Source organism: Actinomadura madurae (assembly GCF_047130825.1).
Classification (GTDB): Bacteria; Actinomycetota; Actinomycetes; order Streptosporangiales; family Streptosporangiaceae; genus Spirillospora; species Spirillospora madurae.
This window is the reverse complement of sequence record NZ_CP083237.1, coordinates 9376158-9824934: the sequence shown is the minus strand read 5'-3', so window position 1 is coordinate 9824934 and position 448777 is coordinate 9376158. Positions and strand designations below refer to the sequence as shown.

At 73.1% G+C, this 448777-nt stretch carries 414 protein-coding genes, 2 tRNA genes, 5 pseudogenes and 4 riboswitches (1 of these 425 running past the window's edge); of the genes and pseudogenes, 165 read left to right on the top strand and 256 right to left on the bottom strand.

The annotated features are described in order from the left end of the window. Positions 1–234, top strand: partial view of a DUF2332 domain-containing protein gene (locus tag K8Z49_RS46055; protein WP_021595594.1) — the 3' end only. The gene continues 774 nt to the left of window position 1, outside the view; 234 of the gene's 1008 nt are visible here — the last part of the coding sequence; the start codon falls outside the window, past its left edge; the stop codon is at positions 232–234. On the opposite strand, the gene K8Z49_RS46050 is transcribed toward K8Z49_RS46055, so the two are convergent. From K8Z49_RS46050 to K8Z49_RS46005, 10 genes are all read right to left on the bottom strand, one after another. After that, positions 231–3203: a glycine--tRNA ligase gene (locus K8Z49_RS46050; protein ID WP_412521294.1), complete on the bottom strand. Its 2973-nt coding sequence runs from the start codon at positions 3201–3203 to the stop codon at positions 231–233. The two genes, K8Z49_RS46055 and K8Z49_RS46050, sit on opposite strands and share 4 nt — an antisense overlap. A gap of 69 nt (positions 3204–3272) precedes the next feature. Next, positions 3273–3968: an SseB family protein gene (locus tag K8Z49_RS46045; RefSeq protein WP_021595596.1), complete on the bottom strand. Its 696-nt coding sequence runs from the start codon at positions 3966–3968 to the stop codon at positions 3273–3275. A gap of 180 nt (positions 3969–4148) precedes the next feature. Then, complete coding sequence (locus tag K8Z49_RS46040; RefSeq protein ID WP_412517057.1) at positions 4149–5255, bottom strand: ring-opening amidohydrolase; 1107 nt, start codon at positions 5253–5255, stop codon at positions 4149–4151. Positions 5256–5289: 34 nt separating this feature from the next. Further along, the gene (locus tag K8Z49_RS46035; protein WP_024935579.1) at positions 5290–6258 is read right to left on the bottom strand and encodes a carbamate kinase; all 969 of its coding nucleotides are present in this window, start codon (positions 6256–6258) and stop codon (positions 5290–5292) included. 84 nt (positions 6259–6342) lie between these two features. After that, positions 6343–7503 (bottom strand): pyridoxal phosphate-dependent aminotransferase, encoded by a 1161-nt coding sequence (locus K8Z49_RS46030; protein WP_075019880.1) that lies wholly within the window; start codon positions 7501–7503, stop codon positions 6343–6345. A gap of 28 nt (positions 7504–7531) precedes the next feature. Next, positions 7532–8137, bottom strand: a complete 606-nt coding sequence (locus K8Z49_RS46025) for a response regulator transcription factor (protein ID WP_021595142.1) — start codon at positions 8135–8137, stop codon at positions 7532–7534. Next, positions 8134–9372, bottom strand: a complete 1239-nt coding sequence (locus tag K8Z49_RS46020; RefSeq protein WP_075019879.1) for a sensor histidine kinase — start codon at positions 9370–9372, stop codon at positions 8134–8136. Before K8Z49_RS46020 ends, K8Z49_RS46025 begins: the two co-directional genes overlap by 4 nt. Before the next feature lie 41 nt (positions 9373–9413). After that, positions 9414–10208, bottom strand: coding sequence for an ABC transporter permease (locus K8Z49_RS46015; RefSeq protein ID WP_021595140.1), 795 nt, complete (start codon positions 10206–10208; stop codon positions 9414–9416). Further along, positions 10205–11134 (bottom strand): ABC transporter ATP-binding protein, encoded by a 930-nt coding sequence (locus K8Z49_RS46010; RefSeq protein WP_021595139.1) that lies wholly within the window; start codon positions 11132–11134, stop codon positions 10205–10207. The genes K8Z49_RS46015 and K8Z49_RS46010 overlap by 4 nt, the downstream gene beginning before the upstream one ends. Positions 11135–11238: 104 nt before the next feature. Beyond that, the gene (locus K8Z49_RS46005; RefSeq protein ID WP_412517056.1) at positions 11239–11883 is read right to left on the bottom strand and encodes an NAD(P)-dependent oxidoreductase; all 645 of its coding nucleotides are present in this window, start codon (positions 11881–11883) and stop codon (positions 11239–11241) included. Between the two features lie 79 nt (positions 11884–11962). Here K8Z49_RS46005 and K8Z49_RS46000 point away from each other — a divergent pair, with 79 nt between their 5' ends. After that, positions 11963–12538: a TetR/AcrR family transcriptional regulator gene (locus tag K8Z49_RS46000; protein WP_021595137.1), complete on the top strand. Its 576-nt coding sequence runs from the start codon at positions 11963–11965 to the stop codon at positions 12536–12538. A 151-nt stretch (positions 12539–12689) separates the two neighbouring features. Here the strand turns inward: K8Z49_RS46000 and K8Z49_RS45995 are convergent, their stop codons facing one another. Further along, on the bottom strand, positions 12690–14090 hold the full coding sequence (locus K8Z49_RS45995) for an acyl-CoA synthetase (protein ID WP_412517055.1): 1401 nt from the start codon (positions 14088–14090) through the stop codon (positions 12690–12692). Between the two features lie 38 nt (positions 14091–14128). On the opposite strand from K8Z49_RS45995, the gene K8Z49_RS45990 reads away from it, so the two are divergent. Beyond that, a complete protein-coding gene (locus K8Z49_RS45990) occupies positions 14129–14764 on the top strand; it encodes a uridine kinase (RefSeq protein WP_412517054.1) in 636 nt (211 codons plus the stop codon). Here K8Z49_RS45990 and K8Z49_RS45985 read toward each other — a convergent pair. Next, positions 14727–15155, bottom strand: a complete 429-nt coding sequence (locus K8Z49_RS45985) for a hypothetical protein (RefSeq protein ID WP_021595134.1) — start codon at positions 15153–15155, stop codon at positions 14727–14729. The two genes, K8Z49_RS45990 and K8Z49_RS45985, sit on opposite strands and share 38 nt — an antisense overlap. 67 nt (positions 15156–15222) lie before the next feature. Then, entirely contained in the window at positions 15223–15693 is a 471-nt protein-coding gene (locus K8Z49_RS45980) for a MarR family winged helix-turn-helix transcriptional regulator (protein WP_021595133.1), read from the bottom strand. Between the two features lie 81 nt (positions 15694–15774). Here K8Z49_RS45980 and wrbA point away from each other — a divergent pair, with 81 nt between their 5' ends. The 6 genes and pseudogenes from wrbA to K8Z49_RS45950 all read left to right on the top strand — a co-directional run bounded on the left by wrbA (position 15775) and on the right by K8Z49_RS45950 (position 21390). Then, complete coding sequence (gene wrbA, locus K8Z49_RS45975; protein WP_412517053.1) at positions 15775–16422, top strand: NAD(P)H:quinone oxidoreductase; 648 nt, start codon at positions 15775–15777, stop codon at positions 16420–16422. A gap of 7 nt (positions 16423–16429) precedes the next feature. Beyond that, entirely contained in the window at positions 16430–17836 is a 1407-nt protein-coding gene (locus tag K8Z49_RS45970) for an MFS transporter (protein WP_412517052.1), read from the top strand. Positions 17837–17918: 82 nt separating this feature from the next. Continuing rightward, entirely contained in the window at positions 17919–18521 is a 603-nt protein-coding gene (locus K8Z49_RS45965; protein WP_412517051.1) for a hypothetical protein, read from the top strand. 211 nt (positions 18522–18732) lie between these two features. After that, complete coding sequence (locus K8Z49_RS45960; RefSeq protein ID WP_412517050.1) at positions 18733–19968, top strand: YcaO-like family protein; 1236 nt, start codon at positions 18733–18735, stop codon at positions 19966–19968. Positions 19969–19976: 8 nt separating this feature from the next. Continuing rightward, a pseudogene (locus K8Z49_RS45955) lies at positions 19977–20414 on the top strand (TfuA-like protein); the annotation flags it as partial. Between the two features lie 64 nt (positions 20415–20478). Further along, positions 20479–21390: a hypothetical protein gene (locus tag K8Z49_RS45950; protein ID WP_412521348.1), complete on the top strand. Its 912-nt coding sequence runs from the start codon at positions 20479–20481 to the stop codon at positions 21388–21390. Here K8Z49_RS45950 and K8Z49_RS45945 read toward each other — a convergent pair. Next, positions 21365–22573 carry a phospholipase D-like domain-containing protein gene (locus K8Z49_RS45945; protein ID WP_412517049.1) on the bottom strand — a complete coding sequence of 403 codons (1209 nt, stop codon included), beginning with the start codon at positions 22571–22573 and terminating at the stop codon, positions 21365–21367. The genes K8Z49_RS45950 and K8Z49_RS45945 overlap by 26 nt on opposite strands. Before the next feature lie 157 nt (positions 22574–22730). On the opposite strand from K8Z49_RS45945, the gene K8Z49_RS45940 reads away from it, so the two are divergent. Both K8Z49_RS45940 and K8Z49_RS45935 read left to right on the top strand, forming a co-directional pair. Next, a complete protein-coding gene (locus tag K8Z49_RS45940; protein WP_412517048.1) occupies positions 22731–23090 on the top strand; it encodes a hypothetical protein in 360 nt (119 codons plus the stop codon). A gap of 103 nt (positions 23091–23193) precedes the next feature. Further along, positions 23194–24261 carry a hypothetical protein gene (locus K8Z49_RS45935; protein ID WP_412517047.1) on the top strand — a complete coding sequence of 356 codons (1068 nt, stop codon included), beginning with the start codon at positions 23194–23196 and terminating at the stop codon, positions 24259–24261. Here K8Z49_RS45935 and K8Z49_RS45930 read toward each other — a convergent pair. Then, on the bottom strand, positions 24258–25124 hold the full coding sequence (locus K8Z49_RS45930; RefSeq protein WP_412517046.1) for a sigma-70 family RNA polymerase sigma factor: 867 nt from the start codon (positions 25122–25124) through the stop codon (positions 24258–24260). The genes K8Z49_RS45935 and K8Z49_RS45930 overlap by 4 nt on opposite strands. A gap of 82 nt (positions 25125–25206) precedes the next feature. On the opposite strand from K8Z49_RS45930, the gene K8Z49_RS45925 reads away from it, so the two are divergent. Next, complete coding sequence (locus K8Z49_RS45925; protein ID WP_412517045.1) at positions 25207–26193, top strand: ATP-binding cassette domain-containing protein; 987 nt, start codon at positions 25207–25209, stop codon at positions 26191–26193. Positions 26194–26218: 25 nt separating this feature from the next. Next, complete coding sequence (locus tag K8Z49_RS45920; protein WP_412517044.1) at positions 26219–27049, top strand: ABC transporter permease; 831 nt, start codon at positions 26219–26221, stop codon at positions 27047–27049. On the opposite strand, the gene K8Z49_RS45915 is transcribed toward K8Z49_RS45920, so the two are convergent. Continuing rightward, positions 27034–28875, bottom strand: coding sequence for a hydantoinase B/oxoprolinase family protein (locus tag K8Z49_RS45915; protein ID WP_412517043.1), 1842 nt, complete (start codon positions 28873–28875; stop codon positions 27034–27036). The two genes, K8Z49_RS45920 and K8Z49_RS45915, sit on opposite strands and share 16 nt — an antisense overlap. Further along, positions 28872–30911, bottom strand: a complete 2040-nt coding sequence (locus K8Z49_RS45910; RefSeq protein WP_024935583.1) for a hydantoinase/oxoprolinase family protein — start codon at positions 30909–30911, stop codon at positions 28872–28874. The genes K8Z49_RS45915 and K8Z49_RS45910 overlap by 4 nt, the downstream gene beginning before the upstream one ends. Before the next feature lie 142 nt (positions 30912–31053). On the opposite strand from K8Z49_RS45910, the gene K8Z49_RS45905 reads away from it, so the two are divergent. Next, a complete protein-coding gene (locus K8Z49_RS45905) occupies positions 31054–31428 on the top strand; it encodes an FKBP-type peptidyl-prolyl cis-trans isomerase (RefSeq protein WP_021600461.1) in 375 nt (124 codons plus the stop codon). Between the two features lie 10 nt (positions 31429–31438). Here K8Z49_RS45905 and K8Z49_RS45900 read toward each other — a convergent pair whose 3' ends face one another. After that, positions 31439–32089 carry an SRPBCC family protein gene (locus K8Z49_RS45900; RefSeq protein ID WP_024935584.1) on the bottom strand — a complete coding sequence of 217 codons (651 nt, stop codon included), beginning with the start codon at positions 32087–32089 and terminating at the stop codon, positions 31439–31441. A gap of 232 nt (positions 32090–32321) precedes the next feature. On the opposite strand from K8Z49_RS45900, the gene K8Z49_RS45895 reads away from it, so the two are divergent. Then, positions 32322–33179 carry a polysaccharide deacetylase family protein gene (locus K8Z49_RS45895; protein WP_412517042.1) on the top strand — a complete coding sequence of 286 codons (858 nt, stop codon included), beginning with the start codon at positions 32322–32324 and terminating at the stop codon, positions 33177–33179. A gap of 216 nt (positions 33180–33395) precedes the next feature. Here the strand turns inward: K8Z49_RS45895 and cutA (K8Z49_RS45890) are convergent, their stop codons facing one another. The 5 genes from cutA (K8Z49_RS45890) to K8Z49_RS45870 form a co-directional block, all read right to left on the bottom strand. Continuing rightward, positions 33396–35810 (bottom strand): aerobic carbon-monoxide dehydrogenase large subunit, encoded by a 2415-nt coding sequence (cutA, locus tag K8Z49_RS45890; protein ID WP_412517041.1) that lies wholly within the window; start codon positions 35808–35810, stop codon positions 33396–33398. Next, positions 35810–36340 carry a (2Fe-2S)-binding protein gene (locus tag K8Z49_RS45885; protein WP_075019864.1) on the bottom strand — a complete coding sequence of 177 codons (531 nt, stop codon included), beginning with the start codon at positions 36338–36340 and terminating at the stop codon, positions 35810–35812. The genes cutA (K8Z49_RS45890) and K8Z49_RS45885 overlap by 1 nt, the downstream gene beginning before the upstream one ends. Further along, complete coding sequence (locus K8Z49_RS45880) at positions 36340–37203, bottom strand: FAD binding domain-containing protein (RefSeq protein ID WP_021598897.1); 864 nt, start codon at positions 37201–37203, stop codon at positions 36340–36342. The genes K8Z49_RS45885 and K8Z49_RS45880 overlap by 1 nt, the downstream gene beginning before the upstream one ends. Next, positions 37200–38627 (bottom strand): uracil-xanthine permease family protein, encoded by a 1428-nt coding sequence (locus K8Z49_RS45875; RefSeq protein WP_412517040.1) that lies wholly within the window; start codon positions 38625–38627, stop codon positions 37200–37202. Before K8Z49_RS45875 ends, K8Z49_RS45880 begins: the two co-directional genes overlap by 4 nt. Positions 38628–38788: 161 nt before the next feature. Then, the gene (locus K8Z49_RS45870; RefSeq protein WP_075019862.1) at positions 38789–40552 is read right to left on the bottom strand and encodes a PucR family transcriptional regulator; all 1764 of its coding nucleotides are present in this window, start codon (positions 40550–40552) and stop codon (positions 38789–38791) included. A 212-nt stretch (positions 40553–40764) separates the two neighbouring features. Here K8Z49_RS45870 and K8Z49_RS45865 point away from each other — a divergent pair, with 212 nt between their 5' ends. Genes K8Z49_RS45865 through K8Z49_RS45850 form a run of 4 tightly spaced genes read left to right on the top strand, consistent with a single transcriptional unit; the run spans position 40765 to position 45569 of the window. Beyond that, positions 40765–41721, top strand: coding sequence for a DUF2877 domain-containing protein (locus tag K8Z49_RS45865; protein ID WP_075019861.1), 957 nt, complete (start codon positions 40765–40767; stop codon positions 41719–41721). A 49-nt stretch (positions 41722–41770) separates the two neighbouring features. Beyond that, the gene (locus K8Z49_RS45860; protein WP_412517039.1) at positions 41771–43228 is read left to right on the top strand and encodes an FdrA family protein; all 1458 of its coding nucleotides are present in this window, start codon (positions 41771–41773) and stop codon (positions 43226–43228) included. Continuing rightward, positions 43225–44634, top strand: a complete 1410-nt coding sequence (locus K8Z49_RS45855; RefSeq protein WP_021599890.1) for a DUF1116 domain-containing protein — start codon at positions 43225–43227, stop codon at positions 44632–44634. The genes K8Z49_RS45860 and K8Z49_RS45855 overlap by 4 nt, the downstream gene beginning before the upstream one ends. A 29-nt stretch (positions 44635–44663) precedes the next feature. Further along, positions 44664–45569: an aldose 1-epimerase family protein gene (locus K8Z49_RS45850; RefSeq protein ID WP_412517038.1), complete on the top strand. Its 906-nt coding sequence runs from the start codon at positions 44664–44666 to the stop codon at positions 45567–45569. On the opposite strand, the gene K8Z49_RS45845 is transcribed toward K8Z49_RS45850, so the two are convergent. From K8Z49_RS45845 to K8Z49_RS45835, 3 genes are all read right to left on the bottom strand, one after another. Further along, a complete protein-coding gene (locus tag K8Z49_RS45845) occupies positions 45557–49504 on the bottom strand; it encodes a CHAT domain-containing protein (RefSeq protein WP_412517037.1) in 3948 nt (1315 codons plus the stop codon). The genes K8Z49_RS45850 and K8Z49_RS45845 overlap by 13 nt on opposite strands. A 73-nt stretch (positions 49505–49577) precedes the next feature. Next, positions 49578–50333, bottom strand: coding sequence for a DUF6338 family protein (locus K8Z49_RS45840; RefSeq protein WP_021596093.1), 756 nt, complete (start codon positions 50331–50333; stop codon positions 49578–49580). Further along, a complete protein-coding gene (locus tag K8Z49_RS45835; RefSeq protein WP_021596094.1) occupies positions 50326–50493 on the bottom strand; it encodes a hypothetical protein in 168 nt (55 codons plus the stop codon). Before K8Z49_RS45835 ends, K8Z49_RS45840 begins: the two co-directional genes overlap by 8 nt. A gap of 236 nt (positions 50494–50729) precedes the next feature. Here K8Z49_RS45835 and K8Z49_RS45830 point away from each other — a divergent pair, with 236 nt between their 5' ends. Then, a complete protein-coding gene (locus K8Z49_RS45830) occupies positions 50730–51950 on the top strand; it encodes a DUF6986 family protein (protein ID WP_021596095.1) in 1221 nt (406 codons plus the stop codon). A 30-nt stretch (positions 51951–51980) separates the two neighbouring features. Here the strand turns inward: K8Z49_RS45830 and K8Z49_RS45825 are convergent, their stop codons facing one another. The 4 genes from K8Z49_RS45825 to K8Z49_RS45810 are packed head-to-tail and all read right to left on the bottom strand — an operon-like array spanning position 51981 to position 55727. Then, positions 51981–52586: a nucleotidyltransferase family protein gene (locus K8Z49_RS45825; protein ID WP_021596096.1), complete on the bottom strand. Its 606-nt coding sequence runs from the start codon at positions 52584–52586 to the stop codon at positions 51981–51983. Between the two features lie 18 nt (positions 52587–52604). Next, positions 52605–53729 (bottom strand): XdhC family protein, encoded by a 1125-nt coding sequence (locus K8Z49_RS45820; RefSeq protein WP_021596097.1) that lies wholly within the window; start codon positions 53727–53729, stop codon positions 52605–52607. Beyond that, positions 53722–54816 carry a vWA domain-containing protein gene (locus K8Z49_RS45815; protein WP_033333585.1) on the bottom strand — a complete coding sequence of 365 codons (1095 nt, stop codon included), beginning with the start codon at positions 54814–54816 and terminating at the stop codon, positions 53722–53724. Before K8Z49_RS45815 ends, K8Z49_RS45820 begins: the two co-directional genes overlap by 8 nt. Positions 54817–54842: 26 nt before the next feature. Further along, positions 54843–55727 carry an AAA family ATPase gene (locus tag K8Z49_RS45810; RefSeq protein WP_412521292.1) on the bottom strand — a complete coding sequence of 295 codons (885 nt, stop codon included), beginning with the start codon at positions 55725–55727 and terminating at the stop codon, positions 54843–54845. A gap of 305 nt (positions 55728–56032) precedes the next feature. On the opposite strand from K8Z49_RS45810, the pseudogene K8Z49_RS45805 reads away from it, so the two are divergent. Continuing rightward, a pseudogene (locus tag K8Z49_RS45805) lies at positions 56033–56436 on the top strand (molybdopterin-dependent oxidoreductase); the annotation flags it as partial. Positions 56437–56535: 99 nt separating this feature from the next. Here K8Z49_RS45805 and K8Z49_RS45800 read toward each other — a convergent pair. Continuing rightward, positions 56536–57759 carry an RNA-guided endonuclease InsQ/TnpB family protein gene (locus K8Z49_RS45800; RefSeq protein WP_412517036.1) on the bottom strand — a complete coding sequence of 408 codons (1224 nt, stop codon included), beginning with the start codon at positions 57757–57759 and terminating at the stop codon, positions 56536–56538. A 102-nt stretch (positions 57760–57861) separates the two neighbouring features. Here K8Z49_RS45800 and K8Z49_RS45795 point away from each other — a divergent pair, with 102 nt between their 5' ends. After that, entirely contained in the window at positions 57862–58500 is a 639-nt protein-coding gene (locus K8Z49_RS45795; RefSeq protein ID WP_412517035.1) for a hypothetical protein, read from the top strand. 28 nt (positions 58501–58528) lie between these two features. Here K8Z49_RS45795 and K8Z49_RS45790 read toward each other — a convergent pair whose 3' ends face one another. Genes K8Z49_RS45790 through K8Z49_RS45760 form a run of 7 tightly spaced genes read right to left on the bottom strand, consistent with a single transcriptional unit; the run spans position 58529 to position 63559 of the window. After that, on the bottom strand, positions 58529–59155 hold the full coding sequence (locus tag K8Z49_RS45790) for a Uma2 family endonuclease (RefSeq protein ID WP_412517034.1): 627 nt from the start codon (positions 59153–59155) through the stop codon (positions 58529–58531). A gap of 60 nt (positions 59156–59215) precedes the next feature. Then, positions 59216–59662, bottom strand: coding sequence for a PH domain-containing protein (locus tag K8Z49_RS45785; protein WP_075019855.1), 447 nt, complete (start codon positions 59660–59662; stop codon positions 59216–59218). After that, a complete protein-coding gene (gene hisG, locus K8Z49_RS45780; protein ID WP_075019854.1) occupies positions 59655–60530 on the bottom strand; it encodes an ATP phosphoribosyltransferase in 876 nt (291 codons plus the stop codon). The genes K8Z49_RS45785 and hisG overlap by 8 nt, the downstream gene beginning before the upstream one ends. Before the next feature lie 47 nt (positions 60531–60577). Continuing rightward, positions 60578–61090, bottom strand: a complete 513-nt coding sequence (gene ribH, locus K8Z49_RS45775; RefSeq protein ID WP_075019853.1) for a 6,7-dimethyl-8-ribityllumazine synthase — start codon at positions 61088–61090, stop codon at positions 60578–60580. Next, positions 61087–62328, bottom strand: coding sequence for a bifunctional 3,4-dihydroxy-2-butanone-4-phosphate synthase/GTP cyclohydrolase II (locus K8Z49_RS45770; RefSeq protein WP_412517033.1), 1242 nt, complete (start codon positions 62326–62328; stop codon positions 61087–61089). The genes ribH and K8Z49_RS45770 overlap by 4 nt, the downstream gene beginning before the upstream one ends. Then, the gene (gene pnuC / locus K8Z49_RS45765; RefSeq protein WP_021596108.1) at positions 62325–62969 is read right to left on the bottom strand and encodes a nicotinamide riboside transporter PnuC; all 645 of its coding nucleotides are present in this window, start codon (positions 62967–62969) and stop codon (positions 62325–62327) included. The genes K8Z49_RS45770 and pnuC overlap by 4 nt, the downstream gene beginning before the upstream one ends. Then, entirely contained in the window at positions 62966–63559 is a 594-nt protein-coding gene (locus tag K8Z49_RS45760) for a riboflavin synthase (protein ID WP_021596109.1), read from the bottom strand. Before K8Z49_RS45760 ends, pnuC begins: the two co-directional genes overlap by 4 nt. 71 nt (positions 63560–63630) lie before the next feature. Further along, positions 63631–63761, bottom strand: a riboswitch (FMN riboswitch). 146 nt (positions 63762–63907) lie between these two features. Here K8Z49_RS45760 and K8Z49_RS45755 point away from each other — a divergent pair. Beyond that, positions 63908–64345 carry a DoxX family protein gene (locus K8Z49_RS45755; RefSeq protein WP_218163553.1) on the top strand — a complete coding sequence of 146 codons (438 nt, stop codon included), beginning with the start codon at positions 63908–63910 and terminating at the stop codon, positions 64343–64345. Between the two features lie 88 nt (positions 64346–64433). Here K8Z49_RS45755 and K8Z49_RS45750 read toward each other — a convergent pair whose 3' ends face one another. The 8 genes from K8Z49_RS45750 to K8Z49_RS45715 form a co-directional block, all read right to left on the bottom strand. Beyond that, complete coding sequence (locus tag K8Z49_RS45750; RefSeq protein WP_412517032.1) at positions 64434–65072, bottom strand: HAD-IA family hydrolase; 639 nt, start codon at positions 65070–65072, stop codon at positions 64434–64436. Between the two features lie 7 nt (positions 65073–65079). After that, on the bottom strand, positions 65080–65757 hold the full coding sequence (gene rpe, locus K8Z49_RS45745) for a ribulose-phosphate 3-epimerase (protein ID WP_021596112.1): 678 nt from the start codon (positions 65755–65757) through the stop codon (positions 65080–65082). Positions 65758–65770: 13 nt separating this feature from the next. Then, positions 65771–66709, bottom strand: coding sequence for a phosphatase PAP2 family protein (locus tag K8Z49_RS45740; RefSeq protein WP_412517031.1), 939 nt, complete (start codon positions 66707–66709; stop codon positions 65771–65773). Between the two features lie 14 nt (positions 66710–66723). Beyond that, positions 66724–68130 (bottom strand): RsmB/NOP family class I SAM-dependent RNA methyltransferase, encoded by a 1407-nt coding sequence (locus K8Z49_RS45735; protein ID WP_024936274.1) that lies wholly within the window; start codon positions 68128–68130, stop codon positions 66724–66726. Then, positions 68130–69056 carry a methionyl-tRNA formyltransferase gene (fmt, locus tag K8Z49_RS45730; RefSeq protein ID WP_021597637.1) on the bottom strand — a complete coding sequence of 309 codons (927 nt, stop codon included), beginning with the start codon at positions 69054–69056 and terminating at the stop codon, positions 68130–68132. Before fmt ends, K8Z49_RS45735 begins: the two co-directional genes overlap by 1 nt. Beyond that, the gene (gene def, locus K8Z49_RS45725; protein ID WP_021597638.1) at positions 69057–69602 is read right to left on the bottom strand and encodes a peptide deformylase; all 546 of its coding nucleotides are present in this window, start codon (positions 69600–69602) and stop codon (positions 69057–69059) included. It abuts the gene before it with no gap. A gap of 95 nt (positions 69603–69697) precedes the next feature. Then, on the bottom strand, positions 69698–71506 hold the full coding sequence (locus K8Z49_RS45720; RefSeq protein WP_021597639.1) for a hypothetical protein: 1809 nt from the start codon (positions 71504–71506) through the stop codon (positions 69698–69700). A 16-nt stretch (positions 71507–71522) separates the two neighbouring features. Then, positions 71523–73592 carry a primosomal protein N' gene (locus K8Z49_RS45715; RefSeq protein ID WP_412517030.1) on the bottom strand — a complete coding sequence of 690 codons (2070 nt, stop codon included), beginning with the start codon at positions 73590–73592 and terminating at the stop codon, positions 71523–71525. A gap of 142 nt (positions 73593–73734) precedes the next feature. Between K8Z49_RS45715 and K8Z49_RS45710 the strand changes: the two genes are divergently transcribed. Together K8Z49_RS45710 and K8Z49_RS45705 are read left to right on the top strand one after the other, a co-directional pair. Beyond that, positions 73735–74241 carry a hypothetical protein gene (locus K8Z49_RS45710; RefSeq protein WP_412517029.1) on the top strand — a complete coding sequence of 169 codons (507 nt, stop codon included), beginning with the start codon at positions 73735–73737 and terminating at the stop codon, positions 74239–74241. 11 nt (positions 74242–74252) lie between these two features. Continuing rightward, the gene (locus K8Z49_RS45705; protein WP_412517028.1) at positions 74253–75425 is read left to right on the top strand and encodes an MFS transporter; all 1173 of its coding nucleotides are present in this window, start codon (positions 74253–74255) and stop codon (positions 75423–75425) included. 58 nt (positions 75426–75483) lie between these two features. On the opposite strand, the gene metK is transcribed toward K8Z49_RS45705, so the two are convergent. The 13 genes from metK to pyrR all read right to left on the bottom strand — a co-directional run bounded on the left by metK (position 75484) and on the right by pyrR (position 90263). Then, positions 75484–76677 carry a methionine adenosyltransferase gene (metK, locus tag K8Z49_RS45700; RefSeq protein WP_021597643.1) on the bottom strand — a complete coding sequence of 398 codons (1194 nt, stop codon included), beginning with the start codon at positions 76675–76677 and terminating at the stop codon, positions 75484–75486. Between the two features lie 140 nt (positions 76678–76817). Continuing rightward, positions 76818–78041 (bottom strand): bifunctional phosphopantothenoylcysteine decarboxylase/phosphopantothenate--cysteine ligase CoaBC, encoded by a 1224-nt coding sequence (coaBC, locus tag K8Z49_RS45695; RefSeq protein WP_111833071.1) that lies wholly within the window; start codon positions 78039–78041, stop codon positions 76818–76820. Between the two features lie 53 nt (positions 78042–78094). Then, a complete protein-coding gene (rpoZ, locus tag K8Z49_RS45690; RefSeq protein ID WP_021597645.1) occupies positions 78095–78349 on the bottom strand; it encodes a DNA-directed RNA polymerase subunit omega in 255 nt (84 codons plus the stop codon). A 27-nt stretch (positions 78350–78376) separates the two neighbouring features. Next, on the bottom strand, positions 78377–78964 hold the full coding sequence (gene gmk, locus K8Z49_RS45685; RefSeq protein WP_052357909.1) for a guanylate kinase: 588 nt from the start codon (positions 78962–78964) through the stop codon (positions 78377–78379). 94 nt (positions 78965–79058) lie between these two features. Continuing rightward, a complete protein-coding gene (mihF, locus tag K8Z49_RS45680; RefSeq protein WP_021597647.1) occupies positions 79059–79385 on the bottom strand; it encodes an integration host factor, actinobacterial type in 327 nt (108 codons plus the stop codon). A 788-nt stretch (positions 79386–80173) separates the two neighbouring features. Beyond that, on the bottom strand, positions 80174–80878 hold the full coding sequence (gene pyrF / locus K8Z49_RS45675; protein WP_024936275.1) for an orotidine-5'-phosphate decarboxylase: 705 nt from the start codon (positions 80876–80878) through the stop codon (positions 80174–80176). Beyond that, a complete protein-coding gene (locus tag K8Z49_RS45670; RefSeq protein WP_021600321.1) occupies positions 80875–81855 on the bottom strand; it encodes a dihydroorotate dehydrogenase in 981 nt (326 codons plus the stop codon). The genes pyrF and K8Z49_RS45670 overlap by 4 nt, the downstream gene beginning before the upstream one ends. Then, positions 81852–82739: a dihydroorotate oxidase gene (locus K8Z49_RS45665; RefSeq protein ID WP_024936276.1), complete on the bottom strand. Its 888-nt coding sequence runs from the start codon at positions 82737–82739 to the stop codon at positions 81852–81854. The genes K8Z49_RS45670 and K8Z49_RS45665 overlap by 4 nt, the downstream gene beginning before the upstream one ends. A gap of 68 nt (positions 82740–82807) precedes the next feature. Beyond that, positions 82808–86176 (bottom strand): carbamoyl-phosphate synthase large subunit, encoded by a 3369-nt coding sequence (gene carB, locus K8Z49_RS45660; protein WP_024936277.1) that lies wholly within the window; start codon positions 86174–86176, stop codon positions 82808–82810. After that, complete coding sequence (gene carA / locus K8Z49_RS45655) at positions 86163–87305, bottom strand: glutamine-hydrolyzing carbamoyl-phosphate synthase small subunit (RefSeq protein WP_083597215.1); 1143 nt, start codon at positions 87303–87305, stop codon at positions 86163–86165. The genes carB and carA overlap by 14 nt, the downstream gene beginning before the upstream one ends. A gap of 176 nt (positions 87306–87481) precedes the next feature. Then, positions 87482–88768 carry a dihydroorotase gene (locus K8Z49_RS45650; RefSeq protein WP_021597995.1) on the bottom strand — a complete coding sequence of 429 codons (1287 nt, stop codon included), beginning with the start codon at positions 88766–88768 and terminating at the stop codon, positions 87482–87484. Further along, the gene (locus K8Z49_RS45645; RefSeq protein WP_021597994.1) at positions 88765–89706 is read right to left on the bottom strand and encodes an aspartate carbamoyltransferase catalytic subunit; all 942 of its coding nucleotides are present in this window, start codon (positions 89704–89706) and stop codon (positions 88765–88767) included. Before K8Z49_RS45645 ends, K8Z49_RS45650 begins: the two co-directional genes overlap by 4 nt. Further along, the gene (gene pyrR, locus K8Z49_RS45640; protein ID WP_021597993.1) at positions 89703–90263 is read right to left on the bottom strand and encodes a bifunctional pyr operon transcriptional regulator/uracil phosphoribosyltransferase PyrR; all 561 of its coding nucleotides are present in this window, start codon (positions 90261–90263) and stop codon (positions 89703–89705) included. The genes K8Z49_RS45645 and pyrR overlap by 4 nt, the downstream gene beginning before the upstream one ends. Positions 90264–90710: 447 nt before the next feature. Here pyrR and K8Z49_RS45635 point away from each other — a divergent pair, with 447 nt between their 5' ends. Next, entirely contained in the window at positions 90711–91205 is a 495-nt protein-coding gene (locus K8Z49_RS45635; protein ID WP_021597992.1) for a transcriptional regulator, read from the top strand. A gap of 109 nt (positions 91206–91314) precedes the next feature. Here the strand turns inward: K8Z49_RS45635 and K8Z49_RS45630 are convergent, their stop codons facing one another. From K8Z49_RS45630 to K8Z49_RS45615, 4 genes are all read right to left on the bottom strand, one after another. Next, complete coding sequence (locus K8Z49_RS45630) at positions 91315–92727, bottom strand: MFS transporter (RefSeq protein WP_412517027.1); 1413 nt, start codon at positions 92725–92727, stop codon at positions 91315–91317. Positions 92728–92814: 87 nt separating this feature from the next. Continuing rightward, positions 92815–93993, bottom strand: coding sequence for a CoA transferase (locus K8Z49_RS45625; RefSeq protein ID WP_033333584.1), 1179 nt, complete (start codon positions 93991–93993; stop codon positions 92815–92817). 232 nt (positions 93994–94225) lie between these two features. After that, positions 94226–94729 carry an SAV_6107 family HEPN domain-containing protein gene (locus tag K8Z49_RS45620; protein ID WP_075019841.1) on the bottom strand — a complete coding sequence of 168 codons (504 nt, stop codon included), beginning with the start codon at positions 94727–94729 and terminating at the stop codon, positions 94226–94228. Positions 94730–94999: 270 nt separating this feature from the next. Continuing rightward, positions 95000–95782, bottom strand: a complete 783-nt coding sequence (locus K8Z49_RS45615; protein ID WP_021600333.1) for a L,D-transpeptidase family protein — start codon at positions 95780–95782, stop codon at positions 95000–95002. Between the two features lie 23 nt (positions 95783–95805). Between K8Z49_RS45615 and K8Z49_RS45610 the strand changes: the two genes are divergently transcribed. The 5 genes from K8Z49_RS45610 to K8Z49_RS45590 are packed head-to-tail and all read left to right on the top strand — an operon-like array spanning position 95806 to position 98495. Beyond that, positions 95806–96270 carry a YbaK/EbsC family protein gene (locus K8Z49_RS45610; RefSeq protein ID WP_021600332.1) on the top strand — a complete coding sequence of 155 codons (465 nt, stop codon included), beginning with the start codon at positions 95806–95808 and terminating at the stop codon, positions 96268–96270. Next, positions 96270–96620 (top strand): arsenate reductase family protein, encoded by a 351-nt coding sequence (locus K8Z49_RS45605; RefSeq protein ID WP_021600331.1) that lies wholly within the window; start codon positions 96270–96272, stop codon positions 96618–96620. The genes K8Z49_RS45610 and K8Z49_RS45605 overlap by 1 nt, the downstream gene beginning before the upstream one ends. A 56-nt stretch (positions 96621–96676) precedes the next feature. Then, entirely contained in the window at positions 96677–97540 is an 864-nt protein-coding gene (locus tag K8Z49_RS45600) for a hypothetical protein (RefSeq protein ID WP_075019840.1), read from the top strand. Positions 97541–97549: 9 nt separating this feature from the next. Further along, entirely contained in the window at positions 97550–97882 is a 333-nt protein-coding gene (locus K8Z49_RS45595; protein ID WP_021599836.1) for a hypothetical protein, read from the top strand. Positions 97883–97892: 10 nt separating this feature from the next. Continuing rightward, positions 97893–98495 carry a GNAT family N-acetyltransferase gene (locus K8Z49_RS45590; RefSeq protein ID WP_021599837.1) on the top strand — a complete coding sequence of 201 codons (603 nt, stop codon included), beginning with the start codon at positions 97893–97895 and terminating at the stop codon, positions 98493–98495. Here K8Z49_RS45590 and metF read toward each other — a convergent pair. Next, positions 98432–99364 (bottom strand): methylenetetrahydrofolate reductase [NAD(P)H], encoded by a 933-nt coding sequence (gene metF / locus K8Z49_RS45585; protein WP_021599838.1) that lies wholly within the window; start codon positions 99362–99364, stop codon positions 98432–98434. The two genes, K8Z49_RS45590 and metF, sit on opposite strands and share 64 nt — an antisense overlap. Positions 99365–99512: 148 nt before the next feature. On the opposite strand from metF, the gene K8Z49_RS45580 reads away from it, so the two are divergent. From K8Z49_RS45580 to K8Z49_RS45565, 4 genes are all read left to right on the top strand, one after another. Further along, positions 99513–100565, top strand: coding sequence for a polyprenyl synthetase family protein (locus K8Z49_RS45580; RefSeq protein ID WP_412517026.1), 1053 nt, complete (start codon positions 99513–99515; stop codon positions 100563–100565). A gap of 76 nt (positions 100566–100641) precedes the next feature. After that, positions 100642–101202 carry a carboxymuconolactone decarboxylase family protein gene (locus K8Z49_RS45575; protein ID WP_021599840.1) on the top strand — a complete coding sequence of 187 codons (561 nt, stop codon included), beginning with the start codon at positions 100642–100644 and terminating at the stop codon, positions 101200–101202. Beyond that, complete coding sequence (locus K8Z49_RS45570; protein WP_412517025.1) at positions 101202–103343, top strand: beta-glucosidase family protein; 2142 nt, start codon at positions 101202–101204, stop codon at positions 103341–103343. Before K8Z49_RS45575 ends, K8Z49_RS45570 begins: the two co-directional genes overlap by 1 nt. 92 nt (positions 103344–103435) lie before the next feature. Further along, positions 103436–104239, top strand: coding sequence for a protein kinase domain-containing protein (locus K8Z49_RS45565; protein WP_024936409.1), 804 nt, complete (start codon positions 103436–103438; stop codon positions 104237–104239). A 7-nt stretch (positions 104240–104246) separates the two neighbouring features. Here the strand turns inward: K8Z49_RS45565 and K8Z49_RS45560 are convergent, their stop codons facing one another. From K8Z49_RS45560 to K8Z49_RS45545, 4 genes are all read right to left on the bottom strand, one after another. Next, a complete protein-coding gene (locus tag K8Z49_RS45560; RefSeq protein ID WP_177287611.1) occupies positions 104247–104405 on the bottom strand; it encodes a hypothetical protein in 159 nt (52 codons plus the stop codon). Between the two features lie 86 nt (positions 104406–104491). Beyond that, positions 104492–105160, bottom strand: coding sequence for a thiamine phosphate synthase (gene thiE / locus K8Z49_RS45555; RefSeq protein WP_412517024.1), 669 nt, complete (start codon positions 105158–105160; stop codon positions 104492–104494). Between the two features lie 120 nt (positions 105161–105280). Next, the gene (locus K8Z49_RS45550; protein ID WP_033333815.1) at positions 105281–105655 is read right to left on the bottom strand and encodes an Rv2175c family DNA-binding protein; all 375 of its coding nucleotides are present in this window, start codon (positions 105653–105655) and stop codon (positions 105281–105283) included. 78 nt (positions 105656–105733) lie between these two features. Beyond that, complete coding sequence (locus tag K8Z49_RS45545; protein ID WP_412517023.1) at positions 105734–106951, bottom strand: NAD(P)/FAD-dependent oxidoreductase; 1218 nt, start codon at positions 106949–106951, stop codon at positions 105734–105736. Between the two features lie 93 nt (positions 106952–107044). Next, a riboswitch (TPP riboswitch) is annotated at positions 107045–107157 on the top strand. On the opposite strand from K8Z49_RS45545, the gene thiO reads away from it, so the two are divergent. The 6 genes from thiO (at position 107147) to K8Z49_RS45515 (ending at position 113183) form a co-directional block, all read left to right on the top strand. Further along, positions 107147–108271, top strand: coding sequence for a glycine oxidase ThiO (thiO, locus tag K8Z49_RS45540; RefSeq protein ID WP_412517022.1), 1125 nt, complete (start codon positions 107147–107149; stop codon positions 108269–108271). Its footprint overlaps the riboswitch before it by 11 nt. Next, the gene (thiS, locus tag K8Z49_RS45535) at positions 108268–108468 is read left to right on the top strand and encodes a sulfur carrier protein ThiS (protein ID WP_021597177.1); all 201 of its coding nucleotides are present in this window, start codon (positions 108268–108270) and stop codon (positions 108466–108468) included. The genes thiO and thiS overlap by 4 nt, the downstream gene beginning before the upstream one ends. Positions 108469–108470: 2 nt before the next feature. Next, a complete protein-coding gene (locus K8Z49_RS45530) occupies positions 108471–109250 on the top strand; it encodes a thiazole synthase (protein WP_021597176.1) in 780 nt (259 codons plus the stop codon). A 145-nt stretch (positions 109251–109395) separates the two neighbouring features. Beyond that, positions 109396–110364, top strand: coding sequence for a DMT family transporter (locus K8Z49_RS45525; protein ID WP_111833067.1), 969 nt, complete (start codon positions 109396–109398; stop codon positions 110362–110364). Positions 110365–110400: 36 nt separating this feature from the next. Next, positions 110401–112314, top strand: coding sequence for a Stk1 family PASTA domain-containing Ser/Thr kinase (gene pknB, locus K8Z49_RS45520; RefSeq protein ID WP_412517021.1), 1914 nt, complete (start codon positions 110401–110403; stop codon positions 112312–112314). 20 nt (positions 112315–112334) lie between these two features. Beyond that, entirely contained in the window at positions 112335–113183 is an 849-nt protein-coding gene (locus K8Z49_RS45515) for a deoxyribonuclease IV (RefSeq protein WP_412517020.1), read from the top strand. 782 nt (positions 113184–113965) lie between these two features. Here the strand turns inward: K8Z49_RS45515 and K8Z49_RS45510 are convergent. From K8Z49_RS45510 to K8Z49_RS45490, 5 genes are all read right to left on the bottom strand, one after another. Further along, positions 113966–115675: a cation acetate symporter gene (locus K8Z49_RS45510; RefSeq protein WP_412517019.1), complete on the bottom strand. Its 1710-nt coding sequence runs from the start codon at positions 115673–115675 to the stop codon at positions 113966–113968. Further along, on the bottom strand, positions 115672–116088 hold the full coding sequence (locus K8Z49_RS45505; RefSeq protein WP_412517018.1) for a hypothetical protein: 417 nt from the start codon (positions 116086–116088) through the stop codon (positions 115672–115674). The genes K8Z49_RS45510 and K8Z49_RS45505 overlap by 4 nt, the downstream gene beginning before the upstream one ends. Then, positions 116078–116875 (bottom strand): LytR/AlgR family response regulator transcription factor, encoded by a 798-nt coding sequence (locus K8Z49_RS45500; protein WP_021597170.1) that lies wholly within the window; start codon positions 116873–116875, stop codon positions 116078–116080. Before K8Z49_RS45500 ends, K8Z49_RS45505 begins: the two co-directional genes overlap by 11 nt. Before the next feature lie 76 nt (positions 116876–116951). Further along, positions 116952–118262, bottom strand: coding sequence for a sensor histidine kinase (locus K8Z49_RS45495; RefSeq protein WP_412517017.1), 1311 nt, complete (start codon positions 118260–118262; stop codon positions 116952–116954). Between the two features lie 98 nt (positions 118263–118360). Beyond that, positions 118361–118984: a sulfite oxidase-like oxidoreductase gene (locus K8Z49_RS45490; protein ID WP_021599989.1), complete on the bottom strand. Its 624-nt coding sequence runs from the start codon at positions 118982–118984 to the stop codon at positions 118361–118363. Between the two features lie 256 nt (positions 118985–119240). On the opposite strand from K8Z49_RS45490, the gene aroF reads away from it, so the two are divergent. The 3 genes from aroF (at position 119241) to K8Z49_RS45475 (ending at position 122384) form a co-directional block, all read left to right on the top strand. Next, positions 119241–120287 (top strand): 3-deoxy-7-phosphoheptulonate synthase, encoded by a 1047-nt coding sequence (gene aroF / locus K8Z49_RS45485; protein ID WP_021599990.1) that lies wholly within the window; start codon positions 119241–119243, stop codon positions 120285–120287. A 194-nt stretch (positions 120288–120481) separates the two neighbouring features. Beyond that, on the top strand, positions 120482–121444 hold the full coding sequence (locus K8Z49_RS45480) for a DMT family transporter (protein ID WP_412517016.1): 963 nt from the start codon (positions 120482–120484) through the stop codon (positions 121442–121444). Positions 121445–121484: 40 nt separating this feature from the next. Continuing rightward, positions 121485–122384 (top strand): DUF5954 family protein, encoded by a 900-nt coding sequence (locus K8Z49_RS45475; protein ID WP_412517015.1) that lies wholly within the window; start codon positions 121485–121487, stop codon positions 122382–122384. A gap of 209 nt (positions 122385–122593) precedes the next feature. On the opposite strand, the gene thiI is transcribed toward K8Z49_RS45475, so the two are convergent. The 8 genes from thiI to K8Z49_RS45435 form a co-directional block, all read right to left on the bottom strand. After that, the gene (gene thiI, locus K8Z49_RS45470) at positions 122594–123826 is read right to left on the bottom strand and encodes a tRNA uracil 4-sulfurtransferase ThiI (protein ID WP_412517014.1); all 1233 of its coding nucleotides are present in this window, start codon (positions 123824–123826) and stop codon (positions 122594–122596) included. Between the two features lie 118 nt (positions 123827–123944). Continuing rightward, on the bottom strand, positions 123945–124970 hold the full coding sequence (locus K8Z49_RS45465) for a 6-phosphofructokinase (protein ID WP_412517013.1): 1026 nt from the start codon (positions 124968–124970) through the stop codon (positions 123945–123947). A 171-nt stretch (positions 124971–125141) separates the two neighbouring features. Further along, positions 125142–125591 (bottom strand): hypothetical protein, encoded by a 450-nt coding sequence (locus K8Z49_RS45460; RefSeq protein WP_412517012.1) that lies wholly within the window; start codon positions 125589–125591, stop codon positions 125142–125144. Next, positions 125588–126415 (bottom strand): DUF692 domain-containing protein, encoded by an 828-nt coding sequence (locus K8Z49_RS45455; RefSeq protein ID WP_412517011.1) that lies wholly within the window; start codon positions 126413–126415, stop codon positions 125588–125590. The genes K8Z49_RS45460 and K8Z49_RS45455 overlap by 4 nt, the downstream gene beginning before the upstream one ends. Next, the gene (locus K8Z49_RS45450; protein WP_024936415.1) at positions 126402–127388 is read right to left on the bottom strand and encodes a TIGR04222 domain-containing membrane protein; all 987 of its coding nucleotides are present in this window, start codon (positions 127386–127388) and stop codon (positions 126402–126404) included. Before K8Z49_RS45450 ends, K8Z49_RS45455 begins: the two co-directional genes overlap by 14 nt. Before the next feature lie 72 nt (positions 127389–127460). Beyond that, positions 127461–128099, bottom strand: coding sequence for a response regulator (locus K8Z49_RS45445; protein WP_081842893.1), 639 nt, complete (start codon positions 128097–128099; stop codon positions 127461–127463). A 33-nt stretch (positions 128100–128132) separates the two neighbouring features. Then, positions 128133–129317 carry a MacS family sensor histidine kinase gene (gene macS, locus K8Z49_RS45440; protein WP_412517010.1) on the bottom strand — a complete coding sequence of 395 codons (1185 nt, stop codon included), beginning with the start codon at positions 129315–129317 and terminating at the stop codon, positions 128133–128135. A gap of 151 nt (positions 129318–129468) precedes the next feature. After that, a complete protein-coding gene (locus tag K8Z49_RS45435; protein ID WP_021600358.1) occupies positions 129469–130203 on the bottom strand; it encodes a lysophospholipid acyltransferase family protein in 735 nt (244 codons plus the stop codon). Positions 130204–130572: 369 nt separating this feature from the next. Between K8Z49_RS45435 and K8Z49_RS45430 the strand changes: the two genes are divergently transcribed. Next, positions 130573–131433 (top strand): hypothetical protein, encoded by an 861-nt coding sequence (locus K8Z49_RS45430; RefSeq protein ID WP_024936418.1) that lies wholly within the window; start codon positions 130573–130575, stop codon positions 131431–131433. Positions 131434–131452: 19 nt separating this feature from the next. Here the strand turns inward: K8Z49_RS45430 and K8Z49_RS45425 are convergent, their stop codons facing one another. The 6 genes from K8Z49_RS45425 to K8Z49_RS45400 all read right to left on the bottom strand — a co-directional run bounded on the left by K8Z49_RS45425 (position 131453) and on the right by K8Z49_RS45400 (position 135834). Continuing rightward, a complete protein-coding gene (locus tag K8Z49_RS45425; RefSeq protein WP_412517009.1) occupies positions 131453–132154 on the bottom strand; it encodes an endonuclease/exonuclease/phosphatase family protein in 702 nt (233 codons plus the stop codon). Between the two features lie 2 nt (positions 132155–132156). After that, on the bottom strand, positions 132157–133125 hold the full coding sequence (locus K8Z49_RS45420; protein WP_024936420.1) for an ROK family glucokinase: 969 nt from the start codon (positions 133123–133125) through the stop codon (positions 132157–132159). Between the two features lie 54 nt (positions 133126–133179). Beyond that, the gene (locus K8Z49_RS45415) at positions 133180–133689 is read right to left on the bottom strand and encodes a hypothetical protein (RefSeq protein ID WP_024936421.1); all 510 of its coding nucleotides are present in this window, start codon (positions 133687–133689) and stop codon (positions 133180–133182) included. Positions 133690–133761: 72 nt separating this feature from the next. Then, a complete protein-coding gene (locus tag K8Z49_RS45410; RefSeq protein ID WP_021600455.1) occupies positions 133762–134196 on the bottom strand; it encodes an SRPBCC family protein in 435 nt (144 codons plus the stop codon). Positions 134197–134257: 61 nt separating this feature from the next. Next, entirely contained in the window at positions 134258–135025 is a 768-nt protein-coding gene (locus K8Z49_RS45405) for a metallophosphoesterase family protein (protein WP_024936422.1), read from the bottom strand. Between the two features lie 113 nt (positions 135026–135138). Further along, a complete protein-coding gene (locus K8Z49_RS45400; RefSeq protein ID WP_075019829.1) occupies positions 135139–135834 on the bottom strand; it encodes a copper homeostasis protein CutC in 696 nt (231 codons plus the stop codon). A gap of 204 nt (positions 135835–136038) precedes the next feature. Here K8Z49_RS45400 and K8Z49_RS45395 point away from each other — a divergent pair, with 204 nt between their 5' ends. After that, positions 136039–137829 carry an AMP-dependent synthetase/ligase gene (locus K8Z49_RS45395; RefSeq protein ID WP_021600213.1) on the top strand — a complete coding sequence of 597 codons (1791 nt, stop codon included), beginning with the start codon at positions 136039–136041 and terminating at the stop codon, positions 137827–137829. Here the strand turns inward: K8Z49_RS45395 and K8Z49_RS45390 are convergent. From K8Z49_RS45390 to K8Z49_RS45335, 12 genes are all read right to left on the bottom strand, one after another. Continuing rightward, a complete protein-coding gene (locus tag K8Z49_RS45390; protein ID WP_075019827.1) occupies positions 137817–138491 on the bottom strand; it encodes an NAD(P)H-binding protein in 675 nt (224 codons plus the stop codon). The genes K8Z49_RS45395 and K8Z49_RS45390 overlap by 13 nt on opposite strands. Before the next feature lie 73 nt (positions 138492–138564). After that, on the bottom strand, positions 138565–139995 hold the full coding sequence (locus tag K8Z49_RS45385; RefSeq protein ID WP_024936789.1) for a DUF1996 domain-containing protein: 1431 nt from the start codon (positions 139993–139995) through the stop codon (positions 138565–138567). A 32-nt stretch (positions 139996–140027) separates the two neighbouring features. Continuing rightward, on the bottom strand, positions 140028–140660 hold the full coding sequence (locus tag K8Z49_RS45380) for a DUF4142 domain-containing protein (protein WP_033334350.1): 633 nt from the start codon (positions 140658–140660) through the stop codon (positions 140028–140030). Between the two features lie 128 nt (positions 140661–140788). After that, on the bottom strand, positions 140789–142300 hold the full coding sequence (locus tag K8Z49_RS45375; RefSeq protein WP_021599973.1) for an NADH-quinone oxidoreductase subunit NuoF family protein: 1512 nt from the start codon (positions 142298–142300) through the stop codon (positions 140789–140791). After that, the gene (locus tag K8Z49_RS45370) at positions 142297–143274 is read right to left on the bottom strand and encodes a hypothetical protein (RefSeq protein ID WP_152564163.1); all 978 of its coding nucleotides are present in this window, start codon (positions 143272–143274) and stop codon (positions 142297–142299) included. Before K8Z49_RS45370 ends, K8Z49_RS45375 begins: the two co-directional genes overlap by 4 nt. Before the next feature lie 16 nt (positions 143275–143290). Further along, positions 143291–145270: a peptidoglycan DD-metalloendopeptidase family protein gene (locus K8Z49_RS45365; protein WP_412517008.1), complete on the bottom strand. Its 1980-nt coding sequence runs from the start codon at positions 145268–145270 to the stop codon at positions 143291–143293. A 460-nt stretch (positions 145271–145730) separates the two neighbouring features. Beyond that, positions 145731–147266: a penicillin-binding transpeptidase domain-containing protein gene (locus K8Z49_RS45360; protein WP_181663408.1), complete on the bottom strand. Its 1536-nt coding sequence runs from the start codon at positions 147264–147266 to the stop codon at positions 145731–145733. An 879-nt stretch (positions 147267–148145) separates the two neighbouring features. Further along, positions 148146–149270, bottom strand: a complete 1125-nt coding sequence (locus K8Z49_RS45355) for a glycosyltransferase family 4 protein (protein WP_412517007.1) — start codon at positions 149268–149270, stop codon at positions 148146–148148. A gap of 82 nt (positions 149271–149352) precedes the next feature. After that, on the bottom strand, positions 149353–150987 hold the full coding sequence (locus tag K8Z49_RS45350; RefSeq protein WP_111832939.1) for a cytochrome b: 1635 nt from the start codon (positions 150985–150987) through the stop codon (positions 149353–149355). Then, complete coding sequence (locus tag K8Z49_RS45345; protein ID WP_021597596.1) at positions 150984–152102, bottom strand: ubiquinol-cytochrome c reductase iron-sulfur subunit; 1119 nt, start codon at positions 152100–152102, stop codon at positions 150984–150986. Before K8Z49_RS45345 ends, K8Z49_RS45350 begins: the two co-directional genes overlap by 4 nt. Beyond that, a complete protein-coding gene (locus K8Z49_RS45340) occupies positions 152099–153010 on the bottom strand; it encodes a c-type cytochrome (RefSeq protein WP_412517006.1) in 912 nt (303 codons plus the stop codon). Before K8Z49_RS45340 ends, K8Z49_RS45345 begins: the two co-directional genes overlap by 4 nt. Positions 153011–153065: 55 nt before the next feature. Then, positions 153066–153722 (bottom strand): cytochrome c oxidase subunit 3, encoded by a 657-nt coding sequence (locus K8Z49_RS45335; protein ID WP_024936751.1) that lies wholly within the window; start codon positions 153720–153722, stop codon positions 153066–153068. Positions 153723–153814: 92 nt separating this feature from the next. Between K8Z49_RS45335 and K8Z49_RS45330 the strand changes: the two genes are divergently transcribed. Both K8Z49_RS45330 and trpD read left to right on the top strand, forming a co-directional pair. Then, positions 153815–154237, top strand: a complete 423-nt coding sequence (locus K8Z49_RS45330) for a response regulator transcription factor (protein WP_024936752.1) — start codon at positions 153815–153817, stop codon at positions 154235–154237. A 53-nt stretch (positions 154238–154290) separates the two neighbouring features. Next, positions 154291–155340: an anthranilate phosphoribosyltransferase gene (trpD, locus tag K8Z49_RS45325; RefSeq protein ID WP_021597600.1), complete on the top strand. Its 1050-nt coding sequence runs from the start codon at positions 154291–154293 to the stop codon at positions 155338–155340. Here the strand turns inward: trpD and K8Z49_RS45320 are convergent, their stop codons facing one another. Genes K8Z49_RS45320 through K8Z49_RS45305 form a run of 4 tightly spaced genes read right to left on the bottom strand, consistent with a single transcriptional unit; the run spans position 155341 to position 159350 of the window. Then, positions 155341–156150, bottom strand: a complete 810-nt coding sequence (locus tag K8Z49_RS45320) for an ABC transporter permease (protein ID WP_021597601.1) — start codon at positions 156148–156150, stop codon at positions 155341–155343. Next, on the bottom strand, positions 156150–157064 hold the full coding sequence (locus K8Z49_RS45315; RefSeq protein ID WP_021597602.1) for an ABC transporter permease: 915 nt from the start codon (positions 157062–157064) through the stop codon (positions 156150–156152). Before K8Z49_RS45315 ends, K8Z49_RS45320 begins: the two co-directional genes overlap by 1 nt. Beyond that, positions 157061–158269, bottom strand: a complete 1209-nt coding sequence (locus tag K8Z49_RS45310) for an ABC transporter substrate-binding protein (protein WP_021597603.1) — start codon at positions 158267–158269, stop codon at positions 157061–157063. The genes K8Z49_RS45315 and K8Z49_RS45310 overlap by 4 nt, the downstream gene beginning before the upstream one ends. A gap of 43 nt (positions 158270–158312) precedes the next feature. Next, the gene (locus K8Z49_RS45305) at positions 158313–159350 is read right to left on the bottom strand and encodes an ABC transporter ATP-binding protein (protein ID WP_111833029.1); all 1038 of its coding nucleotides are present in this window, start codon (positions 159348–159350) and stop codon (positions 158313–158315) included. A gap of 78 nt (positions 159351–159428) precedes the next feature. On the opposite strand from K8Z49_RS45305, the gene K8Z49_RS45300 reads away from it, so the two are divergent. Both K8Z49_RS45300 and K8Z49_RS45295 read left to right on the top strand, forming a co-directional pair. Beyond that, positions 159429–160145, top strand: a complete 717-nt coding sequence (locus K8Z49_RS45300; protein ID WP_412517005.1) for a FadR/GntR family transcriptional regulator — start codon at positions 159429–159431, stop codon at positions 160143–160145. A 16-nt stretch (positions 160146–160161) separates the two neighbouring features. Continuing rightward, complete coding sequence (locus K8Z49_RS45295) at positions 160162–160857, top strand: hypothetical protein (RefSeq protein WP_021597606.1); 696 nt, start codon at positions 160162–160164, stop codon at positions 160855–160857. Between the two features lie 61 nt (positions 160858–160918). Here K8Z49_RS45295 and K8Z49_RS45290 read toward each other — a convergent pair whose 3' ends face one another. The 3 genes from K8Z49_RS45290 to K8Z49_RS45280 are packed head-to-tail and all read right to left on the bottom strand — an operon-like array spanning position 160919 to position 163819. Next, the gene (locus tag K8Z49_RS45290) at positions 160919–161206 is read right to left on the bottom strand and encodes an Lrp/AsnC family transcriptional regulator (protein WP_021597607.1); all 288 of its coding nucleotides are present in this window, start codon (positions 161204–161206) and stop codon (positions 160919–160921) included. Between the two features lie 53 nt (positions 161207–161259). Beyond that, positions 161260–162009, bottom strand: a complete 750-nt coding sequence (locus K8Z49_RS45285) for a rhomboid family intramembrane serine protease (RefSeq protein ID WP_021597608.1) — start codon at positions 162007–162009, stop codon at positions 161260–161262. 4 nt (positions 162010–162013) lie between these two features. Further along, positions 162014–163819 (bottom strand): DEDD exonuclease domain-containing protein, encoded by a 1806-nt coding sequence (locus K8Z49_RS45280; protein WP_412517004.1) that lies wholly within the window; start codon positions 163817–163819, stop codon positions 162014–162016. Between the two features lie 95 nt (positions 163820–163914). Between K8Z49_RS45280 and K8Z49_RS45275 the strand changes: the two genes are divergently transcribed. The 5 genes from K8Z49_RS45275 (at position 163915) to K8Z49_RS45255 (ending at position 171195) form a co-directional block, all read left to right on the top strand. Beyond that, positions 163915–165327: an NYN domain-containing protein gene (locus K8Z49_RS45275; RefSeq protein ID WP_024936556.1), complete on the top strand. Its 1413-nt coding sequence runs from the start codon at positions 163915–163917 to the stop codon at positions 165325–165327. A gap of 276 nt (positions 165328–165603) precedes the next feature. Continuing rightward, positions 165604–166545 (top strand): C40 family peptidase, encoded by a 942-nt coding sequence (locus tag K8Z49_RS45270; protein ID WP_021599987.1) that lies wholly within the window; start codon positions 165604–165606, stop codon positions 166543–166545. Between the two features lie 499 nt (positions 166546–167044). Beyond that, a riboswitch (cyclic di-AMP (ydaO/yuaA leader) is annotated at positions 167045–167241 on the top strand. A gap of 176 nt (positions 167242–167417) precedes the next feature. Next, positions 167418–167552, top strand: a riboswitch (cyclic di-AMP (ydaO/yuaA leader). A 10-nt stretch (positions 167553–167562) separates the two neighbouring features. Continuing rightward, positions 167563–168390 (top strand): CHAP domain-containing protein, encoded by an 828-nt coding sequence (locus K8Z49_RS45265; RefSeq protein ID WP_412517003.1) that lies wholly within the window; start codon positions 167563–167565, stop codon positions 168388–168390. A 64-nt stretch (positions 168391–168454) separates the two neighbouring features. After that, entirely contained in the window at positions 168455–169777 is a 1323-nt protein-coding gene (locus tag K8Z49_RS45260) for a hypothetical protein (protein WP_412517002.1), read from the top strand. Then, positions 169774–171195, top strand: a complete 1422-nt coding sequence (locus K8Z49_RS45255) for a M48 family metallopeptidase (RefSeq protein WP_021599304.1) — start codon at positions 169774–169776, stop codon at positions 171193–171195. Before K8Z49_RS45260 ends, K8Z49_RS45255 begins: the two co-directional genes overlap by 4 nt. 28 nt (positions 171196–171223) lie before the next feature. On the opposite strand, the gene K8Z49_RS45250 is transcribed toward K8Z49_RS45255, so the two are convergent. The 4 genes from K8Z49_RS45250 to coxB form a co-directional block, all read right to left on the bottom strand. Next, on the bottom strand, positions 171224–172510 hold the full coding sequence (locus K8Z49_RS45250; protein WP_021599303.1) for a L,D-transpeptidase: 1287 nt from the start codon (positions 172508–172510) through the stop codon (positions 171224–171226). Between the two features lie 133 nt (positions 172511–172643). Continuing rightward, positions 172644–173054, bottom strand: a complete 411-nt coding sequence (locus K8Z49_RS45245; RefSeq protein ID WP_021599302.1) for a cytochrome c oxidase subunit 4 — start codon at positions 173052–173054, stop codon at positions 172644–172646. Between the two features lie 3 nt (positions 173055–173057). Beyond that, positions 173058–174647 carry a cytochrome c oxidase subunit I gene (ctaD, locus tag K8Z49_RS45240; protein ID WP_235206579.1) on the bottom strand — a complete coding sequence of 530 codons (1590 nt, stop codon included), beginning with the start codon at positions 174645–174647 and terminating at the stop codon, positions 173058–173060. Positions 174648–174721: 74 nt separating this feature from the next. After that, positions 174722–175513 (bottom strand): cytochrome c oxidase subunit II, encoded by a 792-nt coding sequence (gene coxB / locus K8Z49_RS45235; RefSeq protein WP_052357951.1) that lies wholly within the window; start codon positions 175511–175513, stop codon positions 174722–174724. A gap of 163 nt (positions 175514–175676) precedes the next feature. Here coxB and K8Z49_RS45230 point away from each other — a divergent pair, with 163 nt between their 5' ends. Both K8Z49_RS45230 and K8Z49_RS45225 read left to right on the top strand, forming a co-directional pair. After that, positions 175677–176855 carry a cysteine desulfurase family protein gene (locus tag K8Z49_RS45230; protein ID WP_075019815.1) on the top strand — a complete coding sequence of 393 codons (1179 nt, stop codon included), beginning with the start codon at positions 175677–175679 and terminating at the stop codon, positions 176853–176855. Beyond that, positions 176852–177160 carry a sulfurtransferase TusA family protein gene (locus tag K8Z49_RS45225; protein ID WP_021599831.1) on the top strand — a complete coding sequence of 103 codons (309 nt, stop codon included), beginning with the start codon at positions 176852–176854 and terminating at the stop codon, positions 177158–177160. The genes K8Z49_RS45230 and K8Z49_RS45225 overlap by 4 nt, the downstream gene beginning before the upstream one ends. 59 nt (positions 177161–177219) lie before the next feature. On the opposite strand, the gene K8Z49_RS45220 is transcribed toward K8Z49_RS45225, so the two are convergent. Then, positions 177220–178206 carry a carbohydrate kinase family protein gene (locus K8Z49_RS45220; protein WP_021599832.1) on the bottom strand — a complete coding sequence of 329 codons (987 nt, stop codon included), beginning with the start codon at positions 178204–178206 and terminating at the stop codon, positions 177220–177222. A 193-nt stretch (positions 178207–178399) separates the two neighbouring features. After that, positions 178400–178762, bottom strand: a complete 363-nt coding sequence (locus tag K8Z49_RS45215) for a HesB/IscA family protein (protein WP_412517001.1) — start codon at positions 178760–178762, stop codon at positions 178400–178402. A gap of 236 nt (positions 178763–178998) precedes the next feature. Here K8Z49_RS45215 and nadA point away from each other — a divergent pair, with 236 nt between their 5' ends. Further along, positions 178999–180153 carry a quinolinate synthase NadA gene (gene nadA / locus K8Z49_RS45210; protein WP_412517000.1) on the top strand — a complete coding sequence of 385 codons (1155 nt, stop codon included), beginning with the start codon at positions 178999–179001 and terminating at the stop codon, positions 180151–180153. A gap of 10 nt (positions 180154–180163) precedes the next feature. On the opposite strand, the gene pspAB (K8Z49_RS45205) is transcribed toward nadA, so the two are convergent. The 6 genes from pspAB (K8Z49_RS45205) to K8Z49_RS45180 form a co-directional block, all read right to left on the bottom strand. After that, complete coding sequence (gene pspAB, locus K8Z49_RS45205; RefSeq protein ID WP_250369823.1) at positions 180164–180760, bottom strand: PspA-associated protein PspAB; 597 nt, start codon at positions 180758–180760, stop codon at positions 180164–180166. A 1-nt stretch (position 180761) separates the two neighbouring features. After that, entirely contained in the window at positions 180762–181691 is a 930-nt protein-coding gene (locus tag K8Z49_RS45200; protein ID WP_412516999.1) for a M48 family metalloprotease, read from the bottom strand. 77 nt (positions 181692–181768) lie between these two features. Beyond that, positions 181769–182338: a PspA-associated protein PspAB gene (gene pspAB / locus K8Z49_RS45195; protein WP_111832944.1), complete on the bottom strand. Its 570-nt coding sequence runs from the start codon at positions 182336–182338 to the stop codon at positions 181769–181771. 3 nt (positions 182339–182341) lie between these two features. Beyond that, positions 182342–183259 (bottom strand): zinc metalloprotease HtpX, encoded by a 918-nt coding sequence (gene htpX, locus K8Z49_RS45190; protein WP_021599182.1) that lies wholly within the window; start codon positions 183257–183259, stop codon positions 182342–182344. Positions 183260–183358: 99 nt separating this feature from the next. Next, the gene (gene pspAA / locus K8Z49_RS45185) at positions 183359–183637 is read right to left on the bottom strand and encodes a PspA-associated protein PspAA (protein ID WP_021599183.1); all 279 of its coding nucleotides are present in this window, start codon (positions 183635–183637) and stop codon (positions 183359–183361) included. Then, positions 183634–184446, bottom strand: coding sequence for a PspA/IM30 family protein (locus tag K8Z49_RS45180; protein WP_024936548.1), 813 nt, complete (start codon positions 184444–184446; stop codon positions 183634–183636). The genes pspAA and K8Z49_RS45180 overlap by 4 nt, the downstream gene beginning before the upstream one ends. A gap of 133 nt (positions 184447–184579) precedes the next feature. On the opposite strand from K8Z49_RS45180, the gene K8Z49_RS45175 reads away from it, so the two are divergent. Together K8Z49_RS45175 and K8Z49_RS45170 are read left to right on the top strand one after the other, a co-directional pair. Beyond that, positions 184580–185155, top strand: a complete 576-nt coding sequence (locus tag K8Z49_RS45175) for a DUF3043 domain-containing protein (protein WP_412516998.1) — start codon at positions 184580–184582, stop codon at positions 185153–185155. A gap of 55 nt (positions 185156–185210) precedes the next feature. After that, positions 185211–186212 carry an aldo/keto reductase family protein gene (locus tag K8Z49_RS45170; RefSeq protein ID WP_021599186.1) on the top strand — a complete coding sequence of 334 codons (1002 nt, stop codon included), beginning with the start codon at positions 185211–185213 and terminating at the stop codon, positions 186210–186212. Positions 186213–186269: 57 nt separating this feature from the next. Here the strand turns inward: K8Z49_RS45170 and K8Z49_RS45165 are convergent, their stop codons facing one another. The 3 genes and pseudogenes from K8Z49_RS45165 to K8Z49_RS45155 form a co-directional block, all read right to left on the bottom strand. After that, positions 186270–186467, bottom strand: a complete 198-nt coding sequence (locus tag K8Z49_RS45165) for a hypothetical protein (protein ID WP_021599187.1) — start codon at positions 186465–186467, stop codon at positions 186270–186272. A 54-nt stretch (positions 186468–186521) separates the two neighbouring features. Then, on the bottom strand, positions 186522–187400 hold the full coding sequence (locus tag K8Z49_RS45160) for a DsbA family protein (protein WP_412516997.1): 879 nt from the start codon (positions 187398–187400) through the stop codon (positions 186522–186524). A gap of 86 nt (positions 187401–187486) precedes the next feature. Then, positions 187487–188494, bottom strand: a pseudogene (locus K8Z49_RS45155) (RNA-guided endonuclease InsQ/TnpB family protein); the annotation flags it as partial. Positions 188495–188574: 80 nt separating this feature from the next. Here K8Z49_RS45155 and K8Z49_RS45150 point away from each other — a divergent pair. The 8 genes from K8Z49_RS45150 to lipB all read left to right on the top strand — a co-directional run bounded on the left by K8Z49_RS45150 (position 188575) and on the right by lipB (position 197904). Further along, entirely contained in the window at positions 188575–189519 is a 945-nt protein-coding gene (locus tag K8Z49_RS45150) for a bifunctional adenosylcobinamide kinase/adenosylcobinamide-phosphate guanylyltransferase (protein ID WP_412516996.1), read from the top strand. Beyond that, positions 189516–190274: an adenosylcobinamide-GDP ribazoletransferase gene (locus K8Z49_RS45145; RefSeq protein WP_075019809.1), complete on the top strand. Its 759-nt coding sequence runs from the start codon at positions 189516–189518 to the stop codon at positions 190272–190274. Before K8Z49_RS45150 ends, K8Z49_RS45145 begins: the two co-directional genes overlap by 4 nt. 405 nt (positions 190275–190679) lie before the next feature. Continuing rightward, positions 190680–192212 (top strand): leucyl aminopeptidase, encoded by a 1533-nt coding sequence (locus K8Z49_RS45140; RefSeq protein ID WP_412516995.1) that lies wholly within the window; start codon positions 190680–190682, stop codon positions 192210–192212. Positions 192213–192369: 157 nt separating this feature from the next. After that, the gene (lpdA, locus tag K8Z49_RS45135) at positions 192370–193761 is read left to right on the top strand and encodes a dihydrolipoyl dehydrogenase (RefSeq protein ID WP_075019807.1); all 1392 of its coding nucleotides are present in this window, start codon (positions 192370–192372) and stop codon (positions 193759–193761) included. A gap of 35 nt (positions 193762–193796) precedes the next feature. Beyond that, the gene (gene sucB / locus K8Z49_RS45130) at positions 193797–195314 is read left to right on the top strand and encodes a 2-oxoglutarate dehydrogenase, E2 component, dihydrolipoamide succinyltransferase (protein ID WP_412516994.1); all 1518 of its coding nucleotides are present in this window, start codon (positions 193797–193799) and stop codon (positions 195312–195314) included. Positions 195315–195442: 128 nt separating this feature from the next. Next, a complete protein-coding gene (locus K8Z49_RS45125) occupies positions 195443–196330 on the top strand; it encodes a TIGR01777 family oxidoreductase (RefSeq protein ID WP_021596561.1) in 888 nt (295 codons plus the stop codon). Positions 196331–196435: 105 nt separating this feature from the next. Continuing rightward, on the top strand, positions 196436–197173 hold the full coding sequence (locus tag K8Z49_RS45120; protein WP_021596562.1) for a peptidase E: 738 nt from the start codon (positions 196436–196438) through the stop codon (positions 197171–197173). A gap of 68 nt (positions 197174–197241) precedes the next feature. After that, the gene (lipB, locus tag K8Z49_RS45115) at positions 197242–197904 is read left to right on the top strand and encodes a lipoyl(octanoyl) transferase LipB (RefSeq protein WP_033333236.1); all 663 of its coding nucleotides are present in this window, start codon (positions 197242–197244) and stop codon (positions 197902–197904) included. Positions 197905–197946: 42 nt separating this feature from the next. Here lipB and K8Z49_RS45110 read toward each other — a convergent pair whose 3' ends face one another. Continuing rightward, positions 197947–198447 (bottom strand): YfbM family protein, encoded by a 501-nt coding sequence (locus tag K8Z49_RS45110; RefSeq protein ID WP_024936111.1) that lies wholly within the window; start codon positions 198445–198447, stop codon positions 197947–197949. Positions 198448–198663: 216 nt separating this feature from the next. Between K8Z49_RS45110 and lipA the strand changes: the two genes are divergently transcribed. Together lipA and K8Z49_RS45100 are read left to right on the top strand one after the other, a co-directional pair. Beyond that, a complete protein-coding gene (lipA, locus tag K8Z49_RS45105; protein WP_021596565.1) occupies positions 198664–199593 on the top strand; it encodes a lipoyl synthase in 930 nt (309 codons plus the stop codon). A gap of 36 nt (positions 199594–199629) precedes the next feature. Further along, positions 199630–200325: a DUF4191 domain-containing protein gene (locus K8Z49_RS45100; protein WP_024936110.1), complete on the top strand. Its 696-nt coding sequence runs from the start codon at positions 199630–199632 to the stop codon at positions 200323–200325. Positions 200326–200387: 62 nt separating this feature from the next. Here K8Z49_RS45100 and K8Z49_RS45095 read toward each other — a convergent pair whose 3' ends face one another. After that, positions 200388–200876 carry an RDD family protein gene (locus tag K8Z49_RS45095; protein WP_075019804.1) on the bottom strand — a complete coding sequence of 163 codons (489 nt, stop codon included), beginning with the start codon at positions 200874–200876 and terminating at the stop codon, positions 200388–200390. A 153-nt stretch (positions 200877–201029) separates the two neighbouring features. On the opposite strand from K8Z49_RS45095, the gene glnA reads away from it, so the two are divergent. The 4 genes from glnA to K8Z49_RS45075 all read left to right on the top strand — a co-directional run bounded on the left by glnA (position 201030) and on the right by K8Z49_RS45075 (position 207118). Further along, positions 201030–202454 carry a type I glutamate--ammonia ligase gene (gene glnA / locus K8Z49_RS45090; RefSeq protein ID WP_021596568.1) on the top strand — a complete coding sequence of 475 codons (1425 nt, stop codon included), beginning with the start codon at positions 201030–201032 and terminating at the stop codon, positions 202452–202454. Between the two features lie 224 nt (positions 202455–202678). Beyond that, positions 202679–204532: an SNF2-related protein gene (locus tag K8Z49_RS45085; protein ID WP_412516993.1), complete on the top strand. Its 1854-nt coding sequence runs from the start codon at positions 202679–202681 to the stop codon at positions 204530–204532. Then, a complete protein-coding gene (locus K8Z49_RS45080) occupies positions 204529–206664 on the top strand; it encodes a DEAD/DEAH box helicase (protein WP_021596570.1) in 2136 nt (711 codons plus the stop codon). Before K8Z49_RS45085 ends, K8Z49_RS45080 begins: the two co-directional genes overlap by 4 nt. 61 nt (positions 206665–206725) lie before the next feature. Beyond that, positions 206726–207118, top strand: a complete 393-nt coding sequence (locus tag K8Z49_RS45075) for an OsmC family protein (protein ID WP_021596571.1) — start codon at positions 206726–206728, stop codon at positions 207116–207118. On the opposite strand, the gene K8Z49_RS45070 is transcribed toward K8Z49_RS45075, so the two are convergent. Next, complete coding sequence (locus K8Z49_RS45070) at positions 207115–208653, bottom strand: alpha/beta hydrolase (RefSeq protein ID WP_412516992.1); 1539 nt, start codon at positions 208651–208653, stop codon at positions 207115–207117. The genes K8Z49_RS45075 and K8Z49_RS45070 overlap by 4 nt on opposite strands. Before the next feature lie 279 nt (positions 208654–208932). Between K8Z49_RS45070 and K8Z49_RS45065 the strand changes: the two genes are divergently transcribed. After that, positions 208933–209814 (top strand): phosphatase PAP2 family protein, encoded by an 882-nt coding sequence (locus K8Z49_RS45065; protein ID WP_083597201.1) that lies wholly within the window; start codon positions 208933–208935, stop codon positions 209812–209814. A gap of 41 nt (positions 209815–209855) precedes the next feature. Here the strand turns inward: K8Z49_RS45065 and K8Z49_RS45060 are convergent, their stop codons facing one another. The 5 genes from K8Z49_RS45060 to K8Z49_RS45040 form a co-directional block, all read right to left on the bottom strand. Beyond that, entirely contained in the window at positions 209856–212909 is a 3054-nt protein-coding gene (locus K8Z49_RS45060; protein ID WP_412516991.1) for a bifunctional [glutamine synthetase] adenylyltransferase/[glutamine synthetase]-adenylyl-L-tyrosine phosphorylase, read from the bottom strand. A gap of 28 nt (positions 212910–212937) precedes the next feature. Then, positions 212938–214299 (bottom strand): glutamine synthetase family protein, encoded by a 1362-nt coding sequence (locus K8Z49_RS45055; protein ID WP_021599040.1) that lies wholly within the window; start codon positions 214297–214299, stop codon positions 212938–212940. Between the two features lie 144 nt (positions 214300–214443). Then, positions 214444–215253 (bottom strand): amino acid ABC transporter ATP-binding protein, encoded by an 810-nt coding sequence (locus K8Z49_RS45050; protein WP_021599041.1) that lies wholly within the window; start codon positions 215251–215253, stop codon positions 214444–214446. Next, positions 215250–216134 carry an amino acid ABC transporter permease gene (locus tag K8Z49_RS45045; RefSeq protein WP_244938839.1) on the bottom strand — a complete coding sequence of 295 codons (885 nt, stop codon included), beginning with the start codon at positions 216132–216134 and terminating at the stop codon, positions 215250–215252. Before K8Z49_RS45045 ends, K8Z49_RS45050 begins: the two co-directional genes overlap by 4 nt. Then, a complete protein-coding gene (locus K8Z49_RS45040; protein WP_412516990.1) occupies positions 216092–216919 on the bottom strand; it encodes a transporter substrate-binding domain-containing protein in 828 nt (275 codons plus the stop codon). The genes K8Z49_RS45045 and K8Z49_RS45040 overlap by 43 nt, the downstream gene beginning before the upstream one ends. A gap of 160 nt (positions 216920–217079) precedes the next feature. On the opposite strand from K8Z49_RS45040, the gene K8Z49_RS45035 reads away from it, so the two are divergent. Continuing rightward, positions 217080–218111 (top strand): terpene synthase family protein, encoded by a 1032-nt coding sequence (locus tag K8Z49_RS45035; RefSeq protein WP_161791048.1) that lies wholly within the window; start codon positions 217080–217082, stop codon positions 218109–218111. Here the strand turns inward: K8Z49_RS45035 and K8Z49_RS45030 are convergent. Continuing rightward, positions 218051–219076, bottom strand: a complete 1026-nt coding sequence (locus tag K8Z49_RS45030; protein ID WP_075019798.1) for an ArsR/SmtB family transcription factor — start codon at positions 219074–219076, stop codon at positions 218051–218053. The two genes, K8Z49_RS45035 and K8Z49_RS45030, sit on opposite strands and share 61 nt — an antisense overlap. A 55-nt stretch (positions 219077–219131) precedes the next feature. On the opposite strand from K8Z49_RS45030, the gene K8Z49_RS45025 reads away from it, so the two are divergent. Both K8Z49_RS45025 and K8Z49_RS45020 read left to right on the top strand, forming a co-directional pair. Next, positions 219132–220391, top strand: a complete 1260-nt coding sequence (locus K8Z49_RS45025) for an MFS transporter (protein WP_021600402.1) — start codon at positions 219132–219134, stop codon at positions 220389–220391. Positions 220392–220423: 32 nt separating this feature from the next. Next, entirely contained in the window at positions 220424–222220 is a 1797-nt protein-coding gene (locus K8Z49_RS45020) for an NAD+ synthase (protein ID WP_024936105.1), read from the top strand. Positions 222221–222264: 44 nt separating this feature from the next. Here the strand turns inward: K8Z49_RS45020 and K8Z49_RS45015 are convergent, their stop codons facing one another. From K8Z49_RS45015 to K8Z49_RS45005, 3 genes are all read right to left on the bottom strand, one after another. Next, positions 222265–224397: a SpoIIE family protein phosphatase gene (locus K8Z49_RS45015; RefSeq protein ID WP_235206519.1), complete on the bottom strand. Its 2133-nt coding sequence runs from the start codon at positions 224395–224397 to the stop codon at positions 222265–222267. Positions 224398–224521: 124 nt separating this feature from the next. Further along, positions 224522–225151: a TetR/AcrR family transcriptional regulator gene (locus K8Z49_RS45010; RefSeq protein ID WP_075019796.1), complete on the bottom strand. Its 630-nt coding sequence runs from the start codon at positions 225149–225151 to the stop codon at positions 224522–224524. 14 nt (positions 225152–225165) lie between these two features. After that, entirely contained in the window at positions 225166–226743 is a 1578-nt protein-coding gene (locus tag K8Z49_RS45005) for an MFS transporter (protein ID WP_021598171.1), read from the bottom strand. A gap of 143 nt (positions 226744–226886) precedes the next feature. Between K8Z49_RS45005 and panB the strand changes: the two genes are divergently transcribed. Continuing rightward, entirely contained in the window at positions 226887–227738 is an 852-nt protein-coding gene (gene panB / locus K8Z49_RS45000) for a 3-methyl-2-oxobutanoate hydroxymethyltransferase (protein ID WP_412516989.1), read from the top strand. A 92-nt stretch (positions 227739–227830) separates the two neighbouring features. Here panB and K8Z49_RS44995 read toward each other — a convergent pair whose 3' ends face one another. From K8Z49_RS44995 to npdG, 4 genes are all read right to left on the bottom strand, one after another. Beyond that, on the bottom strand, positions 227831–228583 hold the full coding sequence (locus K8Z49_RS44995; protein WP_021598169.1) for a hypothetical protein: 753 nt from the start codon (positions 228581–228583) through the stop codon (positions 227831–227833). 10 nt (positions 228584–228593) lie between these two features. Continuing rightward, on the bottom strand, positions 228594–228917 hold the full coding sequence (locus K8Z49_RS44990; protein ID WP_021598168.1) for a hypothetical protein: 324 nt from the start codon (positions 228915–228917) through the stop codon (positions 228594–228596). 69 nt (positions 228918–228986) lie between these two features. Continuing rightward, positions 228987–230018, bottom strand: a complete 1032-nt coding sequence (locus K8Z49_RS44985; protein ID WP_021598167.1) for a potassium channel family protein — start codon at positions 230016–230018, stop codon at positions 228987–228989. Positions 230019–230035: 17 nt separating this feature from the next. Continuing rightward, a complete protein-coding gene (gene npdG, locus K8Z49_RS44980; RefSeq protein WP_075019794.1) occupies positions 230036–230743 on the bottom strand; it encodes an NADPH-dependent F420 reductase in 708 nt (235 codons plus the stop codon). A gap of 91 nt (positions 230744–230834) precedes the next feature. On the opposite strand from npdG, the gene K8Z49_RS44975 reads away from it, so the two are divergent. Further along, positions 230835–231431 (top strand): hypothetical protein, encoded by a 597-nt coding sequence (locus tag K8Z49_RS44975; protein ID WP_075019793.1) that lies wholly within the window; start codon positions 230835–230837, stop codon positions 231429–231431. Between the two features lie 68 nt (positions 231432–231499). On the opposite strand, the gene K8Z49_RS44970 is transcribed toward K8Z49_RS44975, so the two are convergent. Next, positions 231500–231679, bottom strand: coding sequence for a hypothetical protein (locus tag K8Z49_RS44970; protein WP_075019792.1), 180 nt, complete (start codon positions 231677–231679; stop codon positions 231500–231502). A gap of 69 nt (positions 231680–231748) precedes the next feature. Here K8Z49_RS44970 and map point away from each other — a divergent pair, with 69 nt between their 5' ends. Genes map through K8Z49_RS44955 form a run of 3 tightly spaced genes read left to right on the top strand, consistent with a single transcriptional unit; the run spans position 231749 to position 234403 of the window. Next, positions 231749–232600, top strand: a complete 852-nt coding sequence (gene map / locus K8Z49_RS44965; RefSeq protein WP_024936102.1) for a type I methionyl aminopeptidase — start codon at positions 231749–231751, stop codon at positions 232598–232600. Positions 232601–232659: 59 nt separating this feature from the next. Next, entirely contained in the window at positions 232660–233349 is a 690-nt protein-coding gene (locus K8Z49_RS44960; RefSeq protein ID WP_412516988.1) for a ComEA family DNA-binding protein, read from the top strand. A gap of 19 nt (positions 233350–233368) precedes the next feature. Continuing rightward, positions 233369–234403, top strand: coding sequence for a DNA polymerase ligase N-terminal domain-containing protein (locus K8Z49_RS44955; protein WP_021598236.1), 1035 nt, complete (start codon positions 233369–233371; stop codon positions 234401–234403). On the opposite strand, the gene K8Z49_RS44950 is transcribed toward K8Z49_RS44955, so the two are convergent. Further along, positions 234404–235027 carry an NAD(P)-dependent oxidoreductase gene (locus K8Z49_RS44950; protein WP_075019791.1) on the bottom strand — a complete coding sequence of 208 codons (624 nt, stop codon included), beginning with the start codon at positions 235025–235027 and terminating at the stop codon, positions 234404–234406. Between the two features lie 85 nt (positions 235028–235112). Between K8Z49_RS44950 and K8Z49_RS44945 the strand changes: the two genes are divergently transcribed. Further along, positions 235113–235463 (top strand): winged helix-turn-helix transcriptional regulator, encoded by a 351-nt coding sequence (locus K8Z49_RS44945; RefSeq protein ID WP_021598234.1) that lies wholly within the window; start codon positions 235113–235115, stop codon positions 235461–235463. A gap of 141 nt (positions 235464–235604) precedes the next feature. Beyond that, positions 235605–236321 carry a metal-dependent hydrolase gene (locus K8Z49_RS44940; RefSeq protein WP_024936100.1) on the top strand — a complete coding sequence of 239 codons (717 nt, stop codon included), beginning with the start codon at positions 235605–235607 and terminating at the stop codon, positions 236319–236321. On the opposite strand, the gene K8Z49_RS44935 is transcribed toward K8Z49_RS44940, so the two are convergent. Genes K8Z49_RS44935 through K8Z49_RS44925 form a run of 3 tightly spaced genes read right to left on the bottom strand, consistent with a single transcriptional unit; the run spans position 236322 to position 238977 of the window. Beyond that, positions 236322–236843, bottom strand: coding sequence for a hypothetical protein (locus tag K8Z49_RS44935; protein WP_143118264.1), 522 nt, complete (start codon positions 236841–236843; stop codon positions 236322–236324). Then, positions 236840–238303, bottom strand: coding sequence for a sensor histidine kinase (locus K8Z49_RS44930; protein ID WP_024936099.1), 1464 nt, complete (start codon positions 238301–238303; stop codon positions 236840–236842). The genes K8Z49_RS44935 and K8Z49_RS44930 overlap by 4 nt, the downstream gene beginning before the upstream one ends. After that, a complete protein-coding gene (locus K8Z49_RS44925) occupies positions 238303–238977 on the bottom strand; it encodes a response regulator (protein ID WP_021598230.1) in 675 nt (224 codons plus the stop codon). The genes K8Z49_RS44930 and K8Z49_RS44925 overlap by 1 nt, the downstream gene beginning before the upstream one ends. A 101-nt stretch (positions 238978–239078) precedes the next feature. Here K8Z49_RS44925 and K8Z49_RS44920 point away from each other — a divergent pair, with 101 nt between their 5' ends. Then, positions 239079–240815, top strand: a complete 1737-nt coding sequence (locus K8Z49_RS44920) for a hypothetical protein (protein ID WP_075019789.1) — start codon at positions 239079–239081, stop codon at positions 240813–240815. Here K8Z49_RS44920 and K8Z49_RS44915 read toward each other — a convergent pair. The 9 genes and pseudogenes from K8Z49_RS44915 to K8Z49_RS44875 all read right to left on the bottom strand — a co-directional run. Then, positions 240809–241906, bottom strand: a complete 1098-nt coding sequence (locus tag K8Z49_RS44915; RefSeq protein WP_412516987.1) for a hypothetical protein — start codon at positions 241904–241906, stop codon at positions 240809–240811. The two genes, K8Z49_RS44920 and K8Z49_RS44915, sit on opposite strands and share 7 nt — an antisense overlap. A 72-nt stretch (positions 241907–241978) precedes the next feature. Further along, entirely contained in the window at positions 241979–242920 is a 942-nt protein-coding gene (locus tag K8Z49_RS44910) for a TIGR03621 family F420-dependent LLM class oxidoreductase (RefSeq protein ID WP_021599123.1), read from the bottom strand. Between the two features lie 17 nt (positions 242921–242937). Further along, entirely contained in the window at positions 242938–243594 is a 657-nt protein-coding gene (locus tag K8Z49_RS44905) for a response regulator (protein ID WP_021599124.1), read from the bottom strand. Beyond that, entirely contained in the window at positions 243591–244823 is a 1233-nt protein-coding gene (locus K8Z49_RS44900) for a sensor histidine kinase (RefSeq protein ID WP_412516986.1), read from the bottom strand. The genes K8Z49_RS44905 and K8Z49_RS44900 overlap by 4 nt, the downstream gene beginning before the upstream one ends. Before the next feature lie 56 nt (positions 244824–244879). Continuing rightward, on the bottom strand, positions 244880–246934 hold the full coding sequence (locus K8Z49_RS44895) for a cytochrome c oxidase assembly protein (RefSeq protein WP_412516985.1): 2055 nt from the start codon (positions 246932–246934) through the stop codon (positions 244880–244882). Further along, a complete protein-coding gene (locus K8Z49_RS44890) occupies positions 246927–247592 on the bottom strand; it encodes a copper resistance CopC family protein (RefSeq protein ID WP_021599127.1) in 666 nt (221 codons plus the stop codon). Before K8Z49_RS44890 ends, K8Z49_RS44895 begins: the two co-directional genes overlap by 8 nt. A 106-nt stretch (positions 247593–247698) precedes the next feature. After that, positions 247699–248790 (bottom strand): DUF5685 family protein, encoded by a 1092-nt coding sequence (locus K8Z49_RS44885; RefSeq protein ID WP_412516984.1) that lies wholly within the window; start codon positions 248788–248790, stop codon positions 247699–247701. 66 nt (positions 248791–248856) lie between these two features. Continuing rightward, entirely contained in the window at positions 248857–250155 is a 1299-nt protein-coding gene (locus K8Z49_RS44880) for a helix-turn-helix domain-containing protein (protein ID WP_024936096.1), read from the bottom strand. 14 nt (positions 250156–250169) lie between these two features. Continuing rightward, positions 250170–250481, bottom strand: a pseudogene (locus tag K8Z49_RS44875) (PucR family transcriptional regulator); the annotation flags it as partial. A gap of 192 nt (positions 250482–250673) precedes the next feature. On the opposite strand from K8Z49_RS44875, the gene K8Z49_RS44870 reads away from it, so the two are divergent. From K8Z49_RS44870 to K8Z49_RS44845, 6 genes are all read left to right on the top strand, one after another. Continuing rightward, on the top strand, positions 250674–252119 hold the full coding sequence (locus K8Z49_RS44870) for an NCS2 family permease (protein ID WP_021599999.1): 1446 nt from the start codon (positions 250674–250676) through the stop codon (positions 252117–252119). Between the two features lie 126 nt (positions 252120–252245). Further along, positions 252246–253409, top strand: a complete 1164-nt coding sequence (locus K8Z49_RS44865; protein ID WP_052357832.1) for a glycerate kinase — start codon at positions 252246–252248, stop codon at positions 253407–253409. A gap of 117 nt (positions 253410–253526) precedes the next feature. Continuing rightward, positions 253527–254336, top strand: a complete 810-nt coding sequence (locus tag K8Z49_RS44860) for an SAM-dependent methyltransferase (protein WP_021598694.1) — start codon at positions 253527–253529, stop codon at positions 254334–254336. Between the two features lie 143 nt (positions 254337–254479). Beyond that, positions 254480–255595 (top strand): alanine dehydrogenase, encoded by a 1116-nt coding sequence (gene ald, locus K8Z49_RS44855; RefSeq protein WP_021598693.1) that lies wholly within the window; start codon positions 254480–254482, stop codon positions 255593–255595. A gap of 22 nt (positions 255596–255617) precedes the next feature. After that, positions 255618–256208: a histidine phosphatase family protein gene (locus K8Z49_RS44850; protein ID WP_021598692.1), complete on the top strand. Its 591-nt coding sequence runs from the start codon at positions 255618–255620 to the stop codon at positions 256206–256208. An 84-nt stretch (positions 256209–256292) separates the two neighbouring features. Further along, on the top strand, positions 256293–256592 hold the full coding sequence (locus K8Z49_RS44845) for a metal-sensitive transcriptional regulator (protein WP_024936094.1): 300 nt from the start codon (positions 256293–256295) through the stop codon (positions 256590–256592). Between the two features lies 1 nt (position 256593). Here the strand turns inward: K8Z49_RS44845 and K8Z49_RS44840 are convergent, their stop codons facing one another. Continuing rightward, the gene (locus K8Z49_RS44840) at positions 256594–257112 is read right to left on the bottom strand and encodes a MarR family winged helix-turn-helix transcriptional regulator (protein WP_412516983.1); all 519 of its coding nucleotides are present in this window, start codon (positions 257110–257112) and stop codon (positions 256594–256596) included. A gap of 110 nt (positions 257113–257222) precedes the next feature. Between K8Z49_RS44840 and K8Z49_RS44835 the strand changes: the two genes are divergently transcribed. Then, positions 257223–258779: a DHA2 family efflux MFS transporter permease subunit gene (locus K8Z49_RS44835; protein ID WP_412516982.1), complete on the top strand. Its 1557-nt coding sequence runs from the start codon at positions 257223–257225 to the stop codon at positions 258777–258779. A gap of 6 nt (positions 258780–258785) precedes the next feature. Here K8Z49_RS44835 and K8Z49_RS44830 read toward each other — a convergent pair whose 3' ends face one another. From K8Z49_RS44830 to ggt, 3 genes are all read right to left on the bottom strand, one after another. Continuing rightward, entirely contained in the window at positions 258786–259652 is an 867-nt protein-coding gene (locus K8Z49_RS44830; protein WP_250361453.1) for an oxygenase MpaB family protein, read from the bottom strand. 86 nt (positions 259653–259738) lie between these two features. After that, entirely contained in the window at positions 259739–260101 is a 363-nt protein-coding gene (cutA, locus tag K8Z49_RS44825; RefSeq protein WP_021598687.1) for a divalent-cation tolerance protein CutA, read from the bottom strand. Positions 260102–260151: 50 nt separating this feature from the next. Next, entirely contained in the window at positions 260152–261909 is a 1758-nt protein-coding gene (ggt, locus tag K8Z49_RS44820; RefSeq protein ID WP_412521289.1) for a gamma-glutamyltransferase, read from the bottom strand. Positions 261910–262429: 520 nt separating this feature from the next. Between ggt and K8Z49_RS44815 the strand changes: the two genes are divergently transcribed. The 7 genes from K8Z49_RS44815 to K8Z49_RS44785 all read left to right on the top strand — a co-directional run bounded on the left by K8Z49_RS44815 (position 262430) and on the right by K8Z49_RS44785 (position 271618). Further along, positions 262430–264541 carry an amino acid permease gene (locus tag K8Z49_RS44815; RefSeq protein ID WP_412516981.1) on the top strand — a complete coding sequence of 704 codons (2112 nt, stop codon included), beginning with the start codon at positions 262430–262432 and terminating at the stop codon, positions 264539–264541. Positions 264542–264730: 189 nt separating this feature from the next. Further along, positions 264731–265564, top strand: coding sequence for an NUDIX hydrolase (locus tag K8Z49_RS44810; protein ID WP_111832959.1), 834 nt, complete (start codon positions 264731–264733; stop codon positions 265562–265564). Further along, positions 265561–266589 (top strand): molecular chaperone DnaJ, encoded by a 1029-nt coding sequence (locus K8Z49_RS44805; protein WP_412516980.1) that lies wholly within the window; start codon positions 265561–265563, stop codon positions 266587–266589. The genes K8Z49_RS44810 and K8Z49_RS44805 overlap by 4 nt, the downstream gene beginning before the upstream one ends. Positions 266590–266601: 12 nt before the next feature. After that, complete coding sequence (locus K8Z49_RS44800; RefSeq protein WP_021600392.1) at positions 266602–267573, top strand: hypothetical protein; 972 nt, start codon at positions 266602–266604, stop codon at positions 267571–267573. A 2-nt stretch (positions 267574–267575) separates the two neighbouring features. Beyond that, positions 267576–268856 (top strand): adenylosuccinate synthetase, encoded by a 1281-nt coding sequence (locus tag K8Z49_RS44795; RefSeq protein WP_111832960.1) that lies wholly within the window; start codon positions 267576–267578, stop codon positions 268854–268856. A gap of 65 nt (positions 268857–268921) precedes the next feature. After that, entirely contained in the window at positions 268922–270886 is a 1965-nt protein-coding gene (locus K8Z49_RS44790) for a hypothetical protein (RefSeq protein ID WP_412516979.1), read from the top strand. A 24-nt stretch (positions 270887–270910) separates the two neighbouring features. After that, positions 270911–271618, top strand: a complete 708-nt coding sequence (locus tag K8Z49_RS44785; RefSeq protein WP_250361447.1) for a 3-keto-5-aminohexanoate cleavage protein — start codon at positions 270911–270913, stop codon at positions 271616–271618. Positions 271619–271654: 36 nt separating this feature from the next. On the opposite strand, the gene K8Z49_RS44780 is transcribed toward K8Z49_RS44785, so the two are convergent. Genes K8Z49_RS44780 through K8Z49_RS44770 form a run of 3 tightly spaced genes read right to left on the bottom strand, consistent with a single transcriptional unit; the run spans position 271655 to position 274593 of the window. Beyond that, the gene (locus K8Z49_RS44780) at positions 271655–272266 is read right to left on the bottom strand and encodes a hypothetical protein (protein WP_021598613.1); all 612 of its coding nucleotides are present in this window, start codon (positions 272264–272266) and stop codon (positions 271655–271657) included. Positions 272267–272308: 42 nt separating this feature from the next. Beyond that, positions 272309–273910, bottom strand: a complete 1602-nt coding sequence (locus K8Z49_RS44775; RefSeq protein ID WP_412516978.1) for an MFS transporter — start codon at positions 273908–273910, stop codon at positions 272309–272311. Continuing rightward, complete coding sequence (locus tag K8Z49_RS44770; RefSeq protein WP_021598615.1) at positions 273907–274593, bottom strand: LppX_LprAFG lipoprotein; 687 nt, start codon at positions 274591–274593, stop codon at positions 273907–273909. The genes K8Z49_RS44775 and K8Z49_RS44770 overlap by 4 nt, the downstream gene beginning before the upstream one ends. A 157-nt stretch (positions 274594–274750) precedes the next feature. Between K8Z49_RS44770 and K8Z49_RS44765 the strand changes: the two genes are divergently transcribed. After that, a tRNA-Ile gene (locus tag K8Z49_RS44765) sits at positions 274751–274824 on the top strand. 169 nt (positions 274825–274993) lie between these two features. On the opposite strand, the gene K8Z49_RS44760 is transcribed toward K8Z49_RS44765, so the two are convergent. Beyond that, a complete protein-coding gene (locus tag K8Z49_RS44760) occupies positions 274994–275767 on the bottom strand; it encodes an enoyl-CoA hydratase-related protein (protein ID WP_412516977.1) in 774 nt (257 codons plus the stop codon). Between the two features lie 67 nt (positions 275768–275834). On the opposite strand from K8Z49_RS44760, the gene K8Z49_RS44755 reads away from it, so the two are divergent. The 7 genes from K8Z49_RS44755 (at position 275835) to K8Z49_RS44725 (ending at position 281505) form a co-directional block, all read left to right on the top strand. Beyond that, positions 275835–276221 (top strand): DUF7715 family protein, encoded by a 387-nt coding sequence (locus tag K8Z49_RS44755; protein ID WP_024935993.1) that lies wholly within the window; start codon positions 275835–275837, stop codon positions 276219–276221. A gap of 10 nt (positions 276222–276231) precedes the next feature. Then, positions 276232–276522, top strand: coding sequence for an MTH1187 family thiamine-binding protein (locus tag K8Z49_RS44750; protein WP_021598617.1), 291 nt, complete (start codon positions 276232–276234; stop codon positions 276520–276522). A 137-nt stretch (positions 276523–276659) separates the two neighbouring features. Further along, positions 276660–277457, top strand: a complete 798-nt coding sequence (locus tag K8Z49_RS44745) for an ABC transporter ATP-binding protein (RefSeq protein ID WP_412516976.1) — start codon at positions 276660–276662, stop codon at positions 277455–277457. Beyond that, positions 277454–278245 carry an ABC transporter ATP-binding protein gene (locus K8Z49_RS44740; RefSeq protein ID WP_255275405.1) on the top strand — a complete coding sequence of 264 codons (792 nt, stop codon included), beginning with the start codon at positions 277454–277456 and terminating at the stop codon, positions 278243–278245. Before K8Z49_RS44745 ends, K8Z49_RS44740 begins: the two co-directional genes overlap by 4 nt. After that, a complete protein-coding gene (locus K8Z49_RS44735) occupies positions 278242–279132 on the top strand; it encodes a branched-chain amino acid ABC transporter permease (protein ID WP_021599876.1) in 891 nt (296 codons plus the stop codon). Before K8Z49_RS44740 ends, K8Z49_RS44735 begins: the two co-directional genes overlap by 4 nt. Next, on the top strand, positions 279125–280225 hold the full coding sequence (locus K8Z49_RS44730) for a branched-chain amino acid ABC transporter permease (RefSeq protein WP_412516975.1): 1101 nt from the start codon (positions 279125–279127) through the stop codon (positions 280223–280225). The genes K8Z49_RS44735 and K8Z49_RS44730 overlap by 8 nt, the downstream gene beginning before the upstream one ends. After that, positions 280222–281505: an ABC transporter substrate-binding protein gene (locus tag K8Z49_RS44725; RefSeq protein ID WP_244938845.1), complete on the top strand. Its 1284-nt coding sequence runs from the start codon at positions 280222–280224 to the stop codon at positions 281503–281505. The genes K8Z49_RS44730 and K8Z49_RS44725 overlap by 4 nt, the downstream gene beginning before the upstream one ends. Here the strand turns inward: K8Z49_RS44725 and K8Z49_RS44720 are convergent. The 5 genes from K8Z49_RS44720 to K8Z49_RS44700 all read right to left on the bottom strand — a co-directional run bounded on the left by K8Z49_RS44720 (position 281502) and on the right by K8Z49_RS44700 (position 286417). After that, positions 281502–281966 carry a MarR family winged helix-turn-helix transcriptional regulator gene (locus K8Z49_RS44720; RefSeq protein ID WP_021599879.1) on the bottom strand — a complete coding sequence of 155 codons (465 nt, stop codon included), beginning with the start codon at positions 281964–281966 and terminating at the stop codon, positions 281502–281504. The two genes, K8Z49_RS44725 and K8Z49_RS44720, sit on opposite strands and share 4 nt — an antisense overlap. Then, positions 281963–283429 carry an MFS transporter gene (locus K8Z49_RS44715; RefSeq protein ID WP_111832964.1) on the bottom strand — a complete coding sequence of 489 codons (1467 nt, stop codon included), beginning with the start codon at positions 283427–283429 and terminating at the stop codon, positions 281963–281965. Before K8Z49_RS44715 ends, K8Z49_RS44720 begins: the two co-directional genes overlap by 4 nt. A gap of 75 nt (positions 283430–283504) precedes the next feature. After that, on the bottom strand, positions 283505–284314 hold the full coding sequence (locus tag K8Z49_RS44710; protein ID WP_075019773.1) for an ABC transporter ATP-binding protein: 810 nt from the start codon (positions 284312–284314) through the stop codon (positions 283505–283507). Position 284315: 1 nt separating this feature from the next. Then, the gene (locus tag K8Z49_RS44705) at positions 284316–285365 is read right to left on the bottom strand and encodes a FecCD family ABC transporter permease (RefSeq protein WP_021599228.1); all 1050 of its coding nucleotides are present in this window, start codon (positions 285363–285365) and stop codon (positions 284316–284318) included. Next, complete coding sequence (locus K8Z49_RS44700; RefSeq protein ID WP_021599227.1) at positions 285362–286417, bottom strand: FecCD family ABC transporter permease; 1056 nt, start codon at positions 286415–286417, stop codon at positions 285362–285364. The genes K8Z49_RS44705 and K8Z49_RS44700 overlap by 4 nt, the downstream gene beginning before the upstream one ends. A 133-nt stretch (positions 286418–286550) precedes the next feature. On the opposite strand from K8Z49_RS44700, the gene K8Z49_RS44695 reads away from it, so the two are divergent. Together K8Z49_RS44695 and K8Z49_RS44690 are read left to right on the top strand one after the other, a co-directional pair. Then, a complete protein-coding gene (locus tag K8Z49_RS44695; RefSeq protein ID WP_021599226.1) occupies positions 286551–287573 on the top strand; it encodes an ABC transporter substrate-binding protein in 1023 nt (340 codons plus the stop codon). Positions 287574–287584: 11 nt separating this feature from the next. Then, positions 287585–288409 (top strand): siderophore-interacting protein, encoded by an 825-nt coding sequence (locus K8Z49_RS44690; RefSeq protein ID WP_412516974.1) that lies wholly within the window; start codon positions 287585–287587, stop codon positions 288407–288409. Position 288410: 1 nt separating this feature from the next. On the opposite strand, the gene K8Z49_RS44685 is transcribed toward K8Z49_RS44690, so the two are convergent. Together K8Z49_RS44685 and K8Z49_RS44680 are read right to left on the bottom strand one after the other, a co-directional pair. Beyond that, positions 288411–289025, bottom strand: coding sequence for a response regulator (locus K8Z49_RS44685; RefSeq protein WP_412516973.1), 615 nt, complete (start codon positions 289023–289025; stop codon positions 288411–288413). After that, the gene (locus tag K8Z49_RS44680) at positions 289010–290164 is read right to left on the bottom strand and encodes a sensor histidine kinase (protein WP_052357773.1); all 1155 of its coding nucleotides are present in this window, start codon (positions 290162–290164) and stop codon (positions 289010–289012) included. Before K8Z49_RS44680 ends, K8Z49_RS44685 begins: the two co-directional genes overlap by 16 nt. A 70-nt stretch (positions 290165–290234) precedes the next feature. Between K8Z49_RS44680 and K8Z49_RS44675 the strand changes: the two genes are divergently transcribed. Continuing rightward, the gene (locus tag K8Z49_RS44675) at positions 290235–290417 is read left to right on the top strand and encodes a hypothetical protein (protein ID WP_024935998.1); all 183 of its coding nucleotides are present in this window, start codon (positions 290235–290237) and stop codon (positions 290415–290417) included. Between the two features lie 5 nt (positions 290418–290422). On the opposite strand, the gene mnhG is transcribed toward K8Z49_RS44675, so the two are convergent. The 6 genes from mnhG to mbhE are packed head-to-tail and all read right to left on the bottom strand — an operon-like array spanning position 290423 to position 296312. Continuing rightward, positions 290423–290755 (bottom strand): monovalent cation/H(+) antiporter subunit G, encoded by a 333-nt coding sequence (gene mnhG, locus K8Z49_RS44670; RefSeq protein ID WP_021599033.1) that lies wholly within the window; start codon positions 290753–290755, stop codon positions 290423–290425. Continuing rightward, on the bottom strand, positions 290752–291018 hold the full coding sequence (locus K8Z49_RS44665; protein ID WP_021599034.1) for a monovalent cation/H+ antiporter complex subunit F: 267 nt from the start codon (positions 291016–291018) through the stop codon (positions 290752–290754). The genes mnhG and K8Z49_RS44665 overlap by 4 nt, the downstream gene beginning before the upstream one ends. Continuing rightward, the gene (locus K8Z49_RS44660) at positions 291015–291542 is read right to left on the bottom strand and encodes a Na+/H+ antiporter subunit E (protein ID WP_075019768.1); all 528 of its coding nucleotides are present in this window, start codon (positions 291540–291542) and stop codon (positions 291015–291017) included. The genes K8Z49_RS44665 and K8Z49_RS44660 overlap by 4 nt, the downstream gene beginning before the upstream one ends. Next, positions 291539–293062 carry a Na+/H+ antiporter subunit D gene (locus K8Z49_RS44655; RefSeq protein WP_021599036.1) on the bottom strand — a complete coding sequence of 508 codons (1524 nt, stop codon included), beginning with the start codon at positions 293060–293062 and terminating at the stop codon, positions 291539–291541. Before K8Z49_RS44655 ends, K8Z49_RS44660 begins: the two co-directional genes overlap by 4 nt. Further along, positions 293059–293505: a Na(+)/H(+) antiporter subunit C gene (locus tag K8Z49_RS44650; RefSeq protein WP_021599037.1), complete on the bottom strand. Its 447-nt coding sequence runs from the start codon at positions 293503–293505 to the stop codon at positions 293059–293061. The genes K8Z49_RS44655 and K8Z49_RS44650 overlap by 4 nt, the downstream gene beginning before the upstream one ends. Continuing rightward, positions 293502–296312: a hydrogen gas-evolving membrane-bound hydrogenase subunit E gene (gene mbhE, locus K8Z49_RS44645; protein WP_412516972.1), complete on the bottom strand. Its 2811-nt coding sequence runs from the start codon at positions 296310–296312 to the stop codon at positions 293502–293504. Before mbhE ends, K8Z49_RS44650 begins: the two co-directional genes overlap by 4 nt. Positions 296313–296450: 138 nt before the next feature. Between mbhE and K8Z49_RS44640 the strand changes: the two genes are divergently transcribed. From K8Z49_RS44640 to K8Z49_RS44630, 3 genes are read left to right on the top strand one after another with little or no spacing between them, the layout of a single operon-like run. Next, positions 296451–296879 (top strand): hypothetical protein, encoded by a 429-nt coding sequence (locus K8Z49_RS44640; RefSeq protein ID WP_075019765.1) that lies wholly within the window; start codon positions 296451–296453, stop codon positions 296877–296879. A gap of 19 nt (positions 296880–296898) precedes the next feature. Next, on the top strand, positions 296899–297291 hold the full coding sequence (locus K8Z49_RS44635; protein ID WP_021596604.1) for a peptidase inhibitor family I36 protein: 393 nt from the start codon (positions 296899–296901) through the stop codon (positions 297289–297291). Continuing rightward, the gene (locus K8Z49_RS44630) at positions 297292–297666 is read left to right on the top strand and encodes a peptidase inhibitor family I36 protein (RefSeq protein ID WP_075019764.1); all 375 of its coding nucleotides are present in this window, start codon (positions 297292–297294) and stop codon (positions 297664–297666) included. It abuts the gene before it with no gap. A gap of 45 nt (positions 297667–297711) precedes the next feature. Here the strand turns inward: K8Z49_RS44630 and K8Z49_RS44625 are convergent, their stop codons facing one another. Continuing rightward, the gene (locus tag K8Z49_RS44625) at positions 297712–298557 is read right to left on the bottom strand and encodes an AfsR/SARP family transcriptional regulator (protein WP_412516971.1); all 846 of its coding nucleotides are present in this window, start codon (positions 298555–298557) and stop codon (positions 297712–297714) included. Between the two features lie 149 nt (positions 298558–298706). After that, positions 298707–299462 (bottom strand): hypothetical protein, encoded by a 756-nt coding sequence (locus tag K8Z49_RS44620; protein WP_075019762.1) that lies wholly within the window; start codon positions 299460–299462, stop codon positions 298707–298709. 665 nt (positions 299463–300127) lie between these two features. Between K8Z49_RS44620 and K8Z49_RS44615 the strand changes: the two genes are divergently transcribed. Further along, positions 300128–302227 carry a restriction endonuclease gene (locus K8Z49_RS44615; protein ID WP_412516970.1) on the top strand — a complete coding sequence of 700 codons (2100 nt, stop codon included), beginning with the start codon at positions 300128–300130 and terminating at the stop codon, positions 302225–302227. Between the two features lie 186 nt (positions 302228–302413). Here K8Z49_RS44615 and K8Z49_RS44610 read toward each other — a convergent pair whose 3' ends face one another. Beyond that, complete coding sequence (locus K8Z49_RS44610) at positions 302414–303391, bottom strand: restriction endonuclease (RefSeq protein ID WP_412516969.1); 978 nt, start codon at positions 303389–303391, stop codon at positions 302414–302416. Positions 303392–303682: 291 nt separating this feature from the next. Between K8Z49_RS44610 and K8Z49_RS44605 the strand changes: the two genes are divergently transcribed. Beyond that, the gene (locus tag K8Z49_RS44605; RefSeq protein WP_412516968.1) at positions 303683–303886 is read left to right on the top strand and encodes a hypothetical protein; all 204 of its coding nucleotides are present in this window, start codon (positions 303683–303685) and stop codon (positions 303884–303886) included. Between the two features lie 577 nt (positions 303887–304463). Here K8Z49_RS44605 and K8Z49_RS44600 read toward each other — a convergent pair. Beyond that, complete coding sequence (locus K8Z49_RS44600; RefSeq protein WP_412516967.1) at positions 304464–304625, bottom strand: hypothetical protein; 162 nt, start codon at positions 304623–304625, stop codon at positions 304464–304466. 58 nt (positions 304626–304683) lie between these two features. On the opposite strand from K8Z49_RS44600, the gene K8Z49_RS44595 reads away from it, so the two are divergent. Next, positions 304684–304980, top strand: coding sequence for a tyrosine-type recombinase/integrase (locus K8Z49_RS44595; RefSeq protein ID WP_412516966.1), 297 nt, complete (start codon positions 304684–304686; stop codon positions 304978–304980). An 88-nt stretch (positions 304981–305068) separates the two neighbouring features. Here K8Z49_RS44595 and K8Z49_RS44590 read toward each other — a convergent pair. Then, a tRNA-Asn gene (locus K8Z49_RS44590) sits at positions 305069–305141 on the bottom strand. Positions 305142–305280: 139 nt separating this feature from the next. Between K8Z49_RS44590 and K8Z49_RS44585 the strand changes: the two genes are divergently transcribed. Beyond that, positions 305281–305559 (top strand): YtxH domain-containing protein, encoded by a 279-nt coding sequence (locus K8Z49_RS44585; protein WP_024936001.1) that lies wholly within the window; start codon positions 305281–305283, stop codon positions 305557–305559. Here the strand turns inward: K8Z49_RS44585 and K8Z49_RS44580 are convergent. The 10 genes from K8Z49_RS44580 to K8Z49_RS44535 all read right to left on the bottom strand — a co-directional run bounded on the left by K8Z49_RS44580 (position 305556) and on the right by K8Z49_RS44535 (position 314953). After that, the gene (locus K8Z49_RS44580; RefSeq protein WP_021596599.1) at positions 305556–306050 is read right to left on the bottom strand and encodes a hypothetical protein; all 495 of its coding nucleotides are present in this window, start codon (positions 306048–306050) and stop codon (positions 305556–305558) included. The two genes, K8Z49_RS44585 and K8Z49_RS44580, sit on opposite strands and share 4 nt — an antisense overlap. A gap of 17 nt (positions 306051–306067) precedes the next feature. Further along, positions 306068–307387, bottom strand: a complete 1320-nt coding sequence (locus K8Z49_RS44575; protein ID WP_021596598.1) for an MGH1-like glycoside hydrolase domain-containing protein — start codon at positions 307385–307387, stop codon at positions 306068–306070. A gap of 125 nt (positions 307388–307512) precedes the next feature. Next, on the bottom strand, positions 307513–308319 hold the full coding sequence (locus K8Z49_RS44570; protein ID WP_083597195.1) for an HAD family hydrolase: 807 nt from the start codon (positions 308317–308319) through the stop codon (positions 307513–307515). Continuing rightward, positions 308316–309428, bottom strand: a complete 1113-nt coding sequence (locus tag K8Z49_RS44565) for a cysteine protease StiP family protein (RefSeq protein ID WP_412516965.1) — start codon at positions 309426–309428, stop codon at positions 308316–308318. Before K8Z49_RS44565 ends, K8Z49_RS44570 begins: the two co-directional genes overlap by 4 nt. Then, positions 309425–310780, bottom strand: a complete 1356-nt coding sequence (locus K8Z49_RS44560; RefSeq protein ID WP_412516964.1) for a phosphoribosyltransferase family protein — start codon at positions 310778–310780, stop codon at positions 309425–309427. The genes K8Z49_RS44565 and K8Z49_RS44560 overlap by 4 nt, the downstream gene beginning before the upstream one ends. Continuing rightward, entirely contained in the window at positions 310777–311934 is a 1158-nt protein-coding gene (locus K8Z49_RS44555) for an HpcH/HpaI aldolase/citrate lyase family protein (RefSeq protein WP_021596594.1), read from the bottom strand. The genes K8Z49_RS44560 and K8Z49_RS44555 overlap by 4 nt, the downstream gene beginning before the upstream one ends. 22 nt (positions 311935–311956) lie before the next feature. Beyond that, entirely contained in the window at positions 311957–312535 is a 579-nt protein-coding gene (locus K8Z49_RS44550) for a TerD family protein (protein ID WP_021596593.1), read from the bottom strand. Between the two features lie 52 nt (positions 312536–312587). Beyond that, positions 312588–313706, bottom strand: a complete 1119-nt coding sequence (locus K8Z49_RS44545) for a DUF475 domain-containing protein (protein WP_412516963.1) — start codon at positions 313704–313706, stop codon at positions 312588–312590. A gap of 61 nt (positions 313707–313767) precedes the next feature. Continuing rightward, positions 313768–314346 carry a TerD family protein gene (locus tag K8Z49_RS44540; protein WP_021596591.1) on the bottom strand — a complete coding sequence of 193 codons (579 nt, stop codon included), beginning with the start codon at positions 314344–314346 and terminating at the stop codon, positions 313768–313770. A gap of 31 nt (positions 314347–314377) precedes the next feature. Then, positions 314378–314953, bottom strand: a complete 576-nt coding sequence (locus K8Z49_RS44535; RefSeq protein ID WP_021596590.1) for a TerD family protein — start codon at positions 314951–314953, stop codon at positions 314378–314380. Between the two features lie 223 nt (positions 314954–315176). Between K8Z49_RS44535 and K8Z49_RS44530 the strand changes: the two genes are divergently transcribed. Next, complete coding sequence (locus K8Z49_RS44530) at positions 315177–316427, top strand: molecular chaperone DnaJ (protein WP_412516962.1); 1251 nt, start codon at positions 315177–315179, stop codon at positions 316425–316427. Between the two features lie 20 nt (positions 316428–316447). On the opposite strand, the gene efeB is transcribed toward K8Z49_RS44530, so the two are convergent. The 8 genes from efeB to K8Z49_RS44490 all read right to left on the bottom strand — a co-directional run bounded on the left by efeB (position 316448) and on the right by K8Z49_RS44490 (position 326732). Continuing rightward, a complete protein-coding gene (efeB, locus tag K8Z49_RS44525) occupies positions 316448–317692 on the bottom strand; it encodes an iron uptake transporter deferrochelatase/peroxidase subunit (protein WP_024936002.1) in 1245 nt (414 codons plus the stop codon). A 23-nt stretch (positions 317693–317715) separates the two neighbouring features. Beyond that, on the bottom strand, positions 317716–318849 hold the full coding sequence (gene efeO / locus K8Z49_RS44520) for an iron uptake system protein EfeO (protein WP_111832974.1): 1134 nt from the start codon (positions 318847–318849) through the stop codon (positions 317716–317718). 121 nt (positions 318850–318970) lie between these two features. Beyond that, entirely contained in the window at positions 318971–319435 is a 465-nt protein-coding gene (locus K8Z49_RS44515) for a YbjQ family protein (protein WP_412516961.1), read from the bottom strand. Positions 319436–319542: 107 nt separating this feature from the next. Further along, a complete protein-coding gene (rpoD, locus tag K8Z49_RS44510; RefSeq protein ID WP_033333009.1) occupies positions 319543–320688 on the bottom strand; it encodes an RNA polymerase sigma factor RpoD in 1146 nt (381 codons plus the stop codon). A gap of 71 nt (positions 320689–320759) precedes the next feature. Continuing rightward, on the bottom strand, positions 320760–322745 hold the full coding sequence (gene dnaG, locus K8Z49_RS44505; protein WP_412516960.1) for a DNA primase: 1986 nt from the start codon (positions 322743–322745) through the stop codon (positions 320760–320762). Positions 322746–322862: 117 nt separating this feature from the next. Beyond that, positions 322863–324389, bottom strand: a complete 1527-nt coding sequence (locus K8Z49_RS44500; RefSeq protein WP_412516959.1) for a M20/M25/M40 family metallo-hydrolase — start codon at positions 324387–324389, stop codon at positions 322863–322865. A 79-nt stretch (positions 324390–324468) separates the two neighbouring features. Beyond that, positions 324469–325110, bottom strand: coding sequence for a Rid family hydrolase (locus K8Z49_RS44495; protein ID WP_412516958.1), 642 nt, complete (start codon positions 325108–325110; stop codon positions 324469–324471). 14 nt (positions 325111–325124) lie between these two features. After that, a complete protein-coding gene (locus tag K8Z49_RS44490) occupies positions 325125–326732 on the bottom strand; it encodes an FAD-dependent oxidoreductase (protein ID WP_412516957.1) in 1608 nt (535 codons plus the stop codon). 269 nt (positions 326733–327001) lie between these two features. Here K8Z49_RS44490 and K8Z49_RS44485 point away from each other — a divergent pair, with 269 nt between their 5' ends. Continuing rightward, the gene (locus K8Z49_RS44485) at positions 327002–328276 is read left to right on the top strand and encodes an ABC transporter ATP-binding protein (protein ID WP_024936006.1); all 1275 of its coding nucleotides are present in this window, start codon (positions 327002–327004) and stop codon (positions 328274–328276) included. On the opposite strand, the gene K8Z49_RS44480 is transcribed toward K8Z49_RS44485, so the two are convergent. After that, positions 328277–329686, bottom strand: a complete 1410-nt coding sequence (locus K8Z49_RS44480; RefSeq protein WP_412516956.1) for a PLP-dependent aminotransferase family protein — start codon at positions 329684–329686, stop codon at positions 328277–328279. 83 nt (positions 329687–329769) lie between these two features. On the opposite strand from K8Z49_RS44480, the gene K8Z49_RS44475 reads away from it, so the two are divergent. Continuing rightward, positions 329770–330375, top strand: coding sequence for a TIGR03086 family metal-binding protein (locus K8Z49_RS44475; protein WP_021596626.1), 606 nt, complete (start codon positions 329770–329772; stop codon positions 330373–330375). A 4-nt stretch (positions 330376–330379) separates the two neighbouring features. Here K8Z49_RS44475 and K8Z49_RS44470 read toward each other — a convergent pair whose 3' ends face one another. Then, positions 330380–330769, bottom strand: coding sequence for a MerR family transcriptional regulator (locus tag K8Z49_RS44470; protein WP_021596625.1), 390 nt, complete (start codon positions 330767–330769; stop codon positions 330380–330382). 134 nt (positions 330770–330903) lie between these two features. Here K8Z49_RS44470 and K8Z49_RS44465 point away from each other — a divergent pair, with 134 nt between their 5' ends. Continuing rightward, entirely contained in the window at positions 330904–331773 is an 870-nt protein-coding gene (locus K8Z49_RS44465; protein ID WP_075019751.1) for an LLM class F420-dependent oxidoreductase, read from the top strand. An 18-nt stretch (positions 331774–331791) separates the two neighbouring features. On the opposite strand, the gene K8Z49_RS44460 is transcribed toward K8Z49_RS44465, so the two are convergent. The 6 genes from K8Z49_RS44460 to ppdK all read right to left on the bottom strand — a co-directional run bounded on the left by K8Z49_RS44460 (position 331792) and on the right by ppdK (position 339821). Then, positions 331792–332160 carry a GtrA family protein gene (locus K8Z49_RS44460; protein WP_021596623.1) on the bottom strand — a complete coding sequence of 123 codons (369 nt, stop codon included), beginning with the start codon at positions 332158–332160 and terminating at the stop codon, positions 331792–331794. Between the two features lie 141 nt (positions 332161–332301). Next, positions 332302–333495, bottom strand: a complete 1194-nt coding sequence (locus K8Z49_RS44455; protein WP_024936009.1) for an MFS transporter — start codon at positions 333493–333495, stop codon at positions 332302–332304. Between the two features lie 32 nt (positions 333496–333527). Then, positions 333528–334754: an NAD(P)/FAD-dependent oxidoreductase gene (locus K8Z49_RS44450; protein ID WP_075019749.1), complete on the bottom strand. Its 1227-nt coding sequence runs from the start codon at positions 334752–334754 to the stop codon at positions 333528–333530. A 116-nt stretch (positions 334755–334870) separates the two neighbouring features. After that, a complete protein-coding gene (locus K8Z49_RS44445; RefSeq protein ID WP_021597810.1) occupies positions 334871–336145 on the bottom strand; it encodes a deoxyguanosinetriphosphate triphosphohydrolase in 1275 nt (424 codons plus the stop codon). 33 nt (positions 336146–336178) lie between these two features. Continuing rightward, complete coding sequence (locus K8Z49_RS44440) at positions 336179–336973, bottom strand: YdcF family protein (protein WP_412516955.1); 795 nt, start codon at positions 336971–336973, stop codon at positions 336179–336181. Positions 336974–337121: 148 nt separating this feature from the next. Next, the gene (gene ppdK / locus K8Z49_RS44435) at positions 337122–339821 is read right to left on the bottom strand and encodes a pyruvate, phosphate dikinase (RefSeq protein WP_412516954.1); all 2700 of its coding nucleotides are present in this window, start codon (positions 339819–339821) and stop codon (positions 337122–337124) included. A 327-nt stretch (positions 339822–340148) separates the two neighbouring features. Between ppdK and K8Z49_RS44430 the strand changes: the two genes are divergently transcribed. Then, entirely contained in the window at positions 340149–342035 is a 1887-nt protein-coding gene (locus tag K8Z49_RS44430) for a glycoside hydrolase family 15 protein (protein WP_021597807.1), read from the top strand. Positions 342036–342144: 109 nt separating this feature from the next. Beyond that, positions 342145–343269 (top strand): septum formation family protein, encoded by a 1125-nt coding sequence (locus tag K8Z49_RS44425; protein ID WP_412516953.1) that lies wholly within the window; start codon positions 342145–342147, stop codon positions 343267–343269. A 46-nt stretch (positions 343270–343315) separates the two neighbouring features. Here the strand turns inward: K8Z49_RS44425 and secD are convergent, their stop codons facing one another. Together secD and K8Z49_RS44415 are read right to left on the bottom strand one after the other, a co-directional pair. Continuing rightward, positions 343316–345586: a protein translocase subunit SecD gene (gene secD / locus K8Z49_RS44420; RefSeq protein ID WP_412516952.1), complete on the bottom strand. Its 2271-nt coding sequence runs from the start codon at positions 345584–345586 to the stop codon at positions 343316–343318. A 64-nt stretch (positions 345587–345650) separates the two neighbouring features. Beyond that, the gene (locus K8Z49_RS44415) at positions 345651–346085 is read right to left on the bottom strand and encodes a hypothetical protein (RefSeq protein WP_075019745.1); all 435 of its coding nucleotides are present in this window, start codon (positions 346083–346085) and stop codon (positions 345651–345653) included. Between the two features lie 303 nt (positions 346086–346388). Between K8Z49_RS44415 and K8Z49_RS44410 the strand changes: the two genes are divergently transcribed. Continuing rightward, a complete protein-coding gene (locus K8Z49_RS44410) occupies positions 346389–347063 on the top strand; it encodes a hypothetical protein (protein WP_143118262.1) in 675 nt (224 codons plus the stop codon). 128 nt (positions 347064–347191) lie between these two features. On the opposite strand, the gene K8Z49_RS44405 is transcribed toward K8Z49_RS44410, so the two are convergent. The 3 genes from K8Z49_RS44405 to K8Z49_RS44395 all read right to left on the bottom strand — a co-directional run bounded on the left by K8Z49_RS44405 (position 347192) and on the right by K8Z49_RS44395 (position 350522). Then, the gene (locus K8Z49_RS44405; protein ID WP_024934593.1) at positions 347192–348580 is read right to left on the bottom strand and encodes a glycine--tRNA ligase; all 1389 of its coding nucleotides are present in this window, start codon (positions 348578–348580) and stop codon (positions 347192–347194) included. A gap of 167 nt (positions 348581–348747) precedes the next feature. Then, a complete protein-coding gene (locus K8Z49_RS44400) occupies positions 348748–350082 on the bottom strand; it encodes a DUF1906 domain-containing protein (RefSeq protein WP_412516951.1) in 1335 nt (444 codons plus the stop codon). A gap of 155 nt (positions 350083–350237) precedes the next feature. Continuing rightward, positions 350238–350522 carry an antibiotic biosynthesis monooxygenase family protein gene (locus K8Z49_RS44395; RefSeq protein WP_075019743.1) on the bottom strand — a complete coding sequence of 95 codons (285 nt, stop codon included), beginning with the start codon at positions 350520–350522 and terminating at the stop codon, positions 350238–350240. A 28-nt stretch (positions 350523–350550) separates the two neighbouring features. Here K8Z49_RS44395 and K8Z49_RS44390 point away from each other — a divergent pair, with 28 nt between their 5' ends. From K8Z49_RS44390 to K8Z49_RS44360, 7 genes are all read left to right on the top strand, one after another. Beyond that, complete coding sequence (locus K8Z49_RS44390) at positions 350551–350859, top strand: DUF6703 family protein (RefSeq protein ID WP_021599306.1); 309 nt, start codon at positions 350551–350553, stop codon at positions 350857–350859. Between the two features lie 32 nt (positions 350860–350891). Continuing rightward, positions 350892–351842 carry a metal ABC transporter substrate-binding protein gene (locus K8Z49_RS44385; protein ID WP_412516950.1) on the top strand — a complete coding sequence of 317 codons (951 nt, stop codon included), beginning with the start codon at positions 350892–350894 and terminating at the stop codon, positions 351840–351842. Next, positions 351839–352591, top strand: coding sequence for a metal ABC transporter ATP-binding protein (locus K8Z49_RS44380; protein WP_412516949.1), 753 nt, complete (start codon positions 351839–351841; stop codon positions 352589–352591). The genes K8Z49_RS44385 and K8Z49_RS44380 overlap by 4 nt, the downstream gene beginning before the upstream one ends. Next, entirely contained in the window at positions 352588–353487 is a 900-nt protein-coding gene (locus K8Z49_RS44375; RefSeq protein WP_021599610.1) for a metal ABC transporter permease, read from the top strand. Before K8Z49_RS44380 ends, K8Z49_RS44375 begins: the two co-directional genes overlap by 4 nt. After that, positions 353484–353870 carry a Fur family transcriptional regulator gene (locus tag K8Z49_RS44370; RefSeq protein ID WP_021599609.1) on the top strand — a complete coding sequence of 129 codons (387 nt, stop codon included), beginning with the start codon at positions 353484–353486 and terminating at the stop codon, positions 353868–353870. Before K8Z49_RS44375 ends, K8Z49_RS44370 begins: the two co-directional genes overlap by 4 nt. Positions 353871–354054: 184 nt before the next feature. Continuing rightward, positions 354055–355668, top strand: coding sequence for a M4 family metallopeptidase (locus tag K8Z49_RS44365; protein ID WP_412516948.1), 1614 nt, complete (start codon positions 354055–354057; stop codon positions 355666–355668). A 158-nt stretch (positions 355669–355826) separates the two neighbouring features. After that, positions 355827–356252: an OsmC family protein gene (locus K8Z49_RS44360; protein ID WP_021599607.1), complete on the top strand. Its 426-nt coding sequence runs from the start codon at positions 355827–355829 to the stop codon at positions 356250–356252. Between the two features lie 401 nt (positions 356253–356653). On the opposite strand, the gene K8Z49_RS44355 is transcribed toward K8Z49_RS44360, so the two are convergent. Both K8Z49_RS44355 and recO read right to left on the bottom strand, forming a co-directional pair. Further along, complete coding sequence (locus tag K8Z49_RS44355; RefSeq protein ID WP_024934597.1) at positions 356654–357460, bottom strand: isoprenyl transferase; 807 nt, start codon at positions 357458–357460, stop codon at positions 356654–356656. Then, the gene (gene recO, locus K8Z49_RS44350; RefSeq protein WP_024934598.1) at positions 357457–358245 is read right to left on the bottom strand and encodes a DNA repair protein RecO; all 789 of its coding nucleotides are present in this window, start codon (positions 358243–358245) and stop codon (positions 357457–357459) included. Before recO ends, K8Z49_RS44355 begins: the two co-directional genes overlap by 4 nt. Before the next feature lie 182 nt (positions 358246–358427). Between recO and K8Z49_RS44345 the strand changes: the two genes are divergently transcribed. Further along, positions 358428–359468, top strand: a complete 1041-nt coding sequence (locus K8Z49_RS44345) for a M4 family metallopeptidase (RefSeq protein ID WP_024934599.1) — start codon at positions 358428–358430, stop codon at positions 359466–359468. A gap of 2 nt (positions 359469–359470) precedes the next feature. Beyond that, positions 359471–359725, top strand: coding sequence for a protealysin inhibitor emfourin (locus K8Z49_RS44340; protein WP_024934600.1), 255 nt, complete (start codon positions 359471–359473; stop codon positions 359723–359725). Between the two features lie 41 nt (positions 359726–359766). Here the strand turns inward: K8Z49_RS44340 and K8Z49_RS44335 are convergent, their stop codons facing one another. Further along, positions 359767–360963: an erythromycin esterase family protein gene (locus tag K8Z49_RS44335; protein WP_412516947.1), complete on the bottom strand. Its 1197-nt coding sequence runs from the start codon at positions 360961–360963 to the stop codon at positions 359767–359769. Positions 360964–361021: 58 nt separating this feature from the next. On the opposite strand from K8Z49_RS44335, the pseudogene K8Z49_RS44330 reads away from it, so the two are divergent. Both K8Z49_RS44330 and K8Z49_RS44325 read left to right on the top strand, forming a co-directional pair. Beyond that, positions 361022–361777, top strand: a pseudogene (locus tag K8Z49_RS44330) (MerR family transcriptional regulator); the annotation flags it as partial. Positions 361778–361798: 21 nt separating this feature from the next. Continuing rightward, positions 361799–362128 carry a TioE family transcriptional regulator gene (locus tag K8Z49_RS44325; RefSeq protein WP_412521287.1) on the top strand — a complete coding sequence of 110 codons (330 nt, stop codon included), beginning with the start codon at positions 361799–361801 and terminating at the stop codon, positions 362126–362128. Between the two features lie 59 nt (positions 362129–362187). Here K8Z49_RS44325 and K8Z49_RS44320 read toward each other — a convergent pair whose 3' ends face one another. The 9 genes from K8Z49_RS44320 to K8Z49_RS44280 form a co-directional block, all read right to left on the bottom strand. Further along, positions 362188–365052 carry a CARDB domain-containing protein gene (locus tag K8Z49_RS44320; protein WP_412516946.1) on the bottom strand — a complete coding sequence of 955 codons (2865 nt, stop codon included), beginning with the start codon at positions 365050–365052 and terminating at the stop codon, positions 362188–362190. A gap of 79 nt (positions 365053–365131) precedes the next feature. Further along, on the bottom strand, positions 365132–366688 hold the full coding sequence (locus K8Z49_RS44315; protein ID WP_021599047.1) for a glycoside hydrolase family 13 protein: 1557 nt from the start codon (positions 366686–366688) through the stop codon (positions 365132–365134). 45 nt (positions 366689–366733) lie between these two features. Beyond that, the gene (locus K8Z49_RS44310; RefSeq protein ID WP_021599046.1) at positions 366734–367612 is read right to left on the bottom strand and encodes a carbohydrate ABC transporter permease; all 879 of its coding nucleotides are present in this window, start codon (positions 367610–367612) and stop codon (positions 366734–366736) included. A gap of 2 nt (positions 367613–367614) precedes the next feature. Next, positions 367615–368556, bottom strand: coding sequence for a carbohydrate ABC transporter permease (locus tag K8Z49_RS44305; RefSeq protein WP_075019735.1), 942 nt, complete (start codon positions 368554–368556; stop codon positions 367615–367617). A gap of 66 nt (positions 368557–368622) precedes the next feature. Continuing rightward, the gene (locus tag K8Z49_RS44300; RefSeq protein WP_021599477.1) at positions 368623–369993 is read right to left on the bottom strand and encodes an ABC transporter substrate-binding protein; all 1371 of its coding nucleotides are present in this window, start codon (positions 369991–369993) and stop codon (positions 368623–368625) included. 192 nt (positions 369994–370185) lie between these two features. Continuing rightward, entirely contained in the window at positions 370186–371196 is a 1011-nt protein-coding gene (locus tag K8Z49_RS44295; RefSeq protein ID WP_021599476.1) for a LacI family DNA-binding transcriptional regulator, read from the bottom strand. Between the two features lie 53 nt (positions 371197–371249). Next, a complete protein-coding gene (gene leuA / locus K8Z49_RS44290; protein ID WP_021599475.1) occupies positions 371250–372977 on the bottom strand; it encodes a 2-isopropylmalate synthase in 1728 nt (575 codons plus the stop codon). Between the two features lie 183 nt (positions 372978–373160). Continuing rightward, positions 373161–373973, bottom strand: a complete 813-nt coding sequence (gene ddaH, locus K8Z49_RS44285; RefSeq protein WP_412516945.1) for a dimethylargininase — start codon at positions 373971–373973, stop codon at positions 373161–373163. Between the two features lies 1 nt (position 373974). Further along, on the bottom strand, positions 373975–374586 hold the full coding sequence (locus K8Z49_RS44280; protein WP_024934604.1) for a hypothetical protein: 612 nt from the start codon (positions 374584–374586) through the stop codon (positions 373975–373977). 101 nt (positions 374587–374687) lie between these two features. On the opposite strand from K8Z49_RS44280, the gene K8Z49_RS44275 reads away from it, so the two are divergent. Continuing rightward, positions 374688–375527, top strand: a complete 840-nt coding sequence (locus tag K8Z49_RS44275; protein WP_021600054.1) for a hypothetical protein — start codon at positions 374688–374690, stop codon at positions 375525–375527. Here the strand turns inward: K8Z49_RS44275 and era are convergent. The 3 genes from era to K8Z49_RS44260 are packed head-to-tail and all read right to left on the bottom strand — an operon-like array spanning position 375518 to position 381978. Continuing rightward, positions 375518–376414: a GTPase Era gene (gene era, locus K8Z49_RS44270; protein ID WP_412516944.1), complete on the bottom strand. Its 897-nt coding sequence runs from the start codon at positions 376412–376414 to the stop codon at positions 375518–375520. The two genes, K8Z49_RS44275 and era, sit on opposite strands and share 10 nt — an antisense overlap. A 46-nt stretch (positions 376415–376460) precedes the next feature. Then, complete coding sequence (locus tag K8Z49_RS44265) at positions 376461–379793, bottom strand: BTAD domain-containing putative transcriptional regulator (RefSeq protein WP_412516943.1); 3333 nt, start codon at positions 379791–379793, stop codon at positions 376461–376463. A gap of 52 nt (positions 379794–379845) precedes the next feature. Then, positions 379846–381978, bottom strand: a complete 2133-nt coding sequence (locus K8Z49_RS44260; protein ID WP_412516942.1) for an MMPL family transporter — start codon at positions 381976–381978, stop codon at positions 379846–379848. A gap of 133 nt (positions 381979–382111) precedes the next feature. Here K8Z49_RS44260 and K8Z49_RS44255 point away from each other — a divergent pair, with 133 nt between their 5' ends. Further along, a complete protein-coding gene (locus K8Z49_RS44255) occupies positions 382112–382447 on the top strand; it encodes a cytidine deaminase (RefSeq protein ID WP_111832996.1) in 336 nt (111 codons plus the stop codon). 234 nt (positions 382448–382681) lie between these two features. Here K8Z49_RS44255 and K8Z49_RS44250 read toward each other — a convergent pair whose 3' ends face one another. From K8Z49_RS44250 to K8Z49_RS44235, 4 genes are all read right to left on the bottom strand, one after another. Further along, positions 382682–384025: a hemolysin family protein gene (locus tag K8Z49_RS44250; RefSeq protein ID WP_021597203.1), complete on the bottom strand. Its 1344-nt coding sequence runs from the start codon at positions 384023–384025 to the stop codon at positions 382682–382684. Continuing rightward, entirely contained in the window at positions 384025–384501 is a 477-nt protein-coding gene (gene ybeY, locus K8Z49_RS44245) for an rRNA maturation RNase YbeY (protein WP_412516941.1), read from the bottom strand. Before ybeY ends, K8Z49_RS44250 begins: the two co-directional genes overlap by 1 nt. Beyond that, on the bottom strand, positions 384498–385577 hold the full coding sequence (locus tag K8Z49_RS44240) for a PhoH family protein (protein ID WP_024934607.1): 1080 nt from the start codon (positions 385575–385577) through the stop codon (positions 384498–384500). Before K8Z49_RS44240 ends, ybeY begins: the two co-directional genes overlap by 4 nt. Before the next feature lie 122 nt (positions 385578–385699). Beyond that, the gene (locus K8Z49_RS44235) at positions 385700–386044 is read right to left on the bottom strand and encodes a histidine triad nucleotide-binding protein (RefSeq protein ID WP_021597206.1); all 345 of its coding nucleotides are present in this window, start codon (positions 386042–386044) and stop codon (positions 385700–385702) included. A gap of 299 nt (positions 386045–386343) precedes the next feature. Between K8Z49_RS44235 and K8Z49_RS44230 the strand changes: the two genes are divergently transcribed. Next, positions 386344–386931: a SigE family RNA polymerase sigma factor gene (locus tag K8Z49_RS44230; RefSeq protein WP_052357332.1), complete on the top strand. Its 588-nt coding sequence runs from the start codon at positions 386344–386346 to the stop codon at positions 386929–386931. Further along, a complete protein-coding gene (locus tag K8Z49_RS44225; protein ID WP_412516940.1) occupies positions 386928–387623 on the top strand; it encodes a hypothetical protein in 696 nt (231 codons plus the stop codon). The genes K8Z49_RS44230 and K8Z49_RS44225 overlap by 4 nt, the downstream gene beginning before the upstream one ends. Positions 387624–387629: 6 nt before the next feature. On the opposite strand, the gene K8Z49_RS44220 is transcribed toward K8Z49_RS44225, so the two are convergent. The 3 genes from K8Z49_RS44220 to hrcA form a co-directional block, all read right to left on the bottom strand. Then, complete coding sequence (locus K8Z49_RS44220; RefSeq protein ID WP_412516939.1) at positions 387630–388361, bottom strand: 16S rRNA (uracil(1498)-N(3))-methyltransferase; 732 nt, start codon at positions 388359–388361, stop codon at positions 387630–387632. Positions 388362–388451: 90 nt separating this feature from the next. After that, positions 388452–389588, bottom strand: coding sequence for a molecular chaperone DnaJ (gene dnaJ, locus K8Z49_RS44215; RefSeq protein WP_021597210.1), 1137 nt, complete (start codon positions 389586–389588; stop codon positions 388452–388454). Beyond that, the gene (gene hrcA, locus K8Z49_RS44210) at positions 389589–390599 is read right to left on the bottom strand and encodes a heat-inducible transcriptional repressor HrcA (protein ID WP_024934608.1); all 1011 of its coding nucleotides are present in this window, start codon (positions 390597–390599) and stop codon (positions 389589–389591) included. Between the two features lie 203 nt (positions 390600–390802). On the opposite strand from hrcA, the gene K8Z49_RS44205 reads away from it, so the two are divergent. Continuing rightward, a complete protein-coding gene (locus K8Z49_RS44205) occupies positions 390803–391618 on the top strand; it encodes a DUF3097 domain-containing protein (RefSeq protein ID WP_412516938.1) in 816 nt (271 codons plus the stop codon). Here K8Z49_RS44205 and hemW read toward each other — a convergent pair. Together hemW and K8Z49_RS44195 are read right to left on the bottom strand one after the other, a co-directional pair. Beyond that, positions 391615–392823: a radical SAM family heme chaperone HemW gene (gene hemW / locus K8Z49_RS44200; protein ID WP_024934610.1), complete on the bottom strand. Its 1209-nt coding sequence runs from the start codon at positions 392821–392823 to the stop codon at positions 391615–391617. The two genes, K8Z49_RS44205 and hemW, sit on opposite strands and share 4 nt — an antisense overlap. Positions 392824–392862: 39 nt before the next feature. Continuing rightward, positions 392863–393303 carry a hypothetical protein gene (locus K8Z49_RS44195; protein WP_075019723.1) on the bottom strand — a complete coding sequence of 147 codons (441 nt, stop codon included), beginning with the start codon at positions 393301–393303 and terminating at the stop codon, positions 392863–392865. A gap of 171 nt (positions 393304–393474) precedes the next feature. Here K8Z49_RS44195 and K8Z49_RS44190 point away from each other — a divergent pair, with 171 nt between their 5' ends. The 3 genes from K8Z49_RS44190 to K8Z49_RS44180 all read left to right on the top strand — a co-directional run bounded on the left by K8Z49_RS44190 (position 393475) and on the right by K8Z49_RS44180 (position 396534). Continuing rightward, positions 393475–394359, top strand: a complete 885-nt coding sequence (locus K8Z49_RS44190) for a hypothetical protein (protein ID WP_024934611.1) — start codon at positions 393475–393477, stop codon at positions 394357–394359. A gap of 103 nt (positions 394360–394462) precedes the next feature. Further along, on the top strand, positions 394463–395881 hold the full coding sequence (locus K8Z49_RS44185) for a hypothetical protein (protein WP_412516937.1): 1419 nt from the start codon (positions 394463–394465) through the stop codon (positions 395879–395881). A gap of 140 nt (positions 395882–396021) precedes the next feature. After that, positions 396022–396534, top strand: a complete 513-nt coding sequence (locus K8Z49_RS44180) for a DUF4870 domain-containing protein (protein WP_083597187.1) — start codon at positions 396022–396024, stop codon at positions 396532–396534. 39 nt (positions 396535–396573) lie between these two features. On the opposite strand, the gene lepA is transcribed toward K8Z49_RS44180, so the two are convergent. Beyond that, a complete protein-coding gene (gene lepA, locus K8Z49_RS44175) occupies positions 396574–398418 on the bottom strand; it encodes a translation elongation factor 4 (protein ID WP_075019720.1) in 1845 nt (614 codons plus the stop codon). 239 nt (positions 398419–398657) lie between these two features. Here lepA and rpsT point away from each other — a divergent pair, with 239 nt between their 5' ends. Together rpsT and K8Z49_RS44165 are read left to right on the top strand one after the other, a co-directional pair. After that, positions 398658–398930 (top strand): 30S ribosomal protein S20, encoded by a 273-nt coding sequence (rpsT, locus tag K8Z49_RS44170; RefSeq protein WP_021597832.1) that lies wholly within the window; start codon positions 398658–398660, stop codon positions 398928–398930. Positions 398931–398979: 49 nt separating this feature from the next. After that, positions 398980–399516, top strand: coding sequence for an RNA 2'-phosphotransferase (locus K8Z49_RS44165; RefSeq protein ID WP_021597831.1), 537 nt, complete (start codon positions 398980–398982; stop codon positions 399514–399516). Here K8Z49_RS44165 and K8Z49_RS44160 read toward each other — a convergent pair. Next, complete coding sequence (locus K8Z49_RS44160; RefSeq protein WP_021597830.1) at positions 399458–399985, bottom strand: hypothetical protein; 528 nt, start codon at positions 399983–399985, stop codon at positions 399458–399460. The genes K8Z49_RS44165 and K8Z49_RS44160 overlap by 59 nt on opposite strands. Positions 399986–400055: 70 nt before the next feature. On the opposite strand from K8Z49_RS44160, the gene K8Z49_RS44155 reads away from it, so the two are divergent. Both K8Z49_RS44155 and K8Z49_RS44150 read left to right on the top strand, forming a co-directional pair. Beyond that, a complete protein-coding gene (locus K8Z49_RS44155; protein WP_412516936.1) occupies positions 400056–400976 on the top strand; it encodes a LysR family transcriptional regulator in 921 nt (306 codons plus the stop codon). After that, complete coding sequence (locus K8Z49_RS44150; RefSeq protein WP_111833002.1) at positions 400916–401341, top strand: SRPBCC family protein; 426 nt, start codon at positions 400916–400918, stop codon at positions 401339–401341. Before K8Z49_RS44155 ends, K8Z49_RS44150 begins: the two co-directional genes overlap by 61 nt. Before the next feature lie 195 nt (positions 401342–401536). Here K8Z49_RS44150 and holA read toward each other — a convergent pair whose 3' ends face one another. The 4 genes from holA to K8Z49_RS44130 all read right to left on the bottom strand — a co-directional run bounded on the left by holA (position 401537) and on the right by K8Z49_RS44130 (position 407517). Further along, positions 401537–402490 carry a DNA polymerase III subunit delta gene (gene holA / locus K8Z49_RS44145; RefSeq protein WP_412516935.1) on the bottom strand — a complete coding sequence of 318 codons (954 nt, stop codon included), beginning with the start codon at positions 402488–402490 and terminating at the stop codon, positions 401537–401539. Between the two features lie 494 nt (positions 402491–402984). After that, positions 402985–405075: a ComEC/Rec2 family competence protein gene (locus tag K8Z49_RS44140; protein WP_412516934.1), complete on the bottom strand. Its 2091-nt coding sequence runs from the start codon at positions 405073–405075 to the stop codon at positions 402985–402987. A gap of 362 nt (positions 405076–405437) precedes the next feature. Then, complete coding sequence (locus K8Z49_RS44135; RefSeq protein WP_083597181.1) at positions 405438–406139, bottom strand: ComEA family DNA-binding protein; 702 nt, start codon at positions 406137–406139, stop codon at positions 405438–405440. A gap of 67 nt (positions 406140–406206) precedes the next feature. Further along, positions 406207–407517: an MFS transporter gene (locus tag K8Z49_RS44130; protein WP_412516933.1), complete on the bottom strand. Its 1311-nt coding sequence runs from the start codon at positions 407515–407517 to the stop codon at positions 406207–406209. Between the two features lie 68 nt (positions 407518–407585). Between K8Z49_RS44130 and K8Z49_RS44125 the strand changes: the two genes are divergently transcribed. Then, a complete protein-coding gene (locus K8Z49_RS44125) occupies positions 407586–408335 on the top strand; it encodes a helix-turn-helix domain-containing protein (protein WP_075020119.1) in 750 nt (249 codons plus the stop codon). A gap of 1 nt (position 408336) precedes the next feature. Here K8Z49_RS44125 and K8Z49_RS44120 read toward each other — a convergent pair whose 3' ends face one another. From K8Z49_RS44120 to hflX, 3 genes are all read right to left on the bottom strand, one after another. Continuing rightward, positions 408337–409182, bottom strand: coding sequence for a DegV family protein (locus K8Z49_RS44120; protein ID WP_412516932.1), 846 nt, complete (start codon positions 409180–409182; stop codon positions 408337–408339). A 67-nt stretch (positions 409183–409249) separates the two neighbouring features. Further along, entirely contained in the window at positions 409250–410464 is a 1215-nt protein-coding gene (gene hutI, locus K8Z49_RS44115) for an imidazolonepropionase (RefSeq protein ID WP_021592993.1), read from the bottom strand. Between the two features lie 456 nt (positions 410465–410920). Then, positions 410921–412363 carry a GTPase HflX gene (gene hflX, locus K8Z49_RS44110; RefSeq protein WP_412516931.1) on the bottom strand — a complete coding sequence of 481 codons (1443 nt, stop codon included), beginning with the start codon at positions 412361–412363 and terminating at the stop codon, positions 410921–410923. A gap of 221 nt (positions 412364–412584) precedes the next feature. On the opposite strand from hflX, the gene aceB reads away from it, so the two are divergent. From aceB to K8Z49_RS44085, 5 genes are all read left to right on the top strand, one after another. Continuing rightward, positions 412585–414192, top strand: a complete 1608-nt coding sequence (gene aceB, locus K8Z49_RS44105; protein WP_111833007.1) for a malate synthase A — start codon at positions 412585–412587, stop codon at positions 414190–414192. A 77-nt stretch (positions 414193–414269) separates the two neighbouring features. Then, positions 414270–415715, top strand: coding sequence for an FAD-linked oxidase C-terminal domain-containing protein (locus tag K8Z49_RS44100; protein ID WP_024934616.1), 1446 nt, complete (start codon positions 414270–414272; stop codon positions 415713–415715). After that, positions 415715–416911, top strand: coding sequence for an FAD-binding oxidoreductase (locus K8Z49_RS44095; protein ID WP_021592989.1), 1197 nt, complete (start codon positions 415715–415717; stop codon positions 416909–416911). Before K8Z49_RS44100 ends, K8Z49_RS44095 begins: the two co-directional genes overlap by 1 nt. After that, the gene (locus K8Z49_RS44090; RefSeq protein ID WP_412516930.1) at positions 416911–418197 is read left to right on the top strand and encodes a (Fe-S)-binding protein; all 1287 of its coding nucleotides are present in this window, start codon (positions 416911–416913) and stop codon (positions 418195–418197) included. The genes K8Z49_RS44095 and K8Z49_RS44090 overlap by 1 nt, the downstream gene beginning before the upstream one ends. A gap of 108 nt (positions 418198–418305) precedes the next feature. Next, a complete protein-coding gene (locus tag K8Z49_RS44085; RefSeq protein WP_021592987.1) occupies positions 418306–419022 on the top strand; it encodes a hypothetical protein in 717 nt (238 codons plus the stop codon). Between the two features lie 3 nt (positions 419023–419025). Here the strand turns inward: K8Z49_RS44085 and K8Z49_RS44080 are convergent, their stop codons facing one another. From K8Z49_RS44080 to K8Z49_RS44060, 5 genes are all read right to left on the bottom strand, one after another. After that, on the bottom strand, positions 419026–420600 hold the full coding sequence (locus K8Z49_RS44080) for an ABC transporter family substrate-binding protein (RefSeq protein WP_412516929.1): 1575 nt from the start codon (positions 420598–420600) through the stop codon (positions 419026–419028). Between the two features lie 95 nt (positions 420601–420695). Next, positions 420696–422453, bottom strand: a complete 1758-nt coding sequence (locus tag K8Z49_RS44075) for a dipeptide ABC transporter ATP-binding protein (protein ID WP_412516928.1) — start codon at positions 422451–422453, stop codon at positions 420696–420698. Continuing rightward, the gene (locus K8Z49_RS44070; RefSeq protein ID WP_412516927.1) at positions 422450–423283 is read right to left on the bottom strand and encodes an ABC transporter permease; all 834 of its coding nucleotides are present in this window, start codon (positions 423281–423283) and stop codon (positions 422450–422452) included. The genes K8Z49_RS44075 and K8Z49_RS44070 overlap by 4 nt, the downstream gene beginning before the upstream one ends. Then, positions 423280–424266, bottom strand: a complete 987-nt coding sequence (locus tag K8Z49_RS44065) for an ABC transporter permease (protein WP_412516926.1) — start codon at positions 424264–424266, stop codon at positions 423280–423282. Before K8Z49_RS44065 ends, K8Z49_RS44070 begins: the two co-directional genes overlap by 4 nt. Positions 424267–424356: 90 nt before the next feature. Beyond that, positions 424357–425334 (bottom strand): hypothetical protein, encoded by a 978-nt coding sequence (locus tag K8Z49_RS44060; RefSeq protein WP_412516925.1) that lies wholly within the window; start codon positions 425332–425334, stop codon positions 424357–424359. A gap of 102 nt (positions 425335–425436) precedes the next feature. On the opposite strand from K8Z49_RS44060, the gene K8Z49_RS44055 reads away from it, so the two are divergent. Together K8Z49_RS44055 and K8Z49_RS44050 are read left to right on the top strand one after the other, a co-directional pair. Beyond that, on the top strand, positions 425437–426048 hold the full coding sequence (locus tag K8Z49_RS44055) for a TetR/AcrR family transcriptional regulator (RefSeq protein WP_024934619.1): 612 nt from the start codon (positions 425437–425439) through the stop codon (positions 426046–426048). 335 nt (positions 426049–426383) lie between these two features. After that, positions 426384–428345, top strand: a complete 1962-nt coding sequence (locus K8Z49_RS44050) for a histidine kinase (RefSeq protein ID WP_412516924.1) — start codon at positions 426384–426386, stop codon at positions 428343–428345. 236 nt (positions 428346–428581) lie between these two features. On the opposite strand, the gene dapF is transcribed toward K8Z49_RS44050, so the two are convergent. After that, positions 428582–429400 (bottom strand): diaminopimelate epimerase, encoded by an 819-nt coding sequence (dapF, locus tag K8Z49_RS44045; protein WP_412516923.1) that lies wholly within the window; start codon positions 429398–429400, stop codon positions 428582–428584. A 30-nt stretch (positions 429401–429430) separates the two neighbouring features. Continuing rightward, positions 429431–430321 (bottom strand): tRNA (adenosine(37)-N6)-dimethylallyltransferase MiaA, encoded by an 891-nt coding sequence (gene miaA / locus K8Z49_RS44040; RefSeq protein ID WP_021592977.1) that lies wholly within the window; start codon positions 430319–430321, stop codon positions 429431–429433. Positions 430322–430493: 172 nt separating this feature from the next. On the opposite strand from miaA, the gene K8Z49_RS44035 reads away from it, so the two are divergent. After that, the gene (locus K8Z49_RS44035) at positions 430494–430733 is read left to right on the top strand and encodes an antitoxin (RefSeq protein ID WP_075019711.1); all 240 of its coding nucleotides are present in this window, start codon (positions 430494–430496) and stop codon (positions 430731–430733) included. Here K8Z49_RS44035 and K8Z49_RS44030 read toward each other — a convergent pair. Beyond that, positions 430730–431440: a hypothetical protein gene (locus K8Z49_RS44030; RefSeq protein ID WP_412516922.1), complete on the bottom strand. Its 711-nt coding sequence runs from the start codon at positions 431438–431440 to the stop codon at positions 430730–430732. The genes K8Z49_RS44035 and K8Z49_RS44030 overlap by 4 nt on opposite strands. Positions 431441–431493: 53 nt before the next feature. Continuing rightward, positions 431494–433032 carry a tRNA (N6-isopentenyl adenosine(37)-C2)-methylthiotransferase MiaB gene (miaB, locus tag K8Z49_RS44025; protein WP_412516921.1) on the bottom strand — a complete coding sequence of 513 codons (1539 nt, stop codon included), beginning with the start codon at positions 433030–433032 and terminating at the stop codon, positions 431494–431496. Between the two features lie 271 nt (positions 433033–433303). Here miaB and K8Z49_RS44020 point away from each other — a divergent pair, with 271 nt between their 5' ends. The 5 genes from K8Z49_RS44020 to K8Z49_RS44000 all read left to right on the top strand — a co-directional run bounded on the left by K8Z49_RS44020 (position 433304) and on the right by K8Z49_RS44000 (position 438912). After that, positions 433304–434026 carry an amino acid ABC transporter ATP-binding protein gene (locus K8Z49_RS44020; RefSeq protein WP_033330668.1) on the top strand — a complete coding sequence of 241 codons (723 nt, stop codon included), beginning with the start codon at positions 433304–433306 and terminating at the stop codon, positions 434024–434026. Positions 434027–434065: 39 nt separating this feature from the next. Continuing rightward, complete coding sequence (locus K8Z49_RS44015; RefSeq protein WP_024934622.1) at positions 434066–434935, top strand: glutamate ABC transporter substrate-binding protein; 870 nt, start codon at positions 434066–434068, stop codon at positions 434933–434935. A gap of 107 nt (positions 434936–435042) precedes the next feature. Then, positions 435043–435726 carry an amino acid ABC transporter permease gene (locus K8Z49_RS44010; protein ID WP_021592971.1) on the top strand — a complete coding sequence of 228 codons (684 nt, stop codon included), beginning with the start codon at positions 435043–435045 and terminating at the stop codon, positions 435724–435726. After that, the gene (locus K8Z49_RS44005) at positions 435723–436715 is read left to right on the top strand and encodes an amino acid ABC transporter permease (RefSeq protein ID WP_021592970.1); all 993 of its coding nucleotides are present in this window, start codon (positions 435723–435725) and stop codon (positions 436713–436715) included. The genes K8Z49_RS44010 and K8Z49_RS44005 overlap by 4 nt, the downstream gene beginning before the upstream one ends. A gap of 193 nt (positions 436716–436908) precedes the next feature. Next, entirely contained in the window at positions 436909–438912 is a 2004-nt protein-coding gene (locus K8Z49_RS44000) for a prolyl oligopeptidase family serine peptidase (RefSeq protein ID WP_024934623.1), read from the top strand. A gap of 4 nt (positions 438913–438916) precedes the next feature. Here the strand turns inward: K8Z49_RS44000 and K8Z49_RS43995 are convergent, their stop codons facing one another. The 4 genes from K8Z49_RS43995 to recA form a co-directional block, all read right to left on the bottom strand. Continuing rightward, positions 438917–440152, bottom strand: a complete 1236-nt coding sequence (locus K8Z49_RS43995; protein ID WP_412516920.1) for a glycerophosphodiester phosphodiesterase family protein — start codon at positions 440150–440152, stop codon at positions 438917–438919. A 77-nt stretch (positions 440153–440229) separates the two neighbouring features. Then, positions 440230–441801: a ribonuclease Y gene (gene rny / locus K8Z49_RS43990; RefSeq protein WP_412516919.1), complete on the bottom strand. Its 1572-nt coding sequence runs from the start codon at positions 441799–441801 to the stop codon at positions 440230–440232. A 423-nt stretch (positions 441802–442224) separates the two neighbouring features. Next, the gene (gene recX / locus K8Z49_RS43985) at positions 442225–442803 is read right to left on the bottom strand and encodes a recombination regulator RecX (protein WP_021592966.1); all 579 of its coding nucleotides are present in this window, start codon (positions 442801–442803) and stop codon (positions 442225–442227) included. A 544-nt stretch (positions 442804–443347) separates the two neighbouring features. Then, on the bottom strand, positions 443348–444466 hold the full coding sequence (recA, locus tag K8Z49_RS43980) for a recombinase RecA (protein WP_075019707.1): 1119 nt from the start codon (positions 444464–444466) through the stop codon (positions 443348–443350). Between the two features lie 242 nt (positions 444467–444708). Between recA and K8Z49_RS43975 the strand changes: the two genes are divergently transcribed. The 3 genes from K8Z49_RS43975 to K8Z49_RS43965 all read left to right on the top strand — a co-directional run bounded on the left by K8Z49_RS43975 (position 444709) and on the right by K8Z49_RS43965 (position 447229). Beyond that, the gene (locus K8Z49_RS43975; RefSeq protein ID WP_021592963.1) at positions 444709–445575 is read left to right on the top strand and encodes an ATP-grasp domain-containing protein; all 867 of its coding nucleotides are present in this window, start codon (positions 444709–444711) and stop codon (positions 445573–445575) included. A gap of 175 nt (positions 445576–445750) precedes the next feature. Then, on the top strand, positions 445751–446068 hold the full coding sequence (locus K8Z49_RS43970) for a hypothetical protein (protein ID WP_021592962.1): 318 nt from the start codon (positions 445751–445753) through the stop codon (positions 446066–446068). A 3-nt stretch (positions 446069–446071) separates the two neighbouring features. Further along, a complete protein-coding gene (locus K8Z49_RS43965) occupies positions 446072–447229 on the top strand; it encodes a glutathionylspermidine synthase family protein (protein ID WP_021592961.1) in 1158 nt (385 codons plus the stop codon). 9 nt (positions 447230–447238) lie between these two features. Here K8Z49_RS43965 and K8Z49_RS43960 read toward each other — a convergent pair whose 3' ends face one another. Together K8Z49_RS43960 and K8Z49_RS43955 are read right to left on the bottom strand one after the other, a co-directional pair. Further along, positions 447239–447433, bottom strand: a complete 195-nt coding sequence (locus K8Z49_RS43960) for a DUF3046 domain-containing protein (RefSeq protein WP_024934625.1) — start codon at positions 447431–447433, stop codon at positions 447239–447241. 9 nt (positions 447434–447442) lie between these two features. Beyond that, positions 447443–448720: an alpha/beta hydrolase gene (locus K8Z49_RS43955; RefSeq protein WP_111833017.1), complete on the bottom strand. Its 1278-nt coding sequence runs from the start codon at positions 448718–448720 to the stop codon at positions 447443–447445. Positions 448721–448777: the final 57 nt, after the last annotated feature.

The following is a 448777-nucleotide window of genomic DNA, read 5'->3' as shown; positions in this document are numbered from 1 at the left end:
TCGACGATGCGCGCGTACCTGTCGGGCGAGGAGGGCGCCCGCGTCGACCGGCACATCGAGGACGCCGGGGCGGCGGCCACCGCGGCCGCGCCTCTGGCGCACCTGTCGTTCGAGGGGCGCGACAGCTCGCGGCTCGACGCCGTCCAGGTCGTGGCGCTGCGGCTCTGGCCCGGCGGGGAGCGGCGGATCCTCGGCGAGGGGCCGTCGCACGGGCTGCCGATCACCTGGTTCTAGGCGATCTCCCGCCAGTCGAGGACGGGCGCGACGAGGTCGCGGACGGCGGCGAGGAACCCGAGGCGGTTGGCGCGCCGGGCCGGGTCCTCGTCCATGACCATGACGTCGTCGAAGTAGGTGTCGATGGGCGCGATGAGGGCGGTGGCGGCCGCGTAGAACTCCGGCAGTGCGGGGCGGCTGGGCAGTTCGTCGCGGACGCGGGTGAACGCCTCGTCGAGGGCCCGTTCCGCGGGTTCGGCGAACAGGGCCGGGTCGTAGCCGGCGCGCGTCCCGTCCGGGACGATCCGCAGCACGCGCTGCAGCGCCGTCACCAGCTCCTCGAACCGGGACGACCGCCGGAGCCTCGCCAGATCGGCCGCGGCCTGAGCGGCGTGGGCGGGCGCGCCCGCGTGCGGGAGGACGGCCCGGACGACGCTCACCGGGTGCCCCTCGTCCAGAAGGTTCTGCTCCAGGCGGCGCGCGACGAACCGCTCGGCCTCCGCCAGGGCGGCGGGCGGGACCTCGACCGGCTGGTGCCGGGCGGCGAGGGCGAGGCCGTCCCCGACCGCGACGGGCGCCAGGCGCGGGACGTCCCGCAGGATCGCGGTCAGCGCGAGCGCGGCCCGCCGCAGGCCGAACGGGTCGGAGCTGCCGGTCGGGGCGGAGCCGGTCGCGAACAGGCCGGCCAGCAGGTCGAGGCGGTCGGCGACCGCGAGGACGGCCCCGGGCAGGCCGCCGGGCAGGGCGTCCCCGGCCGAGCGGGGAAGCTCCATCTCGTAGAGGGCCCGCGCGACGGCCTCGTCCTCGCCGGCGCGGCGGGCGTACTCGCGGGCCATCGTCCCGGCGAGGCCCGGCAGCTCGATGACCATGGACGAGGCCAGGTCGAACTTCGCCAGCCCGGCGGCCCGGCGCAGCGCGGCCCGCTCGCCGCCGGCGAGGCCGAGGCGGTCGGCGAGCTCGGCGGCGATCGCGGCGATGCGGGACGACCGGTCGGCCATCGAGCCGAGGCGCTCGGTGAAGGTGAGCCTGCCGAGGCCCTCCTTGATCTGCTCGGGCGTGCTCTGGAGGTCCTGCCGGTAGAAGAACGAGGCGTCCTCGTAGCGGGCGCGGAGGACCGCTTCGTTCCCGGCCCGGACGGCGTCGTGGTCGCATTCGCCGTTGGCCGCGGTCACGAAGTACGGAAGGAGACGGTTCGTGGCGCCGCGCACCGGCAGGTACCGCTGGTGCTTGCGCATGACCGTGGTGAGGATCTCCTCGGGCAGCTCCAGGTACGCCTCGTCGAACGAGCCGAGGATCGCGACGGGCTCCTCGACGAGGTTCACGATCTCCTCGACGAGGTCCTGCTCGGACTCGAAGGCGATCGTGCCCCCGTGCCGCCGCGCGAGCGCCCCCGCGTCCTCGATGACCTGGGACCTCCGCCGGGACGCGGCGGGCTCGATCCCATGCTCGCGCAGGACGCTCAGCAGGGACGCGGCGTCCGGCACCTCGACGAGCGGCGCGGCGGCCGTGCGGTGGACGCGGGTGACCCGGCCCGCCCTCAGGTCCGCGACCGTGAACGGGACCTCCTGATCGTCGAGCAGGGCCAGCAGCCAGCGGATCGGACGGGCGAACGACAGGCCGGGCGCGCTCCACCGCATGTTCTTCCCGGCGCGCAGCCCCGTGACGATCTCCGCCAGCAGGGCGGCGAGGACCTCCGCGGCCGAACGTCCCACGACCTTCCGGACGAAGCCGGCGTACTCCCCGTCCCCGACGGTCACCCGCCCGACGTCCGCGGCCTCGACGCCCTGGCCCCGCGCGAACCCCAGCAGGGCCCGGGTCGGCGCGCCGGACGCGTCGTAGGCGGCGGCGAGGCGCGGCCCCTTCACGACCTGCTCGGTGTCGGGCTCGCGCGGCTCCAGGTCGCGGACGACCACGATGATCCGGCGGGGCGTCGCGAACGTGTCGAGCGAGGTCGCGTCCGTGGACAGCCCGGCCTCCTCCAGCCCGGCCTCCAGCCGTTCGGCCACGTGCGCGGCGGTCCGTCCGACCTCGTGCGGCGGGAGTTCCTCGACACCGATCTCCAGCGCGAACGTCCCGGCCTGCGTGAGGTCCGGCAGCGGGCCCGGGTCCAGGGCGGCGGGCCGCGTGGAGGCGTCCCCGAGCGGATGCCCCAGCTCGGCGCGGCGCTCCACCCACAACCCGGCGACCTCGTGGGCCAGGCCGCGCATGCGCGCGAACGCGCGGGCCCGCTCGGTCGTGCCGATCGCTCCGCGCGCGTCCAGGACGTTGAACGCGTGCGAGCACTTCAGCACGTAGGAGTGGGCCGGGACGGGGAGCCGGGCGTCGAGCATGCGCCGCGCCTCGGCCGCGTACGCCTCGAACAGCTCCCGATTCGCCGCGATGTCGGCATCGTCCAGGTAGTACCGGCTCATCTCGTACTCGACCTGGCCGAAAGCCTCTCCGTAGGTGATGCCGGGGGCGTACACGATGTCCTTGAAGTGGGAGACGCCCTGGAGCGCCATCAGGATGCGCTCCATCCCGTAGGTGATCTCGACCGACACCGGGTCGAGGGTCAGCCCGCCGGACTGCTGGAAGTAGGTGAACTGGGTGATCTCCAGGCCGTCCAGCCAGACCTCCCAGCCGAGCCCCCAGGCGCCGAGCGCGGGCGACGCCCAGTCGTCCTCGACGAACCGGACGTCATGGGCGCGCAGGTCGATGCCGAGCGCGGCGAGGCTGCCGAGGTACAGCTCCTGCGCGTCGCCGGGCTCCGGCTTGAGGATCACCTGGAACTGGGTGTGGGTCTGCAGCCGGTTCGGGTTGTCGCCGTACCGGGAGTCGTCCGGGCGGGCGCTCGGCTCGGTGTAGGCGACCCGCCACGGCTCCGGTCCGAGGACGCGCAGCGCGGTGGCCGGGTTGAGCGTCCCCGCCCCGACCTCGGTGTTCATCGGCTGCGCGACGAGGCAGCCGCGCTCGGCCCAGTGGCCGGTGAGCCTGATCAGCGCGTCCTGCATGGTGAGCACGGCGTTCTCCAAACGAGGTAGGGCCTCAAGGGTAGGAGGGGGCCGCCTGCCCGGGAGGTGTCACCTGCGCATGACGTTCAGTTCGACGCCGCCGACGATGCGGCCGCGCAGCAGCTCGGCGAGCCGGTCGGACACCCGCTGGACGGTGACCCGCTCGTCGTGGCCGGGGACGACCGCGAACCGCACCGCCACCTCGGCGGACGTCCCCTCGGTGACGCGGACGCCGCTGACGGACCCGTCGGAGCCGAACGCGGCCTCGACGGCGGCGAGGACGTCGGGGTCCTCGTGCGGGGGCGGGACGGGGCGGCCCTCGGCCAGCATGTGCAGGTGCAGCCCCTCCACGGCGAACGGGACGGGGCCCGCCACGTCCACGACCAGGGCGTCGGCGCCCTCGTCCAGGGTGGCGCGGCACGCGTCGCCGCCGCGGACCGTGACGGGGCGGGCGTCGGCGCGCCACGCCTTCATCGTCTCGGTGCAGGTGAAGCCGAGGACGCCGCGCCGCCCGTCGTCGCCGATGAGGGTCGGCAGCGCCATCTCGCTGGCCTTCTCCCGGCGCGGCTCGCCGGGCGCCGCCTGTTCCTCCTCGGTGAGGACGGCGACGATCGGCACCAGGAGCCGCGCCGCCTGGAGGCGGCGCAGCACGGTGTGGGCGCCGGCGCGCCCGGCCGCGTACCCGGCGAGCGCCTCGCACAGGCGGGGGTCGGCGCTCCCGTCGTCCCCCGGGAACTGTGGTTCGGGAATCGTCAGTCCGGACACGGCAGGAAGGCTATAGCCTCCGGCGACCGCGGTGGGCGACTATCCGGATACTCTCCGTTTCTCCGGCGCTCGACGGCTCAGCCCAGATCGGCCCCATCCCTGTGGGGGACGCCCTCCACACCCCCCGCACTGGCCTGACCGCCGCCCTCCACTCCGCTGGCGCTCCGTTCCAGGCGTCGGTCAGCCCAGATCGGCGATGGCGGCGACGGTGCCGCCGCCGGACGGGCCCTGGTGGACGGCCGCGACCGACACGAACACCGCCGGGTCGCCGGTGACGGACGCGGCGACGCCGCCGACGCACGCCTTGATCTGCCGGTGCCAGTGCACGTCGGAGTCGTCCAGCATGATGTTGCGGCGCCCCCGGACCGAGCCGCCCGGGTCGGCCTCGCACTTGATGAACACGTTGACGAGCCGGTCGCCGAGGTCGGACGTGCGGGGCCGGTCGGGCAGGCCGAGGCCCGTCGAGGCGATCGCGTCCCAGATGCCGTCGGCGTCGAGGGCGTCCTTCATCACACCGTGCCCGGCCCGGTACCGGCCGCCGATGCCGCGCACGTTCCCGACGACGACGATCTGCGCCCGGTCCAGCTCCACCCCGGAGGAGCAGGACGCCACCGACGAGTACAGCGACAGGTCCTTGTGGATCTGCTCCGCGGACGGCGTCTCGATCTCGCCGAGCGCGACGGCGATGCCGAGCGCGGTCGTGGAGTTGGAGATGTCCATCGACTTCAGCGTGTCCTCGGTGACGACTCCGCGGCCGCGCGCCTTGGCGTCGTTGATCGTGTCGAGGGTGAGCAGCGGCGTCTTGGTCTGGACGTAGTGGACATCGGCCGGGTCGTCGATCCCCGCGATCTTCATGGCCTCGCGGACGCCGGCCGCGACCGTCTCGACCATCGCGGGGCGCCCGATGTCCTCGGGCAGGATGACCTCGCTCATCGCGACGCCGACCGACAGCCGGGGCTCGTCGGTGCGCGGCGCGGCCGCGGGGTCGGTGGTCGCGAAGACGGTGGCGTGCGGGCTAAGCACCCCGTCGGTCCCGCCGGACCACACGAGCGGGACGCGGGCCACCTCGTCCGCGGTGCGGGTGCCCCTGGCGAGAAGCACCTCGCGGAACGCCCGGTCGGCCAGCAGCCGCGTGTAGTCGTTCACGCCGCCGTTGCCCTCGGTCTTGCCGACGACGGCGAGGACGCGGTCGGCCTCCAGCACGCCGTCGTCGATCAGCCGGGCCAGCCCGGACGCGTCGGTCACGCTCTCGATGGGGATCTTGCGGACTTCGATCGGATCGGGCACGTCATCGCTCCTCAGCTGCTCTGCTCATCGGTCTCTACCCGGGGCGGGCCTCGATGATCGTCCCGGCCTTGCCGTGCGCGGCGTCGCCGAGCCGCGGCAGCGAGGCGATCGCCGCGCGCCGCCCGCCCGCCGCGACGAACCGCCGCACCGCCTCGACCTTCGGGCCCATGCTGCCGCCGGCGAAGTGCCCGGCGGCGGCGAGCTCCGCCAGCTCCGCGGCGGTCGTGCGGTGCAGCGGGCGGGCGTCCGGCGTCCCGAAGCCGGCCATCGCGTTCTCCACGTCGGTGGCGATCACCAGCGTGGTGGCGCCGAGGCGGCGCGCCAGCAGCTGCGCCGCCAGGTCCTTGTCGACGACGGCCTCGACGCCGCGCAGCGTCCCGTCCGCCCGGACCACCGGCGCTCCCCCGCCGCCCGCGGCGACGACGACGTGCCCGGCGTCGAGCAGGACCGCCGCGGCGGACGCGTCCAGGATCTCCAGCGGCTCGGGCGAGGCGACGACGCGCCGCCAGCCCCGGTCCCCGAACCGTTTCCACGCCTCGCCGCGCGCCATGGCACGGCGCGCCTCCTCCTCGGGGAAGTACCGCCCGATCGGCTTGGCGGGGGCGGTGAACCCGGGGTCGGAGGCGTCCACGAGCGTCCGCGTGACGACCGTGGACACCGGGCGGGCGGCGCCGCGCGCGGCGAGGGCCCGCTCCAGCGCGTTCATGATCATCACACCGACGGTGGCCTGGGTCTGCGCGCCGCACCAGTCCAGCGGGACGGGCGGCACCACGCCCGCCGCCAGCTGGTTCTTGATCAGCAGGTTGCCGACCTGCGGCCCGTTCCCGTGCGTGAGCGCGACCCGCGCGCCCGCCGCCACCAGGTCGGCCACCGGGTCCATCGCGGCCTCGATCGCCGCCGCCTGCGCGTCCGGCGCGGCGCTGCCGTCCGGCGCGGTCATCGCGTTGCCGCCGAGCGCGATCAGGATCCGCTCGCCGTTGAGCGTCCCGCCGTTCCACGTCACGGACGGACGCTAACCCGCCTGGAGTGCGGCGCTCACGGGCGAAATCCGCCCAGCGGGCGCCGGTTCTTCGGCAGATTCCGACAGTCAGCGCAGCCGGGCGAGGCGCTCGACCGCCTCGTCGATGACCTCGTCCTTCTTGCAGAACGCGAAGCGGACGAAGTGGGCGCCCGCGTCGGCGTGGTCGTAGAACACCTGCGTCGGGATGGCGACGACGCCGGCCTTCTCCGGCAGGGCGCGGGCCAGTTCCATGCCGTCGGTGAAGCCGAGCGGGCGGATGTCGGCCTGGACGAAGTACGTGCCCTGCGGGCGGTAGGCGGTGAACCCGGCCGTCTCGAGTCCGGCGATGAGGCGGTCCCGCTTGGCCTGGAGCGACTTGCGCAGCTCCTCCGCCCACGGGATCTCGTTGCGCAGCGCGTACGCGGCGGCCCGCTGGTAGGGGGCGCTGACCGCGTAGGTGAGGAACTGCTTCACCGTCTGGACGGCCCGGATGTACGGCGCGGGCGCCGTCACCCAGCCGGTCTTCCATCCGGTGACGGAGAACGACTTGCCCGCGGACGACACCGACACCGTCCGCTCGCGCATGCCGTCGAGCGTCGCCAGGGGGATGTGCTCGGTCTCGTCGAACGTCAGGTACTCGTACACCTCGTCGGTGATCGCGACGAGGTCGTGCTCGCGGCAGACGTCCGCGATGGCCTCCAGCTCGGCGCGCGTGAACACGGTCCCGGCGGGGTTGTGCGGCGAGTTCACCAGGATCGCCCGGGTGCGGGGGCCGACGGCGGCGCGCAGCTCGTCGGGGTCGAAGGTGAAGCGGCCCTCGACCGGGCGCAGCATGACGGGCCGGCGCGCGGCCCCGGCGAGCGCGATCACGGCCGCGTACGAGTCGTAGTACGGCTCGAACACGATGACCTCACCGGAGCCCACCAGGGAGAGCACCGAGGCCGCGATGCCCTCGGTCGCCCCCACGGTCACGAACACCTCGGTCGCCGGGTCGTACTCCAGCCCGTACCGCTCCAGCCGCTGCGCCGCCACCGCCTCCCGCAGCTCCGGCAGTCCCGGCCCGGGCGGGTACTGGTTGCCCCCCGACCGGATCGCCTCCACCGCCGCGTCCAGCATCGCCGCCGGGCCCGAGGTGTCGGGGAACCCCTGGCCCAGATTGATGGACCCCGTCCGGACGGCGAGCGCCGACATCTCAGCGAAGATCGTCTCACCGAAACCCTGCATGCGCTCGACCAGTGGCTCACTCACGCCACAAGGTTAAGGCCCGGCGGGGCGGTCAGATCCAGCCCATCTCCTTCGCGGCGCGGGCGGCGGCGGCGCGGGTGGGCTCGCCGAGCTTGGCCATGGCGGAGGAGAGGTAGTTGCGGACGGTGCCCTCGGACAGGTGCAGCCGGGCGGCGATGCGGGCGGTCTCGGCGCCGGTGCCGGTGAGGCGGAGGATCTCGCGCTCGCGCTCGGTGAGCGGGTTGTCGCCGGCGGCCATGGCGCCCGCGGCGAGCTCGGCGTCCAGGTAGCGCCCGCCCGCGTGGATCTTGCGGATGGCGGTGGCGAGCTCCTGCGTGGGGGCGTCCTTGGCGACGAAGCCGCGGACCCCGGCGGCCATGGCGCGGCGCAGGTAGCCGGGGCGGCCGAAGCTCGTGAGGATGCAGACCGCGCAGCGGGCGCCGGACGCGTGCAGCTCCTCGGCGACGGTGAGCCCGTCCGCGCCGGGCATCTCGATGTCGAGGACGGCCACGTCGGGGTCGTGCGCGCCGACGGCGGCGGCGACCTCGTCGCCGCGGCCGGCCTCCGCGACGACCTCCAGGTCGGGTTCGAGGCCGAGCAGGGCGGCGACGGCGCCGCGGATGAGGTGCTCGTCGTCGGCGAGCAGGATCCGGATCACGCGGGCCTCCCCGCCGGGACGTCCGCGCCGCCGGCTCCGGCGTCCTCCCGCGGGAGCGGGACGGCGGCGCGCAGCAGGAACCCGTCGCGGCCGTGCCGGCCGGCCGTGATCTCGCCGCCGAGCACGGCGACGCGCTCGGTGAGCCCGGTCAGCCCGGAGCCCGCCTCGGCCCCGGCGCCGCGGACGCCGTCGTTGCGCACCTCCATCACCACGGAGCCACCGTAGAGGGTGAGCGTGATCGCGCAGTTCCGGGCCTCGCTGTGCTTGATCACGTTGGTGGCGCCCTCGCGGATGACCCAGGCGAGCACCGAGCGGACCTCGGGCGGCAGCCCGCCCGGCAGGTCGCCGATGTCGCAGCGGACCCCGGCGGCCTCCAGGACGGCCCGCACGCCGGCGATCTCGGCGTCCAGCTCGACGGCCCGGTAGCCGCGGACGGCGGCGCGGACCTCGCGGAGCGCCTCCCGGGCCGCGCGCTGGACGTCGGCCATCTCGGCGCCGGCGCGGTCGGGGTCGGTGCGCGCCGTCCGGATCGCGAGCTCGCTCTTCACCGCGATGAGGGACAGGCTGTGGCCGAGCAGGTCGTGCAGGTCGCGGGAGAAGCGGAGCCGCTCTTCGGTCACCGCGAGCCGGGCGAGGGCGTCGCGGGCGGCGTGGGCCTCCTGGTGCAGGTCCCACATGCGCCGCTGGTACCGGTTGACGAACACGACGGCCCCGCAGGTCGCGGTGTAGATGGCGAACAGGGCCGGGAAGAGCGCGTACCAGGGGGCGTCATCGTCGGGAAAGAGGTGGCCCGCCGCGGCCGTGGCCACCGCGGCGACGTACGCCCCGGTGCCCGCGCACAGCGCGCCGAGGCGCCGGCGGTTGATCGGGGACAGCGCCACGGCGGAGAGCCAGAAGGCGGGGATGGCGCTGAACAGCGGGCTGGTGTACAGCATCAGGCTCAGCGCGCCGGCGACGGCGCCGCTCGCCACGATGTCCCGCGCCGGCGCGGTGCCCTCCAGCCCCGCCCGGACGAGCCGCGCGTAGTACCAGGTGAGCAGGGCCAGTCCCGCGACCGCCGCGGCGATGACGGGCACGCCCGCCTTACCGTCGGTGTAGGCGTCCTCGAGCCCGATCAGGCCGGGCAGGACGAAGCCGGCCGCGGCGAGCATGAACGAGCGGTACGTCACCCGCCGGTACCGTTCCAGCCTGCGGGCGGCCTGCTCCTCGATGTCCGCGGTGGTCGCGACCGTCATGTCCTTGTTCCTCCCGGCATCGCACTGTATTCGGTGGCGGCTCAGGCGTGCCGCGGCTCCCAGCGGAACCAGCGGGTGGCCAGGACACGGCCCAGGGCGGCCCAGAAGAGCAGGACGAGGAAGGGCCGCACGCAGGTGAGCCAGCCCTCGCCGAGGCCGACGGACGGGTGGTCGGCCCGGTGCACGAAGTCCTGGCCGAAGTAGCCGGTCCGGACGATCTCCACCACCGGGCTGAGCGGGACGAGCCGGCAGATCTGCTGCCCCCACTCGGGCAGGCTCCCCAGCGGGAACATGACCCCGCCGCCGAGCATGCAGCCGAACATGATCGGCAGGACGGTCAGCTGCGCCAGCTCGGCGTTCGGGGTGATCCCGGACACCGCGAACGCCAGCGTCGCGAACACCGCGACGCCGCCCGCGAGCCCGGCCAGCACCAGGACGGGGTCGGCGGGCATCCGGCCGCCCATCCCGGCCGCCAGCACGGCCACCAGCGCCACGGCCTGGACGGCGTACATCGCGGTCGCGGTGAGGACGCTGCCGCCGGTGATCTCCGCGTCCGAGAGCGCGGTGCCGCGCAGCCGCTTGAGGGTGCGGTCCTCGCGGCGGGCGGTGAACACGGTGACCAGGTTCATGAAGACGGCGAAGACGAGGAAGAACCCGAGGTGGCCGGTGCCCTGCAGCAGGGCCCCGTCCACTCCGTCGATCTCCTCGCCCTTCGCGGGGACGAGCAGGGCGGCGAACAGGATCGGCAGGCCGAACACGGTGAACAGGCCGGTCCGGTTGCGCCAGAGCAGGGTCAGGTCGAGGCGGGCGACGCTGAGCACGGCGGAGGGCTTCATCGGGCGGCTCCTTCGGCGGTGCGGAGGAAGACGTCTTCGAGGGAGGCGCTGCGGGCCGTCAGGCCGTCCAGCGGGACGTCCCGCTCGTCGGCCCAGCGCAGCAGCGCGTAGAGGCCGGCCTGGAGCCCGGCCGCGTCGACGGTGTAGGACGCGACGGCGCGGCCCCGGTCGACGGAGATGTCGGCGCGGACGCCGTGCAGGGCGGGCAGCTCGGCGACCTGGAGCCGCTCGGGCATCTGGAAGGCGATGCGGTCGCCGTGCCCGGCGACGACGCCGGCGACGGTTCCGGACGCCTCGATCCGGCCGCGGTGCAGGATCGCGAGCCGGTCGGCGAGGTGCTCGGCCTCCTCCAGGTAGTGCGTGGTGAGCAGGACGGCCGTCCCGCCGGCCACCACGTCCCGGACGATGCGCCAGGTCTCCTGCCGGGCCTCGGGGTCCATGCCGCTCGTCGGCTCGTCCAGGAAGAGGACGGCGGGGCGGCCGAGCAGGGCCAGCGCGAGGTCGAGGCGGCGCTTCTGCCCGCCGGACAGCTGCCGGACCCGCACGGCGGCCTTCTCGGCGAGCCCGGCCATGGCGACGGCCTCGTCGCGGTCCCGCGGGGCGGGGGTGAAGGCGCGCCAGTGCTCGACGGTCTCGGCGACGGTGAGGTCGGCGAAGAAGCCGCCGTCCTGCAGCATGATGCCGATGCGGGGGCGGACCCTGCGGCGTTCCCGGTGCGGGTCGTGGCCGAGGACCCGGACCGTGCCCTCGTGGGCGGCCCGGTGCCCCTCCAGTGTTTCGAGGGTGGTGGTCTTACCGGCGCCGTTCGTGCCGAGCAGCGCGAACAGCTCGCCGGCGGCGACGTCGAAGGAGATCCCGGCGACGGCCTCGAAGTCCCCGTACCGCTGCCGGAGCCCGTCGACGCGGATGGCTGGGTGCGTTTCCATGCCGACAGCGTCGCGGCCGTGCCGGGGGCGCCGGTAGGAGCGCGTGTCACCGGTTCCGGCGGCGCCTGTCAGCCGTTCGGCATGACGGATGTCATGCGCGAAGGTCAGCCGCCCGCGACACTGACCACGTGCCCGATGGCGGCCCGGTCGCCCGCCACGTCGAGCAGGGCGGCGGCGAGGTCCCGGCGGGCGATGGAGAGGCCGCCCAGGACGTTGCGGTCGGTGGCCCGGCGGTAGCGGCCGGCGCCGGGGCCGTCGGTGAGCCGCGGCGGCCGGACGATCGTCCAGTCGAGGCCGGAGGCGCGGGTGAGGTCCTCGGCGGCGCGCATGTCGGCGAAGGCGTGCTCGAGGAGCCGCCCCAGGACGAGCGGTTTCACCACGAACCGGGTGAGCGGGTCGTCGCCGGGCCCGGCGTGCAGCCCGGACGCGCTGACGAGCAGGAACCGCTCCGTCCCGGCGGCCCGCATGGCCGCGATGATGGCGCGGGCGCTGTCCGCGCAGACGCTCGTCGGCCGCCGGCCGTCGCGGGTGCCGATGGCGGTGACGACGGCGTCGCGCCCCTTGACCGCCTCCTCGATCGCGGCGGCGTCCATGACGTCGGCCTGGACGACCTCGGCGCAGGCGCGCACCTCGGAGGGCAGCCCGGCCGGGTCGCGGACGACGGCGGTCACCTCGTGCCCGGCGACCAGCGCCCGCCGGGCGAGCTGGACGCCGGTACCGCCGGTCGCCCCGAAGACCGTGAGCCTCATCGCGTCGCCCCCTAGGGTGAGTGAGTATTTACTAACCTATACTCTGGTAAGCGTTCACTCACCTGTCAAGGGGGCCTCATTGAGCGCGCGGGAGCGGATCCTGGACGCCGCGGCGGACATCATGCGGCGGCACGGGGTCGCGCGCGCCACCACCAAGGAGATCGCGAAGGCCGCCGGCTACTCCGAGGCGCTGCTGTACAAGCACTTCCGCGACAAGGAGGAGCTGATACTGCACGTCCTGAAGGACCGCATGCCGGCGTTCACCTCGATGGGCGTCCCCGGCGAGGGCACGGTGGAGTCGAACCTGGTCGCGGTCGTCCACGGCGGGCTGCGCTTCTACCGGCGGGCGTTCCCGATGATGGCGTCGATGGTGGCGCAGCGCCGCCTGATGGAGGCGACGCGGGACTCCCTGCGCAAGTACGGCGCGGGCCCGCAGGAGCCGGTGCACGCTCTCACCCGGTACCTGGACGCCGAGCGCGACCTCGGCCGGGTCGCGGCCGGCGCCGACACGCGGGCCGTGGCGGCGCTGGTGATGGGCGCCTGCTTCCAGCAGGGGTTCCTGCACTACTTCACGGAAGGCGAGACCGGCCCGGACCTGCCGGAGTCGTTCGCCCGCGCCCTGGTCCGCCCCGTCCTCCCGGTCCTGCTGCCCTAGGGGGCGATCGTCGCCAGGCCCTGCGAGGGCCGGTGGCGCGTGTCACAGCACCGAACGGTCACAAGGGCCCGGCCGGCCGTTTCACCCTTGAGCCCTTCACCGGCTGACCGTGCGGGCCGCCCGCGGCCGGTCGGGCGAGCCCGTCGACGATCTAGGGGGTGATCTCGGGGAGGCGGGACTTGACGACCTTGCCCATGGCGTTGCGGGGCAGGGTGCCGACCAGGTGGACGACGCGTGGCCGCTTGTGCACCGACAGGCGCTCGGCGACGAAGTCGATGAGCTGCCTCTCGCCGAGCCCGTCGGCGACGACGTAGGCGGTGACCTGCTCGCCGAGGTCGTCGTGCGGGGTGCCGACGACGGCCGCCTCCCGGACGGCGGGATGCGCGAGCAGCGCGTTCTCGATCTCGCCCGCGCCGATCCGGTAGCCGCCGCTCTTGATGAGGTCGGTGGAGGCGCGGCCTACGATCCGGTGCCAGCCGTCCGGGCCGATCGTGGCGATGTCGCCGGTGCGGAACCAGCCGTCCGGCGCGAACGACTCCGCGGTGGCCTCGGGCCGGTTGAGGTAGCCCTTGAACAGCAGCGGCGCGCGGACGTGCAGCTCGCCGGGCGTCTCCCCGTCCGGCGGGACGGGCGAGCCGTCCTCGGCGGCCAGGCGGGTCTCGACGCCGGGCAGTGGGGTGCCGACGTAACCGGGGCGCCGGTCGCCGCCGGCGCGCGCGCTGATCGTGATGAGGGTCTCCGTCATGCCGTAGCGCTCGACCGGACGGTGCCCGGTGAGTTCGGACAGCCGCTCGAAGACGGGCACCGGAAGGGGGGCGCTGCCGGAGACGAGCAGCCGGGCTCCGCGGAGGGCCTCGGCGGTGGACGGGTCGGCCACCGTCCGCGACCAGACGGTGGGGACGCCGAAGAACAGGCTGCCGCCGTCGTCCTTCGCCGCCGCCGCGTACAGCTCGGGCTTGGGGCGTCCGGTGTGGACGAGCGGCGACCCGACCCGCAGGGCACCGAGGACGCCGAGGACGAGGCCGTGCACGTGGAACAGGGGCAGCCCGTGGACGAGCACGTCATCGGGCGTCCAGTCCCAGGCCTCGGCGAGGGCGTCCAGCCCGGCGGCGATCGCGCTCCGCGAGATCAGCACGCCCTTCGGCGCGCCCGTCGTCCCGCTCGTGTACAGGATCAGCGCGGTGGCGTCGGCGGGCACCTCGCCCTGGACGCTCCCGCGGTGCGGCAGCGCGTCGACCGGGACGAGGGGCGGCTCCCCGTCGGCGCGTTCCGCACCCCCGGCGGCCAGGAGCAGGCTCGCGCCGGAGTCGCCCAGGATGTGGGCGCGCTCGGCGGGCCCGGAGTCGGGCGGCAGCGGCACCACCGGCACGCCCGCGAGGATGCCACCGGCGACCGCGGCGACGGTCTCCAGGGACGCCGTGGCGTGCACGGCCACCGCGTCCGCGCCCCGGATCTCCCCGGCGACGGCGGACGCCCGGCCGAGCAGCTCGTCCCGTGGCAGTTCCCGTCCGGCGACCCGGACCGGGCCGCCCGTCCCGCCGAGCAGGTCCATGTACTCGCCCTCTCCTTCTCGTCCGGCCACCTGGAAGTATGCCGTCCGTGCCGGAATCCGCCATGACCTACCCCGCGCTGGCCGCGCGGCTGCGCGCGCTGCCGCCGTCGTGCGGGCCGGTGCGGATCGTCGCGGTGGACGGCCCGAGCGGCGCGGGGAAGTCGACGTTCACCGATCATCTCGCTCAAGTCCTCCCCGGTGCGCCGCTCGTGCGGTCGGACGACTTCCGGGTGCCGTGGGACGCCGACCCGCTCACCTGGTGGCGTCCGCTGCGAGACAGGGTGCTCGGCCCGCTGCGGGAGGGCCGCCCCGCGCTCCTGCGCCGCTACGACTGGCACCGCGACCGCTACGGCCCCGAGGAGGAGATCCCGGTCGCACCCGTCCTGGTCGTCGAGGGCGTCGGCGCGGCCTGGGCCGAGTCACCCGCCGCCTACCGCATCTGGATCGACGCCCCGCACGACCTGCGCCGCGCCCGCGCCATCGACCGCGACGGCCCCGAGTACGCCGATGACTGGGACGCGTGGGCCGTCCGCGAGCGATCCCACTTCACCGCCGACGGCACCCGCGCCCGCTGCGACCTCCTCGTGAACGGCACCACCTTCACCCGGCACCGCTTCGAAGCCGATGCCGGCGGGCCTAGAACGCCCCCGGCGGGTAGCCGCAGGCGGCCTTGAGCGTCTCGTTGTTGATGTAAATGCCCCCGCCCGTGACGGCCTCGCTGTACTTGGCCGACTTGGCGCCCGCGGGAAGGGCGCTCAGAGAATCGGCGATCTTGTCGATCTCGGCGGCGACCTTCCTGGACTCGGCCGGTCCGTCCTTGTCGAGCCGCCGCCCCACCCTGCGGATCTTGGACGCGGCGTCGCGGAAGAACGCGGCGTCGGCGGCGGAGAGGGCCTTGTAGCCGCCATTGATGGTGTCCTGGGGCGCGGCCATCTTCGCGTGCACCGCGTCCAGCTCGTCGAAGAGGACGCCGCACGGGTCGATCCTCTCGTTCAGACCGCACCCGGCGGTGGTCAGCAAGGCGCCTAAGAGGACGGCGGCACCGGCGATCCTGGTCGCGGACATCGGCGAGGTACATCCCTTCGGTGGCTTTCGGTCGCCACTTCGATGCGGCGGTCCCGGAGCCGGTTCCTCAACGCCGGCCGTCCCGGCGGGCGTCCGGGTGGCGGGGGTGCCGGGGGTCGACGTTGGCGGTCAGGGTGCCGAGGAGGCCGGGCAGCTCCGCGACGGTCTCGGCGGGCAGGCCGGCCACGGTCTCCTCCGCCAGCGCGCACCACAGCTCCTTGACGCGGCCGGCCAGCGCCGTGCCGCTGCCGGTGAGCTCGACGACGCTCGCGCGCCTGTCGGACGGGGCGGGGGTGCGGCGGATGTGGCCGGAGGCCTCGAGCTTGCGGGTCATGAGCGTGACGCTCGGCGGCTCGATGCCGAGCGCCTCGCTGAGCTTGGCCTGGATCATCGGGCCCGTCCGGGCCAGTTCGAGCAGCAGCGCCTCCTGGCCGGGATGCAGGCCGAGCGGGGCCAGCAGCGCCGCCGCCCTGGCCCGGTGGCGCAGGCTGAGGAGGCGGATGGCCTGGTTGACGGCGTCGGCGTGCGCGAAGTCCACGGCTCTCTCCTTGACGGAATTTAGTTAGGCGCATAATAGTTATGTACATAACCAAGTCTACCGGACAGCGAGGAGGCCGGCATGCCGGTGAAGGTCGCGATCATCTACTACAGCGCGACGGGCAACGTGCACGCGCTCGCGGAGGCCGTCGCCGAGGGCGCCGCCATGGGGGGCGCCGACGTGCGGCTGCGGCGGGTCGCCGAACTGGCGCCCGACCGCGCGATCGACGAGAACCCGCGGTGGCGGCGGCACGCCGACGCCACCGCCTCGGTCCCCTTGGCCGCGGTCGAGGACCTGGCGTGGGCCGACGCGTTCGCCTTCGGGACGCCCACGCGGTTCGGCACCCCGGCCGCGCAGCTCAAGCAGTTCATCGACCAGGCCGTGGAACTGTGGCGGGACGGCGCGCTGGCCGACAAGCCGGTGACGGCATTCACCTCGGCCTTCAACCGGCACGGCGGCAGCGAGGCCACGATCCTGTCGCTGGCCAACGTCTTCTACCACTGGGGCGCGCTGATCGTCCCGCCCGGGTTCACCGACCCGACCGTCTACGCCGCCGGCGGCAACCCCTACGGCACGTCGGCCACCGGACCGCAGGACGGGGACGGCATGGATCCCGCGCCCCTGGAGGCGGCGCGGTACCAGGGACGGCGGCTGGTCCAGGTCACGGCCCGCCTGCTGGCGGGCGACGGCGCCCCGGCCTTGGCCGGGGCCACCTCCCGGACCGTGTGAGGCCGTCATGGACAAGGTCATGACGAGCGCCGCGCCCCGGCGGACCGGGCAGCGGACCGGCCGCGCCCGGATGGTCCTGACGCTGGTGTGCGCCGCCCAGTTCATGGTGATCCTGGACGCGTCCATCGTGAACGTCGCCCTGCCGTCGGTCCAGCGGGACCTCGGCTTCTCGTCCACCGGCCTGGCCTGGGTGGTGAACGGCTACCTGCTCACCTTCGCCGGCTTCATGCTGCCGGGAGGCCGCGCGGCCGACCTGTTCGGCCATCGCCGGACGCTGGTCGCCGGGCTGCTCCTGTTCTCCGCCGCGAGCCTGGCCGGCGGCCTGGCGACCGCGCCGGAGGTCCTGGTGGCGGCCCGCGTCGCCCAGGGCGCGGGAGCCGCGCTGCTCGCCCCGGCGACGCTGGCCGTCATCAACACCGCCTTCACCGACCCGCGCGGGCGAGCACGGGCGTTCGGCGCGTGGTCCGCCGCGGGCGGGGTCGGCGGGATGGCCGGCGCGGTCGCGGGCGGCGCCCTCACCACCGGCCTGTCGTGGCGGTGGGTCTTCCTGATCAACGTGCCGATCGGCGCGGCGCTGATCACGGTCGCGGCGATGTCCCTGGCGGGCGTGCCGGCCGTCCGGCGGGCGGCCCTCGACCTCACCGGCGCCGTCACCGCGACGGCCGGGCTGGCCGCGCTGATCTACGGGGTCATGCAGAGCGCCGGCCACGGCTGGGCGTCCGCGCCCGTCGCCGGACCGGCCGCGGCGGGCCTGGTCCTGCTCGCCGCCTTCCTGCTGGTGGAGGCGCGTTTCGCCGTCCAGCCGATGATGCCCCTGCGGCTGTTCGGGATCCGGAGGGTGGCCGTCGGCAGCGTCATGCTGCTGCTGTTCGGCGGCATCGCCATCGCGATGTGGTACTTCACGTCGCTGTTCCTGCAGAACGTCCTCGGCTACGGCGCGCTCCGGGCCGGCCTCGGCCAGACACCCGCGGCCGTGACGTTCATGGTGGTCGCGCGCTTCGCCGCCGCCCTCCTGCCCCGCACGGGCGTGCGCACCCTGGTGCTGGCGGGCTGCGGCGCCTTCCTGGCCGGCTTCGGCTGGCTCGCCCAGGCCGGCGCCGGGACCGAATACGTGACCGGCGTCCTCGGCCCCACCCTGCTCGTCGCGGTCGGGATCGGGCTGACCTTCCCCACCCTGATGGCCGCGGCGACCGCCGACGCCCCCGAAGGCGACGCGGGCGTCGTCGGCGGCCTGGCCAACACCGCGAGCCAGGCGGGAGGCTCCGCCGGCCTGGCGGTCCTCGCGACGATCGCCGCCACGGAGACCGGCCCCTCCCCCGCCGCGGGCTACGACCTGGTCTTCCTCACCGCGGCCGCCCTGGCCCTCGCCATCGCCCTGACCAGCACCCTGCTACCCCGTCACCACCCCACCTGACCGCGGCGCGGTCGGCGCGCCACTCGGCCCTCGGCGCGCCGGCCGCCACCGCCTCGGATGTGAGATCGTCTAGTTCTGGACGATGTGGCGTGCCGAGGTGGTCGCGATGCAGGACTCCTCCGATGCTCCTCCGGCCGATGCCGCCTACCTCCTGCGACTGGAGGGGGCACGGCCCTTGACACTGGCTCTTGTTCTGGCCTGTGGCCCCTTCGCCGCCTTCGGCGGGGTCCAGCTGGTGCGCGCCCTCCTCGGCTCGGGTTCGGGCGTCTACGGATGGCTCGCGCTGACGCTCTTCCCGCTGCTCTGCATCGCGCCGGGGGTGGCGATCGTCCGGCGCTCGGACCGCGAGCAACGCCGCGCCGTACCCGGCGGGGTCATCCTGGCCGTCGAAGAGACCGGCCTCTACCTGGGCGAAGCGCCCGCCCGCCGCATCCCCTGGACGGCGATCGCCGAACTGGTCGTGTTCCGCCAAGCGATATCCGACGCCGCCAACGCCCCCACACTGGTCGTCGTACCGCGAAAGTCCGGCCTGGCATCCGTCCCCGTCAAACGCCGCCCGCACGACCCGCACGAGTGGGGCATCGCCGTGGACCTGCACCTGCGGGAACCCAAGCTCCGAAAACTCACCACCGCAGTGCACCAGTACGCCCCGGAAATAAACATCTGGGACGCCGGCCTTATCTAGCACTTCTCCGGACGCCGCGGCAATGAAGTCGGATTGAAACAGGTCGATGCTACGTTCCGGGCTACTCGGACTCCTACGGAGGTGACTCCCAATGTTCACTCTGAACATCCCCGAAGGTGCGGAGCTGCTCGACGAGCTCGGTGAGGTCGACGACAACAGGCCCGTGTGCTTGATGACCTTCAACTACTGCCCTGTCACTGACTGACGGGACATGGCCGCCGCGCACGGCATGGCACCGCCGCCGCGCGGCGGCCATGGCGTCGATTCCAGTGAGGCTTCCATGGCCGGTCCGGCCGAAATCGACGAATACAAGGTCTGCTTCGACGGAACACACCGCGCACAGCTCCCCCAGGACACCCTGCGAGCGCTGGAGCCGATCCTCGACCAAGTCGGCATCACTCGGATCGCCGACGTCACCTGGTTGGACGAGATCGGGATTCCCGTCTACCAGGCGATCAGGCCGGACTCGTGGTCCCTGTGCGTGTCACAGGGCAAAGGGCTGACCGGCGACCTGGCGAAAGTGTCGGCCGTGATGGAGTCGATCGAGCTGTGGCATGCGGAGCGGATGCCGGCCGGCAAGGTCCTCGCATCCCCGCGCGAACTCGCGTCCGAACTCGGATATCCGGTCGAGGAGCTTCCGCTCGCCCGCCGAAGCGCACTCTGCCCGGACATGCGGATCGAATGGTCGCAGGCGACGGAGATCGGCACCGGTGAGCGGACGTGGCTGCCCAGCGACCTGCTGAACATGGACGGCCGGACCGGGTCCCGGTGGTGCATGCCGCTGTTCGAGAAATCCACGAACGGTCTGGCGAGCGGCAACACCCTGACCGAGGCCTTGCTCCATGGCCTCTACGAGGTCGTTGAGCGTGATGCGCTGGCCGGTTCAGGCGCCGGGACCGGTGCCTCTGTGCTCGTGCTGGACAGTGTGGCCGGTCCGGCCGAGGAACTGATCGACCAGCTGCGGCGGGCCGGCGTCGACGTACGGGTCGCGCTCCTCCCGTCGCCCGCCGGGCTTCCGTGCTTCCAGGCCAAGATCTGGAGCGACGGCCTTCCGATCGTCTTCAGCGGTGCGGGGTGCCATCTCGATCGCGACGTCGCCCTGTGCCGCGCTCTCACCGAGGCGGCCCAGTCGCGCCTGACCATGATCTCTGGGACGCGGGACGACATGACCGAGTCGGAGTACCACCGGGCGGAGGGCGTGGTGTCCGGACGCCTCAGACCGCCTGACTTCGCGGCTCTGGCCGACGGCACGCGGAAGGTCGCCTACGCGGACGTCCCCACCGTGCAGCAGCCCGACCTGGTCGAAGATCTGCGCATGACCGCCGACCGTGTGAAGGCCGTGACCGGCCGGGAGCCGCTCTACGTCGACCACACGCGCCCAGAGCCGGGTGTGCCGGTGGTGCATGTGGTCTGCCCGGGGATGCGGTTCGACCCTCGGCACAGCTGAGAGGACATATGCGGTACCTGTTCGCCGGGCCGACTCTGCCGGACGTCCGTGATCTCGTCGATGGGAACGCCGTCCGGCTCCTGCCTCCGGTCGCCGCCGGCGATCTGCTCGGCCTGCCACTGGCGGAGGGAGATGTCGTCGGCGTCATCGACGGATACTTCCATCAGCGAATGGCGGTGCGGCACAAGGAGATCTTCGCGGCCCTGGCCGGCGGGGTGCGCGTGCTGGGCGCGAGCAGCATCGGCGCGTTGCGCGCCGCCGAAATGGATCGCTATGGAATGGAGGGTGTCGGCCAGATCTATGCCGACTATCGAGCCGGGCTCGTTGTCGGTGACGACGAGGTGGCGCTGCTTCATGGGCCCGCCGAGGCCGGCTACCCCGCTTTCTCCCAGCCTCTGGTCAACATCCGCGCCACGCTGGCGGCAGCGGTGTGTGAGGCCGTGATCGAAGAAGATGAAGGTGGCAGGCTGATCGGCGTCCTGGCCGCCATGCCCTACCAACGGCGCGATTATGAAGTCCTCGGGAACCTGGCCGGAGAACTCGGCATCGAGCGGAAAAAAGGGCGCTGCGCTCGTCGCCTTCTGCCGGGAACACGCCGTCGACCTCAAACGCCGCGACGCCCTGCTCCTGCTGGACAGGCTGAACGAGCCGCCCGAACAGGTCACCCCCAGGCCCCGGCTCAGCCGGACGCAAATGCTGGCCAACTGGGAACTCGCCGCCGGCAGGACATCGCCTCACGATGGCGGCACCCGGACGGGCCATGCGTCCTCGCTCCGTGTGTGCCAGTTGTTCGCCCAGGACTACCCGGAGTTCCATCGACGGCTCGTCTTCACCATGATCACAGACGAATGTGCCCGAGAATGCCCGGAATATCGCGAGGGCAGCCCAGAGCCGCGGGCAGTGGTGGCCCATGGGCGGCATCGCCGCTTCTACACGGAGAGCCCGCACCGGCGGGACCTCGGCTTCCTGGCGCGGTGGACGACCGAGAACGAGCGGTCGACACGGACGCAGGAGGAACTCCTTGCCACCTTCATCGTCCGCAGCTTCCGCGTGGGGGCGGTGGCGACGCCCCGGGCGGCGGCTCTGCGGGCACTGGAGACGTCGCCGGCCCTCGACCGGGCCGGCACGATCATCGAGGCCGCCGCCCAGATGGAAGCCACGCTCCAAGGGAAGAACTCCGGCTACGACAGGTCCAAACTGATGGACGAGCGGATACTTCACTGGTTTTCGGAGCGCTGGCAGGTCGAGCCTGACGATGCCGAGTTCGCTGCCATGGACCGTGGCTTCGCGTCCCTTGAGGCGTTCTTGGAAGCCGCCAAGCCTTTCTACCTTCTGGCCAAGTACAACGAGGACCTCGTGGACTTCACCGTCTCGCCGTACGAGCACGATCGGCGGGTCACAGGAAGCGGCGGATGGGGGTGATGGACAGTTCCTTCGCCCGTTGCGTCAGGGGGCGCCGCGCCCAGCGCGCGTGCTCGACCCGTTCGCTGCGGGCCAGGTCCGCGTCGAAGTGCTCGTCGAGGGTCGCGGTCAGGGTCCGGTCGACCACGGCGAGCATGACCTCCTCGTCGTGGTCGAGGGACCGCCGGTTGAAGTTCGTCGACCCGATGAGGGAGACCAGCCCGTCCATGGTGATGATCTTGGTGTGCAGCATCGAGGGCTGGAACCGGTGGATGCGCGCGCCGCAGTCCAGGAGGTCCTCGTAATGCCGCTGGCTCGCCAGGCGGCTCACGCGCTTGTCGGCGTGCGGGCCCGGCAGGAGCAGCTCCACCTCGACGCCCCGCCGGATGGTCTCGCGAAGAAGGCCGATGAAGTAGGCGTCAGGGGCGAAATAGGCGGAGGCCAGCCTCAGCCGCCGCTCGGCCAGCTGGAGCACGATCCGGAAGAGGGTCTGCATGTCCTGCCATCCGAAGCTCGCCGATCCGCGGACGACCTGCACCACGGCATCGCCGGCCGGCTCGTGGCGGGTGAAGCGGTCGCGGTCGTCGAACAGCACGTCGTGGCACTCGGCCCAGTTCTGGGCGAACGCCGCCGCGATGCCGTCCACCGCGGGTCCCTGGACCCGGAAGTGGCTGTCGCGCCACTCGTACTCGTCGCGGGCGTCGCCGCACCACTCCTCGGCGATGCCGACTCCGCCCGTGAAGGCCATCTGCTCGTCCACGACGAGCACTTTGCGGTGACAGCGGTGGTTCTGCTTGAACGGCGAGAGGTAGGCCGGTTTGCGGAACCAGCCGACCGTGACACCCGCGCGGTCCATCTGGTCCAGCAGGTCCTTCTCGATCTGCCAGCTGCCGATGCCGTCCAGGAGCAACCGGACGCGGACCCCGGCGCTGGCGCGGTCCGACAGCGCGTCGGCGAACCGGCGGGCGATGTCCCCGCGCCAGTACACGTAGGTCATCATGTCGACCGTGTGCCGCGCTCCGGCGATGGCGCCCAGCATCTCCGGGAAGATCTCGTCCCCGTTGCGCAGGGGCGTGACGGCGTTCCCCTCTGTGGCCGCGACGCCGATGAGCCGCTCCATGGACCGGCGGATCCGGTGGGCCCGATGAGCGGACGAGTCGACGGCGTCCTCGATGGAACCCGTCTGTTCCTGCGGCACGGTCATCTGCTGTCTGCTCCTCACGACCGGACACACGCGAGCGCTCGTCGCTTCGGCGCAGGTTCGTCCCCCGTTTTGCGAACTTCATGCCGTTCCACAAGACCGGCTTTGCCCTCCCGGGCGTCGTGACGGTGGTCCCGCGTGCCGGTAGCGTGGCCGAGCGATGATGATCGACGTCGACCGCACCAGTGTCGCCATGGGCGACGACGCCCTCCCCCACGCGGGCACGATCGACCTCCCCGGGGAGACGCCCCTGGCCGAGGTCGTCGCCTACCTCCTCGAACGGAACTTCCTCGCCACGATCGCGAGTGGGAAGGCCACGTGGATCCTCATGGCCGGCCGTCCCCTGGCGGTCGTGGCGCAGCAGTGGGACGAACCCCGCTTCCTGGTCGACGCGTCGCGCCCGATCAGCTCGTTCGCGGCAGAGGGGCGCGGTGTCTCGCTGTGGTTCCGCTACTGGAAGCAGCACGACCCCGACCACGTCTACGAGGAACTCGCCGCCGGGCGCCTGCCCGAGCGCTGACCTCCAGGCGGCGCACGCTCCGTGAGGTGGCGATTGCGGTCCGGGCGCGCTCCTGATAGCAAGATCGCGTCCTATCTCCGGTGGCGCGGGCAGGGAGAGGCGCATGCGGGCACGGCGATCGATGCGGAGACGGGCCGCGGAGGCGGGGATCGGGGCCGTCCGGCGGGTGCACCGGCAGCGGCGGGACTGGCCGGACGTGGTCCAGATCGCGCCCGGAGCGCCGCTTCTCGCCGTGGCGGTGGGCCTGGTCTTCGTCTTCGACTGGCGGGCGGCCTTCCTGGTGCCCGTCCTGGCGTGGGCGGGCATCGCCTGCTGGGTGCTTCTGGGTCCCCTGCCGGAGCCGGGCGGGCTGCGGCGGAGCTTCGCGGTGTGCGACGGCGGGATCCTCGTCGTGTCGCAGGCGACGGCCGTCGCCATCCCATGGGACGCGTTGGCCCGGCCGGTCCTGGACACGAAGGGGGCGGTGCTCCGGCTCGTGTGGACCAAGAACGACGAGGAACGCCACATTCGCGTCGGACCGGTGAGCGCACCCCGGGACCTCGGGCGCGCGGTCAGGAAGCAAGGCCCGGTGCGCCCACGCGCGGCGCCGCGGTTGGCGGCCGCCGCGACCGGAGCGGCCGTCCTCGCCCTGGTGGGATGGATCGCGCAGCCCTGGCTCGTCCGGACCGTCCTCGGTGAGCGCCCCGAGAACCTCGAGGATCTCGCCCGCCTGTGCTCCCGCCAGGACCGTCCCTACGAGCGGGCGGCCGCCTACGGCGGCTCGGGCCCGCACCCGCTGGTGTTCTTCCGTGAGGACCCGACCCGCCCCGCGCTCGTCACCGCGGGCGACGGCAGGGCACGGCCGACGCCGGACGAGGTGCAGCTGGTGGCGTGCGGCAGCCCGGCGGGACGGGTGTCGAGCACGCCGCTCCAGGTCTGCCGCTACGAGGGCGGGTTTCGCCTGGAGACCTACCAGGGACGCTACAGTCTCGACGTCTTCGAGGCGCGCACCGGCCGGAGGGTCGGCCGGCAGATACTGACCGGTACGGACAGTGTGACCGAATGCCCCGACTTCCAGCTCGTCTGGGGCAGCCGCGAGAAGTACCCCCTGAGCGAAGTCGACACCTCCCCCAGCCAGGCCGAGTACGACGCGGCGCTGCGCGCGTACGCGACCGGCCCGCGGCGTTCCTAACCGCGGAGGAACTCCACATCGAGCCGCCCGAGGCGCTCGGGGTCTGCGATGACGTCGATCGCGGTGATCCGGCCGTCCGCGACGGTGAAGGAGAAGACCGTCCGGAGCCGTCCGCCGGGGGCCCAGGCTGCATCCGCGACCCCGTCGACCAGGGCCGGACGGGCGGCCTGGGCATGCCCGGAGAGCCGCCGGGCGATGTCGGCCGCGCCGCTGATCCCGGCAGCGCCCAGCCGCGCGGCCGTCCGGTCGGGCCGCAGGACGGCGTCGGGGTGCAGGAGGGCGAGCAGCGCGGCGAAGTCGCCGTCGCGGGACGCGGCCAGGAACGCCTCGACGACGTGCCGCTTGCGGCCCGGGTCGGCGGCCGGGGCGGCGCCGGCGCCCTGGACCCGGCGGCGGGCGCGGCTCGCGAGCATCTTCGTCGCGGCTGGCGTCCGGTCGAGGAGGGGGGCGATCTCGCGGTACGGCACGGCGAACATGTCGTGCAGGACGAGCGCCAGCCGCTCGGCGGGAGCCAGCGTGTCGAGCACGACCAGCAGCGCGGCGCCGAGCGAGTCGGCGAGCAGCGCCTCGTGCTCGGGTCCGGCCGCCGGAGCCTCGGCCGCCTCCGCGGGACGCGCGTCCAGCGGCTCCTCCCGCCGCGCGGTCCGCGAGCGCAGCATGTCGAGGCAGATCCGGCCGACGACCGTCGTCAGCCACCCGCCGAGGTTCGCCACACCGGCGGCCTCCGACCGGTGGAGCCGCAGCCACGCCTCCTGGACGGCGTCGTCGGCCTCCCCGGCCGAGCCCAGCATCCGGTAGGCCACCGCCCGCAGGTGGGGGCGGTGCTCCTCGAAACGCTCGGCCAGCCACTCGTGCTCGCTCATCGTTACCTTCCCCGGCGGCCCTCCGTCATCAGGGTGACGGACCGGAACCCGCCGGCGTAACACCGGCAGCGAGGAGACGCAGATGGCGGAACCGATCATCCAGGCCGAGGGCCTGGTCAAGCGTTTCGGCGAGGTCGAGGCACTGGCGGGGCTCGACCTCGTGGCGCGCGGCGGGCAGGTCACCGCCGTCCTCGGCCCCAACGGGGCCGGGAAGACCACCTTCGTCCGCTCGGTCGCCACGCTCGTCCGGCCGGAGGCGGGACGGCTGCGGGTGGCCGGGATCGACGTCGCCCGTCACCCCGAGCGGGTGCGGCGGATCATCGGCCTGGCGGGGCAGTACGCCGCGGTCGAGCCGACGATGACCGGCAGCGAGAACCTGCGCATGGTGGCGCGCCTCTACGGCGGGTCGCGGCGGCAGGCGGCGGCGAGCGCGCGGGAGGTGCTGGCACGGCTCGGTCTGGAGGACGTGGCCGACCGCCAGGTCAAGACGTACTCCGGCGGCCTGCGGCGGCGGCTCGACCTCGGGGCGACCCTGGTCGGCGCGCCCCGGCTGCTGCTGCTCGACGAGCCGACGACCGGCCTCGACCCGCGCGGCCGCGGCCGGCTGTGGGACGCCATCCGCGACCTGGTGGCCGGGGGCACCGGCGTGCTCCTCACCACGCAGTACCTCGACGAGGCCGACCAGCTCGCCCACCAGGTCGCGATCATCGACCACGGGACGGTCATCGCGCACGGCCGGCCGGCCGAGCTCAAGGCCCGCGCCGGGCGGGACGTGATCGAGGTCCGCGCGCATCGCGCCGCGGACCTGACGGAGCTGGCGCGGGCGCTGGCGCCGGTCGGCGCCGGGGAGCCGCGCGTCGACGCCGGCACGGACCGGGTGAGCGTGCCGGTGACGGGTGGTGCGCGGGCGCTGACGGCCGCCGTCCGGGCCCTCGGCGACCTCGGCCTGGAGGTCGACGACATCGGCCTGCGCCGGCCGACGCTCGACGAGGTGTTCCTCACCCTGACCGGATCGCCGCCGCGTCCCGGCGGCGGCCGGACCGACCGCGCGCATGCCGGCCGGGCCTGACCGGACGAGCCGAAGGAGGCAGAACATGACCGTCGACAGTGCCGTCACCGCTAAGGCCGGGACACGGCCCTCCGCACCGGGCGCGGGCGCGGCCGTCACCACGGGGCAGGTCGCCGCGCGGACGATCCGCAAGTACATGCGCTCGCCCCAGTTGCTGATGGCCACCATGGTGGGAAGCGCCGTCTTCCTCCTGCTCTTCCGCTACATCTTCGGCGGGGCGATCCGGCTCGGGACGGTCCCGTACGTCGACTTCCTCATCCCCGGCATGGTCGCGACCAGCATGCTCATCACGGGTACGGGCGCCGCGGTCGGCGTCGCCGAGGACGCCGACCAGGGCCTGGTCGACCGGTTGCGGTCCCTGCCCGTCCCCCGGATCGCGCTGCTCACCGGCCGGGTTCTCGGCGACCTCGCGATCGTGGCGTGGGCGACCGCCGTCACCGTGGCCCTGGGGTTCGCGGTCGGGTTCCGGCTGCACGGCGGCGCCGGGGAGGCGCTGCTCGCGTTCGCTCTGTGCGTGGTGTGCGGCTTCGCCTTCCTCTGGATGTACATGTGCCTGGGACTGGTCTCCCCGAACGCCCAGGCCGCCCAGAGCACGTCGATGTTCGTCTATCCGGTGATCTTCGTGTCGAGCGCCTACGTGCCGGTCGGCACGCTGCCGGGCTGGATGCGGCCGGTGGCCGAGCACCAGCCCGTCACCGCGATCGCGAACGCGGTGCGCTCGCTCGCCCTGGGCGACCCGGCCATGGCGGGCCTCGACCACACCGCGGGCTACTGGGTCCTGGTGTCGCTCGCCTGGTCGGCCGGGATCGCGGCCGTGTTCGCACCGCTGGCGGTGGCCCTCTACCGGCGCTCGTGACGGCCGCCGGCCTCCCCGAGGGTGTCGACGTCGGCTGCGGTGAGACCGCCGGACAGCTCGGGGTAGCCGGGGCCCCGGTCGAAGAACGGGACGGCGCCGCGCTCGGCGCGCAGGCGTGCGCGCAGGGTCGCGGTCGCCTCGCCGTCCACCGCCCCGCCGGCCAGGACGACGCCGTAGTCGTCGCGGGCGCCGTCCGGGGACACCTTGCCGTCGCGGACGTCGGCGGCGACGCGGGACGGGTCGCGGTTCAGCGGGTCGCCCCATCCGCCGCCCCCGGTCGTGCGGATGCGGATGGTCTGCCCGGCCTTGACCGGGTGGTCGTCCACGAGGCCGTCCATCTCCTCGCCGTCGATCTCCACCCGGAAGGGACGTCCCGCGCGCCCCCCGTTGACGCCCCAGCACGAGAGGATCGAGCGGTCGGCGATCGACATGTAGCGGGCGTCGCGGAGCATCCGGATGTGCTTGTCGTAGCCGAGGCCGCCGCGGTGCTCCCCCGGCCCGCCGGAGTCGGCGGCCAGGCCGAGGCGCTCGACGACGAACGGCCAGCGGGCCTCGGCGAACTCGGCCGGGATGTTGCGGGAGTCGGGCACGACGTGGATGGTGTCCTCGCCGTCGGCGTAGTAGCGGCCGCCGGAGCCGCCGCCGAGGACCTCGCGCATCAGGTACGGGCCGCGGTCGTCCTCGCCGTAGACGCCGGTGTAGCGGATCGTCTCCTGGTCGGCGGGCATCCGGCCGTTCGTGGCCTTGGCCAGGACGCCCGCGAGGACGCCGAGCAGGCGCAGGATGACGAACGTGCGGGCGTTGGTCGGGGCGGGGAAGACGGGGGTGAGCAGCGTGCCCTTCCCCGGGAAGCGCATCTCGATGAGCGGCACCACGCCCTCGTTGACGTCGAGCTCGGCGGCCCGCTCGGGGGTGTCGGCCAGGTTCCGCAGGACGGGCGCCAGCCACTTCTTCAGGAACACCCCGCCGGCGTAGTCGCCCGCGTGGTTGATGGGCCCCTTGGCCTGCGGGGACGTCCCGGTGAAGTCGATGACCAGGGGGACGGCCGCCGCCTTGTCGACGGTCAGCGTGATCCGCTGGGCGTGCAGGCGGGGCGGGTCCACGCCGTCGTGCTCGGCGTAGTCCTCCCACACGAACGTCCCGTCCGGGATCTTGGCGAGCAGCTCGCGGCGGAACGTCTCGGTGGTCCGGTCGATGATCGCGTCGAAGCACGCCTCGACGTCCGCGCGGCCGTAGCGGGCGAACAGGTCGCCGAGGCGGCGGGCGCCCATCAGGCAGGCCGAGCACTCGGCGTCGAGGTCGCCGGCGAGCGAGTCGGGCATCCGCGAGTTGCGGGTCATGATGGTCAGCGCCGCCTCGTTCGGGACGCCCCGGTCCCACAGCCTGATCGGCGGGACCATCAGCCCCTCCTCGAACGCGCTGCGGGCGTGGCTCGGCATCGACCCGGGCACGGCGCCGCCGATGTCGTCGTGGTGGCCGAACGCCTGGACGAACGCGACCACCTCGCCGTCGTGGAACACCGGCACCGTCACGCACAGGTCCGGCAGGTGCCCGATGCCGCCCTCCGACAGGTACACGTCGTTGTGGAAGAACACGTCGCCGGGACGCATCTCCTCCAGCGGGAAGTCGCGGGCGACCGGCTGGACGAGCGCCGAGTACGAGCGCCCGGTCAGCTTGCGGAGCCGCCGGTCGTGGATGCCGGCGCGGAAGTCGTGCGCGTCCCGGATCATCGGGGACCGGGCGGTGCGCGCGATGGCCGTCTCGACCTCGCGCTCCACCGACGCGAGCGTCCCCTCCACGATCTCCAGCAGGATCGGGTCGATCATCGCGTCACCACCAGGTTTCCGTAGCCGTCGAGGACGGCGGTGAAGCCGGGATGCAGGGGGAGGGTGGAGCCGAACTCCTCGACGACGGCCGGTCCCTCGATCGTGTCGCCGGGGGCGAGCTTCTCGCGCCGGTAGACCGCCGTCTCCTCCCAGGCGTCGAAGAAGACGTCCCGCGTGCCGGTGCGGGCCCGCGACGGATCGCCGTCCCCGGGCGGACGCTCCGCGAGGCGGGGCCGGTCGATCGGGCCGATGCCCGAGACGCGCAGGTTGACCCATTCGACCGGATGGCGCGGGTCGTCCCGGTAGCAGTAGCCGTAGAGGGCCTCGTGGGCGTCGTGGAACCGGCGGACCACCTCGGCGCGGAACGCCTCGTCCGGCGCTCCGGCCGGGGCGGCGACCCGCACCTCGAACGCCTGCCCGTAGTACCGCAGGTCGGCCGAGCGGGCGAAGCGGCGCCGGTCCGCGGGGAACCCCTCTCGGGCGAGGGCTTCCGCGGCCTCGTTCTCAAGGTCGGCGTAGACCTCGGCGAGAAGCGCTGGGGCCAGTTCGGCGTCGCGGACGACCCGCGTGCGCACGTAGTCGTTCTTCACGTCCACCGTGAGCAGCCCGTACGCCGACAGGTTGCCGGGGTTCTCCGGGACGACGGCGGCGGGCAGCCCGAGGACGTCGAGCAGCCGGCACGCCAGCAGCGGCCCCGAGCCGCCGAACGCGACGAGCGGGTAGTCGCGGACGTCCAGGCCCCGCTTGACCGTGATCTGCCGGATGGCGTTGGCCTGGTTCCACGCCGAGATCTCCAGAATCCCCGCGGCGGCCCGCTCCACCGGCAGGCCGAGGTCCCCGGCGAGGGCGCCGAGCCCCGCGCGGGCGGCGTCCACGTCCAGCGGCACCTCGCCGCCGAGCAGGTGCGGCGGGATGCGGCCGAGGACGGCGTGCGCGTCGGTCACCGTGGCCTCGGTGCCGCCGCGCCCGTAGCAGAGCGGCCCCGGGTCGGCGCCCGCGCTGCGCGGCCCGACCTTCAGCGCGCCCTCCGGCGACCGCCACGCGACCGACCCGCCGCCCGCCCCGACCGTCACGATGTCGATCATCGGGATCTTGACGGGGTGCCGGCCGATCGAGCCCTCGGTGGTGAGCGTCGGCTCCCCGTCCAGGACGACGGCGACGTCGGTGGACGTCCCGCCGCCGTCCAGCGTCACGACGGAGCCGTGGCCGGTGTGCGAGACGACGAACGCCGCGCCGAGCGCCCCGGCGGCCGGGCCGGACAGCACGGTCGTGATCGGCTGCCGGGCGACCTCCTCCGCCGACAGCACGCCGCCGTTGCTCTTCATCACCAGCGGCCGGGACGCGACGCGCTCGGCGATCCGCGCGAGGTAGCCGTTCATGGCGGGCTTCACGGCGGCGTCCACGAGCGTCGTCACCGACCGCTCGTACTCGCGGTACTCGCGCAGCACCTCGCACGACAGCGACACCACCGCGTCCGGGTGCTCGCGGGCCAGCACGTCCCGCATGGCCAGCTCGTGGGACGGGTCGGCGTAGGAGTGCAGGAAGCACACCCCGATCGCGAGGATCCCCGCGTCGCGGAACCAGCGGGCCGCCGCGACCGCCGACGCCTCGTCGAACGGGCGGATCTCGGCGCCGGTGTGGTCCAGACGCCCGCCGACCCCCCGGACCCGGTGCACCGGGACGATCCGCGGCGGCTTCACCCAGAAGTAGCTGTTGCCGTAGCCGTCCGGGACGCTCTGCCGCGCGATCTCCAGCACGGACTCGAAGCCCTCGGTGGTGACGAACCCGAGGTCGTCGATCCGGTCCTCCAGGAGCCGGTTCGTCGCGACCGTCGTGCCGTGGGACAGCGCGGCGACGTCCCCGGGGGCCGCGCCGAGCAGCCCGAGGACCTTCGCGACCCCGTCCGCGAACCCCTCCGCGGGGTCGGCGGGCGTCGAGGGGGTCTTGGTGGTGGTCAGGCCCCCGCCCTCGTCCAGGGCGACGACGTCGGTGAACGTCCCGCCCGTGTCGATCCCGATCCGCAGCCGCCTCGCCATGATGAAGGGTCTACCGGACGCCGCCCACCTGCGAAACCGTCGCAATCTGCCAACGGACGCGGTGTTCTTTCGTGAGGCCGCGTTGGGGCTAGGCTGAGCACCTTCCTTTCCATGCATCCGATCAGACCGCTGGAGCCTCTTCATGGCGCTTGAACGCCCCGAGATCGACTTCCCCGAGGGTCAGCCGCCCACGTACCTCGACATCACCGACATCGCGGTGGGCGACGGCCCGGAGGCCGCCAAGGGCTCGAACGTGTCGATGCACTACGTCGGCGTTTCGTGGTCCACCGGTGAGGAGTTCGACGCGTCCTGGAACCGCGGCTCCACCCTGGACTTCGAGCTCGGCGCCGGCCGCGTCATCAAGGGCTGGGACATGGGCATCGCCGGCATGAAGGTCGGCGGGCGCCGCAAGCTCGTCATCCCGCCGCACCTGGCCTACGGCGACCGCAGCCCGAGTCCGGCGATCAAGCCCGGCGAGACGCTGATCTTCGTCGTCGACCTGGTGGGGGTGAGCTGACCCGCGGGGCTCATCTCCCCCGGCGGCCCAGCAGGTAGCCGACGGCGACGCCGGCGAGGGCGACGGCCCCGCCGGAGACGAACGCGGCGGCCATCGGCCAGGCCGCGCCGGCCGTCCGGTCCGGGACGGCCGGGGCGCGTCCCGGGTACACCGGGCCGGCCTGCGCCGGCTCCGGCGGCGCAGCCGGCGGGGCGTCCGGCGGGGCGGGCGACACGACCGGCGCCGGAGCGGTGAGGTCGCGTTCGACGGCGGCGAAGAACTCGCCCGCGGTGCGCCTGGCGACGCTGCCGAGCATCCGCTGCCCGACGCCGCCGACCATCCCGCCGACGACCGCGTCCGCGTCGTAGTCGATGCGCGTCCCGCCGTCGCCGTTGGAGAGCCGGACGCGGACGGTGGCGTCCACCGTGCCCGGCGCCCCCTGGCCGCGGGCGCGCAGCACGAACGAGCGCGGCGGGTCGGGCTCGGCGAGCTCGACCCGCCCCACGTACGTGCCCTTGATCGAGGCGACGCCCGCGGTGACCGTCATACGGTAGGTGTCGGGCGCCGTCTCCTCCAGGGAGCTGCATCCGGGGATCGTCCTCGCCAGGACGGCCGGATCCTGGAGCGCGTCCCAGACGCGGTCGAGCGGAGCGGCGACGCTGGCACTGCCGGTGAGCTGCATGAATCGACTGTAGAGAACGCCGCCGCGGCACCGAACGGCAACATCTGCCGAGTACACGCCGAGGATTGGGCAGATGCGCCCCGGAGCGGCCTGGAAATGGTCAGATATGTCCGGCAGGTTCCGGCGGGGCGCGAACCCGGGAGGCGGCGCGCGCGTCAACCGTTGCAGCGCCCGGAACGACCGCTCAGGGCAAGACGAGCAGCTTAGCCGAGAGAAGAGGAGCACGCGGCAGATGCGAGGGAAGACGCCCGTGATCGCCATGGTCGCCGCCGGAGTGTTCGGCGTGGCCGCGGGCGGCTGGCCCGTCGTGACCGCCCCGTTCGGCGGCGACTCCGGGCCGTCCATGCGCACGCAGCTCGCCGCCGTGCTCGGCGACCAGCGGTGGCAGACGCCGAAACCCGGTTCCTGGACGATGCCGGCGCCCGCCGCGAACGGCCTGCCCCCGGTCATCAACCACATCGAGACGCAGGACCGCGTCGTCTTCCTGACGATCGACGACGGCTACACCTACGACTCGGAGTTCGTGAACCTCGTCCGCAAGGAGAAGGTGCCCATCCTGACGTTCCTGACCTCCACCTACGTCAAGGGGCAGGGGCAGTATTTCTGGGCCATGCGCAACGCCGGCTCGCAGATGGAGAACCACACCGTCAGCCACCCGAACATGGCGACGCTCAGCGCCGAGGCGCAGAAGAAGCAGATCTGCGACTCCTCCGACGAGATCCAGAAGCAGTACGGGCGGCGTCCGCAGATCTTCCGCCCGCCGTTCGGCAGCTTCAACCAGACCACGCTCCAGGTCGCCAAGGAATGCGGCATCAAGTCGGTGCTGCTGTGGTCGGCGGAGTTCTACAACGGCACCATCGGCCCCGGCGTCGGCCGCGACGGCTTCGCCCGCGGCGACGGCGGCAAGGGGTTCAGGCCCGGCGACATCATCCTGATGCACTACCGCAAGGGCCTCGCCCACCAGTTCCAGATGATCCTCGGCTGGATCAGGCAGGCCGGGTTCCGGCCCGCGGCGGTCGAGAACTACCTGCCGAAGTCGCTCGGCGGCAACGTGCCCGACAAGCCCGCGTCGGACAAGCCCGGCCCCTGAGAGCCACCCGTGAGCGCCACGCGCGAACCCCGCCCGATAAGCGACCTTCCCGGACGAATCGCGGTTAGGCCGAGGGCCCGCGGCGGCCTTCACTAGGGTCAACACGCTGGCGGGGCCGAGGTCCCCCGCTACCCGAGCCGGCCCCGCCAGCACCGGCTCTCCCGGCATCGGCTCCGTCGGCATCGGCTCCGTCGGCATCCGTCCGGGCCGCCGCGGTCAGCCGGCCCGCACGCCCTCCCGGACGCGCAGGGACGGGTCGCTCGCGGCCCGTTCCCTGAGCGTGTAGAGGGCGTCCGGGGAGAGCGGCATCGCGTCCACGCGGACGCCCTCCGCGTCCTCGACCGCCGACGCGATCACGGCCGACACCGGGATGACCCCCGCCTCCCCCGCGCCCTTGATGCCGAGCGGGTTCAGCGGCGACGGCGTCTCCAGATGGTCGGTCTCGATGCGCGGGATCTCCGTCGCGTACGGCATCAGGAAGTCCATGAAGGACGCGTTCAGGAGCTGCCCCGACTCGTCGTAGGCCATCCGCTCGTACAGCGCGCCGCCGATGCCCTGCGCCACGCCGCCGTGGATCTGCCCCTCCACCACCATCGGGTTGATGAGCCGCCCGCAGTCGTGCACGACCGCGTACCGCAGGACCGCGATCTCCGCGGTGTCCGGGTCGACCTCCACGATCGCGGCGTGCGCGCCGGCCGCGAAGGTCGACCGCACCGGCGAGTAGTAGTCGCGTCCCTCCAGGCCGGGCTCGTCCCCCTCCGCGACCGGCGGCTCGGTGACCGGGCGGCCCACCGCGAACTGCGTCGCCGCCGCGGCCTCCTCGTCGAACGCGTACCGCAGCGGGTTCGACAGCACCGCGACCGTCCGCAGCGGGACGGCCGCCGACGGGTCGCCGCGGACGTGCACGACACCGTCGGTGATGTCCAGGTCGTCCGGGTCGGCCTCCAGGGCCTCGCCCGCGATGCGCAGCGCCTTGGCGCGCACCTTCCGGGCGGCCAGCGCGATCGCGTTGCCGCTCATCACGGCGGCGCGGGACGCGAACGTCCCGACCGCGTACCCGAACCGGCGCGTGTCGCCCGTCGTCACCCGCACGTCCTCGATCGGGACGCCGAGCTCCGCCGCGGCGATCTGCGCGAACACCGTCTCGTGCCCCTGGCCCTGCGAGGTCAGCCCGGTCGACACGTGCACCCGCCCGGCGGTGTCGACCTCGACGTGGCCGCCCTCGTACGGCCCGACGCCCGTCCCCTCCACGTAGACGCCGAGGCCGATGCCGAGCCGGCGGCCCCGGGCCGCGGCGGCGGCGCGCTCGGCCGCGAAGCCGTCCCAGCCGATCAGGTCGCGCGCCTTGCGGAGCAGCTCGGGGTAGTCGCCCGAGTCGTAGATCAGCGGGCGGCCGTCCTGGAACGTCAGGCCCTGGTCGTAGGGGAACTCCTCGGGCCGGATGAAGTTCGCCGCGCGCACGTCCGCGCGGTCGAGGCCGAGGTGGCGGGCGATGCGGTCCATCGTCCGCTCCATGCAGAACACGCCCTGCGGGCGGCCCGCGCCCCGGTACGGGGTGACGATCAGGGTGTTGGTGTAGAGGCTGACGACCTCCGCCCGGTACGCGCCGATCTTGTACGGGCCGAGGAGCTGGGTGGACGTGACGATCGGGATGATGATCCCGTACGGGGTGTAGGCGCCGTGGTCGTGCAGGATCCGCACGTCCAGGCCGAGGACGCGGCCGTCGTCGTCGAACCCGACCCGCACCCGCTGCAGCTGGCCGCGCTCGTGCGCGGCCGACACGAAGTGCTCGCGGCGGTCCTCGGTCCACTTCAGCTCGCGGTCCAGCAGCCGCGCCGCCCAGGGGACGAGCACCTCCTCCGGCCACGGGTGCACGATCTTCACGCCGAACCCGCCGCCGACGTCCGGCGCGATCACCTCGACCTTGCCGTTCGGCAGCCCGAGCCGCGCGGCGATCGCCGCCCGCACGCTCGTGGACGCCTGCGTGGAGGAGTACACGCGCAGCGACCCGTCGTCGGCGTCCCACCGGGCGTAGACGCCGCGCCCCTCCAGCGGCATGGACGCGCTGCGCTCGATCGCCAGGCCGAACTCCAGCACGTGCGGCGCGGCATCGATCGCGGCGCTGGCGTCGCCGGTCTCCTGGACGAGGACGGCCCCCACATTGCCGGGCACGTCGCCGTGGACGAGATGCTCCGCCCGCTCGGCCGCCTCGATGCCGACGACGGCGGGCAGCGGCTCGTACTCCACGCGGACGCGCTCGGCGGCGTCCTCGGCCAGGTACCGGTCGCGGGCGACGACCATCGCGACGGGCTCGCCGACGTGCCGGACGACGTCGCGGGCCAGCGGATACCCGGTGCGGCCGTGGGTCAGCGACGGATGCGGGATGAGCAGCGGCAGCGGCTCCCCGACCCGCCCGGGCAGGTCCTCCCAGGTGTAGATGGCGACGAGTCCGTCGACGTCCAGCGCCTCCGACACGTCGATGTCGGCGATCCGGGCGTGCGCGTGCGGCGACCGCACGAAGGCCGCGGCCAGGGCGTCCTGCCCGAGGTCGTCCAGGTACCGGCCGCGGCCGGTGAGGAGCCTGCCGTCCTCGCGGCGCCTGACCGGTTCGCCGAACACGCGGGTGCCCATCACGACTCCTCAGCAGTCTCCCGGCGAGGGGGCGCCCCCTCGCCTCCCCCGGACTCGTCGAGCAGGTCGGCGGCGCGGTGCACCGACTTGACGATGTTCTGGTAGCCGGTGCAGCGGCACAGGTTCCCCGAGATCCCCTCAAGGACCTGGTCGTCGGTCGGACGCGGGGTCTCCCGCAGCAGCGCCGTGACCGTGCAGAGGAACCCGGGCGTGCAGAAGCCGCACTGCAGGCCGTGGCATTCGCGGAAGGCCCGCTGCACCGGCGACGGCGTCCCGTCCGGGGCCGCGAGCCCCTCCACGGTGGTGACCTCGTGGCCGGACGCGGTGACGGCGAACATCAGGCACGACCGCACCGGCTCCCCGTCGAGCAGGACGGTGCAGCAGCCGCAGACTCCGTGCTCGCAGCCGACGTGCGTGCCGGTGAGCCCGAGGTCGTGCCGGAGCAGGTCCGACAGCAGCCGCCGCGCCGGGACCCGTGCGGCGCGGTGCGTCCCGTTGACGGTCAGCGCGACCTCGAAGCCCTCCTCCATCAGTCCCCCGCCTTCCGCAGCGCCTCGGCGGCCGCCGCGCTCAGGGCGCGCTCGGTGAGCACGCCGGTCAGGTGCCGCCGGTACGCGGCGCCCGCGTGGATGTCGGGCTCCGGGTCGATCCGCTCCCGGACGTGGGCGGCGGCGGCCGCCCAGTCGCCGCCCGGCCCCGCGGCGCCGGCCAGGTCGAGCACGAGCGGCGTCGCGGCGATGCCGAGGTAGCCGGCGCGGGCCTCGCGGACCCGCAGGTCCTCGTCCAGGCCGACGACGGCGGCGACGCCGGACAGCGCGTAGTCGCCGTGCCGCCGGGCCGTCTCGGCGAACGCGGTGCCGGTGCGGGGCGGCGCGGCCGGGAAGAACGCGGCCACGGCCAGCTCGCCCGGTTCGAGCGCCGACTCCAGCGGGCCGCGGAAGAACGCGGCGGCCGGGATCGTGCGGCGCCCCCGCGCCGACACGGCCTCGACCGTCCCGCCGAGGACGGCGAGCACGGCGGGCAGCTCGGCGGCCGGGTCGGCGTGCGCGAGGCTGCCGACGACCGTCCCCCGGTTCCGGATCACCGGGTGCGCGACGTGCCGGAGCGCCTGCCCGAGGAGCGGCTGGACGGCGGCGGCCTCCGCGGAGCGCTCCACCCGGGCGTGCCGGGCGAGCGCGCCGACCCGCACGCCGCCGTCCCCGACGTGGACGGTGTCGAGGTCGGCGACGCGGTTGATGTCGACCAGGTCGGACGGCGCCGCGAGCCGCATGTTGAGCAGCGGGATGAGGCTCTGGCCGCCCGCGAGGACCTTGCCGCCCGGCGCGGCGGCCAGCGCGTCCAGCGCCTCGGCGAGGGTGGCGGGCGCGTGGTAGCCGAACGGGGGCGGCTTCACCGGGTCGGGCCGCCGATCTCCGTCTCCGACGGCGCGATGATGCCGCCGCCCGAGTCGTCCGGTCCGCGCAGCGCGTTCAGGACGTGGTAGCCGAGCAGGACGGCGATGGTGCCGAGCGCGATGCCCTGCAGCGGGAAGTCGTCGGTGATCTGCAGTGTCACGTTCCCGATCGCCAGGATGACCGCCGCCGCCACCGGGACGAGGTTGACCGGGTCGCCGAAGTCGACGCGGTTCTCGACCCAGATCTTCGCGCCGAGCAGGCCGATCATGCCGTAGAGGACGACGGTGATGCCGCCGAGCACGCCGCCCGGGGTCGCGGCGACGAGCGCGCCGAACTTCGGGCACAGCCCGAACAGGACCGCCACGAGCGCGGCGAAGTAGTAGGCGGCCGTCGAGTAGATCCGGGTCGCGGCCATGACGCCGATGTTCTCGGCGTAGGTGGTGGTGGGCGAGCCGCCGACGGAGGTGGCGAGGGCGGTGCCGACGCCGTCCGCGGCGATGGCCCGGCCGAGGACGGGGTCCAGGTCGTCGCGCGTCATCGCCGCGACGGCCTTGACGTGCCCGGTGTTCTCGGCGATCAGCGCGATGACGGCGGGCAGCGCCAGCAGGACCGCCGAGGTCTTGAAGTCGGGCGAGTGCAGGCTCGGGAAGCCGAACCAGTCGGCGGCCTTCACGCTGGTGAAGTCGACCCGGTCGTGCGGGAACGCGGTGGCGACGCAGTACGGGCCCTCGGCGGTGCACGCCCTGCCCGTCCCGTCCAGCAGGTTCTGCCCCGGCAGCGCCGAGGTGATCTTGCCGGCGGTCTGGTCGAGGACCCAGGAGAGCGCGAAGCCGAACACCAGCGCCAGCAGGATCGTGATGCGCGCCCAGAAGCCGCGCAGCAGCACCGCGCACAGCACCGCGAAGCCCAGCGTCGCCAGCGCGACCCACTGGTCCTGCGGCCAGTAGACCGTGGCGACCACCGGGGCCAGGTTGAATCCGATCAGCATCACCACGGCGCCGGTCACGACCGGCGGGAACACCCGGTGGATGAGGTCCCCGCCCACGAAGTGGATCAGGACGCCGACCGCGGCGAGGACCAGGCCGGAGACGAGGATCGCCCCGGTCACGGTCGCGCTGTCGCCGCCCGCCGCGCGGATCGCCGCGACCGCGCCGACGAACGAGGCGCTCGTGCCGAGGTAGCTCGGCACCCGGCCGCCCACGATCAGCAGGAACAGGATCGTCGCGACCCCGGACATCATGATCGCGAGGTTCGGGTCCAGGCCCATCACGACGGGGAACACGAACGTCGCCCCGAACATCGCCACCACGTGCTGGGCGCCGATGCCCGCGGTGCGCGGCCACGACAGCCGCTCGTCCGGCCTCACGACCTCCCCGGGCGGCGGCGTGCGTCCGTCGCCGTGCAGCTTCCAGCCGGTCACCATCGGGGTCCTCCTGCTCGGCCGACCGCGTTCATGCGGGCAAGGTAGATCTACCCCGATGGGCGGGCATCGGCGACATCTGCCAAAGCCCGGGCCCAGGATTGGGAGGACGGGCCGGTGCGCCGGCGCGTCATCCGGATATCACCCCGGTGATGAGACTACTCTCAGATACCGCGCATGCGCAGCACGTGCAGGGCGAGGGTGAGGTTGAGCCGGAGATGCGCGTCCTCGGTGAACGCCCCGAGCATCCGCTCCAGCTTCCCGATGCGGTACCGCAGCGTGTTGTAGTGGAAGTGGAGCCGGCGTGCGGTCTCGGCGACGTTGAGGTTGGTCTCCAGCAGCACCTGCAGCGTGCGGCGCAGGTCGACCAGCTCGGGCTCGTCGTCGGTGGCCAGGTCGCCGAGCGTCTCCCGGACGAACGCGTGCAGCTCGTCCGGGTCGGAGACGAGGCTCAGCAGCCGGTACACGCCGAGCTGGTCGAAGTGCGCCCGCGCGCCCGCGCCGTTCAGCTGGCGCCCGACCCGGACGGCCTTCACCGCCTGCTCGTACGCCTCCGGCAGGTCGGCCGGGGACGTCACCGTCCGGCTGATGCCGGTGGAGAACGTCCGGCGCACCGGCAGGTGCTCGGCGAAGATCGACGACGCCTCCTTGACCATCGCCTGGACCGGTCCCGTGGTCAGCTCGGCGGGGTCGTCCCCGTCTGCGCCGACGACCGCGACGACCTCGTGCGCAAAGCTCGCGACGGCCGCGCCGCGGTCGTGCCGGCGGACGGCCGTCGTCCACGCGGCGGCGAGCCGCTCCTGCGCGGTCCGCTCCTCGACGCCGCGGACGCCGCGCGCGCCGCCGTCCGGCTCGGCCGCCTTGCCGCGCGCCTTCCCGTCGGGCTCGGGGGCGGCGGCGCCGCGCGGCCGGCCGTCGAGCTCGGCGACGACGACCATCACCGGGCGGTCCAGGTCCCAGCCGAACCCGCCGCAGTGCGCGATGACCCGGTCGTCCTCGCCGGCGCGGCCCGCGAGGACGTCGCGCAGGAAGTCGGCGCGGTACTTGCTCTCCACCGCGGCGACGGCCTGCTGCTTGGTCACCACGAGCGCCGCGACGGTCGCGGCGCGCTCCAGGATGCCGAGGTCGGTGCCGCGCAGCGTGCCGCCGGGGCTGAACGCGACGATGCGGCCGTGGTCGAATCCGCCGGCCATCACGGGCACGACGAGATGGTCGCCGGTGCCGTGCGCGCCGATGATGCCGCAGCCGCCGCGCCCGCACGCCGCGTGCCGGCCGGCGTCGAACGCGCGCATCGCCTGGACGTGCTCCTCCGGCCCGGCGCCGGCGAGCACCCGCTGCTCGCCGTCCAGCACCACGACCGCCACGTCCAGCAGGGACGCGACCTCGTCCACGACCTCCTGGAGGCCGCCGCCGCACAGCACGATCTGCACGAGCGCCCGGTGCACCTCCTCGGTGCGGGCGAGGACGGCCGCCTGCCGGTTCAGGATGTCGGTGAGGACCTGGTTCAGGATGTCGTCGAAGCCGACGTCGTTGGGGAGCAGGATCAGCGGGAAGCCGCGGCGGTCGGCCTGCGCGATCATCTCGGCGGGGAGCGAGTCCAGGTAGCGGCCCAGTTTGATGGCCAGGGCCGCGAGGCCGCGCTCGTCCAGGTCGGCGACCAGGTTGTCGAGCGACTGGGGGGTGTTGCGGAGGGGGTAGCCGGTGGTGAGGAGCAGCTCGTTCGGTTTGACCCACGACAGGATGTCGGGGACCTCCATCACGTTGAGCCGCTGGACGACGCGTTCGAGGCCGGACCGTCCGGCGATGAGGCGGGCGCCGTTCAGGGTGCTGACGCCGAGGACCTCGCCGACCGACAGGCCATAGGTCAGGGTTCCGGTACTCGCGAGCCGGAGGGCCGGTGGGCCCGGGTCCGCGCTGGTGTAACTCATGCCAGGGGTCACCTCGCCTTTTGGAGCGTACATCGCCCGTTACGGCGAGATCGCTACCTGTTCCTGATCAACACTGACAACAAAGACGAACGATGACAACCATCCTTGGCAGCTTTATCCATACGTCCCATGCGAGGGCCGTTCTACCGTCGTCGCGGAGGCCGGGCCGCCCGCGCGCCGGGCGGCCGCCGACACCGGCCTCGGGAGGATCAGTGACCGCACTCGTCCGCGACCCGGTCCGGCTCGCGGCCCGGCCGGGCCGGCGCCCGCCCACCGCGGGCGCCGCGAGCCTCGCGCTGCGGCCGCTGCTGGACCCGCCGCGCCGCGCGGCCCGCGTCATCGCCGTCTTCCCGGCGGCGCTGTACCTGGAGATGCGGGGCGGGCCCGAGCCGCGCGTGCTCGCCGTCGTCACCTCCGACGCCGGCCGGCTGCCGAACGCGGTGGTGATCGTCGCCACCCGCCGCGACCATCCGTTCCGGTCCGTCCGCGAGGGCGGGGACGCGTTCGTCGGGGACGGCCGGGTGGAGGCGGACGGCCTGAACGTGCGGATCCGCCGCTGGTGGGACCCGTCGCCGGCGCTCGGCGCCATGCAGCCGGCGGCGCTGGCGCGCGGGGTGCGGGCGCTGGAGGGGGAGCTGGCCGCCGCGGGGGCGCTCACCGCCGCGGGGACGGCGGGCGGTGGGCTCGCGGGGCATCCCGATCCGGCGGCGCTGGCCGAGGCCTGCGCGGCGGGCGACCTGGCGGGCGCGGTCGAGGCGGCGGAGCGGATCGTGGGGCTCGGCCCCGGGCTGACGCCGAGCGGCGACGACATCCTGTGCGGGCTGCTGGTCGCGCTGCGGCTGGTCGGCGACGCGGTCCGGCACGGCGGGACGGCGGTGCGGCTCGCCGACTGGCTCGGCGCCGCCGTCACCGCGGACGCGGGCACCCGCACGACGGCGCTGGCGGCGACGCTGCTGCACTGCGCGGCGGGGGGCGACGCGGGCGCGGAGGTGACGGCGGTCCTGCGCTGCGTCGCGGGCCACGAGCCGGCGTCCGCGGCCGTCCGCCGCCTGCTCGCGGTGGGGCACACGTCGGGCGCCGACCTGGCGCACGGCGTCCTCACGGGTTGCCGCGCCGTCCTCGCGCTCACGGCCCCGGCTGCCCGTCGTGGTTCAAGGGTCACAGCATGAGCGCAGCGAACCGGGGGGTGTGGGGGGTCGTCCCCCACAGGAGGTGCGTGTGAACGAATCGGTCGAGGTGCGGCGGGGGCGCTACCACGATTCGGTCACGCTCATGCGGGTGAGCCGGCTGCTGTCGGAGCGGCCGGGGGTCGCGGCGGCGATGGTGGCGATGGGCACCGGGCTGAACCGCGAGATGTTCGGCCGGATGGGGTTCGAGGTGCCGGGCGAGGCCGGGCCGGACGACCTGGTGGTGGCGATCCGGGTCGAGGACGGCGGTCTGGACGAGGCGCGGGAGGCGCTGGACGGGCTGCTGCGGGAGGCGGCGCGCCCGCCGTCCGGGGGCGGGGTGCTCGGGGCGCCGGAGCCGGCCCGGACGACGGGGTCGGCGGCGGCCCGGACGGAGGCGACGGTGGCGCTGCTGTCGGTGCCGGGGCCGCAGGTGTTCCCGGAGGCGATGGACGCGCTGGACGCCGGTCTCAACGTGATGATCTTCAGTGACAACGTGCCGCTCGCCCAGGAGATCACGCTGAAGGAGGCGGCGGCGCGGCGCGGGCTGATCGTGATGGGCCCGGACTGCGGGACGGCGGTGATCGGCGGCGCGGGCCTGGGGTTCGCGAACGCGGTGCGGCCGGGGCCGGTGGGCGTGGTCGCGGCGTCCGGGACGGGCGCGCAGCAGCTGATGTGCCTGCTGGACGCGGCGGGAGCCGGCGTGAGCCACGTACTGGGCGTCGGCGGGCGGGACCTGTCGCCGGAGGTGAGCGGCCGGTCGGCGCTGTCCGCGCTGGCGGCGCTGGACGCCGACCCGGGCACCGAGCTGATCGTGCTGGTGTCCAAGCCGCCGGCGCCGCAGGTGCTGGACCTGATCCGGGAGGCGGCGCGGCGGCTGGACACGCCGGTGCTGTTCGCGCTGCCGGTGCCCGGCGAGAACGACCTGACGCGGGCGGCCGAGGAGGTCCTCGCGGCGCTCGGCCGGGCCGTGCCGGAGTGGCCGCGCTGGACGTCGTCGCGGCGCCCGGCGCGGGCGCGCGGGCGGGCGCTGCGCGGGCTGTTCGCGGGCGGGACGCTGCGCGACGAGGCGGAGATGATCGCGCGGGACCTGCTGGGGTGGGAGCAGCTGGAGGCGCGCGGCCACCGGTTCACCGACTTCGGCGACGACGCCTACACGCGGGGCCGCGCGCACCCGATGATCGACCCGACGCTGCGGCTGGAGGCGCTGCGGGGCGAGGCCGCCGACCCGGCGTGCGGCGTGCTGCTCCTGGACGTGGTGCTCGGGCACGGCGCCGAGCCCGACCCGGCCGCGCTGCTCGCCCCGGCGGTCGCCGAGGCGGTGAAGGAGCGTCCGGACCTCGCGGTCGTGGTGTCGCTGTGCGGGACGCCGGCGGACCCGCAGGGCCGCGACGGGCAGGCCGCCGCCCTGCGCGACGCGGGCGCCGACGTGTTCGCGTCGAACGCCCAGGCGACCCGGCACGCCTTGGCGAAGGTGGACGGGCAGGCGGCGGAAGGGGCGTCCGGATGAACGAGCGGCACCGGCTGGGCGGGCTGCTGACCCGCGATCCGCGGGTGGTGACGGCGGGGGTGGAGATCCTCGCGGACGCGCTCGCGGAGCAGGCCGTGCCGGTGGAGGCGGTCGACTGGCGGCCGCCGCCGGCCGGGACGGAGGCCGCGCTCGCCGCGGTCCTCGGGGCGCCCGGGCACGCCGAGGCCAACGCGCGCGCCGTCGGGCGGATGGTGACGGCGCGCCCGCACCTGGTGGACGTCCGCCCGGCGAGCGAGGTGCTCGGCCTGGAGAAGGGGACGTTCCTGCACGCGGGCCCGCCGCTGGACTGGGACCGGGCGTCCGGGCCGATGCGCGGCGCGCTCGTCGGCGCGATGCTCCTCGAAGGGCTCGCCGAGACGCCGCTCGGCGCGCGGCGGGAGCTGGAGCGCGGCGCGGCCGCGTTCGAGCCGTGCCACCACCACGCCGCGGTGGGGCCGATGGCGGGGGTCGTCAGCCCGTCCATGTGGATGTTCGTGGTCGAGGACGCCGAGCACGGCGGGACGGCGTACTGCTCGCTCAACGAGGGGCTCGGGAAGGTCCTGCGGTACGGGGCGTACGGCCCGGAGGTGATCGAGCGGCTGACGTGGATGGGCGAGGTGCTCGGCCCGGCGCTGCGGTCGGCCGTCCGGCGGCACGGGCCGCTGGACCTGATCTCCCTCATCGCGCAGGCCCTGCAGATGGGCGACGAGCTGCACAACCGGAACCGGGCGGCGACGTCGCTGCTGCTGCGCGCGCTGGCGCCCGCGCTCGCGGCGGCCGAGGACGTGCCCCGCGACCGGGCCGCCGAGGTGCTGCGGTTCGCGGCGGGCAACGACCACTTCTTCCTGAACGCGGGGATGGCGGCGGCGAAGGCGTGCGCGGACGCGGCCCGCGACGTCCCCGGGTCCAGCCTGGTCGTGGCGATGGCCCGCAACGGCACCGACTTCGGCGTCCAGGTGTCGGGGACGGGCGACCGCTGGTTCACCGGACCGGCCGGCGTGCCGGACGGCCTGTACCTCGGCGGCTACGGCCCGGACGACGCCAACCCCGACATCGGCGACTCGGCGATCACCGAGACGGCCGGGATGGGCGGCTTCGCGCTCGCCGCGGCGCCGGCGATCGTCCGGTTCGTCGGCGGCGAGGTGCCGGACGCGGTCGCCGCCACCCAGCGGATGTACGAGATCACCCTCGCCGAGCATCCGGCGCTGCAGATCCCGCTGCTGTCGTTCCGCGGCACTCCCGCCGGGGTGGACGTCACCCGCGTCGTGCGCACCGGGATCCTGCCCGTCATCGACACCGGCATCGCGGGGAGGGAGGCCGGGACGGGCCAGGTCGGCGCGGGCCTCGTCGAGCCGCCGGCGGGCGTGTTCACCGACGCCCTGCACGCCCTCGCGGAGATCGCGTAGCCGCCCCGGCACGGGGTAGCGTCCGGGGCATGAGCGAGTCGATCACCGGGGAGCAGTACGCCCTCAGCGCCGGGCCCTACCAGGCCGTCATCACCGAGTCGGGCGCGAGCCTGCGCGAGCTGACGCACGAGGGGCGCCCGCTGGTGCTGTCGCACGGCGCCGACGAGCCGGCGCCGGCCGCGTTCGGGCACCTGCTGGTCCCCTGGCCGAACCGGATCGACCGCGGCCGCTACACCTACGGCGGGACCGAGCACCAGCTGGACCTGTCCGAACCGGCCCGCGACAACGCGATCCACGGCCTCGCCCGCTGGGCGCCCTGGACGGCCGCCGAGCACGCGCCGGACCGGGTGCGGCTCACCCACCGCCTCCTCGGCACGGCCGGCTACCCGTTCCGCCTCGATCTGGAGGCCGAGTACGCCCTGGACGCCGCCGAGGGCCTCCGCGTCCGGATGACCGCCCGCAACACCGGGACGCGGACCGCCCCCTACGGCCACGGCGCCCACCCCTACCTCACGGTCGGCGAGCCGATCGACGCCTGCGCGGTCACGCTCGGCGCCGACCGGTACCAGCCGGTGGACGAGCGGATGATCCCGTCCGGGCCGTCCCTCGACGTCACCGGCACCCGGTACGACCTGCGCAAGGGGCCGGTGCTCAGCGACCGGCGGATCGACTCGGCGTTCACCGGGCTGAACCGGGACGGCGCCGGCCGCGTCTGGGTCACCCTGGCCGGAGCCGAACGGACTGTACGGCTGTGGGCGGACGAGGCGCACCCGTGGATGATGATCTTCACCGCCGACACCACCCCCGATCCCCGCCGGGGCCTCGGCGTCGAGCCGATGACGTGCCCGCCCAACGCCTTCGCCTCCGGCGAGGGCGTCGTGGACCTCGAACCCGGCGCCCGGTTCGACGGCACCTGGGGCATTCAAGCGTCCTGACGCTCCGGCTCGGGTTCGCGGACGCCGAGCGCCCCGTAGACGCGCGTCACCGCGGCCGGCGACAGCGCGGAGGTCTCCGGCCTGCCGGTGCGGAGGTAGGGGCTCTGGCTCTCGTCGATCAGTTCCCTGACGACCTCGGGCTGCCGGCCGTCCCACCCGGTGACGGCGCGGGCGACGGCCGCCGCGGCGCCGCGCGACGCCAGCGCGGCGACGAGCAGATGCTCGATGCAGATGACGCGGTGGCGCGCGTCCGCGGCCGTCCCGGCGGCCGCGGACAGCAGGTCGAGAACGTCCGAGCCGACGTCGACCGTCCCGCCGGGGGCCGCCCGCCGCCACGGCCGCCGCGGCACCCGGCGCAGGAGGCGGGCGAGGAAGCAGAGGACCGTGAGCGTCCGGACGACCAGCCTCCGCACCAGCGGCAGGGCGTCCTCGAAACCGTAGGCGGCGAGTTCCAGGAGAACGTCCCACGCCGTGACCGACGGACGCCCCGCCGCTGCGGCCCCGGTGGCCGCTTCGTCCAGATCCCGGACGAGGTCGCGGTCGACTTCCGCGCGGCCGGCGGGCCGGGCCACGAGCCGCCCGGTGTCGCCGAACGCGCCCATCGCCATGTGGCCGGCCCAGTGGAGCGGCAGGCCGGACTCACCGCCGCTCTCCCGCCACCGGCCGAGCCGTCCGGTCTGGACCGTGCGCAGCGCGTCCACCAGGTCGTGGCCGGCGAGCAGATGCCTGGTGAGCACCCTGTCGATACCGCCTTCGTCCGGTGTCGGGTAGCCGGTCACGATCAGCCGGTCGGCGCCGGCCCACAGCATCGCGGGTCCGAGGACGAGCCACTCCCCCTCCGCGGCCTGGCGCAGGTCGGCGCTCTCGCACGCCAGGAGCAGCACCTGGCGGGGGATGCGCACGGCGGGGCCGTCGATGAGCCGGCCCGCGGTGAGGATCTCCGGCGTTCCCCGCCCCTCGATGGGCGGGCAGAGCAGGAGCCCTCCGCTGAGCGGCGTCCCGTTCCCCGGATGCGTGTGGCAGGCGAAGACCGCGCTCGACTCGGCCGGGACCTCCTCCAGCAGGCGCGCGAAACCGTCCACGTCGACGGCGCTCTTCTGCGACACCACCGTCGCGCCGGACGGCATCAGCCCGGCCAGGCTCGCCGCCTGGTCGAGCCTGGCGTCCGGGGCGGCGAACGCGCCGCCGGGGTCGAGCACGGCCAGCGCGACCGGCGCGGTGTCCGTACGCCGCTCCCGCCGGGCGATCGCGGCCAGCAGCGCGGCCGGCGGCGCGATCGCGAGCCGGCACCGCTCGACCAGCCGGAGGTCCCGGTCGTCGTCGGGAAGGGCGACGAGCGGCCACGGCACGCCGGCCAGCGCCTGCGCGGGCGCGATCGCCAGCCGGAGGTCGTCCGGCCCGGCCAGCTCCTCCCGCAGCCGGGGCGGCAGCAGCCGGCCGAGGCTGCGCGCCAGGTCCAGTTCGGCGTGCGGCGGGCCGCACAGCGGGCCGTCGAGCACCCGTGCCGCGCGCTGGGCGCCGGTCTCGCCGGAATGGGGCAGCGGCAGCGCGTCGTGGAGCCGGGCGAGCGCGCCGCCGAGGCCGGTGCCGGGCCCGCGGTCGAGGACGCCGCCGGTCACCGGGCCGTCGGGCGGGACCAGGGCCCAGAAGACGCGGTCGGCGGTCGACCAGGTGCTCCACCACCACGTCCCCGCGCCGAGCGCGGCCGCCGCGAGGTCCTCCAGGTCGTGGACGGGCGGCCGCTCGCCGGGCCGGTACCAGGACGCCGCCTCCAGCCGCGAGACACCGCGCATCCTGATGAACGGTGCCGGCGTGTCCGCGGCGCCCGCCGCGTCCTCGTGCTCCCCGGGACCGAGTTGCAGCCGCGCCGACTCGATCAGCTCGGCCAGCGTGTCCCAGTCCTGCCCGGCGGCGGCCTGGACCATGGCCCGGTCCATGGTGTCGCTGACGGCACGCCACCACAGCCGCCGCTCCTCCAGGTCGCGGACCCGGTGCCGGTTCCAGTGCAGCACGGCGAGCGCCTCGATCCTGTGGTCCAGGGCGCTCAACCGCTCTCCGGTCGCCTCATGGTGATCCGCCAGCTCGTTGAGGAAGGCCGCGGCCTCCATCGGCCGGTTGGCCCGGAGCAGCAGCCGGGAGGTGTCCAGTTCGGAGTGCGGGACGATGTCGCCGAAGGACGGGGCCCGCGTGTCCATCTCGACGACCTGGATCAGGGCGATCGCGCGGAGCGACTCGAGGTTGAGGTCCCGCACCGGGTCGATGAGGCTGAACTCGCGGATCCGCCCGTCCTCCGCCTTCTCGATGAGGACGTACGCCGCCGCCGCGAGGTACCAGGCCAGCTTGGGGTCGGACGGCCGCTGCGCCTCGGCGACCAGCCGGAGCATGGTCGCGACGCCCGGCACGTCCGGACCGCGCACGGTCGCGGGCATCCGGCGCGCGATGGCCGCCGCCAGCTTGAGGGCCGGGGCCTCGCGGCAGAGCAGCCGCCCGTGCGCCAGGACCTGCTGGTCGTGCAGGACGCGCCAGGCCCCCGACCGCCCGCGTGGCGCCGGAGCCGCCTCCAGGGCGGACCGGGCCGCGGCGAGGTTCTCGAGCTCCAGCTCGGCGAGCCCGGTGACGAGGGCCTTGACGGGCGCCAGCTCCCCGCGGAGGCCGCGCACGGCCGCCTTGGCGTCGCCCGGCTGCGCGGCACCGAGCAGCGCCCAGCCGTGCAGTCCCGCGAGGACGGGGGGAAGCGGGGCGGGCGCCTCCGCCAGCAGCCGCACCGCGGTCACCGGCCGCCCGGCGCGCAGCGTCCGGCGGACGCGCCGCTCCAGCGCCCGCAGGCCGCCCGCTCCGCCGGGGATCCGCGGCACCGGGACGGGGCTCGCCGGGGGCCGCTCCGTCATGATGATCAGGACGCGGGCGAGCGTCCCCGCCGCCGCGGCCGCCGGGACCGGCCACAGCGGGCCGCCGAGGAGCGCCGCCACCGCCAAGGGCACGACCGCGAACCCGGACGACCGGCCCGCGATCAGCAGGACGGGCAGCGCGTACAGCGGCCAGAGGTCCGTCACCTGCGCCGCGAGCACGGCCACCGGTACCGCCGCGACGACCGCCACGACCAGCCGGCGCCACGCGCGCCGCGTGGAGAACGTCTCCGGCACCGAGGCCAGGCAGGCGATCTCCAGCGGGATGGAGTCCGGTCTCTCGCCGAAGAAGCGGTGGCGGCGGGCCACCAGCGCCTCGGTGCCCGCGCCGACCGCCTGGAGCGCCACGAGCAGCACGAGGAACGTCGCCGCGGCCGCCGGCTCGCCCAGCAGGCATGCCAGCACGAGCCAGCAGCCCGGCAGAGGCCAGCGGGTGCGCAGCTGCCACGGGCCCACCGGGTCGACGAGATACGGACGCGGTTCGCGGGAGTCCCTGGACGACAGCAGCGCCAGCGGAGCCAGGAGCCAGGCCGGTCCGCCGGTCGTCGCGAGCAGCACCCCCGCGGCACCGAAACGGAGCAGGAGGTGGACGCGCGTGCCGATCCGGAAGATCCGCTTCCCCCGCGAGATGCGGTAGATCCCCGGCAGCTCGTCCCCGTCCTCCTCGTCCTGGATCTCCCCTTCGAGGCGGAGCAGGTGCTGGTTCAGGATCTCCCCGGGATCCTCCAGTGTCCCCAGCCCGAACGCCGCCGCGATCTCCTGTACCGCGGCGCCGCCCAGGCCGGACGTCAGGGCCAGGGCGACCGCGAGATGGGAGATGCCCGTGTGCTCGTGGCCGTAGACGCGGGCGGCCTCTCTCGCGACGGCGGTCACATGGGTGAGCTCGTACGGCGTGTAGGACGGTCCTGCCCGGCGCAGCGAGTCGACCTGCTCCGGCGGCAGCCGCGTCAGGACCCGCGTCCACTCGGTGGTGGCGATGACGTCGAGCGCCCGGATGATGCGGTCGCGCTCCCCCATCCGGATCGGCATGGAGTTCACGGCCGTGAGCAGCCGCAGCGCGGCCTCGTCCAGGGGCGGCAGCGAAGTGGGAACGGTTCCTCCTTTAGGAGCCCGTGGGAGCGGCCTGGGAGGCGGACCGGGCCCCGTCCTCGGCGGTCTGGGTCTCGTCCCCGTCGGTCCGGGACCCGTCCCCGGCGGGCCGGTCCGGCGGTGCGACGCGGCGCGGTTCGGGGAAGCTGACATGGATGGCGCCGATCATGGACCCGCGCAGCAGGACCCGCGCGGCGCGCGAGAGCGTGCGCTCGGCGTAGCCGGTGCCGCTCCAGGCGATCGGGCGCTGCAGGACCAGGTCCCGGCGGGCCGGGTCCTCGTCGATGGCGGCGTACCGCAGGTAGCCCTCGACCAGCCGCCCGTCGACCAGCTCGACGGCGAGGTAGGGGCGGCGGCCGGTGCGTGAGCGCGCGGTCACGGTGCGGGCGAACAGCGTCCCGGGCCTGATCTGGCCGACCCCGCTCCGGCTGAGCCGGCCCATGGCCACGCCGGCGGCGGCACAGGACAGCGCGCTCAGCGCCAGGGCCAGCGCGCCGGAGAGGACGGCGGCCCAGGCATGGGCGCGCAGTTCCCTTCCGCCGCCGAGCAGCATGTCGAGGGTCACCAGGCCCGGAACCGCCTGCGCCAGGCCAAGCACCACCAGGGACGCCGCGAACGACCCCAGCGCACCGGCGCAGAACAGCTCGACGATCTCCTCCGTCGCGGTGCGCTTCTCGGCGGGGACGCGGCGCCGGTACACCCGGTGGTAGGCGAATCCCGGGGCCAGGGCGACGATCAGGACGGCGAGGGCGATGGCGTTGCTAGGCATTTCCGGGCCTGTCCTGCGGAGGGGGCGCCTGCGTCACGGCCGGCGGGAGGAGCAGCTCGCCCGAGCCGTCCTCGTCGTCGAGCAGGGGCTCCTCCGCGTATGAGCGGAACCTCAGCTTCCGCTCGTTCTCGGGCTCGTCGTCGGGGATCTCGGGGACCAACGCGCGGCTCCTTCGCGTCGGCGGGGGGCGGGACGTTCCGTCCGAAGGGGCAGGCGCGCCGCCTTCAGGGGGAGCCGCGGCTTTAAGAAGCATCCCCGCTGGGCGACCGCCGTAGCGATCACGGACCGGATGTGGTCAGACCGGTTCCGCCCGCCGGGTCCGCGGGATGCGGCCGGGAGGGCGCAGTTTCGCCGAGCCGGTTCCCTCCCCCGCCGCACGTGAGGGATCATGTTCAGGTGAACCTCAGCGTCTCCTCGTACGACGATCTGTCCGCGCGCATCGCCGCCGTCCGCGACGCCCACGGCGAGCGCTTCCCCGGGGGCGCGGAAGGCCGCCAGCCGGTGCACACGGTGTACGTGCCGGCCGACCGGTTCTCCCGCTCGACGCCCGCCGACTTCGGCGCCGAGGCGCTGCGGCTGCTGAACACCCACACGCCGGGCGCCGGGTCGTTCGGCGCCGCGTTCGGGCTCGACCCCGAGCTCGCCGGGCCGGTCCGCGAGCGGGTCGCGGCGAAGCTCACCGCCGAGCCGGTCGAGGACGTGCGGATCGACTTCGAGGACGGCTACGGCGTGCGCGACGACACCGAGGAGGACGCGCACGTCGACCAGGTCGTCGAGGCCGTCGCCGCCGCGTACCAGGTGAAGGGCCTGCCGCACTACTGGGGGTTGCGGGTCAAGTCGTTCGCCGACGGCGGCCACGAGCGGGCGATGCGGACGCTGGACGGGTTCCTGACCGCGCTGCGCGACCGGCTCGGCCGGCTGCCGGGCGGGTTCACCATCACCTTCCCCAAGGTGATGTCGGTCGATCACGTCCGGCTGTTCGTGGAGTTCCTGGACCGGCTGGAGACCTCGCTCGGGCTCCCGCAGGGCATCCTGCGGTTCGAGATCCAGATCGAGACGCCGCAGGTGCTGCTCGACGACGAGGAGAACCGGGCCGGGCTCCAGTCGTTCGTCTCCGAGGCGAAGGGCCGGATCACCGCCGCCCACTTCGGCGTGTTCGACTACACCGCCGCGCTCGGGCTGCCGCCGCACGAGCAGCGGCTCGACCACCCGGCCTGCGACTTCGCCCGGCACATCATGCAGGTGTCGCTCGCGGGCACCGGCGTCCGGCTGTCGGACGGCTCGACGAACGTGATCCCCCGCAACGACGGACCGGACGAGGTCAACGCGACCTGGGCGGTGCACGCCGCGCACGTCCGGCACTCGCTCCGGCACGGCTTCTACCAGGGCTGGGACCTGCACCCCGCGCACCTGCCGAGCCGGTACGCGGCCGTGTACGCGTTCCACCTCGGCGGCGTCGACGACGTCATCGGGCGGGTCCGGGCCTGGCACGAGCAGGCGGCGGGGAACGCGAGCGGCGTCATGGACGAGCCCGCCACCATCAGGGCGCTCACCGCCCGCCTCCGCCGGGCGGTCGACTGCGGCGCGCTGGACGAGAGCGTCCTGCCCGCGTCCTGACCCGGTCCGCGCCCGCCCGCGGGCGGGCCGTCACCGGGGTTCGCGGCGGTCGAGGGCGGCGTCCATGGCGGCGAGGTCGCCGGGGGTGTCGATGTCGTCGGGTGCGGCGACGTCGTCGCACGCGACCGGCGTGACCAGCTCGGGATGGGCGCGCAGGTACCCGCGCGCCCCCTGGTCGCCGACCGCGGCCTCCGCGACGCCGGCGAAGTGCCCGGCGCCCAGCAGGACGGGGTTGCGCGGCGCGCCCCCGTAGGTGGCGACGGCGATCTCGGCGCCCTCCTCGTGCGCGGCGATCAGGCGCCGGACGGCGGCCGGGGTGACGAGCGGCTGGTCGACGAGCGCGACCACCACGGCGGGGCAGCCCGGCGGCAGCGCGGCGAGCCCGGCGCGCAGGGACGACCCCATGCCGTCCCGCCAGCCCGCGTTGGGGACGACCACGGCGCCGATGACCTCGATCTGCGCGGCCCCGGCGACCACCACGACCGGCGAGCAGCCGGCGTCCCGCAGCATCCGCACGCCCCGGTCGACCAGGCGCTCGCCGTGCAGCTCCAGCGTCGCCTTCGGACGCCCGAGGCGGCTGCCCTCCCCCGCCGCGAGCAGCAGACCGGCCGGGTTCCCCTCACCGCGCAACGTCATCCGGCGAGGGTAGTGCGCTCAGGTCGCGTCGGCATGGATCCGGCCGCTGGTGTCGGTCAGCGGGCGGCCGGAACCGCCCCAGCGGAGCTGGACGAGCTCCGCCGCGATCGACACGGCCGTCTCCTCCGGCGTCCGGGCGCCGAGGTCGAGCCCGATCGGCGAGCGCAGCCGCCCGAGCTCGGCCTCGGACAGGCCCGCCTCGCGGAGCCGGGCCAGGCGGTCGTCATGGGTGCGGCGGGAGCCCATCGCGCCGACGTAGCCCGCGTCGGTGCGCAGGGCCACCTCCAGCAGCGGCACGTCGAACTTGGGGTCGTGGGTGAGGACGCAGATCGCCGTCCGCTCGTCGATGGCGGCGCGGGTCTCCTCCAGGAACTTGTGCGGCCACTTCACCACGACCTCGTCCGCCTCGGGGAACCGCTTCGGCGTCGCGAACACGGGCCGCGCGTCGCAGACCGTCACGTGGTACCCGAGGAACTTGCCGACCCGCGCGACCGCCGCCGCGAAGTCGATCGCGCCGAAGACCAGGAGGCGGGGCGGCGGGGCGAAGGAGTGCACGAACACGGTCAGGTCGTCCAGCCGGCGCTCGCCCTCGCGGCCGTAGTGGCGCTGCCCGGTGAGCCCCTGGGCTAGCATGCCGCGCGCGTCGTCGTCGACCGCGGCGTCCAGGCGGGCGGCGTACGGCTCGCCGGGCGCGAGCGACCCCGACGCCCGGTCGGTCCAGATGACGCGGCGGGCGCCGATCCGGCCCGGACCGGCGACGACGGTCGCGACCGCGACGGGCTCGTGCGCCTCGATCGCCGCGGCGACCTCCGCGAACTCGGGGAAGGTGGCGGGCCCGACCGGCTCCACCAGGACGTCCAGGATCCCGCCGCAGGTCAGGCCGACGGCGAAGGCGTCGTCGTCGCTGACCCCGTACCGCTGGACGACGGGCTCGCCGGTCTCCAGCACCGACTGCGCCAGGTCGTAGACGGCGCCCTCGACGCAGCCGCCGGACACGCTGCCCGCGACCTCCCCGCCCGGCGAGACGGCCATGGCGGCGCCCGGCGGGCGCGGCGCGCTGCGGAAGGTGTTCACGACGGTCGCGAGACCGAACGTCTCCCCGGACGCGTACCAGCCGGCGATGTCGTCTAGGACGTCACGCATGAAGCCTCCCCTTTCCGGAGCCCGCCACGAGGCGGGCCAGCTCCTCCAGCGCCGCGAGGCTGTGCCCGGACGTGAAGTCGTCGACGTGCGGGAGCGCCGCCGCCATGCCCGCCGTCAGCGGCTCGTACCCGGGGCGCGCCTTGTGCGGGTTCGCCCACACGACCCGGTGCGCGAGCCGGTGCAGCCGCGCCATCTGCGCGCCGAGCAGCCCGGCGTCGCCGCGCTCCCAGCCGTCCGAGGCGATCACCACGATCGCGCCGCGGGCCAGGCCGCGCTGCCCGAACCGGTCGAGGAACTCCTTCAGCTCCTCGCCGAGGCGGGTGCCGCCGCTCCAGTCCGGGATGCTCGCGGACGCCGCCGCCATCGCCGCGTCCGGGTCGCGGTGCCGCAGCTCGCGGGTGAGGCGGGTCAGCCGCGTCCCGGCGCTGAAGACCTCCACGTCCCGCCCGCCGGAGCGGGCCGCGGCGTGCGCGAACCGCAGCAGCGCGTCCGCGTACGGGCTCATCGACCCGCTGACGTCGACGATCAGGACGACGCGCCGCGGGCGGGTGCGGTGGGCGCGGTGCCGCAGCAGGGACGTCTCGCCACCGCGCCGCAGCGTCTCCCGGACGGTCCGGGCCGGGTCGAGGCGGCCGGTGGAGGCGGGCGCGAACCGCCGCGACCGGCGCCGCTCGGCGCCCGCGTCCAGCAGCGCGATGAGCCGCGCGACCTCGGCGCGCTCGGCGGCGCTCAGCCGCCCCACGTCCCGGTCGCGGAGCACCTCGACCTCGCTGGCCGTCGCCGCCTTCAGCTCCCCGGCCTCGTCCTCGCCGCCCTGCGCGCCGGGGTCTGGCATCGTCATCCGGCGGACCACCACGGGGGGCGGCCTGCGCCCCGGCCGGACGGTCGCGCCGGAGAAGTACGCGGCGAAGCACCGGTCGTAGCGGGCGAGGTCGTCGGGGTCGGCGCACAGCGTCAGCCGCCCGGCCCAGTACACGTCGCGCGGGTCGAGGACGTCGAGGTGGTCGAGCGCCGCCAGCATCGCCTGGACGCGCTCGGGATCGGCGGTCCCGCCCGCCGCGCGCACCGTCCGGGCGAAGCCGACCATCGTCTCGGTGACGTCCCGCTCCACGGCTAACCCCCGTTGAGCAGGGCCTCGAGCCCGGCGCCGAGCACGCGCTGCTGGTCCTCGCGGTACTTCAGGACGGCGCCGAGCGTCACCGCCGCCATGCCCGGGTCCAGCTCGCGGACGCCGAGGGCGACGAGGGCCTCGGTCCAGTCCAGGGTCTCGGCGACGCCGGGCGGCTTCAGCAGGTCGGTGCCGCGCATCCGCTGCGCGACGCGGGCGACCTGCGCGGCGAGCCGCTCCGCCGCGTCCGGCAGCCGCCGCCTGATGATCGCGACCTCGCGGTCGAACGACGGGTGCTCCAGCCAGTGGTAGAGGCAGCGGCGCTTCAGCGCGTCGTGCACCTCGCGGGTGCGGTTGGAGGTGACCACGACGACGGGCGGCTTCTCGGCCCGGATCGTGCCGAGCTCCGGGACGGTGATCGTGAAGTCGCTGAGCACTTCGAGGAGGAACGCCTCGAACTCGTCGTCGGCGCGGTCCAGCTCGTCCACCAGCAGCACGCTCGGGGACGTCTCCAGCGCCTGGAGGAGCGGGCGGGCCAGCAGGAACCGGCGGTCGTAGAGCTCCCCCTCCAGCCGCGCCACGTCGCTGACGCCCGCGGCCTCGGCGGCCCGCAGGTGCAGGAGCTGGCGCGGGAAGTCCCAGTCGTACAGCGCCTGGGAGGCGTCCAGCCCCTCGTAGCACTGCAACCGGATCAGCGGCGCGCCGAGGCCCCGCGCGAGGGTCTTGGCCAGCTCGGTCTTCCCGACGCCGGCCTCGCCCTCCAGGAACAGCGGCCGCCCCATCCGCAGCGCGAGGTAGCACGCCGTCGCGAGCCCCTCGTCGCACAGGTAGGCATGCCGGTCGAGCAGGCCCGCGAGCTCCGCGGGCGATCCGACCTGGTCCACGGTCATCGGCGCCGCCTCCCCCACGGATCACAGGCTACTCAGCCCGAGACGGAACTCACACGTCCCCGCCGCTCCGGATTTTTCCTGGTAAATGAGTAGGGAAAGGTGACTTTCGGGTGGGCGCTGAGCAGCATCGGGTGCATGCGATCCGGTGACAAGGACGACTGTGACCTGACCGACGAGGCGACCTACGAGAGCGTGCGCGCGCCCTCCCGCCGCGGGCTGCTGCGCATGTCCGCTGGAGCGGGGCTGACCGCGGGGCTGGCGGCGGGCCGTCCGCCTTCGGGTCCCAGCAGGGGCAGGCCGCGTCCGGCACGCCGTGGCGGCTCGGCGCCGTCGGCGTGGCCCGGTGGCGCGGGGTCCGCCTGTCGGCCGTCCTGCGGCGCGCAGGAATCACCCGCGAGGCCGTGGACATCCTGCCGCGCGGGTTGGACGCTGAGTACGTGGACAAGGGCGAGAACCTCGGCCGCGTGCGACGTCCCCTTCCGGTGGCGAAAGCCATGAAGGACGTCCTCCTCGCCTACGAGATGAACGGTGCCCCCCTGCCCCCGACCACGGCCACCCCGTCCGCCTCGTCGTGCCGTCGTGGCCGGGCATCGCGAGCGTCAAGTGGCTCGGCGACGTCCAGGTCGCCGGCGAGCCGCTGTTCTCACCGTGGAACACCCGCTACCACCAGCGAGTCTGCCTCACCGGGCAACCCGCTACGACCGATTAGGACCCCCATGGCACTCTGGAAGCCGGACCCGACCTTCTACGCCTCCCCGCGCGACGCCGCCTCCGCCCCGCCGGAGAGGCTCGCGCGTGGACTCTACTGCTACCCTTGGCCTGCGCCAGCGCCCTGACGGGCGCGGCTTCCTTCCCTCGCGGGTCGGATTTCCTGCTTCGATGCGGGCTGCCCCGGGGTCTCCCCCGGTGGTCTTCCGCTCGCTCCACAGGCTGTCACCGCCAGCCCGGCGGCCAGAATGTTCTTGGCGGCGTTGATGTCCCGGTCATGCCGAGCGCCGCAGTCCGGGCACGTCCACTGACGTGTACCCAAATCCAACGTCGCAAGCAGATGTCCGCATGCGCCGCATTTCTTGGAAGATGGGTGCCACCGATCGATCACTACCACTCGACGCCCGAGTCGAGCGGCCTTGTACTCCAGCATCGACCGGAACTCACCCCAGCCACTGCACGAAATTGCGCGGGCCAAGCGAGAATTGCGGACCATGCCGACCACGTTCAGGTCCTCGATGACGATCACGTCGTATCGGCGAACGAGGTCCGTGGTCATCTTGTGCAAGAAGTCCTGCCGGGCGTCGCGCACCCGGGAGTGCGACCGCGCGAGCTTCCGCCTGGTCTTCTTGCGGTTCTGGGAACCTTTGATCTTGCGGGCCATCCTCCGCTGGTACCGTCTGAGCCGCTCCTCGTGGCGCTGCATGTGTTTCGGGTGAGCAACGCGACCACCGTCGCTGGTGACCGCGAAGTCCGTCAACCCCAGATCAACACCTACCGTCTTTTCGGTAGGTAGCGCGGGAGCAGGGTCGTCCTCGTCGACTACGAGTGTGACGAACCAGCGGCCGTCAGCCTCCCGAGACACGATCACCATTGTCGGACTCAGAACCGCCAGGTCCACTTTCGGCCACGACCACACCACATCCAGAGGCCTGACGGTCTTGGCTAGCCACAATCGGCCCTCGCGCATCCGAAACGCCGAGCGGGTGTAGTGCGCGGACTGACGTCCAGTACGAGCCTTGTAACGCGGATAGCGTGCCCGCCCAGCGAAGAAGTTGGTGAACGCGGCGTGCTGATGCCGCAGCGTTTGCTGCAGCGGAACTGACGACACCTCATTCAGAAACAGCAACTCGGGGTTCTTTTTCCAAACTGTCAGAGCCGCACTCGTCTGCTTATACGAAGTCTGCTCGCCTTCAGTCTGATACCGGGCGCGACGCTCGGCGAGGGTCTTGTTCCAGACGAGCCGCACACACCCAAATGTACGGTTCAGCATCATCGCCTGCTCTGCATCCGGATACGCCCGGCACTTGAACGCCGTCCTCACGACAATAAAATTACAGTGATCTAGGTGCCGCATGGGGAGAACTCGCGAAAATGGAGCGTGTTCCTACTGCAAATTTCGGGTCCTTCAGGTTATAAGTGTCGAATGTCCGACGGATCGCTCGCCGCGCTGGTGGCGCTCGGCGCGTTCCACGGCCTCAACCCCGCCATGGGCTGGCTGTTCGCCGTGGCCCGGGGCCTCCAGGAGCGCAGCCGGTCCCTCGTGCTGCAGTCGCTCCCGGCGATCGCCGCGGGCCACGCCGCCTCCGTGGGCGCCGTCGCGGTCCTCGTCGCGCTCACCCGCTCCGTCGTCGCGACCCGGGCGGTCGCGATCGGCGGCGGCGCGCTCCTCGTCGGCTTCGGGCTGTGGCGGCTGCTGTCCCAGCGGCACTTCCGCTGGGTCGGCATGCGGATCTCGCTGTGGCAGCTCGCCGGCTGGTCGTTCCTGATGTCCTCGGCGCACGGCGCGGGCCTCATGCTGCTGCCCGTCCTGACCTCGTCCGGGACGGCCCCGGCGGGCCACGACCACGGCCTGGCGTCGACCTCGGGCGGCGCCCTGTCCACCGGCGTCTTCGTCACCGCCGTCCACACCCTCGCGATGTTCGCCGTCGCCGGCGTCATCGCCGTCCTCGTCTACGAGATCGTCGGCCTGGCCATCCTCCGCCGCGCCTGGTTCAACCTGGACCGCCTCTGGGCCGCCGCCCTCATCACCGCCGGCACGATAACCGTCCTCACCGCCCTCTAGGCATGGCGCCACACCTTGGCCGGTGTTCCTACCGCCGCTTGGTGACCGCTGTGAGGTCGATCTCGATGGGGAACGGCCCTGTCACTTTGAGCTGGTCATGGTGGATGCCGGTCATGACATAAGCCGCACAGGCGGGGTCGAACTCGTAGACATAGACGATGGTGCTCCCCTCGTCCTCCTCAACGCGCCAGTAGTGCCGGATACCGGCCTCCCGGTACCTGCGCGGCTTGATCTCCCTGTCACGGATCTCTGAATCGGGGGAGACCGCCTCGACCACGAGCACGACGTCTTCCGGGAGATAGTAGGTCGACGGCTCGTCCCGTTCGTAGGCCTCGGTCGAGACGATCAGAACGTCCGGCTCGGGAGCGTGGCGATCGGAGAGTCTGACGGTCATTTCGCGGTCGGCGCACAGATACTCCGGCGCCTGACGGTTCAGTTCGGTCCGCAGCAGGTCGATCACGCGGACGTGCCACTTGCGCTGCGGACTCACGAAGACCAGGCTCCCGTCGATCAGCTCCGTGTGCCGGGGCAGACCGCGCATGCGCAGGAAGTCGTCGGCCGTGTAGCCGCCCGGCGGGGGGAACACCCAGTCTGGCAGCGGCTCAAGCTCCATGTGGCCACTTTCCGCGATCGCCTCGATACTCTGAGCGCTCATGAGCCCACTGTCGCACACGAACGCGTTCCTGGTCCGGGCAACAGCCTAAGCCAGAGGTTCTCAGGCGGGGTCGGGGGCTTCGCCTCGGGTGTGGAGGAGGGACTGGAGTTCGGCGAGTTGGCGGGCGGCGAGGGTTTTTTCGGCGCCGTTGATGCCCATCGCGCCGATGGAGGTGCCGTCGGCGAGGTCGAGGGTGGGCCAGGGCTCGCCGGGGCTCATGGTGACGTCCACGACCTCGGGCCATTCGAGGCGGCGGGTGCGGAAGGCGTTGACGACCGTGAGGCCGGAGTCGTCGGCGGTGACGCGGCAGCGCGCCAGCATGTGCAGGATCCACGCGATCAGCGCGCCGAACGCGACCATCAGGATCCGGTCGAACAGCTTGAACTGCGGCGCCACCACCACGGCGAGCACGATCAGGCCGAGCATGATCACGCCCGCCGTGAGGTAGGCGACGAGCCGGGTGGTGCGGGGACGCCACACGGTCGGCAGCGCCGGAGCGTCAGTCAACGATCTTCGCGATGGGGATCTCGAGGATGTCGTGCGCGCCCGCGGCCTTGAGCGCCGGGATCAGCGTGTTGACGCCGCGCTTGGCGACCACGGACTCCACGGCGTTGGACTCGCCGCCGGCGAGCGAGGTGACCGTCGGCGACGCCATGGCGGGCATGATGTCGAGGACCTTCCGCAGGTCGGCCTGCGCGACGTTCAGCTTCAGCAGCACCTTGCCGCGGGCGCGGATGACGCCCTGCAGGAGGAGGGCGATGTCCTCCATCGCGGCGCGCTTCTCCGCGTCCTCGTAGGCGTCGCGGTTCGCGACCAGCTCGGTGTAGCTGGTCAGGAGCGTGTCGAGGATGCGCAGGCCGTTCTTGCGGAGCGACGAGCCGGTCTCGGTGAGGTCGACGATCGCGTCCACGATGTCGGGCACCTTCGCCTCGGTCGCGCCGTAGGACGGGACGACGGTGGCCTTGACGCCGTGCTGTTCCAGGAACCGCCGGGTCATCGCCGGGAACTCGGTGGAGATCCGGACGCCCTCGGGGAGGTCGGACACCGACCGCCAGGGCGCGCCGTCCGGCACCGCCATGATCACGCGGACCGGGTTGGCGGTCGCCTTGGAGTACTTCAGCTCGCCGAGGCTGACCACGTCGGCGTCGGTCTCGGTGATCCAGTCGCGGCCGGTGATGCCGAGGTCGAAGAGCCCCTGTTCGAGGTAGGTCGGGATCTCCTGCGGGCGCAGGACGCGGACCCGGTCGATGCGGGGGTCGTCGATGGAGGCGCGGTAGTCGCGGTCCGACGTCCGCTGGACGGTGAGGTCGGCGGCGTCGAACAGCTGCATGGTCGCCTTCTCCAGCGACCCCTTGGGCAGGACTAGTGACAGCACGGAGTTGCCTTTCGGATGAGATGAGATGCGTACGGGACCGGGGACGTTCAGGAGCCCAGATGCTCCGCGCCGTGCCCCGCGTGACCGTGATGCCGCAGACCTCGCAGGGTCAGTGCCGTGTCGAGTGCGGCCACAGTCGCCTCCCATCCCTTGTCCTCGGAGCTGCCCGGCAGCCCGCTGCGTTCCAGTGCCTGCTCAATGGTGTCACACGTGAGGACCCCGTTGCCCACCGGAGTCGACTCGTCGAGCGCGACGCGGGTCACACCGGCGGTCACCGAGTCGCAGACGTAGTCGAAATGGGCGGTCGCGCCCCGGATGACCGCGCCCAGGCAGACGACGGCGTCGAGGTCGCGGGCGAGCTGCTGGGCGATCACCGGCAGTTCGAGCGCGCCGGCGACGCGGGCGACGACCGGCTCGTCGACGCCGCACGCCTTGGCGGCGGCGAGCGCGCGGTCCAGCAGCTGGTCGGTGATCCTGCCGTGCCAGCGGGTGCAGACGATGCCGAGCGTCAGCCCGGCCGCGTCGACGGTGAAGTCCTCGGGGCGTCCCGCGCCGCTCATGAGAGTCCCTCGATCTGGTGTCCGAGACGGTCGCGCTTGACCGTCAGGTAGCGCCGGTTGTGCTCGGTGACGATGACGGGCATGGACTCGCGTCCCCGCACCTCCACGCCGAAACCGTCGAGGCCCTTCAGCTTCTCCGGGTTGTTGGTGAGCACCCGCACCGAGCGTACGCCCAGCTCACGGAGCATGTGCGCGGCGTTGGAGTACTCGCGCGCGTCGGCGGGGAGGCCGAGTTCCAGGTTGGCGTCCACGGTGTCGGAGCCGTTGTCCTGGAGCGCGTAGGCCTGCAGCTTGGCGAGCAGGCCGATGCCGCGTCCCTCGTGGCCGCGCAGGTACAGGACGATGCCGCGCCCCTCTTCGGCGATGCGTTCCATGGCGGCGTCCAGCTGGGTTCCGCAGTCGCAGCGCTCGGAGTGCAGGACGTCGCCGGTGAGGCACTCGGAGTGGGCCCGGATCAGGACGTCCTCGCCGTCGCCGACGTGGCCGAGGACGAGGGCGATGTGCTCGCCGCCGTCGATGGCGCTGGAGAAGCCGACGGCCTTCCACGCGCCGTACCGGTTGGGCAGGCGGGTCTCGACGACGCGGGTGACCATCGCCTCGGTCCGCCGGCGGTACTCGGCGAGTTGTTCGATGGAGATGAGCTTGAGCCCGTGCTCCTTGGCGAAGATCTGGAGTTCGGGCAGGCGCGCCATGGTGCCGTCCTCGTTCACCACCTCGGCGAGGACGCCGGCGGGGGCGAGCCCGGCGAGCCGGGCGAGGTCGACGGCGGCCTCGGTGTGCCCGCGCCGCCGCAGGACGCCGCCCTCCCGGTAGCGGAGCGGGAAGATGTGGCCGGGGCGGACCAGGTCGCGCGGCTCGGACGCCGAGTCGCACAGGGTGCGGATCGTCCGGGCCCGGTCGGCCGCGGAGATGCCGGTGGTGACGCCGAGGCGGGCGTCCACGCTGATCGTGTACGCGGTGCGCATGCGCTCGGTGTTCTGCGCCGTCATCAGCGGGATCTGCAGCCGGTCGAGGTCTGCGCCCTCCATCGGGACGCAGATGACGCCGCTGGTGTAGCGGATCGTGAACGCGAGCAACTCGGGCGTCGCCTTCGCCGCGGCGAAGATGATGTCGCCCTCGTTCTCGCGGTCCTCGTCGTCGACGACCACGACGGGGCGACCCGCCGCGACGTCCGCGACCGCCGCCTCGATCGGGTCGAAGATGCCCGTGTCGCCGATCCCTGTGTCGTTGCCGCTCATGCGGTCACCGCCTTCTGCCCGAGGGCCTGCCCGCCCCGGGACTCCCGGAGCCAGTTCCTGAACCCGACCATCACCATCACGAAGAAGATCCCGTAGACCGCGCCGGACACGTACAGCCCGGACCTGAGCGCCAGCGGCACCCCGACCAGGTCCACGAGCACCCAGACGATCCAGAAGTCGACCAGCGCGCGGCTCTGCGCGAACGTCGCGACCGCGCTGCCGACGAAGATGTAGGCGTTCGCCCACGGCGACCAGGCGATCCTCAGCCAGTCGAGGTGGACGAACAGTTCGGCGACGACCGCCGTGCCGATGACGAGCGCGCCGATCAGCACGGCGCGTTCCTTGGGCGTCGCCTGCCGGACGACGAGGCCGCCCGTGGTGTCGCGCCGCCCCCGTGTCCACATGGCCCATCCGCTGAGGGCGAGCCCGATGAACAGCACCTGTTTGAGGGCGTTGCCGGGGACGTGCGCGTGCGTCGACGCGGCGAGCAGCAGGAGCGCGCCGGCCAGCTGCACGGGCCACGTCCAGAGGGTCTTGCGCATGGCGAGCCAGACGACGGCGAGCGAGAGCACGTTGCCGACCAGGTCGGTCCACAGGATGTGCTCGCCGAACACCTCGAAGCCCGCGCCGAGCCAGTTCACGACCGGTCGCCCATCATGCGCTCGACGTATTTGGCGACGACGTCCACTTCGAGGTTCACGGGCTCGCCCGGCTGCTTGTGGCCGAGCGTGGTGAGCGCGAGCGTCGTCGGGATGAGGGCCACGCTGAACCGGTCGGCGGCGGCCTCGACGACGGTGAGGCTGATGCCGTCGACGGTGATGGAGCCCTTGTCGACCAGGTAGCGGCTCAGGCTCGGGGGGAGGGACACCGTGACCACGTCCCACCGCTCCCCCGGCTCGCGGGAGAGGATCTCGCCCACGCCGTCGACGTGGCCCTGGACGAGATGGCCGCCGAGCCGGTCGGAGAGCCGGACGGGGCGTTCCAGGTTGACCTTGGAGCCCGGTTCCAGCGCGCCGAGGCCGGACTTGTCGAGGGTCTCCTTGATGACGTCGGCGGTGAACGCCCCGTCCTTGACGTCCACCACGGTGAGACAGACGCCGTTGACGGCGATCGACGCGCCGTGGACGGCGTCCTCGGTGACGAGCGGTCCGCGGACCGTGAGCGTGACCGAGCCCCCCAAGGGGTCGACCGCCACGATCTCGCCGAGCTCCTCGACGATGCCGGTGAACATCTCCCGGGCCTCCCTGTTCAAGGCTCCGGGGGACGTACGGCCGTCAGCGCACGCCCCTGGCCAGGGGCGTACCGCGCGCTGCCTCCCATCCGGACTTTCACCGTCGGTCCCGGAGTTCCACCGGGTCAACCGGCCGATGGCTTCGGCCGGGTCGCGGACTGTCACCGCCGGTTCGGAATTTCACCGACCCCGGAGCACGCGTTCATGCTTTGCCAACCAGTGTGCCACGCATTCTCTTCCCCGCCCCTGTGACCATCGCCACGGTCACCGGGACGGCCCGCCGAAAGGTAGATACTTAAACGTTCAACGATCTTCGACTCGGGGTAGGTGACGGGACACACGTGACGCATGACGACATTCCCCCTGGAGGCAGTCATGGACGTCGTCGCCCTCATCGCCCGCGTCGCCTTCGCGGCGCTCTTCGCCGGCGCCGCCGTCGGCCACCTCACCGCCACCGAGGCGATGGCCGGCTACGCGGCGGCCAAGAAGCTCCCGATGCCCAGGCTCGCCGTCCAGGTGTCGGGCGTCTACATCCTGGTGGCGGCGGTCCTGCTCGTCCTCGGCGTCTGGCCCGACCTCGCCGCGATCGCCTTCGTCCCCTTCCTGCTCATCACGGCCTTCGTCTTCCACGACTTCTGGAGGCAGGAGTCGCCGGAGACGCGCCAGCAGGAGCAGATCCAGTTCAACAAGGAGATCGCCCTCGTGGGCGGCGCCCTGGCCCTGTTCGTCCTCTACGCGTCGGACGAGCACCCCGGCCTCAACCTGGTGGGCCCGCTCTTCGGCTGACGGCCCGCGCCGCCCGACCCCGTGCCGCCGGGCCCGTGGTGACCGCCATCCCGCCCGGCCCGGCGGCGCGGCCTTTCCCTCCCAGGGGTCAGCCGGTGGTGACGTGGAGACCGTCCGTTGAGGCCGCCACGCGGGTCAGGTCCTGGACGATGTGGTGGGCCGCCGTCAGGAAGTCCTGCGCGTGGCTCGTGAGCACCGCGAGGACGGTGGCACCCGCGGACCGGCCTGCCGCAATGCCGGCGGGGGCGTCCTCGATGACGACGCAGTCGGACGGAGGCACGCCCAGACGCCCGGCCGCCTGGAGGTAGCCGGACGGGTCTGGTTTGCCGGACGTAACGTCGTCGGCGGTCACCACTACGGGTGGGAGCGGCACACCCGCCGCCTCTGTGCGGGCCTTGAGCTGGGCCCGGTCCATCGAGGTGACGAAGGCGTGAGGCAGGCCGTTCATGGACGTCAGCAGCTCCATGGCGCCGGGGAGGGCGGTGATGCCGTCGGTGCGGGACGCTTCCAGGGCGTCCAGGCGGGCGGTGGCTTCGCGCACCTCGTCCGGTGGGAGGAAGTCGGCCACACGGTCGCTCGTCCGGCGGCCGTGGGCGTCCGACAGGAACTCGTCCAGGTCGATGCCGTACTCGGCGGCCCACTCGCGCGCGGCGCGCTCGACGAGCGGTGTGGAGTCGACGAGGGTGCCGTCCACGTCGAACAGGACGGCGTTGCAGGTGAGGATCACCAGGAGATCACCAATCGGCTTTGGCGGTCGCCTCTTCGGCCTGGGCGCGGAGCTTGCGCACGGCCTCGGCGGGGTCGTCGGCGCCGTAGACCGCGCTGCCTGCGACGAAGACGTCGGCTCCCGCGTCGGCGCAGCGTTCGATGGTCTCGGCGCTGACACCGCCGTCGACCTGGAGCCAGACGGGAAGGTCGCGGCCCTTGATGAGCTCCCGGGCGCGGCGGACCTTCGGCAGGACGACGTCCAGGAACTTCTGGCCGCCGAAGCCCGGCTCGACGGTCATGAGCAGCAGCATGTCGACCTCGCCGAGGAGGTCCTCGAAGCCGTCGACCGGGGTCGCCGGGTTGACGCCGAGGCCCGCCCGCGCGCCCGCGGAGCGGATGGCGCGCAGGGTGCGGACGGGGGCCTTCGCCGCCTCGGCGTGGATGGTGACGCTCTTCGCCCCCGCCTCGGCGTACTCCGGCGCCCAGCGGTCGGGATCCTCGATCATCAGGTGGCAGTCGAGCGGCAGCGCGCTGTGCCTGAGCAGGGCCTGCACGACGGGCAGCCCGAGGGTGAGGTTCGGGACGAAGTGGTTGTCCATGACATCGACGTGCACCCAGTCCGCGGTGCCGGCGACGCGCGCGACGTCCTCGGCCAGGCGGGCGAAGTCGGCGGACAGGATGCTGGGCGCGATCTGAGGAGCCATGATGGCCCCGAGTCTATTGGCGTAGTTCGGCCCGTTCGTCACCCGGGCGGGTGAGACCGGGGGTGGAACGGGCGGCCAGCCCGGTCCGGACGAAGACCTCCGGCGCGCCGGCCGTGACCCAGAGGACCAGCAGGGCCTGGACGACGAAGGCCTGGACCAGGTGGGTCCCCTCGAAGAAGGCGATGACCGCCGCGCCGGCAAGCCCCACCGGGAGGCGCGCGAGGCGCTGCCAGGCCTTCCCGCCCGGCTCGAACCAGCCGCGGGCCGCGAGAACGGACAGGCCCATGAGGGCGCCGCAGAAGGCGCCGGAAGCCTGGGCCGCGTCGGTCGCGGTCACCGGCTCGGTGGCTCCGCCGGCCGCTCTGACGGCCTCCGCCCAGGCCTGCGGCCACTGCCAGTCACCGAGGCGTTCCGCCGCACCCCAGCCCGCCGCCAGGAGCAGCAGGGAGGCCGCCAGGGAGAGCGCCATCTGCATCGCCAGATGCTGCCGCCTCCACCACGGGACGACGATGGGTTCCAGCCCCAGGACGGCCACGAGAAGGACCAGGCCGATCCCCCATCCCGCCGCGACCTGGCCGACCGAGTGGACGCCGAGGTACACGCGGGAATAGCCGATCAGCAGGATCATGGCGGCGGCGCCCGCCCACAGCGTCCACCGCCTGGTCTGGGCGGCGAAGAAGCCGTAGCCCACGATGCCGTTCTGGGCGTGCCCCGAGGGCATCCCGAATGACGTCAGCGATTGCTCGCCCTTGATGTCGGGATCCGTCCAGTAGGGGCGGGGGTCGTGGAAGACGAGCTTGAGCAGCGAGTTGACGACCGCGCCGAGCAGCAGGACGACCGACGCCCGCGCGGCGAGGCGCGGTGCCACGCACCAGAAGAGCGCCAGCAGCAGTGGGACGTGGAAGGCCGCGCTGCCCAGGTACGACACGAACTCCATGAAGCCGGTCAGCACGGATCCCCCAAGGGCTAGGTGCGGCGTAGAAGGGCCAGGAACATCGCGTCGGTGCCGTGCCGGTGCGGCCAGAACTGCGCGTACGGGCCGTCCCCCACGTCGGTGAGCCGCGGCGCGATCGCCGTCAGGGCCGCCGGGGCGTCGAGCCGTTCGACGTCGCCGCGCCCGCGCAGGACGTCGTCCACCACCACCCGGGTCTCGGCCAGGTGGGGCGAGCAGGTGACGTAGGCGACCACGCCGCCGGGCCGCACGGACTCCAGCGCCGTCGCGAGCAGTTCCCTCTGCAACGGGCCCAGTTCGGCGACCGACTCGGGCCCGCGGCGCCAGCGCGCTTCGGGACGCCGGCGCAGCGCGCCGAGACCGGTGCAGGGGGCGTCCACCATGACCCGGTCGAACGCGCCCGGACGCCAGGCCGGGGCGGTGCCGTCGGCGGCGACCACGGCCGCGCGGTCGTCGACCGCCCGCCGGACGAGGCCGGCGCGATGCGGCTGGAGGTCGGCCGCGAGGAGCCGGGCGTCCCGCTGCGTCGCCAGGGCCGAGAGGAGCCCGGCCTTGCCGCCGGGGCCCGCGCAGAGGTCGGCCCAGCGCGCGTCCGGGCCGTCCAGGGAGACCTCGGCCAGGGCGAGGGTGACCATCTGGCTCGCCTCGTCCTGGACGGCGGCGCGCCCATCGCGGACCGCCTCGATGCCCGCGGGATCGCCCTCGGCCAGAACCGCGGCGTAAGGCGAGTAGGGAGCGGGCTCCGCGCCTCCGTCGTACAGCTCCTGTGGTGCGGCCCGGCCCGGACGCGCCACCAGGGTCACCCGGGGGCGGGCGTTGTCCGCGGCGAGAAGGTCGTCGATCTCGTCCGGCCCGACGGCGTCCCGCAGGGCGGAGACGATCCACTTGGGATGGCTGTGCGCGACCGAGAGGCGGGTCGTGGTGTCGGCGTCCGCGGGTGCGACGATCCGCAGCCAGGCGTCCAGGTCTCGCGTCGCGACCTTGCGCAGCACCGCGTTGGCGAACTTGGCCTGGCCCGGACCGGAGACGGTCCGGGCCAGCTCCACGGTCGTGCCGACGGCGGCGTGCGGCGGGATGCGCGTGGCGAGGATCTGGTGGGCGCCGAGGCGCAGGACGTCCAGGAGCGGCGCGTCGATGCGGCGCAGCTCGCGGTCGCTGCACAGCGAGAGCACCGCGTCGTAGGTTCCCCGGCCGCGAAGGGTGCCGTAGGTCAGCTCGGTGGCGAGGGCGGCGTCGCGTCCGGTCAGGCCCCGGTCGCGCAGCCGGCTCGGCAGCAGGAGGTTGGCGTACGCGTCCCGGGTCTCGACCGCCCGGATCACGTCGAACGCCGTGCGGCGGACGAGGTCCTGCGGGCGGCCCGTCTTGCGGGGACCGCCCGGTCGGCGGTTCTGCGTGCGGCGGCGGTTGCGGGCGGGAGGCATCAGTGCAGAGCGTCCTTACCGGTGAGGTCGACGCCGCGGATCCAGTCGGTGGCGGCCATGCGGCGCTTGCCCTGCGGCTGCACCTCGCCGAGGGCGACGGGATGCGTCGCCGTCCCCACCAGCGCCTCGTTCTTGCCCGCCCGGATCTCCCCGGGGGACAGCTCGGCGGCGCCCGGCACCGGACGGACGGGCCCCAGCTTGACCCGCGTCTCGCGGAAGGTCGTCCAGGCGCCGGGCGCGGGCGTGCAGGCGCGGACGAGGCGGTCGATGTGCAGGGCGGGGCTCTTCCAGTCGACGCGGCCGTCCTCCGGCGTCAGCTTGGCCGCGTGGGACACGCCCTCGGTCGGCTGCGGCCGGGGCTCCAGGACACCGGCCTCGATGCCGTTCAGGGTGTCGAGCAGGAGGCTCGCGCCGGCGACGGCGAGCCGCCCCAGGAGGTCGCCGGAGGTGTCGGTCGGCCGGATCGGCTCGGTGAGGACGCCGTAGACCGGTCCCGTGTCCAGCCCCTCCTCGATCTGGAAGGTGGCCGCGCCCGTCACGTCGTCGCCGTGCAGGATCGCGCGCTGGACGGGCGCCGCCCCGCGCCAGGCGGGCAGCAGCGAGAAGTGCAGGTTCACCCAGCCGTGCCGGGGGATCTCCAGGGCCTCGCGGGGCAGCAGTGCGCCGTAGGCGACCACGGGGCAGCAGTCGGGCGCGATCTCGCGGAGCCGGTCCAGGAACTCCGGATCGCGGGCCTTCTCCGGCTTCAGCACCTCCACGCCCGCCTCGGCGGCGAGCGAGGCCACCGGGCCGGGGCTCAGCCGCCGCCCACGGCCCGAACGGCCGTCCGGGCGGGTCACCACCGCCGCGACCTCGTGCGAGGACCCCAGGAGCGCGGTCAGGGCCGGGAGCGCGGTCTCGGGGGTTCCGGCGAACACCAGCCGCACCTAGATCGCCTTCCCCAGGGTGCGGTGCGGCGACTCCTTGACGACGGGCGCCGGCTCGCCGAACCACTCGGCTTCGCGGATCGCCTTCATCGCGGCCTTGCGCTGCTCCGGGTCCATCCGGTCGATGAAGATGATCCCGTCCAGGTGGTCGGTCTCGTGCTGCACGCACCGGGCCAGCAGGTGCGTGCCCTCCAGCGTGATCGGCTCCCCGTGCATGTTGAAGCCCTTCGCGACCACGCCGACGGAGCGGGGCGTCGGGAACGCGAGGCCGGGCAGCGACAGGCAGCCCTCGTCGTCGGTCTCCTGCTCGTCCGACAGGTCCAGCGTCGGGTTGACCACGTGCCCCAGGCGGTCGTCGACGTAGTAGGTGAACACGCGCAGGCCCACGCCGAGCTGGGGCGCGGCCAGGCCGGCGCCCGGCGCGTCGATCATCGTGTCGGTGAGGTCCTTGACGAGCTGGCGCAGCTCCTTGTCGAAGTCCTTCACCGGCTCCGCGGGCGTGCGCAGCACGGGATCGCCGAAGAGGCGGATGGGCTTGACGGCCAACGGGGACTCCGTTTCCTGCGAGGTTCTGCGGCTGGCGAGCGAAGTGGGATGCGGCCTCCAGTCTACGGAGCCGCACCCCTTGGTTTTCACGCCGATCACACGCCGCGGTGCGCTCCCTGGCCCGCCGAGCGGGCCTTGTAGGCGGCGGTGCGGGCGGCCTTGGCGGTGGCCTTGTCCGGATGGTGGGCGCCCAGGGCCTCCAGCACGTCGGCCGCGCCGGGATGCTGGGTGCGCCACAGCTCGTCGACCATGACCCTCATCTCCGCCTCCGGCGGCGCGTCGATCAGGGCGGCCTCGACCGCCTCCTCCGGTTCGGCGGTCTCCAGCATCCCGGCGACCGTGTCGACGAACACCCAGAGGTACTCCTCGCGGGCCAGCTCCCGCCCCGCCGGGTCGCCCGCGGCGTTGAGCCACATCGCGGCGTAGGGCGACACGAGCGGATGCTCCCGCGCGGCGCGGACGACCCCGGCCGCCTCCGGCCCGATCCGGTGCAGGACCGCGGCGGCGAGGTTGCGGGCGCCCGGGCCGCCGGTCCGCATGACGTCCAGCAGGTCGGCGGCGGCGTCCTTGGGGTCGTGGGCGGCCAGCCAGCCGTCGATCTCCTCGTCGGCGGCCTCCGGCCGGTACCAGGTCAGGCCCTCGATCAGCTCGGACGCGCGCGCTCCGGCCAGCTCCCCGATGACCGGGGCGGTGAAGCCGTCCGCGACGAGCAGTTCCCTGACCGCCCACACGCCGAGGGGAGTCAGCGCCAGGCCCTTGCCGGACGGCTCGACGATCCCCCAGCCCTCAAGGGCCGAGAGCTCCAGATGGAACGCGTCCGACACGAGCGCGAACATGGCGTCGGCGTCGGTGAGGTCGTAGGCCTCCTCGACATGGCCGAGGAGAGCCTCGACCAGCCCCTCGGGCCCGGTGGGCTCCTCCTGCTCGTACAGGTGGATGAGGACGCCGGTCATCTCGTTCTGGACGAGTTCGACCGCGTCCAGGCCGTCCGCGTAGTCGTGCCCCGGCACCACGAGGGCGTCGAACAGCGGCAGCCAGGCGGCGAGCAGCTCCGCGTCGTCGCCGGACTCCAGCTTCGCCAGGGCGGGCCCTGGGCGGGCGGTGCCCTGCTCCGCCGTGATGACGTTCGCCTCAATGGCGGCCCACCACAGCCTTTCCAGCTCGCCCTCGTCCTCCATCTGGCCATGGCTCCGCGGCGTCTCCAGCCCGAGGGCGGCGCGGGCGGCAGCGGCGTCGTCCCGGGTGAGCGTCTCGTGTTCGGTGAGGGCCCGCTCGCCCGTCCAGCCCGCGAGGGCCAGGACGGCCGCGGTCAGGCGCGAGCGGCGCGCCGCGTCCGCCAGCTCGGCCTCCGGCGCCAGCCTGGCGGGCGGCACGACCAGCTCTCCGGCCTGCCTCAGATACTCCTCGGTGCGGGCGTAGCGCTCCTCCTCGGGCCGCTCCTCGAAGTCGCGGACCCACGCGTCGACGGCCTCCTGGTCGTCCAGGGAGACCCCGTCGGCCTGCATCAGCCCGGCGATGACCTCGGCCGCCGCCTGCCGCTCGTCGCTGTCGACCGCGGCGACGACCTCGGTGAACTCCGGCGCGGTCCGGTCGATCTCGGCCTCCAGCGCGCCGGCGTCCGCCTCCGGGACGGCGCCGGTGTCGCGCAGGAAGGCGACGATCCGGCGGAGCGCGTCGAGGACGGTGGGGACGTCCTCGCGCCCGGCGACCACCGACTCGGGGAACGCCTCCAGCAGCAGCTCGCGGACGCCGGCCGGGGTCAGCGCGGCCGGCCCCGGGAGCTCCAGCTCCTCGCGCGCCAGGTCGAGCAGGATGCGCACGCCCTGGTCGTCCAGTGTCTCGCCGCGTTCGTCCGCCCACCGCCGCAGGTCGCCGGCGGTCGTCTCCACCCAGTTGTCGGCCACCCGAGAACCCTATTGGTCAGATCAGCTCCAGGGGGTCGATCTGGACCCGCACTGTCTCCGTCGCCTTGCGCGCGCTGCGCACCCCCTGGGCCTCCTTCAGCGCGCGCGCCAGTTCGAGCCCCGCGGCCCGGGGCACGCGTATCAGGGCACGCTCCTTTTCCTGGACGTCGGCGCCCGCCTGCGGGACGGGCACGGGCCCGAGGACCTCCGCGCCGTCCGGCAACCGGGCGTCCGCCAGGAGCTCCCGTATGGCGGCGGGCGACGCGGTGAGCGACGCCATGCGCGTGGCGGGCGGGAACCCCGCCTCCTTGCGCTCGGCCAGCTCCCGCTCCGCGTACGTGACCGGGTCCCACCGGACGAGCGCCTGGACGGCGGGCAGCGCCCCCTCGGCGGCCACGATCACGGGCCCCTGCGGCCGGACGAGCGACGCCGCGTTCATCCAGCGCCGGAGCGTCTCCTCGCCCGCGCGCAGATCCGGCCGCCCGAGCAGCACCCAGCCGTCCAGCAGGAGCGCGGCCGTGTAGCCGCCGTCCGCGCGCGGTTCGGCTCCCGGGGTGGACACCACGAGGGCCCGTTCCGGGCCGATCTGGTCGAGGACGGCGTCCCGCCCGGACGTGCGTACCGCCACGCCGGGGAACGCCCTGCCCAGCTCCTCCGCCGTGCGTTTGGCGCCCACCACGACCGCGCGCACCTGGAAGAAGCCGCACTCGGGGCAGTGCCAGTCTCCCGCGATATGGCCGCACCAGCGGCAGTACGGGGCGGCGTGGGACGAGGCCAGCGCCAGCGGCCCCTGGCACGCCCGGCACTGGGCCGGCGTGCGGCACCGCCCGCACGCGATGCCCGGCACGTATCCGCGCCTGGGGACCTGCACGAGGACGGGACCGTGCTCCAGAGCCTGCCTCGCGGCCTCGAACGCGACGTTGGGCAGGCGAGCCGTGCGGGCGGCGGCGTCGCGGGCGAGCTGCGCGTCCTCCCCCACGTACCGGACGCGCGGCATCACCGCCCGGACACGTCCCCGGTCGGCGGCGAGCGTGTGCGCCCAGCCGGTCTCCACCAGCTGTGTGGCGTCGGTGGTCCTGGTGAACCCGCCGATCAGCGCTCCGGCGCCCGTCCTGTGCGCGCGCAGGGCCAGCACGTCGCGGGGATGCGGGTAGGGCGCGTGCGGCTCGGCGTGCACGTCGTCGCCGTCGTCCCAGAGCACGACCAGGCCGAGATCCGCGACGGGCGCGAACATGGCGGCGCGGGTGCCGACGACCGCCCGCGCCTTGCCGCGCAGCGCGGCCAGCCATCTGCGGTAGCGCTCCGCGGGCCCCAGCTCCGCCGTCAGGGCGACGTGCAGCCCCTCCCCCAGCTCCGCCTTCAGCGCCGCGTCGACCCGCGCCGCGTCGCGGCCGTCTGCGACCACGACGAGCGCACCGCGCCCAGCGGTGAGCGCGGCGGCGACGGCCCGCGCTATGGCGGCCGTCCAGCCGGGCCCCGGCAGTGCCGTCCACACGGCTCGCGGCGCCTTCCCAGCGGCCAGCGCGCTGAGGAACGACTCTCCGGCCGGGTAATCCAGCCAGGGGCCGGCGCCGGCCGGCTCGGGCGGGGCCGGCTCGCCCTCCGCCACCGGCTCGGCCTCCACGCGCGCGTGCCGGGGCGGGACGGCCAGCCGCAGGACGTCCGCGAACGTGCCCGCGTACCGAACGGCCACCTCCCGCACAAGCGCGGCGATCTCCGGCGTGAGGACGGGTTCGGGCGAGGTGACCCGCTCCAGGAACAGCAGCTTGCCGTCGTGATCGCTCTCGGCGACCCGCTCCAGCACGAACCCGTCGACCAGCTGGCCGGCGAAACGCACCCGCACCCGGCAGCCGGGGACGGCCTTGGCGTCCAGCTCGGCGGGCACCAGGTAGTCGAACGGGCGGTCCAGATGCGGGAGCGACATGTCGACCGCGATCCGCGCGACGGGCCGCTCCCCGGCCGGACGGCGCGCCCCCTTCTTGCCGGACTTGGCGGACTTACCGGGCTTCTTCGGCTTGTCGGCGGATGTCCGCGGAAGGGCGTCCAGCCCCGGGATCAGGTCCGTTCCCCCGCCGTCCTTGGTCACGCCCCCGTCCTACCAGATCGATCCGACAGGCGGTCCCGCGCGCTAGGGTTGGTCCGTCTGAACGGGGCGCGCACCGTTCCCGCCGGCCCATTGCCCGATGTCTCCCGCGCCCCTCGCCGTCCGTCGAGCCCATGCAGGCGAAGTGACCACAGCTCAAACCCCAGAGCGGACGGACGCCCCGGTCGAGTACGGGGCGTCCCGCCGTTCCACCACGACCTCCGCGGCCTCCAACTGGAAGAAGCGGGCACGCCACCCCGTCGTGGCCGCCACGCTGGCCGCGGGCGTGCTCCACCTGGTGTGGGCGCTCTTCCTCGCGACCGAGGGAGGCGACCTGGCCGCGCAGGCCGCGTGGACCGACTTCGTCTGGAAGCACCCCGACGCGGCGTACAGCTTCGCCTGGTACGGCGGGATGCACCCCGCCTCCTACAGCGTGATGTCGCCGCATTTGATGGCGCTGTTCGGCATCCGCACGGTCGCGGTCGTGACCGGCACGGTCTCCGCCGGGCTGACCGCCGCGCTGCTCAAGCAGTTCCGGGCCCCCGTCGCCCTGCCCGCGTCCCTCTGGGCCGCGTTCGCGCTGTCCTCTGGGCCGCGTTCGCGCTGTCGTGCAACGCCGCCTCCGGCCGCGTCACGTTCGGCCTGGGGCTGATGTTCGCGCTCATGGCGACCATCGCGGCGTTCACGCCGCGCGGCACCCCCGCCCTGCGCGCGGCCGGGATGGTCTGCCTGAGCGTGCTGGCGTCGCTCGCGAGCCCCGTCGCCGGCCTGTTCCTGCTCGTGCTGGCCGCCGCCCTGTTCCTGACCGGCCGCCGCCGCGCCGGCGTCTGCGTCGCCGTCGGCCTCCCCGTCGTGGTGGGGACGACGAGCCTGCTGTTCCCGTTCAGCGGCGTCCAGCCCATCTCCCTCACGGCGATCGTGCTGCCCGCCGTCACCGGGGTCATCGCGATCCTGACGTGCGCGCCCAAGAACTGGGCGTTCGTCCGGATCGGGGCCGGCGTCTACCTCATCGGGATCCTCCTGACCTGGCTGATCCCCTCCCCCGTCGGCAGCAACGTCGAGCGCCTCTCGCTGCTGTTCGGCGGGATGTTCCTGCTGTCGGCGGTCGCCCGCGCGCACGGGCGGGTCCGGATCGCGGTCCTGTCGGTGGCCTTCATCGTCACGGCGTCCTGGCAGGTCGTGAAGCCCGTCGACGACCTCATCCACACCGAGCCCGCCGACTCGGCCGCCGCCCACGCCCGCGGCCTCATCGCCGCGCTGGACGGCCTGGACGCCGAGCGGTCGCGCATCGAGGTCGTGCCGCTGCGCTCCCACTGGGAGTCGGCCGGCCTCAGCCGCCACTTCATCCTCGCGCGCGGCTGGAACCGCCAGGTCGACGCCGAGCGCCACGAGCTGTTCTACGAGGACGGCGCGCTGACGCCCGCCTCGTACCGCGACTGGTTGCACGAGTGGGCGGTCCAGTACGTCGTCCTGCCCGAGCAGGAGGTCGACTGGTCGGCGCAGGACGAGGCCGCCATCGTCGAAGGCGGCCAGCCGTACCTGAGCGAGATCTGGCGGGACGAGCACTGGCGCCTGTTCCGCGTGGTGCGGCCCACCCCGCTGGTCGACCGGCCCGCCTCGGTGCGCCACCTCGACGCCGGCGAGCTCGTCGTCGACATGCCCTCCGGCGGGTCGGCCCTGCTGCGGATCTCCTGGTCCCCCTGGCTCAGGGTCACCGGCGGGGACGCGTGCCTGGCGCGCGCGGGCGACTTCGTCAGGATGACCGCCAGCGCCCCCGGCCGCTACACCATCGCCGCCAGCTACGCCCTGCACCGCGGCAACCACTGCGGCTCCTGACGTCCCGCACGTCGAAGGGCCCCGGGGGACGTCCCCCGGGGCCCTTCGACGAGGCGGGTTACAGGCCGGCGGCGGAGGCCAGGTCCTTGGCGCGGTCGGCCGACTCCCAGGAGAAGTCGGGCTCCTCGCGGCCGAAGTGGCCGTACGCGGCGGTCTTCTGGTAGATCGGGCGGAGCAGGTCCAGGTCGCGGACGATCGCGGCGGGCCGCAGGTCGAACACCTCGTCGACGGCCTTCTCGATCTTCTCGGGGGCGACCTTCTCGGTGCCGAAGGTCTCCACGAACACACCGACCGGGTGGGCCTTGCCGATCGCGTAGGCGACCTGCACCTCGGCGCGGTCGGCGAGCTGCGCGGCGACGATGTTCTTGGCGACCCAGCGCATCGCGTACGCGGCGGACCGGTCGACCTTGGACGGGTCCTTGCCGGAGAACGCGCCGCCGCCGTGCCGGGCCATGCCGCCGTAGGTGTCCACGATGATCTTGCGGCCGGTGAGGCCGGCGTCGCCCATCGGGCCGCCGATCTCGAAGCGCCCGGTCGGGTTCACCAGCAGCCGGTAGCCGCCCGTGTCGAGGTCGAACTGGGCGAGCACGGGGTCGACCACGTGCTCCTTCACGTCCGGGGCGAGCAGCTCCTTCAGGTCGATGTCGGGAGCGTGCTGGCTGGACACCACGACGGTGTCGAGGCGGACCCCGCGGTCGCCGTCGTACTCGATGGTGACCTGCGTCTTGCCGTCCGGGCGCAGGTACGGGACGTCGCCGCTCTTGCGGACCGCCGAGAGCCGTTGCGCGAGCCGGTGCGCCAGCGTGATCGGCAGCGGCATCAGCTCGGGCGTCTCGTTGGTGGCGTAGCCGAACATCAGGCCCTGGTCGCCGGCGCCCTGCCGGTCCAGGTCGTCGACGCCCTCGCCCTCGCGGGTCTCGTAGGCGTCGTCGACGCCCTGCGCGATGTCGGGCGACTGGGCGCCGATCGACACCGACACGCCGCAGGAGTGGCCGTCGAAGCCCTTCTTGGACGAGTCGTAGCCGATCTCCAGGATCTTCTCCCGGATCACGCCCGGGATGTCCACATAGGTCTCGGTGGTGACCTCACCGGCCACATGCACCTGACCCGTCGTGATCATCGTCTCGACGGCGACCCGGCTCTTCGGGTCGTCCTTGATCATCGAGTCGAGGATCGCGTCGCTGATCTGGTCCGCGATCTTGTCCGGGTGCCCTTCGGTCACGGACTCGGAGGTGAACAGGCGGCGAGACACGTACGTGAACTCCTTGCAGCGGCTGCTGACTGACGTCGCAGGACGGATTTTTGTCGAGTCCGGCGGGGGAGCGCCGCCCCCCGCCGCGGTTCCCCACGGATGATAGGGCGCAAGTCTAGCGGGATCGCCGCCCGCCGCCGTCACGCCCGCGTGGCCACGGGTTTCAGGCGCGCGGCGACGAGATCCCAGACGACCTCGGCGAGCGCCTCCTTGGCGCCGCGCGGCACCTCGGTGAGCGAGCCGTCCGCGCCGAGGATCACCGCGGCGTTGTCGGGGCGCCCGAAGGCGAGGTCCTCGCCGACCTGGTTGACGACGAGGAGGTCGCTGCCCTTGCGGGCGAGCTTGGCGCGGCCGTTCTCCAGCACGTCGTCGGTCTCGGCCGCGAAACCGACGATCACCTGGCCGGGACGGCGGTCGGCCCCCAGCCCGGCCAGGATGTCGGGGTTCTTGGCGAGCCGGATCGGCTCCGGCTCCGCGCCCTCCGCCTTCTTGATCTTCGACCGGTGGTAGCCCTCCGGGCGGAAGTCGGCGACGGCGGCGGCCATCACGACCGCGTCGGCGGACGCGGCGGCGGCCACCACGGCCTTGTGCATCTCCTCGGCCGACCCGACGGCGACGATCTCGGCCCCGGCCGGGTCGGGCAGGGCGACGTTCGCGGCGACGAGGGTCACCCGGGCGCCGCGGGCCACGGCCGTGCGGGCGAGGGCGTAGCCCTGCATCCCGGACGAGCGGTTGCCGATGAACCGGACCGGGTCGATGGCCTCCCGGGTGCCGCCGGCCGAGACGACCACATGCCGGCCGGCGAGGTCGCGCCCGTCCGCGCCGCGCGCCAGGACGTGCCGCGCGACCTCGAACAGCTCCGCCGGGTCGGGCAGCCGCCCCGGCCCGGTGTCGGCGCCGGTGAGGCGCCCGGACGCCGGCTCGACGACGACGGCGCCGCGGTCCCGCAGCGTCGCCACGTTCGCCCGGGTCGCAGGGTGCTGCCACATCTCGGTGTGCATCGCGGGCGCGAACACGACCGGGCAGCGGGCGGTGAGCAGGGTGTTGGTGAGCAGGTCGTCGGCCAGCCCGTGCGCCGCCTTGGCGAGCAGGTCGGCGGTGGCGGGCGCGACGAACACCAGGTCGGCCTCCTGGCCGAGCCGGACGTGCGGGACGCCGGCGACGCCGTCCCACACCCGCGGCGAGACGGGCTTGCCCGACAGGGCCGCCCAGGTGGGCTCGCCGACGAAGCGGAGCGCGTCCTCGGTCGGGACGACGGTGACGTCGTGCCCCGACTCGGTGAGCCGGCGGAGCAGCTCGCACGCCTTGTACGCGGCGATTCCGGCGCTGACGCCGAGGACGACGCGCGGCTTGGGGGAGGTCATGGTGCCACGATGCCATCAGGCCCCGGGCGCCCGGGCGCCGGGGTCCGGGAGCCTCAGCCCTCGATGGGCTCGGCGTTCAGGAGGCCTTCGCGCGTCTCGCGGAGCGCGATCGACAGCGGCTTCTCCTGCACCTGGGTCTCGACGAGCGGGCCGACGTACTCCAGCAGGCCCTCGCCCAGCTGGGCGTAGTAGGCGTTGATCTGCCGCGCGCGCTTGGCCGCGATGCTCACGAGGCCGTACTTGGTGTCGACGACCTCCAGGAGCTCGTCGATCGAGGGGTTGGTGATGCCCTCATTGCTGGCTGCCACTCGGTGGCCTTCCACTAGGTCTAACGGCTACTGGTCAGCCATCAAGGCTAGCAGCTCGTCGCACACGCCTTGGACGGACGTGTTCACGAGCGTGATGTCGAACTCCTTCTCGGCGGCGAGCTCGACGCGGGCGGCGTCCAGCCGGCGCTCGATGACCTCGGGGGGCTCGGTGCCGCGGCCGGTGAGGCGGCGGACGAGCTCCTCCCAGCTGGGGGGAGCGAGGAACACCAGCAGCGCGTCGGGCATGGTCCGGCGGACCTGCCGGGCGCCCTGGAGGTCGATCTCCAGGAGCACCGGCTCGCCCTGGGCGAGGCGTTCCTCGACGGGCCGGCGGGGGGTGCCGTAGCGGTTCCCGGCGAACTCGGCCCATTCGAGGAGCTCCCCTTCGGCGACGAGCCGGTCGAAACCGGCGTCGTCGACGAAGAAGTACTGCACACCATCGGTCTCACCCGGGCGGGGGGCCCGGGTGGTCACCGAGACCGACAGCCACACCCGGGGGTGTGATCGCCGGATCTCGGCGACGACCGTGCTCTTGCCGACGCCCGACGGTCCGGACAGGACCGTCAGACGCCGCGCGAGCGGGCCATGCGGTTTGGAGCCTTCCGGCGCAGCGATGGGTGCGCCGGAGCCGGGCGGGATGGTGCCGGGCTCGGGTCGCCCCGAGCCGGCCGCGGCGGCCTGACCGCCGCGCCCGCCCGTGAGTCGCGCGTCAGCGGTTCGCACTTCCGCCGAACTCACGCTCCAGGGAGGCGCGCTGGTTGGCGCCGAGGCCCCGCACACGGCGGGACTCGGCGATGCCCAGACGCTCCATGATCTGCTTCGCACGGACCTTGCCCACACCGGGCAGGGACTCCAGGAGGGCCGACACCTTCATCTTTCCGATGACGTCGTCGGACTGACCCTCTTTGAGAACCTCGGCGAGCGAGGTTCCCCCGTGCTTCAGCTTGTTCTTAACCTCGGCCCGCTCCTTGCGAGCCTTGGCAGCCTTCTCCAGGGCTGCGGCGCGCTGTTCGGGGGTTAGGGGCGGAAGAGCCACGCCGGGTCACCTCAGGTTTCCACTCGACGGAGTCGGACGGGTTGGGAAACTAGCGAGTTCACCGCCCATTAGGCAACGTGAAGTGCCGTTTAGCCCGCCATAAATTCACGAAAATCACTCCTTGGAGTGTCCTGAATACAGAGTGTACCCAACTCGGGGCCTCCGGCGGCCCATCCCCCTGCCTTGCTGGGACTTTCGCATGATCGTGAAAATCCCCCCTTTCCGACCCCATATGCGGCACTTGGCACCGGCTCGCCGCTCCGGTTCCGCGGCTCTCCCGGGCCGTCCCGCCGCCCTCCCGGCACCCCGCCGGAGCGCTGCCGGCCGCCGCCGGGAGGCCCCCCACAAACGATCCCGACCGAGTGACGCTCATCACGCCACGCCGTTCCGCACGTCGCCGCGGGACCGTTACTGTCATCCTCGACAGCACCACCGCCAAGATCGCCCGTTCCGTCCCGGAGGACAGCGCCACCGCACCAGCTCCCCCGCCCGCCGCCAGGGCACCGTCATGGACGCGGAACCACCGGCCGGCCGCCGGCGGCGTTCCCGGCCCGGAATCGCCACTCCGCGTGAACGAGTTCGCCGTTCGCCGCGTATCCCAATGCGGTGGAGTCGGTCTCCGCATTCGCAGACGGCCAATCTCACAAAGCGCGATCCCGTGCGCCCAAGTTGATCCCCTGTCAAATAGCCGCGCACAAACAAGTTCTGCGCCCTGGCGCACCATTGGCCCCGCGCATGACGCGCCGAGGCGCGCGCCCGGCCGCCCGCGGCGCGGGCGCGGGGGCGGCTCAGGAGGTGCCGGCGGACGTCCTGCGGAGCGCCGCGGCGATGGCCGCCGCGGCGGCGCCGGGGTCGGGGGCGCCGGTGATGGGGCGGCCGATGACCAGGAGGTCGGCGCCGGCGGCGAGGGCGTCCTCGGGGGTGGCGACGCGGGCCTGGTCCTGGTTGCCGGAGCCCGCGGGGCGCACACCGGGGGTGATGAGGGTGATGCCGGGGCCGACCTCGGCGCGGACGGCGGCGGCCTCCTGCGGGGAGCACACGAGGGCCTGGGCGCCGGCGTCGACGGCGAGGACGGCGAGGCGGCGGACGGCGTCCGGGGCGGGCCCCGCCAGGCCGAGCGCGGTGAGGTCGGCCTCCCCGAGGGACGTCAGGACGGTCACCGCGGCGATCCTGGTGGCGGGGGCGGCCTCCACCGCCGCGCGGATCATGGCGGGCCCGCCGGCGGCGTGCACGGTCAGGTAGGACGGCTTGAGGCGGGCCACGGCGCGGGCGGCGCCGCGGACGGTGGCGGGGATGTCGTGCAGTTTGAGGTCCAGGAAGACCTGGACGCGGCTGGCGCCCCGGACGCTGGCGATGACGTCCGGCCCGTACCGCAGGTACAGCTCCAGGCCGACCTTGACGGTGGAGACGTGCGGTGTGACCAGGGTGGCCCAGCGCGCGGCCGTCTCCAGGTCGGGCGCGTCCAGCGCGACGGCGATGGGGGCGGAGGTCACAGCTTCTCCTTCTCGGGCTCTTGCGGGAGCACCTGGGGCGGGACGTACCCGGCGGGCTTGTGCGCGAGGCCGACCGCGTCGGCGAGGCGTCCGATGCGGCGGGCCGCGAGGGCGTCCTCCAGCTCGCGCAGGACGCGGGGTCCGGCCGCGGGGTCGTGGAAGACCGCGGTGCCGACGGCGACGGCGGACGCTCCGGCGAGGATGAACTCCAGGGCGTCCAGCCCGGTGGCGATGCCGCCGATGCCGATGATGGGCGTGCCGGGCAGGGCGGCGTGCACCTGGTAGACGCAGCGGACCGCGATCGGCCGGATCGCGGGCCCGGACAGACCGCCCGACACGCCGGTGAGGGCCGGGCGCAGCGTCAGCGGGTCGATCGCCATGCCCTCCATGGTGTTGATCAGGGCGAGGCCGTCGGCGCCCGCGTCGACGCAGGCGAGCGCGATCGTGACGATGTCGGTGACGTCGGGGGCGAGCTTGGCGAAGACGGGGACGCCGGGGCGGGCGTGGTCGCGGACGGCCCGGACGACGGCCGCGGCGGCGGCCGGGTGCCAGGCGAACATGCGCCCGCGGTCCTCGACGTTCGGGCAGGCGATGTTGACCTCGATCGCGGCGACGCCCGGGACGTTGCGGAGGCGGCGCGCGAGGTCGCCGTACTCCTCCACGCTGTTGCCCGCGACGGACACGATCGTGCGGACGTCCTGCTCCATGAGCCACGGGAGGTCGCGTTCCAGGAAGGTCTCCACGCCCGGCCCGGGCAGGCCCATGGCGGTGAGGAGGCCGCTGGGCGTCTCGGTCACGCGCGGGGTGGGGCGTCCGGCGCGGGCCTGGGCCATCACGGACATGGTGACGAAGGCGCCGAGGCGGGACAGGTCGAAGAACTGGGCGAGCTCCCGTCCCGTCCCGCCGCATCCGGAGGCCGTCAGGACGGGGTTGGGCAGTTCCAGGGGTCCGAGGGTGGTCTTGACCCGGTCGCTCACTGGGAGCCCCCTTCGGTGACGCTCAGGACGCGCGGCGCGCCCAGCGCGTCGAACGGGATGGTTCCGAGGTCGCCCCAGCGGACGCGGTCGCCGCGCAGGACGGGCCCGTCCGCGCAGGCCCGGACCATGCGGGTCACGCCGTCCTCGCCGTGGACGGGCAGCATGCACGTCATGCACACGCCGATGCCGCACGCGCCGGTCTCCTGGAGGAACTCCTCGACCGACACCTGCGAGGGCAGGCCGAGGTCGCCGGCGACCTGCGTGACCGAGCGGAGCAGGGCGGTGGGGCCGCAGCCGTAGACGACGTCGGTGCCGGTCTCCTCGATGACGCGCGGCAGGACGTCGCGGACGGTGCCCTTCTCCCCCATCGACCCGTCCTCGGTGGTGACGGTCGAGCTGTCGCCGATGCGCTGCGCCATGCGGGAGCCGAAGACCTGCTTGGCGGACGGCCCGCCGAGCACGAAGTGCACCTGGCAGCCGCGCCGCAGCAGCGTGTCGGCGAGCGCGAACACGGCCGCGCCGCCGGGGCCGCCGCCGACGAGCAGGCAGCTGACCGGGTCGCGGGGCAGCCGGAACGGGCGGCCGAGCGGCCCGACGAGGTCGAGCTGGTCCCGGGAGCGGCGGCCGGCCAGCCAGCGGGTGCCGGGCTCGGTGCCGGCGAACACCAGCTCGACGGTGCCGCCGTAGTCGGACTTGACCTCGTGCACCCCGAGGCAGCGGCGGACCAGGCGGGAGGTGTGCTCGCCGCCGACCGCGAGCGCCACGAACTGGCCGGGCCTGAACCGCTCGGCGATGGCGGGGGCCACCAGCGTGATCGCGTGGTAGTCCTGCACCTGGCGGACCGTCAGGACCGTCGCCGACGTCTGCACCGGTGTGTCGGACACCCGTCTCCCTCTCCTCGTCGTGCGCCGGGCGCGGGCGGGCGGGGCCGCCCGTCCGCGCCCGGCCCCTGTCACCCGGGCGCCACGGCACCGCCGCCGTCCGCCGCCGGGGTGCCCGCGCGCCCGTGAGCGCCGCTGAGCCGCTCGGCGTGCTCCTGGAGGGAGCGGACGCCGACCTGGCCGCCGGCGACGGCCTCGATGCCCTGCACGGCCGCCGCGAGCCCCTGCACGGTCGTCACGCACGGTACGCCTCGCAGCACGGCCGCGGTACGGATCTCGTAACCGTCGAGCCGCGGCCCGGACTGGCCGGGGCTGCCGAAGGGAGTATTGACGATGAGGTCGACCTCGCCGTCCAGGACGCGCCGCACGATCGTGGGCTCGCCGGACGGGCCCGGACCCTCGCTGTGCTTGCGCACGATCTTGGCACGCACGCCGTTGCGGCGCAGGACCTCCGCGGTCCCTTCCGTGGCAAGAATCTCAAAGCCCAGGTCAGCGAGGCGCTTCACCGGGAACACCATGTGCCGTTTGTCCCGGTTCGCCACGGAGACGAACGCGCGTCCCTTGGTCGGCAGCGAGCCGTAGGCGGCCTGCTGCGACTTGGCGAACGCGGTGCCGAACACCTCGTCGATGCCCATCACCTCGCCGGTCGAGCGCATCTCCGGGCCGAGGACGGTGTCGACGCCCTGGCCGAGCTCGTTGCGGAACCGGTCGAAGGGCAGGACGGCCTCCTTCACCGCGATGGGCGCGTCCAGCGGCAGGCTCCCGCCGTCGCCCGTCTCCGGCAGCAGCCCCTCGGCGCGCAGCTCGGCGATGGCGGCGCCCATCATGACACGGGCCGCGGCCTTGGCGAGCGGCACCGCGGTCGCCTTGGAGACGAACGGGACCGTCCGGGACGCCCGCGGGTTGGCCTCCAGCACGTACAGGACGCCCGCGGACAGCGCGTACTGGACGTTCATCAGCCCGCGCACCCCGACGCCCTTCGCGAGCGCCTCCGTCGACTCCCGGATGCGGCGGATGTCGTCGTGCCCGAGCGTGATGGGCGGCAGCGCGCACGCCGAGTCGCCGGAGTGGATGCCGGCCTCCTCGATGTGCTCCATCACGCCGCCGAGATACAGCTCCTCGCCGTCGTACAGGGCGTCGACGTCGATCTCGATGGCCTCGTCCAGGAAGCGGTCCACGAGGACGGGGTGTTCAGGGCTCGCCTCGGTGGCGCGGGCCATGTACGACTCCAGCGTGGCGTCGTCGTACACGATCTCCATGCCGCGCCCGCCCAGCACGTACGAGGGCCGGACGAGGACGGGGTACCCGATCTCGGCGGCGATCTCGCGCGCCTCCTCGTAGGAGGTGGCGGTGCCGTGCTTGGGCGCGAGCAGCCCGGCCCTGTGCAGCACGCGCCCGAAGGCGCCCCGCTCCTCGGCGAGGTGGATGCTCTCCGGGGAGGTGCCCACGATCGGCACTCCCGCGTCCTTGAGCTTCTGGGCGAGCCCCAGGGGCGTCTGGCCGCCGAGCTGGACGATGACGCCCGCGACCTCACCCGACCGCTGCTCCGCGTGGACGACCTCCAGCACGTCCTCCAGCGTGAGCGGCTCGAAGTAGAGCCGGTCGGAGGTGTCGTAGTCGGTGGAGACCGTCTCGGGGTTGCAGTTGATCATCACGGTCTCGTAGCCCGCCTCGGCCAGCGTGAACGACGCGTGGACGCAGGAGTAGTCGAACTCGACGCCCTGGCCGATGCGGTTCGGCCCGCTGCCGAGGATCAGCACCTTGGGCTTGGCGCCCGGCGGCACCTCGGTCTCCTCGTCGTAGGCCGAGTACAGGTACGGCGTCCGCGCCTCGAACTCGGCGGCGCAGGTGTCCACGGTCAGGTAGACGGGGCGGACGCCGAGCGCGTGCCGCAGCTCCCGGACGACCTCCTCGGAGAGACCGCGCAGCTCGCCGATCTGCGCGTCGGAGAACCCGTGCCGCTTGGCGCGCAGCAGCTTGTCCCTGGTGAGCGCGTCGTCCGCCGTGCGGATCTCGTCGGCGATCTCGTTCACCGCCGCGATCTGGTCGAGGAACCAGGGGTCGATGCCGGTCGCCTTGTACAGCTCCTCGATGCCCGCTCCGGCCCAGAGCGCGCGCTGGACGTCCTTGAGGCGTCCGTCGTGCGGGCGCTTCGCCGACTCGACCAGTGCTTCGGCGTCGGCGTCGCCCGCCCAGCTGAACGACGAGCCCTTCTGCTCCAGCGACCGCAGGGCCTTCTGCAGCGCCTCGGTGAAGCAGCGCCCGATGGCCATGGCCTCGCCCACCGACTTCATGTGCGTGGTGAGCGTGCCGTCCGCGCCGGGGAACTTCTCGAACGCGAACCGGGGCACCTTAACCACGACGTAGTCGAGCGTGGGCTCGAACGACGCGGGCGTCACCCGGGTGATGTCGTTCGGGATCTCGTCCATCGTGTAGCCGATCGCCAGCTTCGCCGCGATCTTGGCGATCGGGAAGCCGGTGGCCTTGGACGCCAGGGCCGACGACCGCGACACCCGCGGGTTCATCTCGATGACGATCATCCGGCCGGTGCCGGGGTGCACGGCGAACTGGATGTTACAGCCGCCGGTGTCCACGCCGACCTCGCGGATCACCGCGATCGCGACGTCCCGCATGTTCTGGTACTCGCGGTCGGTCAGCGTCAGGGCGGGCGCGACCGTGATCGAGTCGCCGGTGTGCACGCCCATCGGGTCGAGGTTCTCGATCGAGCACACGATCACCACGTTGTCGTGGCGGTCGCGCATGACCTCCAGCTCGTACTCCTTCCAGCCGAGGATCGACTCCTCCAGGAGCACCTCGCCGGTCGGGGACGCGTCGAGGCCAGCGCCGGCGATGCGGCGCAGGTCGTCCTCGTCGTGGGCGAAGCCGGACCCGGCCCCGCCCATCGTGAACGACGGCCGGACGACGACCGGGTAGCCGAGCTCGCCGGCGGCCGCCAGGCACTCGTCCATCGTGCGGCAGATCAGCGACCGGGCGGACTCGGCGTTCAGACCGTGGTCGCGCGCGACCTTGGCGACGACGTCCTTGAACCGCTCCCGGTTCTCCCCGGCCTGGATCGCGTCCACGTCGGCGCCGATCAGCTCGACCCCGTACTGGGCGAGGACGCCGCCCTCGTAGAGCGCGATGGCGGTGTTCAGGGCCGTCTGGCCGCCCAGGGTGGGCAGCAGCGCGTCCGGCCGCTCCTTGGCGATGATCTTCTCGACGACCTCGGGGGTGATCGGCTCGACGTAGGTCGCGTCGGCGAACTCGGGGTCGGTCATGATCGTGGCCGGGTTGCTGTTGACCAGCGTCACCCGCAGGCCCTCGGCCTTCAGCACCCGGCACGCCTGGGTCCCGGAGTAGTCGAACTCGCAGGCCTGCCCGATGACGATCGGCCCGGAGCCGATGACCAGGACGGACTTCAGGTCTTCACGGCGCGGCATTCTTCGACGCCTCCATCAGGTCGCAGAAACGGTCGAAGAGCCCGGACGCGTCGTGCGGGCCCGCGGCCGCCTCCGGGTGGTACTGCACGCTGAACGCGGGCCGGTCGAGGAGCCGCAGCCCCTCCACGCAGCCGTCGTTGAGGTTGACGTGGCTGACCTCGGCGCGTCCGTACGGCGTGCCGAACGGGCCGTCCGTCGGCGCCTCCACCGCGAAGCCGTGGTTGTGGGCCGACACGTCGACCTTGCCGGTCGTCCGGTCCTGGACGGGCTGGTTGATGCCGCGGTGCCCGAACCGCAGCTTGTAGGTCCCGAGCCCGAGCGCGCGGCCGAAGATCTGGTTGCCGAAGCAGATCCCGAAGAACGGGGTGCCCGTGTCGAGGACGCCCCGCAGCGCGTCCACCGCGTAGCCCGCGGCGGCCGGGTCGCCGGGGCCGTTGGAGAAGAACACGCCGTCCGGGTTCAGGGCGAGGATGTCCTCCGCGGTGCTGGTCGCCGGAAGGACGTGCACCTCGCACCCCCGCTCGGACATGCGGTACGGCGTCATCGACTTGATGCCGAGGTCGACGGCCGCGACCGTGTGGCGCTTCTCCCCCATCGCCCGGACGACGTAGGGCTCGGGAGTGGTGACGTCCCGGGCCAGGTCGGCGCCTTCCATGGACGGGCTCTGCCGGACGCGTTCGAGCAAGGCGTCCGCTCCAGGCCCCACGGCGTCCGCCCCGCTGAAGATGCCGGCGCGCATCGCGCCCTTGTCGCGCAGGTGGCGGGTCAGCGCGCGCGTGCCGGAGACGGCGATCCCCACGATCCCCTGGTCGCGCAGCGCGGACCCCAGCGAACCCGTGGCACGCCAGTTGGAGGCGACACGCGCGGGCTCGCGCACGACGTACCCGGCCACCTGGATGCGGCGCGATTCGGGATCCTCGTCGTTGACGCCGGTGTTGCCGATGTGCGGGGACGTCATGGCCACGATCTGGCGCGCGTACGAAGGGTCGGTCAGGGTCTCCTGGTAGCCGGTCATGCCGGTGTTGAAGACCATCTCGCCGAAGGTCTCCCCCTCGGCGCCGTACGCGACCCCGTAGAACGTCCTACCATCTTCGAGAACCAGCAGTGCAGGCTTGGAAGCCTCACACATAGTTTCACCTTCTGCTACCATTTGATTACTGATCGCGAGAGCCAGGCGATTCGGTGTGCACGACCGCCCCGGGGCCCGGGGTGGCAGCGCGGGGAGCCCTCCAGGCGTTGGCCGGGGTGATGAACCGCGAACCATCTGGCGACAGCCGGAAACCGCGGCCATGCGCCGCGGGGAGGTCAATGGAGCTTCCCTTCGAGGACGGTCGGACGGCCGCGCAGGAAGGTCGCGATGACCCTGCCGGGCAGTTCGAGCCCGGCGTACGGGCTGTTGCGGCTCTTCGAAGTGAAGCCCGACGGGTCGACCATGGCGCGAGGCGACGGGTCGTACAGCGTGATGTTGGCGGGCGAGCCCACCTCCAGCGGACGGCCCTGTCCGGAAAGGCGGCCGATGCGGGCGGGACGGGCGGACATGCGGTCGGCGACCCCGGCCCAGTCGAGCAGGCCGGTCTCGACCATGGCCTCCTGGACCACCGGGAGCGCCGTCTCCAGGCCGATCATGCCCATCGCGGCCACGGCCCACTCGGTCTCCTTGGCCTCGACCGGGTGCGGGGCGTGGTCGGTGGCGACGCAGTCGATCGTCCCGTCGGCGAGGGCGTGCCGCAGCGCGGTGACGTCGTCGGCGGTGCGCAGCGGCGGGTTGACCTTGAAGATCGGGTCGTAGGACCCGGCCTTGCCGTCGTCGAGCAGCAGGTGGTGCGGGGTGACCTCGGCGGTCACCGGGCAGCCCTTGCTCTTCGCCCACCGGATGATCTCCACCGATCCGGCCGTGGACACGTGGCACACGTGCAGCCGCGACCCGACGTGCTGGGCGAGCAGCACGTCCCGGGCGATGACCGCCTCCTCGGCCACGGCGGGCCAGCCGCGCAGGCCGAGCGCGGCCGACATCTCGCCCTCGTTCATCTGCGCGCCCTCGGTGAGGCGCGGCTCCTGCGCGTGCTGGGCGACGACGCCGTCGAACGCCTTCACGTACTCCAGCGCGCGGCGCATGATGACCGCGTCCGACACGCAGTGCCCGTCGTCGGAGAAGACCCGCACGCCCGCGGCGGAGTCGGCCATCGCGCCGAGCTCCGCGAGCTGCTCGCCGGCGATGCCGCGCGTCACGGCCCCGACGGGCCGGACGTCGCAGTACCCGGCCTCGCGCCCGAGGCGCCACACCTGCTCGACCACGCCGGCCGTGTCGGCGACCGGGTCGGTGTTGGCCATCGCGTGGACGGCGGTGAACCCGCCCATCGCGGCGGCCCTCGTCCCGGACTCGACGGTCTCGGCGTCCTCGCGGCCCGGCTCGCGCAGGTGGGTGTGCAGGTCGACCAGCCCTGGGAGGGCCACCAGGCCCGCGGCGTCGACCACCTGCGCCCCGGCCTCGTCCAGTCCGGTGCCGACGCCGGCGACGGCGCCGCCGCGGACGAGGACGTCCGCCGCCTCGCCGCCGAGGATCCGGGCGCCCCTGATGATGTACGTCGTCACTGGGAGACCTCCTGGCCGATGGCGGGCTCGGACCCTCCGAGCAGCAGGTAGAGGACCGCCATGCGGGCGCTGACGCCGTTGGCGACCTGCTCGACGATCGTGGACCGGACGGAGTCGGCGACCTCGGCGGCGATCTCCACGCCGCGGTTCATCGGCCCCGGGTGCATGACGATGGCGTGGTCGGGCAGCTGCGCCATGCGCTCGGCGTCCAGCCCGTACCGGCGGCTGTACTCGCGCACGGTCGGGAAGTAGGAGGCGTTCATCCGCTCCTGCTGGACGCGCAGCATCATGATGACGTCGCTCTTCGGGATGACGCCGTCCAGGTCGTAGGAGACCGAGCACGGCCAGGTGTCGACCGCGACCGGGAGCAGGGTCGGCGGGGCGACCACGGTGACGTCGGCGCCGAGCGTGGCCAGGAGCAGGACGTTGGATCGTGCCACCCGGCTGTGCAGCACGTCGCCGACGATCGTGACCCTGCGGCCGTCCAGGCCGCCGAGGCGCTTGCGCATCGTGAACGCGTCCAGGAGCGCCTGCGTGGGGTGCTCGTGCGTCCCGTCGCCGGCGTTGACCACGCTGCCCTGCACCCACCCGGCGAGCCGGTGCGGCGCCCCCGAGGCGCCGTGCCGGACGACGACGCCGTCCGCGCCCATCGCCTCCAGGGTGAGGGCCGTGTCCTTCAGGCTCTCGCCCTTCGACACGCTGGACCCCTTGGCGGAGAAGTTGATGACGTCCGCCGACAGCCGCTTCGCCGCGGCCTCGAACGAGATGCGCGTGCGGGTGGAGTCCTCGAAGAACAGGTTGACGACCGTCCGGCCGCGCAGCGTCGGCAGCTTCTTGATGGAGCGGCCGGCGATCTGCGCCAGCTCCTCGGCGGTGTCGAGGACGAGCAGCGCGTCGTCCCGGCTGAGGTCGGCGGCGGAGATCAGATGGCGGTTCATTCGGCACCCCCCGTCGGGCCGAGCAGCACCGCGTCGCGCCCGTCGTTCTCGTCCAGCAGGACCTTCACGGTCTCCCGCATCGAGGTGGGCAGGTTCTTGCCCACGTAGTCCGCGCGGATCGGCAGCTGCCGGTGCCCGCGGTCGACCAGGACGGCGAGCTGGACGGCGCGGGGCCGGCCGAGGTCGTTCAGCGCGTCCAGCGCGGCGCGGACCGTCCGCCCGGAGAACAGCACGTCGTCGACGAGGACGACGACCTTGTCGTCGACGCCCCCGGCGGGCAGCTCGGTGCGCCCGAGCGCGCGGGCCGGGCGCATCCGCAGGTCGTCCCGGTACATGGTCGCGTCGAGCGAGCCCCAGGGCACCGGGCGGCCCTCGACCTCGCGCAGCGCCCCGGCGAGCCGCTCGGCCAGCGTCACGCCGCGGGTCTGGATGCCGAGCAGCAGGACGTCGTGGCCGCCCTTCGTCCGCTCGAGGATCTCGTGTGCGATGCGGGTGAGCGCGCGCCTGATGTCGGGACCCTCCAGAACGGCCTTGGGCCGGGGGTCACCGTCCGCCACGCGCGCCCCCGCCGGCCGTTCCGGCCTGGAGGCAGCATTCACCACCGAAACCTCCTTTCCCGCCTCACGGGACGGGCCTTAAAGGACGTTGTGTCCTGCCCACGGTAGCAGCCGGGCGCGCCTGCCCGGTCCCCGGCCCGCCCCGTGTCTTCGCAGGTGAGAGGCGTCACATTCGGGGGTCCGCACGGCGGCGGCCCGGGAGCGTGACGGCGCCGCCACGCCCCGCCCGCACGGCGCGGGGACGATCCGGACGGACCGGATCGAGTCCTGCGGATTCGACCGCTTTTTTCCAATCAGCTTGACCTGGCGCCGTACCCGTTTTACCGTCACTGTCCGTAACCATCCCTGGAGACAGACTCCCGGGGCCCCCTGGCTTCGCGAATCTGTCTCCCCCCGGTGACAAACCGGGGTTCGACGACGACAAAGTGAGCCTTGGGGGGCCGCAGAATGCCGTCTGAATACGCAAAGGCTCTCGGTGCGCGCCTGCGCGCCATCCGCACCCAGCAGGGCCTGTCCCTGCACGGTGTGGAAGAGAAGTCACGTGGCCGCTGGAAGGCCGTCGTCGTGGGTTCGTACGAGCGGGGCGACCGCGCCGTCACCGTTCAGAAGCTGGCCGAGCTCGCCGATTTCTACGGCGTGCCGGTTTCCGAGTTGCTGCCCGGCGGAGCCGCGCCGAGCCCGCTCGGGCCTACACCCAAGCTCGTGATCGATCTAGAGCGGTTGCAGCAGCTTCCGAAAGACAAGGCCGGTCCTCTCGCCCGCTACGCCGCGACGATCCAGAGCCAGCGGGGCGACTACAACGGAAAGGTCCTGTCCATCCGCCAGGAGGACCTGCGTTCACTGGCGGTCATCTATGACAAGTCCCCGACCGAGCTCACCGAAGAGCTCATCGGCTGGGGCGTCCTCGACCCGGAGGCGCGCCGCGCCGTCGAGTCGTTCTGATCCGCCCGCTCCACCGCACGATCCGCTCCACCGGAAGGGGCCCGCCGCACCTCGCGGCGGGCCCCGTCCGCGGTCCGGGGGCCCGCACGCCCCCGGCGATTACGGAGAGTCACGAGATGGGCGCGGTGTGGTACTCCGCCTCGCCGCGCGCGACGTCCCCGGCCCGGCGCCGCCGCCCCCGCGGGGCGAGGAGCGCCAGCGGGAGGACGACGGCCATGACCGCGGCGCTCACGGCGAAGCCCGTGCTGTAGCCGCCCTCGCCGGGGACGGCGACGATGACGACCGCGCTGATCTGCGTCCCGAGGGACGCCCCGACCGTCCTGATGAGCGTGTTGACGCCGGTCGCGACACCCGTCTCCCCGGTCGGCACGGCGGCGACGACCAGGTTCGCCACCGCGGCGTAGGCGAACCCCAGGCCGATGCCGCGCGCCAGGCCGCCGACGTAGAGCTGCCACATGGCGTCGTGCTGGACCGCCACGAACGCGTAGCCGAGGCCGGTCATCAGCGAGCCGCCGAACAGGACCGCCCGGGAGCCGACGCGCCGGTCGAGGAGGCCCGCGGTCATCCCCGCGACCGTCATGCCGATGCTGGCGGGCAGCTGGAGCAGGGCCGCCCGGGTGGCCGTCCCGCCGAAGCCGAAGCCGGTGTCCTCCGGAAGCTGGACGAGCAGGGGGAACAGCAGGCCGCCGGCCATGAGCGCGTAACCGGACAGCAGCGAGGCGGCGTTCGCCGTCCAGACTCCGCGCACGCGCATGAGCCGCGGATCGATCAGCGGGTCGCGGACGCGGCTCTCCACCCACAGCCATGCGACGGCCGTCACGAGCGACAGCGCGAGGAGGCCGAGGACGCCGGGGGACGCCCACCCCCACTCCATGCCCTGGGTGAGGGCGGTGAGCGCGGCCACCAGCCAGGCGGCGAAGAGGGCGGCGCCCCACCAGTCGACCTTCGCCGCCGTCCGGGGCACCGGGCGCGGGACGATCCGCCAGGCGAGGACCATGCCGGGCACCAGGCCGGCGACCGGGATCCACAGCAGCCACCGCCAGCCGAGGAGGTCGATGACCGGCCCTGCCAGGCACCACGACACCGCGCCGCCCAGCCCCAGCATGGACGACATGAGGCCGATGGCCGAGGCCCTCCGCACGGCCGGCACCACGTCCCGGATGATCGTGTACGCCAGCGGGAAGACGCCGCCGCCGATGCCGCTCAGGGCGCGTCCGGCCAGCATGGCCGGCACCGTCCCGGCCAGGGCGGCGACGACCGTCCCGGTGGCCGCGACGGCCAGCACGGCGAGCAGGACGCGGCGCGGCCCGTACAGGTCGCCGAGCCGCCCGACGACCGGCGTGGCGACCGCCGCGGAGAGCGTCATCGCGGTCAGCGCCCACGCCGCGCCCGCGGGCGTGGTGTCCAGGCCGTCCTGGATCTGCGGCAGCGCGGGCGTCACGACGGCCATGGACAGCGAGTAGGCCATCACCCCGAGGAACGCCAGCAGGGGGACCAGCCCGCGCCCGCCCTGCCCCGCCACCGAGCCCTCCCCTAGTTCGCCCCCCTAACAATCTCACAGTCGGACGAACCGCCATCTATCCCCCCATGAGGGAGACGACCGACGGCGCTAGGCGATCGCGCCCTTGCCCCGCAGCGCCTCGATCCGCCGCGGGGACGCGGACAGGACGTCCCGCAGCACCTCGTCGGTGTGCTCGCCCAGCATGGGGGCGGGCAGGGGGGCCGCGGCGGCGTCGAGACGCAGCGGGGATCCGGGGGCCAGATGGGGTCCCACTCCCGGCTGGTCCAGCACGGCCATCAGCGGCTCGTCGCGCAGGCCGGCGGCCACCTCCGCGAAGCCGCGGTAACGGGACCAGAGGACGGACGTGCCGGCCAGCCCGTCCGCGACCTCCTCGCACGTGCGGGACGCGAACCAGGGGGCGAGCACGCCACCGAGGACCTCCCGGTGGCCGTAGCGGTCACCGGCGCGGCGGAAGTCGGCGTCCAGGGCCCGTTCGAGGGCGGCCGTCACCTCGCCGAGACCGGTGGCCTCCACCAGGTCGCGCCAGTGGCGGGCGGTGAGGATCGCGACCATGACCCGCCCGTCCGCGGTGGCGAAGTCGCGTCCGAAGTCGCCGAACAGGTGGTTCCCCAGGCGCGCCCTGGGCTCGCCCAGCTGCGCCTCGGCGAGGTAGCCCAGGTTCCCCGCGGTGGCCAGGGCGACGTCCTGCAGCGCCACCTCGATGCTCTGCCCCTCGCCCGTGCGCAGGCGGTGCCGCTCGGCCGCGAGCAGGCCGACGGCCATGTAGAGGCCGCACGCCACGTCCCACGCGGGCAGGGCGTGGTTGACCGGCGCCTCCCGGCCGGGCGGACCCGTGATCAACGGAAACCCCGTGGCGGCGTTCACCGTGTAGTCGACGGCGTTGCCTCCATCGCGCGTCCCCTGGAGCCGGACATGGATCAGATCCGGCCTGACCGCCTTCAGCTCCTCGTACGTGAGACCCGGCCGGGGTGGAGCGTTGGTCAGGACGGTGCCGGCTTCGGCGATGAGACCCGCGACGACCTCGCGCCCCTCCGGCGACCGCAGGTCGACGGTGACCGAGCGCTTGCCCTTGTTCAGCCCGGCCCAGTACAGGCTCCGCCCGGACGGCGCGAGCGGCCACCGGTCGATGTCGGGCCCGCCGCCGATCTGGTCGACCCGGATGACGTCGGCGCCGAGCTGCGCCAGCGTCATTCCGCCCAGCGGCGTCGCCACGAAGCTGGACAGCTCGACGACGCGCATCCCGTCCAGCGGCAATGTCCCGGCCATGCGGCGATGTCTATCAGGTGGCCGGCCGAGCCGCGCGGGGCGGGTGCGCCGGAGGGGGATCGCGCCGGCGGGACCGGCTCGGGGGGGTGCGGCCGCCGCCGGCGCGATCGTCACGGCGCCGGAGGCCGGGCGGCGGGCCGCGGTGAGGTGGCGGCGGCCGCCCCGGCCTCCGGCGGGGGCCCGGTCCGGGGAGGGGGACGGGCCTCCAGGGTGGCTCAGTCGGCAGGGCGGCTCAGCCGGCTTCGGGGACCGGGAGGGTCGGCTGCCCGGTGACGCCGAGGGTGTCCTCGACCAGGGTGACGAAGACCTCCGCGTCGTGCAGGAGCTCCTCGGCCTCCCGCGCGGTCACGGCGCGCGGGAGGCCCGCCTCGGCGGCGGCGCGCTTGTCGGCGCCGGCGGCGAAGAAGGCCGCCCACTCGCGCAGGGCGGGCTCGGCCTCGGGCAGCAGCACCCACACGCTGCGCGGGCGGCCGCGGCGGTGGGTCTCCAGGGGCTCCTTGGACGCCAGCACCGCGGCGGCGGCGCGCAGCGCGGCCAGGTGGGCGCAGACGTAGCGGACGGCGGGCGAGGTGGCCTCGGCCGCCTCGGCGAGGCCCATGCGGGCGGCGTGCAGCTGGCCGGCGGCCGTGTGCGCCGGACGCGGCGCGGGCAGCGGGCGGTGGCGGGGGCGTGGGCTCGGTGCTGGGACGGACTGGGCGGCGGAGTGGATCCCGCGTGCGGTCATCGTTCCGGACATGTCTGCCTCCTTCCGGGCTCGGGCCGGCCGGGCGGAGAGCTTCCCCTCACTCCGCCCGGCCGTCCGTCCCGCCGAAACACCGCGACCGGCGGGGACGTCGCCCTGGTGCGGGCCGCGAGTCCCGCACCACCTCGAACATAAGTTCGAGGCATTCCCAGTAAACAGGCCCGGCGACGATTCGTCAACGTGTTCGAACGCGTGTCCCGCACCGCAGGTCAGAGGGTATGCAGACGGTCGAACGGCGAGTCCGGGGGTCCGCCCGCGGGACGGCTAGCGAGGCCGCCTGACGTGCACGGGAACGTTGGTTCCGAGCAGGTCCGGGAAGTACTCGGCGATGTGCATCGGCAACCGCACGCAGCCGTGCGAGGCGGGGTACTTGGGGACGTCCAGGGCGCCGTGGAAGGCGATGCCGCCGTTGAAGTAGATGGGGTTGTAGAGGCGCCCCAGGGGCGACGTCTCCCAGCCGGAGGCACGGCGTCCCGTCCGGAAGTCGCCCGTGCCGGTCGAGGCGTAGCGGCAGCGCGGGACGGTGGCGCCGCGGTCCTTGGCGCAGTAGTACTCGCCCGAGCCGGACGAGATGTGCGAGATGAGCCGCGGCTTCCCGTCCTTGTAGAGGACGAGGTACTGGCGCTTCAGGTCGACGTCGACGCGGTTCTTCTCCCGCTTCTTGGCCATCGGACGCGGCTCCTTGGGCGCGTCGAGGGCCTCCCAGAAGGACTTGCCGAGGGTGGTCTTCTGCTTGAGGCGGTTGACGGCCTGGAACGCCCAGACGGCCGTCTGCGTGGACGGCCCGTACTTCCCGTCCGCCTTGCCCGGGTCGTAGCCGAGCTCCTTCAGCCGCCGCTGGAGCGCCTTGACGTCGGAGCCCTTGGCGCCCGCCTTGAGCTTGCGGTGGGTGGGGGTGGGCGCCGGCGCGGGCGACGTCGCCGTCGCCGACGGTGAGGCCTTCGGCGGGGCGGGCGACGCCGCGTCCGTGTCGTTGCAGCCCGTCAGCCCGACGGCCGCGATCAGCAGAACCGCGCTCTTCCGCACGTCGATCGGTCTCCCTCGCATGCGCTGACCTTAAAGTGCTACCCATGCATCCGAATGCCGAAATCGTCGCGAAGGCCCTGCGCGACCAGGGCGCGACCGGAGCCATCGTAGAGCTTCCCGACTCCGCGCGGACGGCGCAGGCGGCGGCGGACCAGCTCGGCTGCGAGGTCGGCGCGATCGCCAACAGCCTGCTCTTCGACGCCGACGGGTCGCCGCTGCTGGTGATGACCAGCGGCGCGCACCGCGTCGACACGGCCAAGGTGGCGGGCCTGGTGGGCGCGGCGAAGGTGCGGCGGGCGACGCCGGAGTTCGTCCGGGAGGCGACCGGCCAGCCCATCGGGGGCGTCGCGCCGATCGGCCACCCGGCGCCGATCCGCACGCTCGTGGACGTGTGGCTGGACAAGTACGACGTGGTCTGGGCCGCGGGCGGGCACCCGCACACCGTCTTCCCGACGTCGTACGAGGAACTGCTGAGGATCACCGGGGGCACCCCGGCGGAGGTGGAGTGATGGAGATCTGGCACAACCCGCGCTGTTCCAAGAGCCGTGCCGCGAAGGCGGCGCTGGACGAGGCGGGCGTGGAGTACACCGAGCGCCGCTACCTGGACGAGCCGCCCACGGCGGAGGAGCTGGACGCGGTCCTCACCCGGATCGGCGCCGAGCCGTGGGAGGTGGCGCGGCTGAACGAGCCGGTCGCCAAGGAGCTCGGGCTGAAGGACCTCGAGCACGACCGGGCCCGGTGGATCGAGATCATGGTGGCGAACCCGGTGCTGATCCAGCGGCCGATCGTGCTGACCGGCGGCACCGCCGTCGTGGCGCGCGACGACGCCTCGGTGCGCAAGGCCCTCGACAGCCGGTGACGCCGGTGTGATTCTGGGGAGTCGGGGAACGACGATCGGTGACCTCCGGAGGGGCGATGACGGCGCAGATGCGCACCGGCCCGGCGGCGCGCGACCCGGGCTTTCGCGGGATCGACCCGCCGGCGCTCGATCAGGTCATCAGGCAGATGCAGGACGCGCAGAACGCGATCCAGGGCTGGCTGAACGGCCACCGCCCGCCGCCGGGCGTCTCCGCGGCCGGGTACAAGCAGGCCGACGAGGTGGCGCGGTGGGCCGCCGAGCAGCTCGGGATGCTGGCGCGCCGCTACAACTACGCGGTCACCAACCCGTCTCCGGGCGGCGGGGTCGACGCCCCGCCGCCGCCGCGCCCCGCGCCGTCGCCCGGGAGCCCGGGGCGCGCTCCGGTCGGGACGCCCCGGCCGGTGACGCCGCCGCCGCGCCGGACCGCGCCCGAGCCGACGCCGAGCGGCGCCGGGGGGATCGGCAACTTTCCCACCCGGCAGGCCGCCGCCAGGGCCGCCAAGACCGACGCGCTGGCCGTCGTGGCGTCGGTCCAGGACGGCAGGCCCGTGTCCGACACCGTGTGGAAGCACCTGAAGGCCAACGCCGACGATCCCGACTACACCGAGAAGCTGTACGAGAGGCTGGGCCCGGCGGCCACGGCCGCGCTGCTGAAGGACGCGCAGGGGCACGAGGCCCGGCTGCGGGTCGTCCAGGAGTCGCTCGGCACGTCCAGCCACCATCTGACGATGGACGTGAAGTGGCTGCGCGCCTTCCTGGCCGAGGCCGACCGCGTCGGCGTCCGTCCCGTCGCCGTCCAGGTGCTCCTCGGGGCGGACATGAGCGCGCGGACGCGCGAGGCCGTCGCGAAGCTCGATCTGCGGCCCCCCGAAGCCACGAACTCCCCAGCCATGAACTCCCCAGCCATGAACGTCGCCTGAGAGGTCGCCATGGCCGCTCCGCCGCCTCCCGGCAGCCTGCCCCCTCCGCTCACCGGCACCGCCGCGGCGGAGCTGTCCCCCACGGAACGTCCCAATCCGGAGTACCAGCAGCTCTACCAGGCGTACGCGGACGCCTACGGCAGCATCGACCGCCTCCGCCGGGCCCTGGACGCCCCGGTGAAGACGCTGCGCGGGACGGACGCGTGGCTCGGGCCGGAGGCGCGGGAGTGGGGCGGGCACCTCGACGCCAACCGGGGGGCGCTGCGGAAGGCCGCCGACCGCATCCTCTGGGACATCTACGATCGGCTCTCCGCCACCCAGCGGACCATCGCGCGGGTCTAGTCTCTGTCGGGTGAGGGACCCGAAGCTGCGCGAGATCGACGAACGCGCCTTCCTACGCAGGCTCGGCCCCATGCTGGACGTGTACGCGGCCGCGATGGACCCGCCGAACGAGCAGCTCCCGGGCCGGCACACCATCATGGAACGGCACGCCTCGTATCCGGGGTTCCGCGCGCTGGTCGTCGAGCGCCGCGGGGCGCTGCCGGTGGTGCCGGGTCCCGTCCTGGGGTTCGCCTACGGGTTCCACGGGACGCGCGGCCAGTGGTGGCACGACGTCGTCCACCAGGCGCTGTCCGACCTTGAGGGGCCCGAGCACGCCGAGGCGTGGCTGGAGGACACGTTCGAGGTCGCCGAGCTGCACGTGCACCCGCGGGCGCAGGGCAGGGGCCTCGGCCGGGGCCTGCTGACCGCGCTGTGCGAGGGCAGGCCGGAGCGGACGGTCGTGCTGTCGACGCTCGACAGGAGCCCGGACACCCCGGCCCGCACCCTGTACCGCTCGGTCGGCATGGTCGACCTGCTGACCGGCTTCGAGTTCCCGGGCGGAGGGCCCCGCTACGCGGTCATGGGCGGGACCCTGCCGCTGGCGCCGTACCCGGCCCCGTCCAGCAGCGAGTAGACCTCGCGCGTCGCCGTCGACTTGTTGAAGGTGATGAAGTGGATGCCGGGCGCGTCCTGGCCGAGCAGTTCCCCGCACAGCTCGGCGGCGTGCTCGATGCCGAGCCTGCGGACCGCCTCCGGGTCGTCGGCCACCGCGTCGAACCGGGCCTTGACCTCGGGCGGGAACGGCGCGCCCGACAGCTGCTCGGACCGTTCGATCGTGCTGATCTGCGTGACCGGCATGATGCCCGGCAGGATCGGCACGTCGCAGCCGGCGGCGTCGACGCGGTCGCGGAGCCGGAAGTAGTCCTCGGCCCGGAAGAACATCTGGGTGATCGCGTAGTCGGCGCCGGCCCGGCACTTCTCGATGAAGTGGCGGGTGTCGCTCTCGATGTCGGGCGAGCGCGGGTGCTTGTAGGGGAAGGCGGCCACGCCGACGCAGAAGTCGCCGTAGGCGCGGATCATCCGGACCAGGTCGGCGGCGTACTCGACGCCGTCGGGGTGCTTGACCCACTCCCCCATCGGGTCGCCGGGCGGGTCGCCGCGCACGGCGAGGATGTTGCGCACGCCCGCGGCGGCGAACCGCCCGATCAGGTTGCGCAGCTCGGCCTGCGAGTGGTCGACGGCGGTGAAGTGCGCGACGGGGGTGAGGGTGGTGTCGGTCGCGATCCGCTCGACGATGTCGACGGTCTTGTCCCTGGTGCCGCCGCCCGCGCCGTAGGTCACCGACACGAAGGTCGGGTGCAGGGGCTCCAGCTCGCGGATCGTCCGCCACAGGTTCCGGGCGCCCTTGTCGGTCTTGGGCGGGAAGAACTCGAACGAGAACGAGCGGCGGCCGGTGGCCAGCAGCTCTCGGACGGTGGGGGGCCGGTCGAGGCGTGCGCGCATCCCCCAAGCCTACAGAAGGGCCCGGAACCGCCGATCCGCGTGACGCTCGCCACAGGACACGGGCGTTATGTACCTATTTCCGAAGATCGAGTGACTTCTCACGTTTTCGCGGTGAGGTGAAAACCGCCCAGGTGGATACGATCGCCGCATGTCGACCAGCCGTATCCGCAAGGAGGTCGACGAGGCGCTGCTGGGCTTCGTCGACCGGCAGCGCCCCGCCCTGCTCACCATCAGCGACGACCTCGCGCCCATGCTGTCCGCCCTGGACGCGCTGCTGGGCGGCGGGAAGCGGCTGCGTCCCGCGTTCTGCTACTGGGGGTGGCGCGCCGCGGACGGCGAGGACGTCCCCGGCATCGTGGCCGCTGCCGCGTCCCTGGAGCTGCTCCAGGCGAGCGCGCTGATCCACGACGACGTGATGGACTCCAGCGACACCCGGCGCGGCCAGCCGTCCGCCCACCGCAGGTTCGAGGCCATGCACGCCGCGCAGGACTGGCCGGGCGACGCGGAGGCGTTCGGCGGTGGCGCCGCGATCCTGCTCGGCGACCTGTGCCTGGCCTGGTCGAGCGAGATGTTCGAGACGTGCGGGCTGGACGGCGAGAGCCGCCGCCGCGGCCGGGCCGTCTACGACCTGATGCGCACCGAGGTGATGTGCGGCCAGTACCTCGACATGCTGGAGGGCACCCGCCGGGAGGCCAACGTCGCCACGGCGCTGCGCGTGGTGGAGTACAAGAGCGCCAAGTACACGATCGAGCGCCCGCTGCACCTCGGAGCGGCGCTGGCCGGCGCCCGCCCCGGCGTGACGGCCGCGCTCACCGGCTACGGGCTGCCCCTCGGCATCGCGTTCCAGCTCCGCGACGACGTGCTCGGCGTGTTCGGCGACCCGGCCGAGACCGGGAAGCCCGCCGGCGACGACCTGCGCGAGGGCAAGCGGACCGTGCTGGTGGCCCTCACCCTGGAGCGCGCGTCCGCGGCCCAGGCCGCGGCCCTGAGGGCCCGGCTCGGCGATCCGGCCCTGGACCGGCCGGGCGTGGACGGGCTGCGCGCGATCATCGAGGAGACCGGCGGCCTCGCCGCCTGCGAGGCCATGATCGAGCGGTACCTGCGGGAGGCGGAGGAGGCGCTGCGGGCGGCCCCGATCACCGGCGAGGCGCGGCAGGCCCTCGCTGACCTCGCCGTCGCCGCCACCACCCGCATCACCTGAGCCCCGTTGGCACGATCCGGCCACCTTTCCCCGGCGGTCTAGAACTTTCCCACTGATTGGTGGCAGAAATGTCGCCATGTGCGCCGACAGCCCCGCGGACCGCGTGCCGCGCGTCGACCCGCTCCCCGAGGAGGAGTGGGACGACGTGCTCAAGGCCGTGGTCGCGACGACCGGGCCCCTGAACCTCTTCACCACGCTGGCCCGCCACCCGGGCCTGTTCCACTCCTGGATCGGGTTCGGCTCGCTGCTGCTGATGCGGGGGACGCTGCCCGGCCGGGACCGCGAGCTGGCGATCCTGCGGACGGCGCACCACCGGTCCTGCGGCTACGAGTGGGAGCACCACCGCGGGCTCGGGCTCGCCGCGGGGCTGACCGAGGCCGAGATCGCCGCCGTCCGGCTCGGCCCGGACGGGCACGGCTGGGGCCGCGGCGACCGGATGGTGCTGACCGCCGCGGACGAGCTGCACGAGCACGGGACGATCGGCGACGCGACGTGGGCGGAGCTGTCCGCCCGGTTCGGGGAGCGCGAGCTGATCGAGCTGGTGATGCTGATCGGCCACTACCACATGGTCGCGTTCACGCTGAACGCCCTCCGCGTCCAGCCCGAGGAGGGCACCGGCCCCGGAGAGGGGCGCTGATGCGGACGGGACGGTGGCTGCCGGCCGCGGCGGCGCTCGCGTCCGCGCTGGCCCTGGCGGCGGTGCCGGTGCCCGGTGAGGCGCGGGCGGCGCTCGGGCGCTGCGGCGACCCCGCCCAGCGGCCGTGGTGCGACACCGCGCTGACGCCGGAGCGGCGGACCGCGCTGCTCATGCCGAAGCTGACCGGCGACGAGAAGATCGCGCTGCTCGCGTCGGACGACCCCTTCGGCGGCCCGCTCGGCGGGTTCTTCGAGACGGCGCACGCGGACACCGCCGAGGGCATCGAGCGGCTCGGGATCCCGCCGGTGTACATGGCCGACGGCCCGGCCGGCGTGCGGCAGGGCAAGGCCACGGCGCTGCCCGCGCCGATCGCGCTCGCGGCGGGCTTCGACCGCGAGGCCGCCGGCCTGTACGGCGGGACGGTCGCGTGGGAGGCCCGGCACCGGGGCAACGACCTCGTCTTCGGGCCGACCGTCGACGTCCTGCGCACGCCCCGCAACGGCCGGACGTTCGAGGGCTTCGGCGAGGACCCCTACCTGTCGGCGACGCTGGGCGTGCCCTGGATCAAGGCCGCGCAGGACCGGGGCGTGATGACGTCGGTCAAGCACATGGCCGTCTACACGCAGGAGACCGACCGGTTGTCGCTCAGCATGAACGTCGACCCGCGGACGCTGCGGGAGATCTACCTGCCGCCGTTCGAGGCCGCCGTGAAGGACGGCGGCGCGGCGACCGTGATGTGCGGGTTCGGGAGGCTGAACGGCCGGTGGGCCTGCCAGGACGGCACCGTCCTGAACGGGATCCTGCGGTCGGAGTGGGGCTTCGAGGGCTTCGTGCCGTCCGACCACACCGCCGCGCAGGACACGGCCGACGCCGCCAACGGCGGTCTCGACATGGAACTGCCGATCGGCATGAAGTACAACGCGTTCCTGCTGAAGACGGCCGTCGCGCAGAAGAAGGTCACGCAGGCCGCCATCGACGGGCACGTCCGGAACATCCTGCGGACCATGTTCAGGTTCGGGCTGTTCGACCGCCAGGCGTACCCCAACGACCTCACTCGCATCGACCGGACGGAGAGCCGGACCGCCGCCCGGCGGATCGCGGAGGGCGGCATCACGCTGCTGAAGAACGACGGCGTGCTCCCGCTGAGGGCGCCGCGCTCGATCGCGCTGATCGGGCGGGCCGCGCGGGAGAGCCCGAGCGGGTTCGGCTCGGCGAAGGTCGTCCCGTTCACGGCCGTCAGCGCGCAGGACGGCATCACGCGCCGCGCGGGGGCCGGCGCGACGGTGACCTACACCGGCGGCGACGATCGCGCGGCGGCCGCCGCCGCGGCGCGCGGCGCCGACGTCGCCCTCGTGTTCGCCACCGACAGCCAGGGCGAGTTCTTCGACAAGTCCTGCCTGACGCTGGAGTGCGGCGAACCGCTCCGGGGCGACCAGGACGGGCTGATCTCCGAGGTCGCCGAGGCCAACCCGAACACGATCGTCGTCCTGAACACGGGCGGGCCCGTGCTGACGCCCTGGGCCGGACAGGTGAAGGGCGTCATCGAGGCCTGGTATCCGGGGCAGGAGGCGGGGAACGCCCTGGCGCGGGTCCTGTACGGGGACGTGGACCCGGGCGGACGGCTTCCCGTGACGTTCCCGGTCGAGGAGAACGACGCCCCGGCCGCCGCGAACCCCGCGCAATACCCCGGTGTCGGCAAGACCACGACGTTCTCCGAGGGCGTGTTCGTCGGCTACCGGCACTACGACGCCAAGGGAATCGCGCCGCGGTTCCCGTTCGGGCACGGCCTCTCCTACACCACGTTCGCCTACAGCGGACTCACCACGAGCACCAAGGCCGTGCAGGTGACGGTCACCAACACGGGTCAGCGGACCGGCGTCGCCGTCCCGCAGCTGTACATCGGCATGCCGTCGCCTGGCGTGGACGTCCCGCAGCCGCCCGAGCAGCTCAAGGGCTATGCCAAGGTCACGCTCGCGCCCGGCGAGAGCACGAAGGTGACGTTCCCTCTGTCTCCACGCTCGTTCGCCTACTGGAACGAGGGCGCGAAGGCATGGAAGGTCGCCGGCGGCTGCTACAAGATCATGGTCGGCTCGTCCTCCCGGCGGATCGAGCGCACGGGGACGCTCGGCGCCTGCGGCTGACGAGGAAGATCGAGGTTCCGCTGCCGTACCCGCCGGTTACGCGGTACAAATGAGGAAATCTTCGTCCGTCCCCGCCGAGTCGGAGTCCCCCAGTGCCGCACGACACCTCCCGCGGGAGGACGACCGTCCATCCCGCACGCGCCGCCGCCCGGCCCGGGCGCCCGGCCCAGCCCCACGGCGGCCGCGCCGGGCGTCCCGGCAAGCCGCGCCCCTCGCAGGCCCGCTCCGGGCAGGGGCGCGCCGGGCCGCCGCGCCCCGCGCAGAGCAGCCGGTACCTCACCGGCGGCGAGGCCGACGGCCCGCGGCTGCAGGAGGTGGTCGACGCCCGCGGCCCGCTCTCCGGGCCGCGGCTGCGCAAGGTCGCCGCGCGCACCGCCGCGGCGCTCGCGGCGATGCACCGCGCGGGGGTCGTGCACCACGACTTCAAGCCCGCCAACGTCCTGCTCGGCCCGGACGGCGCCAAGGTCGTCGACCTCGGCGCCGGGCGCCTCGCCGACGCCGCCGGGACGCCCGCCTACATGGCGCCCGAGCAGATCGAGGACGAGCCCGCCGGGCCGCCCGCCGACGTCTTCGCGTGGGGCGCGACGATGGTGTTCGCCGCGACGGGCCGGCCGCCGTTCGGCACCGGGCCGAGCACGGCCGTGATGCGGCGCGTCACGTCCCGCCGGCCCGACCTCGGCGAGATGCACGGCCCGCTGCGCGACCTCGCCGTCCGCTGCCTGGACAAGAACCCGGCCGCGCGGCCGACCGCGCCGCAGGTCGTCCGGGCGCTGCGGGAGGGCCAGGGCCCGGCGCCGAAGCCGCGCCCCACGAAGATCCCGCGCTACCGGTGGCGGATGATGGTCGCGCTCGGCGCGGTCATCGCCGCCGGGTTCGCGCTCGGCATGCTGTTCTGAGCGGCCCTCACCAGTGCGGCGGCCGGTCCTCCAGCAGGCGGGAGTCGTCGTCGCCGGCGCGCCACTCGCCCCATCCGGTGTCGGTGTCGTCGGACGTCTGGTCCGGCAGGATCTCCAGGTCGTCGTCCAGGTCGACCGGGCGGTCGTCGTCGGGTCCCACGTTCATGATCCCCATTGTCGGCGATCGGACCGGGCTGCCGCACCGTGATCCAGGTCAAACCCTGACCGCCCCCCGGGCGGCCGCCGGCGGGCTCAGCGGGCCAGCCGGCGGGCGAACTCCGCCGCGGCGGCGCCCGGGTCGCCGGCCTCGGTGATCGCCCGGACGACCACGACGCGGCTCGCGCCCGCGGCCAGGACCTCGTCCAGGTTGCCGAGGTCGATCCCGCCGATCGCGAACCAGGGCCGCGCGACCCGCTGCCCGGCGACGTACTCCACCAGCTTCGGGCCGGGGGCGGGGCGGCCGGGCTTGGTCGGGGTGGGCCACACCGGGCCCGCGCAGAAGTAGTCCGCGCCCGGCTCGGCGGCCGCCGCGGACGCCTGCTCGGGCGAGTGCGTCGACCGGCCGATCAGCATGTCGCCGCCGATGATCTCGTGGGCGGCGGGGACCGGCAGGTCGTCCTGGCCGAGGTGCAGCACGTCCGCGCGGGCGGCGTGCGCCACGTCGGCGCGGTCGTTGACCGCCAGCAGCGCCCCGTGCCGGTCGCAGGCCGCGCGGAAGATCTCCAGGTAGGCCATCTCCTGCCGGGCCTCCAGGCCCTTCTGCCGGAGCTGGACGATGTCGACGCCGGCGCCGAGCACGGCGTCCAGGAAGCCGGGCAGGTCGCCGTGCCGCTCCCGCGCGTCCGTGCAGAGGTAGAGGCGGGCTCGGCTGAGCCGCTCGCGCAGCTCGACGGCGCGCGCGGAGGGCAGATGCCTGGACACGGCGGCGGACGTCCTTTCTCGCATGCGGTCGCGGGGCCGCGCGGCGGCACGGTGCCGGCGCGCGCGACCCCGCGATGGTGTCACGTGCGTTGCCGCCGGGCGGACCCGGCCCGCGGCCGCCTAGAAGGCGAGCGCCTGGGCGCGGCGGCGGACCTCGGTACCCCGGTTCTCCGTCAACGCCTCGACGGGCGTCCCCGGCAGGGTGTCGTCGGCGGTGAACAGCCACCGGATCGTCTCGACGTCGTCGAAGCCGGCGTCCGACAGCAGCGTCAGGGTGCCGGGAAGTCCCTTGACGACCTGGCCGTCCTTGACGAAGGCGGCGGGCACCATCGGCTCGCCGCCGCGGCGCACGGCCAGCAGGCGGTGCTCGCTGATGAGCTGCTTGATCCGGTTGGGCTTGATCCCGAGACGGTCGGCGGTCTCCTTCAGGGAGAGCCATTCGCCGGCGAGGGCGTCGGTCCGGGGGTCGAGTGCGCTGTCAACGGTTGCGTGCATCTGCGTCACGCCCCCTTGCTACCACGCCTTCGGAAGCCTCAAACCCCCTGCACAACCGTTAAGTGCCCTCGCCGATCGCTATCCGCGAACGGCCTGCTTGACGGGCACGTCCGGGTCGGCGATCGCCTCCGGATCCACCGGCGTCCCGGCGGCGATCACGCGCCTCGCCTGCACCAGGTCGCGGGGCCTGCCGACGGTGAGGATCGCGTCGAGGCGGTCGCCGGTCAGCCACGCCACGACCCATTTCGGTCCGGCCGGGTCGCCGCGGTGGACGAGCCGCTCGGACACGGCGTGGCTGCCCGCGTACTGGACCATCCGGCCGAACTGCTCCGACCAGAAGTACGGGGCGGCGTCGTAGACGGCGTCCTGGCCGAGGAGGGCCGCGGCGGCCACGTCGGGGGCGTTGAGGGCGGTGTCCCAGTGCTCGACGAGGAGCCGCCGCCCGTACCGCCGCGACCACCAGGCCGCGCAGTCGCCGGCGGCCACGACGTCCGGGCGCGGGGAGCCGGGGTCCTCCTCGCCCGTGCAGGCGCGGAACGAGCCGTCGGTGACCACGCCGCGCTCCAGCAGCAGGCCGGAGCCCTCCAGCCAGTCCAGGACGGGCCGGACGCCGACGCCGACGACCACCTCGTCCGCGTCGATCCGGCCGCCGCCGGCGAGGGCGAGCCCGCCCTCCCGGACCTCCGCGACCTTGACGCCGGTGCGCAGCTCGACGCCGGCCTCGGCGTACCAGGGGGCGGTCAGCGCGCCGACCTCGGGCCCGATGGCGTTGGCGAGCGGGGTGTCGGCCGCTTCGACGACCGTGACCCGGCAGCCCTTCTTCGCCGCGGTCGTGGCGACCTCCGCCCCGATCCAGCCCGCCCCGACGATCACGATCCGGGCGCCGGGGACGAGCCGGGCCCGCAGGTCGCGGGCGTCCTCGATGGTGCGCAGGACGTGCTGGCGGCCGTCGCCCGGCAGCGTGATCGGGGCCGCCCCGGTCGCGATCACCAGGCCGTCGAAGGGCAGGTCGCCCGCCGTGGACGCGACGACGCCGCCGCGTCCGGGCGCGTCCAGCCGCAGGCCGGTGGCGCGCTCGCCGAGCAGCAGCTCGCAGCGCAGCGCGTCCCAGTCGGCGTCGACCGTCGTGTCGTCGGAGTCGCCCGCGAGGACGGCCTTCGACAGCGGCGGCCGGTCGTAGGGACGGTGCCGCTCCGCCGAGACGAGCGTGAGCGCGCCCTCGTACCCCCTGCTCCTCATGGCCTCCACGGCGCGCACGCCGGCCAGCCCGCCACCCACGACGATGACCCTCTGCATGAAGGCAACCCTAACCGGCGCCGGATTCCGGGTGGACACCTGTCCAGGCGAAGGCGCACGGCGACAAGGTCGTAAGGTAGGAGGCGGACAAAGAGCACAGAGCGCGGGAGTCCGGTACGACCGGGCTGAGAGGGCGGCTGAACGGGCCGCCGACCGCCAGACCTGATCCGGATCATGCCGGCGAAGGGAGCGCGCATGCAGATCGTCATCATCGGCGCCGGGGTCATCGGTCTCGCCACGGCCTGGCGGGCCGCCAGCGGCGCCGCCGTCACCCTGGTCGACCCCGAGCCCGCCGGAGGCGCCTCGTCCGTGGCCGCCGGCATGCTCACCCCGGTCAGCGAGCTGACCTACGGCGAGGAGCCGCTGCTGCGCCTCGGCCTCGCGTCCCGCGACCGGTACGGCGCGTTCGTCGCCGAGCTGGAGGAGCAGACGGGCCTGGAGACCGGCTACCGCACCGACGGGATTATCGAGGTCGCGTTCGGCCCCGACGACCTGGCCTACCTCGACGACCTGCGGCGCTTCCAGGAGAGCCTCGGGATCCCCGTCGAGACCCTGTCCGGCCGGGAGTGCCGGCGGGCCGAGCCGATGCTCGCGCCCGGCGTGCGCGGCGGGCTGCTCGCCCCCGAGGACGGCTCGATCGACCCGCGCCGCCTCACCCCGGCGCTGCTGGCCGCGGGCGAGCGACTGGGCGTCCGGCTCGTCCGCCGGCGGGCGACCGGGATCGTGACCGAGCGCGACGCGGCGACCGGGGTGCGGCTGGACGACGGAACGGTCCTCCGCGCGGACCGGGTGCTGCTGGCCGCCGGCCCGTGGTCGGACGGCCTCGGCGGCCTGCCCCCCGGGACCGTTCCACCCGTCCGCCCGGTGAAGGGGCAGGTGATCCGGCTCCGCGGCCGCACGCCCTTCCTCCGCCGGTCCACCCGCGGGCTCGTGAAGGGCTCGTCGGTGTACCTCGTCCCGCGCGCCGACGGCGAGGTCGTCCTCGGCGCGACGCAGGAGGAGCTGGGCTTCGACACCCGCGTCACCGCCGGCGGGCTCTGGGAGCTGTTGCGGGACGCCCGCGAGCTGCTGCCCGGCGTCACCGAGCTGGAGTTCGCCGAGGTCTCGGCCGGGCTGCGCCCCGGCTCCCCCGACAACGCGCCCGTGATGGGCCCGACCGCGCTGCCCGGCCTCTTCGTGGGGACGGGGCACTTCCGCAACGGCGTCCTGCTCACCCCGGTGAGCGCCGACATCCTGTCCGCGATGCTGCTGGACCGGCCCGTCCCCGAGCTCGCCGGGCCGTTCGCCCCCGACCGCTTCTCCCCCGAGGTGACCGCATGAAGGTGATCGTCAACGGTGAGCCGCGCGAGCTGCCCGACGGCGCGAGCGTGGCCGAGGTCGTCGCGACCGTCACCGCCGCCGCGTCCGGCGTGGCGGCGGCGCTGAACGACGAGGTCGTCCGGCGGGCGGAATGGGAGGCGACCGCGCTGCGCGAATCCGACCGCCTCGAAGTACTGACCGCCGTGCAGGGAGGCTGACCATGGCGACGACCACCGACCCGCTCGTCATCGCGGGCACCGAGCTCGGCTCCCGGCTGATCATGGGCACCGGGGGCGTGCCCAGCATGCGGGTGCTGCGGGAGGCGCTCACCGCGTCCGGGACGGAGCTGACCACGGTCGCGATGCGGCGGGTGGACCCGTCCGCGCGCGGCTCGGTGCTGGACGTGCTGAACGACTGCGGCATCCGGGTGCTGCCGAACACGGCGGGCTGCTTCACCGCCGGGGAGGCCGTCCTGACGGCCAAGCTCGCCCGCGAGGCACTCGGCACGGCCTGGGTCAAGCTCGAAGTGATCGCGGACGAGCACACGCTGCTGCCCGACCCGATCGAGCTGGTGGAGGCCGCAGAGCAGCTCGTCGCCGACGGGTTCACCGTGCTGCCGTACACCAATGACGACCCGGTCCTCGCGCAGCGCCTGGAGCGGATCGGCTGCGCCGCGGTGATGCCGCTCGGCTCCCCCATCGGCTCCGGCCTCGGCATCCGCAACCCGCACAACATCGAGCTGATCGTCGAGCGGGCGGGCGTGCCGGTGATCCTGGACGCGGGGCTCGGCACCGCCTCCGACGCCGCCCTGGCCATGGAGCTCGGCTGCGACGCGGTGCTCCTCGCGACGGCCGTGACCCGCGCGCGGCACCCGGACCGGATGGCCGCCGCGATGCGGCACGCGGTGGAGGCCGGGCGCCTCGCCCGCCTGGCCGGGCGGATCCCGAAGCGCCGCTACGCGCAGGCGTCCTCCCCCTTCGAGGGCCTCTCCACCTCGTAGCGACGCTAAAGGTTCCCCTGTAGAAGTATTCGCTGGACCTGAACACTCCGCGCCGTGAGACTGGGCCGGTCCACCGGCGGCCCTGCCGCAACCCGGCAGGTCGCTTCGGTGTTCATGGAAACGACCCGAACCTAAGGTGCGAGACATGCAGCAGGACAGCGGACGCGTCGACAAGCGCGCCATGGCGGCCGCCACGATCACGGTGGTGTTCTGGGCGTCGGCCTTCGTCGCGATCCGCAGCGCGGGCGCCGAGTACAGCCCGGGCGCCCTCGCCCTCGGCCGGCTCCTCTCCGGGACGGTCGTGCTCGGCGCGCTCCTGCTCGTCCGGCGCGAGGGACTGCCGCCCAGGGGCGCCTGGCCCGGCATCGTCACGGCGGGCGTCCTGTGGTTCGGCGCCTACATGGTCGCCCTGAACTGGGGCGAGCAGCTGGTGGACGCGGGGACCGCCGCCCTCGTCGTCAACATCGGGCCGATCCTCATCGCGCTTCTCGGCGGCTGGCTGCTGAAGGAGGGCCTTCCTCCCCGGCTGCTGGCCGGCATGGCCGTCTCCTTCGCCGGCGCCGCCGTGGTCGGGCTGTCGATGTCCGGCGAGGGACGCGCCTCCGTCGGCGGGGTACTGCTGTGCCTGTTCGCGGCCGTCACCTACGCGGCGGGCGTCGTGAGCCAGAAGCCCGCGCTGCGGCACGCCTCGGCGCTGCAGTTCACCGCGTTCGCATGCGCGATCGGCGCGCTGGCCTGCCTGCCGTTCTCCGGGCAGCTGGTCTCCGAGGCCGCGCGCGCCCCGGCCGGCGCCACCCTCAACATGGTCTACCTGGGCGTCTTCCCGACCGCGATCGCGTTCACGACCTGGGGATACGCGCTGGCCCGCACGTCCGCGGGGAAGATGGGGGCCACCACCTACGCCGCCCCCGCCCTCGTCGTCGCGATGTCGTGGCTGTTCCTCGGCGAGGTCCCCGGCCTGATCACGCTGGCCGGAGGCGTCCTGTGCCTCGCCGGCGTGGGCGTCTCCCGCAGCACCCGCTCCCTCCGCCGCCGCGTCCCGCCCGTCACTCCGGAACCGGCCGTCCCGGCGAAATCCCCCCCGGGGCTCATCGATGCTCATACTCGCGAGTGATGAGAACCTCGCCGGTTCGGCCGTAAACTCGCACCGATGGACGCGACGGTTGCCGATCCACTCGTCGGGCGCGTGCTCGACGGGCGCTACCGCATTGAGTCCCGCATCGCGCGCGGCGGCATGGCCACGGTCTACGTGGCCCGCGACATCCGGCTCGACCGGGTCGTCGCGATCAAGGTGATGCACGCCGGGCTCGCCTCCGACGAGGACTTCGTCGCCCGCTTCATCGGCGAGGCCAAGGCCGCCGCGGCGCTGTCCCACCCGAACGTCGTCGCGGTCTACGACCAGCGCACCGACGGCGAGCACACCTTCCTGGTCATGGAGTACGTCCCGGGCCACACGCTCCGCGACGCGCTGAACTCGCTCGGCCGGCTCGGGCCGCGCGCCGCGCTGGAGATCATGATGCCGGTGCTGGCCGCCCTCGGCGCCGCGCACCGCGCCGGGCTCGTGCACCGCGACGTCAAGCCGGAGAACGTGCTGATCACCGAGGACGGCCAGGTCAAGGTCGCCGACTTCGGCCTCGCCCGGGCCGAGACCGCGAGCAAGATGACCAAGACCGGCATGATCATCGGTACGGTCGGCTACCTGGCCCCCGAGCAGGTGCTGGCGGGCAACGCCGACGTCCGCTCCGACGTGTACGCGGCCGGGATCATGCTGTTCGAGCTGATCACCGGGCACCTCCCCCACCAGGGCGACACGCCGCTCGCCGTCGCCTACAAGCACGTGAACGAGACCGTCCCGCCGCCGTCCAGCCTCGTCCCGGCCCTGCCCCCGCAGGTGGACGCCCTGGTCACCGACGCGACGAGCCACGACCCGGCGCGCCGCCCGCACGACGCGAACCAGTACCACGCCGAGGTCGCCGAGGTGTTCGGCGGCCTGCCCCGCGACTTCGACCGCCGCGTCGAGGAGGCCTCGCGCAACCCCACCAGCGTGTTCGAGGCGCCGCCCCAGGGGCGCACCGCCGTCCTCGACGCGACCACGATGCCGGCCGAGACACCCCGGCGCACCCGCACCGACCGCGCCATCGGGGTGCTGACCGGCCGGTACGTCCTGGTCGCCATCGGCACGCTCGCCGCGGTGATCCTCGGCTGGGCGGTCTGGTACCAGACGTCCGGCCAGTACGAGCACGTCCCGTCGTCGATCATCGGGATGAAGCTCGCCGACGCCCGCGACCAGCTGGAGTCCTCCGGCCTGGAGGTGCGGACCGCCAAGGCGGTCTACGACGACCGCGTCCACAAGGGCGGCGTCGCCAAGTCCGACCCGCCCGCGGGCTCCCGCATCGCCAAGGGCGAGCCGGTCACGCTGACGCCCTCGAAGGGCATCACGCCGATCGAGGTGCCCGACGTCCGGGGCAAGACCCTCCCGGAGGCCACGCAGACCCTGGAGGACAAGGGCTTCAAGGTCGGCCGGACGAGCAACAGCCCCTCGCAGACGGTCGCCAAGGACAGGGTCATCGGCACCGACCCCGACGCCGGCGAGAAGCGCTCCCCCGACGACCCGGTCGCCGTCGTCATCTCCAGCGGGATGTCGATGCCCGACCTCGTCGGCGAGAACGGCGACGCCGCCGCCAACCAGCTGCGCTCGATGGGCCTGGACGTCACCGTCAAGAAGAGGCAGGTGGACGGCAAGGAGCCGAACACGGTGATCGAGCAGGCCCCCGCCGAGGGGACCGGCGTCTCCCGCGGCGACGACGTCACCATCGTCGTCAACAAGCGCGACTGCATCGTCGACGCGGGCCCCTTCCAGTTCGGCTGCGACGACGGCGAAGAGAAGAAGGTCCCCGTCCCGGACATGACCGGCCGCGGCGTGGACGACGCGAGGCGCGCCCTGGAGGACTCCGGCTTCCGGGTCAACGTGACGGGCTTCGGCGGCGACAGGGTCCGGTTCCAGTCCCCGAACAGCGGCGAGGCCCCGCGCGGCTCCACCGTCACGATCGTCCGGGGCCCGTGACCGGCTAGGCTGAACCGGCCATGACCTCACCGAAGAGCCCCGTCGGGGCGCACGTTCCCGTGGCCGGCGGCCTCGCCACCGGCGGCCTGAAGTACGCCGCCGAGATCGGCGCCGAGGCGATCCAGGTCTTCGTCGCCAACCCGCGCGGCTGGGCCCTCCCCGAGGGCAAGCCCGCCGAGGACGCGAAGCTCCTGGAGCAGGACGTCCCCGTCTACGTCCACGCCCCGTACCTGGTGAACTTCGGCTCCCCCACGCCCGAGACGCTGGCCAAGTCCCTCGCCACGGTCCGCCATTCCCTCACCCGGGGCCGCGCCATCGGCGCCCGCGGCGTCGTCGTCCACACCGGTTCCGCGGTGACCCAGACCTACGACGCGGCCATGGCGCAGATCCACGAGCACGTCCTCCCCCTCCTCGAAGAGATCCCCGAGGACGGCCCCGACCTCCTCCTGGAGCCCATGGCGGGCCAGAACAACATGCTCTGCGCCAAGGTCCAGGACCTCGGCCCCTTCTTCGAGAAGCTCGAACACCACCCGAAGCTGGGCGTCTGCTTCGACACCTGCCACGCCTTCGCCGCGGGCCACGACCTGGCCGCCCCCGGCGGCGTCAAGGACACCCTCGACGCCCTCGTGGCCACCGTGGGCGAGGGCCGCCTCAAACTGATCCACGCCAACGACAGCAAGGACCCCTGCGCCTCCGGCCGGGACCGCCACGAGAACATCGGCGCCGGCCAGATGGGCGAACCGCCTTTCGCCGACCTCTTCCGCCACCCCGCCGCGGCAGGCCTCCCCTTCCTCATCGAAACCCCGGGCCGAGCCCCCACCCCCCACGCGAAAGACATAAAAACCCTGAAACACCTACGCGACACCTGACCCACCATCCCCAGGCACAAGTGCCAGGGCCAGAGCGGCTACCCTGAGCCCCCGGTCCCCTGGTCTAGCCGCAAGGGGCGAGCCAAGCGATCCGGACCACCCCGCCCCCCGCCACGCCGACCGCGCCCACTCAACAACCTCAGAGGTTGCGATCGCGCCCGAAGCCATGGGCGAGCAAAGCGAGACCCGATCGCGCAGCGAGCCGCAAGGCGAGCCGAAGCGATCGGATAACCCGCACCCGCGGAACCACCAGCACCCACTACTGCACCGCCCCCAGCCCCCACCGCAACCACGCGACAACCTGGGGGCCGCGATCGCGTCCGAAGGCAGTTTCGAGCGAAGCAAGAAACTGATCGCGCAGCGAGCCGCAAGGCGAGCCGGAGCGATGCCAGCGATCGCCCGCTTTTATCGACGATGGAGGGCGCCCAGCGCCCGAAGGAGGAGAAAAAAGCAATAAATACGAGCTCGGGCGCCGCTGGACAACCCCCCGACTGTTCAGCGACGCCCGAGCCACAGGCCGCCGGATCCCACCCCCCCGGTACGGGATCCCGCGACTCACGATCCGGGTGAACCGGATCTCCGGATTTGCTCTTGTGGGAGGGTTCGCGGCCGGGGGCCGCCCGCCCCTCCGGAGCGGTGTGTCATTGAGAACACTAGAGGTGTGATGCCACGGTTGGACCCCCGAGAAGCACAAGGCTCGGTAAACGGTGCGTAGTCATAGACATGCGTAGCGTAGTCACGCGATGAGCGGTCGGTTCGCGGGGACGAGCGGCCGCCGTGCTTCAGTGCGCGGGCGCGTCCTCGGGGAGGTGCAGCTTTCTCAGGGCGCGGTCGGCGCCGCGGGGGACGCGGTGGCGGGTCAGCAGGGACACCGCGACCATGGCGGTGAAGGCGGCCGGGACGACGATCAGGGCGGGCGCGGTGACGAGGGCCGCCGTCCAGCCCGTGCCGGCGCCGTGCAGCAGGCGGACGATGCCCGCGGTGACGGCGGCGCCGGCGCCGAGGACGAGTCCGGCGGCGGCCCCGGCGGCGGTGAGGCCGCGCCACCAGATGCCGAGGACGAGCAGCGGGCACAGCGTGCACGCCGAGACGCAGAGCGCGGTGGTGACGAGGCCGGCGGCGCTCTGCGGGCCGATCCTCGGCAGCAGGACGAGCGGTGCGCCGAGCGCGAGGACGACGCCGGCGCGGAAGGCGGTGATCCCGCCGCGGCGGACGCCCTGCGCGATCGTCCCGGCGATGGCGACGGCGAGCCCGCAGGACGTGGAGATGAACGCGGCGAAGGCGCCGGCCGTGATGAGGCCGGTGAGCAGGGCGCCGGCCGGTCCGGGCGTCATCCGCTGCGGGAGGAGCAGGACGGTCGCGTCGGTGTCGCCGGTCATCAGCAGCTCGGGCGCGTAGACGCGTCCCAGTGCCGCGTAGACGGTGGGGAAGACGTAGAACAGCGCGAGGAGGACCGGGATGAGGGCGGCCGTGCGGCGCGCGGCGCTCCCGCAGCCGTTGGTGTAGAAGCGCATCAGGACGTGGGGCAGCCCCATGGTGCCGAGAAGGACGCCGAGGAGCGCCGAGTAGGTGCCGAACAGCTCGTGGTCCTCGTCGCGGCCGAACGGTGTCGCCCACGCGTCGTCGGCTTGCAGGGGCAGGCGTTCGGCATGGGGCACGGCCGCGCCCTCGGGAAAGATCACCTCGGTCTCCCTGCCGATGGTGTGCCGGCCCTCGGTGAGGGTCACGGGCTCGCCATGGCGGCGGAGGCCGTCCAGCCCGCCCCGCGCGGTGACGGTGACCGGCACGGGGACGGTCACCGCGACGTCGGTGCGCACGTGGACGCGCGTCGTCCGGTCGAACCGCGGCGGGCCGTCGCCGAGGGGGGTGGGGGCGCCGTGCAGGTGCCAGGCGCCGAGCAGCGCCGCCGCGGACACCGCGACGGCGGCCAGCTTCACCCAGAACTGGACGGCCTGGACGGAGGTGATGCTCCGCATCCCGCCGCCGGAGCCGACGAGCAGGAACGTGACCGCGACCACGACGGCCCAGCCGGCCCAGACCGGGGCGCCGGTCAGCACGCGCAGGGTGACGCCCGCCCCCTGGAACTGCGGCAGGAGGTAGAACCAGCCGATGCAGCAGACGCAGCAGGTGACGATGCGCCGCACGGCCGGGGAGCCGAGCCGCCATTCGGCGAAGTCGGAGACGGTGTAGGCGCCGGACCGGCGCAGCGGCGCCGTCACGAACGCCAGGAGCAGGACGTACCCGGCGGTCGCCGCGACCGGGAGCCACAGCATGTCGGCCCCGTAGGCGAGCACCAGCCCCGCGGTGCCGAGGAACGCGGCGGCGGAGATGTACTCGCCGCCGACCGCGGAGGCGTTCCACCAGGGGCTGACGCCCCGCGAGGCGACCCGCAGGTCGGACGTGGCGCAGGCCGAGCGGCGGGCGTGCGCGCCGAGGACGGCGGTCATGCCCAGCAGGGCGGTGAGCGCCGCCGCCGCGGCCGCCGCGGTCACCGCGGTCCCGCCGTCCCGGTGAGCTCGCGCTCGGCGCGTTCGGCCCGTCTCAGCTGGTGGAACGCCACCGCGATCCAGACCGGCTGGATGCCGAGCGCCAGGACGGCGCAGGACAGCGGGACGCCGCCCACGCGCGCCCGCGCGACCGCCGGGACGAGCGCCAGCAGCGCGGGCAGCCCCGTCACCACGGCCATGACGAACGCGCCGGTGCCGAGGGCGATCCGCAGCTGGGCGCGGATCAGGGCGCGCGCCTCCGCCTCCCCGGTCCGCGGACCGGGCGGCGCGCACGGCCGGCCGGGATGGGACGGGTCGCCCGGGTCGGCCCCGGACGGCTCCGGAGCGGTCGCCGGAGCTTCCGGCGGTGCGCCGCCGGACGCCGTCCCGGCGGTCACGGCGCGGCGCTCATCGCCCATCGCCGGCCTCCCCCGGGAGCGCGCCGTCCTCGCCCGGCTGGTGGAACCGGCGGACCAGCAGGTCGCGCACCTCGCGGGTGTGGCGGCGGCTGACCTGCAGCAGCTCGTCCCCGATCTGGACGGCCGCGCGGCCCCCGTCGAAGCGCAGCTCGGTGATGTGCGCGGACGCGACCAGGGTGCTGCGGTGGATGCGGATGAACCCGGCGCCCTCCCACCGCTTGGTCAGCACCGACAGCGGCATCCGGACGAGGTAGCCGCCGTCGGCGGTGTGCAGGCGGACGTAGTCGCCCTGCGCCTCGACGTGCGTGACCGTCCGGCGGGAGACGAGCCGGGTCCGCCCGCCGAGCTCGACGGGGATCATCTCGTCGGCGGGGTCGGGGGCGGCCTCCTCGGCGGGCGGGGCCGGGCGGTGCGCGGCCGCCGCCACCCGGCGGACCGACTCGGCGAGCCGCTCCGGCCGGACGGGCTTCAGCAGGTAGTCGAGCGCGCCCAGCTCGTAGGCGGTGACGGCGCAGTCGTCGTGCGCGGTCACGAACACCACGTGCGGCGGCTCGGCGAAGCCGGTCAGGAGCCGGGTGAAGTCGAGCCCGTCGAGGCCCGGCATGCGGATGTCCAGGAACACGGCGTCGAGGTGCTCTCCCTCCACGAGCATGCGGCTCAGGTCGCGCAGCGCGGACGAGGCGTCCCCCGCGCCAGTGACCCGCCCGATCCGAGAGTCCCTGCGGAGCAGGTACGTCAGCTCCTCCAGGGCGGGGCGTTCATCGTCGACCGCGAGGACGTGAAGCATGGGGGTGACTTTGCCGCGATTACCGTCTGTCCGCAATCGATTCCATGAAGTGAGTACCGCCCCCGGCGGCGGGGCGTCATTCCGGAAACACGCCGGGACGATACTTCGGGACGCGCAGATTGACCTTGGTCCCCGCACCGAGAGCGGTCTCGACGGTGAGCCCGTACTCGTCGCCGTAGACCTGGCGCATGCGCTCGTCGACGTTCGCGAGCCCTATGCCGGGGCCGCCGTCCTGCCGGGCCCGGGTCACCACGCTGCCCCAGCCGGTCGGGCCGGGGCGGCCGAGCGGCGCGGAGAGGATCTCCTGGAGCCGCTCGGGGTCCATGCCGACCCCGTCGTCCTCGACGCTGATCGCGGCCTCGGCGCCCGAGTCGCGCGCCACGATCGAGATGTGGAACGCCTCGCGCTCCCCCGCCATGCCGTGCCGGATGGCGTTCTCCACGAGCGGCTGGAGGGCGAGGAACGGGACGGCGACCGGCAGCACCTCCGGCGCGATCTCGACCCGGCAGCGCAGCCGGTCGCCGAACCTGGCCCGCTCCAGCAGCAGGTAGCGGTCGAGGGAGCGCAGCTCGTCGGCGAGGGTGGTGAAGTCGCGGGGGTTGCGGAAGGAGTAGCGGGCGAAGTCGGCGAAGTCGAGCAGCAGCCCGCGGGCCCGGTCCGGGTCGGTGCGGACGAACGAGGCGATCGTGGTCAGCGAGTTGTAGACGAAGTGCGGGGAGATCTGGGCGCGCAGCGCCCGCCGCTCGGCCTCGGCGAGCCGGACCCGGGCGGAGTCGAGCCCGGCCAGCTCCAGCTGCCCGGTGACGAGGCGGGCGGCCTCGCCGACCGCGCGGACGCGCGCCGCCGACGGGCCCTCCCAATAGGCGGCGAGCGCCCCCTCGACGCGTCCCTCGACGGTGAGCGGGGCGACCATCGCCGCCCGGACGCGGCACCCCGCGGAACCACAGGCGAGCACCTCGGGCGCGATGACGCGGGGCCGCGCCGACGCGAGGACGGGCAGGACGTGCCCGACGGCGTCGGGGGCGTGGGCGCCGCGGCCCGCGCCGTCCCAGGCCAGCAGCCGGGGCGCGTCCCGTCCCGCGCCCTCGCCGGGGCCGGCGCCGCCGTCCGGGCCGGCCGGGGGGCGCACCGCGACGAGCGCGACCGCCTCGGCGCCGAGCAGCGCGCGGAGCCGCCGGGCCGCCGGGCGCGCCGCGTCCTCCGTCAGCCCGGCGCGCAGGGACGGGGCGGCGCGCGCCACCAGGTGGAGCGCGGCGAACGCCGCCGCCTCGCCCGGATCGGCGTGCGCGCGGCGCGGCGGGGGGAGCCGGCGGCGCAGCGCCCCGACCCCGGCGGCACCGGCGGCCGTGGCGCTCGCGACGGCGTCCGCGACGGACGGTATGACCATGGCAACGTACGGTAACGGCTGCCGCCCGTCCAGGAGCGGTCGTTGCCCATTTACGAAGGTCTCGGATCGGCCACGGCCGCGCCCGGGCGGGCCCTCCGTCACAGCGGGGGCGACTCGCCCTCGTCCTCCTGGTAGGAGTAGCGCTGCTCGTACCACGGGTCGGCGACGTTGTGGTAGCCGCGCTCCTCCCAGAAGCCGCGCCGGTCCTTCACCAAATACTCGACGCCGCGGACCCATTTCACGCTCTTCCACGCGTACAGGTGCGGGACGACGATGCGGACGGGGAAGCCGTGGTCGGGGCTGAGGCGCTCGCCGTCGCGGTGGGTGGCGAACATCGTCCCGTCGGCGAGGAAGTCGCTCATCCGGATGTTGGCGCTGTAGCCGTACTCGGCCCAGACCATCACGTGCGTGACGTCCGGCGCGGGCGGTGCCAGCTCCACGAACGCCGTGCCCGGGACGCCCTCCCACTCGTTGTCCGGGATCGTGAACTTGGTGACGCAGTGGAAGTCGGCGACCGACCGCTCCCTCGGCAGGGCGTCGAACTCGTCCCAGCTCCAGCGGTGCTGCTCCCCCGACTCGGTCGCGCCGAAGACCCGGAAGTCCCAGTCGTTGGGACGGAACTTCGGCACTGGGCCGTAGTGCAGGACGGGCCAGCCCCGGGGGACGTACTGGCCGGGCGGCAGATCGCGCGGCCGCGGTGCGGGCTGTTCGGGGTTGGTCATGACGCGGCCATCCTGCCATCCGGAGTGAGCTGAGCCATATCCGGGGGTCCGTGCGGGCCCCCGTCCCGGCGATCGGCTACGCTGAACCCGTGCGCAACGTCGTGTATCTGTTTTGGTTCGACCAGCCCGGACGGCTGGTCTGCCAGACGCTGCGCTGACAGACCACAGGCGAAAGCCCCGGGCCGGCCGGCCCGGGGCTTTCGTCGTCCCAGGGGCGGAGCCGGGTTCCCGGGCGTAGAGGAGAGGCAGCACACCCATGGTCGTCGTCATGGCCCCGGAGGCCAGCGAAGCGGATATCAAGGCCGTCGTCTCACTGGTCGAGACGGCGGGAGGCGACGCCTTCGTCAGCCGCGGGGTGGAACGGACCATCGTCGGGCTGGTCGGCGACGTCCAGCAGTTCGGCTCGCTGAACCTGCGCGGGATGCGGGGCGTCAGCGACGTCATCCGCATCTCGGCGCCGCACAAGCTGGTGAGCCGCGAGAACCACGCCGAGCGCTCGGTCGTCCGGGTCGGCGGCGTGCCGATCGGCCCCGGAACCATGACGCTGATCGCCGGCCCGTGCGCGGTGGAGACCCCCGAGCAGACCCTCGGCGCCGCGCAGATGGCGCAGGCCGCGGGCGCGACGCTGCTGCGCGGCGGCGCGTTCAAGCCGCGGACGTCGCCGTACGCGTTCCAGGGGCTCGGCGAGGCCGGGCTGCGCATCCTCGCGGACGTCCGCGCGGAGACCGGCATGCCGATCGTCACCGAGGTCGTGGACGCCGCCGACGTCGAGCTCGTCGCGTCCTACGCGGACATGCTGCAGATCGGCACCCGCAACGCGCAGAACTTCGCGCTGCTGCAGGCCGCGGGCGAGTCCGGCAAGCCGGTCATGCTGAAGCGCGGGATGAGCGGGACGATCGAGGAGTGGCTGATGGCCGCCGAGTACGTCGCGCAGCGGGGCAACCTCGACATCGTGCTGTGCGAGCGGGGCATCCGCACGTTCGAGCGGGCGACCCGCAACACCCTGGACATCTCCGCGGTGCCGGTGGCGCAGCGCCTCTCCCACCTGCCGGTCATCGTGGACCCGTCCCACTCGGGCGGCAGCCGCGACCTCGTCCTGCCGCTGACCCGCGCCGCGATCGCGGTCGGCGCCGACGGCGTGATCATCGACGTGCACCCGCACCCGGAGACCGCGCTGTGCGACGGGCCGCAGGCGCTGGTGGACGGTGATCTGCGCGAGCTGGCCAAGGTGGTCCGCGACCTGCCCCCGCTCGTCGGCCGCACTCTCACCCAGGCCCAGGACCCGGACGCCGTCCCCGCCTGATCCGCCGCCGCGGTATCGTCCCTTCCATGGCTTACTGGGCACCTGATTGCGGGCCGCCGCGCTCCTGACGGGGCGCGGCGACCGCAACTCCGCTGACGACCGGCACGGCCCGGCGCCGATCCGCGCGCCCGGCCGCGTCGTCCTGCGCCCCGGATCCGGAGCCCCCTTCCGATTCGAGCTCAGGAGCCTTCTCCGTGTCACAGCACACGTCTCTTCGGCGTGCGACCGAAAAGCACGCTTCCTCCCGTAACCGGCGCGGCGGCGCCGACGTCCTGCTGGCGGCGTCCCTGTGGGGGACGACCGGGACCGTCCGCACCTTCGCCGACGGCGCGTCTCCGTACTCGATCGCGGCGATCCGCATCGTCGTCGGCGGCCTGCTGCTGCTCGGCCTCGCCGCGTCCACGCGCCGCGGCGCCGGGCTGCGCCGGCTGCTGCGCGAGCGCCGCAACCTGCCGCTCATCGGGCTGGGCGCGGTCGCGATCAGCGTGTACCAGACGGCCTTCTTCGTCGCCGCGGGGCGGACCGGCGTGGCGGTCGGCACCGTCGTCACGATCGGCGGCGCGCCCGTCTTCGCCGGCCTGATCGGGCTGGTCGTCCGGCGGTCCGCGCCGACGGGCCGCTGGATGCTCGCGACCGTCGGCGCCGTCGCGGGGTGCGCCCTGCTCGTGGGCGGCGGCCGGGACGCGGGCGCCGAGCCGCTCGGCATCGCGCTGGCCCTGCTGTCCGGGCTGTCGTACGCGGTGTACGCGACGGTGGCGTCCGTCCTCATCACCCGGGGCGAGGAGGACCGGGCCGTCGCCGGTGCCCTGTTCGGCACCGCGGCGGTCCCGCTCTTCGGGGTGCTGCTGGCCGGCTCGACGAGCTGGCTGGCGACGGGGACGGGCGCGCTCATCGCGCTCTACCTCGGCGTCGTCACGACGGGCGGCGGCTACCTGCTGTTCGCCCGGGGCCTGCGCACGACCCCCGCCACCACGGCGACGACGCTGACCCTGGCGGAGCCGGCGGTGGCCGCGGTGCTCGGCACCGCCGTGCTGGACGAGCGGCTCGGCGGCGCGGCGCTGGCCGGTCTCGTGCTGCTGGCGGTGAGCCTGGTGGTCCTCGTCGCGCCCGTCCGGCGGCGTACCACCGGAAAACGCGGCGGTAACGAATTGGTCTGAACCATTGGCCGGGCCGGGCGCGGCGAGGATGATGGCCGGCATGACAACGGGCGATGGTGACGCCGGGGGGCGGCTGTTCCCGGAGGATCTGGACGGCGTCGACCCGGTCGCCGCCGTGATGCTGGCGGACGCGTGCCGCGCCGCGTCCGCCTACCCGGAGCCGGTGGTGGTGGGCGCGCTGTTCACGGCCGCCGAGCGCGTCCCCGGCGGCTGGCAGATCGTGTGCCCGTGCGACCCGCTGCCGCAGGGCGCGCGGGAACTGCTCGCCGTCCATCTGGAGGACCTCGCCGCGCTGTGCGGCGGCGCCGAGGCGCGCGTCCTGCTCGACGCGGCCCGGACGCTGCAGCGCGCACCGTCCGACGAGGTCGTCGCGGGCGCGCGGCGGTTCCGGATCGTGCGGATCGAGCAGCTGGTCCGCACCGGCCCGGACGGGCCGGAGCCGCCCCGGCCGACGGACCTGGACCCGCTGCCCGCCCGCCGCGTCCCGCTCGGCCGCCCGTACGACCTGCTGCCCGACGACGGCCCGGCGGCCGGCGGCGCGGCGGCCGAGCTGCTCCACCGGGTGCTGGACACGGCCGCCGCCGGGGGCGCCGAGCCGCCCGGCGCCTTCCTCACCCCGGTCGCGCTGGCGCCGGTCTTCACGGTCGCCGAGCGCGGCGAGAAGCGCTGGCGCCCCGTGGGCCGGCTGTACGACGCGCCGCAGCAGGCCCGCGACTCGCTGGTCACCTACTTCCGGCACGTGGTCCCGGCGGTGGAGAGCCCCGCCGCGACGGACCTCGAACGCTTCGCGGAGGCGGCGGAGCTGATGGAGGCCGAGACCCGCCGCAACGGCATCGCCGTCGCGGGCCGCCGCTTCCGCATCGTCCGCATCGAGCGCATCACCCTGATGGGCCCGGACGGCCCCGAACCCCCGCGCCCATCGGACTTCGACGCCCGCTGAGCGTCGGGCGGAGCGGAGCGCCAGCGAAGCGGAGCCCGCCGCTCAGCGGGCGCTTTTCCCGGGGGGTGTGGGGGGTCGCCCCCCACAACGAATCGCTGAGCGACGGGCGGAGCCAAGCGCCAGCGAAGCGGAGCCCGCCGCTCAGCGGGCCGCTCTTCCCCAGGGGGTGTGGGGGTCGACCCCCACAATGAATCGCTGAGCGGGTGTGTTCAGGCGGGTTGGTCGGTGTAGGCGGGGCGGTGCTCCTGGACGGACTCGGCGAGCTGGTCGGCGAGTTCGCCGACGTCGAGGCGCTTCTCGATGCGGTGCAGGTCGTCGATCTTGGCGCGGGTCTCGGCGCGGCGGGGCGCGAGGATGGTGCAGCAGTCCTCGTCGGGCAGCTCGGAGATCGACAGGGTGCGGATGCGGCGGGCCTGGTCCATGATCTCGATCTTGTCCATGCCGACGAGCGGGCGCAGGATGGGCAGCTCGACGGCGTCGTCCAGCGCGGTGATGTTGGCGAGGGTCTGGCTGGACACCTGGCCGAGCGCGTCGCCGGTGATCAGCGCGGAGCCGCGCAGGCGGCGGGCGAGGACCTCGCCGGTGCGCAGCATCAGCCGGCGCTGGGCGATCACCGCGAGCCGGTCGGCGCCGGACGACTTGATCTGCTGCTGCGCCTTGCCGAACGGCACGACGAACAGCCGCGACCCGCCCTGGAACTTGTCCAGCTCGCGGACGAGCGCGTACGCCTTGTAGATCGACTCGGGGCCGGTGAAGGGCATGCCGGAGAAGTGCAGGTAGTCCACGCGCAGGCCGCGCCGCATCATCCGGTACGCGGCGACGGGCGAGTCGATGCCGCCGGACATCAGCACGAGGGCGCGGCCGCTCATCCCGACCGGCAGGCCGCCCTGGCCAGGCAGGCCGCCGGAGTAGACGAACACCTCGTCCCGGTCGACCTCGATCGACAGGGTGTGCTCGGGGTCCTTGAGCTGGACGGGCTGGCCGTAACGGGCGGCGACGAGCGCGCCGACGTGCCGGTCCAGCTCGGTGGAGGTCATCGGGAAGCGCTTGTCGCGGCGGCGGGACCGGACGGCGAACGTCCCGGTCCGGCCGTCCATCAGCTCCAGGGCGGCGCGCTCGACGCTGGCGAGGTCCTTGCCGACCCGCCAGGCGCGGTGCGCCCAGACGATGCCCATGACGTCGGTGATCCGCTGCGCGACCCGCTCCATGGTGGCCAGGTCGGCGTCGTGCTTGCGGACGATGAACACGCCGTGGCGGCGGACGACGTCGACGCGGGCGATGGGGCGGACGGCGTTGCGCACGTTGTCGGCGAGGCGGCGTTCGAACTGCTCGCGGTTCTTGCCCTTGAGGACGACCTCACCGAGCTTGAGCAGCACACACGGCTCGCCGTCCACGGGCGACTGCTCCCGGACGTCCGCCGGCGCGGTGTCGAGCGTGGTCATGCGTGGTCCTCCTGGCGGGAACAAGTCGGGGTCGAAGCCAGTGTCGCCCAAAAAGGCCGACACCGCGAACGGGTAACGGCGCGCGCGAGGCGCGGCATTCCCGCCAGGAGGGCCGCGGTCAGCCGAAGAAGACCTCGGACTCGGAGTAGCGCTCCAGCGGGACGGTCTTCAGCTCCTTGGTCGCCTGGTCCAGCCCGACGCGGACGATGTCGGTGCCCTGCAGCGAGACCATCTTGCCGTGGTCGCCGTCCTTGACCGCGTCGATGGCCTGGAGGCCGAAGCGGGTGGCGAGGACGCGGTCGAACGCGGTGGGCGTGCCGCCGCGCTGGATGTGCCCGAGCACGGTGGCGCGGGCCTCCTTGCCGGTGCGCTTCTCGATCTCGTCGGCGAGGGCCTGGCCGATGCCGCCGAGCCGGACGTGCCCGAACGCGTCGCGCTCGCCGGTCTGCAGCTGCATCTGCCCGTCGATCGGGTGGGCGCCCTCGGACACCACGATGATCGGCGCGTACCGGGTCTTGAACCGGCTCTCCACGTACTGGCAGACCTTCTCGATGTCGAAGGGCCGCTCGGGGATCAGGATGACGTTGGCGCCGGCGGCCATCCCGACGTGCAGCGCGATCCAGCCCGCGTGCCGGCCCATGACCTCGCAGATCAGCGCGCGGTGGTGGCTCTCGGCGGTGGTGTGCAGCCGGTCGACGGCCTCCATGCCGATGTTCACCGCGGTGTCGAACCCGAAGGTGTAGTCGGTCGCGTTCAGGTCGTTGTCGATCGTCTTGGGGACGCCGACGACGTTGACGCCGTTGGCGTACAACTCGCGCGCGACGCCGAGGGTGTCCTCGCCGCCGATGGCGATCAGCGCGTCCACGCCGAGCCCGGCGAGGTTGTCCTTGATCCGCTCGATGCCGCCCTCGACCTTGACCGGGTTGGTCCGGGACGAGCCGAGGATCGTCCCGCCGCGCGGCAGGATCCCGCGCACGGCCTGGACGTCGAGGGCCACGGTGTCGCCTTCGAGGGGGCCGCGCCAGCCGGCCCGGAAGCCGACGAACTCGAAGCCGTACTCCTGCACGCCCTTCCGGACGACCGCGCGGATCACCGCGTTCAGCCCGGGGCAGTCGCCGCCACCGGTCAGCACTCCGACGCGCATGCCGCCACCTTCTCCAGACACCGCTCTCCTCCCTCGATCGACATGCTCAGACTAGCCGCCGGCATGCGGCGGCGCGGGCTTTCGCCGGGTGTCCCCGGCGCGCCGCCATTGGTCTAGACCATAGCCCGTCCGCGGGGCCGCCGGCACACCCTTCGGCCGCACGGCCCGAGGTCAGCCCCGCGAGCCGTCGCGGAACGTCCGGACCCGTCGGCGGAACTGCACCGCCACTCCCCCGCCGACCCGCCGGACGGCGAGCCGGCGCGGCCGCGGCGGGGACGCGCCGTCGTACGACCAGCGGGCCTCGGCGAGAGTCAGTTCCCGCGCCGCGTCCTCGGAGAGATCGTCGCGGTGCGACCGCGCGAAGTCGAAGCCGTCCCGGAAGGACCCCCGGGTGGGCCGCTCGGCCGCCCAGCGGGCGAAGACGGCCTTCCAGGACGTCCCGTACGAGCCCGCCAGCGCGGGCCAGGCGCGGGCCGCCTCCCCCGCGCGCTTGAGCAGGATCCCGTGCGCGGCGGCCCGGACCGCCCCGGCGTCGAACCCGGCCGGCATGGGCCCGCCGGCCGTCATCGCCCGCACGAGCGCCTCCTGCGCCGCCGCCAGGTCCGCGTCGAAACCGCTCATGTGACCGGCCGCGCCCCGGAGGCGGCGGCGATGGCGTCCAGTTCGGCCTGGAGCTCACCGGCGGGCGGGTAGCGGCCGTCGCGCTCCAGCAGGAAGCCGGGCGGGCGGTGCCGGGCGCACAGCTCGCCGATCAGGTCCAGCACCTCCGGCGGGACGGCGGCGGCGTGCGTGTCGTGGTAGCGCCCGCCCTCCTCCGACCCGCCCGCGACGTGGCAGTACGCGATGCGGTCGAGGGGCAGCCGGTCGAGGAGGGCGGCGGGGTCCTCGCCGCGGTTGCGCGCGTTGGCGTACACGTTGGCGATGTCCAGCAGGAGGAGGGCACCGGTGCGGTCCAGCAGCTCGGTAAGGAAGTCGCCCTCGGTGTACTCGGCGTCCGGCCAGTCGAAGAGCGTGGCGATGGGCTCGACGGCCAGCGGGACGGGCAGCTCGGCCTGCGTCCGGCGGATGTTGGCGGTGAGCGCGTCGAGCGCGGCCCGGGTGCGCGGCACCGGCAGCAGGTGCCCGGCCTCGATGCCGCCGGCCCGCACGAACGCGATGTGCTCGCTGACCAGCGGGGCGCCGAGCGCCTCCGCGCAGGCGGCCAGGTGCGCGACCCGCTCGGCGGCGACCGGCTCGGCGCCGCCCAGCGACAGCTTCACCCCGTGCGGGACGACTCTCACCCCGCGGTCGCGCAGCGCGAGCAGGTCGGGCGCCGGATGCGCCGGGTGCACGGACTCGGCGATCACCTCGGTGAAGCGCAGCCCGGGCAGCGCGCCGACGAACCCGGCGATCTCCGGCCGCCACCCGATCCCGACGCCGAGGTCCGGCAGGTCAGCCGCCGCCACCGCAGCCTCCTCCCCCTCCTCCGCCGCCGCCACCGCAGCTCCCGCCGCCGCCACCGCCGCAGCTCCCGCCGCCGCACGAGCCGCCACCGCCGCAGGACGACGACGAGCACACCGAGGCGGTGGACGAGCAGGACGAGCCCGCGTACCCGCCCGAGGTGGCCGCGACGCCGGTCAGCTCCAGGTACCGGCCCAGCCCGGCGCTCTGCGCGAACATCGGGTCGAACGCCATCAGCGCGGCCGTGCCGAACAGCGCGACGCCCATCAGCACCGCCGGCGCGGCGATCCCGGCGTACACCGGCGTGATCGCCGGGTCGAGGTGCGGGTTGGACTCCTTGACGCGTTCGACGGCCCGCGCCCCCTCCTCCGTCCGCTCGTCGCCGGAGCCGAGCATGACGCCCCCCGCGATGGCGAGACCGAGCAGCGCCGCGATGGGGAGCAGGACGCCCGGGAACCCGCCGAACACGTCGGTCATGACGAAGCTCCCGAAACCGACCAGAACCCATCCGTAGAGGACCGGCGGGAAGATCCGCAGCCGGCGCCGCGCGCCCTCCGGGACCACCATGCCCTGCGCGACCAGCCCGTCCCGGAGCTGGTCGAGCGCGGCGCGGACGCCGGCGTCCGCGGTGAGCCCGGCGAGCGTGGAGCCGCCGCCGACGATCGCCGCGTAGACCGCCGCGTCCAGCGGCTTGCCCGCGGCGCGCGGGCCGTCGCCGACCGGCGCGGTCGCCACCAGCCCGCCGTCGGCGTAGGCGTCGACCGCGCGGTCGAGCCGCAGCGCCGTCACCGACGCGGCGATCGCGTGCCGCCCGCCGCCGTGCAGGTAGGCGACCTCGTAGGGGTGCAGCTCCCGGCTCGGAGGCCCGCCTTGGATCAGCTCGGCCCGCATCCTCCGCAGGACCGCCAGCAGCACGAGGCCGACCAGGATGTGAGCCGCGAGGAACCCCAGGCCAAGCCCCCAGATCTCGTCCATCATGGCGTGCTCCCGTTCCGACGCACGTTCGCATGATCAGACGCCCGCGCCGCCGCGCAGGTTCATCCCGGCCCGCTACTCCTCCTCGTCCAGGCCCTTCTCGATGGCGTAGCGGACGAGTTCGACCCGGTTGTGGAGCTGGAGCTTGCCGAGGGTGTTCTGCACGTGGTTCTGCACCGTCCGGTGGGACAGGACGAGGCGCTGCGCGATCTGCTTGTACGTCAGGCCCTTCGCGACGAGCCGCAGCACCTCGGTCTCGCGCTCGGTCAGCCGGGGCGCGTCGTCGTCCTCGCGGGCGGGCGCGGCGGCGAGGCGGCGGTACTCGCCGAGGACGAGCCCGGCGAGCCCGGGGGTGAAGACGGCGTCGCCCTCGCCGGTCCGCCGGACGGCGTCCAGGAACTCCTCGCGGGCGGCGGACTTGAGCAGGTAGCCGGTGGCGCCCGCCTTGACCGCCTCCAGGACGTCCTGCTGCTCGCCGCTAGCCGACAGCACCAGCACCCGGACGGGCGGGTCGGCCGCGGCGAGGCGGCGGGTCACCTCGACCCCGCCGATGTCGGGGAGCTGCAGGTCGACGACGGCGACCTGCGGGCGCGCGGCGGCGGAGACGCGGACGGCGGCGCGGCCCTCCCCGACCGCCGCGACCACCTCGTGACCGGCCTCGGCGAGGTCGCGGGCCACCGCCTCGCGCCACATCGGATGGTCGTCCACGACCATGACCCGGAGGGGAACGTCGCTCACGGTCACACCCTAGGCCGGGACGGCCGGGCGCGGCACGGTCATCTCGATCTCGGTCCCCTCGCCCTCCGCGGTGAAGACCGTCACCGTGCCGCCGAGGTCGGCGATCCGGCCCCGGATGGACTGGGCGACGCCGAGCCGCCCGCCGGCCGCCGCCTCCTCCAGCCGCCCGGCGGGCATCCCCGGCCCGTCGTCGCGGACGCTGACCGTGACCCCGCCGTGGCCGTCCTCCAGCAGGACCCACGCGCGGGCGCCCGCGCCGCAGTGCCGCCGGACGTTGTCCAGCGCCGCCGCCACCGCCGCCTCGATCTCGCGGGCGGCGTGCGCGGGCAGCCGGACCTCCGTCGCCGGCGTCGACACCGTGACGGACGTGGACGCGTGCCCGGTCAGCAGCGGGCGCAGATCGGTGTCGCCGCCCGGCCGCGCCGGCGCGGGCGCCGCGGGGCCGGCGCCGATGAGGGACCGCAGCGCCGCCTCCTGCTCACCCGCCAGCCGGCCCAGCTCGGCCGCCTCGCCGCCGAGCTCGCCGCCGCGCCGCTGCACCATCGCCAGCACCTGCAGCACCGAGTCGTGGATGCGGCGGGCCAGCCGCTCCCGCTCCCGGGTGGCCGACTCCAGCTCGACCGCGCGCGCCAGCCGCGCCTCCGCGTCCAGCGCCAGCCGGACGACGTGCCCGACGACGAGCCCGGCGAGGAACAGCAGCACGATCCCGTTGAACGTGGTGGTGCCGATGCCGCCGCTCGTCCCGGCGAACACGTGCACCAGCAGGTTCGCGGCGGCGAGGACGAGCGCCGCGGCGATCCCGCGCCGCCGCCCGCCCGCGACCGCCCACGACAGCACCGCCGCCGCCACCCACGACACCGGCAGCGTCGGCCGGCCGGCCGCGATGTTGGCCGGCGTCTCCACCCATGCCGTCGCCAGCACGCAGCCCGCCGCGACCGCGAGATCGGCGGCCAGCAGCGGCCGCCCGCGGCGGCGCGGATCGCTGAAGGCGAACACGGCGTAGCCCGTCCACACCGCCATGACGGCGAGGACCGCCCACCCGCCGAGCGGATGCGCGTACTCGCCGGAGTTCATCGCGATCACGACGGCCGCGTAGCAGAGGGCGAGCCCGCGGTAGACCGCCACGGCCCGCCACAGCGCCGTCTCCAGGCCCATCAGCCCCGGCACGGACGTTCCCCGATCCACTCCGCTCATCCCGACTCCCCGCGAGGGGCCCCCACCCCCGGCTCGCCTCGCTCAACCCGATCACTGTGGGGGGACGACCCCCCACACCCCCCGGTTCGCTCCGCTCAACCAATCACTGTGGGGGGACGACCCCCCACACCCCCCGATTCGCTCCGCTCTTTCAACCCCGGTCGGCCAGGCCTCCGTCGTCCTCCTCCGGCCGTACCTCCTTGCCGGACATCTCCGCCTTCACCTCGGCGGCGTACCGGTCCACGTACTCCTGGCCGGACAGCTCCCTGATCGTCCGCATGATCTCGTCGGTGATCTCGCGGAGCACATCGTGGTCGTCCTCCTGCCCGTAATAGCGGGAGAAGTCCATCGGCTCGCCGAACCGGACACCGGGCCGGACGCCGAGCCGCGGGTACGGCCTGCCGGGCGGCATCAGCGCGAACGTGTTGATCATCGCCATCGGGATCACCGGGACGCGGGACTTCAGCGCCAGCCGCGCCACCCCCGTCTTGCCGCGGTACAGCCGCTCGTCGGGGGCCCGGGTGCCCTCCGGGTAGATGCCGAGCAGCTTGCCCTCGCCGAGGATCCGCAGCCCGGTCTGCAGCGCCGCCTCCGCCGCGTCCCCGCCGGTCCGGTCGACCGGCACCACGCCCACGCCGGTGAAGAAGCCCTTGCTGATCAGGCCCTTGATCCCCCGGCCGGTGAAGTACTCGCCCTTGCCGATGAAGTAGATCGGCCGCATCAGCGGCAGCGGCCCGAAGAAGTGGTCGGCGAACGACAGGTGGTTGCTCACCATCAGCGCCGGGCCCCGCTTCGGGACGTTGCGCATCCCCCGGTTCCGCGGCCACCATCCGAGGTACAGGATCGGGGACAGGACGATCCTCAGCAGGATCCAGAACCAGAGCATGCGGGCACCTTCCTCGGACCGGGCGCCCTGGGGGCGGGCACGCTTCCGGTCCTGGCCGACGGGGAGATGATGGGACATCCTCCCACTCCCCGTCCCGCCTATCTACCGGCCGGTACCGCGCGGCGGAACCCGGCCGCGCCCCGGCGGCGGGCCGGGAATGAACGTAGGCTCTGAACGGTAGAACTCAATCGGATGCGCTCGAGGGCTTGTCCCGGGCGGCGCAGCGAATACCGTGGGACACACGTTTCGGGGTGTCCGGGAGTGTCTCCGCCAGCGGAGCGCGACCGGGCATCACATGTCAATGGGGGGAGCGGAGGCCGTCATGCCGGTGCTGTCGGTCACGCCGGAGTCGTCGAAGGAGCCGGCCCCGTGAATCGCCGTGGCAATGGACTGTCAGCGGAGACCTACGCCCCACTGGTCGACCTCGCGCCGCATCTGGCGGACGCGATGCTGGCGGCCCTCGGCGAGGCGGGCGTCGCGGCCTACGCGGCGTCGCCGTCGGGCCTCCCGGAGCTCGCCGAGCCGGCCGCCGAGCCGGTCGCCGGCGACGTCCTCGACCGGCTGTACGTCGACGTCGACATGAAGCCGGCGGCCGAGGGCATCCTGCGCGTCCACCTCGCCCGGCTGCGCGAGGCGTCCGCACGCGGCGCGGACGCCGACCGTCCCGACACCGACCGTCCCGACACCGAGCGCACCGACCCGGCCGAGCGCACCGAGACCGGCCTGGCCGACCCCGGCGGCGCCGGCGGCCGGCTGCCGGACGAGCAGGCGGGCGGCGCCGCCGAGCGCGACGAGGACGCCATCTGGGCCGAGATCGTCGCCGGGTTCGACGACGTCCCCGAGGGCGACGACGTGCCGTGGCCGGACGAGGAGAACCTCCGCGAGCCCGATCCCCGGGAGGAGGGCGAGGACCGGTCCGGGCGCCTCCCCCGCGCCCGGGTGATCAAGCCGGCCGACGAGGTGCCGGAGTTCCCGCCGGAGGAGGACCTGGAGGGCCACTACGTCCCGCCCCCTCCCCCGCCGCTGCCGTCCGCGGACCCGCTCACCAAGGGCGCCTGGATCGCGCTGATCGGCGGCCCCCTCTACCTGCTGGTCACGGTCATCCTCGACTGGGAGGTCCCCGGCTGGGCCGCGTTCCTCGCCGTGGCGGCCTTCATCGGCGGCTTCGTCACCCTCGTCCTGCGCATGGGCGACGAGCCCCGCGACCCCGACGACGGCGCCGTCGTCTGACCCGGGCGCCGGGCGCGGGTCAGTCCGGGCCGGGGATCCGCAGGTCCGCCACCAGGGGCCGGTGGTCGGTCGCGAGGACGTAGTCGTCGCCGCCGGGCGGCACCCCGCACCCGATCACCTCGACCTCGGGGTCGGCGAAGACCGCGTCGATGCGGCGGCGCGGATCGCGTGCGGAGAAGGTGAGCTCCTCGCCCGCCGGGCGGACCGCGTAGGCGTCCCGGAAACGCCCGGTGAGCCGCGACCATGACCCGCCGCCCGGCTCCTCGTTGACGTCGCCCGCGAGGACCACCGGCGCGCCGTGACGGTCGCGGGCGCGGTCCAGATGGGCGAGGATCTCGTGGACGTGCCGCAGGCGCGGGCCGTCCCGCAGGTCCAGGTGGGTGCTCGCGGCGACGAGCCGGCGCCCGCCGATCTCCAGGACCGCGACGGCCAGGGCCCGGCGGTGCAGGCCCGGATCCGGGGTCAGCAGGTGGAACTCGCGGGCGACGCGCCGGACGCGCGGCGCGGCCAGGACGGCGAGCCCGCAGGCCCGCCGCCCGGCCGCGATCCTCAGCCCGCAGGCGTCCGCGAGGCGGCGGCGCCGGAGCCGCCAGCCCCAGAACCGCGGGACCTCCTGGAGGCACACCACGTCCGGGCCGATCGCGCGGACGACGCGGGCCACCGCCGCCGGTTCGTCGCGCAGCGACCGGACGTTGTAGCTCAGCAGGCGGACGGGCGCCACGCCTAGACGATCACGTCCCGGAAGGGGCGGACGCGGGCCAGGTCCGCGGCGCCGACGATGCCCGCCGCCGAGCCCAGCTCGGCGATGCGGATGTCGGGCAGCGGCCGGTGGCCGCGGCCGGTGAGGGCGTCCTCGAACGCGGCGCGGATCGGGTCGAGCAGCAGGTCGCCGGCGTCCGACAGGCCGCCGCCGATGATGAAGGCGCCCGGGTCGAGGATCGCGCTGAGGTCGGCCAGGCCCTGGCCCGCCCAGTGCGCGATCGTCCGGAAGCACTCCAGCGCCGCCTTGTCGCCCTCCCGGGCCGCCTGCGACACCTCCGGGCCGCTGATGCCCTCGGGCCGGCCGTCGCCGAGCTCCAGCAGGCGCCCCGCCATCGCGGGCGCCACCCGCGCCAGGTCGCGCGCCTCGTGCACGAGGGCGTTGCCGCTGGCGTACTGCTCCCAGCAGCCGCGGTTGCCGCAGCCGCAGCGGCGCCCGTCCGGGACGACCCGGAAGTGGCCCATCTCGGCGCCGATCCCGAACCGGCCCCGGTACAGCTCGCCGTTGATGATGATGCCGCCGCCGATGCCGGTGCCGAGCGCCACCAGCACGAGGAAGTTCTCGCCCCGGCCCGCGCCGAACCGGGCCTCGCCCCACGCGGTGGCGTTGCCGTCGTTCTCCACCACGACCGGCAGCCCGACGAGGCTCTCCACCTTCTCCTTGATCGGCTCGTCGCGCCAGGCCAGGTTCGGCGCGAACAGCACGGTGGAGCGGGTCTCGTCGACGAAGCCCGCGGTGCCGAGCCCGACCGCCGACACCTCCTCGTACTTGCCCTTCAGCAGGTCGACGACCTCGGCGATGGTCTCGGCGGTCTCCTTGGGGTTCGTCGAGGGCGTCGGCCGGCGGACCTTCTCCAGGATCGTCCCCCGGTCGTCGACGACCCCGGCGGCCACCTTCGTGCCGCCCACATCCACGCCGATGGTCAGGGCCATGTAACGCTTCCTCCTCCTCGCGCCGCCCCGGCCGGGGGCGGCTACCACGAGCCACTACCCGATGTCGATGGGGCCGCCGCCCGTGGCGGCCGACCACGGATCGCCCGGCTCCGGGCGTCCCGACCGCTCGGACGTACCCGCCCGCGCGCCCCGCGACGCCTCCGCGTCCGCCGGAGGCGGGTTCCCGGCCGCGCCCGCGCCGCCGCCGCGCGGGCGCGTCCGGTCGAACGCGCCCACCACGTCCAGGGCGGCGGCGAGCAGCGACTCCCCGGCCTCCCGCAGGTGGCGGGCCACGTCGCCGCCGGACTCCCGCTTCATCGCGATGGCCCGGCAGACCGGGCAGTCGCGGCACTCCGGCGCGCCGGTGGCGATGCGCGGCCCCGGTGCCGCCTCCTCGCCGGTCCGCGCGGCTGAGTCCTCGCGTGTGGCACGGTCCCACACGTCGTCCGCGGGCTCGTCCCGCGGCGCCCGCCCGTCCCCGCCGCCGGCTCCGCTCACCCGCCTGATCAGCGCGTCGAAAAGCTTGGCGGCCTCGTCGAGGGCGTCGCCCGGTCGGTCGCTCATGGCTCCATCTTCCATCCGTTTTCGGCGTGAACGGTAGCGCCTCCGTGCCGGGCTCGCGCACCGGTGAGGCGGTCAGCCCTCGATGTGCCGCTTGAGGCCCTTGAGGGCGGAGTCGATGATCCGCTTCTCGCCCTTGCGCTTCACCATGCCGATCATGGGGACGCGGACGTCCACGGCGAGCTCGTAGGTCACCTCGGTGACCCCGTCCTCCTCCGCGAGGCCGTAGGTGCCGTGCAGGCCGGTGACGACCGTGCCCGGCTCCACCAGCTCCCAGGTCACCCGGTCGTCGCCCTCCCAGGTGTAGGCGAGCCCGACGGTGTCGCTGAACGGGCCGCCGTCGAACGTCAGCCGCGCGCGCACGGCGCGGCCGTCCTCGCCCGTCTCCTGCACGGTGAACTCGCGGATGCCGCTCGCCCATCCCGGATAGGCCTCCAGATCGGCGATCACCGCCATGATCTCGGCCTTCCCCGCCTTGACCGTGATGGAGGAACTCGTGCGGTCCGCCATCTGCGTCTCCCTCCGGCTCGCGCACGGGCCCGGCGGGCCCGATGTCGTAACGAAGGTATCCTCACACCGTCAGGACGTACGGCACTCCGCGCGCGCGGAAGTGGCCGACGTTCACGCATTCGGTGCGGCCGATGCGCATCCGGCTCGCGAGCGGCTGGTGGACGTGCCCGAACAGCATGTACTTCGGCTGCGTCCGGTGGACGGCGTCCAGGATCGCCTCGCTGCCCCGCTCGAACCGGCGCGCCACCGTGTCGTACAGCAGCTCCGGGACGGCGGGCGGGATGTGGCAGCACAGCACGTCCACCTCGCCGACGGCGGCGACCTTGGCGGCGTAGGTCTCGTCGTCCAGCTCGTAGGGGGTGCGGTACTCGGTGCGCAGCCCGCCGCCGACGAACCCGAACCGCAGCCCGCCGATCTCCGTGGTCTCGCCGTCCAGGACGTGGTGGCCGTCGCGCAGGTGCGCGCCCCACATGCGCGGCACGTCGACGTTGCCGTAGGTCAGGTACGCCGGGGTGGGCATGGCCGCGAACAGCTCCGCGTACTGCCGGTCGACGGCGCGTTCGATGTGCGGCCAGGCGTCGCCTTCGAGCGAGGCCCACAGGCCCTTGGAGAACGCGCGGGCCTCCTCGAAGCGCTTCTCGGTCCGCAGCGCGATGAAGCGGTCGGCGTTCTCCTGGCCGAACAGGTCGGCGAAGATGCCCTGCCCGTGGTCCTGGTAGTCCACGAACAGGATCAGGTCGCCCAGGCAGATGAGCGCGTCCGCGCCGTCCGCCGCGCCCGCCAGCGCGTCCGCGCGGCCGTGGACGTCGCTCACCACATGGATCCTCATGAACCGACTGTAATAGGGCGTACCGCCCGGAAGAACGGGCGGCTCAGGCGGTGCCGGCTCAGCCTGGATCAGGCGGTGGCGGCTCAGGCGGTGGCGGCTCAGGCGGTGGCGGCTCAGGCGGTGGCCGCCGCCACGAGCGCGCGCCACTCCCGCACCAGGGCGGCGTCGACCGGGGCTTCCCAGTCGCCGTCCGGGCGCACGGCCGTGCCCACGTGGAACGCGGTGACGCCCGCCGCGGCGAGCAGGGCGACGTGCTTGCGGCGCAGCCCGCCGCCCGCCATGATCATCCCGGCCGCGGCGGGGCCCTCGGCTGCGCGCCGGGCGAGCACGCCGACCCCGGCGTCCACCCCGCGCGGCGACCCGGCCGTGAGCACCGTGTCGAGGCCGCCGCCGAGGTCGCGGACGACCCGCCACGCCTGGGCGGGGTCGGCCGCGTGGTCCAGCGCCCGGTGGAACGTCCAGGGCAGCGGGGCGGTCTCGGCGGCGAGCTTGCTCGTGGCGCCGGTGTCGACCTGCCCGGCCGAGTCGAGGAAGCCGAGCACGAACCCGTCCGCGCCCGCCTCGGCGAGCCCGGCGGCGGCGCGGCGCAGCCGGTCCAGCTCGGCGCCGGTGGTGCGGAACCCCGCGTTGGCGCGCAGCATCACCCGCATCGGCAGGGGCGTGGCGTCGCGGATCGCCGCGACGAGGTCGGGATCGGGGGTGAGCCCGTCCGCGGCCATGTCGGCGACGACCTCGATCCGGTCGGCGCCGCCGTCCCGCGCCGCCCCGGCGTCGGCCACGGTCAGCGCGATCACTTCGAGCAGTGACATGGCGTTCCCCCGAACGGCGTCCGTTGTGCGACCGGACACAAGCGTAGGCGACCCGGCGGCGCGCGCCAGGGGCGACGGCCGGTCTTTGCCGTGCCGTTAACCCGCGGTTGCGGGGGCGGATTTCCTACTCGTGGGTATCATGCGGCAGCGGAGAAGTCTTCGTTCTTCCCCGCCGACCACGAAGATCGACTACAGGAGTGGGCCGTGCGCGAGTTCAGCGTCCCCGCGATGGTGGAGGTCCCCGACTCCGCCACTCTGACCGACGCGCCCTTCACCCGGGCGGCCGAGGAGCCCGGCAGGATCGTGGCGCGCCGCAACCGCGGCGGCGCCTGGAGCGCCGTCACCGCGGCCGAGTTCGCGGCCGAGGCCGCCGGCGTCGCCAAGGGGCTCGTCGCCGCCGGCGTCGAGCCCGGCGACCGGGTGGGCCTGCTGTCGAAGACCCGGTACGAGTGGACGGTCCTCGACTACGCGATCTGGGCGGCGGGCGCGGTCTCCGTCCCCATCTACGAGACGTCCTCCGCCGAGCAGATCGAGTGGATCGCCGGCGACTCCGAGACCAAGGCCGTGTTCGCCGAGACCGCCGAGCACGTCGCGACCGTCGACGGCCTGCGGGACAAGCTCCCCGCGCTCGCGCACGTGTGGGGCATCGACGCCGGCGCCGTGGACGAGGTCACCGCGCTCGGCGCCGACGTCGGCGACGACGCGATCGAGGAGCGCCGCCAGTCCCGCACCGCGTCCGACGTCGCGACGCTCATCTACACCTCCGGCACCACCGGGCGCCCCAAGGGCTGCGAGATCACGCACGGGAACCTCGTGTCGACCGCCCGCAACGCCGTGCAGGGCGCGATCGCCGAGGTCGCCGTGGAGGGCAGCTCCACGCTGCTGTTCCTGCCGCTCGCGCACGTCTTCGCCCGGCTGATCGAGGTCGCCACCATCGAGGGCGGCATCGTCCTCGGGCACAGCGACGTCCCGAACCTGCTGCCCGACCTCGCGTCCTTCCAGCCGACGTTCCTGCTCGCCGTCCCGCGCGTCTTCGAGAAGGTCTACAACGGCGCCGAGCAGAAGGCCGCCGCGGACGGCAAGGGCAAGATCTTCAAGGCGGCGGCCGAGACCGCGGTGGCCTACAGCCGGGCGCTGGACGCCGGCGGGCCGGGGATCGGGCTCAAGGCCAAGCACAAGGTCTTCGACGTGCTGGTGTACGGCAAGCTCCGCGCGGCCGTCGGCGGCAAGGTGGAGTACGCGGTGTCGGGCGGCGCCGCGCTCGGCGAGCGCCTCGGGCACTTCTTCCGGGGCGTCGGGATCACGATCCTGGAGGGGTACGGCCTCACCGAGACGACCGCGCCCGCCAGCGTCAACCGGCCCACCGCCCTCAAGATCGGCACGGTGGGCCGGCCGATCCCGGGCGTCGACCTGCGCATCGCCGAGGACGGCGAGGTGCTCGTCCGGGGCGTCAACGTCCTGCGCGGCTACTGGAACAACGAGGCCGCCACCAAGGAGGCCATCGAGGACGGCTGGTTCCACACCGGCGACCTCGGCTCCCTGGACGACGACGGCTTCCTGAAGATCACCGGGCGGAAGAAGGAGATCCTGGTCACCGCGGCGGGCAAGAACGTCGCGCCCGCCCCGCTCGAGGACAGGCTCCGCGCGCACCCGCTGATCAGCCAGTGCCTCGTCGTGGGCGACGGCCGCAAGTTCATCAGCGCCCTCGTCACCCTGGACGAGGAGGCGCTCGGGCCGTGGAAGGCCCGGCACGGCAAGCCCGCCGCCATGACGGTGGACGAGCTGCGCCGCGACGCCGACCTCGTCGCCGAGATCGACGCCGCGGTCGCCGACGCCAACCTGTCCGTCAGCCACGCCGAGGCGATCAAGAAGTACGTCGTCCTCGGCGTCGACTTCACCGAGGAGGCCGGGCACATGACGCCGAGCCTGAAGGTGAAGCGCAACGTCGTGATGAAGGACTTCGCCGAGGAGATCGAGGAGCTCTACTCCGCCTGACCCCCGCGCAGGGCGGCCACGGCCTCGGCGACCGGGGTCGTGCCGCCCAGCAGGTCCAGGGTGCGGCGGCGGACGTCGCGGGCGCCGAGCAGCGCCGCGATGACCGCCGCCACGTCGTCGCGGGTGACCGGGCCGTGCCCGATCGGCGGCTCGGCCAGCGTCACCAGGCCGGTGCCCGGGTCGTCGGTGAGGCGGCCCGGGCGCAGGATCAGCCACTCCAGGGCCGTGCGGCGCCGGAGATCGTCCTCGGCCTCGCCCTTGGCCCTGATGTAGGCCTCCCAGACCTCGCCGCGGCCCGGCGCCGGCGGCTCGCCGGCGCCCATCGCGGAGATCTGCACGAGGTCGCGGACGCCCGCCCGCTCGGCGGCGTCCGCCGTCAGCACCGCCGCGGCCCGGTCGACGGTGTCCTTGCGCGCCGCGCCGCTGCCGGGCCCCGCGCCCGCGGCGAACACGGCCGCGCCGGCGCCGGCCAGGTGCCCGGCGACCGTGTCCGCGTCCGCGGACTCCAGGTCGCACACGACCGGCCGGGCTCCGGCGTCCTCGACGTCGCCGGCGTGGCCGGGATTGCGGATGAGGCTCCGCACGGTGTCCCCCCGTGCGGCGAGCAGCCGGGCCAGCCGCAGCGCGATCTGCCCGTGCCCGCCCGCGATCACGATGTCCATGCCGCGATCGTAGGACGCCGGAGACCCGGACGCGCGCGCGGCGCGCGTCCGGGTCCCGGACTCGTGCGGTGGGTCAGCGGCGGTAGCGCGGCCGCTTGATCTTGGTGCCGGAGCGGGTGCCGGCGCCGCGGTTGATGGCGTTGACGGCCTTCTGCATGAGCGCCTCGTCCATCACGTTGATGAGGTCGCCGTGGTCGGTCACCGGGTCGTGGCCCGACTCGGGGAAGCTGTCCAGCGCGAACTTCAGCGGCTCGGCGGGCACGTCGTACGCCAGCGTCATCCGCAGCTGCGGGACCGCCTTGGTGCCCTGCGGGCAGGCGCCGGTGCGCGGGTCCGTGAACTTGATGTGGTCGCGGTGGTTGGCGCTGTCGGTGTTCTGCCCGTCCCAGCAGCTCGGGAAGTTCAGCACGCGCAGGACCTGGCTGCCCTCGGGGCAGAGCGGGTACTTGTCGGTGAACGCCCGGTTCTCGAAGCCCGTGCACGTCCAGCTCGCGTGCGCGTTCGCCAGGCCGTTCGTCACGGCCTTGGCGTCACCGGTCGCGACCCGGATGAACCGCGGCATCGCGACGACCTTGCTGCGCGCGTTGCCGAAGTACTGGAGCTTCACGCTGGACGGGGTGACGATGCTGCCGATGTTGCCGTCCGCGGTGCTCTGCTCGGCGCGGTCGGAGTCGTCCTGGCCGTCGCGGAGCCGGATCACCGGCCAGAAGTAGGCCGACTTGTCGCCGTTGGTGCAGGTCGTTCCCGCCGCGGCGAAGGTCTCGTCGGTCGAGAAGGCGTTCGTGTCGAGGTTGCCGACGTAGTCGTGGATGTGGTGGGCGCCGTTCACCACGCCGGGCGCCGCGAGCACGTTGTCGGGGTTGCTGTGGGCCTGGCCCTCGTTCACGCCGCAGTTGGACGCGAACACGCCCGTGGAGGCCTGCCGGCTCTGGCGGGGCTGCCGGACGCGCGGCGCCTGGCGGATGCTGACGTACTGGTCCGCGCGCAGCTCGGGAATCGGCGGCGCCTCGTTCCCGCCGTCCTGGCCGTCACCCTGACCGCCGTCCTGGCCGTCACCCTGGCCGCCGTTCTGGCCGTCTCCCTGACCACCGTCCTGGCCGCCGTTCTGGCCGTCGCCCTGACCGCCGTCCTGGCCGTCTCCCTGGTCGCCGCCCGCCGGGGGCGGGCTCTCCTGCTCGCCGCCGCCGTTCTGGCCGCCGTCCTGGCCGCCGCCCGCCGGGGGCTCGCCCGTCTGGCCGCCGTCGCCGCCCTGACCGCCGCCGCCCGCGGGGGGTGCGCTGGTCTGGCCCCCGCCCTGCGGGTCCTGCGGGTCGGCGCCCGGCAGATTGGGGGCGCCGGCGTTCTTGCCGCCGGCGGGCTCGGCCGGGTAGGCGGCACCGGCCGCCTGGGTGGTCGCGGGGGCGTACGGCTGCTGCGCCGCGGCGCCGGGGTTCTCCTGACAGGCCGTCGCGACCAGAGCGAGCGCCGGGATCATCGCGGCGAAGGCCTTCTTCTTCCGAATCATGTGAAAAGTGCTCCCTTTACGGGGGGTGTAGGTCAGTGCAGGGCACGCCTGGGAACCAGGCCCGTGCTCTCCAGTAGCGACATGTGCGTGTTGACGAACTTCATGCACCGTTCGGCGTACGCGCGGATCTCGCTGTTCTCGGTCTGCGCGCGCACCTTGGCGATGACGGTGAAGACCTGCCCGTGAGCGGCACGCAAACGCAACACGAACGTCTTGTCATAATCGGCGCCGTACTTGCCCGACATCTCCCTCAGGTAGCTCTTCTGGGTGCCGTTGGGCTCGTTGGGAAGGAGGACGCCGAGTTTCTGCGCTTCGGCGCGGGTGTCGGCGTCCAGCTGCATGTGCTGGCGCATGATGATCTCGCCGACCTCCTTGACCCGGGGGCTGGAGGCACGCTGCGAAGCCTGCTGACCGGCGGGAATCTCCCACAGGCCGGCCTGCCTCACCTTGACCAGCAGCTGCCGGTCCAGGGTGCTCAGCTTCCCCCATCGGGTGTTCACGGTGCCGCCAAGGTTCGCCGCGCCACTGGCTGGCACGCCGACCGGATTCATGACGACCGCGAAGGCCGCCACGACGGCCGCCACGGCCGCGAGAATCAGCAGGACACGCCCCTTGCCAAAGCGCGGGAGCCTGCGCTTCTCTGTGCTGCCGTAGGATTTCCTCAAGGGAATTCATTCCTCCTTTCGAGGAGCTCTCGACGGACCCGGCGCGGGTTTTGCCGTTGATACGCACCGCACCGTCCGGAGGGTTCAACGATGTCCGGCGGATTTTCAATTTTCCGAGCGTCCGGAAATCACCGGCGCGATGGTGCTCCGGGTACTCCGTTGATGACGCGCAGTGCCAATGCGGGGCACATCGCGACCGCTTTCTGCACGTCCTTCTCCATCCACGACGGGATCTCGGTGCCGAGCACGACGGGGAAGCCGTACCGGTCGAGCTGGATCAGCTCCGGGACGAGGTAGGCGCACAGCCCGTGCCCGTCGCACCGGCTCCAGTCGATCGCCACCCGCCCCTCCGAGCCGTCCGGCACCGGGAGCGGGAGCACGCCGTAGGTCGACAGGCCGCAGCCGCCGCCCCACCGGTGCGCGTCGATGTCGGCGCCGAACGCCTCCATCGCCGAGAGGACGAACTTCGCCGTCCCGTCCGGGTGGGTGCAGGCGCCGCGGCCGCGGCCGACACTGGCGGCACGGCGGACGTCCTCCACCGTCCCGGCCCCCTCGGTGAGCGCGTTCAGCGACCGGACGACGTCGGGCAGCCCGAGCCGGCACGGCCCGCACTGCCCGGCGGACTGCGCGGCGAGGTAGGAGGCGATCCGGGTGACCTCGCCGAGCGGGCAGGTGCCCTGGGTGAGCGGCAGGATGATGCCGGCGCCGACCGTCCCGCCGACGCGCCGCATCCCGGAGCGCGACAGCACGGCCCGCGACACCCCGGCCGGGTCCAGCCACATCCCGTGGTAGCCGCCGACGAGGACGCCCGGGGACGGCGGCACCTTGCAGTGGTCGAGGACGGCCCGCAGCGGCGTGCCGAGCGGCGCCTCGACGACCTGGGTCCCGCCGATGGTGAGCAGCGTGGTGCCCGGCTCCTCCTCCGTCCCGGCCGAGGCGTACAGGTCGGGACCGAGCGAGACCAGCACCGCCAGCTGCGCGAACGTCTCGGTGTTGGACAGCAGCGTCGGGAAGCCGTCCACCCCGGAGTCGGAGGCGCGGACCTTGACGCCCGGCGGGATCGGCGTCTCCCCGTTGATCGCGCGGACCACCGCGCCGCTCTCCCCGGAGATGAACCGCTCGGTCAGCCGGACGACCCGGGCCGGCATCCGCCGCTCGCTGATCGCGGCGCGGACCGACCGGGCCGCCTCGTCGCTCTCCACGGCCAGCACGATCCGCTGGGTTCCGAGCGCGTTCGCGACGATCTGGGCGCCGTCGAGGACCAGGTGCGGGGCACGGCCCAGCAGGACCTTGTCCTTGGAGCTGCCGGGCTCGCCCTCCGCGCCGTTCACCACGACGACGACGTCCTCGCTGGAGCCGCGCTCGTTGCCCTTCTCGCCGGGCAGCAGCGCGGTCTGGTCGGCGGTCGGGTAGTTGACCCGCGCCGCGACCGCCATCAGCTTGCGCGCGAGCGGGAAGCCGGCGCCGCCGCGCCCGCGCAGGTCGACCTGCTCCGCCATGCGGACCAGGTCCTCCAGCACCGGCGCGCGCAGCTTGCCGTGCACGGCCAGGTGCCGGTCGAGGTCGAGCCGGTCGAACCGGTCGAACCCGAGCGTCAGCCTGGGCCCGCCGATGTTCGAGACGGTGACGGTCGAGGTCATCGGATGACCTCGGTGTCACCCGGCCCTGTCACGGGCATGCCGCGGGGGTCGGACACGGTCCGGCGCGGGTCGTCGAACCCGCGGGAGCCGTAGTCGCGCGGGTCGGCGAAGTCCCGGTCGAAGTCGCGGTCGCCGTAGTCGCGGGGGTCGCCGAGGTCGCGCGGGTCGTCCAGGCCGCGCGGGTCGCCGAACCCGTCCCGGGCCTCGGCCGCCCGGCCGCGGGCCATCGCGGCGACGCGTCCCTCCTCGTGGTCGCGCGCCGCCATGGCGCGCCGGTCGCGGCGCCGGCCGGCGCCGTCGGGCCGCGTGAACGAGTCGACCTCGTCGCCCGCCAGGTGCACGTCCCGCGGCTTGATCACCACGACCATCCGAGTGATCAGGGCCAGCACGACGAACACCACGCTCATCACGTAGCTGAGCACCACCCACGGCGCGGCCGCCCGGCCGGTGATCAGGCCGTGCACGATCGCGAACGGCCACGAGATGTAGGCGAGCGCGTGCATCGAGCGCCACACCCAGGCCTTGCCCTTGAACGCGAACCGCGCCCGCATCGCACCGGTGATCACGATCAGGATCATCAGGTCGAACGCGATCGTGCCGAGGCCGACCGCGCCGCCGTCCGGGACGACGACCTGCACCGGGAGGGCGAGGCCGTTCATCACCTTCACCGTGACGTGCGCGACCAGCATCGCGGTCGCGACGACCGCGGAGGCGCGGTGCAGCGCCTGCGCGAGCACCCGGTGGCGGATCTTCAGGATGAGCCGCTCGGTCGCCAGCAGCCCGCTCATCACCGCGGTGGTCAGGGCGACGAGGGCGAAGACGCCGGCGTAGAAGTTGAGGAAGTACTGCACGTTCGCGACCGCGACGGCGCCCTGCGGGGTCGCCGCGCCGACGAGGACCACGACCGCGCCGGCGAGCACCACGCGCAGCACCCAGCTGGGCACCGCGGGATCATCACTGTTGCGAATTCGCACCGCTCGGACTCCTCTTCTAGGTTGCGGCCGGCGCCGGAGCGCCGGCCGATCCGGCGCCGTCCTTCGGCGTCGCGCCGGGGGACGGCGATGACGACGGAGAGTCGTCCGCGGCGGGGACCGGGCCGAGGTTGGCCAGCAGGCCCCCGGTGAGCACCTGCAGGACGCCCCGTTCGGCGAAGCCGAGCAGCGGGTTCGCCCGCTCCTGGAACGTCCAGCCGCCGATCACGGCGCCGGCCAGCGGGACCGCCTCGGCGCCGCGGCGCAGCCCGAACCCGACCTGGGCGCGGGGCGCCTCCGCGCCGCCGCAGGGCCGGCCGGTGCCGGTGCGGCCGACCGCGTCGCCCCGCTTGACGACGCTGCCGTCGCGCAGCCGGGGCACGTTCCGCAGGTGGTAGTAGGTGGTCGCGAGGCCGCTCGGGTGGATCACCATCACCAGCGCGCCGGCGTTGCTGGAGCAGAACCGGTAGAGGCGCCCGTCGCCGGCCGCGACGACCCGCCCGTCGCCGCCCGCGAACGCCAGCGCCCCCAGCGGGCGCGCCGCGCCGTCCGACGTCGTCATCGACCAGGCCTGGCCGATCTTCCACGGCAGCATCAGCCCGTCGCCGGCGCGCGTGCCGTTGACGAGGGCGGTGGCCTGGCCGGCGGTGAGCGCCCCGTACTTGTTCAGCAGCCGCGCCTCCGACGCCGACATGACCTTCGCGGGGACGTCGCCGAGCAGGCCGCCGAACGCCCGGTTGCCCGACAGCCCGACCTGCCACTCCTTGCCGGTCCAGTGGGCGGCGTAGAAGGCGACCTCGGGGTTGGCGGTGCTGGACGCCGGGACGGGGATCGCGCTCGTGCCGAACACCCAGGTCTTGTCGGCGCTCGTCCGGATGGCGTCCACGAGCGGCGCGGCCGTCGGCGCGGCGCCGTAGGCCTGCCGCGCGGCGGCACCCCGCTGCGCCAGGGTCAGCTTCCGGACCTGGGCGGCGAGCAGCCCGAGGTCGGGCCCCGCCGGCGGGGCGGCCGTACCGCCGCCGCCCGGCTGCTGCGGGGCCGGCTGCTGCGGCTGGGCGGCCCCGCCCGAGCCGCCCTGCTTCGGCGGCTTGATCTGGCGCTGCGAGCCCACGGCGCCGGACGAGCCGCCGAGGGGGCCGCCGTCCAGCAGGGCCCGCTCGGCGATGCCGAGCAGGGAGAGGCCGACGGCGGTGGACAGCACGATCGCGCCGATGCTCAGCCGGTCGGCGGGGCGCCGGCCGCGGCGCGGCGTGGCCTTCGGGCCGGGACGCGGCGTCGACGGGCGGCGCCGCGGTTCCGGGCGCGCCGGCTGCCGCTGCTCGGACCGCCGGTCCGGGCGGCGCTGGGCGCGCGGCCGCTCGGGCCCGCGGGCCCGCCCGCCGCGCTGGGGGAAGTCACGGGATCGGTCGCGCTCGGGCCGCCCCGCCCGGCCGCCGAATCCCTCGGTGCGCGCGTCGAACTGCCGCGTGCGCGCGTCGAACTGCTCCGTGCGCGCGTCCCGCTGTTCCATGCGCGCGTCGAACCGCCCGGCCCGGGGGGCGGGCCGCTCCTGCCGGGGGGCGGGCCGCTCCTGCCGGGGGGCGGGTCCTTCCGGGCGCGGGGCGGGCCGCCGGTTCCGCTCGCCGAACGGCTCGGCGCCGGCCGGCCCGTTGCGCGCGCCGAAGCCGTCCGTCCGCGCGTCGTCGCGCTGTGCGGGCGGCGGCTCAGGCCACCGCGCACGCTGCCGCGGACGCTCCTCGCGCTCGCCGGACCGCGGCGCGCGAGACCTGCCCCCGCGCCGTTTCGGTTCGCGCCGTTTCGATTCGCGCCGGGACGCCTTGCGTCCCCGCTCGGACCAGTCCGGCTGCTCCGACCACCAGGACCCTTCGGGCCACTGGGGATCCTCGGACAGGAGCCCCTGCTTGGGCTCCCGCCTCGAGGACGGGCGCGCGGGCGTCTCCGCCCACGGTGAAGCATGCGTAGAGCTCCGGGACGCATGCCCGTAATCGCGTCGCGCCATGCCCTCTCCTGTGGAGGAGACGGAGAGCTCGCGAACGCCGTTTCGGCTCCGCACCGCCGGGCTTGCGCCCGGCGGCGGGTTCCGCTTGAGACATTGCCGGAATCACGGTGTCGGAGCCCGCTCGCTCCCACCGCGATCCCTGGACGGATTCTCTCGAACCCGCCCGATCACTCCGGGAGCATACGCCCCAGGAGCCACTCGGATGACCGTTGCCGCCGAATTTTCTGCGATTCTTCTGCTCGGCGGTTCTGCTCTCCACTGCTGTACGCGCCGAAGGCACGGGACGTTCACGCACCCGGGCAATGGATTGCGCGGCCGCCATTCCTCTGCCGAAATGCGCGGCTACCTGGGACATCGCGATAGCGCTCGGAACAAGCCCGGAACGATCCAAACCGTCCGGGCGATCGGACGTCGCCTCCGCCGGTCGGGGGGAGAAAAAATCTCGCCGGGCCGCACCCGGTCAGCCGGCCGCCTTCAGGAAGCGGGCGGCGAGCGGGGCCGCCACCTTCGGGCCCGAGCCTCCGGCCGACACGAAGACCGCGAACGCGACGCCGGCCCGGTGACCGATGAACCAGGCGTGGCTCCCGCCGCCGAACTCGGCGGTCCCGGTCTTGCCCGCCACCGCGTCCGGCAGCCCGGCGCGCGCCGCGGTGCCCTCGGTGACGACCGCCCGCATCATCGTGGCAAGCGCGGACGTCCCGGGCACCGGACGGGGGGCGGACGGCGCTCCCCCGCCCCCGCGGAGCAGCTTCTCCGGCAGGATCCTCGGCGCGCGCCAGGAGCCGTCCGCCACGGCCGCGGCGACCGTCGCCATCAGCAGCGGGCTGGCCTGGACGCGGCCCTGCCCGATCGCCGCCTCGGCCAGTTCGGCGCCGCTCCGCGGGTCCGGAAAGCTCCCCCGCGCAGCCCCGACGCCCGGGGCGAGCCGGGCGCCGAACCCGAAGCGGCGGGCGCTCGCCGCCAGCTTCGCCGCGCCGAGGCGCTCCACGGCGAGCCGGGCGAACGTCGTGTTGCAGGACGCGGCGAAGGCGCCGCGCAGTGTCGTGCGCCCGAGCGCGTGGTCGTCGTCGTTGCGGATCGTCCGCTGCGCGGTGACCACCGAGGCGGGGCAGTCGGCGCCGGTCCCGGGCCCCGCCCCGTCCGCGACGAGCGCGCCCGCGGTGACGACCTTGAACGTCGAGCCGGGCGGGTAGAGGCCGGTGAACGCGCCGAGCCCGCCGAGTTCGTCCGCCACCGCGAGGATCTCCCCGCTGGACGGCCGGACGGCCACGATCGCGGCCTGGCCGGGCGCGGCGGCGACCGCCTTCTCCGCCGCCGCCTGCAGCGACCGGTCCAGCGTGGTCCGGATCGTCCGGCTCTTCTTCACGCCGAACACCTTCACCAGCTGCAGCGGCCTGTCGCCGTCGCGCAGCTCGACGGCCCACCCGGTCTGGTCCGCGTCCTCGTCCAGGTTCGCCATGATCTCGGCGAGGTAGGGGGCGAGCGGCCCGTTCTCGGGCAACGGTCCGCCGTCACGCGCGGCCGGTCGCACGGCGGCGACGCGCACCTGGCCGAGCGACCACGCCCCCTTCCCCTTGAGCCCCGGGTAGAGCGTGGACGGCGACCACAGCACCCGCCACCGGCCGTCCACCCGGCCGAGCCGCAGCACCGACCGGAAGGACCAGTCGCCGTGGTCGGCCAGCGAGCGGGTGACCGTGAACTCCGCCGCCGCCGCGTCCCGCCCGGACGCGGTGACGGGACGCGGCTCCAGCGCGATCGCGTTGACCCGCAGCCCGCGCGACAGCGTCCGGTGCTGGGCGGCGAAGTCGGCAGGCGGATCGGCCACGAGCTCGCGCATCTCCTCCAGGTCGCCGTCCCGCCAGGCGGCGAAGTAGGAGGCGGCCACCTCCGCCGCGGTGGCGTTCCCGCCCCGCCGCAGCAGCCAGCCGGTCGTCAGGCCCGCCACCAGCACGACCGCCAGTGTCCCCGCCAGCACCACAAGTCCCCGCGAGCGCATGCGCCCTCCTCCACCCATCCACCCGGAGCTTGATCCTTTCAGCGTCCGATTGCTCCGTACATGCACGACTTGCCGGTTTCCCTGACCGGAACCGGAAGGCGGCTTAGCGACGGATGATCCGCCCCTTAAACGCGCTTTAAGGGTGGTGCCGTCCCGCCGGGCGGGCCCTAACGTCGGGAACGTCAACGACCGAGGACGCAGCAGCGGCAGGAGGTGGCCCCGATGACACGATCACCGCGACAAGGGATCAGCCCAGGGGCACTGACAGGCCTCCTGCGCGTCCACGGTCGGGCACCGTCGCGGGGCCGGGCCCCAGCGGTGCCGGATGCCGGGGCCGTGCCCCGCGCTCCCGACCACACGGACACGATCCGACCCCGCCGGCCGGCCCACGCGGCGCGCCCATCTCCAGGTTCTCCCCCACAGGGGCGCCGGGCCGCTCGGCAGCGGATCACACCGACCCCACCTCGGCAGGGGCGTCCGCGTGGAACCGGTCTCCGGGGGCGGGGTAGGGCTCATGGGTGTTGTCTTGGGCTCGGGCGCCCTGGGGGCGCCCGAGCCCAAGACAACACGTGCTGTGTTCATGGCGGTGCCCTCCTCCTTCGGGCCTGGCGGCCCTCCATCGTCGGGCACCGCGGGCGATCGCTGGCATCGCTCCGGCTCGCCTTGCGGCTCGCTGCGCGATCAGGTTCTCGCAGGCTCGAACCTGCCTTCGGACGCGATCGCAACCATTCAGGTTGTCGCGTGGTTGCGGCGGTGGCTGCGGTAAGTGCACATGAACCGTACTGGTCCGTGTGAATCCGCCGCCCTATTGACCGCCGGTTTCGGGGCGGGGACCTGCCTACGGCGCGGGGGCGGGTCCTTGTCCCGGAGCCGGTGAATTCACGTGAGCAGTTCTTCCAGGCGGCCTGCCTGGATCTCCCAGCGCCATTCGCGTTCGACCCAGGCGCGGCCCTTTTCGCCCATTGCGCGGGCGTGGTCGGGGTTGGTGAGCAGGGTCGATACGGACTCGGCGATGCGCCGGACGGAGCGGCCGTCGACGACCATTCCCGTTTCGCCGTCCAGGACGGCGTCAGGGGCGCCGCCCGAATCGCCCGCCACCACCGGCAGGCCGGTCGCCGACGCCTCCAGGTAGACGATGCCGAGGCCCTCGACGTCGAGGCCGCGGCGGCGGGTGCGGCACGGCATCGCGAAGACGTCGCCCGCGTCGAAGTGCGCCGGCAGTTCCTCCCAGGGGACGCCTCCGGTGAAGACGACCGAACGCGTCACGTCGAGGGACTCCGCCAGGCGTTCCAGGTCACGGCGGTACGGGCCGCCTCCCACGAGGAGGAGGGCGGCGTCCGGTGCCTCGCGGAGAATGTGCGGCCAGGCGCGGATCAGGGCGTCCTGGCCTTTGCGCGGCACCAGGCGGGACACGCAGACCACGACCGGGCGGTCGGTCAGGCCGTGCCGGGCGCGGACGTCCGCGCCGCCGGCGCCCGGGTGGAAGAGCGTCTCGTCCACGCCGGGGGCGAGGCGCGCCATCCGCGCCACCGCGTCCGGCGGCAGGACGCGCGCCATCCGGGACCTCGTGTACTCGCCCAGGTAGGTCAGGACGTCCAGGTCGTCGCCGATGCGGGCGAGCACGGTCCGCGCCACCGGCAGGGACGCCCAGCCCGCCTCGTGGCCGTGGGTGATCCCGACGAGGCGGCCGGCGCCGCGGCGGCGCAGGGCCGGGGCCAGGAGCCCGAGCGGCGCCGCCGCGCCGAACACGACCGAGTCGCAGCGCTCCGCGCGCAGCACGTCCGCCGCCCGGCGCAGCACCCTCGGCTCCGGCAGCATCAGCGAGCCCGGATGCCGGACGACCGGGAACGGCTGCGCCGCGTCGAACTCCGCGGCGCCCTTCCAGGCCGGGGCGTAGACGACCACCGAACTGGGCGGGCGGCGCGCGGCGAGGCCGTGCACGAACGCCTGGATGCCGCCGGGACGGGGCGGGAAGTCGTTGGTGACGATCAGGGTCCGGGTCATCGTCCGGCCAGCATACGGACCGCCCGGCACGCGGAAGGGCCCGCCACCGCCGGTGCGGTGACGGGCCCTCGCCGATCGGCGGTCAGTGCCTGATCTCGTGCGACGTCGCGCCGCTCTCGAGCTCCCTATGCTCCTCGTGGCCGTCCCCGTGCTCCTCGACCGGGATGTCGTCGAAGGTCCAGGCGCGGTTGAGCCGCGAGCGCAGGTGCCCGAGCGGGCCCTTGGCGCCGGGCGCCGGGATCCCGGCGGCGTCGCGCGCCGGGGCCTCCGGCCGGGTGTTCTCCTTGGAGAGGATCACGACCTTCTCCTCCTCGCGGGCCGCCTCGTGCCGCTCGGAGAACTTTCCGTCCGGCGACATCATGATCACGCCGCTCTCCACGCCGTGCCCGATGATGTCCGCGTCCTTGCGCTGGAGCCCCAGGCAGATGCGCTTGGTCAAGACGAACGCCAGAACCGGCCCGACGAAGAACGCGACCCGGAAGAACCATGTCGTCGCGAACAGCGAGACGTGGAACTTCTCCGCGAGGACGTCGTTCGCGCCGGCGAGCCACAGCAGGCCGTAGAAGGCGACCGCCGCCATGCCGGTCGCCGTGCGGACGGGGGCGTTGCGCGGCCGGGTGTTGACGTGGTGGTGCCGCTTGTCGCCGGTCACCCACTGCTCGACGAACGGCCAGGCCGCCGCGCCGCCGAACACGATGCCGAGCGGCACCAGCGCCGGGATCAGCACGTTGAGGCTCAGCGTGTGGCCCCAGGCGCTGATCTCCCAGTTCGGCATGATGCGCAGCGCCCCTTCGAGGACGCCCATGTACCAGTCGGGCTGGGAGCCCGAGGAGATCGCGCCGGGATCGTACGGGCCGAACAGCCAGATCGGGTTGATCTGGGCGAACGCGCCGAGCAGCGCCAGGACGCCGAAGGTGAACAGGAAGTAGGCGCCCGTCTTGGCCATGAAGACCGGGTAGAACGGGTAGCCGTACACCTGCTGCTCGGTCTGGTTCTTCACCGGCATCGCGGTGTGCTTCTGCACCCACATGATCATCATGTGCGCGGTGACCATGCCGAGGAGCAGCCCCGGGATCAGCAGGATGTGCAGCACGTACAGGCGGGGCACGATGTCCTGGCCGGGGAACTCGCCGCCGAACAGGAACATGTAGAGGTAGGTGCCGACGACCGGGATCGACTCCGCCACGCCCTGCGTGATGCGCAGCCCGGTACCGGACAGCAGGTCGTCGGGCAGCGAGTACCCGAACAGGCCCTCCAGCATGCCGAGCGTGAACATGCCGATGCCGATCAGCCAGTTCAGCTCGCGCGGCTTGCGGTAGGCGCCGGTGAAGAACACCCGCAGCATGTGCGCCAGGATCGACGCCATGAACAGGATCGCGGCCCAGTGGTGGATCTGCCGCATCAGCAGGCCGCCGCGCACGTCGAAGCTGATGTGCAGCGTCGAGGCGTAGGCCTCGGACATCTTCACGCCCTGGAGCTTCGTGTACGAGCCGTCGTACACGACCTCCATCATGCTCGGCTTGAACCAGAACGTCAGGAACGTCCCGGTCAGCAGGAGGATGACGAAGGAGTACAGGGCGATCTCGCCCAGCATGAAGGACCAGTGGTCCGGAAAGACCTTCTTCATGTTCCGCTTGAAGAAGGTGGTGGAACCGAGGCGGTCGTCGAGGAACGTCAGCGGGGCCTCGACCGCCTTCGGAGCTGTCGCCTCGCTCATCCGCGCTCCCAGAAGCTCGGGCCGACCGGTTCGTGGTAGTCGCTCGTCGCGACGATGTACCCGTCCTCGACGGCCAGCGGCAGCTGCGGCAGCGGCCGGGCGGCCGGGCCGAAGATGACCTTCGCCGCGTCGGTGGCGTCGAAGGTGGACTGGTGGCACGGGCACAGGATGTGGTGCGTGGTCTGCTCGTACAGGGCCGCGGGGCAGCCGACGTGCGTGCACACCTTGGAGTAGGCGACGATCCCGTTGATGTGCCAGTTCTCCCGGCCCTTGGCGGGCTTGAACTGCTCCTGCGGGACGTTGATCAGGATCGTGACGGCTTTGGCGTTCTGCGTCAGCACCTGCTCCTCGGGGACGTCGTGCTCGATCCCCTCCGGCAGCACGGTGATCATGCTGCCGGGCGTGGAGAAGTCGCTGACCCGCAGCGGCCTGTTGGTGCCGTCCACCACCAGCCGGACGCCCCTCTTGCCCTCGGCCTGCGCCTTCTTGACGGCCTCGCCCCAGAAGGTGTGGCGGAGCCGCTTCTCCGGCAGCGGGCCGAGGTCGCGCAGCAGCACCAGCGGGGCCAGCCCGAGCGGCGCGGCGGCGAGCAGCAGCGTGCGGCGCAGCAGCGGCCGCTTGGTGATGCCGCTGTCCTCGGCGCCCTCCAGGAAGTCCTCGGTGAAGGCGGTCCTGGTCTCCTCGTCGGCGGCCATCTCGTGCCGCTCCTGGACGATGGGCTTGCTGGTCATCAGCCGGCGCACCCAGATGGTGACGCCGATCGCCATCGCGAGGAACGACAGGGCCATCGTCCCGCCGAGCCAGAAGTTGGACTCGCGGGCCCGCACCACGCCGTGCATGCCGCCGTCGCGGCCGCTCCAGCCGATGAAGTAGGCGATGAACGCCACGCTCGCGGCGAACGCGACGAGGAACAGCGTCGCGACGATCCGCTCGGCGCGCTTGGCCGACTCCTCGTCGAGCTGCTCCCCCACGCCCGCGGGCGCCGAGATGTCGTCCTCGGCGAGGAGCGCCTTCTCCCTCGCCGGGGACGGCGTGCCGATCACGCGTTCGCGCCGGCCGCCGTCCTCCTCGCCGGAGCCGGGGCGGCCCGCGGTGTCCTTGTTGTCGTCGCTCATGACTTCTTCAGCTTCTTCGGCTTCTTCGCGGTGATCCACATGGCCGCCAGGACCAGCAGGCCGATCCCGACCAGCCACCCGGCCAGGCCCTCGCTCACCGGGCCGATCCGGCCGAGGCCGTTGCCGCCCGGGTTCGGCTCCTCGCGGGTCTGGACGAGGTAGGCGATGATCGCCTGCTTGTCCTTCGGCGTGAGCGTGGTGTCGTTGAACACCGGCATCGCCTGCGGGCCGGTCAGCATGGCCTCGTACATCTGGGTGGGCGTGACGTCGTCCCCGGACAGCGACGGGGCGTACTTGCCACCGGTCAGGGCGCCGCCCTGCCCGGTGAAGTTGTGGCACTGGGCGCAGTTGGTGCGGAACAGCTTCCCGCCGAGCGCGACGTCTCCGGTCTCGGGGTCGACGGCCGACGCCGGGGGGACCTCGGGGCCGCCGCCGAGCGAGGCGACGTAGGCGCGCAGGTCGGCCAGGTTCTTCTCCGCCTCGGCCTTCTGCCGCTCGGCCTCCGCCCGCTCCTTCGGGTCCTCGTAGTCGGTCTTGATCGAGGTGTTGAAGGCGGGGACCGGCTCCTTGCGCGGAATCTGCGCGCCAGGGTTCGCCGCGGGCATGCGGCCCGTGCTGACCTGGAAGTCGACGGCCGCGGCGCCCACGCCGATGAGGCTGGGGGCGACCGGATTGCCCTTGGCGTCCTTGGTGCCCTCGCCGTTCAGCCTGTGGCAGCTCGCGCAGTTCTTGTTGAACAGCTCCTGGCCGTGCTTCAAGTCCTGCGCCGCCTGGGCGGCGCCCTGCGCCTCGGCGCGGTCAGTGTTCGGCGAGAAGCCGGCGTAGATCACGCCGATCGCCGCCAGGGCCGCCAGCACGACGGCGTAGCCCGCCCACGGGCGCCGTCGCCATGCGGTGATCCTTTTCACGGAAATCCCCGTTCGGGTCATGTCGTCGGGTAAGTCGGTCGGGTGGGTCGGTGGGTCAGAGGTCGAGCAGGTAAACGACCGAGAACAGGCCGATCCACACCACGTCGACGAAGTGCCAGTAGTAGGAGACGACGATCGCGCTCGTCGCCTGCTCGTGCGTCCACCTCTTGGCGGCGTAGGTGCGCCCGAGGAGGAACAGGAAGGCGACGAGGCCGCCGATGACGTGCAGGCCGTGGAAACCGGTGGCCAGGTAGAAGACCGAGCCGTAGGCCGAGGACGAGAAGGTCAGGCCGTCGTGGACGACCAGGTTGTAGTACTCGAACCCCTGCCCCGCGACGAAGTAGGCGCCCATGAGGAACGAGAGGACGTACCACTCCCGCAGCCCCCAGCGCGCCACGTTCAGCACGCCGCCGTCGCGCCCGACCTTTCCGGCCTCGGCCTTGAACACGCCCATCTGGCAGGTCACCGAGGACAGCACCAGGATGGTCGTGTTGACGGCGGACAGCGGCAGGTCCAGCGGGGCGCCCGGCCACGCGTCGTGGCCGGACTGGCCGATCGTCACAGAGCGGATCGTGAAGAACATCGCGAACAGCGCCGCGAAGAACATCAGCTCGGACGACAGCCAAACGATCGTCCCCACGCTGACCAGATTGGGACGGTTCGCCCGTGCGTGAGGTGTTGTCTCTATCGCGGATGCTGTCACGGGCAGCATTATTGCGCCCCCATCCCGTGAGTGACGCATGACCCCCCTCCTAGAGTTCCCCGCGCGTGTCCGCGGGCGCCCGACCCGGTACCCTCACGTCCATGAGCACCGCCCCGGAGAGCCCGATGAGGGTTCTCGTCTACAGCGACGACGCGAACACGCGCGCACAGATCCGGATGGCGGTCGGCCGCCGCCCCGCCGCCGACCTCCCGAAGGTCGAGTTCGAGGAGTGCGCGACGCAGCCGGCCGTGGTCGAGCGGCTCGACCGCGGCGGGATCGACGTCCTGGTCGTGGACGGCGAGGCCCAGCCGGCGGGCGGCCTCGGCGTGTGCCGGCAGGCCAAGGACGAGGTGTACGACTGCCCGCCCGTCCTCGCGGTCATCGGCCGCCGCGACGACGGCTGGCTGGCCACCTGGTCCCGGGCCGACGCGGTCGTGAGCCTGCCCATCGACCCGATGGCCCTCGCGGACGCGGTCGCCGGCCTGATGCGCCGGCGCCTGGAGAACCGCCTCCCGGCCCTGTAGCCGCAGGCCCTCGGCAGCCAACCCGGACGATCCGCCCGACCCGGTAGGGACCCATGGACGCGCGCACCACCTGGCCCGCACTGCTCAACGCCCTCGTGTCGGGCGAATCGCTGTCCAGCGAGGAGACCTCCTGGGCCATGAACAGCATCATGGCCGGGGAGGCCACCGACGCGCAGATCGCGGGCTTCGCGGTCGCGCTGCGCGCCAAGGGCGAGACGGTGGAGGAGGTCACCGGCCTCGCCGAGGGCATGATGGACAACGCCACCCGCATCGCCGTGCCGGGGCCGATCGCCGACCTCGTCGGGACGGGCGGCGACCGCGCCCACACCGTCAACGTCTCCACGATGGCCGCGGTGGTCGCGGCGGCGGCGGGCGTCCGGGTCGTCAAGCACGGCAACCGGGCCGCGTCGTCCTCGTGCGGCGCCGCCGACCTGCTGGAGCACCTCGGCGTCGCCATCGACCTGCCCCCGGAGGCCACCGCGCGGGTCGCCGATGAGGTCGGCATCACGTTCTGCTTCGCGCCGCTGTACCACCCGGCGCTCAAGTACGCCTCGCGCACCCGCAGCGAGCTCGGCACGCCCACGGTCTTCAACTTCCTCGGGCCGCTGACGAACCCGGCGCGCCCCGCCGCCCAGGCCGTCGGGGTGTTCCACCCGCGGATGGCGGGCGTGATGGCGGGCGTGTTCGCGGCGCGCGGCTGCTCGTCCCTGGTGTTCCGCGGCGACGACGGGCTGGACGAGCTGACCACCACCGGCACCTCGACGGTGTGGGTCGTCCGCGACGGGACGGCCACGGAGACGACGTTCGACCCGGCCGACCTCGGCATCCCGCCGGCGAAGCCGGAGGACCTGCGCGGCGCCGACGCGGCCTTCAACGGGCGGGTGGCGCGCGAGACGTTCGCCGGGGGGCCGGGACCCGTCCGCGACATGGTGCTGCTGAACGCCGCCGCCCTCATCACCGCCTACGACGGCACGCCGGCCCCGGACGAGCTGACCGCGCGGCTGCGCGGCGCCTACGAGCGTGCCGCCGCCGCGGTCGACTCCGGCTCCGCCGGCACCCTCCTGGACCGCTGGATCGACGCCTCCCAGAGCCTGCGGCCCTAGTCACGTGACGCTGCGGGCTCCCGACGACACGCGCTGGGCGATGTAGATCGGGACGACCGAGAGCACGATCAGGGCCGCCGCCAGGACGTTGACGACGGGGGCCTGGTTGGGGCGGAACAGGTTGCTGAAGATCCAGATCGGCAGGGTCTGCGCGCCCGGCCCGGCGGTGAACGTGGTCACGATGATCTCGTCGAAGGACAGCGCGAACGACAGCAGGCCGCCGGCGACCATCGCCGAGCGCAGCGCCGGGACCGTCACGTACCAGAACGTCTGGAACGTGTCGGCGCCGAGGTCGGCGGACGCCTCCTCCAGGCTGGTGCCGGTCCGGCGGAGCCGCGCGAGCACGTTGTTGTAGATGGTCACGACGCAGAACGTCGCGTGCCCGACGATGACGGTGAACAGGCCGAGGCCGATGCCGAGCGGCTGGAGCACGACCTGGAAGGCGTTGCTCAGCGCGATGCCGGTGACGATGCCGGGCAACGCGATCGGCAAGACGACCACCAGCGACACCGTCTCCCGCCCGAAGAACCGGTACCGCGACACCGCGAACGCCGCCATCGTGCCGAGGACGAGCGCGATGGCCGTCGCGCCGAGCCCGGCCTTGACGCTGGTGAGGACGGCCTGCCGGGCGCCCTCGTTGTCCAGCGCCTGCGACCACCACCGACCGGTGATCCCGGTGGGCGGCCAGCCGAACGTCCGGTCGGCGTTGACGGAGTTGACCAGCACGACCAGCAGCGGCACGTAGATGACGGCGAGGCCGAGGGCCATCAGGGCGCGCAGCGCGGCGCGCGCGGCCGGCGAGAAGATCATCACAGCTCCCTGAGCGCGCCGGTGCGGCGGGCCGCGGCGAGGTAGCCGAGCATCACCACCACCGGGATCGTGGCGACCGCGGCGGCGAACGGCAGGTTGTTGGCGGCGCCGATGTTGTCGTAGACGACGTTGCCGAGCAGCTGGCTCCGGCCGCCGACGATCTTCACGGTGATGTAGTCGCCGAGCGACAGCGAGAACGTGAAGATCGACCCGGCCACCAGCGACGGGAAGACCAGCGGCAGTATGACGGACCGGAACGTGCGCAGCGGCCGGGCGCCGAGGTCGCCGGACGCGTCCAGCAGTGAGTCCGGGAGCCGCTCCAGGCCCGTGTAGACGGGCAGGATCATGTACGGCAGCCAGAGGTAGGACAGGACGAGCACGGTCGCCGGGAGGCCGTACCCGGGGCTGGAGAGCCCGAGCGGCCCGAGCACCTCGTCGACGATGCCGCCCTGCGACAGCATCACCCGCCACGCGTAGGCCTTGACGAGGTAGGCGGCCCACAGCGGGGCCAGGATCGCGATCATCAGGTACGGCCGGTGCCGCGGCCTGGCGACCTTGGCCATGTACAGCGCCATCGGGAAGCCGATCACGGCGTCGATGGCGGTGACGGCGACCGCGACGCCGAGGCTGCGCAGTGCGACCGTCCGGTAGACCGGCTCGTCCAGGAGGGTCTGGAAGTTGGCGAGCGTGAACCGCCGGACGACCTCGCCGGTGAAGACGTCGGTCGACCAGAACGCGGTCAGGAAGATCGCGGCGAGGGCGCCGAGGTAGACGACGACCAGCCAGGCGAGCGGCGCGGACAGCAGCAGCGACAGCCGCAGCCGCGGCCGGCGGTGCAGCAGGGCCGCCGCCCGGCGCCGGGGTCCCGGCGCCGGGCGGCCGTCCGCTCCGCCCTTCCGGGCGGGGGCGGTCATCCCTTGATCGTGGTCCACGCCTGGGTCCACTTGGAGTAGTCGACGCACGTGACGTTCTTGCGCCCGTCGAGGCACTGCGCGATCGGCGTCGTCCAGAAGTGCACCTTGGAGAAGTAGGTCTCGTCGGTGGCGTGGAAGATGTCGCAGTGGTCCTTGGCCGCGGTCTCCCCGCACGCCTTGGCGTTGGCCGGCGCCTCACCGAACCACTCGGCGACCTGCGCGTTCACCTTCGGCGACACGATCCAGTCCAGCCACTTGTAGGCGCAGTTGGGGTGCTTGGCCTTCGCGCCCACCATCCAGGTGTCCGACCAGCCGGTGGAGCCCTCCTTGGGCAGCGTCACCTTGACCGGCGCCTTCTCGGCCTCGGCGAGGTTGGCGATGACCTGCCACGTCGTCCCGAGAACGGAGTCACCGCTCTTGAACGCCTGGACCTCCTTGGTGTAGTCCGACCAGTACTCGCCGACCAGCCCCTTCTGGGTCTTCAGCAACCCGACGGCCGCGTCGAACTGCTTCTGGTCGAGCGCGTACGGGTTCTTGATGCCGAGCTCGGGCTTGGACGCCATCAGGTAGAGGGCGGCGTCGGCGATGTAGATGGGCGAGTCGTACGCGGTGACCTTGCCCTTGTACGGGGAGTTCGCGTCGAACACCGCGCCCCACGAGTCGGGCGCGGTCTTCACCTTGTCGGTGCGCCACATCAGCAGGTTGGCGCCCCGGCCGTGCGGGATGCCGTAGGAGACGCCGTTCACCGAGTTCCACGGCTTCATCTTCAGGCCCGCGAAGACGTCGGCGTAGTTCGGGACGAGCCCGGTGTTCACGGGCGCGACCGTGCCGGAGGCGATCAGCCGCAGCGAGGCGTCGCCGGACGCGGAGACCGCGTCGTACTCGCCGGTCTTCATCAGCGTCACCATCTCGTCGGACGTCCCGGCGACCTTGGTGTTGACCTTGCAGCCGGTCTGCTTCTCGAACGGGGTGACCCAGTCCACCTTCGGGTCGTTCGAGCCGTCCTCGGCGTAGCCGGCCCAGGCGACCAGGTTGACCTGGCCCTCACCGGCGCCGAGCGACTGCCGCATCGGGACCTTGGGGACGGTGAAGCCGCCCTGGCCGGCACCGCTCGCCTTGTCGCCCGAGTCGCCGCCGCAGGCGGCGGCCGTCAGTCCGATCGCCAGCGTCGCCGCGGCGGCGAGCGCCATGCGCGTGGACCACATGGGGAACTCCTTATTTGGGGATTTGGAGGTTCTTGCGGGTGATTCAGGAAGCGGGCGCCGGCGCGGTGCCGGCGCCCGCCACGTGGAACTCGTGCGCCTCATGCCAGCCGACGCGGACGCGCGCGCCGCGGTGGGCCATCACGTCCATGGAGGAGGTGCGCAGGTTCTGCTGGAGCGCCGTGACCCGGTCCCCCGACTCCAGGTCGATGACGAACCGGGTCACGGCGCCCGCGTAGACGACCTCGGCGACGGTGCCGAACGCCTCCCGGTCCCCCGTGCCCGGCCCGTCCGGCGGCTCCGGCCCGCCGTCCGCGAGGCCGACGTGGATCTTCTCCGGCCGGACGCAGACGTCGCCGATGCGGTTGGACGTCCCGACGAAGCCCGCCACGAACTCGGTGGCGGGACGCTCGTAGACCTCGGCGGGGGTGCCGACCTGCTGGATCCGGCCGCGGTCGAGGACCGCGACCCGGTCGCTGAGGGTCAGCGCCTCCTCCTGGTCATGGGTGACGAACACGAACGTGATGCCGGCCCGCCGCTGGATGCTCTTCAGCTCGACCTGCATCTCCTCGCGCAGCTTCAGGTCGAGCGCGCCGAGCGGCTCGTCCAGCAGCAGCACCTTCGGCTCGTTGACCAGCGCGCGGGCGAGCGCGACCCGCTGGCGCTGGCCGCCCGACAGCTCGGCCGGACGGCGCGACTCCATGCCGCCGAGCCGGACGCTGCGCAGTGCCTCCAGCGCCCGTTCACGGCGCCTGGCCTTCGGCACCCGCCGCACCTTGAGGCCGTACTCGACGTTGCGGAGCACGTCCAGGTGCGGGAAGAGCGCGTAGTCCTGGAACACGGTGTTGACGTCGCGGTCGAACGGGGCGAGCCCCGTCACGTCCGCGCCGCCGAGCTCGATCGTCCCGGCGGTGGGCCGCTCGAAACCCGCGATGAGCCGCAGCACGGTCGTCTTCCCGGACCCCGAGGGGCCGAGCATCGAGAAGAACTCGCCGTCCCCGATGTCGAGGTCGACGCCCGCCACCGCCTCGACGGCACCGAAGGTCTTGCGCAGATCGCGGATCCTCACCGCTGAAGCCGGCATGAACGGAAACATATGGAGTCATAGGTTTTAGTTCAAGTGATGTTCCGGTATCACTGTGTGAACACCGGGAGGGGGCCCATGGACGACGCGCACCTTGTCGTGTTCGCTCCCGTCGACAACACCGCACGGGTGCACGCGGTCGTACGGCGGCTCACCGACGCGATAGGGCTCGGCCTGCTCGGGGACGGCGAGCAGCTGCCGAGCGAGACCGACCTCGCGGCCTATCTCGGTGTATCCACGGTCACACTACGCGAAGCGCTGATGGCCTTGCGTCAGCAGGGGCTCATCGAGACGCGCCGGGGACGGGGCGGCGGCAGCTTCGTCCGGGCCCCTGCCAGGCCCTTCGACCTTGAGGAAAGGCTGCGTTCGCTCAGCGCTGAAGAGCTCCGCGACCTCGGCGACCACTACGCCGCCATCGCCGGGGCCGCCGCTCGCCTGGCCGCGGCCCGGTCGCTGCCCGGCGACGTCCGGCGGCTGCGCCGCACGCTGGAGGAGATGGCGGGCACCGGGACCGGCGACGGCATGTGCCGGCTGGAGGGCCGGCTGCACCTGGAGGTCGCGGCCGCGTCCCAGTCGGGCCGGCTCACCCGCGAGGAGATCCGGTTGCAGGCCGAGATCGGGCCGCTGGTCTGGGCCGTGCACGACCTGCCGGACCGGCGCGGCCGCGTCGACGCCGAGCACGCCGGCATCGTGGCCGCCATCGAGGACGCCGACGAGGCCCGGGCCCGCGATGTAGCTGAAAGTCACGTCTTGAATGCGGTAGAACGTCTGATTGAACGACGGCTCGCACTCTGACCCCGAGGGGGACCCCATGCCCGCCGAGCCACCGGCGATCGGCGCGGCCGCGGCACACGTCCGCGCGACCCTGGACGGCGTCTTCGAGACCGTGACCCTGGTACGCGACGCGACGGCCCGGTGCCTGGAGGACGTCCGCCGCGGTGGCCGCGCCCCCGTCCGCGCCGATCTCGCCGAGCTGCGCCCGCTGCTGGCCGCGCACCTCGGCCTGCTCATCTGCGGCATCGGGTTCATCGCAGCGCCCCAGCTGCTCGCCGACGCCGCCTGGTACCTGGAATGGTGGCAGGCCGGCCCTGCGGGGAGCCCCGTCCAGCTGCTGCGGGACCTGAACCCCGAGAGCAACGCCCTGTACGACTACACCGAGTGGGAGTGGTTCACCGGCCCGGAGAGCGGCGCCGAGCGGACCGTCTGCGGACCCTACGTCGACTACCTGTGCAGCGACGAGTACGTCCTCACCCTGTCGGCGCCCGTGCTCGTCGCGGGCGCCTTCGCCGGCGTCGCCGCGGCCGACGTGTTCGCCCGGACGTTCGAGAACGAGGTGGTCCCGGCGCTGCGCGAGATCCCCGCGCCCGCGTTCGTCGTCAACGCCCCGGGCCGCGTGATGGCGTCCAACACCGCCAGCTGGCCCCCCGGCGCCGTCTACCGGGGAGGCCGCGGCTACGCGGCCCGCCCGTGCAGCGCCGACGGCGTCGGGCTCGTGGTCGCGCGGTGAGCGGACGGCCCGGCGCCGGCCGATCGGCGTCGTCCGGCCGGCGCGGGTTGAGCGGCCTTCGCTAGTCGGCGTCGGGCAGGCCGAGGGAGAAGGCCTGCTCCAGGTCGTGCTGGGAGTAGGTGCGGAACGCGACGTGCGTCTCGGTGCCGACGATGCCGGGGACCTTGTTCAGCCGGCCCGGGATGATGTCGTTCAGCTCCTCGTGGCGGCGCACCCGGACCATCGCCATGAGGTCGTGGTCGCCGGTGATGGAGTAGACCTCGCTGACGCCGTCCAGCGCGGCGATCGTCTCGGCCACCTCGTGGATGCGCGCGACGTCGGCCTTGACGAACACGATCGCAGTGACCACTGCACCCTCCCTGAGATCGGACCCTCCGACCCTACCGGGGGGCGGGCGGCCGCTCAGCCGCGGCTGAGCGCGGCCAGGCGGCGGGCCGGGCCGGCGCGGCGGGCGAGGAGCGCGAACACCAGGCCGGCCACGAAGCCGTAGATGTGCGCGGTGTAGGCCACGTTGCTCTCCTCGTCGCCCAGCGACAGCCACTGCAGGACGAACCAGTACCCGAGCACCACCCACACCGGCAGCCGGATGAAGATGATCGGCGGCACCCAGCTGACGACGCGGCCCCGCGGGTTGAGGATCACGTAGGCGCCCATCACGCCGGCGATCGCGCCGGACGCGCCGATGAGCGGGACGGTGGAGTCGGGCGAGGTCCAGGCGAACCCGTAGACGGCGACGAGCCCGAACAGCAGGTAGCTGAGCAGGAAGCGCCATCGCCCGAGCCGGTCCTCGACGCCCATGCCCACGACGAACAGGAACACCAGGTTGCCCAGCAGGTGCAGCGCGCCGGAGTGCAGGAACATCGAGGTGAACGCCGCCGTCCAGGGCGCCTTGTCGAAGGACGCGGGCCCGCAGTCGTTCACGACCTCCGACGGCAGGGGCTGCTTGTCGCCGGTGGTCAGCTCCTTCGGCACGGCGCCGTACTCGAAGGTGAAGTGCGTCGCCTTGCACTCGCGGACGGAGCCCTCGCCGTACCAGGCGGCGAAGTTGGACATCGGCGTGAGCAGGAAGACGACCACATTGACCGCGATCAGCAGGTACGTCACCCACGGGACGCGCCGGGCCGGCTGGCTGTCGTACAGAGGCAGTGCCACGTCGTCACCTTAGTGGGCGGCCCGCCCCGCGACGGGACGTCTCCCGCCGCTCGTAGCCGGTGTCGTAGGCACGGTCGATCCACTCGCGCAGCCCCTCGGCGCCGTGCGCCGGGCACGTCCACGCCCCGTCGACCTCGACCAGCCGGACGCCGGGGAGGTCGAGCCAGCGCAGCACGCACTCCATCTCCTCGGCGGTGGCGCCGGCCGACGGCGGCGCGCCGAGCGCGACGCCGCCGGGCGCCTCGCCCGCGGGCGGGAACACCGTCTCGGCGGTCGCGATGAGCGCGTCGACGTAGGGGCGGGGGCGGGCGTGCGGCGGGACGGTCCCCGCCGCGGCGAGCCGGCCGTACCGCACGACCGACAGCTCCCACCCGCCGTCGAAGGCGGGGCGGGCCGCCACCAGCTCGGGGAGCCGGGCGAGCGCGGCGAGCCGCTGCCCGCGCGCCGCGGCGCGGACGAACGCGGCGAGCCGGTCGCGCTGGGCGGCGGCCTCCTCGTAGCGCAGCTCGGACGCGAGCCGGTCGATGCGGACCTGCGCGGCGGCCACCACGGGACGCACGTCGCCCTCCATGATCGAGCGGGCCGTCCCGGCGTGCACGGCGTAGGCGTCGGCGGACTCGCGGCCGTCGCACGGCGCGCCGCAGCGCCCGATCTCGGCGAGCGCGCACGCGCGTGCCGTGCCGCGCTCGATCAGCCGGAGCGTCAGCCGCTGCGTGCACTGCCGCAGCGGGACGGCCTCGTGCAGCGCCGCGCGGGCCTCCTCGGCCTGCCGGCGCGAGGAGATCGGCCCGAGGTAGCGGGCACCGTCGGCGCGGCACTCGCGGACGATGGACAGCCGCGGGAACGGCTCCACGGTCAGCTTGAGCCAGATCGCCCGCTCGGGGAACTTGGAGCGGCGGTTGTAGCGCGGCTTGTGCTCGGCGATGAGCCGCAGCTCGCGGACCTCGGCCTCCAGCCCGGTGGCGCACTCGATCGTGCGGACGTTCTCGGCGAGCCCGACCATCTCGCGGACCCGCCACCGCGTCTCGGACCCGGTGAAGTAGTTGCGCACCCGCGAGCGCAGGTCGCCGCTCTTGCCGACGTACAGGACCTCGCCGGCGTCGTCCTCGAACAGGTAGACGCCGGGGGCGGACGGGACGTCGTCGGCGAGGTGGCGCTTGCGCCGCTGCTCCGGCGTGGGGGCCTTGGCGAAGCCGCGCATCTCCTCCAGCGAGGTGACGCCGAACGAGCCGATCCGCTCGATGAGGCCGTGCAGCACCTCGACGGTGGCGCGGGCGTCGGCGAGGGCCCGGTGCGTCGGCTCGTGGGACGTCCGGAAGAAGCGGGCCAGCGTGCCGAGCTTGCAGTTGGGCACCTCGTCGCGGGACAGCACGCGCCGCGCCAGGTCGACGGTGTCGACGACGGGGAACGCGGGCCAGGCGTAGCCGTGCGCGGCGCAGGCGGCCTTGAGGAACCCGATGTCGAACGAGGCGTTGTGCGCGACGAGCACGCAGCCGCGCGCGAACTCCAGGAAGGCCGGCAGCACCGACTCGATCGGCGGGGCGGCCGTCACCATCGCCGTGGTGATGCCGGTCAGCGCGGTGATGAACGGCGGGACGGGCCCGCCCGGGTCGACCAGCGTGCCGAGCTCGCCGAGCTCCTCCCCGCCGCGCACCTTGACCGCGCCGATCTCGGTGATGGCCGAGTCCGCGGCCGAGCCGCCGGTGGTCTCCAGGTCGACCACGACGAAGGTGACCTCGTGCAGCAGGGTGCCGAGGTCGTCCAGGGTGCCCTGTACACCGGCACCCTGAACGCCGTGCGCAGCCGTCATGAGCGCGACCGTAGAGGACCCCACCGACAGAACCGCGTGCCGCTAGGGTTGAGGTGCGCCGGCGCGTCACGCGTCCGCCCTGGTTAGGGCATTGGGTGCTCGGGAAACACACAGGCCACCGGCGGCCCGGAAGGAGCGGGATCATCGACAGCGGCCCCGAAGCGACTTCCGGCGGCGAGGCGCCCGAGCCGTCCGGTGCCGAGCGGCTGCGCCGGCCGATGCCCGAGGCCGTGCGGCAGGGGGTGGTGGAGGTCGCCGCCGACCTGATCGGGACGCTGCCGGCCGAGGAGGTCCCCGCGCCGCTGCGCCGGTTCGCGCGGTTCGAGCGGCGCAAGCGCGCCAAGCTGGCGGGCCAGCACATCGCCGCGATGCTGGAGAAGGACGCGGGGTTCCGGCGGCGGGTCGCCGGGCCGCTGCGCGAGGCGCAGGCCGATCTCGCCGAGGCGGTCGAGGACGGCGACGTGCCGCCGGCCGCCGACCCGGTGCGGGTCGCGGTGCTGGGCTACCTCCTGCGTCCCGCGGGCTGGACCGGGCTCGTGGAGGCCGCGCGCGAGGAGCTGGAGCGGTCGGCCACCGCGTCGGAGGAGGAGGCCGCCGAGCGCCGCGTCGCCGCGCTGAAGCAGGAGCTGGCCGCCGCCCGCGCCGCCCGCGGCGCCGAGCTGGACAAGCTGCGCGGGGAGCTGCGCGAGACCAAGGCCGAGGTGGCGGAGCTGCGCCGCAAGCTGCACGAGGCGCGCACGCGGTTCCGGGCGGCGGAGGAGCGCGCGGACGCGGTCGCGGCGGAGGCCGGCCGCGAGCTGGCCGCCGCGCGCGAGTCGACCGCCGCGTCCGAGAAGGAGCTGCGCAGGCTGCGCGCCCGGACCGCGCAGGCGGAGGCCGCGGCCGAGGCGGCCAAGCGGGCGGCGCGCGAGGGGCGCAACGTCGACGACGTCCGGCTGCGGATGCTCCTCGACGCGCTCGTGGACGCGGCGCAGGGCGTCCGCCGGGAGCTGGCCCTGCCCTCCACGATCGGCCGCCCCGCCGACGCGGTGGGCGGGCTGGAGCCGGACCGCCCGGCGCACCGCGCGCTGCCGGGCCGGGCGCTGTCGGACAACGACCCGCAGCTCCTGGACCGGCTGCTGACGCTGCCGCAGGTGCACCTGGTGGTGGACGGCTACAACGTCACCAAGACCGGGTACGGGGAGCTGCCGCTGTCGGACCAGCGCAGCCGGCTGCTGTCCGGGCTCGGCGGCCTCGCCGCGCAGACCCGGGCGGAGGTGACGTGCGTGTTCGACGGCGCGGAGCTGGACGCGCCGGTGGCGATCGCGGCGCCGCGCGGCGTCCGGGTGCTGTTCAGCCGCCCGGGGCAGACGGCGGACGAGCTGATCGGGGAGCTGGTGCGGGCGGAGCCGCCGGGCCGTTCGGTGGTCGTGGTGTCGTCCGACCGGGAGGTGGCCGACGCGGCGCGCCGCGCGGAGGCGCGGCCGTGCCCGTCCTCGCTGCTGCTGCGCAGGCTGGGCCGGTCATAAGGTCCCCATAAGCCTCTCATAAGGGAAGCCTCGCACTAAGTGATCATGACGTCACGAAAAGTGGACACTCTTCGCAGATGTCAATCAAAGAGTGACGAATCGGTTGTGACGGCTGTTGCCCGTCGCTAATGTCGTCCGCTGACGTCGTCGACGAGAGGGGCGAGACCGACCGTGGCCAATGATCTCATCGGGGTACCAGCGCGCGGGCGTGACCGGAGGGGCGGCTCGGCGATTCGGGGCACCTCCCGCCGCCTGGCGGCCGTCGCCTGCCTGACCGTGACGGCCTCCCTGACCTACGCCCCGGTGGTGGCGCACGCAGACCCCAAGCCGACCCGGGCGCAGGTCCAGAAGAAGCTCGACAAGCTCGGCGAGCAGATGGACCACAAGGTCGAGCAGTTCAACCAGCTCAACGAGAAGCTGAAGATCGCCAAGAAGAAGTACGAGAGCGCGACCAAGGCGAGCAAGCAGGAGCAGGCGACCTTCGAGGAGCAGCGCACCGCGATCGCCAAGATGGCCGCCGCCGCCTACAAGAACGGCGACTCCGCGGACGTGACCGGCTTCGTCGGCAGCAACGACCCGCAGGCCATCCTCGACCAGGCGGCCGTCTTCTCGCACCTGTCGCAGGAGCGCAGCTCCCAGCTCACCCAGTTCCTCGCCACCGCCCAGCGGCTGCGCCGCGAGGAGGCGCAGGCCAAGGCGGCCTACGACGACGTGAAGGCGAAGACCAAGGAGCTGAGGGAGCAGAAGCAGAAGCTCGACAAGGAGGTCGCGAAGCAGAAGGCGCTGCTGCGGCGGCTCGGCGGCGGAACCTCCTCGGGCGGCGGCGGTGGCGGCATCGGCGGCACCTACACCGGGCCCGCGAGCGGCTCGGCCCGCACGGCGCTCAACTTCGCCTACGCCCAGCTCGGCAAGCCCTACTCCTACGGCGCCGAGGGGCCGAACTCCTACGACTGCTCCGGCCTGACCATGAAGGCGTGGGGGGCCGCGGGCGTCAGCATCACCCGGACCACCAACTCCCAGTACGCCGCGACCAAGCGCGTCGCCAAGAGCGCCCTCCAGGAGGGCGACCTGGTGTTCTTCAACAGCCTCGGCCACGTGGGCATCTACGTGGGCGGCGGCAAGATGATCCACGCTCCCCGCACCGGCAAGAACGTCGAGATCGTGAGCATCACCTCGGGCTACTACCTGAGCAACTACTACGGCGCCGGGCGCCCCTGACCCCGCGCCCTCCGGGCCCGCCGCGGCGGGCCCGGAGCCTCCACCGACAACGGACCAGGCTTGACCTGGTCCGTTGTTGATTTTGGGGGGGTTTGCCTTCTGTTGGGGCTTTGGTACCTTGTCACCACTCACGGCGCCCTCCAGGCGCCATGGCCCCGCGGCGCCCACCAGGCGCTTCGGTCCCACGCGGCGCATCCAGCCGCCGCGTGACGGCGGCGCGAGCCACGCGTCGCTCCCCCCGAGGACGGCGCGCTCCACGCGTCGTCCGGCGGCACCCGAGAGTGCCGCGGCGGTCTCCACGCGAGACCCGGCCGTTCCCGTTCCCCCGTGCGCACGCCGCAGCGTGCATGGCGCTGAGAGCGCTGCCACGGCGGTGTCCGCGGGCGGCCCCCGGACGGCCCCCGGCGACGGGCCGCCGTCCGCAGCACAACACACAGGCGCCGCGCGTTCGCACGCGGGAGACAGGTCCCGCGCCGGGCCCCATATCGCCCCCAGGATCGCAGCGGCAGCGCCGAGTCCGCCTCAGCGCGGAACCGGGGACCCACGCCGGCGGGGTCCGGGAACCGTCCCGGACGAGTCCGGCACCCGGGGTGAATCGGTGCGTCTCTTCCGGCCCCGTTCCGGTGGAGCCCGCCGTAGGGCCACTTCCACGCCCGAACCCGTCAGCTAACCCGGTAGGCGTCTGGAAGAAGCGAAGGAGTGAGTTCCGCAGCATCACCTGGGCGTGGCCGCCCATCGTGCGGCCACGCCCCACTTCCCCCTGCTCTCCGCGGGCACCCGCGCCGACGCGCGCCGCCGGGCCCGCGGCCCCCCATCCGAACCGGCGCGCCCGCCCCCGGGGGCGCCACCGCCGAGTCCGCGGACCGCCGTGCCCCCATGCGCGGCCGACGCGGAACCGGGGACCCATCACGTCCTCATCGGGGTGAATCGGCCTGCCCGCGGGCCGTAGGGCGGCTTCCACGCCCGAACCCGTCAGCTAACCCGGTAGGCGGCATGGAAGTCGAGGAGAACCCCCGCGTGCCAGGCGCACACCGCAAGAAGACCCCGGGCAGGCATCGCAAGGCGAGCTCCCTGCCCCTCACCTGGCGGACGACCGGCGGCCTCATCGTCGGCGCCGCCGTGCTCGGCACCGCCGCCGCCACCGCGCAGGCTTCGGTCCTGCCGTTCGGATCCGCCCCCGCCGCGTCCACCTCGGCGGACGCCCCGGGCAAGAAGCCCCCCGGCGGCTCGTCGAAGGACTCGTCCAAGGACGGGGCCAGGAAGGCCGCCAAGAACGCCCCGGGGAAGAGCGTGCCGAAGAAGCCGGCCGCGAAGGCGCCCGGGAAGCCGTCCGCGAAGCCCTCCGGCGCGTCGCGGCCGACCGCCGCCGAGGCCATCGAGCTCGCACGCTCCCAGGTGGGCGTCGAGGAGGACCGCGGCGGCGAGACCAAGTTCCAGAAGTGGTACATGGGCACGGCGCGCGCGAAGGAGACGCTCGCGCGCGACGGCGGCTCCCTCGCCGGCTACGGCGACGCGAACTGGTGCGACATGTTCGTCTCCTGGGTGGGCGAGCAGATCGGCTTCGGCGACCAGATCGGCAGCGACGCCTGGACGGTCGCGCACGCCCGCTGGTTCAAGGAGCACGGCCGCTGGGGCACCGAGCCGCGTCCCGGCGCGATCGTCTTCTACGCCTGGGACGGCGGCAAGGACGTCACCGACATCCGGCACGTCGGCATGGTGATCAAGAAGATCGACGCCGGCGCCATCGAGGCGGTCGAGGGCAACACCGGCAACGCCGTGCAGATCAAGAAGCGGTCGGCCGACGACGTCGTCGGCTACGGCTACCCCGGCTACCGGTCCTCATGACCCGGTCCTCATGACACGGTCCTCATGACGCGGCCCTTACCACCGGCTGCATAGGATCGCCCGCGTGGAGGAGCGCGCCGAGCGGACCGGGCCCGTGACGCGCCGCAGGGCCCTCGCCCTGGGCGCGAGCGGGGCCGCCGTGATGCTCGCCGGGGGCGCCGGCCTGCTCGCCCCGCCGTCCGGCGGCGGGACGCCCCGCGCCGATCCGTCCGGGGCCGGGACGCCCGCCGCCGGGACGTTCGGCGCGACCGGGGCGCTCGACCCGGCCGCGGCCGCCGCCGTCCTCGCCAACCGCGCCCGGGCCGTGCGCGACGGCGACCGCATGGCGTTCCTCGCCACCGTGGGCGACGCGCCCGCCGAGTTCCGAGACGCCCAGTCGCGCATGTACGACAACCTCCGGGCGCTTCCGCTGGAGGGATGGCGCGAGCGCGTCGCCGGCACCCAGGCCATGAACGCGGGGGCCATGAACACCGGGGCCATGGACGAGGAGCACGCCATCGTCCGCGTCGAGGTGCGCTACCGGCTGCGCGGCTTCGACCGGGGCGAGGTGGCCCGCACCCGCTACCTCGCGCTGGCCCCGCGCGGCGGGACGTGGACGATCGCCGGCGACGGGACGTCCCGCGGGCTGACCGACGACGCCGACATCTGGGACGCGGGCCCGCTCGCCGTCGCCCGGGGCCGGGCCGCCCTCGTCATCGGCGATGCCGCCGGCCTCCGCGGCATCGCGGCCCGGCTGGACGCCGCCGTGCCGGACGTCACCGGAGTCGTCGGCGCGGGCTGGGCGCGGCGCGTGGTCGCGCTCGTCCCCGCCGACCCGGGCCTGGCCTCCGCGCTCGCCGGCCCCGGGCAGAACCTCGGCCAGATCGCGGCCCTCGCCACGGTCGCCCCGGCGCCCTCGTCCGGGGGCCGGGGCGAGGACCGCATCGTCGTCTCCCCCACCGCCTTCGGCAGGCTCAACGACCTCGGCCGCACGGTCGTCCTGACGCACGAGCTGACCCACGTCGCCACCGGCGGCGCCCGCGACCGCAGGACGCCGCTCTGGCTCATCGAGGGCTTCGCGGACTACGTCGGCTACCGGCACGTCGAGATCGGCGTCCGCGCGGCGGCCGGCGAGCTGCGCCGCGAGGTCGCGGCCGGGCGGGTGCCCGCCGCCCTGCCCGGGGCCGCCGCCTTCGCCGGCGGCTCCCCGCGCCTCTCCCAGGCCTACCAGGAGGCCTGGCTCGCCTGCCGGATGGTCGCCGGACGGTACGGTGAGGCGACGCTCGTGCGGCTCTACCGGGCCGCCGGGCACGCCTCGGAGGCCGCCGCGCTGCGGGACGTGCTCGGCCTCACCCGGGAGCGCTTCACCGGCATGTGGCGCGACTACGTGAAGAAGGAGCTCACGTGAGCGATACGGAGACCGGCGAGGGCGCCGCGCGCGAGAGCCGGGCCGCCGGCGGCACCGGGGCACCGGACGGCTCCCGCCCGCCCCGGATCGCCGCGGCCGTCACCGGCGGCGTCCTGTTCGCCGCCGTCGCCGCCGTCCTCGCGCTGACGACGCCCTGGAACCCGCTGCCGGGGCACGTCCCCGGCGGGCACGCGAAGGCCGACCCCGCGCTGGACTTCACCTCCGCCGAGATCGCCCGCTCGAAGGCGTTCGACTCGGCCCTCGCCCCGCCCGCCTACGCCGGGCTCGTCACCGGCCTCGCGCTGATCCTCGTCCTCGGCCTCACCCCGCTGGGCGCCCGCTTCATCGGCTGGGCCACCTCCCGCACCGGCCGCCGGCCGCTGCGCATCGTCATCGCCACCGCCGCGGTCACCACCCTCCTGCGCGTCGCGGGGCTCCCCTTCGACGTCTGGCACGAGTCGGTGCTGCGCCGCTACGGGCTGTCCACGCAGAGCTGGCCTTCGTGGCTGGTGGACCAGCTGAAGTCCCTCGGCCTCACCTGGATCATCTACACGGTCGCCCTGCTGCTGCTGTACGCGCTGATCCGCCGCTTCCCGCGCTACTGGTGGACGGGCGCCGCCGCGGGCGGCTTCCTCCTCGTCGTCCTGGTGTCGTTTATCTACCCGGTCGCCGTCGAGCCGGTCTTCAACAAGTTCCACTCGCTGCCGCAAGGGCGGTTGCGCACCGACCTGCTGGCGATGGCCGAGCGGGACGGCGTGCCCGTGAAGGACGTCCTCGTCGCGGACGCCTCCCGCCGGACCACGTCGCTGAACGCCTACGTGTCCGGGTTCGGCTCCACGCGGCGAATCGTGCTGTACGACACGCTGCTGAAGTCGCCGCCCGCGCGGATCGAGTCGATCGTCGGGCACGAGCTGGGCCACGCCAAGCGCGACGACGTCCTGCACGGCACGCTGGTGGGCGCGCTGGGCATCGCCGGGGCGGTGTGCGTCCTGTACCTCCTGATGACCTCTCCGCGCCTCCTGCGGCGCGCCGGGCTCGATCCCGGCGGCACGGCCGGAGCCGGGGCCGCCGGGCCGGGAGGCACGTCCGGCTCCCGCGGCGGGGCGGCGGACCCGAGGTCCATCGCGCTCCTCCTCGCGCTCGTGACGGTGGGGACGCACCTCGCCGCCCCCGTCCAGAACCTCGTGAGCCGCCGCATCGAGGCGCGGGCCGACGTGCACGCCCTCGACCTCACGCGCGATCCGTCGACGTTCGTGTCGATGCAGCACGAGCTGTCCGTGCGCAACATCTCCGACCTGAACCCGGACGGCCTGGAGTACCTGCTGTGGCTCACGCACCCCTCCGGCCCCGACCGGATCGCCATGGCCCGGGACTGGTCGCGCATGCACCACGTCCAGGTCCCGCCGCCCCTGCGTTAGGGAGACACGGCGCTGGCGGGACGCCGCGTCAGTCGCCCTCGGCCCGCTGCTTCTCCGGGGCCTTGGCGCCGGCGCCCTGCTGCTGCGCGGACAGCGTCGCGGCGTCCCGGTGCGGAGCCGTCGTCACCGACCGCTTCAGCGCGCTGCCCTTCACCCAGTCCTTCCACTTGAGCTGCCAGTAGCCCCAGCCGTTCTCCGGCTCCAGCTCGCGGTTGCTGCCCGTCACCTTCACCGGGTCGCCCCGCTGGGCCAGCCTGTAGAACCACTTCGCGTTGGACGGGCTGATGTTGATGCACCCGTGGCTCACGTTGGTGTGCCCCTGGGAGCCCACCGACCACGGTGCGCTGTGGACGTACTCGCCGCTGTCGGAGATCCGCACGGCCTTGTAGACGGTGAGGCTGTAGTACCCGGGGCAGCCCGGACCGCAGCCCTCCCAGTCCGACGACATGATCGTGGGGTCCTCCTTGTCCATGGTCAGGTGGATCCCGTTGGTGGTGGTGTACTTGCGGACGCCGCCGCGGCCCATGCTGGTCGGAATGGTGCGGGCCTTCTTACCGTTGACCTTCACCACCATCTTGTGGCTGTCCTCGCCGGCCGTGGAAATGTGCGAGTCGCCGATCTTGAAGTCGAGGGCGTGGTTCTTTCCGCCGTAGACGTCCCCGCCGGTGCGGACGCCGCTGATGTGCGCCCGGAACGACACCTTCGTGTGCGCCGGCCAGTAGGCCTTGGGCCGGAACACGACCTCCTGGTCGCCGAACCAGTGCCAGGCGCCCTCGACGGTCTTGTCGGCCGTGACCTCCAGGCCGCGCTCCACCGCGGCCCGGTCCTTCACCTTCCGGTCGAAACGCATGATGATCGGCATCCCGACGCCGACGGTCTCCTTGTTGTAGGGCGCCTCCAGCGTGACGCGGTTCGTCTTCTTCACCCTGGCCGTGGAGAAGGCGCTGCGGACGGTGCGCGTCCGCCCGTCCTTGCCGAGCGCGGTCGCGTCGACGGTGTACGCCGTGCCCGGTTCGAGCGTCCAGCGGGACCGCCAGCGCGTCCGCTCCGCGTTGAGGTCGCCCTCGACCGGGCGGCCCTTCGCCGTCACCGTCACGTTCTCGATCGTGCCGCGCGCCGCCTCGACGGCGATGGGGCTGTCGGGCCGCAGCTTCCCGCCGCCCCCGCCCGGCGACACCGCCAGCCGCACGGCCTCCCGGGCGGCCGGTTCGCCGCCCCCCGAACACGACGCGGCACCCGCCGCCAAGCCGGCGCCGACGAGCACGGCGGCGGTGCGCCGTCCCCGGTCGCCCGGTCCTGAGCCACCCACCCGCATATGGACCCCCCGGTCGTCCTCCTGGGCGATCGGTCCGCCCCCAGCCCGGTCGCTGGAAACGGCGCCCAGTATTCGAAAGGGCCGGTACCCGCAAAAAAGCGGACACCGGCCCCCGATGGGGTTCTTTTACTGATCAGTGGGCGAAATGACCCCGGTAGTACTCGAAGACCAGACCGATCACCGACAGAATGGCGGCGGCGGCGCCGAGAATGACCAGCCACCAGCCGAACACGACACCGAGCGCCACGCCCGCGGCCGACAGCCCGACGAACAGCGGCCACCAGCTGTGCGGGCTGAAGAAGCCCAGCTCGCCCGCCGCGTCCGCGATGTCGCCCTCCGGGTCGTCCTCGTACAGCGGCCCCGCGTTGGCGCGCTCGAGGCGCCGGACGGTGAAGTGGATGTAGAACCCGATGAGCCCGGCCAGGCCGACCGACAGCCCGAGCGCCGTCGTTCCCGTCCAGTCCTTCGACCAGAGCCAGTACACGACGTCGGTGGCGAGGAAGAAGACCGCGCACCCGTAGAACATGAACGCCTGGACGCGCATCGGCTACTCCCCCTTCGCCCCGGCCAGCTCGCCCTTGGCCCCCACGTGCGGGTGGTGCAGGTCGAACGCCGGCCGCTCGGAACGGATCTTCGGGATCGAGTTGAAGTTGTGCCGCGGCGGCGGGCAGGACGTCGCCCACTCCAGCGACGAGCCGTAGCCCCACGGGTCGTCGACCTCGACGCGCTTGCCCCGCTTCCACGTGATGTACACGTTGTAGAAGAACGGCAGCATCGAGGCGCCGAGCAGGAACGAGAAGACGGTGGAGACCTCGTTCATCCCCTGGAACTCGCTGGCGTAGTCGGCGTACCGGCGCGGCATGCCCGCGGCGCCCAGCCAGTGCTGGATCAGGAACGTGCCGTGGAAGCCGATGAACAGCATCCAGAAGTGGATCTTGCCGAGGGTGTCGTTCAGCATCTTGCCGGTCCACTTCGGCCACCAGAAGTAGAACCCGGCGAACATCGCGAACACCACGGTGCCGAAGACGACGTAGTGGAAGTGCGCCACCACGAAGTAGGAGTCCGACAGCTGGAAGTCCATCGGCGGCGACGCCAGGATGACGCCGGTGAGCCCGCCGAACAGGAACGTCACCAGGAAGCCCAGCGACCACAGCATCGGCGACTCGAACGTCAGCTGCCCTCGCCAGATCGTCCCCACCCAGTTGAAGAACTTCACCCCCGTGGGCACCGCGATGAGGAACGTCATGAAGGAGAAGAACGGCAGCAGCACCTGGCCGGTGACGAACATGTGGTGCGCCCACACGGTGATGGACAGGCCCGCGATGCTGATCGTCGCGAACACCAGGCCGATGTAGCCGAAGACGGGCTTGCGGCTGAACACCGGGAGGATCTCCGTCACGATGCCGAAGAAGGGCAGCGCGATGATGTAGACCTCCGGATGCCCGAAGAACCAGAACAGGTGCTGCCAGAGCAGCGCGCCCCCGTGCGCGGCGTCGAAGATGTGCGCGCCCAGCTTGCGGTCGGCCTCCAGGGCCAGCAGCGCCGCGGCGAGCACCGGGAAGGCCAGCAGCACGAGGATGGACGTCAGCAGGATGTTCCACGTGAAGATCGGCATCCGGAACATCGTCATGCCCGGCGCCCGCATGCACAGGATCGTCGTGATGAAGTTGACCGCGCCCATGATCGTGCCGAAGCCCGACATGGCGAGGCCCATCACCCACATGTCGCCGCCGACGCCCGGCGAGCGGACCGCGTCCGACAGCGGGGCGTAGGCGAACCAGCCGAAGCTCGCCGCGCCGCCCGGGGTCAGGAAGCCCGCGATGACGATCAGGCTGCCGAACAGGAACAGCCAGTACGCCAGCATGTTCATCCGCGGGAACGCCACGTCCGGCGCGCCGATCTGCAGCGGCATCACGACGTTGGCGAAGCCGGCGAACAGCGGCGTCGCGAACATCAGCAGCATGATCGTGCCGTGCATGGTGAACAGCTGGTTGAACTGCTCGTTGCTGACGACCTGCAGCCCCGGCTCGAACAGCTCGGCGCGCATGACCAGCGCGAGCACGCCGCCGAACAGGAACATCACGAACGAGGTGATCAGGTAGAGGTAGCCGATCACCTTGTGGTCGGTGGACGACATCCACGAGGCGAGGATGCGCCCCTTGCTCGTCCGCGGCGCGGCGAGCGGCGTGCTCGGAGCGTGACTCGTCGCGGTCACCTGGCACCTCCCGCGGCCAAAGCCTGCTTCGAATCGGCGATGTACTTGTCGAACTCCTGGGGCGTCACGACCTTCAGCTGGAACAGCATCCGGCTGTGGTCGACGCCGCACAGCTCGGCGCAGCGGCCCTCATAGGTGCCGAGCTTGTTCGCCGTGAACTCGAACTCGTTGTCGTAGCCCGGCATGACGTCCTTCTTGTAGATCAGCGCCGGGACCCAGAACGAGTGGATGACGTCGTTGGAGTGGAGCCGCACGCGCACCGTCTCACCCGAGGGGATCGTCATCACCGGCTTGGCGGGGGCGGGCCCGTTCGGGGCGACGGGCTGGCCGACGACGGAGGCGACCGTCTGCTCCTTGCCCGCGGCGTCCTTCTCCTTGTAGTCGAACTGCCAGCTCCACTGGAACGCCGTCACGTCCACGACCACCTGCGGGTTCTTGGTGGTCTTCTCGACGAAGTTCTCGTCGCGCGCGGTGAAGTAGAACAGGACCGCGATGATGACGAACGGGACCGCCGTGTAGAGGATCTCGATCGGCATGTTGTAGCGGACCTGCGGCGGCAGGTCGTCGGAGCGCTTGCGGTGGAACAGCACCGCCCAGATGATGAGGCCCCAGACGACGGCCCCGACCGCGAACGCCGCGATCCAGGAGCCCTGCCAGAGCTTCAGCATGCGCTCGCCCTGGACGCTGATCGGCTCGGGCATGCCCAGGCGGCTGCCGCTGCACGCGGTGGCGGACAGCGCCAGCAGCGCCAGCGCACCGGCGCTTCTCAATGCGCGGCGACTGCGCACAGGCGTACGCCGCTCCCTAGAGCGGGTCGGACTCACGGAATGCCTTCCCCACGGATGAAAGCCCGGTCGGCCGGGCGGTGAGATCAGTGTTTACACGTGTGGTGGACACCCTAGCGCGAGGGTCGCGCGAACCCCTGATCGGGTGCCCGGTTAGTGTTCTCGCGTGGCCCGACCGAGCACGCCGAGCGGCTACTTCGACGCCGCGTCCACCGAGCCGCCCCACCCGGCGGCCCGGTCCGCGCTGCTGGAGGCGATGGACGCGGCGTGGGCCGACCCCGCGCGGCTGTACGGCACGGCGCGCGCCACCCGGATGCTGCTCGACCGGGCCCGCGCGCGGGTGGCCGGCGTCCTGGGCTCCCGTCCCGACGAGGTGTCCTTCACCTCCTCGGGCACCCAGGCGGTGCACCTGGCGGTCCTCGGGGGGCTCCAGGCGCGCCGGCGCACCGGACGGCACCTCGTCGTGAGCGCCGTGGAGCACTCCAGCGTGCTCCACGCCGCCGAGATGAACGAGCGCGACGGCGGCGAGACCACCGTGGTCGGCGTCGACCGGGCGGGCCGCGTCGACCCCGCGGAGTTCGCCGCGGCGCTGCGCCCGGACACCGCGCTCGCCTGCCTGCAGTCGGCCAACCACGAGGTCGGCACCGTCCAGCCGGTCGCCGAGGCCGCGCGGGCGTGCCGCGCCGCCGGCGTGCCGCTGTTCGTGGACGCGGCGCAGTCCCTCGGCCGGGCGGACGTGCCGGGCGGCTGGTCGCTCCTCGCCGGAAGCGCCCACAAGTGGGGCGGGCCCGCGGGCGTCGGCGTGCTCGCCGTCCGCAAGGGAACCCGGTGGCGCTCGCCGCTGCCGGCCGACGAGCGGGAGGCGCGGCGCGTCCCCGGGTTCGAGAACGTCCCGGCCATCGTGGCGGCGGCGGCCGCGCTGGAGGCGTACCGTGCGGACATGGCGGCGGAGGCGCCGCGCATCTCCGCGCTGGTGGACCGCATCCGCACGGAGGTCCCGCGGGACGTCCCCGACGTCGAGGTGGCCGGCGACCCGGTGCGGCGGCTCCCGCACCTGGTGACGTTCTCGTGCCTGTACGTGGAGGGCGAGGCGCTGCTGACCGAACTGGACCGGCTGGGTTTCGCGGTTTCCTCCGGCAGCTCGTGCACGGCGGATACGCTGCGTCCAAGTCACGTGCTGGAGGCGATGGGAGTGATTACCCATGGGAACGTGCGGGTATCGCTGCCGCGGGGCGTCCGTTCGGAGGACGTCGGCCGGTTCCTCGCCGTGCTGCCCGATGCCGTCGCCCGCCTGCGCCGGACGACGATGAACACCTTCGAGACAGGGAGGCGGTCGCGCCCATGAGGTTCCGAGGCCGCGCCAAGGCAGGGCCGCCGCCCGGCGACGCCGCGCCGCCCCCCGCCGTGCCGGAGGGCCCGCCGCCGGTGCTGGTCATCGACGCGCTCGGCCGCAAGTGCCCCATCCCGATCATCATGCTGGCGGAGCGGATCCGCGAGGTGCCCGTCGGGCAGGTCGTGGCCGTCCTCGCCGACGACGCCGCCGCCCGCACCGACGTCCCCGCCTGGTGCCGCATGAAGTCGCAGGACTTCGTCCGGGAGGAGACCCTGCACCAGGGCGGCTGGGGCTTCCACATCCGCCGCACGTACTGAGCCGGCACGCCGGAGGGCCGCGCCGTCGTCCGGCGCGGCCCTCCGGCGTCGCGGTCCCGCTACGGGACCGGGCAGGACAGGTGGGGCTCGATGTCGGCGGCGGAGGAGGAGCCGTAGACCGCGCCGAAGCGGTCGAGGAACGCCTGGCGGCCGAGGGTGTACTCCTGCGGGCCGGCGGCCTCCAGGGCGTGCGCGGCGATGGCGTTGCCGACCTGGGCGGCGCGCTCCAGCGGCAGCTCCCACGCGGTCGCCGACAGGAAGCCGGCGCGGAAGGCGTCGCCGACGCCGGTCGGGTCGACGATGTTCTCGACGGGGACGCAGGGAACGTGCACGCCCTCCTCGCCCTCGCGGTCGATCACCACGCCCTTGGCGCCGAGGGTGGTGACGCGGACGCCGACGCGGGACAGGATCTCCTCGCCCGTCCAGCCGGTCTTCTCCTCGGCGAGGGCCTTCTCGTACTCGTTGCTGAACAGGTAGGCGGCGCCGTCGATGAGGCGGCGGACGTCGGCGCCGTCCATGCGGGCGAGCTGCTGGGACGGGTCGGCGGCGAACGGGATGCCGCGGGTGCGGCACTCGTCGGTGTGCCGGAGCATCGCCTCGGGGTCGTTGGGGCTGATCACGACGAGGTCGAGGCCGCCGACGCGGTCGGCGACCGGCCGCAGCTCGATGGAGCGGGCCTCGCTCATGGCGCCGGCGTAGAACGTGGCGATCTGGTTCTGGTCCTGGTCGGTGGTGCACAGGAACCGCGCGGTGTGGTGGATCTCGGAGACGTGCACCGACGCGGTGTCGACCGCGTGCCGTTCGAGCCAGGAGCGGTAGTCGGCGAAGTCGTCGCCCACGGAGCCGACGAGGATGGACTCCTTGCCGAGGCTGCCCATGCCGAAGCAGATGTTGGCGGCGATGCCGCCGCGGCGGATGTCCAGCTCGTCCACCAGGAAGGACAGCGACACCTGGTGCAGCTGGTCGGGCAGGAGCTGGTCGGTGAACCTTCCGGGGAAGGTCATCAGGTGGTCGGTCGCAATGGAACCGGTCACGGCGATGCGCACGGCGTCGCTCTCCTCGCGTGGTCGTCCGGCTGTTCACCGGCTGTTTCGAACCCGGGAAAGACTACTTGCCCATCGCACCACAGAACGCAACCCCTGCGCGGGCCCCGAACGGAAAGGGGCGGCGGGGCATGATGCCCGGCCGCCCCTGGCACGGATCAGCCGGCCGCCGCGGGCGGCCGGTCACCGCGGACGATCAGTTGAAGGAGTCGCCGCAGGCACAGGAGCCCGAGGCGTTGGGGTTGTCGATCGTGAAGCCCTGCTTCTCGATCGAGTCGACGAAGTCGATGGTGGCGCCGGTGAGGTAGGGCGCGCTCATCCGGTCGACGCGCACCGCGAGGCCGCCGAAGTCCTGGATCTGGTCCCCGTCCATCTCCCGCTCGTCGAAGAAGAGCTGGTAGATGAGGCCGGAGCAGCCGCCCGGCTGCACGGCGACACGCAGCGCAAGGTCATCGCGGCCCTCCTGCTCGAGCAGGCCCCTGGCCTTCTCGGCGGCGGTGTCGGTGAGGACGACGCCCTGCTGCGTGGTCTCCTGCGTGGTCTCGCCTGAAACCGTCATGTGTTCAGCTCCCGGGTCTCGCTGCGCCGCGGTGCGGCGGACTGTCGCTTGTCCTGGAGGACATCGTACGCCTCTTCCCGTAGGACAACGTACCTCGACACAAGGCCATTCCGCTTATCGGCCATGTTTAACGCTAAGGGACGGTGCGGTCTACGTCACATCACCATCGGGCCGGGGATGTGCCATCATTAGTCGTCAAAGCGACGATAAGTCCCGTCGCGAAGGGAGACACCGCCGTGACCACCCCAGTGCGCGACCTTCCGCTGCTGCTGCTCGGCAGCGGCGCCGACCCCGCGAGCGAACGCGGCGTGGACTGTCCGGGCGAGCTGCCGCCGGCCTCCGACCCGGCCCTGGTCGAGCGGGCCCGCGCCGCCAAGGCGGCGCTCGGCGACCGGGTGTTCGTGCTCGGCCACCACTACCAGCGGGACGAGGTCATCCGGTTCGCCGACGTCACCGGCGACTCGTTCAAGCTGGCCCGGCAGGCGGCGGCGCGTCCCGAGGCGCCCTACGTCGTGTTCTGCGGCGTCCACTTCATGGCGGAGTCGGCCGACATCCTGACCGCCGCCCACCAGCGGGTGATCCTGCCCGACCTCGGCGCCGGCTGCTCCATGGCCGACATGGCGACCTTCGACCAGGTCGAGGAGTGCTGGGACGTCCTGGAGGACGCCGGCGTCGCCGACGACGTCGTCCCGGTCACCTACATGAACTCCTCGGCCGACATCAAGGGCTTCGTCGGGCGGCACGGCGGCGTGGTCTGCACCTCGTCCAACGCCAGGCGCGCCCTGGACTGGGCCTACGGCAAGGGCAAGAAGGTCCTCTTCCTTCCCGACCAGCACCTGGGGCGCAACACCGCCGTCCTGGAGATGGGCTTCTCGCTGGACGACTGCGTCGTCTACAGCCCGCACCGCCGCGAGGGCGGCCTGACCCAGCAGCAGCTCAAGGACGCCAAGATGATCCTCTGGCGCGGGCACTGCTCGGTGCACGGCCGGTTCACCAAGGAGTCGGTGGACGACGTCCGGGCGCGCGTGCCCGGCGTGAACGTCCTCGTGCACCCGGAGTGCCGGCACGAGGTCGTCACGGCGGCCGACCGGATCGGCTCGACCGAGTACATCATCAAGACCATCGAGGCCGCCGAGCCCGGGTCGGCGTGGGCCGTCGGGACGGAGCTGAACCTCGTCCGGCGGCTCGCGAACGCCCACCCGGACAAGAACGTCATGTTCCTCGACAAGACCGTCTGCTACTGCTCCACGATGAACCGCATCGACCTGCCGCACCTGGTGCTGTCGCTGGAGTCGCTGGCCGCCGGCCGGGTGGAGAACGTCATCGAGGTGGACGAGGAGACCGCGCACCACGCCCGCGTCGCCCTCGACCAGATGCTCGCCCTCCCGTAGGGCTCGCCGCTCAGAGGCCGGGCGCGTCCCAGAGGGGGAACCACCGGGCCGTGTCCGGCTCCATGGGCAGCTCTGCCGCGAGCGCGTCCCTGGCGTGCGCCTCGACCAGGTTGTTGCGGCGGTTCTCGCCCGGGACGTCCGGCGGGCGGGGGGCGAACGGGTAGAACGTCCCCCGGACCGGCGAATGGACGATGAACAGCCGCTGCGGCCCGTCTCCCCGGTGGAAGCAGACGGCCGTGCACAGCAGGTAGGGCCCGTAACCGGCCGCGTCCAGCGTCGCGGTGAACGTGTGCAGATCGCCGACGAGGCGTTCGAGCCCGTCCGGCGGACCGGTGACGCGGGCCCAGCCCCAGCCGTACGGCCCGGCGCTCATCCCCACCTCGTGCCCCTCGCCGCCGCCCAGCAGCCGGACGGCCTCCCGCTGCGCGCGGGCGAACCCGCCGAACGCGCCGCCCTCCACCATGCGGTGGCAGACGCCGCCCGACCCGGCCGGCGCGAATCCCGTCTCCGCGGCGAGCGCCGGCGCGGCGGCGGGCAGCGCGAACAGCCGGTCGAGCTCGGGCGCGGCGGGCGCGGGACGGCCGAGCAGCCCGTCCTTGATCCCCACGTCAGCCCCCGCGCGCCAGCCGCCAGGACACGGCCTCCAGCCCGGCCCGGCGCCGCCGCAGCGTCGGATGCGAGGACAGCATGTCCGCCACGCCGCCGCCCGCGGCCGCCCGGCGCGCCCGGACCACGCAGAGGGCGCTGACGGGGCGCAGCCGCCGCAGGTCGTCCCGGGAGGCGTCGCGCACCGCGTCGCTGATCTTGTCGAGGGCGGAGGAGAGGTCGGAGGGGCGTCCGGTCAGCAGCGCACCGGTGGTGTCGGCGCACAGCTCCCGGTGCCGCGACAGGGCCAGCCACGTCAGCGTTCCGACGGCGTACAGGACCGCCGCCGCCACCCCGGCGGGCAGCAGGACGATCCCGCAGCCCACGGCGGCGGCGCGCCCGGCTCCGTGCCGGTCCCGGCCGGTGATCAGGCCCGTCCACCAGCCGAGGAGCAGCCCCGCGCACAGGCTCGGGAACGACGCGACCGCGCCGACGAGGACGTCCCGGTTGGCGACGTGCGCGGTCTCGTGGGCGAGGACGGCGGCGACCTCGGCCGGTTCGAGCCGGGAACGCAGCCCGGCGGTGACGCACACGACCGCCGAACCGGGTCCGGAGCCGGCCGCGAAGGCGTTCGGCGCGTCCAGGCCGGAGACGGCGAGCCGCGGCTTCGGCAGCCCCGACGACATGCACAGCCGGTCCAGGACCGCGTGCAGCTCCGGCTCCTCGGCCGCGGTGACCTGCCGGGCGTCCAGCGCGCGCAGCGCCAGCCGGTCCCCCGCCCGCGCCGAGAAGAGCGCGAAGGCCATGGCGGCGGCCACCGCGGCCGCGCCCCAGACCGGTCCGGCCAGGAACGCGGGCAGCGCGGCGGCCGCGTAGACGAGCGCGACCAGGATCACCGTGGCGAACATCCGCCAGGTCGGGCCCGGCTCGGGTGCATCGCGGGAGGGCGCCATGGGATCAAGTTAAAACGGTCGGAAGCGTCTCTCCGCGTCATATGGCACAAAGTGGCCGGGCACGCCGGGGCGCCGGCTCACAGGCCCGGCGCGCCCCAGACGGGGAACCAGCGGCCGAGGTCCTCCTCGAACGGCAGGTCGGCGCCGATCGCGCCGCGCACCTGGAGTTCGAGGGCGTTGTCCCGCTTGTCTCCGGGCAGCGGCGCGAACGGGTAGAACGTGCCGCGCTTGTACAGGTAGACGAGCGCGAGCCGGCGCCCGTCCGGCCCCTGGAAGCCGGCCAGGGAGCACAGCAGGTGCGGTCCGAACCCGCCCGACTCCAGCGTCGCGTTCACCGCGTGCAGGTCGGTGACGAGCTCCGGCAACTCCTCCGGCGGATGCTCGGCGAGCAGCCACGTGTAGCCGTAGGTGTCGGTGCTGATCTGGACCCGGGGCCCGGCATCGGCGTCCAGCAGTTCCTGGACGTCGGCCTGCAGCCGCGCGAACGCCCCGCCCTCGGCCGCGCGGAAGCACACCGACCCGAGCCCCGTCGGGGTGAAGCCGGTCGCCGCCTCCAGCGTGACCGCCGCCGTCGACAGCCCGAAGATCTGGTCGAGGTCGGGCTTGGCCGGCTTGGACCGGCCGAGGAGGGTGTCCAGGAAACCCACGGGTCAGACTCCCCTGCTGAGCTGTGCGGAGATCTTCGAGAGCTGCGCGAGCCGCTTGTCCAGCGTCGGGTGGGTGGAGAACAGCGACGAGACGCTGAAGCCCTTGCCGAACGCCGGGGTGAAGAAGAACGCGTTGAACGCCTGCGCGGACCGCAGGTCGTTGGTCGGGATCCGCGCGATCTCGCCGGTGACCTTCGTCAGCGCGCTGGCGAGCGCGGACGGGCGGCCGGTCAGCAGCGCGGCGGCCCGGTCGGCGGACAGCTCGCGGTACCGCGACAGCGCCCGGGTGAGCAGGAAGGAGACCGCGTAGGCGAGCGCGCTGGCCGCGACGACGGCGAGCAGGATCAGCCCTGTGTTCTGGTCGTTGCTGCGGCGGCCGAACCCGCCCCACAGCCCCCACTGGAGGCCGAACCGGGTGATCAGCCCGGCGCAGATGCCGAGGAAGGAGGCGATCGTCATGACCGCGACGTCCCGGTGCGCGACGTGCGCCATCTCGTGCGCGAGGACGCCCTCAAGCTCGACCGGGTCGAGCCGGCGCAGCAGGCCGGTGGTCACGCAGACCACGGCCTTCTTCTGGTTCCGCCCGGTGGCGAAGGCGTTCGGCACGTCGGTGTCGGCGATCGCGACGCGCGGCTTCGGGGCGTCCGACATCGCGCAGATGCGGTCGATGACGCCGTGCAGCTCGGGCGCCTCCTCCGGCGTGACGACGCGGCCGTGCATCGCGAACAGCGTCATCCGGTCGGAGAAGAAGTACTGGGCGATCAGGAAGATCACCGCGACGGCCAGCGCGACGCCCGCCCACTCGGGCACGAAGACGAAGAAGGCCCCCACGAAGACGACGTACACCAGCCCCAGCAGGAACATCGTCACGAGCATCCGCGATGTCAGCCCCCGGTCGGAGGCGTACCGCGTCTTGGCCATGCCACCACCCCCCGGTACATGTTCTATTCACTTGTAGGAACGCACGAGACCCGGGTTTTGTGCCTGGATGTCCAGAACCGACCCGGGGCCTCGTGCGCGTCAGTCTGGAATGAGCCCTTCGTCCCCGAGCATCGAGCGCACCTCGTCGATGTGCGCGTCGGCGGGGGGCAGGATCAGCTCGGACGGCTCCAGGCTGTCCGGCGGGAGCGGCCGGCCGACCTTGCGGACGTTGTCGAGCAGGGCGTGCAGGGCGGCGCGGAACGCCGTCTCGTCGCCGGACTCGATCGCCGACTCCAGCTCGCCGTCGAGGATGTTCAGAGCGGACAGATCGTCCTCGGCCACGTCGAGCTGGCCCTCGCCCATCAGGCGGACGATCACTGGGCACCCCCGGGGTTCTGCGGCCACGGGGCCTGCTGGGGGGTGTCCTGCTGCTGCTGCTGTTGCGGCTGCGCCGTCGGCGTGCCCTGGTTCAGCTCCTTGGGCGCGGGACCCTGGCCGAGTTCGGCCTTGAGCTGCTCCAGCTCCAGGTCGACGCCGGGCCCGGAGCCCATCCGGTCGAGCTCGGCCTGGATGTCGTCCTTCGGACCGGAGAAGTCCTCCAGGGCGCCGGAGGCCAGCAGCTCGTCGATCGCCCCGGCGCGGGCCTTCATGGTGTCGGTCTTCTCCTCGGCACGCTGGATCGCCAGGCCGACGTCGCCCATCTCCTCGGAGATGCCGGAGAACGCCTCGTTGATCTTGGTCTGCGCCTCCGCGGCGGTGTACGTCGCCTTGATCGTCTCCTTGCGGGTGCGGAAGGAGTCGACCTTGGCCTGCAGGCGCTGGGAGGCGAGCGTGAGCTTCTCCTCCTCGCCCTGCAGCTGCTGGTACTGCCCGCGCAGGTCGTTGAGCTGGCCCTCCAGCCCGGCCCGGCGGGTCAGGGCCTCGCGGGCCAGGTCCTCGCGGCCGACCTGCAGCGCCTTCTTGCCCTGGTCGGTCAGCTTGCTCTGCTGCTGTTCCAGCTGGTTGATCTGCAGTTCGAGACGCTTGCGCGAGGTGGCGACGTCGGCGACCCCCCGACGGACCTTCTGCAGCATCTCCAGCTGGCGCTGGTAGGAGTAATCGAGGGTCTCCCGAGGATCTTCCATCCGGTCCAGGGCCTTGTTCGCCTTGGACTTGAAGATCATCGACATTCGCTTCATCACGCTCATCGCGCGGCGCCGGTCCCTTCGTGCTGTCGCCTCAGTCGTGAACTGGGCTCAATGACCACTGCTGGGGTTCTTATCACCCTACGCGTTAACGCGCGAGGCAGCCACGATGTTCGCAGCCGGTAGGCTGATCCCTGTGTTCAAGCGTCGTACCCCGGAGGCCCCGGCGGATCCTCCTCAGGTAGTAAAGCCGGATGGCAAGGGCCGTCCCACCCCCAAGCGGAGGGACGCCGAGAAGCTCCGCCGCCAGCCGATCACGGCTCCGGCCAGCCGCAAGGAGGCCTACAAGAAGGTCAGGGAGCGGCAGGCGGCCGAGCGCGCCAAGGCGCGCCGGGGCATGGCCAAGGGCGACGAGAAGCACCTGCTCAAGCGGGACCGGGGCCCGGTCCGCAAGCTCGCCCGCAACTACGTCGACTCCCGCCGCACGGTCGGCTCGTACCTGATGTACGCGATGTTCGCGATGGTGCTGCTGAGCATGCTGCCCATCCCGGCCGCGCGGCTGCTGGTGCTGTTCGCGCCGCCGCTGCTGCTCGTCGTGGTGTTCGCCGAGGGCTTCATGCTCAGCCGCGGCATCAAGCGGCTGGCCGCCGAGCGCTACCCCGCCGAGGACACCAAGGGGGTCGGCATGTACGCGGCGATGCGCGCCATGCAGATCCGCCGGCTGCGCATCCCGAACCCGCAGGTGCGGATCGGCGAGAAGGAAAGGGTCTGACGGCGGCGCGTCCGCCCTCCCGGCACCGATCGCCGCCCGGCTAGGGTCGGGTGTCATGGAGTTCCGAAACCTGGGCCGGAGCGGTCTGAAGATCAGCGAGATCGCGTACGGCAACTGGCTCACCCACGGCTCCCAGGTCGAGGAGGACGCCGCGCGCGCGTGCGTGCGGGCGGCCCTCGACGAGGGGATCACCACCTTCGACACCGCGGACGTCTACGCCGGAACGCGCGCCGAGGAGGTCCTCGGGCGCGCGCTCAAGGGGCAGCGCCGCGAGGGGCTGGAGATCTTCACCAAGGTCTACTGGCCCACCGGGCCCGGCGCGAACGACCGGGGCCTGTCCCGCAAGCACGTCTTCGAGTCGATCAACGGTTCCCTGCGCCGCCTCGGGACGGACTACGTGGACCTCTACCAGGCCCACCGGTTCGACTACGAGACCCCCCTCGAAGAGACCATGCGCGCGTTCGACGACCTCGTCCGGCAGGGCAAGGTCCTCTACGTCGGCGTCTCGGAGTGGCGGGCGGAGGAGATCGAGCGGGCCCTCAAGATCGCCGACGAGATGGGGTTCGACCGGATCGTCTCCAGCCAGCCGCAGTACTCGATGCTGTGGCGGGTCATCGAGGAGGAGGTCGTGCCGCTGTGCGAGCGCGAGGGGGTCGGCCAGATCGTCTGGTCGCCGATCGCGCAGGGCGTGCTGACCGGCAAGTACCTGCCCGGGCGGCCGCTGCCGGAGGGGTCGCGCGCCACCGACGACAAGGGCGGCGCCGACATGATCAAGCGCTACCTGAACGACGACCTGCTGACCCGCGTGCAGAACCTCAAGCCGGTCGCGGACGACCTCGGGCTGTCGATGGCGCAGCTCGCGATCGCGTGGACGCTGCAGAACCCGAACGTGTCGGCGGCGATCGTGGGCGCGTCCCGTCCGGAACAGGTCGCCGACAACGTCAAGGCCGCCGGGGTGAAGCTGGAGGCCGACGTGTTGAAGCGGATCGACGACATCCTGGGTGACGTCGTCATCCGCGACCCGGCCAAGACGGCCAGCCCGCGCCGCCGTCCCTAGCCGCGTGCACGAGGGCCGCGGAGCGTCGCGCTCCGCGGCCCTTTCGCCTTTCCCCGGTCACTCCGGGTCGTGCAGGCTCATCCCGTACACGATCGTCTCGCCGTCCAGGAGGGTCACCTTGTCGACCTCCTCGGCGCGCAGGCCCCGCCAGTTCTCCCCCAGCCAGCTCTCCGCGTCCGCCTGGGTGGAGAAGGTCTCCTCCGACATGCCGGCCGCGCTCCCGTCGGCCTTCTCCAAACGCCAGCTCCACGCCATCCGCTCGACCTCCCTCGTCGCGGTGAGACTAGCGGGCTTCCCGGCCCGGTCCCGTCAGGACGCGGCCTCGATGGCGCGGCGCAGCGCCTCCGGGCTCCCGGTGTCGGACGAGTCGAGCGTCCGCCCGTTGATCCGCACGCTCGGCGTGCCCCGGACCCCGGAGGATATGTAGCCCTGGCTGACGGTCTTCACGCTGTCGGCGTGGCTCTGCTCCTTCACGCAGGACGTGAAGTCGTCGCCGGTCAGTCCCAGCGGCTTCGCGTAGGAGAGCAGCTCGTCCGTCGTGTAGCCCGTGGTGTTCTCGCTCGCCGGCTGGTGGGCGTAGAGGGCGTCCTGGTAGGAGAGCCAGTGCGCGCCGTCGCCGACGCAGCGCAGCGCCGCGGCGGCCCGCAGCGAGTTGTCGTGCGCGGGCTGGACGCTCTCGCCGAAGATCAGCATCGGGTGGAACACGACCTTGGCGCGGCCCGCGACCGCCAGCTGCTTCAGCATCGGGTCGTGTTTGCGGTCGAAGGCGCCGCAGGGCGGGCAGGCGAAGTCCTCGTAGATGTCGACGACGGGCGCGGTGACGCCCGGCCGGGCCATCTCCAGGCTCCCGTCCGCGAGGGGCCGGGCCTCCGCGCCGCCGGCGATCTTGCCGACCCGCAGCGGCACCTCGGTGCCGCCGCCCCCGCCGCCTCCTTCGTCGTCGCCGCTCTGGACGACCAGCACGACGGCCGCCACCAGGACCAGCACCAGGACCAGGCCCCCGCCGACCAGCGCCACCACCAGCCCCCCGCCCTTGCGCGGCGGCGGGGGCGGGCCGGGCCGCCAGCCGGGACCGCCGGGCATGCCGGGTGCGGGCCCGCCCGGCGGGACGGGCGGCGGTCCGTAGGGCGGCTGCGGCCCGCCGTGGCCCGGCTGGCCCGGCCAGGGCGGGTTCGGGGGGTTGCCCACCGGCGTTCCTCCTGATGGTGACGCTGTGATCCGTAGGGGTGAGCGTAGCCGTAGAGTTCCGACCGAGTTGACTTCCTCCCCGCCTGAAGGCGGGGAATTCCAACCGTCGCCGGTTGGGCTTCCTGCTTCACAGCCGGCCGCCTCGTCCGAGAGGACTCTCGTTGAGGTCTTACGCCAGCTCCACAGGCGTTTCAGCTCTCCGCCAGCCCTGCGGCGAGCACGTTCCTGGCCGCGTTCACGTCGCGGTCGTGGACCGCGCCGCAGGCGCATTCCCACGTCCGGATGCTCAGCGGCATCTTCTCCTGCAGGGTCCCGCACGCCGGGCACAGCTTCGACGACGGGAACCACCGGTCGACCGTGACCAGTTCGCGCCCGTACCAGGTGCACTTGTACTCCAGCATCGACCGCAGCTCACGCCAAGCCGCGTCGGAGATAGCGCGGGCCAACGAGTGGTTCCGGACCATGTTGCGGACGGTCAGGTCCTCGATCTTCTCCCCGGTGGACAGCGTCACCAGCGCCGTGACCCCTGCATCCACCCCTACGGCGGACTCGACCGGGGCCAGCGGGCGGATCTCCTCCTCGACCAGGATGGACACGAACCAGCGTCCCGCGCTGTGGCGCGGGACCGTCACGGTGGACGACTCCGCACCCTCTGGGAGGGGACGAGACCACACGATGTCCAGCGGGCCGTACGTCTTGGCCAGGTGCAGTTGCCCGTCCTTCCAGCGGAAGGCGCTGCGGGTGTACTCGACCGACGCGCGGGACTTCTTCTTGCTCTTGAACGTCGGGTACTTGGCCCGCTTGGCGAAGAAGTTCGCGAACGCGGCCTGCAGGTGGCGAAGCGCCTGCTAAAGCGGCACCGAGGACACCTCGCCCACGAAGGCCAGTTCCGCGGTCCGCTTCCACGCCGTCAGCATCGCCGACGTCTCCACGTAGGAGATGCGGCGCCCTTCCAGCGTGTAGGCGCGGGTGCGTTCTTCCAGAGCCTTGTTGTAGACGAGGCGGACGCAGCCGAACGTCCGGGCAAGCTCTTGGGCTTGTCCGGGGGTCGGGTAGAAGCGGTACTTGTAGGCCCGCTTCACGATCTGCGCCATGAATCGCCTGTCCCTGTCCTGCTCCGCAGGGGTCTGATTCCTTCCCCGCCTGAAGGCGAGGGTCTCCTCGGATGTTTCCGATGAGCATCGAGGTCAAGGGAATCGCCTCCGCCCAGGGCTGGCCGGCGCCGGAGTGCCGGTGCGCGTCGTGCAACCGGCTGCGCGCCGCCGGCGTCCGGCTCGATCCGTTCGAGGCCGTGGTGGACGGGGTGGCGCTGGAGGATCTGCCGCGGACCGACGTGCCCGGCGGGTACGAGGTGCGCGCGCCGGGCGGAGGGCGCGTGCTGGTGGCGTCGGGTCCGGGCGGCACGCCGGAACCGCAGGACGGCGTCGAGTACGAGGCCGTCCTGCTCGACCTGGCGGGCTCCCCCGATCATCTGGGCCTGCTGCGCCGCACCGGGGCCGTGACGCCCGGGACGGAGGTCCTCGCCGTCCATGCCGACCACCGCCTGCCCTCGCCGTCCGAGCTGGAACGCCGCATGGCCTTCTGGAGGCGGCCTCGGCAGGGGCCGTTCCGGACGCTGCTTCTCGGCGGGTCCCGGTCGGGCAAGTCCGCCGAGGCGGAGCTGCGGCTGGCGGCGTGCCCCGACGTCCTCTATGTCGCCACGGGTCCGGTGCGGGACGACGACCCGGAATGGACGGCCCGGGTCGCCGCGCACCGGCTGCGCCGTCCCGCATGGTGGGGCACGGTCGAGACGACCGACCTCGCGGGCGTGCTCGGATCCGCGACGGGCCCGGTCCTGGTGGACGGCATCGGCACGTGGCTGGCCGCCGCCATGGACGAGACCGGCGCCTGGGAAGACCCCTCCCGGGTGCGCCCGCGCCTGGACGCCCTCGTCGAGGCATGGCGCGGCACGCGGGCGCGGGTCGTCGCGGTGAGCGAGGAGGTCGGCCTGTCGCTGGTGCCGGCGACGGCGTCCGGGCGGGCGTTCGGCGACGCGCTCGGCCGGCTCAACCAGCGCCTCGCGGCCGAGTCCGAGGAGGCGGCGCTGGTGGTGGCGGGACGCGTCATGGACCTCCCGTGATCGCGGGGCTGCGGCTGGCGGTCACGCTGCTCACCGTCGTGCCGTTCGGGACCGGCCGGGCCGACCGGGACACCGCGCGGTGGGCCATGCTGCTCGCCCCCGCCGTGGGCCTGGTCAGCGGCGGCGCCGCCGCCCTGGTCCTGCTCGCCGGCGACCTGCTCGGCCTCTCCGCGCTCCTGGCGGCGGCGCTCGCGGTGGCCGCGACCGCGGCGGTCACCCGCGCCCTGCACCTGGACGGCCTCGCCGACCTCGCGGACGGGCTCGGCAGCGGCCGGCCCGCCGCCGAGGCACTGGCGATCATGAAGCGATCCGACATCGGCCCGTTCGGCGTCGTCACGCTGCTGCTGACCCTGCTGATCCAGGTCGCCGCCCTGGCCTCGGCGCCCCAGCCCGCCGTCGCGGTGCTCGTCGCGTCCGTCGCCGGCCGGCTGGCCCTCCCCTGGGCCTGCCGGACGGGCGTCCCGTCCGCGCGCCCCGGCGGCCTCGGCGCGCTGGTGGCGGGTTCGGTCCCGGCGGGCGCGGCGCTCGCCGCCACCGGCGCCGTCCTGGTGGCCGCCGGCGCCGCCGGGACGGCTTCCGGCGGCCTCGGCGGCGCGCTGCACGGCGTCGCGGCGGTGGCCGCCGCCCTGGCCGCCGCCGCCCTCGTCCTGCACCGCGCCGTCCAGCGCCTGGGCGGCGTCACCGGCGACGTGCTCGGCGCGCTGGTCGAGGTCGCCACGACGGCCGCCCTGGTCCCCCTCGCCGCGCTCCGCTGAGGCCGTACCGGGGCGTGGCCGCCTCCGCCGTGGCGGGCAGGATCTCGACCGGCTCCCGCAGCGCGTCCGGGGCGGCCCGCCGCACCGGGGCAGGACGCCGCTGCGGAAGTCGCCGTAGAGCACCTGGCGGCGCAGCAGGTCCGCCACCTGCCGAGCCCGGTCGGCGCCCAGCCGCCGCGCCTCCGCCTGCGTCGCCGGGGCGATGTCTCTCCTGGTCACGCCGTAACCTGTTAAATCAATCGGAATAGGTGATTAGCGCCTCCGATACGCCGGCCGGCCCCGCTCCCACCGGCGCGGGGACGCGGCGCGGGCCGAGCTCCGCCACCCGCGCGGGCGGCCGGGCGCCGCCGCCCGGCCGCCACCGGTGCATTGCGAGCCCCGCCGGGGGGACTCCCGGGCAGGGCAATGCTTGATCCAAAAGGGCGAAACCGGTCACCGGGAGGACTACCATCGGGCTACGTGACGAGCATCAGCCTTGACAGCGCAGACCTGGCCGGCGTCGACGTCGGCGCGATCGTGATCGGCGTCAGCCCCGGAGAGGCGGGTGCCGCACCGGCCGCCGGAGCGGACGCGCTCGACCGCGCGCTGGACGGCGGGCTCGCGGACGCGCTGACCGCGCTCGGCGCCACCGGCAAGGCCGGAGAGGTCACCAAGCTGCCGTCGCTGGGCGCCGTCGCCGCCAAGGTGATCGTCGCCGCCGGGCTGGGCGAGGACCCGACCGCCGAAGACCTGCGCCGCGCCGCCGGCGCCGCCGTCCGCTCCCTCGCGGGCACCGCCCGGGTCGCCGTCGCGCTGCCGGCCGAGAGCGCCGAGGGCGTCGGGGCCGTCGCGCTGGGCGCGCTGCTCGGCGCCTACTCCTTCGACTCGTTCCGCACCGGCGACGGCCGCAAGAGCCCCGTCGAGGAGATCCTCCTCATCGGGCCCGCGTCCGGGGAGGCGGCCGTCGCGCGGGCGCGCACCCTCGCCGCGTCGGTCGCGCTCGTCCGCGACCTGGTCAACACCCCGCCGTCCCACCTGTCCCCCGAGGACCTCGCCGGCGAGGCCGAGCGGGTCGCCGCCGACAGCGGGCTGGCCATCGAGGTGCTGGACGAGAAGGCCCTCGTCGAGGGCGGCTACGGCGGCATCGCGGGCGTCGGGCAGGGCTCGGTCAACCCGCCGCGGCTCGTCCGCCTCGCCTACACCCACCCCGAGGCGTCCAAGACCCTCGCCCTGGTCGGCAAGGGCATCACCTTCGACTCCGGCGGCCTGTCCCTCAAGCCGACCGACGCGATGGACTGGATGAAGTCCGACATGGGCGGCGCCGCCGCGGTGCTCGGCGCGCTCGCCGCCATCGCCGAGCTCGGCCCCGAGGTGAACGTCGTCGGCTACCTGGCCATCGCCGAGAACATGCCGAGCGGAACCGCGCAGCGCCCGTCCGACGTGCTGCGCATCTACGGCGGCAAGACCGTCGAGGTGCTCAACACCGACGCCGAGGGCCGGCTCGTCCTGGCCGACGCCCTCGTCCGGGCCGGCGAGGACTCCCCCGACCTGATCGTGGACGTCGCCACGCTGACCGGCGCGCAGCTCGTCGCGCTCGGCACCCGGACCACCGGCGTCATGGCCAACGACGACGGCGTCCGCGAGAAGGTGGTCGCGGCGGCCGAGCGCGCCGGCGAGCCGTCCTGGGGCATGCCGCTGCCGGCCGAGCTGCGCAAGGGCCTCGACTCGGCGGTCGCCGACATCGCCAACATCAGCGGCGAGCGGTGGGGCGGCATGCTCGTCGCCGGGACGTTCCTGAAGGAGTTCGTGCCGGACGGCGTCAAGTGGGCCCACCTCGACATCGCCGGCCCCTCGTTCAACAAGGGCGAGCCCTACGGGTACACGCCGAAGGGCGGCACCGGCGCCGCGGCGCGCACGCTGGTCCAGATCGCCGAGGACGTCGCCGCGGGCGTCCTGTAGGGGCGGCGGGAATTCTGCGGGGGACCCGCCCGCTGTGAGCGGGCGGAGAACAGAATAGATTTCTCGTGGCGGCGGGGCGCCCGGTGACCGGCGCGCCCGCCCCGCCCACGGGCGCCGTGATCCACGCGGCGCCACAACCGGGGAAAGGGAGCCTCCAGTGGCCAACAACGGCCCCTTCGACATCGTCGTCCTGGGTGCCGGCAGCGGCGGGTACGCGTGCGCGTTGCGCGCCGCCGAGCTCGGCAGGTCCGTCGCGCTGATCGAGCGGGACGAGTCCCTCGGCGGGACGTGCCTCAACCGCGGCTGCATCCCCACCAAGGCGCTGCTGCACGCGGCCGAGGTGGCGGACCAGTCCCGCGAGGCGGCCAAGTTCGGCGTGAAGACCACCTTCGAGGGAATCGACGTCGCGGGCGTGAACGCCTACAAGGACAAGGTCGTCTCCACGACCGTCAAGGGCCTCACCGGGCTCATCAAGTCGCGCGGCATCGAGGTCGTGCACGGCACCGGCCGGCTGGCCGGCCCGACCACGGTCGAGGTCGCCACCGCCGACGGGACGCGCACCATCGAGGCCGGGCACATCGTGCTCGGCACCGGGTCGGCGCCCAAGTCGCTGCCGGGCCTGGAGATCGACGGCGAGCGCGTCATCTCCAGCGACCACGCGCTGCGGCTGGAGCACGTCCCCGGCTCGGTCGTCATCCTCGGCGGCGGCGTCATCGGCGTCGAGTTCGCCAGCGTGTGGCGCTCGTTCGGGGCCGACGTCACGATCGTCGAGGCGCTGCCGCACCTGCTGCCGCTGGAGGAGGAGAGCAGCTCCAAGCGGCTGGAGCGCGCCTTCCGCAAGCGCGGCATCAAGTACGAGCTCGGCACCCGCTTCGAGAGCGCCAAGACCACGCAGGGCGGCATCTCCGTCACCCTCGAAGGCGGCACGACGATCGACGCCGAGCTGCTGCTGGTCGCGGTGGGGCGCGGCCCGGTCTCCGACGGGATCGGGCTGGCCGAGGCCGGGGTCGAGACCGAGCGCGGGTTCGTCAAGGTCGACGAGTACTGCCGGACGAGCGTCCCCACCATCTCGGCGGTCGGCGACCTGATCCCGACCCCGCAGCTGGCGCACGTCGGGTTCGCCGAGGGCATCCTCGTCGCCGAGCGGCTGAGCGGGCTCACCCCGCCGCCGATCGACTACGACGGCGTCCCGCGCATCACCTACTCCGACCCCGAGGTGGCCTCGGTCGGCATCACGTCCGCCGTGGCCCGCGAGCGCGGGTACGAGATCAAATCGGTCACCTACGACCTCGCGGGCAACCCCAAGAGCAAGATCCTGGGGACGCAGGGCGAGGTCAAGGTGATCGCGGCCGTGGACGGCCCCGTCCTCGGCCTGCACATGGTCGGCGCACGCGTCGGCGAGCTCATCGCGGAGGGGCAGCTCATCTACAACTGGGAGGCCCTGCCCGGCGAGGTCGCCCAGCTGATCCACCCGCACCCGACCCAGTCCGAGGCGGTCGGCGAGGCACATCTCGCCCTCGCCGGCAAACCACTGCACGTGCACGGCTGAACGCCGCACAAGTAATACGAAGGAGTCGCTGAGACATGCCGGTCTCCGTCACCATGCCCCAGCTCGGCGAGAGCGTCACCGAGGGCACCGTCACCCGCTGGCTCAAGAAGGAGGGCGAGCGCGTCGAGACCGACGAGCCGCTCCTTGAGGTGTCCACCGACAAGGTCGACACCGAGATCCCCTCGCCCGCCTCGGGCATCCTGACCAGCATCACGGTCGCCGAGGACGAAACCGTCGAGGTCGGCGCCGAACTGGCCGTCATCGGCGACGAGGGCGACGCGCCGTCCGGCGGCGGCGCCCCGGCCGCCGCCGAGCAGGCGCCCGCGCAGGAGGCGCCCGCCCCGCAGGCCGAGCAGGCCGCACCGCCGCAGGAGGCGCCCCAGCAGCAGGCACCGCAGCAGGCCCCGCCGCCCGCCGCCTGGCCGCCGCCGGCGCAGCAGCAGCCCGCCGCCCCGCCGTCCCCGGCGCCCGCCCCGGCCCCGCAGCAGCCGGCGCAGCCGCCCGCCCCCGCCCCCGCCCCCGCCCCGGCGTCCCAGCAGGCCCAGCCGCAGGCGGAGCCGGGCGACGGCCCGTACGTCACCCCGCTGGTGCGCAAGCTGGCGTCCGAGCACAACGTGGACCTCGCCACGGTCAAGGGCACCGGCGTCGGCGGCCGCATCCGCAAGCAGGACGTCCTGGAGGCGGCCCGCGCCGCGCAGCAGGCCGCCCAGCAGGCCGCCGCCCCCGCGGCGCCCGCGCCCGCGCCCGCGGCCCCGGCTCCGGCGCAGGCCCCCGCGGCGCGGCCCGCGGCCCCCGCGCCCCCCGCCGCCCCCGCCGAGCAGCTCGCGCTGCGCGGCCGGACCGAGAAGATGTCGCGGATGCGGCAGACGATCGCCCGCCGCATGGTCGAGTCGCTTCAGGTGTCGGCGCAGCTCACCACCGTGGTCGAGGTGGACATCACCAAGATCGCGCGGCTGCGGGAGCAGGCCAAGGCCGACTTCCAGGCCCGTGAGGGCGTCAAGCTGTCGTTCCTGCCGTTCTTCGCGCTGGCGACGGTCGAGGCCCTCAAGGCGCACCCGAAGCTGAACGCGGTCATCAACGGCGAGACCAACGAGGTCACCTACCACGACGTGGAGAACCTCTCCATCGCGGTGGACGTGCCCGAGCGCGGCCTGATGGTCCCCGTCGTGCACAACGCGGGCCAGCTGAACCTGGGCGGCCTCGCGCAGCGGATCGCCGACCTCGCCGAGCGCACCCGCACCAACAAGGTGAGCCCGGACGAGCTCGCCGGCGGCACGTTCACGCTGACCAACACCGGCAGCCGCGGCGCGCTGTTCGACACCCCGATCCTCAACCAGCCGCAGGTCGGCATGCTCGGCACCGGCGCCGTCGTGAAGCGCCCGGCCGTCATCGACGACCCCGAGCTGGGCGAGGTCATCGCGGTCCGGTCGATGGTCTACCTGGCGCTGACCTACGACCACCGCCTGATCGACGGCGCGGACGCCGCCCGGTTCCTCGCCACGGTCAAGCACCGCCTGGAGGAGGGCAACTTCGAGGCCGAACTGGGCCTCTGACCTCTCCCGCGACGACGCGGGCACCCCGCCGCCCCGACAGGGCGGCGGGGTCTTCGCGTGTCCGGGGAAACGCGGGACCCGGCTGAGAATCTCACCGCTCGGTGGGGTGATCGCCCTAGGCTGGGGTCATGAGGGTCACCGTCACGGGCTCGTCGGGCCTCATCGGCTCGGCGTTGGTGCGATCACTTCGAGCGGACGGCCACGAGGTCGTCCGGCTGATACGGCGGGAGCCGTCCAGACCCGACGAGGCGCGCTGGTCGCCCGCGGACGGGTGCGTCGACAAGGCGTCCCTGGAGGGCGCGGAGGCCGTCGTGCACCTGGCGGGCGCCGGGATCGGCGACCGCCCGTGGACCAGGGCGTACATGCGGAAGATCCGCGACAGCCGGCTCGCCGGCACCCGGACGCTCGCGGAGGCGATCGCGACCGCGGCCCCGCGGCCCCGCGTGCTCGTCTGCGGGTCGGCGATCGGGTACTACGGCGACACCGGCGGCACGGAGGTGGACGAGAAGGCGGCGCGCGGGCAGGGCTTCCTCGCCGACCTCGTCCGCGACTGGGAGGCCGCCGCCGCGCCCGCCCGGGAGGCCGGGGTCCGGGTCGTCCACCCGCGGACCGGCGTCGTGCTGGCCCGCGAGGGCGGGATGCTCGGCCGCACCCTGCCGCTGTTCCGGCTGGGGCTCGGCGGCACGCTCGGCGACGGCCGGCAGTGGACGAGCTGGATCTCCCTCGCCGACGCGGTCGCCGCGCTGCGGTTCCTCATCGACCACGAGATCGCCGGACCGGTCAACCTCACCGCGCCGAACCCCGTCACCAACGCGGAGTACACGCGGGCGCTCGGCCGCGTCCTGCACCGGCCGGCGCGGCTGCCGGTCCCCCGGTTCGCGCTGCGGGCGGCGCTGCGCGGGTTGGCCGACGAGGGGCCGCTGATCAGCCAGCGGGTCCTGCCGCGGCGGCTGGAGGAGACCGGGTTCCGGTTCGCGCACGAGGACGTCGAGGCGGCCCTGGCCGCGGCCTTGTGACCGCCGAGATTCTCGTGACCGCCAAGAATCGTCAAAGTCCAGCCCGGTTCCGTTCCGTGGCCATACGGTGACACAGAGGCGACCCGGCCTACGAGGAGGGGTGGAATGAGCACCGACGGACAGCCGCACATCCTCGCGATCGGCGGGGGCTCGTTCGTTCCGGACGGCCGGGACGGATTCCTGCCGAGCCCTCTGCTGCGCTACGCGTTCGACCTGACCGGGCAGGACCGGCCCCGGGTCTGCGTCATCACGACGGCCATGGGCGACGGCCTCCAGGCCATCGCGCGCTCCTACGCGGCGTTCTCCTCCATGGACGCCGAGGTCAGCCACCTGGCCCTGTTCCCGATGCCGAACATCGCCGACATGCGCGCGCACCTGCTCGCCCATGACCTCGTCTACGTGGGCGGCGGGAGCGTCGCGAACCTCCTGGCGCTGTGGCGGCTGCACGGGCTCGACGAGATCCTGCGGGAGGCGTGGCAGGAGGGCGTCGTGCTGTCCGGGCAGAGTGCGGGGGCGCTGTGCTGGCACGTCGGCGGCAACACCGACTCCTTCGGCCCGCAGCTTCGCCCGATGACCGACGGGCTCGGCTTCCTGCCGTACTCGTGCGGGGTGCACTACGACAGCGAGCCGCAGCGGCGCCCGCTGCTGCAGCAGCTCGTCGGCGAGGGCACCCTGCCCGGCGGCTACGCGGCCGACGAGAAGGTCGCGCTGCACTACGTCGGCGCCGAGTTCGTCCAGGCCGTCTCGTACCGGCGGGAGGCGGGCGCCTACCGCATCGAGCCGGACGGGCCCGGGACGGCGAAGGAGTACCGGCTGGAGCCCCGGCTGCTCGCCGCCCTCTGACGCGCGGACCGGGACGTCCACGGCATAAGCTGGCAGGCGTGAGCGATGTGGACGTACGCGAGCTGGTGATGGTGCACGCGGGGTTCGGCACGGCGGCCGTCCCCTACGAGGAGGGCTGGGAGCTGCAAAAACGCACCCACGCCCTGCGGGTCGACGACCAGATCCCCGACACCGTCCTGCTGATGGAGCACCGGCCCGTCTACACCGCGGGCAAGCGGACCGCGGCGCTCGACCGGCCCATCGGCGACCCGGGCGCCCCGGTCGTGGACGTGGACCGCGGCGGCAAGATCACCTGGCACGGCCCGGGGCAGCTCACCGGCTACCCGATCGTGCGGCTCCCCGACCCGGCGGACGTCGTCGGATACGTGCGGCTGCTGGAGCAGATGATGATGGACGTCTGCGCGGAGCTCGGCCTGAAGACCGCGACGGTGGAGGGCCGCAGCGGGCTCTGGGTGCCCGGCTCCCCCGACCGCAAGATCGGCTCGATCGGGATCCGGGTGGCGCGCGGCGTCGCGATGCACGGCTTCATGCTCAACTGCGACAACGACATGGGCTGGTTCGACAAGATCGTCCCCTGCGGGATCCGGGACGTGGGGTCGACGAACCTCAGCCGGGAGCTCGGCCGCGAGGTCACGGTCGCCGAGACCGTCCCGCTGGTCGAGCGGCATCTCGCGGCGGCCCTGGGCGCGGCGGAACCGCTCCACCGCACCACGGCGCAACTGGCGCTCTGACATCGCGGGGGGCGACCCCCGCCGGCGCTCGGCGCCGGACGGTCAGGCCATCACCTTGTAGACGGCCTGGCCTTCGGTGGCGGCCGCCCGGAAGAACTCGGTCAGCCCCTTGTAGGCGGGCTTGAGGACCTTGTCGCGGGCGGCGCCGTCGAGCCGTCCCGCGTCCTGGACCCCGGCCCGCCCCATCGCCGCCGGGTCGTAGCGGCCCGCGACCTTCGCGAACGGCGTCGCGGCCAGGTGGTCGGCGGTCGGCTTGACCCGGTCCGGCGCCAGGTAGATGACGTCCATGCCCAGCTCGTCGGCGCCGTCCTCGGTGAGCAGCCGCCCGCCGCACACCACGTCCGCCTCGGGCTGCCGGCCGTCCCACGGGTCGCCGGTGACGAGGTAGTGCATCGCCTGCCACGCCCAGCCGAGGTCGAACAGCTCCGCGGAGCCGCGCCGGCGCCAGTTCGCGTCACCGAAGACATGGCGGGCGATCCGGCCGGGATCGGGCTCCCCCTCCAGCACGGGCGGCACCCTGAGGTACGACATTGCCAGACCCACGGTGGTCCTCCTGCTGACGCTGTTGCGTGACGACAGGGAGTCACCCTAGAGAGGTCCACAGTTGGACATGGCCGAAACACGCGAATCGGCTGCACGATCGGGGTACTGTCATACGTTCGAGATCGGTCCGATACGGCTTCGAAGCCCTCGGAGGCCGGGCCCGGCGGCGGGCGGCCGGTGTGCCGGCACCGGAGATCGCGACGTAGTCTGGGACGCGTGACGACGGTGACACCCGAGGGACGCAGGCTCCTGCGCGTCGAGGCGCGCAACAGCCAGACCCCGATCGAGCGCAAGCCCGAGTGGATCAAGACACGGCTGAAGATGGGCCCGCAGTACCGCGAGCTCACCGGCCTGGTGAAATCCGAAGGCCTGCACACGGTGTGCCAGGAGGCCGGCTGCCCCAACATCTACGAGTGCTGGGAAGACCGCGAGGCCACGTTCCTGATCGGCGGCGACCAGTGCACCCGCCGCTGCGACTTCTGCCAGATCGACACCGGCCGGCCCGCCGAGCTCGACCGCGACGAGCCCCGCCGCGTCGCCGAGTCCGTCGCCACGATGGGCCTGAAGTACGCGACCGTCACCGGCGTCGCCCGCGACGACCTGGAGGACGGCGGCGCCTGGCTGTACGCCGAGACCGTCCGGCAGATCCACGCGGCGATCCCGGGCTGCGGCGTCGAGCTGCTGATCCCCGACTTCAACGCCGTCCCCGAGCAGCTCGCCGAGGTCTTCTCGTCCCGGCCGGAGGTGCTGGCGCACAACGTGGAGACCGTCCCGCGGATCTTCAAGCGGATCCGCCCCGGGTTCCGGTACGAGCGGTCCCTGGAGGTCATCACCCGGGCCCGCGAGGACGGCCTGGTCACCAAGTCCAACCTCATCCTCGGCATGGGCGAGACGCGCGAGGAGGTCTCGCAGGCGCTGCGCGACCTGCACGAGGCGGGCTGCGAGCTGGTCACGATCACCCAGTACCTGCGGCCGAGCCCCCGCCACCACCCGGTGGAGCGGTGGGTGAAGCCGGAGGAGTTCGTGGAGCTGTCGGCGGAGGCCGAGGAGATCGGCTTCGCGGGCGTCATGTCAGGCCCGCTCGTGCGCTCCAGCTACCGCGCCGGCCGCCTCTACCAGCAGGCGATCTCCGCGCGCGAGGGGTGAACCCGCGACCGCCCCGGCCGGACTATCCTTGTATTCATGTCGAAAAAGCCCACGGACGGGGCCCAGGAGAGTCCGGGTCGCCTCAAGCAGATCCGCATGGTCGCCCAGGTGCTGCGCCAGGCCGACCCGAAGGCGCTGCCGATCGTGTTCGCGTCCGCGATCGGGACCCTGGTCGTCGTCATCCTCATCGGGCTGATCATCGGCCAGCTGTGGTTCTTCATCCCGCTGGGGATCCTCGCCGCGGTCGCCGTCGGCATGATCGTCTTCGGGCAGCTGGCGCAGCGCGCCCAGTACAAGGTGATCGCCGGGCAGCCGGGCGCGGCCGCCGCGATCCTGAAGAACATGCGCGGCAACTGGACGGTCACCGAGGCGGTCAGCGGCAACCGCAACCTCGACATGGTGCACCGCGCGGTCGGGCGCGCCGGCGTGGTGCTCGTCTCGGAGGGGCCCCGCAGCCGGGTCGGCCCACTGCTCGGCGCCGAGAAGAAGCGCATCTCCCGCGCCGCCCAGCAGGTGCCGATCTATGACGTGCAGGTCGGGGACGACGAGGGCCAGGTCCCGGTCGGCAAGCTCCAGCGCCACCTGATGAAGCTGCCCCGCAACCTCACCAAGGGGCAGGTCGCGGAGCTGAACGACCGCCTCCAGGCCCTGCCCCGCTCGATGCAGATGCCGAAGGGCCCGATGCCGCGCGGCGCGAAGATGCCGAAGGGCCCGAAGCCGAAGACGCGCTGACGGACGTGAGAAGAGCGCCCCCTCGGGGGCGCTTTCTCGTTTCCGGCCTGCTCGGGTCCGGCCTAGATGGTGACGACGACCGTGTTGCCGGCGCGGTCGTGCAGGCCCCGGTAGTCCCGGTCCCAGATCAGGGCGGGGACGACCAGGAGCAGCAGGAGGGTCCGGACGAGGGCCCGGACGAGCCCGACGGGCCGCCCGTCCAGGCGGGCGACGCGGATGCCGCACAGCCGCTTGCCGATCGTCGTGCCGAGGAACGCGGTGAGCACCCACGCCTGGACGCCGAAGACGAGCAGCGTCGCCATGCTGCGCTCGGCGGGCTCCCAGCCGAGCGAGCGCGCGAGCAGGCTCGCCACCAGCATCGACAGCCCCCAGTCGACGAACAGCGCCACGAGCCGCCGGCCGTAGGACGCGACGGCGCCGCTGCCGCCGGCGGGCAGCCCGATCCGCTTCCCGGGCTCGCCGAGGTCGGCCCCGGCGGAGCGCGCCCCGCCGAGCCAGGTCTGCGTCCACCGCGGCGCGGCCGCCTCCCGCCGCCCCTTGCCACCGCTCATGGCCCCTACGCTATCCGGTCCTCCGCCGCCGCCCGACGCGGCTCCCCGGCAGGCCCGGAGTGACGCGTAACACAGCGGAAACATACGAGACATGGCCGGGAAACGGCGTGGCCATAGCGTGCTGGGAGCCAAGAACCGCCCTGAGGAGGCTGGATGTTCAGCAGCGCCGAAGAGGTCCTGAGCTACATCAGGAACGAAGGTGTGCGTTTCGTCGACTGCCGGTTCGTGGACCTGCCGGGCAAGATGCAGCATTTCACGTTCCCCGTCGAGAGCTTCGGCGAGAGCGTCTTCACCGAGGGGCTCATGTTCGACGGCTCGTCGGTCCGCGGGTTCCAGGAGATCCACGAGTCGGACATGCTCCTGCTCCCGGACCCGGGCACCGCGGTCGTCGACCCGTTCCGCCAGCACAAGACGCTGATCCTCAACTTCTTCGTGCACGACCCGCTGACGGGCGAGCCCTACAGCCGCGACCCGCGCAACGTCGCCAAGAAGGCCCAGGACTACCTGCGCGGCACCGGCATCGCCGACACGTGCTACTTCGGCCCCGAGGCCGAGTTCTACATCTTCGACGACGTCCGCTTCGAGACCAGGCAGAACGCGGGCTACTACTACCTCGACTCCGTCGAGGGCGCCTGGAACACCGGGCGCGAGGAGGCCGGCGGCAACCTCGGCGCGAAGCCCCCCTACAAGGGCGGCTACTTCCCCGTCCCGCCGATGGACCACTACACCGACCTGCGCTCGGAGATGGTGTCCCAGCTCATCGCGTCGGGCATCCAGGTGGAGATGCAGCACCACGAGGTCGGCACCGCCGGCCAGGCCGAGATCGACTTCCGCTTCGACACGCTGCTGAAGACGGCCGACAACCTGCTGCTCTACAAGTACATCGTCAAGAACGTCGCGCGCGCCGAGGGCAAGACCGTCACGTTCATGCCGAAGCCGATCTTCGGTGACAACGGCTCGGGCATGCACTGCCATCAGTCCCTGTGGAAGGACGGCTCGCCCCTCTTCTACGACGAGGTCGGCTACGCGGGCCTGTCCGACAACGCCCGCTACTACATCGGCGGCCTGCTCAAGCACGCGCCGTCCCTGCTGGCCTTCACCAACCCGACGGTGAACAGCTACCACCGCCTCGTCCCCGGCTTCGAGGCGCCGGTCAACCTGGTCTACTCGCAGCGCAACCGGTCGGCGTGCATCCGCGTCCCGATCACGGGCTCGAACCCGAAGGCCAAGCGCATCGAGTTCCGCGTGCCGGACCCGTCCTGCAACCCGTACCTGGCCTTCTCCGCCATGCTGATGGCCGGCCTGGACGGCATCAAGAACAAGATCGAGCCCGCCGAGCCGGTCGACAAGGACCTCTACGAGCTGCCGCCGGAGGAGGCCCGCGCCATTCCCCAGGTACCCGGCAGCCTCCCCGAGGTCCTCGCCGCCCTGGAGGCCGACCACGACTACCTGCTGGAAGGCGGCGTCTTCACGCCGGACCTCATCGAGACCTACATCACGATGAAGAACGAGTTCGAGATCGACCCGATCCGCCTGCGCCCCCACCCGCACGAGTTCGAGCTCTACTACGACATCTAAGATCGCAGGTCAGCGCGGCTCTCCGCGCTGACCTGGCCAGCTGGGCCGCCGGCCGTGCCCTTCCTCACCGGAGGGCGCGGCCGGCGGCCTTTCCGCTTCGCGGCCCGGCATCGGGAGGCTCCGCGATCGGGACGACGTGCGCGGCGGGACCGCCGGGGCGGGCCTGATGACGGCTCCCTGTCGGGTGTCGGTGAGGGCTGGCATTATGTCCGCGGAGGGGCGGGATGACCAAGCACGCCAAGCGCGTCCTGCGGGACATCGAGGTGCTGCGGCGTGCCGCGCGTGAGCTCGCGGCCGAGTACCGGCAGGTGTGCACCGAGGTGGGGGCGGCGGCGGTGCCGTTGCGGAGGGCGGCGGCCAGGGAGTGGCTCAGGTCCGTTCCGGTCGCCCGGCTGAAGCAGGTCGCGGACGGGCCGATCCGGTTCGGCGCGGTGCGGGGGGCCGAGTTCGTCGCGGTCGCGGACGTGCTCGACTCGACTCCGGACGGGCTCCTGCTGCTGCGCGGGATCGGGCCCGACACCGCCGAGCGGCTCCACACGGCGGCGGCCGAGCTGGTCGAGACGGCGACGTGGTCCGCGAGCCTGCGGATCACGATCGGCCCGCGGGACGAGCGCACGGAATCGCTCGTGGTCGCCCTGCATCAGCTGGTGAACGGGCACCGGGAACTGCGGCGCGCCGTGGAGTTCGCCGAGTGGGTGGAGACGTCCTGCATCAGGAACGTCTACGACGCGAGGCGGGGAGTGGGGTGGCGCAGGGTGCTGCTGCCGCCGGACGCGCGGTACCTGGCCAGGGAGGCGATCGCGGAGCTCTCGGGACTCCTGGAGAGTTCGGGTGCCGCGCTGCTGAGGTCGCCGGGCCTGATAGGGGCCTGCGTCCCGGTGGACGAGGCCTGGCGCGACTTCCAGCGGAACGCGGACGCCTACCAGGCCGAGCTCGCGGGGGTGGCGGGGCAGGCGTCCGCCGGGGAGGCGGCCGAGGGCTTCCTGCCGGAGGACCTGGCGGCGGACGTCTGGGATGAGTCACTCGATGACACCCACCTGAAGGTGTCGCTGCGGGAGTACCAGTCGTTCGGGGCGCGGTTCGCGCTTCTGCGGAGGCGCGTGATCCTGGGGGACGAGGCGGGGCTCGGCAAGACGGTCCAGGCGATCGCCGCCATCGCGCACCGGCGGGGTGAGGGCGCGACGCATTTCCTGGTGGCCTGCCCGGGGAGCGTACTGCTCAACTGGGTCCGCGACATCGAGACCTTCAGCTCGATCGAGGCGCATCTGATCCAAGGCCCGGACCGGGACGCGGCGCTGGAGAGGTGGACCGGCGGGGGCGGCGTCGCCGTGGCGCCCCTGGATTGGCTTCCCTACATGGAGGACCGCCCCGGCCTCGGGATGTTCGTGGTGGACGAGGCCCACCAGACGAAGAACTCCTGGACGCTTCGTGCGAGGGCGGTCGCCCGCCTGTGCGAGGAGACGGAGCACGTCATGCTCCTCACCGGGATGCCGATGGAGGACCGGGTGGAGGAGTTCCGCAGCCTGGTCGGCCATCTGCCGCCCGATGTGGCGGAGGGGATCCGCCCGCAGGAGGCGGCGCTGGGGTCGCGGGCGTTCCGGGTGGCGGTCGCGCCCGTCTACCTCAGACGCGACCAGCGGGACGTGCTCGCGGAGCTGCCCGACGTCGTGCGCGTGGACGAGCTGGTGGCGCCGGGCCGCGGGTCGGCCAAGCTCCGGCGGCTGAAGGAGCTGGTCAGGGAGGCCGAGGCCAATGGGCAGAAGGTCGTCGTCCACTCCTGTTCCCCGGACGTGCTCGCCGCCGTCCGGAAGGTGCTCGCGACCGGTGGGAGGCAGGTGACCGCGGAGGCGTTCGCCGCCGAGGACGGGCACGCCGTGCTGGTGGCCGGGCTGGAGGCGGACGGGCCGAGCCCGCGGGGCGCGTCGGTGGTGATCTTCTGCGAGCCGCAGGAGGACCCGGACGCGGAGGCCCGCGCTGTGGGGCGCGTGCTCGGGGCCGGCCCGACCGGGATGCTGCGGGTGCACCGGCTGGTCGCGCCTGGCACCGTGGACGAGTGGATCGGCGAGGGACCGGGATGACGGACGACGCCAAGGACGTCCTGCGGGGCGGATACGCGCTGCTGGGCGCCGCGCGCGACCTGGTCGCCGATCATCGGCGCGCGCTCGCGGAGGTGCACGGGGCGCTCGCGCCGCTGCGGGCGGAGGCGGCGCGGGAGCAGCTCGGGTCGATCCCGCTGGCGCGGCTGAAGGACGTCACGGACGGGCGGCTGCGGCTCGGGCCCCTGGAGGACGCGGGGTACACGACCGTCGCGGACGTCCTGGACGCCACCCCGTACCGCCTGCAGCTGCTGCCCGGGATCGGGCCGCAGACCGCGCGGCAGCTCCACGCGGCGGCGGAGAGCCTGCGGGAGGCGGCGGAGCGGTCGGCGGCGGTCCGGGTCGACGTCGACCGGCGGGACGAGACCATGACGCCCGTCGTCGCCGCCCTGCACCGGCTGGTGAACGCGGGGCCGGAGCTCCCGCGCGCGCGGGCCGCCGCCGACGGCGTGGACGAGCGGTTCGGGCCGCTGGTGCACGACGCGCGGCCGGCCGGGTCGTGGTGGCGGCGGATCTTCACGCGGGCCTCCCGGCGGGAGCGGGCGCGGGAGGCGGTCGGCGAGCTGGCGGAGGCCCTGCGGACCGAGGAGTCCCGCGGGACCCGGCTGCTGATGGCGCAGGCGTCGGTGGACCTGCTGCGGCCCGCGGTGTCGCCGGACGAGGCGTGGATCGACTTCGAGCTGCGCGCGTCCGACTACCAGACCCTGCTGGCCGAGCTGGCGGCGCTGGATCCCGAGCGGGACGCCGCCCAGGGCTTCCTGCCGGGCGATCTCGCCGCCCGGGTCAAGGCGCAGCCTCTCGACGACGCCCACCGGCGGGTGTCGCTGCGCGGGTACCAGGCGTTCGGGGCGCGGTTCGCGCTCGTCCAGCGGCGGGTGATCCTGGGCGACGAGATGGGGCTCGGGAAGACGATCCAGGCGATCGCCGCGATGGCCCATCTGCGTGCGGAGGGCGCCACCCACTTCCTGGTGGCGTGCCCCGCGAGCGTGCTGATCAACTGGGTGCGGGAGATCGAGACGCGCAGCACGATCGCCGCGCACCCGCTGCACGGGTCCGGGCGCGCCGCCGCGCTGCGCAAGTGGGCCGGGGACGGCGGGATCGCCGTGACGACGCTCGCCACGCTGCACAGCCTGGACGTCCCGGACGACGTGCGGGTCGGCATGTTCGTGGTGGACGAGGCGCACTACGCCAAGAACCACGAGACCCGCCGCTCCCGTGCCGTCGGCGCGTGGTGCCGCCGGACCGAGCATGTCCTGTTCCTGACCGGGACGCCGATGGAGAACCGGGTCGAGGAGTTCCGCAGCCTGGTCGCGCACCTGCGTCCCGGGCTCGCCAAGGAGGTCCGGACGAGCGACGCGGCGATGGGGGCGCGGGCGTTCCGGTCGGCGGTCGCCCCGGTGTACCTGCGGCGCAACCAGCGGGACGTGCTGGTCGAGCTGCCCGAGGTCGTGCACGTGGACGAGCTGGAGGAGTTCAGCCGGGCCGACGCGCGGGCCTACCGGGACGCGGTGGCGGAGGGCAACTTCATGGCGATGCGCCGGGCCGCGTACGCCGTCCCGAAGAAGTCGGCCAAGCTCGCCCGCCTGGTGGAGCTGGTCGAGGAGGCGGACGCCAACGACCTGAAGGTCGTGGTGTTCTCCTACTTCCGGGACGTGCTCGCCGCCGTCCAGGACGCGCTCGGCCCGGCGGCGCGCGGCCCGATCTCGGGCGGGACGCCGCCCGTGCGGCGGCAGGAGATCGTGGACGCGTTCACCGCCGAGCCCGGCCACGCCGTCCTGCTCGCCCAGATCCAGGCGGGCGGGGTCGGGCTCAACCTCCAGGCGGCCTCCGTCGTGATCCTGTGCGAGCCGCAGGTGAAGCCGACCATGGAGACGCAGGCGGTCGCCCGCGCGCACCGGATGGGGCAGGTTCGCACGGTGCAGGTGCACCGGCTGCTGACGCCCGGCGGCGTGGACGCCCGGATGCTGGAGATACTGCAGGTCAAGACGATGCTGTTCGACGAGTACGCGCGCCGCAGCGATCTCGCCGAGCAGACTCCGGACGCGGTCGACATCTCCGAGCAGGCCCTGGCGGCGCAGATCGTGGCGGAGGAGCAGGAGCGCCTCGGGATGTAGGGAAGAACGTCCGGGGCGCCCGTGTTCAGGTGGGCGAGACCGGACGATCAAAGGGGATGTCATGGCCGAGGTCAGGGTGGAGCGCACCGAGGACGGCTTCCGGGCCGTCAACGGGCGGGGCGCGAGCGTCGCCATCGGCGACGGGGACGCCGAGGGCGTCTTCACGCCCGTCGAGCTGCTGCTGGCGGCGCTCGGCGGCTGCGAGCTGGTCACCGTCGAGCCGCTGACGGCCAAGCGCGGGCACCGGATGGCGCGGCTCGCCGCGACCGTCCAGGCCGACAAGATCGCGACGAGCACGCTCGGCACGATCACCGTCACCTATGACGTCGAGCTCCCCGAGGGGGACGCCGAGGCCGGGGACGTCCTGAAGGCCGTGGCCGGGCGGGTCCACGACAAGTACTGCACGGTCGGCAGCGCGCTGCGGGAGCCGATGAAGGTCGAGCAGGTCGTCTAGCCGCAGGTCGTGCCGGACGGGGGCACGCTTCCGCGCAGGAGGTAGGCCTCGACGGCCCGGCGGACGCAGCGGTCGCCGGTGGCGTAGGCGCCGTGGCCCTCCCCGCGGAGGGTGAGGAGCGTGGCGGCCCCGCCCAGCCTCCTCGTCAGCTCGGACGCCCACGCGTACGGGGTGGCGGGGTCCCCGGTGTTGCCGACGACGAGAATCGGGGCGGCGGACGGCGCGGACACCTCGCGCGCGTCGTCGTCGCCCTCCACCGGCCAGCCGGTGCACTGCGTCAGCTGCCAGGCCATGGCCGGCCCGAAGATCGGCGAGGCGGCGCGGAACCTCGGCAGCAGCTCCCGCACGTCGTCCGCGGTGTAGCGGTCCGCGCCGTCCGCGCAGGTGATGGCGGTGTTGGCGGCGGAGAAGTTGCTGTAGACGCCGTTCCCGCGCCGCCCGTTCTGCAGGTCGGCGAGCAACAGCAGCAGGGAGCCGTCGCGGCGCTTCACGGCGTCGGACAGGCCCTGCGCGAGGTACGGCCAGGCCTTCCGGGAGTACAGGCCGGCGGCGACCCCGGTCGTGCCGAGGCTCTGGGTGAGCCTGCGGCCGGACGACGTGCGGAGCGGTCTGCGGTCGAGGCCGGCCAGGATCCGGCCGATCGACGCGACGGCGGACGGCCCGTCCTTCCCCAGCGGGCACAGGACCCGCCCCAGGCGGGCGCACGCCGCCGCGAACTCGCCGAGGGCCTGCTGGAACCCGGCGGCCTGGCCGAGCGCGAGCGCGGCGGGGTCGTTGCCGGTGTCGACGGCGCCGTCCAGCACGGCCCGTCCCACCCGGGCGGGGAACCGGTGCGCGTAGCCGCCGCCGAGCCAGGTGCCGTAGGAGACGCCGAAGTAGTGCAGCCTCCGCTCGCCGAGCGCGGCGCGGATCAGGTCGAGATCGCGGACGGCGTCCAAGGTGCCGACGTGCGGGAGCAGCCGCCCCGACCGCGCCTCGCACGCCCGCGCGTACGCGGCGCGGCGGGCCATGTACGCCTTCTCTTCGGCGGCGGTGTCGGGGCTGTCGTCCGCGGCGGCGAGCCCGTCCATCCGCCGGTCGTCCACGCAGGTCACGGGGGTGCTGCGGCCGACGCCGCGGGGGTCGAACCCGATCAGGTCGTAGCGGGTGCGCAGAGCCGCGTAGTCGCCCGCGGTCTGCGCGAGCGTGTCGACGCCGTCGCCGCCGGGCCCGCCGAAGTTGAACACCAGCGAGCCGATGCGGTGGCGCCGGTCGGTCGCGGGCAGCTTGATCAGGGCGAGGCCGATCCGCCGGCCGGACGGGTCGGCGTGGTCCAGCGGAACCTGGAGCGTCGCGCAGCGGAACCCGCTGCGCGGGGTCCCGCTCCCGTGCACCGCGGGCGGCAGCCCGGTGCAGCGCTTCCATTGGAGCGGCGGGACGGCCGGGGACGGGGCGCCGAGGGCCCCGCGGTGCTCGGCGGTCACCGTCCGGGGGACGCGCGTCCCTCCCGCGAGGGACAGGGAGATCAGTCCGAAAACGGCCAGTGACCCAGCCATGAGCGGCATTACGCCCGGTATACCCGGATACCTGGCCATTCGTCCCCCCGGTCGACTCGCGGGGGGCGCCCTGGACCTACCCAGGGCCTCCTATGCTGACTCCTGATCAACTCCATAGGCTCCGCGCTGCGGGGTAGGTGACCGGGGTCCACCCACCGTCCCCGGGCCCCTCCCCCGAAAGTCCGGATACCGCATCAGGGTCGTACTACTCAAGTCTGAGATGAAGACCATTCGCCGCGGTGATCTCATTCAGGGGGCCCTGAGGCAAAGATAGGTAGCATGGCTCAACCCGCCCCCCCAACGGCCCGCAGAGGCGAGGCCGGCGCCACGACACTACGGCGCCGCGTCCTCACCGCGCCCCCGGTCTGGCGTGAGCTGCTCCTGGTCGTCCTCTTCTACACCGGCTATACGCTCACCCGCATCGTCCTGGTTCAGGACGGCACCGGGCCCGCGTTCGCGCACGCCGACGAGATCCTGCGCGTGGAGCGCTACCTGGGGCTGGACGTTGAGCTGCACCTCAACCAGACGCTGCTGTCGGTGCCGTGGCTGGCGCGCACCGCCAACGTCTTCTACGCCACGATGCACTTCATCGTGACCCTCGGCATCGTCGTCTGGCTGTACCGCTACCGGCCCCAGCACTACCGGTGGCTGCGCGCCTCCATCATGATCGCCACGGCGGTGGCGCTGATCGGCTTCTGGCTGTACCCGCTGGCGCCCCCGCGGTTCCTGCACAGCGAGGGCTTCGTCGACCCGGTGACCGCGCTGCACTCGCTCGGCCTGTACGCCAGCGACGCGTCCGGCAGCCTGACCAACCAGTACGCGGCCATGCCGTCCATGCACGCCGGATGGTCGCTGTGGTGCGGGGTGATCCTGGTCAGGCTGGCGACGCAGAAGTGGGCCAAGATCCTCGGTGTGCTCTACCCCGCGACGACCGTGTACGTGATCCTGTCCACCGCCAACCACTACGTGCTGGACGCGGTGGCCGGGATGGCGCTGATCAGCGGGGCGCTCTGGGTGTCCTACGTCCTCTACACGCGGTGTCCCGCCTCGCTCCTCGTCGCGCGGGCCCGCGTCCGGCACCGCCTCGCCCAGCGCCCGGGACGCGGCACGGGCCGCTCCGGCGCCGGCTCCGCCGCCGCGGGCGGCGCCGGCCGCTCCTGACCCGCCTACGACTCCGGGAGTAGCCGGGTCATCCTCCGGGATCAGTCCGCCCCGTAGAACACGCGGTCGACCACGGCGCGGGCCCGGCGGGCGTGGCGGCGGTAGTCCTCCAGAAGGTCACCGGTCCCCGGATAGCCGAGGACGCGGGTGACGGCGCTGCGCTCCCGGTGGTGGTCGGTGGGCAGCAGGTCGGACGCGCGGCCCCGCACCAGCATGATCGACCCCCGGATGCGGGTCGCCAGGCACCACGCGTCCTCCAGCACGGCGGCGTCGCCGGCGTCCAGGAACCCGGCCCCGACGGCGGCGTCCAGCGCGTCCAGGGTCCGGGTGGTGCGCAGCCCCGGGACGTCGTGCGCGTGCCGGAGCTGGAGGAGCTGCGCGACCCACTCCACGTCCGCGAGGCCGCCGGGGCCGAGCTTGATGTGCAGCCGCCGCTCGACGCCGCGCGGGAGCCGCTCGGACTCCATCCGCGCCTTCAGCCGCCGGATCTGCCGGACGGCGTCGTCGTCGATGCCGTCCTCCGGCCACCGGACGGGGTCGATCAGCGCGCGGAACCGGTCCCGCAGGCCCTCGTCGCCGATCAGCGGGTCGGCGCGCAGCAGCGCCTGCGCCTCCCAGGGCTCCGACCAGCGGGCGTAGTAGGCGGCATAGGACGCGAGGGTGCGCACCAGCGGCCCCTGCCGCCCCTCCGGCCGCAGGTTCGGGTCGATCTCCAGCGGCGGGTCGGGGGCGGGCAGCGCCAGGAGGCGGCGCAGCTCCTCGGCGACGGCGTGCGCGGCCCGCCCGGCGGCCCGCTCGTCCGCGTCCGGCAGCGGGTCGTGCACGAACATCACGTCGGCGTCGCTGCCGTAGCCGAGCTCGTGCCCGCCGAACCGGCCCATCGCGACGACGGCCATCCGGGTCGGCAGCGGCTCCCGCGACTCCAGCTCGATCTTCTTGACGGCGGCCCGCAGCGCCGCCTCCACGGTGACGGCGGCGATGCCGGTGAGGGCCTCGCCCACCGTCCGGACGTCCACCAGGCCGAGCAGGTCGGCGACCGCCACGCGGAACAGCTCGCGGCGCCGCAGGCCCCGCACCACCGCGGTCGCCTCCTCGGCGGGGGCGGCCGCGGCCGCCCGCTCCCCCGCGGGCGCCGCGGTGAAGTCCCAGTGCCGGCGGACGGCGGCGAGGGCCTCCGAGCGCAGCGCGCGGGCCGGGCGCGGGGCCAGGTCGGCGTCGCTGCCGAGCATCCCGACCGCCTCCGGCGCCCGCAGCAGCAGGTCGGTGGCGTAGCGGCTGGAGCCGAGCACCCACGCCATCCGCTCGGCGACGGCGACCTCGTCCCGCAGCAGCCGCAGGTACCAGGGCGTGGTGCCGAGCGCGTCGCTGACCTGCCGGAACCCGAGCAGGCCCGCGTCGGGGTCCGGCGCGTCGGCGAACCAGCCGAGCATGACCGGCAGCAGCGTCCGCTGGATCGCGGCGCGCCGCGACACCCCCGAGGTCAGCGCCTCGATGTGCCGGAGCGCGCCCGCCGGGTCGCCGTAGCCGAGGGCCTCCAGCCGGGTCCGGGCGGCCTCCGGGGTGAGCCGCGACTCCTCCCCGGGCAGCCGGGCGACGGCCCGCAGCAGCGGCCGGTAGAACAGCTTCTCGTGGATGCGGCGGACCTCGCGGGCGTGCCGCCGCCACAGCGCGGTGAACTCCCCCACCGGGTCGGTGCGCAGGCCGAGGGCGCGGCCGAGGCGGCGCAGGCCCGCCTCGTCATCGGGGACGAGATGGGTGCGGCGCAGCCGGTGCAGCTGGACCAGGTGCTCAACGCGCCGCAGGAACCGGTAGGCCGACGCCAGCACCGCCGCGTCGTCGCGGCCGACATAGCCGCCCTGGGACAGGTCGGCCAGGGCGTCCAGCGTGGTCGGGCTGCGGAGCGTCTCGTCGGCGCGGCCGTGCACGAGCTGGAGCAGCTGCACCGAGAACTCCACGTCGCGCAGCCCGCCGGGGCCGAGCTTGAGCTGGCGCTCGGAGTCGGCGGTGCGCTGGTTCAGGTCGGCCTCGACGCGGCGCCGCATGTGCTGGACGTCCTCGACGAAGTCCTCCCCCTCGGCGGCCTTCCACACGATCGGGGCGATCGTGTCGAGGTAGCGGGCGCCGAGCCCCGGGTCGCCGGCGACCGGGCGGGCCTTCAGCAGCGCCTGGAACTCCCAGGTCTTGGCCCAGCGCTCGTAGTAGGCGCGGTGGCTGGCGAGCGTCCGCACGAGCGGGCCGGACTTGCCCTCGGGCCGCAGCGCCGCGTCCACCTCCCAGAGCGCGCCCTCCTCCGTGGAGGCCGAGCAGGCCCGCATCATCGCCGACGCCAGCCGGGTCGCGACGCGCAGGGCGGCGTCCTCCGGCTCCTCCGCCCGCGCTTCCGCCACGAAGATCACGTCGACGTCGCTGACGTAGTTCAGCTCGCGGCCCCCGCACTTGCCCATGCCGATCACGGCGAGCCGGCACGCCCGGTGCCCGGGGACCTCGGCGCGGGCGATCGCGAGGCCCGCCTCCAGCGCGGCGGAGGCGAGGTCGGCCAGCTCCGCGGCGACCTCGGCGACGTCGGCGACGCCGATCAGGTCGCGTCCCGCGAGCGCGAGGAGGCGCCGGCGGTAGGCGACGCGGAGCGCGAGGAGGGCGTCGGAGGCGGAGGCCACCGGCTCCTCGGCCGACGGGTCGGCGCCCACGGCGGCCAGCAGCTCCTCCCGCGGCGGCCGCGCCGGGCCGGCCGCGCCGTCGCGCAGAACGTTCCAGTGCTCCGGATGCCGGGCCAGATGGTCGCCCAGGGCGGCGCTCACCCCGAGGACGGCGGTGAGCCGCTCCCGCGTCCCCGGCTCGCGGGCGAGCGCGTCCCGCAGCTCCCCGCCCACGCCCCGCTCGCCGGCGCACGCCAGCAGCCGCAGCAGGCCGTCCAGGGCGAGGTCCGGGTCGGCGGTGCCGCCGAGGGCGTCGAGCAGCTCGTCGGACGGCCCGGAGCCGGTGCCGCGCCGCGCCTCCTCCAGGAGCCGCCCGGCCCGCGCGGCGTCGGTGAAGCCGAGCCTCGCCAGGCGGCCGGCGAGGGAGGGACGGCGGTCGGAGGTCCAGGACTCGGTCACAGGGTCAACCGTAATCCGGAGGAGTCGCTCAGAGGACCGCCAGCAGGCGCTTGCGCTCGAACTCGGTCACCTGGCGCCGGTAGTCCTCCCATTCATGGCGCTTGTTGCGCAGGAAGAAGTCGAACACGTGCTCGCCGAGGACGTCCGCCATCAGCTCGCTGCGCTCCATCGCGTGGATCGCCTCGTCCAGGTTCTGCGGCAGCGGCTCGATGCCGAGGGCGCGCCGCTCGGCCACGGTGAGCGCCCAGACGTCGTCCTCGGCGCCCGGCGGCAGCTCGTAGCCCTCCTCGATCCCCTTCAGCCCGGCGCCGAGGATCGCCGCGAACGCCAGGTAGGGGTTCGCGGCCGTGTCCAGCGACCGGAACTCGATGCGGGTCGAGTGGCCCTTGTGCGGCTTGTACATGGGGACGCGGACGAGCGCCGACCGGTTGTTGTGCCCCCAGCAGATGTAGGACGGGGCCTCTCCCCCGGCGCCGGCGGCCGAGCCGACGTTGCCCCACAGCCGCTTGTAGGAGTTGACCCACTGATTGCAGACCGCGGTGATCTCGGCGGAGTGCCGCAGCAGCCCGGCGATGAACGCCCGCCCGACCTTCGACAGCTTGTACTCCGCGCCCGGCTCGTAGAAGGCGTTGCGGTCGCCCTCGAACAGGGACATGTGGGTGTGCATGCCGGAGCCGGGGTGCTCGGTGAACGGCTTCGGCATGAACGAGGCGAACACGCCCTGCTCCAGCGCGACCTCCTTCATCACCAGCCGGAAGGTCATGATGTTGTCGGCGGTGGTGAGCGCGTCGGCGTACCGCAGGTCGATCTCCTGCTGGCCGGGGGCGCCCTCGTGGTGGCTGAACTCCACCGAGATGCCCATCGCCTCCAGCATGGTGATCGCGTTGCGCCGGAAGTCGTGCGCCGCGCTGTGCGGGGTGTGGTCGAAGTACCCGCCCGCGTCGGCCGGCTCGGGCTCGCGGCCGTCCTCCGGCTTGTCGCTGAGCAGGAAGAACTCGATCTCGGGGTGGGTGTAGAAGGTGAAGCCGAGGTCGGCGGCGCGGGCCAGGGCGCGCTTGAGGACGTAGCGGGGGTCGGCGAAGCTCGGCGTGCCGTCCGGCATCAGGATGTCGCAGAACATGCGGCCCACGCCCGGGGACTCCGAGCGCCAGGGCAGCACCTGGAACGTGGACGGGTCCGGCTTGGCGATCATGTCGGCCTCGTACACGCGGGCGAAGCCCTCGATCGCCGACCCGTCGAACCCGATGCCCTCGCCGAAGGCGCCCTCCAGCTCGGCGGGCGCCACGGCCACCGACTTCAGGAACCCGAGCACGTCGGTGAACCACAGCCGGATGAAGCGGATGTCGCGCTCCTCCAGTGTCCGGAGCACGAACTCCTGCTGACGGTCCAATGCCCTCTCCCTCGGTGCTGCCCTCGTCGCGGACGCGGGCCGGGTATGCCGGCCGCGGACGCCGGTCCGGCTACCTTCGCAGTATGCCCGGCCGCTGTTACCGCGACGTTACGCGTCCGGGGCCGGTGCTCGGAACATACCCGACTACTCGGTCTCCCCGACCCGCGCGGCGGCCGGGTCGAGGACGCGGGACAGGAACGTCCTGGTCCGCTCGTGGGAGGGAGCGGCGATCACGCGCGAGGGCGGGCCCTCTTCCACGACCACGCCGCCGTCCATGAACACCACCCGGTCGGCGACCTCCCGCGCGAAGCTCATCTCGTGGGTGACCACGAGCATGGTCATCCCCGCCTCGGCGAGGCCGCGCATGACGCCGAGGACGTCGCCGACCAGCTCCGGGTCCAGCGCGGACGTCGGCTCGTCGAAGAGCATCACCTCCGGCCCCATCGCGAGCGCGCGGGCGATCGCCACGCGCTGCTGCTGGCCGCCGGACAGCTGCGCCGGGTAGGAGCCGATCTTGTCGGCCAGCCCGACCCGCTCCAGGTTCTCCCGCGCGATCCGCTCCGCCTCCGCCCGGCCCCGCCTCAGCACCTTCCGCTGGGCGATCATCACGTTGCCGAGCGCGGTCAGGTGCGGGAAGAGGTTGAACGACTGGAAGACCATGCCGATCCGGCGCCGGACGGCGTCGATGTCCACCTCGGGGTCGGTGACGTCGGCGCCGACCACCCGGATCGTCCCCGCCGACGGCTCCTCCAGCAGGTTGACGCAGCGCAGCAGCGTCGACTTGCCGGACCCGGACGGGCCGATCACGCACACGACCTCGCCCGGCGCGACGTGGAAGTCGATGCCGCGCAGCACCTCGTTCGTCCCGAACGACTTGCGCAGGCCGCTGATCTCCACGGCGTTCCCGCCGGGCGCGTCCTGCCCGCCGGAGGTGTCCTTGCCGAGGCTCGTCATCGCTGCCCCCTGCGCTGCCGCGCCTCCAGCCGCCGGGCCAGCAGGCTCAGCGGGATCGTGATGATCAGATAGCAGATCCCCGCCACGATGATCGGGGTGGTGTTGCCCTGCTCGCCCGCGAGGTCGCGGCCGAACTTGGTGAGCTCCCGCTGTTCGAGGGTGATGCCGAGGAACAGCACGAGCGAGGAGTCCTTGCAGAGCAGCACCAGCTCGTTCGTCAGCGGCGGGATGATGATCCGGAACGCCTGCGGGATGATGATCGACCGCATCGCGCGGGCGTGCGACATGCCGAGCGAGCGCGCCGCCTCCAGCTGCCCCCGGGGGACCGCCTCGATCCCGGCCCGGATCGTCTCGGCCATGTAGGCGGTGGCGGCGAGCCCGAGCGCCAGCCCCGCCTGCCCGGCCGCGCCGCCCGGGATGTTGGTGCCGGGGAAGGCCAGCGGCACGCCGACGCCCACGAAGATGAAGATCAGCAGCAGCGGGAGGCCGCGGAAGATCTCGATGTAGGTGGTGGCGAACCACCGGTACGGCGGGACCGACGACAGCCGCATCAGCGCGATGAGCAGCCCGCCGCCGAGCCCGATGCCGAACCCGACCGCGGTGTAGACGGCGGTGTTGCGCAGGCCGATCGTGATGATGTCCGGGAAGAGGCTCTTGGCGACCTCCCAGTTGGCGAAGTTCAGCCGCAGCGTCCGCCAGTCGGCCAGCACGACGACCAGCACGACGATGGCGGCGAAGAGCCCGTACTGGCCGCCGAGGGAGAGCCGCCGGCGGGTCCGGCGGGACATCCCGCCCGCCGCCCCCGGACCCGGCGGCCCCGCCTTCACGGGCTCGGCGGTCACGAGCCGCCGCCGGCGGTGGACGGCATTGGACCGATCCACTTCTCGTAGATCGCCTTGTAGGTGCCGTCCGCCTTCGCCTGCGCGATCGCCTGGTTGGTGAGCTTGACCAGCTCGGGGTTGTGGTTCTTGCGCATCCACATGCCGTACTGCTCACCGGTGTTCAGGTTGGCGACGATCTCGAATTTCGCGTTCGCCGGGTCCTTCAGCCAGCCCCGGACGACCGGGTCGTCCTGCACGATCACGTCCACCTGGCCGGTGCGCAGCCCGTCCAGCTCGGCGTTGGAGTTGTCGAACGAGCGCGGGTCGAAGCCCTTGCCCTTGACGAAGTCCTCACCGGTGGTGCCGGCCTGCGAGCCGAGCTTGAGCTTCTTGGACTTCACGTCGTCCAGCGACGCGACGCCGCCGCCCTTCTTCGCCATCAGCGCCTGGGTGGCGTCGAAGTAGGGGTCCGAGACGTCCATGAAGCGCTTGCGCTCGTCGGTGATCGTCATCCCGCCCATCTGGATGTCGCACTTGCCGGCGTTCAGCGCCGAGCCCGTCTTCATCGTCTCGAAGGGGGTGTCGACGACCTTCTGGGTGACGCCGAGCTTCTTGGCGACGAGGTCGATGATGTCGACGTCGAAGCCCACCACCTTCCCCGTCTTCTTGTCCTCGGACTGGAACGGCGGGTAGGGCAGGTGGGTGCACGAGGTGAGCGCGCCCTTCTCGATGAGCTTCACGCCCTGCACGGTGGCGCCGTCGTCGCCGCCGCACGCCGACGCGGCCAGCGTGAGGGCCGCGAGCCCCGCACCGAGGGCCGTCCGTCGCGGGGTTCGTCCGGACACGTTTCCTCCTGATTGAGCCGCTTGTCGATCATCGAACTATCCCACGTCCGCTCCCGCGGGGGCAGGGGCCGGCGGCGGGCTCGCCCGTGACCGTCCCCCGATATCCGTTTCCCGAAAATTGACGTGGCGATCATGTTCTGCGCACGGAGTGATCATTAACGTGAGCAGGGTCGTGGACATCTCACCTCTTCTCTCGATGACCGACCGGGTGACCGCGCTGACCAGTCCGTCGGCCATGCACCCGGAGTCGTGGCAGCTGTGCGCGCAGGTGGAGGCCTGGGCGCGCGGCCGGGGCCTGGTGCTCGGCGACCCGGACACCTCACCGCTCGGCCGGGCCCGCTGCGAGCGGCTCGCCGCCCGGGTGTTCCCGAACGCCGACCTCGCGGGCGTGGACCTGTTCGCCCGCTGGCTGACCTGGACGCTCGCGCTGGACGACACGCTGGACCACCCGCCGCTCGCCGACAGCGGCAGCGCCGTGCACGCGCTCTACGACGACCTGCTGCGCGCGATGCGCCGCGGCCACGCCCGGCCCGGCGCCCGGCCGCTGGAGGCCGCGCTGGTGGAGCTGTGGCACACCACGTCCAAGGACATGAGCCGCGACTGGCGCCGGCGCTTCATGCTGCACCTGGAGGCGCACCGGGACGGCTGCGCGGAGGAGTCGGTCAACCGGCGGATCGGGCACGTCCCGGACGAGGCCGAGTACGCGCCGCTGCGCCGCCGGGCGTGCGGGCCGTTCCTGTACGACCTGGTGGAGCCCGTCCTCGGCGTCGAGCTGCCGTCGCGGCTGCTGCGCACGCCCCGGTGGAAGACCCTCTCCGACAGCGTCGCCGACGCCGTGGCCTGGTCCAACGACCTCGCCTCGCACGACCTGGAGTCGGCGCGCGGCGACGTCCACGGCCTGCCCGCCGTCCTCGCGCGGGCGCACGGCCTGTCCCCCGAGCAGGCGGCGGCCGCGGTCGCGGGCCGCGTCGCCGACCGGCTGGAGGAGGCGTGGACGGCGGCCCGCCGGCTGCCGGAGATGCTGGACCGGCTGGAGATGACCGTCGCGCAGCGCGCCGCCGCCGCGCAGGTCGTCAAAGTGCTGCTGGACACGCCGCGCGCGCACATGGACTGGCTCGCCGAGTCGGGCCGCTACCTCCCGGACGCCGCGCCCGCGCCGCCGCGCCTGGACGCCCTCGCCTCGCTGCGCTGAGCCCCGGCGAGCGCGTCCCCGGCCGGCGTGCGGACGTAGAGGACGCGGCGGCCGAGGCGGTGCCCGGAGACGAGGCCGCAGGCGCGCAGCACCCCGAGGTGCTGGCTGACCGCCCCGGCGGTGACGCCCGCCCGCCGGGCGAGGTCGGTGGTCGAGGCGGGCGTGGCCAGCGCGGTGAGCAGCTCGGCGCGGCGGCGCCCGATCAGCGCGGCGAGCGCGTCCGCCCGGTCGTCGCCCGGCGGCCCGGTCTCCCACAGCGTCGCCACGCCGCGCGGAGGATAGCTGAGCATGGGCTGGTAGGGCGGCACCATCACCGACACGTGCGGCCACACGAAGGCGCTCGGGACGAGCAGGATCCCCCGTCCGGCCAGCTCGCCGCGGAAGCGCCAGCGGCGGTCGACGGTGAGGGTCCCGGCACGCCAGGAGACCCCCTCGTGCAGGTCGCCGAAGACCCCGGCGGCGCCCTCGGCGGCGAGCGCGCCGGCGCGGCGCAGGACGTCCCCCTCCAGCAGGTCGCGGATCCGCGGCCAGAACGGCTCGACGGCGACCTCCCAGTACCGTTCGAGCAGGCCGGCGAGCCGCTCCAGGGTGCGCCGCGGGTCGGCGGCCATCGCGAGGCGGGCCGCGCCCGCGCGGCTCCCGGGCTCGGTCCAGCTCAGCTCGGCGGCGACGACCTCCGGCGGGGTGGCGCGGACGGTCTCCAGCTCGGCGCCGATGTCGGGCAGCGGCGTGCGCGGCGGCGGGGTGAGGAAGTCCGGGATGTACCCGGCGGGCTGGACGACCTCGCGCAGCGGGCCCATGCCGAGCCCGCGCAGCCGCGGCCGGACGGTGCGCACCCACGGGAGGTGCAGCGCGTGGCCCGACGGATCGGCGAGGACCCGCAGGCTGCGCACCATCTCCCACAGCGGCGAGTACGCGAACCGGACCCGGGCGACGTCGTCCGGCGCGAGGACGAACTCGATCATTTAGCCCAGGCTAAATGATTATCTCCGCGTGCGCGGAGCCCTCACCATCGTGCGAGTGACCACTCTGGAAGACGCTCCTGTCGACCCTGCTCCGGGACGGTTCGCGGCGTTCCTGCGTCCCAAGGTCGGCGGCCTGCCCCGGACGTTCTGGGTCCTGTGGGCGGGAACGCTGCTCAACCGGCTCGGGACGATGGTCGAGCCCTTCCTCGGCCTCTACCTGACGACGACGCGCGGGCTGTCGCTGACCCAGGCGGGCATGGTGATGGCCGTCCTCGGCGCCGGGTCCCTCGGCGGCCAGCTCGCGGGCGGCGCGCTCGCCGACCGGATCGGCCGCCGCGTCACGCTGACGCTGGCGACCGTCGGCACCGGCGCGGCCATGCTCGCGCTCGGCTACGCCGAGGGCCTCGCCGCGATCGTCGCGGCGGCGCTGCTGCTCGGCCTGCTGCTGGACATGTACCGGCCCGCGTCGCAGGCGATGGTGGCCGACGTCATCTCCCCGCGGGACCGCCCGCGGGCGTTCGGGCTGCTGTTCTGGGCGGTCAACCTGGGCTGGGCGGTCGCCATGGTGCTCGGCGGGACGCTCGCGCGCCAAGGGTTCCTCTGGCTGTTCTGGATCGACGCCGTGACCTGCGCCGCCTTCGGGCTGCTGGTGTGGCGCGCCGTCCCCGAGACCCGGGCGCGGGGCGCCCGCGCGGAGCGGGCCGGCGGGTTCGGACGCGTGCTGCGCGACCGGGTGATGGTGGCGTACGTGCTGATCACGCTCGTCTACACCTTCGTGCTCATGCAGGGCATGACGACGATGCCGCTCGCCATGAAGGAGGCGGGGCTCGGCCCGCAGGACTACGGCCTCGCGATCGCCGCGAACGGGGTGCTGATCATCATCGTCCAGCCGCTGGTGAACGCGTGGCTGGCGCGGCGCGACCACAGCCTGGTGATGGTGGCGGGGTTCGTCCTGGTCGCGCTCGGCTACGGCCTGACGGCGCTCGCCGCGTCCCTGGCCGCCTACACCGCGACGATCCTGGTGTGGACGCTCGGGGAGATCACGGCCGCGTCCGTCCTGCAGGCCGTCGTCGCCGACCTGGCCCCCGCCGGCCTGCGCGGCCGGTACAGCGGCCTGTACGGGATGGCGTGGTCGGGCGGGTTCCTGCTGGCGCCGCTCGGCGGCACCCAGCTGCTCGGCGCCGGCGGCGCTCCCGCGCTGTGGCTGACCTGCGCGGGGCTGGCCCTGGGCGCCGCCGCGGCGCAGCTCGCGCTCGCCCCCGCGCTCAGGCGGCGGCGGACCGTGGCGCTCGACACACCCTTCTCGTCAGAGTGACGAAACCGGACCCGACGATTTACCCTGGGACGGTGGCACAGCTCAGGATCGCGCTCGCGCAGGTGAACTCGACCGTCGGCGACCTCGACGGGAACGCCGACCAGGTCGTCGCATGGACCAGGCGGGCCGCCGACGCCGGCGCGCACCTGGTCGCCTTCCCGGAGATGGCGCTGACCGGCTACCCGGTGGAGGACCTCGCGCTGCGCACGTCCTTCGTCGAGGCGTCCCGGCGGGCGCTGGAACGGCTCGCCCGCCGCCTCGCCGGCGAGGGCCTCGGCGACCTGCCGGTCGTCACCGGGTACCTCGACCGGCGGACGGTCGGCCGCACCGCGCGGGCCGCCCGCTCGGGGCAGCCCGCCGGGGCGCCGCTGGACGGCGCCGCGTGGCTGCACGGAGGGGAGGTCCTGGTCCGCTCGGCCAAGCACCACCTCCCCAACTACGGGGTGTTCGACGAGTACCGCATCTTCGTGCGCGGCGACCGGCTGCCCGTCGTCCGCGTCCACGGCGTCGACGTGGCCACCGTCATCTGCGAGGACCTCTGGCAGGACGGCGGCCCGGTCAGCGTCACCCACGCGTCCGGCGCGGGCCTGCTGCTCTCCATCAACGCCTCCCCCTACGAGCGCGACAAGGACGACGTCCGCCTCGACCTGTGCGCCGAACGCGCCCGCGAGGCCGGCTGCGCGCTCGCCTACGTCAACATGGTCGGCGGCCAGGACGAACTCGTCTTCGACGGCGACTCGGTCATCGTCGGCCCCGACGGGACCCCGCTCGCCCGCGCGCCCCAGTTCACCGAGCACCTCCTCGTCGCCGACCTCACGCTCCCCGCCGCCGACCCGTCGCGCGAACCCGGCAGCACGCCGGTCGACGCCCTGGACGGCACCACGATCACCATCGACCGGCACGTCCTGTCGCCGGACCCGCTGCCCGCCTACCCGGCCCTCCCGCCGGCCGCCGCCGAGCCCCTGGACGACCTGGCCGAGGTCTACGCGGCGCTGGTCCTCGGCACTCGCGACTACGTCCGCAAGAACGGCTTCCGCTCGGTCGTCCTCGGCCTGTCGGGCGGCATCGACTCCGCCCTGGTCGCCACCATCGCCTCGGACGCGATCGGCCCGGAGAACGTCCACGCCGTCCTGCTGCCGAGCCGCTACTCCTCCGAGGGCTCCGTCGTGGACGCCGAGGAGCTCGTCAAGCGGCAGGGGATCAACTCCCGCATCGTCCCCATCGCCGACATGGTGGAGGCGTTCGAGAAGCACCTGGACCTGCACGGCCTCGCCGAGGAGAACCTCCAGGCCCGCATCCGCGCCAACGTGTGGATGGGCCTGTCCAACGAGCACGGCCACCTGGTCCTCACCGGCGGCAACAAGAGCGAGCTGGCGACCGGCTACTCCACCCTCTACGGCGACTCCGCGGGCGGCTTCGGCCCCATCAAGGACGTCTTCAAGCTCACCGTCTGGGAGCTCGCCCGCTGGCGCAACGCCCAGGCGGGCCGCGAGCCGGCCCTGCTGCACCGGTTCGCGCAGGAGCCCATCCCGGAGGCGATCATCGAGAAGGAGCCGTCCGCCGAGCTGCGCCCCGGCCAGCGCGACCGCGACTCCCTCCCCGAGTACGCCGAGCTCGACCCGGTGCTCACCGACTACGTCGAGGGCGACATGGGCCGCGACGCCCTGGTCGCCGCCGGCCACGACCCGGCCCTCGTCGAGCGCGTCATCCGCCTGGTCGACATCGCCGAGTACAAGCGCCGCCAGTACCCGCCCGGCCCGAAGATCACCCCGAAGAACTTCGGCCGCGACCGCCGCCTCCCCATCACCAACGGCTGGCGCGAGAGGTAACGCCCGGCGCGAAAGGTGGCGCCCGGCACGAAAGGTGGCGCGCGCTACTCGCGGTGGTGGTTCTCGCCCGGCCAGGCCTCGTCCGGCCAGGCGGGGACCTGCTCGGAGGCGTCGGGGTCGATGCCGGGGACGATCTGCTCGCACCAGACGACCTTGCCCGCGGCGGTCCGGCGGGTGCCCCAGCGGTGGGCGAGCTGGCTGACGACGAGGAGGCCGCGGCCGTTCTCGTCGTCGTCCTCGGCGCGGCGGAGGCGGGGCAGCGCGGCGGAGCGGTCCAGGACCTCCAGGACGAGCGTGCGCTCCAGCAGGAGGCGCAGCTCGATCGGGCCGGGGGCGTAGCGGAGCGCGTTGGTGATCAGCTCGGACGCCAGCAGCTCGGTGGTGTAGTCGAGCTCCTCCAGCTCCCACTCCTCCAGCCGCGCCCTGACCAGGCCGCGGGCGCGGCGGACGGCGGCGGGGTCGGCGGGCAGCGTCCAGGAGGCGTAGCGGTCCTCGGGAAGCCGGCGCAACCGGGCGATGAGGACGGCGATGTCGTCGCGGTGCTGGTCGGCGTAGACGCCGGCGAGGGTGGCCTTGGCGAGGTCCTCCATCGAGCGGTCGACCGAGTCGGGCCCGAAGATCCGCTGCAGCCGGGCGAGGCCGTCGTCGATGTCGCGGCCCCGGTTCTCCACGAGGCCGTCGGTGTAGATGACGAAGAGGCTGCCGTCCTCGACGGTGAACTCGCGGCTCTCGATGGCGGCGCCGCCGGCCACACCGAGCGGCGGCGCGGGCGGCACCTGGAGGTACTCGTTGTCGCCGCCCGGCGCGGCGAGCAGCGGCGGCAGGTGCCCGGCGGACGCGATCTCGATGGTGCCGGTCGTCGCGTCGTAGACCGCGTACACGCAGGTCGCGAAGTGCGGCTCCTGCTCGCCCAGCTCGATCATCAGCTCGTGCATGACGTGCAGCGCGTCGGCGGGCGGCAGCTCCAGGTTCGCCAGCGTGTGCAGCGCGGTGCGCAGCCGGCCCATCGTCACCGCGGCGCGGACGCCGTGCCCGGCCACGTCCCCGACGATCAGGGCGACGCGGGCGCCGGGCAGCGCGATCGACTCGTACCAGTCGCCGCCGACCTCGACGAGCTTGCTGCCCGGCAGGTAGCGGTGCCGGACCTCGACCGAGGACGGCGCGGACAGCCGCATCGGCAGCAGGCTGCGCTGCAGCGCCAGCGCGGTCGCGCGCTCCCGGCTGTACCGCCGGGCGTTGTCGATGACGATCGCGGCGCGGGCGGCGAACTCCATGCCGATCTCGACGTCGTAGGCGTCGAACTTGCGGAACCCGGGGACGCGGGTGCAGGCGATGAAGCCGAGCAGCGTGTCGCGGGCGATCATCGGCAGCAGCACCATCGACACGTTGGACAGCAGCTCGCCCGCCGGGCCGCGCCGCCACAGGCGGCCGATCTCGCTCGCCCTGTCGAGGTCGATGTGCGGCAGGTGGACGGGCCGGGCCGTCTCCATCACCTGCCGGTAGGGGGTGCCCTCCGGGAAGACGAGCACCTCGCCGACGGGGAACGTGGACGTCCACGCCGGGTTGCCGTCGTCGGAGGTGACCGCGATGCGGCGCAGCACCGCCGAGCCCGACTCGGTGTGCACCTCGTCGGCGGCGACCAGACTCTCCAGCACCAGCACGGACGCGGCGTTGCAGAAGTGCGGGACGACGACGTCGACGAGCCCGCGGGCGGACTGGTCGAGGTCGAGGGTCGCGCCGAACCGGGTGAGCGGGTCGTCCATCAGCGCGCGCCGCATGAGCGCCGGGTCCTGGTAGCGCTCGCTCGGCGGCAGCTCGACCCGGACGAACAGCAGCGCGGCGGGCGCCGTGCCCGTGTCGCCGCCGACCATCGGCTGGACGGTGACGAGCGCGCTCGCGGTCGCGCCGTCGTCGCCGCGCAGCACGGCCATCACGCCGTTGCGCTCCTGGCCGGCGTCGTTCGGCTCCAGCAGCGCCTCCAGCTCGGCCTTCGCCTCGTCGCCCACCAGGTCGGTGGCGGGGCGGCCGATCAGGTCGCCGGGGGCACGGCCGAGGACCGCCTTGGCGTTCGGTCCGCACTGCACGACGCGCCGGGCACCGTCTATGCCCAGGACAAGGGTCCGGGACGCCGAATCGGTGGCGGGCGCCTCGCCTCGCGGCGCCATCACGGATCTCACCTGCGCGCTCCAGACAGCCGGTCGTCTCAGCACTACCCAGCGACAGTATGGGGCATGACACCGCCGGAGTGGGAGAAGATCACGCTTACCACGCCGAAATAGGCGCGGTTCTCCCGCCCCGGCGTCATCGCGGCCCGGTCCCGATGCCGCGCAGGAGGGTGTCGACGGCGGCCTCGGCGTAGCCGGCGGGGACCGTCTCCCGCGGCCGCCGCGCGGTCAGGGAGCCGAGCAGCAGCGACAGGACGACCTCGACGTCGAGGTCGGCGCGCAGCTCGCCGGTCTCGATCCCGTTCCGGATCACCCGGCGGATGACCTCGCGCCGGGGTTCGATGACGTCCTGCTGGTAGCGGGCGTACAGCTCGGGATATTTCTCCGCGCTGCCGGCGACGTTCCAGAAGCACCGCGAGTACCTGCTGTGCCGGCGGCCGGCGAGCCGGCGGGCGATCTCGGTGAGGTCCTCCCGGGCGGACCGGCCGGACGGCTCGGGCAGCGGCTCCTTGACGGCGCCGAGCGCGTGCACGATCAGCGCCTCCTTGCTGGGCCAGCGCCGGTAGATGGTCGTCTTGCCGACGCCGGCGCGGGCGGCGACCGCCTCGATGGAGACGCCCGCCACCCCCGACTCCTCGGCCAGCAGGTCGAGGGTCGCCTCGACGATGGCCTTGTCGGCGCGCTCGCTGCGGGGCCGGCCCGCCTGCCGCCGCTCGGTCTCGGTGCCCGGCTCGGTCTCAGTGCCCGGCTCGGTCTCAGTGCTCATCGCGCATCACGCTCTCACACGCCGGCCCTCTCCGGCCGCGACTCAGGCTCCGGCTCCGGCGCGGGCGCGGGCGCGGCGGGCGCCGCGGCGCGTCCCGGCATCCACTTCAGGACGACCAGGGCGCCGAGGAAGGAGACGACGGCGGCGGCGACGGACGCGGTGTGCATGGCGTGCACGAAGGCGGCGTCGGCGGGGCCGACGAGGCTCTGCCCCGCCGGGCCGAGCTGGGCGGCGACGGCGTGCGCTCCCTCGATCGACTCGCCGGCGGCCTCGCGCGCGCCCGCGGGCAGCGCGGCCAGCCGGTCGCGCAGGTCGCCGCGGTACACCGACGCGACGACGGAGCCGAGCACGGCCACGCCCATCGCGACGGCGACCTGCCGGGCGACGTTGTTGACGGCCGACCCGGCGCCCGCCTTCTCGCGGGGCAGCGCCGACATGACCGACTCGGTGGCGGGCGGCATGACGTTGGCCATCCCGGCGCCCTGCACGAAGAAGATCGCGCCGAGGATCCACAGCGAGGTGTGGGTGCCGACGAACTGGTAGCTCGCCAGCGCGACGGTGACCAGCATCAGCCCGGTCGTGCAGACCGCCTTGGCGCCGAAGCGGCGGACCATCGCGGCGCTGCGCGGCGCGAAGGCGAGCTGGGCGACGGCGAACGGGAGCACCATCGCGCCGGACTGCAGCGGCGTCAGGCCGCGCACCGACTGCATGTAGAAGTTGGCGAAGAAGAACACGCCGGTCGCGGCGAAGAAGCACAGCGCGATGGAGGCGACGGCGGCCGACATCCGCGGGTCCTTGAACAGCTTGACGTCGAAGGCCGGGGACACGGTGCGGGCCTCGTGCCACGCGAACAGGGCGAGCACGGCCAGGCCGGCGAGGATCGGGCCGAGCACGGGGAACTCCAGCCAGTTCCCCTTCTCGCCGCCCTGGATGATCCCGTACGACAGGACGACCAGGCCGACGACCGACAGCGCGACGCCCAGCGGGTCGAGCCGTCCGGGCTCGGGGTTGCGCGACTCGGGGACCAGGAAGGCCATCAGCACGACGCCGACCGCGATGACCGGCACGTTGATCAGGAACACCGAGCCCCACCAGAAGTGCTGGAGCAGCAGGCCGCCGGTGAGCGGGCCGATCGCGACGCCGAGGCCGACCGCGCCGGCCCAGATGCCGATGGCGCGGGCGCGCTCGTGCGGCTCGAAGACGTTGGTGATGATCGACAGGGTCTGCGGCATCACCGCGGCGCCGCCGAGGCCCATCAGGGCGCGGGCGTAGATGAGCTGCTCGGGGGTCTGCGCGTACGCCGACACCAGCGAGGCGACGGCGAACACGATCATGCCGCCGGTGAGCACCCGCTTGCGGCCGAGCCGGTCGCCGATCACACCGAAGGTGAACAGGAGCCCGGCGAAGACCAGCGTGTAGGAGTTGATGGCCCATTCGAGCTGGCTCTGGGTGGCGCCGAGCCCCTTGTGAGGGTCGGCGATCGTCTTGAGCGCCACGTTGAGGATGGTGTTGTCCAGCACCACCACCAGCAGGCTCATGGTCAGGACGCCGAGGGTGTACCACCGGCGCCGCTGGATCGTGTGTGGGTCCATAGCGATACGCAACCGTATCGTTTTTGAATTCATTCCCGCGCGGGCGGGGAATCTCCGGGGCTACCGAAATCGTTTCCCAAGTGGCACGATCGGTTCCGTCTGGGTACGCCACCGTGGCGCCTCAAGACCGGAGGTTCACACGCATGTCCTCATCCGTCGCACCCCCCGCACAGCCGACCGCACTCTACGGCGGGACGAGCGGGCGAAGGGTCACCGTACGCGACATCGCCGCCGCCAAGGAGCGGCACGAGAAGTGGCCGATGCTGACCGCGTACGACGCCCTCACCGCCCGGATCTTCGACGAGGCCGGCATCCCGGTGCTCCTCGTCGGCGACTCCGCCGCGATGGTCGTGTACGGCTACGACTCCACGATCCCCGTCACCGTCGACGACCTGATCCCGCTGACCGCGGCCGTCGTCCGCGGGTCCGAGCGCGCGATGGTCGTCGCCGACCTGCCGTTCGGGTCGTACCAGACGGGCGTCCCCGAGGCGCTGGCGGCCGCCACCCGGTTCCTCAAGGAGACCGGCGCGCACGCCGTCAAGCTGGAGGGCGGCCGCCGGATCCTCCCGCAGGTCGAGGCGATGGTCGCCGCGGGCATCCCGGTGATGGGCCACCTCGGCCTCACCCCGCAGTCGGTGAACGTCTTCGGCGGCTACCGGGTGCAGGGCCGCGGCCAGGACGGCGACGAGCTGATGGCGGACGCGAAGGCGCTGCAGGCCGCCGGCGCGTTCTCCCTCGTCCTCGAATGCGTGCCCGAGGACCTCGCCGCGCGGGTCACCGCGTCGCTGTCCATCCCGACGATCGGCATCGGCGGCGGCAACCAGACCGACGCGCAGGTCCTCGTCTGGCAGGACATGGCAGGGCTCACCCCGCGCACCGCGAAGTTCGTCAAGAAGTTCGCCGACATGAACACCCTGCTCGGCGAGGCGGCGCGCAGCTACGCCGAGGAGGTCGTGAGCGGCGCCTACCCGGCGCCCGAGCACAGCTACCACTAGCCGGACCCTGTCCCGCCCGCACGGCCGCCCCCGCCCCGGCGCGGCCGTGCGGGCGTTCCCGCGTCCGGGCCCGGCCAGGTCCGCCGGGCGGGCTACTGGTCGGGGTTCGAGCGGGCCGGCTCGGGAGGGTGCGTATCGCTCTCGCGCGTCCCACTCTCCAAGAGCCGGCCGTCGCGCGGCGCCGGGACGCGGCGCGGCTCCGCCCCGTCCGCCATGATCTCGCCGTGCAGCGTCTCCACGGCGGAGCGCAGCACGTCGGGGCCGGCGACGTTCATCAGCAGCAGCCCCAGGTTGAGGGCCATCTGCCCGTCGGTCATCTCGCTGCCGGCGAGCGCGTCGACGGCGGTGCGCAGGTCGGCCTGGTCCTCGGCGGACACGTTCTGCAGCAGGCCGAGGCAGTAGGTCGGCAGCGCCAGCCGCGACTTGGCGAACGAGACGCCCCGCATGATCTCCCCCGCCTCGTGCGCGCGGGTCTTGGCCTGCATCCGGTCGACGCCCCGGTCGGCGGCGGCGAGCAGCGAGGTCAGCAGCGTGCTCGGGCCGACCGCCACGTCCTCGTCCCCGACCCGGACGGTGAACACCGCGCTGCGGAACACCATCATCGAGCCGAGGCTCGCCACGAGCACCTGCGTGGCCGCGGCGACGTCCCCCGACCGGACCCCGAACCGCCAGTCGAAGGTGTGCAGGAGCAGCAGCGAGCCCGCGCCCGCTCCCCCGTTGATCAGCACGTACGCCCAGGTGCTCGGCACCCGGACCAGCGTGGTGGGCCGGTCCCGGTAGCGGCTGACGAGCTCGGCGATGCCGACCAGGCAGCTCAGCGAGACGGCGACGACGTATCCGATCATCGGGCCGCGGTCACTCCCCGGTCAGCCGGACGACCTCGTCGATCTCGCGTTCGACGGCGACCAGGCCGCGCTCGCGCAGCATGTCCACGGCCTCGGCGACCTCCATCAGCCCGAGCCGCGTCGCGTGGTGGATCTGCTCCAGCGACAGCGGGCCGCCCGTCGACCTCAGCTGCGCCAGCACCCGCCGGCACGCGTCCTCCGCGCCGGGCTCGGCATGCGAGGGGGTGTGGCCGGGCTCACCCGCGGGCGCCGCGCCGGGGGTCCGCCGCCCCGCGTCCCGTCCCGAAGGCGCGAGGAACGCGCTCCACGGATCTGCCGACCGGATCTCTCTCATCTCCACCCCGCATGTCGCCACCACGATGGTACGTCAGCATTTGGACGCGGCAGGGGCGCGAACCGCTCCCTATTTCCGCGCGGAACGCACCACGATCAGCAGGTCGCCCGGTTCGAGGGCGCCGCACCCGGCGTCGTCGAACGGCAGCGTCCGGCCGTCCCGGACCAGCGCGAGCGCCGGCTCCCGCACCGCGCCGAGCGGGCCGCCGACCTCCTCCGGCCGGACCTCGCGCTGAACCAGGTCGAGGCCGCTGCCCTGGTCCAGCAGATCCTCGATGACCTGGCTGACGCTCGGCTGGGTCGTGGACACCCCGAGCAGCCGCCCCGCCGCCTCCGACGAGATCACCACGCGGTCGGCGCCCGACTGCAGCAGCAGCGGGACGTTCTCCGACTCGCGCACCGACGCGTGGATGCCGGCGTGCGGGTTGAGCTGCCGGGCGGTCAGCGTGATCAGCACCGCGGTGTCGTCGCGGGCGCTCGCCACCACGATCTTGCGGGCCCGGTGGACTGACGCCTGCCTCAGCACCGAGCTGCGCGTCGCGTCCCCCGCGACGCCGACGAACCCGGCCTCCGCCGCCTCGGCGACCACCCGGGGGTCCGGGTCGACGACGACGATCGAGGTCTTCTCCACCCCGGTGCTCAGCAGCGTCTTGATGGCGCTGCGGCCCTTCGTGCCGTAGCCGGCCACCACGATGTGGTCGCGCACCTGCGCCCTCCAGCGGGACTTGCGCCAGTCGTCGCGGGTGCGCTCCGCCAGCACCTCGAGGGTCGTGCCCACGAGGACGATGAGGAACAGCACCCGGACGGGCGTGATGAAGACGATGTTGACGAGCCGCGCGCCGTCGCCGACGGGCGTGATGTCGCCGTACCCGGTGGTGGAGATGGTCACCGAGGCGTAGTAGAAGGCGTCCAGCAGCGACACCGTCCCGTCGCTGCCGTCGCGGTAGCCGCCGCGGTCGGCGTACACGACCGCCACGACCGCGAACATCAGCAGCAGCGCGATGCCGACCCGCCGGGCGACCGCGCGCAGCGGCCCTTGCCCGGCGGAGGGCAGCAGGACAAGCGGGCGCCGCGCCGCCTCCGCGTCGTCGATGCTCGGCACCGTCCCGAGACTAGCGATCAGACGTCGGTGATGCGCAATCCGGCGTGCGCCTTGTAGCGGCGGTTGATGGAGATGAGGTTGGCGGTGAACGCCTCGATCTGGCCCGCGTTGTGCAGCCGGCCGCCGTAGACGCCGCGCATGCCGGGGATGCGGCCGGCGAGGGCCTGGACGAGGTCGGTGGCCTCCCGGTCGTTGCCGAGGACGAGCACGTCCAGCTCCATCTCGGCCACCCCGGGGTCGAGCAGCAGCCTGGCCGACACGTGGTGGAACGCGGCGACGACCCGGCTGTCCGGCAGGACGGCGGCGGCCTGCTCGGCGGCGCTGCCCTCCTCGACCGGCAGCGCGAACGCGCCCTTGCCCTTCTCGAAACCGAGCGGGTTCACGCAGTCGACGACGATCTTGCCGGCCAGCTCGGCGCGCAGCGACTCCAGCGTGGCCTTGTGGCCGTCCCACGGCACGGCGACGATCACCACGTCGGACTCCCCGGCCGCGACCGGGTTCTCCGCGCCGGAGACCGGCAGGTCCGCGCCGCCCTCACCGGCCAGGTCGTCCGCCGCGGCCTGGGCGCGCTCCGCCTTGCGCGACCCGATCGTCACCCGGTGCCCGGCGAGCGCGAAGCGGCGCGCGAGCCCCTTGCCCTGGTCGCCCGTCCCGCCGAGGATGCCGATGGACAGGCCGCTCACGTCGGGGAGGTCGTAGGGCGTCTTCTGCTGCTGCTCAGTCATGCGGCCGAGTCTGCCAGGCGGCCCGCGCGGCGCGGCGCGGAGGGTTCCCGCATCGCGGAAACCGCCTGACCAGGACGTCCGATGCGGCACCATGGTGGCCGTGGACGCCGAGCAGATCACGATGTTGCGCGAGGTCCTGTCGACGACCGGCTGGCTGGACCGGACCCGCGAGTTCGGGCGCGCGCTGCGGGCCACGTCCCGCACGCCCGGCGGGCTGCTGCTGGTCGGCACGCCCGCCGGCGACCCCTGGCATCTCGCGGCGCACCTGGACGACGAGAGCCGGCTCGGCGACGCCCCCGGCCTGGCGCCCACGCTGGTGCGCTGGCGGCCGCCCGCGGACGCGCCCGGGCACCTGCGGATCGGGCTGGAGCGGCTGGAGGCGGCGCGGCGCGGCGAGACGCTGTTCGTCGTCGCCGAGGAGGACGCGCCCGTCCCGCTGCTGGAACGGGTCGACGACGCGCGCCGCACCGGCGCCACGGTCCTGGCCCTGGAGGGCGGCGACCGCGAGCTGCGCGGCCTCGCCCACGAGGCGCTGACCGTCCCGCCGGGCGAGGCCCTCCTGTCGTTCGACGGCGCGCAGCACCTCGTGAGCGCCGCGGCCGGCGAGGAGCCGGGCCGCGGCCCGCGCGGGCTCCGGCACCGCCTCGCCCGGCTGCTCGACGCGGTGTCGGGCCCGGTCGTCGACTAGCCCCCGCCGCGTTCAGTCCTCGCCGTTCAATCCGCGCCGTTCAGTCCTCGCTGTTCAGTCCTCGCTGTTCAGTCCTCGCCGTTCTGCTTGCGCCACGCCTCGTTGCGCTCGCGCGCGAGGGCGAGGGCGCCGGCGGCGGCGCTCTCGGTCTCGTACGGGCCCATCCGGTCCTTGCCGGGGCAGCCGGGCCCGTGCTCGACCTTCATGTGCTTCAGGCAGAACCACCAGTCACCGTCGTCACCGGCCATCGGCGCTCCTCTCGATCACGCGTTCACGGGGATTCGTCGCCCCGAGCCCGCTGACTACACTCCATCACTATGACGACCCAGCTTCTCCGGCCCGGCCGGGTTTCCCCGATGCGCAAGGTCCCGTCGAGCATCCCGCGCCCGGAGTACGTGGGGAAGCAGCGGCCCAGGACGGGCGAGCCGGACGTCAAGACGCCCGAGATCATCGAGCGGATGCGGGTGGCGGGGAAGATCGCGGCGCAGGCGCTGGAGGAGGTCGGCCGGCACGTCCGGCCCGGCATCACCACCGACGAGCTGGACGTCATCGGGCACGAGTTCCTCCTCGACCACGGCGCGTACCCGTCCACGCTCGGCTACCGCGGCTTCCCCAAGTCGCTGTGCACCTCGATCAACGAGGTGATCTGCCACGGGATCCCGGACGACACGGTGCTGCGCGACGGCGACATCATCAACGTCGACATCACCGCCTACATCGACGGGGTGCACGGCGACACCGACGCGACGTTCCTGTGCGGGGACGTCGACGAGGAGTCGCGGCTGCTGGTGGAGCGGACCCGCGAGGCGGCGATGCGGGGCATCCGCGCGGTGAAGCCGGGGCGGGCGCTCAACGTGATCGGGCGGGTCATCGAGTCCTACGCCAGGCGGTTCGGGTACGGGGTCGTCCGCGACTTCACCGGCCACGGCATCGGCACGACGTTCCACTCCGGCCTGGTCGTGCCGCACTACGACGACCCGCGGGCGACCACGATCATCGAGCCGGGGATGACGTTCACGGTCGAGCCGATGCTGACGCTCGGCACCCACGACTACGACATGTGGGACGACGGCTGGACGGTCGTGACCAAGGACCGCAGGCGCACGGCGCAGTTCGAGCACACGCTCCTGGTGACCGAGGACGGCCACGAAATCCTCACCCTGCCGTGACCCATCTCTTGATCTAGAGTCCGATTCGCCCCCACTTCCGGCCGGGAGACCCTCTAGAGATGAACGCCCCAGCGCCGTACGAGCCGAGGGTTCCGTCCGACAGCATGCCTCCGGGGCGCGCGGCGCTGAGCGTGACGTGGGCGGCGCTGCCGTTCCTGACCCTCGGGTACGCCACGCCGTTTACCTTCGCGGCGGCGCTACTGTGGCGGCGGAGCATGCATCTGCTGGTGTCGACCGCGGTGTACGCGGGCGTGTTCGCGCTGATGCTGGTCCTGCTGCCGGACATCGGCGAGGAGGAGGGCACCGAGCGGGCCGTCGGGGTGCTGCTGTTCCTGCTCGCGGTGGTCGGCTGCGGGCACGCGTTCCTGATCCGGCGCCGGGTGTTCGATCCGCACGGGCTGTCGGCGGTGGACAACGAGGCCGTGGTCGAGCGGGTCAAGCGGCGGCGGCTGCTGCGGGAGAAGGCGCGCGAGCTGGCCGCGTCCGACCCGGGCCTCGCCAAGGAGCTGCGCATCGGACGCCCCGACCTGCCGCGCCAGTACAACGACGGCGGGCTGATCGACGTCAACCACGCCCCCGCGGAGGCGCTGACGCTGCTGCCGGGCATCACCCCGGATCTGGCGGCGAAGATCGAGCGGGTGCGGGCGGAGACGGGCGGGTTCATGTCCGCCGAGGAGCTGTCGGCGGTGGCGGGGCTGCCGCCGTCCCTCACCGGCGACGTGGCCGACTACGCCGTCTTCATCCGCTGATCGCGGGTATGCATCGGGCGTGAGCCCGAAGAAGCCGAGAAAGCCCCCCGCGCCCCCCGCGCCCGAAGGCGACCGGCTCGCCGAGTACCGGGGCAGGCGGGACGCCGGGAGGACGCCGGAGCCGGTCCCGGAGGAGAAGGCCCTGCCCCACGGCGACGACGACACGTTCGTCGTCCAGGAGCACCACGCGACCAGCCTGCACTGGGACCTGCGCCTCGAACGCGACGGCGTGCTCGTCTCCTGGGCCGTCCCGAAGGGCCTGCCGTGGAGCCCCGACACGAACCACCTGGCCGTGCACACCGAGGACCATCCGCTGGAGTACGCCTCTTTCGAGGGCGAGATCCCGCGCGGCGAGTACGGCGCCGGAAAAATGATCATCTGGGACCGCGGGACGTACGAGACGGAGAAGTGGTCCGAGCGCGAGGTGAAGGTGGTCATCCACGGCTCGCGCGTGTCCGGCCGGTACGTGCTGTTCAAGACGCGGGGCAGGAACTGGATGATCCACCGGATGGACCCGCCGGCGGATCCGGACGCCGAGCCGCTGCCGGAGTCGCTGCGGCCCATGCGCCCGGTCGAGAGGGCGCGGCTGCCGCGCGACCAGGAGGCGTGGGGGTTCGAGTTCGCGTGGGGCGGCAGGCGGCTGCTCGCCTACGTCGAGGGCGGCCGGACGCGGTTCACCGACGAGCGGGGCCGCGCCGTCGACGGCCCCGGCGGGCTGGGCTCCCGGCTCGGCGCCGAGCTGGGAGCCCGGCCCGCGGTGCTCGACGGGGAGCGGGCCGTCCTGGACGGCCGCGAGACGTACATGATCTACGACCTGCCGCATCTGGACGGCCGGCCGCTGCTGGACGTCCCCTACCGGGAGCGGCGGGAGCGGCTCGACGGCCTCGGGCTGTCGGGCCCGCTGTGGCAGACCGCCCCCTGGTTCCCGGGCGACGGCCACGCCGTCCGGGACGCGGCCCGCGGCCAGGGCCTGCCCGGCGTGGTCGCCAAGCGCCTCGACTCCCCCTACGCGGCCGGCGAGGAGTCGGACGCCTGGCGTTTCATCCCGTCGTAGCTAGTACCCCACCGTGATGCGGCGCTGGACGGCGTTGCCCTTCTCCAGCTCGTCGACCAGCGCGATGGCGTAGTCCTCGGCGCTGATGCGGCTGACCCCCTCGGCGTCGGTGAGGAGCTGCTCCGTCCCGAGGCGGAACGTGCCGGTGCGCTCGCCGGGCTCGATGAACGCGGGCGGCGAGAGGTACGTCCAGTCCACGTCGCCGGCCTCGGCCCGGATGACGCCGAGCTGCTCGGCCGCCGCGAGCGCCTCGCCCTTGTAGATGTCCGGGAACTCGGGGGTGTCCACGAGCCGGACGCCCGGGGCGGCCTCCAGGCTGCCCGCGCCGCCGACCACGATCAGCCGCCGGACGCCGGCCCGGCGCAGGCCGTCGAGGACGCCGCGGGTGACGGCCAGCAGCGGCCCCGTCGTCTCCGAGCCGTCCCGGGGCGGCGGGACGGTCAGCACGGCGGCGTCGTGCCCCGCGGCCAGCCGGGCGATCGCGTCCGCGTCGCTCGCCTCGGCGGCGGCCGTGCCCTCGTTCCCTGTACGGGTGACGCCGGTGACCTCGTGGCCGCGCCCGCGCGCCTCGTCGGCGATCCGCCGCCCGATCATGCCCGTCGCGCCGATCAGCAGAACCCTCATGAAACCCTCCTCTGACGTCGTCGGACTGGAAGGTATCCATCGGATACTGGTTACTTCAACGTGCTATTGGTACCCTATGGAAACCATGAGAGGTGACGCGTTCGACCCGAACTGCCCGACCCGGCTGATCCTGGACCGCATCGGCGACAAGTGGTCGGTCCTCGTCGTGCTCCTCCTGACCGGCGGGCCGCGCCGGTTCACCCAGCTGCGCGACATGATCGGCGGCGTCACGCCCAAGGTCCTCACCCAGACGCTCCGCGCGATGGAACGCGACGGCCTCCTCACCCGGACGGTCTTCGCCGAGGTGCCGCCGCGCGTCGAGTACGCCCTCACCCCGCTCGGCCACTCCCTCCAGACGCCGATCCAGGCCGTCGCCGACTGGGCCGAGGAGAACGTCGAGGCGGTCGTGTCCGCGCGCGAAAGGCACGCCGGCTAGGGCGGAACCGGCGAGCCGCGTCCGGCATCAAAGGGACACGGCACCCCGTACGGCGCGTCGCCGCTGAAACCGATCAGGAGCGGAATAGAGTCCCGCCCTGAGACGGGCGGCGGTACGCGCTGGAAGGCGGGGGAACGGCACATGATGGGCAAGACGCACGCCCTGAGCGGCGCGCTGGCATGGCTGGCGGCCGTCCCGGTGATCGCGCAGGAGCGGCTGCTGGGCGACCACGCGGTCTCGCTGTCGGTGGAGCAGATCGCCGCCGGCGCCGTGGTGTGCGCGGGCGCGGCCATCCTGCCCGACATCGACCACCACAACGGACGCATCGCCAACACCTTCGGCCCGATCACCGGCCACATGTGCAAGTGGATCGGCAAGCTGTCGGGCGGGCACCGGCAGGCGACCCACTCGATCCTGTTCGCGGTCGGCATCGGCTGGGCGATGGACGCCCTCGCCACCCACTACGTGTACGCCTGGTGGGCCTGCCTCTTCATGATCGTCGGGCTGGGGCTGCGCGGCGTCGGCCTCGACTTCGAGGGCAAGGAGCCGCAGTCGGCGCTCGCGGACTGCGCGCTCGCGCTCATCGCGGTCTGGCTGATGCACAACCTCGACATGAGCTTCGTCGGGTTCGCGGTCACGCTCGGGTGCCTGGCGCACGTCGCCGGCGACTGCCTGACACCGCGGGGCTGCCCGGTGTTCTGGCCGCTGCCCTGGCGGATCGACGTCCCCGTCATCCCGAGGACGGACGGCAAGGTCGAGCGCTGGGTGGTGATGCCGTTCCTGTCCCTCGGCATCGCGATCCTCGCCGTCCGCTCGGTCCTCGGCGACACCACCACCGCCTGGCTGACCCGGGGCTGATCAGCCGAGCAGATCGGAGAACCGGTCGCACCGGACGAGTCCCCATCCGTAGTCGTCCGCGTCCGGGGCGTCCCACAGCCTGATGGCCCGGACGCCCGGCACGGCCTCCGCGGTGCACGCGATCTGGGCCAGCGCCACCCGGGACCAGCCGGTCCGCCGGCGCGGGACCTCCGGCCGCAGATCGATGACCAGCACGCCGGGCGAGCCGACCGGCCCGCCGGCCCTCCTGTCCACCCACGCGGTCAGCGGGCGGCGGACCTCGGTACGCAGCCCGGCGGCGCGCTCCGCCGCGGTCGGCGGCACGGCCAGCTGCTCGATGGACAGGTACGGGTGGCCAGGCAACCCGGGCCGCGTGACGGGCCGCAGACCGCCGCCGTGCACCAGGTACACGGTCACGGTGTCGGCGTTCCCCTCGGCGTGCGGCAGGTCGCCCCCGCTGATGACGCCGGTGGGCCGGACGCCGCAGCCGGCCGCGGCGAGGGCGGCCGCCAGCGCGGCCGCCACCGGGCGCGCCCCTCTCATGACGGTTCACCGCCGTCCCCGCGCGGCAGCCACAGGGTGAACACGGCTCCGCCCTCCTGCCGGTTGGCCGCCTCCAGGGTCCCCCGGTGCAGCCTGGCGTTCTCCCTGGCGATCGACAGGCCGAGACCGCTCCCGTCGCTGCGCGAGCGCGCCGCCTCCGCCTTGACGAACCGGTCGAAGACCACGGGCACCAGGTCGGCGGCCAGGCCGGGGCCGCGGTCGGCGACCACGACCTCCACGCCCGCGACGCCGTCGCGGTCCGCGGGCCCGAAGCGCAGCGAGACCGGCGGCCGCCCGTGGCCGAGCGCGTTGCCGGCCAGGTTGGCGATGACGACGTCGAACCGCCGCGGGTCCAGCCGGGCGGTCAGGTCCGCGGGCCCCTCGGCCGCCACCTCGTCCCGCCAGCCGCGCGCCTCCAGGGTGCCCGCGACCGCCTCCGCCACGTTCACGTCGTCCAGGACGAGCGCGGCGGCGCCGGCGTCGAACCGGCTGATCTCGATGAGGTGCTCGACGAGCCGCCCGAGCCGCCGGGTCTCGGCCGCGACGAGCCGCGCCGCGGCGCCGTCCCCGCCCGCCGCCTCCCCGGCCAGCACATCGGTCGCGGCGATCATCGAGGTCAGCGGGGTGCGCAGCTCGTGGGACACGTCGGCGACGAACCGGCGGGACGCGGCCTCCATCGCGCGCAGGTCCGTCACCGTCCGCTCCAGAGCCTCCGCCGTCCGGTTGAAGGTGCGGGCGAGGTCGGCGAGCTCGTCGCGGCCCCGCACGCCCACCCGGGTCTCCAGGTCGCCCTCGCCGAGGGCGCGCGCGGCGGCGCCGAGCCGGCGCACCGGGCGCAGCACGCCGCGGGTGGCCAGCAGCGCGAGCCCGAGCGCCAGCACCAGGGCGGCGGCGTCCGCGACCATCAGCGTGCGGGTGAACAGCCGCAGGTCGGCCGCCTCCCGGCGCAGGCTCGCGGAGACGAACACCATCGGCGGCGTCGTCCGCCACGGCTCGTCCACGGTCGTCTGGTAGCCGGTGACGCGGGCGCCGACGAGCAGGAAGGGGCGGCTGCCCAGCGGACGGCCGCGCCGGACGATGCGCTGGAACACCATCCCCCGCATCGCGCGCCGGGCGAACTCGCGGGTGACGGGGACGTCCAGGCTGCCCGGCGGCGGGACGGCGACGCCGCCGTCCAGCCGCACCGGCACCGCCACCGCCCGGCGCCCCGGCACCGAGCCGAGGGTGCGCGCCAGCTCGGCGCCGACGAGCGCCGTCACGTCGGGCGGCAGCCGGGACGGGATCTGCCGGGTGAGGGCGTCGCGGACGTCGGTCAGCACCGCGTCCTGCGCGCGCTGCAGCATCACGCGGCGCAGCAGCACGTACGAGATGCCGGACGCCAGCACCGACGCCAGCAGCGCGACCGCGGTGAACGCCGCGGCGAGCCGGATCCGCAGCCCGGTGAACCAGCGGCGCCGCATCACGTCGCCGCGAAGCGGTAGCCGAATCCCCGGACGGTCTCGATCAGCCGCGGCTCGGCCGGCTCGTCCTCGATCTTGGCGCGGACGCGCTGGACGCAGGCGTCGACGAGCCGGGAGTCGCCCGGGTAGGTGTGCTCCCACACCTCGGCGAGCAGGTGCCGGCGGGTGAGGGCCTGGCCGGGACGCCGGGTCAGCTCCAGCAGCAGCCGCAGCTCGGTCGGGGTGAGGCGCAGGTCTGCGCCGCCCTTGGTGACCTTCAGCGAGGCCCGGTCGATCACGAGGTCGCCGTACACGGACCGGTCGAGGCGGGTCCGGTCGGCGCGGCGCAGGACCGCGCGGATCCGGGCGTCCAGGACGCGGGGCTCGACGGGCTTGACGACGTAGTCGTCGGCGCCCGCCTCCAGGCCGAGCACGACGTCGAGGTCGTCGCCGCGCGCGGTCAGCAGGATCACCGGCAGCGGGTCCTCCCGGCGGATGCGGCGGCACACCTCGATCCCGTCGATGCCGGGCAGCATCACGTCCAGGAGCGCGATCTCGGGGCGCCGCGCCCGCAGCGCCTCCAGCCCGTCCTCGCCGGTGGCGCGGGACGTCACGCCGTGCCCCTGGCGGGTCAGCGCCAGCTCCAGGGCCGCCCTGGCCGACGGATCGTCCTCGATGAACAGGATGCTCGCCACCCGGACATTATCGGCGGTTCACGATCATCTGGCGGGTTGTGTCACGAGATCTGGACATCACCGGCACAAGATCATGACGACGTGCCGGAACGGTGGGCCACATGGTGCTCACGAGCGTTCCGCCCCCTCGGCACGTCCCGCCCGCTCCCCCGCACGCCGCCCGGCGGGGTCACCGTGCGCTGCCCTGGCTGCTGGCGGCGGGCGTGCTCGCGCAGGCGGCCGTCCGGGCCTGGCTCGCCTGGGCGCGGACGGGCCCGGCCGCGAACCCGGACGAGACCGGCTATCTGATCGCCGCCCGGTCGCTGGCCGGCGGAGCGGGCGGCGACCTGTCGGGGCACACCTTCTACCAGGCCGGATATCCGCTCCTCCTGGCACCGGCCTACTGGCTGTCGCACGAGCCGGCGACGGTCTACACGATCGTCATGGTGATCAACGCGTTCCTCGGCGCGGCGCTGTTCCCGCTCGGCTACGCGGCGGCGCGCCGGTTCGGGCTCGAGCGCCGGCCCGCGCTGCCGCTCGCGTTCGCGGCGGCGCTGCTGCCCGCCACCACGTTCTTCGGCGCGTTCGCGCTCGCGGACGCCGTGCTGCCGGCGGTCGCGCTGGCCTGGCTCCTCGCGCTCGACCGCTTCGTCCGAGATGGTCGGGGCCTCGACGCGGCCCTCGCGAGCATGCTCACGTCCTATCTGGCGACCGTGCACACTCGCGGTACAGTCCTGCTCGTCGTGCACGCGTGCGTCCTGATGGTCATGGCGCTGCGCGGGCGGTTCCGGGCGGCGCTCGCCGGTGGCGGTGTCGCGCTCGCCGGATACGCGGCGGGGGCGGCGCTGAACGCGCACGTCCGCGGCGAGCTGTATCCGGGAGGCACGCGGAGTCTCGCAAGGATCCTGGAGTCGCGGCTGATCACGGTTCCCGGTCAGGAATGGGCGCTGTCGGGGGCCGCAGGGCAGCTCTGGTACCTGGTCGTCTCCACCTGGGGCCTCGCCGGGGCGGGGCTGGTGGTCGCCGCGGCGACGCTGGTGCGGCGGCGCGCACCGGCGGCCGACCGGATCATGGCGGGCGCCCTGCTCGCGGCGACCTGCGGGGTCGCCTACGCCTCGTCGGCGGCGCTGCCGGACGAGCACCGGGTGGGCAACTTCGCCTACGGCCGGTACCTGTCCTGCCTCGCGCTGGTCTACGCCCTCGCCGGAGCGGCCGCGCTCTCGCGCGCGGGCGCCAGGACGGCGGTCCGGCCGGCGGCGGCGTCCGCGCTCCTGGCGGTGGTCACCGGGCTCTGGGTCGCCGCCTACGCGGGCGGGCGGCTCCGCACGCATTCGTTCATCGCGTTCGACTTCCCGGAGGCCACGTTCCTCGCGGGTGACCGCGGCGCGCTGCACCTGCGCGAGACGACGCTCGCCGCATGCGCCCTGCTCTGCGGGCTGGTCGCGTCGTCCAGGCTCGGCAGGCGGTACGCCGTGCCGGTGACGGCCGCCGCACTGGCCGCCGTCAACGCCGCCGCGCTGGCCTTCGCGATGGGGGTCCCGGCGCGGCGCGTCCACCCGGAGCCGCCGTTCCCCGGCCCGGAGGCGGGCGGCGTCGTCGCGGACAGGTCGCTGCACTGGGCGGTCAGGACCGCGCTCCTCCATCCGGTGTGGTGGACGCGCGTCGGCACCGTCGACATCCGGGACGGGCGTCCGCCCGCGCCGGGCGTGTGCACGGTGCTGGTGCCCCTGCCGGACGGGACGCCGCCCGCGCGGTCGTGGCCCGCGCACCCGGCGGGCTGGCGGCCGCACGCGGCGCGCTCATGGTCGATCGGCTGGGTGAGCTGGCACGCCCCCTCCTGCGGGGACGCGGATCAGTAGCGCGTCACCAGGGCGATGCGGTCGTGGTCGATCAGGAAGCCGTCCGAGACGAAGGTGACCTCGCCGCCGTACTCCAGCGTCGTCTCGATCACGTCGTCCACGGCGTCGTCGACCACGTCCGCGCCCTTGAGGACGCCGGGCATGCCCTCCACCGGGACGAGCTCGCCCTCGGTCCGCACGGCGGGCGCGTAGTAGCCGCGCTCGACGACCAGGTGCTCGCCGCGTCCCTCCTCGGCCAGGCGCGCCACCTCGCGGAGCCCGCCCGCGTAGCGCTGGATGCTGCGCGCGGCCTCCAGCTCCGACAGCACGCCGACCTCGCGGAGGTCCTCGTAGGCGGCGAGCGCCGGGCGGGCCGCCTCGGCGAGCACGCTCGGCGGGGCGCCCTCGAAGCCGCCCTCGACACGGCCGGCCACGGTGACGTGCGGTCCGGCGATCTCGTCGAAGAGCGCCTGGTGGCGGGTCACGCCGGCGACGATCAGCGGGCGGCGGTCGCGTGCGAGGACCCGCTCGACGGCGGCCACCGCGTCCCGCACCGCCTGGCGGCGGCGCTCGCCGTCACCGCCCTGGGCGGGGCGGCGCGCCAGCCGCCCGGCGCTCTCCTCGTCGATCGGCGCGGGCGCGAGCGGGAACCCGCCGCGGGTGTGCTCGGTCAGGTCCCCGCCGAGGCCGTCCCACAGCCGCGTCCGGTGGTCCGACAGGGACAGCAGCCAGTAGCGCGGCCTGCGGGTGAAGTCGGCGACGAGGTCGCGGGTCGCGAACCCGGTGTCGACGACCACCCGCTCGTCGACGGGCTGGCCGATCGTGAACGCGTGGTGCTCGCCGTTCGGGGCGGCGAACAGCACCAGCCCGTCGGAGCCGTGCCGCGGGTCGACCTCCTCCGCCGCGCGCTCCAGCCCGCGCAGCACGTGGTCGGCGGCGTCGGGCACTACCCGGGGATCGTCCCGCAGCCGGTGCCGCACCTCCGCGAGCAGGTTGCGCAGGCGGATCCGGTCCTCGCGGTTCTCCCTGGCGGACCGGTGCGTCGGCATCAGCACCGACACCGCCGGATAGGGCCTCGGCTTGCGCAGCTCGGACAGGGTGACGGCGTCCATGATCCCCCGATCGTCGGACCTGTTCGCTTATGTCTCTTTTCTAGCTACCCGCAGGTAAACCGGGCGTAAGCGCTACCCGAAGGCGCGTTCGATCACCGGGCCGAGGACGTCCATGAAGGGGGAATGGACCGTGACGTAGGAGAACCCGAACCGCTCGCGCCGCTCCCGGATCTGCTCGGCGATCTGCGCCTCGGTCCCGAGGAGGACGAACGGGGTGTCCAGGATCTCCTCCACCGGCATCTCCGGCATCCGCTCCGCGTGGATCCGCTCCGCCTCGGCGCGCCGGTCGGGAGTGACCTGGACGTGCTGGACGAGCACGTTCCACTCGACGGCGTCCGCCCGCCCGCCCGCGTGCTCGCGGACGAACCGGACCCGCTCCTCGGCCTCGGCGGCGGTGCCCAGCCGGAACGTCCCCGGCGGACGCCCCTTCACCTGGTAGGCCCCGGCGATCCCGACGATGTCGGCATGGCGGGCGGCGGCCCGCAGGACGGTGTCGCCGGTCCCGCCGACGAGCAGCGGCGGGCCCGAGCCGCCGAACCCGGCCCGCTGGACGGGCGCCAGCTCGGCCAGCCCGAAGTGCTCGGCGATCGGCCGGTGCGCCTCGTAGCCGTCGCCGCCGAACAGCCCGCCCAGCTCCGCGATCAGCTCGGTCATCCGCTCCGCGCGGGCGCCGAACGGCTCCCAGGGGAGGCCGGCCGCGTCGAACTCCCACTTCATGTGCCCGGCGCCGAGGCCGAGCTCCACCCGTCCGCCGGTGAGCCGGTCGGCGGTGGCGACCTCGCGGGCGAGCAGGTGCGCGTTCCAGAACCCGGCGTTCAGCACCAGCGTGCCGACGCGCAGCCGTTCGGTCGCGTCCGCGGCGGCGACCATCGTCGGGAACGGCGCCGGGGCGCCGAGGTGATCGGGCACGAGCGCGGTGGCGTAGCCGTAGCGCTCGGCCCGGCGGCACCGCTCGGCGAAGTCGCCGTGCGAGGCGATGTCGAAGACGTTGAACCCGAACCGGAAGTCCCTCATGGGCTCACCCTGCCAAATCAGCCGGGGGTGATGAAGCCCGTCTCGTAGGCGAAGATCACCGCCTGGGTGCGGTCGCGGGCCTGCAGCTTGGCGAGGATGTTGCCGACGTGGGTCTTCACCGTCTGCGGGCTGACGAACAGCTCCCGGGCGATCTCGGCGTTCGAGCGGCCCTTGGCCATCAGCCGCAGCACGTCCCCCTCCCGCTCGGTCAGCCGGTCGTGCCAGCGCGCGCCGCCGCCCTCGGCGCCGGGCGTCCCGTGCCGCGCCGCCAGCTCCCGGATCGCCGCCGGGAACAGCAGGCTGTCGCCGTGCGCGACCATCCGGATCGCCTGCAGGATCTCCTCCGGCCGCGTCCGCTTGAGCAGGAAGCCGTTCGCGCCCGCCTTCAGCGCGTCGTAGACGTACTCGTCGTTCTCGAACGTGGTGACGACGATGATCCGCGGCGGCTCCGGCACGGTGTCCAGGATGTGGCGGGTCGCCTGGATGCCGTCGAGCCGCGGCATCCGCACGTCCATCAGGATCACGTCCGGGCGCAGCCGCTTCACCTCGCCCGGCACCTCCGACCCGTCGGAGGCCTCGCCGACGACGGCCAGGTCGTCCTCGGCGTCGATGATGGCGGCGAGGCCCGCCCGGATCAGCCGCTCGTCGTCGACCAGCAGAACCTTGATCGTCATGTTCCGGACCTTAGCGGCAGCGAGACGCGGAATCGCCAGCGGCCGCCCTCGGCGCCGGCGGTCATCTCCCCGCGCAGCACGGTGACGCGCTCGCGGACGCCGCCGAGGCCGCGCCCGCCGCCGTGGTCGGCGCCGTCGCCGCGATGGGAGCCCAGCGGATTGCTCATCTCCACCTCCAGCCGTTCCCCGTCGGTGCCGAGCCGCAGCCGCACCGGGACCTTCCCCGCGTGCCGCAGCGCGTTGGTCAGGCCCTCCTGGACGATCCGGTACGCCTCCCGCGACACCGCCGCCGGGACGTGCTCCACCTCCGGGTCCACCTCCGCGTCCAGTGTCACCCCGGCGATCCGCGTCTGCTCCAGCAGCCGGTCGAGATCCTTCAGCGTGGCCTGCGGCGCCGGGCGGGACGGGTCGTCGCGCAGCAGCCCGAGCACGTGGTCGAGGTCCTCCAGCGCGGCGCGGGCCGACTCCTCGATCGCGCCGAGGGCCTCGCGGGCGAACGCGGGGTCGCTGTCGAGCACCCGCCCGGCCGCTCCGGCCTGCAGCGTCACCACGCTGAGCGCGTGCCCGACCGAGTCGTGCAGCTCCCTGGCCAGCCGGTTGCGCTCGGCGAGCTTGACCGCCTCGGACTCCATCGCGGCGATCCGCTCGGCGGCCGACGGCCCGAGGAACCAGGGCGCCGCCCGGGACAGCAGCGCCCCCGCCACGACGATCAGCGCGAGCAGCACCGCCATGGACGCCGTCCCGATCAGCGGCGCGGGCCACTGGTGCCAGGTGCCCTCCCAGCCCCAGGAGTCCAGGAACCGGGTGTCCCAGGCCACCGCCGGCGCCAGGATCATCACGACCGCGAACGGCGGCACCGCCAGGCTCAGCCCGCTGACGACCACGCCGGTGACCAGGTGCAGCGTGAACCACGCGGCGGCCCGGATCCGGCTCTCCCACGAGGCGGCCGACCCCGGCACGAGCGCCGCCGCGGGGCCCTTGAGCAGCTCCTTGGCGAGGGAGCTCTCCAGGAGCCGCACGGTCGGCACGAGGCCCGTGACGAACGTCGCCGCCGTCGGCAGGACGACCAGGATCAGCACGATGATGACGACGGGGTCGCGGACCCGCAGCACCGGCGCCAGGCTCATCGCGAGGAACCAGTACGGCATCAGCAGCGCGCCGCCCACGACGAGGTGGGACCAGCGCCGCCAGGTCGTCCGCTCGATCAGCGGCCGGAGGACACGGAGCACACACCGATCCTGGCAGACCGGGCGGGCCGGCCCCTCCCCCGCGGGAGGGAGCCGTGTCAGGTCTTGGGCTGCCTGCGGGGCTTGGCCCGCTCTCCGGCCGCCTCCCGGTCGCGCTCGGCGAGCTTGGCCAGGCGGGCGTTGTAGGCGGCCAGCTCGTCGTCCTCGCCGCCCCCGCCGCCCTTCGCGGCCCGGTCGGCCTTGCGGTCCAGGCGCCGGGCCTGCCGCTGGTCGTCCAGATACCACTGGATCGCCAGGACGATCAGGACGATGAACGTCGGCACCTCGCCGAACCCCCACGCGATCGCGCCGCCGGTGTGCTGGTCGTGCAGGGTCGTCGTGCCCCACGGCGGGTCGACGGAGGCGTACCAGCCGCGGGCGAGCGCCTGGCTCATGTTCATCAGCGCGATGCCGAAGAACGCGTGGAACGGCATCGTCACGAACAGCAGCAGGAGCCGCCCGGGGTAGGGCAGCTTCCTCGGCGCCGGGTCGACGCCGAGCAGCACCCAGAAGAACAGGGATCCGGAGGCCAGGAAGTGCACCATCATGGCGATGTGCCCGAGGTGGTTGCGCATCGCGGCCTCGAACAGCGGCGTGAAGTACAGCGCGAAGGTGCTCGCCACGAAGATGACGGTCGCGACCGCGGGGTGCGCGATGACCTGGAGGTACCTGCTCTTCAGCATCGCGGTCAGCCACTCGCGCGGGCCGCGGTCGCCGCGGATCCGGGCGGGCTTGAGCGCCCGCAGCGCCAGCGTGACCGGCGCGCCGACGACCAGGAAGATCGGTGTCAGCATGTTCAGCACCATGTGCTGCGCCATGTGCACGCTGAACAGGATCGGCGCGTACTTGGCGACGCCGGTCTGGGTGACGGCCACGATGGTCAGGAGCCCGAGGAACCAGGAGACGGTGCGGGCGGTGGACCAGGAGTCGCCGCGTTTGCGCAGCCGGACCACCGCGGCCAGGTACAGGCCGCCGAGGACGACGACGAGGACCGCGAAGAACAGGTCGAACTGCCACAGCGTCAGCAGCCGCGCCGGAGTGACCTCCGGGGGCATGTCGTAGCCGAGCTGCGCCTTGACCGCCGACTCCGGCTCGGCCGGCGGGGGCGGCGCGGTGCGCGCCAGGGCGACCGCGAGGCCCATGGTGGCGGCCATCACGGCCGTCTCGACCGTGGCGAACCGGCCGAACGACCACGGCCGGCCGGCGGCGAGGGCGGGCAGCGTCCGGCTCCGGTGCCACCAGCCGAACCAGCCGAGCGCCCCGAACGCGATGATCTTGCCGAGCGCGAGCCGCCCGTAGTTCGTCTCGACCAGCTCCGCCGGGTCGGGCAGCCGGGCGACGACGTTCACCAGGCCGCTGACGCCGACGGTGATGTAGCACCACAGGGCCATGCGGCTGAACCGGTCGGCCATGAGCGGCAGCCGGTCGCGGCGCAGCAGGGCGTGGACGCAGACGACGGCGAGCCCGCCGACCCACGGCGCGACCGCGGCCACGTGCAGGGCGACGCCGGTCGTCGCGACGGAGTGGTTGGCGGCCGAGGCCGAGTGCCCGGTCAGCGGCGCGGGCAGCAGCGCGATCCCGGCCATGGCGAGCAGGCCGAACGCGGCGGCGGGCGTGGTGGTGGTGCGGGCCAGCAGCGCCACGACCACGGCGAGCAGCACGACGATCATGAGGGCGGTGCCCTGCGGCAGCGAGCCGACGTAGCTGCTCAGCTCGCTGCCGGTGAGGACGCTCCCGGCCGGCTGGCCGAGGACGTCCGCGACGGTGAAGACCAGGGTGGCCGCGGCGGCGGCGGCCCATCCCGCGGCGAACCAGGACGCGGCGTTCAGGTACCCGACGGCGTCCTTCGACAGCCGCGGGGCGCCGCGCCCGCCCTCGACCGGCAGGAACGCGGCGGCGGCGAGCAGGGCGCCGACGGCCAGCGCGGACAGCAGGTCCATCGCCGTCCGGGAGGCGGGCAGCCCCCACCGGGTGAGGGCGCCCGCGTCGCCGAGGCCGGGAACGACCTTCTCGGTGACCGAGCCGCCGAGCACGAGCCCGGCCACCAGGGCGGTGGCGGACGCGGCCAGCGCGGCCCCGCCGCCCGCCCAGACGGCCCGGCTGCTCCTACTCACTTCCGGTCGTCACCTGCTGCTTCTCGCTCTCGGCCGGCGCCGGCGGCTGCTTGCGCCTGGCGCGGAACACGATGGCGACGCCGATGCCGACGCCCACGAGGAGCCCGGCGCCGATCAGGACCCACAGCACCATGCCGGAGCCGGAGTCCTCCTTCTTCTCCGCGGCCTGCTCCTGGTCGATCTTGAGCGGCTGCTCGTCGGCGGTGGCGGCGTCGCCCGTCTGCTGCTCCGCGCCGACCCCGCCCGCGGCGGGCGCCCCGGACGCCGCGGCACCGTCCCCGCCCACGCTGAACGTCAGGTCGTTCTTCTCGATCGGGTGGCCGTCCTCGCCGACGACCCGGTAGGCCACCGTGTAGGACCCGGCGGGCAGCGGGCCCGACAGCTTCTGCGTGACCGTCGTGCCGGAGCGCTCGGCGGCGCCCGCCTGGAACTCCTTCTTCGCGCCGTCGGTGACGACGACCTTCGCGAGGCGGATCTTGTCGCTGAAGACGAGCTTGACCTCGGACACGGAGGCCGCTCGCGCGCCCTTCTCGGGCGTGCTGCCGACCAGCTCCGAGTGGGCCAGCGCTGGCGGCGCCGTGAACGCGCCGAGGGCGAGCGCGAGGGCGGCGACGAGTCCGAGACGGCGCACGGGCCGCCGGGGCTTGAAGATGTTCATGGATGGCCGGGTTCTCTAGTGAGTCGAAGGGCTTCATCTACCCTACTGAGCCCGCCACCATGGCATGTTCCGGGTCGGACGATGGGGCGTTTCGGCAGAAAGGCCGCTAGCAGTCACAGCCGCAGCAGTCGCAGTCGCAGCAGCAGCCGTCGCAGTTGCAGCAGTCGCAACAGCAGTCGCAGCCGTCGCAGTTCCGGGTGCACCAGCACCGGTCGCCGCAGGACTCGCCGTGGTGGGCGCTCCACTCCGGCTGGAAGACCCCGCAGGTCACGCAGACGAGCGTCCCGGTGAAGCACGGGATCGGCCAGCCGGGACGCGGCGGCCTGGGTCCGTGCTTCGCCAGGCCCTCGGGGGCGAAGGCGCGCTCGACCGAGCGGCCCGTCTCGCGGTCCAGGAGGGCCCGGACGAGCCGCGGCCTCTCCATTTCCAGCTCGGCGAGCGCGAGCCGCAGGCCGTGCAGCGCGTCGTCGGCGTACCGGCGGGCCTCGGCGAGATCGGTGCCGGTCGCGAGGAGGGGGTTGTACGCGCCCGCCGCCTCGTCGTCCGCGAGGTCCTCGACCGCGTCGATGAGGTGCGCGAGGCGGCCGAAGAACCGGCCCGCCTCGGCGAGGGTCTCGGCGTTGCCCTCCTTGCCGGCGAAAACGGCGGTGTGCGCGAACACGGCCGCGACGGCCGTCTCGGTGGGCTCGGTCAGGTCGAGCAGCCCGAGGCCGGGCGTGGACTCCAGGGCGGGCTGCCGCGCGACGGCGTCGCGCAGCACCGAGGGGTCGAAGCCGACGGCGGCGCCGGTGCGCTCGCCCGCGGCGTCCCACCGCCCGGCCGCCCGGCCCGCCGCGGCGGCGACGAGGCGGCGGGCGTAGGGGCCGTCGCCGTCCGCCACGTGGTCGCGGGTCTTGCCGGCCGCGAGGAGCAGGGACGCCGCGGCGGCGAGCCGCGCGCCCTGCGCCCTCGCGGTGACGACCTCGGCGGTCCGCATCCCGCGCAGCGCGCACGGCCCGGCCTTGCGGCGCGGCGACAGCTCCGGCGCCTGCGCCTCCACCAGGACCGACACCAGCAGCCCGTCGTAGTTGGTGACGAGCCGCGCGGCCTGGCCGTGCTCGGCGCGCAGGGTCAGGCACAGCCCGCACAGATGGGCCATCCAGTCCTTGAACAGGGACCCGCACAGGACATGCCGACATGGCCGTACTACACCGAACACGACTTCTCCCACATCTCAGGCGCCCGCAGCTTTATTCATGGACGCGGCGGAGCCGCGACGGTTCGCCTAGACCCCCACGCAGGTGAGCGCGCGGCGGTAGGCGGCCATGCGGGGCTCCTCCGCGGTCCCCGCCTCGGCCAGCACCTCGGCCAGGTCGAACCACGCCTGCGCGGCCTCCCGCGAGGACTCCATCTCCTCCAGGCAGGTCGCGGCCCGGGTGAGCGCCTCGACGGCCCGGTCGCGGCGGCCGAGCCGCACCGACGCCTCGCCGAGCACCGTCAGCGCCCCGGCGGTCGCCCGGCGCGGGGCGTCCCCGAGCAGGTCGATGGCCTCCTCGGCGAGCGCCACCGCCTCGCCGGGGCGGCCGAGCGCGGTCTCGGCGCGGGCCAGCTCCGTCAGGCACCAGGCGACGTCGATCTCCCCCGACGAGCTGGCGCTGATCTCGCCGCGCACCCGGGTGAGCAGCTCGCGGGCGTGGGCGGCCTGGTCGGGCCGGGCCCGCAGCAGGAGCCCGGCGTAGATGACGCGGAGCCGGTTGAGGTTGCGCGGGTCCTCGCCGTCGCCCGCGAGCATCAGCGCGCGCTCGGCGAGCGCGACGCCATCCTCGTACTCGCCGCGGATCTCCGCGACGTAGGCGGCCTCCCAGTAGGCGACCATGCGGGCGCGGGGGCTGCCGATCCGCTCGGCCCGCTCGACGAGCTGGCCGGCGAGCTGGCGGGCCCGGACGAGGTCGCCGCGCTCGATGAACGCCGACAGCAGCGCCGCGCCGAGGTGCACGGCGGCGTCGGTGGAGTCCGCGCCGGTCGCGATGAGGTGCCGCAGCGCGCTCTCGGCGGCCTCCACGCCGGCGCTGATGTCGCCGCGCTCGCGCAGGCAGCGGCTCAGCGCGACGTGCACCTTCGCCCAGTGGTCGAGGTCGGCCTCGGCGGAGGCCTCCCGGGTCAGCGCCGTGAGCCCGGCGATGGCCTCCTCCAGCTCGCCGGCGGCCTCCAGCGCGAGGGCGTGCCCCCAGCGGGCCTGGTGCAGCATGTCCGGCAGCGCCACCGCGTCCGCGCTGGCGAGCACCTCGGCGAACCGGGCCCGCGCCTCGGCCGCGGCGCCGTTGCTGAGCGCGATCTCGGCGTAGTCGAGGGTGACGCGCAGCTCGTCGACGACGTCCTCGCTGACGCCGCTGACGAGATAGGTCGCCGAGCAGTTCAGCTTCGCCGCGAGCAGCTCCACCACGCTCGGGGCCGGCACCCGCTTGTCGCTCTCGATGAGCGAGATGTAGCTGTCGGACAGCTCGGGGAAGGCGAGCTGGGCCTGGCTCACGCCCTGCCGGATGCGCAGGGCGCGAATGCGCTGCCCCAGTGTCTCCCGATCCATCGTGTGACCACCGCCTACCAGGTGCTCGCCGGCCGCGTCGCGCGCAGGGCGAGGAAGAAGTCGACTCGATCCTCCAGTGTGCCGAGGTCCCGCCCGGTCAGGTCCTCGATTCGCCGGATTCGGTACCGAAGCGTGTTCACATGGACGTGCAGCCGTGTCGCGCTGCGGCTCCAGGAACCCGAGCAGGACAGGAAGACCTCCAGCGTGTGCACGAGGTCGGCCTGCCTGGTGCTGTCGTACTCCTCCAGCGGGCCGAGCATCCGGGCGCGGAAGGACGAGCGCGTCCGCTCCGGCACTGAGGCCAGCAGCCGCGCGTAGGAGTCCAGGCACGCCGCCTCGGAGGAGTCTCGCATTCGCACCAGGGCAGGCTATAGCGGACGCGCTCCCCCGTCACGCTGCGGAGACCGGGACTCACGTCGCGACACCGCCCGCGGAGCGGGACCGGTTCACCACCGCCGCGAACCGGGCAGCTACCCTGTGCTCGCCCTGATCACGCTGCGGAAATCGGAGCCCCCGTCATGTCCGATACGACTGCCGCCGACACCGCGGACCCGCCGCCGGCGGGCGGGCGCGGGCCGCTGGAGCGGCTGTTCGACCTCACCGGGCGCGGCACGACCGTGCCGCGCGAGCTGCGCGGCGGCGTGACCACGTTCTTCGCGATGGCCTACATCATCCTGCTGAACCCGATCATCCTCGGCGGGGCCAAGGACGTCACCGGGGCGGCGCTGTCGATCCCGCAGCTGACCACGATGACGGCGCTGTCCGCCGCGGTCGCCACGGTGATCATGGGGCTGGTCGGGAACGCGCCGCTCGCCCTCGCCGCCGGGCTCGGCATCAACGCGGTCGTGGCGTTCCAGGCCGCGCCGGTGATGACCTGGCCGCAGGCGATGGGCCTGGTGGTGATCGAGGGCGCGGTGATCGTGCTGCTGGCGCTCACCGGGGTCCGCGAGCGGATCATGAACTCGATCCCGCTGGCGCTCAAGCACGCGATCGCGGTCGGCATCGGCGCGTTCATCGCGCTGGTCGGCCTCTACGACGCGGGGTTCGTCACCTCCAGCGCGACGAGCCCGCCGCTGTCGCTCGGCACCGGCGGCCGGCTGGAGACGCTGCCGTCGCTGGTGTTCGCGCTCACCCTGCTGCTGATGATCGTGCTCTACGTGCGGCGGGTGCCCGGCGCGATCCTGATCAGCATCATCGCCGGGACGGCCGGGGCCGTGGCGATCCAGGAGAACGCGACCGTCAAGGAGGGCGGCTGGGGCGTGGTCACCCCGAACATGCCCGACAAGCTCTTCGCCGTCCCCGACTTCGGGCTGTTCGGGGAGATCGACCTGTTCGGCGGATTCGGCCGGGCCGGGGTCATCACCGCGCTCGTCGTGCTGTTCACGCTGGTCCTGTCCGGGTTCTTCGACGCGATGGGCACGATCCTCGGCATCAGCGACGAGGCGGGCCTGGTGAGCGAGAAGGGCGAGGTCCCGCGGCTCGGCCGGATCCTGTCGGTGGACGGCCTGTCCGCCGCGTTCGGCGGCGTCACCAGTTCCTCGGCCAACACGGTGTTCGTCGAGTCGGCGGCCGGCGTCGGCGAGGGGGCCAGGACCGGTCTGGCCAACCTCGCCACCGGCGCGCTGTTCGCGGTCACGCTGTTCCTCACCCCGCTCGCCGCGACCGTCCCCGCGCAGGCCGCCGCGCCGGCCCTGGTGGTGGTCGGCGCGCTGATGATGACGCAGGTCGCCAAGGTGGACTGGAACGACCTCGACCTGACGATCCCGGCGTTCCTCACCATCGTGCTGATGCCGTTCACCTTCTCGATCACGACCGGGATCGGCGGCGGCATGGTCGCCTACGCGCTGATCAAGCTCGCCCGGGGCCGGTGGCGCGAGGTCTCGGTCTGGCTGTGGCCGGTCGTGGCGCTGTTCCTGGTCTTCTTCGCGCTCCATCCCGTCGAGCAGTGGCTGAACGTGCGGTGACCGTCGCGTGACGCGACTTCCCCGCCCATTTGAAACTCTGGGACGCGGTTGCGGGTGTCAAATAGTGCCGTCATGGCGTAAGCAGAAGGTAGGGCCTTACCCCCCGGCGTGAAAGGCGTGGCTGTGGTGTCCCCGGACTCTCCCTCCCGCCCGTCGCCGCACGGTCACGTCCTGCTGGCACCTGACAGGTTCCCGGGAGGGCTGACCGCGGCGCGGGCCGCCCGGCATCTCGCCGCCGGGCTGCGGCGCGCGCGTCCCGGCGTCCCGCTGGTGGAGCTGCCCGTGGCCGACGGCGGCGACGGCACCGTCGAGGCCGCGGTGGCGGCCGGATGGCGGCGGGTCGAGGTGGAGGTGTGCGGGCCGACGGGGCGCCCGGTCACCGCGCGGCTCGCGGTGAACGGCCGCAGCGCGGTGGTCGAGCTGGCGGAGGCGTCCGGGCTGCGCCGGCTGCCGGGCGGCGAGCCGCGGCCGCTCGTGGCCTCCAGCATCGGGACGGGGCAGCTGGTCGCGCACGCCGTCCGGCTCGGCGCCCGCCGGATCGTCCTCGGCCTCGGCGGCGGCGCCTGCACCGACGGCGGCGCGGGCCTCGTCCAGGGGCTCGGCGGCCGGCTGCTGGACGCGCTCGGCAAGGACCTGCCGCCCGGCGGGGCGGCGCTGCGCTCGCTGCACGCGCTCGACCTGCGCGGCCTGCCCGACATGTCGGGCATCGAGGTGGTGGTGGCGGGCGACTCGGCGGGGCCGCTGCTCGGCCGCACCGGCGCCGCCGCGGTCGACGGGCCGCGCCGCGGCGCGACCCGCGACGAGGTGCGGCTGCTGGACGCGGGCCTGCGCCGCTGGGCCGACCTGGCGGAGGCGGCGGCCCGCAGGGCGGCCCGCGACCTGCCCGGCGCCGGGACCTCGGGCGGCGTCGCCTTCGCCGCGCTCACCTTCCTCGGCGCGACGATCGAGCCGGGCCCGTCCCTGATGCTGGACCTGCTCGGGTTCGCCGGGAAGGCGCGCGGCGCGCGGCTGGTGGTCACCGGCGAGGGCGTCCTGGACACCCGGTCGCTGCGCGGCAGCGCGCCGATCGGGGTGGCCCGCGCCGCCGCCCGCGCGGGCGCGCCCGTCGTCGCGGTGGCCGGCCGCCGCGGCCTCACCGGCGAGCAGCTGCGCAAGGCCCGCATCCAGGCGGCGTACGCGCTGGCCGACATCGAACCGGACGAGGAGCGCCGCGTCCGCCGGGCCGGCCCGCTGCTGGAGCAGCTGACGGTGGCGATCGCCGACGAGTGGCTGCCGCCCGCGCGCCCGTGAATCGGAGCGCTCCAACGAATATTCGCCACTTTCGTGGCGACCGTGTGGTCAGCCCTTTACGATCGACGGGAGCGGCAGGTCATCGGGAACTCAACAGCGGCGCTAGGCGGGCACGGCATGGCGGAAGAGCAGTACGACTGGGCGTCCCTCGGGATCGACGTCACCAAGCCGAGCATCGCTCGGACCTACGACGTGGTGCTGCGGGGCAAGGACAACTTCGAGGTCGACCGCGCCTTCGTCGCCGAGATCGTCAAGATCATTCCGGAGATCTACGACGTGGCCACCTACAACCGGGAGATCCTCGGCCGCGGCGTGCGCTACCTGGCGGCCGAGGCCGGCCTGCGCCAGTACCTCGACCTCGGCTCCGGGCTGCCGACCGTGCAGAACACCCACCAGGTCGCGCAGAGCGTCTCGCCCGGCTCGCGGGTGGTGTACGTCGACAACGACCCGATCGTGCTCGCGCACGGGCGGGCGCTGCTGGCCGAGAACGCGAGCACCACGGTCGTCACCGCCGACATCCGCGAGCCGGAGAAGATCCTCGCCCACGAGGAGGTGCGCCGGCTGATCGACTTCGGCGAGCCCGTCGCGGTGATGCTCGTCGGCATCCTGCACCACCTGCACGACGACGAGGGGCCGCAGCAGATCGTGGAGACGCTGATGGAGGCCGTCCCGTCCGGCAGCCACCTGTTCGTCACGGCCTTCTGCCGGTCCAGCCAGGAGGCGGCGGACGCCGAGGTGCAGTACCAGGGCCTGCTCGGCACCGGCCGGTTCCGCACCCCCGAGGAGATCACCCGCTACTTCGACGGCCTGGAGCTCCTGGAGCCCGGCCTCGTCCCGCTGCCGCTGTGGCGGCCCGAGGAGGACGTCCCGGACGAGCTGACCGTCGGCCAGCGCCTCATGTACGGGGGCATCGCCCGCAAGCCCTGACGACCGCGGCCCGCCGCCGGGAGCGCTTTACACGGTGTCATCGGAACAGCCGATGCCCTGACACCCTGCACATGGCCGGAGGGTTCGTCCGCCCCGCACGCTGGAGGTACAGGTCCTGGTCAGCGTCGGCGGAGGAGCTTGCGGTGAAGATCGGCGTCCCGCGAGAGATCAAGAACCACGAGTACCGGGTGGCGATCACCCCGGCGGGCGCGCACGAGCTCACCCGGCACGGCCACGAGGTGTTCGTCGAGCGCGGCGCCGGGCTCGGCTCGGCGATCCCCGACGACGACTACGCCGCCGCGGGCGCCAAGATCCTGGACGGCGCGGACGGCGTCTGGGCCGAGGGCGAGCTGATCCTCAAGGTGAAGGAGCCGGTCGCGCCGGAGTACCACCGGATGCGCGACGGCCAGATCCTGTTCACCTACCTGCACCTCGCCGCGTCCCGGGCGTGCACCGACGCGCTCCTGGCGGCCGGCGTCACCGCGATCGCCTACGAGACCGTCCAGCTCGCCGACGGCTCGCTGCCGCTGCTCGCGCCGATGTCGGAGGTCGCCGGGCGCCTCGCCGCGCAGGTCGGCGCGTACAACCTGATGTCCTTCACCGGCGGGCGGGGCGTCCTGCCGGGCGGGGTGCCCGGCGTCGCGCCGGCGAAGGTCGTCGTCATCGGCGGCGGCGTGTCCGGTCTCAACGCCGCCCAGATCGCCGCCGGCATGGGCGCGGACGTGACCGTCCTCGACGTGGACGTCGACCGCCTCCGCCACATCGACGCCATCTACCAGGGCCGCCTGCGGACGCTGGTGTCCAGCGCGTACACGGTCGAGCAGGAGGTCCGCGCCGCCGACCTCGTCATCGGGGCCGTGCTGATCCCGGGCGCCCGCGCGCCCAAGCTGGTGTCCAACGACCTGGTCGCCCGCATGAAGGCGGGCTCGGTCCTGGTGGACATCGCGATCGACCAGGGCGGCTGCTTCGAGGACTCCCGCCCCACCACGCACGACGACCCCACCTACAAGGTGCACGGCTCGACGTTCTACTGCGTGGCCAACATGCCGGGCTCCGTCCCGAACACCTCCACCTACGCGCTGACCGGCGTCACGCTCCCGTACGCCGTCCAGATCGCCGACCGGGGCTGGCGCGCCGCCCTGCGCGCCGACGCCGCGCTCGCCCGCGGCCTCAACACCCACGCCGGCGCGCTCGTCTACGACCACGTCGCCGAGGCCCACGGCCTGCCCCACACCTCTCTCGCGTCGGTCCTGGACTGATCCGCCCCCCTAGAGTTGCCTCGTGGGCGAACTGGTGCTGGTGCGTCATGGGGAGACCGAGTGGAGCCGGGAGCGCCGGCACACCGGGCGGACGGATCTTCCGCTGACCGAGCGGGGCGAGGAGCAGGCGCGGTCGCTGCGCGAGGCGCTCGCCGGGCGGCGGTTCGCCCTGGCGCTGGCCAGCCCGGCGGAGCGGGCCCGGCGGACCGCGGAGCTGGCGGGGCTGCGGGTGGACGGGACCGACCCCGACCTGTGGGAGTGGGACTACGGCGGCTACGAGGGGATCACCTCGGCCGCGATCCGCGAGGAGCGTCCCGGCTGGTTCCTGTGGGACGACGGGGTGGTCCCGGGCGACGCCGGGCATCCGGGCGAGACCGTCGAGCAGGTCGGCGGGCGGGCGGACGCGGTCCTCGCGCGGGTGCGGGCGGCGCTCGCGGACGGCGACGTGGCGCTCGTCGCGCACGGCCACCTCCTGCGCGTCCTGACGGCGCGGTGGCTCGGCCTGGAGCCCGCGCGGGGCCGGCTGTTCGCGCTCGGCACCGGGACCGTGTCGGCGCTCGGCACCGAGCACGGCAGACCGGTGATCAGCGCCTGGAACGTCCCGGTTCGGTAACCACGGCCAGCGCATAGGGTACCTGGTGGGGATGTCCCCCAGGGGTACCCGGGCGAGCGCCCCGGAAGGATTGCGAGGTTGGAGATGACGGCCAGCGAGGCCCCCGTCCGGGGGTACACCGCCACCAAGGACCAGCTGCAGACCCGGCTGGCGCGGATCGAGGGCCAGGTGCGCGGCATCGGCCGGATGGTCGAGGAGGACCGCTACTGCATCGACATCCTCACGCAGATCAGCGCGGTCCAGGCGGCGCTGGACAAGGTGGCGCTCGGCCTGCTGGACGGGCATGTGCGGCACTGCGTGGCCGAGGGCGCCGAGGAGGGCAAGGGCGAGGCGATGTCCACCGAGCTGATGGCGGCCGTCGGGCGGCTCATGCGGCGCGGCTGACTCACCCGCCGGGGCAGCCCTCGCCGTCCGGCGCGGGCGCGCTCGTGCGCTCGATGGTCTCGACCAGGACGCGCCAGCCGTGCAGGAACTGCGCCCGCTCGTCCGGCGTGAGCGCCTCCAGCGCCATGCGGAACGGCCGCAGCCGGCGCCAGGTGAACCGCTCGACCATCTCGCGGTGCCGCTCGCCGAGGCTGACGATCATGCGCCGGCGGTCCCGCTCGTCCGGGCGGCGCTCCACGAAGCCGGCGCGCTCCAGCTCGCCGACCAGCTGGCTGACCGTGGCGGGGCTGAGCGCCATCCGCCGGGCCAGGACGCCCACGGCCATGGGGCCATGCAGGACGAGCTGGATCAGCGCGGGCACGTGCCGGGGTCCGAGGCCGGCGGCGCGCACCCGGTCGACGAGCTCCTCCGCGCCGTCGTGCCCGCCCTTGATCCCGCGCATCATCCTGGCCGTGAGCTGGACCATCGTCTCCAGGTCCGCGTCCACCGCCGCGGCGGCGGCAGATCGATTCTCGGACATACCTTGAAGTTCAACATATTCCGTGATGCACTGCAAAATGTTGAACTTCAAGGCGTTTCACGTCTTGATCGACGGGGAGACGGGGCGCGGAGCAGGCGAGGGGACCGACCATGGCCGAGAGCCCGATCACCAAGGCGGCACCGCCGGACGACACCGCCGGAAGCGAGCGCCTGGACCGCCGGACGATCCTGCTCGGCCTGGTGATCGTGTCGGGGACCGTGATGGCGATCCTCGACACCACGATCGTCAACGTCGCGCTGGAGACGCTCGGGCGCGACTTCTCCACCGGGCTGTCGACGATCCAGTGGGTCATCACCGGCTACATGCTGGCGATGGGCACCGTCATCCCGCTGACCGGCTGGGCCATCGACCGGTTCGGCGGGCGCCGCGTGTGGATGACCTCGATCGTGCTGTTCGTCCTCGGGTCGGTGCTGTCCGGCGCCGCCTGGAACATCGAGTCACTGATCGTCTTCCGGGTCGTGCAGGGCCTCGGCGGCGGCATGCTGATGCCGACCGGCATGGCCATCCTGACGATGGCGGCGGGACCGCGGCGGATGGGCCGCGTCATGAGCATCGTCGGCGTCCCGATGCTGCTCGGCCCCGTCCTCGGCCCGGTGCTCGGCGGCTGGCTCGTGGAGGACGTCGACTGGCGCTGGATCTTCCTCGTCAACCTGCCGGTCGGGGCGATGGCCCTGGCGCTGGCCTGGTGGAACGTCCCGCGCCACCGCGGCGAGCACGCCGCGCCGGGGCTCGACTGGCGCGGGCTGGTCCTGCTGCCGCCCGGATTCGTCCTGCTGATCTACGGCCTGTCCACCGCGAGCGGCAACGGTGGGTTCGGGGAACCGTCCACCATCGCCTGGCTCGCGGGCGGCGCCGTCCTGGTCGGCCTGTTCGCGCTGCACAGCCTGCGGCTCCGCGAGCGCTCCCTGATCGACGTGCGGCTGTTCACCGACCGGACCTTCGCGGCCGCCGCCGTCGGGGTGTTCTTCGTCGGCCTCGCGCTGATGGGCTCGATGCTGCTGATCCCGCTGTACTTCCAGATCGGCCGCGGCGAGGGCGCGTTCGCGGCCGGGCTCCTGCTGGCGCCGCAGGGGCTCGGGGCCGCGACCGCGATGCCGCTCGCCGGAATGATCACCGACAAGCTGGGCGCCGGGCGCGTCGTCCCGGTCGGCGTCGTCCTCCTGGTGGCCGGGACCGTCCCGTTCGCCCTGGTGGGGGCGGACACGTCCTACTGGCTGCTCGCCGCCGCCCTCTTCGTGCGGGGCCTCGGCCTCGGCTGCACGATGATGCCGACCATGTCGGCGGCGCTCACGACGCTGAGCCGGGCCGTGGTCCCGCGGGCCAGCAGCACCCTGAACATCATCGTCCAGCTCGGCGGATCGGTCGGCACGGCGCTGCTCGCCGTCATCCTGGCCCGCCAGATCGGCGACCGGGTCCCGGGGGCCGGAGCCGGCGGGGACGGCGCCGCCGCGGGCATGGGCGAGATCCCCGAGCGGGTCCGCGAGCAGGTCGCGCCGAACCTGGCGGACGCGTTCGGCCACACGTTCTGGGTCGCGCTGATCCTCACCGCGGTGCTGATCCTCCCGGCGCTGCTGCTGCCGCGGCACGGGGCCCACGAGAGGGACCACGTGGGGGACACGGTGCCGGACGCTCCCCCGCCGGCCTGACCGGGCTCAGGAGGCGATCGACAGGCCCGCCAGATCCGCCTCGTGCTGGCGCGTGATCCGCCTGGCCCGCTGGGCGTCCGGCGAGTACCGGAACCGCTCGGGGACGACGTGCGTGGTGCGGTAGAGGCCCTTCAGCGTCAGCGTCGCGGCCAGGTCCGACGTCGGCAGCCCCGGCAGCCCGTACATGCGGCGGGCCCAGCGCGGCAGCGTGGAGACGACCAGCACCCCGAGGCCGGGCGCGGCGAGCTTCAGCGGCAGCAGCGGGCGCGGGAGGGCGGGGCTGAACATGCGGCGCAGTCCCACGCGCGCCTCCCGGCACGCGTAGATCCGGCGCCGCATCTGCGCGTAGTAGTCCCTCATCTCCCCGACCGTGGCGGGCACGTCCGCCGGGTCGAGGCCGACGACGGCGGCGGCGCGGCGCTGCTCGTCCACGAACGTGTCGGCGTCCCGCGCGGTCAGCGGCACTCCCGCGCGGCGGGCCACGTCCAGGTAGGAGTCGACCTCGCCCATGTGGACCCACAGCAGGTTCTCCGGGTCGTCGACCGGGAACGTCTCGCCGGTCCGCATGTCCAGGCCGGTGAGCTTGGAGTGCAGCCGGCGGACGCGGCGGCCCACCCGCTCGACCTCCTCGTGCGTCCCGTAGGTGCGGACGCGGACGAACTCGACCGTCCGGCCGAGCCTGGCCCAGGCCGCGGCGGGGTCCATGAGCTCGGAGTTCTGCGCGGTCCCCCACATCGTGCGCGGATGCAGCGCCTGGAGCAGCAGCGCCCTGATCCCGCCGATGACCAGCACGGGCTCGCCCATGACCTCCCAGGTCACCGAGCCCGGGCCGAACAGCCCGTGGTCGGCCCGCTCCTCGCTCTCGTCGTGCACGTCGACCGCCTTCCGTCGCCGCGGCCGGGAGTCGGCACCGGCCCGGTAATCGAAGGCTTACCCTGCCACGCCGGACGTCACACGATCTAGTCCTCGATGAGGTCGTCTACCGCTTCGTCCCGTTCGCCGGGTTCGGTCTGCTCGGTGATCCAGGCCAGGTAGTCCATGCTCCCCGCCACCACCGGCGTCGCGATGATCTCCGGGGTGTCGTAGGAGTGGCCCTCGGTGATCAGGGAGGCCAGCTCGTCGAACCGGTCGGCGGAGGTCTTGAAGAGCACCATCCACTCCTCCGCCGACTCGATCTCGTCCTCCCACCAGTAGGTGCTGGCGATCGGCCCCACGAGCTGGGCGCAGGCCGCGAGCCGCTCGGCGACCGCCGACCGGGCCAGCTCGGCGGCCTCGGCGCGGGAGTCGGTGGTGGTCGTCACCTGCACGTAAGAGTGGGCCATGGCACGACTCCTTCCCGCTCCCCGCCCGCGCACGCCCCCGGCACGGGCGGCTACCTGGACGGACGGACGACGAGCGCGCTGCCGCCGCCCCGCCTGGTGGGCTCCGCGACCGCCTGGACGAGGCCGGGCCGCAGGAACTCCAGCCCCGTCGCGGCGCCGATCACGCCCGCGGGCGGCCCGGGGAACGGCTCCAGGCGGTGCCCCCGCGCGGCCAGGTCGCGGCCGTACCGGTCGATGAACGGCTGCTCGGCGAAGACCTGCGGGGTGTTGCGCTGCGTGGCGCGGGGCGCGTTCAGCGCGGTGGGCAGGTCCATGCCGAGGTCGATCCGGTTGACCAGGATCTGCAGCACGGTCGTGATGATCGTCGACCCGCCGGGCGTGCCGACCGCGAGCTTCGGCCGCCCGTCCTTGAGCACGAGGGTCGGGGACATGCTGCTGCGCGGGCGCTTGCGCGGGCCCGGCAGGTTCGGGTCGGGCGCCTGGCCCGGCGCGGGCGGCTGGAACGAGAAGTCGGTCAGCTCGTTGTTCAGCAGGAACCCGCGCCCGGGAACGGTGATGCCGCTGCCGCCGAACTGCTCGATCGACAGCGTGTAGGCGACGACGTTCCCCCACTTGTCGGCGACGTTGAGGTGAGTGGTCTGCGGGCCCTCGAACGCCAGCGCCCTGGTCTGGGTGCCCGGCGGGACGCACGGCGCGTAGGACCCGTCCGGCGAACCGGGGGCCACGGGGGCGGCCGCCGCCCGGTCCGGCTTGATCAGGCACGCGCGCTCGCGGGCGAACCCGGACGACAGCAGCTCGTCCAGGGGCACGTCCACCTTGTCGGCGTCGCCGACGTAGCGGCCTCGGTCGGCGTAGGCGAGCTTGGACGCCTCCAGGTAGTAGTGGAGGGCCGTGACCGGGTCGCGCGCGTCCAGGCGGAAGTTGCCGAGGATGTTGAGCGCCTCCCCCACGGTGGACCCGCCGGACGACGAGGGCGGCATGCCGTACACGTCCGTCCCCCGGTAGGGCACGTGGGTGGGCTTGCGCGGCACGGCCCGGTAGGCGGCGAGGTCACCGCGCTCCATGAGGCCGGGACGGACGTTGCGCGTCGCCTTCGGGTCCACCGGGGGCTTGGCGACCGTCCGGGCGATCTCCTCGCCGAGCCCGCCCTCGTAGAACCAGTCCGTGCCGCGCCGCGCCAGCTCCCGGTAGGTGCCGGCGAGGTCGGGGTTGCGGAAGACCGAGCCGACCGCGGGCACCTTCCCGCCCGGCAGGAACAGCCGGCGGGTCGGGACGATGTCGCGGAAGCGCGCCTCGTTCGTCGAGGTCTGGTCGTGGAACTCCTGGTCCACGACGAAGCCCCGGTCGGCGACCTTGATCGCCGGGCGCAGCAGGGTGCCGAGGTCGCGGGTGCCGAACCGGCGCAGCGCGAGGTCCCACTGCGCGAGGGTGCCGGGCACGCCGACGCCGAGCCCGCTCGTGACGGCCTGGTCGAACGGGAGCGGCCGTCCCGTCGCCGGGTCGATGAAGGCGTCCTGTTTCATCCGCTTCGGCGCGAACTCGCGCCCGTCGAGGGCGTGGACCCGGCGCGTCCTCGCGTCGTAGTAGGTCATGTAGCCGCCACCGCCGATCGCGGCCACGTACGGCTCGGTGACCCCGAGCGTGGCGCCCGCGGCGACGGCCGCGTCCATCGCGTTGCCGCCGCGCCGGAGGACCTCCAGGGCCGTCCGGCTGGCGTCCGGGTCGACCGTGGACACGGCGCCGCCGTACCCCGTCGCGACCGCCTGCTTGACCGGCTGCTTCGCGGGGGGCCGCGGGTGCGCCGGCATGGTCGCGGGCGCGGCGGCGGCGGGCGCGGCCGGGACGGTGAGGGACGCGGCGACGGCGAGCGCGGCGGCGGCGGCCGTGCGGCGGGACCCGCGGGACGGCTTCGGCGCCCGCGCGGGCGGCGCGTGCGAGGGCGATGGGGAGCGGAACACCGGACCTCCAGACGAACGCGGCGTCCCTACGGTGCCACCGATCTTCGTCGGACGCCACCGTCCGCACCGGCCGACCCCGGACGCGGCGCCGGACCGCGGCACCGAAAGATCATAAAGCGCTTTCCCCCTCTGGAAATGGGACCTATTGCCGCGGAACGGTCCACCGGAAAGTCATTCGGCCGTCCTCGCCCAGCGTGAGGGGGCCATTGCGGCACGTCGCCGACCTGCGGTTTGGCAGGATGCGACAACGGCGAGACGGCGGGAATCCGGGCGAAAACGTTGCGATTATGCTCATACCTGGTGAATTCTTAGGGACTTCGGCAAGCACCTCGCGATCAGCGGCGCGGGTTCAGGCCTTGGGGGACCACCTATGACCTTGGACATGCGCATGCGCAACAACATGTTCCGGCGGCTGCCGGTCGAGCAGGCCACCGGCCGGCTCTACGGCGGCAGGCACCGTCTCCGCGTGGTCTACCGGACCCGCGATCTCGTCGTGCTCGGCCTCGGCGTCATGATCGGCTCCGGCATCTTCAAGATCGCCGGCGAGCAGGCGTCCTCGACCGCGGGCCCCGGCGTGCTCGTCTCGTTCCTCATCGCGGGCGGCGTGTGCGTGCTGGCGGCGCTGGCCTTCGCCGAGCTGTCCTCGATCGTCCCGGTCGCGGGCAGCGCCTACTCCTTCAGCTACGTCGCGTTCGGCGAGGTGTGGGCGTGGGTCGTCGGCTGGGCGCTGATCATGGAACTGCTGCTGGCCGCGTCCGTGCTCGCCCGGGTCTGGTCGCTGTACGCCGCGCAGGCGCTGCAGGACTTCGGGGTGGGGGTCCCGAGCTGGCTCGGCGAGCTGATCGGCCAGCAGAAGGGCCCCGACCTGTTCGCCCTCGGCATCCTGCTGCTGGTCGTCCTGATGCTCGCCACCGGCAGCCGGATGAGCCTGAAGTCGCTGTGGTTCATGGTGATGGCCAAGGTCATCGTGATCGGGCTCGTCATCGCCACCGCGCTGAAGTTCTTCAGCCCGGGCAACCTCACCCCGTTCCTGCCGCCGTCCCAGCCCGCCCCCGAGGCCGACCAGACGGTGCTGGACGCCGTGCTCGGCGCGCTCGGCGGCGGGACCCCGCACGTGTTCGGGGTCTGGGGCATGTTCGCCGCGGCGCCGGCCATCGCGTTCGCCTACATCGGCTTCGACCTGATCGCGACCGCCTCGGAGGAGACCGACGACGCGCCCCGCAAGGTGCCGCGCGGCATCCTCACCGCGCTGGTCACCACCATCGTGCTGTACGCGGCCGTCGCGGTCGCGCTCGTCGGCATGGTCGGGATGGACGGCATCGCGAACCTCAACCCCGACAAGCTGCTGCTCGCCGCCGCCTTCGACTCGGTCGGCGCGGGCGCGATGGGCAAGATCGTCGACGTGGGGGCCATGCTGGCGCTCACCACCGTCATCCTGGTGCTGATGATCAGCCTGACCCGGGTGGTGTTCTCCATCTCCCGGGACGGGCTGCTGCCGCGCCCGCTCGCCGCGATGAGCCGCTACAAGGTGCCCTCCCGCGCCACGCTCCTCGCGGGCGGCGCGGCCGTGGTGATGTCGCAGACGATCGACGTGCTCACCCTGGAGCAGCTCGTCGTGATCGGCTCGCTGTTCGCGTTCCTGTTCGTCGCGGCGGCGGTGCTGGCGCTGCGCCGCTCCCGGCCGGACCTGCACCGGCCGTTCCGGATGCCCGCGGCGCCGCTGGTCGTGATCGTGACGATCTTCGCGATCGGCTGGCTGATGCTGAACCTGAACGTCGAGACGTGGGCCTATTTCGCGATCTGGATGATCGTCGGCATCGGCATCTACCTGGTCTACGGGCGCCGCAAGAGCCAGATGAAGCTGCTGCTGGACGCACCGCCGCCCGCGCGCCCGGTCGCCGCGCCGATGGCCCCCGCCCCGCCGCCGGGCGCGGCCCTTCCCCCGGGCGCGGCCCCGCCGCCCCCGGGCGCGGTGCCGGGGCCGTGGGACGTGCGCCCCACCCCCGGGCAGGTCGGCCAGGGGACGTGGCCGGGCGAGGGGCGCCCCGGCACGCCGGAGAGCCCCTACCCCACCGGCCGGTACTCGGCGGGACGCCGGCCGGGCGGCCGGTTCGCGCCCGAGCCCTACCCCACCGACCCGGCCCCGCAGGGCGGGCCACCGGGCCGCGGCCCGTCCGGGGCGTACTCCGCCGGGCCGCCCGAGGACCCGTACGCGGTCGATCCGGGCGTGCCGAACCCGTACTCGTCCGGGCCCCACGAATCCCGGCCGTACGGATCCCAACCCTCCGGGCCGTACGAATCCGGGCCGTACGAATCCGGGCCGTACGAATCCGGGCCGTACGAATCCGGACCCTACGAGCCCCGGCCCTACGAGCAGGGCGGCCAGGAGCAGAACCCCCGCCGGCCCGGGCCGTACGGTCCCGGGTACGGTCCGGGCGACGAGCCCCAGGAGCCGCCGCAGGGGGGACGGCACCGCCGCTGAGGCGGTATCGCCCAACACCCGTTTTGTAGAGTTCCGCCGAACGCCGAGGGCGCCCCCTTCCCCGGGGGCGCCCTCGTTCCGTCTCGGGTGAGGGGTGGACAACGGGTGATGTGCGGGCTATGTTGTTCTCAGCTAGAGATGAACTCTATTTGAGACTTACTCAGTCAGAGATCGACGGGAGGGACACCGATGGCACCGGACCCGAGGCGCGACGAGAGCGAGTTCCTCGCGAACTACGACCCGCGCGACTACGACCCGGTCTCGGTGACGGTGGACGTGGTCGCCCTCACCATCCGCGACGGCGCCCTGCACGTCCTGCTCGTCCGGCGGGGGAACGCCCCGTTCGAAGGGATGTGGGCGCTCCCCGGCGGTTTCGTCCAGGCGGGCGGCCCCCTCCAGGGCACCGACGCCGAGGACCTCCCGGACGCGGCCGTCCGGGAGCTGGCCGAGGAGACGGGGCTGAGCGCCAAGGGCGGCGCGCTCGGCCGCGTCCACCTGGAGCAGCTCGGCACCTACGGCGCCCCCGGCCGCGACCCGCGGATGCGGGTCATCTCCGTCGCCTACCTGGCCTTCGCCCCGGAGCTGCCCGACCCGGAGGCCGGCGGCGACGCCGCCGACGCGGCGTGGGTCCCGGTGGACGCGCTCGGCCTGACCGAGTCCGGCGACCAGCGGCCCGGCACGACCCGGCGGCTGGCCTTCGACCACGCGCGGATCCTGTCGGACGGGCTGGAGCGGGCGCGCGGGAAGCTGGAGTACACCCCGCTCGCCACCGCCTTCTGCGGCGGCGAGTTCACGATCCCCGAGCTCCGCGCCGTGTACGAGGCGGTGTGGGGCGAGGAGCTGCACGCCGGCAACTTCCACCGCAAGGTCCTGTCGGTGCCCGGGTTCGTGGAGAGCACCGGCGCGACGTCCGACCGCGGCGGCCGGCGCGGCGGCCCCCGCCCCCGCCTCTACCGCGCCGGCGACGCGCGCCTCCTGCACCCCGCCCTCCTGCGCCCCGGCCGCGAGGAGGAGATCCGATGAGCGGGCACCGGCTGGACGAGGCGCTGGCGCGGCTGGACCGGGCGCGGGTGCCCGCCGACCTGTTCGGCGACGACGAGGCGGAGGCGGCGCGGCGCTACCGGCGGCTCGCCCGGCTCGTCCACCCGGACGCGACCGGCGGGCGGACCCGCGAGGCGTTCATCCGCCTCAACGACCTCTGGCGGGGCTACCGCGGCGGCGACCCGGCGACGATCACCACGCGCCGGCACGCGTACCGGCTGGACGGCGGCGCCATCGGCGGCGACCTCGCCGAGCTGTACCGGGCGCGGGTCGGCCCCGGCCGCGACGTCCTGCTGAAGATGCCGCGCGACCCGCGCGACGGCGACCTGGTCGAACGCGAGGCCGTGGCGCTCCGCCAGCTCCCCAAGGACGGCGACGGGAAGTTCCTGCCCTACGTCCCGCGGCTGGTCGAGTCGTTCCGGCACCGGGACGCCGCCACCGGCGCGCAGCGCCAGGTCAACGTGATCGCCGCGCTGGACGGGTTCCACAGCCTGGCCGAGGTCGGGCGGGCGTACCCGGACGGCGTCGACCCGCGCGACGCGGCCTGGATGTGGCGGCGGCTGCTGGTCGGCCTCGGCTTCGCGCACCGCGCGGGCGTCCTGCACGGCGCGGTGCTCCCCGACCACGTGCTGATCCACCCGGAGGAGCACGGCCTGGTCCTGGTCGACTGGTGCTACTCCGTCCCCGGCTGCTACGCGCACACCGACCCGTCCGGGCGCGTCCCGGCGATGGTCGACCGGTACGCCGGCTGGTACCCGCCCGAGGTGCCGGGACGGCGGACGGCGAGCCCGGCGACCGACATCTTCATGGCCACCCGGTGCATCACCGACCTGATGGGCGACAAGGCGCCCAAGGCGATGCGCTCGTTCGCGCGGGGCTGCACGCTCCCCGCGCAGAACCGGCGCCCCGCGGACGCCTGGCGGCTGCTCGCCGAGCTGGACGAGCTGCTGGAGCGGCTCTACGGCCCGCGCCGCTTCCGCCCCTTCCACCTGCCCGTTCCCCGCTGAAGGAGAGAGATCATGGGAAGCGGAAACTGGTCCACCGACGTCTACGCCGCGCGCGCGAGCTACCGCGCGTCCACCGGCGCCAGCGCGTTCGCCTACTCCGACGGCGGCGCCACCACCGTCCACCCCGACCTGGACCCGCGCGGCGTGACCGTCCGGGAGAGCCGGGACTCCGAGGACCACCCCGAGTCGCTCGCGATCGGCGTCCTGTTCGACGTGACCGGCTCGATGGGGACCGTGCCGCGGACGCTGCAGACCAAGCTCCCCGACCTGCTCGGGCTGCTGCTGCGCAAGGGGTACGTCGAGCACCCGCACATCCTGTTCGGCGCGGTCGGCGACGCGACCTGCGACCGCGCGCCGCTGCAGGTCGGCCAGTTCGAGGCCGACAACCGGATGGACGACGACCTCGGCAAGATCCTGCTGGAGGGCGGGGGCGGCGGACAGATGCGCGAGTCGTACGAGCTGGCCATGTACCTCATGGCCCGGCACACCTCGATCGACTGCTTCGAGAAGCGCGGGAAGCGCGGCTACCTGTTCATGATCGGCGACGAGCTGGCCTACCCCAAGGCCAAGCGGCGCGAGATCGCCAAGGTCATCGGGGGCGAGCCGGACGAGGACGTCCCGGTCGCCGCCCTCGTCCGCGAGCTGCAGCGGATGTACGACGTGTACTTCATCATCCCCGAGGGCGCCTACCACGCCGGAAGCCGCGAGCTGAAGGACTTCTGGCAGGAGCTGCTCGGCCAGAACGTCCTCTACCTGGACGACCTGGACGCCGTCTGCGAGACGATCGCGCTGACCGTCGGGCTCGCCGAGGACGCCATCGACCTGGACGAGGGCCTGGAGCACCTGGAGGAGGCCGGGTCGGACGCGGGCGCCTCGGTGTCGCGCGCCCTCGCCCGGCTGGAGGCGTCCCGCGCCCCGGTCGCGGTGGCGCCCACCCCGCCGGGCCTGGACGCCGCCGCCCCGTCCGCGACGACCCGGCTCTGACCATGGACCACGTGATCGTCGTCGACCTCGGCTTCGGGGACGCGGGCAAGGGCACGGTCGTCGACCACCTCTGCCAGGCGGGCCCCGCGGCCGCGGTCGTGCGGTTCAACGGCGGGGCCCAGGCGGCGCACAACGTGGTCGCCGGGGACGGGCGGCACCACACGTTCGCCCAGTTCGGCTCGGGGACGTTCACGCCCGGCGTGCGGACGCACCTGTCGCGGTTCATGCTCGTCGACCCGCTGGCGCTCGCGGCCGAGGCCGCGCACCTGCGGGCGCTCGGCGTCCGCGACGCGCTCGACCGGCTGACCGCCGACCGGGACGCGCCGCTCACGACGCCGTACCACCGGGCCGCCAACCGCGCGCGGGAGTCCGCGCGCGGCGCGGCCCGGCACGGGTCGTGCGGCATGGGGATCGGCGAGACGGCGTCGTACGCCCTGGCGCACGAGGACGCGCCGCGCGCGGGCGACTGCCTGTCGCCCGCGCGGCTGCGGCGCCGGCTCGCCTCCGTCCGCGACTGGTACCGGGACGCCTTCCCTGATGGGGAGGAGGTCCCGGACGTCGAGGACTGCGCCGCCGCCTTCACCGCCTTCGCCGAGCGGGTGCGGATCGTCGGCGGCGCCCACCTGCGCCGCCTGCTGCGCGGCGGGACCGTGGTGTTCGAGGGCGCCCAGGGCGTCCTGCTGGACGAGTGGCACGGCTTCCACCCGTACACGACGTGGTCGACGACGACGTTCGCCAACGCCGAGACGCTGCTCGCCGAGGCCGGCGGGACCGCGCTGCGGCTCGGCGTCCTGCGCGCCTACGCGACCCGGCACGGCCCGGGGCCGTTCGTCACCGAGGACCCGGTGCTCACCGCGGACCTCCCCGAACCGCACAACGGCACGGGACGCTGGCAGGGCGCGTTCCGCGCCGGCCACCTCGACGCCGTCGCGCTCCGGTACGCGCTGGACGCGGCGGGCGGCGTGGACGGCCTGGCGGTCACGCACCTGGACGTCGCGGGGGCACGTCCTGACCTGCGTGTCTGCCTGTCCTACGAGATGGACGGCGAAGGGGTCGGGCGCCTGGAGACGGGCCCGCCCGACCTGGACCGCCAGGCCGCCCTCACCGAGCGCCTGCTCAGGGCGCGTCCCGTCTACGCGCCGCTCGGGGAGGCGGTAACGACGATCGAGGAGGTGGCGGGCGCGCCGGTCGTCCTGCGGTCCCACGGCCCGACCGCGGCCGACAAGACCGGCGTCCCCGCACGTGGCGGCCGCGTGGCCACCTCCGGACGGCCATTGACCTGAGCCTCCGGCAGGTCCAAGATCGCTACCGATCGGCCGAGACCCGGCGGATCCAGCGGAGGTGGACGTTGCGTATCCCCCAGCGCACCCTGTCGGCCCTCGCGGCGCTCTCCGCCGCGGTCGCGCTCCTGACCGTCCCGGCCGCGCCGGCCGCCACCGCGGAGACCGGCGACGGTTGCGACCCGATCGATCCGGCCGCGTGCCTGCTGCCCTTCCCGAACGACTGGTACACGGTGGCGGACGGCGCCACGTCCACGGGCCGGCGCGTCCACCTGCGCACGACGATCAAGAACGCGCTCGGCGTCCCCGTCGCGCCGGGCGAATGGAACCGCGCGGACGGCTTCTCCCCGGGGTCGATGCTGCTCAGCCGCGTCCCCGGCCTCGACCTGGCCCGCACCGGCGCGGCGCCGGGCACCGACATCGGCGCCTCGCTGCGCGACGACGCGCCGATCGTCCTCGTGGACACCGCGACCGGGGAGCGCTGGCCGTACTGGGCGGAACTGGACGCCAACGCGCCCGGCGACCGGAAGGCGCTGATCATCCGTCCGGCCCGGAACCTCCGCGAGGGCCACCGCTACGCCGTGGCGCTGCGCGACCTGCGGGACGCCTCCGGTGACCCGATCGGGCCGAACGCCGCCTTCGCCAAGATCCTCGGCCCGGACCTGCCGGCCGCCGACCCGCTCGCCCGGCGCCAGCGGGACATGGGCCGGGTCCTCGCCGCCCTCCAGGCGAACGGTGTGGGCCGCGACGGCCTCTACCTCGCCTGGGACTTCACCGTCGCGAGCCGGCAGAGCCTCGCCGGGCCCGTGCTCCACATGCGCGACGACGCGCTGCGCGGCCTCGGCGACCGCTCGCCCTCGTTCCTCGTGACCGAGGTCAGGAACGACGTGGACGACACGATCGCCCGCGAGGTGAAGGGGGTCGTCTGGGCGCCGAGCTACCTCGACCAGTACGGCGGCCTGCCCGGATCGTCCCTCCACCGGGGCGGGGACGGCCTGCCGTCCCGGCTGCCGGGCAACTCCCAGGCCGTCCCGTTCCAGTGCGAGATCCCCAGATCGGCGCTCACGCGGCCCGCGCGCCCCGCCCTCTACGGGCACGGCCTGCTCGGGAGCGAGGGCGAGGTCGACGCCGGCAACGTCAAGGCGATGGCGTCCGAGCACGGCTTCGTGTTCTGCGCGACCAAGTGGATCGGCATGGCTGACGAGGACGTCCCGAACGTCGTTTCAGCGCTCGCCGACCTCACCCGCTTCCGGACGGTCGCCGACCGCCTCCAGCAGAGCCTGGTGAACTTCATCTTCCTCGGACGCGCCATGACCCGCGGATTCGCCGGGCACAAGGCCTTCCAGAGCGACGCGGGCGCGCCCCTCATCGACACCGGCGCCCCGCTGACCTTCGACGGCAACAGCCAGGGCGGCATCATGGGCGGCGCGCTGACCGCCGTCTCCCCCGACATCCGCCGCGCCGTCCTCGGCGTCCCGGCGATGAACTACAGCACGCTGCTCAACCGCAGCGCGGACTTCCCGCAGTACGCCCGGGTCCTCGACCTGTTCTACCCGGACAGGCTCGACCAGCAGATCGGCATCGCGCTGATCCAGATGCTCTGGGACCGCGGCGAGGCCGACGGCTACGCCTGGCACATGACGGACGACCCGCTGCCCGGCACCCCGGCCCACCGGGTGCTGATGCACGTGGCCTTCGGCGACCACCAGGTCGCGCCGGTCGCCGCCGAGGTCGAGGCCCGCACGATCGGCGCCCGCGTCCACGCCCCCGTCGTCACGCCCGGCCGGAGCCCGGACAAGGTGCCCTACTGGGGCATCCCGACGTTCGGCGCGTCCCACGAGGGCTCCGCGATGGTCGTCTGGGACAGCGGCTCCCCCGTCCCGCCGCTCACCAACACCCCGCCGACCGCGGGCCGCGACCCGCATTCCGACCCGCGCAACAACGCCGGCGCCCGCCGGCAGAAGGCGACGTTCCTCACGACCGGCACCGTCGTGGACGCGTGCGGAGGGGGACCCTGCGTCATCACGCCCTGACCTGCACCTGAGATGATCGGCCCCATGCTCCAGGTCTGCCCGAACGGAAGCCGGACCGAGGGCGTTCCCACGTCCCCGGACGAGATCGCCGCGGCGGTCCGCGCCGCCATCGACGTCGGCGCCGAGGACGTCCACGTGCACCCGAAGGACGCCGCCGGCGCCGACACCATGGCCCCGCTCCACGTCGCCGAGACCGTCACCGCCGTCCGCACCGGGACGCCCGGCGTCCACGTCGGCGTGACGACCGGGGCCTGGACGGCCGCCGACCCGGGCGAGCGCGCCGCGCTCGTCCGGTCCTGGACGGTCCTGCCCGACCACGCGTCGGTGAACTTCCACGAGGAGGGCGCCGAGCTGGTCGCCGAGGCGCTCTTCGAGCGGGGCGTCGCCATCGAGGCCGGGATCTTCTCCGGCACCGACGCGGCGCAGCGGTTCCTCGCCTGGCCGCACGCCCACCACGTGCTACGGATCCTCGCCGAGGTCACCGACCCCGACCCGGAGACCGCGACCGGCACCGCCAAGGAGCTCCTGCACGACCTCGGCACCCGGCTCTCCGTGCCGATCCTGCTGCACGGCGAGGACGGCGGCGCCTGGCCCGTGCTGCGCCTCGCCGCCCGGCTGAACCTGGACGTCCGCATCGGGCTGGAGGACACCCTCGGCCTTCCCGACGGCTCCCCCGCCGCCGACAACGCGGCCCTGGTCCAGACGGCGCGCGCCCTCATCGCCGTGGACTGACGCGCCTCATCCGGCGGGCGGCACCGGCGGGCGGCGTCACGAACGGGGGTTGTGGCCCGCGGAGTCCATCCGCGCCCAGTCGGCCTCCCACATCGCGTCGCGATGCCGGTCGCAGCGGCGCCGGACCAGGGCGTAGGCGAGCAGGATCGGCAGCGAGCAGCCGAGCACGGTGGCGCCGCCCGCATAGGCGGCGTCGGTGACGGTGCGGCTGTGCGGGCGGGGGCGGACGGTCGGGTCGCCCTGCCGGTCCACCCAGATCGTCCGGTGTGCGCCGACCTTGGCGTTCTTCCAGCTCGGCAGCGTCCCCACCCGGGGCTTGCCGTCCGCGCCGGGCCAGCTGGCCTGGACGGTCTCATGGATGTAGCGGTCGCCCGAGGAGCCGATGCCGCCGGTCGAGGTGACCGTCGCGACGACCTGGTGGCGGTCGGCCCGCTCCGCCTTCTCCGCGCGCATGCCCGCGTCGTAGGACCAGGACGCGGCCCAGGCCGCGAGCGGTGGCGCGACGCCGAGGAGCAGCAGGACGAGCCCGAGGCCGACCAGCCGCTGGACGCGGTCGACCCGGCGGCGCAGCTCGTTGTGCTCCAGGCCGAGGCGCCTGCGCAGCCTGGTGAGCGGCGTGCCTCCGCGGCCGATGCGGGACCTGCGCATCTGCGTTCACCTCCCCGGGGAGTGCCCTCCCGGCAAGAGGCCTTAGCCATCCTTTCCCAGGATATTCCCGAGTTCGTTGATCGGCACATCGCCGGTGGCCGAATCCTTTCCCGATTCGCGCCCGTTATGCCCGGGTGATGACCAAATCCGGCTATTGTCCTGATCAGCGGCGCTCCGGCGCGTCCCCACCGCCAGCGCCAGCAGCGCGCCGAGCGCGCACATCCCGGCGGTGATCCAGAAGATCTCCTGGTACTCGGTCCGCAGCGCGTCCTGCAGCGCCGCGTTGTAGACCTTCGTCTGCCGCGCGAACTCCTCGTCCGACATCAGGAACGGCAGCGGCGGCTTCAACTCGGCCGTCAGCGCGTGGAACCGGTGGAACCCCCACGCCGACAGGGCGGAGATGCCGAGCAGCATCCCCATCATCCGCGCCACCACCACCGCGGCGGACGCCACCCCGTGCCGCGCCGCCGGGACGAACGCCAGCACCGCCGACGACACCGGCGCGATCACCAGGCCGAGCCCGAGACCGGTGACGACCAGGTCCACGTCCATGCGCGGCAGCGGCCCATAGCGCGCGTTCGCCAGGTCGGCCGGCCAGCCCGCGATCAGCAGGTATCCGACCGCGGACACCGCCATCCCCGCCGCCATCGGCCAGCGCTCCCCCACCCGCCGCGCGACCAGCCCGCCGGCCACCGCCGCGACCGGCAGCGCCACCAGGAACCTCGTCAGCAGCAGCGCCCCCTCGGTCGCGTCCTTGTCCAGGACGGTCTGCGCGACCAGGACCACGTCCACCAGCGTCACCATCAGCGCCGCGCCCGACAGCAGGCTCACGCCCAGCGTCGCCAGCAGCGGGACGCGCCGCACCCCCGACAGGTCGAACAGCCGCGTCCTCGCCCGGACCTCCCACAGGACGAACGCCACCAGCACCACCGCGCCCGCGCCCAGCACCGGCGGGCCCCACGACGGCAGCGCCGCCTTCTGCGGCTCCGGGTTGTAGACGGCGGCGACCAGCAGCGCCAGACCCAGCGCCAGCAGCAGGCCCCCGACGACGTCCACCCCGGGCCGCGGCCCCTCCCGGCGCCCGCCGGGCACCGCGTACTGCACGGCCGCCATGGCGGCCGCCACCAGCGGCAGATTGATCCAGAAGATCGCCCGCCAGTCCAGCGCCGCCGCGATCCCCGCCCCGTACAGAGGGCCCAGCACGCTCCCCAGTTCCTGCGCCGCCCCCACCGCGCCGAGCACCACCGGCCGCTGCCGCTCGTCCCACAGATCACCGGCCAGCGCCATCGTCACCGGCAGTAGCGCGCCGCCCGCGACGCCCTGCACCACCCGCCCCGCCGTCAGCACCGGGACGTCCTGCGCCAGCGCCGTCACCACCGACCCCACCGCGAAGAACACCAGGCACGCCTGCAGCAGCGACCGCCGCCCGAACCGGTCCGACAGCTGCCCGAGCAGCGGCATCGCCGCCACGTACCCCAGCAGGAACCCCGTCAGGACCGGCGTCACCCGCTCCAGCCGGTTCACCGCGATGCCGAGATCCTTCACGACCGGCAGCAGGACCGTCGTCACGACATAGGCGTCCAGCGCCGCCAGCAGCACCACCGCGCCGCCGGCGCCGATCGCGACCCGGCGACGCTCCCTCACTTCGGTGCGCTGATCTTGTACGGGGCGTCGTACTCGGTGAACTTGATCACCACCGCGCCCTTGCCCCCCGGGAACGCCCCCCGCACCTTCACCGGCCGGTTGTCGGCCCGGCTCACCCACACCTGGCCGTCCATGTCCGCGGTGATACCCGGGATCAGCCCCGCGATCTGCGCCTTCGGCAGCTTCGCGCCCACCCGGTAGGTCTCCGTGCCGTCCACCTTCTCCACCGCCTGCGGCTCCGGCGCCTGCGCCGCCGACAGCAATCCGGCGATGCCCCGCTGCGGATCGAGCACCGCCGAAGGGTCGTACACGCCGGACGCCAGCGCCTTCGGCAGCTTCCGCCAGCCGCCCGTACCCGCGTCCAGGAAGATGCTGTCGCCGACCGCGACGACCTTCATCTCCACGTTCTGGCCCTGCTGCTCCACCGTCAGCGTCCCCTCCGCGTCCCCGCTCCGCAGCAGCTTCATCTCGCCGCTCTTCACGATCACCGGAGTGGTCCCGTCCGACTCCAGGGAGAACGCGATGCTCTTCACGTTCCCCATGGCCTGCGCGGACTGCCGCAACGTCTGCGCGGCGTCGAAGTTCGCCTTCTTCGCGGGCTCGCCTCCCCCGCCACCATCGCACGCACCGGCGAAGACCAGCGCCAGCAGCACGGGGACGAGAGCGAGATTGCGTCTGGACATACGCGGGACCCTACCGACGGGTACCCGCGCCCGTCCTCGGTACCAGGTATGACATCGCCCCCTCCCAAGGATGACATCGCCATTCACGGTGGCCCTCACAAAAAGGCCGCCGCTAAGATGGCACCCGGCAAACCCCGGCCGTCACCGGGAACGCCCCGGGGCGGTAGCTCAGCTGGTCAGAGCAGAAGACTCATAATCTTCCGGTCGCGGGTTCGAGTCCCGCCCGCCCTACGGAGTGGCCGAGGCATGCCCACGGAAAGCGTGGGCCGGGCTCCTCCGGCATGCCGACCCGGGGGACGACCCCCGGACCCCCGATGTGGGGGCTCCGCCCCCACGCCCCCTTTGGGGCTTCGCCCCTCGCCCCCTGACGGTTGAGCTGGGCGGGCCTCTGACGGGTGGGCTAGGCGGGCCAGTGTGGGGGGCGTTTTTCCAGGAAGGCGGTCATGCCCTCTTGGGCCTCGGGGGTCTGGCTTGAGGCGGCCATGACCTCGATCGCGTAGGCGTAGGAGTCCTGTTCCGGGCGGTCGAACTGGGCGTACATGGCCTGCTTGCCCAGGGCCTTGCTGCGGGGGCTGCCCTGCGTGGCGCGCTCCAGGAGCTCGCGGGTGGCCTTGTCGAGCTCGTCGTCGGGGACGGCGTAGTTGATCAGGCCCCACTCGGCGGCCGTGGCGGCGCTGAAGACCTCGCCGGTCAGCGCCATCTCCGCGGCGCGCTTGCGGCCGATGTTGTGCGCGATCGCGACGAGCGGGGTGTGGCAGAACCAGCCGCCCTTGCCGCCCGGGGCCGCGAAGCCCGCGCTCTCGGCGGCGACGGCCAGATCGCAGCTGGCGGCCAGCTGGCAGCCCGCGGCGGTGGCGAGGCCGTGCACCCGGGCGACCACCACCTGCGGGACGGACTGGATCGTCTCCATCAGGCCGGTGCAGACCCGCAGGAGGTCCCGGACGTCGGCGTGGGACGCCCCGGCCATGTCGGCGAAGTCGTGTCCGGCGGAGAAGACCGGGCCGTTCGCCGCGAGGATCACCCCGCGGGCGTCCGTCGCCCCGACCTCGCGGAACGCGTCGGTGAGCGCCAGGAGGAAGCCGCGCGACAGCGCGTTGCGGCGCCGCGGGCGGTTCATCGTGATCGTGGTGAAGGCGCCGTCGCGGTCAAGCAGGACGTCGTTGTCTTCGCTCATGGTCCCGACGTTACGTCAGACCCTCGTCGTACGGTGGTCGGGTCCACCGTGCCGAGGGGGTATGGCCTTGAAACTGCTCACCGCCACCAACTCCAGCCAGGGATTCCGCGACAACGACTTCGACTGGTGCGTCGAAGGCGAACTGGTCCACATCGGGCTGGTGTGCGCCAGCGACCGCGACGACCCCGACGGCGGCTGCGGCTGCGGCCGCTCCTTCGCCGGCCTCAACTCGCACCGCGCCACGACGACCGCGATGGTCCGCGAGGTCCCCGGGTTCACCGGCGACGACTACGTCCTCGCGATCAGCAGCAGCCTGGAGCAGCAGGGCTGCGACCCCTCGTTCGCCGAGCACGAGGCGGCGCTGCTGCGCTGCCTCGTCCGCGACTGGCCGGTGGGGGTGATCGTCGAGCGGCGGCTGGATGAGATCGTGGTACGGCAGGTCGTCCAGCCCTAGGAGGTGCTCGATGCTCGTCGCTTTCTCGGTGACCCCGCTCGGCGTGGGCGAGGAGGTCGGCGAACTCGTCGCCGAAGCGGTCCGGGTGGTGCGGGCGAGCGGCCTGCCCAACCGGACCGACGCCATGTTCACCACCGTCGAGGGTGAATGGGACGAGGTCATGGCCGTGGTGAAGGCCGCCACCGACGCGGTGGCCGCGCGGGCGCCGCGGGTGAGCCTCGTCGTGAAGGCCGACCTCCGCCCCGGCGTGACCGGCGCGCTGGACGCCAAGGTCGAGTCCGTGGAGCGCCACCTCCGGTAACCCGGTCCGCCGCTGTGCTCCCCGCACAACGCCGGCGACCTTCGATTGGACCCCCGCCCCGTCTTGCCTCCGGGCCGTGGACGTGGGCCGGCGCCCCGTGCTGGGGTGCCGGTCACACGACCTTCTGGAGGGGGCGCATGGCGAACGGGACCCTCGCGGTCCGCGGGCTGTCGGTGAGCTACGGGCGGGCGGTGCGGGCGCTGCGCGAGGTCTCGCTGGACGTCCCGGCGGGATCGGTCACGGCGGTGCTCGGCGCGAACGGGGCGGGCAAGTCCACCCTGCTCCGCGCCATCTCGGGCACGCTGCCGTTCCATCGCGGGGCGGTCGACGCGGGCACGGTGCACCTCGGCGGGCGGCCCCTCGTCGGCCTGCACCCGTCGACCGTGGTGGCGGCCGGGGTGGTGCAGGTGCCGGAGGGCCGGCGGGTGTTCGGCCGGCTCAGCGTCGAGGAGAACCTGCGGGCGGGCGCGCTCGGCGCGCCGGCCCGGGCGGAGGCCGCGAAGGCCCGCGCCCGGGTGCTGCGGCTGTTCCCGCTGCTGGCCGAGCGGGCCCGGCAGCGCGCCGGGCTGCTGTCCGGCGGGGAGCAGCAGATGCTCGCGATCGGGCGGGCGCTGATGGCGTGCCCGTCCGTCCTGCTGCTGGACGAGCCGACGCTCGGCCTCGCGCCGCTGATGGCCGCGCGGATCTCCGAAACGGTGCGGGAGATCAACCTGCAGGGCACGGCGATCCTGCTGATCGAGCAGAACGCGGCCCTGGCGCTGGAGCTGTCGTCGTCCGCGCATGTGCTGGAGGTCGGCGCGGTGACGCTGCACGGGCCGTCGGCGGAGCTGGCGGCCGGCGACGAGGTCCGGCGCCGCTACCTCGGCGTCGCGGGCGAGGAGGACGAGGGCCCGGATGGCGAGAGCGGCCCCGCGCTCGGGCGGTGGGCCGGATGAGCGAGCTGGTGGTCAGCGGGCTCACGGTGCGGTTCGCCGGGCTCACGGCGCTGGACGGGGTCGGCTTCACCGTCGCGGCCGGCAGCGTGCACGCGGTGATCGGGCCGAACGGGGCGGGCAAGTCGACGTGCTTCAACGTGCTGTCCGGGGTCTACCGGGCCACGGAGGGCAGCGTCCGGTTCGGCGGGACGGAGCTGACGTCCCTGCCGCCGCACCGCATCGCGGGCCTCGGCATCGCCCGGACGTTCCAGAACATCGCGCTGTCCGGGCGGCTGTCCGTCGAGGACAACCTGATGCTCGGGCGGCACCGCCTCACCCGGGCCGGGTTCGCGTCCGCGGGCCTGCGGACGCCCTGGGCGCGCGGGGAGGACGCCCGGCACCGGGCGCGGGTCCGCGACATCGCCCGGTTCGTCGGCGTGGACGCGCACCTGGGCGCGCCCGCCGCGGCGCTGCCCTACGGCGTGCGCAAGCGCGTCGAGCTGGCCCGCGCCCTCGCGATGGAGCCCCGGCTGCTCCTGCTGGACGAGCCGGTCGCCGGGATGAACGGCGCGGAGCGGCGGCGGATGGCCGCGGTCATCCGCCGCGCCCGCGCCGACCTCGGCGTCTCGGTCCTGCTGGTCGAGCACGACATGGGGATGGTCATGCGGCTGGCCGACGAGGTCACCGTCCTGGACTTCGGCAGGCGCATCGCGGGCGGCGAACCGGCCGCGGTGCAGCGCGACCCGGCGGTGGTCCGCGCCTATCTCGGCGGCGCGCACGCGCCGTCCGGCCCGGAGGGGAATCCGTGAGCACGTTCATCGAGCTGGTGGTCAACGGGGTGTCGGCGGGGTCGGTGTACGCGCTGATCGCGCTCGGCTTCGTGATCATCTTCAAGGCCACCGAGGTGGTCAACTTCGCGCACGCGTCGCTGCTGCTGGCGGGCGGCTACGTGACCGCCGTCCTGCACGACGACATCGGGTTCCTGCCGGCGCTCGGCGCGGGCGTCGCGGCCGCGGCCGCCGCCGGGGCGCTGGTGGAGCTGCTGGTGCTGCGGCGCGCACGCGTGGAGGACCACGCGGTGTTGGCGATCGTCACGATCGGCGTCGACATCGTGCTGACCACCGCGCTGACGCGGGAGATCGGCACGCGGGTCCTCTCCCTCGGCGACCCCTGGCAGGACCGCGTCGTCGACGTCGCGGGCGTCGGCATCGCCCAGTCGCGCATCGCCGCGCTCGTGGCCGCGACCGTGCTGATCGCGGCGTTCCTGGCGGCGTTCCGGTTCACGTCCTGGGGCGTGGCGATGCGGGCCGCGGCCGAGGACGGCGAGACCGCCGCGCTGATGGGCGTCCGGCTGTCGCGGGTCTCGCTCGCCGCGTGGGCCGTCGCGGGCGGGCTCGCCGCGGTCGCGGCGCTGTTCCTGACCGTGTTCCCGACGCCGGGCCTGGACCGCGGCACGTCGTTCGCGGCGATGAAGGCGTTCCCGGCCGCGATCCTCGGCGGGCTCGACTCCACGACGGGCGCGCTCGCCGGCGGGCTCATCGTCGGGCTCACCGAGTCGCTGGTCACCGGCTACCAGGGCGACCTCGCGTTCCTCGGCCGCGGCATCGGCGACGTGGCGCCCTTCCTCGTGATGCTCGCCGTGCTGCTCGTCCGCCCGGCGGGGCTGTTCGGGACGAGGGAGCTGTCCCGTGTCTAGGCCCTCACCGCGAGCCGTCGCGGCCCTCGCGGCCACGGCCGTCCTGCTCGCGCTGCCGTTCTACCTGGACGCCTTTTGGCTGCAGACCGGCCTGTTCGCGATGTCGGCCGCGATCGGCGCGATCGGCCTGAACCTGCTGACCGGCGCGACCGGGCAGCTGTCCATGGGGCACGCGTTCTTCCTGGCCGTCGGCGCCTACGGGTACGTGTACCTGGCGTCCGGCCCGGAGCCGCGGCTCGCCGGTCTGGGGCTGCCGACGCCGCTGGCCTTCGCCGGCGCCGTCGTCCTGGCCGGCGTCGCGGGCGGCCTGTTCAGCCCCATCGCCGCGCGGCTGCGCGGCACCTACCTCGGCATCGCGTCCCTCGCCCTGATCTTCATCGGGCAGCACGTGCTGTTCAACGCCGAGCGCGTCACCGGCGGGTTCAACGGGCGGGACGTCCCGCCGCTGGAGCTGGCCGGGTTCCGCTTCGACGACTCCCCCGAGCTGGTGGTGTTCGACGTCCCGCTGGGCGCGCTGGAGCGGCTCTGGTTCCTCGCCGTCCTGCTGCTGGTCCCGGCGGCGTGGATCGCGCGCGGCATCCTGCGCGGGCGGCCGGGACGGGCGATGAACACCATCCGCGACCGCGAGGTGGCGGCGGCCGTGATGGGCGTCCCGGTGGCGCGCTACCGGGCCGGGGTGTTCGTGCTGTCGTCGATGTACGCGGGGGCGGCCGGGGCGCTGCTCGCGCTGTCGTTCCGGCGGACCGTCCCCGACTACTTCGGCATGTTCCTGTCCCTGGACTACCTCGCCATGATCGTCATCGGCGGGCTCGGCACCGCGGCGGGGGCCGTCGCGGGCGCGGTGTTCGTGTCCGTCCTGCCCCAGCTCCTCACCCGCTTCGGCGACGACCTGCCGCTCGTCGCCGCGCCGGGCTCCGGCGGGCTCTCCCCCGCCGAGGCGGCCCGGATCCTGTACGGCGCCGCCGTCGTCGCCGTCGTCCTGTTCCTGCCCGGCGGCCTGACCGGGACCTGGGCGCGGCTGCGCGCCGCCTCGTCCCGGCGCCGGGCCGCCCGTTCCCTCACCCGACTCGAAAAAGAGGAGCAACCGGTATGAAACGCCCCCGTATGACGGGCACGGCACGGCTCACGGCGGCCGCCGCGCTGGCCATGGCCCTCCCGCTGAGCATGGCGTCCGGATGCAGCGGCAAGGCGTCGGGCGGATCCGGCGGCACCGGCGCGGACGGCGTCAGGACCGGCCCCGGAGTCACCGCCGGCACGATCCGCGTCGGCATCGAGACCGACCTGACCGGCGTCTACGCGCCGCTCGGCAAGAGCCTCACCCAGGCCCAGCAGATGTACGTCGAGCAACTGAACGCGCAGGGCGGCGTCTGCGGGCGCAAGATCGAGCTGGTCGTCCGCGACCACGGGTACGACGTGCAGAAGGCCGTCGCCGCCTACAGCGAGATGCGGTCGAGCGTCATCGGCATCGCCCAGTTCGTCGGGTCGCCGATGGTGACGGCGCTCGGCAAGCGCATCACGTCCGACGAGATGCTCGTCATCCCGAACGCGTGGGCGACGACGCTGCTCGGGAACAAGTACATCCAGGTCACCGGCACCACCTACGACATCGACATGATCAACGCGCTCGACTTCCTCACCGAGGAGAAGGGGATCAAGAAGGGCGACAAGATCGGGCACGTCTACTTCGAGGGCGACTACGGGGAGAGCGCGCTCGCCGGGTCCAAGTACGCGGCCGGCGAGCTCGGGCTGACGCTCGTCGAGCAGAAGATCAAGGCGACCGACAACGACATGACCTCCCAGGTCGCCGCGCTGGAGAACGCGGGCGTGGCGGCGATCCTGATGAGCGCCGGCCCCCGGCAGTCGGCGTCGCTGGCGGGCGTCGCCCGCGCCAAGGGGATCACGGTGCCGATCGTGGCGAGCAACTCCGGGTTCTCCCCGCAGCTGCTGCGGACGCCGGCCGCGCCCGCGCTGCTCAAGGACTTCTACCTCGCCAGCGCCGGCGCGCCGATCTCCTCTGGCCTCGCGCCGATCAAGAAGCTCGCGGACGACTACGGCCGCGAGTACCCCGGGCAGCCGCGCGACAACGCCGTCGTCAACGGCTACACCAACGCCGTGATCTTCACGGACGCGCTGAAGAAGGCGTGCGCCGCCAAGGACCTCACCCGCGAGGGCCTGATCACCGCGCACCGGGCCACCACCGCCCACGACGGCGGCTACGGGACGCCGATGGACTTCTCGAAGGTGGACGAGCCCGGCACCCGCAAGACCTACATCCTGCGGACCGACGCCAAGGCGCTCGGCGGGCTCGTCGTCGAGCGGGACGCCCAGGAGTCCGAGGCCGCCGAGACCTACCGGGTCCCCGCGGGCGCCTAGCCCTCCGCCGGCGCCTCCGGGTCGGTGACGAGGCGGGCGGCGACGCGGTCGAGGACGGCCAGGTCCTCGGGCGGCAGGTCGTGGAGCTCCGGCGGCGGGGTGTCGAGGATCCGCTCGGCCTCCGCCGCCGCCGCGCGCCCGGCCTCCGTCACCGTCACGATCTTGGACCGGCGGTCGGCGGGGTGCGGGGACCGCTCGACCAGGCCGCGCCCGACCAGGTCGTCCACCACGAGCGTGGCGTACGGGCGGTCGGTGACCAGCGCCTCGGCAAGGTCGCGCAGGGTCAGCGGGGGCGTCGCCGCGGCGATGCGGCGCAGCGCCTTGACCCGGAAGAAGCTCATGCCGAGCGCCTCGGAGACCTCGCGGCGCCGGTCGGCCCGCTCGTGCAGCAGGACGCGAAGGTTGTGCCACGCCCGCGCCGCGGTCGCGGCGTGCCGGGCGGCCGGGTCGGGCTCGGTCATGGGGCGGTCGCTCCCGTCGCGTGGCGGGCGTCCGGCGGCGCGTCGCCGGACCCGAGCAGGGCGGACGTGCGCGCCGCGCTGCGGGCGGCCCGCGGGCCGGTGGTCAGCGTGCCGAGCACGAGGACGGTGGCGGCGCACCCGGCGAGGATCCAGTATGCCGGGCGGGCGGCCGACACGAAGGTCGACGCGGCGTAGGAGCCGGACGTCCCGGCCGCGAGCACCGCGCCGATCACCGCGACGCCGAGCGCCTGCCCGACCTGCCGGCTGGTGGAGGCGACGGCGGCGGCCACGCCCGCCTGCGAGCGCGGCATCCCGGAGACCGCGGTGTTGGTGACCGGCGAGTTCACCATGCCGAACCCGATGCCGAACAGCACGTAGGCGGCGAACAGCGTGGGATCGCCGGTCTCGGCGTCGAACGCGGCGAACAGCAGCGCGCTGGCGAGCATCGTCGCGCCGGCGATCTGGAACGGGAGCCGCGGGCCCCGGCCGCCGACGAGCCGCCCGGACAGCGGGGCCGTCGCCGCGGTCATCGCCGCCATCGGCAGCAGGTACAGCCCGGCCTGCAGCGCCGACATCCCGCGCACGTTCTGCAGGTAGAGCGTGTTCAGGAAGAGGAAGCCGCCGAGCGCCGCGAGCCCGCTGAGGCCGATGACCGTCGCGCCGGAGAACGGGACGCTGCGGAAGAAGCGCAGGTCGATCAGCGGCTCGGGACTGCGCAGGGCGTGCCGGACGAACCCGGCGAGCGCCGCCGCGGCCAGCAGCGCGGCGCCGAAGACGGCCGGGTCGCGCAGGCCGTGGCCGGGCGCCTCGATGATCGCGAACGTCAGCGCGCCGAGCATGACGATCAGGAGGATCTGGCCGAGCGGGTCGAGGCGGCGCGGCCGGGCGGCCCGCGACTCGGGGACGAAGCAGGCGGTCAGCACGAGCGCGGCCAGCCCGATCGGCACGTTCAGCCAGAAGATCGAGCGCCAGCCGACGGAGTCGACGAGCAGCCCGCCGACGAGCGGCCCGAGCGCCATGCTGAGGCCGACGACCCCGCTCCACACGCCGATGGCGCGGGCCCGCTCGCGCGGCTCGGTGAACACGTTCGTGATGATCGACATCGCGACCGGGTTGAGCATCGACCCGCCGACCGCCTGGACCACGCGGGCGCCGACGAGCCAGCCGAGGGACGGCGCGAGGCTGCACATCACCGACCCGCTGACGAACAGCGCGAGCCCGGTCTGGAACACCCGGCGCCGGCCGATCCGGTCGGCGGTCGAGCCGGACAGGATCAGCAGCGACGCCAGGACGATCAGGTAGGCGTCGATCGTCCACTGGAGGCCGGACAGCGAGCTGCGGAAGTCCTCCTGCAGCGACGGCAGCGCGACGTTGAGGATCGTGTTGTCGAGGCTGACGACGAGCAGGCTCATCGAGCAGATGGCCAGCACCAGGAGCCGGCGCCGGGGACTGAGTTCGGGCACGCGCCCTCCCACCGTTGTAGCCGTACAACCATTGCAAGACTACAACCGTTGTGCGACTGCAACGATTCCGGGCGCCTAGTGCGGGGCGGGCGTGCGGGCGCGGGCGGCCGGGACGACCAGCGGGTTCCCGGTCTCCGGGCAGTCGATCACCTGGCACGGGAGCCGGAAGACCCGCTCCACCAGCTCGGACGTGACGACCGCGGCGGGCTCGCCCTCGGCGACGATGCCGCCGTCCCGCATCGCGATCATGTGCGTGGCGTACCGGGCGGCGTGGTTGAGGTCGTGCAGGACGGCGACGACGGTGCGCCCCTCCTCGTGCAGCCGCGCGCACAGGTCGAGCACCTCGATCTGGTGGGCGATGTCGAGATAGGTCGTCGGCTCGTCCAGGAGCAGCAGCGGCGTCTGCTGGGCGAGCGCCATCGCGATCCAGACGCGCTGGCGCTGCCCGCCCGACAGCTCGTCCACGGGCCGGTCGGCGAGGTCCCCGACGCCGGTCGCGTCCATCGACTCGGCGACGACCCGCTCGTCCTCCCGCGACCACTGCCGCAGCAGGCTCTGGTGCGGGTACCGGCCGCGCGCGACCAGGTCGGCGACCGTGATGCCCTCCGGCGCGATCGACGACTGCGGGAGCAGGCCGAGCGTGCGCGCCAGCTTCTTGGCCGGCCAGTCGGCGATGGGCCGGCCGTCCAGGACGACCGTCCCCGCGGACGGCCGCAGGATCCGCGCCAGCGCCCGCAGCAGCGTCGACTTGCCGCACGCGTTCGGCCCCACGATCACCGTGAACGAACCCTCCGGGACGGCCACGTCGAGGTCCTCGGTGATGATGCGCTTGTCATAGGCGAGCGTCAGCCCGGTTCCGGTGAGGCGCGCGTTCCCGTCCTTCAATTCAGATCCGTCCCGTCTTGCGTTCGGTCACGAGGAGCCAGACCAGGTATCCGCCGCCGAGCAGGCCGGTCACGACGCCGACCGGGAGCTGATGGCCCGGGAACGCGCGCTGCGCGGTCCAGTCGGCGGCCACCATCAGCGCCGCGCCCATGCACGCCGCGGGCAGCAGGTTGGGGCCGGCCGTGCGGGTGAGCCGGCGGGCGAGCTGCGGCGCGGTCAGCGCGACGAACGCGACCGGGCCGGCCGCCGCCGCGGCGAGCGAGGTGAGCAGCACGGCCGCGGCCAGCATGACCAGCCGGACCCGCTCGATCGGCACGCCGAGGCCGTGCGCCGCGTCGTCGCCCATCTCCAGCATCCGCAGCGCCCGGCCGCAGCCGACCAGGACCAGCGGGCCGAGGACGGCGAGCGCGGCGATCACCGGCGCGGCGTCCGCCCAGTCGCGGCCGTCCAGGCTGCCGGTCAGCCACAGGACGGCGCGGGCGGCGTCGACGATCTGCGCCTGGGTGAGCAGGTAGCCGTTCACGCCGGTGAGGATCGCGGCGACGCCGATGCCGACGAGGATGAGCCGCTGCCCGTGCGCGCCGTGCCGGCCGGCGACCGCGTAGACGAGCAGGCCGGTGAGCAGGCCGCCGCCCGCGGCCCCGGCGGCGACCGCGGCGCTGCCCCCGCCGGTCAGCACGATCACGGCGAGGACGCCGGTCGCGGCGCCCTGGCTGAACCCGAGGATGTCGGGGCTGCCGAGCGGGTTGCGGACGAGCGACTGGAAGATCGCCCCGGCCAGCCCGAGCGCGGCGCCCACCGCGAGCGCGGCCGCCACCCGCGGCAGCCGGATCTGGTTGACGATCAGGGAGTCGGCGGGCGAGCCCTGCCCGAGCAGGGTGCGGACGACCTGCGCGGGGCTCATCGGGAAGTCGCCGCTGCCGATGAGCAGGACCCCCGTCCCGAGCGCGACCGCGAGGCAGACCGCCGCGACGACGAGCGCGCGCGGGCGGAACCGGAACGACGGCCCGGCGGGCACCCGGACGACGGCGAAGTGCGGGGCCCTGCTCATGAGGCGGCCGTCCTCCGGCGCCGGACGAAGTAGAGGAACACCGGGCCGCCCGCGACGACCATCACGATGCCGACCTGGAGTTCCGACGGGCGGACGACCACCCGCCCGAGGACGTCCGCGGCGAGCATCAGGGCCGGGGAGAGGACGGCGCAGTACGGGATCAGCCGGCGCAGGTCGGGGCCGGTCAGCGCGCGGACGAAGTGCGGGATCATCAGCCCGACGAAGATGATCGGCCCGCAGGCGGCCGTCGCCGCGCCGCACAGCAGGGTGACCGCGACGATCGCGGCGACCCGGACCCGGCGCGGGTCGGCGCCGAGCGCGCGGGCGGCGTCCTCGCCCATCGCCATCGCGTTCAGCGGGCGGGCCAGCAGCAGCGCCATGGCGAGCCCCGCGAGGACGAACGGCGCGACGCGGACCACGGTGTACCCCTGCGCGGCGCCGAGAGAGCCGACCGTCCAGAAGCGCATCCGGTCGAGCGACGCGGTGTCGAGGAGCTGGACCGCGTTCACGTAGGAGAACAGCGCCGCGTTCAGCGCCGACCCGGCGAGCGCGAGCCGCGCCGGGGTGGCGCCGCGCCCGCCGCCGACCGCGTAGAGCAGCACCGCGACGGTGCCGGCGCCCGCGAACGCGAACCAGACGAAGCCGGTGAACGAGGTGATGCCGAGGAAGGAGATCGCCGAGACGACGGCCGCGGAGGCGCCCGCGTTGATGCCGAGGATCCCGGGGTCGGCGAGCGGGTTGCGGGTCAGGGCCTGCATCACGGCGCCGGCGAGCCCGAGCGCCGTCCCGGCGAGCAGGCCGAGCAGCGTGCGCGGGACCCGCATGTCGTGGACGACGGTGTACGCGGGCGAGTCGTCGTGGAACAGCCCGTCCCAGGCCTGCGCGAGCGACAGCGGCTTCGCGCCGACCGCGAGGCTCAGCACGACGGCGGCGAGCAGGAGCAGGACGGCGGCGAGGAGCCCGGCCGCCCACGGCGCGCGCCCGGCGGCCGGGCGTCCGGCGGGCAGGCGTTCGGCGAGCTGGCTGAGCGGCGGCGACTTCGTCAGCAACACCTGGTGGGCTCCGGGGGACGTGCCTGGGGCCGCACTGGCGGGCCCCGCTCTGGACAAGATCTTAGGTTAGGTTAACCTAAGCCCGCAGCGGTCACCATCACACCACCGTAGTTGATTTGGGAGAACGTCCGTAATGTCATACATCGGTGCTGGTCACCTCACCCGCCGCGGCTTCCTGGGCGCGAGCGGCGCCGCCGCCCTTGGAGCGTTCCTCAGCGCCTGCGGCGGCGACGGAGGCGGCACGGCCTCGTCCGGCGGCGGCGCGTGGACGTTCACCGACGACCGCGGCACCAAGGTCGACCTCAAGGCGCGCCCGCAGCGGGTCGTCGCCTACGTCGGCGCCGCCGCGGCCCTCTACGACTTCGGCGTCGACCGGCAGCTCGTCGGCGTGTACGGCCCGACGAAGCTCAAGGACGGCAAGCCGGACCCGCAGGCCGGGAACCTGCCCGTCGACCGGCTGGAGATCATCGGCAACGCCTACGGCGAGTTCAACATCGAGAAGTACGCCGCGCTGCGCCCCGAGCTCCTCGTCGACAACATGTTCGTGCCGCCGGACCTCTTCTACGTCCCGGCCGAGAGCAAGGACAAGATCTTCGCGCTGGCCCCCAGCGTCGCCATCTCCACCGGGGCCGTGCCGCTGCCGAAGCCGATCGAGCGGACCGGCGCCCTCGCCGCCGCCCTCGGCGCCGACCTGAAGTCGGCGAAGGTCACCGCCGCCAAGGCCCGGTTCGACAAGGCGTCCGAGACGCTGCGCGCCGCCGCCAAGGCCAGGCCGGGCCTGAAGGTGCTGGCCGCGTCCGCGAGCCCCGACCTGTTCTACGCCTCCAGCCCGAACAAGAACACCGACCTCATCTACTTCAAGGAGCTCGGCGTCGAGCTCATCGTGCCGGAGAAGCCGAGCCAGGACGGCTACTTCGAGGAGCTGAGCTGGGAGAACGCCGGCAAGTACAAGGCCGACGTCATCATGCTCGACACCCGGACGCAGGCGCTCCAGCCGAAGGACCTCGGCTCCAAGCCGTCCTGGAAGGACCTGCCCGCGGTGAAGGCCGGCCAGGTCGTCGCCTGGCAGCCCGAGCCGCGCTTCTCCTACGAGGGCTGCGCGCCGATCATCGAGTCCCTCGCCCAGACCATCCAGTCCGCGAAGAAGACCGGCTGAAAGGCGGCGCGATGACGACCCCTGCCCACCCGTTCGCGTTCTTCGACCTGCACGTCCTGCGGTCCGAGCGGCTCGGGCCGTCGATGGTCCGGGTCACCTTCGGCGGCGCGGACGGCTTCGTCACCGCCGGGCGCGACCAGCGCTTCAAGCTGTTCCTCCCGCACCCGCACCAGGACGCACCGGTGATGCCGCGGAACAGCAACGGCGACACGTGGTTCGCCGACTGGCGGGCGCTCGACCCGGCCGAGCGCGGCATCATGCGGTCCTACACCGTCCGCGGCACCCGTCCCGGCGAGCTCGACGTCGACTTCGCCCTGCACGCCGACGGCACGTCCGGCCCGGCCGCCCGCTGGGCCGGGTCGGCGGGCGCGGGCGACCGCGTCACCGTCCTCGGCCCGACCGGCCCCGACAACGGCGGCTACGACTTCCGTCCGCCGCCCGGCGCCCCGGTGGTGATCGCCGGCGACCTGACCGCGCTGCCCGCGATCGCCGGGAACCTCGCCTGGCTGCCCGCCGGGACGCCCGCGAAGGTGTGGCTCGACGTCCCGTACCCCGAGGACCGGCAGGACCTGCCGACCGCCGCCGACGCGGAGGTCACCTGGGTCTCCCCGGGCGGCCTGGTGGACGCGGTCCGCGCCGCGACGATCCCCGCCGGCGCCTACGCGTGGATCGCCGGTGAGTCCGCCGTCGTCAAGGCGCTGCGCCGGCACCTGGTCAAGGAGCGCGGCCTGGACCGCCGCGCCGTCACCTTCACCGGCTACTGGCGCCGCGGCGCCACCGAGGAGGACCTGCTCGCCGAGGTCGTCGCCGGCGGCAGCCCCGCCACCGAGGAGTGAGTCACGGGGGTGGGAGGATGCGGCGTTCCAGGGCGGTCATGACGGCGGCGGTGCGGTCGGAGACGCCGAGCTTGCCGAAGATCCGCAGCAGGTGCGTCTTCACGGTCGCCTGGCCGATGTGGAGGCGGCCGCCGATCTCGGCGTTCGTCAGGCCCTCCGCCACCAGGGCGAGCACCTGCGACTCCCGGGCCGACAGGACGGGCGGCGGCGCGGCCGCGCTCGCCGCCGCCAGCCGGGCCGACACCTCGGGCGACAGCACCCGGCGGCCCGCCGCGACGTCCCGGACGGCCGCGGCGAGGTCGGCCCGCGACGCGTCCTTGAGCAGGTAGCCCGCGGCGCCGGCCTCGATCGCCCGGACGATGTCGGCGTCGTCGTGGAAGGTCGTGAGGACGAGGATCCGGTGGCCGGGCAGCCGCTCGATCGCGCTCACCCCGTCCCCGGACGGCATCCGCAGGTCCATCAGGACCACGTCCGGGCGGACGGCCGGCACCACCGCGACGGCCTCGTCCCCCGACGCGGCCTCCCCCGCCACCTCGATGTCCGGCTCGGCCGCGAGCATCCCCCGCAGCCCCTCCCGGACGATCGGATGGTCGTCGACGATCATGACGCGGAGCACGGCACCTCCGCCTCGACCCTGGTGCCGTCCGCGCCGTTGACGGTGAACGTCCCGCCGGCCTGCTCGACCCGGCTCCGCATCCCCCGCAGCCCGAACCCGCGTCCGGCCCGTTCCGGGTCGAACCCGCGCCCGTCGTCGGCGACGGTCAGCCGCACCGTGCCCCCGTACTCCAGCATGATCATCACCGACCCGGCGCCCGAGTGCTTGCGGACGTTGGCGAGCGCCTCCTGTGCCACCCGCAGCAGGACGACCTCCACGGCGTCCAGCGGGCGCGGCTCCCCCTCGACGACCAGGTCGGCGGGCAGGTCGAAGTCGCCGGCCATCCGCCGCAGCGCCTCCACCAGCGAGCCGCCGTCCAGCGCCGGCGGCGCCAGCGCCGCGACCAGCCCCCGCGTCTCGGCGAGGTTCTCCCGCGCCGTGCGGACCGCCAGCTCCAGGTGCCGGTTCGGCCCGGTGTCGGCCTCCGCCGCCTGCAGCAGCATCACGATGGAGGTGAACCCCTGCGCGATCGTGTCGTGGATATCGCGGGCCAGCCGCTCCCGCTCGGCGAGCACCCCCGCCTCGCGGCTCACCTCGGCGAGCTCGCCGCGCGTCCGGTCCAGCTCCTCGATCAGCCGCAGCCGCTCGCGGTTCTGGCGGCCGAGCCGGCCGATGAACACCGCGAGCAGGACGCTGCACGCGACGCCGCCCGCGACGATCACGACCGTCATCGCGCGGCTCGCGCCCGACTCCGCCAGCGCGAGCCCGACCGGGCCGGAGAGCAGCACGAGCATCAGCGCGAGGCCGCGGGCCGTGCCGTACATCATGTAGACCTGCGGCGCCAGCGCGGACAGGCCCGTCGCCGTCACCGGCGCGAGCAGCGTCGCGGGCACGAACATGCAGATCAGCGCCACCGCATAGATCTTGCACCCGGGCCGCGGCACCTCCTGCGACCGCAGCGCCTTCCGCCCGATCGCCACGTACGCCAGGCTCAGCAGGACCAGCAGCAGGATCGCCGCCGCCCGCCGGCCGGGCGGCGCTCCGTCGGCGGCCGTCGCGGCGATCGTCCCGACCAGCACCATCGCGAAATAGGCGTCCCAGAACGGATACGAGCGCAGCCAGACGCTCTCCGCACGCGCCCCCTCCGGTCCGCCGGTCATGTCCGCCACCCCGCTCTGTCCACCGACCGGTGGATACTACCGACCGCCAGGTCGCAGCATGATCGTGCCCATGAACAGCACCGCCGTCCGGCAGGCCCTCCTCGCCCTCACCGTCGTCTACGGTCTCCTCATCGCGCTCCTCGCCGTCCTCGACGTCGCCGCCCTCGGTCTGGTCGCCTCCGCCGGCGCGGTCCTCATCGGCCTCGGCTGGGGCTTCGCGGGCAGGCTGACCCGGCGCGGGCCCCAGGGCTGACCGGCTCACCGGTCCTTGTCGCCGGGCTCGTCGAGGACGAGGGTGGCGCGGTCGACGGCACCGGCGCGGTACGCGGCGGCGCCGATCGTCTGGGCGGCGACCGGGGCCGTGATCAGCTGGAAGACCGCGACCAGGAGCAGCGGGGCGGCGGCGGACACCGAGCCGGCCTGGGGCGCCGCCCCGGCGAGGACGAGCAGGAGCCCGATGGTGTGCGGCTTCGTGGCCGCGTGCAGCCGGGTGAGCAGGTCCGGGAACCGCAGGACGCCGAGGGCGCCGACCGCCGTGAACGCGGCGCCCGCGGGAAGCAGGACGGCGGTGAGGACGTCGCCGGCGCTCACGCGCTCCCCTCCCGCTGCGCCGCCAGCCGGGCCGCGGTGACCGAGCCGACGAAGCCGAGCAGCGCGATCACCACGAGGATCGTGCCGTGCGCGGGCTCGCCCCAGACCGCCGCGTGCACCGCGACGCCGCTGACGAGCAGCACCGACAGCACGTCCACCGCCATGATCCGGTCGAAGACGGTCGGGCCGCGGACGAGCCGCGCGGTCGTCATGAGGGCGGCCGCGCCGAGCAGGGCCAGGGTGACCGTGTAGACGACGTTCATCGTTCCTCCTCGTCCTCGGGTGTCCCGAAGGCACGGACCAGCCTGTGCTCCGTGCCGAGCACGCCGTCGCGGGCGGCGTCCGCCTCGTCCCGGTCCCGGACCGGCATGGCGTGGACGCGCAGAATCGACCGCTCCCAGTCGAGGTCGACGAGGAGGGTCCCGGGGCGCAGCGAGATGCTCATCGTCACCGCCAGCAGCACTAGCTCCGAGCGGGACCGGGCGCTCACCTCGACGATCGCGCCCCGCACCCGGCGGGGAGCGCGCACCGCGTGCCATCCGATGACCACGCTGGAGGCGACCAGGTCCCACGCGAACTCCAGGGCGGCCTCGGCGAAGCGGAGCGGCCGGACCCGCGTGACCAGCGGGACGGTCGGCAGCCGGCTCACCCCGTAGGCGACGACGACGGCCGCGATGCCGCCGATGACCGTCAGCGCGTCGATCCGCCCCCAGAGCAGCAGCCACACCGCGAGCAGCCACACGGCCATGCCCAGCCGGGAGCCGAGCCCGCGCAGCGCGTCGTTCACGGCGTCCTCCCGTCCAGCACGGCCTGCCGGTAGGGCGCCGGGTCCACCAGGTCGGCCGCGGCGCGGCGGCTCCACGACGAGAGCGGGCCCGCGAACACGGCGATGACGAGGCCGCCCACCACCATGACCGCGGTCACCGACCGCATCACCCGCACGCCGCCCGGCGTGTAGGCCTCGCTGGAGGGCGGCTCGCCCGCGTCCTCCGGGCGTGGCCGCCAGAAACCGAGCGTCCAGATCCGCGCCATCGCCATCAGGGTGAGGACGCTCGCGAGGACGGCGACGCCGGTGACCGCGTACGCCATGGGCCGCCCCGCGCCGAGCCCCGCCTGGAACAGGGCGAGCTTCGCGACGAACCCCGAGGTCGGAGGCACGCCGCTGACGCTCATCGCCGGGACGAAGAACACCACGGCGATGAACGCCGACAGGCGCGCGAGGCCCCCGAGCCGGCGCAGCGACGTCTCCCCCGTGCGGGCCTGCATCAGGTCGCTGACCAGGAACAGCGTCGCCTGCACGACGATGTGGTGGACGAGGTACAGGATCGCCCCGGTGAGCCCGGCGACGCTGAACAGCGCGAGCCCGAAGAGCATGTACCCGATGTGGCCGACGAGGGTGAACGAGAACACCCGGTGGATGTCGTCGTGCGTCAGCGCGCCGAGCGTGCCCACCAGCATCGTCCCGGCGGCGAGGACGAGCATGACCCGCGACCCGTCCTCCCGGGGGAACACCAGCGTCTCCACCCGGATGAGCGAGTAGACGGCCGCCTTGGTCAGCAGCGCCGCGAACACCGCCGTGACCTTGGTGAGCGCGACGGGGTAGCTGTCGGGCAGCCACATGTGCATCGGCACGATGGCGCCCTTGATGCCGAACACCACGAGGAAGAGCAGCCCGAGCGCCGTCCGGGTGGCGGCCGGCAGGTCCGGGACGCGCTCCGACAGGTCGGCGAGGTTCACCGTCCCGGCCGCCGCGTAGGTCAGGCCGAGCGCGGTGAGGAACAGGATCGAGGACGTGAGGCTGACCACCGTGTAGGTCATCCCGGCCCGGAGACGCTCCGCCGTCGGCGTGAGCGTCATCAGGACGTAGCTCGACGCGAGCATGATCTCGAACGCGACGAACAGGTTGAACAGGTCGCCGGCGAGGAAGACCAGGCAGACCCCGGCGGTCAGCGCGAGGTAGGCCGGATGGAACACCCCCGGCTCGGTCCGGCGCTCCAGCCCGCCGGCGCCCTCCGCGACGGCGTGCACCAGGATCGCCAGGAGCACCGCCGCGGACACCACGAGCAGCAGCGCCGACAACCGGTCGGCGACGAGCGTGATGCCGAGCGGCGCCGCCCATCCCCCGATCTGGACGGCGAGCACCCCCTCCCGGGCCACCGCCGCCAGCAGCGCCGCGGCGGCCCCCACCACGCCCGCGGCGACCAGCGGCGCGAGGACCCGGAGCCAGACCTTCCGGCGCCGGCTGATCAGCGCCAGGGCCGCCCCGAGCAGCGGCAGCACGAACGGCAGCGGGACCAGCACGGTCATCGGCCGTCCCCCTCGTCCCGGCCGGGCTCGTCGCCCTCTTCGAGCGGGTCCCTCTCCTCGGGCGGCACGTCCCAGGTCTCGCGGCGGCGCTCCGCGGCGATGCGGCGGTCCTCGACGTCGTCCTGCACCTCGTCCTCGCCGAGCAGTTCCCGGCCGCGGTAGGCCAGCGCGAGCAGGAAGGCCGTGACCCCGAAGGTGATCACGATGGCGGTGAGCGCCATGGCCTGCGGCAGCGGGTCGGCCATCGCGCGCTCCGAGCCGCCGCCGAGCAGCGGCGGCGCGCCGGCGGCCCCGCCCGCCAGCAGCAGGACTAGGTTCGCGCCGTGCCCGAGCAGCATGAAGCCGACCACGACGCGGATGAGGGAGCGCTGCATCAGCAGGTTGAACCCGGCCGCGAACAGCACCGCGACGGCGAGGACGAGGACGAGGGCGGGCCCGGTCATGACGCCTCGCCTTCGTCCGGGGCTTCCTCGGGCTCCTGGACGTCCAGGCTCGCGCCGAGGGTGGTGAGGAACACCAGCACCAGCCCGAGGACCAGCAGGTACACCCCGAGGTCGAAGAACAGGCTGGTGTAGACGTCGACCTCGCCGACGGCCGGCGGCGTGGCGTGCAGGACATCGCTGTGCAGGAACTCCCCGTGCGGGAACCCGCCGGACGCCCAGCCGGCCGCGCCGGTGGCGATCGCCAGGCCCAGCCCGGCGCCGACCAGCGCGCTCGGGCGCACCGGCAGCGCGGTGGCCAGCTCCCGCCGGCCGCCCGGCAGGTACCGCAGGACGAAGGCCATGGCCGCGACGAGCCCGCCCACGAAGCCGCCGCCGGGACGGCCGTGCCCGGCGAGGAGGAGGTAGAGGGAGAAGACGAGGAGGGTCGGGCCGAGCAGCCGCGCCGCCGCCTCCAGGACGACCGACGATCCGCCGAGCGGCGGGCTGCCCGGCGTCGCCAGCCACCGGCTCCCCGCCGCCCGCCCGCGCTGCGCGGCGAGCGGGTACGGCGGCGTCCGGCCGCTGGTCACCAGGCTGACGACGCCCATCGCCGTCACCCCGAGCACCGCGATCTCGCCGAGGGTGTCGAGGGCTCGCACCTCGACCAGGATCAGGTTCACCACGTTCTTCGCCCCCTCGGCCTCGGCGAGCCGGGTGTACCCCGGGCCCACCGGGCGGGCGCCGCGGCTCAGCGCCGCGACCACCAGGAACAGCGCGACGAACCCGCCGAGGCACAGGCTGACCACCGCGGTCGCGATCCTGGCCGGGGTCGCGCGGCGGCGCGGCGGATACCGTTCCGGGAGCCGCCGCAGCACCAGCACCAGCATGATCAGCGACAGCGTCTCCACGACGACGAGGGTGAGCGCGAGGTCGGGCCCGCCCTGCGCCACGAACAGCCCGGCGGTCCCGTAGCCGGTCCCGGCGAGCAGGAGCGCGGCCGGCAGCCGGCGGCGGGCGCGCAGCGCGCCGAGCGCGCAGGCGATGACGACCAGGGCGAGGACGGGCTGCACCGGGTCGTCCCATGCCCGCAGCCGGTCCGCGGCGAGGTCCGGGCCCGTCCCCCGGACCAGGCCGGTCACGAGGGCCGTGCCCGGCACCACCAGCACCATCGCCCCGATGACGCCGAGGTAGACGGGCAGCGACCCGACCTGCACCCGCTTCGTGATCGCGTACGCGCCGGAGAGGACCCCCTCGACCAGCCCGTCGTAGGCCCGCCGGCCGTCCAGGAACCGGGTCCGTGGCCGCCGCGCGGGGAACGTCCGGCCGAAGAGGAGGTACAGCGCGGCACCGAGGAGCAGGGCGAGCGCGGACAGGGCGAGCGGCAGGCCGAGTCCATGCCACAGGGCGAGCTTGTACTCCGGATCTCCCGGCAGCGTCTCGGCGTAGGGGCCGACGGCCGTCCGCACGGCCCCCGGCACGCATCCGAGGACGAGTCCCGCGGCGGCGAGTACCGCGATCGGCCCGGCCAGCCCCCACTCGGTCGCCGAGCGGGCCCCGCCCTCGCCGCCGAACGCGCCGTCCAGGAAGCGCAGCCCGTAGGCCACGGTCAGCGCCGACCCCGCCACCACCCCGGCGAGGACGGCGGCGTCCGTGCCGCCGTGGGCGAACGCCTCCATCGCCGCCTCCTTCGCCACGAACCCCAGCAGCGGCGGCAGGCCGACCATGGACGCGACCGCCAGCACCGCCGCGGCGGCCGGCACGGGCAGGCGCCGCCAGGCCCCCGACAACCGGTCCGCGCGGCGGGTCCCCGTCTCGTGCTCCAGCGCGCCGACCGTCAGGAACAGCGGCGCCTTGAACAGGCCGTGGGCCAGGAGCAGCGCGGTGCCCGCCAGCGCCGCCGTGCGCGTCCCGTCCCCGAGCAGGACCATGAGCAGGCCGAGCTGGCTCACCGTCCCGTAGGCGAGCAGGCGCTTCAGATCGTCCTGCCGAAGCGCGATGACCCCGCCCGCCAGCAGGCTCAGCAGCCCCGCCCCGATGACCAGCGGCCGCCACGCGCCGGCGCCGGCGAACGCGGGCGCCAGCCGCGCCACCAGGTAGACGCCCGCCTTCACCATCGCGGCGGCGTGCAGGTAGGCGCTCACCGGCGTCGGCGCCACCATCGCCGCGGGCAGCCACCCGTGCAGCGGCACCTGCGCGGACTTGGCGAACGCGCCCAGCAGCACCAGCACCACGCCCGCCCGCGCCGCGCCGCCGCCCGGCGGGTCCGCGACCAGCGCCGAGATCCGGTACGTCCCGGCGGCCTGGCCCAGCAGGACGAAGCCGGCGAGCATCACCAGGCCGAACGCCGTCGTCGTCAGCAGCGCCTGCGTGGCCGCCCGGCGGTCCTCCGCGCGGTCCGGCCGCACCGCGCCGATCAGGATGAACGAGTTGAGCGTCGTCAGCTCCCAGAACACGTACAGGACGAGCAGGTTGTCGGCGAGCACCAGGCCCGTCATCGCGCCCGCGAACGCCACCAGCGTCCCGGTGAGCAGCCTCTCGGAACGCTCGAAGTACCAGCCCGCGTAGCAGAGGACGACCGCCCCCACACCGCCGACGAGCAGCAGCATGACGACGGCCAGCGCGTCCAGCCGGAGGTCGATCGCCAGGCCGAGCTCGTGGGCCCAGCCCAGCCGCGCGGTGAGGTCGTCCCGCCCCGCCCGCACCGCGGCCCAGGCGGCCGTCCCCGCCGGCAGCGCCGCCGCGGCGCACGCCATCGCCCGCCGGTGGCGCCCGAGCGCCCAGGGTACGGCGACCGCGGCGACGGCGTAGGCGAGCACCAGCGTCAGCATGCCGCCGCAGACCCCCTCAGCAAGGCACCTCGGAAGCTGATCTACCCGGTCGGTGCCCGCGAAACGGGACCGATAAGCGTTCGATAACGGGCCTCCCTAGCGTGTTCGGCGTCCACCGACACCAACGGGGAGAAGGGGATGAGAAGGACACAGATCATCGGGGGCGCCCTGGTCGGGGCAGCCGTACTGGGTGCCGTCCCGGCCGGGACCGCGGCCTGGGCCGACGGCCCGGACACGCGGCGCCAGGCCTGCTGGACCGACGCGAAGATCGACGGCAGGCAATGGGTGAGGACGTTCGACAAGGCGTTCGCCAACCCGAACTACCTCAAGTGCGGGTCGCCCGTCGGCTACCTCTACCAGGGCGAGAACTACGTCTACTGCAAGAAGTGGGGCCAGGAGTACGACGGCAAGTACGGCACCAACCACTGGTGGCTCTACACCGACCTCGACCAGGGCGCCAAGCGCGGCTGGGTGTCGGCCTACTTCCTGACCGGGCCCGGCAACGGCGACGACAAGGCCGTGGACGTCAACGGCAAGACCATCCGGACCTGCTCGAAGGTCTACTGACACACGCGACGGGGAGAACATGAACAAGATCCGGATCGGGCTGCTGGCCGGCACGGTGGTGGCGGGGGCCATCACCGCGGCGGCCCCCTCGGCGGCCATGGCCGCGACGACCACCACCGGCACGTGCCCGAAGGGCGACGTGTGCGTCTGGAGCGGCAAGAACGCCACCGGCACCCGGTGCAACTGGACCGGCGACGACCCGGACTGGCAGGGCGGGTCCGTCCGGTGCCGGCCCTACGGGTTCAAGGTCAACACCATCTGGAACAACGGGTACACCAGCGACCCGTACCACTGGGTCCGCTTCTTCCACGGGGCGAACTACCGGAACGAGGTCTCCGACGCGGTCCCGGTCACCGCCAAGCCGATCAACGCCGGCAACGTGTCCATCCGCTCTCACAAGTGGGCGAAGTAGATGAAGAAGATCACCGTGGCCGCCATGGCCGCCGCCGGGCTCGCGACGCTCCTGACTCCCACCACGGCCCAGGCCGACGCCGCGTGGCAGGGCTCCTGCGCGAAGGGCGACTTCTGCGTCTGGAGCGACAAGAACGGCACGGGCATCAAGTGCGCCTGGACCGGCGACGACCCCGACTGGTACGGCGGCGACATCCGCTGCAACCCGAGGTTCTTCGTCGTCTCCTACTGGAACAACGGCTACACCGGCTCCTACAGCAAGGTGAAGGTGTACATGCAGGCGAACTACAAGCGCCACTGGGCCACCATCCCCGCCGGTAAGCGGGAGAGCCTCTGGGAAGGCCAGCCCTTGCGCTCCCACAGATGGGCGAACTGAGCAACACCAAAGGCCGCCGGGCTAGCGCCCGGCGGCCTTTCGCTTTCAGCAGGTACGAACACCCCGCGCGGGCCCCGACGTACGCCGCCACCGGAGCGCCCGCCCGCGCGGGCCGGCGCACGTCTGGGGCCGCGTCACGGGATCGTCCCGCAGGACGGCGGCGTGGACCTCCTGGAGCTCCCGGCCCGGCTCCAGGCCGAGCTCCTCGTCCAGGCTCCGGCGCCCCTCGTGGTAGACGTCGAGGGCCTCGCTCTGCCGCCCCGCCCGCGCCAGCGCGATCATCAGCAGGACTCGCAGCCGCTCCCGGAACGGGTGCTCCCCCACCGGCCCCATCAGCTCCCCGACGAGCTCCCGGTGACGCCCGAGGGCCAGCTCCACCTGCGCCGCCTCCTCCAGGGCGGTGAGCCGCAGCTCCTCCCACCGCAGCGCGCTCGCCTCGATCCCCGGACGGTCGAGGCCGGCGAGCACCGGGCCGTCCCACAGCCTCAGCGCGTCCTGGAACAGGTCCGCGGCCTCCGCCGGCCGCCCCGCCGCGACCGCCTCCCGCGCCCCGCCGATCAGCTCCTCCGCCGCCACCGCGTCGATCGCACCGGCCTGCGCGGGGACCCGGTACCCGGGCCGGACGGTCTCGATCACATGATCGGCGCAGCCCGCGCACCGGAACGCCCGCCGCAGGCCGGACACCGCGATGGCGATCTGGGTCCGGGCGGACGCGGGCGGGCGGTCCCGCCAGACGACGTCCACGAGCCGGTCCACCGGCACCGGCCGGTCCGGCTCCAGCAGCAGCGCCGCGAGCACCAGCCGCGCCCGGTCGCCGCCGAGATCGACCGGCGTCCCGCGCACACCGGCCCGCAATGGACCCAAGATCTGGAAACTCACACCCTCGGTCACCCGTCGCGTCACCCTTTCCCTGGCGCTCACTGCCGTGGACGGTCGCGGGGTGCGGGGTACCCCAGAACCTTAGACAACGAGCCGCCGGAACGGTTCGTCCGGACGCCCTAAGACCTGTTCCGATCCGTTCAGAACAGAGAAACCACAGGTCAGCACCGCCGGGTGATCGCGGGATCGGGAGCGCGCCCGACCCGCAGATCGGACGCGGGCACGTACCCCCAGGCGTCCAACTCGGGCATCCGGGTCGAGTGGTCCCCCTGCGTGTAGTACCAGATGTCGTTCCCGCCCGAATGCCGCTGGCCGCGCGTCCAGCAGATGAACCAGCTGGGATCGGTCTCCAGGACCGCGATCTCGCTACCGAACGCCGCCTTCTCGTACACCCCGACCCGCGGCCTGTTGGGACACTGGAACAGATCCCCCCACGTCCGCTTCATCCGCGTGTCCTTGACATTGCCGCTGACCCGCTGACACGACCCCGACCCGTCCCCTCCCGCGAGCAAGAAGACGCCGACGCCCACCACCAAGACCCCGACGAGCCCGCCCGCGTACCACCGCCACCAGCGGACTCCGGGGCCCGGCGGCACCTCGTCCGGCACCGAACCACGATCGACCACACCCCAATGCGAGATCCACCGCTCGACCTCGCTCTCCGGAGCGTCCTGACCGCGATAGCGCAGGCACGCCTCGACGAACCGGGCGGTGGCGGTCTCCGGCGGCCGGGTCAGCGGGTTCTTCCCGATCAGGTTCGACACCGCCGCGGGCGACAGCCCCGGCGACCGCGCGCACAGCGCCCGGTACTTGGGCCGTCCGCACCACTCGTACAGCGCGCGGAGCCGGGCGATGAACTCCGACCAGGTGTTCGCTTCTTCGGGAGCGGGCGGCGGGGGGTCGTCCTCAGCGGGCAAGTCTCACTCCTGCGGTCGAGCGGGGCCACACCCATTGTCACTACCCCACCACACCGCATCCCGAAGAACACGACAGGAAAGCGCAGAGAGCCCGCGAAACACCGCAGGCGTCAACGAAGAAAGAAACCCAACCCCGAGAACACGCTCAAGAGCCACAACCGGAAGGGGGCGTGGGGGCGGAGCCCCCACATCGGGGGTCCGGGGGTCGCCCCCCGGAAGACACCGCGGCCCCGCGAAGACGAGGCAAAGCCTGTCGAGTATGCGCAGCCACCGCTCCCGCGATTGGACTCGAAGCATTCCGGACAAGATCGCGTCCAGCCCACTCCCTCAGTGACCAGCGGCACGACCGTCCAGAGCTGTCCAGGGCCGTCCAGATGCTCACACAGCGGTTGTCACCCAGTTGGTCACCGCCCGCGCGACGCCGGTAGCGCTACATCCTGGCGCACCCACGCCATCACCGCGGCGCAACGGCGTTCGTGTGTCCAGCATCCTGTTGCCCGTCCGTTCGGGGCAGGTCTGTATGCCGTGTGGTCCCCAGCTGGCCCCAGAGGCGGATCTTTTCAGGACATCCGCACCACCACGTGGGAGGCGATGAAATCTGTATGATGAGGTCTCGTTAGTGCCATCGCCAATGGCGTGTGTCACAAGAGACTTGGGGGGATTAAGTGACGGAGGAAACCGAGCACGTTCCGGCCGACTCACCAACTGTCACGTCTGCAGCCCAAGACGCTCTTAGAGCACAGAAAGCCAGATGGTTGCGGCAGGCCGCTTCAGTGCCGAATCTCCATGCCGGAAAGCAAGAGATGTTTCCGCGGACCATCGAGTTACTCCAACTGATCTCCAGCGGAGCCGCCACCGACCTCGACATTTACCCTCAATTGTCGAGCGGAGAATACTCCCTGACCTGGCGGAAGGTTGCAGCAGCGCTGCGTCCGATGGGGTTGGTAGAGAATCGGAAGGGGACACTTGAACTGACAGAGGATGGGGCGCAACTTCTTGCAGACAAGTCTCGCTCCCGCCTAGCGACCTTGATGGCTGATCGAGTCCGGCTCTTTGCGGAGGTCCTAGGTCTTCTGGTCCAAACGCCACTTACAGTAGAAGAAGCCAACGCTCAAATCGTCGAGGCATATAACCTCGACTGGACAAGCGTCAACAACATTCGCCTCAGGATGACTTGGCTAGAGGTGCTAGGTCTGACCGAATGGCTGGCGGACCGGAAGCAAGCCGCGACCCAGGAAGGGCGCGAAGTCTTCGCAACCTGGGAAACTGTTTCTCCAGAAGCCTTTACATCCAATACCGAGCGATTCGCCGCCGATATCCCCGAAGCCCCAGCTGAAATCATTGTCCTCCTCGATCGACTATTGACGAACGCCGAAGCACAAGAGCAGCGAAAAACCTATAACATCTGGGTGCCCAGCCCGGCTAGCGATCCCAACAAGGTTGAGAACCTGAAGGTTTGCATTGCCGCCGCAGCGGACCCGATCCGGAAGGAAGAATTTCTTGGTTTTATTGCGAGCCGATTCGAACTAAAGCGGAGTAGCGTCGACTCGATGCTCCCCTTCATGCGTGCAGCGGGGCTTCTACAGGAGGTTCGCCGAGGCGTTTTCACTGCAACTCCAGCAGCAAAGGCATGGTTGGCCACAGGTTCCGCAATTGACTTCATCCGTATCCTTCATGGAAACATGCGCTTCGTTGGCGAATTGCTTCGCTCGGCTACAGCGAATGTCCCACGTACTTACGTATATACCGAGGGTGCGCGCTATGGCATGAACAAGGAAAAGGTGCGCTGGCTCATCGCCTTCTTGGTTGATGCCGGACTTCTTGAAGAGACGTCCTGGTCATCGGTGCAGGCCACGCCGACGGGACGCCGTCTCATCGAGTCACTCCCGTTAGCAGAGCCAAGCGTTGTGCCGGAGTCTGTGCCTGACCCCGGTCAGACCGAACCTAGTGCGGTGGTGCACGCTGGGACCGAAGCCTCAGATATCGCGGCGGATCTCGTCCGCACGGCCGCAGACCCATCTGCCGACGGGAAGGCGTCCGGCGCCGCGTTTGAAGCGTTCCTTGAGCGCGCATTTCAGCACATGGGGTTTCAGACGCAGCGAATCAGCGGATCGGGCGACACCGATGTCCTTGTCCAATGGCATGACACGGCGGGAGCCCTGCGCACAGCGATCGTCGATGGAAAGTCTTCTGCGTCGGGTCACATTGCGCACGGAAACATAAACGAATTCGCGATCGGTACACACAAGGACAAACACTCTGCAGAGTTCGTGGCGATCGTTGCCCCATCCTTTAGGGGCGACACGGTCGCGAAGGCAGCACAAGGGAAGAATTGGGTACTCGTCACGGCCAGCGAGCTCGGCGATCTCGTCCTATCAGCTGAAGCACTCGGCCTCCGACCCAATGAACTTGGGATGATGTTCGAGGCACCAGACGGACGTTCCAGACTCACCGACCTGATTGATACGCGACAGCGAGAACTCGATATCATCACGCTCGTAATTGCGCGCCTCAAAGCCGAACTGGAGATGGAAGAGCCTTTTTCTCCGAGGGACGTATCTCTGATCGAGCGCACATCGGAACTGGCGCCGAGTGTTGACGAGTTGCTCGAGACTTTTGCCCTCCTGGATCGGCTTGACCCGACCATCGTGCAAAGGATCGAAGAGTCGCCGGATCCCCGGTACTCTACGTACCGGTTCGGCGACGTCAAACCTGCCGCGGTGCGTCTTCGCGCTCTGGCCGCCGCCATCGAGCGTGGCCTCTGAGGAGCACTCCAACCCCGGCTTTTAAACTGCCAGGACACTGCTTGCCAGACCGTCCCGTAGCCGGCGACGTAAGCTGAAGCGGAGGCCGCCCGCCAAGTCAACCGCGCGGACGGCCCGGTTGTCGGGCTACCTAGAAGACGTACAGTAATCCTCGGGCCGCCCGAGCTCGGCGACGAGGCTTCATCCCTAAGTGACTTGCTTGAACTTATTTGGTGCCACTTTCTGTGTTGCGACAATCTTGTCGATCTCCATGTTCCAGGAGATGCCGAGGTGTTCGTTCAACATGCCGACAAACTCTTCGCCGTTGATCAATTTGAGGCGGGCGCTAATCATTGGATCACCGATCCAATCTTTGGCCGATTCCGGACCTTGCTCCGTGAAGTCTGTTGTAGATATCATCACTCCTTTTGTGACTGGCTTGTACGCAAAACTAGAGAATGCCCTAACCGCGAGGACGTCGACGTTTGAGGCATGATTTTTGCATTCGACGTAAATTACTTCGCCGTCTTTGGTGGCTATTACATCCACGCCACCATCTTTCTGAGATGGCGTTACTTTGACTTCATATCCCATGGCATAGTATAGGGCGGCCGCCAAATATTCCATCTCTCTTGGATCTAGACTTCTAAGCAGTGAGAGTTTACTGAGCCTCGCAGAAGTGTCTTGAATTATATAGCGATATCGAATTACGGTCATTGCATCGCTCAAAGCTTCCAGTTTAAGGTCTGACATAACCTGAGCGTGTGCCAGATAAAACAAGGAGACTGCATTTATTGCTTCACGGGGAAAATGAGGGAGTAGATCCAATACCCAAGTCAACCCTGGCCACAGGGGTTGTTTTGTTTTTCCTGCAAGATTGAGTATAAGGCGCTTTTCAAACTCAGTGTACGCGCGCGGTCGAAGCTCTCCGTCTGTGTAGATAACTGGTCCGGTCGCCTCAAGGGCTTGAGCGGTTATTTTGTCAAGTAGCGTTGGGCCGCGAGCGTCCCCTAGCATGTTGCCAATAATGTTCCGCACTTCCTCTTCCGGCCAGCTGGATATGTTGGAGAGATAGCCCTCTTTAATCTCTTCATTTGGGAATGCGACGACAATATAGTCGGGCGAGGGTTGCGGTCTTTTATGAGACGTCACCGCACGCCATTCCTCAAGCGTATACTTGGGCATTGCAGACCTCTGTGATGCGCGATCATAGATTTGTGGCGTAATCAATAGTACAAGGCCAGGGCGTGAGACGCAGCATAACGCGGAACTTGAACGACCGGATTCATGTGGAGCCGAACCTTGCTGCCTGCTGATCTTGACGTCAGGGTCTGGACCGTTTGGTCGCAGTGCGAGAGACTTGCAGTATGGCTAAGTTGACCATGGACATCAAGCCGATGGGACGAACTCACTGCTCTGTTGGAGGATGAGCAGAGACTTCGGTCCGAGTACCCCAGGGTGGCCGAGTACCTAGACATGGCAGGACGGCTGGCGGGAACTGGTGACGCTCAGGCCGACGCACAGTTCGATCTGCGGTTCGTGCATTACATGACCGGCGGCGAAGCCATGAGCTCTAATCCGTACTGGGACATCGTCGAACCGTTCGTGGCTGAGCAGGGGGCCCGCCGCGTGGTGAATGGTGGTCAGGCGTCAGGAAGTCCACGGCTCGCCTTTGCGTAGATGCTCCTACAAGCGAACTACGCTTATACGATACCTGCCCCACAAACTCTCGAATGGGTAGCGGACTTTTGTGGAGATCTCCCGATAGTGGAACTGGGCGCCGGTCGGGGCTATTGGGCGGCACAGTTGGCTCAGGTGGGGTTGACCGTTGACGCGTACGACTCCAAACCGCCGGACAAGAACAGAAACACTTCATTTCCCGAGGCAGCTGGCCAGGTAGACGTTTGGCATCCTGTGGAAGGCTTGGCTGAGTTCGTGACTCGTAGCCAATCGGCGGATTATGCACTGTTCCTCTGCTGGCCGCCTGGCTGGGGGGACCCGATGTCGTCCGAGGCGCTTACGGCTTTCGAAGAGGCTGGGGGTGAGCGACTTGTATACATCGGAGAGCCGCAGGGCGGAAAAACGGGAAACGACGCTTTCTTTGACGGTCTAGCCGCTCGCTGGAGATTGACCTCGGTCGACCCAGAATTCGTTTCATGGTGGACGGATTCAGACGTGGCTCAGGGCTGGGTTAGAACCTAAGTCCGTGCATTACAAAGGGGGTGTCGGATGAGTCGACACCCCCTTTGTTATTCCTCTACTTGAGGGACATGCGGAACACGAACGCGTCGTAGCGGTCCCGGGGATATAAGATGTCGGAGAGCATGATGATTCGCTCGTCGGCGGACAGGAACCGCTGGTGAACCGTCTTGACAAGGTCGCCGGGCGTAGTCCGCAGCCACTCGGCATGCGTCGCCACCGGTAGTTGGTCGGAGATCGTCTCTTCCAGGTAGGCGGCTTCCGAGATGCCTGGCCTCGTGTTCCCCGACGAGAACGGAGACAAGCGCGGCCCCATGAACGTCCTACGGGCGTTCCGCGGGGTGGCCAACCTTGCTGGCCTCAAGGGCGCCGAGTGGACGCCGAGGGAGTTGCGCCACAGCTTCGTCTCCCTGCTCTCAGACAGTGGGATGCCCCTGGAGCAGATCGCCCGGCTCGTGGGCCACGCCGGGACCAACGTCACGGAGACGGTCTACCGGCATGAGATCCGGCCGGTGATCGAGGACGGCGCGACTGCCATGGATCAACTCTTCCCCGGCAGCCACAGGGAGCGATAGTCACGCAGTTGGTCACTCAGAGACCGTCAGAGCCCCTGTCCACGCGTGGATAGGGGCTCTGTACTGGTGTAACGCTGAGGTAAGGAAGCTCCCGCGATTGGACTCGAACCAATAACCTGCCGGTTAACAGCCGGCTGCTCTGCCGATTGAGCTACGCGGGATCGTGCGTCCGATGGGGTCGGGCCCCTGTCGGCGGGTCCTAGGTTAGCGCATGTGCGGAGGTGTTCGCGCACCGTTATGGATGGGGGCGGCGGCGGTGGGTATGGGGGTGTCACGATTCCGCCCGAGTGGGAGTTGGACATGAAGACCCGCATGATGTTCATGGCAGGAGCCGCGATCGGCTACGTCCTCGGGACGAAGGCCGGGCGCGAGCGGTACGAGCAGATGAAGCGGCTGTCGAAGCAGGTGTCGGAGAACCCGAACGTGCAGGAGGCCGCCGGGATGCTGCGGTCGAAGGGCGAGGAGTTCGCCGGGGCGGCGCGCGGCAAGGCGGGGCAGTTGAAGGAGCGGGTGCCCGAGCAGATGCCGGGGCGGCACAAGGCGGAAGAGGGCGAGCAGCCGCCCGTCTATCCCGGTTAGAGGCCGGTCTGGCGGCGCAGGTCCTCCAGGATCTGCTCGGCCTGGGCGCGCAGGCCCGGGTCGGCGGGGTCGAGCCCGGCGTCGAAGACGAACGTCCAGCGCACGTCGCCTCCGGCGGCCGGGCGCCGGCCGGCGATTCGCACCTTGCCGCCGGAGGGCAGGGTGGCGTGGTGGGTGACGGCGATGGTGGCGGTGACGCGTTCGCGGACGGTCTCGGGCACGGAGCCGGGGTCGGTGAGCCGGACGTGGTGCTCGGCGCCGCCGGAGGTCTCCTTGACGTGCAGCCAGCCGTCCTTCCAGGTGGCGTGGTCGACGCGTTCCCAGGGGATGCGGACGAAGCCGCCGGAGGGGGCGGGGACGTGCAGCGCGGTGACGGTGGCGACGACGTGGGAGCCGCCGCGGGTGGGGGCGGAGGCGAGGACGCGTTCGCCGCGTTCCAGTGTCAGCGTGCCGCGGAGCGCGGGCGGGAGGGGGCCCCGGAGTAGGCGCATGGGTCCACGGTAGGCGATCAGGCGGCCTGCGGGGCGCGCCGGGCGCCGAGGAGGTCCAGGACCAGCGCCGCCGACCAGGCGTAGTCGTGGCTGCCGCGGCCGGTGCCGTCGAACGGGTCGAAGAACTCGCGGAAGCCGGACTGGCGGACGAGCCGCATGGTGGAGCCGTAGAGCAGGTCGGCGACGACCGGGAGGTCGTGGCCGAGGGCGCCGTACCAGATGAGCCAGTTCGTGCTGATCCAGGTGGGGCCGCGCCAGTAGCCGGCGCGGTCGAACGCGGGGGCCTGGATGTCGCAGGTGGGGACGGGGTATCCGGCGGCGCCGGCGAAGCGGGCCGACAGGAGCAGGTCGACGAGGTTGCGGACGATCGGGGCGGGCAGCTCGGGGTCCAGCAGGGGGCCGAACGAGCCGGCGGTGATGACCGGCAGCAGCCGGCCGTCGCGCAGGTCGCGGGCGCGGAAGCAGCCGGTCTCGGCGTCCCAGAGGCGCTCCAGCATGGCCCGGTGGACGAGGTCGGCGCGCTCGCGGTGCGGGACGGGGTCGGCGCCGATGATGCAGGCGACCTCGGCGAGGGCGTGGGTGGACGCCAGGTAGGTGGCGTTGACGAGGGGGTCCTCGACGGCGAACGGGTGGGTGTCGCGCAGGTAGTCGGGCCGGTATCCGGCCTCCCGCATGAGGGCGACGAGCCACACGTAGCGGTCGTAGTCCTCGCCGGTCGGGAGCGCGTGGGTGCGCAGGCCGGGCGCGTAGGAGGACGGCGGGAGGCGGAGGGCGCCGAGGGGGCGGTCCCAGGCGGGGCTGTTGTCGAGGCCCGACTCCCACGGGTGGCAGATGGCGACGAGGCCGGTGGAGCCGAGGTCGCGGCAGCGGGTGAGGTAGCGGTGCTGGGCGTCCAGCTTCGGGTAGAGGTGCGCGAGGAACGCCCGGCTGGCCTCCAGGTCGGTGGCGCATTCGTGCAGGCGGAGGGCCGTGAGGGCGTGCAGGGGAGGCTGGGTGAGGCCGGAGGTCTGGACGCCGTGCGGGGCGTCCGGCTGCCGTTCGCTGTGCCACAGGTCCGGGCCCGGGAAGAACGCGTGCCGGTCGAGGGTCGTGTTGAACACGATGTGGGGGAGCATCCCGTCCGCCCACTGGCCGCGGAAGAGGGAGAGCAGCTCGGCCTCGGCCCGGTCGCGGCGGTGGCGGGCGAGCCCCATGCTGACGAAGGCCGAGTCCCAGCTCCACTGGTGCGGGTAGAGGCCGGGCGAGGCGGCGGTGGCGGTCCCGGTCCAGTTGGCGTCGAGGACCCGGGCCGCGGCGTTCCACAGCGCGGTCTCGTCGCCGGTGAGACGGGAGCTCATGTGGTCCAGGTGACCTCCTCCTGAAGCGAGAGGGGTTCACCGTGATTGTCGCCTCATAACGCGGCCGGGGCGACCCCTGGGCGTGCGTCGGTTGTCAACGGGGCGCCGCGGCGGGCCGTGATTAATTACGGCGTGGCCGCCCGTTCCAGCAGCCAGCGGGCGATCTCCTCGCCCGCGCGGATGCCGCGGGCGGCGGTGACGGCGGTGGCCGGGGACGTCCAGCCGGTGTCGTGCAGCTCGCCGTGGGCGGGACGGATCGAGCGGTCGGCGGCTTCGAGCAGGTCGATGTCGAGCAGCGAGTCGCCGGCCGCGAGCATGCCGGACGCGGCGGCGCGGCGGGCGGCCTCCGCGGCGGCGGCGGCCTTGGTCAGGCAGGCGGGCAGGCAGTAGACCTTGCGGCCTTGCAGGGACGTCCGCCAGCCGCGTTCGGCGCACCAGCCGGTGAGGTCCTCGACCCAGCCGGGCGGCAGCGAGGCCCGGTCGACGACGGTGTAGGCGAACAGGTCCGAGGCGGTGCGCCGCTTCAGGACGAAGTCGCCGCCGGACTGCGTGAGATGGTGCTGAACGTCCGAGAGCGGCGCGCACGCGTCCGCGACCCGGCTCCGGACGGCCGCGGCCCATTCGGGGTCTTCCCGGCCGTCCACGAGAAGATGGCCGCCGTTCGCGCAGATGGCGAACCGGGGCGGCTTGTCCAGGAGCTGCACGCGCCGGTACTGCTCAGGCGTGCGCGTCGTCGTGGGGACGAACGTGGCCGCCGTCGAGAGGGCCTCCAGCGTCCGTGCGGCGGCCTCCGTCATGTAGGAGAGGGGCGCGCCCTGGTAGAACTCGACGCACAGAAGGCGGGGCATGGTCTCGTCCTGGCCGTCCAGGGCGAAGGCGGCGGCCGAGTAGATGAGCGTGCGGTCGAGGTCCGCGCACACCAGGACGGTCACTGGGCGGCTCCCTTGCCGAACCGGGGATGGATGAGACCCATGCACGCGTAGGGGAACCGTCCGGGCTCGACCTCGTGGACGGGGACGCCGCGTTCACCGGCGAGCAGCCGGATGTGGGCCACCTCGGAGCCGGCGTCGGCGCGGACGAGGACCTTCCACGGGACGCGCCGCAGCAGCACCCGCGTCGTCTCCCCGATGCCGGGCTTGACCAGGTTCAGGTCGTCGATCCCTTCCGCCTCGGCGCAGCGGCGGACGGCCTCCCAGCCCGACCAGTCGGGCGTCCGGTCGGCCGCGAGGGCGTCCGGCAGGTCCTTCGCGACGGTCGCGGCCACGTCGCCGAACCGGGCGCACACCGTGTCGAGATACATCGCCGATACATCGTCGGAGGCCAGCTCGGCATAGAACTTCGCGCCGTGGAAGTCGCCGGGCCCGATCAGGTCGTCGTTGAGGACCGTCCGGCTCACCAGGCCCGACACCGTGGAGTTGAGGCACGCGGACGGGATCAGGAAGTCGTCCCGGGTGCCGTGCAGGGATGCGCACCGCCCCGGGTCCGCGAGGACGGCGAGGTCGGAGGCGAACGGGTGCGCGGCCAGGGCGGCGGTCAGCTCCCGCGTGATGGCGCCCTTGCCCGTCCAGCCGTCCACGAACATCACCGTCGCCGGATCGTGGTGCTCGGCGAGGTACCGCAGCGCGACGGTGTCGATCCCGCGGCCCCGGACGATGCTGACGGCGTAGTGCGGCAGGTCGAGGCCGTGCGCGAACCGGGCCCAGCGCCGCATCAGGATCCCGACGGGCGTGCCGGCGCGGGCGAGCGACACCAGGACGGCGTCCGGGCCCCGCTCGGCGAGGATCATCTCGGTGACCAGCCCCGTCGCGTGGGCGATCCGCCCGGCGGACGTCTCCAGCGCCTCGTGGAACAGCCTCCGGTACTCGGGACCCGGCTGGTATTCGACGGGCAGCGACTCGGCGTAGTGCGCACGCCCCGACTGGATGGCCGCCTCACGTTCCTCCGTGGGCGCTTCCAGACGCACATGCGAGAGGTCCTTGAGCAGCCATGTGACGTCCTCGGCCCGGTAGCTGCCGAAGGAGGGCCCGTGCAGCGGCTTCACGAGGCGCTCCTATAGGACGGGACGTTGGCGACCAGCACCGGCGCGAGCGCGCGCAGCCGTTCCAGGAGCCCTTCGGCGAGCGCCGGGGTGTCGCCGACGTCGTCCACCATGAACACGATCCGGTCGAACCCGCTCTGGCCGGTGCCAGGGGTGACGTTGTAGGCGTACCGCTCCCCCGGCCCGTCGGCTGGGTCGTCGTGTGCGGGAAAGGCCAGCCGCGTCCTGATGGCGTATCCGGCGTCGTCCACGGGCACGACGGGCGAGCGCGTGGTGGTCGAGTAGCGCACGTCCACGTCCGGAAGCGCGTCGGCGAGCGCCTCCGCGAGGCGCAGCGGCGCGTACATCAGTTCCTCGAAGCCCAGCACGAGCACGCGGGAGGCCTCGCCCCTGAACCGCGTCGCCAGGACGTCGGCCATCCGGGCGAGCTCCTTCTCCAGCCGTGCCCGGTGCTCCGGCAGGAACCCGTGCCGTCCTCCGTCCGGCAGCCCGGCGGGCCACTCCAGTGCGATCCGGGCGACCTCGAACCGCGGTCCGCCGTCGTCCCGCACGCTCGGAGGGAGGCCGGCGACGAGCGCCTTCCCGGCCTCCAGAAGGCCCTCGGGAAGCTCGACGTGCCCTCCGGCCAGCGCCACCGCGTCTATGCGCGTGCCCAGCCTGGCCGCGAGGTCGTCCATTCGGGCCCGGTCGGCGGCGCCGCGCAGGTCGACCAGCGCCGCCAGCACGTAGTGGCCCCTGGGACGGACGGCGTGCAGCGCCTCGATGGTGTTCAGCACCGTGCGTCCGGTGGAGAGCTCGTCGTCCACCAGCACCATCGGCACATCGCGGTCGAGCGCCGATCCGTCGGCGGGAAGCAGCAGATGGCTGGTGGCGTGGCTGTGCTCCTCCTCGAACCCCCCGTAGGTGGCGAACCCCTCGACGGGACGCCGCGTGGAGTGCAGGTAGTAGGCGCCGCCCAGAGCGTCCGCCACCGAGTGGCCCAGCGCCGTGGCCGTCTCGGCGTAGCCGAGCACGATCGCCTCCACCGGGATCCGCGGTTCGCGCATCAGGTCGCGAAGCCCGCGGGCCGCTCCCGCCTCGCCTCTCAGCGCGCCCGGGAGCAGCGGACCGGGACGGGACGGCTCCTCCCCGCGCAGCCGCGCACGCACGAGCTCGCCCAGCAACAGCCCCGACCCGTACACCAGACGGGGATCGGTCGGGACGTGCTTGCCCAGCACCGCCGAGACCAGCAGGTGCGCGCGCTTCGGGTTCCGGCGCACCGCGAGCCCCACGAGGGACGACAGGCCGGCCCCGCCCGCGCACGGGCCGTCCACGAGGCGCACCCCGAGACGCGACGCCACCCACGAGGCCGTCACGGGATGTCCGCCGCTTCCAGCAGCTCGACGAACGTGACGCCCTCCGCCGCCACCCCGAACACCCGGGCGCGCAGCATCAGCCGCTGCGCCCACGCGCGGTGCGGCTTCGCCTCGTTCATCTTGTTGGCGTACGAGCTGGCCATCGCCCCGCCCCCGGCGACGCCGAGGATGTCGGCGGCGTCGCAGTACTCCTCGTGGGTCACCACCGACAGCGCGTGGACGGCCGCGACATGGCTCGGGTGGATCACGGTCTTGCCGGTGAGGCCGTTGGCCTTGTCCAGGTGCACCTCGCGGATCAGCCCGTCCAGGTCGGAGGTGATCAGCCGCTGCCGCAGCGGCGCCGCCCGCTGCCGGTCGAACGGCGACTGCCGCAGCTGCGGCTTGAACATCCGCTCCCCCTGCGAGAAGTATTCCCACACGGGCCCGGTGACCACGTACCCCGTGCCGTCGGCGCGGCCGAGGATGTTGACCACGTCGCAGATCACACCGGCGACCGGCCGGATGTCGTAGATCGTCAGGTCGGGCGGCCGGCGCAGCCCGTACGCGGCGGACATGTCGGCCGCGCCGAGCCGGACGGCGACGATCCGCGACCGGTGCTTGGCGAGCAGCCGCGCCACATCGTGGAGCATTTCCGTGCGGGACTCGGCGTACACCGCGTCCGGGCTCTCGATCACCGGCATCGCCAGCAGCCGCAGCCCGGTGCGGGCGGCGGTGTCGGCCAGCGCGTCCAGGAACGCTCCACCGTGCGCCGCGGTGAACTTCGGCAGCACGAACCCGGTCACCAGCTCGGCGGCGCCGCCGAGCCGGTCGGCCAGGTCGCCGATCTGCCGGGGGTCGCGGACGCGGACGAACAGCAGCGGCACCTGCGCCCCGCGCGCGTGCAGCGCCCGGAACCGGGCGACGAGGTTGGCCTCGCCGGCCGCGACCTCGTCGTCGCCGATCGCGTCCTCCAGGCACACGACCATGCTCATCACGCCCCGCCGCAGGGCGCGCTCGATGTCGGCGTCGAGGGCGGGCCGGGTCGCCGGGCAGTACAGCGTTGCACCGAGCGCCACCCCCAGCACCGCCGGGTCGTCGTGGCGGCCGAACGGGCGGGGGTGGCGGTAGAACAGGTGCTTACGACGCGCGGCGTCGATGTGCTCGAAATGCCGCATGGAGCCCGTCAGACGCCCGGGGTCACAGGTGCGTCGCCACGGCCGGCAGCAGGTGCTGGAACGTGCGGCCGGTCGCCGTCGCGCCGATCGCCGTCATCGACCAGCCCTGCCCGTCCCGCGCCACCTTGGCCATGATCTGCGCGTTGTGCTGGCCGGCGCCGCTCAGGTCGTAGCGGGCGATCTCCTGGCCGGTGCTCTCGTCCACCAGGCGGCAGAACGCGTTGGCGATCTGGGAGAAGTCCTGCCCGGTGAACGAGTTCACCGTGAACACCAGCTGGGTGACGTTGGCCGGGACGTTCTGGAGGTCGACGTTGATGACCTCGTCGTCACCCTCGCCCTCGCCGGTCAGGTTGTCGCCGGTGTGCTGCACGGAGCCGTCCTTGCTGCGCAGTTGCCGGAACCACACCTGGTCGGCGAGGTTCCCGGCGGCGTCGAACAGCAGGCAGGACGCGTCCAGGTCGATGGACTGCGCCTTGCCCTTGCCGAACAGCCCCTTCTTGGGCACGGCGTCCCAGCCGAGCCCCATCTTGACGCGGGTGAGGGCGCCACCGCCGGGCTTGGCCAGCGATACCTTCTGCCCCTTCTGCAACGAGATTGACATCGGTCCGTCTCCTTTGATGATCGATGTGTGTCGCCGGGGTCTCGGTGGCCGGTCAGACGTTGCTGGAGTGCAGCTGCTTGTCGCCCTCGCCGCCGGCCGCCGGGCCGGAGGACTCCCCGCCCCCGTTCCGGTTGCGGACGACGGAGCTGGCGAACGCGGCGATGATCAGGCCGGCGCCCAGCCCGCCGGTGATCCATTCGGGCACGTGGTGGCCGATGCTGATCAGCATGCAGACCGCCAGGGCCCCGATCGCCCAGTGCGCGCCGTGCTCCAGGTACACGTACTCGTGCAGCGTGCCCTTGCGGACCAGGAACACCGTCAGCGACCGGATGTACATGGCGCCGATGCCGAGGCCCAGCGCGATGACGATGGGGTCGGTGCTGATCGCGAACGCGCCGATGACGCCGTCGAAGCTGAACGAGGCGTCCAGCACCTCCAGGTACAGGAAGAGGAAGAACCCGGCCTTGCCGGTGGCCAGCGCCAGCGAGCTCGGCCCGGAGCGGCCGGCCTCGCCGGACTCCTCGCCGGCCTCCTCCTCGTCGGGCTCGCTCGCCTCGGAGAACAGCTCCCCCAGCCCGTTGACGAGGATGTAGGTCACCATGCCGAGCACGCCGGCGATCATGACGTTGCCGGGGTCGTCGGCCGCCAGCCAGGCGACGAACGCCAGCGAGCCGCCCGCGACGACGACCGCCAGCTGGTCCAGCTTGCCGATGCGGGCGAGCGGCCGCTCCAGCCACGGCAGCCACTTGTCGGCGCGTTCCTCGAACACGAAGTCCAGGAACAGCATCATCAGGAACATGCCGCCGAACGCCGCGATCATCGGGTAGGCGTCGTTCATCAGCTCGTGGTAGCGGTGCGAGTCGTTGAGCGCCAGGTCGAACGCCTCGTAGGGGTTCAGCTTGGCGGTGATCCCGACGATCAGCAGCGGGAAGACCAGCCGCATGCCGAACACCGCGATCGCGATGCCGATCGTCAGGAAGATCTTCTGCCAGAAGGGGCTCATCCGGTCCAGCACCTTGGCGTTGACCACGGCGTTGTCGAACGAGAGGGAGATCTCCAGAACGGCCAGCACGGCGACCAGGGCCAGCCCGGTCGGCCCGTCGTACAGCAGGGCGAGGAGCAGGCCGACGGCCGTGACGCCGAAGGACCACCCGAAGGTGCGAAGAATCATGCGCGTATCTCTGCTAGAAGGACGGCCGGGCGTGGCGGCCGCGGTGCGGGGGCGTCGGCGGTCAGCCGACGTTCACGCCGAAGTCCATGGCGATGCCGGCGAGACCGGAGGCGTACCCCTGCCCGACGGCCCTGAACTTCCATTCACCGCCGTGCCGGTACAGCTCGCCGAAGACCATGGCGGTCTCGGTCGAGGCGTCCTCGGTGAGGTCGAAGCGGGCGAGCTCGTCGCCGTCGGTCCGGTTGACGATCCGGATGAAGGCGTTGCGGACCTGCCCGAAGCTCTGCTGCCGGTTGTCCGCGTCGTAGATCGAGACGGGGAAGACGATGCGCTCGCACTCGGGCGGCACCGCCCGCAGGTCGACGTTGATCGACTCGTCGTCGCCCTCGCCCTCACCGGTCAGGTTGTCACCGGTGTGCTCGACCGAGCCCTCCGGGCTCTTCAGGTTGTTGAAGAACACGAAGTGCTGGTCGGACATGACCTTGCCGGTGCTCGCGAGCATCAGCGCGGACGCGTCCAGGTCGAAGTCGGCACCCGTGGTGGCGCGCACGTCCCAGCCGAGGCCGACGGTGACCGCGGTGAGGTTGGGCGCGGCCTTCGTCAGTGAAACATTGCCGCCCTTGGCGAGTGAGACTCCCATGAACGGGCCTCTCCCTTCCTGCTGAACCTGATCAGATGTTGACGCCGAAGTCCATCGCGATGCCCGCCAGGCCGGACGCGTAACCCTGGCCGACCGCCCTGAACTTCCACTCGGTGCCGTTGCGGTACAGCTCGCCGAAGACCATCGCGGTCTCCATCGAGGCGTCCTCGGACAGGTCGTAGCGCGCCATCTCCGACCCGTCGGCCTGGTTCAGCACCCGGATGTAGGCGTTGCGGACCTGCCCGAAGTTCTGCCCGCGGCTGTCGGCGTCGTAGATGGACGCGGCGAACGCCACCCGCTCGGCCGCGGCCGGCATCGCCCCGAAGTTGACCTTGAGCTGCTCGTCGTCGCCCTCGCCGGCGCCGGTGGTGTTGTCGCCGGTGTGCTCGACGGCGCCGTCCGGCGTGCGAAGGTTGTTGAAGAACACGAAGTGCTGGTCGGTGATGATCTTGCCGGAGGCGTCCAGGACCATGGCGGAGGCGTCGAGGTCGAAATCGGACCCGGTGGTGGTGCGCAGGTCCCACCCGAGACCGACGGTCACCGCGGTCAGGCCGGGAGCCTGCTTGGTGAGCGATACGTTGCCGCCTTTGCTCAGGCTGACGGGCACGATGGGCCTCCAAGATCGCATGCCGAATCGGACGGACGCCGACCCGGCGCCCAGCCTTATCGACGTAGCAGCGATGCTATCCGTTCCATCCTTTGCGGAGCGATGGCGAACATCATTGTGCTAAGGCACCGCCGTCCGGCCGTCCGGCACCGGACCGGCCGCGCGCGTGCGCGCAACCTGACCCTTTTGCGCAAGACTGGGGCTGGGACGAAGGGAGGCTGCGTTGCGGGGACCGGGTGACCAGCGTCGCCGGGGCGGCCGCGGGGCGCAGGCGGCGGCCGGGGCGGTCGAGGCCAGGGAGGCGGCGGCCGCCGCCTTCTACGACATGGACCAGGCGCAGAAGTACATCGACGGCCGCGTCACCGTGTTCGAGGACCTGGACGCCGCGGCGGCCGCGCCCGCGCGGCGGGAGTTCGCCGGGCTGTCGGAGGCGGCCGACGCCGCGTCCGTCGCCTACATCTCCGTCCTGGACGCGCACGACCTCGATGACCGGGACCGGTCACCGGCCGAGTACGACGCGGCGCGGCGCGCGTTCGTCGCGTCCACGGAGCGGCTGCAGCAGATCACCCGGAACCTGAACGGCTTCGCCGAGCGCCTCGCCCCGCAGATGGCCCGGCTGGAGTCCGCCCTCGACCAGCTCCCGCCGCGGCTGGCCGCCGCCCGCGACGCGGTGGCCGCCGCCGACGCCGCCGTGGCCGCCGCGAAGGACGCCGGGATGGACGCCTCCGAGCCCGAGGCGGACCTGGAGCGCGCCAGGCAGGTCCTCGCGCAGCTCGGCTCGCAGGGGCTCGGCGGGCTCGGGCTGGACGGCGCCATCCGCAAGGCCGAGGAGGTCCGCGACATCGCCGAGCGGGCGCGCGAGGCCGCCGCGGAGCTGCCGCAGCTCGCGCAGAAGGTCCGCAACTCGCTCGCCTCCGTCCGGACGCGGGTGGACGTCGTCGCGAACCGCGTCGGGCCCGTCAAGGAGGCGATGCGGGTCCTCGTGCGCGGCTACTCGCAGGCCTGCTGGCAGGACCTGAAGGGCGCACCGGACTCCATCGAGGCGGCCGTCACCCGGGCCCGCGAGCGGCTGAACGAGGCGTCCGCGCACGCCGCCCGCACCGAGTGGAACCAGGCGCAGCGGGCGCTCACCGCGGCGCGCACCGAGCTGAACGCGGCCGACCGCAGGGCCGGCCAGGTCACCGGGCGGGTGGAGGAGCTGAAGGCGGTCGCCGAGGACCCGTCCAGGCCCGCCGAGGGCGTGCGGTTCGCGGTGCGGGACGCGCAGCGGCTCGCGATGGCGCAGCCCGGAGGGCCGGCACCCCAGCACGTCCGGGTCCTCGACTCGCTCGTCGAACGGCTGGAGAACGCGCCGAACCGGCTCACCGGAGCCCACCCGGACTACTGGGCCTACCTCCAGGAGCTGGAGTCCATAAAGACGGCCGCCGGCGACGTGGTGACGCGCATCCGAGCCGAACGCGCCGGGCAGGGGTGACCGCTAGGCGAACAGCGTGTCTAGGTGAACAGCGTGTCGCCCCAGTGGCCGCCCTCGCCGACGCCGGGCGGGCACGCGTAGACGCCCGATCCGACGTGCTGGATGTACTCGTTGAGCGCGTCCGCCGCCAGCGAGTTCTGGATCCGGATGAAGCCCGTGCGCGGGTCGCGCTGGAAGGCGATGAAGAACAGGCCCGCCTCCAGCCGCCCGAGGCCGTCCGACCCGTCGGTGAACGAGTAGCCGCGCCGCAGGATCCGCGACCCCCGGTTGCTCTCGGGATGGGCGAGCCGGACGTGCGCGTCCGGCTTCATCCGCGCCAGGACCGGCTTGTCGCGCTCCTTGCGCTCCCCCACGGGCGCGCCCTCGCCCTTGCTCCGGCCGAAGATGTCCTCCTGCTCGCGCAGCGACGTCCGGTCCCAGGTCTCGATGTGCATGCGGATCCGGCGGGCGACGAGGTAGGAGCCGCCCGCCATCCACTCGGCGCCCTCGCCCTTGCCCGCCCACACGTGCTCGTCGAGCAGCGCCCCGTCGTCCCCGCCGATGTTGTCGGTGCCGTCCTTGAACCCGAACAGGTTGCGCGGGGTCTGCGCGTCCGGCGTCGTGGAAGAGGTCTTGCCGAACCCGAGCTGCGACCACCGGACCGCCACCACGCCGAAGCCGATGCGGGCCAGGTTCCGGATGGCGTGCACCGCGACCTGCGGGTCGTCGGCGCACGCCTGCACGGCGATGTCCCCGCCGCTGCGGGCGGGGTCGAGGTCGTCGCCCGGGAAGTGCGGCAGGTCGACCAGGGCGGGCGGGCGGCGCGCCTTGATCCCGAAGCGGTCCTTCCCGTCCTTCTCGAACAGCGTCGGGCCGAACCCGATCGTCAGCGTGAGCCGGGACGGCGGCAGCCCGAGCGCCTCGCCGGTGTCGTCCGGCGGCGCCACCGGGACCCCGCCCACCGCGCCGTCGCCGACGGGCCGGCCGGCGGTCATGGCGGCGGCCGCGTCCGTCCACTCCCTCAGCATGCGCACGAGCCGGTCGCGGTCGCCGGTCGTGACGTCGAACGCCGCGAAGTGCAGCCGGTCCTGGACGGGGGTGGCGATGCCCGCCTGGTGCGCGCCGCGGAACGCGACCGCGGCCCCCGCCCCGGCGTCCTCGCCGGCGGAGGCGACCCGGTCGACCCCGGCCCCGGCGGCGGCGCCGGCGAGCAGGCTCACGCCGGAGAAGCCGAGCATCCTGCGCCGGGACATCCCCGGCCGCGACGCGGTCCCGTCGCCGGTCATCTCGCCACCGCCCTCTCGGCCCGCTACTTCGCCACGACCTCGGCGAGTTTGGACAGGGGCTCGCCCAAAGCGTTCACCGCGTCGGCCAGCTCCTTGCGGTCGTCCTTGCCGACCTTGTCGTAGGAGACGTAGCCGTCGCCCTTCGCGTGCTTCTTCAGCAGCGCGTCGACCTTGGCGAAGTTGGCGTCGAGGTCCCCGGCGAGCTGCGCGTCGCGCTCCTGGACGACCGGCTTGAGCAGCTCGTAGATCTTCCTGGCGCCGTCGACGTTGGCCTTGAAGTCGACGAGGTCGGTGTGGCTGAACGCCTCCTCCTCGCCGGTGACCTTGCCGGTGGCGACCTCGTCCAGCAGCTCCTTCGCCCCGCCGGCCATGTCGTTGACCGGGTCGAGGGTGAGGCCCGGAAGCCGCGACTTGAGCACTTCCAGGTCCTTCAGCAGCCGGTCGCCGTACTTCTCCTTGCCCTTGACCGAGCCGTCCTTCCAGAGGGCCTTCTCCAGCAGGTGCCAGCCGGACCAGTCCTTCTTCTCCTCCGGCTTCAGGTCGGCCTCGCGGGCGTCGACCTTCGGGTCGATGTCGCCGAACTTCTCGGCGACGGGCTCGATCGTCTCCCACCCGACGCGGGACGGCGCGTACAGCTCCTTGGCCTTCGGGACGTCGCCGGCCTTGACCGCGTCCACGAACGTCCGGGTCTTGGCGAGGGTGTCGTCGAGCCGCGCGATGACGAAGGTCTTGTAGTCGGCGGCGGCCTTGTCGAGCCGCTGGTCGCCGCCGCCCGCGGAGGCGCCGGTGACCGTGACGTTCTGGGACGGGCCCTTGCCCGTCTGCCCGGCGCTGCACAGCATCCTGTACTGCCCGGCGGGCAGGTTCACGACGAAGTCGACGCTGGTCCCCGGGCCGATGTTCTCCCGCTCGGCGAGGATCTTGCCGTCCGGCTTCAGGACCTCGAACTCGTTGACCTTCGAGCCCTCGTTGGTGACCTTGAAGGTGGTCTTGCCCGCGGGAAGGTCGGTCTTGGCCACCTCGCAGGTGTCGTCGGTGGCCTTGACGGCGATGGCGCCCGCCGCGTCCGCCTCGTCCCCGCCACCGCCGCACGCCGCCAGGAGGGACATCGACACCGCGGCGGCGCCGGCGAGTGCGAGAACGGAGACAGGACGCATGAGGGACTCCAGGGGCGTGCAATTTGGTTAGGCAAACCTAAATTAGCGCTGCCCCGGCTCACCAGGTCAAGCGCCCCCGCGACAGTGCGTCCTCGCTCGTCGCGGATCCTGGAGGAGGGTGTCAGCGCGGCCGGTCGTGCAGGCCCATCGTGAGGTTGCGGGCGACCATCGGCGGACCGCCGGCCTGCGGCTCCCCGTACGGCGGGAGCTGGCCCTGCTGCTGCGGCGGCTGCTGGTACTGGGGCGCCTGCTCGCGCTGCTGCGCCGCGGGCTCGGCCCACACGGCCGTCCCGTACGCGCACACCTCGAAGCCGCCGCCCACCGCGGCGGTGTCGTACCGCATGCCGACCACCGTGTTCGCGCCCTTGCGGCGGGCCTCCTCGCCGAGCCGCTCCACCGCCTCCCGGCGCGCCGCGGCGAGGCTCACGCCCGGCTGCTCCCCGGTCACCCGGAACGTCGCACTGCTGCCGCCCTGCCCGGGGGCGGGCGCGCCGCCCTGAGCCGCCTGCACGGCCGTCCCGAGGACCTCCCCGAGCACGCTCCTGATCTCGTACCCCGCCACGCCATCAGTCGTCACGATCAGCATGACCACCACGGTAGGACACGGTACGGACGAAATGCGACGCAATGACCAGATGACCAGGCACGGACACGGGCGAGGTCCTCCCGGCCCGCCGGCCGGGAGGACGCCCGTCAGTCGAGGTACTCCCGGAGCATCTGCGCGCGCGAGGGGTGACGCAGCTTCGCCAGGGTCTTGGACTCGATCTGGCGGATCCGCTCCCTCGTCACGCCGAACTCCCGGCCGACCTCCTCCAGCGTGCGCGGATGCCCGTCGGTCAGGCCGAAGCGCAGCTGGATGATGCGCTGCTCCCGGTCCGACAGGGTGCCGAGGATGTCCTCCAGCTGGTCCTGCAGGAGGATGAACGCCGCGGCCTCGATCGGGACCACCGCGTCCGCGTCCTCGATGAAGTCGCCGAGGTCGGAGTCCTCCTCGCCGATCGGCGACTGCAGCGACACCGGCTCCTGGGCGATCCGCTGGATCTCCACGACCCGGACGGGCGACAGGCCCATCTCCAGGCCGATCTCCTCGGGGCTGGGCTCGCGGCCGAGGTCCTGGTGCATCTGGCGCTGCACCCGGACCAGCTTGTTGATGGTCTCCACCATGTGGACCGGGATCCGGATCGTCCGGGCCTGGTCGGCGATCGCCCGGGTGATCGCCTGCCGGATCCACCAGGTGGCGTAGGTCGAGAACTTGAACCCTTTCGTGTAGTCGAACTTCTCGACCGCGCGAATCAGTCCGAGATTTCCCTCCTGGATGAGGTCGAGGAAGAGCATCCCCCGGCCCACGTAGCGTTTCGCGATCGAGACCACCAGCCGCAGGTTGGCCTCGATCAGGCGTTGCTTCGCCCGCATCCCCTCGCGGGAGAGCAGTTCGAGGTCGATCAGCTCGCCGCGGGCGAGGACGGCGGTACGCGCCATCTTCTCCTCGGCGAACAGTCCCGCCTCGATCGATTTCGCGAGTTCTACTTCATCTTCTGCCGTGAGAAGCGGTACGCGACCGATCTCTCTCAGGTAGATCCGAACCAGGTCGCTCGTCGGCGCCCGCTTGCCGAGGTCTCCCTCATCCGCTCGCGCGACGTCCTCGGTCTCCTGCTGAGACTCGAGAACCTCCACCCCCTGCTCTGCGAGCATCCGGACGACCCTTTCCAGGGAGTCGTCCGGCAAGTCCGAGCGATCGAGCGCGGCAGCGACGTCCTCGACGGTCACACCGCCGCGTTCTCTGCCACGTGCGACGAGGTCCGCCACCTGATCAACCGATGGCGCCTCGCTTGGCAGCACCGAAGGGCCCACGCAGACAGTCTGCGTCAAATGGAGCCAAGATCACAGGACCCATTTTTGCGTCCGTTGACCTACTGCGCCCCAAGCCCTCTCTCACGCAACACCCGTCGCTGCCGCTCAAGTGCGACAAGGTCGCCGAACAGCTTCTTGTACTCGTCGGCGGCCTCGACCGGATTCAGCCGCCCGAGTTTAGATTTCGCGTCGGCGATCATGCGGGTGAGCTGGCGTTCCTGTATTCGGGCCAGCAGCTCCGCCGCATAACGGTCGTCCGATTCCTGGACGGCCCGGACCGGCTCCACCCCGAGCTTGGTGATCAGATCCCTGACCTGGTCGTTCGGCGCGCGCTCCAGGAGCAGCGCGACCCACTCCGCGACGTTCCCGGCCGCCGTCACGCCGCCGGCCGCGGCGATCACCGCCCGCACCGCCGCGTGCGGCGGGGCGAGGAACGCCTCCGCCGGAACCTCCTCGAACCCCGGCCCGAGCAGCGCCGGGCGCTGGACGGCCAGTTTCAGCAGCTCACGCTCGCGCTGGACCTCGGGGTCGGCCGGGTCGAACGCCGGACGCGGCGGCGCCGCCGGCTCGCCGGCCGGCCCGTTGCGCCCGTCGCGCCCGTCGCGCCCGTTCCGGCCGCGGCCGCTCCCGTCCTGGGGGCGGCCGTTCCCGTTCTGCGCACGGCCGTTTCCGGCCTGCGGGCGGCCGTTTCCGGCCTGGGAGCGGCCGTGCCGGCGGGCGGCGAGCTCCCGGACGCGGCTCAGCACGAACTGCTCGTCCATGATGCCGAGCCAGCGGTCCAGGTTGACCGCGTACATGTGCCGGCGGGAGCGGTCCTTGATGGCGGCGACCACCGGGGCCGCCGCGTCCAGCGCGCCCAGCCGCCCCTCGACCGTGTCGAGGTCGTACTGCTCGATCGTGCTGCGCACCGCGAACTCGAACAGCGGCAGCCGGGAGGCCACCAGGTCGCGCACCGCCGCGTCGCCGTGCCGGATCCGCAGGTCGCACGGGTCGAGCCCGTCCGGCTGGACGGCCACGAACGTCTGCGAGACGAACTTCTGCTCGTCGTCGAACGCGCGCAGCGCCGCCTTCCGCCCGGCCGCGTCGCCGTCGAAGGTGAAGATCACCTCGCCGCGGAACTCGTCCTGGTCCATCAGCAGCCGGCGCAGCACCTTGATGTGGTCGTCGCCGAACGCCGTCCCGCTGGTGGCGATCGCCGTCGGGACGCCCGCCAGGTGGCAGGCCATCACGTCGGTGTAGCCCTCGACGACCACGGCCTGCCGCCGCCGCGCGATCTCCTTCTTCGCGAGGTCGGCCCCGTACAGCACCGACCCCTTGTGGAACAGCGGCGTCTCCGGGGTGTTCAGGTACTTGGGGCCGTCGTCGTCCTCGTAGAGCCTGCGGGCGCCGAAGCCGATGACGTCGCCGGACAGGTCGCGGATCGGCCACATCAGCCGGCCGCGGAACCGGTCCATCGGGCCACGGCGGCCCTCCTTCGCGAGGCCGCCGGCGACGATGTCGCGGTCGGCGAAGCCGCGTCCGCGCAGGTGCCGGACCAGGCCCTCCCACTCGCGGGGGGCGAAGCCGACGCCGAAGCGCGCGGCGTCGGCCTGCTCGAAGCCGCGCTCGGCCAGGAACGTCCGGCCGATCATGCCCTCGGGCGAGGCGAGCCGCTCCGCGTAGTACTCGGCGGCGGCCTTGTGCGCCTCGATGAGCCGGGCGCGCTGACCGCCGTCGTGCCGGGGGCCGCGCCCGCCGTCCTCCTCGTAGCGCAGCTGGATCCCGGCCTGGACGGCGAGCCGCTCCACCGACTCGCTGAAGGACAGGTGCTCGATCTCCTGGACGAACTTGATGACGTCGCCGCCCGCCTCGCAGCCGAAGCAGAAGTACAGCCCGCGCGAGGGCGTCACGTTGAACGAGGGCGACTTCTCGTCGTGGAACGGGCAGAGGCCCTTGAGGTTGCCGCCGCCCGCGCTGCGCAGCTGCAGGTACTCGCCGATCACGTCGGCGATGGACGAGCGCTCCCGCACGAGCGCGATGTCCTCATTGCGAATCCGGCCTGCCACGACCAAGGAGTCTACGGCGGCCTCACGACAGCGCGGGCATCACATCGGAACCCGGCATCGGTGCGCTCCCGGCCCCGCGACGGGACCGGGAGCGCACCCCGCCTCATCGCGCCGGTCTCACCGGACGCGGAACCGGTCGAACAGCCGGTACATGAACTCCGTTCCCTGCTTGAGCGCCTCGACGGTGATGCGCTCGTCGTTGCCGTGCATGGCGATCAGCTGGTCGTTGTCCAGCACGTACGGGTAGACGCCGTAGCCGGGGACGCCCTTGGACGTCCACGGCCCGAGGCTCGTCCCCGCCTCGAACAGGGCGGGGGCGAAGACGGCGCCCGGGTAGGTCTCGGCGGCGGCCTCGCCGATCGCGGTGTACAGCGGGGAGTCGAGGCTGGACGGCTGCCTGGCCCAGGTCTCGTCCAGCCTCTTGAGGGCGTCCTCCTCCGACTCCCCGGGGTTGCCGGCGAGCTTGACGGTGACGTCGCGGTCCGCGAGGCGCTTGCGGAACGCCGCGAGGAAGTCGCGGGGACGCTGGCCGCCGGGCACGCCCCGGCAGTTGATCCGGAGCGTGGCGGAGGACGGGATGACGTTCTCCTTGTACCCCGCGTCCTCGATCACGAACGAGTGCGTGGTCCGCAGGAGCGCCCGGTGCAGCCACGGGTACGAGCTGCGCTTGACCACGAGCGCCGCCGCCCGCTCGCGGGCCGGCTGCGACCGCGCCGCCAGCAGCAGCCGCAGCGCCCGCTCGAACGGGCCGTCGTCGGTGGCCTTGGCCAGGGCGCCGAAGTACTCGCGGGTGACCGGGGTGAGCGCGACGGGCGCGAGCCAGGTGTCGATGTCGGTCACGGCGCGGGAGAGCCGGGCGATCGCGGACTCGGGGTTGGGCTTGGACGAGTGGGTGGCGATGCCGTCGGCGACGAGGTCGAGGTTGAAGTAGACCTTGTCCTGGCGGGTCACCGTGATGAGCATCGGCGTCCTGCGGTCCTTCTGGGCGAGGAACCAGCCGCCCTCGGTGAGCACCATGCCGGCGTTGATCTTGTCCCAGTGGTTCTGGGCGAGCCAGGCGGAGCCGTACTGCCCGGCCTCCTCGTCGCAGTCGGTGAGGACGATGATGTCGCGGTCGAACTTCGCGCCCTCGTTCACGTGCCGCAGCACGGCGGCGATGTTGGCGGAGTTGGCGCCCTTCATGTCCAGGGCGCCGCGGCCGTAGATCTCGCCGTCCTTGACGACCCCGGCGAACGGGTCGACGGACCACTTGTCGCGTTCCACGGGCACGACGTCGGAGTGTCCGAGCAGGAGCAGCGGCGGGGCGGCGGTGGTGCCCTTGATCCGGGCGATGAGGTGGACGTTGTCCTTCTTCGGCGTGGGGATGATCTCCGCGGGCACGTTCGCGGAGTCCCACACCGCCTTCAGCATCTCGGCGTGCGGCCGGGTGACGCCGCCCTCGCCGAAGTTCTGGGTGTCGAAGGCCAGCATCTTCTTCAGCAGGGCCAGCGGGTCGAGGTCGGCGGGAGCGGGCGCGGCGGGCACGCGGGCCGGCGCGGCGGCGGCGGTGCCGCCGGCGAGGACGCCGCCGGTGAGCAGGACGGCGCCCGCGCCGCCGCGGCGCAGGAAGGTTCGGCGGGTGACGGGGGTCGGGGAGTCGGACATGGGAGCTCCTCCTTCGCTGGGCGGGAGCGCCCCGCGGGGGGCCGCGGAGCGCTCCCGGACCGTGGCGGTCGCGGCCGCGCTACCGGAACGCGGCGACGATCTCCACCTCGACGAGCCAGCCTGGCACGGGGAGGTTCTCGATCTCCAGAGTGACGCGTGACGGGCGTGCGGAATTGACGTACGTGGGAAGCGCGGGCGGCGCGGTGCCGAGCGGGACCTTGACGGGCGCGCCGGTGGACAGGTCGGTGTTGGCGAAGTACTGCCGGTAGGCGCGGTTCCATCCTGCGAAGTCCGCCGTGTCGCTGCCGGGGGCGTTGGCGAGGTAGGCCCGCATGGAGATCACGTCCCGGAGCGTGAGGCCCTGGGCCTTGAGGTTCGCGGCGATCTGCTTGAGGACGTTGAGCGCCTGGGCCTCGGTGATGGTGACGCCGGGCGGCGGCGTCATGTACTCGCTGTAGCGTTCGGGGCTGCCCGCCGGAGCGGAGGTGTTGGCCTCCCTGGGGCCGAGGCCGCTCGCCGTGTAAGTGGCGACGCGTCCTCCGACGGCGACACCGTCGGCGATGGCCGGGTTGCTCTGCCCGGCGGGGAGCGCGGGGCGCACTTCGTTCGGGCGGGGCGGTCTTCCGAAATGCCCGGGCGCGGCGGACGCGGCGGACGCGACCCCGACGAACGCCGCGGTGGCGAGCCCGCCGGCGAGAATCCTGCCTCGGAGCACGGTCATCCCTGGTAGCACGGTCATCCCTTCAGTACGCGCTGGTGGAGTTCGGTCACGACCTTGCGCGCGGACTCGAAGGAGCCGTGCTGCCAGGCGATCTCGTAGCTGAGCCAGTCACCGGCGTAGTACACGTTCCCCTGGGGCTGGTTGAGGAGCTTGTACTCGGCTCCGCGCGACGGCCAGTCGACCCAGCCGCCCTCGATGTGCGGCTGCCGGATCCAGGCGATGGACGCGGACGCGGCGATGCCCTCGCGGTAGCGGTCGCCGTGGATCTTCGCCCCCTGGTCGAGGGCGCGGGCGAGCCGTCCGGCGTGCCCCAGCCTCGCGTAGGTGTCGGCCTGCGCGCCGAAGTTGTAGTAGCCGACGAGCAGGCCGGAGCGGCCGTGGTACCCGGACGAGGGGTACCAGATGGTGGAGATGTCCAGATCGGTGTTCGTGATGCCGCCGTAGATCTTCTCCTCGGTCTCCCACCAGCGGTTCCGGTACTCCAGCCCGATCTTGCCGGTGGAGACCGGGACGGGCGTCCCCAGCGCGGACTGGACCGCCGCGCCCAGGTTGTGCGGGATCTTCGCCAGCACCTGCGGCGGCAGGGCGGCGACGCAGTAGTCCGCCTCCAGCAGCCGGGTGCGCCCGCCCGTCTCGTACTGGATCCGCACGCCCCCGGCGAGGTTCGTGATCTTGGTGACCCTGGCGCCGGTGCGGATCCGGTCCCGCCCGACGGCCTTGGCCAGCGCACGCGGGATGGCGTCCATGCCCCCGACGGGCTGGAACATCAGCATCGCCTGGCTGTAACCGAACTCGAAGGAGAAGTAGCGGCCCACGCCGCCGGCGAAGACGTCCGAGAGGGAGGGCGGGGGCCCGAGGACCGTCCCCTCCACGTCGCCCGCCCCCGGGTCCACGGTGAAGCCGCGCCGGTCGCCGCCCTTGTAGGCGTACCCGTCGGCCTTGGGGCCGATGGCGCCGAACCCCGACAGGAACGACAGCAGCCTCTCCTTGTCGGTCGAGGTGAGCCTCTGGTCGAGGGCTCCCTGGTCGGTGGCCTTGGCGAGCAGTTCGGAGATGTACCCGTAGACGTCGGCCTTCGCGGTGCGCCACCGCACCGGGGCCTCCATCCCGGCCGACTGGTTGAAGAGATAGGCCTGGGCGTTGGAGTTGGTGAAGACCTCCAGCGGGACGCCCAGCTCCCGGCAGTAGTCCATCGTCGTCATCCACTGCGCGATGCGGGCCGGGCCCGCGTTCATGTACGTGCCGTCGCCGAATCCGACCCGCTGGGTCTCGCCGCCCGTCTCGGTGAGGCGGTCGCCGCCGCGCAGCGTGCGGTTGCGCCCGCCCACCCGGTCCTGCGCCTCCAGGACGGTGACCCGGTAGCCGGCCTTGCCCAGCTCGTACGCGGTGGCCAGCCCGGCGACGCCGGCGCCGAGCACCACGACCTTCGCGGCCGCGCGGCCGCGCAACCGGAAGTCCGATTCCCGCGGGGGCTGGAAGGGGACGCGGGGCCGCGCCTCCGCGCTCGGGGCGAGGCCCAGCGCGCCCATGGTGGCGAACATGGCCCCCGCCCCGCCGGTGGCCCCGACCCGGGTGAGGAAGCCACGTCTGCTGACGCCCGTCGGCTCTGCCGAAGTCGCCAAGGAGCACCTCCAAGATCTCGTCGTCCGGGCAGTCTGGGACCGTTCCATTGCGAGAAATGGCGAGATCTGTAAGAGGTGCGTTGCCGACCGGCTTCTCCCGTGATCAACCGGTTTCGTAATCCTCACCGCGGGAAGGGGGCTCCGCCGCCGCCGGCATGGCCGGACTCGGCCGGGTCGACGGGCGGTAACTCCGGTTTGACTCTGGACAACCTCGACCGTCGCGCGGTGTGATGACGGACCGAAGTTTCACCCACCCCCAGGCGGCCCCGATGACGGATGTTGTGCTGGACGGCGTCGACAAGGTGTACCCCGGCGGGCAGGCGGCCGTCCGGAACGTCCGCCTCCGGATCAACGACGGCGAGCTGTTCGTCCTGCTCGGGCCGTCCGGCTGCGGCAAGTCCACCATCCTGCGGATGATCGCCGGGCTGGAGGAGATCACCAGCGGCGACCTGTGGCTGAACGGGATCGTCGCCAACGGGCTGCCGCCGCGCGAGCGCAATGTCGCGATGGTCTTCCAGGAGGGGGCGCTCTACCCGCACCGCACCGTCAAGGGCAACATGATGTTCCCCCTGGAGGTGTCGGGGGACGACCGGGCCGAGGCCAGCGCGAAGGTCGTCGAGCTGGCCCGCGCGCTCGGCATCAACACGATGATCGACCGGATGCCGCGCACGCTGTCGGGCGGCCAGCGGCAGCGGGCCGCGATCGGGCGGGCGCTGATCCGCGAGCCGTCGCTGTTCCTGATGGACGAGCCCCTGTCGAGCCTGGACGCGGGGCTGCGCGCCGAGCTGCGCGTCGAGATCGCCGCGCTGGTCCGCTCCACCGGGACCACCACCGTCTACGTCACGCACGACCAGATCGAGGCCATGACGATGGCCGACCGGATGGCGGTGCTGCGCGACGGCGTGCTGGAGGACGTCGGCACCCCCGAGCAGATCTACGAGGACCCGGCGACGGTGTTCGTGGCCGCGTTCCTCAGCTCGCCGCCGATCAACCTGCTGCAGGCCACGCTGTGGGCCGTCGAGGGCGAGGGGCTGCTGCTCGACTTCGGGCCGCAGCGGCTGACGCTGCCGTGGAACGATCCCCGCGCGTCCGCGCTGATCAGCCACCACGGGCGTCCCGTGATCGTGGGCATCCGCCCGGACACGCTGATGCCGATCGCCCCCGGTTCGCCGGCCCCGCACGGCAGCGTCCTGTCCGGGCAGGTCCGCGCGCTGGAGTTCCACGGGCACGAGTGGCTCGCCTACGCCGAGGCGGGCATCCCCACGGTCGACGCGACCGAGGTGGGGCGGCCGGAGGCCCCGCCGGCCCGCGAGCCGGACCGGCCCGGCCTGCGCGGACGCCTGCGGGGGGTGTTCGGGCGCCCGTCCGGCGAGGAGGAGTACACCGAGGAGCACGCCGGCCACCACCGGCGCTCCGACCTCGTGTTCCGGATCGCGCCGGGCGGCCGGCCCGACCGGGGCGACCATGTCGCGCTGACCATCGACTTCGGCCGCGTGCTGTTCTTCGGGGCGGACGGCCGGCGCGTCACCCCCGTCCAGCGGTAGTCAGGCCACGATCCGGCTGAGCCGGCGCAGTCCCTCGTCGATGGCGGGCGGCGGCGCGGCCCCGTACCCGAAGACCAGCCCCGGGACGGGCGGCGCGGACACCGCGAACTCCGACAGCGCGAACAGGCCGATGCCCGCCTCCAGCGCCCGCGCGGCGATCGCGGCGTCGTCCGCGCCGGCCGGGAGGGTGGCGCTCAGATGCAGCCCGGCCTCGGACGGGACGAGGGTCAGCCGGTCGCCCATCAGCCCGCCGACCAGCTCCGCGACGCGCTCGTGCCGGGCCCGGTACTCGCGGCGCGACCTGCGCAGGTGCCGGGCGAGCAGGCCCTCGTCGATGAACCGGGCCAGCGCCGCCTGCGCGGGCAGCTCGGCATGCCAGGACGAGACGTAGCGCGCCATCCGGAACGCGTGGTGCAGCGCCGGCGGCACGACGAGGAAGCCGAGCCGCAGCACCGGCCGCATGACCTTGGAGAAGGTGCCGGTGTACAGGACTCGGCCGTCCCCGTCGAGGCCCTGCAGCGGCTCGACCGGCCGGCCGCCGTAGCGGTACTCGGTGTCGTAGTCGTCCTCGACGATCACCACGTCGCGCCGCCGCGCCCAGCCGAGCAGCGCCCGGCGCCGCGGCAGCGACATCGGCATGCCCAGCGGGAACTGGTGCGACGGGGTGACGTAGACGGCCCGCGCGTCGCCGGGGAGCGCGTCGACGCGCAGGCCCTCGGCGTCGACCGGCACCCCGCGCACCCGCATCCCGGCCGCGGTGAGCAGCATCCGCGCGGGCGGGTACCCCGGGTCCTCGACGGCGACGACGTCGCCGGGTTCGAGCAGCACCCGGACGATGAGGTCGAGCGCCTGCTGGACGCCCGCGGTGACGACGATGTCGGCGCCGGCCGCGCGCACCGAGCGCGACACGCCGGCGTGCCGGGCGATGGCGTCCCGCAGGGCGGGCAGGCCCGCCGGGTCGCCCGCCGACGCGGGGTCCCCCAGCGCCGACGGCCGGAGCACCCCGGCCATGATCCGCCGCCAGGCCTCGTACGGGAACAGCGTCACGTCGGGCAGCCCGGCGCGGAAGTCCCACCTGATGCCCGGCATCCGCGCGGGCCAGGCCGACACCCCGTCCCACACCCGGCGCGGCCGCAGCGGCGAGGCGGCGGGGGCGCCGCGCGGGGCGGACCCGGTCTCCCGGACGAACGTCCCCGCCCCCACCCGGCTCGTGAGGAAGCCCTCGGCGGCGAGCCGGTCGTAGGCGACGCCGACGGTGTTGCGGGAGATCGCGAGGCGCCGCGCCAGCTCCCGCGTCGGCGGCAGCGCGTCGCCCGCGCGGAGCCGTCCGTCCAGGATCGCGGCGCGCAGCTGGCGGTAGATCTGCCCGGCGATGTCGCGGCGGCCCACCAGGCTCACGTGCAGATCCACGCCGCCGAGCCTAAATCGGCTCAGTCATTTCCCGCAATTTTGGCCCTGTACCTGGTCCTCTGCCGGTTCCTAGCGTGGACGGCATGGATCTGCTCACCGAACTGCTCACCGCCGACTTCCGCCCGCTGGACCGGAAGGCGGCCGACCTCTACGTGGCCACCGTCGCGCGGGTGAAGCCGGACGCGCTCACGCTGCCCACGCCATGCCCCGACTGGACCCTGCACGGCCTCCTGCGCCACCAGGTCAGCCAGGACGAGGGCTTCGCCGCGGCCGCACGGGGCGAGGGCGGGCGCCTGTCCCGCTGGCGGAGCGGCGACCTCGGCGACGATCCCCGCGAGGCCGCGAAGGCCTCCGCCGATCTGGTGACCCGCGCGTTCGCCGACGTGGCCCTGGACGCCGAGCTCGTCCTCCCGGAGATCCGCGACGGCGGCGCCTTCCCCGCGTCCCTGGCGATCGGCTTCCACCTCGTCGACCTGGTCGTCCACGCGTGGGACGTCGCGGCCACGATCGGCGTCCCGTGGGAGCCCGCTGAGGACCTGGTCGGCGCGGCGCTGAAGGTCGCCGCAATCGTCCCCGAGGACGGCCGGGGTGCCGGCGAGCCGTTCGCCCCGTCCGTCCCCTCCCCGGACGGCGCCCGGCCGGAGGACCGGCTGCTGCGCATGCTGGGCCGCGCGCCCGGGTGGCGCTGACCCGTCAGGCCGTGGCGGCGGCGGGGGTGCAGAGCGCGGCGGCGTCCCGGTAGTAGCCGATCTTCGTCTTGATCTGCTCCTGCTGCGCGCGCAGCGTCGCGATCTGCTCCTCGACCCGGCGGTCGTGCTCCTGCAGCAGTTCGAGCCGCTCATGGACGGTCTCGCCTCCGCCGCGGGCCAGCTCGGAGTAGCGCAGCATCTCGGCGATCGGCATCCCGGTGCCGCGCAGGCAGCGCAGCATCCCGAGCCACTGCAGGTCGCCGTCGCTGAACACGCGCCGCCCGGACGCGTTCCGCGCGATCCCCGACAGCAGCCCGATCTTCTCGTAGTAACGCAGCGTGTCGATGCTGAAACCGCTCTTCTCGGCGGTCTCCGCGGGAGAGTAGTGACTCACGTCTCCCAGGATCGCACCTGGAGTGCACTCCAGGTCAACGCCGGCCGCACTTGACCTGGAGTGCGCTCCAGGTCACAGAGTGGGAAGTGACGGCTGAGAAAGCGAAGACCCGCTACGAGACGTGAGGGACGGCAATGCGCGTTGGACTCCAGATTCCGAGCTTCACCCACCCCGGCGGCCCCGAGGAGATCGCCCCGGCGTTCGGGCGCATGGCCCGCGAGGCCGACCAGGGCGGGCTGCACTCGCTGTGGGTGATGGACCACTTCTTCCAGATCCGCGGGGTGGGGCCCTCGGAGGACCCCATGCTCGAGGGCTACACCGCGCTCGCCTACGCGGCCGCGCTCACCGAGCGGATCACGCTCGGGACGATGGTCACCGGCGTCACGTACCGGGAGCCCGGCATCCTCGTCAAGACGGTGACGACGCTGGACGTCCTGTCGGGCGGGCGGGCCTGGCTCGGCATCGGCGCGGCGTGGAACGAGGAGGAGTCGCGGGGCCTCGGCGTCGCGTTCCCGCCCACCGCGGAGCGTTTCGAACGGCTGGAGGAGACGCTGCGGATCGCCCGCCAGATGTGGGAGGGCGACGAGGCGCCGTTCGAGGGCGAGCACTACAGGCTGGAGCGGCCCCTGAACTCGCCGCCCGCGCTGCGCCGCCCGCACCCACCGATCCTCATCGGCGGAGGCGGGGAGAAGAAGACGCTCCGGTTCGTCGCGAAGTACGCCGACGCCTGCAACCTCTTCGACGGCGACGAACTGCCGCACAAGCTGGACGTGCTGCGGGAGCACTGCGAGCGCGAGGGCCGCGACTACGGCGAGATCGAGAAGACGGCGCTGACACTGCTGGAGGGCACGCCGTCGGCCGACCAGGCCGCCGACACGATCGGGCGGCTCGCGGAGCGCGGCATCGACCACGCGATCTTCTCGCAGCGCACCGGGCAGGACCTCGCCCCCGTCCTCGCCGAGGCCCTCACCCGGACCGAGAAGATCGTCCCGGCCGGCCGCTGAGCCGGGCGCTGGGCGGCCTCACGCCGCGGCGGGGGTGAACACCCACTTCTTGTACGACCAGTAGCGGAACGCCGAGCCGAGCCCGACGCCGGCGAGCAGCCCGAGGTTGTAGGCGACCCCGCCGTGGAGGCCGAGGGTGTAGTAGGTGAAACCGGTGCACAGCACCTGGATCAGCAGGCCGACGCCGTTCAGCGCGAAGAAGATCGCGACCTCCCGGCCGGAGCCGTCGCTGTCGCGGTGCCGGAACGTCCAGAAGCGGTTGAGCAGGTAGGAGGACAGCGTGGACACCACGGCCGGCACCACGACGCTGGTGACCGGGCTGCCGCCGAGCCACGCGCGCATCAGGTTGGCGCCGAAGATCATGATCAGCGTGCCGACGCACCCCACGAAACCAAAACTGAGGAGTTCACGGAGGAATGTCCGGTACGCCGGGGCGGACGAGACCGTTTTAGCGGGTCTCGACCGCTGCATGGTGTCCACCCGCCCAGACCTTACCTGAGTAGGACATATACGGAAGTCGCAAGCCGGTCAAAGATCAGGATCCGTGACCGGCCCGCGACCCGCCGTGGCGGCCGCCGGGGCCAGCAGGACGATCAGCCCGGCCAGCGCCACCGGGACGGCCAGCGCCCACGTCAGCCCCACGCCCTGCGCGACGAACCCGATGACCGGCGGGCCGCCGAGCAGGCCGAGGTAGCCGACCCCGGTGACCCGGGAGATCCCGGCCGCGGCGGGCACGCCGGGGACGTTGCCGGCCGCGCTGAACGTGACGGGCGCCACCACCGCGACCCCGAGGCCGAACAGCGTGAAACCGGCCACCGCCGCGGTCGGGTCGCCGGCCGCGAGGCCCAGCCCGAGACCGAGCGCGGCGACCAGCGAGCCCGCCCGCAGCACCCGGACCGGCCCGAAGCGCGCGACCACCTGGTCGCCGGTGAGCCGCCCCACGGTCATCGCCACCGCGCACCCGGCGTAGCCGAGGCCCGCCACGCCGGGCCCGGTGCCGAGGTTCTCCCGCAGGTGGATCGCGCTCCAGTCCGCCATGGCGCCCTCGCCGACGAACGAGCACAGCCCGATCACGCCGAGCATGAGCAGCGGCCACCGGGACCGCGGCCCGGCGGCGGGCACGGCGCCGGCCGGCTCGGGCACGGCGTCCGCGGAACGGTCGAGCAGGTTCCTGCAGGACGCCAGGACCAGCACGGCGAGGACGGCGGCGGCCACCGCCAGGTGCAGCGGCACGGGCACCCCCGCGTGGGCGGCACCCGCGCCGGCCAGCGCGGCGAGCAGCGTCCCGATGCTGTAGGAGCCGTGCAGGCCGGACATCAGCGGGCGGCCGTACCCGCGCTCGACGGCCACGCCCTGCGCGTTCATCGCCACGTCCATCAGGCCGAGGGAGGCGCCCATCAGCAGCAGGGCGCAGATCAGCGCGCCGAGGTTCCAGGCGAGGCCGAGCGGCACCAGCGACACCGCGCAGGCGACCCCGGCCCCGGCCGTCGCCGCCCGGCTCCCCCACCGCGCGACGATCGGGCCCGCGAACCGCACCGCCGCGACGAGGCCGGCGGGCGCGCCGAGCAGCGCCACGCCCATCGCGCCCTCGCCCAGCCCGAGATGCTCCTTGATCTGCGGGATGCGGGCGACCCAGGCGGCGCCGATCAGGCCGTGCGCGGCGAACACCAGCGTCACCGCGACACGGGCGCGCCCGAGCACCGCGAGATTCTCCGTGACCACCGGCCCGACTGTACGTGCCCGGCGGTCGGCCCTCACACCAGATCGGCGAGCGGCACGGCGGCGTCGGCGAGACGGACCGCGTCCACCGGCCGCCCGGAGCGGATCAGCGCCTGCACGTCCCCGGTGACGTCCCACACGTTGACGTTCATCCCGGCGACGACCCGGCCGCCGGACAGCCAGAACGCGATGAACTCCCCTCCCTCGGCGTCGCCGCGGTACACGATCTCGTCGTACTCCCCCGGCGCCACGGCGCCCGACATCTCCATCCCGAGGTCGTACTGGTCGCTGAAGAAGTAGGGGACCCGGTCGTAGACGACGTCCTGGCCGAGCATGGCGCGGGCGGCGGCGGGCCCGCCGTTCAGCGCGTTCGCCCAGTGCTCCACGCGGATCCGGCGCCCGAGCAGCGGGTTGTAGGCGTTGGCGGCGTCCCCGGCCGCGAAGATGTCGGGGTCGGACGTGCGCAGCGACTGGTCGACGAGGATCCCGTCCGACACCTCCAGCCCGGCCGCCTCCGCGAGCGCGGTGTCCGGCTTCACCCCGATGCCGACGATCACCACGTCCGCGGGCACCTCGGCGCCGCCCGAGGTGACGACGGCCGACACCTGCCCGGCGCCCCAGAAGCCGGCGACGCCCTCGTCCAGCCGCAGGATGACGCCGTTGCGGCGGTGCAGGTCGGCGAACCTGCCGCCGAGCTCGGGCCCCATCGCGGCGTGCAGCGGCGTCGGCTCCGGCTCGATGATCGTCACGTCGTTGCCGTAGGCGCGGGCGGCCGCGGCGGTCTCCAGCCCGATCCAGCCCGCCCCGGCCACGACGACCCGCCGCCCGCCGTGCGCGAGCGCCTGCTTCAGCGCCGCCGCGTCGGCCATCGTCCGCAGGTAGTGGATGCCCTGCAGCTTGGACCCGGGGACGTCCAGCCGCCTCGGGGTGGCGCCGGTCGCCAGCAGCAGCCGGTCGTAGGAGATCGGTTCCTTGGTGGACAGCCTGACCTGGTGCGCGTCCCGGTCGATCGACGCGACCGACATACCGACCCGCAGCTCCACGTCGTGCTTGTCGTACCAGTCCGCCTCGTGGACGTGGGCCTTCTCGCGCGGCTCCTTGTCCAGCAGGAAGCCCTTGGAGAGCGGCGGCCGCTCGTAGGGCCGCTCGATCTCGTCCCCGACCAGGACCACTCTGCCCGCGAAGCCCTCCTCGCGCAGGGTCTCCGCCGCCTTGGCACCCGCCAGGCCGGCACCGGCGATGACGAACGTCTCCTCGGGCATGGCGACCTCCTGTAGTTGACCTGTAGCTATCCCTACAGCGGCCTCCGTAACGAGACAAGGGCCGCCGATGGGCGCGTCGGGGCATATTCCTCCCCCGCGCGCGGCCCCCCGGGACGTCAGCGCGCGCGATCGCCCAGCCTGCGGTGCCGGGCCACCGCGGACAGGTCGGTCAGCGAGGCGATCTGGTCGATCACGGCGCGCAGCCGGGCCGCGTCGTCGCCGGCGTCCACGAACGCGTCCTGGAACCCCGGGTCGAGGGTGCCGGGCGCTCCGGCCAGCATCATCTCGGCCAGCTCGGTGATCAGCGTCCGCTGGCGGGCCCTGATCTCCTCGTGGCTGATCCACACGTAGTGCGCCGTGATGCCCTTGAGCAGCGCGTTCTCCAGCCGCTGCGCGCGCGGGACGATCAGCTCGGCCGCGTACCGGGTCAGCGGGCGGTCGCCGTAGGCCTCCCGGGTCGCGGTCTCGGCGGCCAGGCAGAACCGCCCGATGAGGGTGCTGGTCAGGTTCTTCAGGGCGGCGAGGCTGCGCGGGGTGCCGTCGTAGCGGTCCGGCCAGCACGGCTCGGCCAGCAGCGCCGCGAAGCACTCCTCCAGCTCGGCCGGCGCGGCGTCCGGGCAGTACAGCTTGGCCGCCGTCGCGGCGACGAGGCGGCGCTCGGCGGGATCGGCGAGCCGGACGAAGTCGACGTGCCCGGCGACCAGCGCGTCCTCCAGGTCGTGGACGGAGTAGGCGACGTCGTCGCTCCAGTCCATGACCTGGGCCTCGAAGCACGTCCGGCCCGGGGCGGCGCCCTCCCGGACCCAGCGCGCCACGTCCACGTCGTCGTCGTAGACGCCGAACTTGCCGTTCACGGCCTCCGCCTGGGACCACGGGTACTTCATCGCGGCGTCCAGCGCGGCCCGGGTCAGGTTGAGCCCGACGCTGCGCCCGTGCAGCGGCGGGCCGTCCGGCGCGAACGACTTGGGCTCCAGCCGCGTCAGGACGCGCAGGCTCTGCGCGTTGCCCTCGAAGCCGCCGCAGTCGCGGGCGACGATGTCGAGCGCGTACTCGCCGTTGTGGCCGAACGGCGGGTGCCCGATGTCGTGCGACAGGCAGGCCGTCTCCACCAGGTCGGGGTCGCAGCCGAGCGACTTGCCGAGCTCGCGGCCGACCTGCGCGCATTCGAGCGAGTGGGTGAGCCGGGTGCGCAGGCTCTGCACGGTGTCGGCGGCGGCGTCCGCGCCGGGCGAGGCCACCTGCGTCTTGGCGGCCAGCCGCCGCAGCGCCGCGCTGTGCAGCACGCGGGCCCGGTCGCGCTCGAACGCCGTCCGGTCGCGGCGCTTGGCGGGCTCGGGCGCCCACCGCCGCCGGTCGCGGTCGGCATACCCCTGGTTCGCGTTGGTCGTCATGGCCCTATCCAGGGTAAAGGGGCGCGGTGGGCATCAGCCGCCCGGCGAGGCGGGCGGGGCCGAGGTGGCCGTCTCGGAGGGGTCGATGCGGATGCGCTTGATGGTCTCGTCCGGCACCTGGACGCTCTTGCCGAGCAGCACGTACGACAGGTACCCGCCGGTCTCCCGGAGGATGTAGTTGAACTGGGTGTCGCGGGTCTGCACGCTCGGGCCGCTGCGGGTCGGCGAGGCGGCGGCCTCGATGCCGTTGTCCTCGGCCATCTTCTTGGACCGCAGCCCGTGCCACGGGTCGGTGACGATCACGCCGGACGACCAGTGGTGCCGGTCGAACTCCTTGCCGACGGCCCTCATGCTCTCCAGCGTGTCGCGCCCCACGGGCACCGCGAAGACCCTGGACGCGGGCACGCCGCCCTTCTCGATCAGCCAGGTGCGGCCGGTGCCCGCCTCGGTGTAGTTGTCGCCGGGGGCCTTGCCGCCGACGGTCACGATGGCGGGCGCGACACCCTTGCGGTAGAGGTCGAGGGCGTGCTGGAGCCGCCACTGCAGCGTGGGGGACGGCGCCCCGTTGTACTGCGCGGCGCCGAGCACGATGATCGCGTCGGAGCGGGGGCGCTCGTCCTGGCGGGCCTGGTACCAGATCCGCGCCCCGACGACGGCGGGCGTCAGCACGGCGATCGCCAGCAGCCCGGTGACGATGCCGAGCGGGACCGTGATCCACTTGGGCCTGCGGCGCCGGACGCGCTTCTTCGGCTCGGGGGCCTCGTCCCCGGGCTCGTCCGCTCCGCGGTCTTCAGCCGGCGGCTCCGGCAATTCCACTTCCAACGTCATCGCATCGGACACGTTAGTGAGATGGTCCGGCACATGCGCCAGGTTCGCCAGGACGGTGTGTGGCGTTGGTCCCTTTCTTCCCCGGCGGGCCCGGTGGACTCCCGGCGGCACGCCGCCGTGAGGCGCGGCGGGCCGCCGGGAGGGGCGCTCAGCGGCTGTCGCTGCCGCCGGACTCCGCGTCCGCCTCGATCGCGGCGCGGCCCGCCTCCAGCCGGGCGACGGGGATGCGGAACGGCGAGCAGGACACGTAGTCGAGGCCGACCTCGTGGCAGAAGTGCACCGAGTCGGGGTCGCCGCCGTGCTCGCCGCAGATGCCGAGCTTGATGCCGGGGCGCGCCCTGCGCCCCTCCTCCGCGGCGATCCGGACCAGCCGCCCGACGCCCTCCCGGTCGAGGGTCTCGAACGGCGACACCCCGAAGATGCCGAGTTCCAGGTAGCGGGAGAAGAACGCCGCCTCGACGTCGTCCCGGGAGAAGCCCCAGGTCGTCTGGGTGAGGTCGTTGGTGCCGAAGGAGAAGAACTCGGCGGCCTCGGCGATCTGCCCGGCGGTCAGCGCGGCCCGCGGCAGCTCGATCATGGTGCCGATCAGCGCGGGGACGTCGACGCCGGTGTCCCGCCGGACCGCGCCCAGGATCTCGCGGGCCTCGTCCCGGACGGCCTCCAGCTCCTGGACCGCGCCGACGAGCGGGATCATGATCTCCGGCCGCGGGTCGCCGCCGGCCCGGCTGCGGGCGGCGGCGGCCTCGGCGATCGCGCGGACCTGCATGGCGAACAGGCCGGGAATCGCCAAACCGAGCCGCACTCCGCGCAGGCCCAGCATAGGGTTCTGCTCGTGCAGCCGGTTGACCGCCTCGAGCAGCCTGCGGTCCTTGGCGTCCGCGTCCTCGCCCGCGAGCGCGACCCTGACCGACAGCTCGGTGATGTCGGGGAGGAACTCGTGCAGCGGCGGGTCGATGAGCCGGATCGTGACCGGCAGCCCGTCCATGGCCTCGAAGATGCCCTCGAAGTCGCTCTTCTGCAGCGGCTCCAGGGCGTCCAGCGCGGCCTGCCGCTCCTTGCCGTCCTCGGCGAGGATGAGCTTCTCGACCAGCTGCCGGCGGTCGCCGAGGAACATGTGCTCGGTGCGGCACAGCCCGATGCCGGCCGCGCCGAACCGGCGCGCCCGCGCCGAGTCCCCGGGGTTGTCGGAGTTCGCGCGGACCTTGAGCGCGGCGCGCGCGTCGGCGTGCGCCATGACGCGGTCGACGGCCTTGACGAGGTCGCCGCCGTCCGCGGCCGTCAGCTGCCCCTCGAAGTACTGGACGACCGGGGAGTCCTCGACGGGCACCTCGCCGAGGTAGACGTCGCCGGACGTCCCGTCGATCGAGATCACGTCGCCCTCGCGCACCGTCAGGTCGCCGGGGGCGGTGAAGTGCCCGTTCTTGACGTCGACGTCCAGCTCCTCGGCGCCGCAGACGCAGGTCTTGCCCATGCCGCGGGCGACGACGGCGGCGTGCGAGGTCTTGCCGCCGCGGGACGTCAGCACGCCCTGCGCCGCGACCATCCCGGCGAGGTCGTCGGGGTTGGTCTCCCGGCGGACGAGGATCACGTCCTCGCCGCGCCCGGCGAGCTCCACGGCCCGCTCGGAGGTGAACACCGCCTTGCCGACGGCGGCGCCCGGCGAGGCGTTCATGCCCTTGGTGAGCTTGCGGACGCCGTCGACCCGGGCTGCGAAGCGCGGGAACATCAGCTGGGCGAGCTGGTCGCCGGTGACGCGGCGGGCGGCCTCGTCCAGGTCGATCAGCCCCTGGTCGAGCAGCTGGCAGGCGATGCGGAACGCCGCGGCGGCCGTCCGCTTGCCGACCCGGGTCTGCAGCATCCAGAGCTTCCCGCGCTCGATCGTGAACTCGATGTCGCACATGTCGCGGTAGTGGTTCTCCAGCGTCTCCATGATCTGGAGAAGCCGGTCGTAGGACGCCTTGTCGATCCGCTCCAGCTCCTTCAGCGGGACGGTGTTGCGGATGCCGGCGACGACGTCCTCGCCCTGCGCGTTCTGCAGGTAGTCGCCGTAGACGCCCTGCTGCCCGGACGCGGGGTCGCGGGTGAACGCGACGCCCGTCCCGGAGTCCATGCCCATGTTGCCGAAGACCATCGAGCAGATGTTCACGGCGGTGCCGAGGTCGACCGGGATGCGCTCCTGGCGGCGGTACAGGATGGCGCGGGGCGCGTTCCAGGAGTCGAACACCGCCTTGACGGCCAGGTCCATCTGCTCGCGCGGGTCGGTCGGGAAGTCCCGCCCCGCCTGCTCCTGGACGATGCCCTTGAACCGGCCGACGAGCTCCTTGAAGTCCTCGGCGGTCAGGTCCGCGTCGTCGTCGCTGCCGCGGGCCCGCTTGACCTCCTCGACCGCGTCCTCGAACAGGTCGCCGTCGATGTCCATGACGGTCTTGCCGAACATCTGGATCAGCCGCCGGTAGGAGTCCCAGGCGAACCGCTCGTCCCCGGCTTGCGCCGCGAGGCCGTGCACGGACTCGTCGTTCAGCCCGACGTTCAGGACGGTCTCCATCATTCCCGGCATGCTGAACTTGGCCCCGGAGCGCACGCTGACGAGCAGCGGGTCGTCGCTCTGGCCGAGCCTCTTGCCCATCGCGGACTCCAGCGCGGCCAGGTGCCGGTTCACCTCGTCCGCCAGCCCCTCGGGCAGGGTCCCGTGCTCGAGGTAGTGCCGGCAGGCCTCCGCGGTGATCGTGAACCCGGGGGGCACGGGCAGTCCGAGGTTGGTCATCTCGGCCAGGTTGGCGCCCTTGCCGCCCAGCAGATCCTTGAGGTCCTTGTTTCCCTCAGTGAAGTCGTACACGAACTTCGGCACGGGGAGCTCCTTCTCGCTCCGGTTCCACCCAGTGACAGTTCCGGGTCCGCCCGCACGAGGGCGCGCGACGTCGCGTTCCCCCAGGCGGCGGCGGGTCCGCTGTCCTGTTTGCCGGGACTGTACCCGCGAAGTCGGGACTTGCTCGGCGCCCCATGCGCCGGGGCGCGTTATCCCAGCTCAGACTGCGGATAATGGTCTATTCCACTGGTGAGACCGGGGACACACGACGGCAACGCGCGACCCGGCGGGGCCGTCCCGGACCATGGCACGCACGACTGGCATACCCACCGCGCTGGAGAGGGAATGATGGATCAAGGAGGTGAGGTTGTGAGGCCGAGAGTCGCCGGCGGCCGGGCGGGAGATCCGTTCGCCCCCATAGCCGATTTCGGGTTCCTGTCCGACTGCGAGACGACCGCCCTGGTCGCGCCGAGCGGCAACATCGAGTGGATGTGCCTGCCGAAGATGGACTCCCCGAGCGTGTTCGGGTCCATCCTGGACCGGGACGCCGGGTACTTCCGGGTCGGCCCCGCGGGCGTCGAGGTGCCCGCGGCGCAGCGCTACATCCCCGGCACCATGGTGATGGAGACCACCTGGTGGGTGCACGGCGGCTGGCTCGTCGTGACGGACGCGCTGCTGATGGGCCCCTGGCACCACGAGACGGAGCGGTCCCACACCCACCGCAGGGCGCCCACCGACTACGACGCCGACCACGTCCTGCTGCGGATGGTCCGGTGCGTGAACGGCCAGGTCCAGGTCCGGCTCGACTGCATGCCGGTGTTCGACTACGGCCAGACCCCGGCGCGGTGGGAGCACACCGGCGCCGGGTACCACGAGGCCGTCGCGCGCGGGAACGGCGTGGGCCTACGCCTCAGCACCGACATGAACGTCGGGTTCGAGGGGTCGCTCGCCACGTCCCGGACGCTGCTCAAGCAGGGCGAGTCCCGCTTCGTGGCGCTGTCGTGGAGCGAGCACGCGGCGCCGTCGTCATGGGAGGAGGCGCAGGAGCGGCTGGTGTGGACCGTCCACCACTGGCAGCACTGGCTCGACCGGGGCCGCTTCCCCGACCACCCGTGGCGCAGCCACCTGCAGCGCAGCGCGCTCACGCTGAAGGGCCTGACGTTCGCGCCGTCCGGGGCGGTCGCGGCCGCCGCGACGACGTCGCTGCCGGAGACGCCGGGCGGCGACCGCAACTGGGACTACCGCTACACCTGGATCCGCGACTCCACGATGGCGCTGTGGGCCTTCTACACGCTCGGCTACGACTGGGAGGCCAACGACTTCTTCTACTTCATCACCGACGTCGCCGAGGCCGCCGAGGGCAAGCTGCAGATCATGTACGGGCTGGACGGGCGGGAGGAACTGCCCGAGTCCACGCTCGAGCACCTCTCCGGCTACGACGACGCCCGCCCGGTCCGCATCGGCAACGAGGCGTACATGCAGGCGCAGCACGACGTGTGGGGCGCGATCATCGGCTCCATCTACCTGTTCGTGCGCCGCCGCGACCGGCTGGACGACCGGCTGTGGAAGATCGTCGTCAGGCAGGTGGAGGACGCCCTCGCCAACTGGCGGACGCCCGACTGCGGCATGTGGGAGGTGCGCGGCGAGCCGCAGCACTTCACCTCGTCCAAGATCTTCTGCTGGGTCGCGGCCGACCGCGGCGCGCGGCTCGCCCGCGTCCGCGGCGACCAGGAGCGGGCGCGCCGCTGGCAGGCCGCCGCCGACGAGATCCACGCCGACGTCCTCGCCAACGCGCTGGACGAGCGCGGCGTCTTCACGGCCCACTACGGCGCCACCGCCCTGGACGCGTCGGCGCTGCTGATCCCGCTGCTCGGGTTCCTGCCCTCCGACGACAAGCGCGTCCGCGAGACCGTCCTCGCCATCGCCGACGAGCTGTCGGAGGACGACCTCGTCCTGCGCTACCGGGCGACGGAGACCGACGACGGCTTCGACTCGGAGGAGGGCACCTTCACCATCTGCTCCTTCTGGCTGGTCAGCGCACTGGTGATGATCGGCGAGCTGGACCGGGCGCGCGCCCTGTGCGAGAAGCTGCTGTCCTACGCGAGCCCGCTGCAGCTGTACGCCGAGGAGATCGACCCGCACACCGGGCGGCACCTCGGCAACTTCCCGCAGGCGTTCACCCACCTGGCCCTGATCAACGCGGTCATGCAGGTGATCCGCGCCGAGAACGGCGAACCCCAACCGCCCCTGGCCTGACGCCGCGGTGGCCGGGGCCCGCGCCCCGGCCACCCGATTCCTTGATCACAAGTCGGCGACGACCGCCAGAAATGCCGCTTTTCCGGAGAGTTCCGGCTACGTTTCCGCCGTGACCACACCGCCGCCCGCTGACAACGTCCCGGACACCCTTGACTCTCCCCCGGCCTGGGCCCCGCCCGACGCCCCCGAGCCCACCGCGTCCACCGAACCGCCGGCCGGCCTACCCGAGCCCCCACCGGAGGCCGAGAGCCCGGCCGGCAGCGTCCCGCGGCGAACGAACACGCTCGCGGTGGTCGCGCTCGTCACCGCCCTCCTCGGGCTCGTCCTGCTCGGGATCGGGTTCGCCGTCGCCGCGCTGGTCCAGACCGGCCGCCGCGGCGAGAAGGGCAGAGGCCTCGCCATCGCCGCCCTCGCCGCCTCGGTCGTGTGGCTCGCCGCCGCGGCGGGCACGGCGGCCGTGCTCGGCGGCTCCGTGTTCTCGCCCGGGAGCAGAGGATCCGACCCGTCCCGGCCTGACGGCTACGTGCTGCCCTCGACGCTGAAGGTCGGCGACTGCTTCACGGCGAAGACCCACGACTCCGCCGACCCGCTGGTGTTCCCCAGCGCCTGCGACCATCCTCACAACGGTGAGGTCATCGCCAAGGCGACGCTGCCCGCCGGCCCGTACCCGGGAGCCTCGAAACTCGCCGAGCAGGCCGGGGCGGTGTGCAAGGAGCACGTCCCGGACAAGGTGAAGGACGTCATCGACGCCGACTTCGACCCGCGGGCCGGGGTTCCCGGCCGAGAGGACTGGAACGACGGGAAGCGCGAGGTGACGTGCATGCTCGTCTACGTCGGGAAGAACAACACGCTCACCACGCCGATCGCGGGCGCGTACATCCTTCCGCGGACCTTGAGGCCCGTGAACCCGGGCGACTGCATGGAGAAGTGGGTGGTTTACGGCGGTCAGCCCCTCGTCGAGTGCACCGACGAGCACCGGGTCCAGGTACTCGCGATCTTCGAGATCCGGGGGAAGGACTACCCGGGAAAGAAGGCGATCGAGGAAATCGCCATCAACGGCTGTGCCGAGCGCGGGGCGGCGATCTGGAAGGGGGCACCACCGCCGCTCGACCTCGTCGACTTCGCGTACGTCACGCCGACGAAGGCGAGCTGGCGATCGGGTGATCGCGAGGTGACCTGCCTCCTGGAGGCCAGGGAGGGCACGCTGCGGCGGTCGCTGGTGCCGGCGCAGTGAGCGTGGGTGCCGCCGGCGCCTTGGGGGGCGCCGGCGGCACCCTGTGTCAGACGACGGCGCCGGAGTCGTCGGGGGTGCGGTGGGTGGGCTTGCGCTTGCTCTTGGGCTGCGGAGGCGGGGTCTTCGTGTGGCGCTCCAGGACGACGGCGATGGGCGTCGCGGTGAAGACGCTGGAGTACGTGCCGACGACGATGCCGATCAGGAGCGCGATGGCGAAGTCGGTCAGCGAGTCGCCGCCGAGGAACGCCAGCGCCGCCAGGATGAACAGCGCCCCCATCCCGGTGTTGATCGTCCGCGGGACGGTCTGCAGGGTGCCCCGGTTCGCGATGTCGGCGAAGCGGCCCTTGGGGTTGGCCGTCCACTTCTCCCGGACGCGGTCGAACACCACGACCGAGTCGTTCACCGAGTACCCGATGATGGTGAGCAGCGCGGCGAGGAAGACGCCGTCGATGGGTTTGCCCAGCCAGGCGAAGATGCCGGTGACGATCGCGATGTCGTGGAACATGGCGATCACCGAGCCGGCCGCGAACGTCCAGCGGAACCGGATCGTCAGGTAGGCGAGCTGCACCAGCAGGGCGACGCCGAGGGCGATGAGCGCCTTCTTGCGCAGCTCGTCGCCGAGGCTCGGGCCGATCAGCTCGTCGCGCTGCTTGGTGGCGCCGCCGCCCTCCTTCGCGAGGGCGTCCTTGATGCGCTGCTCCTCCTCGTTGGTGAGGTCGGTCGTCCGGACGGAGATGTCGTCCTGACCGGACGTCTGGACGACGGCGCGCGGGAACCCGGCGGAGGCGACGGCGGAGCGGGCGGTGTCGATGTCGACGTGCCGGCTGGTGGAGTACTCGACCAGGCGCCCCCCGGTGAACTCGACGCCGAAGTTCAGGCCCCGGGCGAAGATCCCGGTCACCGCGAGGACGACGGCGAGGGCGGAGACGCCGAGCCACAGCCGGCTGCGCTTCATCAGGTCGGGGCCGCTCTCCTCCAGCCACCGCCGGATCCGGCCGGCGCCGCCGAGGCCGCCCGCCTTCCCCTTGGCGAGCCTCGGCATGCGCGCGGCGGCGGCGTCGGTGAGGACGCGGCTCACCAGCATCGCGGAGATGAGGGAGCCGATCACGCCGATGGTCAGCGTGACGCCGAAGCCCTTGACCGGGCCGGAGGCCAGGAAGAACAGCAGGCCGCCGGCGAGCAGCGTGGTGACGGCCGAGTCGGCGATCGCCGACCACGCCTTGTCGAAGCCGACGGCCAGCGCCGCCCGCGCGCTGCGGCGGGGCGCCGCGGCCCGTTCCTCCCGCGCCCGTTCGAAGGCCAGCACGTTGGCGTCGATCGCCATGCCGATGGCCAGTACGAACCCGGCGAGTCCGGGCAGGGTGAGGGTCGCGCCGACCGCGACGAGGGCGCCGTAGGAGATCAGCGCGTATCCGGCGAGCGCGACGGTGGCGAGGAAGCCGACGAGGCGGTAGACGGCGACGATGAACAGGCCCGTGAGGATGATGCCGATGACGGCGGCGCGGGCGCTGGCGTCGATGGCCTCGTCGCCCAGCGTCGGGCCGACCACCCGCTGCTCGATGATCTTCACGGGGACGGGCAGCGAGCCGCCCTGGATGAGCGCCGCGAGGTCCTTGGCCTCGCCGGCGCTGAAGTCGCCGGTGATCTGGGTGGACCCGCCGGTGATGCCGACGCCGCAGCTCACGCTCTCGGTGACCTGCGGCGAGGAGATCACCTTGCCGTCCAGGACGATCGCGACGCGCCGCTCGTCGCCCATCGCGCAGGCCGCCTTGGCGGTCACCCTCTCCCAGGTCTTGCCGCCGTCGCCCTTGAACTTGACGTTGACGGCCCAGCCGCCGAGGTTCTGCGGGTCGTAGGAGGCGCTCGCCTCGCCGATCCCGGCGCCGGTGAGCGCGGCGGGGCCGATGATGATCGGCTGCCCGCTCTCGTCCGGGATCAGCTGCTGCCCCTTGTCGGGCTTGCCGTCGTTGGGCACCACGGGGTGTGCGGTGAGCTGCGCGGTCTTGCCGATCGCCGCGGTCGCGCGGGTCGGGTCCTGGACGTCGGGCAGCTCGACGATCAGCCGCCGGTCGCCGGACCGGGTGATGGACGACTCGGCGACGCCGAGCGCGTCGACGCGCCGCTGCAGGACCTCCCGGGCGCGGTCGGTGGACTCCCGGTCGGCCTTCACCGTCGGGGAGTCCTGGGTCTCGAGAACGATCTGGGTGCCGCCGCGCAGGTCGAGGCCGAGGCGGGCGGGCTTGGACCAGGCGAAGTAGAACGATGTGGCGAGCACGGCGAACGCCAGTACCGCCCGCACCACGTTGGCGCGAGTCAAAGGGAAACCTCCACACGGGCTCGGCGCCGCACGTCCCCGTGCGGCACCGCGGAAAGGGGAAAGCTCAGATCCGTGTGGCGGCGGGCGGGGCGCGCCCGCGCGGGACGCCGCGCGGCGCGAGGTCCGGCGCGGCCGGCGCGGCGGCGGGCGGGGCGGCGCGCCGCGACGGCGGCCTGACCTCGATGCCGGACGCGGGGAGGGTCGCGTGGGCGGGCTGGGCGTGCGGTGCCGCCGCCCCCGCCGCGTGGAGCGCGACGGCGGTGATGACGGCCTGGACCCGGCCGGGCGTCCGCGGCTTGGTGGCGGCCCGGGGGCGGGCGGGCGCGGTCTGCGCCGGTCCGGTGCGGACGCCGGCGATCGTCCCGTGGGGGGACGTCCCGCCCTGGACACCGGGTGCGGCGGGCGCGACGACGAAGCCGAAGAGGCCGAGGGCGAGGACGAGCAGGCGCGCGGCGGGCGGCCGGAGCGCGGCCAGGGAGGAACGGCCCGGGTGGCGCATTCCGGTCCTCCCTCCGTGGTCTCCGGCGGACGTCCGCGGCCGGCCGTTCCCGCCAACCTAACCCAGGATCCGGGGGCGGGGGACGCCGTTCACCGTCCGTTGCCGGAACACGGAAGCGCGCGGCCGTCAAGGCGGCCCGGCGTGACAAAGAGGTTGCCGAACCCTCACCACGGCCCCTTACCAGCAGACACTGGCAAGTGTCCCAATCCGGCCAGGCCGCAATCGGCCGCCATCCATTGCCCCCGCCCCATACGCGAATTACTTTCGCGTATGCCCACCCCGAACCGGACAGAGGAGTTTCCGGTGGCACGTTTGAGACGAACCGCGATCATCGGGACCGCCGCCCTGGCCGTCCTCGCCGCGGGGGTCGCCCCCGCGTCGGCCGCGACCACCACCATCCGCCAGGGCTCGGCCACGGCCGACCCCTACGCCGGCAACGTCCAGGCCTCGCTGCTCGGCACCGCCACGGTCTCGACATCGATCGGTGAAGGCTCCTGCACCGAGTCGGTCATGACCGGGTCCATCCAATCCGACGGAAGCAACCTCAGCGTGAGCAGCGCCACCTTCAGCGGCGACGGCGGCGGCCCCTGCTCCGGGACCACCAGCGCGACGATCGAGACGCTGAACCTGCCCTGGACGGGCGGCAGCGTCGCCTTCGACGAGGGCCACACCGGCGGCCGCGACGCCACGGTCACGATCGCGAACTTCAGCGTCCGGGCCACGGTGGACATCTTCGGCGGCATCACCTGCGAGTTCGGCGGCAACCTGACCGCCAACGGCTTCAACGGCGACAACGCCTCGCGTCCCGACACCGGCAGCTCCGAGGCGCAGGTCGGCGTCCAGAACGCCCAGGTGAGCAAGACCGGCGGCAGCTTCCTCTGCCCGTCGACCGCCACCGTCACCGCCACCTACGCGCTCAAGGGCGAGACCGCCGCCGGGTCCGGCACCTTCGACCAGTCCCTCTACGTCACGAGCTGACCCGGACGCTCCCGGAAAGAACGCTCCCCAAAGGACACGCTCCCAGGTGTGCTCCCAAAAAAGCGGGCCGCCCCCATCACGCGGGGGCGGCCCGTAGCGGTCTCCGGCGGTGCCGGCGGTCCGCGGTGTCAGCAGCCGACGAGCTGGGCGGCGAGGAACGCCTCGACCTGGCCGATCGCGATGCGCTCCTGGCTCATCGTGTCACGCTCCCGGACGGTCACCGCGTCGTCGTCCAGGGTGTCGAAGTCGACGGTGACGCAGAACGGGGTGCCGATCTCGTCCTGGCGGCGGTAGCGGCGGCCGATGGCGCCGGCGTCGTCGAACTCGACGTTCCAGTTGCGGCGCAGCCGCGCGGCGAGGTCGCGGGCCTTCGGGGACAGGTCGGCGTTGCGCGACAGCGGAAGCACCGCGACCTTGACCGGGGCGAGCCGGCGGTCGAGCCGCATGACGGTGCGCTTCTCCATCTTGCCCTTGGCGTTCGGCGCCTCGTCCTCGGCGTAGGCGTCCATCATGAACGTCAGCGTGCAGCGGTCGACGCCCGCCGCGGGCTCGATCACGTACGGGGTGAACCGCTCGCCGGACTCCTGGTCGAAGAACGACAGGTCGGCGCCGGACGCCTTGGAGTGCGTCGTCAGGTCGTAGTCGGTGCGGTTGGCGATGCCCTCCAGCTCGCCCCACTCGCTGCCGACGAAGTCGAACTTGTACTCCACGTCCACGGTCCGCTTGGAGTAGTGCGACAGCTTCTCGGCCGGGTGCTCGTACAGCCGCAGGTTCTCCTTGCGGATGCCGAGGTCGACGTACCACTGCATGCGCTCGTCGATCCAGTACTGGTGCCATTCCTCGTCGCTGCCGGGCTTGACGAAGAACTCCATCTCCATCTGCTCGAACTCGCGGGTCCGGAAGATGAAGTTGCCGGGCGTGATCTCGTTGCGGAACGACTTGCCGATCTGGCCGATGCCGAACGGCACCTTGCGGCGCGCGGACTGCTGGACGTTCAGGTAGTTGATGAAGATGCCCTGCGCGGTCTCGGGACGCAGGTAGGCGAGGCCGGACTCGTCCTCGACCGGGCCGAGGTAGGTCTTGAGCAGCCCGTTGAACATCTTCGGCTCCGTGAAGGAGCCCTTGACGCCGCAGTTCGGGCAGGAGATGTCGGCGAGGCCGTTGGCGGGCGCGCGGCCGTGCTTCTCCTCGTAGGCCTCCTCCAGGTGGTCGGCCCGGAAGCGCTTGTGGCAGGACTGGCATTCGGTGAGCGGGTCGACGAACGCCTGGACGTGGCCGCTGGCCTCCCAGACCTCGCGCGCCAGGATGACGCACGAGTCGATGCCGACGATGTCGTCGCGGCCCTGCACCATGGACTTCCACCACTGGCGCTTGACGTTGTTCTTCAGCTCGACGCCGAGCGGCCCGTAGTCCCAGGACGCGCGGAGCCCGCCGTAGATCTCGCTCGACGGGTAGACCAGGCCCCGCCGCTTGGCGAGGTTGACGATCGTGTCCAGCACATCGGAACGGCGTGCCATGAAATATTCTCCATCCGGCTGGCGGTCGGCGGGACAGTGAGTGCGCCCCGGTCCCGCGGCGACGGCGGGCGGCGGCGAGTGCGATCCCCGGTGAGTGCCCCGGCGCGGGCGTCGCCGCCGCCGGAGAGCATTTCCCAGCTTAGGGCACCCGGACGGCTGAGCAGGCCCTAGTAGACGCGCCCGTCGACGATGTTGCTGTCGATGTTCAGCATGACGCCGCCGTGCCGCTCCCGGTGGCCGCCGCGGTACTGCTTGATCCGGCGGTGCGGGGACCACAGGTGGTCGGGGAAGTACGGGTCGCCGTACACATCGGCCCGCCCGTCCCAGTTGGCGAACCAGATGGCGACGGGCTTGCTGATCCCCTTGGCCCGGCTCACGTCCCGGATGCCGGACTTGGAGCTGCTGTACAGGCCCGGGACGTAGCCCTCGCGCTTCAGCCGGTCGACCCAGTTGTCCACGAACCGCAGGACGGCGGCCTTGCAGGCGCGGTTCCGGTGGCGGTACGCCTCCATGTCGAAGTAGACGGGGTTGCCCTCCGGAATGCCCAGCCTCCCGGCCTTGCGGGCGGCGTCCACGGCCGCCTTCGTGCCCTCCGAGGAGGCGTTGCGGGTGGTGAAGCGCTGCCGGCGGCTGCCGCAGGGAGCCTGCAGGCCGACGTAGGTGGGCGTGATGCGGTAGCCCATCGCCCGGACCTGCCTCACCCACGAGGCGCTGAGGTTCGGCTGGGCGCACCCGCGCGCCGCGCCGCCGATGTAGATGTTGGTGACCTCGAACGAGGGCCGCCACGCCTCCATCGTGGCCAGGGACGGGGCGGTGCAGGTGTCGAACCCCTTGCCTCGCACCCACGGGCGCTCCAGGGCGGGAGCCTGCCCCTGCCCGGAGGGCGTGTCCACGGGGGGCGGCGGGCTCTCCCCCGGCCGCAGGCCCGTGCCGGGCGGTGCGGCGGCCCCTCCCGCGGACAACCGGGTGCCGCGCAGGATCCGCTGGAGCCGCGCCGGGTCCGTCCCGTACACACCGGTGATCGTCACCCCGGCCTCGGGGAGGGTGAAACGCGCCTCGTGGTCGGCGGACGGCGTCACGGTCAGCGACGCGAGAGCGGTGCCGTCCACGACCGTCCGGGCGGCGCGGCGGTCCCCGGCGGGCTCGGTGTGCCTTCCGGCGGGTTCGATGTGCCTTCCGGCGGGCTCGATGTGCAGGGCCTCGGTGCGGCCGACGACGCGGGCCGGGCAGTCCGGCTGCGGCCCGGGGCGGCCGAGGTAGACGGCGTGCCGGTCGAAGCGGACGCACCGGGACGGGTCCCGGTCGAGCCGGTGCACCTCCCAGCCGGCCGGGACGGGGACGCGCAGCCCCCGGTACTCGACGACGCGCGGCGCCCCGGCAGCCCCGGTCAGCGCGGCGGGCGGTTCGTGCGCGGGCCGCGCGGGGGCCGTCCCGGCCGCCGCGAGGACGGGAGCGGCGACCGCCACCCCGGAGAACACGCTGAACAGGACGGCATGGCGCATCACAACTCCCCCGCGGCGGCACGGCATGATCATCTGCGGCAAGGATGACCATGGCCGCGCCCGCCGAAACCGGGCCGGGACGCTTCTTGCCCGCCGGTTTCCCGCATCCTGACGGTGGCCCGCGACGGGCGGTCCGGCGCTCAGGCGGAGCTTGCTCAGGCGGAGCTGACGACCTCGTACGCGCCGGGCTCGTCCACGGCCATGGCCGCGAGCGGCATGAACAGGAGCCGCACGTCGTAGGCGCCGATGGCGCGGCGGTAGTGGCCCGCGCCGTCCCATTCGGTGACGAGGGCCCAGAGGCCGGGGTCGTCGACGGTCCTGGCGAGGCGGCCGGAGCGGAAGCCGGGGCTCGCGGACAGCGCCGCGAGCACCGCGGTCATGTCCTCGGCGAAGCCGCCCGAGGCCTCTCCCGGCACCCGGTACCGGGTTATCGCGATCATCCGCCCATCCTGGCAGTACGTTGGGCATGTGGAGACATCGGATGAGCGGCGGACGGGGCTGCGGGCCGCCGTCGAGCGGCGCAGCGCGGCGCCGGTGGTGTTCCTGCACCGGATGCCGCGGTGGGTCCTGCTGGTCGCGGTGTTCGCGCTGCTGGTGGTCGGGATGGCCGGGACGGGCTGGGTCGCCGCCGCCGGGGTGCTGGTCCTCGCCGCGGCGCTGGCCTGGTTCGCCTATCTGAACTGGCCCGCGCTGGACGGCCCGGGAAGGATCCTGCGGCTCGTCGCGTTGGCCGTTCTGGTGGGTTTCGCCCTGGGGCGTGGTTTCGGCCGGTTTTGACAACCGTTTTCATCTTCGTCCATAATCGGACGGTGCCCCCCACTCGCGCCGCCCTCCGGGCCCTGCCGGCGACCGCCCTGGCTCTGGCCGGCCTCGCCGCGGGGCTGACGGGCTGCGCCGACGCCGGCGCCGACGTGCCGCCCGGCAAGACCGCGGTGGTCGCGTCCTTCTACCCGATGGCCTGGCTGGCCGGGAAGGTCGGCGGCGGCGACGTCTTCGTCCGGACGCTGACCAGGCCGGGCACCGAGCCCCACGACCTGGAGCTCACCGCCCGGCAGGTCGCGCACGTCGCCGACGCCCGGCTCGCCGTCCACGTCAAGGGCGTCCAGCCCGCCGTGGACGACGCCGTGCGCACCCACGCGAAGGGCCGGTCCCTCGACGCGGCGAGCCTGGTGCGGACGCTGCCGCCGCCGGAGGAGACCGACGACGAGGAGGCCCACGACGGCGTCCGGCACCGGGAGGCGTCCTACGACCCGCACATCTGGCTCGACCCGAGCCGGATGGCGGCCGTCGCGACCGCGCTCGGCGGCCGCTTGGCCGCCGCCGACCCGGCCCACGCCGCCGGGTACCGGGAGCGCGCCCGCGCCACCGCCGCGGCGCTCGGCCAGCTCGACCGCGACTTCCGGGACGGCCTGGAAGCGTGCAAGCGCAGGGAGATCATCACCGCGCACGCGGCGTTCGGCTACCTGGCGGATCGCTACGGGCTGCGCCAGATACCGGTGGCCGGCGTGGACCCGTCGGGCGAGCCGTCCCCGAAGCGGCTGGCCGCCCTGACCCGGCTGGTGTCGGCCACCGGCGCGACGACGGTCTTCAGCGAGACGCTGGTCAGCCCCAAGGTGGCCGAGTCGCTGGCGCGGGAGGCGGGGGTGCGGACCGCCGTCCTGGACCCGGTCGAGGGCATCGAGGACGGCGCGTCCGGCGACTACATGACGATCATGCGAGAGAACCTGCGGACCCTGCGGCCCGCGCTGGAGTGCTCATGACCGACCGACCGCCCGTGAACGGTGAGACCGCGACCGGGGAGACCGCGCCGCCGTTCGCGATGACCGGCGGGCACGTGCGGCGGGACGGCCGCGAGGTGCTGGCCGGCGTCGACCTGCGGGTGGACGCCGGCGACGTGCTCGCCGTCCTCGGCCCGAACGGCGCGGGCAAGTCCACGCTGGTCAAGGCGCTGCTCGGCCTCGTCCCGCTGGCCGAGGGCCGCACCGCGATCTACGGTGAGCCGCCCGCCCGGTTCCGGGACTGGACGCGCGTCGGGTACGTCCCGCAGCGGCTGCCCATGGGCGGCGGCGTGCCGGCGACGGTGCGGGAGGTCGTGGCGTCCGGCCGGGTGGCGCGGCGGTCCCGCTGGCGGCCCGCGGTGCTCGCCGACCGGGCGGCCGACCGCGCCGCCGTCGACCGCGCGCTGGAGACGGCCGACCTCACCGGGCGCGCCCGCGACCCGGTGCACCTGCTGTCGGGCGGCCAGCAGCAGCGGGTCCTCATCGCCCGCGCCCTCGCCGGCGAGCCCGACGTGCTCGTGATGGACGAGCCCACCGCCGGGGTGGACGCCCGCAGCCAGGCGGCGCTCGCGGCGGCCCTGCGCGAGCCGGCGGTCGACGGGCGCACGGTCGTCCTCGTGACCCACGAGCTCGGGCCGATGGAGCCGCTCGTCACCCGCGCGATCGAGCTGGGCCACGGGCGCGTCGTCCGCGAGACCCGCGCGCACGAGACCCTCGGAAGGCCCGCGTGACCGAGATGCTGCAGTACGACTTCATGCGCGTCGCCCTGGTGATGGCGGTGCTCATCGGCCTGACCGCCCCCGCCGTGGGCACGTTCATCGTCCAGCGCAGGCTGTCGCTGCTCGGCGACGGCATCGGGCACATCGCGCTGACCGGCATCGGGCTGGGCCTTTTGACCGGCACCTCCCCCGTCCTCGGCGCGCTGGCCGTGTCGGTGCTGGGCGCGGTCGTCATCGAGGTGCTGCGCGCCCGCAGCCGCAGCGGCGCCGACGTCGCGCTGGCCCTGCTGTTCTACGGCGGGCTGGCGGGCGGCGTGATCCTCACCGGCACCGAGGGCGGCGGCTCGGCGAGCCTGCAGTCGTACCTGTTCGGCTCGATCAGCAGTGTGACGGTGGCCGACCTGTACGTGGTCGCGGGCCTCGCCGCCGCCGTCCTCGCCATCGTGGCGCTGTTCGGCCGCGAGCTGTTCCTGCTGTGCCAGGACGAGGAGGTCGCGCGGGCGGCGGGGCTGCCCGTCCGGTTCCTCAGCGTGCTCATCGCCGCGACCGCCGCGGTCACCGTGGTGATCTCGATGCGCGCGATCGGGCTGCTGCTGGTCAGCGCCCTGATGATCGTCCCGGTGGCGGCGGCGCAGCAGCTCGCCCGGGGATTCTGGAGCACGATGCTGGCCGCGATGGGGATCGGTGTACTGTCGGCCGTGTCGGGCCTGGCGGGGTCGTTCCAGTACGATCTCCCCCCGGGGCCGTCGATCGTGCTGCTGGCGCTCGCGGTGTTCACGGCCGCGGTCGCCGGAGGGGCGGTCGTACGCCGCAGGCGCGCCCGCGCCGTCGCGGCCGGGGACGCCGTCTCCGGCCGGCCCGGTGTCGAGGCGCGCGTGGACGCGGAGGCGGAGGTGCTAGGGGGATGACGACGGCCCGCCGGGACGCCGTCCGGCAGGTGCTCGCCGGCTGCGAGGGGTTCCGCAGCGCGCAGGACATCTACGCCGACCTGCGCGCCGACGGCTCGAAGATCGGCCTCACCACCGTCTACCGGGCGCTGCAGGCACTCAGCGACGCGGGCGAGGTCGACGTGCTGCGCACCGACGAGGGCGAGGCCGTCTACCGCGCCTGCCGCACCGAGCAGCACCACCACCACCTGGTCTGCCGCGACTGCGGCCGGACGATCGAGGTGGAGGGCCCGGCCGTGGAGCGCTGGGCCGACGCGATCGCCGCCGAGCACGGCTTCACCGGCATCACGCACACCGTCGAGGTGTTCGGGACGTGCGCGGACTGCGCCGCGAAGAACTCCTGAACACCGGCTGAAGGCGCGCCGACCGCTGGCAAGACCCGCAGTTCACACGCTCTGTGCGCGTTTCTTGGCAAATTGTCATATCTACTTCTGAGTAGCTTTCATGCCATAAATGTCCCCGTCGCCACCGCAGGCCCGACGGGCGGGCCCTCCGGGGGGTGCGTGGCGCCCGCACGAGAGGGCGTTCATGACAAGACGGGCGTTCACCAGCCGACGGACCGTGCTCCTGGCCTCGGCGACCCTGCTCGCGACGGCGGGCACCGCGGTGCCCGCGTCCGCGCGGCAGGCACCGTCCCCACCGGGCCCCCGCGCCGCCGCCGAGCAGGCGCTCCGCTCGCTCACCGCCCGCGGCGCCGAGGTGCGCGGCGGGGACGGGCAGAGCTTCAAGGTCGTCGGCGTCCTCACCGACCGGGACGGCTCCTCCCACACCCGGATGACCCGCGCCTACAACGGCCTGCCGGTGCTGGGCGGCGACATCGTCGTCCACCAGACCCCGGCGGGCAAGTGGCGGGGCAGCAGCCTCACGCTCGCCAAGGCGCCGGCCGCCGCCGGCCCGCGGGTCTCCGCCAAGACCGCGAAGAAGCGCGCCGTCACCAAGAACCGCAAGGCCGACGGCGCCCCCGCGCTCGTCGTCGAGGCCCGCACCGCCGACCACGCCCCCCGCCTCGCCTGGCGGGTGCTGACCGTCGGCAAGCACGCGGACGGGACGCCCAGCCGGGTCTACACCTCCGTGGACGCCGCCACCGGCAAGGTCCTGCTGCGCGAGGAGACGATCCACACCGAGGCGGGCGACGGCAAGTCCCTCTACACCGGGACGGTGCCGCTGGAGACGACCGCGTCCGGCGGCGCGTTCCAGCTCAAGGACCCGTCGCGCGGCAACACCTACACCGGGGACGCCGAGAACGAGACCGACCTCTGCATCCTCATCTGGTGCCTCCGGCGCGCCCCCGCCACGCTGTTCACCGACGCCGACAACCACTGGGGCAGCGGCACCACGTCCGACCGCGCCACCGTCGCCGTGGACGCCCAGTTCGGCACCGCCGTGACCTGGGACTTCTACAAGAACGTCTTCGGCCGTGCCGGCATCGCCGGCGACGGCAAGGGATCGTTCAACCGCGTCCACTACGGCGACGGCTACGCCAACGCCTTCTGGGACGACTCGTGCTTCTGCATGACCTACGGCGACGGCGACGGCAGCCAGCTCGGCCCGCTCACGTCCCTCGACGTCGCCGCGCACGAGATGAGCCACGGCGTCACCAGCTCCACCGCCAACCTCACCTACAGCGGGGAGTCCGGCGGGCTGAACGAGGCGACGTCCGACATCATGGCGGCGGCCGTCGAGTTCTACGCCAACAACTCGGGCGACGTCGGCGACTACCTGGTCGGCGAGGAGGTCGTCCTGCCCGGGCTCGGCCGGGCGGCGCTGAGGTTCATGGACAAGCCCAGCAAGGACGGCGACTCCGCCGACTCCTGGTCGTCCAACACCAAGAACCTCGACGTGCACTACTCCTCGGGCGTCGGCAACCACTTCTTCTACCTGCTGTCCGAGGGCAGCGGCGCGAAGACGATCAACGGCGTCTCCTACAACAGCCCCACGTCCAACGGCTCCACCGTCACCGGCATCGGCCGGGACGCGGCCGTGAAGATCTGGTACCGGGCGCTGACCACGTACATGACGTCCTCGACCGACTACAAGGGCGCGCGGACCGCGACCCTGAACGCGGCCAAGGACCTGTTCGGCGAGGGCAGCACCCAGCACGCCGCCGTCGCCGCCGCGTGGTCCGCGGTGAACGTCGCCTAGGACCCCTGTTCCGGGGACGGAAGGCCCCGTGCCCGCGACCGATGTGACGCGCGGGCACGGGGCCTTCCGGTCTCCGCCCGGTCGAAGACGGGGACCCCGACCCGCCGATTGCGCGGGTTCGTGATCTGGGACGCGGGGCCATGGTGAAGAATCGGGGCATGGCTACGACACGTACTGCGAACGCGCACTGGGAAGGCTCACTGCTGGAGGGCCAGGGGACCGTCTCGCTGGACTCCTCGAAGCTCGGCACCTACGACGTGACCTGGGCATCGCGGTCCGAGGAGCCGGGCGGCCGGACGAGCCCGGAGGAACTCATCGCCGCCGCGCACTCCACCTGCTACTCGATGGCGCTCTCGCACGGCCTCGCCGGAGCCGGGACCCCGCCGGAGAAGGTGGACACCAAGGCCGAGGTCACCTTCCAGCCCGGCGAGGGCATCACCGGCATCCACCTGACCGTCCGGGCGAGCGTGCCCGGCCTGTCCGCCGCCGACTTCGAGAAGGCCGCGCAGGACGCCAAGGCGGGCTGCCCCGTCAGCAAGGCCCTCGCGGGCACCACGATCACCCTCGACGCCGGGCTGTATTGATTGCATTTCTCTCCTCCTTCGGCCCTGGCGGGCCTCCATCGTCGAGAAACGCGGGCGATCGCTGGCATCGCTCCGGCTCGCCTTGCGGCTCGCTGCGCGATCAGGGTCTCGCTTCGCTCATCCCTGCCTTCGGACGCGATCGCAACCGTTGGGGTTGTCGCGTGGTTGGGGTGCCGGCTGAGGTCAGCGGGGTAGCGAGTGCAGGCAGTCCCACACGTGCGGGTGATTCGATCGCTCCGGCTCGCCTGGCGGCTCGCTGCGCGATCAGGGTCTCGCTTCGCTCGCCCCTGCCTTCGGACGCGATCGTTGCGGGGTTGCGGTGGTGGCCGAGGTCAGCGCAATGGTTAGTGCAGGTGCTCTCGATCGCTGAGGTCGCTGGAGGCCGGGCGCGGGGTCGCCGGTCAGGTGTCCGTGGGGGCCTGGCCGGCGGCGACCGCGTTGGGGACGGCGCCGCCGTAGCGGCGGTCGCGGGAGGCGTACACCTCGCACGCGTGCCAGAAGTGGCGCCGGTCGAAGTCGGGCCAGAGCGTGTCGAGGAAGACCATCTCGGCGTAGGCCGACTGCCAGAGCAGGAAGTTGGACGTGCGCTGCTCCCCCGACGAGCGCAGGAACAGGTCCACGTCCGGGATGCCGGGCTCGTCCAGGTAGCGGGCGAAGACCCGCTCGTTGATCTTGCCCGGGTCGAGCCGGCCGTCCCGGACGTCCCGGGCGATCGCCGCCGCCGCGTCCACGATCTCGGCCCGGCCGCCGTAGTTCACGCAGAACTGCAGGGTGAGCACGTCGTTGTGGCGCGTCATCTCCTCGGCCGTCTCCAGCTCCTTGATGACGCTGCGCCACAGCCGCGGCCGCCGTCCCGCCCACCGCACCCGGACGCCCATCGAGTGGAGCTGGTCGCGGCGGCGGCGGATCACGTCCCGGTTGAAGCCCATGAGAAAGCGCACCTCGTCCGGCGAGCGCTTCCAGTTCTCCGTCGAGAACGCGTACGCCGACAGGTACGGGACGCCCAGCTCGATCGCGCCCATGATCACGTCGAAGAGCGAGTCCTCGCCGCGCTTGTGGCCCTCGGTGCGCGGCAGCCCGCGCTCCTTGGCCCAGCGGCCGTTGCCGTCCATCACGATGGCGACGTGCCGGGGCACCAGGTCCGCGGGGATCGGGGGCGGCGTCGCGCCGCCCCGGTGCGGTTCCGGCGGTGAAACGGCCCTGCTCAAACTCTCTCCCTGTCGGTCTCGTCGTCGCGCGTTCCGCGCTCCTCGGGCCCGCGCGCCTCGCGCTCGACGTGACGCAGTGAACGGATCCCGTGCTCCAGGTGCCACTGGAGGTAGGCGGCCACCAGGCCGCTGGTCTCCAGGCGGTGGCGCTGCTCGCTGCCGTCGGCGTACTCCCAGTCGCCGCGCAGCAGCGCCAGCATCAGCGCGAACGTCGGCGGCGCCGGGGTCGCGGCGCCCGGCTGGCGGCAGCCGGCGCAGACCGCGCCGCCCGCCGCGATGGCGAACCCGCGCAGCCCGCCGCGGACGCCGCACCGGCAGCACTCGTCGAGCGCGGGCGCCCACCCGGCCACCGACAGCGAGCGCAGCAGGAAGGCGTCCAGGACGAGCCGGGGGTCGTGGACGCGCTCGGCGAGCGTGCGCAGCCCCCCGACCAGCAGCAGGAACTGCCGGAGCGCCGGCTCGCCCTCCTCGCTGGTGAGCTTCTCCGCGGTCTCCAGCATCGCCGTCCCCGCCGTGTAGCGGGGGTAGTCGGTGACCAGCGCCTCCCCGTACGGGCGCAGCGTCTCGGCCTGAGTGATGAGGTCGAGGGAGCGCCGCTCGTACAGCTGGAGGTCGACGTGGGTGAACGGCTCCAGCCGCGCGCCGAAGCGGGACCTGGTCTTGCGGACCCCCTTGGCCGCGGCGCGGATCCGGCCGGTCCGCCGCGTCAGCACCGTCACGATGCGGTCGGCCTCGCCCAGCTTCTGGGTGCGCAGGACGATGCCTTCGTCGCGGTACAGGGTCACCCGTTCATTCTGACGCACGTCACCGGATGCCTCGGCGCCCGCCCGACATCTCCCCAGGATCTGCACAAGTCACTCGACGATGCCGCTGCGCGCCGCGACGATCACGTACCGTGACCGGATTCGGCCGTAGCGTCCTTCCGAAAGTTGTGGCCCGGACCACAGGGACCTGGCAGCGTTGGGGCATGAGATGCCACATCGTGCCACCGCACATGCTGGAGCGGATCGCCCGCGACGCCGATGACCCGGCCATCCGCGACCGCGCCCGCCGTACGCTGGCGCTCACCTCCGCGCAGTACGCCGAGCGGCGGACGTCCGCGGCCGGGGCCCCCTCCCCGTCCGAGGACTTCGTCCCCAACCGGACGATCAAGGACGCCGGGCACCGCGAGGAACTGCCCGGCCGGACCGTGCGCGCGGAGGGCGCACCGGCCACCGGCGACCGGACGGCCGACCGCGCCTACGACTGGCTCGGCGCCACCTTCGACTTCTTCGAGGCCGCCTACCGCCGCAACTCGATCGACGGCGCCGGGCTCGGGATGGTCTCGACCGTCCACTACGGCGACCGGTACGACAACGCCTTCTGGAACGGCGAGCAGATGGTGTACGGGGACGGCGACGGCGTCGTGTTCACCGACTTCACCGGCCCCCTCGACGTCACCGGCCACGAACTCGTGCACGGCGTCACGCAGTACACCGCGAACCTGGAGTACTACGGCCAGTCCGGCGCCCTGAACGAGTCCCTGTCGGACGTCTTCGGCTCGCTGGTCAAGCAGTGGCATCTCGGGCAGACCGCCGACCAGGCCGACTGGCTCATCGGGCAGGGCCTGCTCGCCGAGGGCGTGAACGGCGTCGCGCTGCGCTCCATGAAGGAGCCCGGCACCGCCTACGACGACCCGCGCCTCGGCAAGGACCCCCAGCCCGGCCACATGGACCACTACGTCGAGACCTACCGGGACAACGGCGGCGTCCACATCAACTCGGGCATCCCCAACCACGCCTTCTACCTCGCCGCCGCCGGCATCGGCGGCAACGCCTGGGAGAAGGCGGGCCGGGTCTGGTACGACACGCTCACCGGCGGCGAGCTGGCGGCCGACGCGGACTTCACCGCGTTCGCCGCCGCGACCGTCCGGGCCTCGACCGCGCTGTACGGCGCCGACGCCGTCGAGACCAAGGCCGTGAGCCGGGCCTGGACGGGGGTAGGCGTCTCCCTGGAGGCGAACGGATAGCAGTGAAAGTGACAGTCGTCCGCAGCGGGGGATTCGCGGGTATCGAGCGGCGCGCCGAGTCCGACAGCGCCAGCGATCCCATGCTGTCGAGGCTCGTCGGCCGCGTCGACCTGAAAAGCGTCCCGCCGCCGGGCCGAATCCCCGACCAGTTCCTGTACGAGATCGACATCGACGGTGACCGGACCACCATCGGCGAGGCGCAGCTCCACGGCGCCCTCCGCGAGCTCGTCCACCACGTCCTGGGCCGCGCCCGCTGAGCCCGCGCCCGCCCCCGGCGGCCGGGCCGGGGGCGGGCGGGCTAGGGCCGCGGGACGTCCTTGACGAACACGATCCCGTCGATCCGTGCCAGATGGCCGGGATCGAGCGGGGCGTAGCCGAAGTAGGGGGACGCGCGGGGGGCGGGAGCCGCGTCACCGAAGGCGGCGGCCAGGCGGCGCGGGTCGACGAGGAACCGGTCCTCCGGCAGGGCGTACAGGAGGCCTTCGAGGGTGTCGCGAGGAGGGGCGTCCACCCCGCGATGCCGGATCGTGCCCAGGCCGGTGGCCAGGAAGGCGTACTCCGGACCCAGCCGGGTGCTCACGAGGGCGCCGGCGCTCCACCACTCGACCCGCTCGCCGCCCATGCGCATCGAGCTCCTGTCGCGCTGGAGATGGGCGTTGTGGGCGTGAACGAACACATCACCCCGTCCGGCGAGGGCGAGGAGGTTCGCGGCCATCATCTGGTCGCGCACGCCGACCAGCCGCGCCAGGCGCGCCGGTGAGTCGTCGGCCATCCAGTAGTGGTAGCGCAGCAGGCCGACGGCGGTGCGGCCGTACAGCCGCGCCCGGTCCCAGTCGTCCCCCGTGGCGGCGAGGTCCGGCGCCCGCGCGCCGAGCAGCGCCACGAGATCGTCGGCCAGTACCCGCAGTTCCCCGGCGTCGGCCGACCGCCCGACGGACCGGGACGGGTCCATCATCGCGGCGGGCTCGGTCCACCGGTCGTCGGCGCCGAGCAGGCGGTCGAGCGTCTCCGCAGTGCAGGGGAGCAGGCCGGCACCGACCTGGTTCGCGAGGTAGCGGTGCAGCGCGGTGAGGGCCTTTCGGGGGCTCGCGGCCGCGGTGATCTCCAGCGGGCCGTCGAAACCGGCGAAGCGGACGTGTTCGGACGCCGGCCGGCCCTCGTTGCGGGCGCGCATCCAGCGCACGAGCTCGCGGTTGGCGGCGGAGGCGCCCCAGCCGTGGCTGAACCCGCGCTCCATGACCTCGTCGAGGGTGCCCGTGCCCGAGGTGACGTGGTCGTCCACGACGAGGCCCATCAGGCAGTCGCTCTCGATCGCGATCGTCCGGCGGCCGTCCTCCTCGACGAGCCGGCGGAAGAGGTCGTTGCGGACGTCGAGCAGGACGTCCTCATCATGGGTCGGCTCGCCCAGGGCGAGCAGCCGCGGCCGGGCCGGGAGCAGGCCCATGACGGCGGTCGGGTCGACGGCCTGGACGGTGTCCGTGATTCCGGTAGCCATAAGATAAACGGTATCGTTGAACTTCCGGTTGAAACTTTATGGAGACTGCGGCGCAGGTATGGGACGAAAGCTTCAAAACGGAGGACGGCTCAGGCCGGTCGACCTGGCGCGGGAGCACGGCCTGTCGACGCAGGCGGTCAGGAACTACGAGGAGGTCGGCATCCTTCCGCCGGCCGGCCGGACGGCCCACGGCTACCGCACCTACACCCCGTACCACGCGCAGGCCCTGCGCGCGTTCCTCGCCCTGGTGCCGGGCCACGGCCACCGCACCGCGACGTCGATCATGCGGGCCGTGAACGAGGGGGCGGCCGAGGAGGCGTTCCGCCTGATCGACGAGAGCCATGCCCAGCTCCTCGACGACCGCCGGACCCTCCGGGCGGTGGAGGCCGCCCTGCGCGACCTGGACCCGGGCGCGGTCACGGAGTCCGGCGCGGCGCCGGCGACCGGCCGGGCGCCGGCGTCCGGGAGGGCGTCCGGGCCCCGCGAGACCTTCATCGGACCGCTGGCGCGGCGGCTCGGGATTCGGCCCGCGACGCTGCGCAAGTGGGAGCGCGCGGGGCTGGTGCGTCCGCGCCGCGACCCGCGGACCGGGTACCGCGTCTACGACGAGGCCGCCGTGCGGGACGCGCGGCTGGCGCACCAGCTCCGGCGGGGAGGCTACCTGCTGGAGCAGATCGCCCCGCTGCTCGCGCAGGTGCGGGCGGCCGGCGGGCTGGAACCGCTGGAGGGCGCCCTGCGCGACCTGGACCCGGGCGCGGTCACGGAGTCCGGCGCGGCGCCGGCGACCGGCCGGGCGCCGGCGTCCGGGAGGGCGTCCGGGCCCCGCGAGACCTTCATCGGACCGCTGGCGCGGCGGCTCGGGATTCGGCCCGCGACGCTGCGCAAGTGGGAGCGCGCGGGGCTGGTGCGTCCGCGCCGCGACCCGCGGACCGGGTACCGCGTCTACGACGAGGCCGCCGTGCGGGACGCGCGGCTGGCGCACCAGCTCCGGCGGGGAGGCTACCTGCTGGAGCAGATCGCCCCGCTGCTCGCGCAGGTGCGGGCGGCCGGCGGGCTGGAACCGCTGGAGGGCGCCCTGCGCGACTGGCACGGCCGGCTGTCGGCCCGCGGGCGCGCGATGCTCGCCGGGGCGGCCGAGCTGGACGCCTACCTCCGCGAGCGGTGAGCGCGGGGACCGCGGGCGCCTCCCAACACCCGCGGCCCCCGGTCCCCCGGTCCCCCGGGTCAATCGCGGTCGATGGTGAAGGTGGTCGTGGTGTTCCTGATGTCCTGGTGGTTGTTCGACAGTTCCAGGCCGTTGAACGTCGCCGAGCCGACCGCGGGGCCCTGCCCGGGTTCGGGCAGCTCGTTCACCCAGATCCCGAAGCCGGACTTGGCGTCGAACTCGTCACCGCTCTTGCGGGCACCGGAAATGCTGACGTTCGTCAGGACGGTGTCGGTCACGGGGTTGAGCGGCTGGCCTCCCGAGTACTTGGTCTGGAACATCATCCCGGAGTAGGTCGGATCGGTGATGTCCACGTCGCTGATGCGGATTCCCCGGAACGCGTACTCCGCCGAGTACAGCCACAGGGCCGGGAACGTCTGCTGGCCCCAGAAGTGGCCGCCGTCCCGGACCAGCGAGATGTTCTCGAACCTCGTTTGGGGGTTCGCCTCGAATCCGAGGGCCGGAATGCTCCCGAACCTCAGCGTCCCGATCGTGATCCCGGAGTAGACGAGCGTGTCGGCGATGTGGATGTCGCGGAAGGTGTTGCCGCCTCCCCCGTAGACGGCGAGGCCGGCGGCCCTCCAGGTCAGCAGCGAGGTCAGGTCCTCGTAGACGTTGCCCGTCTGCTGCTCGTTGCGGTGGTCGATCGCCGGGAAGAGCGCGAAGCTGTCGTCGCCCGTCGTCCGCGTCTCGACGTTCGCGACGTGGTTCCCGCTGCTCCCGTTGGTGAAGTTCAGGCCGTCCGCCCATGTGTCGCGGATGCGGCTGTTCTTGATGGTGGAGTCGTCGACGTTGGTGCCCCAGAACAGGCAGACCACGTGCTCGGCCCAGATGTCGTCGATCGTCATGTCGCTGACGTTGGAGAAGTCGAACACCTTCCCGGGCCCGTCGACGCGGGACGTGTAGTTGCCGAAGAACCCGAAGCCGGAGAACGTCGAGCCGTTGGCGGACGCCTCCGTCCGGAACCCGGCGTCGGTGTTCTGCCGCGCCGCGGGCGTGCGGAACCGCGTGAACCACGGCCCGGCGCCGACGATCTTCACCGCCTTCCCGTAGACCTGGAACTTCTGCGCGGTCTCGTAGGTGCCCGGAGGGAGGTAGACACCGGTCAGGTTCGCGTCCTGGCGGACCTTGTCGAGGGCGTTCTGGACGTCCTGGTGCGTGAACCCGGCGGGCTCCGCGTACTTGGCGGGGTCCGGGTTCGGCGCGGCCGTCGCGAGTTCGGTGTTGATGAAGTCGATGGCGTAGGTGGTGGTGTTGGCGGCGTCCTTCTGCAGCTTGATCCTGCTGCCGGCCGGGACCGTCCGGCCGAGCATCAGGTTCGCCTCGTCGTAGATGTGGCGGGGCGGCCCGGCGCCCGGCGAGTCGCTCGGGCTCGCCTCGTTCCCGTACACCCACGTGTACTTGGACGTCAGGTCGACGGCCTTGAGGAACGTCCCGTCGACGTAGACGTTGAGGGTCGACTCGATGCCGCCGCCGCCCGCCGCGTCCGGGATGGAGTACCGGGTCACGAGCGTGTTGGTGGCCGCCCCGGTGGTGAACTCGACGCTGCTTCCGGTGGTGTTCAGCGTGACGGCGCGGCGGCCGGACGCCTCCCCCGCGAGGTCGCCGACCGTGCGGTTCGGGCCGACGGTCGCCGCGCCGCCGCCGAGCACGCCGTCCTCCGCCTCGTACATGTCGAACGGCAGGTGCGCGCCGCGGCCGACGAACAGGGACTGCTCGGACGTGTTGTTCGCGCGCTTGACCGGGACCTCGTTGGCGTCGTCGTCGACGACGGTCCGCACCGTGAACCGGCCGTTCGCGGCCGTCCAGGTGCCGAGGTCGATCGGTGCGGTCGAGGCGCCGGGGGCGAGCGACCCGCTGTAGGAGCCGGTCAGCGTCTTCACCGCGGCGTCGCCGTCCAGGACCTGGAGGGTGATCCCGTGCGCGCCGCCGGCGGTGGCCCGGGTGCCGTTGTTCCGGAGCGTCACCGCGAAGGTCACGGTGTCGCCCGCCCGCGGGTTGCCGGGGTTCCAGGTGACGGCCTGCGCGACCAGGTCGGAGCTCGGCACCGGCGCCACCGTCAGCTGCGCGCCCGCCACGTTGTCGGTCTCGTTCAGCTCGATCTCGTCGTCGCCGGCGTCGGCCTCGGCGGCGACCGCGTAGGTGCCCGCCTCACGCGTCCCGATCGACGCGGACACCGTCGTGGACGCGCCGGCCGCCAGCTCGCCGACCTGCGCGGACGCCGCCTTCCGGCCGCCGGCCAGGAAGTCGAGCGAGGTCGGGCCGGCGGTGCCCGTCCCGATGTTGCGCACGGTCGCGCGCAGCGTGACGTCGTCGGTCTCGACCGGGGACGCCGGGTCCCACGCGACATCGGTGACCGTCAGGTCCGGGGTCGGCGCCGGGGTGCCGATCACCTGGACCTCGGCGGCCTGGCCGCCGGGCGCGCCGGAGTTGGACGTGAACGCCAGCCGCACGCCGGCCGCGGTCGCGACAATAGGGATCGACACGGTGTTCCCGCTCGCCGGGTCGAAGGTGTACGCGGCGGCCGGCTTGATGGTCGTGAAGGAGCCGTTCGGGGTGCTCCGGCCGAGCACCTCGATCGTCTGGGTGCGGGTCGCCCACGCGGCGTCCGGGTTCAGCTTCACGACCGCGAAGGTGAGGTCGGCCTTCGCGCCGAGATCGACGGTCAGCGTGGCCGGATAGGCGCCCGGCCCCGACTCCCAGTACGTCGCGAGGTCGTTGTCGTTGGCGTTCGCCGCGGTGAACGCGAAGACGTGCGAGGACGCCGTGATCGGCTTCCCGGCGGCGAGGTTCGTGTCGGCCGCCGCGGGCACCGCCGCCGGGCCGGTCAGCCCGGCGGCGGCCAGTGCCGCTGCCAGCAGGATGCGGAGGGACTTCTGTCTCATCGCTGGTTCTGCTCCCTGTCGGTGATTGCGGGGGGTGGGACACCTGCCTGGGAGGAGCGGCAGAAGTTCGCGGACGCGGTCAGCGCAGCCAGACGGCCGTGTCCGGGGGCAGCGCCCCGTCCTGGAGGGGCCCGCTGGCCAGCAGGACCTCGCCGGTCACCGGGGCCGGCTCGGTTCCGAGGTTCACCACGCAGGTCAGGCCTGAGTCGCGGATGAAGGCCAGCACGCCGGCCGCGGACGGGAGCCAGGTGAGGGAGCCGTCGCCGAGGTGCTCGCGGCGGAGCGCCAGGGCGTCCCGGTAGAGGTTCAGCATCGAGCCCGGGTCGGCGTCCTGCGCCTCGACCGTGAGGTCCTTCCAGTCGGGCGGCTGCGGCAGCCACGGGTCGCCGCCGAACCCGAACGGCGGCTCGTCCCCCGCCCAGGGCAGCGGCACACGGCAGCCGTCGCGGCCGGGGTCGGTGTGGCCGGAGCGGGTCCAGATGGGGTCCTCGCGCACGTCGTCGGGGAGGTCCTCGACCTCGGGCAGGCCGAGCTCCTCGCCCTGGTAGACGTAGACGGCGCCCGGCAGCGCCATCGCCAGCAGCGCGGCGGCCCGCGCCCGGCGCACGCCGAGCGCCCGGTCGGTCGGCGCGCCGTGCCGCCGGTCCTGGAGGTCGAACGAGGTGTCGGCGCGGCCGTACCGGGTCACCGGGCGGACGACGTCGTGGTTGGACAGGACCCAGGTCGCCGGAGCGCCCAGCGGCACGTGCGTCGCGAGCGTCGTGTCGATCACCCTGCGCAGCGCGTCCGGCTCCAGCGCGCAGTTGAGGAAGTCGAAGTTGAACGCGGTGTGCATCTCGTCCGGGCGCAGGTAGCGCGCGAAGCGCTCCTGGTCGGGCAGCCACACCTCGCCGACGAGCATCCGCTCCGGATAGGCGTCGGTGACCTTGCGCCAGCCCCGGTAGATCTCGTGGACGCCGTCCCGGTCGGTGAAGGGGTCCTGGCCGTCGGGCCCGCCGTCGGGTTCGGCGTCGGGGTCCTTCACCAGCAGCGCGGCCGAGTCGATGCGGATCCCGTCCACGCCGCGGTCGTACCAGAACCGCAGGACGTCGTGGAACTCGTGGACGACGTCCGGGCTGTTCCAGTTGAAGTCGGGCTGCTCGGGGGCGAACAGGTGCAGGTACCACTCGCCGTCCGGGACGCGGGTCCACGCCGGCCCGCCGAAGATCGACCGCCAGTCGTTGGGCGGCCCGCCGTCCTTGCCGGGCCGGAACCAGAACCGCTCCCGCTCCGGTGAGCCCGGCCCGGCCGCGAGGGCCTCCTGGAACCAGGCCGCCTGGTCGGAGGCGTGGTTGGGCACCACGTCCAGGATGATCCGCAACCCGGCCCCGTGCGCCTCGCCGATCAGCGCCTCGGCCTCGGCGAGCGTGCCGAACACCGGCGCGACGTCCCGGTAGTCGGCGACGTCGTAGCCGCCGTCGGCCATCGGCGAGGGGTACCACGGGTTCAGCCACAGCGCGTCGACGCCGAGCCCGGCGAGGTAGGGCAGCCGGCCGCGCAGGCCGGCCAGGTCGCCGACGCCGTCGCCGTTTCCGTCGGCGAAACTGCGCGGGTAGACCTGGTAGATCACCGCGCCGCGCCACCAGTCTTCGGGCATGCGAGCAACTCCTTAGTGCAACGGGGACGGGGGCCTGACGGGGGGTCAGCCCTTCAGGCCGCCCGCCGTGAGACCGGCCATGATGTGCCGCTGGAAGACGAAGAAGACGACGATGGTGGGCAGGCTCGCGATCACCAGCGAGCCGATCAGCACGTTCTGCGGCACCTGCACCGCGAGGGAGGCGATCGCGACGCTGATCGTCTTGCGTTCGGTGTCGGGCAGCACGAGCAGCGGCCAGACGAAGTCGCGCCAGACGTTCACCACCGTGAAGATCGACACGACGCCGAGGATCGGCCGGGACACCGGCAGCACGATCGACCACAGGATCCGGGCGGGCGACGCGCCGTCCACCTCGGCGGCGTCCAGCAGTTCGGTGGGGATCGAGTCGAAGAACCGCTTGAGCAGGAAGATGTTGAACGCGTTCGCGGCGGCCGGCAACCAGATGGCCCACGGGGTGTTGAGCAGGTTGACGTGCAGGATCGGCAGGTCCTTCACGGTCAGGTAGGCGGGCAGCAGGATGACCATCGGCGGGATCATCAGCGTCGCCAGCATCATGCCGAGGACCGCCCGGCCGAGCAGCGGCCGCAGCTTCGACAGCGCGTACGCGGCGGTGACGTCCACGCCGAGCGTGAACAGCCAGGCGCCGACGGCGTAGACCGTGGTGTTCCACATGTACTTGCCGAGGTCGAGCTGCCGCCACGCCTCCCGGTAGCCGTCCAGGTCGATGCCGCGCGGGAACACGCTCGGCGGGATGTCGGCCAGCTCGTCCGGCGACTTCATCGCGCCGGTGACCATCCAGTACAGCGGGAAGACGAACACGAACGTGAAGGTCACGAAGACGGTGGTGAAGACCGTCCAGTAGACCGCCTTGCCGCGGCGGGTGCCGAGCGCGTGCGGCGAGACGAGGGTCCGCGTCTCCGCCATGCCTACCTCGCTTCCTCGCGCGAGACGCGCAGGTAGACGACGGAGAACACGATCAGGACGAGCATGAGCATCAGCCCGAGCGCGCCGCCTCCGCCGAAATTCGTGAAGTTGAACGCGTACTGGTACATCAGGTAGGCGACAGTGACGGTGGCGTCCTCGGGCCCGCCGCCGGTGAGCAGGAACGGCTCGATGAACACCTGCATCGTCGCGATGATCTGCAGGAGCAGCATCACGAGGAGGATCAGCCTCGTCTGCGGGACCGTGATGTGCCGGATACGGCGGAACAGCCCGGCCCCGTCCAGCTCCGCCGCCTCGTACAGCTCGCCGGGGATGGTCTGCAGCGCGGCCAGGTAGATCAGGGTGCCGCTGCCGAGGTTCATCCACGTCGACACCAGCACCAGCGACACCAGCGCCGTCGAGGTCGAGTCGAGCCAGCTCAGTCCCGGAAGCTGGAAGAACCCGAGGATCTGGTTGAACAGCCCCGGCCCGGGGTCGTAGAACCACTTGAACAGCAGCACCGCGACCGCGGGCGGCAGCATCACCGGCAGGTACACGACGAACCGCAGGTAGCCGCGGGCGTGCCTCAGCTCGTTCAGCACGATCGCGATGGCGAACGGCACGACGTACCCGATCACCAGCGCCAGCAGGGTGAAGATCGCGGTGTTGACCCAGGCGTCCACGAACACCGGGTCGCGGATCACGGTGCGGAAGTTCTCCAGGCCGACCCACTCGGCGTCCCCGACGAAGTTCGTCCGCTGGAAGCTGAGCAGCACCTCGCGGACGATCGGGTACCAGGAGAAGAACGCGAAGCAGATCAGCGCCCCGGACAGGAACCCGTAGGCGGTCAGGTTGCGCCGCGCGCTCCGCCGGGCGCGGCCGGGCGTGCGCGGGGCCGCGGGCCGCTCGCGCTCGGAGGGCCGCGCCCGCGTCCGCACTGTGGTCATGGTCGGTGTCCCCTCGGGAGGCCCGGGACGCCGGCGGGGTGGCCGCCGGCGGCCCGGTGGCGGGCGTCAGCTTCCGGACCGCGCGAGCGCGGCGTCGGCCTTCTTCTGCGCGTCCGCGAGCAGCTGGTCGATGTTCGCGTCACGCCTGGTCAGCACGGCCGAGACGGCCGAATCGAGGATGGCGTAGAGCTGCTGCGCCTGCGGCGGCTCCAGCTTCCCGGGGACGCTCGGGTAGGCGTCCTCGTACGGCTTGAAGTTCCGCACCGGCAGGTTCGCGGACGCGGCGCGCAGGTCCCGGTCCTTCTGCCCGGTCGCGTTCTGCCCGAAGAGCTTGGGCTGCGGGAGCCCGACCGGGCGCCCGTCCTTCGCGGCCCGTGCGTAGTTCAGCTGCCCCCGACCCGGCGTGATCATGGCGAAGTCGAGCCACATCAGCCCGGCCTTGATCTTCTCCGGTGACGCCTTCGGGTTGATCATGTAACCGTCGCCGCCGAGCAGCGTGCCCGTCGCGCCCGGGATCGGGCCCATGCCGTAGTCCTCGTAGTCGCCCTTGAACTGGTCGACGAGCGCGGTGGCGTTGTCGGGGGCGCCGAGGTACATGCCGAGCTTGCCGGCCGCCATCATCCGCTGGATGTCGGCGTCGACGAGGAGTTGCTTGCCGCCCATCGAGTCGTCCGTCCAGCGCATGTCCTTGAGGTTCTGCAGGACGGCCCTGCCCTGCGGGCCGTTGAACGCCGACTTCCTGCCGTCCGGGCTCACCATGGAGCCGCCCTGGCTGTAGAGCGAGGTGGTGAAGTGCCACCCGCCCTGGTTCTTGGCGCTCAGCTCGGCGTAGCCGACGACCCCGTCGCCGAGGGCGCTGATCTTCTTGGCGGCGTCGCGGACCTCGGCCCAGGTCTTGGGCGGCGCGTCCGGGTTCAGGCCGGCCTTCTCGAACAGCTTCCGGTTGTAGAACAGGCCCATCGTGTAGTTCTGGCGCGGCAGCCCGTACACCTTGTCGCCGTCCTTGAAGACCTTCATGACGGCCGGGTCGAGGTTCCCGTACTGCTTGACCTGGCCGAGGTACGGGGTGATGTCGGCGGCCTGGCCGTGCGCGACGATGTTCCTGACGTCGGTGAAGTAGACGTAGAAGACGTCCTCCATCTGCCCGCCCGCGAGCTTCGCCTGGAAGGTCTGCGGGTCGATGCAGGGGAAGGCGTCCTTGCCCTCGACGGTGATGTTGGGGTGCAGCTTCTGGAACGCGGCGACGTCCTCGTTCCACTCCTTGCGCTGGGCCGCCTGGCTCTTGGCCGGCATGCAGCCGACCGTGATCGACACCTTGGTGCCGGCGTCCAGGGGCGCCGTGTCCTTGGCGTCGGAGCCGTCCCCGCCGCAGCCGGCGGCGGTCGCGCCGAGCACCGCGGTGAGCATCGTCAGGGTGGCGAGTATCCGGGGTCTCATGGGGGTTCCTCCTGGGCCGTCGGGTCGGCCGATTGCGAGGAACATACAGAGAGCTACATCACAATGCAATAGATGAATCGACATGCGCAAGTAGTCGACAAAATGACCGGTCACCGCTGCAAACAGACGTCGGACACGCGAAAGCCACCCTGCGAAAGGGCGGCTTCCGGACGGTCCTCAATCGGCGCGGCGTCAGGCGGCGCGGACGGGCGCGGTCGACGCCCGGACGACGAGCTCCGGCTCGTACAGCAGTTCCTCGGCGGTCACCGAGCCGCCTTCCACCTGGTTCACCAGCAGCGTCACCGCCGCGCGCCCGATGGCCTCGATCGGCTGCCGGACGGTGGTCAGCGGCGGGTTCACGCAATTCATGAACGCCGAGTCGTCGTAACCGACGACCGAAACGTCGTCCGGCACCGACTTGCCGAGCCGCCGCACCGCGCGGATGACGCCGAGCGCGAGGGGGTCGCTGGCGCAGATGATGCCGGTCACGCCGTCGCGGATGAGCCGGCCGGTGACCGCCTGCCCGCCCTCCAGCGAGAACATGCTGCGCCTGACCCACGCGTCGGGCAGGTCGACGCCGGCGCGCTCGGCGGCGTCGCGGACGGCGGCGAGCTTGCGGCTGCACGGCACGTGGTCCTCGGGTCCGAGGACGATCCCGATCCGCTCGTGCCCGAGCGACAGCAGGTGCGCGAACGCCTGCTCGGCGGCCACCGCGTCGTCGGTGGAGACCTGCGGGAAGCTCAGCTTCTCGGCCGCCGCGTTGACCAGCACGACGGGCAGCCGCACGTCGAGCAGGCGGTGGTAGTGGTCGTGCGGCGCGTCGGCCTCGGCGTACAGCCCGCCCGCGAAGACCACCCCGGACGCCTGCTGCTGGAGGAGCATCTCGACGTAGTCGGCCTCCGACAGGCCGCCCGGGGTGAGCGTGCACAGCACCGGCGTGAACCCGCGCTGGGCGAGGGCGCCGCCGACGACCTCGGCCAGCGCGGGGAAGATCGGGTTGCCGAGCTCGGGCAGCACGAGGCCGACCAGCCGGGCCCGCTCGCCCCGCAGCTGGGTGGGGCGCTCGTAGCCGAGCACGTCGAGGGCGGTGAGCACCGCGGCGCGGGTCGCGTCCGACACGCCGGGCTTGCCGTTCAGGACCCGGCTGACGGTGGCCTCGCTGACCCCGACCTTCTTGGCGACCTCGGCCAGTCGACGTGTCATGCCGCAACTATACGACGCCGCCCTGCAAGTTCAGCAGGGCGGGCGCAAACCGCTTACATTCCTTGCGCGCGGGCGACGCGGTTGACCGCGGACAGCATCGCCTTGAGGGACGCGGTGACGATGTTGCCGTCGATGCCGACGCCCCACACCGTCGTCCCGTCCCCGTCGCCGAACCGGACGTCGCACTCGACGTAGGCGGCGGCGCGCGCGTCGCCGCCCGCGCTCATCGCGTGCTCGGCGTAGTCCAGCACCCGCACGCCGATCCCGACCGTGTCGAGCGCGTCCTGGAACGCCGAGACCGGGCCGTTGCCGACGCCCTCGATCTCGCGGATCTCGCCGTCCACCCGGACGTCGCAGCTGAGCGCGTCCTTCTCGTCCACGCGGGACGTCGTGCGGTGGGCCAGCAGCCCGGCGCGCGGCCCGTTGGCGAGGAACTCCGACTCGAAGATCTCCCACATCCGCTCGGCCGTGACCTCGCCGCCCGCGGTGTCGGTGTGCTCCTGCACGACCCGGGAGAACTCGATCTGCAGCCGCCGCGGCAGCTCCAGCGCGTGCTCGGTCTTCATCACGTAGGCGACGCCGCCCTTGCCGGACTGGCTGTTGACCCGGATGACGGCCTCGTAGGTCCGGCCGACGTCGTGCGGGTCGATCGGCAGGTACGGGACCTCCCAGCGGTAATCGTCCACCGGCACCCCGGCGGCCTCGGCGTCCTTGCGCAGGTGGTCGAAGCCCTTGTTGATGGCGTCCTGGTGCGAGCCGGAGAACGCGGTGTACACCAGGTCGCCGCCGTAGGGGTGGCGCTCGTGCACGGGCAGCTGGTTGCAGTACTCGACCGTCCGGCGGATTTCATCGATGTCGGAGAAGTCGATCTGCGGGTCGACGCCCTGGGTGAACAGGTTCAGGCCCAGCGTGACCAGGCACACGTTGCCGGTGCGCTCGCCGTTGCCGAACAGGCAGCCCTCGATGCGGTCGGCGCCCGCCATGTAGCCCAGCTCGGCGGCGGCGACGGCCGTCCCGCGGTCGTTGTGCGGGTGCAGGGACAGGATGACGGAGTCCCGGTAGGCCAGGTTCCGGTTCATCCACTCGATCTGGTCGGCGTACACGTTCGGGGTGGCCATCTCGACCGTGGCCGGCAGGTTGACGATGACCTTCCTGTCCGGCGCCGGCTTCCACACGTCGTTGACGGCGTTGCAGACCTCGACGGCGTACTCCAGCTCGGTGCCGGTGAACGACTCGGGCGAGTACTGGAAGAAGATCTCGGTGTCGCCCATGTCCTCGGCGAGCTTGGCGCACAGCTTGGCGCCCTCGACGGCGATCGCGGTGATGCCGTCCCTGTCCTGCCCGAACACGACGCGGCGCTGCAGGGTGCTCGTCGAGTTGTACAGGTGGACGATCGCCTGCTTCGCGCCGCGGACCGACTCGAAGGTCCGCTCGATCAGCTCGGGGCGGGCCTGCGTCAGGACCTGGATCACCACGTCGTCGGGGATCCGGTCCTCTTCGATGATCTGCCGGACGAAGTCGTAGTCGGTCTGGCTGGCCGCCGGGAACCCGACCTCGATCTCCTTGTACCCCATCCGTACCAGCAGCTCGAACATCTTGAGCTTGCGGTGGGCGTCCATCGGGTCGATCAGGGCCTGGTTGCCGTCGCGCAGGTCGACGGCGCACCAGCGGGGCGCCTCGGTGATGACGGCGTCCGGCCACGTCCGGTCGGCGAGCCTGACGGGGGCGAAGGGCCGGTAGCGCTGGAAGGGCATGCCGGAGGACTGCTGTTGCGGATACATCCGTTGGGGTCTCTCTGCTCGAACCTCGCGGCCGACGTCCACGTTGAACTCCCGCAGCGAGGGAGCCGACCTGGTTACAGGCCCCCGCTGCGGCCGCTAAGGAGGAGCAGCTCACGCAACACGAGGGCCAAGTTAACAGATGGCATCCGAGTCACGGAAACCGGCGTCCGGATGATGAGACGGTCATTCCCCGTCCCGTCCGGGGACGAGCACGCTGAGGCAGGTCACGCAGCCGTCCAGCGCCTCGAACTCGCTGATGTCGACGCTCGTGACGCGCAGCCCGTCCGCCGCGAGGGACGCGGCCGTGCGCGGCGCCGCCGCCGACATCAGGACGTGGCCCGGCCCGAGCAGCACCACGTGCGCCCCCTCCGGCTCCGGCGCGACGCGCAGGCCGGGCAGCACCGACGTGTCCACCATGTCCGGGACGCCGATCAGGCCGCCGTCCGGCAGCGCGGTCATCGCCGACTTCAGGTGCAGGCAGCCGCTGATGCCCACCGGGACGACCTTCCGCCCGCCCAGCAGGCGCGCGAGCTGGCAGATGCCCTCCTCGTTCGTCCGGGCGCCGCGCCCGACGTAGACCGTGTCGCCGACCGCGAGGACGTCGCCGCCGTCCAGGGTCCCCGGCGCCGTGATCCGCTCGACCCGCAGGCCCAGCTCCCGCGCCGCCCACTCCGCCCCGGCGAGCTCGCCGCGGCGGCCCGGCGCGCCCGACCGGCCGAGGATCGCCAGGTCGCCGCAGACGACCAGGGCGTCCTCGACGAACACCGCGTCCGGGTGGTCGTCGGCGGGTGCGACGTCGCGGACCCGCCAGCCCGCCGACCGCAGCGCCGCGACGTACGCCGCGTGCTGGCGCGCCGCGAGGGCGGTGTCCACCGGGCGGGGCGCCGCGTGCGTGACGATCCCCTCGGCCAGCCGCGGGCCCGGCGCCCGGACCAGCGCCCTCCCGGTGCCGCGCGGGCCGGTGGCAGGGCCCATGTCGCCGGTGGCAGGGCCCATGTCAGCGCGCCGCCCCCTCCGTGGTCACGATGACGCCGAGCGCGTAGGCGCGGGACATCCCGAGCAGGTCCGCGACACCGTGCAGGGCCAGCCGCTCCCCCTCGCCGAGCGGCCCGTCGGCCAGGCCGATCCGGACGGCCTGCGCGAGGAACCACTCCTTGGCCTCCACGGCGAGCTGGGCGCCCGCCCGGACGACCTCCTGCTCCAGGAAGGTGCGGCGCAGCGCGAGATCGGCGTCGACGGCGTCGCCGTCGTACTCCGGCTCGCCGTACCCGGTCACCGTCGCGACCGCGCGGGCGCGGGACGCGGCGTCGGCCGGGTCGCCGGCGCGCAGCACCAGGGCCGCCGCCGCCCGCATCCCGGCGGCGAGCGCCTCGGCCATCTGCCGGGCGGTCGGCGTCCGCAGCGCCGACACCGGGAACCGGCCCCGGCACGTCCGGCACTCCACGGCGTGCCCGAGCCGCCACAGCGGCACCATCGGGACGAAGAACACCGAGAACCAGCGGCGCCCGGCCCGCCGCCGGTAGGCGCGGTCGCCCCCGCACTGCGGGCAGTGGAACGTCCCCTCGCTGACGGTACGGAACACCGCCGTCAGGCCGAAAACGAGCAACACCGGGGCTCTCCTCCCATAACGGACTTCGTTCCAAAGTACCGATCCGGCGCCGCCGCCGGGGGCGTCCCGGACAATGCCGTTCCTGCGTTTACGCTGGGTCCATGACCGGTGACCTCGGATCCGACGCGGAGCGCGCGCGGTCTCGCCCGACCTTCCTGCCGCCCGTCGACGGCTACCCGCCGCCGCCGGAGGCGCCGGCCACCTCGACCGGCGACGGGGCCGTCCCCGCCGGATACCCGCCGCGGCGCGGCACGCCCTGGATCCTCGCCATGATCGTCGCGGCGTCGGCACTGCTGGTGGCGGCGTTCCTGCCGTGGGCGCGGGCCCAGGTCGTCGTCGACCTGTTCGGCCGCACGCTGAGCCGCGACATCGGCAGCCTGGCGGGCATCGACGCCGACGGCACGGTCCTCGCCGTCCCGGTGCTCGCGGTGGTCTCGATCGCGCTGGCCGCCTGGGACCTGATCGGGCGGGACGCGCGGATCGGCGCGCTCGCCGCCGTCCCCGGCATGCTCGCCCTGCTGGTGTGCGGCCTGTTCGTGCTGCGGCTCGACGACGTCCGCGACAACCTGCCCGACACCGGGCTGGACCTCGGCTACCAGATCACCGTCCGGTTCGGCTGGTACCTCGCGGTCATCGCGTCCCTGCTGGTCGTCGGCTTCAGCCTCGCCCGTCCCATCAGCGAGCGGGTGTCGGCGCACCGGGAGGCGGGGCAGCCGCACCATCCGCAGTACGCGCACCCGGACCAGCGGTATCCGGACCAGCAGTACCCGGACCAGTACTCGGACCAGCGGTACTCGACCGGCGAGTACGCCGCCTGGCCGTCGGAGGACCAGGCGTGGGGCCGCGAGGAGCATGCGGCGCACGCGGACGCGGCACCGGAGCCCCGGCCCGACGAGCAGCCAGAGGACCAGGCCCCCGGGCGGGACGCCGGTCAGTCGTAGAACCCGAGCCGGCGGAGCTGCTTGGGGTCGCGCTGCCAGTCCTTGAGGACGCTGACGCGCAGGTCGAGGAACACCTTCGTGCCGAGCAGCGCCTCGATCTGCCGGCGCGCCGCCGCGCCGACCTCCCGCAGCCGCGAGCCCTGGTGCCCGATGATGATCCCCTTCTGGCTGGGGCGCTCGACGAACAGGTGCGCGTAGACGTCGATCATGTCGTCGCGGCCCTCGCGCGGGCCCATCTCGTCCACGGTGACGGCGATCGAGTGGGGCAGCTCGTCGCGGACGCCCTCCAGCGCGGCCTCGCGGATCAGCTCGCCGACGAGGACCTGCTCGGGCTCGTCGGTGAGGTCGTCCTCCGGGTAGAGGGGCATGCCCTCGGGCAGGTGGCCGATCAGCAGGTCGCCGACCAGGCCGACCTGGAACCCGCTCTCGGCGGAGCACGGCACGATGTCGGCGAACTCGCCGAGCCGCCCGACCGCGAGGAGCTGCTCGGCCACCCGTTCCGGCGCGGCCAGGTCGGTCTTGGTGACGATCGCGACCACCGGCGTCTTCTTCACCGAGGCCAGCTCCCGGGCGATGTACTTGTCGCCGGGCCCGACCGGCTGGTCCGCCGGGACGCAGAACCCGATCGCGTCCACCTCGGTCAGCGTCGACCGGACGAGGCTGTCGAGCCGCTCCCCGAGCAGCGTGCGGGGCTTGTGCAGGCCGGGGGTGTCGACCACGACGAGCTGCGCGTCCGGCCGGTGCACGATCCCCCGGATGGCGCGCCGCGTCGTCTGCGGGCGGCTGCTGGTGATCGCGACCTTGGTGCCCACCAGGGCGTTCATCAGGGTCGACTTGCCCACGTTCGGGCGCCCGATGAAGCACGCGAACCCGGCGCGCATGGTCATTGCGGTGTCCTCCTCGTTCGGGCCCGGACAGTGTAGTCGTGTCGGGTCATGCCGCGGTGCCGAGCCGGTCGAGCGCCGCGGTGGCCGCCTCGATCCAGTAGGCCGCGCCGAGGCGGGCGGCGACGCCGGCGGCGCGCCTGTAGTGCCCGGCCGCCACGTCCGCCGGGCGGTCGAGGAGGCGGGCGAGGTCGCCGAGGATGTGCGCGACCGGGCCGACCGTGGCGATGGCGGTGGCGCCGCCGGAGAAGTGCCCCTCGTAGGGCAGGAGGCGCGCGTAGGCCTCCTCGGCCAGGGGGCGATCGCCCAGGGCCACGGCCCGGAGCCCGCGGATCGCCATGGTGAGGTCGTAGAAGTAGTCGAGCCGGACGGGCCCCGTCCCGGCGACGGCCCGCCGGGCGTCCGCGGCGCGGCCGGCGGAGGCCAGGGCGAGGGCGTACACGTCGGCGGTGGCCGCGACGTGCCCCCACTGCCCGTGCAGCCAGGCGGCCTCGTCCACCATCTCCCCGGCCCGCCCCTGGACCACCCGCAGGCAGAACGGGCCGAGGACCGCCATGCCGCGCTCGCTGAACCAGATGTTGGTCCGGCCGATGGCGCGGCCGACCTCGGCGAACGCGTGCTCCGCCTCCTCGGCCGGGGCGGTGAAGGCGCGGACGAGGCCCGCGTACCAGTCCGCGATGCTGGCGAGCAGCGGCAGCCCGTACTGGTCGGCGAGCCGCCGCCCCTCCGCGAGGTGCCGGTGCGCGGCGGGCAGGTCCAGGGCGGCGACGCTCGCCTGCTGGAGCTGCAGGTGCGCGAGGACGCGGTAGGTGCCGAGGTCGTGCTCGGTCGCCACGTCGAGCAGTTCGGAGGCGATCCGGAGGCGCTCGGCCAGGTCCTCCGCCGTCCGGTAGCGGTTGATGTAGGCGCCGTTGAGCGCGACGGCGATCAGTTCGGGGTCGTCCAGGTCGCGGGCCGTGCGCAGCGCCTCCTCGGAGGCCGTCAGGCCCCGGTCGTTCTGCTCGCCCTCCAGCTCCATGGCCAGCGTGGTCAGCAGCCGGACGCGCAGCTCCCGCTCGTCCCGCGGGAGCCGGGCGAGCGCCTCGTCGGTGGCGTCCACCACGGCGTCGTCGCGGCTGCCGTACTCGCGGCTCGTCCACAGCGTCGGGATGTCGAAGCCGACGATGATCCGGGAGAGCAGCCGGACGTCGCCGAAGGCGCGGGCCTCGGCGATGGCCGCGCGCCGCCGGTCCCGCGCGTCCACGACCTGCCCGGCGAGCGCGGTGGAGCGGATCGCGGCGGCCTCGGCCTCCAGCCGGTCCGGGGCCGCCTCCGGCCCCTGGGCGCGCAGGGTCTCCACGACGCGGACCCACAGGTCGGCCGCGGCGGCGTGCGCGTAGCGGGCCTCGGCGGCCGCGGCGGCGCGCCGCGCGTACCGGACGGCCTTGGCCGGGTCCGTGCCCGCCTCCAGGTAGTGGTGCGCGATCGCGGCGGCCTCGCCGGGGGCGTGCCGTTCGAGGGCGGCGGCGACCCGGCCGTGGAGCCGGCGCCGGCGGGCCCGCGAGACCCCGTCGTAGAGGGTGTCGCGGACGAGCGCGTGCGCGAACCGCATCCGGCCGGGCGCGGGCTCGGTGACCAGCCCGCTGCCGAGGCCGGCCTCGACGGCGTCGATCACCGTCTCCTCGTCCCCGGCCAGGTCGGACAGGACGCGCAGGTCCGCGTCCCGGCCGAGGACGGCGGCGTCCCGCAGCACGGACCGGGCCGGTCCCGGCAGCCGGGCGATGCGGCGGCGCAGCACGTCCCCGACGCCGGCCGGCACCCGGCGCGTCGCGGCGGGCAGGCCCTCGGCGTCGATGAGCCGGGCCGTCTCCCGGGTGAAGAACGGGTTGCCGCCGGTCCGCTCGGCGATCGCCGCCAGCTCCGCGTCGGCCAGGTCGGTGTCGCAGGTGCCGCGGACGAGGACGGCGACGTCGGCGGGCGACAGGCCGCCGAGCTCGATCCGCACGGGCTCGTGCCGGGCGAGGGCGGCCAGCGCGGCGGCGAGGCCGTCGGGGACCTCGGTCTGCCGGAACGTGGCGAGCAGCAGGACGGGACGGTCCCGCAGCCGCCCGGCGAGCCGGACCAGCAGGGCGAGCGTCTCCTCGTCGGCCCAGTGCAGGTCGTCCAGGACGAGCAGGAGCGGCGCCGTCTCCGCGACGCCCGCGAGGTAGTCGCCGACGGCCAGGTGGAGCCGGAACCGCCCGGTGCTCACGTCGGCGTCGCCGGGGCCGGTGACGGCGTCGTCCAGCAGCGGGCCGAGGCGCTCGGCCGGCCCGGCGGCGGGCGGCGCGGCGGCGGCCAGCTCGCGCAGCAGCTCGGCCCACGGCCAGGCCGCGGGCGCTCCCCCGGTCTCCGGGGCCCGGCCCCAGGCGCACGTCCAGCCGCGCTCGGCGAGCCGCCGCGCGAACCGTTCGGCGAGCGCGGTCTTCCCCATGCCCGCGTCGCCGCCGACGAGGGCGACGGCGGCCCGGCCCGCCTCGGCGGCGCGGGCGGCGTCCCCCAGCCTGGCCAGCTCCTCGGCGCGCCCGACGAACGCCGCCCGCTCCCGCGGTCCCGGCGCCGGCCGCAGGACGGGGCGGCTGCGCGGAGCCTCCTCCGCCCCCAGCGCGGGCGCCTGGGCCAGGATGTCGATCTCCAGGCGGCGCAGGGCCGGGCCGGGATCGACGCCCAGTTCCTCGCTCAGCGCCGCGCGGGCGCGCCGCAGGGCGGCGAGGGCGTCGCCCTGCCGTCCGGCCCGGTACAGGGCCAGGGCCAGCAGCCGCCACGCCTCCTCGCGCAGCGGGTTGCCGGCGGCGTGCGCCTCCAGGTCGGGGACGGCCTCCGCGGCGGCGGCGAGCCGGAGCATCGCCTCCGCGCGACGCTCGACGGCGAGGCGGCGGCGCTCGTCCAGCCGGGCGGCCTCGGCGGCGGCCCACGGCAGGTCCGCGAACTCGGCGTAGGCGGGCCCGCGCCACTCGGCGAGCGCGGCCTCCGCCCGGCGGCGCGCCTCCGCCGGGTCGCCGGCCAGCAGCTCGGCGGCCTCGTCGATCAGCGCGTCGAACCGCCACGCGTCGACGCCGCCGGCCGGCAGCCGGAGCGCGTACCCCGGCGGCTCGGTGACCAGGACCCGCGCGGGCGTGCGGGGCGGGCGGTCCGGTTCGAGCGCGCGGCGCAGGTGCGACACGAAGGACTGCAGGCCGGCGGCGGCCCGCGGCGGGGCCGTCCCGGCCCACAGGTCCTCCACGAGCCGGTCCGCGGTCACCATCGCGCCCCGCGCGGCGACGAGGCGCGCGAGCACGGAGCGCTGCCGGGGACCGCCGAGGTCGGCGGCAACCCCCGCCACCTCGGCGCCGAAGGCCCCGAGAACGCGTACGACAGGCGACATGTCCCGCTCAGCCTAACCGGGACATGCCGCACCATCGTGATCACTCCCCCGGTTACGCCCCGGTGGGTTCGAGCTCCCGCTCGGCCGCCCCCGCCGGTTCGGCACCGCCGTGCAGGTCGATGTCCGGCAGGACGCGGGCGAGCGGCCGCGGAAGCCACCAGTTGGCGCGCCCGAGCAGGGACATCGTGGCGGGCACCAGCACCAGCCGGACGACGGTCGCGTCCAGCGCCACGGCCACCGCGAGCCCCACCCCCATCTGCTTGATGACCAGGCCGGGATCGGCGGCGAAGCCGAGGAACACCGCCACCATGATCAGCGCCGCGCTGGAGATGACCCGCCCGGTCGCGGCGAGCCCCCGGGTCACCGAGCCGCGCGCGTCGCCGTGCCGCAGCCACTCCTCCCTGACCCGCGAGAGCAGGAAGACCTCGTAGTCCATGGACACGCCGAACAGGACCGCGAACATCAGCAGCAGGATGAACGACGACACCGGCACGCTGTGCGGGAGGCCGAGCAGCTCGGCGCCCCACCCCCACTGGAACACCGCCGTCAGCACCCCGTACGCGGCGCCGATCGACAGCAGGTTCATCGCGGCGGCCTTCAGCGGCGCCAGCAGCGACCGGAACACGATCATCAGCATGAGGAACGAGGTCGCCACCACCGCGCCGATCACCGGCCACAGCCGTTCGGACAGCATCCGGGACAGGTCCACGTAGGCGGCGGTCAGCCCGGTGATCTCCGCGTCCGGCGGCAGCGCGTCCGCGCGGATCCGGTCGACGAGGCCGGTCACCCGCTCGTCCTGCGGCCCGTACTCCGGCGTGACCATGATCACGGCGGCGTCGCGGCCCGGGGACAGCTGCGGCGGCGACACGGCCGTGACGCCGTCCGTGCGGGCGAGCCGCTCCCCCAGCCCCGGCAGGGCGCCCGGATCGGTCTTCGCCAGGTCGACCGCGACGACGAGCGGGCCGTTGGCGCCGGGCCCGAAGCCGTCCGCGACCAGGTCGTAGGCCTGCCGGACGGTGTTGGACGTCGGCTCGCTGCTCGCGTCGCTCGGCCAGGTCCGCATGCCCGCCGCGGGCGCGGCGAGAGCCAGCATCAGCACCGCCGCACCGAGCAGCCACGGCCACGGGTGCCGCCCGACGTGCCCCGCCCAGCGCCGCACCCGCGGGGAATCCACGCCGATCGCCGCGCCGGCGGCCCGGTCACGGCGGCGCAGCACCCGGCGCCCGGCGAGCCCCAGCACCGCGGGCAGCAGCGTGACGGCGCTCAGCACGGTGGCCGCGACGACCAGCCCGGTCGTGAAGCCCATCGTCATGAACACCGGGATCCGCGACAGCACCAGGCCGCACAGCGCCAGCAGCACCGTGAACCCGGCGAACAGCACCGACAGCCCGGCCGTCGCGATGGCGCGCCCCACCGCCTCGGGAACGTCGAGCCCCTCGGCCAGCCCCTCCCGGTGCCGGGTGAGGACGAACAGCGCGTAGTCGATGCCGACGCCCAGCCCGACCATGGTCGCCAGCGTCGGCGCGGTGGTCGCGACGTCGGTGACCGCGGCCACCAGCGTGATCCCCGACACGCCCACACCGAGCCCGGCCAGCGCCACCGCCAGCGGCAGCCCCGCGGCCACCACCGACCCGAACGCCAGCAGCAGGATGACGAGCGCGGCCACGATCCCGATCGCCTCGGCCACCCCGCCGGGCGCGGTCACGTTCTCCGGCACCTGGCCGCCGAACTCCACCTGGTAGCCGGCCGCGTCCAGGTTCTTCGTCGCCGACCGCAGCAGGTCCAGCGTCTCCCCGGGCTCCAGATCCGTGACCGGCACCGAGTACCGGACGGTCACCAGCGCGGTCGCGCCGCCCTTGCCGACCTGTGCCGGATCCACCGCGCTGACGTGCGGCAGCCCCCGCAGCTCCGCCGACGCCGCGTCCAGCTTCGCCCGGTCGACCGCCCCCGCCTTCGCGTGGACGACGACGCGGGCGTCCGCCCCCGACAGCGCCGGGAACCGCTCCTCCAGCAGATCGGTGGCCCGCTGCGACCCCGTCCCGGCCAGCGTGTAGTCGTCGTGCAGCGCACCCCCGGCGACCCCGGCCAGCCCGGCCATCGCCGCGACGAGCACCACCCACACGGCGATGAACCGCCAGGGCCGCACGGCGGCGGCCCTCCCCAGCCGATAAAGCAGACGGGACATCACGTCTCCCCCAAGAACGACAGTGTTCAACGCCCTAACCCTCACAAAGCCCCCTTGTCACCCACTTGCGAGCGACTTGAGGGCTCACGAGCCGACCGGGGTCCCTGGCCGAGCGGGGCCGTAGGCTTGGGGGGTGAGCGAGCTGAACGCCGAGGACGCGAAGATCATCACCCTGGCCAGGTCGGCGCGGGCGCGGGCAGGCGCCGCGGAGGGGGCCGCCGTGCGCGACGAGACCGGCCGCACCTATTCGGCGACGAGCGTGGACCTGCCGTCCCTGAAGCTCTCGGCCCTCAAGGTCGCCGTGGCGATGGCCGTCTCCAGCGGCGCCGAAGACCTGGAGGCCGCCGCCGTCGTCACCGCCGCCGAAGCACCGGACCCGTCCGACGTCACCGCCGTCCGCGACCTCGGCCCCAAGGCCCCGGTCCTGGTGGCGGGCCCCGACGGCACCGTCCGCACCACCCTCACCTGATCCGTGTCTCTGACCTGATCCGCCTCCCGGACGTGCCACTTTCGACGCTCTCGGGTTCGAAGCTCAGCCAGGGTCACGGGCAGGCGCGTGGAGCGAGTGCAGCGAGCGGGGGCGCATGCCCGTCGAGCCGGGCGACCGCAGCGACGTCACCAACCCGCACGGTCGCAGCGACCCGCGCCGTGGCGTGAGGATCGACCGGCTTGTGACGGGGGTTCCAGGGGGTCGCCCCCTGGGTCAACTTCGTGAGGAGCGACCGGCGCGTGACGGGGGGTCCAGGGGGTCGCTCGCCTGGGTGGGCCTGCTCCCCCGGACCAGCACCGTGCCCACGCGGTTGCGGCGGCCGGCTATGGTCTCCGCCTTCAGGGTCAGGGTGGGGCCGCCGTCGCCGGTGCCCACCTCGGCGGTGGAGCCTTCGATGGGGACGCGGCCCAGGGCGTGGGCGAGGAGGCCGCCGACCGTCTCGACCTCCTCGACGTCGATCTCGACGTCGAAGAGCTCGGCGAGGTCCTCGACGGGGAGGCGGGCGGTGACGCGGGCGGCGCCGTCCTCCAGCCAGGTGACGGGCGGGGTCTCCACGTCGTACTCGTCGGTGATCTCGCCGACGATCTCCTCCAGGATGTCCTCGATGGTGACGAGGCCGGCGGTGCCGCCGTACTCGTCGATGACGATCGCGACGTGGGTCTGCTGGGCCTGCATCTCGCGCAGCAGCTCGTCGATCGGCTTGCTGTCGGGGACGTAGGTGGCGGGCCGCATGACCGAGCCGACCGTCTCGGCCTCCTCGCCGCCGGGGTTCTCCTGGCTGCGGCGAACGATGTCCTTGAGGTAGGCGATGCCGACGACGTCGTCCTCGTTCTCCCCGACGACGGGGATGCGGGAGAAGCCGCTGCGCAGGGCGAGGGACATCGCCTGCCGGAGCGTCTTGCCGCGTTCGACGAACACGATGTCGGTGCGCGGGACCATCACCTCGCGGACGAGGGTGTCGCCCAGCTCGAACACCGAGTGGATCATTTCGCGCTCGACCGGTTCGATGAGGCTGCGCTGCTCGGCCAGGTCGACCAGATCGCGCAGTTCCGCCTCGGAGGCGAACGGGCCCTCCCGGAAGCCCTTGCCGGGGGTCAGCGCGTTGCCGAGCGCGATCAGCAGCCGGGGCAGCGGCCCGAACACCCGGGTCACCGGGTGGATGACGGCGGCGCCGGCGAGCGCGATCCGGTCGGCGTGCTGGATGCCGAGGGTGCGCGGCCCGACGCCGATCACCACGTAGCTCACCACGATCATGATCGCGGCGGCGGTGACGTAGGCGCGCCACGTCTCGTCCAGCCAGGAGATGCACAGGTCCGCGACGATCACGGTGGCGACGAGCTCGCAGCCGATCCGCAGGAGGAGGACCATGTTGACGTAGCGGGCCGGGTCGGCGACGACCTCGGCGAGCCGCGCGGAGCCGCGCCGCCCCTCCCGGACGACCTCCTCGACGGTGACGCGGGACACCCGGGCGAGCGCCGTCTCGGTGCCGGCCAGCAGGCCGGCCATGAAGACCAGGCCCACCGCCAGGGCGGACAGCCACGCCTGCGCGGTGCTCATCAGCCGCCGCGTTTCTCCCGCCAGGAGGTCAGGAGCCCGGCCTGCAGGCCGAACATCTCCTTGTGCTCCTCCGGCTCGGCGTGGTCGTAGCCGAGGAGGTGCAGGATGCCGTGCGCGCACAGCAGCTGCAGCTCGTCCTCGGTGCTGTGCCCGGCGTCGCGCGCCTGCCGCTCCGCGACCGCGGGGCACAGGACGACGTCGCCGAGCAGCCCGGGGTCGGTCTCGCCGTCCTCGTCGGCGCCGCCGGACATGTGGCCGGGGCGCAGCTCGTCCATGGGGAACGACAGCACGTCGGTGGGGCCGGGCTCGTCCATCCACTTCTCGTGAAGCCCGGTCATCGCGGCCTCGTCGACGAGGAGCACCGACAGCTCGGCGAGCGGGTGGACGCGCATCCCGTCCAGGACGTGCCGGGAGAGCCCGGCGAGGGCCTGCTCGTCGACCGGGACGCCGGACTCGTTCAGCACCTCGACGGTCACCGCCGCCCCCGCTTGCGGGACCCGTCGCGCGCCGCCGCGCCGCGCTTGAAGTCGGGCACCTGCTTCTCGTCGTAGCGGTTGTAGGCGTCGACGATGTCGGTGACCAGCTTGTGGCGGACGACGTCGCGGCTGTCGAGCCGGCAGAAGTGGATGTCCTCGACGCCGTCGAGGATGTCCTGCACGACGCGCAGGCCGCTCAGCTGCCCGTTCGGCAGGTCGACCTGCGTGACGTCGCCGGTGACGACGACCTTCGACCCGAACCCGAGCCGGGTGAGGAACATCTTCATCTGCTCGGGCGAGGTGTTCTGCGCCTCGTCCAGGATGATGAACGAGTCGTTCAGCGTGCGGCCGCGCATGTAGGCCAGGGGGGCGACCTCGATCGTGCCGGCGGCCATCAGCCGCGGGATCGAGTCGGGGTCGACCATGTCGTGCAGCGCGTCGTAGAGCGGGCGCAGGTACGGGTCGATCTTCTCGTAGAGCGTCCCGGGCAGGAAGCCGAGCCGCTCGCCCGCCTCCACGGCCGGGCGCGTGAGGATGATCCGGTTGACCTTCTTGTCCTGCAGCGCGCGGACGGCCTTGGCCATCGCCAGGTACGTCTTGCCGGTGCCGGCCGGGCCGATCCCGAACACGATCGTGTGCTTGTCGATCGCGTCGACGTACCGCCGCTGGTTCAGCGTCTTCGGGCGGATCGTGCGGCCGCGGCTGGACAGCACGTCCAGCGTGAGGACCTCGGCGGGACGCGCGTCGGTCTCGCCGCGCATCATCGCGAGGCTGCGCTCGACGGCGTCGGGCGTGAGCTGGGTGCCGCCCTTCAGCAGGTCGAGCATCTCGGTGAAGAGCCGGGAGACCAGGTCCGTCTCGCTCTCCGGGCCGGTCACGGTGATCTCGTTGCCGCGGACGTGGATGTCGATGTCGTCGCCGAACGCCTGCTCGATCGCGTGGAGCAGCTCGTCCCGGGAGCCCAGCAGGCTCACCATCGAATGGTCGTCCGGCACTACGATCTTGATCTGCGAGCGCGAGCCGTCGCGGTCGTCGCGCCCCGTGCGAGTTGACCTCGTGTGAGTTGATTCGACCATCAGCCGGGCCTTGCGGCCTTCGGACCTGCCTTCTGTCTGCTCCGGGTGTCGGTGCGTGCCGGTTCCATCGTACCGACGACCCCCGACGACGCGCCGACGGTTTTCCGGCGGCCGGGATCCGCTCAGCCGGGCGGCCAATTCAGGCCACGCCCGCCCAGCACGTGCGCGTGCACGTGGAACACCGTCTGGCCCGCCTGGGCGCCGGTGTTGAACACGACCCGGTAGCCGGACTCGGCGACGCCCTCGTCCACCGCGACCTGGTGCGCCTCGCGCAGCACCTCGGCGAGCAACCCGGCGTCGGAGGCGGCGAGCTCACCCACGGTGGGGTGATGGTCACGCGGGATGACCAGCACGTGCGTCGGCGCCTGCGGGTTGATGTCGCGGAACGCCACCGTCCCCGCGGACTCGCGGACGATCTTGGCGGGCACGTCCCCGGAAACGATCTTGCAGAACAGGCAGTCGGTCATCTGTCTCCCCTCGCGGGCGGTCCGCGACCGCTACGGAATCCTATCGAGACCCCCGCCGCCATGGCTTGCGGCGCCCTCCCCCGGATAGTGTTTCCGGGACCGACCTCCGGTTGCGGTCGGCATGACGACCGGGCACTGGTTAAGGTTGTCAGCTCAGGCGTACCCCCCGGTTCGCAGGGCATGGCGGCGCGCCGTGGACGGGTGGGGACGCCCCCATTCATGCCACCCGAGGGCGACCGCCCGAATGGACGGCCGGGGCCGGCAAAGGCGGCGGATAGGTGACCGAGGCAGACCGAGACATGCCCTTTCGTAAACCGAGCGACGAGGGCGCGCGTCCCACTGACGTGACCGAGACCCTCGTGGCCAGGGGCACGGCGGGAGCGGTGGCCGTCGCCTGGGACGCCGATCAAGCGGTGACCGCCCTCTACAGTGCCAACTACCGATCGCTGGTGCGGCTGGCGGCCATGCTCGTGCGGGACGCGGGGACGGCCGAGGAGGTCGTCCAGGACGCGTTCGTCGCGATGCACGGCGGCTGGCGGCGGCTGCGCGATCCCGACAAGGCGCTGTCGTACCTGCGCCAGTCGGTGGTCAACCGGTCGCGCTCGGTGCTCCGGCACCGCGCCGTCGTGGAGAAGTACGCCCCGAAGGGCCTGCCGGACGCGCCGAGTGCGGAGGCCGGCGCCATCGGGGAGCTGGAGCGGTCGGCCGTCATCGACGCGCTGTCCCGGCTTCCCGCCCGCCAGCGGGAGGCGCTCGTCCTTCGCTACTACGCCGATCTGTCCGAAGCGGAGATCGCCAACGCGATGGGCATCTCGCGCGGTGCCGTGAAGAGTCATACGGCGCGCGGAATGACCGCGCTCCGCAACGTTCTGGAGCAGTTCTCATGACCACCGACCCCCACGACGAGCACGGCGAGATCCTCCGCCGTGCCCTGCACGCGGAGGCGGACTCGGTCAACCCCGCGGGCGACGGCCTGGAGCGCATCCGGGCCCGCATAGCCGACGGCCAGGGCCGCCGGTTCGGTTTCGGACGGTTCGGCCCCGCCCGCTTCGGGTTCGACCGGTTCACCGTCAACTGGGCGCGGCCCGTGCTGGCCGTCGCCGCCGCCGTGGTGATCGCCGCGCTCGGCGTCACGGCGCCGCAGACGATCGACCTGATCCAGCAGTCCGTCGGCAACAGCGGGCCGTCCCACAACGGCGGGAACGGCACCGACGGCGACCGCACCGACGCCGGCGGGAACCCCGAGTTCCCCGCCCCGTCGTCCCCGGGCGGCAGCACGCCGGGCGGTCCCAGCAGCTCGCAGCCGCCGAGCTCCACCTCCCCGCCGGGGATGTCGTCCTGCCAGATCCCGCCGCCGGACGGCGCCACGACCGCCGCCTCGCCCGGCACCGCGGCCGCCCCGAGCCCGTCGGCCACGGCGTGCCCGAGCGACACGCCGACGCCGCCGACCTCCACGACACCGACGCCGCCGACGTCCACGACGCCCGACCCGGGCACCACGACCAACGAGCCGGCGCCGCCCACGACGAGCCCGCCCACGAAGACGTCCGAGCAGGGCGACGGGGCGTCCACCCCCTGACCGGGGCTACCAGCGCCCGGTGGCGGCCAGCAGCACGCTGGCCGCCGCGACGCCCGCCGTCGAGGTGCGCAGCACCGTCGGGCCGAGCCGGGTGACCCGCCCGCCGGCCCCGGCGAACAGCTCCAGCTCCTCCTCGGTGATCCCGCCTTCGGGGCCGACCACGAGCACGATCTCGCCGTCCGTGGGCGGCCGCACGGCGCTCAGCGGCGCCGCGGCCTCCTCGTGCAGGACGAGGGCCAGGGACGCGGCGCCGATCCGGCCGGCGACGTCGTCGGTGGACGCCGGGTCCGCCACCACCGGCAGCCGGCCGCGCCGGGCCTGCTTGCCGGCCTCCCGCGCGGCGGCGCGCCAGCGGCCGAGGGCCTTCTCGCGCCGTTCCGGCCTCCACCGGGTGACGCAGCGCGCCGCGGGCCACGGGACGATCTCGTCCACGCCGACCTCGGTCATGGTCTCGACCGCCAGCTCGCCCCGGTCGCCCTTCGGCAGGGCCTGCACGACCACGATGCGCGGCGCGGGCGGGGGCTGCCGGTGCCGGGCCAGCACGTCCAGCGTGAGGGAGGCCCGGTCGGCGGCGGTGACCACGCACTCGGCCAGCAGGCCCTCGCCGTCGGTCAGGTCGACGCGCTCACCGGGCCGCAGCCGCCGCACGGTCGCGGCGTGCCGCCCTTCGGGCCCGTCCAGCAGGACCGAGTCGCGCCGGAGCGCGTCGGTCCCGGCGAGGAAGACCGGCGGGCTCATGCGGTCTCCGTTCGCTCACGGGCGATCCCCGGTGCCGCCCTGCTCGGTGTCGCCGCGGCGGCCCTCCCGGTAGGCCTCCGCCACTGCGCTTCAGTGCTGGTTGAACACGTCCTTGATGCGGGAGAACACCCCGCTGCGCTGCCCGGGGGCGAACTTGCCGGGCGGGCGCTCCTCGCCGCGCAGCGCCGCCAGGCGGCGGAGCAGGTCCTCCTGCTCCTCGTCGAGCCGGTTCGGCGTCTCCACGTTCACATGGATCATCAGGTCGCCGCGGCCGCTCTCGTTGAGGTGCCGGACGCCCCGGTTGTAGAGCGTGATGACCTGCCCCGACTGCGTGCCGGGCTTGATGTCGACGCTCTCGGCCGCGTCCAGCGTCTCGATCGTGACGCTGGTGCCGAGCGCCGCCGCCGTCATCGGGATCTCGACCGTGCAGTGCAGGTCGTCGCCCTCCCGCTCGAAGATCGGGTGCGGCTTCTCCACGATCTCCAGGAACAGGTCGCCGGGCGGGCCGCCGCCGGGGCCGACCTCGCCCTCGCCGGCGAGCTGGATGTGGATGCCGTTCTCCACGCCCGCGGGGATCTTGACCTTGACGGTGCGCCGGGTGCGGACCCGGCCGTCACCGGAGCACTCGGTGCACGGGTTGCGGATCAGCGAGCCGAAGCCGCCGCACGCCGGGCACGGCCGGGCCGTCATGACCTGACCGAGGAACGAGCGCTGGACCTGCTGCACCTCGCCGCGCCCGTGGCAGGTGTCGCACGTCTCCGGGTGCGTGCCGGGCGCGCAGCCCGACCCCTCGCACGTCGCGCAGGCGACCGCGGTGTCGATGGACAGCTCCCGGGTCGTGCCGAACGCGGTCTCGGCGAGGTCGAGCTCGACCCGCAAGGTCGCGTTCCGGCCGCGCCGCGCCCGCGACCGGGGGCCGCGCGAGGTCGCCGTGCCGAAGAAGGCGTCCATGATGTCGCTGAACGGGAACCCGGCGCCGCCGAACCCGCCGGCGCCCGCCCCGCCCGCGGCCGCGAACGGGTCCGCGCCGAGGTCGTACATCTCGCGCTTCTTGGGGTCGGAGAGCACCTCGTAGGCCTGGGTGATCTCTTTGAACTTCTCCTGGGTCTCCGGATCCGGGTTGACGTCCGGGTGGAGTTCCCGCGCGAGCCGGCGGTAGGCCTTCTTGACCTCGTCGGCGCTGGCGTCCCGCCGGACGCCGAGGGTCGCGTAGTAGTCGTTCGCCACTTACGACCCCGCCAGGATCTGTCCCACGTAGCGTGCCACTGCCCGTACCGCTCCCATCGTGCTGGGGTAATCCATGCGTGTCGGCCCGAGCACTCCCAGCCGGGCCAAGGTGAGGTCGCCCACCCCGTAGTCGGCGGCGACGACCGACGTCGACTTGAGCCCCTGGTCGGGGTTCTCGGTGCCGATCCGCACCGTAACTGTAGAGGAGTCGCCGGTCTCTCCGAGCAGCCGCATGAGGACGACCTGTTCCTCCAGCGCCACGAGCACCTCCCGCAGGCTCTGCGAGAAGTCCACGGCGGCGAGGTTGGCCGCGCCGGCGAAGACGATCTTCTCCTCGTGCTTCTCGACGAGCGTCTCCAGCAGGACCGACAGGACCGCCGCGGCGACCGGCCGGTCGTCCGGGCCCACCCTGTCGGGCAGGTCCGCGACGGCCGCCGGGACGTCGCCGAGGCCCAGCCCGTCCAGGCATGTGTTCAGCAACGCCCGCAGGTGCCCGATCGATTCCTCGGAGATCGGCCCGGTCTCGATGACGCGCTGCTCGACCCGCCCGGTGTCGGTGATCAGGACGAGCAGCAGCCGGCCCTCGGCGACCGGGACCAGTTCCACGTGCCGCACCGTCGAGCGGGTCAGCGACGGGTACTGCACCACGGCGACCTGCCGCGTCAGCTGCGCCAGCAGCCGGACCGTGCGGCCGACGACGTCGTCGAGGTCGTACGCGCCGGACAGGAACGTCTCGATGGCGCGCCGCTCCGCGACCGACAGCGGCTTGATCGTGGACAGCCGGTCGACGAACAGCCGGTAGCCCTTGTCCGTGGGGACCCGCCCGGCACTGGTGTGCGGCTGGGCGATGTAGCCCTGCTCTTCCAGGACCGCCATGTCGTTGCGGATGGTCGCCGGCGACACGCCGAGGTTGTGCCGGTCCGCGAGCGCCTTGGAGCCGACCGGCTCGTTGGTGGACACGTAGTCCTCGACGATGGCGCGCAGGACCGCGAGCTTCCGGTCGTCCAGCACGTTTCCCACCTCCTTCGTCGGCCGGGTGCGCCGCTGGCACTCCATACTCCCGAGTGCCAAGTGTACGGCCCCGGGAGGCCCTCCGGCGTGCCCGCGGCCGCCCCGTGCGGCTGCGCGATCCTATCCGTATCGGACGTCCGCGCCACGCCGAGGAACGAGGGACGACGCCGCGCGGGCGTCCCGCCGGGTTAATGTGCGGACCCGTGCGGAGTAAGAACTACGGAAACGACGTGCTGGCCGGCGACTGGCGCAGGCCCCGCAAGGGGCTGATCCCGGAGGTCCCGGCCGAGCCGGGGCTCGTCGCCGAGGACCCCGACAGCGGTTTCTGCGGCGCCGTGGTCGCCTGCGACAAGTCCGGCGTCACCCTGGAGGACCGGTTCGGCAAGCGGCGGGTGTTCCCGCTGACGAAGTCCGGGTTCCTCATCGACGGCAGGCCGGTGACGCTGGTCCGGCCGGAGGCCGCGCCCAGGGAGCCGGCGCGTTCGGCGTCCGGGTCCATCGCCGTCCAGGGGCTCCGGGCGCGGGTGGCCCAGGAGAGCCGCATCTACGTGGAGGGCGTCCACGACGCCGAGCTGGTCGAGAAGATCTGGGGCCACGACCTGCGCGTGGAGGGCGTCGTCGTGGAGTACCTCGAAGGCGTGGACGACCTGCCCGCCATCGTCGAGGAGTTCGCGCCGGACGAGGGGCGCCGCCTCGGAGTCCTCGTCGACCACCTCGTGGACGGCTCCAAGGAGTCGCGCATCGCCGCTCGGGTCACCTCCCCGCACGTGCTCGTGACCGGCCACCCGTTCATCGACATCTGGGAGGCCGTCAAGCCCGCGGCCGTGGGCATCGGCGCCTGGCCCCGCATCCCCCGCGGCGTCCCCTGGAAAGAGGGCGTCATCGCCGAGCTCGGCTGGGGCGACGACACCGGCGCCGCCTGGAAGCGGATCCTCGCCTCGGTGGACACCTACACCGACCTCGAACCGGCCCTCCTGGGCCGGGTGGAGGAACTCATCGACTTCGTCACGGCGCCCTAGGCCAGGTCTCGGAGGACGGCGTCGGCCAGGAGGCGCCCCTTCTGGGTGAGGACGGCGCGGCCCTGCTGGTAGGGCGCGGGCTCTATCAGGCCGTCGTCGATCGCCCTGCGGACGGACTTGTCGTCCAGGAGGGTGGCGGGGCAGCCCTGCGCCAGGCGCAGTTCGAGCATGATGCGCTCGAAGCGGCGGTCGTCGTCGTCCAGGATCTCCCTGGCGTGCGCGGGCGTGGTGCCCTCGGCGAGGCGGGCGGCGTACGCGGCGGGATGCTTGACGTTCCACCACCGGGTGCCGCCGACGTGGCTGTGGGCGCCCGGCCCGACGCCCCACCAGTCGGCGCCCGTCCAGTAGAGCATGTTGTGGCGGCAGGCGGCGCGGGGGTCGGCGGCCCAGTTGGAGATCTCGTACCAGTGCAGGCCGTGCGCGCTGAACAGCTCGTCGGCGATCAGGTAGCGGTCGGCCATGGCGTCGTCGTCCGGGGCGGCCAGCTCGCCGCGCCTCACCTGGGCCGCAAGGCGGGTGCCCTCCTCGACGATGAGCGCGTAGGCCGAGACGTGGTCGGGCTCCGCCGCCAGCGCCGCCTCCACGGACGCCCTCCAGTCGTCGTCGGTCTCCCCCGGCGTCCCGTAGATGAGGTCGAGGTTGACGTGCTCGAACCCCGCCTTGCGCGTCCACTCGACGACCTGCGGGACCCGTCCGGGCGTGTGCGTGCGCTCCAGGACGGCCAGGACGTGCTCGCGCGCGCTTTGCATCCCGTAGGAGACGCGCGTGAAACCGGCCTCGCGCAACCGGTGGAGGTACGCCTCGTCCACCGACTCGGGGTTGGCCTCCGTGGTGACCTCCGCGCCCGGGGCTAGGCCGAACTCCGCGTCGACGGCCGCGAGGACGCGGCCCAGATCGTCCGGCGGGAGCAGGGTGGGGGTGCCGCCGCCCACGAAGACCGTCTCCACGGGCAGGTCCACGTCGCCGAGGACCCGACGCGCCATCCGGACCTCGCCGATGGCGGTGGCGGCGTAGGAGTCGCGGCTCGCGCCCGGCCCGAGCTCCGTCGCCGTGTAGGTGTTGAAGTCGCAGTACCCGCAGCGCGTCACGCAGAACGGGACGTGCACGTAGAAAGCGAACGGCCGCTCCCCCAGCCCCTCCAAGGCGCTGGCGGGCAGCGCACCGTCCGCCGGTACTGGGTCACCATCAGGAAGCGTCGAGGGCACCCCTCAAGTCTGCCCCGCCGCGGGGGCTGCTCCGTCCGGTCAGGCCTCGCCGAGCTTGGCGCGGAGCCAGTCCGGGATGTGCTCGTCCGCGCGGGGGAAGCGGTCGAGGTCCAGGGCGTAGGCGGACGGCGCGAGGGGCGGGGTGAACTCGGGCTCGCCGTCGTAGTCGAACTCGGCGCTGAAATGGCCGGAGCGCTCGACCTGGAGGCGCGCGGTGAACCACGCGCCCTTGTCGGCCCGGTACATCACGCGGCGCAGCTCGTCCATCCGCCCGACGGCCTGGCCGGGCGGCAGGGCCGTGCGGCGCCCGCCGCCGGCGTCCTCGACCTCGAAGGAGGCGCTGTCGATGCCGACCGTCGCGCGGAACTCGAAGTCGAGCCGCTCCCAGCCCGCGGGGGCGGCGGCGCGCAGCGCGCGGACGGCGCCGTTCACCGTCTCCCGCTCCTTTTCGGATCGCAGAACCTGCTCGGGCTGGGTCACGCTGCCTCCGGAGGACTGTCGCGGTCGGTTGATCAGGCACGCTACCCGTCCGACCGTACCGGCGAACACCGCCACGCCCGGCGGCGGGCGCCCGTGTCGCCCCGGCGGACGCGGCCGCGGGGCCGCGCGACCGCCTGAGCGACCATGATGAATGCGGATAAAGTCATCCGGATGCGGAACGAGGGTGTGGCCGGGCGTGACCGGGTGCCCGCGCGGGTGGTGGTGCGCGGGGAACCGGACGGGTGGCACTGCGTGGTGGTCGACGGCGCGGGCGCCGAGCAGCGCTCCGACTTCGCCGGGGCCGGGACGCGCTGGTCGGCCGGCGGGCGCGGCGACCCGGAGCCGGCGTGGTGGCGCCGCCGGCTCGCCGAGACGGCCGAGGGCCTGCGGGAGGCCGTCGCCGAGCGGCTGACCGACGCGACCTTCCGCGAGTTCGGCGCGGAGTCGGTGATCACCTGGTTCGCGGTGGAGGACCCCGTCGAGTGGGAGGGGATCGTCACGCTCCGGGAGGCCGACCCGGCCCGGTTCCCCGGGCGGGTGCCGCCGTTCGTGATCACGCTGGAGCCGGGCCGCGGGGCCCTGCTGCCGGACGCGAACCTGCTGTTCTCCACCCGCGCCGCGGACGCCTGGACGACCCTCGGCGCGGTCGCCGAGCGCTGCGGCACCCGCCCGCCGAAGACGTCGTTCCTGTGCGGCTGGGCCGACCACCGCAGCGTCCGGGTGGGGCGCGGGACGCTCGCGCTGTCCACCGGCCGCGGCGAGGACGGCGTGGAGCGGCTCGCCGAGATCTTCGGGACGCGGGCGGCGGGCTGGAGCGGCAACCCGGAGATGCGGTTCCGGCTCGACGGCGTCGACCTGCTCGACGAGCCCGCCCGCGACGTCGTCACGCTGCTGCGGGAGCTCGGCCACGAGATCGTCCGGCGCGGCCGGACCGTCCGGCTGGCCGCCTCGGGCCTCACCCTGTACGAGCCCGACCGGCCCGGCCCCGCGGACCGGTTCACCGGAGTGGCGCTGCGGCTGCCCGACGCGCTCGCGCCGCTGTGGGCCGGATCCTGACGGCCCGGTCGCGACGGCCGCGCCCCGGCGCGCACGAAGCCGACACCCACAGGGGACCGTGCCGTCACCGGAACGCAACTCCGCCGCTCTAGGTTCGCCGATCATGAGAAGCCGTGCGCGTCATGCCGTCCTCGCCATGACCGGCGCCGCCCTCGCCGGCGCTCCCCTCGCCCTCGCCGTCACCCCCGCCCGCGCCGCCGCCCCCGCCCACGTCGCCGGGGCGGCGATCACCGTCCACCGCGGCGGACCCGCCCGGTCGCTGCCCTTCACCGCCGGCCGGGACGGGGAGGCCGTGATCTCCTTCGCCGCGTCCGCCCCCGGCGTGTCCTGGGCCCGCGCGGGCGCCGAGTCCGCCGTGGTGTCGGTCGCCGTCGACGGGCGCCACGTGACCGACCTCGTCGTCCCCTCGTCCGCGCCGATCCCCCGCAGCCTCGGCCTGGGGCACGTCGCGGAGGGCCGCCACACGGTGACGCTGCGGTTCGCCGAGGGCAGCGCCCCGGCCGCCCGCAGCGTCACCCTCCAGAGCCCCCGCGTGGCCATGCCCGAGGCGGACGCGCTCGCCCTGCGCCACGCGCCCGTCATCGTCGGGCGGACGGGCTGGCCGTTCGGCGACCCGTACCAGAACGCCAGGACCGACACCCCGCTGGTCGCCTGGCACGAGACCCGCCCCGCCGCGACCCCGGGGCATCGCGTCATCGAGTACTCGATGGTGTGGAGCAACGAGGACGGCGGCACCGACACGCCCGCCCTGATGGCCCGCTGGGGCCGGACGACCGACATCGAATGGGTCTACCGGGTCGAGGTGGACGCGTCCGGCAAGCGGGTGGAGGGCAGCGGCGTCTACCAGGCGCCCATGCACCTGACGTTCAAGTTCACCGGCCGCTACGAAGGCGACCACCCGGTCCTGCAGACCTGCACCGACAACAACAACCTGTGCGACGTGATCTCCCCGGACCCGCCGCTGCGGTTCCTGCTCGACGCGTCCGGGACCCGTCCGGACGGGCGCGCCCGCGAGGTCGTCATGGACCGCGAGCCGTGGACGTACCGGATCGCGGCCGAGGAGATGCTGCGCGAGGGCAAGATCGAGGAGCCGTCCGATCCGGCGACGCGCGAGGTCGGCGACCTCCGCACGTACCTCTTCGCGGAGTTCGCCAAGACGACCGGCGCGGCGACGCTGCCCGGCTCCGCGCCGGGGGTGGCGCTCGGCGTCCGGCTCAGGTCCGACCCGTCCACGCTCTACCGCTCCGACCACGACGAGCCCACCTGGTCGGTCGAACGCGACGGCGCCGCCGCCACCACGGTCGAGCTGCCCGAGGGCACGACGGTCTCCGACATCGCGAGCATCGAGGCCGTCCGGCGGCCGACCGGGTGGGGCGACAACGGCGCGCCCGTCACCGTCACGTCCGTCAACCGGGGCTTCTTCCTGGACGACTCCTACCTGCCGCGGCCGTCGTCCGTCGCGTGGACCGGCTCGGTCACGCTCACGCCCGCCGAGCCGTCCGCCGTCATCTGGCGTCCCTGACGCATCACGCGGCCGGGCCCGTGGCGCGAAACGGCCACGCGCCCGGCCATGTGACGGAACCGGTGCGAACTCCAGGAGCGTCCAAGGAGTCATACTGTTCGCCAACAGCTCGCACAGCGAACCTTGAGAGGACGTCCACCATGGCCTACGGGCCTCCCCCGTCGCCCGGCCAGGGACAGCAGCCCCAATGGCAGCAGCAGCAACAGGCCCCTTGGCAGCAGCCCGGTAACGCCTGGCAGCAGCCACAGCAGCCACAGCCCGGCTCAGGATGGCAGCAGCCGCCCCAGGGCGGAGGCACCGCCCAGATGCCGGGCCACTTCGGCCCCGTCAGCGACGACGAGAAGACGTGGTCGCTGATGGCGTACGTGGGTCAGTTCCTCGTCGGCGCCATCGCGCCGGCCGTGGTCTACCTCGGCAAGGCCCGCTCACCGTTCGTCCGCAAGCACGCCGCCCAGGGCCTCAACATGGGCATCGCGGCGATCGCCGTGTGGGTCGTCTTCGGCCTGCTGTCGCTGGCCGTCGACTTCTTCATCTGGGTGCCGCTGCTCTTCACGGCCGCGGTGATGTTCTTCCTCGTGTACGCGGGACGGGCGGCCAACCGCGGCGAGTTCCGCCGCGTCCCGTCCGCGGTGGCCTGGCCGCTGCTGAAGTAACGGCTTTCCCGGAGCGGCGGCCCTACCGGGGAACGGCGGCTACTTCCTGCCCTTGTCGGTGTCGCCGCCGCCACCCGTGGAGAGCGCCGCGACGAAGGCCTCCTGCGGGACGTCCACCCGCCCGATGGTCTTCATCCGCTTCTTGCCCTCCTTCTGCTTCTCCAGCAGCTTGCGCTTGCGGGAGATGTCGCCGCCGTAGCACTTGGCGAGGACGTCCTTGCGGATCGCGCGGATGTTCTCCCGGGCGATGATCCGGGCGCCGATCGCGGCCTGGATGGGCACCTCGTACTGCTGCCGCGGGATGAGCTCCTTGAGCTTGGACGTCATCATCAGCCCGTACTCGCGCGACTTGTCCCGGTGCACGATCTGGCTGAACGCGTCCACCGACTCGCCCTGCAGCAGGATGTCGACCTTCACCAGGTCGGCCTCCTGCTCGCCGCTGGGCTCGTAGTCGAGCGAGGCGTACCCGCGGGTCCGCGACTTCAGCTGGTCGAAGAAGTCGAAGATGATCTCGGCGAGGGGCAGCGTGTAGCGGATCTCGACCCGGTCCTCCGACAGGTAGTCCATGCCGAGCAGCACGCCGCGGCGGCCCTGGCACAGCTCCATGATCGCGCCGATGTGCTCGGACGGGGACAGCAGCGTCGCCCTCACCACCGGCTCGTACACCGAGCCGATCTTGCCCTCGGGGAACTCGCTGGGGTTGGTGACGGCGTGCTCGGACCCGTCCTCCATCACCACCCGGTACACGACGTTCGGCGCGGTCGAGATGAGCGACAGGTCGAACTCCCGCTCCAGCCGCTCCCGGACGATCTCCATGTGCAGCAGGCCGAGGAAGCCGCAGCGGAACCCGAACCCGAGCGCCGCCGACGTCTCCGGCTCGTAGACCAGCGCGGCGTCGTTCAGCCGCAGCTTGTCGAGCGCGTCGCGCAGCTCGGGGTACTGGTCGCCGTCCACCGGGTACAGGCCGGAGAACACCATCGGCTTCGGGTCGCGGTAGCCGCCGAGCGCCTCGGGCGCCGGGCGGGAGGCGATGGTCACGGTGTCGCCGACCCGCGCCTGCCGGACGTCCTTCACGCCGGTGATCAGGTAGCCGACCTCGCCGACGCCGAGGCCCTGCACGGGCTTCGGCTCCGGGGAGATCACGCCGACCTCCAGGGTCTCGTGCGCGGCCCCGGTCGACATCATCAGGCTCTTCTCGCGCCGCGACAGGTGCCCGTCCATGATCCGGACGTAGGTGACGACGCCCCGGTAGGTGTCGTAGACCGAGTCGAAGATCAGCGCGCGGGCGGGGCCGTCGGCGTCGCCGACCGGCGCCGGCACCTCCTCGACGATCTTGTCGAGCAGCTCCCGGACGCCCTCGCCGGTCTTGCCCGACACGCGCAGCACGTCCGACGGGTCGCAGCCGATGATCCCGGCCAGCTCCTCGGCGTACTTCTCCGGCTGCGCCGCCGGCAGGTCGATCTTGTTGAGGACGGGGATCAGGTGCAGGTCGGCTTCGAGGGCCAGGTACAGGTTCGCGAGCGTCTGCGCCTCGATGCCCTGGGCCGCGTCCACCAGCAGGACCGCGCCCTCGCACGCCGCGAGCGACCGCGACACCTCGTAGGAGAAGTCGACGTGCCCCGGCGTGTCGATCAGGTTCAGGACGTGGTCGGTGCCGCCGGACGTCCAGGGCAGCCGGACCGCCTGGCTCTTGATGGTGATGCCGCGCTCGCGCTCGATGTCCATGCGGTCGAGGTACTGGGCGCGCATCTGGCGCCCCTCGACCACACCGGTCAGCTGCAGCATCCGGTCCGCGAGGGTCGACTTGCCATGGTCGATGTGCGCGATGATGCAGAAGTTGCGGATGATCGCGGGATCGGTCTTGTCGGGCTGAGGCGCTGGCACCGGGGTCCGTTCGCAAAACTCACTGGTTGACAGAGATCTGTGCGTCCCATGGTCCCATGCCCGGCGCGATGCTCCGTGCGCGGCCCGGTTTGGGCCGGGCCCCGGTGATTGGTAGGCTGTGCGACTGCGTGTGGCGTAGCGTCGTGCCCCGGGGGCACCGTCCCGCCCCCGTTCAGACATTCCCGTTGGCGCCTGCCCGCCCGCAGGCAAGGATCGCAACCAAGCTGAGGCACTACGACGTGGCTAACATCAAGTCCCAGATCAAGCGCAACAAGCAGAACGAGAAGGCCCGCCTGCGCAACAAGGCCGTGAAGTCCGAGCTGAAGACGGCGATCCGCAAGTTCCGCGAGGCCGCGGACGCCGGAAACGTCGATGTCGCCGTCGCCGCCCAGCGCGAGGCCGCCCGCAAGCTGGACAAGGCCGTCAGCAAGGGCGTCATCCACAAGAACCAGGCCGCCAACCGCAAGTCGGCGATCGCCAAGCGCGCCGCCGCCCTGCAGGCCGCCGAGTAAGAGCCGCACGCACGGGGCCGGCCGTCACGCCGGCCCCGACGCATGTCCGATGGACGAACGCCGGCTGGTGAAGATCTCCAAGTATCTCGCCAAGCATCTGCGGCACCGCCCGGAGCGGATCGGCCTCACGCTCGATCCGGGCGGCTGGGCGGACGTCGGCGACCTCATCGCCGCGTCCGCGCGCCACGGGTTCGCGCTCACCCGTGACGAGATCGAGCACGTCGTGGCCGCCAACGACAAGCGGCGCTACGAACTGGACGGGAACCGCATCCGGGCCGTCCAGGGCCATTCGGTCCCCGTCGACCTGGGCCTGCCGGTCGTGCCTCCGCCTGACCTGCTCTACCACGGCACCGTGGGCCGCTTCGTGGAAGCGATCCTCCGGGACGGCCTGCTGCCGATGGAACGGCACGCCGTCCACCTCTCCCCCGACCGCGAGACCGCCCGGCGCGTCGGCGCCCGCCGCGGCGAACCCGTCGTCCTCGTGGTCGAGGCCGCGCGGATGGCCGCCGGCGGGCACGAGTTCCGCGTCAGCGCGAACGGCGTGTGGCTGGTCGACTCGGTTCCACCGGAATATCTTCGCGGATGACCCGCGCGGCGTCCCAGTCCGGCACGTGCCGCACCCAGTCGGGCCCCGCCTTCGGCCCGAACAGGTACCGGTAGGGCACGATCTCGCGGACGGCGTCGTGCACGTCCAGCCGGTCGTCGATCATGTGGGTGATCCCGAGTTCCGCGCAGTGCCGCGCCTTGTCCCGCCGTTTCCGGCAGAACCGGACATTGCTCCTCGGTATGCCCGTCCGCGCGTAGAAGTCGTGGTGGTCGAGCCAGGCCAGCGTCCTCTTCTGCACCCGCTCGCCGCACTTGGAGATGATCCAGGCCCGCCCCCCGAACGCCTCGACCAGGCCGGGCAGCACCTCGTAGACGCCCTCGGTCGCGGACGAGGCGAGCGCCTCCTCGAAGGTCCCGTCGAGGAACACGGTGTCGTCGTCGCCGGGGGCGAGCAGCCCGCCGTGGATGACCCGGCCGAAGTCGACGCCGAGCCGCGGTTCGATGTCCATGCCCACAACTCTCCAGCCCGCGACTCTAAAGCAGAACTATAAAATCAACGACCGCCTATAGTTCTTGACTATGGACCTGGCACGCCTCTCCACGGACGCGCTCGCCTCGTTCGCCGTCTTCGCCGACCACCTCAACTTCACCCGCGCCGCCGAGGAACTCCACATCTCCCAGCCGGCCCTCCACGTCAAGGTGCGCAAGCTCACCGAGACCCTCGGCCGCCCCCTCTACACGCGGCACGGACGCCGCCTGGTCCTGACGCCCGCCGGGGAGCAGGTCGCCCGGTTCGCCCGTGACCTGGACGCCCGCGTGACGGCCTTCCTCGCCGGCGTCCACGGCACCGAGCCGGGGCGCGTCCCGACCCTGGCCGCCGGCGAGGGCGCCTACCTGTACCTGCTCGGCGACGCCGTCCACCCCGGCATCCGCCTGATCAACGGCGACCGCGCCCGCACCCTGACCGCCGTCCGCACCGGCCGCGCCGACGTCGGCGTCGCCGTCCTGGACGTCCTGCCGTCCGACATCGAGGCGGTCCCGCTGGCCACCTACCCGCAGGTGCTGGTCATGCCGGACGACCACCCGCTCACCGCCAGGACGCACCTCACCCTGGCCGACCTCGCGGACGCGGCGCTGATCGTCCCGCCGCCGTCCGGCCCGCACCGCGTCACCCTCGAACGCGCGCTGCGCGCCGCCGAGGTGCCCTGGTCGATCGCGGTCGAGGCGGAAGGCTGGCCTCTGATGCTGCACTTCGCGTCCCTGCGCGTCGGCCTGGCCGTCGTGAACGGCTGCGTCCCGCCCCCTCCCGGCCTCGCGGCACGCGAGATCATCGACCTGCCCGCCGTCCCCTACTACGCTCTCCACCTGCCCGGCCGCGCCGACGATCCCCTGGTCGCCGACCTGCTGACCGCCATCCGCACCGCGCTGAGGAGCACTCCGTGCACTTCGAGATCTCCGTCGACATCGACGCCGCCCCGGAAACCGTCTGGCGCATCCTGACCGACGTCGAGCGCTGGCCCGACATGACCGACTCGGTGGACCGCGTCGAGATCCTCGACAAGCCGTTCGCCCTCTCCAGCCGCGCCCGCGTCCACCAGCCGAAGCTCCCCGCCGCCATCTGGACGGTCACCGATTTCACCGAGAACGAGAACTTCACCTGGGAGTCCCGCTCCCCCGGCGTCCGCACGACCGCCGGCCACGACGTCCTCCGCACCCCCAACGGAACGACCACGGTCCGCCTGACCATCGACCAGACAGGCCCCCTAGCCCCCGCCATCGCCCTCTTCACAGGCCGCCTGACCCGCCGCTACGTAACCATGGAAGCCAACGGCCTAAAAGCAAGAGCAGAAGCCAAGCCAACCTGAACCACGGAGCCCCGACCACGCCTACAAGGCCGCCGCGACCTCGGCAACCTCGTCCTCGCCCGCGACCTCACCACCCACCAGACGGTCCCACGCGACCGCATCCCATGATCACAACCCGACCGAACCCCCGCACCATCACAGGACCGGTTTCAGTAGTTGCAGGACGCTCCGCCGGCCCGCACACCGATCACCGGGTCACCGCCGCGCGGCGACAATCTGAGCAACCGTCTTCTCCAGGGCATACGCCGGATCGGCTGCACCGCCCTTGACCTGCTCGTCCGCCTCAGCGACCGCGGTCAAGGCGCGCGCGACGCCGTCGCCGGTCCAGCCGCGCAGCTGCCTCTGCACTCGGTCGATCTTCCACGGCGGCATGCCCAGCTCCTTCGCCAGGGCCGCGCCGCGCGCCCCCCGCGGGGCGCCGCCGACCTTCGCCAGCCCCCGCACGCCCTGCGCCAGCGCACTGACGATCAGCACCGGCGCGACGCCCGTCGCGAGCGCCCAGCGGAGCTGTTCGAGCGCCTCGGCCAGTTGCCCCTCGATCGCCTTGTCCGCCACGGTGAACCCGCTGACCTCGGCGCGCCCCCGGTAGTACCGGGCGACGGCCGCGTCGTCGATCTTCCCTCCGGTGTCGGCGACGAGCTGGCTGCACGCGGCGGCCAGTTCCCGCAGGTCGTTGCCGACCGCCTCGATGAGCCCGCGCGCCCCGTCCGGCGAGATCTTCCCGCCCGCTTTGCGGATCTCGGTCCGGACGAAGTCGACGCGCTCCCCGGCCTTGGTGACCTTCGGGCAGGAGATCTTGCGGGCCTTGAGCTTGGTCAGCCCGTCCACGAGCGCCTTCCCCTTGGCCCCGCCGTGATGGACGGCGACGAGCACGACGTCCTCCGCGGGCGTCCTGGCGTACTTCAGCACCTCGGCGGACAGGTCCTTCCCGAGGTCCTGGGCCGCCCGCAGCACGAGCACCTTCCCGCCGCCGAACAGCGACGGCGACGTCAGCTCCGAGATCCGCCCGGTCTCCAGCCCGCCCGGCGCAAGATCGATGACCTCTACCTCCGGATCTTCCACCCGCACAGACGCGACGACGTCGCCGATCGCGCGCTCCACAAGCAGCTCTTCGTCACCGACGACCAGAATGATGGGCTCAACCGACACCCCTGCAGCATGCCACGCCCACCGACCGACCGCGCTCCCGTCACCGACGTATGGTGAGCCGGCCACGCACCGCGGACCGCCACCAATACGTCCTCCCCACCGGGCAGGCCTGCCGGCGATCCGGCGCCGCCACGGCCCCGCCCCCACCGTCCCAGACATCGCCCAAGACAGATGTACCGACACCACCGCCCGGGCACCGGATGCGGCGGCCGCCTTGTAGGCGTCGGCGAAACGCTCGGGCGCCGGACGGGATGTGGTGACGGGGTGCCAATCGCGTCGGCATCTCTCTCCCCCCGGCGAGGTGTAATGATCACCCGCGCCGCTGTGGTGTGGCTGGGGCGGGGATTGGTGGGGTGGGTGGAGGGGCGTTCGGCGCTGTCTGGCGTGGTGGGATGGCGACGGTCGCTATGCGGACGTTGGGTAGGGGCCATCCGGGGTCTTTCTGGTCGGCGTTGGTGGTCGTCTGTTGCGCGTTTTGTGGCGAACGGCGGGGGTCAGTTGCGTGGGATGACGGTGATACCGGCTCTGGCGCTTGCGAAGGCTATGTCCCCTTCCTTGTCGGTGCGGTGGATCTGGGAGCGGAGGCGTTGCAGGAGTCCCAGGGTGGCCGGGGACGGGTGGCCGTAGTCGTTGTGGGCGCCTACCGAGATCACGGAGATGGGGGCGCGCGCAGCGGCCAGGAAGCCGGGGGCCTGGCTGCGGGAACCGTGGTGGGGGACCTTCAGGACATGGACGCGAGGGACCGCGGACGCCAGGGCGCGCTGGGCGTCGGCCTCGATGTCGCCTGCCAGGAGGGCGCTGAAGCCCGGTCTGCGGGCGACGAGGACGACGCTCGCGTTGTTGATCGTGGTGCCGTCGTCCTTCGGGGAGAGCGCGGGAGTGGTGGTCTGCGGGGCGAGGATCGACAGGGTCAGCTCGCCGACGCGCCACTGCTGGCCCGCGTGGGCGGGGCGCATCGGGAGGCCGTGGGCGAGGCGGGCTTCGCGGCCGGACGTGCGGGAGGTCGTGAGGATCGATTGAACGGTTCGGTTGTTCATGACGCCGGATGTGCCGTTGATGTGGTCGGCGTGCGGGTGGGTCAGGATCAGCAGCGGCACGTCCTCGATGTGGAGGCGTCGCAGGCAGCCGTCGACCAGGGCCGGCTCGGGGCCGGTGTCCACGACGACGGCCTGGCCGGGGCCCGTGGAGAGGGCCAGCGCGTCGCCCTGGCCTACGTCGCAGGCCACCATGTGCCAGCCCGGCGGGGGCCAGGAGGGGGCCAGGACGCGCATCGCGACGACCGCGGCGAGGACGCCGGTCATGGCCGCGGCCGCGCACAGGCGGAGGCGGCGGCTGCGCAGGAGCAGGACGGCGGCGCCGCCCGCGAGCAGGAGCGTCACGGCGCCGAGACCGCCGGTGGTCCAGGGGATCGTCGCGTAGGGCAGGTCCGCGGTGGTCCTGGCCACCCGGATGATCCAGGCGACGGCGAGGCCCGCGGGCCACACGATCACCCGGGCGAGCGGCAACGAGGCGGGGGCGGTGACGGCGGCAAGGGCTCCGAGGAGGGTGGCGGGGGCGACGGCGGGGGCCGCCAGCAGGTTCGCGACGACTGCGAGCACTCCGATCTCGCCGGACAGCATCACCAGGACGGGCGCCACGGCCACCTGGGCCGCGGCGGCGACGGCGAGGGCGTCCGCGAGGGGGCCGGGGAGGCGGCGGGCCAGGCGGTCGCGCCACGGCGGCGCCAGGACGAGGAGGCCCGCGGTCGCGAGCACCGACAGCGCGAAGCCGTACGAACGCGCCAGCTCCGGGTCGATGAGGACGAGGAGGAGCACGGCGGCGGCCAGGGCGGGGATGCCCTGGCGGCGGCGGCCGGTGAACAGGGCGAGCAGGCCGATGAAGCCCATCACGGTCGCGCGCAGGACGCTCGGTTCCGGACGGGCGACGACGACGAACGCGAAGACCGCGAGGACGGCGACGGGCGGGGCCCGGCGGTGTCCGAGGCCCGCAAAGCGGCACAGCCCGAGGACCGCCCCGATGACGATCGCCAGGTTCGCGCCGGAGACCACCAGCAGGTGGGTGAGCCCGGCGGTCTGGAAGTCGTCCGCGAGGTCGGGGGCCAGGCGTGAGGTGTCGCCGACGACCATGCCGGGCAGGACGCCGCGCTGGTCAGGTGGCAGCCGAGCCACGGCCGCCCGGAGCCGCGCCCGCACGTGCTCGGCGGCGCGCTGGATCGTGGACGGTGGGCCGAGGACGGCGGGCGGTCCGCGCACGATCACGACCGCCGCCAGCAGGCCGGGGCCCTTGGGCGGAACGAACCGCCCGCGGAGCCGCACCCGTTGGCTGGGCACCAGGCGGAGCCAACGCGGGTCGCCCGCGATCAGGAGGACCGGAACGCGAACCTTGGTCCTCTGTACGGCCTCGGCTCGGGCACGGACGATGGCGATGCGGCGCCCGTTGCCCGGCTTCGCCCGCGGGTCGGCGGTCACGACCGCCTCGGCCGTCGCGAAGCGCCCGGCATCGGCGAGGCCGCGGACCGGGCCGTCGCTCACGGCGGTCGTCCGGAACGCCACCCCGGCGGCCGACGCCGCAGAGCAGGCCAGCACGACTCCGAGGATCATCCTCCGCCCGGACCGATTCCTACTAGTACGGCTGGCAACGTGGAGCACGTTTCCAGCAGAATCGCGCCTCGGGCCTGGGTCTTCGCGATCGTTGGAAGGACCGGACCGCGCCGCACTTCGGAGGCGAACGTGGAAACGCGTCGGGGGACGGTGTCCGGGAGGGTCGCGGCTCGGATTCGGGTCCGTGCCGTGGTTGGGCGGGGTCGGTCCTCGGGTGATCAGCAGGTACAGGGACGTCCCGGCGAAGGCCGCCGCCACGGCGTAGACGACGGGCGGGGGCAGGCCGATGGTGGTGGCGGCCGTCAGCCAGACCGCGAAGGCGGGGGCGAGCAGGCGGAGGTCGTGGGTCACACGCGGACCTTCGGTTTCAGGTCGGCGAAGCGGCGGGCGCCGATGCCGCTGACGTCCTGGAGCTGGTCGATGGAGCGGAAGCCGCCGTGCTCGGTGCGGTAGGCGACGATGCGCTGGGCGAGGACGGGCCCCACCCCGGGGAGGTCGTCCAGCTGGTCGGCGGTGGCGGCGTTGAGGTCGACCGGGGCGCCGGGTGCGCCCACGCCGGGCGGGGCAGCACCGTCTGGGGCGGGCGGGGACGGTGACGGCGCCCGGATGCCGACCGGGATCTGCTCGCCGTCGACGAGTTGGCGGGCGAGGTTGAGGGTGCCGGTCTTCGCGCCCTTCCGCACCCCGCCCGCGGCCTTGATCGCTTCGGCGACGCGCGAGCCGGACGGCAGCGTGACGACGCCCGGGTGCTCGACCTTGCCGAGGACGTGCACGACCACCGAGGACGAGGCCGCCGCCGGGCTGGCCGCCGGGGCGGGGCGCGGTTCGGCGAGCGAGGCGCTCGCCGGCGGGCCGGGCGCCGGCTGGGGGCGCGGCCGGGCGAGCCACAGGTAGCCGGCCCCGGCCAGCGCGGCGATGACGCCGACGAGGACGAGAATGCGGACGTGCGGTCGCTCGGGCGTCGACCGTGAGAAGGCGGCAGGCGGGTCGGCGGGTGGCTTCCACCGTCCCATCAGGGATTGGAGGCGGTCCTGCGTGTCGGGTCTCATGGCGACCGACGCTAAGGAGCCGCCGAGATCGGCCGCCGGGGAACCGCCGGTTGTGGATAACTCCGGGTCAGCGGTTCCTCGCGACGGCCGCGGCGAGAACGAGCAGGGCCGCCAGAGGCACCGTGACGTGGGTGAGCGTGCCGGGTTCCGAGAGGTAGAGGCCGCCGAACAGGGCGATAGCAAGGACGTTGGACAACAGCGTCCCGGTGTTGGTGAGCGCGGACACCGAGGACGCCTGGGCGGGCCCCACGGCCCCGGTGATGCGGTCGACGAGGGGGCTGAACCCCGCCGCGTGACCGGCACCGGCGGTGTACAGGAGGGGGATCGACAGGGAGACCGGCCAGCCGTCTCCCGCGAGCACCGGCAGGATCGACACCGCGACGGCGAAGCAGAGCAGGCCGATGGTCGGGAGGTTCGTCCGGGCCCGCCGGGGCAGACGCGTCCAGCCAAGACCAGCCGTGGCGAAACCAACGGTGTACGGGACGAACGTCAGCCCGGCCTCAAGCGGTGAGAAGCGGAGCACGTTCTGCAGGTAGAGGGCGAGCGTGAACAAGAACCCCGTGTAGGCACCCATCACGGCGCACGCCGCGAACAGTCCTGGACGCACAGAGCGTCTGCGCAGCACGGAGAGGTCCAGCAACGGCGATGAGGCCCTCAGCTCATGGACGCAGAACACGCCGAGCACTACACACCCCACTGTCAGGGAGGGCCACGTCCAGAACGGCCAACCCTGCTCCCTCCCCAGGACGAGCGGCACGATGAGCGCCGCCATCCCGAAGGAGAGGAGTCCGACACCGGGGATATCCAGGCGCACCTTCTTACCGGCCGCCGGTGGCATGAGCCTGGGTCCGATGCCGAGGAGCAACGCGCCAACAGGCACGTTCACGAGGAAGATGGGCCGCCAGCTACCGCCGACGGTCACGATGACGCCGCCCACTATCTGCCCCAGTGCGACCCCGAGCGCGAGCACCATCGAGTACAGGCCGAGTGCTCGGGCACGGGCGGGCCCCTCGAAGGAGAGCTGTATCAGCGACAAGACCTGCGGCAGCAGCAACGCAGCCGACGCGCCCTGGAAGACTCTCGCGGCCACTAGGACGGCGCCGTTAGGCGCCAGCCCGCAGGCCAGGGACGCGGCCGTGAAGCCGAACAGTCCGAGAAAGAACATCGTGCGGTGACCGAGCTTGTCGCCCAGCCGCGCCCCCGTGACGACCAGCACGGCCAAGGCGAAGATGTATCCGCCTGTGACGAGTTGCAGGAGGGCGCCCGACGCGTGCAGCCCGGACGCGATGTCGGGCATGGCCACCGCCACGATGGAGCCGTCCATCGAGACCATCGTCTGTCCCGTGAGCAGCACCACGAGCAGCCATCGTTTCGCCATTCCGCGAGTGTGCGCAGTGCCCCGCCGAGGGCGCTTGAAGATGTTTGTCCCTGCGTACGATGGCGGCCATGCACGAGTCGACGACCGTGGCGGAGACGGAGGGCTTCGCCGTCCACGCGGTGCGCTGCGCCGGGCGTCGGCCCGGCTGGTCGGAACCCGAGCCGTCCACCGCCCACCAGATCGTCCTGGTGCGTAAAGGACGGTTCCGCATGCGGTCGCGACACGGGCGGGTCGTGGTCGACGCCGCGACCGGTTATGCGCAGGCGCCCGGCGAGGAGGGCCAGTTCGCGCATCCCGCGGGCGGCGACGTGTGCACGGCCATCACGCTCCACCCAAGCCTTGCGCGCCGGCCTTCCGGGACGGTCAGAGTCGGCGCGCGCGCGGACGTGGCCCACCGGCTCCTCCTGCGAGCGGGGCCGGACGTGGCGTACGAGACGGCCGAGCGGCTCATGAGCCTGCTCGTCCACCTGGGTCTGGACGAGCAGGGCGGGAAGCGGCGCGCGCTGGCCGACGAAGCCCGTGAGGCCATCGCCGGTGACCACCCCCAGGCGGGGAGCCTCGTCTCGCTGGCCCGGCTTCTGGAGGTCTCTCCGTCCCACCTGAGCCGGACGTTCCGAAGGCAGACCGGCATGTCAGTCACCCGCTACCGCAACCGCATCCGGGTCGGGCGGGCCCTCGACCGCATCGAGCAGGGCGAGCAGGACCTGTCCCGCCTCGCCGCCGACCTGGGTTTCGCCGACCACGCCCATCTCACCCGGACGGTCAAGGCGGAGACCGGCCGTCCGCCGGTCGCGCTCCGCCGCCTCCTGACCGCCTGACTCACAGCTGCGGCGCCACGACGACACCGAGCATGCCGGGCCCGACGTGGGCGCCGATGACCGGCCCGACCTCGCCGACGTAGACGTCCTGGACGTGCGGGACGCGTTCGCGGAGGCGGGCGGCGAGGGTCTCCGCGCGGGCGGACGCGGCGAGGTGCTGCACGCCCAGGTCGACGCTCCGGTCCCCCGCCGCGGCGACGGCGAGTTCCTCCAGCCGCGCGAGCGCCCGCGAGGACGTGCGCACCTTCTCCAGCGGGGCGAGCCGGCCGTCGGCGATGTCCAGCAGCGGCTTCACCATCAGCGCGGAGCCGACCAGAGTGGCCGCGGCGCCGATCCGCCCGCCGCGCCGCAAGTGTTCGAGCGTGTCGACATAGATCAGGGACCGGGTCAGCCCGGCACGGCGAGCCGCGGCCGACACCGCCTCCTCCGCCGTCCCGCCCGCCAAAGCCACGGCCGCCGCGGAAAGGGCGGCGAACCCGAGCCCCATCCCGATGGTCCCGCTGTCCAGCACGCTGACGGAAACCGGCGCATCCTCAGCCGCCAACCTCGCCGCCTCCACCGTCCCAGACATCGCCGAAGACAAATGCACCGACACCACCGCCCGAGCGCCGGACGAGGCGGCCGCCTTGTAGGCGTCCGCGAAACGCTCGGGCGCCGGACGGGACGTGGTGACGGGATGCCATTCTTTCAGCGCTTGGGCGGCTTCGGCGGTGGTGATGTCGCCTTCGTCCCGCGTGGCACCGCCGACCGCGATCTGCAGGGGGACGATGGTCAGCCCGTGCCGTTCGGCGAGCCCCGGGGGAAGGTAGGCGGTGGAATCCGTGACGACCGCGACCGCACTGCCCATGGTGGCGACACTACCCGCCCGCCAGGCGCGTCGCGGACGGCGGGAACCTCGCGGCCGGCGGAACGGGTCAGGGCTGGACGGGGACGCCGCCGCGCCAGACCCGCAGGGCGCGCAGGCCGAACGCCCACGCGAACGCGCCCTCGTGGTCGGCGTCCCACAGGACGAGGTCGGCGAGCATCCCGGGCGCGAGCGAACCGCGGTCGCCGACGCGCAGCGCGGCGGCTCCGCCGAGGGTGGCGGCGCGCAGGGCCTCGTTCACGCTCAGCCCGAACATCGCGACGGACAGCCCGATGACGAGGGGCATGGACGTGATGCCGCACTGGCCGGGGTTGTGGTCGGTGCCGAGGGCGACGGTGACGCCGCGGTCGAGCATCTGCCGGACGGGCGCGGGCGCGCGGCTGCTGTTGAGGGAGCTGCCGGGGCAGACGGTGGCGGTGACGCCGGCGTGCGCGAGGGCCTTGATGTCGTCGTCGCTGGCCTGGGTGAGCAGGTCGGCGGACGCGCAGCCGACCTCGGCGGCGACCTGCGCGGCGCCGATGCGCTCGTTGGCGCAGGCGTGCATGCGCGCCTTCAGGCCGGCGCGCTTGCCGGTGAGGAGCAGGGCGCGCGCCTCTTCGGCGGTGAAGTGGCCCTCGTCGCAGTAGACGTCGATGCTGTCGGCGCCCGCGACGGCGGCGTCGCCGGCCCACAGCCGGACGGCCTCGATGTAGTCGCGGCGGCGCCCGAAGAACTCGGGCGGCAGGATGTGCGCGGCGAGGAAGGTGGCGTGGATGCGGGGCATGGACGGCTCGCCCTCCAGCGACCGCAGCATCCGGATGTCGGCCAGCTCCCCGTCGCGGGTGAGGTGGTAGCCGGTCTTGGCCTCGACGGTGGTGGTGCCGGCGAGGATCCACTGGCGGAGCCGCTCGCGGACGCCGTTGCAGAGCGTCCAGGGGTCGGTGCCCCGGGTGACGGTCACGGTGGAGTTGACGCCGCCGCCGGCCGCGGTGATGGCGGAGTGGGACGAGCCGCTGGTGCGCATCGCCAGCTCGGCCCAGCGGTTGCCCGCGTAGACGGGGTGCGAGTGCGCGTCGATGAGGCCCGGGGTGACGAGGCCGCCGCCGAGGTTCTCCACATGGTCGACGTCGACGATGTCGTCGATGATGCCGGGGACGCTCTGCGGGAGGTCGGACGCGGGGCCGGCCCAGACGACCCGGTCGTCGTGGATGAGCACCGCGGCGTTGCTGCAGACGTCGGTGCCCGTCCAGAGCCTGCCGATGTTCGTCAACAGCCGTACCGTCATAGGGTCACCGACCTGGGTGGGGCCATGCGCGCCGGAGCGCGGAACCGGGCGCCGTGTGGCGCTGGAAGGGGCCGCCTGCCCTCGTGCCGGGGTTCGGACCTGCCATGGTTGGGCCACCTGCTCTCGATCCGAAACGCCGGCTGGGTGCCGGCGACTCCACCGCTGGAGGGTCGGGTGACCGGGAGGCCACCATCGGCAACGAGACCGGAGATATCGGTTTCGTCACGGTAGTGCACTGAAGGTCCGTCGGACAACCTCTGATCGCAGCGCATCGACACCCATCACCCCGCCCCTAGCTCTACGACCGTACGGATTTCAACCGGACCGTCAAGCGGATTGGGCAAGCTGTCACCGTTCGGCGACCAGGAGGCGCCTTTAGTCGTCCCCGAAACGATCGTCCCGGCAGTCCCAAAATCCACCGGACCCCCACAAAAGGGGGCCCGGTGGAAAGGATATTCAGACCATGGGCGAGACGGTCTCGTAGCGGGCCAGTTCGCTCGCGAGAACGGCCGGCACGCGGGCGTGCAAGAGCGTCCCTTCGGCGATGTGCTCCTGCTTGAGGACCTCGCCCCGCTCGTGCACCTGCGCGACGACGTCACCGCGCTCGTAGGGCACCAGGAGGCGCAGCTCGCTCTCCAGCCCCGGCAGGTTCGCCTCGATCGCGGCGCGCAGCTCCTCGATGCCGAACCCGGTGCGGGCGGAGACGACGACGCTGTGCGGCTCGCGGCGCTGCAGGCGCGCGATCGCCAGCTCGTCCGCGGCGTCCGCCTTGTTGATGACGACGATCTCGGGGATCCGGTCGGCGTCGATCTCGCGCAGCACCTCGCGCACCGCGTCGATCTGCGCCTCGGGATCGGGGTCGGAGCCGTCCACGACGTGCAGGACCAGCCCGGCGTCGGTGACCTCCTCCAGCGTCGAGCGGAACGCCTCGACCAGCTGGTGCGGCAGGTGCCGGACGAACCCGACGGTGTCGGCCAGGGTGTAGGCGCGGCCGCCGGGCGCCTCGGCGCGCCGGACGGTCGGGTCGAGGGTGGCGAACAGCGCGTCCTCCACCAGCACCCCGGCGCCCGTGAGCCGGTTGAGCAGCGACGACTTGCCCGCGTTGGTGTAGCCGGCGATGGCGACGGCGGGCACCTGGTGGCGGCGCCGCTCGCCGCGCTTGGTGTCGCGCGCCTTGGACATGCCGGCGATCTGCCGGCGCAGCTTGGCCATCCGGGTGCGGATCCGCCGCCGGTCCAGCTCGATCTTGGTCTCGCCGGGGCCGCGGCCGCCGATGCCGACGCCGCCCGCGGCGCGCCCGCCGACCTGCCGGGACAGGTTGCCGCCCCAGCCGCGCAGCCGCGGGAGCAGGTAGTTGAGCTGCGCGAGCTCGACCTGCGCCTTGCCCTCGCGGCTCTTGGCGTGCTGGGCGAAGATGTCGAGGATCAGCGCGGTCCGGTCGATCACCTTGACCTGGACGGTCTCCTCCAGGTGGCGCAGCTGGCTCGGCGCCAGCTCCCCGTCGCAGATGACGGTGTCGGCGCCGGTGGAGATGACGACGTCGCGCAGCTCCGCGGCCTTGCCGGAGCCGATGTAGGTGGCCGGGTCGGGGCGGGACCGGCGCTGGACGAGCCCCTCGAGCACCTGCGAGCCCGCGGTCTCGGCGAGCAGCGCCAGCTCGCGCAGGGAGTTCTCGGCCGCCTCGGCCGTGCCCTCGGTCCAGACGCCCACGAGGACGACCCGCTCCAGCCGCAGGGCGCGGTACTCGACCTCGGTGACGTCGGTCAGCTCGGTGGACAGGCCCGCGACGCGGCGCAGTGCCCGGCGGTCCTCCAGGTCGAGCTCGCCCGGCAGGGGCTCGTACTCGATCTCGATGCCTTCCGGAACGTGGGTCTGGTCTGCAGAGAAAGGTTGAGTCATATGTCCTCGGTAAACGCCGCGTCGCGGCCGTATCTTCCCGGCGATCGTCTCACGCATCGTCCCCGGTGGTCACGTGGTTATCCCCCGCGTTCCCTCCTGGATTGACCCCGCCCCGTGCGGGGAGGGGCAGCCGGGGACCCCCTTTGACCGGGCCTCGCACCGCCGAGTACCGTTCTCCACGTAACAGAAGTGGAATTTCGCTATACGAAAGGGCAGGGCAGATGGCTGGACTGGAAGGCATCGAGGTCACCGGACCCCTCGGCGAGCGCCACGAGGAGATCCTGACCCCCGAGGCGCTCGGCCTGCTCGCCGCCCTGCAGCGCGAGTTCGGCGCCCGGCGCGAGGAGCTGCTGGAGGCCCGCGCGGAACGCCAGCGCAGGCTCTCCGAGGGCGGGACCCTCGACTTCCTGCCGGAGACCGCCGGCGTCCGCGAGGACGACTCCTGGCGCGTCGCCGAACCGGCGCCCGGCCTGGTGGACCGCCGCGTCGAGATCACCGGGCCGACCGACCGGAAGATGACGATCAACGCGCTGAACTCGGGCGCCAAGGTGTGGCTCGCCGATTTCGAGGACGCCAACACGCCCCTGTGGGACAACATGATCGAGGGCCAGCTCAACCTCCGGGACGCCCTCGACCGCACCATCGACTTCACCGACGCCAAGAGCGGCAAGACCTACGCTCTCAAGGCCGACGAGGAACTCGCGACGATCGTCGTCCGGCCCCGCGGCTGGCACATGGTCGAGAAGCACCTCCTCGTCGACGGCGAGCCCATGTCCGGATCGCTCTTCGACTTCGGCCTGTACTTCTTCCACTCGGCGCGCCGCCAGCTGGCCAAGGGCAAGGGCCCGTACTACTACCTGCCGAAGATGGAGAGCCACCTCGAGGCGCGGCTCTGGAACGACGCGTTCAACCTCGCGCAGGACGCCCTGGAGATCCCGCGCGGCACCATCCGCGCGACCGTGCTGATCGAGACGATCCCGGCCGCGTTCGAGATGGAGGAGATCCTCTACGAGCTGCGCGACCACTCCGCGGGCCTCAACGCCGGCCGCTGGGACTACCTCTTCTCCGTGATCAAGAAGTTCCGGGACCGGGGCGCCGACTTCGTGCTGCCGGAGCGGAACGCGATCACGATGACCGCGCCGTTCATGCGGGCCTACACCGAGCTGCTCGTCCGGACCTGCCACAAGCGCGGCGCGCACGCGATCGGCGGCATGGCGGCCTTCATCCCCTCCCGCCGCGACGAGGAGGTCAACAAGGTCGCGCTGGAGAAGGTCCGCGCCGACAAGACCCGCGAGTCCGGCGACGGGTTCGACGGCTCCTGGGTCGCCCACCCCGACCTCGTCCCCGTCTGCCGCGAGGTGTTCGACGGCGTCCTCGGCGACCGGCCGAACCAGCGGGACCGGCTCCGCGAGGACGTGCACGTCACCGCCGCCGACCTGCTCAACGTCAAGGACACCCCCGGCGAGATCACCGAGGCCGGCCTGCGCAACGACATCGACGTGGCGCTGCGCTACCTCGCCACCTGGCTCGACGGCGCCGGCGCGGTCGCCATCCACAACCTGATGGAGGACGCGGCCACCGCCGAGATCGCCCGCTCCCAGGTGTGGCAGTGGATCTACAACGGCGTCTCCACCGCCGAGGGCCGGAAGATCACCAAGGAGTGGGTGGAGCAGCTGCTCGACGAGGAACTGGGCAAGATCCGCGCCGAGCTGGGGCAGGCCTACAACGAGCCCCGCTACGACCAGGCGGTCGCCCTCTTCAAGGAGGTCACGCTGGCCGACGAGTACTCCGAATTCCTCACGACCCCCGCCTACCAGCAGTTCCCCTGACTCCCAGGGGGCTCCTGCGGCTACGGACCGGAGGCGGGATCTTGCGGCAGGTGGTGGGGCGGAGGATTGTGGAGGTGATGGACTCCTTGCGAACGCTCGCCCCCCGGTTGGAGGGGCTGCTCGGGGCGGACCGGGTGATCACCGACCCGGTGCGGCTGCGCACGTACGAGTGCGACGGCCTCACCAACCACCGGTCGACGCCCGGGATCGTCGTGCTGCCCGACACGGCCGAGCAGATCGCCGCGATCGTCCGGGAGTGCGCGGCCGCCGGGATCCCCTACGTGGCGCGCGGGTCCGGGACGGGCCTGTCCGGCGGCGCGCTGCCCCGGGCGGACGGCGTGCTGATCGTCACCTCCCGGATGCGCCGCGTCCTGGAGATCGACATCCCGGGCCAGCGGGCGGTGGTGGAGCCGGGCGTGATCAATCTGGACGTCACGCGGGCGGTCCGGCCCTACGGGTACTACTTCGCGCCCGACCCGTCCAGCCAGCAGATCTGCTCGGTCGGCGGGAACGTCGCGGAGAACTCCGGCGGCGCGCACTGCCTGAAGTACGGGTTCACCGCGCACCACGTGCTCGCCTGCGAGGTCGTCACGCCGGACGGCGAGCTGGTCGAGCTGTCGGCGGACGGGCCCGGCTACGACCTGCTCGGCGTGTTCGTCGGCGCGGAGGGCACCCTCGGCATCACCACCAAGATCACGGTGCGGCTGACGCGGGTGCCGGAGACCGTGCAGACGCTGCTGGCGGCGTTCGACTCGATCGAGGCGGGCGGCACCGCGGTGTCGGCGATCATCGGGGCGGGCGTCGTCCCGGCGGCGATCGAGATGATGGACGCGCTGGCGATCGAGGCCGCGGAGGCGGCGGTGCGCTGCGAGTACCCGGCGGGCGCCGGCTCGGTTCTGATCGTGGAGCTGGACGGCCCGGACGCCGAGGTGGCCGCCCAGTTCGCCGAGGTGGAGCGGCTGTGCCGGGACGCGGGCGCGTTCGAGATCCGCATCGCCGCCGACGACGCGGAGCGGGCGCTGATCTGGAAGGGCCGCAAGTCGGCGTTCGCGGCGGTCGGCCGCATCAGCCCGGCGTACCTCGTCCAGGACGGCGTCATCCCCCGCACGGTGCTCCCCGACGTCCTCGCCGGCATCGACGCCCTGTCCGCCCGGTCCGGGGTGCGGGTCGCGAACGTCTTCCACGCCGGGGACGGCAACCTGCATCCGCTGGTGCTGTTCGACGACTCCGAGCCCGGCGCGGAGGAGCGCGCGGAGGAGGTGTCGGGCGCGATCCTCGACCTGTGCATCGAGCACGGCGGCTCCATCACGGGCGAGCACGGCGTCGGCGTCGACAAGTCCCGCTACATGCCGCGCATGTTCACCGACACCGACCTCGACACCATGCAGATGGTCCGCTGCGGCTTCGATCCCGCGGGACTCTGCAACCCGGGGAAGGTCTTCCCCACGCCGCGCCTCTGCGGCGAGGTCCCCGGCAAGCGCAAGGGCCCCCACCCGTTCGAGGGAAAGGCGGACATCTTCTGATGCGGCCCCTGGACGCCCTGGCGAAGGTCTGCGGGGACGTGCGGCCCGGTGAGCCCGCGGAAGGCGTGCTCGGCGTGGAGCCGGCGCTCGTCGCGGCGCCGAAGAACCTGACCGAGGCCGCCGACGTGATGCGGGTGGCCGCCGAACACGACCTCGCCGTCGTGCCGCGCGGGGCCGAGACCCGGCTCGACTGGGGGACGCCTCCCGAGCGGTGCGATCTGCTGGTCGACACGCACCGGCTGGACGGCCTGGTCGAGCACACCGCCGGAGACCTGGTCGCCAAGGCCGAGGCCGGGCTGCCGATGGACCGGCTCGCTGAGAAACTGGCGGAACGCGGGCAGCGGCTCGCGCTCGACGTCCCCCTGCCGGGGTCCACGGTCGGCGGCACGATCGCCACGGGCGCGGCCGGTCCGCTGCGGTCCCTGTACGGGACGCCGAGGAACCTGGTCATCGGCCTCACCATCGTCCGGGCGGACGGGCAGATCGCGCGATCGGGCGGGAAGGTCGTCAAGAACGTCGCCGGGTACGACCTGGGGCGGCTGTTCACCGGCTCCTTCGGGACGCTGGGCCTGATCGTGGAGGCCACGTTCCGGCTGCATCCGATCCCCGCCGCGTCCGCGTACGTGACGTGCGCCGTGGACGGACCCGAAGGCGCGCACGACGCGGTCCAGAGCGTCCTGCACGCCCCTGTCGCGCCCAGCGCGGTCGAGTACATCGGCCCGGCCACGGTCGCGGTCCTCCTGGAGGGGGTACCGGACGGTGTCGCCGAGCGCTCAAGGCAGACCGTGGAGCTGCTCGGCGAGAAGGCCGAGATCGTAGAAACGGCTCCGGACGGCTGGGGCCTCTATCCGGACGGCACCACCCTCATCGACATCACCGCCCCGCCGCCCTCGCTCCGCGAGGTCCTCACCGCCCTCGGCCCGGACGCCGCCGTCACATGGAGCGGCAGCGGCCACGGGCACGTGGGCCTGCCGTCGTCACTCGAACCGGACAAGGTGGCCGACGTGCTGGGCCGCCTGCGGGACATCCTCACCCGGCACCGTGGTCACGCCGTCGTCCGCTACGCGCCGCAGGAGGTGCGCGGCGAGATCGATCTGTGGGGGCCGATCCCGGCGCTGACGCTGATGCGGCGGGTGAAGGACCAGTTCGACCCCGGCCATCGCCTGTCCCCCGGCCGTTTCGCAGGAGGTATCTGATGAGCGCTCAGGACGACCTCCCGAATCTGCTCAACGACTGCGTGCACTGCGGTTTCTGCCTGCCGACGTGCCCGACGTACGTCCTGTGGGGCGAGGAGATGGACTCGCCCCGGGGACGTATCCACCTCATGCAGCAGCACGTGGAGGGCGAGCCGCTCAGCGACGCGATGGTCGAGCACTTCGACCGCTGCCTCGGATGCATGGCGTGCGTGACGTCCTGCCCGTCCGGGGTGCAGTACGACCGGCTCATCGAGACGACCCGCGCCGACGTCGAGCAGGAACACCAGCGGTCGCTGAAGGAGAAGGCCCTGCGGGAGCTGGTCTTCCAGCTCTTCCCCTACAAGCGGAGGCTTCGCGCTCTGCGCGGCCCCCTCCGGGCCTACCAGAAGTCGGGCCTGGAGCGGCTCGTCCGGCGCAGTGGCGTGCTGGAGCGCATCTCACCGTCCCTCGCCGCGATGGAGCGGCTCGCGCCTCCGCTCGGCGCGTCGCCCCGGCTGCCCGAGCGGGTCGCCGCGCGCGGCGGGCGCCGCGCCACGGTCGCCATGCTGACCGGCTGCGTCCAGGGCGAGTTCTTCCCCGGCGTCAACGCGGCCACGGCCCGCGTCCTGGCCATGGAGGGCTGCGACGTCCTCATCCCGAGGCACCAGGGGTGCTGCGGCGCGCTGTCCATGCACTCCGGGCGCGCGGAGGAGGCCCGCGCCTTCGCCCGCCGGACGATCGAGACGTTCGAGGCCGCCGACGTCATCGTGGTCAACTCCGCGGGATGCGGGTCGGCGATGAAGGAGTACCGGGAGCTGCTCTCGGACGACCCGTCCTGGGCGGGACGCGCCGACGCGCTCTCGGCCAAGACGCGGGACCTCGCCGAATACCTGGTGGAACTCGGGCCCCGCGCGCCGCGCAGGCCACTTCCGGTCACGGTCGCCTACCACGACGCCTGCCACCTCGCCCACGCCCAGGGGGTGCGGAGCCAGCCGCGCGACCTGCTCGCCGCGATCCCCGAGCTGACCGTCCGCGAGATCGCCGAACCGGACATCTGCTGCGGCTCCGCGGGGACCTATAACCTGTTCCAGCCGGAGGCCGCCGGCGAACTCGGCGACCGCAAGGCGGTGAACGTGGACGCCACCGGAGCCGAACTACTGGTCGCCGCCAACCCCGGCTGCTCGATGCAGATCGCCACCGCGCTGCGCCGGCGCGGCGCCGGCATCGCCGTCGCGCACACCGCGCAGGTGCTGGACGCCTCCCTGCGGGGACTCGGCCGCGACCCCCTCGTCGCGCGCCGTTCGTAACCCGCTGACCTGGACCGCCGTCGTTCCGGGCGTCCGGTATCGTGTCCTGCCGCCGGAGACAGGACGCGCTGACTGAGCCTGGAGAGGGCCGAGGGAGCACGCACGACCATGTCGAACAGCTACCAGCCGCACCGCTCGCACCGCCGGAGAAGGAAGAGCCACTCGGGCAGGCTCGGCTTGGCCGGGGCCCTGACCGGGGCCGTCGGGATCGCCGCGGTGGCCGGCGCCATCGTGTACCTGCGGCCCGGCACGGGCGAGCGGGAGTCCACCGAGCCGGCGCTCGCCAGCCAGGGCGGCGCGGGCCGGCAGGGCACGTCCGTGCCCGCGCCGAAGGCCGGCCCGCCGGTCAACTTCACCACGCCCGAGGGCTACGGCTACAGCCTCGCCGCCGTCAAGGCGGGGACGAACCGTCAGCCGCTCGGCGCGACCGAGGCCCCGCCGTCCGGGACGACGTACGCCTACGCCGACTACATCCTCACCAACAACCAGCGGCGGCCGGTCCTGCTGGACTACCCCGCCGACCTGTTCATGCCCAAGGCGCAGGTGCCGGAGGACGCGCAGGAGCGGTGCATGCCGCAGGCCGGGATCGCCGCCGACATGTGCACGCTGCCCAACCACAGCAAGATCACCGGGCTGATCGACGGGTCGAAGGCACCGGTCGACGACAACGGCACCGCGATGATGCCGGCGGGCGCCTCCTACGTCGTCCGCATCGCCTCCGACCTGCCGGTCAAGGAGGGCCTCTCCGCCGACGACCTGCAGGTCTACGTGTGGAACGCCCGCTACACCAGCGACCGGAAGGGCATCCGGCTCGCCTTCCCCTGACGATCACCGCCGCGTGAACCCGACGTCCTCGTAGGCGGGCTCCAGGAAGCCGCAGGCGCCGAGGTTGGCCAGGCCCGCACGGACCGCGACGAGCTGGGGGCGCTGGTAGAGCGGCAGGACCGACGCCTGGCGCCAGATGAGCGCGTCCGCCTCGTTCACCCGGGCGCGGGTCCGCACCGGGTCGGTCTCCGCGATGGCCCGGTCCATCGCCGCGTCGATCGCGGCGGTTCCGGTCCGAGAGTAGTTCTGCCGGACGCCGCGACCGTCCGGCCGCGCGAACACCGCCTTCATCGGCGACACCGGGAACGCCGTCCCCAGCCAGGAGAATGGGACGATGTCGAAGTTCCCGGGCGTGACGTACCGGTCGAAGACGTCATCGGACGGGGCGACCTCGACGTCCACCTGGACGCCTATCCGTTCGAGGAGCGTGCGCGTCAGCTCCCCTTCGCGCTTGCTGATCGGTACCCCGGACGGCACCACGAAACGCAGGGAGAGCGTCCGTCCGGCCTTGGCGCGGTACCTGCCATCGAGTCTCCAGCCCGCCTCGTCCAAGAGCCTGCGGGCGCGCGCCGGGTCGTACCTGCCGAGCGGTCCGGAGTTGTCCCGATAGCCCTCCTGCGTGTTGACATAGAAGTGGTTGCCCATCGTCTCGACCGGCACGCCGAGGCCGGACAGGTCGGACCGCGCGATGGCGCGCCGGTCGATGCCGAGCATGATCGCCTGCCGTACGCGTGCGTCGGACAGGACGGGCCCCGCCGCGTTGAGCGTGAGGTTCCGCCAGTCGGGCCCGCCCGCCCTTCGGACGGCGGCGCCGTCGACCCGACCGGCGCGCTGCAGGGCGCCGGCGTCGAGCCCGATGTCCATCAGATCGATCTCTTGGTTGGCGAACGCGCCGGGCATGGCGCTGGTGTCCATGGCGCGGTACACGATCCGGTCGAGTTTCGCGGGGGCGCCCCACCATGCCGGGTTCCGTACCACGGTGAGGGTTTTGGCCGTCCGATCGATCCTCTGGACTTTGAACGGTCCCGCAGTGACGGGCAGTCGGTCCACCCAGCCGGTGTTGAATGCGCGTGCGGTCGAATAGGCGACCGCCGGATAGAGAGGGCTGAAAAGGCTGCGCCACTCCGCATACGGCTGCGTGAACGTCACCTTGACTACATGCTCATCCGTGCCGCGTTCAATGCGCTTGATCTGCCGGTAGCCGGTAGTGGTGGAGACCTCGTGGCGCGAGTCCCGTCCCGACAGGGCATGGGCTTGCGCGACGAAATCGGCGTATCCGATGGGCCTGCCGTCCGACCAGCTGGCGCGCGGGTTCAGCTTGTAGATGACCGTCTGGCCGTGGTTGGTGCGCTTTGCCTTGGCCGACTCCAGATATTCCGGGACCGGATGCGGAACGGCCTTCTCATCGGAGCGCATCAGATAGGGCAGGACGCCGTGGATGACGCGAGCGACCGTTCCCTGGGTGCCGTTGACATGATGGAAGTTCCACTGTGATGGAAACTCCGGCAATGGCCAGCGCAGTGTTCCGCCGTCGATGACACGGTCGCGCGGGGCAGGGTTCACATCTGACGCGGGCAACGGCTCGATTGTCCCGGTCATCGAGGTCGGAGTGGCAGAGCATCCGGCACCGGCCATGAGCGCACCCGCGGCGAAGATCACGGCGAGTAGCCGTTTCACCCTCCGCTCCCTGCAGCGACGGCGTGGCAGGCGACTGAGTGGTCATTGTTCTTTTCAGGCTTCACAGGACGTAATCCCGGGTCGTTCTCTTCGCATAAGCGCCTGTCGACGGCGGTGAGCGTGACGTACTTCGGGCAACGGGCACGGAAACGGCATCCCGCTGGTGGAACGGTTGGATCGGAAGGGTCTCCTCGCAAGAGAACGCGGTCGAGGTCGGGGTGCGGGCGCGCCCCCGGAAGCGCGGCCAGAAGGGCGCGTGTGCAGGGATGGCGGGGTGCGCCGTACACGTCGCCGACCGAGCCGATCTCGACGATGCGGCCCCGGGACATGACGGCCACCCGGTCGGCGATCCCATGGACGAGGTCCAGGTCATGGGCGACCAGAAGGAGCGCGAGACCGAGCCGAGCACGCAGGTCCCGCAGGAGGTCCATGACACGGGCCTGCGCGGCCTTGTCCAGGGACGACACGGGCTCGTCCAGCAGGAGCAGGCGCGGTTCCAGGGCGAGCGCCCTTGCCATGGCCACCCGCTGACTCTGACCACCCGACAGCTCATGCGGGTAGCGCTGGGCATGACCGGGTTCCAGCCCCACCAGTTCCAGCAGCCGCCCCACGCGGTCCCCGACCGGCACACCGTGCGCGGTCAGCGGCTCGGCCAGGATGGCGGCCACCCGCATCCGCGGGTTCAGCGACGCGCAGGGGTCCTGGAAGACGACCTGGACCTCCCTGCGTAAACCCTTGCGGTGGGCGGCACCCAGAGACGACGTGTCACGGCCCAGGATCGTGACGCGCCCCTCCGGCGGACGTGACAGCCGCAGGATCTCCATCAGAGCCGTCGTCTTGCCGCTACCCGACTCCCCGACGAGCGCGAGCGTCTCCCCCTCCCGGACGTCGAAACCGATGCCGTCCACGGCGGGCACTGTCCCGGTCCTGCGGCGCAGCCTCGGGGTATGCACCGCGTGGTGGCGGACGAGACCGTCCACTTCGAGCACGACGGCACGGTCGGACCGGGGCGAAGGCGCCTTCACGACCCGGGGCGGCGCCTTCAGCCGCTGCGCCGGGCCGCCCTCCACGGCTCGCCCCTCACGCATCACCATGAACCGGTCGGCGAACTCCGCGACGACCGCCAGGTCGTGGCTGATCACGACGATCGCGGCGCCGGTCGCCCGCTGCGCGTTCCGCAGCACGTCCAGGACCTGTGCCCGGACGGTCACGTCCAGCGACGCCGTCGGCTCGTCCGCCACGATCGCGACCGGATCGCCGGCGAGGGCCATGGCGATCATCACGCGCTGCCGCATCCCGCCGGAGAACTCGTGCGGGAACCCCCGGGCCCGCCGCGCGGCGTCGGGGATCCCGACGAGGTCGAGCAGCTCGGCGGCGCGTGCGCGTGCCTCCGCGCGGGACGTCCCCGAGTGGATCCGGACGGCCTCGGCGATCTGGCCGCCCACGGTGCGGACGGGCGTGAGCGCCGACAGCGGATCCTGGAACACGATGGCCAGGTCCTTACCGCGCACGCGGGACAGCTCGGCGTCGGTGCGTCCGAGCAGTTCCCTCCCGCACAGCCGCACGGACCCCGTCACGTGCGAGCCGTCCGGCAGAAGCCCCATCAGGGCGAGAGCCAGCGTGGTCTTGCCCGCCCCGGACTCACCGACGATCCCGAGGGTCTCCCCTGACTCGACGGTGAAGCTCAACCCGTGCACCGCCCGCACGCCGGACGTATGACCGACCGTCAGATCGGCGACCTCCAGGACCGTCACCCCGCGTCCTCCGGGTCGAGGACGTCCCGCAGCCCGTCGCCGAGCAGGTTGACGGCGAGCACCGTCAGGACGAGCAGGCCCGCGGCGGCCCCGGGCGCCCACCCGAACGCGGAGGCGGCGTGGCCGTCGGCGAGGACCGTCCCGAGCGAGACGTCCGGCGGCCGCACCCCGAAGCCCAGGTAGGACAGCCCGCTCTCCGCGGTGATCGCGACGCTGACGTTCAGGCTCGCGTCCACGGCGAGCAAGGACGCCATGGGCGGCAGCACATGCCGGACGATCACCCGCGGCGCGCCCGCCCCGAGGAGCCTGGCGGCGACCACGTACTCGCGCTCGCGCAGCGAGACCGTCGTGGCCCGCACCATCCGCGCGGTCACCATCCACATGAACGCCGCCAGCAAGGGCACGAGCACGGGCCACCCGCCGCCCAGCCGCGGTGCGAGCACGACGAGGACGAGGAACGGCGGGAGCACCAGCAGGAGGTCGGTGCCCCACATCAGCGCCCGGTCGAGCCGTCCGCCCGCGAATCCGGCCACGGCACCGGTGACGGCGGCGAGGCCGGTCGCCAGCAGGGCCGCGCACAACCCGATCAGCAGCGACCGCTGCGCGCCGCGCAGCGTGAGGGCGAGAACGTCCCGCCCGCTCTGCGTCGTGCCGAGCCAGTGACGCGCGGACGGCCCTTGCCCGAAAGCGGTGAGGTCCGTCTCGTCCCATCCCCACGGCGACCAGAGCGGCCCGGTGAACGCCGTGGCACCGAGCAGGACGAGCAGGGCAAGCCCGGCGACGCCCCGGCGACTGCCCTTGAACCCCAAGGCCAGGGCGCCCACGCTCATCGCGCCGCCCGGAAACGGACGCGCGGGTCGAGGGCGGCGGTGAGGACGTCCGAGGCCAGCCCCGCCAGGAGCACCGCGCAGACGGCGACGCACTCGATGGCGGCGACCGCGTTGACGTCCCCGCGCCTGATGGAGTCGGCCAGCCACTCCCCCATCCCGTGCCGACCGAAGATCTTCTCGATGAACACGCCGCCGAGGAGCAGCGGGCCGGACGTGTAGGCGAGATACGTCGCCATCGGCACCAGCGCGACCGGGAGCCCGTGGCGCAGGAGGGCGCGCCGCCTCGACAGGCCCTTGGCCCGCGCGGTGCGCACGAAGCCGGCGTGCAGGACGTCCAGCATCAGGCCGCGCTGGTAGCGGCAGCAGAGCGCGAGTTGCGCCAAGGCGATCGTGACCGTCGGCAGCAGCAGATGCCGCGCCCGGTCCGCGACCGCACCGATTCCCGAGACACCGGGTGTGTACTCGCCCACCCACACGAAGGCCTGGACGCCCATCGCGTCGTTGGCCTCGCTCGCGGCGATCTGCAACAGCACCGCCAGGACGAACACGGGCGCGGCCACCAGGAGGTAGGAGCCGAGCGAGATGATCCGGTCGGCCGCGCGTCCGCGCTTGACGGCCGCACAGGCGCCGAGGGCGACGCCGAGCGCGCTCCCCAGCACGGCCCCCGGCGAGACCAGCCGCAGGCTCACCCCGAGACGGCGCCGGAGCTCGGCGGCGACCGGTTCGCCGTCCCATGTCCGGCCGAGGTCGCCGTGCAGGACGCCCCTGGCCCAGGTGAGGTACCGCGTGGCCAGGGGCGTCCGGTCGTTCATGTTGAGCGCGTCGAGGCGGGCCTCGATGACGGCGTCCGGCGGGCGGGGTGCCCGGTCCGCGACGTTCGCGCGCGGGTCGAGCGCCGCGGCGGCGAGCAGGTAGCCGAGGCCGGTGGCGCCCAGGGCCAGCACGACGCGGTTCACCAGCCGCCGCAGCAGGAATCCCGCCAACGTCTCCCCTCCCGCACCAGCCCGAGTCACGGAATGCTATCGAGTGGACACGTAGTGGGACAGGAGAACGTCAAGGATCGCCAGGGAAGGTCAAGCCGGAACAGGTTCGCGGCTCACGGCGGGCTCTTCTCCGGTACGTCCGCGCATGGCGCCGAGCACGAAGAGCACCAAACCGGCGACGGCCCATGCCGCCAGGACGGCGAGCGCCCCGCCGCCGCCCGCGCCGTCGAAGAACGCCGTCGACCTCAGCAGCGTGACCGACGCCCCGGGAGGCAGGAACTGGCCGAGCTCGCCCCAGGGCTGCGGCAGCATCTCCGGCGCCGACGCGGCCGCCGACAGGGGGTTGCCGAGGAGCAGCATGGTGAGCGCTCCGACACCGATCCCGGCGCGCCCGATCGCCGCCGCGAGGCCGGCGATCGCGCCGGTGACGGCGAGCACGGTCAGCGACATGACGCCGGCGACGGCGAGGTAGGAGCCGGGCAGCAGCGACAGCCAGCCCTGCGCGACCCCGGCGACGCCGAGCCCGCCGAGCGCCGCGAACAGGACCGCGCCCGCGGCCCGCCACCCCGCGGCCGGGATCGCGAACGTCAGCAGCACCGCGGCGGCGATGCCGGACATGACCAGCGGGAGCGCGAGGGCGCCGAAGCCCGCGCCGCGCGGGTCGTCGGAGTCGGCGGCGACCACGTCCTCGGCGGGCGAGGAGGCCGCGCCTCCGCCGAGCCGCGCCGCGACCGCGCCGAGCTGCTGGGCGATGGCGGGCGAGGCCGCGGAGGCCGTGAGCACCTTCGGCCCGGACGGCGTGGCGACGATCGCGCCGTAGGCCTCGCGGTCCTGGAGCGCGGCCCGCGCGGCCGCCTCGTCCGGACGGGTCCGCACGTCGAACGCGCCGGGCCGCTCCCGGTCGAGCCGGTCGGCGACCGCGCCGGCCTGCGGACCGGTCACGACGATCGGGACGTCGCGCGGCTCCGTGCGCGCGGCCGGCCAGGAGAAGGCGATGATCATGATGAGCTGCAGCACCGCGGCGGCGACGGCGACGCCGGCGGTGCGGCCGGCGAGCGAGGACCGCATGGGGGCCACCTCCAAAAAACGAATGTCCGTTCTCTTATGTTGGCCAGGGTCGCACCGCGGTCCCCGCTTGTCAAGAACGGACGTTCGTTTTATATTGGCGCCATGCCGAGAGTGAGCGAAGAGCACCTGGAGCGCCGCCGCCGCCAGATCCTGGAGGCGGCCCGCGCGTGCTTCGTCCGCAAGGGCATCCACGAGACGTCCATGCAGGACATCTTCGCCGAGGCCGGGCTCTCCGCCGGCGCGGTCTACCGGTACTTCAAGAGCAAGAACGAGATCATCGAGGCGAACGTCGCGACCGTGGTCGGCGAGCTGCACGCCTTCTTCGACGAGCTCGGCCGCAGCGAGCCCCTGCTCCCGGTCGACCAGGTCATGGAGCGCCTCGCCGGCAAGGTCGTCGAGCTGTCCGGCGAGGACGGCCCGCTCCGGCTCGCCCCCCAGGCGTGGGCGCTCGCCCTGCACGATCCCGAGATCGCCACGTACGTCGCCGAGAACGTCGCCGGCCTGCGCCGCACGTGGACGGCCTACATCCGCCGCATGGTCGAGGCCGGCCTGCTTCCGGCCGACATCGACATCGAGGCCGCCGCCAAGACGCTGTTCTCGCTCATGCCCGGATTCCTCGTCCAGCGCCTCGTCCTCAAGGACTTCTCCCCCGAGGAGGTGGGGCGCGGAGTGCGGGCGCTGAGCCGCGACAGCATGTTGACTCTGCTGGCCTGACCCCGCTGCCGGTCCGCCGGCCCGCCCGGTCGGCGCGGGCGGCGGCCGAACCCGCCCCTGTCAGAGCTCAGCCGCGCCGCCTGCGCCGTACCGCCCGGCCGGCGAACGCGGCGCGCCCCCGGCCGCCCGCCCCCCATCCGGGCCACTCTGACCTGCGCCTTCCGTTCAACTCGCCGGGTTCCGCGGTTACCATCACGTGCACGCGCACGTACACCGTGACCGGGCCAGTGTCCACCGGGCCGGATCCCGGTGTCCTGAGGCGGACGCCCTTTTTACTGCAGGACAGGGAGCAGGACGTTTTAACATTCCATTACTTTCGGGCGGGGAGCGGCTTCATGGAGACGGAAGAACACGACCGCGGAGCGAGGCGCGTGGGCGTTCTCCTCGCGCTGGCCGCGGTCGCGTCCGTCGCCGCCTCCCTCGCCGTCGGCGCCCGGCTGCCCTCCGGCCTGCGGATGGTGTGGTGGCACCCGGAGATCCTGGTCGCGCTCGCCTGGACCCCGGTCGGGGCGGTCCTGCTGCGGCACCGGCCCGGCCTGAAGGTCGCCTGGCTCATGGTCGGGTCCGGGTTCAGCGCGTCGGTGTACGTCCTGGCGCTCAACCTCGGCCCGTGGTTCGAGCTCCACGGCTGGCCCGCGACCGGGTTCGTCCAGTGGCTCGCGACCTGGCTGTGGGCCGTTGACACCTACGCCCTGACCCTGATCCTGCCGTTGATCTTCCCGGACGGGCGGCTGGTGTCGCGCTGGTTCCGTCCCGTGCTCGTCCTCGCCTGCCTCGTCCCGGTCATCGTCTGCGTCCACCTGACCATCGACCCGGACGTGCGGCGCTGGCACAACGGCGTCTCGGTCTACCCGTTCGACCGGATCCCACTGGCGATCAGCGCGATCATCCTCCTCTCCTTGGCCGCGGGCCTGTTCTCGATCGCCGTGCGGTTCGTGCAGTCGCCGCCGGACGTGCGGCGCCAGATCGGCTGGGTGGTCTACCCGGGCCTGGTCGCCGAGGCGATCATCTTCGCCGGCGAGAACAGCCCGATCGGCGACCCGCTGCGCAACATCACGATCGTCGCCGTCCCGATCTGCATCGCCATCGCCATCACCCGGTACCGGCTCTACGACATCGACCTCGTGGTCAGCCGGACCCTCGTCTACGCCGGGCTCGTGGTCGTCATCACCGGCGTGTACTTCGCGCTCGTCGGCACGGCCAGCCTGCTCGCGCACGGCAGGGGCACCCTCGCCGGGCTCGCCGGCGCCATCGTCGCGGGCGCGGTGTTCGAGCCCGTCCGGCGGCGGCTGCAGCGCACGGTGGACGGGTTCATCCACGGCGAGCGCGACCCGTACCGGATCGCCGACCGGCTCAACCGGCGGCTGCAGACCGCCGCGGACCCGGGCGCCGCGCTCGCGGTCGCGGCCGAGGTGGCGCGCTCGGCCCTGCACGCGACCGGGGTCGCGCTCGAGGTGCTGGACCGCGACGGCCGGACCATCTCCGCGGAGGACGGCGTCCTCGGCGAACGGCCGCAGCTGATCCCGCTGGTGTGGCACGGCGAGCCGGTGGGGCGGCTGCTGTTCGGCGTCACCCGCACCCCCGACGCGCGGCTGTCCGGCGTCCTCGCCCGCAACCTCGCGGAGCTGGCGAACGCGGCCCGGCTCGCCGCCGACGTCCAGCGGTCCCGCGAGCACATCCTGCGCACCCGGGAGGAGGAGCGCCGCCGGCTGCGCCGCGACCTGCACGACGGGCTCGGCCCGACCCTCGCCAGCCTCGCCATGACGGTCGACGCCGCGCGCATCACGCTGAAGACCGACCCGGAGGCGGCCGACGAGCTTCTGGAGGAGCTGCGCGCCACCATGGGACACACCATCGGCGACATCCGGGAGCTCGTGTACGGCCTGCGTCCCCCCGCACTGGACGACCTCGGCCTGGAAGGCGCGATCCAAGCGCTCGGCGGCGTCGTCGCCACCGGCGACGGCCCGCAGGTGGACGTGCACGTCGAGGGCGACCTGAAGCGCCTGCCGGCCGCGGCCGAGGTGGCCGCGTACCGGATCGTCCAGGAGGCGCTGACGAACGTCCACCGGCACGCCAACGCGGGCTGCGCGGAGGTCCGGCTGTACCTGAACGGCGATCTGCACGTCACGGTCGGGGACGACGGCGTCGGGCTTCCCGCACAGGTGCGCTCCGGCATCGGCATGTCCTCGATGCGCGAGCGCGCGGCCGAACTCGGCGGATCCTGCACGGTGGGGCCCGGCCCGAGGGGCGGGACTCTCGTCCGCGCCAGGCTGCCGGTCAACGGCGTCCATCCCTGAGCCCGGCGTCCACCCGGTGGGAGGGCCGGTGACCGCCCCCCGCCAAGAAGGTCGCCACCGGCCCTCAGGCTCCGTACGGCTCCGGGGCTCCCATCCCGGTCCATACGGGCCATTCACCAGAGGGTGTGCAAGAAAGAAGTTATGCGCTGAAAGGTCCCGGCGGTGAGGGACAGCTGTCCCGTTCGTGCCGGGACCGCCCCCGACGCGCCGCAATCCCTGGTGAGACGGGGATTTCGCTAGATCCAGCCGGGGCGCGTCTCGCCCTCGGCGACCAGCACCGCCGGGCCCCTGAGATGGCTGGTCTCGCCGTCGAGGGTGACGGTCACGCTGCCGCCGGGGACGTCCACCGTCCACGCGGCGCCCCCGGGCCCGCCGAGGCCTCCGGTCGCCGCGAAGGACGCCGCGGCGGCGACCGCCACCGTCCCGGTCCCGCACGAACGGGTCTCGCCCGAGCCGCGCTCGTACACGCGCATCTCGACGTGCCGTTCGCCCAGCGGGCGGAAGAACTCGACGTTCACCCCTTCGGGGAACACCGCGGGATCGAAGTCCGGCGCGCGCGACAGGTCCAGCGTGGCGACCGGGCCGTCCACGCGGCACGCCAGGTGCGGGTTCCCCACGGAGACCCGTTCCCCGGTGAAGCCCGTCCCCGCCAGGGACGCCTCGCCGCGTCCGAGCAGCTCCGGCGGGCCCATGTCGACGCTCACGTCGCCGGACGGGCCGAGCGTGACGCGCCGGAGCCCCGCGCGGGTCGCCACGTCCCACTGGCCCGGCGCGGCCAGCCCCTCGTCGACCAGGTAGCGGGCGAAGACGCGGATCCCGTTGCCGCACATCTCGGCGATGCCGCCGTCGGAGTTGCGGTAGTCCATGAACCACTCGGCGTCGGCCTCGACCTCGGCGGCCTTCGTCCGGACGGCCCGCAGGACGCCGTCCGCGCCGATGCCCGCCCGCCGGTCGCACAGCCGCGCCACGGCGTCCGGCGTGAGGTCCAGGACGCCGTCCGGGTCGGGCAGGATCACGAAGTCGTTCTCTGTGCCGTGCCCCTTGACGAACCGCATTCCCCGATCATATTGGGCTCCACGGACCGCTCAGCCGAGCAGGGCGAGCGCGCGGTCGACCAGGTCGGGCGCGTCGTGGGGAAGCCACCGGACGCGCGGGTCGCGGCGGAACCACGACTCCTGCCTGCGGGCGAACCGCCGCGTCGTCCGGACGGTGTCCTCCCGGGCCTGCTCCTGCGTCCACTCCCCCGCGAGGAAGCGGAGCACCTGGGCGTACCCGAGGGCGCGTCCGGCGGTCAGGCCGTCGCGCAGGCCGCGCTTCTCCAGCGCCCGGACCTCGTCGACCAGGCCGGCGTCCCACATCCGCCCCACGCGCAGCGCGATGCGCTCGTCCAGCACGTCGCGAGGTACGCTCAACCCGATCTGCACGACCCCGTCGTAGCGGTACCGATGCTCGGGCAGGGTCGCGGTGAACGGGCGGCCGGTGATCTCGATCACCTCCAGGGCCCGGACGATCCGGCGGCCGTTGCTCGGCAGGATCGCCTCCGCCGCCGCCGGGTCCAGCCCGCGCAGCCGCTCGTGCAGGGCCGCGGGCCCGGCCTCGGCCAGCTCGGCCTCCAGGCGCGCCCGGACGGCGGGGTCCGTCCCGGGGAACTCCATGTGGTCGAGGGCCGCCCGGACGTACAGGCCGGAGCCGCCGACCAGCACCGGGAGGCGTCCCCGGCCCCGGATGTCCGCGATGGCCCCGGCGCTCAGCCGCTGGTACTCGGCGACGCTCGCCGTCTCGGTCACGTCCCAGACGTCCAGCAGGTGGTGCGGGATCCCGCGCATCTCGGCCGCGGACAGCTTCGCGGTGCCGATGTCCATGCCGCGGTACAGCTGCATCGAGTCGGCGTTGACCGCCTCGCCGTCCAGCCGCAGGGCCAGCTCGACGGCCAGGTCCGACTTGCCGGCGGCCGTGGCGCCGACGACCGCGAGCACGCCGGGGCCGGGGCGCGCGACCGGGGGCGGCGTCCCCGCAGCGACGGCGGCAGGGTCATTGGATGGGGTCACGAGATGATTGTGGCAACAGAACGGGTATAGCCGGGTTGTACGGGTGCCGCGCGGACCCGCGCCGCACCGATCGAGACGAGGGATCCGGGGGGAATTCGGTATGTCCATCGTCGACAAGGTCAAGCAGATGCTCGGGCAGCACCCCGACAAGGCCAAGCAGGGCACCGAGAAGGCCGGGGACATGTTCGACCAGCGCACCGGCGGCAGGTACGCCGACAAGACCGACAAGGCCCAGGATCAGGCCGGCAACTACATCGACCGCGAGAGCGGCCAGGGCGGCGAGCCCGGCCAGCCCGGCCAGCCCGGCCAGCCCGGCCAGGGCGGCGGCCAGCCGTCCTAGGCGGACGACCCGCCGGTTCGTGACCAGCCGGCCACCAGATAGCCGACTCCGTACGGCGCCTCGTCGGCGAGAAGCTCGCCGCTGAAGGCTCCGCCGGCGGCTGCTCCCGCGAGCACCTGCCACGCCGCCCGCCCGGCCGCCTGGACGTCCCGGGAGAGTCCCGGGTCCAAGGCGGCCAGGGCGGCGGCGTCGGCGTGTCCGAGGGCGCGGGCCACGCGCCGGTCGTGCGGGAGCGCGCGCTCGTCGAGGTACCCGGGCGCCTTCTCCGAGCGGGCCGCCGACCCGTCGCCCATCACGAGGAGAGCGACACGCTCGCCCGACCCGGCGAGTTCGGCCCCGAGGGTCAGGCACTCCCGTGGCGGGGCGTCGAACGCCACCGCCTGGTAGCGCGCGCCCGCCTCGACGCCCTGCCGTCGCAGGAGCCAGTGCCCGATGGTGAGGGAGAGCGGCAGCGCCTCGGCGCCGTCCTCGGGCTCGCCGGGGCTCGTCCAGTCGAGACCGTACGGCCGGAGCGTGGCGTACGCGTCCGGTCCGTAGGCCCGCGTCTCCGTCCCGCCCCCGACCACGATCAGGGCGTCGCACCCGGACAGAGAGCGGACGGCCCTGTCGCAGGCGGCTCTCAGCGCGTCCAGTTCCGGCGCGGCCTCCCCCGCCATCTCCGGGACGATGATGGGCGGATGCGGGCACACCGCCGCCGCTACGAGCACGCTGCCTCCTTGAAGACGGGCCGGTCACCGGCACCGACCCGATCATGCCGGAGTCAGGGACGGGCCGAGCAGCCCGACACGGGCGCCGGGACCTCGGCGGGCCGCCCGATCGACGGCATGCCGAGCGAGACGCCCTTCTGCCCGCCCTGTTCCCGGCGGGCCTCCCACGCGTCGCCCGCCCGCGTCCGGCGGACGTCCAGGACCGGCTTGTCGGCGACCAGGTGGTGCGGCGCGGCGTAGGTGACCTCGACGGTGACCATGTCGCCCGGACGGACCGGCCGGTCCGGCGCGCCGAAGTGGACCAGGCGGTTGTCGGGGGCGCGGCCGGACAGGCGGCGCGTCGCCTCGTCCTTGCGGCCCTCGCCCTCGGAGACCAGGACCTCCAGGGTGCGGCCGAGCTGCTTCCTGTTCTCCGCCCAGGAGATCTCCTCCTGGAGGGCGATCAGGCGCTCGTACCGCTCCTGGACGACCTCCTTGGGCAGTTGCCCGTCCATGGTCGCCGCCGGGGTGCCGGGGCGCTTGGAGTACTGGAACGTGAACGCCGACGCGAAGCGGGCCTCCCGCACCACGTGCAGGGTCTCCTCGAAGTCGGCCTCGGTCTCGCCGGGGAAGCCGACGATGATGTCGGTGGTGATCGCCGCGTCCGGGATCGCCTCCCGGACCTTCCCGATGATGCCGAGGTAGCGCTCCTGCCGGTACGACCGGCGCATCGCGCGCAGCACCGCGTCCGACCCGGACTGCAACGGCATGTGCAGGGACGGCATCACGTTCGGGGTCTCGGCCATCGCGGCGATGACGTCGTCGGTGAAGTCCTTCGGATGCGGGGAGGTGAACCGGACCCGCTCCAGCCCGTCGACACCGCCGCAGGCGCGCAGCAGCCCGGCGAAGGCCGACTGCCCGCTCCCCGTCATGGCGCGCACCTCGCCGGGCGCGTCGGCGAGACCGCCGAAGCCCGACCCGTAGGCGTTGACGTTCTGCCCCAGGAGGGTGACCTCCAGGACGCCCTCGGAGACGAGCGCCTCGACCTCGGCGAGGATCTCGCCGGGGCGGCGGTCCTTCTCCTTGCCGCGCAGGGACGGGACGATGCAGAACGTGCACGTGTTGTTGCAGCCGACGGAGATCGACACCCACGCCGCGTACGGCGACTCCCGGCGCGTCGGCAGCGTCGAGGGGAAGGTCACCAGCGACTCTTCGATCTCGACCTGCGCCTCGCGCCGCACGCGCGCCCGCTCCAGCAGCGCGGGCAGCGAGCCGATGTTGTGGGTGCCGAACACCACGTCCACCCAGGGTGCGCGCTTGACGATGGTGTCGCGGTCCTTCTGCGCCAGGCAGCCGCCGACGGCGATCTGCATGCCCGGATGACCGTCCTTGACCGGCCTCAGATGGCCGAGGTTGCCGTAGAGCCGGTTGTCGGCGTTCTCCCGCACCGCGCAGGTGTTGAACACCACCACGTCGGGCTCGGCGTCCTCCGCGCGGACGTACCCGGCCGACTCCAGGAGCCCGGACAGCCGCTCGGAGTCGTGGACGTTCATCTGGCACCCGTAGGTACGGATCTCGTACGTACGGGTGGCCGTCTCCATAGGCGCACTCATGACGGTTACCAAGGGTACGGGCCGTGCGCGACATGACGGAACGGGTTCGCGGGCACCCCGCCGAGCTTTGATGATCACTCTCCGCCACGAAGGACCCCGTCCGACATGGGGATTCGTGATCGTATCGGTACCGCGCGGCAACTCAGGCGATGACGGCCATGACGTAAAGTCCGAGCGCATGACGGACAGCGAAAGCGGGCCCGACCTCACCAAGACCGGGCCGGAGGACTCCACCCCGGAGCCGGGCACCGACGGTGACCGGCCCCTCGTCGTGGTCGAGCACGTCGACAAGCACTTCGGCGAGCTGCACGTCCTCAAGGACATCAACCTCACCGTGAACTCCGGTGAGGTCGTCGTGGTGATCGGCCCGTCCGGCGGCGGCAAGTCGACCCTGTGCCGGTCGATCAACCGGCTGGAGCCGATCGACGGCGGCAAGATCCTCGTGGACGGCAAGGAACTGCCCAAGGAGGGCAAGGAACTGGCGAAGCTCCGCGCCGACGTGGGCATGGTGTTCCAGTCGTTCAACCTGTTCGCCCACAAGACGATCCTGGACAACGTCATGCTCGGGCCGGTGAAGGTCCGCAAGCAGGACAAGCAGGACTCGCAGAAGCACGCGATGGAGCTGCTGGACCGGGTCGGCATCGCCAACCAGGCGAACAAGTACCCCGCGCAGCTGTCCGGCGGCCAGCAGCAGCGCGCCGCCATCGCGCGGTCCCTCGCGATGAGGCCCAAGGTGATGCTCTTCGACGAGCCGACCTCGGCGCTGGACCCGGAGATGGTGAACGAGGTCCTGGACGTCATGACGGGGCTGGCCCGCGAGGGCATGACGATGATCGTCGTCACGCACGAGATGGGCTTCGCGCGCAGGGCGGCCCAGAAGGTCGTGTTCATGGCGGACGGCCAGATCGTGGAGGAGAACACTCCCGACGAGTTCTTCACGAACGCGCGCACCGAGCGCGCGAAGGACTTCCTTTCCAAGATCCTCACGCACTGAGCCGCGGGGCTCCGGCAGAGAGCAGAGGTAGGACCAGAAATGCGAGTACGTCGTTTCGGCGCCCTGATCGGGGCGGGGATGGCGCTGTCACTGGCGCTCAGCGCGTGCGGCAGCGACACCGAGAAGACCGAGGCCAAGACGGTCGTCCAGAAGGCCAAGGACGACAAGAAGCTGACCATCGGCATCAAGTTCGACCAGCCGGCGCTCGGGCTGAAGAAGCCCGACGGCACCTTCGACGGCTTCGACGTCGACGTCGCCAAGTACATCGCCAAGTCGCTGGGCGTTCCCGAGAGCGGCATCACCTTCAAGGAGACCACCTCCGCCAACCGCGAGTCGTTCCTCGGCGGCGGCCAGGTCGACCTGGTGATCGCCACCTACTCCATCACCGACGCGCGCAAGCAGCAGGTGACCTTCGGCGGGCCGTACTACGTCGCCCACCAGGACACGATGGTCCGGACCGACGACAACGCCATCAAGAAGGCCCAGGACCTCAAGGGCAAGAAGCTGTGCAAGGCCGCCGGGTCCAACTCCTTCCGCCGCGTCACCGAGGGCCCGCCGGACGGCAAGCTCAACATCAAGGGCGTCACGCTGGTCGACGCGAGCAGCTACTCCGAGTGCGTGAGCAAGCTGAAGTCCAAGGCGCTGGACGCGGTCAGCACCGACGACCTGATCCTCGCCGGGTTCGCCAACCAGCAGAAGGGCTCCTTCAAGGTCATCAACGACCCCTTCACCGACGAGAAGTACGGCGTCGGCCTGAAGAAGGGCGACACCGAGACCTGCGAGGCCGTCAACAAGGCCATCACCACGATGTACTCCGACGGCACCGCCAAGACCCTGCTGGAGAAGCACTTCGCCGGCACCGGGCTGAAGCTCGTCACGACCGTCCCGCAGATGGAAGGCTGCGCCTGATCCCAGGCCGCGCATGACGCCCGTCACGCCGGTGCGTCCCCCCGCACGACCCGGGGGCGCACCGGCATGGCCTGACCCCTGCTGGAACGCCATGAAACAGCTGAGCAATGTTTGACTTCAGCCCGTTCTTCGACAACTTCAACGAGATCATGCAGGGCTTCTGGGCGACCATCCGCCTCGCGGCGGCGGCCGCGGTGCTCTCGCTGATCATCGGAACGCTGCTGGCGAGCTTCCGCGTCGCGCCCGTCCCCGTGCTGCGCGCCTTCGGCACGGGCTACGTCAACGTCGTGCGGAACACGCCGCTGACCCTGGTGCTGCTCATGTGCAGCCTGGGCCTCAACGACATCCTGGCGCTGAAGTTCTCCGAGAACTCCTCGACCACCTACTACTGGTGGGCGGTCCTCGGCCTCTCCGCCTACACCGGGGCCTTCGTCTGCGAGACCCTCCGCTCCGGGATCAACACCGTCCCGTTGGGGCAGGCCGAGGCGGCGCGCTCGATCGGGCTGACCTTCACCCAGTCGCTACGGGTGATCATCCTGCCGCAGGCCTTCCGCGCGATCATCGCCCCGCTGGGCAGCGTGTTCATCGCGATGATCAAGAACACGACGGTGGCGGCCGCGGCGAGCTACGCGGAGGTGGCGCTGGTCACCAAGACCATCGTCGACAAGCCCACGTTCGCCAACGGGGTGATCCCGCTGTTCCTCGGCGTGGCCATCGGGTTCCTGATCCTCACCCTCCCGACCGGCTACTTCTTCGGCTGGCTGGCTAAGCGGATGGCGGTGGCGCGGTGAGCAAGGAAGCGACCGTACTCTTCGACATTCCCGGGCCGCGGGCGCGCGCCCGGAACACGGCGCTGACCGCCATCGTGTCCGTGGTGCTCGTCGCGATCTTCGCCGCCCTCGTCTGGCGGCTGAACGACAAGGGCCAGTTCGAGAGCAAGCTGTGGACGCCGTTCACCGAGTGGACGGTCTGGCGGCACCTGCTCCTGCCCGGCCTGATGAACACGCTGAAGGCCGCCGCGGTGGCCACCGTGCTGGCGCTGCTGTTCGGCGTCGTCTTCGGGCTGGCGCGGCTGTCGGACCACTGGTGGATCCGGGTGCCGGCCGGGGCCGTCGTCGAGTTCTTCCGCGGCATCCCGCTGCTGATCCTGATCTTCCTGGCGTTCTTCGTCCCGAACAAGATCAGCCCGACCATCGCCGAGTCGCCGTTCGGGCAGCTCCAGCGCATGTCGGTGGACTACTTCTTCTCGATCTTCGGGGTGGAGAGCAACGCCGGGACGGTCACCGTGCCCGCGTTCGCCGCGGTGGTGTTCGGCCTGACGATGTACAACGGCTCGGTGCTCGCCGAGGTGGTGCGCGCCGGCGTCCTGTCGATCCCGAAGGGGCAGTCGGAGGCCGCCTACTCCATCGGGCTCCGCAAGAACGGCGTGATGCGCCTCGTCCTGCTGCCGCAGGCGATCACGGTGATGATGCCGGCGATCGTGAGCCAGATCGTCGTCCTGCTCAAGGACACCGCGCTCGGGTTCATCATCGCCTACGGCGAGTTCCTGCAGGCGGGCTTCAAGCAGGTCCCCGCCAACTACAGCAACAACGTCCTGCAGGCCGGCATCATCGTCGCGATCATCTACATCGCGATCAACATGTCGCTGAGCCGGGTGGCGACGTGGCTGGAGGCGCGCAGCCGCCGCAGCCGCAAGACCGAGGCCAAGACGATGGGCACGGCCGGCCCGCCGCCGGCGGCCGGCGTCGGGGTCGCCGATCAGGGCGTCCCGTCGGTCTGACGGTTCGCTCGTCCGGGAGGGCGCCGCCGGCTCCGGCGGCGCCCTTCGCTGTCACGGCGGGCCGGTGCGCGGGCGGGCCGGAGCCGCGCAGCCGTGTTACCGGCGGGTTTCCGTCCGGCGGCCTTGTATCTTTCCGACGTCAAACGGCCCGTCATGGCCCCAACCGATACCCGTATGCGGGACGATTCCTGTTATGACCGCTCGTGCGACCCTCCCCTACGGCTCATGGCCTTCACCCATCTCTGCGGCCGATGTCGCCCGCGCCCGGCTGCGCCTCAGTTTTCCCACCGTCGCGGGCGATGACGTGTGGTGGCAGGAGACCCGGCCCGAGGAGGGCGGGCGGACCACGGTCATCCACCTGAAGGGCGGTCGCCGGACGGAGCTGCTGCAGGCGCCCTGGGACGCCCGCACCCGCGTCCACGAGTACGGCGGACGGTCGTACCTGCCGGTCCGCACCGGCGACGGCTGGTCGATCGTGTTCTCCAACTACGACGACCAGCGGCTCCACCGGCTCGACGAGGGCGACCCGAAGCCGTACCCGCTGACGCCCGAGCCGGCCGTCCCGGCGGGGCTCCGCTTCGCCGACTACGTGCTGTCCCCCGACGGGACGGAGATCTGGTGCGTCTGCGAGGGCCACATCGCCGCGCCGGCGCAGGAGGGCGCGGAGGCGCCCGCGGACGCCGCCGGCATCCGGCGCGCCATCGTGGCCGTCCCGCTCGACGGCACCGCCGCCACGGACGCCGGCGCGATCCGCGAGCTGGTGACCGGCGCGCAGTTCTACGCCTCCCCCGCGCCGTCCCCGGGCGGCGGGCACCTGGCGTGGGTGCAGTGGAACCACCCGCGCATGCCCTGGGACGGCACCGAGGTGCGGGCGGCGGCGATCGAGGACGGCGCCGCGGTCGCGCCCCGGACCGTCAAGGGCGGCCTCACCGAGTCGGCCGTGGCGCCGCTGTGGCGCGACGAGGAGTCCCTCTACGTGATCTCCGACTGGCCCGGCTGGTGGAACATCTACCAGGTCGGCCTGCACGGCGAGTCGCCGCAGGCGCTGTACCCGGCCGAGGAGGAGTTCACCGGGCCGCTGTGGCAGCTCGGCGGCATGCCGTACGCGCTGCTCGGCGACGGGCGCCTCGCCGTCCTGCACGGTGAGGGAGACCTGCGGCTCGGCATCTACGACACCGACACGCTCGACCTCGTCGACGTGGAGGTCCCGTACCGGAACTGGGCGACGCAGCTGTCCACCGACGGCACCACGATCGTGGGGATCGCGGGCGGGCCCGACCTGCCGACGTCGGTCGTGCGCGTCGACACCACGACCGGGCGCGTCGAGGGGCTGCGCCGCGAGATGGCCGAGCTGCCGGACGTCGCCTACCTCTCCAAGCCGCGCACCGAGCGCCTCGAAGGGCCGTTCGGCCGTCCCGTCCACGCCTACGTGTTCCCGCCGACCAACCCGGAGGCGGCAGGGCCCGAGGGCGAGCTGCCCCCGTACGTGGTGTTCGTGCACGGCGGCCCGACCGGGCGCGTCAGCACCTCGCTCGACCTGGAGCGGTCGTACTTCACCAGCCGCGGCATCGGCGTCGTCGACGTCAACTACGGCGGGTCCGCCGGCTACGGCCGCGCCTACCGGGAGCGCCTGCGCCGCCAGTGGGGGGTCGTGGACGTCGAGGACGCCGTGGCCGCCGCGCGGGCCCTCGTGGACGGCGGCATCGCCGACCCCGCGCGGCTGGCGATCCGCGGCGGCTCCGCGGGCGGCTGGACGACCCTCGCGTCCGTCACGCAGACCGACGTGTTCAAGGCGGCGACGTCCTACTTCGGAATCAGCGACCTGCAGAGCTTCGTCGAGGCGACCCACGACTTCGAGTCGCACTACCTGTTCGGCCTCATCGGCCCCCTGCCCGGCTTCGAGCGCGCCTACGAGGAGCGGTCGCCGCTCAACCGCGCCGACAGGACGGCCTGCCCGGTCCTGCTCCTGCAAGGCCTGAACGACCCGGTGGTGCCGCCGGACCAGTCCGAGCGTTTCGCCATGGCGCTGGCGGAGAAGAAGATGCCGTACGCCTACCTCACGTTCGAGGGCGAGTCGCACGGCTTCCGGAAAGCGTCCACCGTCATCCGCTGCCTGGAGGCCGAGCTGGCGTTCTACGGCCAGACCCTGGGCTTCGAGCCGCGCGGAGTGGAGCCCGTGCCCCTGACCGTCGGGTGACGGCTCAGGGGACGAGGTAGGAGTAGATGTCGATCAGTGAGTGGCCGGCGCCGAAGAACGACACGGTGTCGCCCGAGGTGTTGTTCAGGAAGCCCGCGGTCAGCCCGTTGTAGTAGGCGTCGGGACGGTTCGTCCCGGGGCCGACGTGGACGCGCAGCAGGCTGCCGGGCGGGATCACGTACCCGGCACCGATCCTCATGAGGTTGCTCCCCTGGTCGCGCAGGTGGCCGCCGCTCACGTCGATCGGCCGGGACGTGGTGTTGCGCAGCACCACGTGCTCGCTGTTCTCCGGCTGGACGTCGTCGCCGCTCGGGTTGGGGAAGACGCTGTCGACGACGACGCCGGTGGCGGCGGGGAACGGCTTCCGGCCGTCCAGGATCCGGCGCGCCGCGGCGGCGAAGTTCGTGGTGACCCAGTCGTAGCCCTGGTTCGCGGCCATCGAGACCTCGGCGGGACTGTCGACCGGGTCGCTGATCACCTTCAGTCCCCTGCGGTGCGCGCGCCCGACGTCGGCGGCGCTCGTCGCCCTCGGGTGCGCGTACACGCCGATCGTCCAGCCTTTCAGGGCGTCCAGCTCGTCGTCGGCGAGCATCCTGCCGCCGGTCAGGTAGGAGAGCTGCACCTTGGGCGCGGACGCGTGGAACTCCCTGAGCGCCGCCTGGTCCCGTGAGTGGACCTGTACCCGGTAGGCGCCCGACGGAAGCGTCCGGCCGTCGGTGAGCTTCGCGGCGTTCAGTTCCTGAGCGAGCAGCGTGGCGACGCCCGGGCTGTTGGCGGGCGACTTGAGTTCCAGGCTGAGGCCGGTCCGCTCGCCCGCGACGGACAGCAGGTCCTTCAGGGTCGGCACCCGCTGCCCCTTGAACCGAGAGTCGAACCACGAGCCGGCGTCGAGCCTCTTGATCTCGGCGAGCGTGAACTGGCCGACCCGCCAGGGTTCCCGGCCGGGGTAGACCTCCTCCACGTTGGTCGTCCTGGCGAGCGTGTCGTCGTGCAGCAGCACGATCCGGCGGTCGGACGTCAGCTGGACGTCGCCCTCCAGGACGTCGGCCCCCTCGCGGACGGCGTTGCGGTAGGAGGCGAGCGTCTCTTCGGGCGCCTGCCCCGGCGACCCGCGGTGCCCGACGACCACCGCGTGGTCCCGCCCGCCCGCATGCTCCGGCGCGGCCTGGGCGACACCGGTGAGGGCGACCGCCGCGGCCAGCACGGCCCCGCTTCCGAGGATGGCGACCTTGCGCATCATGATCCTTCCGCCGACCACCCCTTGATCATTAAGGGGGGAGGTGGCGGGGACCGGGCCCAATCGTGAACGGGCGCGGGTCAGCGGGCGAACTCGATCGCCCGCGACTCGCGGACGACGGTGACGCGGATCTGGCCCGGGTAGGTCAGCTCGTCCTCGACCTGCTTGGCGATGTCGCGGGCGATGACCTGCGCCTGGATGTCGTCGACCGCGTCGGGCTTGACCATGACGCGGATCTCCCGCCCGGCCTGCATCGCGAAGACCTTCTCCACGCCGTCGTGCTTGGCGCGGGCGATCTCCTCCAGCCGTTCGAGCCGCTTGACGTAGGCCTCCAGGGACTCCCTGCGCGCGCCGGGCCGGCTGCCGCTCACCGCGTCCGCGGCCTGGGTGAGGACGGCCTCCACCGTCCGGACCTCGACCTCGTTGTGGTGCGCCTCGATCGCGTGGACGACGTCCTCGTGCTCGCCGTAGCGGCGGGCGATCTCGGCGCCGATCAGCGCGTGGCTGCCCTCCACCTCGTGGGTGAGCGCCTTGCCGATGTCGTGCAGCAGCGTGCACCGCTTGGCGACCTCCACCGGCAGCCGCAGCTCGCTCGCCATGACGCCCGCGATGTGCGCGGACTCGATCAGGTGCTTGAGCACGTTCTGCCCGTAGGACGTCCGGTACCGCAGTTGCCCGAGCAGCGCGATCAGCTCCGGGTGCATGTCGGCGATGCCGACCTCGACCAGGGCGTCCTCGCCGGCCCGCACGCACAGCTGCTCCACGTCGCTGCGGCTGCGCTCGTAGATCTCCTCGATGCGCTGCGGGTGGATCCGGCCGTCCAGGACGAGCTTCTCCAGGGTCAGCCGCCCGACCTCGCGCCGCACCGGGTCGAAGCAGCTCAGCAGGACCGCCTCGGGCGTGTCGTCGATGATCAGGTTGACGCCGGTGGTCGTCTCGAACGCCCGGATGTTGCGGCCCTCGCGGCCGATGATGCGGCCCTTCATCTCGTCGCTCGGCAGGTGCAGCACCGACACGACCGACTCGGCCGTCTGCTCGCTCGCGACCCGCTGGATCGCCAGCGTCACGATCTTGCGGGCGCGCTTCTCGCCCTCCGCCCGCGCGCTGTTCTCGATCTCCCGGACGATCGGGATGGACTCCCGCTTGGCCTGGTTCTCGATCGCCGCGACCAGCTCGCCCTTGGCCTGCCCGGCGGTGAGGCCGGCCGCCCGCTCCAGCACCCTGCGCCGCTCCTCGGCGACGCCGTCGAGCTCCTCCTTGCGGGCCTCCAGGGCCTTCTTGGTCTCGGCGAGCCGCCCCTGCCACTCCTCCAGCCGGCGCACCTCCCCGTCCAGCCGCTGCTCCCGCTCCGCGAGGCGCGCCTCCCGGCGCTCCAGGTCCTCCCGGATGGTCCGCAGGTCGTCCCGGAGGGTCCGGCCCTCCTCGTCGAGCTCCGCGCGCGCCGCGACGGCGATCTGCTGCGCCTCGCGGTCGGCCTTCTCCAGGAGCTCCTTGGCGTCCCGCCGGGCCTGCGCCCTGATCTCGTCGGCCTCGCCGCGCGCCAGCGCGATCTCCGCGGCCGCCTTGCCGGGCATGCCGGGGCGCCGCAGGATGACGATCACGAGAGCGACCAGGGTCACCAGCAGCGCTGCACCCAGCAGGACGCTCTCCATGAGGCAGATCCTTCCTCGCCGCGGGCCCGTCCGGTTTGCGGGGCCCTGCCTAGCGAGGATTTACTCGCGCGCGGATGCACGACATCGCGGGACCGCGCGCGGCGCGCCCCCGGCGACCCGGCCGTATCCGGTCGACGATCCTGCCCTGTACGCCTCTCAGCTGCTGGAACGTGCTCGGTCGTATGGCAATCCGCAAGACGCGGAGTAACTCCTCACTGCCGTAACGGTAAGCGGCATAGAGGTAATGAGCAAGCAAACGTTGGGCATTCCGGACTAACCGAACGTCCGCGTGAGTCCTTCCTTACCGCTCCCCCTGACCATCCACACCCCCCGCGACCTGCACACCCGTCCCCCGGTCAGAGTCCGCCCCCGTCACCCCCGAGCAACCCATCCCCGCGCACGGGCGTGTCGCCCCGTCAACGATCAGTCGAGGGGCTCTTGGGGGTCGGGGACGGAGTCCAGGTCGGCGCCCTCCTCCGCCAGGGCTTCCTTGACCACCCGGTAGGAGAGGCCGGGCGGGTAGCCCTTGCGGGCGAGCATGCCCACCAGGCGGCGCATGCGCTTGGCGGGGTCGGCGCCTCGGGTTGCCCGGAGCCTGCGGGTGACGAGGGCGCGGGCGGTCTCCTCTTCCCGGGCGGGGTCGAGGGACTCGACGGCCTCGTTGACGGTGTCGTCCGCCACGCCGCGGTGGCGGAGCTCGGCGGCGAGGGCGCGCCTCGCCAGCCCGCGGCCGGTGTGGCGGGACTGCACCCAGGCCTGCGCGAACGCCTCGTCGTCGATCAGCCCGACGTCGGTGAACCTGCCGAGGACCCGTTCGGCGACGTCGTCGGGGATGTTCCTGCGGCGCAGCGCGTCCGCCAGCTGGGCCCGCGTCCGCGGGGACGCGGACAGCAGGCGCAGGCAGGCCTCCCGGGCCTTCGCCTCGGGGTCGGCCGGCGCGTCGCCTCGGCGCCCGCGCGAGTTCCCGGGCGGCGTCGAGGGACTCGACGGCGTCCCGCTCATCAACCCCCTCCTCCTCCTACGTCCACAGGTCGGTAGCCGGCACAGGTCGCGTCACCGCAGGTCGCGTCACCGCAAGGCCGGAGGCGCGGCGGCCGGAGCACGGCGGTCGGAGGCCCGGCGGCCGGAGCACGGCGGTCGGAGGCCCGGCGGCCGGAGCACGGCGGTCGGAGGCCCGGCGGTCGAAGGCGCGGCGGTCGAAGGCGTGGAGTCGGATGAACGCGACGGCGGGGACGCGTGACACGTTGCGAGGTGCCCCAAGGCTCGCGCTCGGTCTCGTGATGCGCCGCGTCGAGGCGTTGCAGGGCCCGGCGGGTGGAGCAGGGCTCCGCGGGTGGAGCAGAGCCTTGCGGGTGGAGCAGAGCCCCGCGGTGGAGCGGGGCCCGGCGGGTGGAGCGCGGCCCGCTGTGGGGGCGCGTAGGAGCGGCGGCGCCATCGGGGAAGGTCCGTGCACCGGTCGTGCGATGCCGGGTAAGGCGCCGCCGCCCTGCATACGAGATCATCGCTCACTCTTCGTCAAGAGTCACCCTTATCGGGGGATTCTTGGTCAGGAATCGCCCGGCTTTGCCTTGGCCGCCTTGCGTCCGGCGGCCTTGGCGGGGGCCGCCACGGGCGCGGCGGGGGCCTCGGGGGCGGCGTCCGGCGCGGCGGGCTCGGCCTCCTTGTCGACCTTCGGGCCGATGCCGAGCTTCTCCTTGATCTTCTTCTCGATGCCGTCGGCCATGTCGGGGTTGGCCTTGAGGAAGTTGCGGGCGTTCTCCTTGCCCTGGCCGAGCTGGTCGCCGTCGTAGGTGTACCAGGCGCCGGACTTGCGGACGAAGCCGTGCTCCACGCCGAGGTCGATCAGGCCGCCCTCGCGGCTGATGCCCTGGCCGTAGAGCAGGTCGAAGTCGGCGACGCGGAACGGCGGGGCCATCTTGTTCTTGACGACCTTGACGCGGACGCGGTTGCCGACGGCCTCGGTGCCGTCCTTGAGGGTCTCGATCCGGCGGACGTCGAGGCGGACGGAGGCGTAGAACTTCAGCGCCCGGCCTCCGGTGGTGGTCTCCGGGGAGCCGAACATGACGCCGACCTTCTCGCGGAGCTGGTTGATGAAGACGGCGGTGGTCTTGGTCTGGTTGATCGCGCCGGTGAGCTTGCGCAGGGCCTGCGACATGAGGCGGGCCTGGAGGCCGACGTGGCTGTCGCCCATCTCGCCCTCGATCTCGGCGCGCGGGACGAGCGCGGCGACGGAGTCGATGACGACGATGTCGATCGCGCCGGAGCGGATCAGCATGTCGGTGATCTCCAGGGCCTGCTCGCCGGTGTCGGGCTGGGAGACCAGCAGGGCGTCGATGTCGACGCCGAGCTTGGCGGCGTACTCGGGGTCGAGCGCGTGCTCGGCGTCGACGAAGGCGGCGATGCCGCCCAGCTTCTGCACGCTCGCCACCGCGTGCAGCGCGATGGAGGTCTTGCCGGAGCCCTCGGGGCCGTACACCTCGACGACGCGGCCGCGGGGCAGGCCGCCGATGCCGAGCGCGATGTCGAGGGAGATGGCGCCGGTGGGGATCACCTCGACGGGCGCCCGCGCCTCCTCGCCCATCCGCATGACCGATCCCTTGCCGAACTGGCGCTCGATCTGGGCGAGTGCGGTCTCGAGAGCCTTCTCCCGGTCGTTCGCTGCCATTGAGATGTCCTTCTCGGTCGTGATGTCGGCTCTCGGCCGCTGGTGCGATGTCGAGGGCGACGTTACGGCGGGCCACCGACACTTTTCGAGTCCGGCGCGAATTGTGGATAAGGCCGCCGGCCGCGACCAGCTTACCGAACATCCGTTCGATCATCGTCCGGTCCGCCGATTCGGGGTGGAATCTCCGTGCGCTTCCTGGTCCGGACCCCGTACGCTGGCGGCGTCGACGGAGGGTTCCAATCATGACGCTGACCGTCCTCTTCTGCGTCGATCCGATCCATCCCCGGCGCGTTGACCCCCATTTCGCCCGCGAGGCCGCGGCCGTGCGGGACCACTACGGCGAGATCGTCCTGGTCGACCACGACGCGCTGCGGCGCGGCGACGCCGACGACGCCGTCGAGGCGGTGCCCGCCAACCTGGGGCCCGTCTGGTACCGCGGCTGGATGGTGTCGGCGGAGGAGTACGGCGCGATGGCCGCCGCCCTGAAACAGCGCGGGACGATCCTGCTGACGCACCCGGACGACTACCGGCGCGCGCACGAGCTGCCGGGATGGCACGACACGTTCGCGGGGCTCACGCCGCACAGCGTGTGGCGTCCGCTCGGAACCGGCCAGGATCCCGGCGACCTGAACGAGCTGGGCGAGCTGGTCAAGCCGCTGCGCAGCGGCCCCGCCGTGGTGAAGGACTACGTGAAGTCGTGCAAGCACGAGTGGGAGGAGGCGTGCTACGTCCCGGACGTGAAGAACCTCTCGCGGCTGCACGACATCGCGGCGAAGATGGTCGCGCTGCGGGACGACTACCTGGCGGGCGGTCTCGTCGTGCGCGAGTTCGAGGAGTACGACGAGGGCGAGGCGCGCGTGTGGTGGGTGGACGGTGAGCCCGCGCTGGTGGGCCCGCACCCGGACAGTCCCGGCGTGGACCTCGATCCCGATCTGGACGCGGTGGCTCCGGCCGTCCGCGCCCTGGGGTGCAGGTTCATCACCACCGACCTGGCGCGCCGCGCGGACGGCGTCTGGCGCGTCGTGGAGGTCGGCGACGGCCAGGTGAGCGATCTGCCGTCGTCCGTGGACGCGATGGACCTCTACGCGCATCTCCCCGTCCCCGACTGACGCCGGCGCCGCGCCGGGATGATGCCTTTGTGGGGGATGAACCGGATCGGGATTTTCGCCGTCTAATGCTCGACGGTCCCTGACCGTCCGGTTGCCCGCCACGTGAGAAGGACGTGTTCTCTTGCCCCCACAGGAGCCCACTCGGCGGCTCAGCTCCCGCGCCGTGAAGGTGGGGATGGTGAGCGCCCTTTCGCTGACCCTCGTCGCCTGCGGTTCCGGTTCGACCACGGCGAGATGCGTGGACCGCAACGCCCCGGCCAAGGGCAAGAGCGGCTACAAGGTCGTCCCTGACGGCTACTGCGACTCCGGCGACGTCGACGATCCCTCGCCCGCGTACGGCCGGTACTTCTGGTATTACGGCGGCAAGAGCAACTCCGGTTTCGTGTCGGGCGGCAGCCGGGTCCGGCCCGACGGGAAGATCAAGTCCAGCGGCGGCCGGACGCTGAGCCGGGGCGGGTTCGGCGGCGGCGGCAGCCGGGGCGGCGGGGGCTGACCGGTGCGCAGAGTCCGTTCGACGCCGCGCGACGGCTGGGCGGAGAAGGTCGAGGCGCACGGCCTGGCCTTCCACCGCACCGCGCACCCCGAGCACCTGACGCGCCCGTACTGGGACGAGTCCGTGCACTACGTCTTCGAGATGGACGAGGTCCTGGCCCTTGAGGGCGTCGTCAACGAACTGCACCGGATGTGCCTGGACGTGGTGGAGCACGTCGTGTCCACCGGCCGCTACCACGCTCTCGGCATCCCGGACTGGGTCGCGCCGCTGATCGAGGAGTCATGGCGGCGCGGCGACCCGCACCTGTACGGGCGGTTCGACCTTCGCTACGACGGCCAAGGGCAGGCCAAGCTCCTGGAGTACAACGCCGATACGCCGACGGCCCTGGTGGAGAGCTCCGTCGTGCAGTGGTACTGGCTGCAGGACACCCATCCGGGGGACGACCAGTGGAACTCCATTCACGAGCGGCTCGTGGCCCGCTGGAAGGAGATCGTCCCCGCGGTGGACGGCGGACCGGCCCACTTCGCCTGGACGACCGGTGACGAGACCGGCGAGGAGGTCATGACGATCGCCTACATGCAGGAGACCGCCGAGGAGGCGGGTCTGCCGGGCGTGGCGATCGCCATGGAGGACATCGGGTGGGACGCCGCGAACGGACGGTTCGTGGATCTGGACGAGCGTGATATCCGGACGCTGTGCAAGCTCTACCCCTGGGAGTGGATCGTCGCGGAGCCGTTCGGGCGCAACATCCCGGGCACGTCCACGTCGTGGATCGAGCCGATCTGGAAGATGGTGCTGTCGAACAAGGCGCTCCTCGTCCTGCTCTGGGAGCTGTTCCCGGACCACCCGAATCTGCTGCCCACGTACCTGAACACGCCGTCGAACCTGACCTCCTACGTCCAGAAGCCGCTGCTCGGACGTGAGGGCGCGAGCATGCGCATCGTCACCCCGGACGGCAGTGAGCAGCGAACCCAGGGCGACTACGGGGCCGAGGGCTTCGTCTTCCAGGAGTTCTGCGCGCTGCCCGACTTCGACGGGCAGCGCCCGGTACTGGGAGCGTGGGTGGTCGCGGACGGGTCGGCAGGGATCGGTATCAGGGAGACGGCCGGGCTCATCACCGATGACACGTCATCGTTCGTTCCGCATCGCATCCCGCTGTAGCGGAACCGGCTACTGGAGCTTCGAGGGGACGTCGAAGGTGGCGACGACGGCTTGCCAGACCTTCTTGGCGGGCTCGCCGTCGGCGAGGGCCTGCTCGATGGTGCGGCCGCCCAACTCGGCCATGACGTAGTCCTTGGCCACGCTCTCGGCGTAGTGCTCGCCGAACTGCTGGTTCATCCGATCCCAGAAAACTGTGAGCCGCACACGCCCACGCTATCCGACGGACGGTTCCTCCAAGGACTGCGCGACCTCGCCCGGGACTGCGGGCCCGCTCCCCTGGCGGTACTGGCGGTGAAGGCCCGTCAGGTAACGCTCGACCCCCTCGATGACGCGGGCCGTGCGGTAGGACGGGAAGACGTCGAACGCGTGCTGGGCGCCCTTCATCTCGGCGTAGATGACGGGAGCCGCTGAGACGTCCCGTAGCCGCTCCACGAACCGGCGTGCCTCTGCCACGGGGATGAGGGAGTCGCGGCTTCCGTGGATGACGAAGAAGGGCGGCGCGTCCTCGCGGATGTAGGTCACAGGTGACGCCTTCGCGTACGCCTCCTGGTTCTCCGCGAACGGCTTCTTGACGACCATCCGCTCCATCAGGTGGGTGGCGCCCATGGGACGAGGCCAGGGCCCGGCCTCGACGAAGTTGTACACGCCGTAGAAGGGGACGGCTCCCTGGACGCTGGTGTCGGCGTCTTCGAATCCCGGCTGGAACTCGGGCACGTTGGCGCTCAGCGCCACCATCGCCGCGAGGTGACCGCCAGCCGAGCCACCGGTCACACAGAGGAAATCGGGGTCGGCGCCGTGCTCCTCGGCGTGCTCCTTGTACCAGGCGACGAAGTGTTTGAGGTCGATCAGATGCTCTGGCCACGTGGCGCGCGGGCTGAGCCGGTAGTTGACGTTGAAGCCGACCCATCCTTGGAGCGCCATGTGGTTGAGCAACGGCAGCCCCTGCTCGCGCTTGTCCCCGATCACCCAGGCGCCGCCGTGGATCTGCATGAGCCCGGGACGCGGCTCGTCGCCGTCCCGTTCTCCGGCAGGACGGAAGACGTCCAGCTTCAGGCGCAGCCGGCCGTCCTCCTGGTACACGACGTTGCGTTCGACCCGCACGCCCCTGCGCGGGATCAGGACCAGCTGAGGGACGATCAGGTGCGAGATCGGGTAGCGGGGCCCGCCTTCGGGGTCCAGTTCGAGGGGCGCGCCGCTGTCCCGCAGTGTGACGACGGTGCGGCACGACGCGGCGAGGGTCGCGGCGACGCCCGCCATGGCGAGGACCGCGAGGACGAGCCCCGTCCAGCCCGCCCAGCCGTCCAGTCCACCGAACGCGACCGCGAGCGCGATGGCCGCCGCCCAGGTGACGAGCACGTGCGGCGCCATCTCGATCGTCAGCCAGCCGCAGAAGAAGCTCGGCGCGACCAGGACCGCGCCGTGCCGGGGGGCGTGGGCGTTGGCGGCCACCAGGGCGAACAGGATCCCGAGGGAGAGCAGGAGGTAGGGCATCGGGGCTCCTCGGCGGAGGGTCGTCCCGTAGACCATGCCCCAGACAAGTGCTTGCTT

Excerpts from the sequence above, each read along its gene's own strand:
- K8Z49_RS46050 (WP_412521294.1), bottom strand. The coding sequence starts at position 3,203 with ATGCAGGACGCGCTGATCAGGCTCACCGGCCACTGGGCCGAGCGCGGC.
- K8Z49_RS46020 (WP_075019879.1), bottom strand. The coding sequence starts at position 9,372 with ATGACGGTCGCGACCACCGCGGACATCGAGGAGCAGGCCGCCCGCAGG.
- K8Z49_RS46015 (WP_021595140.1), bottom strand. The coding sequence starts at position 10,208 with ATGAAGCCCTCCGCCGTGCTCAGCGTCGCCCGCCTCGACCTGACCCTG.
- K8Z49_RS46010 (WP_021595139.1), bottom strand. The coding sequence starts at position 11,134 with ATGGAAACGCACCCAGCCATCCGCGTCGACGGGCTCCGGCAGCGGTAC.
- K8Z49_RS46005 (WP_412517056.1), bottom strand. The coding sequence starts at position 11,883 with ATGAGGCTCACGGTCTTCGGGGCGACCGGCGGTACCGGCGTCCAGCTC.
- K8Z49_RS45995 (WP_412517055.1), bottom strand. The coding sequence starts at position 14,090 with ATGGACCTGCTCGGCGGGACGGGCGGCCCGGTCCGGGTCGCCGGACGG.
- K8Z49_RS45990 (WP_412517054.1), top strand. The coding sequence starts at position 14,129 with ATGCCGTCCGTGCCGGAATCCGCCATGACCTACCCCGCGCTGGCCGCG.
- K8Z49_RS45985 (WP_021595134.1), bottom strand. The coding sequence starts at position 15,155 with ATGTCCGCGACCAGGATCGCCGGTGCCGCCGTCCTCTTAGGCGCCTTG.
- wrbA (WP_412517053.1), top strand. The coding sequence starts at position 15,775 with ATGCCGGTGAAGGTCGCGATCATCTACTACAGCGCGACGGGCAACGTG.
- K8Z49_RS45970 (WP_412517052.1), top strand. The coding sequence starts at position 16,430 with ATGGACAAGGTCATGACGAGCGCCGCGCCCCGGCGGACCGGGCAGCGG.
- K8Z49_RS45965 (WP_412517051.1), top strand. The coding sequence starts at position 17,919 with ATGTGGCGTGCCGAGGTGGTCGCGATGCAGGACTCCTCCGATGCTCCT.
- K8Z49_RS45960 (WP_412517050.1), top strand. The coding sequence starts at position 18,733 with ATGGCCGCCGCGCACGGCATGGCACCGCCGCCGCGCGGCGGCCATGGC.
- K8Z49_RS45950 (WP_412521348.1), top strand. The coding sequence starts at position 20,479 with ATGAAGTCCTCGGGAACCTGGCCGGAGAACTCGGCATCGAGCGGAAAA.
- K8Z49_RS45945 (WP_412517049.1), bottom strand. The coding sequence starts at position 22,573 with ATGACCGTGCCGCAGGAACAGACGGGTTCCATCGAGGACGCCGTCGAC.
- K8Z49_RS45940 (WP_412517048.1), top strand. The coding sequence starts at position 22,731 with ATGATGATCGACGTCGACCGCACCAGTGTCGCCATGGGCGACGACGCC.
- K8Z49_RS45935 (WP_412517047.1), top strand. The coding sequence starts at position 23,194 with ATGCGGGCACGGCGATCGATGCGGAGACGGGCCGCGGAGGCGGGGATC.
- K8Z49_RS45930 (WP_412517046.1), bottom strand. The coding sequence starts at position 25,124 with ATGAGCGAGCACGAGTGGCTGGCCGAGCGTTTCGAGGAGCACCGCCCC.
- K8Z49_RS45925 (WP_412517045.1), top strand. The coding sequence starts at position 25,207 with ATGGCGGAACCGATCATCCAGGCCGAGGGCCTGGTCAAGCGTTTCGGC.
- K8Z49_RS45920 (WP_412517044.1), top strand. The coding sequence starts at position 26,219 with ATGACCGTCGACAGTGCCGTCACCGCTAAGGCCGGGACACGGCCCTCC.
- K8Z49_RS45915 (WP_412517043.1), bottom strand. The coding sequence starts at position 28,875 with ATGATCGACCCGATCCTGCTGGAGATCGTGGAGGGGACGCTCGCGTCG.
- K8Z49_RS45910 (WP_024935583.1), bottom strand. The coding sequence starts at position 30,911 with ATGGCGAGGCGGCTGCGGATCGGGATCGACACGGGCGGGACGTTCACC.
- K8Z49_RS45905 (WP_021600461.1), top strand. The coding sequence starts at position 31,054 with ATGGCGCTTGAACGCCCCGAGATCGACTTCCCCGAGGGTCAGCCGCCC.
- K8Z49_RS45900 (WP_024935584.1), bottom strand. The coding sequence starts at position 32,089 with ATGCAGCTCACCGGCAGTGCCAGCGTCGCCGCTCCGCTCGACCGCGTC.
- K8Z49_RS45895 (WP_412517042.1), top strand. The coding sequence starts at position 32,322 with ATGCGAGGGAAGACGCCCGTGATCGCCATGGTCGCCGCCGGAGTGTTC.
- cutA (WP_412517041.1), bottom strand. The coding sequence starts at position 35,810 with ATGGGCACCCGCGTGTTCGGCGAACCGGTCAGGCGCCGCGAGGACGGC.
- K8Z49_RS45885 (WP_075019864.1), bottom strand. The coding sequence starts at position 36,340 with ATGGAGGAGGGCTTCGAGGTCGCGCTGACCGTCAACGGGACGCACCGC.
- K8Z49_RS45875 (WP_412517040.1), bottom strand. The coding sequence starts at position 38,627 with ATGGTGACCGGCTGGAAGCTGCACGGCGACGGACGCACGCCGCCGCCC.
- K8Z49_RS45870 (WP_075019862.1), bottom strand. The coding sequence starts at position 40,552 with ATGAGTTACACCAGCGCGGACCCGGGCCCACCGGCCCTCCGGCTCGCG.
- K8Z49_RS45855 (WP_021599890.1), top strand. The coding sequence starts at position 43,225 with ATGAACGAGCGGCACCGGCTGGGCGGGCTGCTGACCCGCGATCCGCGG.
- K8Z49_RS45850 (WP_412517038.1), top strand. The coding sequence starts at position 44,664 with ATGAGCGAGTCGATCACCGGGGAGCAGTACGCCCTCAGCGCCGGGCCC.
- K8Z49_RS45845 (WP_412517037.1), bottom strand. The coding sequence starts at position 49,504 with ATGCCGATCCGGATGGGGGAGCGCGACCGCATCATCCGGGCGCTCGAC.
- K8Z49_RS45840 (WP_021596093.1), bottom strand. The coding sequence starts at position 50,333 with ATGCCTAGCAACGCCATCGCCCTCGCCGTCCTGATCGTCGCCCTGGCC.
- K8Z49_RS45825 (WP_021596096.1), bottom strand. The coding sequence starts at position 52,586 with ATGACGTTGCGCGGTGAGGGGAACCCGGCCGGTCTGCTGCTCGCGGCG.
- K8Z49_RS45820 (WP_021596097.1), bottom strand. The coding sequence starts at position 53,729 with ATGCGTGACGTCCTAGACGACATCGCCGGCTGGTACGCGTCCGGGGAG.
- K8Z49_RS45815 (WP_033333585.1), bottom strand. The coding sequence starts at position 54,816 with ATGGTCGGCTTCGCCCGGACGGTGCGCGCGGCGGGCGGGACCGCCGAT.
- K8Z49_RS45810 (WP_412521292.1), bottom strand. The coding sequence starts at position 55,727 with ATGACCGTGGACCAGGTCGGATCGCCCGCGGAGCTCGCGGGCCTGCTC.
- K8Z49_RS45795 (WP_412517035.1), top strand. The coding sequence starts at position 57,862 with ATGTCCGACGGATCGCTCGCCGCGCTGGTGGCGCTCGGCGCGTTCCAC.
- K8Z49_RS45790 (WP_412517034.1), bottom strand. The coding sequence starts at position 59,155 with ATGAGCGCTCAGAGTATCGAGGCGATCGCGGAAAGTGGCCACATGGAG.
- ribH (WP_075019853.1), bottom strand. The coding sequence starts at position 61,090 with ATGAGCGGCGCGGGACGCCCCGAGGACTTCACCGTCGACGCGGCCGGG.
- K8Z49_RS45770 (WP_412517033.1), bottom strand. The coding sequence starts at position 62,328 with ATGAGCGGCAACGACACAGGGATCGGCGACACGGGCATCTTCGACCCG.
- K8Z49_RS45760 (WP_021596109.1), bottom strand. The coding sequence starts at position 63,559 with ATGTTCACCGGCATCGTCGAGGAGCTCGGCGAGATCGTGGCGGTCGAC.
- K8Z49_RS45755 (WP_218163553.1), top strand. The coding sequence starts at position 63,908 with ATGACGACATTCCCCCTGGAGGCAGTCATGGACGTCGTCGCCCTCATC.
- rpe (WP_021596112.1), bottom strand. The coding sequence starts at position 65,757 with ATGGCTCCTCAGATCGCGCCCAGCATCCTGTCCGCCGACTTCGCCCGC.
- K8Z49_RS45735 (WP_024936274.1), bottom strand. The coding sequence starts at position 68,130 with ATGCCTCCCGCCCGCAACCGCCGCCGCACGCAGAACCGCCGACCGGGC.
- K8Z49_RS45705 (WP_412517028.1), top strand. The coding sequence starts at position 74,253 with ATGGCGACCATCGCGGCGTTCACGCCGCGCGGCACCCCCGCCCTGCGC.
- coaBC (WP_111833071.1), bottom strand. The coding sequence starts at position 78,041 with ATGACCTCCCCCAAGCCGCGCGTCGTCCTCGGCGTCAGCGCCGGAATC.
- carB (WP_024936277.1), bottom strand. The coding sequence starts at position 86,176 with ATGCCGCGCCGTGAAGACCTGAAGTCCGTCCTGGTCATCGGCTCCGGG.
- carA (WP_083597215.1), bottom strand. The coding sequence starts at position 87,305 with ATGTGTGAGGCTTCCAAGCCTGCACTGCTGGTTCTCGAAGATGGTAGG.
- K8Z49_RS45645 (WP_021597994.1), bottom strand. The coding sequence starts at position 89,706 with ATGAACCGCCATCTGATCTCCGCCGCCGACCTCAGCCGGGACGACGCG.
- K8Z49_RS45635 (WP_021597992.1), top strand. The coding sequence starts at position 90,711 with ATGCCGTCTGAATACGCAAAGGCTCTCGGTGCGCGCCTGCGCGCCATC.
- K8Z49_RS45625 (WP_033333584.1), bottom strand. The coding sequence starts at position 93,993 with ATGGCCGGGACATTGCCGCTGGACGGGATGCGCGTCGTCGAGCTGTCC.
- K8Z49_RS45620 (WP_075019841.1), bottom strand. The coding sequence starts at position 94,729 with ATGTCCGGAACGATGACCGCACGCGGGATCCACTCCGCCGCCCAGTCC.
- K8Z49_RS45615 (WP_021600333.1), bottom strand. The coding sequence starts at position 95,782 with ATGCGAGGGAGACCGATCGACGTGCGGAAGAGCGCGGTTCTGCTGATC.
- K8Z49_RS45610 (WP_021600332.1), top strand. The coding sequence starts at position 95,806 with ATGCATCCGAATGCCGAAATCGTCGCGAAGGCCCTGCGCGACCAGGGC.
- K8Z49_RS45605 (WP_021600331.1), top strand. The coding sequence starts at position 96,270 with ATGGAGATCTGGCACAACCCGCGCTGTTCCAAGAGCCGTGCCGCGAAG.
- K8Z49_RS45600 (WP_075019840.1), top strand. The coding sequence starts at position 96,677 with ATGACGGCGCAGATGCGCACCGGCCCGGCGGCGCGCGACCCGGGCTTT.
- K8Z49_RS45595 (WP_021599836.1), top strand. The coding sequence starts at position 97,550 with ATGGCCGCTCCGCCGCCTCCCGGCAGCCTGCCCCCTCCGCTCACCGGC.
- metF (WP_021599838.1), bottom strand. The coding sequence starts at position 99,364 with ATGCGCGCACGCCTCGACCGGCCCCCCACCGTCCGAGAGCTGCTGGCC.
- K8Z49_RS45580 (WP_412517026.1), top strand. The coding sequence starts at position 99,513 with ATGTCGACCAGCCGTATCCGCAAGGAGGTCGACGAGGCGCTGCTGGGC.
- K8Z49_RS45575 (WP_021599840.1), top strand. The coding sequence starts at position 100,642 with ATGTGCGCCGACAGCCCCGCGGACCGCGTGCCGCGCGTCGACCCGCTC.
- K8Z49_RS45570 (WP_412517025.1), top strand. The coding sequence starts at position 101,202 with ATGCGGACGGGACGGTGGCTGCCGGCCGCGGCGGCGCTCGCGTCCGCG.
- K8Z49_RS45560 (WP_177287611.1), bottom strand. The coding sequence starts at position 104,405 with ATGAACGTGGGACCCGACGACGACCGCCCGGTCGACCTGGACGACGAC.
- K8Z49_RS45550 (WP_033333815.1), bottom strand. The coding sequence starts at position 105,655 with ATGCACGCAACCGTTGACAGCGCACTCGACCCCCGGACCGACGCCCTC.
- K8Z49_RS45545 (WP_412517023.1), bottom strand. The coding sequence starts at position 106,951 with ATGCAGAGGGTCATCGTCGTGGGTGGCGGGCTGGCCGGCGTGCGCGCC.
- thiO (WP_412517022.1), top strand. The coding sequence starts at position 107,147 with ATGCAGATCGTCATCATCGGCGCCGGGGTCATCGGTCTCGCCACGGCC.
- thiS (WP_021597177.1), top strand. The coding sequence starts at position 108,268 with ATGAAGGTGATCGTCAACGGTGAGCCGCGCGAGCTGCCCGACGGCGCG.
- K8Z49_RS45530 (WP_021597176.1), top strand. The coding sequence starts at position 108,471 with ATGGCGACGACCACCGACCCGCTCGTCATCGCGGGCACCGAGCTCGGC.
- K8Z49_RS45525 (WP_111833067.1), top strand. The coding sequence starts at position 109,396 with ATGCAGCAGGACAGCGGACGCGTCGACAAGCGCGCCATGGCGGCCGCC.
- pknB (WP_412517021.1), top strand. The coding sequence starts at position 110,401 with ATGGACGCGACGGTTGCCGATCCACTCGTCGGGCGCGTGCTCGACGGG.
- K8Z49_RS45515 (WP_412517020.1), top strand. The coding sequence starts at position 112,335 with ATGACCTCACCGAAGAGCCCCGTCGGGGCGCACGTTCCCGTGGCCGGC.
- K8Z49_RS45505 (WP_412517018.1), bottom strand. The coding sequence starts at position 116,088 with ATGGGCGATGAGCGCCGCGCCGTGACCGCCGGGACGGCGTCCGGCGGC.
- K8Z49_RS45500 (WP_021597170.1), bottom strand. The coding sequence starts at position 116,875 with ATGCTTCACGTCCTCGCGGTCGACGATGAACGCCCCGCCCTGGAGGAG.
- K8Z49_RS45495 (WP_412517017.1), bottom strand. The coding sequence starts at position 118,262 with ATGGTCATACCGTCCGTCGCGGACGCCGTCGCGAGCGCCACGGCCGCC.
- K8Z49_RS45490 (WP_021599989.1), bottom strand. The coding sequence starts at position 118,984 with ATGACCAACCCCGAACAGCCCGCACCGCGGCCGCGCGATCTGCCGCCC.
- aroF (WP_021599990.1), top strand. The coding sequence starts at position 119,241 with ATGGTCGTCGTCATGGCCCCGGAGGCCAGCGAAGCGGATATCAAGGCC.
- K8Z49_RS45475 (WP_412517015.1), top strand. The coding sequence starts at position 121,485 with ATGACAACGGGCGATGGTGACGCCGGGGGGCGGCTGTTCCCGGAGGAT.
- thiI (WP_412517014.1), bottom strand. The coding sequence starts at position 123,826 with ATGACCACGCTCGACACCGCGCCGGCGGACGTCCGGGAGCAGTCGCCC.
- K8Z49_RS45465 (WP_412517013.1), bottom strand. The coding sequence starts at position 124,970 with ATGCGCGTCGGAGTGCTGACCGGTGGCGGCGACTGCCCCGGGCTGAAC.
- K8Z49_RS45460 (WP_412517012.1), bottom strand. The coding sequence starts at position 125,591 with ATGAGCGGTTTCGACGCGGACCTGGCGGCGGCGCAGGAGGCGCTCGTG.
- K8Z49_RS45450 (WP_024936415.1), bottom strand. The coding sequence starts at position 127,388 with ATGATGGACGAGATCTGGGGGCTTGGCCTGGGGTTCCTCGCGGCTCAC.
- K8Z49_RS45445 (WP_081842893.1), bottom strand. The coding sequence starts at position 128,099 with ATGGTCGTGGACGACCATCCGATGTGGCGCGAGGCGGTGGCCCGCGAC.
- macS (WP_412517010.1), bottom strand. The coding sequence starts at position 129,317 with ATGAGCGGAGTGGATCGGGGAACGTCCGTGCCGGGGCTGATGGGCCTG.
- K8Z49_RS45435 (WP_021600358.1), bottom strand. The coding sequence starts at position 130,203 with ATGCTCTGGTTCTGGATCCTGCTGAGGATCGTCCTGTCCCCGATCCTG.
- K8Z49_RS45420 (WP_024936420.1), bottom strand. The coding sequence starts at position 133,125 with ATGGCCCTGACCATCGGCGTGGATGTGGGCGGCACGAAGGTGGCCGCC.
- K8Z49_RS45415 (WP_024936421.1), bottom strand. The coding sequence starts at position 133,689 with ATGAGCGACCGACCGGGCGACGCCCTCGACGAGGCCGCCAAGCTTTTC.
- K8Z49_RS45410 (WP_021600455.1), bottom strand. The coding sequence starts at position 134,196 with ATGGCGGACCGCACGAGTTCCTCCATCACGGTCAAGGCGGGGAAGGCC.
- K8Z49_RS45405 (WP_024936422.1), bottom strand. The coding sequence starts at position 135,025 with ATGAGGATCCATGTGGTGAGCGACGTCCACGGCCGCGCGGACGCGCTG.
- K8Z49_RS45400 (WP_075019829.1), bottom strand. The coding sequence starts at position 135,834 with ATGTCACTGCTCGAAGTGATCGCGCTGACCGTGGCCGACGCCGGGGCG.
- K8Z49_RS45390 (WP_075019827.1), bottom strand. The coding sequence starts at position 138,491 with ATGGACATCGTGATCGCGGGCGGGCACGGGCAGATCGCGCTGCGGCTG.
- K8Z49_RS45385 (WP_024936789.1), bottom strand. The coding sequence starts at position 139,995 with ATGATTCGGAAGAAGAAGGCCTTCGCCGCGATGATCCCGGCGCTCGCT.
- K8Z49_RS45375 (WP_021599973.1), bottom strand. The coding sequence starts at position 142,300 with ATGACCTCGACCGTCACCGTCTCGAACATCGGCGGGCCCAGGCTGACG.
- K8Z49_RS45365 (WP_412517008.1), bottom strand. The coding sequence starts at position 145,270 with ATGGCGCGACGCGATTACGGGCATGCGTCCCGGAGCTCTACGCATGCT.
- K8Z49_RS45360 (WP_181663408.1), bottom strand. The coding sequence starts at position 147,266 with ATGCGCTCGCGGGGACTTGTGGTGCTGGCGGGGACACTGGCGGTCGTG.
- K8Z49_RS45355 (WP_412517007.1), bottom strand. The coding sequence starts at position 149,270 with ATGACCCGGACCCTGATCGTCACCAACGACTTCCCGCCCCGTCCCGGC.
- K8Z49_RS45350 (WP_111832939.1), bottom strand. The coding sequence starts at position 150,987 with ATGAGCGAGGCGACAGCTCCGAAGGCGGTCGAGGCCCCGCTGACGTTC.
- K8Z49_RS45345 (WP_021597596.1), bottom strand. The coding sequence starts at position 152,102 with ATGAGCGACGACAACAAGGACACCGCGGGCCGCCCCGGCTCCGGCGAG.
- K8Z49_RS45335 (WP_024936751.1), bottom strand. The coding sequence starts at position 153,722 with ATGCTGCCCGTGACAGCATCCGCGATAGAGACAACACCTCACGCACGG.
- K8Z49_RS45330 (WP_024936752.1), top strand. The coding sequence starts at position 153,815 with ATGAGCACCGCCCCGGAGAGCCCGATGAGGGTTCTCGTCTACAGCGAC.
- trpD (WP_021597600.1), top strand. The coding sequence starts at position 154,291 with ATGGACGCGCGCACCACCTGGCCCGCACTGCTCAACGCCCTCGTGTCG.
- K8Z49_RS45320 (WP_021597601.1), bottom strand. The coding sequence starts at position 156,150 with ATGATCTTCTCGCCGGCCGCGCGCGCCGCGCTGCGCGCCCTGATGGCC.
- K8Z49_RS45315 (WP_021597602.1), bottom strand. The coding sequence starts at position 157,064 with ATGACCGCCCCCGCCCGGAAGGGCGGAGCGGACGGCCGCCCGGCGCCG.
- K8Z49_RS45310 (WP_021597603.1), bottom strand. The coding sequence starts at position 158,269 with ATGTGGTCCACGCGCATGGCGCTCGCCGCCGCGGCGACGCTGGCGATC.
- K8Z49_RS45305 (WP_111833029.1), bottom strand. The coding sequence starts at position 159,350 with ATGCCGGCTTCAGCGGTGAGGATCCGCGATCTGCGCAAGACCTTCGGT.
- K8Z49_RS45300 (WP_412517005.1), top strand. The coding sequence starts at position 159,429 with ATGGACGACGCGCACCTTGTCGTGTTCGCTCCCGTCGACAACACCGCA.
- K8Z49_RS45295 (WP_021597606.1), top strand. The coding sequence starts at position 160,162 with ATGCCCGCCGAGCCACCGGCGATCGGCGCGGCCGCGGCACACGTCCGC.
- K8Z49_RS45280 (WP_412517004.1), bottom strand. The coding sequence starts at position 163,819 with ATGACGGCTGCGCACGGCGTTCAGGGTGCCGGTGTACAGGGCACCCTG.
- K8Z49_RS45250 (WP_021599303.1), bottom strand. The coding sequence starts at position 172,510 with ATGCGGGTGGGTGGCTCAGGACCGGGCGACCGGGGACGGCGCACCGCC.
- K8Z49_RS45245 (WP_021599302.1), bottom strand. The coding sequence starts at position 173,054 with ATGCGCGTCCAGGCGTTCATGTTCTACGGGTGCGCGGTCTTCTTCCTC.
- ctaD (WP_235206579.1), bottom strand. The coding sequence starts at position 174,647 with ATGTCGTCCACCGACCACAAGGTGATCGGCTACCTCTACCTGATCACC.
- K8Z49_RS45225 (WP_021599831.1), top strand. The coding sequence starts at position 176,852 with ATGAGGTTCCGAGGCCGCGCCAAGGCAGGGCCGCCGCCCGGCGACGCC.
- K8Z49_RS45215 (WP_412517001.1), bottom strand. The coding sequence starts at position 178,762 with ATGACGGTTTCAGGCGAGACCACGCAGGAGACCACGCAGCAGGGCGTC.
- K8Z49_RS45200 (WP_412516999.1), bottom strand. The coding sequence starts at position 181,691 with ATGGCGCCCTCCCGCGATGCACCCGAGCCGGGCCCGACCTGGCGGATG.
- htpX (WP_021599182.1), bottom strand. The coding sequence starts at position 183,259 with ATGGCCAAGACGCGGTACGCCTCCGACCGGGGGCTGACATCGCGGATG.
- K8Z49_RS45180 (WP_024936548.1), bottom strand. The coding sequence starts at position 184,446 with ATGAGCGTGATGAAGCGAATGTCGATGATCTTCAAGTCCAAGGCGAAC.
- K8Z49_RS45170 (WP_021599186.1), top strand. The coding sequence starts at position 185,211 with ATGGAGTTCCGAAACCTGGGCCGGAGCGGTCTGAAGATCAGCGAGATC.
- K8Z49_RS45165 (WP_021599187.1), bottom strand. The coding sequence starts at position 186,467 with ATGGCGTGGAGCTGGCGTTTGGAGAAGGCCGACGGGAGCGCGGCCGGC.
- K8Z49_RS45150 (WP_412516996.1), top strand. The coding sequence starts at position 188,575 with ATGAGCATCGAGGTCAAGGGAATCGCCTCCGCCCAGGGCTGGCCGGCG.
- K8Z49_RS45140 (WP_412516995.1), top strand. The coding sequence starts at position 190,680 with ATGCTTGATCCAAAAGGGCGAAACCGGTCACCGGGAGGACTACCATCG.
- sucB (WP_412516994.1), top strand. The coding sequence starts at position 193,797 with ATGCCGGTCTCCGTCACCATGCCCCAGCTCGGCGAGAGCGTCACCGAG.
- K8Z49_RS45125 (WP_021596561.1), top strand. The coding sequence starts at position 195,443 with ATGAGGGTCACCGTCACGGGCTCGTCGGGCCTCATCGGCTCGGCGTTG.
- K8Z49_RS45120 (WP_021596562.1), top strand. The coding sequence starts at position 196,436 with ATGAGCACCGACGGACAGCCGCACATCCTCGCGATCGGCGGGGGCTCG.
- lipB (WP_033333236.1), top strand. The coding sequence starts at position 197,242 with ATGGTGCACGCGGGGTTCGGCACGGCGGCCGTCCCCTACGAGGAGGGC.
- K8Z49_RS45100 (WP_024936110.1), top strand. The coding sequence starts at position 199,630 with ATGTCGAAAAAGCCCACGGACGGGGCCCAGGAGAGTCCGGGTCGCCTC.
- K8Z49_RS45095 (WP_075019804.1), bottom strand. The coding sequence starts at position 200,876 with ATGAGCGGTGGCAAGGGGCGGCGGGAGGCGGCCGCGCCGCGGTGGACG.
- glnA (WP_021596568.1), top strand. The coding sequence starts at position 201,030 with ATGTTCAGCAGCGCCGAAGAGGTCCTGAGCTACATCAGGAACGAAGGT.
- K8Z49_RS45085 (WP_412516993.1), top strand. The coding sequence starts at position 202,679 with ATGACCAAGCACGCCAAGCGCGTCCTGCGGGACATCGAGGTGCTGCGG.
- K8Z49_RS45080 (WP_021596570.1), top strand. The coding sequence starts at position 204,529 with ATGACGGACGACGCCAAGGACGTCCTGCGGGGCGGATACGCGCTGCTG.
- K8Z49_RS45075 (WP_021596571.1), top strand. The coding sequence starts at position 206,726 with ATGGCCGAGGTCAGGGTGGAGCGCACCGAGGACGGCTTCCGGGCCGTC.
- K8Z49_RS45070 (WP_412516992.1), bottom strand. The coding sequence starts at position 208,653 with ATGGCTGGGTCACTGGCCGTTTTCGGACTGATCTCCCTGTCCCTCGCG.
- K8Z49_RS45065 (WP_083597201.1), top strand. The coding sequence starts at position 208,933 with ATGGCTCAACCCGCCCCCCCAACGGCCCGCAGAGGCGAGGCCGGCGCC.
- K8Z49_RS45050 (WP_021599041.1), bottom strand. The coding sequence starts at position 215,253 with ATGACGAGCCTCGGCAAGGACACCTCCGGCGGGCAGGACGCGCCCGGC.
- K8Z49_RS45030 (WP_075019798.1), bottom strand. The coding sequence starts at position 219,076 with ATGATCGAGTTCGTCCTCGCGCCGGACGACGTCGCCCGGGTCCGGTTC.
- K8Z49_RS45010 (WP_075019796.1), bottom strand. The coding sequence starts at position 225,151 with ATGAGCACTGAGACCGAGCCGGGCACTGAGACCGAGCCGGGCACCGAG.
- K8Z49_RS45005 (WP_021598171.1), bottom strand. The coding sequence starts at position 226,743 with ATGGACCCACACACGATCCAGCGGCGCCGGTGGTACACCCTCGGCGTC.
- panB (WP_412516989.1), top strand. The coding sequence starts at position 226,887 with ATGTCCTCATCCGTCGCACCCCCCGCACAGCCGACCGCACTCTACGGC.
- K8Z49_RS44995 (WP_021598169.1), bottom strand. The coding sequence starts at position 228,583 with ATGATCGGATACGTCGTCGCCGTCTCGCTGAGCTGCCTGGTCGGCATC.
- K8Z49_RS44990 (WP_021598168.1), bottom strand. The coding sequence starts at position 228,917 with ATGAGAGAGATCCGGTCGGCAGATCCGTGGAGCGCGTTCCTCGCGCCT.
- npdG (WP_075019794.1), bottom strand. The coding sequence starts at position 230,743 with ATGACTGAGCAGCAGCAGAAGACGCCCTACGACCTCCCCGACGTGAGC.
- K8Z49_RS44975 (WP_075019793.1), top strand. The coding sequence starts at position 230,835 with ATGGTGGCCGTGGACGCCGAGCAGATCACGATGTTGCGCGAGGTCCTG.
- K8Z49_RS44970 (WP_075019792.1), bottom strand. The coding sequence starts at position 231,679 with ATGGCCGGTGACGACGGTGACTGGTGGTTCTGCCTGAAGCACATGAAG.
- map (WP_024936102.1), top strand. The coding sequence starts at position 231,749 with ATGACGACCCAGCTTCTCCGGCCCGGCCGGGTTTCCCCGATGCGCAAG.
- K8Z49_RS44960 (WP_412516988.1), top strand. The coding sequence starts at position 232,660 with ATGAACGCCCCAGCGCCGTACGAGCCGAGGGTTCCGTCCGACAGCATG.
- K8Z49_RS44950 (WP_075019791.1), bottom strand. The coding sequence starts at position 235,027 with ATGAGGGTTCTGCTGATCGGCGCGACGGGCATGATCGGGCGGCGGATC.
- K8Z49_RS44945 (WP_021598234.1), top strand. The coding sequence starts at position 235,113 with ATGAGAGGTGACGCGTTCGACCCGAACTGCCCGACCCGGCTGATCCTG.
- K8Z49_RS44940 (WP_024936100.1), top strand. The coding sequence starts at position 235,605 with ATGATGGGCAAGACGCACGCCCTGAGCGGCGCGCTGGCATGGCTGGCG.
- K8Z49_RS44935 (WP_143118264.1), bottom strand. The coding sequence starts at position 236,843 with ATGAGAGGGGCGCGCCCGGTGGCGGCCGCGCTGGCGGCCGCCCTCGCC.
- K8Z49_RS44930 (WP_024936099.1), bottom strand. The coding sequence starts at position 238,303 with ATGCGGCGCCGCTGGTTCACCGGGCTGCGGATCCGGCTCGCCGCGGCG.
- K8Z49_RS44920 (WP_075019789.1), top strand. The coding sequence starts at position 239,079 with ATGGTGCTCACGAGCGTTCCGCCCCCTCGGCACGTCCCGCCCGCTCCC.
- K8Z49_RS44915 (WP_412516987.1), bottom strand. The coding sequence starts at position 241,906 with ATGGACGCCGTCACCCTGTCCGAGCTGCGCAAGCCGAGGCCCTATCCG.
- K8Z49_RS44910 (WP_021599123.1), bottom strand. The coding sequence starts at position 242,920 with ATGAGGGACTTCCGGTTCGGGTTCAACGTCTTCGACATCGCCTCGCAC.
- K8Z49_RS44905 (WP_021599124.1), bottom strand. The coding sequence starts at position 243,594 with ATGACGATCAAGGTTCTGCTGGTCGACGACGAGCGGCTGATCCGGGCG.
- K8Z49_RS44890 (WP_021599127.1), bottom strand. The coding sequence starts at position 247,592 with ATGAACATCTTCAAGCCCCGGCGGCCCGTGCGCCGTCTCGGACTCGTC.
- K8Z49_RS44880 (WP_024936096.1), bottom strand. The coding sequence starts at position 250,155 with ATGGATCGGGAGACACTGGGGCAGCGCATTCGCGCCCTGCGCATCCGG.
- K8Z49_RS44870 (WP_021599999.1), top strand. The coding sequence starts at position 250,674 with ATGTCCGATACGACTGCCGCCGACACCGCGGACCCGCCGCCGGCGGGC.
- K8Z49_RS44860 (WP_021598694.1), top strand. The coding sequence starts at position 253,527 with ATGGCGGAAGAGCAGTACGACTGGGCGTCCCTCGGGATCGACGTCACC.
- K8Z49_RS44845 (WP_024936094.1), top strand. The coding sequence starts at position 256,293 with ATGACGGCCAGCGAGGCCCCCGTCCGGGGGTACACCGCCACCAAGGAC.
- K8Z49_RS44840 (WP_412516983.1), bottom strand. The coding sequence starts at position 257,112 with ATGTCCGAGAATCGATCTGCCGCCGCCGCGGCGGTGGACGCGGACCTG.
- K8Z49_RS44835 (WP_412516982.1), top strand. The coding sequence starts at position 257,223 with ATGGCCGAGAGCCCGATCACCAAGGCGGCACCGCCGGACGACACCGCC.
- cutA (WP_021598687.1), bottom strand. The coding sequence starts at position 260,101 with ATGGCCCACTCTTACGTGCAGGTGACGACCACCACCGACTCCCGCGCC.
- ggt (WP_412521289.1), bottom strand. The coding sequence starts at position 261,909 with ATGCCGGCGCACCCGCGGCCCCCCGCGAAGCAGCCGGTCAAGCAGGCG.
- K8Z49_RS44815 (WP_412516981.1), top strand. The coding sequence starts at position 262,430 with ATGACCTTGGACATGCGCATGCGCAACAACATGTTCCGGCGGCTGCCG.
- K8Z49_RS44810 (WP_111832959.1), top strand. The coding sequence starts at position 264,731 with ATGGCACCGGACCCGAGGCGCGACGAGAGCGAGTTCCTCGCGAACTAC.
- K8Z49_RS44805 (WP_412516980.1), top strand. The coding sequence starts at position 265,561 with ATGAGCGGGCACCGGCTGGACGAGGCGCTGGCGCGGCTGGACCGGGCG.
- K8Z49_RS44800 (WP_021600392.1), top strand. The coding sequence starts at position 266,602 with ATGGGAAGCGGAAACTGGTCCACCGACGTCTACGCCGCGCGCGCGAGC.
- K8Z49_RS44795 (WP_111832960.1), top strand. The coding sequence starts at position 267,576 with ATGGACCACGTGATCGTCGTCGACCTCGGCTTCGGGGACGCGGGCAAG.
- K8Z49_RS44785 (WP_250361447.1), top strand. The coding sequence starts at position 270,911 with ATGCTCCAGGTCTGCCCGAACGGAAGCCGGACCGAGGGCGTTCCCACG.
- K8Z49_RS44780 (WP_021598613.1), bottom strand. The coding sequence starts at position 272,266 with ATGCGCAGGTCCCGCATCGGCCGCGGAGGCACGCCGCTCACCAGGCTG.
- K8Z49_RS44770 (WP_021598615.1), bottom strand. The coding sequence starts at position 274,593 with ATGTCCAGACGCAATCTCGCTCTCGTCCCCGTGCTGCTGGCGCTGGTC.
- K8Z49_RS44760 (WP_412516977.1), bottom strand. The coding sequence starts at position 275,767 with ATGAGCGAAGACAACGACGTCCTGCTTGACCGCGACGGCGCCTTCACC.
- K8Z49_RS44750 (WP_021598617.1), top strand. The coding sequence starts at position 276,232 with ATGCTCGTCGCTTTCTCGGTGACCCCGCTCGGCGTGGGCGAGGAGGTC.
- K8Z49_RS44745 (WP_412516976.1), top strand. The coding sequence starts at position 276,660 with ATGGCGAACGGGACCCTCGCGGTCCGCGGGCTGTCGGTGAGCTACGGG.
- K8Z49_RS44740 (WP_255275405.1), top strand. The coding sequence starts at position 277,454 with ATGAGCGAGCTGGTGGTCAGCGGGCTCACGGTGCGGTTCGCCGGGCTC.
- K8Z49_RS44725 (WP_244938845.1), top strand. The coding sequence starts at position 280,222 with ATGAAACGCCCCCGTATGACGGGCACGGCACGGCTCACGGCGGCCGCC.
- K8Z49_RS44720 (WP_021599879.1), bottom strand. The coding sequence starts at position 281,966 with ATGACCGAGCCCGACCCGGCCGCCCGGCACGCCGCGACCGCGGCGCGG.
- K8Z49_RS44705 (WP_021599228.1), bottom strand. The coding sequence starts at position 285,365 with ATGAGCAGGGCCCCGCACTTCGCCGTCGTCCGGGTGCCCGCCGGGCCG.
- K8Z49_RS44695 (WP_021599226.1), top strand. The coding sequence starts at position 286,551 with ATGTCATACATCGGTGCTGGTCACCTCACCCGCCGCGGCTTCCTGGGC.
- K8Z49_RS44690 (WP_412516974.1), top strand. The coding sequence starts at position 287,585 with ATGACGACCCCTGCCCACCCGTTCGCGTTCTTCGACCTGCACGTCCTG.
- K8Z49_RS44680 (WP_052357773.1), bottom strand. The coding sequence starts at position 290,164 with ATGACCGGCGGACCGGAGGGGGCGCGTGCGGAGAGCGTCTGGCTGCGC.
- K8Z49_RS44675 (WP_024935998.1), top strand. The coding sequence starts at position 290,235 with ATGAACAGCACCGCCGTCCGGCAGGCCCTCCTCGCCCTCACCGTCGTC.
- K8Z49_RS44665 (WP_021599034.1), bottom strand. The coding sequence starts at position 291,018 with ATGAACGTCGTCTACACGGTCACCCTGGCCCTGCTCGGCGCGGCCGCC.
- K8Z49_RS44655 (WP_021599036.1), bottom strand. The coding sequence starts at position 293,062 with ATGACCGTGCTGGTCCCGCTGCCGTTCGTGCTGCCGCTGCTCGGGGCG.
- K8Z49_RS44650 (WP_021599037.1), bottom strand. The coding sequence starts at position 293,505 with ATGACCGGGCCCGCCCTCGTCCTCGTCCTCGCCGTCGCGGTGCTGTTC.
- mbhE (WP_412516972.1), bottom strand. The coding sequence starts at position 296,312 with ATGCTGACGCTGGTGCTCGCCTACGCCGTCGCCGCGGTCGCCGTACCC.
- K8Z49_RS44640 (WP_075019765.1), top strand. The coding sequence starts at position 296,451 with ATGAGAAGGACACAGATCATCGGGGGCGCCCTGGTCGGGGCAGCCGTA.
- K8Z49_RS44635 (WP_021596604.1), top strand. The coding sequence starts at position 296,899 with ATGAACAAGATCCGGATCGGGCTGCTGGCCGGCACGGTGGTGGCGGGG.
- K8Z49_RS44630 (WP_075019764.1), top strand. The coding sequence starts at position 297,292 with ATGAAGAAGATCACCGTGGCCGCCATGGCCGCCGCCGGGCTCGCGACG.
- K8Z49_RS44610 (WP_412516969.1), bottom strand. The coding sequence starts at position 303,391 with ATGCCCAAGTATACGCTTGAGGAATGGCGTGCGGTGACGTCTCATAAA.
- K8Z49_RS44605 (WP_412516968.1), top strand. The coding sequence starts at position 303,683 with ATGGCAGGACGGCTGGCGGGAACTGGTGACGCTCAGGCCGACGCACAG.
- K8Z49_RS44585 (WP_024936001.1), top strand. The coding sequence starts at position 305,281 with ATGAAGACCCGCATGATGTTCATGGCAGGAGCCGCGATCGGCTACGTC.
- K8Z49_RS44580 (WP_021596599.1), bottom strand. The coding sequence starts at position 306,050 with ATGCGCCTACTCCGGGGCCCCCTCCCGCCCGCGCTCCGCGGCACGCTG.
- K8Z49_RS44575 (WP_021596598.1), bottom strand. The coding sequence starts at position 307,387 with ATGAGCTCCCGTCTCACCGGCGACGAGACCGCGCTGTGGAACGCCGCG.
- K8Z49_RS44555 (WP_021596594.1), bottom strand. The coding sequence starts at position 311,934 with ATGCGGCATTTCGAGCACATCGACGCCGCGCGTCGTAAGCACCTGTTC.
- K8Z49_RS44550 (WP_021596593.1), bottom strand. The coding sequence starts at position 312,535 with ATGTCAATCTCGTTGCAGAAGGGGCAGAAGGTATCGCTGGCCAAGCCC.
- K8Z49_RS44545 (WP_412516963.1), bottom strand. The coding sequence starts at position 313,706 with ATGATTCTTCGCACCTTCGGGTGGTCCTTCGGCGTCACGGCCGTCGGC.
- K8Z49_RS44540 (WP_021596591.1), bottom strand. The coding sequence starts at position 314,346 with ATGGGAGTCTCACTCGCCAAGGGCGGCAATGTTTCACTGACGAAGGCC.
- efeB (WP_024936002.1), bottom strand. The coding sequence starts at position 317,692 with ATGACCGGCGACGGGACCGCGTCGCGGCCGGGGATGTCCCGGCGCAGG.
- efeO (WP_111832974.1), bottom strand. The coding sequence starts at position 318,849 with ATGCGTCCTGTCTCCGTTCTCGCACTCGCCGGCGCCGCCGCGGTGTCG.
- K8Z49_RS44515 (WP_412516961.1), bottom strand. The coding sequence starts at position 319,435 with ATGCTGATCGTGACGACTGATGGCGTGGCGGGGTACGAGATCAGGAGC.
- K8Z49_RS44500 (WP_412516959.1), bottom strand. The coding sequence starts at position 324,389 with ATGTCCGACTCCCCGACCCCCGTCACCCGCCGAACCTTCCTGCGCCGC.
- K8Z49_RS44495 (WP_412516958.1), bottom strand. The coding sequence starts at position 325,110 with ATGACCGTGCTCCGAGGCAGGATTCTCGCCGGCGGGCTCGCCACCGCG.
- K8Z49_RS44485 (WP_024936006.1), top strand. The coding sequence starts at position 327,002 with ATGACGGATGTTGTGCTGGACGGCGTCGACAAGGTGTACCCCGGCGGG.
- K8Z49_RS44475 (WP_021596626.1), top strand. The coding sequence starts at position 329,770 with ATGGATCTGCTCACCGAACTGCTCACCGCCGACTTCCGCCCGCTGGAC.
- K8Z49_RS44465 (WP_075019751.1), top strand. The coding sequence starts at position 330,904 with ATGCGCGTTGGACTCCAGATTCCGAGCTTCACCCACCCCGGCGGCCCC.
- K8Z49_RS44450 (WP_075019749.1), bottom strand. The coding sequence starts at position 334,754 with ATGCCCGAGGAGACGTTCGTCATCGCCGGTGCCGGCCTGGCGGGTGCC.
- K8Z49_RS44445 (WP_021597810.1), bottom strand. The coding sequence starts at position 336,145 with ATGACGACCAACGCGAACCAGGGGTATGCCGACCGCGACCGGCGGCGG.
- K8Z49_RS44440 (WP_412516955.1), bottom strand. The coding sequence starts at position 336,973 with ATGACGTTGGAAGTGGAATTGCCGGAGCCGCCGGCTGAAGACCGCGGA.
- K8Z49_RS44415 (WP_075019745.1), bottom strand. The coding sequence starts at position 346,085 with ATGCGCCACCCGGGCCGTTCCTCCCTGGCCGCGCTCCGGCCGCCCGCC.
- K8Z49_RS44405 (WP_024934593.1), bottom strand. The coding sequence starts at position 348,580 with ATGGCACGCCGTTCCGATGTGCTGGACACGATCGTCAACCTCGCCAAG.
- K8Z49_RS44400 (WP_412516951.1), bottom strand. The coding sequence starts at position 350,082 with ATGCGCCATGCCGTCCTGTTCAGCGTGTTCTCCGGGGTGGCGGTCGCC.
- K8Z49_RS44395 (WP_075019743.1), bottom strand. The coding sequence starts at position 350,522 with ATGATCGCGATAACCCGGTACCGGGTGCCGGGAGAGGCCTCGGGCGGC.
- K8Z49_RS44380 (WP_412516949.1), top strand. The coding sequence starts at position 351,839 with ATGACCGACCGACCGCCCGTGAACGGTGAGACCGCGACCGGGGAGACC.
- K8Z49_RS44370 (WP_021599609.1), top strand. The coding sequence starts at position 353,484 with ATGACGACGGCCCGCCGGGACGCCGTCCGGCAGGTGCTCGCCGGCTGC.
- K8Z49_RS44365 (WP_412516948.1), top strand. The coding sequence starts at position 354,055 with ATGACAAGACGGGCGTTCACCAGCCGACGGACCGTGCTCCTGGCCTCG.
- K8Z49_RS44360 (WP_021599607.1), top strand. The coding sequence starts at position 355,827 with ATGGCTACGACACGTACTGCGAACGCGCACTGGGAAGGCTCACTGCTG.
- K8Z49_RS44345 (WP_024934599.1), top strand. The coding sequence starts at position 358,428 with ATGAGATGCCACATCGTGCCACCGCACATGCTGGAGCGGATCGCCCGC.
- K8Z49_RS44335 (WP_412516947.1), bottom strand. The coding sequence starts at position 360,963 with ATGGCTACCGGAATCACGGACACCGTCCAGGCCGTCGACCCGACCGCC.
- K8Z49_RS44320 (WP_412516946.1), bottom strand. The coding sequence starts at position 365,052 with ATGAGACAGAAGTCCCTCCGCATCCTGCTGGCAGCGGCACTGGCCGCC.
- K8Z49_RS44315 (WP_021599047.1), bottom strand. The coding sequence starts at position 366,688 with ATGCCCGAAGACTGGTGGCGCGGCGCGGTGATCTACCAGGTCTACCCG.
- K8Z49_RS44310 (WP_021599046.1), bottom strand. The coding sequence starts at position 367,612 with ATGGCGGAGACGCGGACCCTCGTCTCGCCGCACGCGCTCGGCACCCGC.
- K8Z49_RS44305 (WP_075019735.1), bottom strand. The coding sequence starts at position 368,556 with ATGACCACAGTGCGGACGCGGGCGCGGCCCTCCGAGCGCGAGCGGCCC.
- K8Z49_RS44300 (WP_021599477.1), bottom strand. The coding sequence starts at position 369,993 with ATGAGACCCCGGATACTCGCCACCCTGACGATGCTCACCGCGGTGCTC.
- K8Z49_RS44295 (WP_021599476.1), bottom strand. The coding sequence starts at position 371,196 with ATGACACGTCGACTGGCCGAGGTCGCCAAGAAGGTCGGGGTCAGCGAG.
- leuA (WP_021599475.1), bottom strand. The coding sequence starts at position 372,977 with ATGTATCCGCAACAGCAGTCCTCCGGCATGCCCTTCCAGCGCTACCGG.
- ddaH (WP_412516945.1), bottom strand. The coding sequence starts at position 373,973 with ATGGGCCCTGCCACCGGCGACATGGGCCCTGCCACCGGCCCGCGCGGC.
- K8Z49_RS44275 (WP_021600054.1), top strand. The coding sequence starts at position 374,688 with ATGACCGGTGACCTCGGATCCGACGCGGAGCGCGCGCGGTCTCGCCCG.
- era (WP_412516944.1), bottom strand. The coding sequence starts at position 376,414 with ATGACCATGCGCGCCGGGTTCGCGTGCTTCATCGGGCGCCCGAACGTG.
- K8Z49_RS44265 (WP_412516943.1), bottom strand. The coding sequence starts at position 379,793 with ATGTCGCCTGTCGTACGCGTTCTCGGGGCCTTCGGCGCCGAGGTGGCG.
- K8Z49_RS44260 (WP_412516942.1), bottom strand. The coding sequence starts at position 381,978 with ATGTCCCGTCTGCTTTATCGGCTGGGGAGGGCCGCCGCCGTGCGGCCC.
- K8Z49_RS44250 (WP_021597203.1), bottom strand. The coding sequence starts at position 384,025 with ATGAGCACCGCGCAGGCGTGGCTGTCCGCCCTGGCGGTGGGCCTGGTC.
- K8Z49_RS44240 (WP_024934607.1), bottom strand. The coding sequence starts at position 385,577 with ATGGTCGAATCAACTCACACGAGGTCAACTCGCACGGGGCGCGACGAC.
- K8Z49_RS44235 (WP_021597206.1), bottom strand. The coding sequence starts at position 386,044 with ATGACCGACTGCCTGTTCTGCAAGATCGTTTCCGGGGACGTGCCCGCC.
- K8Z49_RS44230 (WP_052357332.1), top strand. The coding sequence starts at position 386,344 with ATGCCCTTTCGTAAACCGAGCGACGAGGGCGCGCGTCCCACTGACGTG.
- K8Z49_RS44225 (WP_412516940.1), top strand. The coding sequence starts at position 386,928 with ATGACCACCGACCCCCACGACGAGCACGGCGAGATCCTCCGCCGTGCC.
- K8Z49_RS44220 (WP_412516939.1), bottom strand. The coding sequence starts at position 388,361 with ATGAGCCCGCCGGTCTTCCTCGCCGGGACCGACGCGCTCCGGCGCGAC.
- K8Z49_RS44190 (WP_024934611.1), top strand. The coding sequence starts at position 393,475 with ATGCGGAACGAGGGTGTGGCCGGGCGTGACCGGGTGCCCGCGCGGGTG.
- K8Z49_RS44185 (WP_412516937.1), top strand. The coding sequence starts at position 394,463 with ATGAGAAGCCGTGCGCGTCATGCCGTCCTCGCCATGACCGGCGCCGCC.
- K8Z49_RS44180 (WP_083597187.1), top strand. The coding sequence starts at position 396,022 with ATGGCCTACGGGCCTCCCCCGTCGCCCGGCCAGGGACAGCAGCCCCAA.
- K8Z49_RS44165 (WP_021597831.1), top strand. The coding sequence starts at position 398,980 with ATGGACGAACGCCGGCTGGTGAAGATCTCCAAGTATCTCGCCAAGCAT.
- K8Z49_RS44160 (WP_021597830.1), bottom strand. The coding sequence starts at position 399,985 with ATGGACATCGAACCGCGGCTCGGCGTCGACTTCGGCCGGGTCATCCAC.
- K8Z49_RS44155 (WP_412516936.1), top strand. The coding sequence starts at position 400,056 with ATGGACCTGGCACGCCTCTCCACGGACGCGCTCGCCTCGTTCGCCGTC.
- K8Z49_RS44135 (WP_083597181.1), bottom strand. The coding sequence starts at position 406,139 with ATGAGACCCGACACGCAGGACCGCCTCCAATCCCTGATGGGACGGTGG.
- K8Z49_RS44130 (WP_412516933.1), bottom strand. The coding sequence starts at position 407,517 with ATGGCGAAACGATGGCTGCTCGTGGTGCTGCTCACGGGACAGACGATG.
- K8Z49_RS44125 (WP_075020119.1), top strand. The coding sequence starts at position 407,586 with ATGCACGAGTCGACGACCGTGGCGGAGACGGAGGGCTTCGCCGTCCAC.
- K8Z49_RS44120 (WP_412516932.1), bottom strand. The coding sequence starts at position 409,182 with ATGGGCAGTGCGGTCGCGGTCGTCACGGATTCCACCGCCTACCTTCCC.
- hutI (WP_021592993.1), bottom strand. The coding sequence starts at position 410,464 with ATGACGGTACGGCTGTTGACGAACATCGGCAGGCTCTGGACGGGCACC.
- hflX (WP_412516931.1), bottom strand. The coding sequence starts at position 412,363 with ATGACTCAACCTTTCTCTGCAGACCAGACCCACGTTCCGGAAGGCATC.
- aceB (WP_111833007.1), top strand. The coding sequence starts at position 412,585 with ATGGCTGGACTGGAAGGCATCGAGGTCACCGGACCCCTCGGCGAGCGC.
- K8Z49_RS44100 (WP_024934616.1), top strand. The coding sequence starts at position 414,270 with ATGGACTCCTTGCGAACGCTCGCCCCCCGGTTGGAGGGGCTGCTCGGG.
- K8Z49_RS44095 (WP_021592989.1), top strand. The coding sequence starts at position 415,715 with ATGCGGCCCCTGGACGCCCTGGCGAAGGTCTGCGGGGACGTGCGGCCC.
- K8Z49_RS44090 (WP_412516930.1), top strand. The coding sequence starts at position 416,911 with ATGAGCGCTCAGGACGACCTCCCGAATCTGCTCAACGACTGCGTGCAC.
- K8Z49_RS44085 (WP_021592987.1), top strand. The coding sequence starts at position 418,306 with ATGTCGAACAGCTACCAGCCGCACCGCTCGCACCGCCGGAGAAGGAAG.
- K8Z49_RS44070 (WP_412516927.1), bottom strand. The coding sequence starts at position 423,283 with ATGAGCGTGGGCGCCCTGGCCTTGGGGTTCAAGGGCAGTCGCCGGGGC.
- K8Z49_RS44060 (WP_412516925.1), bottom strand. The coding sequence starts at position 425,334 with ATGCGGTCCTCGCTCGCCGGCCGCACCGCCGGCGTCGCCGTCGCCGCC.
- K8Z49_RS44055 (WP_024934619.1), top strand. The coding sequence starts at position 425,437 with ATGCCGAGAGTGAGCGAAGAGCACCTGGAGCGCCGCCGCCGCCAGATC.
- K8Z49_RS44050 (WP_412516924.1), top strand. The coding sequence starts at position 426,384 with ATGGAGACGGAAGAACACGACCGCGGAGCGAGGCGCGTGGGCGTTCTC.
- dapF (WP_412516923.1), bottom strand. The coding sequence starts at position 429,400 with ATGCGGTTCGTCAAGGGGCACGGCACAGAGAACGACTTCGTGATCCTG.
- K8Z49_RS44035 (WP_075019711.1), top strand. The coding sequence starts at position 430,494 with ATGTCCATCGTCGACAAGGTCAAGCAGATGCTCGGGCAGCACCCCGAC.
- miaB (WP_412516921.1), bottom strand. The coding sequence starts at position 433,032 with ATGAGTGCGCCTATGGAGACGGCCACCCGTACGTACGAGATCCGTACC.
- K8Z49_RS44015 (WP_024934622.1), top strand. The coding sequence starts at position 434,066 with ATGCGAGTACGTCGTTTCGGCGCCCTGATCGGGGCGGGGATGGCGCTG.
- K8Z49_RS44010 (WP_021592971.1), top strand. The coding sequence starts at position 435,043 with ATGTTTGACTTCAGCCCGTTCTTCGACAACTTCAACGAGATCATGCAG.
- K8Z49_RS44000 (WP_024934623.1), top strand. The coding sequence starts at position 436,909 with ATGACCGCTCGTGCGACCCTCCCCTACGGCTCATGGCCTTCACCCATC.
- K8Z49_RS43995 (WP_412516920.1), bottom strand. The coding sequence starts at position 440,152 with ATGATGCGCAAGGTCGCCATCCTCGGAAGCGGGGCCGTGCTGGCCGCG.
- rny (WP_412516919.1), bottom strand. The coding sequence starts at position 441,801 with ATGGAGAGCGTCCTGCTGGGTGCAGCGCTGCTGGTGACCCTGGTCGCT.
- recX (WP_021592966.1), bottom strand. The coding sequence starts at position 442,803 with ATGAGCGGGACGCCGTCGAGTCCCTCGACGCCGCCCGGGAACTCGCGC.
- recA (WP_075019707.1), bottom strand. The coding sequence starts at position 444,466 with ATGGCAGCGAACGACCGGGAGAAGGCTCTCGAGACCGCACTCGCCCAG.
- K8Z49_RS43975 (WP_021592963.1), top strand. The coding sequence starts at position 444,709 with ATGACGCTGACCGTCCTCTTCTGCGTCGATCCGATCCATCCCCGGCGC.
- K8Z49_RS43970 (WP_021592962.1), top strand. The coding sequence starts at position 445,751 with ATGGTGAGCGCCCTTTCGCTGACCCTCGTCGCCTGCGGTTCCGGTTCG.
- K8Z49_RS43955 (WP_111833017.1), bottom strand. The coding sequence starts at position 448,720 with ATGCCCTACCTCCTGCTCTCCCTCGGGATCCTGTTCGCCCTGGTGGCC.